This window comes from Paenibacillus sp. J22P90 (genome assembly GCF_059692195.1).
This window is the reverse complement of sequence record NZ_JCAUAY010000002.1, coordinates 1-461,373: the sequence shown is the minus strand read 5'-3', so window position 1 is coordinate 461,373 and position 461,373 is coordinate 1. Positions and strand designations below refer to the sequence as shown.

The following is a 461,373-nucleotide window of genomic DNA, read 5'->3' as shown; positions in this document are numbered from 1 at the left end:
TGAGCAAGCAGTAGAAGAGTTGAAAGTAAAGTTCAAAACATTACGTGGAGAGCTCAAGAGCCGTGAAGAGTACGCACCAATTGAATTTGTAACGGGGCGTGTTAAGAAAATATCAAGCGTGCTAGAGAAAGCGAAGCGTTTGAGCGTTCCGATGGATCAATTAGAGTCCGGCATTGAAGATATCGCTGGTATTCGCATCATGTGTCAATTCGTAGAGGATACCGAAGTGCTTGCTGAACTCATTCGCAGCAGACAAGATATGAGTGTTGTCTACGAGAAGGATTATATTACGAATAAAAAGCCAAGCGGATATCGAAGCTTTCATATCATTATTGAATATCCCGTTCAAACAGCTCTCGGCATGAAGAAAATTTTAGCAGAAGTGCAGATTCGGACCCTAGCCATGAATTTCTGGGCGACGATTGAGCATTCCTTGAATTATAAATATAAAGAGCAGTTACCTGATGTGGTTCGCGCACGATTGAGTAAAGCGGCGGAAGCAGCTTATCTCCTGGATCAGGAAATGTCTAGTATTCGAGGCGAGATTATGGCTTCGCAGCGGATGTTTGAGGATAATTCTAATCTAGTCAACCGCGTGCTGAGCAATATCCAAGAACTCTATTTCTATCATCGTGTACGCGAAGCCGCCCAATTCCAACTACGCTTCAACGAAATTTGGGAGACAGAAGAAGGGCTTAGCGATTTATCTGCTGATATCGAGGCTGCCATCGCAAGGGCCAAAAAAGGAGAAAACAGCTAATCTATGAGCGGATATGACCGATTGTATGTCGCTTTTCTGTACTATTTTAACGATCAGCGAGATTATTTCGAATGTCATGAAGTGATGGAGGAGCTTTGGCTCGAGGAAGGTCGAAATCCGTTATACCAAGGTCTGCTGCAAATTGCAGTAGGCCTTTATCATCATTCAAATGGAAATGCGAACGGCTCCATCAAATTGTTTCGTGCGGGATTAGACAAGTTGACTCCGTATCCAGAACATGTGCTGGGCATTGATCTTGGCCATTTGGTGAGGGACAGCGAGGTATATCTGGAGCAGCTGCTGAGATTGAACGAGGAGCCGTTTCTTCCTTATGATTTGGACATTGTGATTGTTGATCAAGAGCTTGTGGATCTTGTAGCTGAGATGAAGTTGGATCCGCCGCAAAGTGAAGAACATGATTAGTAGGAAAAAAGGACTTCTCACCATGGGGTGAAGAAGTCCTTTTGTAGGTTTACATTTATTAATGCCATTAACCTTTGTACTTATTAAAAAAGGCTTTGAATACTTCAGGCGTATTGCCAACTGTTGATCCAGCTTCTGGAACTCCGCCAACAATGCGATCTACTTCTACACCATTTTTGTAATAAACAATCGTTGGTGTGGATTCAATCTTGTATTTATTCCAGCCATCTTTGAACTCTTCCAAATTGAACTGTTTCACATCGATATTAAGCTCTTTCTGCAACGGTACTAAAACGGGTGTCGTAACTTTGCAGTGAGGGCAAGTTGATGCATAATAGTACTGGAAGAATGTTTCTTTGTTCTTCAATCTTTCATCCAAAGCTGCTGGTAAAATCAAGTTCTGATAGTTCGGATCGTTTAACTGCTTCACTGTCTCTGGATTTAATTTGGATGCAGCAACACCATAAGGATTACCTGCATTTGCTTTATCCGAAGATTTGACAGATTGCTGATTAACGAAGTATAACCCACCGAATAAAATGACTACAATGCCTAAATACATAAGCAACTTCTTCATGCGTGCACCTCTTTATTATGTCTACTTTCTACTATCTTCTATAAAAAGTATAGCATATCCTGTCCGATTTCGTAAAAAAATTGGCTGTTTCGTGACAACTCAGCTATAATACCGTTACAATGATACATTGCACGATGCATAGGGCCTGATCATAAGGGATTTTATATAGAAAGCGAAGATGTCGAATGGCGAAGCAGTTGCCTCCCCTTTTTAGGGAGAAAATGATTGATTTATTGGGTGAAGAGGAATTTGAGCAATTTCTTGCATCCTATGATGAACCTCGTGTTTACGGTTTAAGGGTTAATACGGGAAAAGTGGCGCGAGCAGACTTTATGGAGATAAGTCCCTTCAACCTTAGTCAAATACCTTGGGTTTCTGAAGGTTTTTATTATGAAGAAGGCGAACGTCCGGGGAAACATCCCTACTACCATGCTGGGCTTTACTATATCCAAGAGCCAAGTGCGATGGCACCAGTTGAGCTGCTTGATGTAAAACCTGGGGAGCGGGTTCTTGATCTATGCGCAGCACCAGGGGGGAAATCGACGCAAATCGCCGCGAAGCTGCAAGGTGAAGGCGTTTTAGTTGTGAACGATATCCACTCGGATCGGGTTAAAGCTTTGGTTAAAAATCTTGAGCTGCTCGGCGTGCGAAATGCCGTAGTTTTGAATGAAAAACCGGAGCGAATGCTGACTGCTTTTCAAGGCTATTTTGATAAAATATTAATAGATGCGCCATGTTCAGGCGAAGGCATGTTCCGCAAGGAAGAAGAAATGATGGGGCAGTGGGAGCGCCATACGGTTCAGGAGTTTGCTGCGATGCAGCGGGAACTGCTAGGACAAGCTGCCACTATGTTAGCCCCAGGCGGCAGAATCGTGTACTCGACGTGTACCTTCTCGCCGGAGGAGAATGAGGCGCAGATTGCGGAGTTTTTGGACAAGCATCCAGCATTTGATGTCGTGCCGATTGAAGGATTTAGCAGCGGGAGACCGGATTGGTTGAGAGAGCCTTGGTGTGAGGCAGATGCTTATAGTGCAACGGCAAAGGCAGCGGTTGCGGGGACGGCGCGTTTGTGGCCGCATAAGTTGCGGGGTGAGGGGCATTTTTTGGCGGTTTTGGGGTTGGGTGAGGGTTCTGGTAGTTTGAGTGCAAATGCAAGTGCGACGGCTGCCGACTTTGTGTCGGCAGCAGCGAAGCGTAGCGGCCGACAGGCGCTACGCGGGAAGGGCCGTGCTGAGGCACCGTCTAGCACGGGGGTGAGCTTGGAGCCGCTGGAGGCGTTCTCCGGTGAGCTGCTGCGCAGCGAGCCTTTCGCCCTGAGGCGGCTGGTCTGTTACGGCGAGCACGCGTATGCGTCGCCGGCGGGCTTGCCCGAGCTGCACGGACTGAAAGTCGTGCGGCCGGGTTGGTACATCGGCGCGCTGCACCGCGGCCGATTTGAACCGTCCCATGCGCTAGCCATGGGACTGCGTTTGCGCGAAGCCAAGCGAGCGCTGAGCTTGGCTTCGAGCGACGAGCGAGCCCTTCGGTACCTGAAGGGCGAGACGCTCGAAGTCGCGGAGAGTGAAATACTCCGCGAAGGGACCCAGGCAGCCAAAGGCTACTGCCTGGTCTGCATTGACGACCATCCCGTCGGCTGGGGCAAGTGGCTCGACGGGATGCTGAAGAACGAATATCCGCCCGGCTGGAGGTGGACCTAACGGTCATGAAACAAACACAACGACTCGATAAAATACTCGCCCATGTTGGCGTAGGCACTCGCTCTGAACTTAAGCGACTCGCCAAGGAAGGCGCCATTTACGTCAATGGCGTAAAAGTTAAAGACAGCGGAATGCAAGTGAACCCCGATACCGATACCATTACCGTGAATGGGGAAGTCGTCACTTACCGCGAGTTTGTTTATCTCATGATGAACAAACCGCAGGGAGTCGTCTCGGCTACCGAAGATAATCGGGACCGCACGGTTGTAGATCTTTTGGACGAGGCTTACGATCCGTTCGAAGTTTTCCCAGTGGGCCGATTGGATAAGGACACAGAGGGTTTTCTTTTGCTAACCAATGACGGTAAACTAGCTCATAACCTGCTCTCCCCGCGTAAACACGTCCCAAAAACTTACTTCGCCAAAGTAGAATGGTCGGTGACTGATGCGGATCGCGAAGCATTTAGTCAAGGTGTGACCTTGGAAGATGGCTACGAGACGTTGCCGGGTGAATTGAAGATTTTAAAGACAGGAAATGAAGCTGCAGGAATCCCTTCCGAAATTGAACTAACAATTATGGAAGGCAAATTCCATCAGGTGAAACGCATGTTCCAAGCCGTTGGCAAACAAGTTGTCTTTCTAAAAAGAATTTCAATGGGCCCACTGGCTTTGGATCCTGATTTGGCCTTGGGGCAAGTGAGAGAATTAAGTGCAGATGAGCTTCAAGCGCTACGAAATGCCAACGAATCCTCTCAAAAATAATCATATACAAAACTACTAGAATATGGTATTTTCTTTTTAAAGAAATATAAATGTGCGGAAGAACCGCCCAGGTGTCGCTCGATGTGAGTGATGTTTGGGTGGTTTTTGCTGTTTATTGTGGAAATATGTTGAAAATAGGTAGACATTTACAATTATGAAATGAGATACTACCAATAATTGGATGACAAAAAGGAGAGGCTTATTTTGAAAAAATCTTTGCTCGTTGTTTCAACAGTGTTTTTAATATCGCTTAGCCAGTCAACAACTTTGGCTGCAGATTCAACGCAAATAAGTTCAAATTCACAAACAACGAAAAGTTTGACGGATATTTCTACCCACTGGGCTAAAGCTTCTATTGAAGGTGCAGTAAAAGCTGGTTATGTCGATGGTTATGAGGATGGAAGCTTTCAACCAAACAAAGAGATAACCCGTGCAGAGTTTGTGAAGTTAGTCGCTTCAGCTACAAAAAGTAAATTGATTGCCTCAGTTGAGGGGGATTCCTGGTACAAACCTTATATTAAAGAGCTGAAAGACCAAGGTGTGCTTAGTGCAACTTTTTATGTGGACGATATGATGGTTCCAATTGCAAGAGGCGAGATGGCTGTGATAGCGACTAAATCAGTGGACAAGACTTCGAATGGGAATTTTATGGATGCGACTAAGTTAGGACTTATTCATGGATTGAGTGGGGGAGAATTGGCTCCGGATGGGAAGACAACGCGTGCACAAGCAGTGACGGTTATTGAGCGTATTTTAGCTGCTAAGCGTGGTGAGAAGTTGCCTGTTGATAAGTATGCTATGAGTGAGGCAGAGATTGAAGCGACGGGGAGTAATGTGGGAACGTTGTTGGGTTTGAAGGCGAGGGAGATAGGTACGGAGTGGACTTATGGAACTGGTGTTACGGTGAAACTGAACAAGTTGATTATTGCTGATCCTTCAGATTCGGACGACCCCTACATGCAGTTAATCGATATGAGTACGTGGGGATCATCAACAGTGAAAGCTGATAACAAAGTTATATTAGCGAACTTCACCATTAATTCTACGGAAGCCGCCATAGGAAGCTCCAACATGGTACCGACGCAAGTTTTATCTCTGTCTGGCATGTCTGACGGATTACTATTATCTGACCAGCAATTATCTCGTGCTATTAGATTTGATAAAGCACAAACTCATACCGGCTTTGTTGCAGCCGCATTACCTAATAAAAATGCTACTAATAGTATTGTTTTTAATGTTCTCGGAGCTCGTATTACTCTGGCCAGTAAATAAGGAGCTGATCTATCAATGAGAAAGTACATAAATAGACTTCTACTCTTCTTAGTTTTGATGGAGCTATTATTACCTTTTGTTAGCCCTAAAAGAGTACAAGCTTCTTCTACCGTGACATTGTATTACAATTTTGAGCAGGGGAGTTATAGCACTTCTCCTGTTGATCCACAATACTCAGCTTCTCAATCAAAGACTTTCACAACAGATCTGAGTTCTGTTGTTTCTGGTACCATCACCAATGTGACCTTGAGTAATCAGGGCGGTACTGGTGGGACAGTATCACGTAGTCGATCATCTATTACCATAACTAATATTGGTGGCAGTCCTACAACGGTTTACGGTAAATCCGAAACATTTCCAATGCATCAGATTTATCGACAGCCTTCTGGACATATTTGGGAACATAAGGGAAGTAAAACTGATCCCATTGAATTCGACGGAGTAAGTGGAACCCCCTCACCATATCCAGGCATTATACCTTTATACGGTAGATATCGATACTTAACAACACAATTTAATTACAGCATTACCAAGGATTTTGGGCCTGATCTACGTTATACTTATGACTCTCCCCTTTATTACAAGGATGGTAAAACAGGCCATGAGGCTAGTGGTGATATAATAAAGAATTTTGCAAAGAGTGGTGCAGCGGTAACTACTGCTTATGAAGTTGCTCGAGCTGAAAACTGGTATTTATCTGAAACTGCTGCAGATCCAACCGGTGATTTTGCGGATATTACCGACCCTGATAAGTTAGATCAGAGCACTATTGAAATTTTTAAAGCTGAGAAATTTAATGCTGATTATGGGGCTTTACCTCTTTCTGTTGGAATGGGAACTAACGATGGGGAGGGTATGATCAGAACGATGATGATCCTGGATGACAAGGTGCCCATAGAGCAGATTGTCGATAATCCTCAAGGCCCAACTGACAAGCCTTATGGGCTTGCTCGTGACTATCAAATGTTCGCAATAGGTGTTTGGAAAGCCACCACCTACAAATACCAAATGTACATAGACGTCACCTACACGCCACCAGTTCAATCAGACCTATCCTTCATCTCTATCGACGCAGACTCCTGCGTCCAAACCGGAGCTACCACAAACATCTTCGTAAAATTCCAAAATATCGGCACCCCAATTCCGAATGGAACTTCCTTCAATGTGACGGTATCCTCAGATGGTGTGGTATTTAAGACTTTCACCTATTCCTCCGGTTTATCAAATACTCCAATCACGGAAACAGTTTCATACACTTTCAACTCCAGCAAGACGATAAGCTTAAATTTAGACTCCAATGACACTATTCCAGAACCTCCCACAGCCAACAACATAGGCAACAAAACGATCTCCCCCGTCACAAACTGCTCCCCCACAGGCGGCACTCTAACAGGTACTGTTAGTATGGATCAAGCCTATATCCCATGGAAATCAAACAATCTTGCTTATGTAAAAGTTGACGACTCAGATCCAGTATGCAAGGCATCTAAATTCTATGTCTCATTTGAAGATCGAGATGGGAATCGTCACAAGAGTCCTAACATGTCTTTCGACGGTTCTGTGAATGGTAAGTTACAAGGCACGTACATGTTCGTTTATCTCGGACCCAATTATGTAGATGATATTGGTTCTGGAAACATTGTTGTGTTCGCCGCAGTTCTCGACACATGTGGAAATTGGAGTTCAATCGGTAACACAAACTTCACAATTGGAAATCCACCACCCATCGATCCGCCAGACATTGAATTTGCGTGGTTCAATAATGACTACAGCAAAGAAATTACCCAAGCTATTGTCGGTGATAGTGTGGCGTTAAAAGTTACAAAAGCGGTCGATCCACAATGTCTATCTTTTAATTATGAATGGGACTTTACAGACGATACCCCTTGGATTGCAGGTATTCCAACCAGAAAAGGGTTAGTAGCACCGATCAGGTTTAACCAATTAAATACGATTTTAGCTGACGAAGTTGGAAAACACACGGTCTGTATTAAAGCAAGTAACAGCCAAAGAAGTGCGACATATTGCCGTAAATTAACGGTGGTTCCTCCTAACCCAGTACCTGTTATTACTGGCGGTAATACAGTGAAAGAGAACAGGATATTAACTCCTGCCTTAGATGTAAGTAGTTCCTATTCTCCAATCGAAGGAAGAACAATTGATCACACGAAAGACGAAAAAACCGGGCTCTGGGGCACAAGTTTTAACACTTCAGGCGAGTACGATCTATCTCTACACGTTTTCGATAACACCGGCCTAAAATCACTCCAACCTGCAACGCATCATATCACGGTAACCCCTGACTACCCTCCTATACCAACGTTAGAAAAGCCTCTAGTAGCTGTTAGAAATGTAGAATATACATTGAAGAATACTTCCTATTCTCCTGATGATGACCATGTTGTTAAGTATAAGGTTTTACGAGGCTACGACGAGTTGAATGACAATAACTGTATTGGATATACAGAAGTATCTAATTCTGAAGCAGCTTTCACTTTCACTCCAACCAAAGTGGGAATTTATTGTTTTCAAGTTTACGCGGAGGAAGATTACGGCAAAAACGCAACTGCTGTATTCACCGTCCAAGTACTTAATGATGCTCCAGATGCTTCATTTACCGTAAATGGTAAAAATTCAACGCCAACCATTCCAGAAGTTACGGCAATAAAACCAACAGATTTAGCTAAGAGTGCTTCTTCGACTTTGGATCAAGTATCTGTCGCAAACTCCTATAGGATTAACTCGGTTGGAAACCTTCTTGCTTTGCCTGCAAATAAGTGTACATACGCAATGGTTGGTTTTACCACGGAATGTAATACCAATAACATGTACAAGTATTCCTACCAAACTATTGAAGAGGTTTCACCAGCATATAGTGTAGTAAGCTCAACAGTTATTCCTGGTGTTACGACTGGAAATAATAAAATTCCCCTTAGAAGCGATTTGCTGTTACAGATCTCTAACGTACAGTGGGATGATGGCGGTGATGAGGATACCAGTCATTATCGATATTGGGCAATAGTAGGTCCTTCAGGCACAGTCGCTGGAGGTTACACATTGTATTCCAATAACAACGACAGTGAAGGGAGTGGCGCCCACTACGGATTAGATCAGGCTACAAACTGGGTGTATGTCAATCCTTCAACTGGAAATTTTACGGTTGAAACCTATACAACGTTTGACGATTACGACGACTATATTAGCAGATGGACAATGAAATATGATACATACAATAGCTCCAATCTTAAAACCAATAGCTATACCTGTAGTAATACGGTTGCATGCTTGACCTTTTCAATGGATGGTCACTCCTTGACAAGGGGAGTAATCGGGAATAGTGATGGCTCGATCGACGTATACCCGATTATTTTAGATTACACCACCTCAGCTGCACCGATTGCCAAGCCAATGTCTTACGACGCTACCGCACCGTTTTCCACCATGACTGGTTGGAGCGGCGCTTACATGTTCAATACTGGATTAAAATTCCAAGATTACGTGTCTAAGACATTAGCTACCGGAGCATCGAGTTATTCCAGCACTACTGCGGATCTTCTCCCCACTACAATTGCTTCATTTGGCAGCAAGGTGCATGTCTTTGATAACCCTAATTCAGTAAATATTAGTTACGGTATTATGCCCAACATACAAGTGGTAAAAGATAGCTCGGTCAGCAGTCTCTCTTGCCCAGCTCCTAATGCTGTGGTTCTCGACAACTATAACCGTATTACCACTTATTCGAAACGCATATTTTTGGATGCACAAAATCCAGAGGTAGCGTACTACACTGTGAACTACAATAAGTATGCATATACCAGTTCTAATGGTTGGCAAACCACCGCCTATTGGTTCACGCAGGTATTGAAGCTAACTCATGATGGTAACGGTAATGTCAATTGTGTTGATAACGCTGGGGTTGTCCCTGCAGATGCTCTGGCTGTAAGCACCATATCAAACCGAGGTGTGGATGTCCCAACCAATGCAACTTTGTATGCAGGGACTCGAATATTTCCCGGCGGGTTAACCTACAACGGAACAAGCATTGTGAAGTTGAATTTAATCCGAGGTTCGGGCACTGGAGCAAACAAAGAAGTAGTTATGGGCAATGGCGTCACTAGAAATATTGGTCAGCTACAATATAACAAACTCATGAGAAACGTTTCATTGAGCACATCCTTCAGATTTTACAATGGTTCCTATTCAAACGTGCCTGCCGGTGTTTCTTTCCGTTTGCAAGATAATAAGAATATGTATCGTGTGGAAATTGACGCTAATTCCGTTTCCCTACTCAAGATAGTGAACGGGGTAAAAACTTATCTGGATACCAAGACGATTACTGCCGTTGGAACTTCTTGGATTAACCTAAAAGTGCGAGCGCTCGGGAATCAGATTAAAGTTTACGTCAATGGTGTTCCTTACATCATTCTAAACGACAACACATTTTTAACAGAGGGATATGTTGGTCCGTATACAGAAGTTGCTTTTACTGAATTTAAATCAATAATTACCGAAAAATACGCAGATAGTGCCTTAGAAGACACGTTAGGAGTTGTCCTTGTAGATGAAACAGCCGAGTATGATACCGTTATAACGGACGATGAAAATGATCCCATAGCTCCACCTTTGACAGAGTGGAATGTTCAACAAACGAGTAGCTCTTTGTTTTTGGATGCTGGGGATGGTAAATCAGGTGCGGAAGCTAGTTACACAAGCACTACGGCAAAACCTGTGTTTTCAAGGGTTGGAAAATACCGAGTAGGATATAAAGTTATTGACGACCCTCAGCCAGACTTTTTGTATCCGTCAAACGTTTTTCATACTTATCGTCAATGGAGTCCGATATACGAATCGGATATTACAGTTCACCGTAAGCCTATAGCGAGGCTGTCACTATATTTAAATGGCGATGGCACGATTGGGAATACAGATACTTCATATGATCCAGATCGCTGCTATGCAGATTTAAGTTGCCATAGTGGGTATACGGCTAATAAGGGGATCTATGAAAGGCTATCATATTTCATTTCACCCTCAGGCATGTCAACAGCCTCACTTCCAACGAAACCTATTGAATCCGGCGATTATTATGCTTATCTAGCAGTAAAAGACGAGTATGGGGCTTGGTCCGATTTTGTAGAAGCTAAGATCACTATTACCGTTCCTTTGCCGAATAATCCTCCTACTGCTGCATTAACGTTTCCAAATGGAATATTAGGTGCACCATCGTACGTATCTCTAAAACCAACCATTTCGTGGAACCAGACGGATCCAGATGCGAACACGTTTTACACAGCATTTGAAATTTCGGTAAAGGATCAATCCGGAAATTGTGTGGAGTGTGTAATTCAGACATTTAATACTACCAATAACAGTTGGTCATGGACATTGGATACTACTTTATCGCCTGGAGGGTTATATCAGGTACAAGTAAAGGTTTGGGATGAAGGTGGAAAAAGTTCGTCATGGTCGAATACAGGTTGGATGGTCACTAACCGGCCACCAGTCGCTGCAATGACAATCCCTGCTGGAACTCAAGCTGTACCAACTTTATTTAGCACACAAACTCCAACACTATTTTGGAATCAAACCGATCCAGATCCAAGTACGATTTTTCAATATTTTCAAATCCAAATTACGAATGAAGACAATACCGTCATGATCTTGGACTCAGGTCAAAATTGGCAAGGGACATCATCGGCGACAGGAAGTTGGCAAGTCAATACCCTTTTACCTGCAGGACAGAAATTAAGAGTTCGGGTCCGGACATTTGACGGATTCTTATGGTCAGCCTATTCACCCCAAACATGGATGTACATCAATCGAGCGCCTATTGCCGATTTTGATTGGAATCCAAAACCCGTCTGGGAAGGTGATGAGGTGTGGAGCATAAATAATTCGATTGATCCTGATGGCGATGATCTTTCTTATTTATGGTCCATCGAAGGACCAGATGGGGTTGGGAAGCCGTTTACTACAATGAATTTCACTCAAAAATTCACCGAACCTGGCGATTACAAAGTGACACTTTCAGTTACTGATGGGTTGCTTACGTCTTCGGTGGTCAAAATGATTACCGCGTTGCCGCTAACCATTCACTCTGATGTGAATTCCACCGATCAGTGGTTGATTTTGCATAATCAGAAGGGACATCAAACCCTGACAAAACCTAAACAATTTTACTCTGGGGAAATCTTAATAGTAAAAAGTCAGAGCGCTCTAGCCCCAGTGGAGAAAGTGATTGCTTGGATAGACACTACTGGTTTAGATGGCCAGCGGATACTGGTCTCTACAAAGTTGTTACCTCAGTTGGGTGAAAACACCAAGTATAGTGGTGAACTGTACGATAGCCAATTCCAATCCTTTACGGAGGGGCTGCCAAAAGGGCTGCAAATCATTCATTTTCAGATACGATACAGTAATGGTGTTGTGAAAAATGAGGATATCCCTATCGAAATCATTGGGAATGCCCAGCAATCGGTTGGCGTACATAGGGTGCAATAGCTTTTTTGTAAAAGCGATGAACTACATGGAAAGCTATGGTACAATTAGTCGATAAAAAAGAGAACGAGGGAGAGAGTACCTTGAACTATCGATTAATTGCACTGGATGTTGATGGAACACTTCTCAATGATGATCATGAGTTAACAGATCAAACGATAGAAACGATTCAAGAAGTTCATGATCAAGGCTGTCATATTGTGCTATGTACGGGGAGAGCGCCGGTGAGTACTTTGCCTATTCTTGAGCAATTGGGCTTGGAAGGAACGATGATCACACACAATGGTGCAGTTACTGTACATGCAGACGAGCGTGGGCAGTCGTTGGTGAATGAATTTTCTTTTGAGCTATCTGAAATAGAGCCGATGTTGGCTTACGCCCGCCGTGAAGGTATTCATTTTGATGTGTGTACGGCGTTCAACATGTATATCGAACGTGTCGGTGAGTATGAGAAGATGATGTACAAAAAGTTTCTCATTAACCCTAAACTCGTGACTTCCGTCTCAGAGCTTGGTGTGCCGATTGTCAAATTCACACTTTTTGCTCAATCTGAAGTGTTAGATCGTGTCCAGCGAGATTGGGAAGATCAGAAGCTTTATGGGAATTTGAGGATGATTCGCAGTGGTGATTTGTTCATCGATGTGATGAACCCTGAGGCGAATAAGGGGAACGCTTTAAAGGCTTTGGCAGCCTCCATTCAGGTTGAATCCCAGGAGATTATGGCGATTGGGAATTACTACAATGATCTCGAAATGATGGCCTTTGCCGGACTGGGGATTGCAGTTGAGAATTCGCCGAATGACGTGAAGGAAGCTGCAGATGCGGTCACTTCTTCCAATAATAATGAGGGCGTACACGAAGCAATACGAAAGTACTGTTTATAAAAATAAATTCAGATAAAATACCTCGGTTTTTGAGGTTTTTTGTCGTTTTAGGGGTTTTTAGTACTTATTTCCTATGATAGAATGAGAGAAAGAATACTAGTAGATGGTGGTGATAGCAATTGGGAAAAGAGAATAAGACTTATTCAAAAAAAGAAAAAGCAGCCCTTCTTATAGTTAGTACGGCTTTAATTACTGCTCCATTCTTAGTGGATCCCTCAAATACGGTAGTAGCTTATGAACCATCGTCACCGCCAGTTAAAAACGATAAACTGGGGGATACGATCGTACCATTATTAGGGCATACAGATACTTTGGATTTGTATACGATTTATGGTGTAGATCCTTATGATAATCCAATGTTCTCAGTTACTAGTAGTTGTTCTCAGGTTGCCTATAATGAACCTGGCTATGAGTACGATGGTCTTTTGAAAATTCATCCTGTTAATGCTACTGCAGTCTGCTCAGGGTCTACAACATCCGCCCCAGGGACAGCTACATTTACAGTGCATTTTAATTCCGATGGTACTCCGCAGGAAGACAAATTTTTCGTTACAGTAGATCCCAGTATTACCTCAGAGAGGAAATATGATATTAGTGATACTGTGAAAAAATTGACAAGTTCCCCAAATCTAGAACCAGCTGATGTAAAACTTCTGCTTAGTAACATTGGTCGATCGATAACACCAGGCACTAAATGGGGGAATCATGCACCGAGTTTAATTGCTCCAATTCAAAATATTACAATTGAGCTTGGGAATGAGAATTCATATACGCTTGGTGATTTGAATGATATGTTTTCTGATATAGATGTTAATGATAATATTTCCACTTCGTTGGTGTGGATACCTACTGATGAACTAGAAGGTCCAGTTATAGTTGCCTATAATGAGAGTGAAGGCGGATCGAACTGGAGACTATATCCAATAAATCAAGGTGTAAGTACATTTCGAATTGTGGCTCGTGATGGACACGGCGGTGTTACGGAATCAGCACCATTTAATGTGACAGTTACGACTTCAGTCAAGTTAAATACGGTGAACAACCCTGTTGCTAGCCATTTGTCTGTACATGGAAACGTTCTTAATTTATCACCTACTTCAGAATTGGATTTGAATGATATTTTCTATGATACGAATGAAGAAAATCTTTATTACGAGCTAGAAGTACCAGGTTATGAGTCTGGGATGTTCTCTCTTAATAACAGTATTGTGACTTCGAGCTCATTGCCTGAGGTTGAAGGTCCTCTAATGATTACGAAAATTAAAGCTATTAATGAGGACGGAGCTTTCACGGAACAGAACGTGACAATTAATCTGAATACAAGTCCAAATACTTCTATTCCTAATTCTCTTGTACTTATGGCATCGAATACTGGAGGGGAAAGCAGCCTTTTAATAGACATAAAGAAGCAGCATTGGGTTGATGGTCGCGATCTAGTACATTTATCACCGAACATCTTACCTGGACTTCCACCTTCCGTTACGTCATCCGTATATAATTTACCATATGACCCTGATCATATTAAATTTATTGCTGGAACGGATCTGAATACCTCATCCAGAGTGAAGCTCTATACTGCAAGTCTTGAGAATATTGAATGGTATCAAAATGATATTATTTTAAATGTCATAGAACCAGAAATTGCGTCAGGAACAACCAGATTGTATTTGGATTCGCTATATCCATACTTTAAATCAGCGGATTGGAACAGCTTTGATACTAACTTCAATTCAAAAGTGTTAATTAGCAGTCCCGCTACTTTGGGTCACTATTATTCTGGTTCCTATGTGATAACTATTGATGACATAGAAAATACTAGTACAATTTTAGCGATTGATCCTGATGCAAATACAGCAAATAGTGGGTCTCGGGTATTTACAATTCCAATCTTGAGACCAACCAACTGATCCAGATGTTAAATCATAACCACATCATCACTCTAATCCAAGCCAACAAACCCCAAGAAGCCCAAACCGAGCTCTTCCAAGCCATCCGCCAAGCTCCGCTGGACGCGCAACTCTGGGTCATGCTCGGCGAAACGCTGCTCCTGCAGCAGCAAGCCGGTGCAGCGAAGCGGGTCTTCGACCGCGCTTGGCTGCTGGATCCGCAAGCCAAGTGGGTGAATCATATCTACAAGTCGATGCAGAAGATACCTCAAGGTGATCCGAGACCGGACATCGAGGATCTTTTGTATGTTCCCAAGGTGACGGTGACCGCGGCGATTTTATCGCATAATGAAGCAGCCGACATCGCGAAATGTATCCTGGCTTTGCAAGGGGCTGTGGATGAAATCCTACTTGTGGATTCATCCTCGGATGATACAAGACGGATCGCCTTACAGTATCCGAAGGTTAAGGTTGTCCCCATTGTGTGGGAGGACAACTTCGGCGCAGCACGCAACATTGGACTACAGCATGTCCAGACGGACTGGGTCATCTGGATCGACGCTGACGAGGTGTTGATTCCAGATGACATCCACGCCGTCCGAGAAGTAGCGGGTGTATTCCACGCTGCGAACATGATCCCCGCGCTGCATGTCTGGCATTTGAATCGGGTGAAGGATACGATTCAGCACGATTTTTCACAGGTGCGGATGTTCCCGGCGCAAAGAGGACTTCGCTATTACGGACGTATCCATGAGCAAATCGGGACAGCACAAGGGATTTATCAGCTAGATACGTATCGCCGAGCGGTCAAAATCAGGCTGGATCATCATGGGTATGATCCAGTAGTCCTTCAAAGCAAAGGTAAGCTAGAACGCAATCTGCGCTTACTCAAGCTGATGATCGAGGAAGAACCCGAGAATCCGGGTCATTGGTTATTTTATGGGCGAGAGTCGCTCGGTCTCGGTCAAGAGGGGCAAGCGCTGACGGCGCTGCTGGAAGCCGAACGCTTAGGCCTGCAAACGGCATTATTCGGCCGGATGTCTGAGATTTACCGGCTTCTCATTCAAATCATGCTGCAGCGCAAAAATTATAACGAAGCCGAAGCGTATTGCCACAAAGCGTTGGCACAGTCACCTGATTTCCCTGACGCACATTACTTACTAGCGCAAGTGCGCATGCGGCAAGCGGATGAGCTGCTCCGATTAGCAGAGGCTAGCATTAAGCAATCGGTGACCAGCTTGCCGAATTACCGCGGCAGTGTCAGCGCGGATTATCACATAGCTGAGTGGAAGGCGGCTACGTCGCTAGGCGAACTAGCCATGCGTTCGGGGAAATTAGCCAGAGCGAAGCAAATTTTTTCGCAGCTTAAGGACAAGCCAGGAGCTGCGGACGTCATCTCCGCCAAACTCACCTTCATCGAAACCGAACGTCAACAGCTTATTAAAGATCAGCAATAACCCAAATATAAAGACGACCACCAATCCTCAATGGGCTGGTGATCGTCTTTTTGTCTTTTAGATATTAAATAACAAATGCGCTAGTGATGATAACAAGAAGGATGAAAAGAACTAAAACTGCAGCTGCTGAAGTTCCTACTGCTGACATGGACATTCCCTCCTTTCGTGGTGAGTGTTATAAGATAAGATATGTACGTTGGGGCATAAGTGTATAGACGGATATCCTGATTGCTCATATTTTGGTTTATAATGGGCATGCTACAGAAGAATGACACAAGATCTGTAGAGGAGGCGACGAAGTCGTGGCCGATATTATGCTAAGACCCGACCTGAAAACAGCAGGCGGCGAAGTCTGCGATATTATGTACAATGGGGAGTTTGTCGGTACGTTAACGCTAGTCTACAGGGAATCGGATCGTCTCAAAGGCGCGATTCATCTGGAAAAGCAATCGATTACGAGTGTGGATAAGCAGGAAGTGTATGATTTTGCCCAATCGTATATTCAGGCTGCAATTGATGCGCTGGGCATCGTCGAGTGCGAGGTTACCGTAAGCTATAGTGAGTATGATTTTGTGATTGTAACGGAGCATGCCGTTCAGCCGTCAACGTTCCAGGAAGATTTTTTGGGAAGTGTCGATCTTCTGCATGATGATGAACTGGACTATTCGTGGCTAAGAGAAGATATGAGTGTGGATGTACAGGAGTCGGAACTGCCTGCGGAGCAGCTGGATATGTTGGAGGAGCGTAAGCAGGAAAAAGGGTACGAGCTTGTGATTGTTAACGAAAATAGAAGCAGCGTAGAGTATCATGTGTATGACAAGGAATCCGAATTGATCGCTGATGCGGTTCTACACATCTACGGATCCGAGGTAATCGGAGACATTACTTGGAAATTCGATCCCTTTGATGAAGAGATGGACATTGTCACCGAACTGATGGTGGCGGACTTCAATGAGGAGCAAACGGATTCTTTCGTGTTCCACATGATTCATAATGGCGAGACGGTCGATACAGTGGAGTTAACACATATCGATTTGTTGGATTTGGTTGATGATATTCAATCGGAAGATGATATGTGGATACCGACAAGCGATGATTATTCCATTGTTTTGGTTAGAGACGATTTGGATACATTATCTTATGAAATTTATCAGCGTTCCCACGGCGGATTACCGATCGGAACGGCAACGGTGGATATCAGCTCGCGGCAGCTTACAGGGTTTATTGATTTTCGGGAGCCAGGTGATTCCGATGATCGAGAATTAATCGCGACGCTGCTGCTGGATGAACTGGATAAGGAGAAGGAATACGAAACCTTCAATTTATCCATGCTCTATCGCAATAAACTCATCGATGAAATTTTGTTCGAAACCGAACAATTACACTAATGATGCGCACAAAAAAAGGCATGATCTCTCAAGCAATGAGAGTCATGCCTTTCGTCTATTTTAATTAGAACGAATTGGAAACAGTGATTTGATCTAGTGAAAAGCGGCCAGCTGAGCGTGCTGGCGAAGCAGCCAAACCAACGCTGATCAACATAACTGGTACATAACGAGAAGGTACGTTGAATGCTTCTACGAATTTACCTGCATCATAGCCACCCATTGGGCAAGTGTCATAGCCAAGTGCTTTCGCTGCAAGCATCAAGTTCATAGCTGCCAATGAACCATTACGAATAGCTTCATCACGAGCAACTTGCGGGTATTGGTACGCGCCTTCGATTTGTGCAACAAGTGTATCCATAACCGCTTGTGGAATAAACCCGCCAGCAACTGCTGGTCCGAAGACTGCTTGCGCATTTTTATTTGCTTCAAGATCGCCAAGAACCGCGATGACAACGGAGCTTTCAATGATTTGTTTTTGACCGTAAGCGATTGGAAGCAATTTTTCTTTTTGAGCTTGATCGTCGATAACGAGAAGCTTCCAGTGTTGAAGATTCCAAGAAGATGGTGCCAAGGAAGCAGAAGTCAAAATTTGCTCTAGGTCAGCTTGCGGCATCTTGTGCCCAGCTTGGTATTGTTTTACGGAATGACGCTCTTCAATGACTTTCAAAACTTCATTTTGTACTTGTGTGCTCATTACGGATCCCTCCAAGGATAAAATAAGTTCTTTATATTGTTGTTCATCCATCCAAAAGCATGTGTGTAATTCGTTGGTAACTTGAATGATGAACTGTAAACAACTTTGTAACAATTTACTGTAATCATAAATGTTATAGTTATGATTGTCAAGAGAGTCTTTCCCGTTGTCGTAAAATGTTGGATAATGGAAAAAGAAAGGGGTTGTTCCTCTTGAAATTAACGCAAAAAGAGTTGAATCACCTTGTATTTTTGAGCGAAGTCGTGTTGACTGGGAATAAGAAAAGCCTCATGGACGAGACGCTGCAATGCTTGCTGTACATTGTGAAATCGCTCGAAGAGGTGGAGCTACCAGATTCTGTTGTGGGACAGATTGAGCGGTTGACCGCTCTCATTGAAGCGGATTTGCGTGAGGAGAACGAACGCATGCAGGAGATCCGCGGCCATCTGGATTTGATGCAAAAGAGAGAGCGAAATTCTTCCATGCCAAGCTAACAAGGTGACAAACTGTCTATTTATGATATAATGTAGAGTACTGTTTTTTTCGAATATATGAGGTGATAATAATGAGCTATGAAATCCCAAGAAATGTGCAAGAATTGGGGCGTGACATCCAAGAGAACCAATTGAAATATCACCATAAATCCGTTTTGATTTCCAAAGAATTTACGTTTGATAGTGCGCATCATCTGCATTGTTATGAGGGAAAATGTAAAAGTCTACATGGCCACACTTATAAATTGCAAGTGATTATGCGAGGGAAAGTAGATAGCCGAGGAATCGCAATCGATTTTGGAGATATTAAAAGGATCACAAAAGAACGCGTGATTGATCGCTTGGATCACCGTTATTTGAACGACGTGCTGCCGCCGATGAATACGACTGCTGAGAATATGGTCGTTTGGATCTATGAAGAAATTCACCAAGCTCTGCTTGATGAAGAGCTATTTCCCGCGATTTCATTAGACGAGATTCGCTTATGGGAAACACCGACTAGCTATGCAGCCATCACTCGCTCGATGATGGAGGAGGAAGTGTAATGCGCGATATCCGCATTCCGATGGTTGAAATCTTCGAGACGGTTGAAGGGGAGGGAACCCGTGCCGGGTTCCCGACGATCTTCGTCCGTCTTTTTGGTTGCAACCTGCGCTGCACATGGTGTGACACCACGTACAGCTACCCTCCGGCGGAAGCTGAGAACGTCATGACCATTGCTGAGATTATCAGCAAGGTAGAGACGTTCCGCTCCCGGCATATTTGCCTGACAGGCGGCGAACCGCTCCTGTACGGCGACAAATCGCTCGCGTTAATCGAAGCGCTCGCCAAGCTGGAGCAGGTCGATGACCTGCATATTGAGACGAACGGGGCGATTGACCTTGCGCCATTTATCGCGCAAGTATCCTCGCCGAAGGTCCGTTATGTGATGGACTTCAAGCTGCCGGATTCCGGCGAAATGGATCAGATGATCTACAGCAACTTCGAGCTGCTGCGTGAGCAGGATGAGCTGAAGTTCGTCATCGGCAGCGATATCGATTTTCAAACAGCAGTCAGCGTACTGCAGAAGTATCCGACCAAAGCGCTGCCGATGTTCAGTCCCGTATGGGAAACGATGCCGCCGCGCAAGCTGGTTGATCTAATGCTGGCCGAAGGATTATCGAAGGTGAAGCTGAATATGCAGCTGCATAAAATTATTTGGGACCCAGCGATGCGAGGCGTCTAGCCTACAGGCATTGTACGAATGTACAATGCCATTTTCAAATTTTAAGGAAGAGGTACTGATGACGATGAGTGAAAATAAAAAAAGAGCCGTTATTATTCTTAGCGGAGGTTTAGATAGTACGACTTGTATGGGATTAGCGCAGGAGGCTGGCTATGACTTGTTCCCGATTTCGTTTGATTACGGACAACGTCATAAGATTGAGATTGAGAATGCCAAGCAAGTCGCTGAGCATTATGGCGTATCTGCAAGACACAAAATCATTAAGCTGGATTTCTTGCGTGATTTCGGCGGTAGTGCCCTCACGGATGATTCAATTGAAGTACCGAATGTGACGGACGGGGCAGCATTAGAAGAAATCCCGGTAACGTATGTGCCAGGACGGAATTTATTATTTCTCTCCATCGCTACATCCTATGCGGAAGTGACGGGCTCTCAAGCGATTTACATCGGTGTCAATGCGCTAGATTATAGCGGCTACCCAGATTGTCGACCAGAATTCATCCATAAGGTAGAAGAAGTTATTGCGCTGGCTACCAAAGTGGGTGTAGAAGGGAAAGGCATCACGATTGAAACGCCATTGATCAACTGGACAAAAGCGAAGATCGTAGAGGAAGGTTTGAAAATCGGCGTTCCTTATGAGCTGACAACGTCTTGCTATAACGGAAAAGCAGAAGCTTGTGGCGAGTGCGACAGCTGTCGACTGCGTTTGAAAGGCTTTGAAGAAGCAGGCTCCAAGGATCCAATCTCTTACCTAGCTTAGCTGCAAGATGTGAGAAAGGCGGTAAAGCATGACCCGGATTATGGTTGTTGATGATGACGCTGATATCAGAGAATTGATTCGTGTTTATTTGGCAGGGGAAGGCCTAACGGTTGTGCAAGCTAGCAATGGGCAAGAGGCGCTAAGCCTCATGGGAACAACGCCAGCAGATATAGTCGTGCTGGATGTAATGATGCCGCTAATGGACGGCTGGGAGCTGTGCCGCGAGTTGCGAAAGCATTACCCCGAACTGCCCTTGCTCATGGTGACCGCGAAAAGCGAGTCGGTACATAAAGTGAAGGGCTTCCAGCTCGGCACCGATGATTATTTAGTAAAACCATTTGATCCGGTGGAACTGGTCATGAGAGTGAAAGCACTGCTCAAGCGATACCGCATCCATTCTTCTCAGGTTATCCAAATTGGCGGGATGAACATTGATCGCACAACGTATGAAGTTCGTTTTCAAGATCAACGGATTTCCCTGCCATTAAAGGAATTTGAGCTACTCTACAAGTTTGCTAGCCATGCTGGTCAAATTTTCACACGGACGCAGCTGATTGAGCAGATCTGGGGGATGGATTATGAAGGCGATGAGCGTACGGTGGATGTCCATATCAAACGTTTGCGTGAGCGTTTTGAGGCATTCTCTGAAGGTTTTCAAATTACGACGATACGCGGATTAGGGTACAGGCTTGAGGTGAAGGCATGATCAAATCGCTTTATTTGCGCGTGGTTGTCACCTTTCTTGCGATCGTCGTGACGAGTGTACTTGTCGCATTTCCTTTGGCTATGTACTTTTTTACCAATATGATTTCGACGCAATTTCAATCTGAGATGTTAGCCGTTGGACGTCAAATTGTCACGTTAAGCAATGAAGTGCAGCCGAAAAACCTGTATTCCTTTGTAGCTGGGAGCAATCGACTGAACGAAAATTATTTGTTCACACTGTTTGACTCCAATGGTGAATCGTTAGGGCAAATTCCGAAGGATGTCAAAGGAAGGCCACGCATTCAAGCTTCCGAGGTTGCAGACGTTTTGAAGGGTCATACCTATAAAAGTCTGGATTTCAGCGCACCTTTACGTGGGATTAACGGTATTAAAGTCGGTGTACCGCTGATCGTTGGTGATCAGAGCTACGCGTTATTCATACATACAAACATCACAGATGCTGCACGCGGCCAACTTCAGACGTTAATCGTATCTGTTCTTACGATTGTCCTGATCGTGGGAAGCTTGCTCATTGTCATCGCTTCGCGCTATTTAGTGAATCCCTTGAAAAAGCTGACCTTAGCGACGGAGAAGCTGGCTCGAGGTAATTTTAATGTAAATGTGAACGTTAACAACAAGGACGAGCTTGGCAAACTCGCTGAAAGCTTCAATCATATGGCTGGCGAGCTCAAGCAGCTGGAGCAAATGCGGCAGGACTTCGTGTCCAACGTGTCTCATGAGATTCAATCCCCGCTGACGTCGATTCGCGGCTTCTCCAAAGCTTTGCGTGATTCTGAGATTGCAGAGAATGACCGGATGAAGTACTTGGAGATTATTGAGCGTGAGAGCGAGCGCTTGTCTCGTCTGAGTGACAATTTGCTAAAACTGGCTTCCTTAGAGTCCGAACATCATCCTTTTCATCCTTCGATCTATGATTTGGACGAGCAGCTGCGGCGAATTGTTGTTTTCTATGAGCCTCAATGGTCAGCGAAGGACCTGGACATGGATCTGGCTCTGCCTCGTGTGAAAATATTTGCGGATGCCGATCAGTTAAGCCAAGTGTGGATGAATGTGATTGGCAATGCGATTAAATTCACACCTGCTGGCGGGCATATCTTCATCAAGCTCGTTCCGTTGAAAGACCGGGTTCAAGTATGGATTCAAGATAATGGGATCGGTATTCCCTTTGAAGAGCAAGGTCGTATTTTTGACCGATTCTATAAAGTGGATCAAGCGAGACAGCGCGATAGCGGCAGTGGCCTAGGGCTCGCGATTGTTCGAAAAATTGTTGATATGCACGACGGTACTATTGAGGTTCATAGTGAGGAAGGCAAAGGAACGCAATTTATTATCGTAGTTCCGACCACTCAATCGCCAACTAAAAAGAATTGAACAAGAAACTTGGTAACGTTCACCAAGTTTCTTTATTTTGTTCATATTGAGTTCATATTGAACCTGTATCTTTATCTCACAATCACTAGTTGAGGGGAGTACAGGAATGAATCGACTCACACATTTTTCGATGAAAAACGTTTCCGCGTTATTCATCATCATGATCATGCTTTTCGCAGGCGGTTTGTATTCAGCGACACAGCTGAAGGAAGAGAACATGCCGAACGTTTCCTTCCCAGTCGTAGCTGTTATGACGACGTACACAGGCGCGCCTAAGGACGTTATGGATGAAATTACGGTACCTATCGAGAAGAAGCTGGCGAATCTAGAAGATTTAGACTCCATGCAGTCTACTTCCAGCGATAATTCTTCCATGGTTATTGTATTCTTCAAGCAAAATGTCGATATCGACAAAAAGAAACAGGCTGTACAGGATGCCCTGTCCACCGTCTCCTTACCTGCCACAGCAGGTGCGCCGAAAGCTTCTACCTTCGGTGCTGCATCGTTCCCTTCGAATTATTTGGTCGCTTATGCGAATGAGGGTGTCAGCCAAACTGAGCTTGATAAAACGTTTAAAGACACCATTAAACCAGGACTTGAAGGTATTAAAGGTATTGACCACATGGACATTATCGGTGCCAGAGATACCTCACTGGATATCGAGCTAGATGCAGCGGCATTGGATGTCTATGGATTGTCACCAGGCATGGTGAGCAATGCCATTAATACAGCCGCGACGAAAACACCAATCGGTTCTATTGAAATCGATGGCAATAGCAAAATGACCCGTGTAACCGGCAGTCTTACCAGCTTGTATGATCTGCAAAAAGTAGAGATTACAACGCCTAAAGGAAGCATCGTTACGCTGGACCAAGTCTCCAAAGTAAAAGCTATCAGCGAGTCGAATTTCAATGGGCGACTAGATGGTAAGCCGGCCATTGGGATGATTTTATATAAAGCTGGCAGTGCGAACGCGGTTGAATTCTCCGAAGCAATTGAGAAGAACATCAAAGATTGGGAAACAACGCTGCCGAACATCACGTTCAGAAGCACGTATGACAGTGCAGATCAAATCAAAGAATCGATCTCTGGACTTGTACGTGAAGGGATTGTCGGTGCTGTCCTAGCATCGTTGATGATTCTAGTGTTCCTACGAAATGTACGTATGACGCTGATCGTTCTCGTCTCGATTCCGCTTTCCATTTTGATCACCTTATTATTAATGTCACAGTTAGATTTAACACTTAACACGATGACGCTGGGCGGTATATTTATTGCCGTTGGGCGGGTTGTCGATGACTCGATTGTCGTTATTGAAAATATTTATGCCTCCTTGGAAAAAGCACAAGAACGTAAAGAATCCGTAATTGCTCTGGCTACCAAGCAAGTTTCGATGGCGATTACATCATCTACTTTGGCAACCGTTGGGGTATTTGCTCCGCTTGCTCTAGTAACAGGTGTTGTAGGTGGATTCTTCCGACCATTCGCTCTGACGATTGCTTGTGCGCTGCTTTCTTCCTTAATCGTAGCGTTAACGGTCATTCCAATGCTTGCGAAATTGCTTGTATTACGCAGTAAACCAGGTAAAGCGCATGATGAGTCGACACCGACGAAGATGACCGTGTTCTATGAAAAAGCACTGACATGGAGTTTGAAAAATAGAATTAAAACATTGCTCATCGCGTTAGTGATGCTCGTTGGGACAATGGCGGGTACGATTCCGCTCTTATCAGTTTCATTTTTACCTGCATCAGCTGCCTCCCATATCATGTATTTCGAAATGAAAATGCCTTATTCTACGTCATTTGAAGCAACAGATAGCAAAACGAGAGAAATTGAAACGGTCTTGTTAGACCTGAAGGATTCTAAAGGCGAGCCAGTATTTAAGTTTGTTGAAGCACTGGTGGGTTACGCAGGTAATGATGATAAGCGAGCACCTTACGCATCTCAGATTTTCCTTGAAGTGAATGAGAATGTGGATCCTGTAAAAGTGCAAGAGCAAACGACTGCTTATATTTTATCCGAGCTGCCGGCAGGTTCTGAAGTACAGCCTAAGTCCATGGAAGGTGATTTCGGGGTATCGAGCACAGACTTTGCTTACACCCTGCAAGGTGATGATCAGCTTCAATTAGAGAAAGCCGCGGCTATGGTCAAAGAAAAATTGAACACATTCCCTGAGCTGGCTGAAGTTGAAGATAATTTGAGCGATGCCAAAACAGAAATCGAAATTTCCGTTGATCAGAGAAAAGCAAGAGCCTATGGCTTAAGCGCTGCAACGGTAAGAGATACGGCACGTGCTTGGATTCAAAAGCAAAATTTAGGCGATATGAAATTCGATAATATTGTATATACAACAACCGTTTCCATGGAAAAGACAGACATCGATTCCCTTGAGAAATTAGGTAATATTCCGTTAACGGCTCAGAATGGATCGACGGTTCTTCTGAAGGAAGTTGCCAAAATCAATGAAACAAAAGGCGCTGCCTCCCTTGCCAGAGAGAATCAGGCGCAGCTCGTGAAAGTATCGGCTAAAATTAATTCCGATAATAAAACGGCTGTAAGTGCAAAGCTGAGTTCAGCTTTGAAAGAGCTTGAGCTTCCTGAAGGGGTAACACCGCAAATTACAGGTGTATCCGAAGATGTTAACGAAAGCTTCACCCAGTTGTTCGTGGCGATGGCCGCAGCTATTTTCGTCGTCTACTTGATTATGGTGTTGGCGTTCGGGAATGCAAGTGCACCATTTGCGATTCTATTCTCACTTCCTCTAGCTGTCATTGGCGGACTATTAGGACTCGTTATTGCTAGAGAACCGTTAACTGTCACATCGCTTATTGGGTTCCTCATGTTGATCGGAATCGTTGTTACGAATGCGATCGTATTGATCGATCGTGCTCAACAGCTGCGCGAAGAAGGTTACACTGTTCGTCATGCACTAATTGAAGCGGGTAAAATAAGACTTCGTCCGATTATTATGACAGCGGGTGCTACTATTATGGCGTTAATGCCGTTAGCGCTTGGTATTTCTGCAGAAGGCGGACTTATCGGGAAAGGCCTTGGGGTTGTCGTTATCGGTGGTTTGATCACTTCGACACTCTTGACGCTAGTTGTTGTACCGATCGTTTATGAGTTGATTGAGAGTATGAAAAACCGTGTTAGCCGCATGTTTAATCGGAAAAAAAGCAACGAAAAAATGACAACGAGTTCGTTAGAGGTATAAGGAGGCACATCGATGATTAACGAGTTTTCACGAAGAGGACATAGCAAATATCGCTGGATGGGGGTCATCACGCTGTTAACGGCAGCGACGGTCATGGCGACCGCTTGCTCAGCACCAGGGGCAAAGGATGCGGCAACGGTCCAGCTAACGCCTAAAGCAGTTAAAACAGAAGCGATTAAGCTGCAAAAAATCAGTAATCCGATTGAACAGGTTGCCGAAGTTGCAGCTGGAACAACACTTGATGTCATGGCGAAAGCGAATGGCGAAGTGACAGAGGTGTTGAAAAAACGTGGCGAATATGTAAATAAAGGTGATGTCCTCTTCGTTATTGATAACAAAGATGCGTTATCGAATAAGCGCAAGAGCGAGCTGCAAGTGAAAAGTGCACAGGATTCCTTACAGCAAGCAAGAGATAATAAAGTGAACAATCGCAAAGATTTGGCTGATAACGTGACTCGCTTGCAAACAGCGCTCAAGAACGCTCAACAGGATTACAACAAAATTCGCAATGATTTTGATGCGGGTGTTGCCTTACAACGTCAAGTAGATCAACTTAAGCAAGCGTTGGATAACGCGCAAATGAGTTTAGACTCTGCACAAAGTAAATTGACTGCATTTGATAATACGGATTCGATCTCATCCATCGAGACACAAGCAGCTTCTGCTAGTCTTTCCTTAGAGGATGCAACGCGCGCGCTAGACAATTATGAAGTGAAAGCGCCAGGCAGCGGTATTTTGACAGATTTTAACGTAGTCGTTGGACAAACGGCCTCTGCAGCGGCAGGAAAAGTAGGTCAAGTTCAGCAGATCGATCCGATCAAAATTAAAACGGAACTAGCTGAAACGAACTACAATCTTGTGAAAAACAAAAAAGAACTCGTTTACTATAGCCCGAATACGCCAGATAAAAAAGGCACAGCGAAGATCAGCTACTTAGCTCCGATTATGAGTGCGGCTTCCAAGACTTTTACGCTGGAATTAGAAGTTCCTAATGCAGATCGTCAAATCCAGCCAGGTGGACGTTACCTAGTGCAGCTAACAACGGAATCGGAAGAGAAAGTGGCTGCGGTGCCTACGCTTAGTATCATTCGTGAGGAGTCCGATACCTTTGTCTTCGTACAACAAGGTGATCAATATAGTAAACGGAAAGTGAAGCTTGGACGCATTAACGGTGAGTTCCAGGAAGTGCTGGAAGGCGTGAAGGAAGGCGAGCAGCTCGTCGTCAGCGGACAAAACACGTTGAAAGATGGTCAAAAGGTGGGTACACCAGCCGCTTCAGCTAGTCCAATTGCAACGCCAGCTGCGAAGTAACATCATTGAAATTCAAAATGAAGGAGAAGTTATAGATGAAAAAAAGACCATGGAAATCTAGTCTGACAGCGATTATGCTGGGAGCAATGATCGTGCAAGGAGGTACCGCAGCATGGGCTGCGGAGCCTTCAACACCTACTGTAGTCGCGCCATCTGTGAATTATGGCTTAACGAAGGATATTCGTGCAGCGATTAAAAGCGTAGCTGAAACCCCTACAGCGACAGGCTCACAGCTTGCTGTGACGGTTCGTTTGTATAACGGTGGCACGACACTTAACCGTGTGCCCGAGCATGAGCTTCGTGTGCAAGCTTCCAGCGGAATTTCGTACACGCTGAAGCCGAGTGCAGGCAATAAATCATCGCTGCAGCCGAAGGAAATTGCGGAGCTCGTATATTTCGCTTCGATTGATTCAAAGGAAATCGGCACGATTCAAGGGCTATCCTTCGTCAATGTTGATTTGTACACGTATCCGAAAGTAGAGACTACGCTTCTGACGATGCCAACCAACCAAGTATGGTACGGCGGCACGGGTAGTGCAGCACTTGAAAGCATCGCTAGCGCGCAATGGGAACAGGCTTTCACCATTCCTGGTGTGAATTCAGGACTAATGTATGCAACCGTTGAAGCTTCTATCCAGAACTCGCAAACAGGTCGCGTAGCCGTAGTTACAGTTCTTGTGAACAATTCGGGAGCGGGTCGTGAAACAGTTCCTTCTTTCAGAATTGATGCGCAGTCAGAGACGAAGAATTACGAGGGAAAACGTACGGAAACAGCTCCAGTTGTTGTGGGCCCAGGGGAGAATACCTTAATCCATTACGCTATCCCTGTTGAGAATGGTGTGACACTAACGAATTTGCTAGTGCTCTCGACAGATACGTTTGTCTCAAAAGAGGGAGGACAAACTACGGAGCTTGCCACAGGTAAATTGGGTATCAATTGGCCAGTGGATGGAAGTCCAGAGGCAGCAACGTATACGATCGGTCAACCAATTCCATTCAATGCGTCTGCGAAATCTATTAATAAGTTAATGCAAGCGTCTTTGATGGAGCTTCATATGCATGAGAATCCAGGAGATGGGTATAAGACGGCTGTAGCGAAGTTTAAATTAACGAACACGAGCACAACGCCAATCGTTACGCCACCGTTCCTATCGGAATTAACGAACAAGCAAGGTGTTACGTATCAAGGTGCTCGTCAAACGAACGTGACGAACTTGATGAATCCTGGCTTAAGTTATGTTGTCAGCTATTCTTATATTGTTCCTCAGTCTGAGGATGGCGAAAGCTTCACTTTGAAAATATTAGATGGTCAGACTGCAGCGCCATACACGACTACAATTGCTTCTCTGGCAACGAGTGTGCAGACTGATATTTCTACAGATGCAACAATATCCTTGTACCCATTCGATGTGACAATCAACGATATCTCAACCAGCATGCAAACGTTGGGGGCAACGTATACGTACAAGCTGAAATTGGATCTGAGTATCACGCAACAAGAAAATGTCGTGGTTGACAACAACTTCTCGAAATTAAGATTTGAAGTTATTGATCCTGCAGGTCGCGTCGTTGGTTCCAAAGATGCATCGTTCACAGGACCGAATAAACTAGTTAGTGGCAAGCAAACGTTGGATGCAACGAATATTACTACGGATCAATTCAGCTTCCCGTTCACGATTAATGTGTACGAAATCATTGAAACGCAGAACGGCACAGCAAAACGCTTGCTTAAAACAATTAAATAATTGTTTCATAACAAAGGGCAGTCTCTCTAGTAGAAATCATCTACGGAGGGACTGCCCTTTTTCTTTATTGATGTACTCTTGCTTTGACAGATTTCGCATAATCGGTAGGCGACATGCCGACGGTTTTCTTAAAATCTCTCGAGAAATAATGAATACTCGTATAGCCCAGCAAACTAGCAACTTCGGTAATGTTATAGGACCCTTCGCGCATATAGGTTTTGGCTTGTTCGATTTTGAGTGATTTGAACGCTTCCATCACGCCCATTCCCTTCTGGGATTGGAAAAGCTCCTTCATGCGGCTTTTACCGAGGTGGAAGGCTTGGCAGATGTCATCTAATGTAAAGGAATCCGCAAGATGATTCTGCAAATAATCGTGGATTTGTCCAACCAGCCTTTGCTCATCTCGTTCTTTATGTAGAGAGGATTGCTTTAATTTCTGGGCTTCTTTCATGATTGCTCCCGCATCTTGTTTACGAATGAGAGTGATGAGCAGTACCTCTAGATAAGCTTTAATGAGCTGTTCGCTTGCAAACGGCGCTCCGTCATTCCTTTCAAGCAGATGAACGGATGGCGAGTCGAACGGGGGGAGAAAAGCATGAAACCCCTCTTGCATAATGATCGAAAGGATGTTGCGTTCACGATCCCCGAGGGAGACAACTTTATTGGCAAGCCGAGACATAGCCTCAGAATGGCAGGCAAAGGCGATGACGATGAGATTGGGCGGCTTATGCGCGTGTCTGACATGAACGGTATGAAACTCCTCAGGCTTGTGAAAAATCATGTTGCCTTGCACGAGAGTATGGATGACATCATCAGCCCGAACCTCGACCTCACCCTTGTCCACGTAGAGAATCTCCCAGAAGTCATGCTGTTCACCGTCGAATACAAAGCCCTTGGCATATTCAAAATAGTGAAAGGAAATGAGTGCTTCGATCGAAAGTGATTCCTGTAAGTAAATCCTTGGGAAATCCATGCGGTCCGTCCTCTCTAGGGGATTTTCTTCTTTTATTTTAACATATTCAATTTCGCTCTAGTGCAAATAATTCGGCTGAAAAGATAAATCATATATGCCGGTCCTCTTTTATAATAAGGGTAAGAAGCGGAGGAGATAACGATGAAAAAAGGGATTAATATTTGGTCATTTCCAGGCTCAATGAGCGTGAAGGATTGCATTACGACTGCGAAAAAAGCAGGCTTTGACGGCATTGAGTTAGCTCTGAATGAAACAGGCGAGCTTAGCCTTGAAAGCACAGAAAGTGAAGTTCGTGCCTACCGTCAGCATGCAGATGAGGTAGGTATTGAGATAAGTAGTTTAGCAACAGGCTTATTCTGGTCGTATTCCTTGACAAGCAGTCAAGAGCAAACGCGTCAGAAGGCGAAAGATATCGTGAAAAAGCAGCTTGAGCATGCCGCGGTGCTTGGTGTTAATACCATTTTAGTCGTGCCAGGTGCAGTTGGTGTTGATTTCATTCCGGATTCTGAAGTCGTTCCTTATGATCAAGCGTATGATTACTCCCTAGAAGCGTTCCAAGAGCTATCAAAAGTAGCGGAGTCTTTGAAGATTTCAATTGGGATCGAGAATGTGTGGAACAAATTTTTACTATCACCGCTAGAAATGCGGGATTTCATTGATAAAGTTAATTCCCCTTATGTAGGCGCATATTTCGATGTAGGGAATGTCATCTTCTCTGGGTATCCAGAGCATTGGATTACAATTTTGAGTCAGCGTATCAAAAAAGTACATTTCAAGGATTATCGCCGCGCAGCTGGCGGCTTGCATGGCTTTGTTGACCTCCTTGCAGGTGATGTGAATTATCCAGCAGTGATGAAAGCTCTTCAAACGATTGGCTATGATGATTATGTCATCGCGGAAATGATTCCTGGCTATACGCATCACGGCGAGCAAATCGTAAATAACACATCTGGCGCTATGGATGCAATTTTGGGGAGGAAATAAGCAATGTTAAGAATCGGACTAGTTGGATTAGGGTTTATGGGAAGAACGCATCTTGAGAATTATGTTCGCTTGGAAAAAGAAGGTGTTGCGATCAAAGTTGTAGCCCTATGCGATATCGACCCGCAAAAGCTTGAAGGCAATGCGGTTGCCGGTAACATTGCGACAGGGGATTCTTCCATCGATTTCAGCCTCTATGCGAAATATACAAGTGTGTCCGAGATGATCGAAAAGGAGCAGCTAGATTTCGTGGATCTTGCACTCCCAACGTATATTCACCGTGACATTTCGATTGAATGCTTAAATAAAGGTCTGCACGTGCTGTGTGAGAAGCCGATGGCTTCGAATCCACAAGAGTGTGAAGAGATGATTGAAGCAGCGAAAGCGAACGGCAAGCAGCTGATGATCGGTCAATGTTTACGCTTTTGGCCAGCTTATGTGTACTTGAAGGAAGTGGTAGAAAACGGAACCTACGGGAAAGTAACGAGCGGATATTTCTACCGCGGCGGTGCTACTCCGACTTGGGGACCTTGGCTAATTGATAAAGAGAAGAGCGGCGGCGCTCTCTTGGATATGCACGTTCATGATATCGATATGGTTAACTGGCTGTTTGGCAAACCAGAATCTGTATCTTGCTTGGCACGAAATGTAGTTCCTGGCAGCGGCTACGATGTCGTATCCACGAATTATTTGTACGGGGATAGCAAAGTGATTAACGCGCAAGCGGATTGGACATTGGAAGGCGACTATGGCTTCGATATGCAATATCGTGTTAACTTTGAGAAAGCTAATTTGATTTTTGGCGCGAGCGGTTTAAAAGTAAATCCGAATGACGCGTCTGGCTTCAACCCGGAAATCTCACCAGAGATGGGCTATTACCTGGAGCTGAAATATTTCATTGAGACGTTGCTTGCAGGACAAGAAGTGACGACAGCTACGCCTGAAAGCACAAGAGACACGATCGATATTGCTGTAGCTGAGATGGTATCTGCTGACAAGCAAGGCGCTTGGGTACAGGTGAAGTAAGATTTAATAAAAAGTTTCAGCGTGAGGCTTACGCCGCTAGCTCCTTTTTGATGGAGCCAGCGGCGTTTTTGTTTTTTCAAATAACAATAATAATTAGATAAAAAACAATGTTATTTTATTGAAATACGATAAATATTATGCTAGAATCATGATGTCATTATTACATGAGTGAGGTGTTTGAAATGAAGGTTAAACGTGGGTCAACCACATTCTTAAAGGTAATTATTTTTCTGCTCGGCATTGGAGTGCTTGCTTTGTGTATCTGGTTGCCTGTGTTATCCGCTAGAGACGCAAAGGTACATCCAGAAACGGCTTACTTCATAATCCCCTTTTTAGTATGTGCATACGGATTTTGTATTGCGTTTGCTATCTCGTTGTTTCAAGTATTCAAACTATTAACCTACATCGAAAAGAACATGGCTATCTCTGAATTATCTTTTAAATCATTACAGATTATAAAAAAGTGTGCTTTTGCAGTCATTTTCCTCATTGTGATTGGAATCGTGAGCTTAAGGATACTTGCTCAAGTGACAGAGAGTGATGATGCAGCGGGTCCTACATCCTTATGTCTAATGGGTATTATAGTAACAAGTATCGTCGCAGCCATTGTGGATGCACTTCAAAAGCCGTTAAAAAATGCCATAGATATAAAGTGAAAAATGTTGGAACTCCTGTCCAATTATTTTCATTTGACTGCAATCGCTTTCGTATTCTATGCTAATTGCATTTGCAATTACGAGAGGTGAATACGAATGCAAGACAAAGATTCAACAGCATCATGGCAAAAACTTCGTCTATTCGCAGTCACTTGGCCGATTTTTATTGACTCTGTTCTACGTATGATGTTAGGAACAGCCGATGTGTTCATGCTAAGCCGAATCTCCGATGAAGTAACTGGAGCGGTTGGCCTGGCGAATGAGCTGATTATGTTCTGTATTCTCATGTTTGGTTTTGTCGGCATTGGAACGAGTGTAGCGGTAGCACAGCATCTAGGTGCAGGCCAGGTCAAGGAAGCCAGTCGAATTTCCGCGCTAGCGATTACCATAAACCTGATTTTTGGCATTATTGTAAGTATTGCATTGGTCGTTTTTGGCGAGCCTTTGATGAAGCTCATGCATTTGGCGCCAGAGCAAATTCACATTGCTAAGAGATATTTGAATTTGATCTCAGCCTTTATATGGATCGAAGCGCTATCCTATGCGATTTCTTCGGTATTGCGGTCTAATGGACAGACAAGGGACGTTATGTTCGTCACGTTGGGGATCAATGTGATCCACGTCGTGGGGAACTCGCTTTTGATTTTCGGTAACCTGGGATTCCCAGAATGGGGAGTGACCGGAGCGGCAGTTTCAACAGTTGTGAGTCGACTGATTGGCCTTATTATCCTTGTGGTCATCCTGTATCGCCGACTACAAGTACCAATCTTGCTCAAGCACTATGTGAGCTTTAAATCGCGGATAGTGAAGCAGATTCTCAGCATTGGCTTACCATCCGCGGGAGAGCATATTTCTTGGCAATCGCATTATTTAATGATTTTCGGCTTCATCAATGTGATTGGGGCAACAGCCTTAAGCGCCCATGTGTATGTGATGAATATCACCAATTATTTTATAGCTTTAGGTATGGCGATTGGGATGGGAACGGAAATTATTGTCGGACACATGGTTGGTGCAGGGGCTTTCCAAGCTGCTTATCATAAATTGATCCGAAGCTTGAAAATTACTTTCATTTTAACCTTCATTGTCGTTGGAATCACTTCGATTTTCCGTAAAGAACTGTTAGGACTCTTCACAGATAATCCAGATATTATCGTGATGGGATCAACGATTCTACTTCTGTCTATCATTCTTGAACCAGGGCGGACCTTTAACTTAGTAGTTATCAATTCCTTGCGTGCTGCGGGGGATGCTAGATTCCCAGTCATGATGGGGGTCATCTCGATGTGGGGGATTGCAGTTCCCTTATCCTATCTACTCGGTATCCATCTGGAGATGGGGTTGCTCGGCGTTTGGATTGCTTTTACTGTGGATGAGTGGACGAGAGGCTTGATGATGTATCTTCGGTGGCGAAGCCGAGTATGGCAGAGCAAATCACTTGTTAAACCTAGCAGCGAAGGACGACCACTTCCTACGACGGTTTAATCTCTCACGAATAAAGAAGAAGCCCAAATCTCTCGCGAAGAGAGTCTTGGGCTTCTTCTTTTCATATGAAAAGAGGGACATGAAGGATGTGGCTGGCGGCTGGTAATACTACTATATTCAGTTTCTTGCAGAAAAATTGGATGTTTCGTTGATTCATAGAAAAAGTGCTAGTGTCCCGCAGTATAGATGTGAATGGCATCTCTAAGAAACTCGGCTGTACCTGGTTGATTCACATCATAATAGGCCTTGAAACGCTCATCAGCGACATACAGATCAGCAACGCCGGCATGGGCTTCCTTGCTGTACTCGTTCCAATAGTAGGAAATCCATTGTCGGTGCAAATCTGCTGCTTTTTGAGCTAATTCACTAGCAGGATCACCTTGCTTAAAAGCCTCCGCTAGCGTAATCGTAATTTCATTCGATAAGCGTGTAACTTCCTCATGCTGCTCTTGCGTCATATTTTTGACTTTTTGATTGCTTTGATTTACCCGATCCTCGCCGTATTTCTCGCGAATTTCTTTTCCATATTTCTTCTCGTTATCATCAATTAACTTTTGTTTAAAGCCTTCAAATTTCTCGTTATCAAACATGTGTATTCTCCCTTCTTTTGAAGCAATCGTTCGCTCCACATTCGCAATGAGCATATCCAATTGCTTCCGTTTGTCGAGGAGTTGCTTCCGATGGTCTCGTAGCGCATGGGTTTCATCGAACGAAGGCGATGTCATAATTTCTTTGATCTGCTCGAGCGGGATGCCAAGTTCTCGATAAAATAAAATCTGCTGTAGCCGATCTACTTCCGCTTGCCCATAAATACGATACCCGGATGAGTTGATTCTTGCCGGCATAAGAAGCTCAATCTCATCGTAATAGCGAAGTGTACGGGTGCTGATTCCTGCCAACTTCCCCAAGTGCTGTACGGTATATTCCATCTGCTCACCTCCTGACAACTTAACTGTAAAGCTTTCCGTAGCGTTAATGTCAATATCTTTTTTTAAGTTTAGGTGACCATGAGAAGTGCATGAGGTAAGTAATGAGCGCAACGACTAGGATGAAAAACAAGCTGACAAAGAAGCCTGGACGTGTCGTAGGATGTACAGAGGCTCCTGCAATCGCAATAAGGATGAGGATAATGCCTAACAAGCGTTTAAACCTGCGAGCAGGTGAATGAGGTAATATACGTCCAGAAGAAAGCAAGATCACTAACCAAATGAAGAGCAAGGTGAGACCCGCTGCTGTAGACATGTAGGCATACAATCCCTCGGGTAATAGCAAAGATAGAACTACTGCTACAGCCATACCACCGGTAGTTAATGCGAGCGCAGCATAGGGAATTTGTCTTGGTCCGCTCGTTGTACGCGTGAACAGTTGCGGAGCATCATGATCCTTCGCGAGTGCGACGAGAATGGCGGTAACCGCGAATAAGGAAGCCACCATCGTGGAGAAAGCAGCAATAATAAGAATGGCGTTAAACACATGCGGAACCAAGGGAAGCGGGTAGCTTTCCAAGCTAACCTGAAAAGGGCTTTTTTTGTCATGGAGAGCATGTAAAGGTAGTAGTGTTAGAACTAAGAAGAGTGAAACGATGTATAGGATAGCTAAAAGGAGGAGCATCATGGAGCCGGCTTTGTGCGCTTCGCTCGATTTCTTCAGGCGCATGGCGAAAAGACCCATCATTTCTGTGCCGCCGAAGGCGTAGAACGCATAGATGAGGGAGGACCAAGAACCTTGGAGACCTGATGGTAAAAAGGTTGCGCTAGTTACAGGAAATGATAGCGGATGAAGGCCGCCAGAGATCCAGCCTAGTACCGCGGCACCTGCCAGAAGGAGGAACATCAACAGTGCGGATACTTTGATGAGTGCGAAAATATGCTCCGAACGCTCAAAGGCATTCGCTCCGAGCAATATAACGCCAACGCCGAGACCGGCGTAGATCATCGCGAACAGCCACATGGGAATCGTGGGAAACCAGAAGCGCGTAAACAGGGAGAGAGCCACTAATTGGCTCCCCATAATCATTAACTGTGATCCCCAATAAATCCAACCGCAGCTAAATCCGGCCCAGTGTCCATAAGCTAATTGGGCATAAGAGCGAAAAGAGCCTTGCTGTGGATTCGCAGCGATCATTTGAAGCAATGCGTCGAGAACGAAATAAGTGCCTAATGTTGCGAAAATGAACAAAACGAGCATCGAAGCGCCGCCCATCGTTAGGCCAATACCGACGCCCAGAAAGTAGCCAGTTCCTAACGTACAGGCGACACCGAGCAGCGAGAGCTGCCACCACGTCATTGTGCCATTTTTCGATGGGGTTGCTTGAATGGACATGCTGCCTCCTAAGCTGTTCAAGAGTTTGATAACAGCCCATAGTATAGCTTGTCCCATGGTAAAATATACTTTTAAGCGAGGTCCATCAGCACGTATAGCTGTGCATCTCTCTCGATGACTTCAAAGGGTTGAAGCCGCGCGCTAGGGATATTGTGGCAGCGGCCCGTGTGTACTTCAAAGGTCCAGCCATGCAGCGGACATTCAAGTTCACCATTTTCTAGCTCAACCGCATAGCCTGCGTGGGGGCAGCGACTGGAGAGCAGCGTATAGATGCCATCCGCCTCCGTTAGGAAAAATCGCTTGCCACCCACTTTCACTTCCGACGGGTTTGCAGTAAACTGATCCTTGGAACCAAGAAGGATTTCATTCATGGGGATGCTCCTTTTCATAAGGGATTTCTTGTGAAGACATACTTTCATTATAATCCAAACGACAGCAAAGATCTCTATACATAGGCAAAAACAAAGGAGCACGATTTACATGAGCACAGTGTCACCATTAGCAGCAGCCTTTCGCGAAACCTCTTACCCAGTTGGAGGGCACGGTCGTAGACAAATTCATATTTTACAAGACGCTTTGAATGAGCTTGATGGCCAAGTCGAAAGTGATATCTATGGAACGGGAGAAGGCATCGAGAAATTCCAAGATGAGATGGCCGCTTATCTAGGTAAGGAAAAGGCGGTGTTTTTCCCAAGCGGGACGATGGCGCAGCAAATTGCCCTCCGCATATGGTGTGATGAGAAAGGGATCAGTAAGGTCGCCTATCATCCCTTAAGCCATTTGGAAATTCATGAAGAGGATGGCTTGAAGGAGCTGCATCACATAGAATCGATTTTACTCGGTGAGAAGGATCGCTTGATTCGCTTAGATGAAATTGTGGAGCTGAGAGAAGAGATCGCTTGTTTGCTCATCGAGCTGCCACAGCGTGAAATTGGTGGCCAATTGCCGCCGTTCGAGGAGCTTGTTGCAATATCGGCGCATTGTCGTGCCAAAGGCATTAAGCTTCATCTCGATGGGGCTAGATTGTACGAAGTACTGCCGTATTATCAGAAGTCAGCAGCGGAGCTATGTGCGCTTTTCGACAGTGTGTACATTTCGTTCTATAAAGGGATTGGCGGTCTTGCTGGCGCGATTTTGGCCGGAGACGAGGCGTTTACAGCGAAATCGAAGGTTTGGAAAAGGCGGCATGGCGGCGATTTGATCAGCCTCTACCCGTATTACCTAAGTGCGAGCTACTATTTCAAGCAGCGTGAGCCTAAAATGGGGCAATATTATGAGCAAGCTGTGGAACTTGCTGCACTGTTCAATAGCTGTCATCTTGTGACGACATTGCCACAGGTACCCGTGACGAATATGTTCCACGTCCATATCGCAATGCCGAAAGAGAAGCTCGAGCCGATCCTCGTCGCGTTGTACGCGGAGACAGGAGTAGGGTTGATCCATTATCTGCGTGAGTCAAGCGAGGGGATTAGCTCATTCGAGGTGAGCATCGGCGATGCGTATGCGAAGATTCCGCAGGATGATCTGAAGCGGACGTTTGACCAGTTGGATGCGAGCTTGCGGGAAATATAAGTAGTTGAGATAGCGCCCTGTCGATCCCAATCTCGAAAGAGATGCGAAACGATAGGGCTTTTTTTCGCATTTTCACGAATCGTAACTTTGTACGCTACCAGATGGCCTCCCCCTGTAAAATCGTAAGATTAGTCACCTTAGTTCGTCAGATCGTCGGTGTTGATGCAGATGAAGAATCGGTATACTTCAAAAAGTAAGCCCTTACATTTTGAATCCAGCGGACAAAAGGAGGGACACCCAATCAAGTCCGCCAGTAAGAGGATGGTCGTTATTTCATACTCAAAAAGAGTTTAGCGATGTTGCTCAGTATGGTCTGCATGATGATGTTGTTTGGCGTGCTTCCAGCTTTTGCAGCGAATGGACCGATAACTTGGGGTTCCTCGGCCACGGTTTCAAACATCAATACTTTTACAGATGCGGGTACCGATGCACGTGGGCTAAGTCCTGGTACATTCGGATCGGAATATCCGCGGATGATCAAGCTGGCAAATGGCAACTGGCTTGCGGTTGCAGCCATCTATGATAACAACGGCTACACCAAAGTATCTTGGGGCGGCACGCGATTGCAGGTTTACCTCAGTACGGACAATTGCCGTACATGGTCTTTAGCAGCGACACTATGGGAAGATGGACGTGATCTGGATAACGGACAATTCGCACAGCTGGCGAATGGCGATATTTTGCTCGCGATGCGGTCGGTGCGTTGGCAGGAGTCCTATCAGTTAAGAGTGTACAAAAGTACGAACGGTGGTTCGGCTTGGAGCTACTTGAGCACCATTGATGAAAAGAACGGCACGCCAGGCTCGCTAGGCAATCCGGATAAAGGCGTGTATGAGCCGCATATGCAAATTTTGAGTGACGGTTCACTGGCTGTCATGTATGCGAGTGAAAAGCACGTGACAGAAAGTCCATCGTATAGTCAAATTATTGCGGAGAAGATCTCGACGAATGGCGGCGCGAGCTGGGGTAGTGAGATTTATGTTGCGTGGGATACTGGCAATTCAGCAGCACGTCCGGGTATGCCTGTTTTCCAAAGAATGAACAATGGCCAGTATATCGTAACCTTCGAGGTTTGCGGTACGCAAAACTGTAACGTGTTTACGAAGAAAAGCAGTGATGGCAAAACATGGTCCAGCGGTATCGGTACGCAAGTGCCAAGCCAGCAAGGCGGACCTTACCTGCTTTCACTTACAGATGGCAGAATTTTATTAACATCCAATGCCAATGTCCTCTCCATTTCCAATGATTACGGGAATACTTGGTATACGAATGATTCTACCGCTTTCGGCAACTCCTTATGGGCAGCCATGTATCAAACAGGAACGAACGAAGTTGCTTACATCGATTCCGTGAACCGGACAGGCGGAGGTCATAATGTGCAGGTGAAGTTTGGTACTTGGACGACCACGTATACAAATAATTTTGCAGCTAATGATAGTGGTTGGGCTCGCTATGGCGGAACTTGGGCAGTCAGCGGCGGCACCTATAATCTTACTTCTACTAGTGCAGATAAATCGATTCTTACCCCATATCCATCCAAGCGAAACTATACCCTGGAAGGGGATATCAAGCTTAACAATGCGGGGCAGGCTAGCCTTATTTTCAATGTGACGAGTCCAGGAACAGGTGCGGACAGCATGAAAGGATATGCCGCAGGCATCGACTCGGCGGGGCAAGTGTGGTTAGGCCGATTTAACAATAACTGGACACAGCTGGCTCTTGTGAATACAACGATAAGCATAAACACTTTGTATCACATGAAGGTTGTGGTCAATGAAGGCAATATCAAGGTGTATGTAGGTGATATGACGACGCCGAAAATTAACTTTACCGATACGACGTATGCCAATGGCACGATTGGTGTGCGTGGTGGCTTCGGCAATAGTGTGAGCTTTGACAACATTACAGTGAACTAGAAGTAAGTGAAGCGTGAAAAAGAGCCCTCGGGCTCTTTTTTTTGTGTTCGATACACAGGTGGCAAAAATGCAAATGAGCATCCTTTTCATGGGGGTTCACTTCAACATTTTAAATAAATGCAATAAGGCATCTTTTGGGGGCGGAAATGTCTGAACAGAGCTGAAAATGCAGAAATTGATGCCTATTTGCAACCATTATAGCTGAAATCGCATTTTAGGAAGAAAAAAGTTGCACTTTTGCATTTCTCAGATGGAGATCGGCTGGCTTGAGCCGGCCCCGCTGGGAGCGCGCGCTTCGTAACATCGCCCCCTCCAATCGTAATATCGTCACCTTTTACCCGTCCCAGCCGCTCATGCATTCTTACGTTTGTTCCCTAAAGTTGAGGGTTTTATCGGTTTAGACGAGGTACGATTCCCTGTAAAGTTAGAACCAAGGAAAGCCCTTACATCAGCGTGAAAGGGCTTTCGCAGAAAACATAAACCGAATGAGAGAGGGTTGTATATCACTATGAAAAAGAAATTAACTAGCTTACTTACAGCAAGTATTGCGCTTGCTATGGTGGCAACAGGTTGCTCGAGCACAAAAGAAAGCGATACCAAAACAGCAACTGCGTCTGCAGCTCCAGCGGCAACGAAAGCCGCAGAGACAACGAAATCAGCGAGTCCCGTAGAGATCACCTTTTGGAATATGTTCGGCGGCGGTGAGGGGGATTTCGTAGATCAAATCGTCAAAGGCTACAACGATTCCCAAAAAGAAGTCATCGTGAAACAGCTTCGCCTAGAATCCAATGAGTACTACGCTAAGCTAAGCACGGCGCTTTCTTCATCCAAAGGTCCGGATGTGGCCGTCGCACACGTGGATCGTATCTCGCCTTTCGTGAAAGCGAAGCAAATTTTGCCGCTTGATGGGCTGGCTAGCAAAGTTGGTTTTGATCTGAAACAAGTGTCCGATTCCAATATCAAAAGCGTGTCCTATGACGGGAAGCCGTACGCCGTGCCATTAGATACCCATTTCCATATGTTCTACTACAATAAGGATCTATTGAAGAAAGCTGAGCTGCTGAACGACGACGGCACGCCGAAGTTGGGTGAGCTGACGCCAGATGGCTTTAAGAAAACATTAGCGCAAATTCAAGCGAAGGTACCTGGTGTGCAAGCACTAGCCGTGAATACACCTTATTTCCAAGAGCCATTCCTGAATTTGTACTATGAAGCAGGCGGCGACATCCTGAATGGGGATATGACGAAATCCGCGATCAACAATGAGAAAGCATTGAATGTTCTTAAGTTTTACCAGGATCTTTACAAGAACAAATACAGTGATCTGAACGATAAAACGCCTTGGGATTCATTCCACAGCGGGAAAGCAGCACTATGGTTCGGTGGTGTGTGGGAAGCAGGACTGTTGCTAAATGATAAATCCTTGAATATTGGTGCGATGCCGCTGCCTGCGATTTTCGGTAGCCAAACGCACTGGGGAAGCTCCCATTTGCTTGTAGTTCCTTCTTACGTCACGACAGAGAAACAAGAAGCATCTGCGAAATTCATGAAGTACTTCTCTGAGGTTGGCGGCAAAACGTGGGGTCAAGCAGGACACGTACCTACGAACAGTGCAGTAACGACAAGTGACGAGTACAAGAAACTTCCTTACCGTAATTTCTTTATTGAAGCACAGAAAACAGTGAAATTTGCACCGAAAACAGATAAATACACAACGATCATTACAACAGTGTCGGAGTCGCTGCAAAACATCCTTTTCGGTAAGCAAACGCCAGAAGAAGGCTTGAAAACGATGGATAAGCAAATCAATGATATTTTAAGTAACTAATTGTCCGATTGAATCGGGTGGAGATACAAAGAAAGCTACCGGGGCTCCACCCGAACTTTTATAGAAAGATATAAGGAGAAGAGTGTATGGAGACTAAAGTAAGTGAGCATGATCGGACGCTAGTCCTCCGCCGTCGTAAACCGTTACGAATAGCTTTGGAATTGAATGCATTGCTGTATGTGCTGCCATTTCTGATCCCTTTTGCCATCTTCTATCTGTGGCCTGTGGGGCGAGGCGCTTGGATGAGCTTGCACGTATGGAACATTCAGGGGATGCAGCGCTATGTGGGTTTTGCGAATTATAAAAAGATTTTTACGGATAGCAATTTTTATCTCTATGTATGGCACTCGATCTACTTTGTTATCCTCTGTACACCGACCATCATCGTGCTTGGCTTAGGCTTAGCGATGTTGATTAATCAAAATATACGTTTCCGAACACTAATCCGTTCAATATTTTTCTTACCTTACGTGCTATCTGTCTCGGTTATCAGTTTCATCTGGCTTCGTCTTCTCGACTCGAAGTATGGCCCAATTAACGCGTTCTTGAAACTCATTGGTTTACCTAGTGACATTCATTGGCTGACGGATAAACATTTTGCTTGGTGGGCGATTACCCTTGCAACCGATTGGTGGACAGTAGGATTTGTAATGGTATTGTTCCTAGCTGGCTTGCAAGAAATTCCTACGGATCATTATGAAGCTGCGAAAATAGATGGCGCTGGCGCTTGGAAGCAATTCATTCATATTACGCTTCCCGGACTGTCGAGAGTCATGCAAATACAAATATTTTATCAAATCATCTCGTGCTTAAAGCTGTTTGGGCAAGTTCAGATTATGACGGGCGGAGGTCCAGGGGACGCCACGAACACGATGATTCGCTACATCTACGTCACGGGGTTCAAAAAGGATATGTTCGGACTAGCTTCTGCCCAATCCATCGTATTCTGCATCCTCATGCTGCTCATCGCAGTGATTCAGTTCAAATTAACAGACAGAAAAGATTGACGGAGGTTGAACATGAAACAACTCACAATCAACATCATTGCCGTGGTGCTGGCGCTCCTATTTATTTTTCCACTGATTTGGATGATGGTTGTATCCCTCAAACCGGATGGCGTCAACGTCATCTCCATTCAAGATTGGTTCAATTTCTCGGATTTGAATTTACAGAACTATAAGAAGGTCATCCAAGATTCTCAAATTCTTAGATGGACGTGGAACAGCTCAGTAATCGGCGTACTGACAACGGTTATTTCACTTATTTTCAGCTCCTTAGCTGCTTTCTCGTTCTCGAAGCTGCCTTTCAAATCTCGAGGCCTGTTCTACGTGCTCATCGTTTCAGGCTTGTTAATTCCAACGGAAGCGATTTTAATTCCACTCTATGAAACGACACTTCATTTGAAGCTGATTGATAACATGTGGGCGATCATTCTACCTGGACTTACGAACCCAATCGGGATCCTGCTGCTGAAGCAGTTCATGGATGGTGTACCGAAAGATTATATCGAGGCTGCGCAGATTGATGGTTGTAAAAACTTTGGACTCTGGTATCGGATATGTCTACCGCTTACGAGATCTGCGATGTTTTCTGTCGGTATTTTCTGCTTCATCTTATCGTGGAACAATTTCTTATGGCCATACCTGACGATTACATCGCAAGAGAACATGATCTTATCAGCAGGACTACCGACGTTCTTGTCGAATAACATCATGTCCTTGAATATGATCATGGCAGCAAGTGCAATTGCGGCAATACCAACGATTCTGGTGTTCGCTGTGCTGCAGCGTCAAATTGTGCAAGGCGTGGCGATGTCCGGTATTAAAGGTTAAAAATCTCAATTTCTACGAGTCAGATTCTCTTCCCAGAAAGGGTTGTTCCAACTTTTGACCCAGACATCAGATGTTGTGACGAAACAGCGACACAAACGGATTCCTTCATGGATGTATACATGGACGAGCAGCATTCGCTATAAGTGGATGCTGTTGCTGTTCCTATTTTCTCTAACGCCCCTGCTTGCCTTGGGGTTTATTTCGTATTCGATATCGAAGTCAACGATCAACAATAAAGTTACGGAATACTCGGAACAGCTCTTGAAGCAGACCGCCGAGAATATTGACACTAGACTTGGGATTTACAAGGATATGATGATGCAGGTTGTCAACAACAACGATATTGTTACGATGCTGCGGACATTGGACCGTACGGATCCCACTCAGTATGATCTGGATAGTCTATCCCTGACGACGAAGCTATCGACCATTATTGCGATTAATCAGGATATACAGTCGATTTCCTTTCTTTCGCCGCAACATTTTATTAAGGGTATATATAGATGGAACGATCGCTCTTACGATAAAGTATCCCCATTCCTGCAGACGTTGGAGGATGGGAGCAATTTTCGCTGGTTTTCCACGCGCTTGGGAACGTATGTTGATAGTCTGAACACGCAAAATGTCCACGTTTTTTCACTAGCCAAACAAATTTATAAGATGTCCGATGATAGTCCGGTCGGGATCATTGCTGTACTGGATATTCGTGAGGATGTGTTAAAAGAGATTGGGGCTCGAACGACGAAAAGCAATATGGATATTGAAAGCTTTGTCATTGATGGTCGTGGTCAGATCATTTCGTATCCAGACAGCAAGATGCTGGGGAAAAGTGTGAAAGAAGTGCTCGGCGATGACGGCTATACGGATATGTTTCGTGGGGCGACCGACGAATCTGTTTTTCCATTGAAATATCAAGGTGAAAGACTGATTGTGAATTATAAAAAGCTGCATACCAACGACTGGATCGTCGTCAACGTCATTTCAGAGGCTTCCCTGTACAAGGATTCGAACCGATTATTGCAAATTATTTTGGTGATCGCTTTCATTTGCATCTTATTCTCCATCTTGACGGCTATCCTGCTGGCGAACTCGATTTCCAAGCCTATCCTGAAAATGATTAAACTGATGCGCCAAGTGATGTCGGGGGACTTGACCGTCCGATTCAAAGCGAAACGCCGGAATGATGAATTCGATATTTTGGGCGAAAACTTTAATTACATGGTGACGCGGATCGATGGACTTCTGGAGACGGTGTATGAGGAGCAGAATCATAAACGCGTGGCGGAATTGAAAGCGTTGCAGGCGCAAATTAATCCGCATTTCCTCTATAACACATTGGATATTATTAAATGGACAGCACTTCTGCAGAAAGCGAATCATGCTGCTGAAATGGTCAGTCTTCTATCCCGATTATTGCGAATTAGCTTGGGAAAAGGTGAAGAAACCGTCACCATCGAAGAAGAAATTGAACATGTACAATGCTATCTGGGTATTCAAAAATTCAGATTCAACTTCAATATCGAAACATTCGTTCAACTGGATGAAGAGGTTCGGTTGTACCGCACGCCGAAGCTAATCCTGCAGCCGATCGTCGAGAATGCGATTCTTCATGCTTTTACAGATCGGGAAACAGGTGAAATTCATATTCGGTGCGGCGTCCATCCGGAAGGCGGCATAAGGTTCGAGGTCGTGGATAATGGTCGTGGCATGGACGCAAGTCTTGTACAAAGCTTAAATCGGCATGTGCCGACGTTGACTTCTGCGGATCGAGTAAGCGGGATTGGCTTAGCCAATGTAGACGAACGCATTAAACTCATATGTGGGAAGCCGTATGGCTTGGGCATTCAAAGTGAACCAGGAACAGGTACACACATTACGATAAGACTTCCAGAGATGAAGTAGGTGATAATCATGTTTCGAGTTGTGATTGTGGAAGATGAATATATCGTGAGGTTCGGAATTCGCTCCATGATTGAGTGGGAAAAGCTAGGCTTAACCGTCAGCGGCGAGGCAGCAAATGGGCAAGAAGCGTTGGATCTGATCCAGGAGAACCCGCCAGATATTCTCATTACAGATATTAAAATGCCTGTTATGGATGGCATTACACTCATTACGGAAGTACGTAAAAGTTATCCGCTTATGAAAATAGTCATTCTTAGCAATTTGGAAGATTTCCAATATGCGAAGGAAGCCATCCGTAACGGAGTTTCCGAATATATGATCAAATCGGATATGATGCCGCGCGACCTCGAGGGGACACTGCTTCGTGTAAGGGAATCGATTAAAACAGCGTCACCAAGCAGTGATCAGATTAGTATTGTAGAGCCTATCGTGAAAGAAAAACGGATGCTGGAGCTTCTGGAAGAAGCGGATCCTGCGCGTAGACAGCAAAGTATTGCTAGCTTAAAGCTGTCTGAGGCAAAACTGCCCTTCTATGTCCTCCATATCACTAAGAATATGTGGACGCAAAGTGTGGAAGAGGGCCAAGCGCTCATTCGCAAAGCGATTGCTGAAGTGATGACGACTTCCTCGGAGGAAGTCTATGAGGCTTTTCCAGACCGGCAAGGCGAAATGAATGTTCTTCTTTTTACAAGGAAGATGGCTCCAGGCAATATTGAGTTGAAGACACTGGCTCAATCCATGATTCACTATTTGAAGGACCATTATGACATGTCATGTACCATTGGCATAAGTAAGAGCACGACCAGTTGGGCAGGGCTGCCCCAAGCCTACGAGCAAGCGATCGCTGCAGCGAAATATAAAATGTTCATTGGCAGTGAGCGAGCCATTCTATATGGTGTCGATTATGTGCCTGCTGCTAGTCAACTGGCAGATAATATTAAAGTTAGTACCACGCATATCCATGCGATGGTGTATGCCTTTCAAACCAAAGAGCTGCAGGCGTACTTGGAAGATATTTTCGAACAGCTGACGGCCCGCAAAGATTATGATCTCGTGGAAATTATTTCATTGGAGCTGCTCATTCTGCTCACCACCTTGTGGTCTGAGGTTGCAAGTGATCAGCAAAGCGTACTCCAACTTAAGAAGATGTACTATGAGCAATTGTCCAAATTAGAGACGATTCAGATGAGTAAAGCGTGGTTCTTGAATGCTTTTGAAGAGCTTGCCCAGCATATGATTGGGGTGTATCACAGTGATCGCAACGGCATTATTAAAGCAGCGCAATATATCGGGCAGTACTATCAACAAGAGATTTCGCTTCAGTCGATTAGCAATCTGGTGCATTTAAGTAAGAACTATTTTGCCAACTTGTTTAAAAAAGAAATGGGTGAAAGCTTCCTGGAGTATTTAACGCGGATACGCATTGAGAAGGCGAAGGCGCTCCTGACCAGTGAGCTCAAAACAGCAGATATTGGCCATTTAGTTGGCATACCAGACCCTAAATATTTCTCGAAAGTGTTTAAGAAAATTACGGGCTGTTCGCCAGCCGAATATCGAAGTCGCGTAAAAGAAGACAAATCTTCCTAAGTCTTCTTGTGCAACTATGCAAACGCTTACTGAGGAGCTATCCGTTGTCAAGCATAGGGGTGAAGGGGGGATTAAAGTGTTAGATAAAAAAGGGGTTAATCTCAGCTTAGCAATCGGATGTATGCTCGTACTCGTCCTAACGGGATGTTCGATCCTCTCTAATGGGAACAAACATGGTGAGGAAAGTAAAAAAGCTATGGAGAGTGCGGTATCACGCGTGGAAATTTCGTTCTGGAATCCCTTCGGTGGTGGAGAAGGTGAGTTCGTTGAACGAATCGTGCAAAACTTCAATGACTCGCAGAAGTCTATATTCGTGAAGCCGCTGAGATTAGAATCCAACGAATATTATGTGAAACTGAGTACAGCTCTATCATCAGGGAAGGGCCCAGACGTGGCCGTAGCTCATGTGGACCGTATGTCACCATTCGTAAAGGCGAAGCAAATTGTGCCGCTGGACGGATTGGCGAATGAAGTTGGATTTGATTTCAAAGACCTAGAGCAGAGTAATGTTCAAAGTGTGAGCTTCATGAGTAAGCCGTATGCGATGCCGCTGGACACACATTTTCATATGTTGTATTACAATCAAGCGATTCTGAAAAAAGCGGGCTTGTTAAATGACGATGGCACACCAAAGCTCGCGATGTCATCGCCGGAGGCTTTTATTCAAATGCTGCAGCAAATTCAAGCCAAAGTACCGAATGTTCAGCCATTCGCGGTGAATACGCCTTATTTCCAAGAGCCGTTTCTCAATATGTATTACGAGGCAGGGGGAGATTTGCTAGATGCGAGCATGGCGAAATCGAACATCCATAATGACAAAGCACTTCGTGTCCTGAAATTTTATCAACAGCTCTATGCCAGCAAGCTCGCAGATGTGAACGACAAAACGCCGTGGGACACTTTCCACAATGGCAAAGCCGCACTTTGGATGGGCGGTGTTTGGGAAGCGGGTTATCATTTAAATGAACCATCCCTTCCTGTCGGGATCATGCCGCTTCCAGCACTTTTTGGCAGTTCGATGCAATGGGGGAGCTCGCATACACTGGTCATTCCGACTTACGTAACGATGGATAAACAACGCGCAGCCATGACCTTCATGTCCTATTTTTCAAAAGTAGGATCACAATTATGGGCCCAAGCTGGTCATGTACCTGCCAATCGAGCTGTTCTTCAAAGTCAAGAATATTTGCAGCTGCCCTACCGCAAGCTCTTCATCGAGGCTCAGCATCACGTCAAATTTGCTCCGCAAACGGATAAGTATGCGACTATCTTTACTACGCTCTCAGAAGAGCTGCAAAGCATCGTCATGGGAGGGTTGGATCCGGAGGAGGGGCTTATGTTGCTAGAGAAGAAAATGAATGGGCTTTTGGCTAATTAGGGTTAGTGGAAATCAAAGAGCAGCAGTCACTATGACGAAGCTGCTTTTTTTGTGTTTCGTTAGTTAATGGTGTTTCTTCATTGAAGTAATGTGCTTATTTGCCTTTTATAATTCTATATTATGGTAATGTAATAATACGACATAGAATAGGGAGAGGAAGTATCAAAATGAGATTAAGAGTCATTGGCAGATGGGGCGCATATCCAAGAGCTGGTGAAGCGACTTCAGGCTATCTGTTAGAAATAGGAAATCACAAAATTTTACTCGATTGTGGAAGCGGTGTATTGGCAGCTTTACAGAAATTTATAGAACTAACAGATTTAACAACTGTATTTCTTTCTCACAGGCATTATGATCATATGGCAGACTTAGGTTGCCTTCAGTATGCATGTTTAATTGATATGGATTTACAGCGTCGAGATACGCCGCTGAGACTCCTAACTTCGGAGGAAGCAGAATGGTCAATTCCTGTTATGAAAGGCACTTATGAAATAGGAGTTAATGAAAGTGCTGCTGTAACATTTGAGGATGGATTAAAGTTAACTTTCTTCCGAACGAATCATGATGGTTATTGTTTAGGAGTAAGGATAGAATTTGAAGGGAAAGTATTAGTCTATACTGCTGATACTCGCTATGATGAGACGCTTGTACCTTATCTTAAAGACGCGGATCTACTGATTACGGAAGCTTCTTTTTATGCTGACTTCAATGCAGCTCAGTACGGCCATATGAATTCATATGAAGCAGGGAAGTTAGCTTCGATGGCAGATGTAAAGAAGTTGCTGTTATCCCATTTGCCTCATTTTGGTGATACTCAGTTATTGAAGGAAGAAGCCGCTGTTATGTTTAATGGTGAGATACTTTTAGCAGATTTCGGTTTGCAAGTGATCATATAACAGAACTTCGGGACGGCCTGATTTTTTCCAGCGAGTTTAGTTAGGAGATTGATGACATGGCTTTCGGAATATCCAGACATGAACTGAATGAATGGAAAAGCAAATGCTTACAGGGGGAAATTGCCTTTCTAACGCATTATTGGGTGGAACCACGCTTTCCAGGAGTGAAGACGATAACGAAGGTGGGCTGCTGTAATCTGGAACGATTGAAGGAATGGTGCTTGGCGAATGGTTTAAATCCAGCTTACATACATCTTCGTGATGAATATCCACATTACGACCTAATAGGGAACAAGCAGATTGAAATCTTAAAGAGAGAACATTTGACAGATCATCTGGTCAGGTTCAAGCTTTCGTGAGTGTCCTCATCCGTGATTTCAATTTGCAAAGGCACCTATGATAAAATTAACATATCAACACAAAGGAGCTGAATGAAGTGAACATTATTTTCCATGGACAAAGCTGTGTCGAAATTAGATTGGAGCAGCATACGTTAATTATAGACCCCTTCCTGACAGGGAATCCACAAGCAACTGTCAAGCCGGAAGACATCAAGGCGGATTATATCCTCGTTACTCATGGCCATGGGGATCATGTTGGGGACACGCTATCCATCGCGGAGCGCAATGATGCAACTGTTATTGCTCCTAATGATTTAGCTCGATATCTAGGCTTCGAAGGGGCTAAGACACATGGGATGGGAATTGGCGGATCGTATACGTTTCCTTTCGGCAAAGTGAAAATGACGCTAGCTTTACACGATTCGTCCTACAATCCGCCAGGCACGAAGGAAAACATTTATACAGGGATGGCAAGTGGATTCTTGCTGACGGTAGAGGGGAAAACCATCTATCACGCAGGGGATACGGGGCTGTTTAAAGATATGAAGCTGATCGGAAAATTAAATGAAATTGATCTAGCCTTCCTGCCAATCGGTGATAATTATACGATGGGACCGGATGATGCCGTGATTGCCGCGAAATATTTGAGAGCAGCAACTGTTGTGCCGATGCACTACAATACGTTTCCTGTGATTGAACAAGATCCCAATAAGTTCGTAGAAAGCTTGGCCGAGGAAGGCATAGATGGCTTAGTTATGACGCCAGGTCAACAATTAGAGCTTTAAAGCACTGGGCTGCTTTCGGTGTTCTTGCCAGGCTGCCGATCTTTCCAAAAAAGGACGGTAAGCATACGCTCGACCCATTCCTTATCCTCTGGGGTCAACACGAAGCCATCGAACATTAGCTCATTTTCACGCAGGAACCGCCGTAAGTTAACAGGCTCGCTTTGGAACTGTTGGTTCGTTGGTGTGGATTCGAGATAACCGGCGATATCCATTAACTCCGAATAAGATGTGTTAAGCCCTTCGGACAACTTCATCAAGACGTCAGGTGACGGAATTCCGCGGTTTCCATTCTCCAGCTGTGATATATAAGCAGCGGATACACCAGAGCGATCAGCTAATTCGCGAATCGTGAAGCCTTTCATTTTGCGCATATCTCTTAATTTATCGTAAAAGTACATGATTGTTCATCCTCACCCATCAAGTAAACATTAGTAAACAATTTAATACTAACAGTTTACTAAAGTAATTACAATCATTGTGTTCGTAGGGTACTGGCAGCATTATACTCAAAAGCATGATTACTAAAGTAAACTTTTATATTTGCATTAGTGAATGCGCTCGAGTTATACTGCTATTAGGACGAAGTGATGATGGGGGTTGAGAGATCAGATGCATTTACGGATCATGGCAAAAACAGATGCATTCATCAAAGCGAGAGTGACGAAAGGCTACTCGCAACGAGAGCTGGCGCGACATACAGGCTTAAGTCATGCGTACATAAGCTTGCTTGAGCGGTCGATTAAATCAGTTGGCCCCTCAACAGCTAAGCGAATTAGCGATGTGTTGGATATGGAATTGGAGGAGCTTTTTCACATCAACATAGCTTGAAAAAAGAAGTAAATCCAATTTGTAGGCGAGGATCACACAAAAAGTGTGGTCCTTTTTTCCTTATTTTTCTACATTACACGCCATAGTTAAAATATTAGCGATTATACGAAATTTGTTGTTATAATATCGTCAAAGGAATAGTCAATTATATATAAAGGGGTAAATGAGATGCTGTCCTGGATTCGAAGTTTAGTAGGGATTAATCGCAGCTTCCGGGTAAAGCTTATTCTCAGTTTATCCATCATTATTTTGTTAGCCTTTTGCTTGACGGGCTACTTAACGTATCGTTATAACCTAACTCTGTTTGAAGAGGAAATCAGTAAACAGTTCTCTAGTACAAACGAGGAAGCGCTGGCGAAGCTGGACCTCAAGGTGCAGGAGGTTGTTCGTATTTCGCAGACGGTTGTGTTTAATCCAGCTATTGAAAAGGTGATTTCACGCATTGATTTGAGGGAAGACGCCGACCCGTTCGATAAATATTATGATAAAAAGATGATTGAAGATCAGGTCTATCAGCTCAAATCGGATGCGCCTTATATTACCGGGATGTATTTATATGACTTAACGGGGAATCCTTCCTATTTTAGCTATACGACCTCCACGATTAATGCGCCGAATGACAACGTATTCAAGGTGATACGTGATAAACTTAAAGACACATCTGGTGATCTCGTGTGGATTAGTATACCGATGGCATCTTCCATTGAGCCAAGCGGGTTTAGAAATACAATCGTTGTAGCTCGGTATATGAAAAATAGTTTTTTAAGCACATACGGTGTACTTGTTATGGCTTTTGACGAATCCTTCTTCTCAGGATCACTCAAGGAATTGACGAAGGCAGGGCAGGGGCAGGTGTATCTGTTTAATAAAAATAGCGAGCTGTTGTTTACGAATGCGCCAGTCCATGCCGATCAAGTAGAGCTGCTCCGGGATATGAATCAAACGCAATTAATGAATAATCATTTGTATGTACAAGGACAATCAGAGGTCACCAACTTCAAGTTGGTCAGCGGCACGTCGTTAACGGAAATTCAATCGAGAAGTCGAGAAGTATTCAAGATGATCGTATACTCTGGCTTAGTTAGTATCTTGCTTGCAAGTGTATTGATTGTCCTTTCCACGGGAAATTTACTTCGTCCGCTCAAGGATCTGCTGCTTGGTCTACGGAAGGTGAGATCGGGTGATTTTGATGCACGCATTGAGATACGAACGCACGATGAATTGGCGTATATCGGTGAGAGTTTCAACGCCATGGCCGAGCAGGTTGGACACTTAATTAAGGAAAAATATTTGATCCAATTAAGTGAGAAAGAGGCAGAGCTAAAGGCGATGCAAGCCCAATTGAATCCTCATTTTCTGCACAATATGTTCAATGAAATTTATTGGAAGCTCTATTTGCAAGATGAGACCGAAACGGCGGCATTGATCGCGGCCATTTCCGAGATGCTGAAGTACTCCTTGATGCCTGTGCGAACGCTGACAACGGTGAAGGAAGAGTGCCAGCAGATTCGTAACTATTTGAAAATACAGAAGGAATTATTTGAAACGGATTTAGAAATTATCATTCAAGTTGATGACGAAGTTGCCAATGTGGAGGTCATGCGGTCACTGCTTCAGCCTTTAGTCGAAAATGTGTTTATGCATGCTTTCCGTAATATGGTGTCGCAAAAAGTACTGCTCATCAAAGCGAGCAGCCGTGAAGGATTTCTAGAGATTGAAGTGACGGATAATGGCTGTGGCATGAATGAAACGGCGATCTCGCAAATCTTGGGCGTTCAGGGCTCTTCCTTGCCTCATCGTATGGACGGGCGCGAAAGTCTAGGTGTACGGAGTGTTGTGAGAAGGATAGAACTGATCTATGGAGCCCCATTCCGCATGGAAATTGAAAGTGTATTGGGAAGTGGAACAACGATGCGTCTTGTTTTACCGCTTAGTCATAATAATGAGAAAGGAGAACACTAGCATGAGAAGTGGACGAGTATTAATTGTCGAGGATCAGTTGAATTTTAGAAAAGGTATCGTGAAGATGCTGCAGAGCGGAGATCTCGGCTGGCAAGTGGTCGGCGAGGCCAGCAATGGTCAGGATGCCTTGACGATGCTGGATGAGCTTAGACCTGATTTAGTTCTAACGGATATTCGTATGCCGATCATGGATGGGCTCGAATTCGTTGGGCATTTACGCAAAAATTATCCCGATATGATTGTTATCATTTTGACTGGATATAAAAATTTCGAATATGCGCAAGCCGCTGTACGTTTAGGTGCTTTGGATATTCTCATCAAACCATGTACCGAAGACGATGTACGGCAGATTATGAATAAAGCTTCGGAGAAGTTTTATGAGAAATATGCCCATCAGCAGAAGCAACAGCTACAGCTGCAACTGCAGCAAGATCAGGAGCTTCGGGCGGTATTGCTGGATCTCCCTTATGAGATGAGCACACTAGTTAGAATAAATGAAGCACTGAACGGTAAAGAATTGTGGCTGCTGCACTTGAACAATGAAGATTTGGCTTCTAAAGCAAATGGAAAACGCGATATGAGCTTGCTTCAATTTGCTTTCTCCAATATTGCCGAAGAGCTGGTAAAAGGAGCGGGACTGGATGCGCGGCTGTTGCTAGTGGAACATGATACGTTCCTATTAGTAACAGGAATGCATCAAGTGGAAGAGAGTTTGCAAGAGGCTATTCCAACCGCATCCTTTGAATATTTGAAAATTCGCACCGGTATGATATCCATGGGACTCGCTCCTTCGGCTAGTGACTTGGCAGACTTATATCAGTTGACGAAAGGGGCGTTCACAGAATCCATAGATCTCCCTGCCGTAAGTGGTGGAGAAGCGGGATCCGGCATTATGCTCTCGCTGAATCAAGCGAAAGTCAGAGAGATGGAAGTCGGGCTCATGTCAGCTATTCTTGTCGGTCAAGAAGACAGCTTACATGTGCTCTTGAATCGTATTCTCGCCGATCTAAGCCGTACATCACCGGAGGAAATGCGAATTGGCGCGTTGTCGCTATCCATTGCCATGCATGGAACGATACAGAAGCAATTTGATCCGGATGACAACAATGCCATTGCTAGGATTCCGAATGAAATGCCGCAGATTCACTGGACCTCCAAGGAGGTGCTGGATTGGGTGGCTGAGCAAGTCAAGCATTTCTTGGTCCAATTCAATCAATGGCAAGCGTCCAAAAGTGAGAATGTGATTGAGCGAGCCATTAAATACATCGAGGAGCATTACAACGAGGAATGCCGATTAACCGATGTCGCGGCGCATATTCATTTAAACCCAAGCTACTTCAGTGTTGTATTTAAAAAGGCTACAGGGGAAAGCTTTACACGCTTCGTTACCCGTGTCCGTATGGACAAAGCTGCATTACTGCTTCGGAATACCGATATGAAAATATTTGAGATTGCCTGTGCAATTGGCTTTGATGAGCCGAATTATTTCACGAACGTGTTCAAGCAGCAATTCCAGATGTCGCCGAAAGAGTACAGAAGCGGCAAAATATCGCCCTAAGGGTGCATGTTTCGAACTAGATCGTGCTTTCAAAAAATAGGCATTGCGAGTAAAAAGAAAATGTTGTATGATCGGATTAAGCGCTTAACCCCGAAAACGGGTGAGCGTTTAAAATTCGAAAGATTAAGCGCTTAACCTCTGGGTGGAAGGGAGATTTACATGCGTACAATTCGACTTACAATGGCACAAGCACTACTTCGTTTTCTAGATCAACAGTACATTTCCGTAGATGGACAGGAAACTAAATTTGTTCGAGGTGTCATGGGGATATTCGGACATGGCAATGTAACTGGGATTGGAGAAGCGTTGGAGTACAGCGCAGGTGACCTAACTTATATACAAGGTAAAAATGAGCAGGGAATGGTCCACGCTGCAACCGCTTACGCAAAGCAGAAGAACCGTCAACAAATCTATGCCTGCACAACATCGATTGGGCCTGGGGCATTGAACATGGTAACGGCAGCGGGAACCGCGACTGTTAACCGCATTCCGGTGCTATTGCTGCCGGGAGATAATTTTGCTTCACGTCAGCCAGATCCTGTGCTGCAACAGCTTGAGAACGTGAGTGACTACACCGTATCTGCGACGGATCCTTTCAAAGCCGTGAGCAAATACTGGGACCGCATCGTTCGTCCAGAGCAATTGATCACAGCAGCGACACAAGCGATGCGCGTGTTGATGGATCCAGCCGAAACAGGTGCAGTAACCCTAGCGTTGCCGCAAGATGTTCAGGCAGAGGCTTATGATTATCCAGAATCTTTCTTCGAAAAGAAAGTTCATTATATTGATCGTCGCCCAGCGGCGAAAGAAGCGATTGCGCGTGCAACTTCGTTATTCCTTGGCAAGAAGCGCCCGTTAATTATTGCTGGCGGCGGCGTGCTATATGCAGAAGCAACGAAAGAGCTAGCGGCGTTTGCAGTAGCATTCGGCATTCCAGTGGCAGAAACACAAGCAGGCAAAAGCTCATTGCCTTGGAATCACGCAATGCAAGTCGGCGCGATCGGCGTAACAGGAGCATTGGCAGCGAACAAGCTGGCGAAGCAGGCGGATTTGATCATCGGTGTGGGCACACGCTATTCCGACTTTACGACAGCGTCCAAATCGGCGTTTGCTAACGATGATGTACAATTCATCAATATTAATATCAGCGGCTTTGATTCCTCCAAGCTTGGCGGTTTCTCGATTACGGCTGATGCGAAAGAGGCGCTTAGCTTGCTGCATGAAGCTTTGGCTTCGAATGATTATGCAACTGGCTATGAGACAGGTTACATAGCTGCTTTGAAAGCAGAGTGGGAGAGTGAAGTAGATCGCCTTTATCGCGCAGAATGTGCAGAGGGCTTCTCACAAACACGCGCGCTCGGTGTGATCAATGAAACGATTGACCCTTCCTCAGTTGTTGTGTGCGCTGCGGGAAGTCTTCCAGGCGATTTACACCGTTTGTGGCGTTCAACTGAACCCAAAACATATCATATGGAATATGGCTTCTCTTGTATGGGTTACGAAGTAAGCGGTGCATTCGGCGCTGCTTTAGCGGAACCGGGGCGTGAGGTGTATGCGATCGTCGGAGATGGAAGCTACTTGATGCTTCACTCGGAATTAGTGACTAGCTTGCAAGAAGGACAGAAATTCACCATCCTTCTGTTTGATAATCACGGCTTCCAGTGCATTCATAACTTACAACGCAGTCAAGGAAGCGAAGGCTTCGGCAATGAATTCCGTTATCGTGAAGCAGGGACGCGCAGGCTGACAGGAAACTATATGCCGATTGATTTCGCAGCGCATGCTCGCAGCTTGGGAGCAAAATCTTACAAAGCTACGAATCCAGAAGAGCTTAAGGCAGCACTGTTGCAAGCGAAAACTGAAACAGTGACAACGTTGATCGAAATCCCAGTTGTACCTGGCACGAACACAGGCGGTTATGAGTCCTGGTGGAACGTTGGCGTACCAGAGGTTTCGGAAAGTGCCAAAGTACTGGCTGCCCACGAAGCGATGAAGAAAAATATTCAAGCGGCTAAATCCATCTAACGAAGAAGAGGTGATCTCACGATGCAACAGCTACCTTTTAAACTAGGCATTCATCCTATTAATTGGGTGGGTGAAGACGTCAAGGAACATGGCGCTGATACCACATTTGAACAAATCGTAGATGATATTCAGAAATTAGGATTGACTGGAACAGAGATGGGGCGTAAATACCCTACGGATATTCAAGTGTTGAAAAAAGAGTTATCGGATAGAGGCATTTGCCTCGTATCCCAGTGGAAATCCGTCCTGTTCTCAGATCCTGCATATAGAGAGCAAGAACTTGAAGCATATCGCAAGCATGTGGAGTTTCTAAAAGAAATGGGCAGCACGGTCATCTCTACTGCGGAAGTCGGGGGCTCGCTCCATTTTGACCCGCGCCGTACGCCGAATGAGAAAGAAGTACTGCGCCTCGATGAAGCAGGCTGGCAGAGTTTAGCTGAAGGTCTGAATCGCGCTGGAGCCATCGCGCAAGAGTACGGATTGAAGCTAACGTATCATCATCACGGTGGCACGGTTGTTGAATCCCCGGAAGAAATTGATCGCTTGATGGAGCTGACGGATCCATCCTTGGTTTACCTGCTATTTGATACAGGCCACACGTACTATGGCGGCGGGGATCCGTTAACGGTTTTGCGTAAGCATTACGACCGAATCGCCTATATTCACCTGAAAGATATTCGTCAAGACGTACTGGATGAAGCGCGCGCGGAGCAAGTCGATTTCGTAACGTGTATCCGCAAAGGTGTGTTTACCGTACCAGGCGATGGATGCCTTGATTTTGCACCAATCTTCCAAGAGTTGTTGGAACGAGAATATACAGGATGGGCGATGCTGGAAGGCGAGCAAGATCCAGGGACGCACAATCCTTATCAATATGCGAAAAATGCACTGAACCATATCCATTCATTACTAAAATAAGAAAGTAGGTAATAAGGCCATGACTTATGTGACTTTTCCACAAGAGAAAGCACTTGATTTTGTAGCGATCGGCAGATTGTGTATCGATTTAAATGCGAATGAAATCAATCGTCCAATGGAAGAAACGATGACGTTCACGAAGTATGTTGGCGGTTCGCCAGCGAACATCACAATCGGTATGTCCAGACTGGGCATGAAAACAGCTTTTATCGGCAAAATTGCCAATGATCAAATGGGCCGTTTCATCGCTTCCTATTTAGAGAAGAATTCCATTGATACTCGCAATGTTGTAACGGATAACACAGGCGCTGTGACAGGATTAGCTTTTACCGAAATTAAAAGTCCATCGGACTGCAGCATCTTGATGTATCGCGATAATGTAGCCGATTTGAAGTTGACTGCGAATGAGGTTCAAGAGTCGCTGATCGCTAGTGCAAAAGTATTGCTGATTTCCGGTACAGCTCTAGCTCAAAGCCCTTCGCGAGAAGCAGTGTTCCAAGCGTTGGATTACGCGAAAAAGCATGGCGCAGTGATCGTATTTGATCTTGACTACCGTCCATACACATGGACTTCACCGGAAGAGACGGCTGTTTACTACAATCTAGCTGCTGAGAAATGCGACATCATCCTAGGTACACGTGAAGAGTTCGACATGATGGAGAAATTCGAGCATAATCCTGAAAAGGATGACCATATCACAGCTGCGAAGTGGTTCGATTATTCAGCGAAGATCGTCATCATTAAGCATGGCAAAGAAGGTTCTATCGCTTATACACAAGATGGCGTTGGACATCGCGCGAAGAGCTTCCCAGCGAAAGTTGTGAAGACATTTGGTGCAGGTGATTCTTACGCAGCAGGCTTTATCTATGGTGTTATGCAGGGCTGGACGTTGGAGAAAAGCATGGAATACGGAAGTGCTGCTGCTTGTATCGTTATTTCCAGCCATAGCTGTTCGGATGCTATGCCAACTTCTGCTGCAGTGGATGATTACATTGAACGTTGCAATCGCGGAGAAATTACAGCTTCGTAATTAACTATAAACATATAAAGGAGCAATCGATATGACACAGATTTTGAAAAACTGGATTGGCGGCGAATGGGTTGCATCAACAGCTACACAAACGGAGCCTGTTTATAATCCTGCGACAGAAGAGATTTTAGCTTACATTCCTGTTTCAACAAAAGAAGAAGTGGATCAAGCAGTTCGTAATTCACAAGAAGCTTTTCAAGCTTGGAGCCGTACACCGGTACCAAAGAGAGCACGCATCTTGTTCAAATACCAACAACTCCTAGTTGATAATTGGGAAGAGCTAGCAAGAATCGTGACGAAAGAAAACGGCAAAAGCTACACAGAAGCTTACGGCGAAGTACTTCGCGGTATCGAGTGTGTAGAGTTCGCAGCTGGTGCGCCTACCCTTATGATGGGGAAACAGCTTCCGGATATTGCTTCCAACATTGAATCGGGTATGTACCGTTACCCAATCGGAGTTATCGGTGGTATTACACCATTCAACTTCCCGATGATGGTACCTTGCTGGATGTTCCCGCTTGCGATCGCTTGCGGTAATACGTTCGTATTGAAGCCTTCGGAGCGTACGCCTCACTTGGCTAATCGTCTTGCAGAATTGTTCCACGAAGCTGGCCTGCCAGCGGGAGTGCTTAACATCGTTCATGGTGCACATGATGTCGTTAATGGACTTCTTGAGCACAAAGAAGTGAAAGCTATTTCGTTCGTTGGCTCCCAACCAGTAGCGGAGTATATTTACAGAACTGCAGCTGCTAACGGGAAACGCGTTCAAGCACTTGCAGGCGCAAAAAATCACTCTATCGTAATGCCGGATGCGAATTTGTCCATTGCGGTAAAAGAAATTACGAATGCTGCTTTCGGTTCAGCAGGCGAACGCTGTATGGCATGTTCCGTCGTTGTAGCTGTAGGCGATGTAGCAGATACGCTTGTCAGCAAACTGCTTGAAGCGGCTGATGCGATTACGATTGGTAACGGAAACGATGAAGGTGTGTTCTTAGGTCCAGTTATTCGTGGATCACACAAAGAACGTACATTGAAATATATTGAAATCGGTGAAAATGAAGGCGCGTTAATGGTTCGTGATGGTCGTAAAGACGCTGCGGCTGGGCAAGCGGGCTACTTCGTTGGACCGACGATCTTCGACCAAGTACAATGCGAGATGAAAATTTGGGAAGATGAAATTTTTGCTCCAGTTCTTTCCATCGTTCGCGTTAACACGTTGGAAGAAGCAATTGAACTTTCCAACCGTTCAGAGTTCGCGAACGGCGCATGTCTCTTCACGCAAGATGGCAGCAACGTACGTCAATTCCGTGAAACAATCGATGCTGGGATGCTTGGGGTTAACCTTGGTGTACCTGCGCCGATGGCGTTCTTCCCTTTCTCTGGCTACAAAAAATCTTTCTACGGGGATTTGCATGCCAATGGTACAGATGGCGTGGAATTCTACACTCGTAAAAAAATGGTAACGGCTCGCTGGTAACAGCGAGCTTCCGCCAGAAAGGGAGCACATCATGACACTCGTTTCGATGAAAGAGATGCTGCAAACGGCTTTAGAAGGCAAATATGCCGTCGGGCAATTTAATTTGAATAATCTTGAATTCACACAGGCGATCTTACAGGCTGCACAACTAGAACAAGCGCCGGTGATTCTAGGTGTTAGTGAGGCTTACATTCCTTATATGGGCGGGCTTCCTTGTATCGCGGGCATGGTGAAAGCTTTGATCGAGCATTATGGCATTACCGTGCCAGTTGCGCTTCATTTGGATCATGGCAGCTCATACGAAGTATGTATCAAAGCGATCCACGCTGGATTTACTTCGGTCATGATCGATGCTTCCCATCATTCGCTTGAACATAATATCGAAGTTACGCGTCAAGTAACGCAAGCTGCGCATGTGCTTGGTGTTTCCGTGGAATCAGAGCTAGGTCGAATTACAGGACGTGAAGATGATCTAGTTGTCGATGATGCAGATGGGATGTACGCGGTGGCTGAGGACTGCCTAAGGATGGTTCAGGAAACAGGTATCGATTGTTTAGCTCCTGCGCTTGGCTCGGTTCACGGACCCTATCGCGGACAGCCTAAGCTAGGTTTTGACCGTATGGCTGAAATTAGAGATCTGACTGGTCTGCCTCTTGTACTTCATGGTGGAAGCGGCCTTCCTGATGATGAGATTCGTCAAGCAATCGCTTGCGGGACAGCTAAAATTAACGTCAATACAGATAATCAAATCGCTTGCACAGCTACGATTCGCACATTTTTGAATGATCATCCGGATGCTTATGATCCTAGGAATTATTTAATTCCTGCGCGGGAAGCCATTACTGCATCTGTAAGAGCCAAAATCCAATTATTCGGAAGCGCTGGTAAAGCGGGAGGGAACGTAGGATGAAAAAGGTTAGAATCGGTATTATCGGCGCAGGCCGTATTGGTAAAATTCACGCGGACAATTTGTTGCGGACGCCGCAGGTTGAAATTGTTGCAGTAAGTGATTTGTTTGCAGGTCCAGAACTAGAAGCATGGGCAGCAGCTCGTAATATCGCTATCGTTACAAAGGATAGCAATGAACTTATTTCTCATCCAGATATCGATGCCATTTTCATTTGTTCCTCTACAGATACACACGTGCCTTTGATTCAGCAAGCCGCGCGTGCGGGTAAACATATTTTCTGCGAAAAGCCAATCTCTATGGACATCACGAAAACTGTATCCGCGATTGATGAAGTTAAAAAAGCAGGCGTGAAGCTGCAAATTGGCTTTAACCGTCGTTTCGATCATAACTTCAAACGCGTTCAAGAAGTGGTGCAAGCTGGTGGTATCGGCGATCCGCATATCATTAAAATTACTTCCCGCGACCCGAATCCGCCTCACATCGATTATGTGAAAGTTTCTGGCGGTATTTTCATGGATATGATGATTCATGACTTTGATATGGCTCGCTACGTTTCAGGCAGCGAAGTTGAAGAAGTTTATGCAGTTGGCAATGTATTGATCAACCCGGAATTTGCTGAGCACGGTGACGTGGATACAGCGGTTGTCACACTGCGCTTCGCAAATGGTGCACTTGGTGTGATCGATAACAGCCGTCAAGCGGTTTATGGCTATGACCAGCGTGTTGAAGTGTTCGGTTCCAAAGGCAGCGTTGTCGTTGCGAATGATCATTCGAACACAGCAGTGATTTCCACAGCGGATTCGGTTGTCAGCGATAAGCCATTGCACTTCTTCCTTGAGCGTTATCAAGCAGCTTACGTTGAAGAGACGCAAATGTTCATCGATGCTATCTTGAACGATAAAATTGTCCCTGTCAGCGGGGATGACGGCGTTCAAGCTGAGCGCATCGCGTTAGCCGCGAAGCTATCTTCCCGTTTAGGTCGTCCGGTGAAGGTGAGCGAAGCGTTGGAGCTGCTCACACAAACCTCATTAGCTTAAAAAGGGGAGAGATTGTACGATGTCCAAATTGATTGTAACACCGGCAGCTTCCCCGAATGCGGAAGGCAGCACCTTACTAGTAACGCCTGAATCAGCAGGCTGGCAATATGTTGGGTTCGAGGTAGTAGAACTGGCAGAAGGACAATCCTTGCGACGTGAAACGCTTGATCAAGAGGTGTGCCTTGTCCTGTTGAGTGGCAAAGCTAACGTTCGTACGAAGGAAGAGCAATGGGATGGGATTGGTCAACGCATGAGCGTGTTTGAGCAAATTCCTCCGTATTCCGTTTATGTGACTAGTAACGATAGCTATGAAGTAACAGCTTTAACCTCCCTGCAGCTTGCTGTGTGCTCCGCACCAGGAGCTGGGAGCCATCGTTCACGCTTGATTGCGCCTGGGCAAGTAGGTGTTGAAACACGCGGATATGGTAATATTGAGCGTTATATTCATAATATTTTACCTGAGAGCGAACCTGCGGATAGCCTGCTAGTTGTTGAAGTATTTACACCAAACGGCCATTGGTCCAGTTATCCGCCGCACAAGCATGATCGTGACGCGCTTCCGGAAGAATCCTTCTTGGAAGAAACGTATTACTTCCGTGTTCAACCTGAGCATGGCTTTGCGGTTCAACGGGTTTACACGGATGACCGTTCACTAGATGAAACGCTGATCGTCAAAAATGGTGAAACTGTGCTAGTTCCGCGCGGTTATCACCCTGTATCAGCGCCTCCGGGCTATGATGTGTATTATTTGAATGTTATGGCAGGACCAACTCGCACATGGAAATTCCATAATGACCCGGACCATGCTTGGATTATGACCAAGCCAAGCGAGAAGTAAGCCGGTTGCAAGTTCCCAAAAGCCCCGTCATAATGGGGGAATAACTGTATTCTTCAAGAAAAATGGGGTAGTAGGATGAAGGCAACCATTTACGATGTGGCAAGAGAAGCCGGTGTGTCGATTGCCGCGGTTTCCCAAGTCATGAATGGTAAAGGGAAAATAAGCGAAGAACGGCGCGCTGAAATTCTGAAAGTGATGGAGAAGCTTAATTATCAGCCGAGTGTTATCGCCTCCGCACTGACTGGTAAGAAAACATATACATTAGGTTTGCTAGTCCCTGATATTTCGAATCCGTTCTTTGCCGAAATCGCAAGAGCGGTCGAGGATCAAGGGCACAATTTGGGATACAGTCTTGTGATATGCAGTACCGATAATAAAGACGAACGCGTAGAACGATACTTGAACCTACTTCAACAGAAAAGCGTGGACGGGATGATTATCGGTACGGGAATGGACAACAAGGATATGTTCACTCCCTTGATGGAACGAGCGATTCCAGTTGTGATGATTGCCAGGGAGATGCCGGATTTCGCTGTACATACCGTTGTTGTTGACGATTTCGTTGGCGGCACATTAGCAGCGAAGCATCTATTGGAGCTAGGTCATGATCGCATGGCCATTCTTGCGGAACATGCCAAAGTCACGAGTAGTCGTGAACGGGTAAAAGGATTTATAACCACATTGGCGGAAGCTGATGTTCAACTCCCTGAAGATCACGTACGGCATTGTCGATACACCGTTGAGGATGGCAAGCGTGAAGCGATTGAGCTTCTGGAGAAGCCTGCATCGGAAAGGCCAACTGCACTTTTCTGCTGTAATGATATGCTGGCGATTGGCGCACTGCAGGCAGCGAAGCAATTGAAGCTTCGTGTGCCAGAGGATGTTTCCGTGATTGGCTTCGATAATACGATTCTAGCTTCTGTGACGGATCCACCGCTCACGACCATTGCTCAGCCTATTGAACCTATGGGTAAGCAAGTGGTAGATCTGCTTATTTCGGAGCTGAAAAAGAAATCGCAAGCCAAACAACGCGTCGTTATGCGGCCTGAGCTGATCATTCGTCAATCTACAACGGCTCCTGCAAAGTAATGGTTACTTGTTAATGAAGCTGCTTCCTCAACGGGGAGGCAGTTTTTTTTATGTGGAAAAATACACTAGAAAGGACCCAATGAATTTATAGTTTCTTCTATAATATTTTAAGGGTTTTTCCTATGAAAACTTATATCATAGGGTTATAAGATTAAAGTAAAGGAGTGAAGCAAACATGAATGGGAATATTATTAAAACTCCTGACATCCAGATGACTCAAAGTGAATTAGATGCCTTGCGACTAAAACGACGAAGAAGGCTGAAGCAGAACATACCTTTGTTTATCATGCTGGTACCTGTTATTGCTTACTATATTTTATTCAAATACTGGCCTATGGGCGGACTTGTTATCGCTTTCAAAAATTACAATTTTGCTGATGGAATTTTAAACAGTCCTTGGGTGGGGCTGAAAAATTTTAAGATATTATTCTCAAGCTCCAATACGCTCCAAATTTTGTGGAATACGTTTTGGTTGAGTTTTCTAAGTTTGATATTTGGATTCCCAATGCCAATACTCCTTGCTATTTTACTGAACGAGGTTAGGAAATCTTGGTTTAAACGATGGGTACAAACGATTGTCTATCTACCACATTTCTTCTCTTGGGTTATTGTTTCCGGGATCGTGTTGTCCCTATTCGCAACGGATTATGGTTCGATTAATAAGGTGCTTGGCTTATTTGGAATCGAACCCATTAACTTCCTCTACGAATCCAATTCATGGTTAGCCATTTTTGTTGGATCAGGCATTTGGAAGGAAATGGGCTTTAGCACAATTATTTATTTAGCTGCTCTAACGACCATTGACCCTTCGCTTTACGAATCAGCTGCCATGGATGGGGCTACAAAATGGCGTCAAATGTGGCACGTAACCATCCCTGGCATTCGTCACACGATCATCTTATTGCTCATCTTAGCGATGGGTAAGATTATGGAAGTAGGCTTTGATCAAGTGTATAACTTACAGAACGCTGGAGTTTCGGATGTGTCTGAAGTCATAAGTACTTATATTTATAAAATTGGTTTGGGTAATGCGCAGTTTAGTTTAACAACAGCAATGGGATTCTTTGAATCCATCATTAGTTGCAGTCTTGTACTTATAGCTAATCGAATCGCTCGGAAATTCGATCAGGCTCTCTTCTAGAATCATGTATACATCAAGTTTAACATCCGTGGAAGGAGGATTTGCATGAAAGCGACACCCGGAGAAAAAATATTTTATGCCATCAATTATTTAGTACTCGCAGTAATCGCCCTAACTTGTATACTGCCATTTATTCATATCATAGCGCTATCACTAAGTGAGCGATCGGCTGTTGAATCAGGTCATGTCTTCTTCTGGCCAGTGGGCTTAGAGTTCACAGCCTATAAAATCTTCTTCCTCGCCAGCCCTGCTTGGAGTGCTTTTAAAAATAGTGTGATCATTACAGTGATTGGTGTGGGGTTAAGTTTATTAGGTACCATATTAGCTGCTTATCCGTTATCTAGATCGTATCTATTTGCTCGACGCTACCTCGTTCTAGGTATGGTGTTCACCATGCTGTTCTCTGGAGGCTTGATTCCCACCTATCTCGTGATTAAGAACATGCACCTGATTGATTCCTACTGGGCATTATGGCTTTCCGGATTCATCAGTACTTACAACATGCTTCTTATGAAAAGTTATTTCGAGAATATTCCATCTGAAGTGCAGGAGGCTGCACGGATTGATGGCTGTAATGATACTTCACTACTAATTCGTGTTATCTTACCGCTCTCACTTCCCATGCTGGCTACACTTGCGTTATTCTATGGCATTGGCTTCTGGAATTCGTTTATGAACGTACTCATGTACATCAATAAAAGTGAGATGTTGAATTTAACGGTTGTTGTCCAAGGGATGCTGCAAAAAAATGACTTATTGAATTCTCCTACGCTTAATTTGGAGGAACAACAAACAGTTGCTACCGAGATGGTGAAAGCTGTCGGTGTAGTCGTCATGGTTGTCCCGATGTTAGTCGTTTATCCATTCTTGCAAAAGTATTTTGTCAAGGGAGTTATGCTAGGATCGGTTAAGGGGTAATAAAACAGGTATTCCCGTTTCTCAAGACGTTACTATAAAAAAATTTTGTAGGGGGAAAATGCACATGGAAAACAAGAAGTTATGGCTTGGAATGTCAGTCGGGGTAGTAGCATTAGGGGCAACATTAGTAGGTTGCAGCAGCGACAAAAAAGAAGAAGCATCAACAGCGCCAGCCTCTTCAAACAAGCCTGCCGCGGCAACACCAGCTAAACGCGGAGATGTTTCCGTTACCATTTATGATCGTGGAGGCGTGCCTGCATCGGAAGGTACCTATGAAGAGAATCGTTGGACCAAGTTCATTAACCAAAGTGGACCAGCCAATGCAAAGCAAGTCCCAATCCTTCGTAGCGATTCTACGAAAAAATTGAATGTTCTGTTTGCTTCCGGTTCTGCTCCAGATATTATCAACGAGTATAATACGCCATTCAGAGGCAGTTTATATGATCAAAAACAATTGATGCCGATCGACAACATCTTGCAATACATGCCTGAATATCAAAAATTACTTACCCAGTATCCACAGTTGAAAAAAGCAGGAACTAAGCCAGATGGTAAGTTGTATGAGATTGGTAAGGTAAAAGAAGCGGTAGCTGCACATGTACTTTACATTCGTACAGACTGGTTGAAAAAGCTGAATCTCAATATGCCGACAACTACGGAAGAATTGTATGCGGTAGCGAAGGCGTTTGTTGAGCAAGATCCAGATGGCAATGGCAAGAAAGATACGTATGGCATGAACATGAGCACGTATTCGGAGCAAGCCATCAATGAAATTTTCGGTGAGAATTCATCAGCCACACTATTGGCTTGGGATATTAAGGACGGCAAAGTTGTTCGTGCATGGGACAAAGAACAAGCTTCCCTCACGTTCAAGAAGAGTCTCTATGATGCTGGCATCGTAGACAAGGACTATATTAATGATAAAGACGGCAATAAAGCTAAGCAAGACTTCCTGAATGGTAAAATGGGGATTTTCGTCAAATTCTCTCAAGACCTTGAATTATCTACTTTCAAAAAGAACAACCCGACTGGTGAAGTGGCGCCATTAGGCTATCCGAAATCACCAATGGGAACATTCACGGGTGCTTTCGATAATCCGGTTCAAATGACAACAGTTGTGAACGCGAAGGCGAAGGATCCAGAAGCAGTAGGCCGCTACCTTGACTTCATGATGAAGCCGGACACGGCTCGTAAAATGATCTTCGGCGACGAAGGAACACACTGGAAGAAAGCTGCAAACGGCTGTCCGCAAGTTATTGATCCAGAGAAGTCCAAAAATGAAGTTGCTTACGCGTTAGATTACGCGATGTTCTTCTCATCTGGTGTTGATAAATGTAACTATAACTTGGCAGGTTTAACTAATCCTGATTTGTTGCCTGAACAAAAAGCTCAATTGCAATTGTTCCAAGCTGCTCAAAAGATTTACTTCGATTCAGCTAGAGAGTATCCAGGAATTACCCTAGGGGATCATATGCCAGTGTTCCCTGCTGATCTTAACGTCATTAATACAACGATTCTTAAAGAGAAAAATGATTTCTTTGTTAAGGCTATCCTAAGCGGTTCAAAATACTCCGCAGAACAAGCGATCAATGATTCTAAAGCGGCTTGGGATAAAGCAGGCGGTAAACAGCTTGAAGAATTCATGAACAAATGGTATGCAGAGAACAAAAATACAGCTTTCCTAGCGAAAGATGCAAAAGAAATTGTTAAACAACAAATGGAATTTGTCGCTGCAAAGTAATCGTACCTTAGAGAAGCTGGATATCGATATAGGCTGCCTGCGCAATCAGGCAGCTTCTCGATGTCCAGCCTCTTCTTTAAATAAGCAGATTTGCATCATGGGAGGAACCGACGATGAAGAAAGTGAATGTCGCTATCATTGGATGTGGCGGAATCGCAACCGGGAAGCATTTGCCTAGTTTGAGCAAAATTGAGCAAGTTGACATTATTGGATTTTTTGATATTTTTCCGGCGAGTGCACATAAAGCAGCAGAGAAGTTTGGCGCACCTGGTGCCAAAGTATACGATGATTATCGTGAATTGCTCGCGGATCCTGCGATTGATGTTGTTCACATTTGTACACCGAATGATACCCATGCTGAAATCTCAATTGCTGCTTTGGAAGCTGGCAAGCATGTGATGTGTGAAAAACCGATGGCGAAAACAGCAGCAGATGCGCGCCGTATGGTGGAAGTTGCAAAGCGCACGGGCAAAAAATTAACAATTGGTTATAACAATCGTTTCCGTGCAGACAGTCAACATTTGAAACGTGTGATTGAAGATGGGGATTTAGGCGAGATTTATTTTGCAAAAGCGCATGCGATTCGCAGACGCGGTGTTCCGACTTGGGGAGTTTTCCTGGATGAAGAGAAACAAGGCGGCGGGCCGCTAATTGATATTGGTACACATGCACTCGATTTAACCCTATGGTTAATGAATAACTATGAACCCAAGGTGGTGCTGGGCACCGCTTATCATAAACTTTCTCGTAAAGAAAATGCTGCAAATTCTTGGGGTCCTTGGGATCCGGCCAAATTTAAAGTTGAAGATTCTGCATTTGCCATGATCGTCATGAAGAATGGTGCAACTGTAATGGTGGAAGCGAGCTGGGCGCTCAACACGCTGGATACGAAGGAAGCGAAAAGTACGCTATGCGGTACAGAAGGCGGCGCTGATATGCAAGATGGCTTGCGCATTAACGGTGAGAAGCATAGCCGTCTATATGTGAACCAGATGCAGTTTGAGGCCAAAGGCGCTGATTTTTACGAAGGTAAGAAAGAAACAATGCAGGATAAAGAAATCCGCTTGTGGATTAATGCCATTATCAATGATACTGACCCTATTGTAACGCCAGAACAATCATGTGTCGTTTCTGAAATTCTAGAAGCGATCTATGAATCGAATAGAACCGGGAAAGCTGTCTATTTTGACTAATTATAATGAAAAGAGGCAGTTGAACCATGATCAAAGTAGCGATGTTGAGCTTTTGGCACGTTCATGCCAAGGATTACGCACGTCTAGCTGCGGAACACACAGATACAGAGATTGTCGCAGTATGGGATGAAAATCTACAACGGGGATTAGATAAAGCGAACGAGCTCGGGGTTGCATTTTACGGACAGTTGGAAGAGCTATTGAATAATCCTGAAATTGATGGGGTTATCGTGGGTACACCAACGAACAGACACCATGAGATAATGATTGCGGCCGCTAAAGCAGGTAAGCATATTTTTACGGAAAAAGTCGTGGCAACGACCACGAAAGAATGTAGAGAAATACTTGATGTTGCCCAGGAAACAGGGGTCAAGCTAACGGTATCTTTACCACGTCTCTATATGGGTTTTACGCAAGCGGCTTTAACTTATATTCGAGAAGGTTATCTGGGGACTTTAACGACCGTTCGTATTCGACTTGCTCATAATGGTGCGTTGCGAACAGAAAAGCATCCAGATGGCGCACTTCCCGCCCATTTCTTCAACTTAGAGCAGACCGGCGGTGGGGCATTGATGGATCTTGGTTGTCACCCGATGTACTTAACACGCTTGTTTCTTGGATTGCCGGAAAGCGTTAGTGCCAGCTTTGGCTATATCACCGGGCGTGAAGTGGAAGATAGCGCAGTAGCAACCTTACGTTATCCAAGCGGAGCACTAGGGATTGTAGAAGCTGGATTTGTGAGCAGCTATTCGCAATTCGACATCGAGGTCCAGGGAACAGAAGGTAACCTTATGTATTCCCGAACTGATGATAAATTACGCATTCGCAGCTCAAAAATGGAAGGTGAAGCGGCAACAGGCTGGCAAGTCGTGACCGATTTACCTAAGCTGCCGACTGCTTTTGAGCAATGGGTATCCCATATTCAACATGGAACGACTGCCACAGAAAACATAGAGATGGCTTATGATTTGACTCGTTTGATGGAGGCATCGACCTTATCAGCACGTTATGGTGCTGCGATTAAGCTGATTGATCTTTCAGAATAAAGCAGCCTCCCCTAGGAAAGGCCAGAGCTACCCCTTCATGGAAGTAAGGGAATTCTGTCCTTTCTTTTGTAACAACATTTTAGGAGGAATAGGCATGATCGATAAAGGGGAATATTCCTTTTCAACCTGTTGGAACATCAAGAAGCATACGGTAGGACGCGGCATGATTGAGGAAATTAAAGAGCTGGGCTTTCGCTATGTCGAGCTGAATTATAATGTGACGGAAGAATTCATGACAACGATTGAACCTATGATTGAAAAGGGGGAGATTGGTGTATCTAGCGTGCACAATGTTTTCCCATTCATCAATGATAAGGATTATGACACAGATTCCGTTATGTTGGGCTTTGATGATGAGGAGAAGCGGAAACGTTCTGTAGAGCTGCTGATCAGATCCATGGAATATGCCAATCGCTATGGCGCCAAAGCGGTCGTCGTGCATCCAGGTGAAGTGCCTTTTGATTATAATATTGATATCGATTTGAAAAAGCTGTACGGAGATCACGGGAAGGATTCACCGGAGTATCAGGAGCTATGGAGCGTCATGCGTGAGAGACGAGACCGTTTAAGTCCGATATATACGAAAAGAATTCAAGAAAGCTTGGAGATTGTGAGTGAGCATGCCGCAAAACAAGGCTGGAATGTCGCTATTGGCATTGAGACTCGCTCCAGATCCTATCAGATGCCTTCCTTAATGGAGGCCAAGACAATCTGTGAAAACCTGGCAGGCAGCCCGGTACATTTATGGTACGATATCGGCCACGCGATGATGATGGACAGAATGGGCTTGTACGATAATCTAAAAGAACTGCAGGAAGTGAAGAAATACATCTATGGGGTACACATCCATGAAACGCTGGAGCTTGTTGATCACTGGTGCCCATATGTTCATAGCAAGGACTTGCACTACTTTGACCATTTCCTAGAAGCGATTGATTATGCCAAAGTCAAAGTATATGAGCTGAAAGCATTGTGCGAGCCTCATGAGATTCATGAAAGTCACAACCTCATCACCAGTAAAATTGCAGCAAGGAAAGGGTAAGGTGACCTGCGTGGACGCTATTTATAATCACTTAGTAAGCCTGAATGATGAACTAACGGAAGCTACGCTTCTGCAGCAGATTCTTGATCCGCAATCCAAATATTACGGAGGCATTCAAGATGAAACGGGCATTGCCCGAGCTAACCACATGAGTACACCGCGGATAATCGCAGGATGGGCATCTGCCTTGGTTAATCCAGATTCTCGTTATTATCATGATACTTATCTTTTGAATGCATTGGATAAAGCGGCTGCTTTCATGCTGAACAGACAGCATGCAGATGGAACGATTTCACTCGGTTCAACGAATTATAATTCACCCCCGGATACGGCATTCGTTGTAGGTGGCGTTACACAGATGTATCAGCTGCTGCACAAGCACGACTGGGCAGAAGCAGCTCCTGTTGCTGATAAGCTGAAGCTCTTCCTCGAGCGCACGATTCCAGCTATGCTCACTGGCGGTGGTCACACGCCAAATCATCGCTGGGTCATTACGGCTGCTCTTTCTTTATTGCATGAAATCTTCCCGCAGCCTGAGCTTGTGGCTAGAGCGGAAGACTGGCTGGCTGAAGGTCTAGATATCACCGAAGATGGTGAATGGACAGAGCGCAGCAACGGAATTTACAACGCGGTTAGCGATCTAGCGCTTTATCATACAGGTCGTTTGATGAACCGTCCTGAACTATTAGAAAGTGTACGTCGCAATCTTCGTATGATGATGTACTTGATCCATCCGACTGGCGAGGTTGTCACCGATTACTCGGGACGACAAGATTTCGGTCAGACGGCGACGATGGCGAACTATTACCCGATTTACCGCTTAATGGCTGCGCATGACAAGGATCCTGTCTTTGCTGCGATGGCGGATTACGCAGGATCGTTCATCAAAGGCTTCTATGAAGGCGTGAACAACCATCCTTTGATGAGTATGCTCGTGTACCCGGAAGCGGATATTTCGCAGTTGGAACGAGCACCTTTGCTTGATCGTTATGTGAAAGTATTAAATGCACAGCATCCGCTGAAGGAACATTTGGCGCAAATTGATGAGGTTGGCCATCATATGCAAATTCAGCACAGCAGCATGCATCTCACGTTCGGAGCTCCGCTAGTTCGTATCCGCGACCGGGAGCAAAGTGTGACGATCATGTCGCAGACACCGTCTTTCCTCGCTATTCGCCATGGGAAAGCTAGGCTGCTAGGCGTTAAACTAGCTACTTCGTTTTCGCCGGGCATTGTGAAGTTCGCAGATCTGACAGCGAATGAAGGCGTTTATCAGCTAGAGAGTGTGCTGGACAAAGGCTACAACGGCCCAATCCCGCGTCATTTGCTGCCTGCTTCCTTGGAAGTCTCGACGCTCAGCCCTTGGTATTTGCTGCCGCATCAGCATCGTCCAATGACGCATTCGCAGAAGCTTGCGCTGCAAGCGGAAATTACTTCAGGCGATTCCGAGTGGACGATCCACGTCTCTTCCGACGAGCGTGAAGATGTGTTCACGCAATTGACATTCATTTTTGGGCAAGAAGGAACGTTGAGTGGAAGCGATTTGATGGCTGGCGAGGATGGCAAGTACTTCTTCAAAAGCGGAGAGATGACGTATGAAGCAGACGGAGATGTCATCGAAATTTCATCTGGTGCTTATGAGCATTTCTTGCCTAGCGTACGTGAAGATCATCATCCTTCAGGATGCCAATATGTCCATGTCAACTTGGTTACACCATTCGATCGCACATTTAAGATCCGTCTACTGTAGAAAGGAAGTCCATTATGACGATCTATTTTAATGAACTAGAAAGTATTCAAGCCCGTTTAGGGCATAACGATAAACAAACGTTGAAGGTGCTTGCTGATCGATACATCGGTGCGAATCCACCTGTTCCTTTCGCGTTTCGCGCTTTTAGCCGAGCAGGTATTCTGCAAAATGGAAACGGCATGTTTGATCTTAACCTTGGGCTTAGATTTCCGAATGCAAAGCCAGGCCAATTATCGTATGCCTATGCCTTAGTTTGGAGTGACAATGATCGCAACCTCGACGTGTTGTTCAACTGTCTGGGGCCAATTCAGTTTTATTTCAATGATGAGATGACGTATCGTTCCAATGTGATTGATGAGATCAAGAAGGATGCTATTGTAAAATTGAATCTGAATTTCGTCAAAGGCTGGAATCGTCTCTTCATCAAAGCAAAACATACGGCTGCCGGCTTTGGCTGCTTGTTCGGTTCCGATGAAGCGAAGGTGCGCATTCTGAATGTTCTTGCGCCATTTTCAGAACGGCAAGGGCAAGCCGGATGGGTGTTTTCTAAACCTGTCGACACTGATATTTTCGAGGGACGCTCCTTACCAGATGCGATGTCCTCGGAAACGAATAACGGTTTAAGTTGGCTGCCAACCTGTGAGTGGAACGAGAACGAGCTTTCCATGCCTGCTTGTGAGCGATTATTTGGCATCCAGCCTGGTAAGCAGGCGTATGCTTGGACGAAGCTGAACAATGTCAACGCCCAGCATGAATCGTGCCTACTGCAAGGGCAAGCAGCAAGTCCGCTAACTGTGTGGTTAGACGGCAAACAGGTGCTTGATATTCGAAAAACGGGCAGGTTCCAAGTGGAAGTTCCGCTTTCGTTCGGTGGGCATGATCTTGTCATTCGGAGTGTTAGTGAAGATAACTCATGGGGTTACACGTTAGAGGCATCAATTGGTGGGAAGGTAGTCGCATTTAGCGCACCGCAGCACATTCATGGTTCTTCAGAGTCTTGGTTATATCTTGGTCCTCTAGCTGCGAATGTGGTCATCCCTTATGAAGACTTGGTACGTACAGATCGATTGTATGCGTTGGATAACCAAGCTGACGAGAAAACGTATTGGCGTTTGGACCAGCCAGACACGTGGATTCGTCCTTACTATGAGAATGCTATGTTGAGCAACAAGTGGACGGTAGGGAATGTTACGAATTTTGCACGTTGGGATTACCCGCTCGGTGTTACGATCTATGGGCTTCTTCAAACGGGCCGTTTATTAGAGCGAGCTGATATTACCCAGTATGCGCTGGAACACGTTGAAAGCTGTACGGATATGTTCGCATATTCGCTATGGGATCGTGAGCAGTATGGGTTCCCAGCCATCAATCAACAATTGGTCATGATGAAAATGCTCGATAACTGCGGATCCTTTGGCTCCGCGATGCTAGAGGCGTATCAGGCAGATAAAGCTTCAGGCTTTATGCCAATAGCTAATCGAATTGCTGATTTTATCTTCAATAAGTTGGAGCGCAAGGAAGATGGCGCTTTTTATCGGATTTGTGCGGATGAATATTCGGAGAATACGATGTGGGCGGATGATCTCTACATGAGTACGCCATTCCTATGCCGTTACGCGAGAATCACGGGCAAGAGTGAAGCGCTGGATGAAGCGGCTAAACAATTCTTGCTGTTCCGTAAATACTTGTACATGCCTGAGGAGCGGATCATGTCACACGTATTTGATTTCAAATATGGCATGGCAACGGGCATCCCTTGGGGGCGTGGTAATGGGTGGACACTCTTTTCACTAACTGAGGTATTGGAGGCATTGCCAGCTACGCATGAAGCTCGACCTGAGCTAATCAGATTCTTTAACGATCTGTGCGGAGGTTATGCGGATCTACAGGCAGAAAGCGGTCTATGGCATCAAGTGTTGAACGATTCAGATGCGTATGAAGAGGCATCTTGTACAGCCATGTTTGCTTACTCTTTTGCACGTGGTGTGCGTTTTGGCTGGCTTAACGAGCCACAGCGGTTTATTGAAGGTGCTTTGAAGGCATGGAATGGACTGACACGTATTGCCATTGATGCGCAGGGCAATGTGCACGGTGTGTGCAGTGGCTCGAGATATGCATTTACCGCCGATTATTATAAAAAGGACCTCCTCACCGTCAAGAACGACAACCACGGGGTTGGCATTATGATGCTGGCGGGTTCTGAAGTTGTGAAATTAAAACAATGGCTTGCAGAACCGATTGAGGTTACGCAATGACAATTGCCATGAGTAGTGTATGGCAAATCAGTCATCTGGATCTAATCATACGAATGGTACTGGCGGTCGTTCTAGGTGGTTTGATCGGGCTTGAACGGGAATGGAACAATCATGCGGCAGGCTTTCGAACACACATTTTAGTATGTTTGGGCTCCGCGACCATCATGCTCCTGTCGGAGTATGGATTCTCTGAATTTGTGAATGAACCCAACGTCCGAATCGATCCCTCTCGGTTGGCCGCGCAGGTTGTCAGCGGTATTGGATTTCTGGGTGCTGGTGCCATATTACGAAACGGCAATGTCATTAAAGGATTGACGACGGCCGCATCTGTGTGGCTGGTCGCTGCTATTGGTTTGAGCGTAGGTGCAGGCTTTATTACCGGCGCGCTGGTTTGTACCTGTTTAGTACTTATCAGTCTATATGTCTTAAATAAGCTGGAGAAGCACATTCTTAGGCACCGCCGCACACATGAAGTGGACATTATCATCAATGAACAACCAGGCTTCCTGAGCTCTGTGAGCTCTCGTTTTGGGGAGCAGGGCATACAGGTGCTTAATCTTAAAATGATGCCGGAGAGCTCATCTACACCTTCTCATGTCGATGAGAAAGCTGGGGGCGTCCCCGTGATGCATCTGGTGTTCAGCGTCAGATGTAGAAAGTATGAAAAGCTGCTCGCGGCTTATGAGCAAATCTCTGCGATGGACATCGTTGTCAGCGTGGAAGCTTCCAATTTCGTCTTTCATAAGCAGGCGGCGTAGGTTAGTTAGGACAGCGCCAACTTTCCACACCAAGGAGCCAAAGCAAACATGTATGTATTTAGCTATTTTACCGAAAAAGAAGAGAAGCTGTTTCTTGCCTCAAGTGAGGACGGATATGCATGGAGCGGCATGAGTGGCAGAGGCGCTGCTTGGGAATCACCTGTAGGAACAGGGCAACTGCGTGATCCATTCATCCTGCAAGATGTTAAAGGCAAGTTTCACCTCCTGTGGACAGATGGTTGGAATAGCAGAAGTCTAGGGTATGCATGGTCTGATGATCTAGTTCAATGGCAGGATGCCAAGCTGATTCCAGTCATGGAGCATCTACCTGAGACGCAGAATGCGTGGGCTCCGGAAGCTTTCTACGATACGGTTAAGGAGTCGTACCGGATTGTATGGTCGTCGACAGTTGGAACAGGTGAGCGGAATCATCGCATCTGGTCAGTGACAACGACGGATTTTAGGGAATTCTCGACAGCTCAGCTATTCTTTGATCCAGGCTATAACGTCATCGATGCTACACTGAGGGTTCTGGATGAGGAGCATTATGTCATGCTGTTCAAAGATGAACGCGGACATAATGAAAAAGGAACAGCCCACAAAGCGATTCGTTCCTGTCTAGTCGCGAAAGAAGCGAGTGATACGCCGACATTCACCGGTATATCTGATTTGATAACGCCGGCGCTGACGGAGGGACCGACGCTGTATGCTGTGGAGAAGAACGGCAGCAAGGAATGGATTCTGCTTGTTGACGGCTTCCATGAACAGTATTACGGAGCCTATCGCTCAACGGACCTGAATACGTGGGAAGATGTGAGCGACCAAGTGAATGTGCCCAAGGGGGCGAGGCACGGTTCGGTGCTGAAGTTGCGTGGGAGTCACAGCGAGTTAGAGTGAAGTGCAAAGAAAAGCTGAGCGATGAAGTATCATCGTTTGGCTTTTTGTGCGTGTTGGCGATAGTTCGATTTTTCCGAACTAAAACGAGGATTACGCTCAAAAAAGAACAATTAGTTAGATTCTGCCGAACTAAATGCCTGTTTTTTGCGGGTGGCGGGCGTTTGGGGCGATTTAGTTAGGCTAATTCGGACTAATTCAGATTTGCAGCGTCTGAGAGTGAAATTAGTTTGGTAATCTCGGACTAAAGGGTGATTGGGGAGTAATTGATGCTACGTTAGTCGAAGAATTCGAGTAACTCACTCCGTCACTCGCTACTTAATCTCAAATTGATTTAAACTAAGTGAGTCTATCGGATTAAAGGAATTAATTCTGCGCCATTTTCGCAAGTTGATTAACGCGCCTACTCTTATTCCGAAAATGTTTATTCCATTTTGAAGTTAAGTGGAGTATAATTAAGGTACCATACAAATGGGCCTGAGGAGGAATCCATATGCGAAAAAATCAACTACATCTATGTTTGGATATATTCTGGACGTTTCTCAAAATCGGACCTTCCACGTTTGGCGGGGGCTACGCGATGATTCCCGTGATTGAGCGGGAAGTGGTTGTTAAGCGAGCTTGGATCGCGGAAGAAGAAGTAAACGATATCGTGGCAATCGCGGGATCAGCGCCAGGCGGCATCGGCGTAAATGCATCTGCTTTCATCGGATATCGCATGGCAGGCATACCTGGAGTAGCGGCAGCCGTCATCGGCATAGCGCTCCCGACCTTTCTAATCGCGTTAGCGCTTAGTATTTTCTTGGCGTTTATGCAATCGGAACCGAAGGTCGTAGCCGCGTTCAAAGGCATTCATGGCGCAATTATCGGTCTCATCGTGTTGGCAGCGTACAATATGGCTCGTTCGGCTATTTTTGATAAAACAACGTTAGTAACTGCGGTAAGCACGATAGCGATTCTACTGTTCCTACCAATCAATCCGCTCTTTTTGATTCTCATAGGATTGTTTATAGGTTTTGTTTTTGTCAAAGTGAAAGAAACATTCGGCTTGCAAATTCGCCTGGAAAAAGATAAAGAACCAGTGGGCACATCCAACAACGGCTACACCTACTACGATTATTTTATCGCGGACGGTATATAAGAGAGGTGGGGAAGTAGATGCTTTGGGAGCTTTTTATTACGTTTTTGAAAATAGGATTCATGTCTTTCGGCGGCGGTTATGCGATGATTCCAATTATTCAACATGAGGTAGAGCAGCATGGCTGGATGTCTTCTGAGCTTTTTGCGCAGAGTGTGGCCACTGCAGGGATGGCTCCAGGTCCTATTGCTACGAACGTAGCAACCCTGATCGGCTACCGGACTGATGGGATTTTAGGTGCTATTATTTCAACAATTGGGATGGTATTACCGTCACTTATCATTGTTCTTATCATTTCTTCCTTTTTTTATAAAATATATCAAAGCCGAGCGGTACACACGACGTTTTATGGTCTCAGACCGGTTGTAACGGGATTAATCGTCTACGCAGCTATTCATTTTGGTTTCTCCGATCGTACGCAAAATATATTCACATGGCAGGTGTTATTCACCATTTTGATTGCCGCTGGCGTGTTTCTTCTTGTCCATAAGTACAAGTGGAATCCATTCGCAACGATTGTGTTGTCGGCGCTGGTCGGAATTGCTATATTTAGTTAATAGCATTCATCTGATAGAACGAAAGTGAGAGGACGACAGTTATGGAACCGAATAAACCAACCTGCTGTTCTGCAAGCCGTGCGTCATCCGAGCAGCCATCGCAGCAGTCAGAGGTATCAATATCAGTAGATATAGCTACAGCGTCGAGTTCAAAAGGAAAAGAAGGCATGGTGCGAATTCCTGGCGGGAAATTCCTGATGGGGACTGACGATCGCGAGGGCTTTCCAGCTGACGGGGAAGGTCCTGTACGAGAAATTACGGTTAGTCCTTTCTACATAGATCCTTGCGCAGTCACGAATGCGGAATTCAAGCAATTTGTAGATGCAACGAATTACACAACAGAGGCCGAGTCTTTTGGCTGGTCGTTTGTTTTTCATTTGTTCGTGTCCGAAGCGACGGCGAAGCTTGTAACCAATACCGTCCAACAAACCCCGTGGTGGTGGGTGGTTGAGGGGGCAGATTGGCGGCATCCGGAAGGGCCTGACTCGCATATTGAAGACCGCTTGGATCACCCGGTTATCCATGTGTCTTGGTCGGATGCGATGGCCTATTGCAAATGGGCTGGCAAACGTCTGCCAACAGAAGCCGAATGGGAATTCGCCGCTCGCGGTGGGCTGACCCAGAAGCGCTATCCTTGGGGAGACGAGCTTAAGCCAGGCGGAAAACACATGTGTAACATTTGGCAGGGGAAATTTCCGGACAAAAACAATCAAAGTGACGGCTACGCAGGTACCGCGCCTGTCAAAGCTTTTGAGCCGAATGCCTTTGGGCTTTATAACGTGGCAGGCAACGTGTGGGAATGGTGCTCGGACTGGTTCAGTCCGAACTATCATGTGAAGGGCAAACGGGACAACCCGGTTGGTCCTCCCTCTGGCGATACACGTGTGCTTCGCGGCGGCTCGTACCTGTGCCATCGTTCGTACTGCAATCGCTATCGCGTCGCGGCTCGCAGTAAAAACACACCAGACAGCTCAACGGGCAATATTGGATTCCGCTGTGCGGCTGATGCCCTGTAGTTAACATTCAAAGCCACCTTTTCCGTTAGGGAATTGGTGGCTTATTTGTGTACGAGACATTGCAATTCTAATTTCCCGGGAAATTCATGAACAAGTAATTTGTTGAAAAATGAAACCACTTTGGGGCGCATCTCGTAAGTAACTAGCACAAAGGGGGGGACTTAAGTGGTCAAAAAGCTTGGCTTCGGCTTATTAATTTTATCCTTGGTTACATTTATAAGTGCATTTACAATTCCATTTTTCGTACACACGGGAGGTGGAATGGCTCGGTGGATAGCCGGTTTGTTGATCGTTAGTGAGGTTACTTTCTGGACCGGTGGAATTCTAGTAGGCAAAGAGGTTGCAAAGAAATATAGAAGCTATCTCAATCCGAAAAACTGGAAACGTAAGCAAGTGACAGAACAACAAGATAAGGCAACGATCAAACAAGATGACGTATAGAAAGCAGTGTTCCTACTTTTGGAATACTGCTCTTTTTCTTTTGTGCCTATTTCGGGTATACTAACAGGTGCAGAAGAGAAGGGGGCGTTACGATGTTTACAATTACATCCTACACAGTTGAAGCGGTTAAGGATCCTTTTGGGATTTTGACGGGACAGCGATATGAATTTATGATCGATATTGAAGTTGAAGAAGATGATGAGCTATATTCCGAGAGCGGCTTATATATTAGAGCCATTTACAATGTGACCGAAGAAAAGTCAGCACTTATGAAATATGAGCTATACGAGAAAACTACGGAGCTTTATTTGGATTTTGATCTGGAGGACGATGAAGTCGCGGTCGTGGAAGCTTTCTGTAAGGAGCACTATACGGAAGGTCATGAATAGGAAAGAGGAGCGCTGATGCTCCTCTTTTTTTGTTGGCAAGCGTGCCCTAAATTATCCTTGTAAAATAACCTCAATGCTGCTAAGCACGTCATCCGTCAATTGGATGCCACTTGCGCTGCAGTTCTCAACGACTTGCTCTGGTCGACTAGCGCCAACGAGGGCGCTGGATACGTTGCTTTGACGCAGAATCCAAGCAATCGCTAGCTGGGAGACTTTGATGCCTAATTCATCCGCAATGCTGGATAATTGGGCAACTTTTTGAAGAGAAGCTTCGTTTAGCTGCTTTTCATCCCAGTTTTTGCTGCTTGCGCGGCTATCAGCGGAGATCGGCTGTCCTGTACGGTATTTGCCTGTTAGCAAGCCTTGTGCAAGGGGAGAGAAAACGACTTGACCGAAGCCTTTCGCTTCGCCAAGCGGGATGATCTCCTTTTCAATGTAACGAGTAAACATATTGTAAATGGGTTGATTCACGATCAGCTTATCGAGCAAAAGCTTATCAGCAATGGCATAGGCTTCAACAATTTGAGCCGGCGTCCATTCACTTACACCAATGTAGAGCACTTTGCCTTGGGTAACCAAGTCGTCCAGCGCGCGAAGCGTTTCTTCCAGTGGCGTTTCCGTATCAAAGCGGTGACAATAGTAGAGGTCAACATAGTCCGTATTTAAGCGACGCAGGCTTGCTTCAGCCTGTTCTCTAATATGTTTGCGAGAGAGCCCGCGATCATTGGGGCCTTCGCCCATTTTGCCAAAAACTTTTGTAGCTAGAACGTAAGATTCACGAGGATAAGCAGATAAGACTTTACCCATAACCTGCTCGGCTTCCCCACGCTCATACACATTGGCTGTATCGAAAAAGTTAACACCAAGATCATAGGCTTGCTCAATGGAACGAACAGCAGGGTCTTCGCCAACATAACCGCCATAGGTTAGCCAGCTGCCTAGACTGATTTCACTCACTTTGAGACCGCTATTTCCAAGTTTACGATATTGCATGTTGTTCATCAGTCTCCTTCTCTTTCATGAATTAATATTTACATTTGCTATTATAAAGAAAGAATCCCTTTGACGTAAGAGCTGAAAAGCAAGTGAGTTACTTACCTAAAGGTACGTAACCTAGTGGACCCAGCAAGTTAAGCGAACTTCACGACCTTGTTTTTGCCAGTTGTCTTGGCACGATACATCGCTTCATCCGCTTGTTTAATCAGTTCTTCGGCGCTCAAGCCGTTCTTATATTTACTATACCCGATGCTGGCCGTTACAATGGTCTCTTTCTCGATACGGCTGCGGATACGTTCAGCGAATGCGTCCATTTTGATACTGGGATCGGAAACCATGATGACCATTTCTTCACCGCCATATCGACCGGCAATGCCGCATTCTTCCGCTTCGTCCTTCATAATTTGCGCGACTTGCTTGAGGACATTGTCACCCATCTGGTGGCCTTGTGTATCGTTTAACTTTTTGAAATTATCGATATCACTGAACAAAACATACACAGGTAAATGGCGCTGAACGTGCTGCGTAACGCGATTATAGAAAAATTTGCGATTATAAAGCCGTGTGAGACCGTCTGTAATGGATGAATTGTAGATCGCTTGCATGAGCTCGATGACACGTTCGAAGAGAATCATAAATAAGAGAAAATAATAAATAATGGGCACTAAATGGCTAGCAAAGCTCAACACGGGCTGGGCACTGTCATACATGTAGGTGTTCAGAAGATGAATCGTCTGAAAAATAAAATAGACCGTCAACGCCAGTTGGTATTTCATTTGCTGACCGATGTAAGGCGGAATCATATAGAAGCAGAGAAAGATCAGCACGAACACGTATAGTTCCAGACCAATGTCCTGCAAAAGCCGTACCTGTTGCTCAGTCCCGCTATATAGATTTGGAACGATAAAATGGAGCGTCGATACAACAAACCCCATGATAATTAACCCGTAGAAAAATATGTACTGCTTGCGGTTCGTACGATTATATAATTGATAAATCCCCATATTTATAAGTACAAATGAAATAATTTTGAGCATCTGCTGCACATAATTGGTTAGACTCGTATCGATCCCTGCAATCATTAAGTATAATTGAAGCAAATAATGTCCTCCGACAAAAATAAGCGATATCGTCATGGACATATACGCTTTTTTGCGTCGGTCTAGGAACAATCGAAGTGAAATGACAAACATGAGAGCAACCATGACAATGATCATTGCATGCGACATAAATGAAGCTAATTCACCATAAAAAAGATCCATGACGTTCATGTGTTCCTCCAAGAAGACTAATTTTTCGGCATAGTTAGACTCTATTATAAAGGAAAAAAGGATAGAGGGATAGAACATTTGTGCTGTTATGGTCGTGTTCTCTTTTCTATTCGCGAGGCACAGGTTACAATAAGAAAGTAAGCTCAAGGATTTGGGAGAGGGGCTCATGCAATGAACATATTGCAAGCATTGTTTTTCCCCCCGGAACAACCGGGCGGGGTGTCATCCATGGTTCCCTATATTTTGGAACGATTCAATAAAAAAGGTTGGGAAATGGAACTGTTTTCGCTGCCTAAACGGATTCGCGGCAAAGGGTCGGAAGACGTAAATTTCGCTACATTCGATTGGCGGAAGTATGCCGGGAACCCGATCATCGATAAATACATTCAGACCTATAAAGATTACGTATGGTGGACGAAGCTCAGAATTTCGAAGAAATTTGATATTATACATGCCCATCATCCTATTGCTGCACTGGTTATGAAACAGGTTTTTCCAGATACACCTGTGATTTTGACGATCCACTCCAGCTTTGAGCGAGAGCTCATTCTAAATGGTCGCATTGCTGAGAATGGGATTGAGCATCAATTCCTTACCCAGATCTATGGGGAGCTTGAAGCAAAGGTAGATCAGATTATTACGGTTTCGAATTCGTTTAAGCAATACATGGCTGAATACGTGCAGGATAGTGAACGCATTGGTGTGATTCCAAATGGCTTTGATGAGAAGCGTTTTCGTCCGATTTCACATGAAAATCAAGTGACGCAATTTATCACTGTGTGCCGTCTAGTTCCAGCCAAAGGCTTGGATACACTGCTAATCGCTTGCGGTGAATTGAAAAAGCGAGGTCATCCATTTGTTCTGCATATCATTGGCGATGGCCCGAGCCGCGAAGAGCTGGAGAAGCTAGCGATCGAGCATAATATTTATGAAGATACGATTTTTTACGGGTATATGCTTCATCCGGAAGAGTTCATGCCATTCTTCGATGTGTTCGTTCTGCCATCTCGGGCTGAAGCCTTCGGATCTGTATTCGCGGAAGCAGCATTGTGCTGGCTAGCATTGATCGGAACGAATGTTGGCGGGATCGCGGAGCAAATTGAGCATGGGCATAACGGTTTGCTTGTACCAGTTGGGGACGCTATGGCGCTGAGCAATGCATTGGAGAAAGTCGTCATCGATCCTAGCTTCCGCTATAATTTGGCCCGCGCAGCTTGGGAAAAAGCGAAAAAAACGTACTCATTGAATCGCGTGCTTCGCCAATTGAAAAGTGTGTATGAACGCTATCAGGTGATCGAGCAAACAGAAGTGAAAGATCAGAACGATCAAGAAGAAGCAGATAAACAGGAATAAAGTTTACTAAGGAAGGCGTTAGAGCCATGAAACGACTGCGGTTTATACATGCTGCCGATCTGCACTTAGATAGCCCATTTAAAGGCATGTCGGCGCTTCCTGAGCGGGTTCGCGAGCGAGTTCGCGAATCGACGTTCGAAGCGTTGAAGGAGCTTGTGGCGCTCGCCTTACACGAACGAGTGGATTTTGTGTTGATTAGCGGAGACGTCTACGACCTGTCGGATCGTTCGCTGCGCGCGCAAATTCGCTTTCAAAAAGCTGTGGAACAATTGGCCGCTGGAGACATTCCAGTGTATATCATACATGGTAATCATGACCCCGAGGATGGACGTGCTGCAAAGCTGGTTTGGCCGGCAGACGTTCATTTTTTTGCGTCTGAGAAGGTGGAGACGTTCCAGGTTGTGAAACAAGATCGTGGAACAATCGCCGAGATTCATGGGATTTCCTATGGGAAAGCAGCGGTTACCGAGAATCTTGCCATTCAATTCAAAAGAGGACAGGCTGGGGTGTGCCAAATCGGGCTCTTACATACGAATGTGGATGGAGATCCCCATCATGATAACTACGCGCCATGCAGCAAACAAGATTTATTGGATGCGGGCATGCATTATTGGGCTCTTGGACATGTACATACGAGACAAATTGTGAACGAACAACCAGCCATCGTGTACCCCGGAAATATCCAAGGCCGAAGTATTCGGGAAACAGGATCTCGCGGCTGCTATTTGGTAGATATCGATGAACAAGGGCGGGCTGAGCTTGCTTTTAAACCCTTAGATACGGTTCGCTGGTTTCAAGAAAAACTATCCGTGACCTCGATTTCAACAGAGCAGGCTTTAAAAGATCGCATAGGCGAGCTGCTGGATCGGCAGCGTCAGGAGGCCAATGGGCGAGATGGGATTGTGCGCATCATCTTGGAAGGACGCAGTGATATTCACGAACGGTTGCGTAAAGGGCGTGCCTTGCAAGAACTGATCGATGAGTTCAGAGAAGAAGAAGTGGAACGCGGCTGCTTCATGTGGATCGAATCGATCGAGGATCGAACGGCTAGCGAAGTTGATCTGATGGCGGTCAGAGAAGAGAAGAGCTTTTTAGGCGATCTCTTAAGGTATGCAGTAGCACTGCAAGGTGACGAGGCTGCATTGGATAGCTTTGCAGGTGAGGCATTGGCTGCGCTTCAAGGGCTGCCTCATTCCGCTGGCAATCCGGCTGGTGCAACGCCGGAGCAATTGCGGGAATGGCTGCGTGCTGCTGAAGGACTCGTTGCAGACCTTCTTCTCGCCGATGGGAGTGGAATGGGATGAGAATTACGGCTATCCAAATCGATGGATTTGGCAGCTTGCGTGATCGCCAGCTGCAGACAGACAGCAATTTGGCTGTCTTTTACGGCGCCAACGAAGCGGGCAAGAGCACGCTTATGGGCTTCGTCCGCGCGGTGCTGTTCGGCTTCCCGACGCGGACGAATCGTTCGGAGCGCTACGAGCCGCTGGGCGGCGGCGCCCACGGGGGCGCCCTAACCCTGCTCGATGAGCAGGGTCAGCGCATCCGCGTCGAGCGTTACGACGCGCCCGCCACAGGCGGCAAACGAGCCTCTGCGGGGCTCGTGAAGGTCACGCTCGCCGATGGTACCACCGGCGGTGAAGACCTGCTGAACACGCTGCTAGGCGGCCTCTCGGCCGATCTCTACCGCAGCTTGTTCGCTTTTGGTTTAACCGAGCTGCAGGAGCTGCGCACCCTGCAGACGGATGAGCTCAGCGGCTATCTGTATAGCGCTGGGCTTGGTGTAAGCGGCTCGGCCATCATGGAGGCCGAGCGCAAGCTCACGGCGCAGGCCGACGGCCTGTACAGACCTCGCGGACGCAATCAGGAGATGAACCGTCTCCTGAAGGAGCTCGAGGGTCTGGAGCAGTCGCTGCGCCGCAGCCGGGACGGGGCAGCCGAGTATGATCGGCTGCAGGAAGAACGCCGCTCCGCGGAGGCTCGCGCTGCTGCCCTGGAGGGGCAGCAAGAGGCGCTGCGCGCGGAGCTGCACAAGCTCGGCCTGGCCGGCAAGGCGCGCAGCGGATGGCTCCGCTTGCGGCAGATCGGCCGCGAGCTGGAGAGCCTGCCGGCTCGGCAGGGCTTCCCCGAGCAGGCCACGGTCAGGCTAGAGGCGCTCGAGGCCGAGCAGGAGCGCCTGCAAGCAGAGCGCGACAAGCTGCAGCTGCGGCTGCAGAGCTTGCGCAAAGAGCTTGCCGCGCTCCCAGTGGAGCCGGAGGTGCTCGCGCATCAAGTCGAGCTTAACCACTTGCTGGAGCAATCAGCCGGCTACGAGGAGAATAAACGCCAGATCGAACAGCTACAGGTTGAGCTTGCGCATGGGCGGGCGCAAGTGGATAGATTGGTATCCAATTTAGATGTGCAATGGGATGAAACCGATATCACCTCGTTCGCGGTAACGATTTCACTTCGTGAACAAGTGCGTACGTATAAAGAGCAGTTCCGTCATAGAACCGATACAGAGCTGCGCATGCAGTCGGAGCTGGCAAGCTTGCAGACGCAGCTTTCGCGCGGGCAAGAGCAAGTGGCTCAGCTAGAAGCTGCGTGCAGAAGTTTTCAAAACGGCAGCAATGGGATGCTGGATTCAGATCCAACAGCTTTTTTACAGAAGCTGGCGTCTGATTATGCGCGTTGGCAGCTGTTAATGAGCCAATTTACGCATCAGCAAGAGCGTCAAGCTGAACAACAGCAATATTTGCAAGGTCTTGAAGAAGCGGCAAAAGCAGGAAGAGACGCTGCTCGTTCATTGCGTAAACGTATGGTGATGCTAGCAGGGCTACTGGCGTTGATTGCACCGATCATTGTCTTGTGGCAGGGCGGCTGGCTGGCAGCGCTATGCACGTTCCTCATCTTCGCTGGTGTGACTTGGTATATTTGGTTTTCAGGTCGGCAAACTGAAGGGAGCAGAGCGTCTCGTACGATGCCCTCTGCGATCGCGAAGGATCATCGCTTGGAGCAGGAGCTTCAACAGCTGGAACGCCGCATTCAGGAGCAAATCCAGCAGTTTCAGCGTCAGCAGCAACAAACGAGCTATCTCGAAGCAGCTGCAGCAACGGCGGAACTTACTAGTTTTGAACGAAGTTTTGATCGCAGAGAAGTTCCAACCGTTTCCATAGAGGCGCTTCAGCCTTATTTAGATGCATGGCTGCGTGAAGCAGAGAAAAGTAAGCATGAACACAGCGAACAGCTCCGTAAGCTTGAGAAACTACGGGATGCTAGCGAAAATCTACATACGCTTGAGCAGCATTACGAGCAGCGTCTCCTCTTCGCAGAAGAGATTCAAGATGACACGTTAAAGCTTCAGGTCGCTTGGCAGACCTGGTTGCAAGAATTAGGGTTAGGCCCGCATTTATCCACGGATGCTCTGTTAGAAACGATTCAGGTGATCGAGCAGGCCCAGGAGGGGCTGCGCCAACTTCACAAATTGTCCGCCAAGCTAGACATGTTAATCGGAAACGTCCATACATTTGAAGAAACGGTTCGTAAGCTGCTTCATTTGCCATCTTCTGCTCTCGACAGTTTGTTTGCGTTGAAACGTTGGAAAGAGGAGGAGCAGCAGCAGCTGACACGCCTCACGGCACAAAAGCGTAACGAACAGCTGATCTCAGAGGCTGAGCAAGAACTCTTATTAGTTGACCAACATGCGGAGCGGATACAATCTCGTCTTCAATTGCTTTTTGAGGAAGGAACTGCTGTAGACGGTGAGCATTTGCGGATATTGGAACGAGAGCAGTTGGAACGTAAAAAGCTGGAAGATGAAAGCAAAGTATTAGATGCCGCTCTTGAATCCTTATTAAGCCGATCTTTAATGGCGAGTTTCATGGATGTCTTGGATTCCCAGGGAGAAGAAGAGGCAGCTCTGTTAGTCGAGTCTCTACAGCAGAAATTGACGGAAGCCATCACACAATCGAATGAGCTCCGAGAGATCATTGGAAAGCTTACGGGTCAGATCGAAAAGCTGGAGCAGGGGGCGGAAGCGGCAAATCAGCGCTTGCAGGCCGAGTCGATTCGAACGTCGTTGTCTCAGCAAGCGAATCAATATGCGGTAGCATCGTTCGCAGCTCTCTTACTTAAAAAAGCTCGCGATATCTACGAGCAGGAACGACAGCCAGGCGTGCTGCTGCAGGCATCATCATATTTTGCAAGGATGACGAATGGCGCATTCACAGCTGTCAAAGCACCATTCGGCGAGCAGCGATTGTTTGCTGTAAGAGCGAACGGGCAGTCCGTCGATACGAGTCAGCTTAGCCGTGGAACTGCCGAGCAGCTGTACTTAGCTATGCGTTTTGCTCTCGTAGAGGAGTATGGCGGGAAAGCGATTTTGCCGTTAGTGTTGGACGATATTCTCGTGAATTTCGATGAGGAACGGATGGAAAGCTGTTTGCGCGTTTTGGCGGATATAAGTTTGCGTCATCAAGTGCTGCTTTTTACATGTCATGGTCATGTGCGCGATGCGGCAGCCAGAGTCATTCCTGATCACCTATATATTCACCTATAGCACAAAGGATGGGAGGCATCGAACATGGAGGGAAACGATAAGAGGAAGGACCACCGCGAAATTTCCTATCAGGTCGGTTGGAAAAAAGGGAAGATTCAGTGGAACGAGGGAGCAACCGAAGCACTGCGAGCGGCCAAGGGAGATCATGAAGAGGGAACGGTGGAAAGGAAGCGACTGCAGCAGCTTTGGTTTCCTGCGATGAAGCTTCCCCCCGTGTTGTTGCTTCCTTTGCTTTATGCGATTCCAGTCATTAGCTTTGGCTGTACATTGCTGCTTATTTATGGCTTGCGTAAGCACTAGTAGTAAGATGAAGAAGGGAGGGTCCCGACATGAACTTATTTTTAGCTATTTTAGGTGCGGTCGTTGGTCTTTTTGTGACAGGAGCGGGCATTTACACGGCATGGACGGTACATCAGCTCTGGCGGCAGCAAGCAGCGTCTCCTAGAGCAGTCAGTCAAGTCGAGATTGCAAGTACATATTTTTCACGATGGACGATAATTGATTTTGCAGTCGTTGGCTTATTTATCATTGGACTTTTATTAATGGTAGCAGAGCTTGTGGCTGTTGGTCGTGACCATACCGAAATTGCAAATTTCCATTGGGCGTACCTGCTTACCGGGATTGTCCTATCCGCGATGGGCATGCTGTTGTTGTTCATCCGTTTGATTGTAGTGCTTAGTTTTCCTCCAGGGCAAGGACATGGGCTACAACGTTCTCCGGCGGTTGCGCCAGATCATCAGAACGAGCCAAACGACACTAATTACGCCAAATAGTGGATATAGAGCGGATAACAATGTTTTAAATCCAATATGACTGACAACGTAGCTGAGTAGTAAAATCCCGATGAGGAGCACCTTTGGGGGTATCTTGATGCGTTGCTGGAGCTGCATGGATAACCCGTAGGCATCGCCGATGAAGGTCGTAAAAATCTCACCATAGATGACGAGCAAATAAGCGACTTGTGGGAAATAGCCTAATTTCGTCATAATATTTCCCATCGGAATTTCAAATTGGGCGATCCCGGGCATTTGTGCAGATAGCGCATAATGTGCTGCTAAAAGCAGCAAGCCAATGCCTGCTCCGCCAAGCAAGCCGCCCCAAAAGAGGATAGACCGATCGCGAATCGCTCCGCCCATTGGCACGAGTACTGCTTGAGCCATTGCCAAATTAAACGCGGTGTACAGAAATGGCGCAAACCAGATACGGATAGGATGCTCATCACTTGCGATCCGAAGCCAGTTATCAGACGCTGGTGAATGCCACGTATAGACGACAATGACGAAGCTGAACAGCAGCATGATGGGAACAACGATGGAGTTTACGGTCATAATGGCTTTGATCCCGCGCGTTAAAATGAGATACGCAAGAACGAGTGTGATCAGAAGTCCTGTGGTATACGAGAGATGGAGCTGCTCTTCAAAGACAGTGCCAGCACCCGCTAACATGACTGTTGTAATGCCGAAAAGGACAACCATCATAAACAAGCTAATCCATTTCCCGATCTTGTCTCCAAACAGCACTTTATTCAAGTCCTCGTAGGATGCTGCGTTGAGGTCATGAGCCATGAGCATAAGCTGAATGCCTATCCATATAAATAGTACGGTAGATAAAGCAATTGTTATCGTTGCCAGCGAGCCATAGCGAGTGAAAAATTGAAGGATTTCTTGTCCGGAAGCAAAACCCGCCCCAACGACCGTTCCGATATAGGTGAAGGCGACACGGACAATCTGTGCACCATTTCGCATATATTGCCTCGCTTTCTTTCGTTTGATATAGTACAAGGTATGTTTGTGTGTAAGCTTGCATGACTGGAAGTTAGGGCAAGCCCCTGTATAAGTCCTATTACGTGAAGTTGCGCAGTTGAGTTGAAGGTTAAAGGTAAAACGCAGGAGTGTGTTCGTGTGAAGGAAGCTCTGTTTGATTTTATTAGTCATTACGGCTATTTGGCTTTATATCTCATATTATCGGCTGGCATGTTAGGCGCCCCGATACCCGATGAAACCTTGATGGTGTTCATTGGCTCTTTGACTGCGCGAGGCGGCCCCTTTGATTTCGGCCCAACACTTGCCGTTATCTATGCTGGAACCATGACGGGGATGACGGTTAGCTATCTGATCGGTCATCGTGTGGGAAAACCTTTTCTCAATCGATATGGCAAATGGGTAAAGCTGACCCCAAGCCGAATCGAGCGAGCGGAAGGCTGGTTTAAGAAATACGGGCTGTGGACCGTGTTCTTCGGTTATTTCGTACCTGGGGTGCGTCACTTTACTTGCTATTTGTCAGGCGTTAGCGGCGTGAAGTTTTATAAATATATCTTATATGCGGGATCGGGAGCGCTGCTCTGGTGTACGACCTTCCTTACCCTTGGCCGATTTATCGGCGACAATATTGAGGGATTTTTACATGTCATGCATTCCTATATTGGAATAACACTCTTGGTGCTTGCCGTTCTTGCGGCGATCGGCGTGTTCATCTACCTTCGCTATCGGAAACATCACATTGTTATACTGAGACGGAAATCGAAAAAAAGACCATGATTTCAACCTTTAGGGCTGAATTCATGGTCTTTTTTATAAATGCCTTATCGGCTACGAATTTCCAAAAAGCTTAATCGATTGGATCGTGTTGTCATGCGGGTCAATATCGATCTTAAGCAAAGTCCCTTGCGCTTTGTAGGTCAGCACATAAGTTGAGTTCGTATCGGGCTTGCCGAGGATGGCAATCGCCTCTTGTACGCTTTGGCCTAATCGTAAGCCATGCAAACCAGGGTCAATATCCACGGAATGTACATCTACGAATTCAAGCGTTCCTTTGCTATTAAAACCAACTGAAAAGTCGGTGAAATCGTAAACATCAATGTTATCTTCTTCCATTACAAATTGCTTCTTCACCTTGCCAAAGCGCTCCAGTACAGCAGCTTTCGCAGTTCCCAGCTTTAATCCCATCAAGGTGGGCTTTTCTTGCTGGTAAGCATCCTCAGCTTTGACCTTCGGTTTAGCCGTCGGTTTTGGACTTGTGATGTTAGGTGATTGAGTTAGATCCCCTTGATCCACTTTCGTAATACCAGCGACTTGCGCTTCATGCTTCGTACTATCATCAACTGCAGGGGGTGCGGTTGGAACTGCGACTACGAGTGAAGGCGCAGGCTCCTGAGAAATCTGGGTTGGTGCAGTCGTTGTTACGTCTATGGTTGCCTTTGGAGCAGGAGCAGATGATTCTTGGCATCCAGTCACCAAGAATGACGCAATTGCAACAGGTATACAGCCTACAAGGATAGGTCTTATTAGGTTGTTCATTGCCATCTTTCCTTTCCTCCGAGGAGAGTAGTTGAAGTGAAAAATACAAGTAAGATTAATGATACTGTTTTATCAAAGGTTTTCAATGCATCTTCGTGCCCAAATGTGAGCAATTCTAGAACGAATTCACTTTGTATGAAATCCTCTTATATATATAGACACTACTGCGGCCCAAAAAGTTTCAGTGTTTATTGTTATTTTATAAATGGACTTGAAACAGGCAGGAGCAATATGGTAACTTACTCATAATAGACAGCTATAGGGGGCCGATTTCATGGAGTTATTAAAACAGCGGATCTTAGAGGTTGGCGTCGTTGCTTCGGATCAAGTACTAAAGCTTGATGTCATTTTGAACCATCAGGTAGATCCTGTTCTCATTATGGAGATGGGGAAGGAATTTGCAAGATTGTTTAGAGAAACGAAGCCGGACAAAGTGTTAACTGTGGAATCATCAGGTATTCCTATTGCGTATACAACGGCATTACAATTAGGTATTCCAATGGTATTTGCTCGTCGCAAGAAAACTTTAACGATGGATCAAGATACGTATAGCGAACGCGTTCCGTCCTTTACCAAAGGCATCGTTACAGATATTATGGTTTCCTCTCATTTGCTTCAAAAAGGGGAGCGAATCCTACTGATCGATGATTTCATTGCGAACGGAGACGCAGCGCGCGGCTTAATTCGAATTGTAGAAAAAGCGGAAGCAGAACTCGTAGGCGTAGGTATAGTCGTTGAAAAATCTTTTCAAAATGGCGGAAAATCCATTCGCGAACGCGGTATTCGCGTGGAGTCGCTGGCTCGAATTGCTTCGCTGGCGAACGGGCAGATCACTTTTGACTGATTTTACATTTCGGCTATGACTTCCCTGAATGCCAATTATCCATTATAATGATTACAAGGTAAGAGAGGAGGCTGACATCTATGGGTATCGAAAATGGTTCCATTGACTATTTTATGACAAAGCTAGGGGAAGCGAAGACTCACTTTGAACGAGCGCTTGATTGTAAACATACAGAGTTTGATGACCTGTATCCGTATATGATTGAACACCCTCAATTTTTCTGGTATAAGCGCTATGTGGCCTGGTCCGAGTTGCTAACGATTGTGAAGCTTTGTACGGAGCTAACGATCGAGTGGGAGCAGCAGTTCTCTGTTGCACAATCGGATTATATTAAGAAACGTGTGATGTCAAGCAAAGTCCTTGATTTCTGGTTTGAAACGAATGATTCGAAAGAGCATGTAAGCTAAAAAATATAAGAAAAAGGCCAAGGAACTCCTCATGGATTCTTGGCCTTTTTTTCAGTTTGAGGTGGATGCGGCGTTCTTCAAATCAGTTAAATCCCATTTTCTAAAACATTCATCGTTTCGATATGCCGCTTGGTCTGTTCAGAGCCTAGACGGTGCAGCGTGCGATACACTTCGGTTAAATAGTAGTCATATTCTTGATTCGTTTCATTGGAGTAATACACTTTCCAAGGAAGCCAGGAGGTCCCGTAGCTGCCTTGAGAAGAATTGTCGGTTTCTTCAAATAGCTCTTGCAGCTTGGCGATATCATCTTCGGTTGCTGTTATTTCAAATTCATAATTAAGCGCTGTGCTGTCTTCAAGTACTTCTCCCGTGCCTACATTGACGTAGTACGTTCTCTTCTCCATGTATAATGTCCTCCCTTACGGTAGGCATGAATTTGCCTGTGACTTGTCGCTTAACGCGTGTCTCTGTGTCTCGTCCTCGTTAAGGTAACCGAAGATGAACGGATTTATGTAAAGTTTCACCGAATTGCGAATTGGTGTATGCTTAAGCTTAAGAATAACATTATGATCATAATATTGGAGGTGCTACATAGATGATTTCAGAAGAACAATTGGACCAATATCGCGTAGATAGCACACTGCTGCGAGTAATTCGAGACGTCAGTCCCGCGAACGATGTGCGAGGGATTGTTGTAGCTTGGGATGATGAGACAGTTCTTATTCGTAAAAAAAATCGCAGAGTCGTCAAGCTGGCCCGCGGATACGTGTACCAGCCCTATGAGAATGAAAGGCCGCCAGCGTTCATGCTGCCTCAGGAAACGATAGCGCCGGATGATCTGTCCGATGAGACAGAGTGAGTGTGAGGGCGAAGGCACTTTTGTAAGTAGTCGGATATGTGGAGTTGGAATGAAGCAGGTGCAATCGCCTTATGGGCGCTATTTGCAGATTACAAGTGAAACCCCTATGCGAACGCTGAATTCGTCACCTTGGGGCGGTGGGTTTGGGTCGCATCGTGTTCTGATGAATCGCCAAGTGGACAAGACGTATAATGAGCTAGATCCAATGGTCGAGATGGAAGCATTCATCGCACGGGAAGGGCTTAATCCTCAAGATACGGCAGGCATGCTTACCGCGGCGTGGGTTAAGGATGTTGGATTCAAGGAGTTAGCTTGGCCGCTGGAGGAAGAAGGCAGTGGGGAAACGCTTCGTGTTGCCGCTTGGGTGACAGTTGGGCTGGGGAACAAAGCCCGAGCAGGCGCCGTATTGCCTTCGGCTTCACTTTATCCAGGCACGATTAACACCATCGTTGTAATTGAGGGCCAGTTGACGGATGCCGCCATGGTGAACGCGGTGATAACCGCCACCGAAGCAAAAGCTGCCGCGCTTCAAGATTTGAACATCGAGCATAAAGGCCAAGTGGCCACAGGCACGACTACGGATGCCGTTTTGATAGCCGCGACAGGCAGAGGGACGAGCTATCGCTACGCGGGTACAGCAACCACACTCGGCTACCTTATTGGCAGGACGGTGTATGAAGCGATCCTAGCATCCGGACAAATGTATGAGCTTGAAATGAGCAAACGTGCTGCTGCTGCGCAATCGCAAGGGTAGCCCTAAATCAATGCTCAGGGATGCTCTTTTGCATTTCTGCTTCAAGTTACGGTACGAAAAAAGGGTTCCTCGCCGCTTTCATGGCTTGGAACCCCCATCCTTACGACTTATGTTCTGCGATATACGCCGTATGCGAGTCCAATCGCAAGTGCGTCGATGTCAGAGATTTCGCCGTCGTCATTCTCGTTTGTGAAGTTCGGATCGTGGACGATGGCTTGCGCCTCGCCCTCAGTTAGATGACGCTCATTTCCGGTGTATTTCGGCTCTAATGCTTTGATTTCTTCCTCATCCATAGGGTCATTCCTCCTTTGGAAATAGGGTTTGGAAGAGGCGATAGAATTATACCTGAGTGGCAAAAGTTTCATTGACGAGCTTTCGAGTCACATGGTATAGTATTTTTGTAAACGCGGTCATGGCGGAATTGGCAGACGCGCACGGTTCAGGTCCGTGTGGGCTTACCCCCGTGGAGGTTCGAGTCCTCTTGACCGCATCATAGTAAAAGCGAAACCCTTCGAGGTAATCGAAGGGTTTGTTTTTATATCTCAAACTGTCAAACCGCCACCCCATAGCAGTTTTCATGAATGTCAGGTATAATACATAGCATAGATTGTACATCTTTATTGCTAAAGGAGCTGAGTTTTTCATGGAAAGAACAGTTACGATTACACAATCCGGCAGCTTTTCACATGTGCTTCAAACGTTTGCCATTTCGCTGTTGGTTTCCTTCATAGGAACATTGATTGGCGCAATGGTTGTACCACCATCGATGGTTATGCTCTTCGTAGTTGCAGAGGTAGTCATGTTGGTAGCCGCTATCATCATTCGGATTCGCGGCAAGCATATCGGCTACGGTTTTCTTTACGCGTTCACAGCGATTTCTGGCGTGACGTTATATCCGGTTATCATGGCTTACGGCGGTCAGCTTGGAGCAAGTGTGGTTTCGGGTGCTTTTTTTGCGACGGCAGCGATTTTCGGATCGTTGGCGTTCTATGCACACCGTTCCCAACGTGATTTTAGCTTCCTCGGCGGCTTCTTGTTTGCAGGTACAATTGGACTTGTGCTGATGAGTGTGCTCGGCATGTTCCTTAACTTCGGTTCCATAATGAATTTGGTATGGTCCATGGTTGGGATTTTGATCTTCAGCGGTTGGGTACTCTATGATGTAGCCCAATATCGCAACGGTGTTGAGCCCAAAGCTGTGCCGCTTGCTGCGCTGAATATTTATCTTGATTTCATTAACTTGTTCTTGTATATTTTGCGTTTCATCGCTTCAATCGCAGGTATCAATAGAAACTAAACATGCGGCCAACGCATGACAAAAAAGCACGATGGCTCCGAACCACGAAAAAGTGGGGAAGAGTACATCGTGCTTTTTTATTTCAAGTGCACGGCACAACTGGTTATTTTGTATGAAAAAAAGGAACATCTCCTCGAAAGCTTCGACTGATTTCCAGAAGTGTATGGATTAATTGGGTTAAATCTGTATGATTCATACGAATTACTAGGGGGGATAAATTACTTTCTGACTTAATACGTATTTCTAGCCTAAGATTTGCTTCATCCATATAAATATCAAGCTGCTCAGTTGCAAGCATCAGTTCCCACATTCAAACCAACACCTCTTTCTCTCTCTAGTTACTTTAGCTTATGTTGGACGGACAAGATTAGAAGCGGATTAAGCGAACAGAACGAACGCTTTTTGTGGAAATAAGCACGATTTCAGCTCATGAATCATACAATTTAAAGATCCTAATTATGAAAGGTGTGAAAACCTATGGCAACTTGTAGCACATGGACGTATAAAGGGATTACGCCTTCGGTGTTCCGAGCGTTGCAGCAGGTGGGCAGGAAGCAAGGATTTTCAATCCCCAACACAGCATCAGGCAAATTTACGATTTCAGTGGTCAGCATGAATGTTGGCTTTCAATATGCCTGGGATACGAGTGCCCAAACCTTAATGTTGCTGTGTGATAATAAGCCCATGCTGTTAGGCTGCGGCACGATTAAGACATTTGCAGATAAAATAATTGCAGAGAGCGGCGGAAGGCCGGGTTGATTGCCAATGCGTGTGCGGCCAGCCACCTGCCTTAATGAAGTTTAAAGCCAACTTGCTCTGGTTAGAATAAGGGTAAAAGGCAGGTGGACGTATGGCAAAAAGCGATGATCTGGTGAAGTACATAACCCAACAAGTCGTCACTTATATCGACACGCCGAAGGAAGTTCGCAAGCAAGCGAAAGCGTCGATGAAAGAGCAGCGTGAGGGTTGGCAAACCCGTTGGTTTGGGATGCTGCCATTAGCGACGCGGATGTTGTTCGGACGGACGAAGTCGAGGAAATAAGGTTGTAACATGCCAAAAGGCCAACCCAAAAAACGGGTTGGCCTTTTGCCTTTTCTTATTCACGCGAGTCGCGGCGCCTCAATCAAGGATAGATCTCCCCTAAACCAAGCGAAGCATCCAACAGCACATACCGCGGTCCTTCATGATCCAATACTAAATAGTTATCCCCATGTATCCATTGTTGGTAACCGAGTACGGCTAACGGCATCGTCACCTGCTCATCATACAGCTCGGTAACGAAAGTAAGCGCGCCTTGCTGCTCCAGTGCTACCTGAAGCTCAGCCAAGGAGGTAACAGGCAGCGGTGTACCTTGAATCCATGGCAGCTGCTCATAGGGATCAAATGCTGGTCGTACAAGGCTATGCGAGCCCTGCGATAAATCCGTCGCGCTCGCAACGCTTTCAGCTAGGCGCGGCGTGGGATCCTCCGTGAGCGGCAGCAATTCGCCCGACTTGGCATCGAGATAATAGGTCTCGCCATCAAGCGCTATTTTCCAGACTGAAGTTAGGGTATCCATATATAAGCGGTCTTTCGTGATCGTATCATCTAACACAAAATCGTCGTATAAGGTTGCAGAAGGAATGAGTTCTTGTTGTATCAAAGAGCGATACAACGTGGCTAAACTAAATAATGGAGTGGTGCCTGTCCCATATTCGGTCAAACGGAAACCGCCGCCATCTACGGCATGAACTATCATATAGCCCACCTCTTGCCCCTGATCACTCAGGATGATGACCCATCCATGGGTGCCAGGTCCGAGCGGATAGCTGTTCCAATGAGCTTGCTGCCAGGCCGAAAAGCCAGCTTCCTTAGCAAGTGTAGATTGCCACTGACTGATGGTTGAACCGAATGACGATGTACTCGTAAAGTCAGGTGCCCCAGTTGCTGCTGTTTTGCTTTGCATTTGGGTTTGACTTAAGCTAGTGCCTAAGCCAGAGCCTGTCCCTCCTAGGTTGTCAACTGCTGAGGTGTGTAGTGGCATGAAGCCAATACTGCATAAAATGAAACAAGTGGCTGTCCAAGCGGTCCACGACTTCATCTTCGTTCACCTGCCTCTCCCTAACCTATTAGTCTATGTGACTATTGTAATGCGTATGTCTTAAAAAGAATGTTAGAACCTGTTGCGTGTTATTTGCGAGGTTTTAGCGACTAGCGTCAGTTCCTGGATGGCAAACGATTCGCATTTAGATGAAATAATCCGCCATTAATAACGGAAACGGCAATCCGTGGCTTATGCTGCCAATCGATTTCTTCCAACCGATTCCGACATTGGATCTCGATTTCGTCACGTTTGTCGGGTTCTGCTGCGAGCAGCAGCCCATTGTAATACCGTTCCACGCGATCGATTTCACTGCGGTGCTCAGCGTTCGCATCATCCGCCCATCGATGGTCGTAGGAGCTGATTTTGCGCTCAAGCGTGGCCTCCAAAGCATTGATCGCCTTCGGGATCGAAATCGTATCGGGTAAAATGTGACTATTCGCAGGTAGCTTCGGAGTGAGACTCTTAGTTAACATATGCTTGTGAAAATGCTCCCGAATTTCCCCAGTGCCAAGCTGAATCGCGAGAGAATGGATTTCAGTTCGCTTCCGGTCACAGAGGAGCTCAACCTTGTAGTTCACACAGAGCCATGTGTTGTAAACGAGGGAACCGTGATAGGTCGCCCCTGTCGGGAAAGGCTCTTCGAATAAGTGAATGAATCGCCCGCGCTCGCGAACGATGCCAAAAACCTGGTCAAGCCGTCGGCTGCCAAACGTGACTTCATCTTGTGGAACTCGCGTAGCGATCGTCGTCGGTACGAAGCCGAAATAACGGCCGAGGATGCTATCCGGCGCACTCCCGGCAGCAGCCCCGCCTTGTCCTGCTGGCCCGTTGCCAGGAGGGGGAGGGCTTTTGACAGCGGTCATCGCAGCCTTCGGTTTCGCTTCCAGCTGCAGTTGCTCAGGGTCGATCACAAATTTATAGGTCATCGTTTCCGCTGCTGCACCTGTTCGCTCGATAAAGCTCCAGTAGTACGGACGGCCCGTCATTTCCCGATCGGCTTCAGGAGAGAGCTTGGCTGTTATCGCTGCAGGTGTTTTCTCCAGAATCGTGCAGTCATAAGCTTCCAGAAAACGCATCATGAATGAGTGGATGTTTCGTTTATTCATTGGCTGGCCTCCGCGCTCTGAGCACCGCCAACGGCATCAAGGATGTCTTGAAACTTGGCGCCATACTGCGGATTTTGCTCGATTTCCTCTCTCACCTCGCTGAAGGAATGCCCCAGCTCATCGATTTTTCGGCGGATATCCTCGCCAGAGCCGGCTTCCATCACCATGCGGAACAGCGAGGTTTCGAGCGAGCCCCGTTTCTCGATTTTTTCTAAAATCGTATCCAGCTGCCCGATCACCAATTCGAACATATTAATTTTCTCGTGCAATAGCGAGAGGATATGTTCTTCAATGGTATTCCTTGTGGATAAGTTGTAGATGTTGACGTCATGGGTTTGCCCAAGTCGATGAACCCGGCCAATCCGTTGCTCCACGCGCATAGGGTTCCACGGGAGATCGAAATTGATCATGTTGTGGCAAAATTGGAGATTGATCCCCTCGCCGCCAGCCTCAGTTGCAATGAGTACTTGAACACGGTTGCGGAAAAGATCCATCATCCAGTCTTTTTTGCCGCGATTCATGCCGCCGCGATAAGGAACAGCTGTAATTTTGTGCTCTTTGAGGTAGTTCAATAAATACTCCTGAGAAGCGCGATACTCGGTGAAAATAATGACTTTATCATTGATGTCTTGAATGAGTCGCATCGTCGTTTCCGCTTTGCTATTGGACTTAATGCTGCGAATCAGCTCGACGAGCTCCCAAATTTTCGGGCGAACGGGGGAGTCTTCGGCTGTTTTCTTAAATAGATTTACCAGTGTAATGAAAACAGCATCTCGCGAGCTGCAAACCTCACGCTGGAGCGTAATCATGGACAGCATTGAGCTGAGGTCGCCGCCACTCTCGGAGTACCGCGTTCGTACGAAATTCGTAACCCCGTCGTAGAGCGCTTGTTCATCGTCAGATAGCGTGAGGGGGATGTTCTTCACAACACGCTTCGTATAATGCACGCCGCCATCGCCACGGCGGTTGCGGATCATGACTTTGGACAGCTCCTGCTGCAGCTGAATTTCATTCTTCGGCGTACGCTTGCCCACGACAAAGTTGGACTTGAAGCTGTTCTGACCGCCGAGCTGTCCTGGCTTCAGCAGGGTGATTAGGTTGTAGAGCTCTTTGAGATCATTCTGCACCGGCGTAGCTGTGAGAAGCAGGCAGTATTTTTTGCGCAGCTCGTTCACAAAGGTGTAGTTGGTCGTTTTTTTATTTTTAAGCTTGTGCGCTTCATCGACGATGAGCATATCGTATTCAAGACCCATCACGATATCGCGATGTGGATCTCTTTTGGCAGTGTCCATCGAGGCCACGATGATGTCGGCTTGCTGCCACATGTAGGCCTTCTTATGTGCTACGGCCGGAATGCCGAATTTGGTATTCAATTCCCTTACCCATTGAAGCACGAGGGAAGCGGGGACTAGGATGAGCGTTTTGCGGACAAGCCCGCGGATCATGTACTCTTTTAAAATTAAACCGGCTTCAATCGTCTTCCCGAGTCCAACCTCGTCGGCTAAAATCGCCCGTCCACGCATCTCATTCAGCACGCGCTTAGCTGTTTCGATCTGATGCGTCATAGGCTCTAAAGTCCCCAGATGCGCGAGGCACTGCATATCATCAAACGTCGAAATAAGCCCCGATTCTTCCGATTCGTAGGCTAGCTGATATAGGGTCCAGTCGTCCCAAGGACCTCCTCCACGTACACGATTGTCCAGCTCGGTAAACCAGTCCCTCTCAAAATGCATATCCAGATGTTTATGAATGGGGCGAATGTTCTCTTGCTGATCATGTTGACGCATGGCTTGCCCTCCTAAAAGTTTTGCGTAGCAAAACTAGCATCGTAAGCATAAGCTACGTTGATTCTGCGCCTACCCTCGCAAGCGTCGCATATAGGCTAGTATGTCCAGAGAACGTTCTTTCATAACTTTTCCCATGTAAGTGTTTAACTAGTGAACAGGTCTCGGAGGTCGAATGCCGAACCTGAATATGCTATGATAGAGGTTAGTTTTGGGAAAAAGGGTACGCGGTACAGGAAAGGATGAGAACTTACGATGACAGCTTGGCGATTTATACATACAGGAGACCGTTCTCCTGCTGAAAATATGGCTTTAGATGAAGCGATTCTTACCGCTCACAGTGAGGGCAAGGTGCCTCCGACGGTGCGGTTCTATGGATGGAATCCTGCAACCTTATCAATCGGTTATTTTCAAAAGGCGGCAGAAGTCGATCAGGAGGCCGTTGCAAACGAGGGAATTGGCTTCGTGCGACGTCCAACGGGGGGCAGAGCCGTTCTGCACGATAAGGAATTGACCTACAGCATTATCGTAGCAGAGGATTATCCGGGCATTCCGCGCAACGTAACGGAAGCTTATCGCGTGCTGAGCGAAGGACTGTTGCAAGGCTTTCGAGCGCTAGGGCTGGAAGCGGAAATGGTGCAGCTGGCGAGCGATGAGGAAAAAGAAAAATATGCCTCCGCTGGTTCAGCGGCATGTTTTGATTCACCATCGTGGTACGAGCTTGTCGTAGAAGGTCGCAAAGTGGCCGGCAGCGCACAGGTTCGCCAGAAAAACGTCGTGCTGCAGCACGGCTCAATCCTGCTCGATATGGATACAGATCAATTGTTTCGGATGCTGCGTTTCTCCAATGAGAAGGTAGCCGATCGCATGAAACAGAGCTTTCTGAAGAAAGCTGTGGCGATCAATGAATTGCTGCGAGCGCAAGGGAAGAAAGAAGTTACGCTTGGGGAAGTAGAGGAAGCGTTCCGACGCGAAATCGCGCTTGGGCTCGGTGTTGAATTGGTCGAGTCGTCATTGACGGACTATGAGGTGGAACTTACTGAGCGTCTAGTACGTGAGAAATATGGCACGGATGAGTGGAATTTACGACGGTAACCATTGTGAAAGGTTGGCCAGGCGCCTATGTCTGACCAACCTTTTTGTATTTACTGCGCGTAGTTACAGGCAGGATACCTGATTCGACATATACCCGAATCGTGTGTATTGAAGGAACTTTCCTCACACTTTACAGTGGTGTTATATCATAAGAAGTGGATGGAGGAGTCCGATGAAAGCATCACCAGGAGAGAAATTGTTTTATGCATTGAATTATTTGCTGCTAACCGTCATTGGGATCACATGCGTGCTGCCCTTGATCCATCTGCTCGCGTTATCCTTTAGTAATCAGCCAGCCGTTATCTCAGGGCATGTCAGTTTATGGCCCGTGGGGTGGAATTTGGAATCGTACCGATTATTGTTCAAAGGGACACAAATCTTACCGGCGTTTGCCAACAGTGTCAAGATTATGGTCGTGGGGACCTTATTAAGCATTGGGTTTACGATTTTGGCGGCATACCCGTTGTCCAAGCGTTATTTCTTTGGAAGAAAGACGTTCACGATGATGCTGATCTTTACGATGCTATTCAGTGCAGGCTTAATTCCCGGGTACTTATTGATTAAGAATCTGGGCATGGTGAATACGTATTGGGCGCTGTGGCTGCCGGCATTAGTCAGCGTGTATAATACGTTGGTTTTGAAAACATTTTTTGAGAATATTCCCTTAGAGCTCGATGAAGCAGCCAGAATGGATGGATGCAATGAATGGTGGCTCATCGGACGCATTTATTTGCCGCTGGCGGTGCCTGCGATCGCAACATTGATCTTGTTCTACGCGGTCGGCTATTGGAACATGTTCCAAAGTGTCCTTATCTATATTAACTCGCCGGCTAAACAAAACCTAACGGTTATCGTTCAGCAAATGATTATGAACAGCATGGTCCAAGTCGATCAATATTTACGTCCGGAAGAATCGATTCAAATTACACCAGAGTCCATCAAGTCATCCGGTGTCATCGTCATGATTCTTCCGATGCTGATCATATATCCTTTTGTCCAGAAGCATTTCGTGAAGGGCGTTATGATTGGCTCTGTAAAAGGGTAATGAAGCCGAAATCGGCATATCGCTGAAAAAGGTATATCCCATAAAAAGATGTATATACAGAGATTCTTGTATATTGCTGGAGGGGTAGCCGCAGGTCTACAGTGAGGTCAAGCGAACCACATCGGTGATTCTACTGATGAACACAAGGTCGTACATTCTTGAGGAGGTCTACCCAAATGAAAAAGAGATTACTCGTTGTATCCACGGTAGCAGTTGCTTTATCGTCTATCAGTTTACTTGCAGCTTGCGGCAAGGCGGACGAAAGTAAAGGAACGGAAGCATCGACAAGCACTGCCAGCACGCAGGCATCGAAAGCTCCTGAAAAGAGAGGCAAGATTTCTACCACCATTTATGATCGCGGGAACATGGTTCCGGAAGAAGGGTCGCTGGATAAAAACCGCTGGACAGAGTGGATTAATAAGAACGGCCCTGTTGATGTCACTTTCGTCCCGATCCCTCGTACGAAACCAGAAGATAAGCTGAACGTGATGTTCGCTTCTGGCGAAGCGCCTGACTTAATTCAAGATTATGATATGAAAAATCGCAGTTCTTGGTATGAGTCCAAGCAATTGCTGCCTTTGGATGACTTGATTGCGAAAAATAGCGTTGAGTTTAAAGCATTGCTGGAAAGAAATCCACTTCTCCGAAAATTCGGTACACGTTCCGACGGCAAGTTGTATGATATCGCGGTTCTGGGCAAGCTGGAAGTGAACTGGGTGTTCATGGTTCGTACGGACTGGCTGAAGAAGCTGGGCTTGGAAGCTCCGAAAACGACGGATGAGTTGTTTGCTGTTGCGAAAGCTTTTACAGAGAAGGATCCAGATGGTAATGGCAAGAACGATACGTATGGCCTTACACTCGGTGGCGGATATAACCAAAGGGTCATTGACTTCATGTTTGGTGTACCGGTGTTCTCCAATTACAATTTGAAAGACGGCAACCTGAACTATGCTTGGGAGAATCAGCAAGCTAGCTTAACGTTTAAGAAGAAGTTGTTCCAAGACAATGTCATTGATAAAGATTTCGCTGTAGATACGACGGGGGATAAAGCGAAGCGGGATTTCTTGAACGGTAAGCTTGGCTTCTATACAGGTGGGGTACCGAGTGCAATCGAGATGGAAACGTTGCTGAAAAACGATCCAAATGCTGTCGTAACGCCAATCCTTCTTCCGAAAAGCTCGTTCGGTCAATTCAGTCCACCAGTCACATCGCCTGTACAAAATGCTGCAGTTGTAAATGCAAAGGCGAAAGATCCAGTCGCGGTCATTAAATATCTGGATTTCCTGACCAAAGAAAGCTCGCTTAAAGCACTGAAATGGGGAATTGAAGGCGAGCACTACAAGCTCGATGCGAAAGGTTGCCCGCAACCAGTTGACGCAGATAAAAACAAAAAAGAACGCAGCTATGCCGGGGATTACAGCATGATGATGTCAACGCTTCCAGGAATGCCAACTTGTGATACGCGAATCGATTCACTTAGTGACAGCGTGCCTGCACAGAAGGAAATTAAGCGTATTCTTATAGAAGCGCGCAAGCTGTATCTTGCTCCTGAGCGCCCAGTAGCAGGCTATTTACTGGAGGTGCCTTCGGTTCCAAAAGACTTGGATATGATCGTACAAAGCGTACCGAACATTCAAAGCGCTGCTGCCAAAACGGGTGCGCCTGATGAGTTCGTGAAAGCGATCGTAACACCAGGTATCACTGCGGAGCAAGCGATTAAAACATCCCAGGATATTTGGAATAAAGCAGGTGGACCGAAGGTTGATGAGTGGTTCCAAAATTGGTATAAAACGAATAAAGCTAATGCGATTTTGGTTACAGACATTTATAACTTGAAATAATTCATAATTCCTTATGGGCCGGACAGAGCATGTATCTCTGATCCGGTCTTTTCGGTGTTCAGAGGAAAAATGTATATCACTGAAAATAGCGTATTTGCAAGTCAAACAGATCAGGTTACAATGAACTCAACCAGCCTTACTTCAAAGGAGTTTTGTAACATGCAGATCAATAAAAACTGGTTTAATCGGCTCCTCATTTCGTACATCCCTGTATTCGTCATCATCGTATTTCTGTTATCTGTCTTATTTTTCGTGTTCACCAATTATATGGCGCAAAGCCAAGCGAAGAAGGCCAATAACATATTTATGGAGCAGGCGCTTGGAAATTTGGATCGTACACTCAAGCAAATCGATCAAGGTGTGTTGCGAGAGCTCAATTATAACGATGGGTTGAATGGTTTTTATTTTGCAGCTGAAGGAGATCGTTATAATGGTTTAGCACTTCCAGTCTCAAAGCTGGAGCAGCTCGTTTCTGGTTATCCCGAAATTGATTCTGCCTATCTGTATCGAAAAAACGACGGTAAGGTATTAAGCAGAAGTCTCATTGTCCCGTCTGAGTTGTTTGGTGATGCTGAATTTATTCAACGTATGGTTAAAGATGGAAACCCTGCGGAATGGCTGCCTGTTCGCAATTATTCGGAATATATCGGAGAAAAACCGCGACGCGTCATCAGTATTGTGCGCAAAGCGCCTCTTCTAACGGGAGACAAAGGTTTCATTGTCATCAATGTGAATGTGGATTATATCGCGAAAATGATTGATGCCATGGCTTATTCGCATTACAGCTTTATCCAAGTGCTGGATTCAAATAACTATGCGATCAATCAAACAGGTAAAGCTATTGCGACATCCACAACACTGCAGTCAGGTGTCATGAAATCAGCCTATACCGGCTGGGTCATGCAGATTGGTCTGAAAGAAGGCGGAGTTACTTACTTGTTCTCGAGTCTATACATTCTTTGGATTGTGATCACGATTGTGATGTTAGGCATTGGGATCTGGTGGATTATCCATGTTTCTAAGAATCATTACCGACCTGTTGAATCGATCTTGCGTCAGGTGCGTACAGGCGCGTTCCAGAAGGTGCTCGATAAGCCGTCGGATGGGCATGATGAGTTTCATTTTATCCAAAATGCGATAACGGAGCTCATCGATCAATCGAATGAGTTTCAACAGAAACATAGACAAGACATGGTCTATCGCAAGCAAGTCCTGTTTACGGATTTACTTCAAGGGAGCAAAATGTTCTCACCTGAAGCTTGGCAGGAACAGCTGGCGACGTACCGACTCTCCATTCAGTATACTGCGCTCCAGATGGCAGTGATTGAAATTGATAAATTTCAGCAGTTTTGTGAGATTTACAACCATCGTGATCAGACCTTATTCAAGTTTGCCCTCAAAAGTGTGGCGGGTGAGATTGCCGAGAAGCACGGGCTGGCTGCTTGGGGAGAATGGATTGATAACGATCGGCTGGGCGTACTCTTGTTTCTGAAGGAACCTTCGGATGGACAAGGGACGAAAGTTGTCATGGAAGAGATGCACCAGTGGGTGAATGAGCATTTGCGGTTTACCGTTACAACAGGGTTAAGCTCGCTGGCAGGTCAATCAGAGGACATTCCTCTCGCTTATGAAGAGGCTGTCACATCATTAAAATATAAGACCGTACTCGGACTAGGCCGGGTTATTTATTTCCTGGAAATAAAACCGAAGATGGACAGTGACGTGTATAATCGTCTGCAGCTTGTTCGCGGAATCGTCATTATGTTCAAGCAGGGTAACGAAGAATGGCGCATGGCTTTTCATAATTTGATCAGCAATCTACGCGACGAACATGCGGTGAAAGATGATATTGTCATCACGATGGAGTATTTCAACTATCAGTTGAATCATGCGATGAAGGAATTGAATGCTGCCTATACAGCGCATTGGGAATCGCAAGCGTATCCAGCGTTGTTGCAAATGTTGGATCATTATGAGCTGCTGGATGAGCTGGCGGATCACTACTTGAAGCTGCTGGATGAGGAATACAGCAACATTACGGTTATCCATGAGAGCAGTTCGAATCGCTCGGTCATTCGGCAAATGCAGAAATTTATCGATGAGCATCTCGTCAATTCGGATTTATCACTGAATATGATTGGTGAAGCCTTTGATATGAATGACAAGCAAGTCAGCCAATTAATTAAGCAAGAGCTGGGAGAAAAATTCGTTGATTACTTAGCGCGCCTCCGGATCCAATGCGCAAAGCGGTTGTTAGAAGAAACGGATGAATCGATCCAATCCATTTCGTTGAAGGTTGGGTATATTCACTCACTGTCCTTCATTCGGATGTTCAAAAAGATGATGCAAATGACGCCAGGTGATTATCGCAAGCTGCATCGCGCGTCGTAAAGGTAGAAGCATTCACCCGATGAGGGGGATGCTTTTTTCCTTGCGATCAGGATGTATATACTGGATTCTTGTGTATTGAGAAGGGGCAGCGGGCCACGTAAAGTAAAGATAAATACGAAGAGAAGCTGTGCGACTGAAAGGAGAAACAACGATGAAATCACCTGCTATGTATTCCAGAAAAAAATATTGGGTATTAAATACACCCCTTCTGGTTATGTTCATCCCCGTTCTGATCTATTTTATTATTTTCAAATATGTGCCGATTGGCGGATTGGTTATTGCTTTCAAAAGCTATAATTTCACAGACGGCATATGGGGCAGTCCGTGGACGGGACTTGCGAATTTCAAATTAATGTTCAATAATCCCAACATGTTTAAAATCATTAGAAATACGTTCATGATCAGTACGCTAAGTATTTTAGTCGGATTTCCGTTCCCGATAATGTTGGCTATCTTGCTCAATGAGGTTAGAAAGTCATTTTTTAAGAAAACGATTCAGACGCTTGTTTATTTCCCGCATTTTCTTAACTGGGTTATTATTGGTTCCTTTGTTGTGCTGATTTTCGCGCAAGAGCATGGGATCATGGCGTCTATAAGCAAAGCAATAACCGGTGAAAGCTTTCCTTTTTTGTATGATAAGAGTACATGGCTGGCGATTTTCTTAGGGTCTGGGATTTGGAAAGAAGCGGGCTTCTCCGCCATTATTTACTTGGCTGCGCTGAATTCGATCGACCCGAGCTTATATGAAGCAGCAAGTATTGACGGTGCCAATAAGTGGAAGCAAATGTGGAATGTTACGCTGCCAGGGATCGCACCTGTAATCGCTCTGATGTTCATTCTTTCGATGGACCGTGTGATGAATGTAGGCTTTGATCAAATTTATGTGCTTGGCAATCCGGTCGTCTCAGATCTTGCGAATGTGATTAGTGTATGGAGTTATAATGTGGGTCTGCGCAATGCGCAATTTAGCTTATCGACAGCCGTTGGTTTTTTTGAGTCCTTGGTCGGGCTTATCCTTGTTGTGATTGCAAATGGCGTTGCACGCAGGTTCGGTCAAAGCATGTGGTAATAATCCATTGACGGCAACGGCCTTTACGTGAAAATGAGATGGAATAATATAGCTGGTTCTGTGTGGAATCACTTATTAAAAGAAGAGGGCAGTCCTTGAAGCCAAGAGTATGGATTTTAGTGCTGCCCCTAGTTCCAGTGCCTTAGTGGCAAAAATGCAAAAGAGCAACCTTTACATTAGTAATTAATTCAACGCTTCGAATAATTGCAAAAAGGCATCAATTTGGGGAGAAAAGGTCTAAAAATAGCTGAAAAAACAAAAATTGATGCCTTTTCGCATTCATTTTAGCTAAAATCGTATATTTAATAAAAAAAGTTGTACATTTGCATTTCTCATCCGATGGAACGTATGCTGATTGCCGTTTGAGTACAACATCTCCGATGCTCGTCAAACTTAAAAATACCGTCAGGATGACTTCCTGACGGTATTTCTGAGTTATCCGAGTACGACTCGGTCATCTGAAAGCTTGTTGCCGCTAATATTCTCGAACTCACCGAGGAGCTGCTCAACGGTAAGGTGTTTCTTCCGTTCCTCGTTCACATCGAGGATGATGCGGCCCTTATCCATCATGATCAGGCGATTGCCGAGACGAATCGCTTGTTCCATATTGTGCGTGACCATCAGCGTAGTCAGCTTCATTTCTCGCACGATTTCTTCTGTCAATCGTGTGATCAGTTCAGCCCGCGCGGGATCCAGGGCGGCTGTGTGCTCATCAAGCAGCAAAATCTGCGGCTTGGTGAATGTCGCCATGAGCAAGCTGAGCGCTTGACGCTCGCCGCCGGAGAGCATACCCACCTTCGCGCGCAGACGGCCTTCCAGGCCGATGCCTAGGCGCTGCAGCTGTTCCAAGAACAACGCGCGCTTCTTCGCGTTGACACCAAAGCTTAGCCCGCGCTTCTTGCCGCGGGTATACGCCATGGCGAGATTTTCCTCGATGGTCATTCGAGGAGCCGTCCCCGCCATGGGGTCTTGAAAGACGCGGCCGATCCAGCGGCTGCGCTCGTATTCAGGCAGATGGTGAATGACTTCACCATCGATGCGCACTTCGCCGGCGTCCGGCGTCATGACGCCGGAGATGATGTTCATCAGCGTCGATTTCCCGGCGCCGTTACTGCCGATGACCGTGACGAAGTCGCCGGGCTTAAGGGTTAAGTTAATGCCGATTAGCGCGATTTTCTCATCCGCAGAACCGGGGTTAAAGAGCTTGGAAACATTCGAGAGCTGCAGCATTAACGCTCACCTCCATTGTTCATTTGCATCGCGCGAGCGATGAGCTCAGCAGATCGGCGCTTGGCCGTCGCTTTTTGCTTAATGGTTCGCTGCACAGATGGAAGTACGAGCGCAATAATAACGATGATCGCGGTGATAAGCTTCAAGTCGGATGCTTTAAGCCACTCGACTCTGAGCGCTAGTGCAACGACAATCCGGTACACGATGGAACCGAGTACAGCAGCTAGTGTCGCTTGGAATACTGAGCGAGCGCCAAAGATCGCTTCTCCAATAATAACGGAAGCCAGTCCAACGACGATCATCCCGATCCCCATGGAAATATCAGCAAAGCCTGAATTTTGTGCGATAAGCGCTCCTGAAAGAGCTACTAATCCATTTGACAAGCTCAAGCCGAGAATCGTGGTTTGGTCTGTATTAGCACCAAAGCTGCGAATCATACGCGCATTGTCTCCTGTTGCCCGTAAGGAAAGTCCCAGATCGGTATGCAGGAAAGCATCGAGCAGTAATTTGAACACAATGACAATGATGATCACAAGCAAGATTGGCTTCATGGAAGTGAACATCGTATCCGCGCCAAGAAGCGAAATATTCGGCTTGCCCATGATACGCATATTAATGGAATACAGCGCAATCATCATGAGAATTCCCGAGAGAAGCCCATTGATTTTACCCTTCGTATGAAGCAATCCCGTACAAGCCCCAGCGATAAGTCCCCCTGCAAAAGCAGCAGCACAAGCGAGCCATGGCGAGTAGCCATGCGCAATAAGAATCGCGGCGATCGCACCGCCTGTTGTAAAGCTGCCATCCACCGTTAGATCGGGGAAGTCAAGGATACGAAACGTAATATAAACACCTAGCGCCATCAACGCATAGAGAAGACCAAGCTCGATGGCACCATTAATTGAATCCATCATTAATTATTTCCCTCCCTATTTTGAAAAAAAGAGATGAACGAAAGTGACGTTCACCCCTTTTGTGTCTTAATGTTTTACTGGATAATGTTTTTCTCTTTATCTTTTACTGCAGCTTTCATCGCATCTGTTACTTCGATGCCTTGAGCTTTCGCTGCTTTTAGGTTAAGGATAAGATCCATTTTGTCTGGAACAGTTACTTTCATGTCAGCTGGCTTCTTACCATTCTTCAGAATGTCGACTGCCATTTGACCTACTTGGTAACCATGATCATAGTATTTGAAGCCAACCGTTGCGAAAGCACCTTTTTCAACTGTATCGCGGTCACTGGAGAAGAAAGGAATTTTCTTTTCGTTAGCCACTTGAATGATGCCATCCACGCCGCTAACTACAGTATTATCAAGTGTAATCAAGAAGGCATCAGCACGACCAACAAGGGATTGCGCAGCTTGTTTGACTTCCGACGTATTCGTTACAGGAGCTTTAACTAATTTGATGCCATGTTTAGTTAACGATTGTTCAGCATTTTTAGCCATGATTACCGCATTTGGTTCGCCTTCATTGATAACAAGACCAACGGTTTTTACTTTTGGCATGTTAGCAGCTACGAAATCCATTAATTGCGCTACAGCCATTGGATTGGTATCCGAAGCGCCGGAAACGTTACCGCCTGGTTTGTCCACATTGCTTACGATTTTCGCAGCAACGGGGTCAGTAACAGCTGCAAAAAGAATTGGAGCTTTCTTCACTTGCTGTACGACAGCTTGTGCAGATGGTGTTGCGATCCCAAGTACGAGATCGTTGTCAGCGGAACCTATTTTTTGAGCGATGGATAGATTATTGGGTTGATCGCCTTGTGCGTTGTTGAAGTCAACCTTCAAGTTCGTTCCTTCTACGATGCCTGCATCCTTCAGCGCTGCCAAGAAGCCTTGACGTGTAGCATCCAAAGACGGATGTTCCACAATTTGTGAAATCGCGATTTTGTACGTTTTTGATGCGGCTGCTGTAGCTGCCGGAGTAGCTGATGCTGCACCGCCTGCTGCTGGTGTGGGTTCAGCTTTCTGACCACAACCTGCGACAACCATAAGTGCTGCTGATAGTGCGAATGATACGAGTGCTTTCTTTTTCAACATAATTACCCCTCTCGAAGTTCCCACTTGTTGCTTGGACGCATTGCTCTCGCACCACTTTAACGCTTTTGTTCAGCAAAGCTATTAGATGTGAGTCGTCCAAGTTCTATTAGAATTAACCATAGTTTAATTGGCTCGAGAGATTCCGTCAATTGTTTTATCCGTATTTGTGTGTTTTTTGTAAACATCTGTCGGAAAATGTAGTGAAAAGAACGTTCCTTCTAATGAAGGAACGTTCTTTCGAATTCGGCTTGCAGTTTCTGGGAAATGGGTCCAGGTGCACCTGATCCGATCATTTGCCCATCAATTTGTACAAGCGGTGTGATTTCCATTGTCGTTCCTGTGATAAATACTTCATCCGCTTGCAGCAGCTGCTCCGTGGTGAAGGGCTCTTCTTTAATAGGAAGCTGAAGTGCTTGTGCTAGGCGCAAAACGACGGCTCTTGTAATGCCATGGAGAATCAGATGATTCGCTGGATGCGTGTAAAGCGTCTGATCTTTCACCATCATCAGGTTCGAGGCGCTGCACTCTGTAACCGTCCCTTCGCGATGCAGCACGACTTCTTGCACGCCATGATCTAGAGCAGCTTGCTTCGCGAGGACATTCGGGAGCAAGTTCAAGGTTTTGAGATCACAACGCAGCCAACGGATATCGGGTTGTGTGATGGCTTTGATCCCATTTTGAATCGTAGAAATCGGACGTTTCACTTCCGAGCAGTAGGCCAAGAGAATAGGCTCAGCCGGGGCTGGAAAAGGATGCGCGCGAGGCGCTTCACCCCGTGTAATTTGCATATAAACCGTGCCTTCGTTGAGGTTATTGTGCTGAATCAGTTTGTGGAGAATGTCCATAATTTGTTCATTGGTGTAAGGTAATGGTAAGCGCACTTCGCTGGCCGTACGTTCGAGCCGTTGCATGTGGGCTTCGCCCTCATAGATGAGTCCGTTGTACACGCGAAACACTTCGTAAATCCCGTCACCGAAATAATACCCGCGATCGTCGGGTGAAATCTGGATGTCTTGTTTATGTAAGAATTCGTTTTTGTAAAAATACATGTGGCACGCTCCTTTGATAAAAAATATTTATGGAACATACGTTCTAAATATCTGGTGGTTGTGGTATCCTACTAATAGGTTAACAAAGGAATAGTGTCACGTCAAAGCTAGTAAAAGAGCCCACCAATAGGAATTGGTTCTTTTGCCATAGGAACAACCATATGTTGTGTAGTATAATGGTTAAGATATACCATATATTGAGAAAAACTGGCTACTAAACACTTGTAGCCCATATCTTTCTAGCAGCTGAATATGCAGTTTATTGGGAGGCTTATGTCCATGGGGAATGTTTACGAGAGTAAGAAGCTTACGGGATTGAGTGAGAAAATATTTTTGGATCGCTACGCACTTAAAAATGCGGACACGAGTCATGCCAAGGTGGGGGATACTGTCCTTGTTTTGACGAAGGATGATCCTAAATTCCCAGCCAAAGAAGTTGGCGAAATTATTAGTCGTGAAGGTAATACCGTGAAGGTTCGAACACGCAGTGGTGAAACTGTTGAGTCTGCTGTTGAGAAGCTTACGTTAAATATGGAGAAAACACCGGAAGAAATGTGGGATCGGTTGGCTGGCGCGATGGCATCAGTTGAAAAGACAGCGGAGAAGCGCCAAGAATGGACGGATAAATTCAGATACATTCTCAACGATTGGAAGCTTGTACCAGGGGGCCGTATTGCTGCAGGAGCGGATGCGAGCGATGAATTGACGTTATTCAATTGTTACGTTATTCCTTCACCGAAGGATAGTCGTGGCGGTATCATGAACACATTGACGGAAATGACGGAAATTATGTCACGCGGGGGTGGCGTTGGTATCAACTTGTCTTCGCTTCGTCCTAGACGTTCCATCGTGAAAGGCGTCAACGGATCTTCCAGCGGAGCTGTTTCCTGGGGCGGATTATTCAGCTATACGACAGGCTTGATCGAGCAAGGAGGAAGTCGTCGCGGAGCCCTCATGCTCATGATCAATGATTGGCATCCGGATATGGAAGATTTCATTACCGTGAAGTCCACGATGGGGCAAATTACGAATGCGAACTTGTCCGTGTGCGTTAGCAATGGCTTCATGAAAGCAGTGAAGGAAGATTTGGAGTGGGAACTGGTGTTCCCAGATACGACAGATCCTGAGTATAATGAGCTTTGGGACGGTAATTTAGATGCGTGGAAAAAATTAGGCAAGGCTGTTAAGCCTTATCGCACTGTACGTGCTCGCGATGTTTGGCACTCGATTATCGAGTCGGCTTGGAAATCAGCTGAGCCAGGCGTTGTCTTCTTGGAATACTATAATCAAATGTCCAATAGCTGGTACTTCAACCCGATTATTTGTACAAATCCATGTGGAGAACAGGGACTTCCTGCATGGGGTGTGTGCAATTTATCCGCAATCAATCTTTCGAAGTTCTATGATGCCGAGAAAGGAGATGTGGCTTGGGAAGAATTAGCCACGGTCGTACGCTATTCGACTCGCTTCCTAGATAACGTAATTGATAAAACACCGTATCATTTTGAAGAAAACCGTGAGAATCAACAAAAAGAACGTCGCGTAGGTCTGGGTACGATGGGGCTAGCCGAGCTTATGATTCTTTTGAAAATTCGTTATGGCAGCCCGGAATCGCTCGTGTTTTTGGACAAGATTTATGGGTTCATGGCCAGAGAAGCGTATCTAGCATCTGCAGAAATTGCAGGAGAAAAAGGATCATTCCAAGCCTTTATTGCAGATAAATTTATGGAAAGCGGCTTTATGCGCAAAATGACAGAGGTGTTCCCGGAGGTTGGGGATGCGATTCGTCAGCATGGTATGCGTAACGTAACCGTTATTACCCAAGCGCCGACTGGAAGTACTGGTACGATGGTTGGTACATCGACGGGGATTGAACCGTATTTTGCCTTCGAATATTTCCGTCAAAGCCGACTTGGCTTCGATAAACAGTATGTGCCGATTGCACAGAACTGGAAGGATGCGAATCCTGATCAGGAGCTGCCGGATTATTTCGTTACTTCGATGAGCTTGTCTGCCGAGGATCATATCCGTGCGCAAGCTGCAATTCAAACGTGGGTAGATAGCTCGATCTCGAAGACGGCGAATTGTCCAGCTGATTTCACTGTTGAAGAGACCAAACACCTCTATGAATTGGCTTACGATCTGGGTTGTAAAGGTGTGACCATCTATCGCGATGGCAGTCGTGATGTTCAGGTGTTGAGCACAAGTTCTTCGGAGAAGAAGGATGAAGTAAAAGTTGAAGCTCAGCCGGAAGTTGCTCCAGTAGCTGTCGCGGCAGAGGCTGTTACAGAGAAAGAAAGCTTAGCTACGATTTCTGGCAAGCTAGCCGTGAACGTTGACGCAAAGACGGAACAAGTCTTTGATAAGCAATACAAACGCCGTCCACAAATTTTGCGTGGCGCGACGTACAAAGTGAATACACCATTCGGTATGGCGTATATCACCATCAATGATATGAACGGAACACCGAGCGAGATTTTCCTTAACGTAGGAAAAGCGGGCTCTGATGTGTTCGCGATGTCTGAAGCACTCGGTCGCGTGTGCTCCTTGTTCTTGCGTTATGGCGATCACGGTGACAAAGTGAAGCTGCTCGTGAAGCACTTGAAAGGCATTGGCGGCTCCGGCGCCATCGGATTCGGCAACAATCGCGTCGAGTCGATCGCAGACGCGGTTGCTAAAGCGCTCGAGCAGCACGACGAAGTGATGAGCGAGCCAGACGACGCGCGGAACTACGTGACCGCGACGAGTGAGGTGCTTGAGGCCGCGCCTGTGGCGGCTGGCCATGGCGGGCAAGCAGCTCCGAGCGCGGCGATGGATCTGTGCACGTCGTGCGGTTCCGCTTCGCTGGTGAACAGCGAAGGGTGTAAGAATTGCGTCAACTGCGGATATAGCAGATGTAATTAAAGAAAATCCAGGGCGGGGGCCCTGGATTTTTTTTTTTTTTTTTTTTTAGGTTGTTGTGTGTGTGTTTGTTTTTGTTTGTTGTGTTGATTATTTTTTTTATTTCCTTCAATGTACCACTCAAAAGGTAACGGTATAAATAAAGTTATTGGTAGATGCTTCTGATGATCAAGGAAAATAATGCTGATCAAGGAAAATAAAGTTCGTTAGTGGGTGTTCACTTTTGTGAACACCACTTTTTTATTATTTGAGGTTCGTTGTTGTAGTTAATGCTGGCGGGCATTAAGCTCCCTCGGTATGATTTGATTTCCTCACGCAAGCTCGTCTATTCGCAGGATTTCATCCTTTAGATTTCAATGATGAATGAAAGATAGCGAGATATTTTAGGGTATGTCGTTAAAAAGGCATGCGGGAACAGAGGTGGGGTTGAATTACCCAATTCATTTCATATACTGCACGTATTCTCCACGGTGCCCTTAGCGATTTTCACTCCCATGTCTCAACGGGTCAAATGCCCTATCATTCCTTCGTCACATCTATCTAAGGGGTGGAGGTCGGTCTTTCTAATGGAACAGGTCAGAGCCTTTTTGCGTAATGTATCCCGATACTCCGTGCTTTCTTTGTCTCCTGCGAATAAGCCAACTTGCGTGTGATAAGGTTTATGTTAAGCTGCTAATGCAAAGATTTTATCGGGGTTGTAGGCTTCATCACTACGGGCCATTCCTACTAAGAGTCGAGCTAGCTTTCCACAAAGCTTCATGATAGACTTCATCCTTTTAAGCTTTTTCACCTGAACATTGTAGTGGTGTAAGGCTTTAAATTCTTGGTTACTCATGACCATGCACATTGTAATTAAATAGAGAAAATGACGCAGGCGTGGACGGCCTCGTTTAATGAGCTTCAGTTGTCCCTTCCATTAACCCGAGCTTGCTTCGGTCACATTGAGGCCTGCGTGACGGAGTAGAGCATTCCCGTGCGCATAACCTCTAAGATCTCCGGACTCTCCTAAAATACCAGCTAGAGCAATTGCACTTATTCCAGTAATGGCAAGGATTTTGCCTGAATAGGGGATACGTTCAACAACGTCTTTGGCTTCTTTTTCGATTCTCTGCAGTTGTTTAGTGGCTAAGTCATGCTCCTCAAGGAGCTGCTCTAGATGGAGTTTGTAAGCATGTGTTGCCTGCTTAGATCCAACAGTTTTCTTGGCAAGATCGATGAGTAGATGAGCTCTACGCACACCTGAATGCCGTTTCATTGATTTCTGCCATCCTTTAATGACATCGCCAGGACTTAGTTTACATAGCTCAGCTGGGAGCGGAAAAAGCCGAAGGGTTAATAATGCACCTTTGCAAGTTAAGATCTTAAAGACTTGTCTCAGTTCAGGGAAGACAATGTCGACCCAGCGGTGGATCTGGTTAACGGCACTTATAAGTCGTTTAACGACCGTTTCTCGGTTAGCCATAAGCACTCGCAGCTCCTCGTATTCGGAAGAATGGAAGCGGACAGGGGAGTAGTAGCCGTTTTTCACCATGTCGGCAATAACTAAAGCATCTTTTTTGTCGCTTTTAGAGCGTGTATTGTCGCGGTTTTCTTTATTCTTATTAACTAGGTGAGGATTAACAAGTACAGCTTCAATGTCTTTGTTTTTGAGCCACCCAGCAAGGTTTAGCCAGTAATGGCCAGTCGGTTCCATACCAACGATAACTTGAGATAATTTAAATGAAGCTAACAAGTCGCGAATCCAACGGTCGAGGGACTTGAAACCATCTTCGTCATTACTAAACACTAAAGGATTACCGAGAGCGACACCTCGAAAGTTAACCGCTCTGGCAACATGGGCCTCCTGAGCAATGTCTATACCGACAACAATATGATTAAAGGTAATGTTTTCAATGAGTTGATTTTGCTTATCTTGTGATTTAAACTTCATAGTAGAGCGTCCTCCTGGATGATGGAATTAAAGGGCTTTTGACCCGTAGCGTACTTCCATCGTACAGAGGCGCTCCTTTTTATACAAAGCTGAAATTTATCCATCTACAGGAATCTAACGGGGAACTATAGTTCAATCACGACATGACGGCAGCGGGCAGGATAGTTTAACTATAAATGAGTATTATCAACTCAAATCTATATTTATTTGATACCTTGTTAAATATGAAGTTAAGTTCTATCAATGGAACAAGAGAGATGAAGGTAGATTATACGAGACTATGTAGATTAAAAAAAGTATAACTAAAGAGGTGTTAAAATGGAATCTACAATTGATAACATAAGGCTGGACTCGAACAACACTAATTATAGCGAACGAGGTGGTGGTGACTAATGGGTGTGAAAATGCACGTCGACGAAATGGAAATTAACGAGGCACTCGTACGCCGTCTGCTTGTCACCCAGTTCCCCCACTGGGCAGAGCTTTCCTTGAAACGGGTCGAGCCGGCTGGCACAGTGAACGCCATCTTCAGGCTAGGTGAAGAATATTCAGTTCGGCTTGCACGGCGGATGGGGCCAACGACACCAGAAAGTCGAGAGTTTATATGGCTGCCAAAGCTCTCACCATTGGTTCCGCTTGAAATCCCTGTACCTATCGCACAAGGGCATCCGAATAGCGAATATCCGTGGTTTTGGGAGATACATTCGTGGATTGAAGGCGAGTCGGTGCCTATAGGGCAGATCGACGCGATTCAGGTAGCGCGTGATCTTGCGGTGTTCGTTGCAGCGCTACAACAACTCGATCCAACGGGTGGGCCGCAGGGGCGCGGCGTTCCTTTAGCTCAACGGGATAAGGAGTTCCGACACTGGCTGGATCGATTCGATGGCGATTCTGCGGTTTCTGATGTTTGGGAGTCGGCGCTTGCTGCGCCTCCGTGGAACGGCCCGCCAGTTTGGCATCATGGCGACCTTGACGTGCGTAACTGGCTTGTGCGAAATAAACGCATCACCGGTGTGATCGATTGGGGTGAAATGGGCATTGGCGATCCTGCATGCGATGTCATGGTCGCATGGAAATTACACTCACCCGAGGCTCGTGATGAGTTCCGCAAATATCTATCGACAGACGACGCTACGTGGACAAGAGCCCGCGGATGGGTCGTATCACAGGCGGTGGCAATACTGGCTTACTACACACCTGAAAACAATCCAGTTCTATACCGTGAGGCGAATTCCTGGCTTGACCTAGTACTGTCAGAATGATGCTTGATAAGCATATTGCAAATAACAACTATGTCTTGGAAAGCTTAGTCCAGGATAAATATCTACGCTAACGGGAAATACTTTCAGTTGACAAGAATTCTCATTTACGGCCGCGGAAAACGCGGTTTTTTCATGTTTGATAAATGCCTGAGGAATCAGGCTTTTTTATTTTATATTTAAAGAGTGGATTTAAAGAAGAGGATTGTTATAAATTTATGTTTAATAGACCTTAATCAACTTATAGAAGAACCAGTTTGGGCAGTAGCATTCCGCTAACGGATAACGTTAGTTCAGTCACTAAAAGGTGAGACTGCCGCGATATTGATCGGGCAGCCTCATTAAGCGATTGGGCAGATTTGTTCAATCATCGGTCTTTAACGGACTCTATTTATGTGGGGCGATGGCGCGGGTAATCCGAGGCGTTATGCAAAAGAAGTTAATAATTGGTTGAATCTATCACGCTCCTCCAAAAAAGGGCAATGGCCGCTGTATTGGAATGGAACTAATTGCGAATTTTTAATCAGCTTATTTGTTTCCTGAGCTTGGGTAAACGGAACGACTTTATCATGAATTCCATGAATAATCAATGTGGGCACATCGATCTGTCCAAGATCGTTGTAAACATTCTCGTCTCTTAGCGTGGCCATAATGGCGGAAGTCGACCAATTCGCAGCTTGTAAACCCATTAGATTGAACCATTCGGATTTCGATTCAGAAATGTACTGAAAGAAAAAATTCCCCGTTTGGTTTTGCAGCATTTTCGGGCGGTCATTGTTTGTTTCCTCGATGATTTTATTCGTAAATTCTTTTGGAACGCTTGATGGAGACGCAGCGTCGATCAGGACGAGTTTAGATACCCCATACCCTTTGTAACGAGCCATATAACGAATCGAGATCGCGCCTCCGGTAGAGTGTCCTGCCAGTGTTATGTTTTTTAGCTGTAACGCTTCGATGACCATGCGAAGATCATCTGCTAATCTGTCGAAACCGTATCCGTCGAATGGTTTATCCGAATTGCCGTATCCTCTCCAGTCCATTCCGATACAACGATATCCGAGTTTAGGAAGGAAATTGAACTGATATTCGAACTGGTTATGATTTAGCGGCCATCCATGAATAAAAAGTATCGTTTTATTTCCCTTCGGATTGATATCCTCTATAAATACTTTTACGCCAGGTTCCACAGTAACGAAGTATCCCAAGTGTATCGCCTCAATTTTTAAAAATGTACTTCCCCATTAAGATATTCACCCTAGGCAATGTGAATGCCTAATTTCGGCTTCAAATTGGGTTTATATAGTGTGTTGAGATTTCTGAGGAATAGCTTGAGTAAAACAATTTCTTCAGAGCATTGAACTAACGGAAACGTTTGTTCAATAAACACACCAATAGGAGGCTGCCAGTATGATTGGCAGCCTACATTACGTTAACGGGCAGTTTAATTCAAATATCTGGTAATTTTACTTCTTTGGGGATATCTTAAATATACTAAGTGAAAAATCGAATGCGCTAACGGCTCATGCTATTTATTGCTCTTTTACTTTCTGCATGCACCAAAGAGCCTTTACGAGATACCGCAACGAAGTAAGATGTTTATGAGATTGTTCTAATCAGGGGGTGAGCTTTTACTATCACGGTTATGATAACAGGGATCGCAAAAATCATGGAACTCGATGGTTTTGATATGGAGTTGATCACAACTATTACAATACAAATTCAGTTCAAAGCTTAGTGGGGGGCAATCTTTTTCGTCCACGTGTTAAATTCCAAAATCTGCATAAGCAAATACCCCTATGCCCATAATATCCAAGAGATATAAAGGCACGGGGGTGTTGTCCATGAGTTCAATAAGTAGGAGTATTGAGTCGAATGAATCCTTTCTCAGAGAACAACTCGATAATTGCTCGGACGTAATATTCCGTTCCTTTATGTTAAAGGATGAAACTGTTCTATTACTCGTTTATTTAGATGGCATGACAAAATTGCAAAGCGTAGAAGATAACATACTGAAGCCGCTTATTTTCAGCGGTTTACCGCAAGGTATAGATCGCATTCAGTCACTTGCCGAAATGTTCAGATGCGAATGGCTTCCATTAACGGATGTAAAAACCGACACATTCATGGAGGATCTAATCAATCATATCCTGCATGGTAGCTTGGGGATTCTGGTAGATGGTGAAGCATCCGCACTCATCGCTCAAGTACAAGGCTACGAGACCCGAAGCATCCAAGAGCCGAAGAAGGAGGCGACCTTACGCGGCTCTAAAGAAGGCTTTGTCGAGAATATCAGAACGAATACGACGATGATAAGACGAAGGATTATTCATCCTCTTCTGAAGATGGAATCATATACGATTGGCAAATACACGAAAACTGAAGTTATTCTTGTTTTTATGAAAGGACTTGCGGATGAGAGTGTATTGTCAGAAGTAAGGGAGAAGCTCAACAAAATCGAGGTAGATGGTGTTATCGATTCTGCCTATATCGAAGAATGGCTCGAGAATAGTTCCTTCTCGATCTTCTCACAGATCCAGAATACTGAGCGTCCGGATATCGTGACCGCATGTTTATTAGAAGGTAAGGTCGCTCTCATCACTAACGGAACCCCTTTTGCCCTAATTCTTCCTATCACCCTCTGGTCTGGACTCCAATCGGCGGACGACTACTTCGAGAGGTTCGTATTCATCATCCTGTCTCGATTTATCCGATACGTCATGAGCTTCATTTCATTTGCCTTGCCCGCAATCTATGTTGCGCTTTCGACGTTTCATCCGGAGATGATTCCAAGAAATCTCATGATCAGTATCGCGGCGGCTAGGGAAAGTTCACCGTTTCCGACCGTCATCGAAGTATTTATCATGATGTTTATATTCGACGGATTGCAAGAAGCTGGTGTTCATCTTCCTAATCAGCTTGGCCCTGTCGTCAGTATTATTGGTGCACTCGTCGTCGGACAAGCCGCCGTCGAAGCTGGCATCATATCCACGCCGATCATCATCGTTATTTCTTTAACAGGCATCGCGGCTTATACAATTCCGAGATATAGCGCTACTTTACCCTTTCGATTAATCAGGTACCTGATGCTGTTCATGACTGGCCTGCTCGGCTTCATGGGATTTACGTTCGGTATTATCTTCTTGTTGATCCATCTGGTAACGCTTGAATCCTTTGGAACGCCTTTCTTGAGCCCGGTAGCTCCATTCGATAGCAAAAAGATTAAAGACGTGATCATCCGTTTCCCTTTCTGGATCAAGAACGGCCGAAATAAGAAAGGGCGTATGAGATGATCCGATTCCTGCTACTCACATTCCTTTCCCTAATTCTTATTTGCTTCTCCTCAGGTTGTACGGATTTTGTCGAACCGAATCAATTGGCTTTCGTTATGGGGACGGCGATTGATCATGCTGAGGGTGGGGCAATCGAAGTAAGTCTTCAGATTGTAATCCCCTCACAAGTGAGTGGTACGACCAAGGGGGGAAGCTCCAGCGATTCGGATAGTTTCGTCGTCATGTCGGCAAAAGGTAAAGATGTTTTCGAGGCCACTCAGAAAATCCAGAGAGAAATGTCCCGAAGACTGATAACCAGCCATCGCATTCTGATCGCGATAAGTGAAGAGTTCCTTAATAAAAACGACGCAAACAAGTTATTTGATAAGCTGAGTAGGGATCCAGCAAACAATCAACGAGATATTACGCTAATGATTAAAGGCAGTAGTGCGAAAGAATTCCTTATGATCAAGCATCCTCTCGAACATGTCTCTAGCATTGCCGCGGGAAAAGAATTGCATATCAACGGAATGAGGAGCTTCTCTACTAGGCAATTCATTATTAATAGCGCCTCTGCGGAGACTAGATCGTTGCTCCCTATCCTTCAAATCAAAAATTTTAAAATGAATAGTAAAAAAGCGGAGCCGATGGCTGTGTTAGCCGGATATGCACTATTGAACAAAAAACTGAAAGTTAACGGTATTTTGGATGATGTTGAAGGATCCGGGGCAGCTTGGATGTCGGGAAAAGGAAATTTTCAAGGTGTAACCATTCGTTGGAAGGACGACAAGGGCATCTTATCTTTTAGATTTACCCATCTTGCACGCCAGATTAACTCCGTTGGTCCTAATGACCCTACCCACATAGTTGTAACTGTTAAAGCACAAGCGTATCTTCTTGAAAACACAACCGCCTTAGATATGTCCGAGGTGGATAACATGGTTCTTGCCCAGAATTACCTGAACGAGTATATCCAAAACGAGTTGCAGCGTACGATGGATAAAGTCCAGCGCTGGGGGCCAGACGTATTCGGAATAGGCGCTCACCTTCACCGCAAATATCCTTACTGGTGGAAGTCACAAAAATCCGATTGGGATGAAAATTTTAAAAGGATCGACATTAAAGTGAAGGCTAATATTCAACTAAGGTCAATTGGAGCAAGCAGCGTGCAGTTAAATTGAGTAAGATGGATTGGAGTGGCAACGAAGTATGAAAGTAAGCAGTTACCAAATGTTCTGGCTAATTAGCATCTCCTCCATAATAGTTAGTTCTTACCTTCCCATTCATTTAGCCGTGGAGAAATCTAGCCAGGACAGTTGGATTTCGATTCTACTTGGGAGCATGATTATGATGGCCATTACTTGGATCATGCTCCGGCTGTGCATGCAGAATAAGGACCAAACATTAGTCAAATTCATGAAGAACCTTTTAGGTACCGTCCTCGGTAAAATCTTCGTTATGGTATATTTCATTCATTGGTTCTTGCAGATCTTCTCCTTCACAAAAGGAATAGTTGAATTTCACAATTTAGTTCTGTTGCATAACACGCCATTGATTGTAATCGTATTGTTCTTGTTATTCCTCATTGCTTATGTGGTTTATAAAGGAGGAATTACGGCAATTAGCCGCTGCGCGGAGGTCATTGGCCCCTTTTTCGTCCTTTTTTTATATGTGCAGTTATTTTTAAATCCACAGGATATGGAGATAAGTAGAATAATGCCAATCTATTCGGATACGGGATGGATGGCTATTCTGAGAGGTACTTTAAGCTCGTACAACTATTTGGTAGATCCGTCAATCATACTCATGCTGTTCTTTTTCGCTGAGAACAAGCAAACCGCTTCGCGAGCGATCCTTTGGGGAACCGCGGTAGCTATGTTTTGGAGCGTGTTAACTACGTTAGTTCTTTTGTTCGTAACGGGTCCCGATTTGGCTGCTCAATTGGTAGTTCCCGTTTACTCTCTCACCAAGTTCATATCCATTCTTAATTTCGTGCAAAATATAGATGCTTTTTACATCTCATTTTGGCTTCTTGGTGTATTTATTAAATTATCCGTTTGCTTGTTCATCCTCAGCTATGGTATTTCCGAGTGGACCGGATTCAAGAATTGGAAGATTATAGCTTGTCTTTCGAGTTTCATGATGTTGCTGTTTGTGATCTTTAATACACACAATTTACGGATTTCGAATACGCTTAAAAATTTATTTCTTCTCGACTTCTTTTACCCTTTTATCTATATTGTCATTCCCTTGCTGTTATGGATGATTAGCAGCATTCGCTTGCACCGTAAAACCTCTAGCATCAATTAAAACTTGTAACATAGTCCAAGGATATTTTTTAAATAAAATCACAAAAACCCGAAAGATTGGCACTTTATTTCAAAGTGTTCCTATCGTTCGGGTTTTATTTCTTTATTCCTATTGCTGTTTAGTTAAGACCAGCTTTTGTCAATCCAAATGCTGCGTCAGCGGATCCCGGTACTGTTTTGAAACCAATGTTGATGCGGTTCCAAGCATTGATTGCCATAATAGAAAATGTCAGATCTGAGATTTCTTTTTCAGAAAACTGTCCGCGAACACGATCATACAATTCATCAGGCACACCATGTTCTGGAAGCTTGGTCAGAACCTCCGTCCATGCCAATGCTGCTCGTTCGCGTGGAGAAAACAATGTTGATTCCCTCCAGATTGAAGTGTGATAGAGGCGAAGTTCGGTCTCACCATGGATCTTGGCTTGCTTGATGTGCATGTCCAAACAAAATCCGCACCCATTCATTTGCGAAGCTCTGATGTGAACAAGATGGAGAATTTTTTCTTCAATCGCACCTTTATTCTCGGCCATGCTGAAATCTAACATCTTTTTGAAAAGCTCCGGGGATTGCTCCATATAATTTACACGTTGTGTCATAATTGTATTCCTCCTGTTTTTTGTTTCTTGTTTTTTGTTTGAACACTTATAAGACAATTGGCGACTTCTAAGTGTGACATCATTCGTTTTTTATTTTCCCAACCATCGCAAAGGACAGAATATAAAGAAAAAAGCCGCAAATCAGCGGCACGTATCCTTTATATGTATTTAACTAAACTCTTTAGCCTTGTCAAACTACTTGGGGTAAACCTGATTATTTTCAAATAAATTCCTAACCTGATCGGCCATAAATTGTGTGGATTGGGGCATTTTATGACGTATCCACCACTCCACAATACCAATAAAAGCAGAGGCCATGAATTGGGCTTTGATCTCATTGTCGATAATGGGAGTGTTGTCCGGCCTTTCCATTTTGACCATTAGATTGACTGAGATAAATTTCAACAATTTGTCTCGGAATAAAAAAGCTCTCTGATTGGAAAACATAGCTAAGAAGAATAGGAAATGGTCATGGAAGTAATCAAAAACGGGTTTAGGCTCTTGTACCATGGCTTGACTATCCGTTTCGTCTTCCCGTTTCTTACATAAAGTGATTAATTCGTTGATGTGGTCTTCAATACATGTATCCAAGAGGTCATATTTGTCACTGTAATGCAGATAAACTGTTCCGCGGTTAACATTGGCACGCTCCGCGATCTCGTTAATGGTGATTTGTTCAATATCCTTTTCCGAAAAAAGCTCCAGAAACGCCTTCATTATGGATTGCTTGGTTCGGAGAATACGGCGGTCGGTCTTAACAACGTACTCCATTTCTATCGTTGCCTCCTTAAGTTAATCAACATTTCTAAGGGTGTTGTTGTATATGAAACAATTACGTATCAATCAACCATTGAGTCATCAGAGCATCTGTCTATAATATTAATCAACGGCCGTTAAATATACAACGGGTGTTTAATATCGAAGATAGGGGAGCATATAACAATGGAAAACATTCGAAATAAAGTAGTTATTATTACAGGAGCTTCCAGCGGAATAGGAGAAGCTACAGCGAAATTGTTGGCAGGAAGTGGCGCAAAAGTGGTATTGGCTGCAAGAAGAGAGGAACGCCTGCATACGATTGTTAATGCAATACAACAGGGGGGCGGCGAGGCCGTTTCTGTAAAAGCAGACGTCGTTTCTGTTGCAGATATGCAGAATTTGGCCAAGTTTGCTCTAGAAGTGTATGGCCGAATTGATGTGCTGGTGAACAATGCAGGCGTCATGCCAAGTTCTAGGATGAATGAATTACGAGTAGACGAGTGGAATCAGATGATTGATGTGAACATCAAAGGCGTTTTATATGGTATTGCTGCGGTATTGCCTACCATGCGAGAACAGAAGTCCGGTCATATCATTAACCTATCCTCAACTTCCGGGTATCAAGTCTCCCCAACATCGGCCGTATATGCGGCCACAAAGTTTGCCGTTAGAGCAATTTCGGAGGGACTTCGTTTGGAAGAGTCAGCGTCTTCGGGTATTAGATCGACCTTGATTGCTCCAGGTCTGACGAAGACAGAGCTCTTTGACAGCATTACCAGTCCGGAAGTGCAAGCGATAGCGAATCAAATAAGCGAGTTAGGGATTTCTCCCAACAGTATTGCTAGAGCCATCGCTTTTGCCATTAATGAACCTGATGATACTCTTATAAGTGAAATTATGATTAGACCGACCGCGTTGTCTTAAATGCATATAATTGTAATACAATTTAAATCTTATATTCATTTTGCATTTTAAATATATAAACTCAGACCCTCAGCCGTTGCTCTGGGTCACTTTTTATTATTCCTCTTACATCTCCCACATCCTACTTAACTCACACAACCCCACACGTATCTAAACGAAAATACCTGGATTGAACGAAAGAGCAGTTTAGTTATCAACGGTAGCATATCAATATGAAATACACGCTGCAACGTCGTCGGCGAACTCATTTGTTTTTTTGAGTCTTATGGAGTCTTCGTCCCAAATAATTTGCAACAGTGGATTCTTCAACGTTTGATAGGTGTAGAATCGATGTTTTCCTCTAACAGCAAACGAAAAAGAAGGAGCTTGCCTGTGGCAGCTTTTTTTAGTTCATTCAATTAACCGGTAGGATAGCGGGGATGCACAACAGAATATAATTGGGAAGATGAGTGCCTTTTGGAGGTCTATGGATGAAGGAGTTAGATGTTAAAGCAAATCAGCAGTTTGTTGGTCGGAACAGGATTGGCTTGTGAAATTAATGCATCATCAGATAATAATCGTGCATTCGTAAAAGTCACTATTGTGTTGAACTAAAGGCAGTTATAAATCACATTTTTCATTTTACATTCATAACTATTAATATACATGAGGAGGCTAATGGTTTTATGGAAGTCTGGTTCCATATGATAAAGTCAGAAATCACCCTCCTGATTTTAGAATAAGGTATCGGTTTTATTCCGAAGATGAGGGCGGAAGAAAAAATCCTTTGTTTCAGGGTTTACGTTGTGATTTTGCATATGAAGGAGATAACATTAAAGAGGCGGGAATATTTGCTATTCATCCTGAATTTGAAGATGATTTCGGAAACATTGTTCTTTACAAAGATTCTTCCAGTATCCAAACAAGGTACTGCAAGAATGTGGCTACTATTCCCCGAGATGAGGAGAGAAGTACATATTCATCGAATTAAAATAGGTGTCACTGGCTATTTTATGGCGGGCTCAAGAAAGTTGGGAAAAATCGAGGTAAGTGAAATTCTTGGACTGAACACTAACGCGGAGACGCTAAGCTAACGGGAAACGATAGCACAATAAACAGGGAGTAGACTGCCGTGGCAACCGCTCCCTGTTTTCATTCAAGTGCAGTTATGCAGAGAGGTATGGTTTATCCTATACAGTAGTTACCTTAATACGGTAAAATGGAAAGAAACTATTGTATTAGAGGAATTTAATGAGGAATAAAACGAAAACTGCTAAATCATCGCTTATTTGGGTTATTTTGCTCAGTGCCCTATACGCAATAATTGGAGAAATAATATTTCAATTATTTTATTACCATGACTATCTTTTGAAGCATGATGATTCTTTTATGATTTTGCTTAGCATTATATATATCATACCTGTAGTGTTATATTTCAGAAGTCGGTATTGGTATTATAGTTTATTTATTTTCTTCTTCTATATTATCTTTTCTATTGTTTTTTTGTTTCCTTTTAGTGCATTATTTCCGTTGCCTGATGACAATCCAGCGGGGGGGATACTGGCGATTATCGTGCATGGCATAAATCTAATCAGCATTGTTATTGGAGTATTTTTTGGATTATTAATAAATTTATCACTGTATTATTGGTTGAAATTAGACGATGTAAAAGAAATAAACGATTAAACTAACGGAAAACGATAGCAAAATAAACAGGGAGAGACTGCCGTGTCAGCTGCTCCCTGTTTTCATTCAAGTAACGGGCAGAATAATGTAGCGAAACATTAAGTAGTTGGCAACGTATTGAGTTATACCTACATCTTTTGTAAAGTCGTTGTATGAGGCGAAATTGCCACAGCAGTAAAGCTTTGGAATGAAATTAAGAAGCGGAGTGATTATTTGAAAATGAAAGATGACGGAAATGGTTCTTTCATAGGCGTTGGAATTGCTTTAGGTGCCGCTTTTGGTTCCGCTTTTGGTGTCGCATTTGGAGCAGTATTCGGTAATGTAGGTCTTGGAATTGTATATGGAGCTTCATTTGGAATTGTAGTCGGATTACAAGTCGGTATTTTTAGAAATAACAAAAACAAGTGAAAACGCTCGATTACGTTAACGGGGAACGTTAGTTCAACAACCAGAGAGCAGATCGCCGCGGCAGGCAACTGCTCTCTTTTCATTGAAGTAACGGGCAGGATTCTTGAGTAAATGCTATACTATCAACAAAAAGAATTGGAAGAAAAAAGTAAATGTAATCGGGGTGTCTAAGTGGCAATGGCATTAATTGGAAGTGTTATGTTTTTGGCAGTTGCATTATTTATTTTACCTAGCTTATTCGGATTACTAGGTTATTACTTGAAAATGTTCCGAAAAATAAGTAAATTAAAAGCATTCTTGCAATAAGAGCATTCAACTAACGCAGAACTATAGTTGAGGGGGCTGCTTTGTGGCAGCTCCTCTTGTTTATTAAGTAACGAGCAGGATAGTTTACTCCTTAGCCGAATATTCTAAATATTGAATTATTGTGGAGGTGGAAATCGTTAAATATAAGAAAACGATAAATTACATTCAAATAATCGTATTTATTGGATTGGTCATTGTTATATTTGTACTCATAAATCAACAATCCCATAAAGAAAATACAAACAAAAACAAGTCAATCATTATTAACTTTGATCAAGTGGATTTGGACCGTGTAGATGAAATGATGAATAGATTTAATGAAGGTAAAGGGGATAACTTAATGATTGTTTCTCCTACAGTGGAAGGCAGTCCAATTATTCATGACGTAAATTCAAATGGTAGGGAAATACATTGGATAGTTGATAACACAAGAGACGCATGGAGTGACCAAGGCAAGACAGAATATGTCTGTAAATCAATTCGAATGAATGAAAGGGACAACGAGTTCCTTGATGTTGAATTGTCTAAATGTAATAACTTCAAGGAAGATGAGCAACTGAGACTAATATCATTTAGAAAAGAGCTGTTATAGTCTAACGGGAGAACAGTAGGTTCAAGTAGTCGATGAGACGAAGAGGGGGAACCGAAATGAAGACGATTAAGTGCATGATGAACCACCTGTACTGGGCGGACGGACGCATCTTGGACGCGCTCGAGGAGAGTGAGAAAAAGAACAAGGACCTTCTGAAGTTGGTTCGGCACGTTGCGGTCGCGGAACGAGTCTGGCTGTCCCGATTGGAGGGCAAGGGGAGCGCGCAATATTCGTTGTGGGAGGAAGCGGAAGACCTGACGGCGATCCGGAGGATGTTCGAAGAAAACGCCGAGCAATATCGCGTCTATATCGAAGGGCTCGAGGAATCCGAGTTGGACGAGATGATCGACTATGCGAACCAGAGCGGGGTTCCGTTCCGAACGTCCGTCCGGGACATCCTGTTGCAGGTCCTCTTACATGGGCAATATCACCGGGGACAGATCAACCGGGCACTTCGGATCGAATTTGCAGAGCCAGTCCAAGTCGATTACATCACGTTCGCGAGGCTCTAAGAGGGCATAATAATCACCATTACTCGGAATGGGTTTGGCATTGAACTAACGGAGAACATTAGTTTAATAACAAAATTTTACTTTTATTTACTTACTTGTGCTATTCTATTTAAATGGATAACTGAATCAGCTCTGGCATTTCACTAAGGAAGGATACTTATTATGGTGATTTTTTGCATAATGATTGTATCTATTTTCGGAGCATTTATTGCTTTGGATATGTACATTTCAAGGATTTGGGATGTCTTTTCAGCGAAAAGCTATGATATGCTGAATATGGTGGCTGGTGATCGGAAATCACATCCTTCTTCTATCCTTAAACGAGGTGAAGAATACAAAAATAAAACCCGTTTTCTTCGAAATCCATAAGAATATGAGATGAAATTGATGATATTAAGGCCCTGCAAGCCATTACTTACCTTGATCGAAGAATGAATTCGATCACAGGAAAATGGGGAGTTTGGGTCTTTTATTATTACTACCCTGGATATAGCGAATCACGGACACGAGCTTTTCATATTTTTTGTTGAATTATTATGAAATTCTTTATTAACGAAAGAGAGTCGGAAGAATGACTAGTGAATACAATAAAATAATTTCATGGGTTGAAGATATCAAAGAATGTAATTACAGTTCGGCATCAGCGATAATAATAATAAAAAATGATGAAGTAGTTTTGGAGCATTATAGCGGAAATCATTCGAATACTTTGGATTCATTACCCGTCTCAGAGACATCAAGGTTTAATGTAGCCTCTGCAAGAAAAAGTTATTTAGGCCTAGTTGTGGCTTACGCACTATATGAAGGTAAAATAAATAGTTTGGATGATTATGCAGCAGAATACTTTGAGGATTACGATGAAAAACTGCTTGGTAAAACAACTTTGAGGCACTTAGTGACTCATTCCCATGGCTTGCATTTGAATACGGAGGGAGTTTTATTTAGAGAGTTTGAACCAGGAGAAGGATGGGCATATAGAGGAATCAATATAGAAATGATGACTCAGCTCATGAGAGTAAAATATACAAAAAAAACTTTCCGAACCTTCTAAAAGAGAGGGTTTTTATGCCATTAGGATTCAAAGAAACAGGCTGGCAAACAAAAGACAATGAAACACTAGTAAAGGTAATTATAAATCCAAATGAAAATGGAACCTCGTCACTAGGAAAGTCAAGTAATGGTATGGAGTCTAATCTTTATGTTTCCGCCAGAGAATTCGCTAGTTGGGGATTACTTCATTTAAAAAAAGGATTCATAAATGGCAAGCAGATTGTGCCACAAAAAGTAATTAATTTATCAACTCAAGTGCAAAGTCCTGTCTATTATAATAAAGATTTGCCTCAAAACGGTTTGTTTTGGTATGTACAAGATACTCCAAAGATAAGAAGTGAAATTGGCGAAAGAGTACCAGCTGGTTCCTATCAAATTCTAGGAATAACAGGACCAACAATTTTAGTTATTCCGGAATACAATCTTGTTGTAGCGAAAATGTTTAATAAAAGGTATAACTACGGTGGCGATAATTATCTTTATTATTTAAGAGAGTTCGGTAATTTAGTTGCTGATACATTTAAATAAAGTACAAGTATTATTGACTCACGGTGAACGAATAGTTGAGGGGCTTGCTTTGCGGCAGCTCTTCTTTTGATTATTAAAGTAACGGGCAGAATACTTACAATAAATTCCCACGCGGATAAACAAAGGATTTTCTATTTTCCACCCGAATAAGTGATGAATTGCAACTAAGATGAGGGTATGATTGCATGAAAGTAAAATTTTGATAATTTTTTGTAATTCTAATTACTCTATAATCTATCGACAGCTTAGAGGGGAAACAAGATGAATAAACTAATAAAATGGATTTTACCGATAGCTTTTGTATTTTTAACTGCTGGTTGTGGTGAGAAAGCGGTAGTTAATGAACAATTAGCTGAAAAGGTAAGTGAAAAACCAGTTAATATTTTGAGATTGGACGACTTTAAACAAGTAATGCAAGAAGAAGGTACATTTCTTTCACCAAAAGGAGAAGGGACTCACGAGATGTTTATTCTTTCGGGGGTAAAGCCTTCAATATTTTCAGCATCATTAATGTTCCATGAAGAAATGAACCCAAAGAAAAACCTCTATTTTTATCAATTTAAATCAGATGAGGAACGGAAAATAGGACTCGAGGCTTTTGATCAAATTAAGGATATAGTAAAGTTCTCTGCTCGACCTCAGGTCACTTTTCAAAAGAATTTGGCGGTTATATATTGGAGCGATGCACAAGACTTAGAGCCTAATGATAATGTTGTAACCGATCTTGTTGGGGAAAGTGTCCTCTATGCAATGGATCGGTTGGGTGAACCTGGAATTGAAGGTTATATTGTTGATAAGAAAGCAGGAGAAATACTTGTTGTAAGTAGTGAAGCTGTTGATTACAGTCACGGCAAGGGTCAAGAGTTTTACAATGCAATCTGGTTCTCAAATGTTTCAGATACACTAGTCATTGGCGATAAAGTTAAAGTATGGGCTGAGCGTGGAAATTACTCACTGCCTTACCCAGGCAGAGAAATTGCCCACAAAGTTATAGAACAAACTACGGTTGGTCCTAAAGGAGCCGATCGTACAGAGGAATATATGGTACAAAGGGCACTTCAAGATGAAAAATTAAAGACAGACATGCACAAGATTATTGCAGTGAAATCTGTTAATTATAATGCTAAGGAAGACACGTGGTATTTACATTTTAAAGATACGAGAATGCGAGAAGACTTTTACTTTAAGTTAGATGATAAATAAGAGTTTATGTTATCTCATTAAGCTAAAAGGGAACATTAGTTCAATGATCAAGGAGCAGATCGCCACGGCCGGCAGCTGCTCCTATTTCGTTGAGGTAAAGGGCAGGAGAGTTTAATCACATCGCGAATATTCCAAGCATGGATCTCAATATTTTGAGATTATTCAATTGTGGGGGGATGCTAAATGAAAAAATTAGCTGCATTTATACTTATTCCCATTTTACTGCTTACTCTTGTTTCGGTATGGTGGCTTGTTCCGAGTAAAATGATCAGGATCAATCCACAAGAGGTGTTAAAAATCGAGATATTTAATGGGAATAACGGTAAAGAAATTCTGATTACGGAGCGATCAGAAATTGAACATATTATAAATAATATTAAATCAATTTCATTTAGAAAAGGTAAAATTTCGATTGGTTATATGGGATACTCTTTTAGAACGACAATTTACAAATCAAATGGAAGCGTATATAAGACTTTTATCATTAACTCAGAAGATACAATTCGAAAAGATCCATTTTTTTATACAGATAGTACAGGAAGCATTGATTACAAATTCATCAAGGATTTGTTTGAAAATAATATTAAATGAGCTATAGATAATCTTTCTAAGCAATGGACTTCATGGACGACCTAGATGCCTGAAGTCGATTAAGCTAATGGAGAACGAGAGTTCAATAACAAGATGAAAAGGTGGTTGACCCATTGGATCAGCTGCCTTTTCTCAAGTAACGAGCAGGAATGTTGCACAAGAGGTGTTTTTACCATATTAGTCGAATACATTTAAAACTGTTTGGTGGAGGTTTTCATACATGGCTAATAAAGAGTTAATACTCGATATTGCAGGGGTACTTGCTACCAATTTTTCTCCTCGTTTTTGGCAGGAGCTTTCTGAAGAATCAAATACACCTTATGAAATGCTTTTTCATTTTAGAAAGGAAATGCGTGATGAGTTATGGACTGGAAAGATGCCAGAGGAGGAGTTCTGGAACCAGTTGTGTATAATATTTGCTACAATTAATATAGACAAAGCGAAGGAAATCCTAATTTCAAATATTCGTCCTTTGCCAGCTATTGAGAAAGTACAAACATGGAGTAAATACGCAAACATCCATTTATTAAGCAACCATCGCATAGAGTGGATTCAATCCATTCTTAAACCAATTGAACCCTATGTACGCAGTATTACAATATCCAGCCAAGTAGGTTTTTGTAAGCCTAATCCTGAAATATACACTCTTGTTCATGAGCGATTAAATCACCAGGGGGAAATATGGTTTGTCGATGACCAAGATAAAAATCTTAGTGAAGCAAAATTGCTCGGTTGGAATACCTTGCTAGCCGACGAGAACGGGGACTGGGTTTCCACGGTCACTTCACAATTATCAACTGCTAACGGTTAATACATTGCAATAATAGTTCAACCACCATTTAACTAACGAAGAACAATAGTGTAGTCAAAGAGAGGCATGTTGCTTTAGAGCGGCATGCCTTTAATATTCTAAAATGTTCTAAGCTAATTTAGCACATTTACGACACGAGGAATCGACACTTTTAATTGCAAATAGCTGGTATAATCTTTCGTGATTCGATGATCTAGTTGATTTCCAATTAATTATTAACTTGTGTGTTATAGGGGGATATAGTTGTTACTAAATAAACGCTTAATGTGGATAGTAGCTTGCATTTTAATTATTGGATTTTTATCTGGATGCGACTTGAATAGAAAACCAGATTTAATAATGTCCAAAGACCTGGTAAATGAAATGCAACCTACAGTGGCACCCAAAAACGGCACTCAATCGCCAGAAATGATTACCGAGCCCACCGAGTTTAAGCTCAACTTGCAGACTGTACAAACACCTACACCGACTCCAGTTATAACTAAAGTCGGGTTATCAGCTATTGGAGATATTTTGATTCATAATACCGTTTATCAAGATGCTTCACAATCAGACGGGACTTATAATTTTAAACCGATGTTCAAGAAAGTAAGGGATATTATTCATGAATCAGATCTAGCAATAGCTAATCAAGAAACAGTCATTGGTGGCAGTGAGTTAGGTTTATCGTCGTATCCCCTGTTTAATAGTCCGCATGAAGTTGGAGACGCCCTTCTTGATTCTAGCATTTCAATTGTGACAACAGCCAACAACCATGCTATGGATATAGGGGAGAAGGGGATTATAAGTGCTTCAAATTATTGGAATAAAATAGGCATGCCGTACACTGGTTCTTTTATTTCACAGGAAGACCGGGACAATATAAGGACGATCACGAAGAATAGCATTACGTTTTCCTTTCTTGCCTATTCATATGGAACTAACGGGATTACGATACCACCAAATAAATCATATTTAGTTAACTTGTTTGATGATGAGACCATGAAACGGGATATTGAAAAAGCGAAAAATATATCCGATGTAGTGGTAGTTTCTACCCATTGGGGCATCGAAAATCAAACAATGCCAAATGATTCACAAAAATCGCTGGCTTTAAAACTTGCGGATTGGGGTGCTGATATAATTATTGGAACACACCCTCATGTCTTACAGCCGATTAAATGGATATCACGTAATGACGGTAAACGGTCTTTAGTTATGTATTCTTTGGGGAATTTTTTATCTGCACAAGATCAAAAGATCGAATTAGTAGGAGGTATCGGACAGATTACAGTAATTAAAACCAATTTTTTAGATAAAAGTACCATAGAGCTAGAAGAGCCTACTTTCATCCCGACCTATAATAAATATGAGAATTTCCGGCATTTTGAAATTATTCCGCTTAAGCAATTAAAAAAAATCGACATGGATCAAATAGAATTTGAATGGGAAACCATCAAACAAACGATGAAAGACGAAATGCCTGAATTAGCCATCAAGGAGTAAGCGACTAGTTACAAGCTGGAAATAATGTTTGGTTCTATACCAATAACACTGGGATTCATTTCTTGGAGTATCACCCAAAGCTAATATTTTGAAATTCGCAAATAGCACCACTCTCTTGAATTGAATTAACTGGCAGTTTAGCGCCAATATAGAAACATCTAATTTATATTATGCTTATCCAGTTGAATGGAGGGTTTGCCATGGGCATTAGGAATTATCTGATTGAAGGCGTTTCCGGCGCCGGCAAAACTACGGTCTGCAACGAATTGCAGCGGCGCGGGTACTATGCCATTCATGGTGACCGTGAATTGGCTTATCAAGGCGACCCGGAAACTGGTACCCCGACGAATGGCTTTAAACCGAACACCACATTTGGCATGTAGATAAAGTAATAGCTTTGGTCGCCAATCAAGATGTGGCGGTAACATTTTTCTGCGGTGGTTCGCGGAATTTTCCCAAATTCATTGATCTTTTCGATTGTGTGTTTGTCCTTGAGGTCGACCTGGAAACCTGTCTCCGGCGGATTGATGAGCGAGTGGCATTGGACCCAACTGACTGGGGTGGCAGACCAGAGGAATGGGAAATCATTCGGCGCTTGCATCAAACGAAAGAAGGCGTTCCCAAAAATGGGATTATAATCGACGCCACCGCACCGATCGCGCACGTCGTTGACGAAATCCTCCATCAAATCGAAGCAAATGAACGCCAATGATGACAGTAACTTACGGGCGCTCAAGGACAGCCCAATACATCAGTGCACCTGGATACGAATAGGACCATCCACTGCGTTAACGGAGAACGAGTGCAACAACATGTAGTGAGCAGACCGCTGTGGAGCTGCTCACTTTTTCATTGAACTAAAGGGCAGGATAGTTGAATAATGACATGGAGAGAAACATGAAATTTACCAAATTAATGTTTTAACCATGAACACACGTAGTATAACAGCTTTTATTTTTTCAATCATTGGATTATTTTTTAGTTTAAGTTTTCAGTCTTTTGCAATTTATCATAAAGATGGAACAAATGAATTAGAATGGTTCTGGCTTGGAGCCATTTTATCCTACTTGTTCACTCTACTATCTCTTTTTCTTATTTATAAAAATGTAAAGAAAATCATTTTAGATTATGGTTTAATAATATTAAGTTCATTTTTTATGTTTGCAACATTATTTTGACGACGATAATCCTTATACTTTGGCATGCAGGATTTTAAGCTAACGGGACACTTTTGTTCAATAACATCAAGAGAAGGCTACCGAAATGATCGGCAGGCTTTCTGAGTCCATAAAGACGAATCAACATCTCTTGATCATTAACACTGTTGATTTCAATTGTTATCTTGTCGCATTTTGGCATGGATTCAATGGAATTGTTGATGAAATTGATAAAACTTGCTTGAGTGAAATTAATGATTTACAAATAATGGAATATTATGCATAGAGATATCCTTAATCCAGAAGCACTTGTGAACAAGCACAAGGGGAGCATCCCTTGGGCTTGTTTTTGTTTTATATTTACATTATTATCTTGTGAAGAAAAGTGCTAGATTGGCAGTGGCGTTATGCTAAAGGGATGTAGAGCGTTGCATCCGTCTTCGACCGATGCAACACGAATCAATCAGTAGTAAGCATCACTCCTCATGAGGCACAAAGCCCTTGAGGATTCGTTTCCTGGTGGACACACCTTGAAGTATCAGAAGGGGAAAAGAATACCCTTTTGTGATTTCATTCATGAGGATTCTGAATTTGAACAACTATTGTTAAGATAAAAAAGGCAGAGGAGTGGTTGTTCCACTTCTCTGCCTTTTTTATCTTTCGCTTATTTATATAACATCTTTTGTTGTTGTTAAATAAGGGTTCTTTTTATATGCCAAATGCATTTCCTTATTTATGCCGTTCAAAATCAAGAGGTGGGGTGATAGACGGGTCTATCTGTAGCTTAAATTGTGTTGGAGACATTAATGCATAGCGCCGAAACATATTGGAAAGGTAGAATTCATTTTTAAAGCCTACGGCCATAGCGATTTCTCTTAAGGATAGATTAGTTTCTTTAATTAATCTTTTTGTATGTCGTATTCGGATATCGTTTAACTTTTCGATTAAAGTAAGTCCTGTTTCACGTTTATACATTCTTGACAGGTTGCGATAACTCACATGTAAAGCATTGGCCACATCATGGACTTTAAACTCTGTGGCATAATATTTTTCCAAGTAGAGGTCTGTTTGTTGAACGAGAAGGAAATTCACATTATGATTTAATTCAACTGTTTTGTTTTGTTCAGGACGCCAGGCTTCATATATATTGCTGAGCCAGTGGAGTAGTGTTGCTTGTATCGTTGATACACTCATGTCACGATTTAGTTTCAGCAGCGGTAAGTTGTGCTTTGCCTCAACAGCAATTGGTCTAGGTTGTGAAAAGCATCGAATCCAGTCATTTCCACAGCTGGTGGCTGCATGACTGGAATTAACATCAAGCAGTTGAAGTTGCCAGCGTAAGCAAAAGCCATCCTCTACTTCCTTAATTTCATGGTAGTGGCCATGTATTTGGCCAGGTGGAATTAAGTAGGATTGACCTGCTTCTATACGAAAGGGAACACCGTTTAATGTAGTTATCGTACTGCCCTGCATGACATAATTAAACTCAAACCAAGGATGACGATGTTCTTCACAGGTCCAATCCGGTTCATGATAAGCGGGTAATGCATCAAGAAGCACAAATGACATATCGTTAAAGGTAATAGGCTGCATGATGCATTTTTGCAGAGCACGCAGCTGTTCGACATAGCTTTCAATCTGAATAGACATGGGGACAGGATACTCCTTGCGGGATTTGGTGTGTCTTTTCATTGTACCGCATCCCGGCAAGGTAAGAATACCCTGTTGATTACATTTCTAATAAATTTAGTTCCTTAACTGGCTGAGTCGGATCATCAGGAATCAAGAAAGTTAAGATCTCGCATTTCCCAAAGGTGGCTGACCATTTGCGGTTGAGGAAAGGAATTTCAATTGTTGTATCTGTCTTGTAGCCTGTAGTCTCATAGCAGCGCAGCACGTAGCCATTTCCGTCCTCCGCTTTTTTGAATACTGTAGCAATGATTCCATCGTTGGAAATGTGAATCCCGTCCATCTTTTGCGGCAGTGAACCGTGATGGTACGTTTCAATTATGGTGATTGGCGGTACATTAAGCTCATAGGCCTTCTTCACAATACTTGCTTCTTGCCATGTGCCTTCATGGGGCACCATAGTGTATTTAAATTCCTGAATCCCTTGATCCATATATTCACATAAATCATCTCGCGAACCATGGTGATAGCCAAAGTGGTCGGCAAAAATGGCTCCGCGTGCGACGGTCATACGAAGGGTATGCTCATTGACATCATAAGCATATTTACTGTCATTGAGCAGTGCAAATCCGTATTTCGCTTTGTTCTCATCGACATTAGCTTCGCTTATATCTACCCACTGCTGACCAGGCTTTTCCTCCCCATCTCCCGGTCTAACCATATAACCATAGGGAATTTCATAAGTGGCCTCAGGCTGTTGGGCATTAATTGGAAATGCAAACTTAAGCATTTTATGCTTTTCTCGCCAGTCAAGCTGCACCTTTACTTCGATATCAGCACGATCGTGATAAAGATAGAAGTCTTGCTGCAACACGGACTGATTATATCGACTGGTAATACGTATTCCTGCCCGTAGCTGGCCCTCCTCCAATATTCGGAACTTCGCATCGGTGAACTGACCTATTAGGTTTGGAAACGATCGGAGTTCATGGCTCCAGGTATCTGAATCATATTCGTCGATAATTTGAGCGACAGCCCCTTTGCCGTTGAAAATATCGAGTTCAAGACGTTTGTCCCAAAGTTTGACGATGCTGCCGTTATGAGGATCAAATTCAACACGGACAAAGTCGTTTTCCAAAAGAGTCGAGCTAACTGTAAGTGCTGCACTAGGCAGCGGTTGCTCCTGGTTTTTCTTTTTGGAAATCCAGTAAACGCGGTAACCCATAGCCGGGATACGGCCAATGAACATACTTCCCCACTTGTCATTTCTTCCGTTTGTACGTGAAGCGCGAATCGTTTGGCTCGCGATAGGTTGCAGGGTTTCATCCGTAATGCTTGTGAGCTCAGTTGTAAGATAAATTGGAGCATTCACTTCCCATGACAAAGGATTAAAGACGACTAGCGGGACGCCTAGATCTGCTTGCTCCCAGAGCATCCAATCATTTTCTTTGCTTAATGACTTTATTTCGGGCAGCATCGTATCAATCGACCAAGAGATTTTTTGCAGCGCTGCATTAAGCGCCACAGCCGATATATTCAATGCTTCGCCATAGGACTCGCGTGAGTCCTCGTAAGCTTCTTTAATGCTGCAGCCGCCCATTATATCATGGAACTGGTTGAACATGACGAGCTGCCAAGCGTGTTGAAGCTTTTCTTGCGGGTAAGGGTGTGCAAGGATATGATGGGTCAACGCTGAGAATTTTTCTGCTGTTAACAAGCGGTGCTCTGCCTTGCGGTTGTAAGCTTTCGTTTCCGAGTGGGCTGAATAACAGCCTATGGCGTGCAATTGCAGATCCTCTTTTAGCGTAGGGATATCCAGATTCAGCTGCTCTACGTCAGCAAAGAATGCTTTCGGCGAACTGAACACGAGGTTGTCTTCTCCGTACTGCTTCTGCAGCTCTTCCAATTTAAGAAGTGCGGCAATTGTCGGTCCGCCTCCATGGTTTCCTACACCATAGAAAGACATAACAGGATTCCCCTCATTCTCAGCCAAATCCATATGCTTAAGGATTCGTTCTTCCATTCGCGCCGGTCCTTGGTCTGTATAGCCGGTTGGCAAGCGGAACGTCATAACGCGTGTGCCATCCTCGCTTTCCCACCAGAATAGACTATTCGCGAGATCTTTCTCTTTAATATTCGGACGCTGAAATACATAGTAATCAAGCCCGCTCTTTTTCAAAATTTGCGGCAGCATGCCATGATGACCGAAAGAATCAACATTATAGCCAACATTGGCCATGACGCCGAATTTTTCAAGGAAGTATCTTTGGCTGTACAGGCCTTGTCTGGCAAATGATTCTCCAGAAGGCAGATTGCAATCCGGTTGAATCCACCAACCTCCGACGATGACCCATCTTCCTTCAGCAACGCGCTGCTGAATTTCTGTAAACATTTCAGGCGCATTTTCCTCAATCCACTGATAATAGGCTGCGCAAGCACAGGTAAAGATGAAATCAGGAAATTCCTTAATTCTATCAAGTGCAGACCGGAAGGTTGCCTTAATCTCAGCATAACCTTCCTGCCATTGCCATAGCCACACAGGGTCCAAATGAGCGTTTCCGATAAGATGTAATTGCGTTTTCTTTTCCAATTATTCTTCCCCTACTCTCTTAATTTTTGTGTTATTGCGTCTTTTTCATTTTCAATGTAACGGATTTTGAGGTGGATAAGAATGTGAAATAATGACTTTCGTTTATATTATTAAGCCAAAAATATTGTTTTGTTTTATTCGATAACACTCAAATTGGTTAATAATCAGCTGTTTTGCTCCATGAAACCTACCTATTCTCAGTTTTTGTATGTATTGTAAGCGCCCTCAAGGCTATTGACAAAGATTTGGGCAAGAAATAGACTTTGTCATGAAGTTTCTAAAAAGGACAGCATGAAAGGGTGAAAAAATGAAAATTGTAATATTAGATGGATATACATTGAATCCAGGAGACTTAAGCTGGGAGGAACTGCAGGCTATGGGGGAGGTTTTGGTATATGAACGAACGCCCGCTGAGTTAATCGTGGAACGGTCAATCGGTGCGGATGTCCTGTTCACGAATAAAACGCCGCTTTCTGCAGATACGATCGCCCAGCTTCCTGATCTGCGTTACATCGGTGTACTGGCAACGGGTTACAATATCGTCGATATTCATGCTGCATCGTACCGGAACATTCCCGTGACTAATGTTCCAACCTACGGTACGTCTTCCGTCGCTCAATTTGTACTTGCCTTGCTCTTGGAATTATGTCATCACATTGGGCTGCATAATGAGGCGGTGCGCAGAGGAGAATGGAGCCGCAACAGCGATTTTTGCTTTAGTCTGAAGCCGTTAATTGAGCTCCACGGGAAGACAATCGGTTTAATCGGCTACGGCAGAATCGGCCAAGAAGTAGCTAAAGTATGCCGGGCCCTAGGCATGGAAGTGCTGGCCAGCACCAGCGGTCGCAATCACCACCCTGCTGAGGTGGGCACCCGGTTCGTCCCGTTGGAGGATTTGCTTGCTAATTCCGACGTCGTATCACTGCATTGTCCGCTCCTTCCGGATACGCAGGGGTTGATTAATCGAGCAAGTCTATCACGAATGAAACCGACAGCGCTGCTGCTAAACACTTCGCGAGGCGGGTTAGTCGTGGAGCAAGATTTGGCTGATGCATTAAATACAAACCGCATTGGCGGAGCAGGACTTGATGTGCTTAGCGTTGAACCGCCTGGGGGAGACAATCCGCTGCTCAGTGCACGGAATTGTATCATTACGCCGCATATAGCATGGGCAACGAAGGAGGCACGCAGCCGACTAATGGCAGCGGCTGCAGACAACCTTAGAGCTTTTTTAGCGGGAAGTCCTATTCATGTAGTGAATGATTGAAATTGGCTAACCTATCTCTTATAGTAAGCGATAACATATAGTAAGTGACAACGTAAAAAGCTATTACACTCTCTTTAATAGGCGAGGTGTAATAGCTTTTTTTCAAAATGTGACATAGCCATTAATGATACAAGGTGGAAAAATGAAACAAAAACAAGAGAGGAGCTAAAATGAAACGAAAAGTGCGAAAGTGGGTGTTAAATTAGCACGAAGGAAGTGATATATTTTGAAAATGTTAACAGGATAGAAAGAATCAACTCTTGAGAAACTTAAAATTTGGAGGTGAAGGCTATGGGGAAAGAGATTATTAATGGGGTCTGGAGTACGATGATTACGCCTTTCAATGAGAAGTATGAAATTGATTATCCTGCTTTAGGGGATTTAGTGGAGTGGTATATTGCTCATGGCGTAGACGGACTTTTTGCCGTTTGTTTATCAAGTGAAATGTTCTATTTATCACGGCAGGAAAGAAGTGAATTGACCGAATTTATTGTAGGTAAGGCGTCAGGCCGGGTACCGGTTATAGCATCGGGGCACGTTTCCGATTCACTTGAAGAGCAGGTGGAAGATATTCTTACGGTTGCTGCAGCCGGAGCGGATGCAGTCGTCCTGGTTACCAATAGGCTAGCTAGGGAAGATGAATCTGATCTTGTTTGGAAAGCGAATCTGGAACGATTACTCGAAAAGCTGCCTGCTGACATTTCACTCGGTTTCTATGAATGCCCTCATCCATATAAAAGGGAGCTTTCACCAGCCTTGCTGGAATGGTGCGCAGCAACAGGACGTTTTCTGTTTCTGAAAGATACCAGCTGTTCGCTTCCGCTAATGAAGGCCAAGTTGAAAGCTGTAGAAGGAAGCCAACTTAAAATTTTTAATGCGAATGCAACAACGCTGCTCGATTCGTTAAAGGCTGGAGCTGCAGGCTTTAGCGGGATCATGGCTAACTTTCATCCAGAACTTTACGTCTGGCTATGCCGTAATTGGCTTACCCAGCCTGCAGAAGCGCAAAGGTTGATGAACTTTATCGGGATGGCCTCTGCGCATGAAGGACAGCCTTATCCGATTAATTCTAAATATTTTATGGGCTTGGATGGTGTGCGTATAGGCCTACATTCTCGCTCAAGGCAGTTTAAGGACCTCAACGAGACGGGAAAGCAAATGGTCGAGCAGTTTTATGCAGTATCCAAGGAATACGCCGAACAGTACAAATTATTTAGTGAAGGATGCAACACGGCTGTAGCTAAATCATGATAATAAAATGAACATGAATGGAGTTGTCTCTAAATGACATATTTGAATTTGATACAAGCCACCGTCGTATATTCCAAGGATGCTAAGGGCGCAGAAGCCAAAGCGGCGGATGTTCTGATCGAAGAATTGGCTAAAAGGACGGGGATTACGCTGCATCGCTCGCACAGTTACCCCGATGGTAATGTACCATTTATTGCAATTGGAACGCCTGAATCATTAGATCGAATAGGCCCGATCCATCTAGATGAGGACATTCCTGCTTTATCACCAGAAGGGTTTACGCTGAGAACGGTGTCTGAAGCTTCGCGCCAAGCTGTTTTCGTCGTCGGTGCAGATGCCCGGGGCGTTCTCTACGGAACGGGAAAGCTTTTGCGTTTATTGCACTGGGGAGACAATGTAATACAGCTGGACAATGAGGTCAAATTGACTGAAGCTCCCAGCTTTCCAATCCGGGGACATCAGCTGGGGTACAGACCTAAGAACAATGCATATGATGCCTGGAGCGTGGAGCAGTTTGACCAATATATCCGGGATTTAGCCATTTTTGGCGCTAACAGCATTGAAATCATGCCGCCGAGAACCGATGATGATGCCACAGGGCCAGTGATGAAGGTCGAACCGATGGAAATGATGATTCGGCTTTCGGAAGTCATTCATTCATATGGTCTCGACACATGGGTCTGGTACCCAAACCTCGGAAAGGATTTTTCTGATCCGAAAATAGTCGAAGCCGAATTGGCCGAACGCGAACAAATATTCAGCAAGGTCCCCCATATTCAACATGTCTTCATTCCTGGTAGTGATCCTGGCGATTTGGATCCTGAACCGCTGTTCGTTTGGTGCGAAAAAGTTGCGAGACTTCTGCACACCTATCACCCAGATGCTCAGATTTGGTTGTCATCGCAGGTTATGAATGAGGATCCGTCCGCATGGAAGAAGGGGTTTTATGAGCAACTGAGCAAGGAGCCGGATTGGCTTGGCGGTATCGTATTCGGCCCTCATGTCGATGAAACGCTGCCCGAGCTAAGAAAGATCGTTCCACAGAAATATCCGATTCGCCGTTATGAAGACATCACGCATAATTTTCATTGTCAATATCCAGTAGCGGATTGGGATCTGTCATTTGCGCTCACCCTAGGCAGAGAAAGCACCAATCCACGTCCTTTGGCGCAAAAACAAATTCATAATGTATTTGCCTCTTATGCTGTTGGCAACATTTCTTATTCTGAGGGCATTAATGACGATGTGAACAAATTCGTATGGAGCGATCAAGATTGGAATCCACAAATACCGGTGGTGGAAACGTTACGAGATTACGGCAGGTGGTTTATTGGCTATGAGCAAGCAGATGGCGTAGCTCAAGGACTGCTAGCACTGGAGGACAACTGGGTTGGTCCGCTCCTGGCGAACGAAGGAGTGGAAGTGACCTTGCTGCAGTGGCAGCAAATGGAAAGGGAAGCACCCCGGAGCGTACTGAACAATTACCGTTTTCAGATGGGATTGCTTCGGGCTTACTTTGATGCGTACACAAAACGCAGACTTGTCTATGAAACAGAGCTGGAATATAGAGCCAAGGATGCGCTGCGGGAAGTGGAGCAAACGGGAGCATTGGTAGCTGCGAATCGTGTGGAACAAATCCTTGCTCGTGCTGTATCTGAACCCGTTGCCCAAGATTATCGAAGACGGTGCGATGAATTGGCAGACCGTTTATTTGAGAATATTGGGTACCAGCTTACTGTGACACGACATTTCGCGAGTGCTCAGGATCGCGGGGCATACATAGATGCGATCAACTTTCCCTTGAATGATTCCCGTTGGCTGCGCATCCGATGCGCCATGATCCATGAGGCGAAGGATGAGGCAGCACGATTGGCGATTATTGATGAAATACTGAATCGGACGAATCCAGGACCTGGTGGATTTTATGACAATTTGGGATCGTATCGCAGCAACCGCCGTATCGATCCGGGGCAGGGCTGGGCAAACGATCCAGGTTATTTGGCTTCGCCAAGAACCGCTCATGCCGTTTATTTGCTATCAAAAGGTCGCGCAGAGGAAAAAGAAAAGGAGCTTGGCGGCATACCATTAGCTTGGATTAATCATGTGAACGTAATGCTCGACACTCCGATCATCGTTCGTTATGAGAACCTTGACCCATCGGCCGATTATAAATTGCAAGTGGCCTATGTGGGAGAAATTGGGGTGGAGGCACACAGAGCTGTTCAAGTGAAATTAACAGCGAATGATTCCTTCATCGTTTATGAGAATCTGCCTGTAAATGGGTCAACGGTTACTATTCATGAATCTTTTATCCCTCACGAGATTATAAGTGAGGGGAGATTGAAGCTAAGCTTCCTCCGTATGAAAGGAACCAAGCGGATGAATATTGGAGAGATTTGGCTAACCCCTTGCACGCCAAACCAAACCATAGCTAACAAAGTTTAACACAGCTAACCTATCTTTTTAAAAAAGCGACAAACTAAAAAGGCTATTACACTCCTTTAATAGGCGAGGTGTAGTAGCTTTTTTCCAAAGTGTGACGTATCCCTAAATGATACAAGGTAGAAAAATGAAACAAAAACAAAACAGGAGCTAAAATGAAACGTAAAATACCAAAGTGGATGTTAATTTAGCGCAAAAGAAGTGATATATTTTGAAAGCGTTAACTTGATTCATTAAGGAGGAGAAATGATTTGACTTTTCTTAATACATTCGTTGGCAAAACAATGAGAAAGAGAATCGTGGAAAACAAGTATTTATACATCATGATCTTTTTGCCCATTGTTTATTTTATCCTGTTCAAGTACGTTCCGATGCTTGGCATTGTCATAGCATTCCAAGATTACAATTTTGTGAGAGGTATCTTACATAGCGAGTGGGTTGGTTTCTCACATTTCCGCGAGTTTCTAGCAGATCCCTATTTTTGGAAACTTGTACGGAATACAGTTACGATCAATATATACATGCTCGTTTTTTCTTTTCCTGCCCCAATTATACTGGCTCTGGTTATAAACGAAATCAAATTTCTACGTTTTAAAAAACTCGTACAAACAATCAGTTATCTTCCGCATTTTTTATCAACTGTCATTGTATGCGGAATGGTCGTAAATTTAATGTCCAATGGTGGATTAATCAATCAGCTGTTAGGGAGCTTTGGAAAGGAGCCTATCCCATTTTTGATGGATGCGGGATGGTTTCGCAGTATTTATGTGAGCTCGGAAATTTGGCAGGGTGTAGGTTGGGGCTCCATTATTTATTTAGCTGCCCTTACTTCTGTCGACCCGCAGCAGTATGAGGCTGCTAAGATGGATGGAGCCAATCGGTGGCAGCAAATTTGGAACATTACGATCCCTGGGATCATTCCTGTTGTGACGATTATGTTTTTACTTAGCTTGGGTAACATCATGACAATCGGTTTTGAAAAAATACTGCTCTTATATACCGGACCTACCTATGAAACAGCAGATGTGATTTCGACCTATGTATATAGACGCGGATTGCTTTCCAGCGATTTCAGTTATGGTACAGCTGTTGAACTTTTTCAATCGGTAATTGCCTTAGTATTTATTACTTCAGCGAACAAAATTTCCCGAAAAGTCGGTGAAACTAGTCTATGGTAACGCGAAAAATCGGAATTGGTTCTTTCTTTTTTAATGCCATCATTTATTCGATGATAATCGTCATGCTGTTCACCTTTCTATACCCCCTATATTATGTCGTTATTGTATCTGTCAGTGAAGGACTTAGCGTCATGAGGGGAGATGTCAAATGGTTACCCGTTGGATTCAATTTTGAAGCCTACCGTGCCGTACTGGACAATCCTTTAGTTGTTCGTGCGTATGGCAATACGATCTTATACACGGTCGTCGGAACTTTCATCAATGTTATGATGACTGCTCTATGCGCATACCCGTTATCTCGAAACCGGTTTTATGGAAGAAATGTTTTTACCGTTTTCATTATTATTACCATGTTATTTCACGGTGGTTTAATCCCCAACTATCTCGTTGTTTATAATTTGCATATGTTGAATTCCATCTGGGCAATCGTCATTCCTACGGCAATCAATGTTTGGAACATGATCATCATGAGAACATTCTTTCAGAACATTCCGAATGAGATTTACGAGTCGGCTCATATGGACGGTGCGCACGATATGAAAATCTTTTTTCAAATCGTGCTCCCGCTTTCCATGCCAGTCATTGCAACCATGTGCATGTTTTATGCGGTTGCCCATTGGAACAGCTTCTTTCCGGCAACACTTTACCTGAGCGATTCCGATCTGTACCCAATCCAGGTTATTGTGCGCAATTATGTGATTGACGGGCTGGTCAGTAGCGGCAGCAATGCTGAGAGTGATTCGAAAACGATCGTGACCAGCATGAAATATGCATTTATTTTTATTACCCTTTTACCGATTCTTGCTGTATATCCGTTTATTCAAAAGTATTTTGTCAAAGGCGTGATGGTTGGATCGTTAAAAGGATAAAACTAGCCTTGAAAGGAGTGATGACACTTCATTATAATCTATTGGAATATTAGAAAATTGAAAAATTAAAACAAAAATAGTATTCTAGGAGGGTATCAATTGGCTAATCAAAAAAGCAAACCAGCTATCATCTTATCCATTGTTTTGGTTCTGGTCTTGATTATCTCGGCATGTTCGAGTAATACGGTAAAAAAGAGTGCGGATGAACCGAAGACAACACAACCTGGTACTGCTCAACCTAGCGGTAAACTGCTGGACGCTCCTTTAACCATTAAAGTGTTATATGGTGAAATCAACACCAAATCGCCAGTATTTGATGCTTTATTTGAGAAGACAAATGTCAAATTGGACTTTGAGCTTGCACCCGCTAACTTAGATCAACGGTTGCAAACCATCTTCGCTACGAATACTTTACCAGATATCATGAAGGTGGCTAATGGTAATCAACTTTTTGCCAATGCAGCAAAAGACGGGCTTCTGCTTAATATTAGTAATTATATGCAATATGCGCCGAACCTCTCTAGATTAATAAAGGAAAACCCGGCAATCAACAACAACAAAGTGGACGGCAAATTTTACTCCTTCCCACAATTGGGAAATTGGAGACTTCAGCTAGCTGGCGCACCTATGATCCGAGTAGATTTAATTAAAAAGCTAGGATTGCAAATGCCTAAGAATTTCGACGATTTATATACGGTTCTAAAGAAATTTAAAGAAGCATATCCGGATTCGATTCCTTACACAGGTAGAGAAAACGCCAAGAAGCTGCTAAATGAAATATCCTTTGCGATGGGCTCAGGAAACCGGATGTACTTCGACCCGGCTATAAATGGCGGCAGTTGGTCTTATGGGCAAGCTCATCCTGAATTTAAACCGGTGCTGGAGTTCCTTAACAAACTTTATAAAGAAAAACTGCTAGATCCGGACTATGCGGTGAATACCGGTGACCAAATGAAAGAAAAATTGGCTTCAGGTAAAGCGTTATTCTATTGGGACAATAACTCCTTTGGTATCAATTTTAATAGTGCGTTGAAAGCTGTTGACCCAAATGCGAAATTCGATCTACTATCTCCACTGCAGTACGGGCAGGCAAAGCCTAGAGCGGCTATGTATGTTAAGGATTGGCTGAGTCACTACGCCATCAGTGCAAAAGTGAAGGATCCTGAGAAAGTTGTTAAATTCATGGATTGGCTGTATAGTCCTGAAGGCACACGCTTAATGAACTATGGTATTGAGGGTCAACACTATACGGTGGTAAATGGCCAACCAATGATGAAAGAAGATATCGTCAAGAAGTATGCAGATACGAAAGATCCATATCGTTTCATGCAAAAGGATATCGCTGTTGGATTTGAGGCTTTCGATCCGAATGTAGATGAACACCCGATGGCTCAAGTATCCGATCAGGAATTAACCCGTTGGGCTTCTCAAATGACAGAAGCGAATGGATATTTCCAAGTACGCAGTGTTCCTCCTTTTAATAAGGAAGAAAGTGAAAAATTAAAAAAATTAATTACAAAGGTAGATACGTTGGTAGATCAGGAAATGGATAAATTTATTATCGGCGTTCGTCCAATATCTGACTATGATAAGTTTATAAAGAGTTTGGCAGACAATGGCGTGGCGGAAATTGAGAAAATTTACAATGAAGCTTACATTCGAGCTAACACACCATAATACCTGAAGAAGGGGAGGTTAGGTTCAATGATGTTCAAAAATAGAATTAAATTGTTCATTCCGTTGAACCGACTTTTTTATCGTATTCTAGGTTATTTCTTATCCCTTTTAGTCCCTATATTAATTATAGGGACAGTTTTTTATTTTAACTCAACCAGCCGAATGCAAGAAAACTATACGCAAAAAGTAGAAATGAATTTACGTTCATCGGTTGATACAATTGAAATTTATTTACGTACGATTCAAGATTCAAGCGCAAATTTTTTCTCGGAAAATAAAGATCTCCTGCGTCCGTATGACGAATACACGCTAGCAGACAGAGTTCGTATTCCAGAAATCCCTGCAACGTTAGGGCGCATTTCTAGTAATCTCGGTGTGCTGATTGATAACATATTTGCATACGCAGATACGAAAAGAGTCTATCTTTCTGAAGGACTTAACGATTTCAACTTTTTTTTCGATCAATATTATCAAATGAAAGCATACGATAAAAAGTATTGGGATAATAAGCTTACGAGCGGGGCTTTCCTTGAGATTCTGGATGTTACATCCCGAGTTAGTCAGAGTACTTCGCATGCGAGAAATGTGATACCGTTCGTCTTCACAAACACGAGCAGCGGAAATAAGGTTGTTGTGGTGACGACTGTGCCAACGGATATGATTCTGAAGACAATTCAGAACCATGCAGTGATGGATGCGACTCAAATGCTTGTCACGGACAACCGCAATCGGGTCATTGTGAGCAGTGATCCAAATTTGAGTGATCCCTCTGTTGTTGAGCAACTGAACAAAATTTTCAATTCAACTGAAATGTCCCACAGTGAAGTGAAGCTTGGAAATAAAAAAGTTATTGTAAACCGCGTCATTTCAGAGAATTATGGGTGGAATTATTATACCGTCACACCTATAAGTGAATTTAACAAGGATACCACTTATTACGTTGCTTCCATCACGATAATCTGTCTTACCCTTATTCTAATCGGTATTATTTTTTCTTTCATCTTTGCCTATAACCTGTACAGTCCCATAAAAAGGTTTCGCGATGTTCTCAGTGATGCAAATGATATCACGGATGAAATCAATAATGAATCGGGCAAATACAATGAGTTTGATTATATCGGCAAGAGGATCAATAGCTTGATCGAACGTAATCATAAAATCCAAAGTAAGCTGGAAATGCAATCTGCCGAATATCTCAAGGAGTGTTTGATCAATTTATTCCGTGGTATGAAATCGAAGAATGGGCAAGAAGAAATTGGGGAAATGCTAAGAAATGATATGATGTTTCTGAAACCAATGTATCAGTGCTTCGCCATTCGATTCTACTTCAAAGAGTCATTTTATAACGAAATTCAAGATGTGGAAAGAATGAATATTTTGAGCAGGATGGGAAATTTGATCGGGGGATTGCTGCGTTCTTATGTGGATGTCTATTTGCTTGAGGAAAAAGAAAACCTCTACATCGGCATCTTTAATTTAAATGATCTCGAGGAAACCAATCAATTGATGAAGGCCTTGCAGAAAATAATCGATACCTTTCAATATGATTCGCGGTATTGCCTTATACGTATCGGGCTCGGCAAGGAGTACCAGGATGTATTGGGAATCGCCAAATCATATTCGGATGCAATGAACGCCTTGGAATCCAGCGATGAGAAAGCGGATTTTCAGATCATCGATTCGGAAACGCTTTCGGATGAGCTCATGCATGTTTCCTATTCCTTTTTGGATGAAAACAGCATAATTAACTGTTTAAAAGCAGGGGATAAGGAAAATCTGCAAATAAAAGTCGACGAGATTGTGAAGAAAAACAAAGAGAAGCATTTGCCCCGTCATCTTCATACAAATTTGCTTAGAGAAATGTATAATACGGGCTGTAGGTTTTTAATCGAGCGTGGTTTAATGCCACATAATATAGCCGGAAACGAAACTCTATTCAAAGGCGACGAGAACGAAGAGGAAAAGGTTAATCTACTCCTGTTTTTCGATACGATCATTGAACAGACTACGGCACGAAATCGAGACACATCTAATGAAATCAGCTCGGTAATTATCAAGTATATTGAGGAGAATTATCACAGTGATCTGGGCCTAGAGAAAATTGCAGAGGGGATGGGGGTTTCCGCCAAGTATATCTCACGGATTTTCAAAGAAAAGACAGGCATTAATCTTACCGGATATATAAGCTGGTACAGAATTTCCAAAGCGAAGGAGCTGCTCATAGAAACAGATCTGACGATTAATGAAATTGTGGATGAGGTAGGTGTTTACAGCAGAACGACGTTCATTCGGTTGTTCAAAAAATACGAAGGTACAACCCCTCATCTATTTCGTAATTCCAACAGGAATAAGAAAGCATAGGAAAACCTTAAGGAGCACAGGCAAAGCCTATGCTCCTTTCTCTTGAAATCAAATATGGATACGGTTATCTGCGTTATCTAACCGATCGCCTAGCCTTTGTTTAATTTCGTTGATGTCGCGAGACATTTGGGCTGTGAAAGACGTCATGTCGGAGGCATGGACGAAGAGGTTCAACCCTTCTTGACCCCAAGCGATTTCCTGCTCTACACCCCAAAAGTAATGTATACCGGCAGCTACATTAGCAGCTCTTGCCTTACGGATGATCGTGCTGATAGCTTCCTTAAACACAGGGTGATCGTATTGTTCGGGCACATTCAGGCTGCAGGATAAATCATGGGGTCCGATCAATACTCCATCCAGCTGAGGAACCTGCAGGATTTCATCTAGTGCCTCGAGAGCGGGTCCGCTTTCGATGTTAACAATCAGAATATTGCCTGCATTAAACTCTTCCAGATAGGATTTCAGAGGTTCCTCCGGCTTGTCTGTTCCACTTAGAATATTACTTAACTTCTTCCCTTTGATTGGCCGCAGCTTAACTGCTCCGCGAAGCGCCTGCACCTGCTCCGAAGTTTCAATATAAGGGGCTACAATTCCTGCAGCTCCTGCATCCATAGCTTTACTTGCCTCGTAGGGATCCGGCGATGGTATGCGCACGATTGGAGCAAGCCCGAGCGCAGTATAGGTTCTGCACATCCAGGAGAGCATGTCTCGGTCGATGGACATGTGCTCCGTATCGATAAAAACGAAGTCGAGATTTAATTTTTTTACTTCGGTAGGCCAGCGGGGTGAGGTAGAAACGATCAGTGTCCCATAAGCTCTTTGTCCATCGCGGAGGTGATTCTGCAATTCTTTATTGTTCATATGGATTCTCCTCTTTTCTTACCTTTTTACTTTAATTACTGCCTTTTTTATGAGTGCTGGCTGCTTGTCATATAAGCAAGGCATGTGGGCATCTTGGGGGAAAAATATGGCGAAGGCACCTTCATGAACTACAAAGTCATGTCCTTTTCCTTCCAAAACTATGTAGTCTTTTTCTGCCAGGAAATCTTCCGTTTGCTGCAGATCCTCTACACATGCATACCCCATCCGTTCTGAACCTTGTACCATATATTGGATATCGATGTAGCGATTGTGGGCTTCCCAGAATTGAGCTTCCTCGCTTTTTGTTTGATACTCCTGCAGCAGCAGAAAAATATCATCACCTTCAATCTCATACTTGCCAGGCTGCATGGTAATGAGCGGGGCTTCCTTTAAATAGTTAAAGGCTGTTATGAATTTAGGGTGCAGGTCTTTGTACAAATGACTATGATCCAGCCGGTCGATGATCAAACGAATTCCCCATTTCTTTTTTTTCTTAACAATTTCAGGTTAACTTAACCAAATAGGAAATGAAACGTCCATTTTCGGACAGGCTGTTCCAATTTGGCCGTATGTTGTCTTACTATGAATTAAATTTTGTTCCATTTTGATAGACTTGTTCCAAAGCGACAGACAAACCGGCATAATCGCCAACTTGTTCACCTAATCCGGCTGAAACGATCTCGCAAACATTCAAGGAAATGGATAATGCTTCTTGCCGCAGCACGTTCATTACAATAGGCTCAAGGAGTCCTTGCTGGCGGCCGTAGATGCTGCCAATCACAATCCGTTCCGGGTTGAGCAGGTCAATCAACATTGCCAAACCTTGACCTAATTGTCGACCTACCAGATCAAAAACTTGCATAGCGGTTGTATCTCCTGCTTGCGCAGCTTCACCTGCCTTTTGCGCGGTAACTGCCGCCAAATCATCCCATGTTCTGCAGTAGGAGGGACCTTGTCCTTGTTGTAATGCGGTTACTGCCATGTTTTTTGCAATTTGTGCAATTCCGCCACCGCTGCAAAAGCCTTCGAACGAGCCCGCTTTGCCATATCCGATTGGACCATCCGATTCTAAACGGATATGCCCGACCTCGCCAGCCATATCATTCGTTCCGCTATAAAGCTGTCCGTTCAGAATTAATCCTGCGCCCATACCTGTGCCAAACGTAAGAAAGATCATGTTCTTACAGCCCTTGCCAGCACCCCAGTGCCACTCAGCCAATGCGCATGCATTCGCATCGTTTTGTAAGCTGACCGGAATGCCAAATCGCTCTTGAAAAGGAGTAATAATATCAATTTGATCCCAACCCGGCAAATTTGGCGGTGAGAGAATAAGCCCTTTCCGACTGTCTAGCGGACCACCGCAGCTAATGCCAATCGCAGCAACTTTTTCATTGGGATACTTGGCAAGCAAGATTTCCAAAGAGGAAATCATCTGTTGAATTGCAACTTCTGGATTCGACGGTGTAGGAAAACGTATTTTTTCCATAATGTCCATTTTTTTGTCTTGCTCTACAGCACCTAAACTGACTGCGCATTTTGTTCCGCCAATATCGATTGCAGCTAATACTGTCATGAGGGAAAGAACACCTCCTCCAGCATCATGCACAGCGCATGATAGATAGGCAAATGCCTTTCCTGGATGTTAGGGGTTAGATCCGATGGCACGCAGATCGAAGCATCGCAAAGCGCTTTCATTTTGCCGCCGCTAAATCCGGTGAAACCGATCGTTTTCATCCCCTGCAGCTTAGCGACTTGTAAAGCTCGAAGCACATTTACTGAGTTGCCTGAAGTACTAAAACCGATCAATACATCTCCCGGACGGCCATATCCATAAACCTGCTGAGCAAAAATCATTTCCGAAGCTACATCATTTGCATAAGCGGTTAAAAAAGCGGAATGGCTGACTAGAGAAATCGCCGGCAAAGCACCTTGGAGCTTCGTGGCAATCGAAGCGCCTTCTCCAGGAAATTCAGATTCAAATCGTTCAATTGTTGATGCTGGAAGCGGTCGTTTGGACATAAACCCCTTCATTAATTCTCCCACAACATGCTCACAATCTGCCGCACTACCGCCATTACCGCATAATAGGAGCTTACCGCCTTGGCTAAAGGAAACTCGCATAAGCTCAAATGCTGCTTCTATCTCCGGTATACATGCTTCTAACTCCGGGTAGCGAGTCGTTGTAATTTTCAGAATTTCGTTCATTCAAATACCTCCATGTGATGACTTGCATCCATCTCCGTCAAAATATTGCAGGTTTCTTTACTTTATAATTATAAAGCCTATCTGTTAGGATACGAATAAACAAAAACGACAACCACATATAGAATAATGCCAAGGTAAATTCGCGAAGAAGGCGCTCTGCGCGATAGGGAGGAAGGCAGACGATCGTCATCTTAGATGGGTGGGCTAAAGTCATGACGAACCAAAAAAAGAGTTTTGAATCAGCAAAGCAAAAAAACCAAAAACCAAATCAAAACAGTAGTAAAAAAAGTAGTAGCAATAATGGTATTGTTGATGCAAATATTAATTCTGGTGGTTAATAAATTTATTTAAACAACTAAATAGACTCATCAAACAACCTCACTAGAATATAGTGAGGTTGTGCTAGGTTTCAGGAACTAGTGAGTTAAGTTTACGAGGGTGTTTGATATTAAAATACTGATAAAAAAAGATGATAATAATAAAAACGTCAATTGCATCCCCACCATAATACATAAGTTTAGCGCCGTTTTCTGCTTGAATAACCGATATACCAAGTGGAGGGTTCACATAAATAGTTTTAGATAGTATGCCATGTGCGGCCATGGTAGATACCAATACAGTGCCTCGGTAGACATAGCTAGTTCGATGAGGCGGTTTGTCGATATAAATCGTTGATATTGTGAATAAGTAACCTGCTGTAAATATATGTAGATGAACAATAAAATGTAAAATTGAAAACTTGTACATGTTCGAATATAAGTTGGTCGTGTATAAGATACATAGTCCACCGATGTTTAATATTGAAGTTACTGAAGGATCGCTAAACATTCGAAACGGCATGCCTCTAAGTATCCTTGAGATCCTACGAGCAGATTGTAGGGGGAGAGTCCTTAAAATAAGAGTTAAAGGTGCTGCAAGTGCAATGAAGAGGGGAGCCAGCATCCCAAGAAGTAAATGACCTACCATGTGCGCTGTGAAATTTCTGTGCGAAAGATTGGCTAAAGGGCCAACAACAGACAGCGCAATAGATAGTAAACCTATTAACCAGTAGATGTAACGTGAGAAGGGCCACGGCCTGTAGGTGCGACTGGATATCACTGCAGCGAAGAGATAAAGAAATAATACAACAATAAATAGGAGAATGAGAATACATTCAGAGTAAGCTCCACTGCTATGAGTAAAATGATCATTTGTCATCCGAAGATTTCCTCTCGACAAGGACATCAATCCGGGAATGAATAGTTAATATGATTCCAAGGAATAGCATAATAATGGCGCTGATATTCCAAATGGTATCGTAAATGATGACATTCGGGATGTAACGGATTTGATGTAGTCGCATGATTTTATGTTGGATTGTTCCATCGTATAGTTGGAAAAAGCCAGCGCCTAGTAATATGCCGCCTACCCACCTTTTAAGGTGTAGTGCTTTTCGACGTCGAAGATCTGCAAACATAAATAGCGACCCCACCGTCACAAACCAACTAAAAGCGTGAAACAAACCATCGGAAATCAAACCGATTTGGGTCGTAGATTTGTCGTAGAAATGATGCCAATGCAAGAGTTGATGAAATACTGTTTCATCGATAAAGCCGACTAAACCAAGGCCAAATAAAATACCCGACCACAGATTACGGTTAGCTGTTTCCACTTTTTTAACTCCCTTTGAATTTTCCAGCTACATATCATACTTCTAATTTGCCCATTTTATGGAGTTGTAACCAATATAGATTCATTAGGACTTGCGGAGACTGGAGCATAAATGACAGGTGAGGTCATTGCGCTTGGGATAGAAATGAAGTAATCCGCACAGATTACCATTAAATGCTTGCTTTCAATAACAAAGTGGTGCAAGAGCAAAGGGTGACTATCAAAGTAAATGACTGTGGATAAGTCAGCAAACAAGAATATATATAATTTAACAGGGAGTAAAAAAGTGAGTAACTGGTGTATATGGCGCAATTTATAACGCATTTTCTTTAGGTGATCTGTTTACCGTAATATTACTGTGAAATTGGGACAAGCTCCTATTATTCACTATATGCCCGAATTATATCGTCAGATTAATAAAGAGGAAAAAGCAATAAAGATTGTCTTGAAACCTTAGCACATACGGTTAAAAAATGAGTTATAAAATTTAAACAAAAATATGTAAGGAGCGATAATAGATAATGACAGAATTAGACCTATTAAATACGGAGGAAATAAAAAGAGAAGATTTTGAAAAGGAGTACAAGGCATATATGGAAGCACAGTGTACTCATGAGTTTGCGCTAAACAATAAATCAACAATTTACGTTTGCAAGATCGGATTGGCTCAAGGAGCTAACACTAATAATGCCGAACCTGGCAGGAATGTTAATACAGGTAATGTTGCTTTAGGTGTTGAGCTTCAGCCAGGCAATAGCAGTACTGTAAATATCGTTGACAGAAAAGTAGCTGCAAATATAGCAAATCTTTCTCTCATTTATAGAATTATAGCTTCCGGGGAAGAGCTTGTAACAGACTTTGAGGAAGTACGTGCGCCAAATGACGAATATTTAACTAACGTTACGTGGTCAATAAAGGATCCGGAGAATGTCGAACAGGATAATTATCCAAAACCAGGAATTGAAGTGATTATTAAAACTAATAAAACAACTCAGTCACCAGGAACGACAATGTAAGTCAACCATTTTAAGCGCCTTATCAAAGGAAACACATAAAGTTCTAGTCAACCGACATTAAAGTAGAAATAAATAAAATAACAACAATATCGTCGGGTGACAAGAACTATATCTAACTAAGGGCCGCGCAAAACGCGGCTTTTTTTATGTATGGGATCAAGTTCTTGCCACGAGCCAATGATAAGAACTTGAATAAACGGCAAGAGTAATTTATTTTATGATAAATCAAACTTTACTAAATGAAAAAATTCGGGATATTTTGTTTATCAACCATCTCATAGCCATACATCTTAAAAGTACGAATCAGCCTATTTAATGCTGTTGTAATTTATTTATACTCTTTCTTAAGGTTTTTATATTGAGTGGGAGTCATACCAAAATATTTCTTGAAGGAATTACTAAACTGCTCTAATGAAGTATATCCGACTTCTTTCGCAATGGCATTGACAGTCATATCTTTGGAAATCAATAGCCGAGAAGCGGCACTCATACGGGCTTGTAACTAGGGAAATTCGCCGTCGGATGCAAGTCCTCTCGTCATTATTCCACCAGACCGTTCTTATGAAGCAGAAGTATACATTCAGATTGAATCTGACGTGGAAGCGGGATTGCTGCTATTTTACAATGAGAGCTGTTATGCGGTGATTAGCTTTACTGAGGATGAAATTTTCAGACTGCGGCGCGGTACCAAAAGCTTTCCTGTAGAGGGAGGTAGCACCTCTATGTATTTGCGAATAAGAAATGATCACCATACAGTGAGATTATCTTATAGCGTGGACGGTGTACAATGGTGTCTATTCCCGGCTGCTTTAGAAGTATCAGGATATCACCATAATAATTTTGGCGAGTTTATAGATTTGAGGCTTGGTATTTATGCGGCTGGGAACGGCGAACCTAAGTTCTCCGGCTTCAAATACCGTGCGCTAGAAGACGATGTCTGGCTTAGATAAAGAGACATTGACTAATTAAAGCTCAGTGTCTCTTTGGTATGACCTACTATGTTACTTTGGGACTTCCACATGATGAGACTTGAATTTACGTTGCTTCGTGAATTCGACAACATGTGGTAATAGTTAGAATATTTAGTTTCAATCGGGACGATCGGATTAATCAAAGCCATAGAATCTTTTTACTCGAGCAAAGGAACCAAGCTGATGTTGTGTATGACTGGTCGGCAGAAGCGCTCGGTGAAGCTGTTGACATCTTCCTAGACAGGATGGCTACCAGACTTGGAGATCGCAAGCTTTTCGTTATTGATATGTTCTGGTTCGCTATGGATGCAGCAGCGGATCCGAATGCTGATTTGTTCCGCGAAATTGTTCAACAGGCATTAAGCGTTCCTCGCCCTGCATAACTCCATAGGATTGCAACAGAAATCATAAGAACATCATATGTATCAATCTACTGAAATGATTTAAAATTACTACTTATATAAACAGACAGCTTAACTTCAACGAAATCGAGGAATCAAGGATGGCAATTAAAGTAGACTGGGAATCATTTCTGTCCGCTCATGATTTGGTTCAGTCAGAGCTTAAGTTTCACGGCGGTTATTACAAATCAACAGTAGCGCATAATATTCATAGTCCTCGAAAAGAGTGGGGCGAAGGCGCTTTTATTGGAAATGGCATGATCGGAGCCATGATTTTGAAGGACTCGCCCCAGAATTTGGCGTGGGAGCTTGGACGGAATGATGTTGTCGCGCATAATCATTTAACCGGAATCGATTGGTCCGTACCGCGTGTTCCCATTGGTGACATGCTGCTGCGGCCAAGAGGCAAAATACAGGAAGAAAGCATGCGGTTGTCCTTATGGGATGCAGAAGCAACGGGAGTGATGACGACAGATCAAGGAACGATCGAATGGCGGTCTGTGGCGCATGCTTCGAAGGATTGTCTGATGATTGAATGGCAATCAACCGGAAGTGAAAGAGCGTTAGTGGGATTTCGCCCCCGCCATGGCGTGAGTCCGAGGTTGGAGTTCGCTCCACACAATCTGTCGCGTAGATATCTTCCTCCGCCCCCACTGCAGCTTTATAAGCAAGGAACACAGGTAAGCATTCAAACCTTTGTTAAAGAAGAGGAAGATGGTACTGTTATCTCCGAGGGAGCCTGCGCCGTGGCTTGGAGGGAGATGAACTTCAGCGAGTCCCATGGTGTTGTCTACGTAAGCATTACCAACTCTTATTATGACGAAAGCGCAATAGATGAGGCACTTAAGTCGATAGACTCGGCTATAAAGCAATCACTGGAAAACTTCATTGAATCGCATAGAGCCTGGTGGCATGACTACTATCCAGCGAGCTTCATCTCCGTACCTGATAAGTATTGGGAAGGCATCTATTGGATTCAAATGTACAAGTTGGCAAGTGCCGTCCGTGAGAATTCACCGGTGCTGGATAATCAGGGACCATGGCTTACGCAATCAGCTTGGCCGGGAACTTGGTGGAATCTAAACGTACAGCTTTCCTATTCTTCGGTTTATAAAGCAAATCGGCTTTCAATTGGTCAGTCCTTAATCGGTAATTTGGAGCGCTATCACGAAAATTTACGTCAAAATGCGATTCCCATCGGACTCGAGGACGGGGCGTATATCGACAGGCAATCCAGTGTTCATTTAGTAGCACCTTGTCTGAAACCTGATTTTGAATATGGGAACTTACCATGGGCGTTGCATAATGTGTGGAGGCACTACCGTTCCACAATGGACGATGCGTTCCTTAGGGATCGACTCTATCCACTGCTGCGAGCCAGTATGAATGTGTATTTGCACTTATGCTTTAGGGGTGAGGATGGTCATCTTCATTTGCCCAAAACAGTTTCCCCCGAGTATCCGGGACCGGAAAATAATACGGCTTATCCATCGGAGGACACCAATTACGATTTGGCTTTATTCCGTTGGGGCTGTGAGGCACTGCTTACGGCTAATGAGCGGTTGCGTCTTTGTGATCCGCTAGAAGACCGTTGGAGGGAAGTGCTACAGGATCTGACTCCCTATCCAATTGACCACAATGGCTTCAAGGTAGGAAAGGACGTGCCCTTTGCCGTATCTCATCGGCATTATTCCCATCTGTTGATGTTTTTCCCTCTTCATCTTGTCCATGCTGATCAGCCAGAATATTCGGATGTGATTAAGAAATCGATCGCTCACTGGATTGATTTAATGGGAGGATTAAAAGGCTATTCCTACACAGGTGCGGCCTGTATGGCAGCTACACGGGGTGATGGTAACCAAACGCTAGCTTACTTACAAGAATTCCGTCGTTTTTTGTATCCGAATACCATGTATTCCGAATTGTCCCCAGTGATCGAAACCCCGTTGTCCAGCGCAGAGTGCATCCATTACATGGTTATGCAGTGTTGGGGCGATACGATCCGCGTCTTTCCTGCCGTTCCTGATGAATGGAAGGAAATATCCTTTGGGAAGCTATTGGCGGAAGGTGCTTTTGAAGTGTCTGGTCGATGGACGAAGGGGAAGACGGACTATGTTGTGATTAAAAGTCTTGCTGGGGCGCCATTGAAGATCATGCCGAATTTGCTTGGACCGCTGGAAACGAGCGGCGAAAGGAATTTCGCCATTACGGAAATGTCGCCGGGTATGTATGAGATTGATTTAAAGCAGGGGGAATCCATACTTCTTTATACGGGAAGCCGCCCCGAAGAGATTGGCATAGGTCCGGTTTCCTGTCTCTAAGAAATTGAAGTTACTTGAAGGGAGGTGAGAAAGTAGCATTCACGTGAAAAAAGAAACCAGCCTGATGATCTACATCGTGTCGTTGGGTGAAATGCCTGTGGTTTTCTTTTGCTAACGAGGAGTAGAATTGAAATGGAAATAATTGAAAGCGCTAACAAATTTGTGTCCAATTATGTAAGGAGGAATGATTTATGTATTCAGCAAAAAAACTACTTACGATATTCTCTGCCATCGTTATCTTGTTTTCCTTATTAGGAGCCTTGCCTAAAGCTGCTTTGGCAGCAGGGACTATTTATTACGTAGATGCTTCGAGGCCTGATGACAGCGGAGATGGGAAAAGCACGGCGACGGCTTGGAAAAGCTTGAGCAAGGTCAACGCAACAACATTCGTAGCTGGCGACCAGATCCTATTCAAAGCAGGAGGTACTTGGACGGGGCAGTTATATCCGAAAGGTTCTGGTGTATCTGGCAGCCCAATTACCCTCTCGAGTTACGGCAGCGGAAATAAGCCGCTTATTAATGGGGGAGGGCTTACAATGAATGCGGATGGCAGCGGAGGATCGGCTGTCTATTTGTACAATCAAGAGTACTGGGAAATCAAGAACCTGGAAGTGACGAATACGGGGACGACCGCTGCCAAACGATTAGGCGTCAATGTCGTTGCTTCGGATTATGGGACGGCCAATTATATCCATATTTCCAATCTCACGGTACACGATGTGAACGGGATCAATACGGATAAGAAAAACGGCGGCATCGCCGTGCAGGCATTAGGAACTTCCGTTTCCACGAAGTGGAACGATGTCAGGATTGAAGGGAACACCGTGTACACGGTGGACTCAACGGGTATTCAGACACATTCGCGCTGGATGAACAGAGGTGGTATGGTTGATTCCGGGCCGTGGTCGGGCTTCACCAACGTGCTCATTCAGTATAATACCGTGTACGATATCGGGCGTGATGGCATTCTGGTTCGGGTAAGTACGGCTCCCGTCATTCAATACAATGTTGTTCATCATGCTAATATGCGTTCTGGCGCTGAGGGGGTTGCGATCTGGCCGTTTAATACGGACGATGCAATCGTGCAATACAACGAAGCGTATAGCACGCATGGCAGCTTGGACGGGCAAGGATTTGACTCCGATTATGTCTCGAATCGAACAATCATTCAATATAACTATAGCCATGACAACGAAGGCGGTTTCGTTCTCATTTGTAATAACGGCACAAGTAATTTCAACAATGGCACAATCGTTCGTTATAACATCAGTCAGAATGACGGCACACGTATTTTTCAATTGGCTGGACCTGTCACGAATACGAGCATCTATAATAACACCATCTATGTTGGAGCGGGAGCTGGCACGAATATTTTATTAATTAACGATTGGGGTGGCTATGCGAGCAATACATCTTTTAAAAATAATATCATCTATAACCTAGGCAGCGGCGGCTACTCGTTCGGCAGTGGTACGAATAATGTGTTTGATTATAACGTTTTTTATGGCAATCATCCCGGTTCTGAGCCAAGCGATGCGCACAAGCTTACGACCAATCCACTATTAGTAAGTCCTGGAACAGGAGTAGATGGTTACAAGCTGCAATATGGTTCACCAGCCATTGATAGCGGTGTTGCAATCACTAGCAACGGCGGACGAGATTATTGGGGCAGCGCAGTTCCAACTTACAGTGTAATAGATAGAGGTGCTTACGAAGGCGTGGGCATTGGTTCTGCACCTGTTACCGTGTTCAGTGACAATTTTGAAAGTGGTTCTAGTAATTGGACAACAAGTGGAGGTACTTGGAGTGTAATCACAGATGGTAGTAAAGTTTTCAATCAGTCTCTGGTCACTGGAGAAGCACTTGCCTTTGCAGGGAGCGCTTGGACGAACTATACTTATTCCTCGAGGGTCAAGCTAAATAATGCTTATGCCAACGCAGGCGTGCTATTCCGCGTCACAGATGCTAACAACTACTATATGCTGCGAATCAATAACAGTACGAATGCCATTGAATTATATAAAAAGGTGAGCGGGACGCTGACCTTGCTAACAAGTGCTTCTTTCAGCTCAAGTATCAGCACATGGTACGAACTCAAGGTGAAGGTAACGGGAAATACGATCTTAGGATCGGTCAATAATACGCAGCTTATTAATTGGACAAATGGAACAACGGAGCTGAGTACAGGCAAAATTGGCTACCGTATGGCTTCTTCGACGGCAAGCTTTGATGATGCGATTGTTACGCAGTAAATTTTGGTTAGCCCTGGTTACTTTCAGCCAAAAGCTTGTTACGAAAACACCAAAATGCATAGCCTAAAAACGACAAAACAAGTTACAGTTATCAATTTTTTTTGTGAAATTCCAAAACTCTTTAGAATTGTTGCAGATTTGATTAGGAATTTATATTTATGCATATTAATGAATTAAAATGCAACAAGACAGACGGTATTGTTAAATCGTCTGTCTTGTTGCATTTTTTATTTAATAGAAGAATGGAGTTGAAGTATATGTTCCGCCGGGTCCCTCAAATTATTAGGGATGAGAGCTTGATTAGTTATCATCTGCAATATTTGTAATAGAAATATAGCAACGCAAGACATTTTACTAATAATCAATGCTAGACCGAAATAGTAGACACAAACTATACTTGATCTAAGAATTTGGTTGAAGAGTCTGTGTTACAACGAAAAAGGAGAATGATCATAGATGAGTAAACGTATAGGTCTTTTTCAAAATGCGCGTAGCAAATGTCTCATTGGTTCGCGTAAATCAAACCGAAGATAGCCATTCGCCTTTGCTTCGATATTGGCATCGATTATACTAGGAGTAGCGGTTGTCAGATTCGAAGATGTATTAGCGCGTTTAAAAGCACAGTAAAATATGATAGAAACGACACGCAAAGCGTTACTAGTTTGCGTGTTTTTTGTCTATTGTGGCTGGTATTCGGATGGAGAATGGTGGGATGGTGTTGGCGAATGACTGCCTTCTCTTCAGCAGCCTCCGCATCCTTAGTAACGCCTGAACAGTGTGCGGTATGGTCATATCCACTGCGCGAAGGAAATCTTGAGGAAGTTGTATTCAATATGGTGAACACCCAAGTAGTCCGGCAATCGTTGTAACCGCATATCCCGTTTTTACCCAACCGTTGATTGTTTCATTCTTGAGTAAGATCTTCCACGGCATTGGCGCAGGACCGAATAGATCCAGCCAGTATGTGAATGCAAGCGGCAGCGTGATGAGATAAATGATATTGGCAAGTATAGTTATTCGGCGAAGGGCTTTTGTTTCGAGCCTGCTGTCTTTTTTCACTAGGCAAATCAAGGCACGAAGAAGGAGCACAATAAGGCTAATGATAATGATAGTAACCATAGCTAAGCCGGGAGCGATCGCCAGGATAGGCGAATCTGACGATGTTTGCTTTTTGTGATGAACACATATCCTGGTGTTGGGGTCAGGCGCTCTTTCGTATGCGTATACACGGTGGTATGGATGGGAACTATCGCCTTATAAACACCAACTATTCTCAAGGATGGGTCTTCGAAGAGCAGATAAGTAGACATTGTTTTAGATAAAAAATAGACAGGAAAAGCAACCTGAGGGCAATTCTTAGGTTGCTTTTATACATTCTGGAAAATCTTAGATTGACGTATTGAAATAAACACCCTATACTGACCATGATTCTCATTCTCATAAATTAACTAGGCTTCACATTAAAGAGGTCCCAACAAATATGCTGACAAAAAAACGAATAATTCGTTCTATAGCAGTCCTGCTGGTCGTTTGTTCAATTGTCTTAACTTGGCAGTGGTTTGATTCGAAGGAATGGCTCCAAGATGTTGTGCTGATGTTCCATCAACCGAAATGGCTTGTATGTATGGTGATCGTCTACCTGAGTTCTTTTCTTCTCAAAGCGGCAGCATGGCGAATATATGCAGGACATGAGGTTAAATTCGCGGTGTATTTTCATGCCATTAGCTACAGCTTGCTCGTGAACCATGTGCTTCCGATCAAGGTGGGCGATGGTGTGCGTACAGGCTTGCTCATGAAAAATGGCGGGAAGTCATGGGAAGATGCACTTCATTCCGTAGCGGTAATGCGCCTTTTGGATATGCTTGTTCTCACTGTTATTGGAGGCATAGGTATCTTAAGAATGGGATTGCCTTCTTCATGGATGTTGGTGACTATGCTGGCTGCTGGTACAGCCATTCTCGCAACTGCACATTATCTACCTGTCATACGAAAAATTCCCTTTGTCGTAAAGCACTCATCCTATTTCCAAATGAAAATGCTTTCGGGCAAAGGGTTTGTCATTTTTAGCTTAATCACCTTAAGTTGGGTGTTAGAAGCAGGTGTTATTTTCGCTTTAGTTCATATTATTGGTTTGCAGTTGGGAAGTATTTCGCTCATATGGGCTAATAGTATGACGATTGCTGGGCAAATCTTTCATATTACACCTGGTGGTATCGGTACTTATGAAAGCACGATGAGCGGATCACTTACTTTGTTGGGGGTAGATGGGAAAGATGCGTATCGAGCGGCACTATTGTCGCATACGTTCAAATTTCTATTTGCCTACACGTTAGGTGCGTACTCCTTGCTGCGGATGCCATTGCATTGGCGAGAAATGAAAACCTGGATTAGTCGAGTTAAGCGTCAAACCAAGTCACCATCACATAGCAAAGTGGGGAAGGAAGATTAATATGAAAAAAGCTTCGTCTTTTGAAATCGTTGCAGCTCGCTGCTGGAATTTGTTGAATGAGGGGAAACCGTTTACCCCGATCTTCGTTGTTGGGGTTTTCCTGCTTTACCATATCGGCGTATGGTCGGATCCTAGCTTTTGGAGTGCGGCAGGTCTAGGACTTTTGGTAACGCTTCCTCTATTCGTACTCTATTATTGCTTCGATTTCCCGCTGTTCTTACGCAATTATTTATGGATGCCGATTATTGCAGCACTTCTGATCTGGGAACGAACTGATTTCTCGCTGTATGTACTGGCACTAGGGTTGTTTTTCTTCTTTACGATTTATTTCTGGGGCACGTTCTACTACCACTTAAGAATTGGTACGACATGGTGGAATTTCACACGCTTCTGGAAGCTTGTCCTCAAGAATAGTGACTCGACGAGCGGTAATGCGCAGGAGCAGATGCCAAAATTTTTGCTGCTGCTGTTCGTATGGAGTCATTATTATCGTCAGTTTGAAGCAGGGGTTTCTGCTGATGTAGGAATGGGGCTGCTGTTTGCAGGCGGCTTGTTGATTTACGCATTTATTCTTCACCGCTATTTATTCGATTGGAAGCCGGCTGAAATTCCTACTTATACACGAGATTCAAGTCCTGTACAAGCGGGGGGAGAAGCACTCAACCAGAAGGTCATTGTTATCGTGGTAGACGGCATGCGCAAAGAGCGTTTTGAGGAAGCACATGCACCATTTATAAAAAAATTGCGAGCAGAAGGCACGGAATATGCGCAAATGGAGACCGTTTATCCGGCGCGTACCGTGGTCTGTTTCTCCTCGATGTTTACGGGAACGTATCCGCGCGAGCACGGCATTCGCTCCAATATGGTATGGAGGCTCGGTATTCGGGTGGAGAGTATTTTCGATTCTTTACGTAAAGTAGGGAAAAAAGGGCGCTTGCTGGGCATCGCTCACTTAATTGACTCCATGGGAGACGACGTAGAGAGCGTGACAGCTGTCATGCACAACGATGTTGCGGATCGCAATATTATTGAACGTGCTAAGAAGATTATGGCGGAGCAAAACCCAGACTTACTCGTTGCCCAATTGATTGGGGTTGACCAAACGGGGCACAGCAGAGGTGTTCTCTATGACGATTACACGCAAAAGATTGCAGAAGCCGACCAACTCATCGAAGAGTTCGTCGGCTGGCTCGAAGAGCGCGGTATGATGGCAAATACCACACTCATCATCTGTGCGGATCACGGGCAGGCTGACGGCATTGGCGGACATGGGCATCTCGATGAAGGCGAGCGTTATGTGCCTTTCTTCTTGCATGGTCCCACTATCGAGGCAGGCCGTCGTATTGATGAGAAACATTCACTCGTATCCATGGCGCCGACGCTGGCTTACTTACTGGGAGCACCATTCCCAAGCCATAGTCGCGGACCTGTTCTAACGGAGGCTATCAAACATCATGACTAAGAAAAAAATTATCGTTTTCATGCCTGCACATAATGAAGAAGAGAATATCAGCGGGGTCATTGCCCGCGTGCCGAGAGATTTCCACTCGCAGTATGAGGTGGAAGTGCTTGTGATCGACGACGGGTCCAAGGACCGCACCGTCCAAGTAGCGCGCGATGCGGGGGCCGACCATATTGTGTCGTTCCCGCACAATCGAGGTCTCGGCGCAGCCGTTCGCGAAGGGCTGAAACAATGCTGCCTACTGGGCGGAGACATCGGCATTATGATCGATGCGGATAATGAGTATCCGCCAGAACAAATCCCAGATGTCCTTGCGCCTATAATTAGCGGGCGAGCAGATTATACCTTTGGCTCACGCTTCAAAGGCCACATTCAAGGGATGAAGCTGCATCGCCGCTTAGGCAACTATACCTTTACATTGCTGCAGGCGATCTTGCTGCGCAGATGGATTTATGACGGCCAGTCAGGGATGCGCGGATTCTCACGCGATGCAATGGAGAATGCCGTCATCATTCATGACTACAACTACGCCCAGGTGCTCACGATTAATCTGGTTCGTCAGGGCTACCGGTTGGAGGAGATACCGATCTCGTACCAGGTTCGGACCAAGGGCCAATCCTTCATCAAATTCAGACAGTATGTGTCTTCCGTGCTTCCGGCGATTTACAAAGAAATGAGACGCCCCGTCTCGCACAAGCGCAAAGTCGCTGTTCAACTGCACCGAGATGAACCGAGCCTATGACACGTAACGCGGTAGTCATGGCGCTATTTGCTGTAGCAGTTATAGCCAGTGTGACCTGCCTTAGTTTGCTATATGCGAGTCCTTATGTGCGAACATGGGACGAAGTGGACTTCACACTGGCACTGCATCGGTATGATTTACTTGCCATGCAGCCTCATTTTCCGGGATATCCCTACTTCATTCTAGGTGGTTGGATTATTAACCAATGGATGAATAATCCCGCAATAGCCTTATCCGTTTTCAATACCTTAGCGGCATTAAGTTCGGCGATCCCTATGTTTTTATTAGCACATCGACTGACGGGCAGCGGCATCAAAAGTCTTTTACTGCCCGCACTCGTATTAAGCAGCCCCTACATTTGGCTAATGTCCTCGCGTCCCATGTCGGAATGCGCAGGCATGGCCATGCTGTGGTGGTTTCTTTGGAGTATCCGCTTTGCGATGGATCGTCCGCATTCCTTGCTTCGCCATGGACTAGCACTGCTCATATTCAGCTTATTAATGGGCATACGCCTATCCTTTTTTCCTTACGGATTAGCCTTAGCTCCCCTCTGGTATTCGCTTTGGCAGCAGGGGGCTACCCGTTGGAGGGGATGGCTCCGAGTAGGAGGATCAGCTCTGGCAGCCGTGCTGTTTCAGATGATTTGGGTAGCTGGTTTGGTGCTTTCGGAAGGAAATATTGCAGGCTTTTGGAAGCTGTCTCTAGCTTTCGTTGATGGCCATTTCTCTGAATGGGGCGGTGGCGTGATCTCAACGTCAATGCCACCGGGGGAACGAATCGTCCAGCTATTCGGGCATAATTTGCTAAGTTCAGCCCTATTTGGTGGTTCCATTCTCATTGGTGTGAGTCTTGCGATTATGGCAGTCATGACGATGGTCGTACGGAGATTTGTCGCGGCTCCTAAGCACTTAAATAAGGAGAACAGGCACTATCTAATTTGGTTGGTCTGTTGTGCAGTTCTTTATTCCTTATGGGCGTTAATCGGTCAAAATATAGAAAAACCACGGCATATCGTGCCGGTCGTTGCGCCAATTTTACTCCTCCTGTTCATATATAGCGTTCGGACGGCGGATTCTGTGAAGGCATCAGATCCTAAGTCACGTTTGCTGAGACTAGCTCCGAAGGTTCTGTATACGCTCCTCGCTGGTTTCCTCATTGTACAGCTTTTATATGGGGCTCAGCTCTTGAAAAGGCAAGCAGTAGATGAACCAGCAGTCTATCAGTTGCATGACTATCTAAGCAACTTGCAGGAGCCCTTTATTTTGTTTACGTGGGAAGAGACGAGAGTCCTTCAATACTTGCAGGCCGACTATCAACATGAGCGTATTTATACGTATGCGTATTTTCAGTCGTTGGCAAATGCGAATTCTAATCGTAGGGTCTTCCTAACCGATCATGTCGTGCAAGGCTTTGTACAGCAGGGGAAATCCGTAGAAGCGCATCTGAAACGGATTGCCGATTTTACATCCGATCCGCTGTTTGATCCAGCGTATGGAAAGGTGACGTTGTTTGAATGGGTTCGATAGCAAGAATTATGAACGGACGATGAACGGAATGTGATCAAATTGTAAAATAAAGGTTGACATAAAAATGGACAATGATTATCATTATCAATGACATTGAGAATCAAATTCAATTGCAGAGGTGAAGTTATGAAACGATGGCTACTAGCCGGATTGACTTTAGTTCTTGCGGCATTAATAATCTTGCCGACTTCTGCGCTGGCCTATTCTTACGGTGACGCCAATACCGAAGATGTCGCTGAAACCTTTAAACTGGTGCAAGCCAGTATTGATGGTGGGAACGATTGGGGAGCTGCTGATGGCGCCTATAAGGAAAGAAGAGCAGAAATCGTAGCGCATTTTGGTGAAGAAGTAGGCACCACTTTGGATGCTAATTTCAAGGCAAAAGACAATAAATTAGTCATTGCTAATTTCAAGGCTGTTCTTGTCATGAACTTGGATCGTAGATTCACGTATGCTGAGCAGGGAATTGATGATTATGCGGGTGCTAAGCTTCTATTGGCCAAAGCCAAGGCGACCTATGATACCCTAGAGCCCTACATGGGATCAGGTAAAGCAGAGATTGATAAGGCGTTTGATGCTGCTCTCGAAGCACTGGGTAATCCAGGATTGTTCGGAGTAGGGAAGAAGCCTGTGCAGCCAGCTGTTTTTAAGGAGAAGGTTGATTTTATCTATGGAAAGGTAAAGCCGCTGTTCCCTTATAAAGCGTACAGTGCACCAGTGGCAACAAGTACGCCGACACCTACCGTTAAGCCGGTAGAGACGCCGAAGACTGAGCCCACTGTAAAGGTGGAGGTTAGCCCTAAACAAGAACAACCTGCTGCAACGAAAGATACGAAACCGGCTGAGACGAAGGCGCCTGAAGCAGCAGCGGCTGTGGAGACGAAGGCACCTGAGCCATCAGCATCTGCATCAGCAAGTCCATCGCCGACGCCGACGCCAACTGCTGAAGCTGCTAAGCCTACGGCAACTGTAGAGGCCCCTGCTAAAGCAACTGAGACAGCGAGTGCAGCTGTGAAGACAGAGCCTGCGAAAGAAGCATCGGCACATGCTCCTATGCAACGCACGGACAAAACGAATCCCTGGGTCAGCGTATCTGTCATTGGTGGAGTTATCATTGTACTGGGTGGAGCTGTATGGTTCGCCCGCAAAAGGAAATGGATTTAACCGTAAGGTCAACCAATAAATTGAGATGAATAGAGGAGAAATTTATCATGCGTAAATTTTTAGCTGTAGTTTTAAGTGCTTCAATCGCTCTATCTAGTGTTGTTACCGTTTCATCCGTTGCTTTTGCAGAAACAAAATTCCAAATCAAAGAAGATCAAACGATCTCCGCTAACCTTAAATCTTTCACAGATATTAAAGCACTCTTCACAGATAAAACGGATAAAACTGTTCTTGCTGATATTAAGAAATTATACGTAGATAAATTCCAAACTGATGTTAAACGTCTAGATGTCAACATCAAAGCAGATGATCCTAAAATGGATGCGAACATCTTGCTTATTTTGGATGCTGCCATTAAAGGTGACTTGTCAGTTGGTGCAGCGAATGAAGCGATCGACAAAGGGTTGCAATGGTATTTCTTCTTCGCACTTCGTGATTTGATGAGCAACCAAGTACGTCCTGCTTTGACCAAGGGTGACATCGCTGGAGCGACGGCTGCTTTCGATAAGGTCGTTCAAATTTATGAAGGCGCGCTTCAACCAAACGTTGTGAAACGTGATACGAAGTATAGCTTGAACATGGTAGCACTTTTGAAAACAACGATTGAGCTGATTCAAAAAGATATCAAAGACAACAATTTGAATGACTTTAACTTTCACCGTCAAATCCTTGACAAAACATTGATCAAAAACTATGCGCTTGCAACTTATACATACGCAGAAAACGTTGGATTAGCTACGCCAGCTAACCAAGCCAAAGCAATTACAGAAGGTTACTTCCTCTTTATGCCTGTTTACACGTACCTCAAAGGTGGAAGCCCTGCTGATGCTGACTTCGTTAAAAATGCCTTCGCTTCAGGCGATGCTAGCAAAATCAAACAAGCTGAAATCGGCGATGCCCTTCAACGTACGATGATCGGTAAAGTATCCGAATACCTTAACCAAATTCTAGTTAAACAAGAAGCTGGTGATTTACAAGGTGCACGCGGATATGTTGCTGAAGGTACAATGTTCCTTGCTAGCCAAGAAGTGTTCTTGGGTAAAGAGAAATTTGCGGCTGCAAGCGTTTGGGCTACAAAATTAACAGAAGCTGTTGATAAATCCGATGCTGCAGCTACGAACGCTTCTATTTTTGAAATTGTAAAATTCCTTGTTGACAAAGATGGTTCCAGCTTAAAAGTTGGCGACAAAGGTTATAAAGTAAATGGCGCTGCTTTCACAGCTGAGAATGCTCCGTTCATTAACCCGGAAACTAATCGTACGCTAGTACCAGTTCGTCCTATTGCTCAAGCAATCAATGCGCAAGTTGAATGGGTTGAAGCAACGCAAACAATCGTGATTACGAAAGATGGCAAGAAAACAGAAATTAAAGCTGGTTCCGATCAAGTTGTTGAGAATGGTAAGGTAAATGAGAAAGTCAAATTGGATCAGCCGGTTCTTCTTCAAAACGGTAGTTCCTTCATCCCATTGCGCGCAGTAGCCGAGTTGTTCAGCTATGGCGTATTCTATCAAAACGGTGACATCATTATCCTTCGCTAATCATTTCGTTTATATGGGAGACTGTTTATATGGGAGACACTTGTGCTGAATAAGCGCAAGTGTCTTTCAATGTTCAGATGCAAGGTAAGAGAATAGGAGGCAGATCATGGATTTACAGGCATTTCTTATTACGTTTCGCGAAGCGCTTGAAGCCATTCTCATTGTAGGTGTCATCCTTACTTATTTAACGCGTATTGATGCGATCCACTGGCATAAATGGGTTTGGGTTGGCGTGTTCTTCGCTTTAATCGTTAGTTACGGCTTAGCCCTGGCTTTCCAGGTGTTATTAACCGGTTTTGGCAGTATGGGTAGTCAGAATTACTTGAAAATCGGGATCATGCTCGTCTCTTCCGGTTTATTGACACATATGATTATGTTCATGGGCAAGCAAAGCAGTGAGATGCAAGGCAAAGTTCAGAGCAAAGTTGCTCATATTTTGACCATTGGTGGCGCCATTAATATGGTTGTTCATTCCTTTCTGGTTGTTGTGCGTGAAGGGGTGGAGACGGTATTCTTCTTCGCTGCTATTACAGGGGGCAACATTCAGAAGGCGCTTGAAAGCTGGGGAGCACTATTCGGCCTAATTCTGGCAGTCGTGGTGGGACTTCTCTTTTTCAAAGGGACTAAGAAAATTCGTCTTAGTACTTTCTTCCGGATAACCGCAGTCTTCCTCATGATGATTTCGGCTGGGCTGTTTGTTCAGGCGATTGGGATTATGCAGGATTTAGGGATAATTGGCAGCTTATATCGAACAGCAGGACACCAGATTGGTGAAATTTATAATATTACAGCCTTTATGCCAGAGCATCCTATTGACGGTGTGCAATATCTGCGTGATTATGGAAAAGAGCCACTGATTAACGGCCAAGTCGGTATTTTCTTTAAGGCATTCCTCGGGTATACACAGAATCCTTCATTAGAAGAATTTGTAGGTTACTGGGGTTACTACTTCTTAGTGTTCATCCTGCTGGCTGTTCAGAAGAAGCGTCAGGAACAGGAGCAGATCAAGGAAGATGAAGTGGCCGCTTAGCAGATGAGAATGAGTCGATGGATGAATGATCAACATGAGGAGCGCGGATAATGATGAAGATAGGTATTGTTGGATATGGACATGTAGGCAAAGCGATTCATGCCTTATTTCCTAAGGCTGCTGTATATGATGGACCTCTTCAGATGGGAAGACAAGATGAGGTGAATGCATGTGATATGGCATTCGTCTGTGTTCCGACACCTTCGCTTCCTAGCGGCAAATGCGATACGTCTATCGTGGAAGAAGTCCTGTTATGGTTGACAGCCCAAGTGATCGTCATTCGTTCTACCGTACCCGTTGGCTTCACGGATGCAATGAAGGAGCGGACCGGGAAGAGAATCGTGTTCCAACCGGAATATTACGGTGAAACGGTGGATCACCACTTCGCTGACCTGCGTCACCGTACGTGGCTCACGTTGGGCGGTGCTTCTGCAGATGCAAGCCTTGTGGTTCGTGCGTATCAGCAGGTGTATAACGCTGAAGTGAGGATTCGGCTGACGGATGCTCGTACAGCAGAGATGGCGAAGTACATGGAGAATTGCTTCCTGGCGCTGAAGGTATCATTTTGCAATGAATTCTACGATATCGCAGGCGCTCACGGCATTGATTACAATGAACTGCGTGAAGTATGGCTGGAAGACCCTCGCATCGGGCGGAGTCATACGTTCGTCTATGAGGATAACCGTGGCTATGGAGGCAAATGTCTGCCCAAGGATGTTCATGCACTTATCAGCATGGCGGAGGATAAGGACGTGAACGTCGATTTAATGAGATCGGTTCAACAGAAAAATAGCCGACTTCGGGATATGACGGAGTAGAGAAAGGAAGGGAGTCTCATCTCGTGAATATCCAAGCGTACTTAAATGAAACACGCAAAATTATTGGTGTGGGACCGAATTTCAAAGCTTTTCGTGCTCAAAAAGGGATCACCCATGACGAGGATCCCTTCCTCTTTATTAAGTCACCGCAAAGCTTAACGGTAGAGACGGATATTTATTTGCCACCGCACCTCACGGATTTCATCTGTGAGGTGGAAATGGCCGTTATTATCGGTCAAGAAGCCAGAAATATTGCGGAGGCAGATGTACCGTCCATTGTCGCGGGCTATGCAATTGCCAATGACATTACGGCGAGCGCGCATTTTGATACAGGAAGATTCAAGATGTTTGATCAGATGACCCCGATAGGACCCATGGTGTCAGTTGTTAATCCCTGTCAGGTGGATATTGAAATGTGGGTGAATGGTGAACTCGTACAGAAAGATAATACAGCGAATTTGTTATTCTCTTCGAACTGGTTGATATCACACATTTCACGCATGGCAACGTTATGTAAGGGGGATATCATCCTAACAGGGACACCGTCGAATCCATTAGCTTGTCAGATTGGCGATGTCATTGAGATGAAGAGCCCGCAACTCGGTAACCATCAATTTAAGATTCACAAGGAACTATGAGCCCATCATAGTTCCTTTTTTTGTGGAAAAAGTGAATACTTTGACTGCCATTTGCAATTGGAAACGCACGTCGGGGTCCTTCAAATCAACCCCCAATAAGGTTTGAACCTTTTCTAAGCGATAGACAATGGAGTTGTAATGGCAGAAGGAAGCTTTCGCTGTTTCCTTAATATTTCCTCCGAATTGCAAGTAAGTAATTAACGTATCCACGAGCTTGGCGTTATTTTCTTTATCAAATGCGTAGAGGGGCTGAATGTATTGAAATAGCTGTTTTTTGATGGACCCTTGATCGGAAAGTACATGAACAATCGGATACATGCCGAGTTGCTCGTAGTAGCACAGGGTCTCAACAGGTCGAATGAAATCCCAGAGTTCTAGTGCGGTTAGTGTTTCTTTGTAGCCTTCGTGTATATCAGAAATACTTTTCATATTGCTAATGCCAAGGCGTATCTGTGGTTGCTTCAAGCATTTGTGGAGCTCAGCTTGGAGCTTTACATAGACATTTTTTTGATTAGCCAGCGGCTTCGGGATAAGAAAAACCCATTCATTCCCTAGGGAAAGCAAGATGATGCCTTGAAGGATGCAATAAGCTTTGACATTCATAAGTTCTCTTGATGAAAAAGGAGGGAGTGGCGAAGTGAGACAAACGTTATAGCTCGTTTGCAGTTGTAGTCCGCAAGAGGCAGCCTGCAACGCGATGGCCTGCGGCTCGGTGATTTCACCTAGGACCCAAGTTTTGAGAAAAAGGTCTTTTTGATTATCTTCTAAGCTTCGTAAAGAATGCTGTTTGCTCAGGTGCAGAGTTAGCAAGTTAACCGTGTGCTGCAGTAGGAACTGCAACGGCTCCCATTCCCCCTGTTCGCATCCCCAACATACAAAGTAGGCCATCGTTTCATTGTTTTTCTCAATTGGGAGATAGATTTTGCTTGTATCATCACCGAGCCAATAAGAAGGAAGCACCGAGGAAGACAAATGCGATACGACAGGTTGAAAGTGCCTGGCATCAGGCCACTCCTTCTTAAATGAGGGATCGGTGCTATACATGTCTGATTCATAAGTAATTAAAGCAGCTTGCAACCCGGTACTTTTGGAAAACGTTTCAAGGAAGGTTTTACTATTTTCTCCCATAATTAGCGTGCTGGTTAATAGTTGGATTTTATGGTGCTGCTCCATAAGCCAGTTCGTTTTCTGACTGAGAATTCCTTCAAGTACTTCAGATATGGTTTGGGAATAGCCAATCTCAAATGCGAGTTCCAAGATGGGCAGTTCATATTGGTTTGAAAGTGCGACCATTTCTTCTGGCACGGTTTCGAGATAGCGCTTAGTTTTAATGCCAATAGCAGCTATTCCTTTTGCAGCAAGCTTAGGAATCAGCTCATTCTGAGCATCGGGGTTGTCTTTAATTGAATATGCAGTTGTTAGAAGGAGATCACCATGCCTAACCCAATTGAAGACATCGGGTACTTCCATCACATTCACGTTGGTAATTCGCCGGTTTAAACCGTTGGCGCCGCTAATGATGGGATCTTTTTCGAATAAAAAGGGTTTATGAGCGATTAATTCATTCACGCTGATACCATTCATGGGAATAACCTCCTCCTTATATATGTTAATAAACCTAACATAAAATTAAAGTAGAGGAAAGAGTTTAATTAGCAGAAACTACTAAAAAAAACTTATATTTTTAAAGGGAAAGCCGAATATATCGTTGAATATTACCATAGAGAGTGGAGTGTTATTGTGAAAAGTTCACAATGGATCCATGGTAGTTTTGTGAAGTAACTCTAATGTAAACTTCGACTTTATGATATATAATCTAACACATAAAGACAATATTCATTACGGGGAGCTGGGGAAATGAAACATGTTAAATGGATGAGTAAGGGTTTGATTATCGCTTCGCTTTTGTTAGTTAGCGCATGCGGGACGAAGGCAACGACAACAGGTTCATCTGCAAAGCCTACCGATCAATCAGCAGCTTCAACAACACCCTCAGTGGCTGCAACAAGTGGGCCAGCAACATCGGAGACGGTCAAACAAATTAAAAAGAATGGCAAACTCGTCATTGGAACTAGCGGGAATTTTCGTCCGATGACCTTCATGAATGAACAAAGTCAGATTACGGGTCTAGATATTGATATCGGTACGATGATTGCCGAGAAGCTTGGCGTCAAGGTTGAGTTTGTGCCAGGAAATATTGCAGGACTAATTCCAGGTCTAGTCGCAGGGAAATTTGATCTCGTCATGTCAGCCCTTTCCGAAACGGATGAGAGAAAGAAAAGTATTGATTTCTCCATTCCTTATGGAAAAGACGGCACGGTAGCGGTGACATTGAAGGATAGCTCGAAAGTAGAGGACGTGACGAAGTTAAGCGGTCTGATTACGGGTGTTATTGGTGGATCGGCGACACATACCGTCATCAAGGAATTCGGAGGCTTCAAAGAGCTGAAAGAATACCCAGGGAATGCGGAAGCGTTCACGGATCTAAAAGCAGGTCGAATCGATCTCTATGCGGTTGGTAACATTGCAGCGAATGATTACATCAAGAATGATAAGAGTGATAAACCACTGAAATTAGTTGGTAAAGTAGCTGCAGTGAAAAATATGGGCGTAGGTATGCGCAAAAATGAACCCGAATTAAAAGCAATCATTGATAGTCTGATTGACGAGAAAATGAAGGATGGCACCATCGATAAGCTGGCTACTAAATGGGTAGGGGCACCGCTTCCGAAGTGATCTAAAAATAAGCAGAAAATGAGTGATTGGCATGGACTGGGAAATTGTATCCAATTATATGCCCCTCTATCTTGAGGGGGCGCTGACGACTTTTAAAATCTCCATTCTAGCCATCTTGTGCGCAACAATACTTGGCTACTTTATTGCTCTGATGAGACTTTCCAGTATCAGTGTGATTCGTGGCATTGCCTTCGTGTATGTCTGGGTGTTCAGAGGAACTCCGTTAATGCTGACCTTGTTCTGGCTGTACTATGCAACACCATTCGGTCTCAAGCTTCCTGCGTTTATCGCAGGGCTTGCGGCCATGTCGATCAATTCCGCTTCCTTTAAGTCGGAAATCATTCGAGCAGGTATCATGTCTGTGGATCGAGGTCAATTGGAGGCAGCGGATTCGATCGGGATGAACCCTTTTCAGAAGATGTTTCGCATCACCATTCCGCAGGCAATAAGACTGTTAACGCCGCCTTACATTAATAACTGTGTCATTATGCTGAAAGAGTCAGCCATCGTTTCCATTGTTACCGTGCCAGATTTAATGCTTGGGGCACAACGAGCTTATAACAGTACATACAGCGTCATGGAAACACTGGGAGTGGCAGGCGTTATTTACTTAACCATGACCAGCTCGATCATGCTGTTGCAATTCTTCATCGAAAAGAAGCTGCGCATTGCTAAGAGGTAGGAGGCAGGAGATATGATTCATATTCGTGGACTAAATAAACAGTTTCACTCGAAAAAGGTGCTCGATCAAATCAATCTCGAAATTCGAGAAGGTGAGGTTGTCTCTATTATTGGACCGAGCGGTGCGGGGAAAAGCACTTTGCTCCGCTGCATGAACCTGCTGGAGGTGCCAACCTCAGGAGAGATTTACGTCGATACGCGCAAAGCGGAGTATAAGACGAACGCCCGCGGCCGCTTAACGCTGCAATCGTATATGAAATTGACCTGGCTTCGTTCTGAAGTCAGCATGGTCTTTCAGCAATTTAATTTGTGGCCTAATAAGACTGTGCTCGATAATATAACCGAAGGTCCGCGCATTGTAAAGAAGGTTCCGCGTAAGGAAGCAGAAGCGAAAGCGATTAAACTGCTGGAGAAGGTTGGTTTGCAAGAGAAAATTAATGAGTATCCCGCTAATTTATCAGGTGGACAACAGCAGCGTGTGGCGATAGCAAGAGCTCTGGCCATGGAACCAAAGGTGATTTTGTTCGACGAACCGACGTCTGCACTAGATCCTGAATTGGTCCATGAGGTGCTTGATATTATGGTCAAGTTGGCGAAAGAAGGCATGACGATGGTTGTTGTCACACATGAGATGAACTTTGCCCGTAACGTATCGGATCGCGTTCTTTTTATGGAGGATGGTCAAATTACGATGAACGGGAAACCAGATGAAGTCTTTCATATGAAAAATGCACGGATGAATCAATTCATGCGCAAAATCACCCATGAGGTCGAACTGAGAGGAGTAAACTAGGATGAAGATAGCCAGCAGCCAGTTTCGGGCCAAAAAATTAAGATCAATGAAAGACTTTGAGGATCACGTTCGTTGGCACGTTGAATCAGCCGTGGCACAAGGGGCAGAGCTGCTCTTATTGCCGGAGTTTTTTGCGATCGAGCTGCTCACGCTGCACCATTTTGACATTAAAAGTACAGAAGATGTCACGAAAATATTCGAGTGGTTTGGCAAAGAATACACAGCTGCAATCAAGCAATTATGTACCAATTTGGCTAGAGAATATCAAATTACACTCGCTGCGGGGACGCATTTCGCGTACCAACCGGATCGAAAATGCTATTACAATACAGCGTATGTCTTCACGGCTAGCGGTGCTGTATTCGAACAGAACAAGATTCATCCTTCCTATGAAATGGTGTATAACAAAGAATTGACCACGCCTGGCGATAAGCTGGATGTTTTCGAAATAAATGGTGTGACCTACGGCATCTCCATCTGCTACGATAACTCTTTTCCAGAAGTGGCGCGTATCCTTAGTCAAATGGGGGCTGATATTATCCTCGCGCCAACCTGTTGTCTCGATGAGTGGGGGCAAAGCCGCAATATCCTGTTTGCTCAGGCAAGAGCTTCGGAGAATCAGGTGTATGTCGTGAATAGCCACATGATTGGATCAATTCCGTTCCCAACGCATATTCCTTACGGATTTACATTCACGGGTAAAAGCGGTATCTACTCACCAATTCAACCGATGATTGGCACGCCAAATGCGATTGTCAGCCAAGGGGAAGCAAATGTGGAAATGGTCGTCGTTGGGGATATTAATCTGGATTACCTGAAGTTCATTCGTGAAAATGGACATAATCGGAACCGTACGGATATGCGGCCTTCTTTCTATCAACAATATGCCTTTCAAACAACCTGAATGAGAAAGTAGATGGCGAATGTGGACATTCTAGCAACCATGCTTCTGATGGGGATGATCTTAGGGTTTGCCGGGACGGGGGGCTCTGGCTTTATCATCGGGATTCTCCTGGCGGTTTTCCATATCCCTATTCATACGGCGCTTGGCACTTCGATTGCAGCAATGGTATTTACAACCTTATCCGGTTCGATCAGTCATTTCCGAGAAGGGAATGCAAGGCTTCGCTCTGGCCTCATTATTGGGGCCTTTGGAGCGGGAGGCGCGTATGCCGGAACTTTCGTCGCTCGCATGATTGCAGCGGATCAGCTGGTCTGGCTGACAAGCGGTATGCTGTTCATCTCAGGGCTCCTCATTTGGCTTCGGACAAGCAAAGTATTCTCAACGAAGGAGCGAGTGCTCGCTGAGGACTCTGACGAGGTAAAGAAGCTGAGGTTCTGGGTATTAGCTGCACTAACTGGCCTAGTAACAGGATCGCTGTCTGGTGTATTCGGGATTGGATCTACCCCATTTATTCAATTGGCTTTGCTCATTTTATTCGGCTTTCCACTCCGACAGGCGGTAGGAACGACAATGGTTGTTATTTTACCGATTGCCTTGTTCGGGTCGATCGGATTTTTCCAAGCCGGATTTTTGGATTTTGTCTTACTCGCTCAAGTCGTTGCAGGGACAATGATCGGCTCGTACATTGGGGCTAAATTTACGAAGAGAGCTCCGAAGCTGCTTCTACGCTCCGCGATGATCATGACACCGATAGCAGGGTCGTTATTGATGTTAGTGAAAGCATAAGTTTGGTAGGAGGAACCGAAATTGATCATTGGGGATTTTCGCAAGTGGCCGGAGGAAAAATGGTTATACTCAGAGCGGCTTGCGCAGCCCTTGGACTACCTCTATTCATGTTCATTCGATGACATCGAGGATGGGGTGTATCCTGTGGGAGAAGTTGGCGCCTATCTAGTAGTGAAGACGACGGCAACGATTCTCTTCTCGGAGGCATTGCCAGAGCGGCATCACCGATACATGGATATTCACTATATCCTTGGCGGATCGGAAACCATTGGGTTTGCTCGAGATTGCGAGAAGAATCAAACGATTGAGGTGAGTCCGGCCATTGATGATCATACCTTTTTCCATAGTATAGATAATGAAATGGCATTGACGCTTTATACAGGGCAATTTGCAATCTTTATGCCTTCGGACGTGCATCGACCTTGGTGTAAGGGAATTGGGACGGAATTTGTAAGAAAGGCTTTGCTGAAGGTGCCTGTTTAGTAAGTAATGTAATTAGAACCGGAAAAGTTCATAGTGAAGTCCAGTAAATTAGATTAATGATTTAGTGGGCTTATTTTTCATGAAATTATCAAGAAAACTTGAATCATGCCTATTATTTTTACTATATGCAAATTAGTTGATCGGGTCCTAATATTAATGATGTGGACAACACTGTTTCTCTAGACCCATTATTTGTAAAACAGCATGGGATATTTTCCGGGATAATACTCATGCTCTTACGGATGGGTTTGATGATGCTGAGCTTCAAAATTATATGGTCAACAGTCGCTATTTACATAAGATTTTCATCATCTAGGACCCTAAATTTTTGATGCGATCGATTAAGCTTGTTATATCACTAATTGTAGTGAGGATTTGTGAATTTTGAAGTTTATCAAGTGCCAAATGACCATTCACTAACACTTTATTTATCTCATCTAACAGTACTTTATTTTTGTCTACCAATTGTTGATGAATATCCTTTGCAATCGAAGGGACACTTGTTAGATTAAATTGTTCTATTTCTATTTTAATTTCGATTAATTGATTTTCAAGTTTCTGTTTTGTCTCTGGATTCAAAGCGGCATCTTTCATCATTTGAGGTGCTTGTTCTGCAAAATTACCCAATGTATTTATGTGCTCAGTAGCTTGATTGAAATAATCTATGGATGTATTTGCTTTTTCAAATAAAGAACACCCACTCAACATCATGGTTGAAAGAATGATTAAAAGTAACATTAATTTCTTCATACTTGTTCGCCCCCTTACATTAGTCTTCAGACGAAATTAATTTTTGTTATTGTTTATTACGTTTTTATATTAAAAGGGTTTCAGGCGTTCGCTTGAGGTTCATTTATTGGATTATTTGACAGCAGCAGAATTGTTATATTATAGTCGGACAAGCTACTAAGTGTCGTGACATTGAGAGGAGATGGACAGTTGGATTCACTTTGGTTGGAGTATGCCTGGGCTTTACTGATACTTATCGGTTTGGAAGGTTTGTTATCCGCAGATAATGCCCTTGTTCTGGCTGTAATCGCAAAGCATTTACCGGAGGATGAGAAGAAGAAGGCAATCAACTATGGAATCATTATGGCGTTTGTTTTCCGCTTCGCGGCTTTGTTTGCGATATCATTTATTGCGAATGTCTGGCAAATTCAGGCGATCGGTGCTGCTTACCTGCTATATCTTGGGTTAAAACATATCATTAAAGCACGTTTCTTCAAGGAAAATGAGAACATCCGCGAGGACATTAAGAAAGATGCCGCGGGAAAAAGATTTTGGCCAACTGTGGGGAAAATTGCTCTTGCGGATCTCGCATTTGCGATTGATTCTATTCTTGCCGCAGTAGCGCTGGCACTTGGTCTCCCGGATTCACCGCTTAATGATTTCGGCGGTATGGACGGAGGGAAATTCCTAGTTGTTCTGCTTGGCGGAATTGCGGGGCTCGTCCTGATCAAGTTCGCGGCCACATGGTTTGTTAAGCTGCTTGCTGAGCGGCCAGCGCTTGAGACAACAGCTTACGCAATTGTTGCGTGGGTCGGCGTGAAGCTCGCTGTAATTACCCTAGCCCATGAAGATATTGGTGTGTTAGATCACGATTTCCCGCATAGCACAGTCTGGACCTTAATCTTCTATGCTGTTTTGCTTGCGATAGCCGTTATCGGTTGGTTTGCGCCAGCGAGTAAAAAACTTTCAAGATCAGCATGACAACATAGGAAATGGAGCAAAAAAAGCCCCTTGTAAGGGCTTTTTTTTGCTATTTAATTCAAAGAATCCGCCCACGAGCTAACCGAGATTACATCGGCTTGGGTAGGAAAAACATGATCCATCAGAATACGGTGAACCTCAGGGTTATTGTCGATACATGCGTCAGAGAGCACTTTCAGTTTGTAGTCCTTGTCCGCAGCCTCACGTAATGTAGAGAGAACAACACCGCTTGTGGCTATTCCAGATAGAATGAGTGTATCGATCTGATTAGATCGCAAAATGACCTCTAGGTCACTTCCTGCAAATGCGCTTACTCGAACTTTATTGACGATTAATTCATTAGGCTCTGGTTTTAAGGTATCGCATATTTGGATCAACTCTTCTGAAGGCGCCAATGATCCAGCTCGACCGGGTATTCCCCCGAACATTTTATTGTGTGGGCTTATCTCCGGATATCCGGATCGAAACGCCACCCTAACATAAATGACAGGGATTTCATGTTGACGTGCAGTCTCAATTGCCTTTTGGAATGGAAGAAGTTCTTCCTCTGATCTTATAAAACGTGACACGACGCTGTTTTGCATGTCCATGACCAGTAGCGCGCTTTTAGTAGCAGTTTGAAGCATGAAAGCTAACTCCCTTCATATAAACGGAATGTGTTATCCGTTTTTGATTATACGGAATGACCATTCCGTTTGTCAAATATCTCTTCCATACAGTAAGATATACAAATAAGGAGAGGATACGTTTGATAAAAGATCAAAATGCTTCGACCGAAACCAGCTTACGCGCCGATGCAAAGCGCAATCGGGAAAAGCTGCTTCAAGTTGCTCACCAAATATTTAAACTTGAAGGTATGTCCGTTACTATGAACGATATCGCTCGACATGCAGGCGTAGGTGTAGGGACCATTTATCGACATTTCCCTACGAAAGAAGATCTGATTGCGGCAATCATGATACAACATAAAAAGCGTTTAATTGAGGAAGCCCACCAGCTGCTGCAGAATGACGTTTCGGGTGAAGCTTTTTTTCAATATTTCGAAAAAATCGTTCGCGAAGGAATTGCCAACAAAGTAATCACCGATTCCCTGGTTAGCAGCCAAAATGAGACGGGGCGTTCGGAGATCGCGCAGGAATTTTGGCAGGGGATTGAGCAATTACTTGTGCGTGCTAAACAAGCTGGTACCGTTCGGTCTGACGTCCAGATGGAGGACATCAAAATTATGCTGATAGGCATATTACAGGCTTCCGTCATTGGAGGGGCATACCCGAGTCGAGTTGTTACAATTCTATGTGACGGACTGAAACGCGGGTAGCTGAAATATCTGGAGCCTTCGCTTGCGGGCTTGCCCCCACGATTGATTTTCCCGAAGCTGCAAACAATTTCGGTCATCTACAAGAACGTACGAAAAACCGCGACAGAACTGCATGGACAGCAGTCTATCGCGGTTTTTCGTGTTTCCAAGGTTCTTAATATAACTTATTAAGGATGGACTCCGTTGTTTTCCAGGCATCCGCTCCTGAACTATTTTCAGACAAATATATCGTCAAGCTTATCGTAATTAATTCAATGATATAGAGAATGGAGACTTTACTTTTTAAGTCGTTGTCAAAAACCGAAACGTCCTTGCTTAAACAAACCAGACGCGTATCCGCTACCTCAGTGATCGGTGATCGGCCATGACCGGTGATACAAATCGTATGAGCTCCGCTGGATCGAGCTTTTTTCAATGCTTCAACCACATCCTTGGTGCTTCCAATCTGGGAAATGCCAATCGCGACATCATTTGTATTCAAATGAGCAGCGCTTATCAGTTGGAGATGTACATCAATATGGGCATCAGCCATAAATCCCATGCCGAGTAGTTTCATTTTTAATAGAACAGCTAGGGGGCCAGATTCGCCTAATCCGAAGATAACAATTTTTCTGGCTTCCATAATCTTAATGACGGATTTTTGCAGTTCTTCTAAATCGAGTACTTTCAGCGTTTCCTGTAGATTGCTTATGCTTATATGGGCAAGCCTTTGTGGAAGGTTCATTTTACCCTCATTCGAATCGGGTCTAATTCCACTATCCATGTCTCTGGCAAGTTTGATTTTTAGTTCTTGGTAACCTCTTAAGCCGATAGATTTACAAAAACGAGTGATCGTCGACTGCGCCACCTCAAGCTCGTCTGCGACTTGCGTAACGGAGGAATAGATGACTTTGCTGGGGAATTCCATGACAAAGGCGGCGATTCTCTGCTCTGTTGAAGAAAGGTGCGCATAGGAACTGTTCAGCTTAGATTTGATAGTAAATTCGCTAGCATCTTCGTTTGTGTTATTTTCTAATGGCATGCAGGGTTCTCCTTTGAACTATAATAATCAGCTTAACTTGACCAATAGGTTAAGTATACAATGAATTGGCAATTTGCGAAAATGAATCCAACTAACAACCGTATTCATCGATGCCTTATTCCCATTTATCGAAAAAATAATTATTGTAAATTAATAAATATCGATAAAATAATTATTTACAATTCATTTACTCGCGATTATAATCAACTCATAAGGCACAGTAGAGAGAGGAGTTAAGGGGAAATATTGTGGAGAAATTACAAGATGTTCATACGCCAGATTTAGAGCAAACGATAAATTCTAAGCTAAACAGCTCCTATGCGCACTTGTCTGCTACGGAACAAAGAATTGGTGAGTTTGTCATGCAATATCCAGAGAAAGTGATGTATTACTCTGTGACTCAAGTAGCTGATGAGCTTGGCGTTGCGCAATCGACGGTTACCCGTTTTTGCAGGTCAATTGGCTTAAGAGGCTATCAGGAATTAAAAATTAAACTGGCAAGAGATATGGATAGCGGTATTCGAAATGAAGCCGCCGATGGCAAGATGAATCTGCCACAAAGGCTAGCTCTTATCAATATCAACAACATTCAAGAAACCTTAAAGATTATTGATCTCGAGGAATTGCAAAAAGCAATCGTAAAAATGATGCAGGCTCATAAAATCATTATTTATGGTTTAGGTGAGTCAGGCCCCATTGCTGAACTTCTTAAGATGAAGTTAATAGGGTTAGGCTTATCGGTGGATGCCCATATGGATGTCCATTTGCAATTAATTAGTGCAGCTCATCTGACTAGTGATGACGTGGCAATAGGCATATCCCAAATGGGAAGCACGAAAGATGTAGTTCTTGCTTTGAAAAAGGCGAGATCCAGCGGCGCATTAACCATTTGCATCACGGGGCATGGCCGTTCTCCAATATCAGAAGTTTCTGATATTCGCCTAGTTTGTTTCGGCAAAGGAATTTCGGTACATGAGAATGATTTAAAAAGTAAGGCTTCCATTTTATTCTTAATAGAATTGATTGCCATTAGCATTTCCTTATACATGTCCGAAAAAGGCAACAGCTTGGAGCCCTCGAAAACGACTGAATCCATTTTAGATAAACTGTATTGATACTTGGAGGGAAGCGCATTGATTGAACAATTGAAAGGTCGTCTAATCGTTTCATGTCAAGCATGGATTGATACCCCGTTTTATGGACCTCATTATATGAGAGCTATGGCGGAAAGTGCTCAAATGGCAGGGGCAGGAGGGATTCGGGCAAACAGCCCAGAAGATATACGTGAAATTAAAAAAACGGTTAAGCTGCCCATGATCGGTATTCATAAGCTGCCTGATAAGCGTGGCATTAAAATTATTACGCCAGATTTTGAAAGTGCTAGAGCATTAGTAGAAGCGGGTTCTGACATTATCGCGATTGATGCAACGAATCAAGGTCGACCCGATGAGAGTGAACTGGAGCGACTGATTCAAGAGATTAAAACCAAATTGAAGGTACCTGTTATGGCGGACATTTCGAATGAAGAAGAGGCTGTTCGTGCCGAAAGGTTTGGAGCAGACCTTGTGGGTACAACCATGTCTGGTTACACTTCATATACAGAAAAGACAGACGGACCTAATCTAGCGTTAATTGAAACTTTGAAACGTACGGTACGTGTTCCGATTGTTGGAGAAGGTCGATTTTCACAGCCGCATGAGGTGAAAGAAGCCTTGAATCAAGGTGCACACTGTGTAGTGATCGGAACAGCAATAACAGCACCATGGGAAATAGCAGCTAGGTTTGTGCGCGCTATCCAATAATGTTGGAGATGATGCTTGATGATGTTTCTTGGTATAGATGGAGGGCAAACCTCAACAAAAGTCTGCTTTTATGATCTCATTACCCGGGAAATTGTTATTGAAAAGGGTCTCCCCATCGACCATATGGTAACAACAGACGGACAAGAGATTGCGAGAAAAGGAATACAAGAATCTATTCATACCTTACTCAATAAATTGAACCGTGTCGTTCGCATAGACGTTGCTGTCATAAGCATTAGCGGCTTGCGTGTAGAACATACGGAGCTGATCAAAAGTTGGGTTTCTGCCTGCATGGAGGTTCGTTCATTTATTATTGTAGGCGATGTCATAGCGAATATAAGCGGTGCTTCTGCTGGAGAAAATGACGGCATTCTCGTCATAGCAGGAGGTGGTAGTATTGCTTATTACGCTCACAACGCAATCGATTATACGGCTGGTGGATTTGGACATATTCTCGGCGATGAGGGAAGCGCTTACAAGATCGGTCTTGATGCTCTACAAGCAAGTATACGCTGCCAGGAACATAGAGGAGCGTTTACGGTATTGTACCAACAATTATTAGATCATTTTGAGCGAAGCAATTATTGGGATATAAAAACGATGCTGCATGGGGATCAAATTAAACGTAAGGATATTGCCAATTTGGCAGTTATTGTGAACGAGGCGGCCACACAAGGAGATACGGTATCGCAGCATATCCTGCGTAAGGCAGGTGTGGATCTCGGTGAACTAGCTGTTTCGGTCATAGAAAGTTTAGAACGAGCTAATATCTCGAGTGTGAGTAAAGTTTATCCAACCGGAGGGGTATTTAGTTCTGAAGCATGGATCATTCCAGCTTTTGAACAAACGATTCATAAGAGATTTCCTGCGTATACGATCACCAAGCCGGTTTTTTCACCACTAATGGGTACGTTGATCATAGCGGCAGAACGTGTAGGGATGAAACAACAACTACTAGATCAATTGGAGGAATGACATGAATATCGGCGCAAATGTAGTCATCGATACAATTCTAGACATTGTTCAAACATTTAGAAGCACACAGATGGAACCCCTGCAGAAAGCCTCTAAACTTCTTAGTAAAAGCTTGTTGGACGGGGGCGTGATCCATGTATTTGGTGCAGGACATTCACGTACCTTTGGAATGGAAATGTGCGGTCGTGCAGGCGGATTGGTGCCATTAAATCTAGTAGGGCTTGAAGATATCTCACGAATTGATAATCGAATAGGCATTAATCTTGTAGATTTAGAACGGGAACCGAAAACAGCACATGACCTATTGGACCTCCATGATGTTAGAAAAGAAGATTCCATTATCATTGTCTCTAATTCAGGGCGAAACGGTGCTCCGAATGAGCTTGCTATAGAAAGTAAGCGCAGAGGTCTCTCCGTGATAGCGGTCACTTCCTTGTTACATTCCACGAATTCGGATAGTCGACATCCAAGCGGCAAGAAACTGTATGAAATAGCCGACATTGTTATTGATAACTGCTGCCCCTACGGAGATGTGCTTCTTGAGATTCCCGGAATTAGTGAAAAAACCGGTTCTGCTTCCACAGTAGTAGGGGTTTTCATTGCCCAAGCACTAACTGTTGAGATTATAGCTGAATATGTACAAGAAGATAGGATACCACCCGTGTATATCAGTGCAAACGTAGATGGCGGAGATGAGCACAACCGTAAGCTTCAACAAAAGTATGAGCACCGTAATATTACCTATTAAAAATATGGAGGGCTATGTCCATGAACGTATTTACTGGTAAAGAAAAGAAATGGGGATCTCTTACACTTGTTGGCTTCATGTTTACTACGCTTCTTGCAGGTTGTGGCTCAAAATCCGAAACAACGACAAAAGAGGTGGCTTCTACACAAGCACCAGTGGCAACAGTAGCTGCAACCGCAACACCAGAAGTAAAGAAAGATCCGGTTAAAATTGTGTTCTGGCATTATTTAACGGATCGCAAGGATATCTTGACGGAGATGGCGAAAGAATTCACGACTCAAACGGGGATTCAAGTCGATATCCAATTATTTGGTGGAGACGGCTTTAAAGAGAAAACAATTGCAGCAGCTCAAACGAATTCACTGCCTGATATTTTAACATTAGCTGGTGGACCTGGCGATCTGGCTAAATTTATCGAAACGAAAAGCGTCATGGAGCTGGGTAAAGAGTCAACGGACATCATAGGTAAGTTCCCAGAAAATATTCTAAAAACGTATTCTTATAAAGAAGGTAATACGTATAAAGTGAAAGATTTTGGTACTTATGCGCTTCCGATGGATACGAATAACATGCAGTTTATGTACAATAAAGACTTATTTGCAAAAGCTGGCATTGCCGCGCCTCCAAAAACATGGGCTGAATTCTTGGATGCCGTAGATAAGCTGAATGCCAAAGGCATCGCACCATTTGCCACCGGTCTTGGATCATGGGTAGGTACATCCATGACAGAGCCATTCATGTATGCGCTGCTTGGTGAAGAAAAATTAAAAGCAACGAAGCAAGGGCTAGAGCCAATGGTCGGTTCCGCTTGGGAAAAAGTACTTGGCATCTATGCCGAATTAGCCAAGCACAAAGCGTTTGCTCCTGGTATTTCGACCATGGATCTGCCTAAAGCAGAAACCTTGTTTGCAAATGGTCAAGTTGCGATGATATTTGATGGCTCATGGGCGATCGGTGCTTTCAATCAAACCAATGCGGCATTCAAAAATTATGATGCTTTCTTGCCGCCTAAACCAGATGGCGCTGTAGGTGACATTAAAATTCCTGGTGGTGTCGGAGTACCTCTTGTGGTAAGCCAAGGAACGAAACATAAAGAAGAAACCTTGAAATTTATGAAGTTTCTATTAGCCAAAGAGCAGCAGCAGAAGTATTCAGCAAGCAGCTTCAATCTGCCTGCTAACAAAGAAGCTGCGGCTGCTGGCGGTAAACTTCCTGATGCATTAGTCAACTTTGCACAAGGAATGACAAGTGTCTATGATACGCCGATTGGTTTTCTAGGCGATACGGAGACAGTCATGCAAAAAGGGATTCAGCTCATTGTATTAGGGCAATCCACACCGGAGAAAGTTGTGAAGCAAATGGAAGATGCAACGAAAAAAGGTAAGGCAGCAGTTAAATAATTAGGATGGTATGCAAGGCTTAAGGGAATCGACTTAAGCCTTGCCTATTTAGCAAGTAAGTGGATGCTCACGAAAAGGAGGGTACTATGCACCATGCGTAATCCAATCACTAACAACAGAGCAATGACGAAATGGGCGAACCTTTTTTACGTGGCTCCTGCAGTTGCTTTGTTTTTATTATTTTCATTATTTCCGCTATTTCGGACCTTTCAGTATAGCTTTACGGATGCAAATGGTGTTAATCCCAACGTTACTTATATCGGCTTTACGAATTACATCAACGCGATCACAGATCCGGTGTGGTGGCATGCGATAGGTAATGGGTTGTTTTTTGCAGGGATGGCGCTAGTCTTCATGAATTCAATTGCTCTGCTTTTATCCGTAGCTGTTCATTCTGGCATCCGAGGCAATAAGATTTATCGCGTCCTGTTTTATATCCCGCCTATCCTGTCAGGTATTGTTGTGGGTTATGTGTGGAAATGGATTTATGAACCGACAGGGCTTCTGAATAGTCTATTAATCTTCATTGGTCTGGAAAGCTGGACGCATAGCTGGATTGCAGAAACCGGGACAGCGCTTACCGCAGTATCCGTAACTTCCATGTGGCAGGGAGTCGGCGGCTCGTTCATCTTATTTTTAGCTGGATTACAGGGTGTGCCCAAGGATTTGTATGAGGCTGCAGATTTAGATGGCGCGAGCAGATTACAAAAGCTGATACATATTACCATTCCTTCATTAAGAAGGGTGTATACGATGGTGAACATCCTAACTATTCTTGGAGCGATGGAAATTTTCAACCAAGTCTTTGCCATGACATTAGGAGGTCCGGGTTATACAACGGAAGTACCTGCTATTCGGATTTATCGAGAAGCCTTTAAAAACTCGAATTTTGGTTTAGCTAGTGCATTTTCAGTCATATTTGGAGCCATGCTATTTGTTATTTCATACATCCAACTCAAGCTATCGCAAAGAAAAGAATAATCGGTGAAGATCGGAGTGAATGCAATGGAAATCAGAACTGCGCGAACGAATACACAAAGCGTGGGAGCGAAAATGATCATCCACCTTTTACTAATGGTCTGGTCGGTTATTTCTTTATTTCCGATCATCTGGATGTTATCAACATCATTGAAAGAAAAGAATGAAATCTATACGAATGCAAGCCTCATTCCGCGAAATGCCCTTAACTTTAAAAATTATATCGAAGCTTGGAATTATGGCGGGTTTAAACTCTATGTGCTAAACAGCTTGTTTTATACAACGGTTGTAGTGGTTGGTGTAGTTCTCATTGCTTCGCTTGCAGCTTTCGCAATATCTAGACTGGAATTGGCCGGGAAAAAACCGATTTATTTCGTTTTTATGGGGACAATGATGATTCCTGTACCAGGTGCCTTTATTTCCTTATTTATTGTCGTCAGTAATCTAGGACTTGCGAATACGCGACTAGGATATATGTTGCCACTGATCGCGATAAGCTTGCCGATTTCGATATTTATTCTCAAATCTTTCTTTGATGAATTGCCAAAAGAAATTGAAGAATCGGCGATTATTGATGGCGCTAGAAGCTTTCAAATCTATTATAAAATTATGATCCCACTTGCCCGGCCAGCCATTGCGACCATTGTCATCCTGAATATGCTTTCCGTCTGGAATGAGTTTTTACTTGCGTTGGTTATGTTCTCTAACAATAAATTAATGCCTATTCAAATGGGGTTGTCGGTATTCGTTGGACAATATACGACACAATATGAGCTGCTTATGGCAGCAATGGCCATTATGGTCATACCCGTTATTTTGGTCTATGTATTGATGCAAAGGCAGTTTATTCAAGGGATTACATCAGGGGCAATCAAAGGATAAATGAGGTAAATTAAGCGAAGATGAGGGGGGATTTTTAATGAGAAAAGTCATACTTCTGTTTGCGCTCGCCTTTTTTGGGGTTGTGGGATTGTCGGCTGTTTGTAAGGCTGAGGTCAATTATTCAGAAATTATGGAGAGCGAATCCAACTGGATTGCTTCCTTACAGGAGCCTTCTGGGGCGATTGTCATGACACGGGACAAAACATTCCAATATCAAGGCGTGGAATCCTACAAAGTGGAACCGTACTTTGCGAATTTGTCTGTTATCGGAATGCTGGATCATGCAACGGATGCGAATTTGAAGGTCAGTCAAAAATGGATCGAGTGGTATTTCAATCATTTGAATACACCGGATTATAATGGGTTGAACGGTACGATTTATGTGTATTACGTTGATACAGCCACAAGAAGACAATATACAAGCTCAAACTACTATGATTCTACGGATTCTTATGCGGGTACTTTCCTTACGTTGTTGGAGAAATATATGCGTGAAGGTGGAGATAAAAAGGTTCTGACATCGAACAAAGCAAAAATTAAACAAATTGCAGATGCCATGCTGGCAACGATGGATGTGAATGGGCTAACGCTGGCAAAGCCTGACTATGCCATTAAATATTTGATGGATAACTCTGAAGTCTATGAAGGGCTGCGAAGTGCGGCATGGCTTATGAGACAAATATTAAAAGATGAGACTTTGGCACAAGCTTATGAAGCTAAGCAACTTATTAACTTTAATGGAGTCGGGACACTTTGGGATAGTGCTGCGAACAATTTTAAGGCTTACGAGGGTGCAGGCACGACAAATTGGAATATTTTTTACCCAGATGCGACGGCGCAAATGTTTCCGATCTGGAATAGTATTCTTCCTCCGCAAAGCCAAAGAGCTTTAGATATTTATGCTGGATTAAATCAATATCATCCTGGTTGGCCGTATTTAATAAAATCAGATGAATTTCCTTGGAGTATCCTTGCTTATACAGCAGCAATGATGGGAGATAAGGATCGAGTGGATACGTTCTTGCAGAAGATTAAATCCGACTATATCGATCAGAACCATAAGTGGGTCTGGTATAACATGGAGGCTGGATTTACGATTCGAGCTGCGAAGACGATGCGGGATCAATCGAATCTGGCTCTAAACAAACTCGTAAGTGATTCAGGGAATTTCAAGAAATTCTCATCTTCCCCTGTTAATGATGGTCATTTAACGACAAGCTGGATCGGATCTAAGAAACCGGACGCTATGATCATAGATTTAGGGAGTAATCAATTGATCAACCGCGTGGTATTAAATTGGGGTGGAACTTCAGCAAATCAATACAAAATCTTGGTATCATTGAATACCAATGCATTCTCTACTGTGTATGAAACCGCTGATGGAGATGGTAAAACAGATGATATTCGCTTTGCAGATGTGCAGGCCAGATATGTAAAAATTGAATTAGCCCATTCTGAAGGCAAAACTGCGCTGAATGAAATGGAAATTTATCGTGAGATCTATCATGCACCGCCTAATCCCAAACTTAATTTGGCCTTAAACAAAACGGCGACAGCATCATCTGACATTGAAAATGCATCTAAGTCCATTGATGGAAATGCCGCAACAAGATGGTCAAGCAACGCAGTAGACAATGAATGGTATAAGCTTGATCTCGGAGAAATCAAGGCAGTCAATAAAGTTACCATAGATTGGGAAGCAGCTTATGACAAGGTATATACCGTTGAAACATCCACAGATAAAATCAATTTCAGCGTGGCGTATACAACGACAGCGGGAGACGGCGGTATGGACGTGATTCGATTTTCTACAAGAGAGGCTAGGTACATCCGAGTTTTATGTACGACTCGAGCAACACCTTATGGCAGCTCATTTTGGGAGATTGGCGTATATAACGACACCTCTAATCCTTCAAATGTGGCAAATTTGGCTTTGATGAAGAATACAACAGCGTCAACGCAAGCAGAATTTAGTAATCGATCTGTAGATGGGAATTTAAGCAGTCGTTGGGCTAGTGATCCTCTGGATCATCAATGGTATCAAATTGATCTTGGCTCTGTCCAAAGCATTAATCAAGTAAAGATCGACTGGGAAGCAGCGTATGATTCTGCATTTGCCATCGAAATTTCAAAGGATGGTAATGCCTATACAACAGTGTATTCGACGCTAACGGGGAATGGCGGATCCAATATTATCGTGTTTCCTTTAATTGATGCAAGGTATGTCAGAATTGGTTGTACAACACGTGCAACTCCATATGGCAGTTCGTTTTGGGAAGCTGGTGTTTATAAGGATGTATCCAATCTTTTTGTCTCGCCTAATTTAGCTTTGAATAAATCAGCCACTGCATCTACAAACTCAGAAATTGCTTATCGATCTATTGATGGAGATCCGAACAGCCGATGGGGAAGTGACGCTTTGGACGATCAGTGGTTCAAAATTGATTTAGGTTCTGAGCAAACGATGAATCGGGTCACGTTAGACTGGGAGGTTGCTTATGCTTCCGGTTATGCGATTCAAGTATCGTCAGATGATGTGAATTACAGCACTGTTTTTTCAACAACTACGGGGGATGGTGGCACGGACACAGTCACTTTCGATGCAACCCACGCAAGATATGTGAAAATATTATGTGCGACGCGCGGGACACCTTGGGGAAGTTCTTTCTGGGAGATTGGCGTCTTTAACGATAATTAATACTTTGCAAGAATCATGAATGAAGGGAGAGTGTCTTTGTTTAAAAAGACAATCGCTTATTTACTGGTATTGCTTCTTAGTATAAGTTGAATTTACAAGTACATTTGCTCCATATGATACGGAGCTTTCACAGATTACGATCAATTAAGGTAAGCTAAATACACCCGATCCTCTTACTAGGATGGGGTGTATTCTTCATTTCTTGTCTTTACAAAATGCACTTCTCCTTATAGTCTATAACTACTACTTTTAAAGCGCTTACTAGACTTTTTTTCAATAAGGGGACACAAGGATGTTTCAAAAGATCATGGATTTCCCTAGAAAAAGTATCCATATCAAGCTTCTCCTATTTTTCATAGCTACATCGGTCATTCCCTTACTCATTATGGGTTACTTGTCGTATAATCGCTCTTCTGAGATTGTTAACACGCAATTTGGGGATTATGGCGAATATTCCGTTAAGCAATTCAGCGAATTGGTGGATATGAATTTTAGGCAAATGAGCAGTATAGCTGACGATGTGATTAATTATGCGATGAGGACCAAACAGAACTTTATGGATGGACAAGAAGGTGGCACCTATGAGGATTTGCTTGCAGAGAATGAGCTTTTTAATTTCTTGCGGGCTCATCATAATGGGGATGTGAAAGGAATATTCCTGATTACAGATTTAGGGAAAGTGTACGGCACGAACACGCTCAATACGAAGCAATTTGCAAGTTTATTACAGAAGCCTTTATGGTCCGAAGATCGTCTGGGCAAGCAGTGGCTAGGATTTCATAAACCAGATTATTATTTTAGTGATATCTTACTCAACGGACCTGTGATCAGTCTTTTTCTCAAAGTGAAGAATACGAATGTGATGAATTCAAGTGCACGTTTACTGATCGACTTGGATGCCAAACATATCCTTGATTTAATTCAAAGTTTTGAAAGAGATATTCACTCCACTCTAAAAATTACCGACTATGACGGTAGAAGCATCTATGTGTCGGAGGCGTATAAGGAAAATCAGGATGACATCATTTGGAAGAGTCAATTAGTTACCAGTAATTGGAACATGGAAGTGAGAGTACCCAATAAAAACTTCTATCTTTCCTCAGAAATTATTAAGAAATACACGCTTTCGGTCGTTATTGGTGCTATATTGTTATCTTTAGTGTTGTCTGAATTGTTCTCCAACCACATCACGCGGCGAATAAAGAGACTTAATCGTGCCATCCATAAGGTAGCCAAAGGCGATTTATCTGTTCAAACGAAAGTGACTTCAAGTGATGAGCTTGCAAACTTAAGTCATAATTTCAACTTTATGGTGGAAGAGGTTCAATCTTTGCTAATCGAAGTGACCCATACGGAATCGCTAAAAAGAGAGGCCGAATTACGCGCGCTTCATTATCAGATTAATCCGCATCTCTTGTTTAACACGCTGAATTTAATTCAATGGAAAGCGCTTTTGGAGAAGCAGCATGATATTCATGATATGATGGTTCATCTCACGGAACTACTTCGCAATGGTTTGGACAATACGCAGGAGCTGATCCCGTTAGAAAATGAATTAGAATTGATTAATCATTATCTGCTTATTCAGAAGCATCGATTTGGAGACGTGTTTCAATTCGAAAAAATAATAGCTGCTGGGCTAGAGAAACAACTTATCCCTCGAATGTCGTTACAGCCGCTGCTAGAGAATATTTTCTTCCATGCCTTTACAGATGGGGAAGGTCACATTGAACTTCGTGTTCAGCAGCAAGGAGCGGAAATGGTAATCGAACTTCAAGATAACGGCAAAGGCATTCATGCGGATCGCTTCCCCGACGTTAATCTCCCCAACTTTTCAGCAAAAGGAAGAGGTGGAGCAGGGATGTATAATGTGAATCAGAAATATATCTTACATTTTGGTAAGGAGTACGGAATAACTGTGATTTCTACACCCGGAGAAGGAACACTGATCCGTTTGAAAAGTCCAATAGAGGTGAAACAGCGTGGATAACAGAGCGATGAAAGTGCTATTAGTAGACGATGAGAGGCTTGTTCGACAAGCCTTGAGGGTAACGGTAGATTGGTCCAAATATGGTATGGAGGTTGTCGCGGATACAGCCAATGGCGTTTTGGCGCTTGAAGAGATCGTTCAACATCGTCCAGATCTTGTTGTTACGGATATTGTCATGCCCGAGTTGGATGGGATTGAGCTTACACGAAAAATTAAAGAGAGTTTTCCTGAAACGAAGGTTTTGCTACTAAGCTGTCACAGTGAATTTCATTATGCACAGAAAGGAATGCGCTATGGTGCTTCTGGTTATATTTTGAAGACAACCTTTCATGATCAGGAATTTGAAGAATATTTGGCACAGTTTCGGCAGGAGTTTGATCAAGCACAGCAACCGGTGCGAGAAGTGAATAAATATGACGTATTTAAAGAATGGATTACGAACGAGAAGGACCCTGCGGAGAATGCTGATATGGCACAGTTGCTAACGAAAGAATGGCGTTGGATGCTGGAGTCTGGGTGCATGGTATTTATTATCCATCATGAAGATCCGATTGATCTGCAAGTAGGACTAGCACCAATGGATAACTTGGAAGTTATACCGGTCGAGCCCTTTACCTTTCTATTTATTGAGGAGAGAACTAGGGGCCGGGTCATCACTAAACTTGCACTTATGCTGCAGCACTATCCAAACATGAGATGGCTCGAGCGTGGTCCACTGCATAATATGGAAGATTGGACAGGAGCTGTCACTGCGGGTTACATAGCGTTGAAGCTAGAAGTTCAACATGTCTTGAAAACTGAAATGCATGATGACGCGATCTTGCGAGCAATTCAATATATGAATGAGCACCTAGATAGGAATATTAGCTCGACAGATGTAGCTGGCTATGTTGGCCTCAGCAGGGGACACTTTAGTTCTCTTTTCAAAAAAGTAATCGGTGAGAATTTCATTGATTATGTCAGTAACCGAAGGCTGGAGAGGGTTCAGCATTTATTGCGAATAACAGACTGGACGATCAGTGAAATTGCAGAGAGGGTTGGCATGTCGGATTATAAACACTTTTTTAAGTGGTTTAAACGGAGCACAGGGCTGACACCTAATGAGTATCGTATCCAACAAAAACAAGATAAATAATCCAACATAAAGACACCTGAAGGCTGGAAACTCCAAGCTTTTTGGGTGTTTTTCTGTGACATAAAGACACTATGAATGCTACATTCGGAGGTTTGAAAGGGCTTTCAACTTGATTACACTTAGGTGGTAATTAAATAATGAATTGGAGGTCTGCTTATGAAAAAGGTAGTAAACATTTTCGTAGCTCTGAGTTTGGTGATCTGTTCGTTCTTCGGTTTGGATGTATCCACAACATCTGCCAACAACACTTCTTATTACGTGGATTGTTCCAAAAGCTCGAACGGCAGCGGCACGATGACAAGCCCTTGGAATACGCTGACGTCGGTGAACAGCACTACCTTTTTGCCAGGGGATGCGATTTATCTGAAGAAGGGAACGACCTGCACGGGAACGCTAACACCAAAGGGATCGGGATCGAGTGGTTCTCCGATCAAGATAGACGCTTATGGAAGCGGTGCGAAGCCTATTATTAGCGCAGGAGCGAATCCGCAAGCGATCGGGCTGTACAATCAACAGTATTGGACGATTCAGAACTTGGAGACGACGGGGGGCAATGGTTACGGTATTTATATCCATGCAAGCGGAAGTGGGACTTATAATTATTTTCGTCTAACGAATCTAGTCGTTCATAACGTGACCGGGACTCCATCCAACAAGAATCAGGGATTGGTCGTCGTAATTACCGATTCCGCTAATTCAATCATCAATGACGTCGTGATCGATAATGTCACTGCCTACTCAACAACGCAATGGGCCGGAATCGAAGTTCAAGGATACTACTCCGGGGCTTTTCAATACGGAACTAAGAACGTGACGGTTCAGAATTCAACCGTTCATGACGTAGCAGGCGACGGCATTATTCTTTTCGGTACAGATAAGGGAGTGATCCAGAACAGTCTAGCTTACAATACGGGGCAAATTACGAGCTCTGCGATCGGTACGCCCAACGGTATCTGGACTTGGAACTGCAATGCTTGCACGGTGCAGATGAACGAATCTTACAACAACAAGTCACCAGGCGTAGACGGTGGTTCCTACGATATCGACTATTACAATACGAATAATATCGTCCAATATAATTACGGTCACGATAATCAATCCTATTGTGTAGCGATTTTCTCTGCCGAGAGTACTGCGACGACGAAGCCGATCGTTCGATATAACATTTGCGCTAACAACGGACGCAATGCAACGTATGCTTATCAGGGTGATATCTACTTGCTCACCTGGAATAGCGGGACTATTAACGGAGCGCAGATTTATAACAACACCATCTACGCCAATCCCGCAGCGGCGGCGCCAGCTCTGAATAACGCAGCGGCTTTCTCAGGGACGAATGCTAACTTCTTTAAGAATAATCTCATCTATTCCGCTTCACCTAAGTTTGTTAACTCGAATACTTCCGTGAGTTTGAATAACAACTTATATTGGTATACGGGATCTGGCACTCCAACCTGGACGTACGGTACGACGACGTATAATGGATTTGCCTCCTATAAGAGCGGTAGCGGGCAAGATGCCAGCGGCGTAAATGCAAACCCGTTGATGAACAGCCCGACCTATCATGCCGTGGGGAAACCCGTAACGGAATTTACGCTGCAAACAGGTTCTCCAGCGATTGGAGCGGGCGCGCTCATTGCGAGTAACGGCGGCAGGGACTTCTATAATAACCCTGTGTCTTCTACTGTTGCGCCAAATATCGGAGCCGATCAATAATGAGGGTTTGGCGAAGAATTGTATTCCTAGCCATTGCGTTCATCGCAATGGCTAGCTTGTTGTCAGCCTGGCGCATTTCAGAGAATGCGTCTTCCGCGAACATCATTGCGTATGTCGACGGAGAACCTATTGATGAGCGGGAGTGGCTGTATTACTGGCAGCGGGCATCGACCGCCAGTAAAACTGTGGATGAGGTAAATCGTATGGCAATGGAAGCGCTCGTTACGGTGAAAATGCAACAACTTCTCGCCCGCCGGTACGGACTGATTAGCGATATTAGTTATGACGGCATATTACAGGAGCTTGCCAAGGAGAACTCTCGCAGAAAGTCGGCAAAAGCGAAAGGTCAGGTTGTCTATGGCCCCTTGCAGTTAAGTGAAGCCAATTACTATGATTACTTCATATCCAATTTGATTAATCGAACCCAAGTCACTTATTCGGCTTCCGAAGGGAGCTTCACCGAGCAGGAGCTTCTAACTGAATATGAATCGAGGAAATGGAGCAATTACCGGATGCAGCCCGAAATTCAGATTAAGAAGATCGGGTTCTCGTTCTCGGATAATAACGGGAACGTTCATGCCGATGACAAAGAGGCTGCAAGGGGATTAGCGACCAAGGCGCGAATAAGATGGGGTGACGGAGAGTCCCTACCCAACGTTGAAAGGCAAGTATTCAACAGCGAGAGCGCGTACGAGGATGCGAGAATAAGTCCGTTGTTGCGAGCGGAAGCTATGAAGCTGATGCCTGGGCAAATCAGCAGCGTACTCGAATATGGGGATAGCTATACTATTTTTCAGGTCGAGACGCGCAATGAGGGAGATCTTATCCCGTTCTCGCAAGCGAAAGAGGACATCCAAAGAAGATTGGCCGAAGAACAGTATGCGGCTACCGTTAATAGTATGGCGACGCATGCAGAAGTGAGATATAAATGATTTAAAGCTGTCGACGTGCAATAATAAGATAAATGATCGGACATAAAGACACCAGAGAGTTGAGAATAGTAAGTTTCACGGGTGATATTCAATGACATAATGACACTATGTGTACGACAATCCGAGGTTTGAAAGGGTTTTCAATAGAAGTACACTAAGTTTGTAAATAAACAATGACTTGGGAGGTCAACAGAATGAAAAAGCAGTTGGGATTTACATTGGTGTCGGCTATCGTGCTTTCCACACTTGTAAGCGGATGCGGAAATAGCAATACTTCATCAGATCAACCAGCAACAACTACACCAAAAGAGAGCGCTGCTGCCACGGCTGCCAACCAGAAAGCAACTGGGGAAAAGGTGAAGTTGATTCTATGGACGTGGGGAGAAAACCAGAAGCAGCTCGAGCTTAATCTTCCTGCTTTCAAGGCAGCGAACCCGAATATTGATGTCGAATTGCAAATTATGAAGTCAGGTGATTTATATCAAAAGTTTCTCATTGCTGCTAGCAGCGGTGATCAAGTGCCGGATGTGCTTGCCTTAGAGACGAGTAATCTTGCGCAAATGGTGGATGTTGACGGTCTGTTGGATATAACGGACAAGGTGAAGCCGTACAAAGACAAAATGAATGCCTATAAATGGGCTGATGCAACGAAGGATAATAAGCAATATGCGATGCCTTGGGATAGTGGTCCTGTTGTCATGTTCTATCGGAATGACTTGTTTGCACAAGCAGGGCTACCGACGGATCCTAAACAGGTTGCTGAGAAAATCAAAACCTGGGAAGACTTCAAAAATGCCGCTAAGCTTGTTAAAGAAAAGACTGGCGCAGCTATGATAAGCGATTCGAAAACCAAATCCAACAGCCGTTTCTTCGAGACGATGATGTGGCAGCGTGGCTTGTGGTATTTCGATAGTCAAGGCAAAGTAACGCTAGATACGCCTGAAGTGAAAGAAGTAGCGAATTATTATGTGGATCTAACCAAACAAGGTTATGTATATGATGCTGAGCCTTGGGCTGAAGCGTGGTTAAACGGGATCAAAGATGGCAAAGTCGCTACGATCGTAGGTGCTTCTTGGTTTGATGGATTGCTTCAAAATTGGATCGCACCTGATGCCAAAGGGAAGTGGAGTGCAGCGCCAATGCCGAAATGGTCAGCGAATGATCCATACGGAAGTGCGAACGACGGTGGTTCCAACCTGGCGATTAATAAAAGAAGTAAACATCCGGAAGAATCTTGGAAATTGATTCAGTTTGTACTAGGTCAAGACAGCTCGCAGGTGAAAATGCTAAAAGAAGGCGGCTTATTCCCGTCTTTAGAAACCACTTATATTGACCCAGCATTTAAAGAGCCAGTTCCTTATTTCAACAACCAGCCTGTGCGTCAGTTGTTTACAGATGCTGTTAAGCAAGTGAAGCCACAAGCGTACACGAAGGATTTCCCTCTCGCTAATCAGATGATTCAAGATGCATTTGCTCAGATTTTCTTGAAGAATAAGACGGTTGATGAAGTATTCAAGGAAAAAGCTGATCAACTGAAGCAAAAAACGAAACGGCAGTAAGGCAATAGACAATAAACAACAGAAAGATGCAATGGAGCGCAGCTCCATTGCATCTATTTTAGAGGTGGACGATGATGAGAAATCAGATCTGGCAGTTCCAGTACCGAACAGCTCCCTATGTCTTCATAGCGCCATTTTTCATTTTTTTCGCAATCTTCCTGATATATCCCTTTGCCTATTCGATCTATCTGAGTTTTATGGACTGGAACGGAAGCGGGGAGAAAACCTACGTTGGTTTGGATAATTATACACAATTATTAACGAGTGAAACATTTTGGCAGACCTTATGGAATGGATTTTTAATGTTTTGGATGTCTGTTCCTATAATGCTGCTACTGGCCATGATCCTCGCTGTCTTTTTAAATCAAGGTTGGATGAAAGTTAGAGGGTTCTTTCGTACGGTATTCTTTATTCCCAACATTACATCTGTTGTCGCGATCAGCTTTGTCTTCTTCCTTATGTTAAACACACATGACGGATTGATTAACAGTCTCCTGATTCAGTTAGGGATCGTGAAAGAAGGCATTTCGTGGTTGGAGACGCCAAATTGGGCAAGAGTGTCCCTCGTTGCTATGGTTTTATACCGCTGGACGGGGTACAATATGCTGTTAATGCTTGCAGGGTTACAGAATATTCCTCATGATCTATACGAAGCGGCTAGAGTAGATGGTGCAAGTCCTTTGCAGACCTTTTTCCATATTACAATGCCTCTGCTCAAAAAAATAATCATCTTCTGTACCGTATTGTCGACAATCGGATCATTTTCTTTATATACAGAACCACTGATATTAACCAAAGGCGGACCAATGGATGCAACACTAACGACCATCATGCTGATTTTCAGAGAAAGCTTTCAGAATTTCTATTTTGGTTACGCGTCAGCCATTTCTGTGGCGTATTTTATTCTAATGCTAGCTCTTACACTGCTTCAACTTCGCTTGTTTGATACGAAGGATTAATGGAGGGATTACAGATGAATAGCCAAATAATACGTTCGACGAGAGTCCCCGTATCAGCAGTGAAGAAACGAACAGCAGATGAACTAGCGCCAAGTCCGTACCTCATATGGGGGATGTTCTTGCTTTTTGCTATCGGTGCTGTCATCATGTTATTTCCGCTATTTTGGATGTTTAGTTCTTCCTTTAAGCAGAAAAGCGAAATATTCGTGAATCCACCTGTGTGGGTTCCTGTCACCTATCACTGGGAAAACTTCACGATCCTTTTTCAGGAAAAGCATTTCGGACGTGTACTGTTAAACAGTTTATTTGCAACAAGTGTCTATACGGCAGGCACATTATTATTCTGTACGATGTCGGGATTTGCCTACGCGAAGTATCAATTCAAGGGCAAGGCCATATTATTCGCGATCGTGTTGGCTTCGATGATGGTGCCTGCTGAATCCATTCTAATTCCGTTGTATGTGATGTACCGTAAATTAGGTTTGGTCGACAGCTTATGGGGCATTATTCTGCCAGGGATGGCCAATGCGTTCGGTATTTTCTTTATGAAACAATATTGTTCCAGTATTCACAACGAGTTATTAGAGTCTTCGCGGGTAGACGGGTGCTCCGAATATGGGATTTTCTTCCGAATGATCCTGCCGAATTTAAAGCCGGCTTTTGCCAGCTTGGGGATTATCTTTTTTGTGAATCAATGGAACAATTTCTTGTGGCCGACGATCATCTTACGTTCACCCAAAAATCAAGTTATTGCGGTTGCGATCCGTGCTTTAGAATCCGGACCGAAGACTCCATATGAGTTAATCATGGCCGGATCTGTCATAAGTGTCATTCCATTAATCGTGATCATTTTTCTATTCCAAAAGCAGTTAATATCAGGCATCATGGACGGTGCAGTTAAGGGTTAAGGAAAAGTTGCGTGAACGAATAGGGGCATAACATAACGTAGGGGGTGTCCAGCGAACACCAGAGGCTAACAGACACTCGCTGTCTTATCTTCGAGGCTTACCAAAAGTAAGTCTGGAGGACGGTTGGCTTTCCCTTGCCCACAATCTGCTTAAGAAAGCGGCGGTGGATGCGAGAAACAGAGGAGCTAAGCAGGTACAAGCCGCTTAGCTCCTTTTCCATTCAAATATGCATCTTTTTCAACGCTGGATCTGTCACGATATTCAATAATAGTTACTTATGGGACAGCCTCTTGCTATTATTCTAAAGATAATCTCTTTTTTTACAAAAGATTCGATAGCGTCAGTAACGGCTGGTATAAAGTCACCTACTTGAAAGCTCCAACCAAAGTCGTTCAGGTGCATGATGTTCATAGGCTTTTCCATTGAGAAGGTGACTCATTGGAGTTATGCATGGATAACGTAGAGCAGAATATATTAGATTGTACAAGTAATATCACCCGAATGATGAACACGACGCACAAGTTGAGAAGCAGAGAGGAAGTCATGTGATTACATCATGCGCGAATTCAGATTTGCAATCATCGGTATAGGAGGCTTTGGCAGCACTCATGTTCAAACCTTAGCAGCCCTTTCCGTCCAAGGTTTGTTGAAATGCACGGCTTTTGCCGAAATCCATCCTGCGTTATATAAAGATCAGCATGACCTGCTGACATCTTAAGGATCCATTTACTATGAAGATTACTGGGAGATGCTGCGCTGCCATCCAGAAGTGGATGTTGTTGTTATTCCTACACCGATTCCCTTGCAATTTGTTCTGGCTACAAACGGTACCTTCGAATCCTGCAAACGTATTCCCTTCTCCATGACGAATTATCGGGAATTCAAGTTGTTTAAATAACATGAGAAAAAGGAAGGAGTTTTACAATGACCACACATTCAATAGGTATTATTATGAACGGCGTGACAGGACGCATGGGAACGAACCAGCATTTGGTACGCTCCATCGTGGCAATCCGCGATCAAGGCGGTGTGACATTGCCGAATGGCGATAGCATCATGCCTGAACCGATTTTAATTGGACGGCAGGAGCGTAAAGTTAAGGCACTGGCAGAAAAGTATGGTGTTTCACGTTGGAGTACGGATTTGGACGCTGCTCTTGCGGATCCTTCTAACGCCATCTATTTTGATTCTCAGACGACGGTGATGAGAGCAGAGAGCTTACGCAAAGCTATTCGCGCAGGGAAGCACATCTATACGGAAAAGCCAACGGCTATCAGCCTGGAAGAATCACTTGAATTGGCAAGATTGGCAAGGGAGGCAGGCTTGAAGAACGGTGTAGTTCAAGACAAACTATTTCTTCCCGGTTTGTTAAAGCTCAAGCGTTTAGTTGACTCCGGTTATTTTGGGAAAATTCTTTCTGTCCGGATGGAATTTGGCTATTGGGTGTTCGAAGGGGATTGGCAGCCAGCTCAACGACCGTCCTGGAACTATCGGAAAGAAGATGGCGGTGGAATTATCGTCGATATGTTCGCACATTGGCGGTATGTATTGGACAATTTGTTCGGTGAAGTACGCGCTGTATCTTGCCTTGGCGTCACCCACATCCCCAAACGCGTGGACGAATACAATCAAACCTATGAAGGAACAGCAGATGACGCAGCATACGCGACATTCGAATTGGAAGGTGGCATCATTGTACAGGCCAATTCATCATGGGTAGTTCGCGTGGATCGTGATGATTTATTGACCATTCAAGTTGACGGAACCGAAGGAAGCGCGGTGGCTGGGTTACGTGAGTGTAAAACACAACATCGCGTCCAAACACCAAAGCCAGTGTGGAATCCGGATATTCCGAATACGCATTCATTCCGTGAGCAATGGCAGCAAGTGCCGGATAATATGGTTTTCGATAACGGCTTTAAAGTGCAATGGGAAATGTTCCTTAAGCATGTAGTAGCGGATCAACCGTTCAAATGGGATTTGTTCGAAGGAGCGAAAGGCACTCAGCTTGCCGAGCTTGGGTTGCAGTCTTGGAAAGAACGACGCTGGATCGATGTACCGGAGTTGCATATTTAAAAGGGGGAAACCACGTTGTCAACGATGTTGAAGCTCCTGCGTACAGGAGGCATGGTATCGCTTTATATACCTGGGCGAAGCGGTTCGTATACTCAGCCGAATGGTCCACTTACTAGCCGTACGGCGTTTTCCGCAGCTCATGTCGTTTGCGATCCGTTTGCCGACACGAATCCACTGCATGATTCGCGAATAGATTGGGATGCTACTCTAGCTTACCGAAGGCATCTATGGTCGCTTGGCCTTTCGGTTGCAGAGGCAATGGACACCGCTCAGCGAGGCATGGGTCTTCATTGGACTCGTGCACAAGAGCTCATCGCTCGTTCAATTGCCGAGGCGAAAGCTGTGAATGGCCACATCGCTTGCGGTGCCGGAACGGATCATCTTCTGCCATCGAATGATGTAACACTCGAGGCTGTTGAGGCGGCATACGAGCAGCAATGCTCGTTCGTTGAAGGCAAGGGAGGGCAAATCATACTTATGGCAAGCCGGGCACTTACTGCAGCTGCCCGGGGACCTGAGGATTATGAACGGGTATACAGCCGCATTTTGAGCCAAGTCTCACAGCCCGTGATCTTGCATTGGCTCGGTGATATGTTCGATCCTGCACTCGCAGGATATTGGGGCCATCGAGATCTGAATGAGGCTATGGACGTTTGCTTAAGAGTCATTCGCGCTCATGCAGATAAGGTGGATGGCATTAAAATTTCGTTGCTCGATGCAGATAAAGAAATCGCAATGCGTCGGCTTTTGCCGAGCTCGGTTAAGATGTACACCGGAGACGATTTTAATTATCCAACCCTTATCCGTGGTGATGAGAGAGGATATAGCCATGCACTTCTTGGTATTTTTGATGCGATTGCTCCTGCAGCGTCCGCAGCCATTCAAGCGCTTGATCGTGGGGATGTGGCGGAGTACGAAAGAATTCTAGAGCCGACTGTCGCCCTTTCACGTCATATTTTTCAAGCGCCTACTTATGCTTACAAGACGGGCATCGTATTCATGGCCTATTTGAATGGGCATCAATCACATTTTCGCATGTTAGGCGGACAGGAAAGCTCGCGTTCCCTTACTCATTTATGTGAGTTGTTTGTGCTCGCCGACAGGGCGGGGCTCCTCGTTGATCCCGAACTAGCATCCGAGCGGATGCGACTCTTGTTAGCGCTACACGGAATTATTTAGGCAAACCCGCAAATATATCAAGAGGAGGGCGTAAGCAATGAGCGGTCAACCATCGATGAATCGTCTTAGTTTAAATCAAATAACAACGGAGAATTGGAGTTTACGTGAGGCAGTCAATGGATGCGTCCATGCCGGTATTCCTTGGATCGCTCCTTGGCGACACAAGGTAGCTGAACTAGGGCTTAGTGAAAGTGTGAAGCTGATTAAAGACTCTGGCTTACGTGTGTCGAGTCTTTGTCGAGGAGGCTATTTCCCTGCGGCAACGGCGGCTGAACGCGAGGCTCGTCTGGATGATAACCGGCGTGCTGTTGATGAAGCGGCAGAGCTTGGTGCAGAGACTCTTGTACTTGTTTGTGGCCCTGCTCCCGATCGCGACATTGATCGTGCCAGGGGTTGGGTGCAAGAAGGCTTAGACCGACTAGTGCCATATGCCAAAGAGAGAGGTATTAAACTTGGCATTGAACCTCTTCATCCCATGTATGCTGCAGAACGGTCTGTTATTGTCACGCTAGGTCAAGCCAATCAATTGGCGGAGCAATATGCACCAAGCGAAGTGGGTGTAGTCGTTGATGTGTTTCATGTATGGTGGGATCCTGAGTTAGATAGGGAAATTCGCAAGGCAGTTAATCGCATATTAGGCTTTCACGTATCCGATTGGATCGTTCCAACGCCAGATCTGCTTCTTGGCCGTGGAATGATGGGCGATGGAGTCATAGAGCTAAGAAGGATACGGCAAATGGTTGAAGAAACAGGTTATAACGGTCCAATTGAAGTTGAGATTTTCAATAAGTCGATTTGGGATCAGCCCGGAGATGAAGTCATTTCTACAATAAAGCAGCGTTACTTGGCATTTGTGTAAAGTCTAATTAGACTTGGGTAGGCAGGTGGTAAGTATCAATGATACGGATTTCCTAACGCAGTTGCTGTATTGGCGTGAGGAGGAGGATAAAATCATTCTCCCAGATGATCAGATGAAGCAAACGAAGCCGAAACCCAAAGTCAAAAAAAAGTATATGAAGCGAAAGAAATTAGGTAAAAAGCGATGATATTTATGTTGTATCGCATAGCGTCTAACTGGACAAGGGGTATGCTCACAAGAGCATACCCCTTGGTATTATTTGTCTATTCGATTGCCTTGTGAATCGTATTGGCGAATGTGCGCAATTAACTCTTCGCGGTTCACCCAAGAGATACCGACTTTCTGATCGGCAGCGCCATAAGCCATAATCAATTCTTCGCCGACAAAGATACCAGCGGTGGTGAATAGGCACGGAGTTGGGTAGTCAGAGGGCATTTCCCATTCCTGCTGAGCGTACATTAACCGATCCGGGCAGCGATGCGTCACCTCAGGGAAGTTGTTCTCCTGCTCCTTCACGATCATGAAGGATTGGGTATACCCAAAGTAAATATCCTTCTTACCATGATAGGACACGAGCCATTCCCCATCGCCAATAGGAAGTGGCGGCCAAGAAGCTCCTACCTTGTTAGCCTCCCAATCGAAGAGGGTGGTTGCGAGTAATCGATGAGTTGCCTTTGGCGATGCGAAATCTTCGATGTGCTCGGCGGCTGCCAAATAAATCGACGGTCGGGTCACTTCGTCGCCTTGCGGGAACGGCTTAGGGTTCATCGGACGATGCAGCATAACGTATTGTTGCTTGCCGTCGATCAACATTTTCTCAGGGAATAAGAAAACGTCACGGTTATCACTGACATGACCCTCAGATAATGGGCACACGTATTGGAATGCTTCCTCATACTTGCCTTCGCTAAGTTTATCGAGATGCAGCCTATATAGCACGGTCACGGTGTCGTTCGTACGAGCTGTTTGGGTGAAGGCATCCTCTCCTTCATGAACCCAATTCGGCACATACTCATACCTGGTAATGACTGGCGGATCCTGATCTTCCAACCAATAAGGGCCTGGAGGGAACATCCGGCAGGCAACGGACACATAGAGTTCGTTTTCGACGTAAAAAATACGCGGATCCTCAATACAACCATTCGAATAATCGCGAACTCGGTTGCCATGGATATCGGTAATATAGATGTCTTCTTTCTCCTGCTTTAAGCCGGGAATAATGGCAGGACGAGAGAAATCTGCTTGCCAAGTTATGCCATTGTCATCACTAAACGCATACCCGAGAAAGATCGGATAGGGGTCATGCTTGCCTTCCTGACGTGCCTGTGTCCACGGTCCCGTTGCCCGGAATAGCATATGAAGCCGATCAGATTTAGGGTCTTGCACGATAGCGGGGTTGAGCACCATTTTGTTAGCCCAGTCGCAGTTGGGTTGAGGTACGAGCGCCGGTGTTGGCGAATAGCGGAATTGGGGTAGCATGAGTCAGTGAGCCTCCTAGTAGTAGTTGATGTTAACAGCATACTAACTTACACACTGGTCGAGAAGAGACGGAAACGACGTTGTTTCGTAAAGATGTCGTTCCTGTTATAGTGGTAATATGAGGAGGCTGATTCTCATGACCGTAGGTCATTTATCGCCACAATTACCCATTCGCCATACTGATTTGGATATTAAGATTCCGCTTGGCCCCATGTTGATTAACCTGATCTACATTAACTATGAAGCGCCGATTGCTTCTTGGGGATATCCCAACCATTGTCATAGCAGCTATGAGCTGCACTACATTACGAGAGGTAAAGGAACGCTGGAGGTATCGGAGAAGACGTTCCTCATAGAGCCGGGTACTTTTTATTTAACAGGTCCTGGCATTTATCATGGGCAGCTTGCTGACAGCGAAGATCCTATGGATGAATTTTGTATTAATTTCGAAGTGAAGCTGCGCAAGCGGAAACCGCAGAAGAACGATACGTATCTGACCCAAGAAACCAAAGAAATTTGGAATACGCTGTTAAACACGTCTTTCTGGTTCGGACAGGATGAATTGGGTACTGTGCATCTTTTTCGTAGCATCATGGACGAATTTGAACAACAATGGCTTGGTCAGTATGCCGTGATTCAAAGTCTCGCAACCCAAATTATCGTTAATGCGGTGCGCAGCTTTGCAGGGGAGAGGCGTTCAACCTACCATATTCCCAAGAAACTGCTGAATGATTCCAGACGTTTTCTGGCTGATGATTACTTCCGACTACCGCATAAGGATATGAGTTCCAGGAAGCTTGCGGATCAAATCGGCATTAGCCAGCGTCAATTGGAACGCCTCATGCAGAGTTACTATGGTGTGACCTTTCGAGAAAAGCTGCAATTCAGCCGAATGGAGAAAGCGAAGGAACTTCTGCGTATCACGGAACTCCCCGTTAACGCTGTAGCGGACCAGATCGGGTATACGTCGCCCAGCTATTTTACTAAACATTTTCGCAGCTATACAGGCGTAACCCCAGTGCAATTCAGGCAGCAACAAATGGATAAATAACGTCCGCCATCTTGTAAATTTTCTGTCTTGCGCGTTATACTTCATCTACTAGCCACTATGTATGGGGAAGTAGGGACATCACTTGAAGCTAAATAAATCGCCGTTCGTATCGCTCCGGATGAAGTTTCTTATATTGTTTTGTTTAATGATAACGTTACCATTTCTGTTTAGCGGTTATTTGACATATCAGAAGTATTCTTCCAACGTGGAACGGGATGCGAAAGCTTACTCCGATCAGTTGACCGAACAAGTTAATATAAATTTGGAGCGCTATATTCGCGAGATTGAACGAATAACGATATCCATCTATTATGATTCCAATTTTATTCGCATTCTGGAAGCGCACAATACGAACACAAGAAGCGCCTATGTTCCCTTTGAGGAGCGCTTGAAAATGAATCAGCTCATCTCATCGCTAGTGTATGACCGAACGGAGCTGGAAGGCGTCTATATTTTTGCCTTGGATGGCACGCTATTTAGCAATTTATCAGATACAATTTCCCCTACCTGGTTTTCAGATGGATCCAAGTGGATGGACCAAGTGAGGCAGAAGGATGGAGGGCTCGTCATTTTGCCGCCGGTGCAATGGAACTACTATCTTGAAAAGCCAAGAGAAGCACTCGCGTTTGCCCGGGTCATTAAAAATCCGTTGACCAACAAGCCAATCGGGTATGTCAAGATAGATCTGACGTCCAAAGGCTTTGAAAAAATTTTATCTAATATCAAAATGTCTAAAATGAGTAAGCTGTTTGTGTTTAATGAAAATTTTCAATGTATCTATCCGTTTAATGAGGAGTCGTCGGCTCCGTCTTACGCTGAGACGGTGGATATGAACACATCCAATATGCTCAAAACGGTTACTACCACTCCTGTCGGCGGTCTGACGATTGTCAGTACGATTCCAAAGAACGATCTCTTGGCGGATGCAAGGCAGCTCATTAGCTTCACCTTTTGGATCTCTGTGGCATCCCTTATATTTGCGTTTATCGCCGCTGTTTTTACATCGAACCGGCTTGTGAGGCCTATTCTTCGTCTCCAGCGGAAGATGCTCCGCGTTCAAAAGGGCGATTTTCAAGAGCGAGTGCAGGTCTATTCCAACGATGAAATCGGAGTTCTGTCAGAAGGCTTTAATAACATGGTGTCACAGCTGGATATTACGATTAAAGAAGTCTATGAGCTAAAGCTGCGGGAGAAGGATGCAGAATTGAATGCGCTGCAAAGTCAAATAAATCCGCATTTTTTATATAACACTTTGGAGTCTATTAATATGGTGGCTGTGAAAGAGCGCAATCATGACCTCTCACAGGTAATTACGAGTTTAGGGAAGCTGCTGCGTTACACGGTAAATAAGCAGGAGAGATTTGTATATCTGAAGGACGAGCTAAGCTTTGTGCAAAATTATTTGAACATCCAGACCTTCCGCTTGGAGGAGGGCTTGCAGACGGAAATTCATGTGGACTTTTCGCATGAGTTTGCGATGGTGCCGAAGCTCATTTTACAGCCGTTGGTTGAAAATGCGATTGAGCATGGCATGGGAAGCGTACCCTTCACTATTGCCATTTCCACGAAAGCTGAGGGGCAGGACCTCTTCATTTATGTGTCGGACAATGGTCGCGGTATTAGTCCGGAGCGACGGGAGATTATCCAGCAGCGTCTCTACGGACCAGAGCGTCCGCTTTCCAAACAGACGACAGAGAAGAAAACGAAGGGTTTCGCGCTTCGTAACATTCATCAGCGGCTGGTCATTTTGTACGGGGAGCCTTATGGCTTGTCGATTCTGGATACCGCTGAGAAGGGGACCACGTTCTGTATCCGGATGCCTTTTCAATGGGAGGAGTAGCGCCATGAACATTTTATTAGTGGAAGATGAAATGAAAATTCGGCAGGGACTGCGGAAAATCGTGGAGGATGTGATCACGTCCCAGCTTCATATTGCAGAAGCCAGCAATGGTCGGGAGGCGCTGGAATGGCTGCGGACGCAGGATCGCGTCGATCTGGTGATAACGGATATCCGGATGGGGGAGATGAACGGGATCGAGTTGATCAAACGGGCTAAAGAGTCGCATCCCGATACGCCGTTTGTCATTATCTCCGGCTATGACGAGTTTGGGTATGCTCGCGAAGCGCTGCGGTATGGCGTTTGTGACTATTTGCTTAAGCCGATTGAGCGGGTTGAACTTGCAGAAGTTTTGCAGAAAATTAGTGACCAGCGTTTGGCTTCGCAGCAAGCAGATAGCGACGAGAGCAAGGATGCCGGGCAGCCTGACGATAAGAATCGACTGATGATTCGCCGTGTGAAGGAGTTAGTGGGCCAGCACTTGAGCCAGGACATCTCCTTGCAGTTCTTAGCAGAGCGCGTGTATCTGCATCCGAAGTATTTATCCGATATGTTCAAGCGAGCGACGGGACAGAACTTGTCCGATTTTGTGACAGAACGCAGGATGGAGAAAGCAAGAAAGCTCTTGAAGGAAACGACGCTGAAGGTGGCGGAAGTGGCAATGATGTGCGGTTTTGCGAATCATAAATACTTTGCATCGCTCTTTAAACAGCAGACTGGGTGTACACCAACGGAGTACAGAGATAAAATAAACGGCATATAAATTCTATATTTCCAGAAATGACCTTACGATTTTGAACCATATATGGAATTTGTGGCGTTATCTTGGGTAACGTCTTTCTTTTATAATAAATCTTGTAAACGCTTAATCAATCAATTGAAGAAAAAGGGGATACTACACGATGAAGAAAGCCTTGCTTTTTACCACATCTTTACTGTTACTCAGTTCCGTAGTTGCGGGATGCAGCGGATCCAAAGATACGACGACCAGCGCTTCCTCCGCACCGGCGGGGACAACAGCGGCTACTAAGGCGCCGGCGAAAGACGTGAAGTTGACCTTCAGCATTTGGGGCAGCGACGCGCATAAGAAGATGTACGAAGATATTATCGCAAATTACAAGAAAATGAAGCCGAACGTGAACGTGGAAGTCATGATTATACCAGGTGCGGATTATATACAAAAAATGTCTGTCTTGATGGCGTCGAGAACGGCTCCGGACGTCATCTGGATGCTTGAGCGCGGCATTCCACAGTTCATGGAGACGGGCCAGCTCGAGGATCTGACCGCGATCAAATCTGACAGCGCTTACGACTGGGCAGACTTCATTCCATCTACGTTGGACCTCGTAACGAAGAACGACAAAGTGTATGGCGTACCGTTCTCGACACCACCGAACATGATGTATTACAACAAAACGATGTTCAAAGAGAAAGGCTTGAAAACGCCGAGCGAATTGTTTAAAGAAGGCAAATGGACGTACGATGAAATGCAGAAAGCAGCACAAGCGCTCACGCAATCAGATAAAGGAATTTATGGCATGAACTTAGTTCGTTCTGCGGGTTGGGGAACTAGCTGGATTGAATCGCTTCAAACGCTCGTTTGGGCATTCGGATCCGACTTCTTTAGCAAAGACGGTAAGAAATTTACGCTAAATACGCCGCAAGGGGAGCAGGCTCTGCAATATTTTAACGATGCGATGTTCAAATCGAAGGTGCATCCGAAGCCGGGGGATCAAACGACTTTCGAATCCGGTAAAATCGCTATGCAGCAGGAATTGCTGAGCTACATGGGCAAAGCGAAAGCGATCAAGGATTTTGAGTGGGATATCGCGCCGATGCCGAAAGGACAAGGTGGTCAAGGCACAACGCTAGGTTACGCTGCGTACATGGTGCCGAAAGGCGGAGCGAACACGGCGGAAGCGATTGAATTCGTGAAGTTCTTGTCCAATAAAGAGAACGTGACGACGACATCGCAATATTTCGTGCCTAGCCGTAAATCCATCTTGAATTCCGACGCGTTCTTAAAGCAAGGTCCGTCTCCTGAAAGTACGAAAACGGCAGTGCTCGATCAAATGGCTGGGGCAAGGGTTCGCCAAGGCTTCGTGAACTTTCAGAAAATCGACGACAAAATGAAGCTGCACTTCGATGCGATCTATACACAAAGCGGCACAATTCCAGACATTCTGAAGAAAATGGAAGCGGATGTTACGCCGGTTCTGCAATAACCGAATTTGAGTAGATGACGAGGCCAAGCCGAAACTGCTTGGCCTCTCGTCTACAAAGGAGTGGAGACAACTTTGGAAACCTATAGAACAACGACCCTAGAGACACCAACTGCTATAGCCGCCAAAACTAGAAAAGGCACCTACAGCAGGCTTAAACGCCGGAACGCCATTTACGGTTATCTGTTTATCGCTCCTATGATGTTGGGTTTCCTGATCTTCATGGCAGGTCCCATCATCAGCGCATTATGGCTCAGTTTCACGGATTATTCGCTGTTACACGCTACCTCCTTCGTTGGGGGCGACAACTACCGTAAAATTTTAACCGACGACCCGATGTTCTGGACCTCGATCAAAAACACACTGTATTTCTCGGTAGGATTGATTCCGCTCAATCTCATTCTAGCTTTAGCCCTGGCCCTTTTGCTTTCGACTAAAATTCCTGGAGTGGGCTTGTTCCGCACAGCTATATTCACACCGGTGGTCACATCCATAATCGTGTGGGCGATCGTGTGGAAATATGTATTTGCGACTGACGCCGGTCTTCTGAACCAAATATTGAAAGTTGTCGGCCTTACAGGTCCTGCATGGCTATATAATACCAAACTGGTCATGCCAGTCGTCATCATCGTCTCCGTGTTGAAAAAGGTCGGGATGAACATGGTTATTTTCCTGGCTGCGCTGCAGGATGTGCCTAAAATGTATTATGAAGCGGCAACGATTGACGGCGCCTCGAAGTGGAAGCAGTTTACAAAAATTACGCTCCCAATGATATCTCCATCTATCTTTTTGACTCTTATTATTACACTGATCGGATCGCTTAAAGTGTTCTCTCAAATCGTTGTTATGACGGACGGAGGACCTGGAACCAGCACGAATGTACTTGTCTATTACATCTACAAGCTGGCATTCAAAACGTACGACTTGGGATATGCTTCGGCAGTTGCGTTTATTTTGTTTTTCCTCGTTCTGCTGCTCACTATATTTCAGTGGAATCTAAGAAAAAGGTGGGTGCATCATGAGCAATAAAACATTGCGATTACTTAGAAACGCGATAACGTATCTGCTGTTAACTGTTGTGTCACTAGTTATCGTGGGCCCATTTCTGTGGATGCTGACGACATCACTTAAAGACCAGAACAAAATCTTTCTGTTCCCACCGCAGTGGTTTCCAAATCCAATTGTGTGGTCGAACTATTCACACGTATTTACAACGCAGCCGCATTTTCTGCTCCACTATGCCAATTCCGTGTACATTGCGATTCTCGTCACGATCGGTACGTGCATCGTCGGTGCACTGGCCGGCTTTTCGTTTGCAAAGCTCCATTTTCCATTTAAAAATGTGTTCTTTCTTATCCTGCTTAGCGGGATGATGATTCCGAATGAGGTCACGATTATCCCGAATTTCATCTGGTTTTCAAAGCTGGGGCTCGTCAACAATCACTTCCCGCTCATTATCCCGCCGATTCTCGGAGCGGGCGGGATCTTCGGTGTGTTCCTGCTTCGTCAGTTCTATATTACGATTCCGAAAGATCTCGACGAAGCAGCCGAAATCGACGGCAGCACGCCGTGGCAGACGTTCTGGCGCATTATGGTGCCGATGGCGACGCCGGCTTTTGCTACGCTTGCGATCTTTACGTTTCTTAACAGCTGGGAGGATTTCCTGGATCCATTAATTTATTTGAGCTCGGATCGGTTGTTTACGCTGCCGATTGCGATGAAACTTTTCACCGATATGGCTGGTACTGACTGGCATCTGTTGATGGCGGCATCCGTCATGGCGACGGTTCCGCTGCTCCTCGTCTTCTTCTTTGCACAGAAGAAATTCATCGAGGGCGTGGCTACAACGGGGTTGAAGTAAGAAAAATTATCGTGGGAGGAATTAGAGATGACAACCAATCAATTTGATGTCGTGGTCGTAGGAGGAGGCATTGCCGGCACCGTTGCGGCAATCGCTTCTGCCAGGTGCGGAGCCAAGACATTGCTTATCGAACAGTATGGCTTTCTTGGCGGCATGTTGACAGCTGCTGGCGTGGGCCCGATGATGACTTTTCATTCGGGCACGACACAAGTGGTACAAGGCCTTACCGGCGAACTGATCGACAGGCTGAAGGCGAGAGGCAAATCACCTGGACATGTAGAGGATACGACGGGTTATACGTATACGGTCACGCCGTTCGACGCGGAGGGGATGAAGCATGAATTGGACGTGATGTTTACGGAGGCCGGCGGTCGATTGCTCTACCATACGATGCTCGCGGAAGCGACTGTAGCGGACGGGAAGATCCAATCCGTCAAGGTGGTCAACAAAGCGGGGATTACTGAAATTTTTGGCAAAGTGTTTATCGACGCCTCCGGTGATGCTGATCTGTCGGCTTGGGCCGGCGTAGAGTTCAATAAAGGCAGAGAGTCCGACGGCGCGACCCAACCGATGACGATGAACATGAAGGTTCGGGGTGTGGATATCCCTCGCGTGAAGGAATATATCCGATCGCATCCTGAGGAGTTCCCAAGACTTGCGACAGAAGAGGATAGGGAACGTGTTCTAAGAGCAGAACGGCTGTCCATCGGCGGCTTCGTCAGCGCGATGAAGAAAGCGATGGACAATGGGGAGCTGACTGGCGTTCGCGATGATCTGCTGTTTTTCGAGACGAATAACCCGGGCGAGGTGATCGTTAATACCTCTCGAATATTGGGCTACGACAGCACGGATCCGTGGAGTCTAAGTGAAGCAGAGGTCGTAGGCAGAAGACATGTGAAAGAACTAGAAACGTTTTTGAAAAATAAAATTGTTGGATTTGAACATTCCGTCGTCGTATCGTCAGGTCCCTCAGTTGGCATTCGCAGCTCCAGACAGATAAAAGGCTTGTATACCCTTACACTAGATGATTTGGTTGAATGTCGCACATTCGACGATGTCATCGCTCATGGGGGTTATCCGATCGACATTCATCCGCCGAAAGGCGAGCAAGAGGAGCATTTTAAGAAAAGAAATCAGGAAATTAAGCATCTAAAATCGGGTGAAACGTATAGCATTCCTTATCGCAGTTTAATTAACGATAAAGTCCGCAACTTGGTAACGGTGGGCAGATGCATTTCAACAACGTTCGAAGCACAGGGAGGTATTCGCGTGACGCCAATTGCCGGTGCCATCGGACACGGTGGCGGTGTCGCGGCCGCGTTAGCAGCACTGGGGAATAAGTCGACCGACGAAATCTCCATCGGGGAGCTCCACGCTGAGCTCAAGAAGCAAGGTGCATATTTGGAAATCTAATTGAGCGTGCTGGAAGGCTCCAAGGGAAAGAGACCCATTTCAATAAGAAATGGGTCTCTTTCCTTTCGATAAATCTGTCCTATTTCACAAATCTAACAGCATCTGCTGCTACAAATCCATCAGTACCAGCATTCTCCAATCTTACTGAACCGTTAGCACTGTTCTGGCCTGCATTAAAAGGATGATTGCCTAGATAAACCCATGTTCCGCCATTGATCGTCTGGTTGACCGTATAGGTGGCTGAACCCCCATTATAGAAAACTGTATATTTTGCATTTGTTGCTCGGTTTGCGTGAGATGTAAATCGTACATACACATTATAGTTTTCGGCGGAAGGAAGATTTGGTATCCATCTGAATGCCGCGTCACCTTTATTGGTATTTCCATCATGCTCATAATTCGTTCCATAATATCCGGCACTTCCGGTTGTAGTAGTCCATGTTCCTGATGTTTTGCTTGTATAAGGGCTGCCTTGGGAATTATCTACGATAACCTCAGTATCACTATTTTTATAATAAGCGATTTTACCGTCAAGTCTGCCTCCAATATCCGCAAAGGCATACAATACGCCACCAACAGTTATGAAGGATACGCCTCCGATCTTGTTTGCCTCTGGACCCGTAGGTGATGGATCGTAAAACACGCCAAGATGATTTTCCAAATTGAAATTCGCTCCAACTTCCGTTATATGGGAATTCCCGGAAGTCGCATTATATACAAGATAATGACCACCGTTCCAATTTAAGTATTCCCCACCACCAATATTTGTACCTTCCTGTGCATTCGCAGAAACAAGTGGTGTTGTTTGTACCGTCCAATTTATGGCGTCATTGGAATACGCCAGATAACACTTCCTTACATTAGATGTGTTATTAACCATAAACGTCATCGTATACTTATTATTAAACCTTGGAATCGTGTACTCAAAAACCCTCGCATAGGAAGTCTCCGTCGCATTCGGAATCATTGCCGTAGTAATGACCGTACCCCCATATGTAAAGTTAATTCCGTTAGTCGTTGTAGCATATCTGGTTGTCGTGTTTTCTCCATGAAAATAGAGGAACATTTTATTTTCTTCACTTATCCATACCGCATTTGGTGAAGACACGTGACTAACATTGTAATTGGGTGACCAATTGTTCGCTATTACAGGATTATTTGCATATTCCGTCCACGGACCATCTAGTTTATTTGAGTAAAATAGGCTTATTCCGCCTGGGGCATCATGTGGCGCTACATACATATAGTAGGTTCCTAAAGGATTTGTAAAATAATCGGCTGCTTTGAAAATCGTTGGAGATATTAGTTCTCCGGTTGGATTATAATTGAGATTGTCATTAACCGGGTCTATGAGCATCTTTTTAAATGTAAGATGCGGAAATCCGGCAATTTCTGCCGAGACCTTACCGACTTGGAAATTCATTCCCAATTGCATTGTCAAAGCACACACCACCATAACCATCACTGCAAATAATTTCAACTGTAACCTTCTCAACATCATACAACCTCCTTATGAATTTTATTAAGCGCTTTCAAAACTTATTATAAAAGAATGGCGCTACCCAAGTAACGCCACAAATTCCATATATGGTTCAAAATCGTAAGGAGTCTGAATCGGCACATCAGGCTTACTCATGATCATTTTGATTTTCCCGTATTCATCAGATCTATTTTAGCTTTTACTTTAATATTTAATTTGGAATAGGTCATTTTCCAGTTCATATTGTTCCATGCTTCATAGGATGAATGATTGCGTACCACCCTTCCTATTCCAATAGGATCTGTTTGATAGTTTTGCAATTTGGTTAACAGCTTTTCTGAAGAGGTTATTAAATATGTTTCAACCTGTTTTTCCAATTCTCTTTGATACTTCTCTTGACTTATATCCATTGTTCCTGTGTATTCAAGGACGCTTCCTTTTAAATCTAAGATGACTTCGACCGACATATTTTCTTTGTTCATTTTTTTAGCATTTTTAGAATTAATCCCATTTAGCAAAAGCTGATAATTTTCTCCTGATTCTTCCGTATTCATATTAATCATTAATCTGCCATTTTTGATGTCACCCATTAATAAATTAAGGATCTGTGTTTCACTCAATGTTAGGCGTGTAACATATTGATCTTTTTTGAAAATTCCCAATCCACTTAACTCAATGTTATCGCCTTCATATGAAAAAACGGGCAGTACCGGATCAATACCGTCGTCATAATAATCTCTTAAAAAACGATATTGATTTGTAAATAAAGCTTTATTTTGTTTGCCCGCTTTCTCCAAGAACGTGTAAAGAAACTCAGCATTATCTTCGACAGAGGGTAACTTTTTTTTAAGTAATCTCCCTGAATGTCCCTCCACGATAGCAAATTTAACGCGAGTTCCAATTTCTGGATCCCTTGTAAATGTCTTCACAACATTGATAAGACCTTTTTTCAATAGTTCCTCACCAAAGAGAATCGTACCCTGTCCGCCAACTAGCTTTAAATTGGTTAAGTTTTGAATTTTAAGGAAAGTATCATGAACGGATTTACCATTAGCAGTAAGAGTCGTTGTATTAACCATTCCTTCTTTAGACACAGTGGGAAAAAGGACTGTTGTTGTAATTGGATTTTCATCACTTTCCGACAAATCGTATGCACAAGCTTCAAGTACTGCTAATTCTTCAATAACATTACTTTCTGCACAACCTGTTAATAACAAACAGCATATTACGATCATTACAAGTGTTTTATTTTGCATGATCTGTCTCCCTAGGCATCTTTTTTTTAAGAATTTGAATAGACAGGCTGCATAATACGATTATAGGTAATGCCCAAGCAATTCCGATTGAACAATTACTCAAGAAGTCCAACCATTTTTTGACATCTAGCAAAGAATTTGGAATTAATGCAAGAATAAAACCGATTGCTACTATGGTAATTATCCAAACAGTAGGTTTTACACTTTTCACCATGTTCCCAAAAAATTGCTGAGCTCCCCAGTAATAGATGACAGTTGTTGATAATACCTTGAAGGCAAAAACACAAAAACAAAGATTTTCGGCTCGTGAAAGGAAAGATACTTCTGTATATTCAAACAATGTCATGGTGGGGTATAGATCATTTAGTATTTGATTGAAGCTAAAAAAGCCAAAGCACATAAAGGTGACAAGTAAATTGGTAGCCGTTGAGATCATATTTCCAATATAAATTGTTTTCGTCCATTTATTATCTACCATAGGAAAAAAAAGCATGGAAACTTCAATACCTAAAAATGCTGAATAAACATGAAGAGTCCCCTTGAAAAAATTTGTTTCTCCTTTAAAAATGAAAGGCGTGAAACGAGAAAACTCCATTTCTGGAAGAAGATAAAAAAGCAAAAAAATCATTGGAATCACGAAGAAGAATAACACCACAACTGCTTTAGCGATATGGTGGAATCCCCCCCTTAATAATAGAAAACTAAGAAGTGTAAAGAATATGACGAAATATATGGCAGGTAATGTTGGATAAAACATTATTTTCATGATGAAGATATATTCCCTCATAATCATGCTTGCCATTCCAATCCAAACACAAATGATAAACAAATAGAAGGGGGCCATTAGCCATTTGGGAACTATTGCTTCAATGATTTCAAAGATTGATCTTCCTTTACCCAGCTTATAACTTATTGCAATCATCGTAATATTTATATTAACGAGCACGAAAATGAAAATAATACTTAACCAGCCATTTGTGCCAAAATATTCGGCAGCTACTCGAGGTAATGTATACAAGACAAGGCTATTTTGGATGCTATAGATTAGTAAAGACAGTTGAAGTGGATGGAGCCGTTCTTTCATTATTGTCACCATTAATTCCTCTCATTCTCACGATCGTTTTGCATCAAAGAATGTGCTGGTTGCCCCTTATTCAATTTATAAAAAAGCCCTCTCAAAATACTCTTCGACCAGTTTTTGAAGATAGCCGAAGAAAGAGGCTTAATATAAGGTGTTGATAAATTTGATAACCCAGTTAAGTGGATGACTACGATTCCTAATGCGAAGAAGATACCGATATTACCCAAAAATCCTGCCATTACAATAAATAGGAACCGAACGATCCTAACGGAAGCACTCATGATATAACTTGGTACTATGAATGAAGCTATGGCAGATACAGAAACAACAATGATTAAGATATTACTGGTAACCCCAGCTTCAACAGCTGCTTGACCGATCACAATACCGCCTACTACCCCAATTGTTTGACCGATTTTTGTAGGCAGTCTTGCACCCGCCTCCCTTAAAAGTTCAATGACTATTTCTAAAAACATAGCTTCAACGAAAGGAGGAAAGGGCACTCTGCTTCTAGATTGCATAAGGCTTTGTAGAAGCGATTGTGGAATCATTTCGTAATGAAACGTACAGATAGAGACATAAAAAGCTGTGAGTATTAAGGTAATAAATAAAGCGAAGTATCGCAGAATCCTAACCGCTGTTCCTATGCTCCAACGCATATTATAGTCATCTGGTGACTCGAAAAAATCAAAGAAACCGGAAGGTGTACAAAAAATGTTTGGACTATCATCGACAAGTCCAATTACCTTTCCAGCATATAGTTTTGTCACAGCAATATCCGGCCTTTCCGTAGTATAAAATTGAGGGAATGGCGAATTTTTATGATCATCTAACATTTGAACCAAAATGTTGGAGTCCGTTATGGAATCAACTTTAATCGAATGAATCCTTTCTTTCAGCTGATGAACTACATCCATTTTTGCAAGACCTTCAATATAGATGATTAGAACTTTTGTTCTCGAAATTTCCCCGACAGATAGCGTAATCATTTTTAAGCGAGCACTTCTGACTCTTCTTCTAATCAACGATATATTCGTTTTTAAAGCCTCATTAAAAGAGTCATGTGGCCCACTGATGACAGTTTCTGTTTCAGATTGTGAAATGGCACGTTCTTCGAATCCAGACACATTTATTAAATAGGTATATTCCCCAGTTAACATGGTCACATTGCCGTCTAATATGCCTTGTACGACTTTCTCTTGATTATTTACACGTTTAAAAATAGACTGTTGTAACGATTTTTCGAAATCATGGAATGACATTTCTCTTAATGGTGAAAGTATTTCTCTCTCTAACGTGCTGGAATCCACCAATGAACTTAAATATATAATGTGAATATTATTTTGATGAAATGAACGGTGAACAAGGTCAAAACTATCCTCGAAATTGGCAAGTGTCTTTTCAAGATTAGCAGGATGTGGATTAGAAGACTCCGTATCCTTTTGGATATTTTTTTTGATTTTCATTCGAAAGTGTTTCATTTAAGTTCCTTCCTTTGGAGTCAACTTAATTAATAATATGGAACATAAATCCTCTAAATATGTATAATGTCAAAATTGCAATGTAAAAGAAAAAAGCAGTCCCCTTATGTTGGGACTGCTTCTTTCATATGAATATACTTACAAATCGCTCGTTTTCGCGGCTTTTTGACGTGCACGGAATCTTCGAACTTTCATTAAGTTGCCACAGACTTTATCGTCGCAGAAGCGTTTGGTACGGTTGCGGGTTTCATCGTAGTAAACCACTCGGCAATCCGGATTCTCGCAGATACGTAAGCGGGAGGGCTCGCCTTCTGAGAGTATACGGCTGAACGAAGCGGCTACCTCGGCTCTAATTCGGGACCAATCTGCTTGTAAAAGAGTGGATTCCAAACGATAACCAGAATCCGATTGAGAAATGTGCAAAATCATGGGTACACCCGATAATGCCCGGTTAAGTCCCTCGAGATCGACGGGATCTGCGGGCTCGATTGCCGTTGACTTTTGGACGATTCGAAGCATAAGCCCCCTCAACCGTCTGAGATCTTCAAGTTCTTCCGCGGACGGAGTGCCCGGATAGGGAAGATTGTGGATAGACAGCCATTGTTCCAACCATCCTGGCTTGTCCAGTCGGTCTTCAGAATGACCGCTGCCTCTCCAGTCGTGATAGTCACTTCTCAAAAAATCGTCCCATAACATCGCGCCGCAACTCCCTTGTTTTCATGTGAGGAATGACTTTATTGTAACACCCAAATCATTACTTAGCTAGTGACTTAACGGCTAAGAAGATCCTCAGCATGACGAGGAGCGTCTTTTATATTTTACATAAAACGACAATATTCGATTAAATTATGGTAAAATAACCCTTAATATTATTAACTTAAGAGACAGGTGGTATTACTTTGGGATACACAGCTAGAATCATTTCCGCAATACTAGTTAGCTTAAGTGCGATAGGTTGGAGTATTTATTCGTACACGATGAATGGTTCTTATGTAGGTGGATGGAAACGCTTCATTATCTCTCTGTCGGTAACAATTCTTTATGTAATCATAGGTTGGTGGATCGGAAAGCAATTTGATAAAAGCAAATTTTATTATCAAAAATATAAAGAAAATGAAGCAGAATTAGTAAGTAGAGAACAACAATATAAATCTTTATTTGAAAATAATCAGGATGCAGTAGTGATGTTGGATCTTGATGGAATGATCATTAACGTTAATTCAATAGCAGAACGAATATCTGGTTATGAAGCTGATGAAATTGTAGGTAAATCCGTTCAGATGTTTTTTTCTAAAGAAGATTTGAAAGATCACCTTGAAGGTTTGGAAAAAGCTAAAAAGGGTGAAGCACAACAAGATTCCTTACATTTCATTCATAAGAATGGTAATCGTATTAAAATAGTGGCAAAAACAGTTCCTATTGTTGTAAATCAAAGAATTACGGGTCTGTATTACATTGCCAAAGACGTCACGGAAAATGAAAGATTAGAGAACGCAATATCAGATATTTCGAAAGTTGTATCAGCACAAGTGGGTGAAGTGTTTTTTCAATCTTTAGTGCAGTATACCGCTAAAATGTTAAATGTGGATTACGCCTTCATTGGCGAATGGATTGGTGATAATAAAACTAAAACCATTGCTTTGTGGAACCGGGGAGAAATCGTTGGAAATATTGAATATAGTTTAGCTAATACACCTTGCGAAAATTTGAAGAATGGGTTCCGTTCCTATCCCACAGGAGTTCAACAGAGGTTCCCTTTTGACAAGATGTTAATTGAATTAAACGTTGAGAGTTACATGGGGATTCCGTTAATGGATTCAAAAGGTCATATTCTAGGGATATTTGCATTTATGCACCATAGCACAATTGAGAATAGTTCATTAGCAGAATCATTATTGAAAATCTTTTCATCGCGTGCTCAAGCAGAAATGGAACGTAGACAATATGAACAAAAAATTATTCACTTAGCTTATCATGATGCGCTAACCAACCTGCCTAATCGCAACCTTTTTGTTGAGAAGTTTACCCTGTATATGGAAAGGGCAAAAGTAGAAAGGGAACAGATAGCTGTTTTGTTTATGGACATAGATGAGTTTAAATTGGTTAATGATACGATCGGGCACGAAGCCGGTGATTTATTGTTAAAAAGTTTGGCTATGCGACTAACAGCTGTCGTAAAGGATGCTCATTTGGTTTCCCGCTTTGGTGGGGATGAATTTACAATTCTAATCCCAGGAACCACTGTCGAAGATACGACTAAAATAGTACGGAATATGGTTCAAGAACTGCAAAAACCAATCCCAATCAAAGACTGTGAAATCCAAATTAGTCCAAGAATTGGAATTAGTATGTATCCCCTTCACGGAAATAACATAGATAATTTAATTAAAAAGGCCGACGCGGCTATGTATTGGGCGAAAGATCAATGGAACCAAAAATATAAATTTTTTACAATTGGCGATGAAAAACCTAATCAAAATGAGCTTACTCTGAAAAAAGAGATGGAAAATGCATTGAAGAATGAGGATTTCTTACTTTACTATCAAGCTAAAGTCAACACAATAACTGGTGCGATTACTGGATTAGAAACATTAATTCGCTGGAACCATCCAGATAAGGGATGGATACCACCTAATGACTTTATTCCAATAGCCGAAAGAACAGGATTAATTAATCCCATTGGTGAATGGGTGTTACGTGCAGCGTGCAAGCAAAATAAAAGATGGTTAGATTTGGGTTATCCTCCTTTACGAATCTCTGTTAATATCTCAACCCCTCAGCTAAAACAAAGAGATTTGATAAAAATGATTGAACATGTGTTAAGCGAAACAGGACTTCCTGCTAAATATCTTGAGCTCGAAATTACAGAAAATATGAGTATTTTAGATTTTAAATATACCCATATAATTCTAAATGAGTTGAGGAGCATGGGTATTCATATTTCAATTGATGATTTTGGAACAGGTCATTCATCACTTCATTATTTAAGCAAATTGCCAATTGACACAGTGAAGATAGACCAATCTTTTGTTCAAAATATGATGAATAGTAATAGCGATCTAAAAATCGTTGAGGCGATTATTTCGATGTCACACAGTTTGAACTTACATGTCATTGCTGAAGGCGTTGAAAGTGAAAGTCAAGTCAACGTATTGTCAGGTCTTGGATGTTATGAAGTACAAGGGTACTGGTATAGCAAGCCTATTCCAGGACATGAGTTTGAAACCTTATTAGTAAAAGGAATAAATAAGATGTCATCTTAAAGGAGACTTTATGCAAGTAACCCTCTAAATAATTTTAGAGGGTTACTTGCATTTTGTTTTGGTGCGTGCTATATTACGTTTTGTAACCAACAAACAATAAATAGATGGTTACTTATTTTGCGGAGGGATCGTATGATCCGAGTGGAATCATTACTTCTTTTTCTATGATAAGTTCCTAAATGTGCTATTCATGTCCGTTGTGATCACGGTCTTAGCTAACGATATCCACGCAAAAAAACCAAAACCAATCAAAAGGAGATTACAAAAATGACACAAACCAGTACTGAGAACAACGCCATTCGTCCATTTCATATCAACATCCCGGAGGACGAAATTATTGAACTTCGTAGACGTATTAACGCGACAAGATGGCCTGAGAAGGAAACGGTCACGGATCAATCGCAAGGCGTACAGCTAGCAACGATTCAGGAACTTGCTCGTTATTGGGCGAATAATTACGACTGGCGCAAGGTTGAGGCGAAGATTAACGCCATGCCTCACTTCATTACCAAGATTGATGGTCTTGATATTCATTTCATCCACGTTCGTTCGAAGCATGACAATGCGATGCCGATCGTTATTGCACACGGCTGGCCAGGTTCGATCTTCGAGCAGATGAAGCTTGTTGAACCACTAACCAACCCTACAGCGTTTGGCGGAAGTGAAGCGGATGCTTTCCACGTGATTATTCCATCGATGCCTGGTTACGGGTTCTCAGGCAAGCCGACCACAACCGGATGGGATCCTAAACGCATCGCGAAAGCTTATGGAGAGCTGATGACTCGCCTTGGATATACGAAATATGTGGCGCATGGCGGTGACTGGGGGGCGATTGTCGTTGATTTCATGGGTGTTCAGGAGCCCAAAGGATTGATCGGCCTTCACACCAACATGGCTGGGGTCATTCCGCAAGACGCTGACGCGGCGATTTGGTCTGGCAACCCGCTGCCATCCGGTCTCTCCGACGAAGAGAAGAGAGCTTGTGCGCAAGTTCTCGAAAATAAATTCGCCTACGCATCCATGATGGGAACTCGCCCGCAGACGCTGACTGGATTGGTAGATTCACCTATCGGTTTGGCAACGTTTATGCTTGACCACGATTGGAAAAGTCTTGCCTTGATCGCGAGATCTTTCGCGGGCGTCCAAGAAGGCATAACGCGCGACGACGTTCTTGACAACATCTCTCTCTTCTGGTTTACGAATTCAGGCGTATCCGCTTCCCGTATCTATTGGGAGAATGGGCAAGCTGGCATTTCCTTCTTCGGCGTCAAAGGCGTCAAACTTCCGGTTGCCGTAAGCGTCTATCCAGATGAGCTGTATGAAGCACCGAAGAGCTGGGCAGAGAAAGCTTATCCGAATCTGATCCACTACAATAAACTTCCTAAGGGCGGACATTTCGCAGCTTGGGAGCAGCCAGAGTACGTGACTTCAGAACTTCGCACAGCATTCAAGGCGTTACGCTAATGGATCCAGCAGAAAAAGAGCTTATGGAATCACGTTTAGTTCATTTAATCAAAAAGTACCCAGGCATTACACCAGAAATGGAAGCTATGTTTTATATCGCTTATACCCGCGGCTTTAGTGATGCGTGGTGGAGCCAACAACATAACAAACAACAGGCGATACATTAAGAAATAATCGTATTAAATTGGAGACTCGCAGCCCCATGCTGCGAGTCTTTTTGTGTATGGCATTAATAGGAGATCGCGTTCTGGTTAAGACTATATCAATAGAGGGGAATTCCCTTACATGGCGTCACATGAGAAGGGAGTTATCGATGATCCCGAAAGTTACGGATATGGTCTGGAAGAATCCTGCTTCGTTAAGGTGGCTGTTCGGGCTCAAGCTCGTTTATGATGTCGTGCTGACAGGGATGTTTTATTTTGAAAACGCGATGGCGATCTTCTGGAGATTAAGTTTTGTTGTACTTTCGTTATTCGTATTTCTTTTCGTGAATTTATTTTACGCCAGAATGAAAAAGCAGTGGCTCTTGTTCCTCTTAATCATCGATTTTCTGTTAACTGCTTCATATGGCTATGTATATATCGGAGGCCAAATCCCTAATCATTTATTTAACGGCATTACGGCTTTAGCGATTTGCATGTTTGTAAAGAAGGCCCGTACGCTGATCTTAACTGGTATATGTTTATTAGTAATCTATTTGATTACTATGGGCAGCATTGATTGGTATATGTACGGACGATTTGATAAAACAAGCTATTTTATTTCCTCTTCGTTCATTGTGTTCGCATGTATAGTCAGCTATTTGATTCATTTTTATCAAAGGGCAAGCAAGGAAACCATGCAATTGTATACACAATTGATGCAATCGCACGAGCAACTGCAGGCCTATGCACGCCAGTCGGAAGAGTGGGCAGCCGCGAGGGAAAGAGTACGCATTGCACGGGATATCCATGATACGGTAGGTCATAAACTGACGGCATTGTTGGTCCAAATGCAAGTGGCTCGCAAGCTAAGCCGAATAGATCCATTGCGCAGCGAACAAACCTACATGGTATGTGAAGAGTTAGTCAGGTCTGCCTTGCAAGAGGTACGTCTTTCCGTAAGGGCCATACGCGACGAATCGATTACATCAACTTCATTAGAAGAAAGCCTTACCCGTATAGCAGAAGAGTTCACCCAATTCGCCAAGGTTCAAACGGTTCTTGAAGTTGAAGGAACCCCTGTTGCCCTCCCAGGAGATCTTCAACTAACAGCGTATCGAATTGTACAAGAATCGCTTACGAATGCGCAGAAGCATGGTCATGCGACCCATGCTGTCATTGGGTTGGCTTTTGCCGAAACTGAATTTTCACTAAGCATACGGAATGATGGTGACTTGCCTACCGAATTGAATCTGGGGTTTGGTTTGTTGAATATGAAGGAAAGGGTGAAGGAGTGGAAAGGAGACGTACATTTTGATATCGATCAGAAACTAGGCTTTTCTGTTGAAGTGAAGCTGCCCTATTCGCAAACAGAAATGGAGGGACATCCTTGAGAATCCTGATTGTCGACGATCAGCGGCTGATGCGTGACGGTCTTGCCACAATCATTAGTTTGGAGCAAGGGATGGAGGTGGTTGGAACCGCGGAGGACGGCAGAGATGCCTTTGCCAAAGTCGTCGAGTTACAACCGGATGTTGTGTTGATGGATATTCGAATGCCGGGGATGGATGGCATTGATGGTACGGATTTGATTCTGAAGCACTATCCAGAGATGAAGGTGTTGATTTTAACTACTTTTGATGACGCGGAACTCATTTTGAAGGTGTTGGAAAAAGGCGTTCATGGCTATTTACTGAAGGATATGCCCTCGGAAGCAATCATCAGTGCCATTCAAACGGTGTACAATGGAGGAACGGTGCTTCAACACGATATCACGTCGATGATGCTCAAAGAATTAATTGCCGAGTCGGATAGGCTTCCCAATCAGGCACACGCACTAAGTAACGCAGAGCCGGAGAAGCTAGGTCCATTGACTGACCGAGAGAAGGATGTGCTCGCCTTATTGGGGCGCGGGCTTAATAATAAAGAAATTGCAGGCATGCTATATCTGACAGAAGGTACCGTGAAGAATCACGTTTCTAGTTTAATAGCGAAGCTGGGGCTTCGGGACAGGACGCAAGTAGCTCTATTTGCAGTACGTCATCTATTGGGTTGATGGGCATGACTTTTGGCATAGAAGCATGAAATTTAACATGCTTATCTATCAAAAGTTTTGCCTTTTTTCGTATGCAGGTCATGACTTTTCACAGCTTTGTTTACGATCTATACATGTTATACTTTTTGGGCATAAGGGTAAAGGAAGTGAATGGATGAAAAAAGGTTGGTTTGAACTGGACAAATTCAAGCATGATGATTGTTATTGTTGCGATTGTCCTGATTGCTTGAAAACATGGCAAATCCATATTTATTCTTACGAAGCCGATGACGATTCAGCACCTGATGTTACCTTGATTTTAAATAAGTCAACAGAAACCGGTAACGGATATTATGTCATGGAGTATTCGATTACTTATGTGGGGCGTGCAATTATGTTTGATGAGGCAACTGCCATGGTCAAGAGGATAGATGAGGTTAGCAGCACCAATGACGCAATGAGCTTGACTGATCATTTGGTTATCTGCCGCGAATTCTTTGATTGTGGGAAAATGAAAGATTTCACAATTTCATGAAAAGGGGTTTTCCGATATGCGAAAAAAATTAGTCATTGTGTTTCTTCTCATTATTTTAGCCGCGGGCTCTTTTTATGAAATGAATTGTTTTTTGAACTACTGATTTAGGGAGGAACAAATATGAGAGCTGAATTCGCACTTCGCCTATTGGATAAACATATAAATCAATTCATACATGTAAGCAGTCAGTGTCCACCGGACAAACGCAGGGTCATTCCAGAAGGATTTAAAAACAACATGCATTGGCAGCTAGGTCATGTGCTTTACATTACACAATTGGAAGTGCTCGGTCTGTCCAAGCAGCATTTGGTCCTTCCGGAAAGCTACAAAACCTTTTTCGCTTACGGTACGAAACCTACGGATTGGAAAGAAGAGCCGCCGGAGTGGGACGTATTAATTGCCCATCTGAAAGAACTCCGCAATTATATCCTTGAAACCTTACACGATAGACTGGATGAGTCCGTGAGCGAGAATTTCCTGCATGCCGATAATATCGGTGAGCTCATCTACGCGACCACGATGCATGTGTTCTACCATCAAGGTGTCATTTACGGTATGAACAAATCGCTGAAGTCGCATGTAATCGAGGCACAAGATGTGTTGCCGAAGGTTAATGAAAGCTCAGTTACGTCTTCCGAAACGGCTGTTTTTGCTGGCGGTTGCTTCTGGCACATGGAAAATTCATTCCGGGATCTCGACGGCGTTACAGATGTATTCACCGGCTATACGGGTGGAAAAGATGACAAACCGACTTACAAAAAAGTCGTTTCCAAAACGTCTGATCATCTTGAATCGGTCGAGATTCATTATGACCCGAATGTGATTACGTATGGGGAGTTGCTCCAGAATTTCTGGCAAAACGTCGATCCAACGGATGTGGGCGATCATTCCGCCATTTTTTATACAAGCCCTGAACAAAAAGAAATCGTGGAAGCATCTCGAAAGGAATTGGATGCATCCAAACAGTTTTCTAAACCCGTTGTAACGAAAATTGCTGCTGCATCAACGTTTTACAAAGCCGAGGACGAACATCAGAACTATTACAAAAAAGTTCGCTCAGCGGTAAAGAATACGATGAACAAGTACTTCTCCGATCCTCGGTATCTTGACCATAATATGTGGGAGTGATGAGAAATGAATACGAACTCAAATCAAAGATATAATAGCGATTTTAATAAAGAAGAAAAGTTAAAAACGTTGACCAAACAACAATATAATGTAACCCAGCATGGTGTGGACGAGAGACCGTATGCGAATGAATACTGGGATAATGAGGCCGAGGGTATTTACGTAGATATTGTTTCAGGTGAGCCGCTGTTTAGTTCGAAGGACAAATTCGATGCTCGTACAGGCTGGCCGAGTTTTACAAAGCCACTGGAGTCCACTAACGTTGTTCTGAAAAATAAAGGATTCTTTTCTGGGTGCGAAGTCAGAAGTCGAGATGCGGATTCCTTCTTAGGTGATGTGTTTCATGACGGACCAGACGAGACTGGATTGCGATTCTGCGTGAACTCTGCAGCTATGAAATTCATTCCGAAAGATGAACTTGAAGAAAAAGGTTATGGAGCCTATCTGGCACTATTTAGCGGTGAATAAGCTAACAAACAGAAAAGGTACAATCGCTTCTTCATTGGAAGCGATTGTACCTTTCTTTTGCTGTTACTGGGACAATAATCTCTTATACGTGGAAAGGGTTCCGTAGTGCGATCCTTCATGGTATAGATTATAACGTAGCGCTTGCTCTGGCGTTACTAGAGCGAGTCCTGTAGACGTATTAATCGCAGCTACAGCTTCGTTCAAGCGATCCATCGGATATTGCTTGCGAATTCTATCCAGCTGATCCGTCATCAGAGCTTTCAGTTCTTGCAATGTCGGATTAGGAAGCGAAGCAGGGTACGTGTCTAGCGGCGACTTTCCTGAAACGAACCGATCAGTAAACCCTTCTGGCAGATGAAGCGGGAGTTTCAGCTGAGATTGCGCTAAGAATTCCGTAACGAAATAGATGTGACCAAGGTGCCAACGGATATGATTGCGAAAACCAGTGGGGATACGATCCGCGAGATCCTCAGTGAGGCCTTCAAATGCTTGCAGTGTTTGTTCTCTTATATTGATCAATTCTTCGAAAATAGTTGTTTTCATAATATATCGCTCCTCGATGTTATATTTATTTTTACGGCCGGTCGTTCTGAACGACTCTACCTTTATAAAACATGCGATCTGGGATTTCTACCTTCTCTTTGGCCGTCAAATCGACCGCTTTTAATTTAAAGATAGCGGTTTTACTCCCTAGCGGGGAAACGTACCGATCCAAATGAGTCCGCCCCAGCGGCTTATCATAATAGCCTGGCACATATTTGTCCAACATGACCTGCATAGCGGCCGTCGCTTCGTCTAAATCCGTTACACGCTCCAAGTTGCCTTCGATGATAACACTCATAAAGGCGGTATCCGTTTTAGCGGGTATAGGGCTCGTAATGGTTCCGTAATTTTCACTGACGGTGAAACAGGCTCGCGGGTTTTGTTCGATATAAGTGATTTTTCTTCCTTCTTCGGCCCCATGAAAATAAATGGCGTTGTTCAGAAAAGAAAAATTGAGTGGAATGACGTAAGGGAAATCCTCTGAACATAGGCCGAGAAATCCAATCTGGGCTTGTTTAAGAAAGTGCTGGATTTTGTCTGCATCTGTTGAGCTGCGTTTCACATTGCGAAGTGGAAACATCGTACGAAATCATCGCCTTTCAAGTAGTGGGTTCAGTTACGAATCAATTGATCGTATCTAAATACTCTCTGATTTGTGCAGGTGTCTTTGCAAATTTGCTGTGCAGATGTGCTAACTTCTCTCCATTTTTAAATACCAGCAAACTTGGAATTCCTCTGACGTCATATTTTTCGGTAAGCTCTTCGAATTGCTCGGAATCGACCGCATAGAATTGCTTATCGGAATGTTCGTTTACAATTTCACCTATAAAACGGTCTAAGTTTTTACAATCATGACACCAAGTCGCATCGAATTTCATAATCGTGTAGCCTTCACCATTGATTTTCTCTTGAAATTGTTGTTTTGTTTGAATCCGTTCCATGGTTATCAATCCCTTCTCTTTATATTGTGAATTAATGGTTTTCGTTATGCTCTAAAGATTTATCAACAATTTGTAACTATTTAAATTGTTTATAATGGTTACGAGTTGTACTATATCATGAACCTTTATGCTTGACAAGTAACCAGATAAAGGCTATTTTGATTGTTACGCCCGGATGCGCCTCACATAAATGGTATGGAATTGAGGAATGATAATATAGGACAATTTTGTACGCTAAACCAATGTGATCATCCGTATTTAACTGGTTATTTACAAAGACAGTTAATTATCGTTATATATCTGAAAATAATCGTGTAGAGATCTCTTCGATTTCATTCCTATAATGGATATGAATGTAAATTCATTGTAGAAGGAGAGATTTTATGCGAGAAAGGATTATGAAATGGGTAGCTGTATTTCTGCTTTTGTTTTTAACGTTCCCGTCCAACACGGGTGTTGGCGTTCAAACAGCTTATGCGGAAAGTCAAACCTATGAAGCAGAAGCCCAAGTTAATGTTTTAAGCGGTAACGCCTCGGTAGCCGAATGCACCGTATGCTCGGGAGGAAAGAAGGTAGGTGGTCTCTATCAAGGTAGCTCACTGCAATTGAATGGCATTACCTTGAACGAAGCTGGAAGCTACAAGGTATCGGTTTCTTACATATCCGGCGATCCTCGTGCGGTGAACATCCGCGCAAATGGAGGGAGTGCGGAAAACTTCGATTTTCCCAAAACGGCTGACTGGAACACGGTTGGCACTTTTGACGTCACGCTTCAACTGAAGGCCGGCACGAATACGATTGTGTTTGACGATGGAAATTGGTATTCGCCTGACATTGATAAAATAGTAATCGCTTCCAAAGTGACTCAAAATCCTGGAACTACAACCTATGAAGCAGAAGCTCCCGCTAACACACTTGCTGGCAAAGCAAGCATTTCTAATTGCAGCAGTTGTTCGGAAGGTAAAAAAGTTGGTGATTTGTATCAAGGCAGCTCGCTGCAATTTAATGGAGTTGAAGTAGGTTCAACAGGGAATTATCAAGTAACGGTATCTTATATTTCTGGCGATCCGCGTTCCGTACAAGTCAGTGCAAATGGTGAATCTTCAGAGACGTATGATTTTCCAAAAACACCTGACTGGCATACAGTGAATACGTACGTTATCACTTTAGCTTTAGTGGCGGGCAGCAACACGATCCAGTTTGCTGACGGCAACGGCTACTCCCCGGATTTGGATAAAATCGTCGTCGGTCCCAAGGTTGAACCGAATCCTGGTGAAGACGATAACGTCGACAGTAACCTTGGCGCTCCCGGCGAGTCGAAACAGTACGGTGCCATCACCGTAACGCATTATACGTATGGCGCGACGTTTTCGAACGGTGAGACAACCGTTACGTACCATACGAATAGTGGACTGGCAGATTATTCATGGAGGGATTCCAAAATTGTAAAGGGAGTATACAGCAGCTTACAATTGGGCGGCGAACTCGTCACAAGCAAGAGTTATGCCCACCATACGTTATCGGATGCTGCAATCGTCCCGGTTCATGATGGTTTCGGTACGGGGCTTCGTTTTACCGTAATTAACGAATCGCCTGGTAAACCTTCACTTCATCAAATCTATACCGTATATGAAGGAAAGAGCTTCTTTCTGACTCAGTTAAAAGCGGTAAACACCACATCCATGACGACGAATACCATAGCACCTGTCGTTGTGAACAATACGGGCGGCGTGGATATTGGCAGCTATGCGGATAACAGAGCGCTATTTGTCCCATTTGATAATGATAATTGGATTCGGTATAAGGCCCAATCGATCAACACCTCGAACACAGGATATGAAGTAACGGCTATTTACGATAACGCGAATCGAAATGGTCTTGTGATCGGCTCTGTCACTCATGATACGTGGAAGACGGGGATTACTTGGAACGGGTTTAATAATAAATTGAATAACCTCACGGTGTATGGCGGAGCATCTTCCAATGTGACGCACGATGCGGAGCCTCACGGCAGCGTTTCTGGTACTGAAGTAACATCACCAACCGTGTTTGTCGGCTTTTTTGCGGATTACCGTGTGGGTCTCGAAGAATACGGACGTGCGAACGCCGTCTTTACCCCGCCATTAAGCTTTCAAGGACCTGTTGCCCAAGAAGTTCCGGTAGGCTGGAACAGTTGGGGAGCTTACGGCAGCAATCTCACCTACCAAGATGTCATAGATACGTCGAACTACTTCAAGGAGCACCTCCAGAACAAATCTTTTAACAACAAGGGGTCACTCTACATTAACTTAGACTCCTATTGGGACAATTTATCGGATACTCAGCTGCAAAATGCGGTGAAAACCATTCACCAAAATGGTCAGCAAGCGGGTATTTATTGGGGACCTTTCGTTTTCTGGGGGACGAATATGAGTCAGACAGTTGAGGGAACGAACAATCAATACACGTACGGAGACATCGTACTAAGGGATAGTGCGGGGAAGATCTTGCCTACGCTGGATGGTGCTTATGCGCTAGATCCGACTCATCCGGGGACGAAGGCACGAATGGATTATTATTTGGGGAAATTTAAGTCCTTAGGTTTCACATATATTAAATTGGATTTCTTAACGCACGGTTCTTTGGAAGGAAAGCACGCGGACCCAACTGTGACTACTGGTATTCAAGCTTACAATCAGGGGATGGCGTACGTGAATCATGTTATTGCTGGCAGCATGTTCATAAGCGAATCGATTGCGCCGTTATTCCCTAGTCAGTATGCGCACAGCCGTCGAATATCTTGTGATGTATATGGCAAAATCAGTGAAACCGAATACGAGCTGAACTCACTCACTTATGGTTGGTGGCAGAATGGAACGATTTACCCGTACACCGACCCAGATCATATGTCGTTGTCGAGAGCAAGCTCCATAGACGAAGCGCGCAGCAGAGTAAATTCTGCCGTTATTTCGGGCACGGTGTTCTTGAATTCGGATGACGTTCATAATGAGACAGCACAAACCTATATGAAAGAATTGTTGACGAATAAGGCAGTCAACCAAGTCGCTTTACTAGGTAAAGCTTTCCAAGAGGTGGAAGGGAATACCGGAGCAAATGCTGCCGATACTTTCGTACTGAATGACAATGGAACGTATTATGTGGCTGTCTTCAATTATAGCGGTACTTCCGCTTCGGTGAAGTCCGTTGATCTGGCGCGTGCTGGATTGAATGGCAGCAGTAGCTATCTTCGAACTGATTTATGGACAGGAGCCGAGGATAAGGTGAGCGGCAAACTAGACATTACCCTGAAGCCAGCCGAGTCTAAACTGTTTAAGCTTCAGCTTGATTCTATTCCTCCTACGACAACCGTCGTCGTAGAGGGGATCAGTGGTTCCGGAACCTTTACCAACAAAGATATTAAGTTGACATTCTTTGCAGCGGATCAGCCGGGAGGCACCGGCATATTGTTGACGCAATATCAGCTGAATGGCGGAGAGTGGAAAACGGTAAACGGATCTGTAACGCTAACCGTGGAGGGCATTTACAACATTCGTTATCGTTCGAAGGATCGATACGGCAATGTGGAGGAAGCCAAGCAAGTGACAGTGGGCATCGATCGCACAGCACCCGTTGTCCGAATAAGCGAACCATTAACAATCTGGCAAACAGATCCGTTGAACCTGCCGGTTCAGATCACGGATGCGTTAAGCGGCATAAGCAACAGCACTCTACAACTGGATAAGAAAATCTCGGGCAATCCCATTCAAGCTACACCTGCGTCTTTAGCTGTTGGAAACCATGTCATCGAGATCTTCGGGACAGATCTGGCCGGCAATGTGACGGCGAATACGTATACGCTTCAGGTACAGATAGATACCAATCATTTCATGGATCTCATCAATATCGGTGTTGCGAATGGTTCGATCACCATTTCAGACAAGGGCAAGGAGCTGCTTGCCAAAGTGGAAGCGATTGTGCGCAGCCATAATAAGGAAGCGACTGTCCTGCAATTAAAAGCGCTGCGAATGTTTGTGCAAGTTTTAACCGTTGGCAAGAAGATCACCAAAGAGTTTTCTGATATTCTCATTGCTGACATCGATTACTTCATCCAAAAGGCCAGTAAATAGCTGTAAGGAAAAGGGGCTCCAGCAAGAGCCCCTTTGTTTCAACATTATGCTTGCGAACTAATACCGTGCAGCGGAATACGAATTTGCGCCTTCGTTCCGATGCCGAACTTACTATAAAGGCTAACACCGTATTCGTCTCCGAATGCTAATTTGATCCGCTGATCAACATTGGTAATCCCATACCCCGAGACGTTGTCGGTTTTATTCAAAGCACGTTCCAGCGTTTCAGTTCGCATGCCCATGCCATCGTCAATTACTTCCAGATAAATATCGCGCTCATCCTTGTACACTTTTATGATGATATTAATTCCCACTTCATCATCCCAAATGGCATGATTGATGGCGTTTTCGACAAAAGGCTGCAGCGACAGCTTGACCGTCTGATAAACAAGTACGGAATCGTCAATTACATAGTGGAGCCGAAGTAGTCCATCAAACCTACGCTGCTGGATGGCGATGTAATATTTCGTGAGTTTGATTTCTTCACTGATAGGCAATATCATTTTGCCTTTATTTAAAGAAATTCGGTAAAACTTGGCGAGGTGCGAGACCATTTCATTAATGGTGTTATCTCCATGCTTAACGGATAATGCAGAGATGGATGCCAGAGTGTTATATAAAAAATGCGGATTGATTTGGGCTTGCAGCATTTTCATTTCTGCTTCTTTCTTGGCAATTTCCTTCTTGTAGACCTCGTTGATCAATTCTTTCAGGCGACCCGTCATTTTTTGGAAGGCAAAGGATAACTGTCCAATTTCGTCATGTCCCATAAACGTCATGCTGACATTAAAATCTTCCCGTTCTACCCGCCGGATCACTTGAAGCAGGGATTCGATTCGTTTGGTAAAGAAGCGTGAGGTTATATAAATTAAGACAACAGAGATCGCTATACTGCTCAAAGCTATGAGTAGAATTCGTTTGGATGCTTTTTGAGCGTTCGTAATGAAGCTCTTGTAGGGAATAACGGAAATCGTTTTCCAGCCATTTTTAATCGTGTTGTAAACGACCAGCGATTTCTCGCCATTGTACATGCTGTCGAAGCTTCCTGATTCGTTCTTGCCGAAATGACCGGGGATTAAAGTGTTGATATTTTGATTCAGAAACGTTTTATTGCGGTTGGATAAAATATTGCCGTTCTCGTTGACGATATAAATATCTTTTTGTTTATCTTCCTTTTCCATGAGCCGATAGATGTCGGCTTCGGCAATATCGAACGTAAGTATACCGTAAGGATAGTTAAGGCTGTTGTTATTGAGCAAACGCGCCAGCGTGAATACAGGCTCGGCGGCATTTGTAGTTGCGGAAACGCTGTATGTCACATTGCCATGAGAGTTGGCGATAGACGCGTACCAATTGGTGGCTTGTGCCGCCGAATCAATTCGCTTAATATACACGCTATCCGCAGGGAATGTTGTATTGCTTATGTAGATGGATGCCGCCCGAATATCGGGATTCGTTGCCAATACATTTTTCATCACATTATTGAAGTAAATATAGGAATCCAAGTACTCTGTTTCGTTTTCGCTGTAATCTTTGATCAATAGAAGACGCAGCGTATTATCCAAATAAATGGAAGCAGATATTTTCGAATAGGAATCAAGCTTTGTTTCCAAGTTTGTGTTAATTTGATCGGTCGTTGCAATCATATTGGCGTAGATTTGCGTCGTTAACTCCTGTTTGGTGGTGTCATAGGAATATTTGACGAAAAACAATAACGGTAAGATCGAAACAATGCAAAAGACGGCGAATAATTTACGGTTCAAATTGAGATTTAGAAATGTTTTGACTACAAACCGGAGTGGCAGTGGCAATCGTCCCTGTTTCATAAAAGCTTTTTCCTGTATTCATTGGGTGTCGTTCCTTTAAACTTCTGAAATACGGAGCAAAAATAAGAGACGTTTTCGTAGCCAACGGATGCAGCAATCTCATGGATTTTTTTGGATTTATCTTTTAGCAATTCAGCAGCATGATGAATCCGTACACGAGTCATATATTCCAATATCGTTTCTCCTGTTTTTTCCTTAAATAAGGTTCGTACGTAATTAGGTGATAAATACACTTGTTTAGCGATATCCTCGATGGTTAATTGTCTGCTGAAACTGCGGTCGATAAGACTAGTGATTTGATGAATGATATGGAGATTTTTGTCTTTGTCCTTGTCCTTCATTAGGGTGAGGATGGAATGGCAGACAGCCAGGATGTGATCTTCGATTTCATTTATGGTTGAATAATTAGCGATTCGCTTCCAGTCATCGACATACATGGAATTGACGGAGTCACCTCCGATTAAATTGGCAAAATGCTGCTCTATGGCCGTAATAAGGCGCAGTGAGCTTGAGCAAACGAGATCTCGGTCAACTTTCGAGGTGCGCATTTCTTCAAAGAAGTCTTGAATTACGGTGATACTTGTAGCTTCTTGCAAGTGGGAAATGGCATGACAAAGTGATGCAATTGCCGGTTCAGGGTTCACCTCTTTGTACACGGGCACGACAGCTTGATCGGCCAATGTACACGATCCCAAACCGAAATAAAATTTGCTTTCATTCGCTCGTTTGGCGCCTACTACTAATTCATATAGGCTATCCAAGCCCATACGAACGTCGGATACACCGATTGAAAGGATGGCGTCGTTTCTGTCGTTAACATACCGAATCAGCTGCTCTGATGCTTGGTAAAGCTCTATTGACGCTGTATCAAGCTTGTGACAGAGGAATACGAAAGTTCCTTCTTTGATTGGACAGAGAAAGGAATGGGGGATTTCCGCCTGCGCGTAATTGCGGATGAGTGTCACGAGCTCTACACTATAATTGCTAACAGGGTCAACCGTTATATATAGCATTTGAAAAAGACCGCCCGATGGTATCAGAGATGGCAGCAATAACAGTTTCTCGATCCATTGAGATCTAATCACGGGACTACTTTCCAAGAGCAGCTCCCGCAGATAGGATTCCTTTAGTACTTCCGAAGTTTGGGAGGAAATCCGCAATTCTTCACATTTCTGTTTGACTTTCTCCATTAAATGCTGGAGCTCTCCCACGTCGAGAGGCTTCAACAAATAGCCGATCGCTTCCACAGATAGTGCTGCTTTAATATAGTGAAACTCATCGTGCCCACTTAGGAAAATGATCTGGACATTGCGATTCATCTGTTTAGCCCGCCTGCTGAATTCCAGTCCGTCCATAATCGGCATACGGACATCCGTTAATATGATATCAGGTCGAAGCTCTTCCATGCGTTGAAGCGCTTCTCTGCCATTCTTCGCGGTCCCAGCGACACGAATGCCCATGTCTCCCCAACGAACGTAATCGGCTAGCATCTCGAGCTCAATTTTTTCATCGTCTACAAGTAGTATGTTGTACATTGCAAGCGTTGCCACCTTTCTGAACGCCAAGTCTTACCAAATGTATTGTAAAACGTATAGCTCAAATAAACAATGACCTCGGAAAAGGATCGTTCATTTGGAATATGTTTCGGAAGAAACTTGTATAGAATTTCCTTTTCCTCATTCCTATAATGAGAATATACAAAATGATGATGGTTGTGATGGAGCGGCACAGGCCGCCGCAGCCTGGAAAAGGCGGGTTATACATATGGAAGCGCGACTTAAAAGGATGAAGGGGCAAAAATATTTATACCTCATGATTTTGCCCGCATTCATCTCTACCCTCTTATTTTCATATGGTCCAATGTTCGGCTTGTACATGGCGTTCATCAATTACTCGCCCGGCGGAGGTTCTTTTTTTCACCAGTTCTTTACGAGCAAGTTCGTTGGCTTTGAATGGTTTCGGTACTTTTTCACAAGCGGTGATTTTTATATCATCATGCGCAATACATTAGCGCAAAGCTTCTTATCACTGTTGGTTGGATTTCCGGCACCGATACTGCTGGCTCTTATGATTAATGAGGTGAAGACCGGCTTATTCAGAAAGCTGGTACAAACGGTATCGTATTTACCTCACTTTATCTCTTGGGTAATTGCTGCAAACATTATCATAACGCTGTTATCCTCACAGGGTTTAATCAACAAGTTGTTGATGCTAATGAACATTACGGAACAACCGGTGCAATTTTTCCAAAATGGCCATTATTTCTGGGGGATCATTGCCGTATCCAATATGTGGAAAGATATGGGGTTTAACGCCATCATGTATTTGGCTGCGATATCCGCTATCAATCCCGAACAATATGAAGCAGCAAGAGTTGATGGTGCCAGCCGCATGCGCCAAATGTTTCATGTCACACTTCCGTCTTTACGCCCCACGATCGCCATTTTGGCCATTTTGTCAATAGGAGGTATCTTGAACGCGGGATTTGATCAGCAGTATTTGCTGCAAAACAATACCATCTTGAAATATTCGGACGTTATCGATACCTATACGTACAGATACGGACTGCAGAATGGCATGTTCTCTTACGGTGCTGCGGTTGGATTGTTCAAATCGGTCATTGCCTTCATCCTAGTGGTCAGTGTCAACACGTTATCCAAGCGAATGAATCAGCAATCTTTGTTCTAAAAAGAATTAGATAGGAAAAGGTGAATCTGAATGAGAACAAAATCGAATGGCGATATCATCTTCACCGGGTTCGTCTATACATTCCTCTTTCTGGTGTTTATTGCAACGTTCTATCCCTTCTGGAACATTCTAGTGCTGTCACTGAACAGTGCGGAGGATACGATCCGGGGCGGTGTTTATTTTTGGCCGAGGGCATTTTCCTTAACGAGTTATGTGCAGATTTTAGGCGATCAGGAAATTATAAATGGGGTCAAAGTGACGCTAGCACGCACACTGGTCGGTACACCTCTTGCTGTTCTGGTAATCAGTCTACTATCATACCCGCTCAGCAAGCGTGATTTGGTTGGTGGGAAGTTCATCACACTGTTCTTCATATTCACGATGTACTTTGGCGGAGGCTTAATCCCCTACTACATGATTTTAAAGAGTCTGCACCTGATTGATACCTTCTGGGTGTACATTGCGCCAGGTCTTATGAATGTGTTTTTTATGATTCTCGTACGTACATTTATTCAGCAGCTTCCTGGGGAATTAGATGAATCTGCAAAAATGGACGGCGCCAACGATCTGCAAATTTTCGTTAAGATCGTATTGCCGTTGACGACTCCGGTTCTTGCTACCATCGGTTTGTTTACGGCGATCGGCCATTGGAACTCTTGGTTTGATTCTTATGTATTCACCTACAAGCCTGAACTGAAGACACTGCAGGCTGTTCTTGTCAAAATTTTGAATCAATACCAGACATCCTCTATGGTGTCGGATGCGCAGCAGATGGCGGACTCGGCGAAACGCCTCGCCGTATCGTCAGATTCGATCCGTATGGCTGCTACGATTGTGGCAACGGTGCCTATTGTCATCGTGTATCCGTTCTTGCAAAAGTATTTTGTCAAGGGGATGACCGTGGGAGCTGTTAAAGCCTAATCCAGTTTGCTCATTTTTGAAAGGCGGTGGTTAGAGCCCAATCCAACGTGGATAGGACGATACCCTAGCAAGCAAAGTAATTTCATTTATTCCAATACAATTAGTCAAGGGGGATTTTATTCTATGTTCAAGACTAAGAAATCGTTTCATGTGCTGCTTTCAACGATCCTTATGGGTTCCGTCATCGCTGGTTGCACGACGAAAGAAAATACGGCCTCAACAAGTGAGAAGCCAGCTGCTGCAACTGATAACAAAGCAAACGATACGACACCGATTAAAATGACGTTCTTTGATAAAAATACGGGCGATGCTTTCACGAACGATGTTGCGAAGGAAATTACGAAACGAACGGGTGTGACGATTGAAATTCAGCAGCCAACGGGCAATCCTTCCGAAAAGCTGAATCTGATGCTCGCCAGCAGCGATTTGCCGGATCTTGTTCTCATGGATCGAGGAGATATCGTTAGTAAGTACATCGCCGCAGGCGCAATTATTCCGCTGGATGATCTCATTGCGAAATACGGTCCCAACGTGCAGAAAATGTATGGGGACACTTTGAAAAAGACGCGGTTTACCGACGGGAAGAACTACTATCTTTCTAACTGGTACGGCCCAGAGAATGAGCCTGTATTCGGCATAAATATGCGCATGGATTGGCTTAAACAAATTGCTCCGGACAAAGCTGATGGCGGAAAGCCGTTCACGGCAGATGAGTTCGAGACGCTGCTGAAGGATTTTAAGACAAAGCTTGGCAAAGTAGACGGCAAAGACGTATTCCCGATGAGCTTCAACGGTGAAAACATGGGTGCTGTGCTCGGAACGTTTAAAGGTATGTGGGGAATGAGAACGTACTTCGAAGAAAATGGAAGCCTGAAGTATGATGTGAAAGACCCAAGATATAAGGAAATGTTAATGTACTTGAATAAACTGTACCGCCAAGGCTTAATTGATCCAGAATGGCCAGTCAACAAGAAGCAAACGTGGGAGCAAAAGATTTCTAACGGACTCGTATTTGCTTCACCAGGCGCTTATTGGGATTTCGGTACTCCTAACGGTGTGCTTAAGAAAGCAGGCGGACCTGAGAAACAGCTGTATCCGTATAAACTTGTAGGACCTGGTGTTGACCCGGCCAAAACGACATTAGGACCTAAAAGTTCGCTCGGTTGGGATGCGATCGCGATTACAAAAACGAATAAAAACCCAGAAAGAACGATGAAACTCATTGACTTCCTGGCTAGCGAAGAAGGCCAATACCTACTCATGTGGGGGATTGAGGGTGTGCACTGGGATAAGAAGGACGGCAAGCATACACCGCGTCCGGATGTTCTTCAAGGCTTTAAAGATGATTGGGATAACTACGCGAAGAAAACAGGTATTCGCAAATGGACTTGGTTCGTAAAGAACGGTAAAGGCTCCGACGGTACGCCGTATGATTTGCCGGGACGTTACCAACGTAACGAGATCGACCAGATGGCACTGAAGAACTTGTCCGATACGGTGTGGGAAACAGCGGCTTATGATAATCTCGGACCTGCCGGCGGCACCCCGGATGCGCTAGTCAGCCAGAAAATTTCAGATATTATGAGCCAGACAATTACCAAAGTAATCATCTCCAAGTCCGAAACGGATGCAGCCGCATTGTTTGATAAAATGCTTGCCGATATGAAGGCAGCAGGTGACGAGAAGGTAGAGAAAATCATGAGCGAAAACTACAAGAAACGTATGGATCTTTGGAAATGATGATATCCAGTACGATTATCTTCCAAGAGTTGAACGGGCAAGTAGTTGTAGAAAATGGGTTGTGCCGAATAATCGTTGATATAGCAAGCGGATTAACCGAATATGAATGGGATTCCGGGATCCGCTTGAGCAGCGCTTACAGTGCAGCCCGGATCGAAGGCCGATATTTGGCTTCGACCGAATATTCAGAGCACACACTGTCCGTTAGCGACAATTTCATGATCCATGATGAGTTCGGCACAGGCTGCCGCTTCTCTGTGATTCATTCCGCTGAGTCGCTTCCGGTTATGACGCAGACGTTCTGGCTGTATGAAAAAGTACCATACTTTTTCGTTCAAGTTGAGCTGGAGAGTGAATCGGAAGCTTTGGAGACGAACTATATTTCTCCATTGACGGTGAATCCAGATAAGGGATCATCAGCGATTTCTATGGACATGGAGGTAAAGGAACTACGTGCCTTGTTGGTGCCTTTCGATAACGACAAATGGGTGCGTTACGAATCAATCGCTATGCCCAATCAGCTGGAAAGCTACGAGGTAACGGCTATTTTTGAACCTGTATCAAGAAAAGGGTTAGTTGTTGGTTCGGTTACACATGATACTTGGAAAACCGGTCTGAAAGTCGTCGGATGTGAAGGAGCTGCTATACACCATCTGGAGGTATATGGTGGAGCAGTAGGGGAGTACACACGCGATACCCTGCCTCACGGTTCGCTGATTGGCAAAACAGTCGCTTCACCTCGCATCTTTGTGGGCATGTATGCGGATTACAGGACTGGACTGGAGGCGTACGGAAAGGCAAATGCTGTGATAGCCCCGCCACTTCAATGGGAACACGGCGTTCCGTTTGGTTGGAACAGCTGGTCGGCGGCAGGCGGAGAACTGGACTATGAGCTTTACACCCATACGTCGGACTTTTTAAAGAGTTTGCACGAGGGCGGGTTTCATCATCAAGGGACTATCTACATAAACTTTGATTCCTTTTGGACGAATTTATCACAGGACCAGCTCGAGGATGCCGTGTATCACGTTCGTAACAATGGTCAAAAACCCGGCATTTATTGGACACCTTTTGCTTTCTGGGGGAAAGATTTCGATCGGATTGTGGAAGGCACCGATGGCAAGTATACGTATCGAGATCTTATGCTACGAGATGAACAGGGACAAATTTTACCCGAGTTGGACGGAGGACTTGCGATTGATCCTACCCACCCTGGCAATTTGATGCGGACGGAATGGCACCTTGAACGTTTTGTCAGGTGGGGCTTCGAGTACATAAAACTCGACTTTCTGGGTCACGGTGCTTTGGAAGGCAGGCACTTTAATAAAGAAATACGTACAGGCTTACAAGCCTACAACCTTGGCATGGCGTTGATCAAGACTAGGCTTGATCCCATGATTATCGGGCGTCCTTTCTTTATAAATTTGTCCATCGCACCGATGTTTCCACATCAATACGCGCATAGTAGGCGAATTTCATGTGATGCTTTTGGTACACTGGAAGATACGGAGTATATGTTGAATTCACTCACCTATGGTTGGTGGATGAATGGAACACTATTTCCTTTCAATGATCCTGATCATACCGTTCTATATAAAAGTTTTAACCAAGAACCTACGATGGTTCAGGAAGGTAGGAGTCGCCTAAACGCGTCTCTTATTGCGGGGACGGTTCTTCTCATGGGGGATGATTTCCGTAATGAGGAAGCAAGAGCTAGGGCTAAAGAATGGTTGAATCGCCCAGATCTGCTAATAATTGCAAAGGCAGGACAAGGTTTTATTCCGGTAGAGGGAAATACAGATGCTGCTTCTGCTCATGTGTTTTTCAAAATTACGGATAAAGACTGTTTTATCGCCGTGTTTAACTTTAATAAAGATGCCAAGGTTGAGAAAAGGATATCCATGGAGCGTTTGGGTCTACCCAAAAATGTGCCGTATTGGCTGCATGATCTTTGGGAGGAAACGGTAATTCAGTCAACAGGAGATATAAACGTTCGCTTGGAACCGGCAGGGTCAAAGATTTTTAAGTTGATTTTATAGATGAAGAGCTGAATTGCAGCTCGAACAGAAACGGAGCACCGCAGGTTTGCGGGCTCCGTTTTCTATTTCATTATGGAATGTCACATCTTTTTACGAGATAATTCTCAAAATTGTTGAGAAATCTATAATAATGAATTAACATACAGGAAGTAAAGGGAAGGTAAGCGTATTCGAGTACGGCTATTTTACTTCGTAGGAGTTGTCTAACGGATCATGATCAAGAAAGAAATCGCACATATTCGCAAGCATTTTAAATTGGATAACGAAATGCTTAAAATTCACGATATTTTTAACGTGTATATTATGAAGGAAACCAACGAGATCTATCATTATGAGCGCCAGCCATTCAACTTTGTGGACAGGGAGAAGCAGGAACTCTATATGGCCAATTTCAAAAAACTGCTGACCGGCGAATTAGATCAGAAGATGTACGAATTAAAGTTTCAGGAGGAAGCGGAGCAGCCTACACAGGTGCTTCTCCATCAGGGTTTGATCACTGGTAATCCGGAAGAATGGCAAGATCTGATGCTTCTGTTGGTAGATAAAATGTTGGTGGATAACGTCTACGAACAGGATACGGTAATTACGTTTGTCCACGGCCAATATTCCAATCCAACCAAGAGCAGAAACGAAGATGCCATGGAGAGCGAGAAGAACGAGATGTTCTCGAATCCATTCATTCTGTGCAGCGTGAATTCTACGGAACAACAGAAGAAAACGCTTATGTTTGACTATGTGGAGAGAGAATTTAAGTATAATGTATTCGTAGATCCGATCATCAAATTGAATACGCCGGAGCAAGGTTTTTTCTACCCTAGCGTGACGGACAATTATTCCGATGTGAATCGCATTCTGTATTGCTCGGGAAGAGCGCATGAACCGAATTGGCAGTTTATCGAGCAAGTCTTAAATGCCGAGAAAACCGTGACCGCGATGGAAGAGAGAGCCATTTTCGAGGACATCGTGAAGGAAGTTGTAGGCGAGCAAATGGATGCCTCTACGATCGCTCACGTGTACGAGGAAATTCATCGGGTCATCGAGTCCAACGAGGAAGAAGAGCCAGCAAAGCTGGATTATAAAGATGTGGAACGTATGTTGTCGACGAGTGGCGTAGAAAACGTGACGATGGAAAAGGTGGAACGAGCGTTCCAAAACGTCGTCGATGACAAAAATTATGAGCTCAAAGCGAGCAGCGTTATTCCGAAGTTCACATCGAAATCGATTAAGATTGATACGAAGGTTGCCACGATTACGGTCAGTCCGCAGGATATAAAATACGTGAGACAGGTGAATTATCAAGGAAAACGATGTATCATGATCGAAGTTGACGAGGACGTCGTGATCGAAGGGTTTACGCTTAGTACGGAGATGTTGTAGGCATCATAGTTGAATATTAATAACGGAGCGCCGCGGGTTTGCGGGCTCCGTTTTTATTATACTTACACTACCGACGAAATGTAGTTGGAGAAGCCCCCGCTATTTTCTTAAAAGCACGGCTGAAAGCATGAATATTTTGAAAGCCGGTCTGATCTGCAATTTGCTTTATCGGGATATTCGTATATTGAATCAACTGCTTGGCTTTCTCAAACCGAACCAATCGGTGAAACTGGATGGGACTCATCTGAAAGGCTGTTTTGAATAGGCGGACGAGGTAATATTTACTTATGTTAAATGTTTTGGAAAGCTCTTCGAGGCTAACCTCTCGATCGGTGATGCTGTTTAAATAACGTTGGATGAGTTGCAGCTCGTCTAATTTGTATTGTAGTTGTGGCGATTGGTTCCAATGATGCTCGCGGACAAGTTGGATGATTAGTTTAATCATAATCCCTTTAACATGGATTTCATAAAGGGGAGCTTTTAATTGAAATTCGGTAATAAGTTCAAACAACAGCTTCTCAAACAAATCCGGATTGTTTAACCTCACGACATCAGGTAAATTATACGGGGGATCGGATAGGAGGTCGGGTCGGAATAACGTTTTTTCATGTTCTGACATATCGGCATCCATCTTAAATGAAGTTCCCACTTCCACACTGTCCTCTTGCTCTAACAAATCGAAATGAATATGCGGTTGGCGGACAGGCTTATCACCACTCACTTTAATTGAATGCCTCTTCTTAGGCTTAAAAATAAATACATCCCCAGGAAGACCATGGTAGATATGATCCTCAATGGTAACCAGTAATTCCCCTTCTTTTAAATACAGGAACTCATAGTCCCAGATAACGCGTTCCATTACCCGCCAGTAGGGGAGTTGATAAATATCCATGGCAATACGAATGTACGGAGAGATGGTATTCATTAGAAGCTTTTCCTCCCTCAACTGAGAAATAGATACCTAAAATTATAGCAATAAATGATAAATGTTCATATTGTTTGGCTAAATATTTTCTGTTATTTCAAAACTATACTTAAGGGGAATTTATCGGAACTGGAAGGATCGTGAGCGTTATGGATGGATTGGGGCAACTATGTCAATTGCGAGAGGGTATTAAGTCCAAAAGAGTGTCTAGTTACGATCGCAGCGGAGGTAACGCTGATTATGTGCGTATTGCTGCCGGTGAAACGACAAATATTGCTGATATAGCAGGTGCCGGCATTATTAAGCATATATGGATTACATTCAGTTCAGAGGATGCTTTTATGCGGCGGAACGCCATTATTCGCATGTATTGGGATGGGGAAGAGCATCCGAGTGTAGAGGCGCCTTTAGGAGATTTCTTCGGCCAAGGCTGGGGAGAAGAATATTCGTTCACTTCGCTTCCGCTTGCTGCAGCACCTCATAAGGGCAAAGCGCTTAACTGCTACTTTCCAATGCCGTTTAACAATGGAGCACGAATCGCCATCGAAAATCAGTCGGATATCGATATCCGTGCTTTCTTCTACTATGTGGATTATGAAGTGCACCCTTCCATTCCGGTATCGATGGGAAGATTCCACGCCTGGTGGAACCGAGAGGCAACGACAGAGGTTCATCCACCTGAGGGTGAAATGGAGTGGATAGGCCGTAATCAGACGGATGCCAACAATTACTTGTTTGCTGAGATTGAAGGTAAAGGACACTTTGTTGGAATCAATTACTATGTCGATAGTCCGGGACCGATGTGGTACGGAGAAGGTGACGATATGTGGATGATAGACGGCGAAGACTGGCCGGGATCGTTACACGGCACCGGTACGGAAGATTTTTTTAATACAGCTTGGTGCCCCAATGAGTTGTATACCCATCCTTATTTTGGCTGTGCTCGAATTCCGAACAAGTTGGGATGGATGGGCCGAACCCATGTCTACCGTTTTCTGCTGGAAGACCCCATTTACTTCGAAAAATCGTTGAGAGCCAGCATTGAACATGGCCATGATAACAATCTGGCTCTGGATATCAGCACCGTCTCTTACTGGTACCAGACGGAGCCTCACAAAATATTCCCCCCTCTTCCAGTAAAAGCATCTAGAGCCAATATGCCGGAAATCAGTATCAAGGACGTGCACACTTGGCGACATGAGTGGCGACAAGCTAGGGGTGGTTCAGGTACGCTTTGGGGGAATGAGAAAGATGGAACATGATGCGTATGGCAAATGTATGGATGCATAACAAATTGCGGAGATAGAAGGTTAGATCGTATGGATGCCTATCAGCAAAGCGTGATTTCCAATGTTTATCATGAATTAGCCAAAAACTTAAGCTGGAGTGACGGGCTTGTCCAGATATCTCAACCTGGGCACACGCGGGAAGCTTCACAATATGCGGAATGCCATGAAGGGCGGACGTCAGCTGATTATTATGCGGTTGGAGCTTTCTTAGGTCAAATAGAAGAGTTGCAGGGGAAGCAGATTCTAGCAGAATTAAGTAAGCTTCAGGTAAGAGATCTCCAGCATCCGCAGTATGGCGGAATGCGGTGGTATAGAGAAGAAACCGTCATTAATGATACGAATGCTGCTTTTTTTATTCTAATGCCCTTAACAACGATACGATTCTTATACCCGGAATCCTTTCCAGCAAGCCATATTGAGCTGCTCGATACCATGATGGATGCCGGTATGGCGTGGTTTGCCCATGAATGTACGGACCCCATTCTGTATTACCCCAACAAAATAATTAGTGATGGCGCACTGCTGCTCACGCTGAGTCGTATTCGCAACCACGACATAAATTACCGCAAGGCGGTAGACTTCTTTGAGAAATGGCAAGATTACACGATTCGCAGAGGCTGGGGTTGGGGCGAGAACATCAGCCTGCATTATTTGACCATTATACTCAACGCCTTGGGTCTGGCTTGCAAGGCATTCAAGCCATCAGAAGGTGAGCTAAAGAGTAAATTGCAGAAGCAGATAGATGTTTTGTTAGAGTATATTCGCTTTCAAGGACCTGGCGAGCTTGTACCTTCTATTCGAAGCTACAACTTCGATGGGAAAACGGAGAAGGCGAGCTTCTTATGGATTATTGCTGGTTTAAAGCATAAAGTTATGGACGAAATCAAGCAGGATTCGATCGTTAATCATTGGTCTTTAACTGCTATGATCAGCCTGCTTCTGTTTGAAGAAAGCTGGAAAGAACCGCATACGGTTCAGCTAGAAACTCCGCGAGTTCGCAAAGAACCCATATTTGATCAGAGTTATTCGTACACGTGGGTGGGACATACGGGCAGATTGGGCAGCATTAACCAATTCCCAGTTATTCCAGGTTCTTATCAATGGCCAACTTGGGGGCTTGGATGGCAATCGTTTCCAGTGAGCTTCCGTATTGAAGGTGCTAATCTAGGGTATCTTCGCTGGTCTGTGAAAGAAAACGGTAGACAGCGGACCCATCCAGCCAGAAATAAAGAAACGTATTTAAGTCCTGCGCTATTTGGGGAGACATGGTTTCCTGATGTGCAAACCCAATGTGCGCAATCAGAGCATATGCTGCTTGTCTGCCGTTCGATGAGCGAAATTAACAATCAAGCTGCTGAGCTTGCAGATGAATGGGTCATCCATCGCTTTCAAGGCAAAATCATCCAGATGGTAGACTGGGTGGTTCTGCAATATAAGCAATCAGCTGTTGCAATAAGAGCTTTGAGTGGAATTTCCTATTTACAACAAGAGCGGGCGGCTCAAGGCATTCAACTCGAGCAGGTGGGAGAAAGCTTATATATCAGGCAAGTATTATACAGTGGAGAAGAAACAACGCTCCAGCATCCACGGCTGGAAGCAGCATGGGCTGTGCTCTTCTTTGATAGCGTCTCGGATCAAGTGGAAATACGACAGCGCCTAGAGAGGGTAGTTATTACAGATCGATCCAGGTCAGATGGCGAGGTTCCGCGAATCAGCTATCATGAACTTCACCAGATGCAAATGGCAGACCGTAGCAGTAAGGTTTCACTAACGGTTGACCCCTACGCGATAAATAAAGAATAAGGAGGGAACGATATGGTGCAATTGCTAGATAGAAACATCATGGAGCAGCATATTGAGAAGTTGATTCTGCAGATGAAGGATTTAAAGAGCTCGATAGACGAGTCATGTCCGATTGGAATTATTTCGATGGATAATTGGGAGTGGCCGCAGGGAGTCGGTTTGTTCTCTCTCTATTTGTATTATAAGGAAACTAATAACCCACATCTGCTTGCTTATCTGGTGGAATGGTTCGATAAGCGGATTGCTGAAGGCTTGCCGCCGAAGAACGTCAATACCATGTGCCCGATGTTAACGATGAGCTACTTGTATGATGAAACACAGGATGAAAAGTATTTGCAGATATGCAAGGAATGGGCCAGTTATGTGCTGGAGGAGATGCCGAGAACCATCGAATTTGGGATTCAACATGCGGTTTCCGGACAGCTTAATGAGGGCCAGCTCTGGGATGATACGCTTTATATGACAGTACTTTTTGTTGCTCGTATGGGCATAATTCTTGAGGATGACCGCTATATCCAAGAGAGTATCCGCCAATTTCTCGTCCATCTTAAGTATTTAACGGATCCGGTAAGTGGGTTGTTCTTCCATGGTTGGACCTTCGAAGGGAGGCATCACTTTGCCAAAGCGCTTTGGGCGAGAGGTAATTGCTGGTATACGGCTGGGTTGGTCGACTATCTTGATATTGTAGAACTTCCGCAAGGTGTTCAGGACTTTCTTATTTCTTCATTAGAGAGACAGGTCAGCGCACTCCAGCATTTGCAAGCGGAAGATGGGTTGTGGCATACGCTTCTCGATGACTCTACTTCCTATAAAGAGACCTCAGCTACATCTGCATTTGCTTATGGTATTCTTAAGGCAGTCCGTAAAGGATATCTGGATCCCCAGTATAAGACGGTTGGCTTAAAGGCGCTTCAAGCTGCTATTGGGCAAATTGATGAACAGGGTATCGTGCAGGGTGTTTCCTATGGAACAGGAATGGGTTTGACACTTCAGGCTTACAAGGATACTCCGATTTGTCCCATGCCTTACGGACAGTCGATGGCACTATTGGGCTTAGTCGAAGGCTTGAAGCATGTTTGAGAAAATGAAATAGGTAGAGAGATATGATGGAGGAGGTGGTGATTAATTTTGAATGATCACGCTTACAAATAGGGGGTATATAGGGAAACTAATGGAATGAATAATTATTGCTACATGGCTATTGAAATGACCACTACATAATAAGGAGTGATTTTCAATGACAACGGAAATTAATTTTCGCAAAGTAGTAATTGTAAGTCTAATCGCATCCATCCTGATTGTTTTATTCGGAGCTTTACCGGCTAAGCGTGCATTTGCAGGTACACAAGCAAGCTATTATGTCGATTTTACTAGCGGTCTTGATACGAACGCAGGTACTTTTGCAGCACCTTTTAAAACGATAGAGAAGGCAAGAGCAGCAGTAGATATCATTAATGACAATATGACAGGCGATATTTATGTTTACCTTCGCGGAGGCACGCATACGCTATCCAGCTCCGTGGTATTCGATTCCAGTGATTCGGGTACAAATGGTTATAAAGTTTACTATAAGCCATATGCATCAGAAGTGCCTGTCGTATCTGGCGGGGAAAATTTGAGCGGCAGTTGGACCTTGTATGATGCAACGAAAAATATATACCGAAGAAGTGTGACGGCCGGTCTTGAATTCCGTCAGCTGTATGTAAATGATCAACAAACGACAAGGGCGCGCATTCCAAATGTGACAAACGCCGATACCTTGGGGCCTTATTACCAGACGATCGGTTATGAGCCGCTGACAACACCTGCACCTGCTCCGGCAGATCGCGTAGATGGTAAATATAAAATTAATAAAGCAGAAATAGCGGCCTGGGCTAACCCCACACAAGTGGAAATGGTTGTTCAACCCCACTGGTATCATAATAATTTAAGAGTTGCAGCCTATACCACCGATGCCACTTATGCCTATGTCACATTTCAAGCGTCTGAAAAAGCACTTGCGTTTAAAAAAGATGACAGCTTCTTTGTCGGCAATGCGTACTATTTTGAAAATGCCTATGAGCTTCTGGATGCTGAAGGCGAATGGTATTTAAATACGGTGACGGACTACCTGTATTACAAACCACGTACCGGCGAGAACATGGCTACCGTATCCGTTGTTGCTCCTAAAGTAGACGTATTATTTGACCTCGTAGGAGCTTCTGGATCTAATATTCATGATATTGAGTTTAGTGGAATTACTTTTAAGTATTCCAGCTGGAATACGCCAAGCTCGTCCGGACTGGTCGCAACGCAAGGTCTTCAGCCATTACCGTTTGATACAGCGACCGGATATGCATCCGTACCTCCAGCAATGGTCAGAGTTTCTTACGCCAACCATCTTCGTTTTATCAATAATACCTTTAAATTCGCGGGAGCCAATGGGCTGCAGTTTTTTATAGGCGTCAGTGAGAGCCAAATTGTAGGAAATACCTTTACTTATATGGCGGGCAATGGGATAAATCTCGATGGGTACAGTAAGAAGAACCCGACTGCAGCGGAGCAAACCAAGAACATTCTAGTGGGCAATAATACGATTTCGCGCTATGGGCAGGTATATACGAACGGCATAGGGATTCTAGCGGGCTTTGTCAAAGACACGATTATTGAGCATAACGAGGTCAGTTATGGTCCTTATATGGGGATGCAAATTGGGAACCAAGCATTTGCAAATATTGAGGTTGGGATGAGCAATAATAAGATCCGCTACAATGAGGTTCATCACGTGATGCAGAACCACGATGATGGCGGTGGCATTTATACCTTAGCCAGACAAACAAATACAGAGATATTTGAGAATTACATTCATGATATTGTGAAAAGTAGCTGGGCCATGAGCTTTGAGGTAGCGGCTATTTATCTTGATAATTACAGTGAATTTATAACTGCAGAGCATAACGTGTTTGCAAATGTTAACAAAGGAGAGCATTATAATCCAGGGGGGCACACGCAGAACAACACTTGGATAAACAATGGAACATCGGACGCATCCGTCATAAGCCATGCGGGGGTAATAGCAGGGTATGTGGAACCCGGTGTCGTATATGAATTTGAAAGCGAGAATATCGCTTATACCCCGTCAGGTGCTAGCGCCAGTGTGCAAACGCAGTTAGATGGAGCAAGTAGTGCACAGTGGGTATTGCTAAGTGCTGACGGAGCGGGAGACTACATTGACTTCACTTTGCCTAATGTTGCTGCTGGCGCTTATACCATTAAGCTAGTTTACAAGCAGTTCACCAGCAGAGGCATCATGCAGACAGAGAGTCCGATTGGAACGAACTTGGGACCTACACTTGACATGTATAGTTCACCAGGCGGTTACAGCGTATGGACCATAGGGAATAAGCTTTACGATACATCTGGCGATAAAACGCTTAGGTTTAGAGCAACAGGTAAGAATGCGGCATCGTCGAGCTACAACTTATCCTTTGACAAGATCATATTGGAGGCAAGTGTACTGGATCAAAATTTTGATGCCATGACAACAGGTTCAGCGCCAGCCGACTGGACAACGACTTCTAGCGGGGGGACGCTAACCGTAGAGGCCATGCCAAGTGCAACTGATAAAAGCTTGAAGGCTAATAAAACAGCAGTCAGTGCATCATCCATGACAGCTTACAAGAATTTTACAGCCAACTTGACTGCGGGAACGATTGAAACCAAGGCACGAGCTGAGCAAACCAATGCGACTAGCTATGTCATTATAGCCAAGGATAGCAGCGATACTTCAGCCATTCAGATCGCTTTTGGAAATAATGGATTTATCCAATATAGAAACAGCAGCGGATGGCAGAATACGACGATTAGCTATACGGCAGGTACCTGGTACGACTTTAAAGTTATATTTGATACCCTTACTGACACCTACAATTTATACATTAATCGAACTTTGTACACGACTGGAGTCAGCTTCATGGCGAATACAAGCAATTTAGCCAAAGTAGGCGTAGGCATTTATCAAACCGATCTCGGAACCGCTTACTTTGATACGATCAAAGTATACTGATCCATAAATCACACTAACAGGAGAGATAGCTATGCATCAAACATCAGATCGAGCGTATTTGAAATTGATCGGACCCTGGATACGGGATGCGAAGAAATGGTTGTATCGTTGTCCGGATCGTCCGGAACTGGTTTGCTACGGTACAGGTTACAATGATTGGGGTGTACAGACCCATCAAAAAGCATTGGCTGCATTTGCTGTTTGGGGAACCGCCTCCGATCTGAACCTTGAAACCGCGATGGATCAGGATGAAATACGCTCGCTCGCGTTGTCGATGCTGCGCTTCAATCTGGCTTCGCATCAAACAGGAGATTATCACTGTCTGGATGGAGGCAAGTGGGGGCATACCTGGATTAGCGCCCTTGGCATTGAACGCATGATGCATGGCGTAGAAGCACTAAGGGCCTATATGAACGATGAAGATCAGCTTCGATTAGAATCCATGCTGATATCGGAAGCGGATTGGTTGCTGGATAACTATACGGTTGTTGCTGGACTTATTGATATGTTGGATGGCAAAAGCCGTAATAAACCTGAAAGCAATCTATGGAACGGTGCGCTGCTGCATCGCACGGCGATGCTGTTTCCACAAGCCAAGCGAGCGGAAGAATACTTGGAGAAAGGGACCCATTTTCTATTGAATGGTATCTCTGTTCCGAGCGATTCCCAATCTACACGGCTATACGCGGGGCGTCCCCTTTCCGAATGGCATGAGGGAGCAAACTTCTTTGAATCGTATGCGCTTCATCATCATAGCTATTTAAATGTCGGCTATATGGTTATTTGTCTGTCCAATATAGCAATGCTTCATTTTGCTTATCGTTCTCAAGGCAAGCGTGCGCCTGAAGCCTTGTATCATCACGCCGCGGATTTATGGCGCGTTTTGAAAGAAATGATATTTCAAGACGGTCGCTTGCTTCGGATTGGTGGCGATACACGTGTGCCTTATTGCTATTGTCAGGATTACGCGATCCCGATGTGGCTATTTATCGAGGATTACTTACAAGAGGATTGTTCGCATATGGAAGCAGGATGGTTGGCCCAATTAAGTGAGGAAGCGGAATCCAACAGGGATGGATCGTTTTTATCCAGTCGTTTGAATCGACTGGCTGAACGCTCTCCTGTCTATTACACCCGATTGGAATCTGATCGGGCAGTGACGTTGTCGATGGGCGCAGCATGGAAGCATTGTGTTGGTGAGCTGCCGCAAAAAGAGAGTGTGAATGATCAACGGGAACGAGTTGATCATTCGAGGCAGCCTGCCTATTGGCATGATGATTTCCATGGTGCCTCTCTGGTTCGATCTGAGAAGCGCATCGCATCCTGGGTGTGGAAATCAGCAGAGAAGCCAACTGGCCTATGTTTGCCGCCAAAGGCCAGCAGCCTGGCGGAATGGAGATGTAATCTTGCTGGCTCGATCATCGGACTTGGGAGCGTGAATAAGTCTGAAGTGACACAGTATCATGATTATACTTTTCCTGGAGGATTCGCAACGATCGGTACATTAGCTGTGAGAGCAGAGAGGTTCGTTGCGGAAGGTGAGTCATCCGCACCGATGGCCAAGCATCATATCGCTTATGTGGCCTTGCCTGATGATCAGACAGTAGCTGTTATGCAATATGCAGTAGCTGTAAACAGAGCATATGTCCGGCAATTGCGCGGGTTGCATTTACATGTTCCTAACGACGTGTATAATCAATATTCCCGCACTTACACTACGGATTCAATCGAGATAGACATCGATGGTCAATCAACGGAAGAACGCTATGAGGCGTTGGATTCGAACTGGTTGAATATCGACAATCAAATTGGCGTTGCCCGGGCATATGGCCCTAAGCTGGGACTATACTGCCCTGGAAAGCGCAATATACATTTGAAGCAATATCCGTGGGTGGATCAATCAATGGATGTTGGCTTACTGCGAACGGATCAAATTGTGCAGGAATTTTCAAATACACTTCAAGCAGTAGATAAAGGGCAAACGATACTAGACAATGGATTTTTTATACTTGCGAATGCGGATGCCCAACAAACAGCAATGGCTTCTGCTAGTTCAAGTCAAGCACACCTGCAAGTACAAACATCATCTCCAGGGGTAAGGTGGATGACAGTAAAAGGAGCCGATGGTCTGCATTATGCAATCATTGCCAATTTCAGCAATGAGCAAGTCGAATGCCAGATGTCGACAAACAGCGAGATGAGGAAATGGATGGGTTGCGATTCTGCAGCTATTTATGTACCTGCGAATGGGGTGAGTACCACAATTCAATTGGATAAGAATCGCATTGCTGTATATACATTTTGAATAAAAGGGGGAAGGGCTTTGTTCGCAAAGGCCCTTCCTCCTTTTATATGTTTAGGAGTCAGAGACGGAGAAGAATGACAATTGTTTTTTGAATTGGTATGGAGTAACGCCTGTGTGTTTCTTGAAGAGTTGGCAAAAGTAGGAGACATTCGCAAGGCCAAGCCTATCTGCGATTTCATTGACCTGCCAATGGGTTTCCAATAACCACTTGCGGGCTAGGCTGACTCTTCGTGTGGCTACATATTCACTATAGCTGCAACCTATGTCTTTGTGAAACAATGTGGATAAATAATTAGCGTTAAGATGAAGGGCTTTAGCCGCAGATTCTATCTTACTGTCCTCCATGAAGTGATCCTCAATCCATTCCATTACTTTTTCGGAATGGCCTTTTACACGTGCAGTCGTGATCTTGTTATCGCTGGTAAGAGGAACTTGCTGCTCGAGCCATTGCAGCATGGCAATCGCTGTTACTTTACACAACTCTATACGAGGATTCAATAGCTGAATACTTTGAATCAGAGGATGGTATTCATGTAGATATGCGATAAATGGAAAGTCTAATGGGGAAGTGAGCAGCTTCTTCAAGTAGTTCTGCAGTACTGGATAAGGAGAGAGCATCGATTGAAAGGCTATGGGTTCGATGACTAGAAAGGATCTAATTGCTTCAGACTCGATGTCAAAGCGGATGCGATGAAGCTGAAACGGCTGGAAAATGAGAACCATGCCTTGCTGTAATATCGTATGAGTACCATCACAAATCACCGATCCCCCGCCTTTGTGGAGATAGAAGATTTCCAAGCCTTGATGAGAATGAAAGATATCGTGTCCGTATTGCTGATCGGTCTGAAAGCTCCAATAAAAAGGGAATTTGTGCAGACCAATATGTTGAACCTGCTTCATGGAACAGCTCACCTCATATCTGAGAATAACCGTATTTTATCAGGAATATCAGCTACATTACAACTTAAAATATGATTATGATTAGCATATAATATGAAACCCACTCATTGGAGGTTGTTATATGACCGAGCAAATGGATCAAGAGTCTTTCGCTATTGATATTGATCAAAAAGTACTACTGCTAACTGTTGCTGGACATGGTCATGTTTATTTACGTCCTGTTGATTCCAATCACAGGTTAAAACAATTGTTCTGGCTGGAGTTTGAATTATCAAGGCTAGCCATGGGATGGGCACCTTGTTTTCCAGATTGGGATATTAAAGGTGAACTTATTCGGCTGGCCTACCTGCACACTGTTCATATGAAAGCTTTGAAAGAGCGCATTGGTGAATTGGCTGGTAGTGGAATTAATGACCGTGCGCGAACGCCTGTTAGCTTTCTCGAAGGGTTTCAATGCGTGTCGTTAGCTCCTGGATTAGCTGAATTTGCCTATGCGTACCGGGCATTGGTTCATGCCTTACAGGAAGCATACAGCAAGCTTGAATTGGAGATGGACCCTATACTGGATGCACCTTCGATTGATGTTTTTCGATTAATTGAAAGAGATACCCGTACTCACCTGGAGTGGCCAGAACGGTTCATAAGATTTGCCTACTCGGAACAACCAGAGTTGAATCAACGTTATATGAATTGGACGATCTACACCAATCAAGTCATCTTCACCATGCTGCGGCATGCAGGGGATAAAGAGGTGAAATGGCCGACTCCACTAGCCATAGAAGCGATAGGACCTGTACCGGCTGTCGCAGCGCCGGATGCCAGATTTCCACTACATGACCCAAAGATTCATGGGGAAGCCAATTTGCTTAGAGATTCTAGCAGCCCGCTTAATGACAGTGTGAAGCAAATGATTTATATCAATGCGACTGAAATGACTTCGGCGGAATCTATGGCGTATCTGTATTATGGCGTGCAAAACATGCCCATGGATTTCTATATCGATGTTGCCCGTCATACTTGGGATGAAGTGAGGCACAGCCAAATGGGTGTCCGCCGCTTGAAACAGCTCGGATATCAAACAGAGCAGTTTCTCTGGGCAGGAACTCAGGCGCTGACTTCAGAGAACCTTCCGGCTATTTTTCCGGAATTTTATGCAACTTTGACGATGGTAGCTGAACCATGCTCATTTTTCAAAAAACGTAAATCCATCGACGCCTTTTGGAAATTCGGTGATGCGCTTTCTGCCATTCAATCTGAATTCGATATATCAGATGAGCGTATGCATGTGGATTTTGGACAAAAGTGGGGAGCGAAGTTGTTTGAACATATAGAAGATTTTGAGACGGCTAAATCAGTTCAGGAGAAAGTTCGTGCTCGGAGACTTCGCCATGTAGGGGTACAAGATTCAGAAATCGAGGGCCTGCTGAAAAATTTTCCTTCCTTATGCGGGTTCACGACCAAAGAACTGGTTTATGATCAATATTGATGACAATGATGCCCGTAAGATGCACTTTAAAAGTGCTCTTTTACGGGCATTTTTTAAAGTCCGTGTAAGTAGATTCCTCCTTAATCTCAACACAGCCTAGGAATTGTTCAAGAATCCATTAAAATCACAGGAATTCTTCAAAAGAATAGTGCAAATGGAGAGGGATTTATCGATTTATTAGTGTTCGGGCAGGCAGTTTACATGCTAAATTAAGGCTACAAACACAGCTTGGATAAAAAGGAGTGACGCAATGTCAAAGCAACGAACGTTTCATACAAAGCATACAAGACAATTAACCATACTAGCGCTGCCAGCCATATTGTTGCTGTTTTTATTCAACTATATCCCTATGGCAGGCGTTATCCTTGCATTCAAGAACTATCGGATTGATAAGGGGATATGGGGAAGTGATTGGTCAGGATTTAAAAATTTCGAATTTTTCTTCTTATCCCAAGATGCTTGGCGAATTACTCGAAATACGGTAGGCCTTAACCTAATTTTTATTGTTACAGTGATCTTGGGAGCTGTCATATTCGCTATTCTTCTCAGTGAAATTACGAAGAAAAAGTGGGTCAAATGGTACCAAACGACGATGTTTTTTCCATATTTCCTATCTATGCCTGTTGTAGCTTTCATCGTACTCGCCTTTCTGGATATTGATTTAGGCGTGATGAATCACTTGCTTATCAAGGTCGGGATAGAACCCATTCACTGGTATGCTGAGGCTGCTTATTGGCCGTATATTTTGACCATCGTCAACTTCTGGAAGTCAATTGGTTACAATATGATCATTTTCTATGCAGCCTTAATGGCGCTTGATCGCAGTTATTATGAAGCAGCTGAGGTGGATGGGGCATCACGCATGCAGATGAGACTTCAGATTACCATTCCTTTGTTATTGCCAATTGTGATTATTATAACGATTCTTGATCTTAGCCGTATTTTTTATTCGGACTTTGGATTGTTTTACTTAGTTACACAGGGCTCAGGATCTTTATTTTCCACGACAGATGTCATCGATACCTATGTATACCGTTCATTACGTGTTGTAGGTGATATTGGAATGGCTTCAGCTGCTAACCTATACCAAGCTTTTGTTGGATTTGTGCTTGTCATCACGGTTAATTGGATTGTTCGAAGGGTGAATTCAGATAGTGCGCTATTTTAAAATTAGGGAGAAGGTGAACACGCATGAAAGCTGCTAAACCTCTAAATCAATCGAAACAGGTGTTTACTCATTTATTATTTATCATCATTGCACTGGCTTGTATTTATCCAGTTCTTCTGATTAGTGTCATATCGATAACCGAATTCAAGTCCATTTATGATTATGGATACTCCGTTATTCCTCACAAAATTAGTTGGGATGCTTATATTTATTTATTTGCCGATGCGTCGAAAATATTGAAATCTTACGGTGTCTCCATTTTTGTAACGTTTGTAGGGGGAAGTTTGTCACTCATCATCCTTTCGATGATTGCCTATCCACTATCGAGAAACGATTACAAGTATAAAAATAAATTGAGCTTCTACGTATTTTTCACGATGTTGTTTAATGGGGGGCTTATTCCTACCTACATCGTGGTTACACAATATTATCATTTGAAAGATTCGATATGGGCGCTCATTTTGCCATACCTTGTACTACCGTTTTATGCGCTCTTACTACGGACATTCTTCTCAGCGATCCCCAAAGAAATTATTGAGGCAGCGCATATGGACGGGTGTAATGAGTATCGCGTTTTATGGGGAATAATCTTTCCCATGTCTACTCCCGCACTTGCAACGGTAGGTTTGCTGTGTGTGTTACGGTATTGGAACGATTGGTTCCTGAGCTTACTCTATATAAATAAGGCTAATCTCGTACCGCTTCAGTTATTACTGCGCAATATGATTAACAATATTCAAGAGATTGCGAACGAGGCAGCTCAAAATGGCGGGTTAGTGCAAAATATTGAATTTCCTTCCGAATCTGCACGTATGGCAATGGCTGTTGTTGCTGCAGGACCTATGCTTTTCATCTTTGTCTTTTTCCAAAAGTATTTTGTGCAAGGCTTAACGGTTGGTGCAATTAAAGGGTAACAATCAGACATGGCTATATCCCGAATGGGTTAGCATATAATCGAAAAATAGGGAGGGTTTTGCAACATGAATAACAAAGTAAAAAGCATTTCACTCTTAATATTAACAGCAATGACTTCGGTAACGGTGCTTGCCGCTTGTGGGAAAAGTGATTCCACTACTGCTACGACTCCTTCAAAGGACGCAAACGCAGTAGCTACACAGGCAGCGAAATTGGCTCCTGTGAAGCTGAAATGGATACTGCGTTCAACACCTCAAAAAGATCAACAGCTCGTTCAAGATGAAATGAATAAAATTCTAAAAGAGAAAATTAACGCGGAGGTTGAATTAACTTTCATCGATCCTGGCGCACCGTATGACCAGAAAGTGAAAACGATGATCGCTGCTGACGAGGATTACGATATTATGTTTACTGGAGGTCCATTAGTATATGGTGATTTCTATGGATCCGTTTCCAAAGGAGCGTTCCTCCCGATAACAGATTTGATTAAGAAATATGCGCCAAAAACGTATGCTCAGATTCCTGAATCCTTTTGGAAATCGGTCACGGTAAAAGGGCAGATGTATGGCGTTCCTAACTATCAAATCGTTGCCCGTCAGAATGGGATTATTGCACAGAAAAATATTGCTGATAAATACAGTATCGATATCACGAAACTAACGAAATTTGAAGATTTAGAAACGCTTTTAGTTAAAATTAGAGATGGCGAACCAAAGTCGAAAATTCCTTTCACGTTAGATAAATTGGGTGTTTGGAATAATATGCTCACCTATTACGGACTTGAACCTGTCGGTGCCTCCAATACTGTGGGGATGGCGAAGATCGATGATGCGAATGGGAAAGTCATTAACCAGTATGCAGACCCTGCATTTAAGCAACATATTGTTTTGTTGAATGACTGGTTTAAAAAAGGATTTATTAATAAAGATGCAGCAACGCTTCCTTCTGCACTTACTACTTACACCAAAGCGGGTAACACCATGACGGGCTGGTCCAATTGGAAACCGGGTGGAGATGCAGATGGTAAAGCGCTGAATAACGGAAATGATGTGATTTACAAGATCTTAGATAAACCTTTTGTTACGAACGAGAATGTCTCCACAACACTTCAGGCGATTAATAAAAAGTCTAAAAATCCAGAAAGAGCTATGATGCTCATTGAATTAATGAACACGGATAAGCAGTTATATAATTTAATTACTTTTGGTATCCAAGACAAACATTATAAGAAACTGTCAGATAATCGAATCGAGTTGGTTAAAGATAGCGCATATTATCCAAATAAAGCATGGGCGTTCGGTAATCAATTTAATGCTTATCTCCAACCAGGTCAAGATGATAATGTTTGGCAGCAAACGATAGACTTAAATGCAAAAGCAACATCATCCAAGCTGCTAGGATTTGTTTTCGATCAAGAGCCAGTGAAAACGGAAATCGCTCAGTGTCAATCTGTATTCGATGAATATCTGCCTGGATTGTGGACCGGGTTTGTAGATCCTGAGAAATTCCTGCCTGAGTTCCTAGCTAAACTACAAACTGCTGGTTCAGATAAAATCATTGCGGAGAAACAGAAGCAACTAGATGCATGGAAAGCGGGCAAGTAATTCATTCATTTACGTGACAAGGCATTTGGCCGCTCGAAGTTTTCGAGCGGCTAAATGATATATTCACCCTTAGGGAATAAGTTATGCTATCATGAAGAATAAATTCTTCTGGGGGCTACCGAGTTGAAAGCATTGAAATTAATTGAGAAGCTACGATTCCAAATTTTGTTCAAGATCTTCTTTTACATAGCGGTATCCATGATACTTATTGTTGTTATTCTTTCTCAGATTCTGTATCGAAGTTTTGAGAAAGAAGGGTTGAATATTGCCTATACCTATAATCAGAAAGTATTAACGCAACTTAGCTATGACATCAGTTATATGAATGACATGGTAAAAAGTTTTATGATTGTTCAATATCAGTCACCAGGCAATCAGCAAATTATGCATCGCGAAGCCAATAACAATTTCTTTGATACACAGAAGTTTATTAACCAATTTAGAAATTCAGTGACAAGCAATAGTATGATTTCGAGTGCTGTTTTGTATAATCGTCATATTCCTGAATATGCCTCAACGTTTTATGGAAGCGCTGACAATTACGACGAGCAGTTAAAGAGTTTAATTAAAAATCCTAAGCAAATTAAAGTTCTTCAACCCATACCCCGTTTATTATCGAAGGATGTATATGGCATTGATAATGATGTCTTTACCTATTTTCTTTATGACGATATGACCAGTAATGGAGAAATTGATGGGGCGTTGATTGTCAACGTTAAATCGGAGTGGCTACGAAACAATTTGATTAAATCTAGCAGCAAGGGCACGAAATTAACGATTATTGATCATCAGGGACAGGTCATTGTAGATAGCAGCCGTCAGCAAGAAATGTTTAGCCCCTTTAGTGAAACCTACATGAGCAAGATTAGCGAGAATCAAGATAGCGGCAATAGCTTTATTCATGACGACAAGGTCGTTAGTTATTTCCCTATTCCCCAAACGACCTGGTTGCTAGTGGCGGAGGAACCGTATAAACAAGTATTCGAACCTATTCGTAAAGTAAGAACGCAAACACTTGGCTTTACGCTGATCTTTCTGACGATCGGTTTAGTTCTAGCTATTTATATTTCCCGGAGGATCTATAAACCATATGGAAATTTAGTCAAAATGGCTCAGAAATGGGGCAATATCGACCTGGTGAAATCTCATTTTAATAGTGAGTCGGAATTCTTAACCAGAGCCATGGATATAAGCTTCGCGATGAGTGGCGATTTGGAGAAATATAAAACGTCTACACTTGATATTGTTGCGGATAATCATTTAAAGTCGATTTTACTAGAAAGCAATGATAAGAAATCCAGTGATATTCCAAACGATAAGTTGGATGAGTGGCTGAGTAATCCAACTGACTTGTTGCTGATCGTGTTTAAGATTGATCAAATGCGGTTGTTCGACAGAATGAATAAAGAGGAGAAACGTCTTATTTATTTTGCGCTTACCAATATAGCTAACGAAGTATTTGGCAGTAAACATGCGTATATGAAAACAAGTATGGGGAACGGAGAATTCGTTTATGTGCTTGAATCGGTGTATCCTCCTGATCAATGGGTAGAGCAAATTCAAAGTATGCTTTCTATAACAAGGAGAATTACGCCGGGAATTACGATTTCTGCTGCTATAAGTGATTTGATTCAAGACACGTCACAATTACATGTGGTTTACATGAAGACTGTGCAAATGTTTGAATATCGGATCTTTTATGGGAATAGCGCAATACTCTTAACCAGTAATATCAGTCAGAGAAACAGTTCTGTGCGTGACGAGATCCCAGAGGACAAAGTGAATAAATTCATAGAAAATTTGAAAATCGGACATTACGAAAGCACGAAGGTACAATTTGAGGAGATCGTAAATCTAGTTTCAAATGGCGATGGTAATCAGCTTATTTTGTTCCTAGTTCGACTTGTGTTCAGCATAAATAAAGCCTTACAAGAATTGAATTTGAATCGTATGGAGCCGATTGAGTTTCATGTAAGTTCTTTTTGCAGCGAGTTAATGAATCAAGGAACACTAGATGGCATTCATGAACAATTCAACAGTTTATTGTTGTATATTGCCGAGAAGCTAAAAGTAGACACTACCAAAAAGCACAGTATCTTAGTCAATTCGATTTTGGATTATATCCATGAGGAATATGAGAAGGGTGATATTGGTCTAAAGGAAATAGCAGTTGCGTTTAGAATGTCTCCTGGTTATTTGGGACAAATCTTCAGGGAAGCTATGAACAAGTCAATCGCACAATATATTCACGATATGAGATTAGAGAAGGTCATGGATCTTCTTCGCCATACCAATTTAAGTGTTCGAGACATCATCTTTAAGGTCGGCTACTCGAATGAAGCGAACTTTTATAAATTATTTAAGAAACAGTACGGGATAACTCCGAATGAATATCGTCAAAATATTTTGATTCAAACGAGAGAACGAGAGTGAGGAAACGGACTTTGAAGTCCTGAGACTAGATAGGAGGTGTTTGGTATGAATGGGGCAACAAGCAGTTCATGGTTGGATCTGTTTAATCGTGAACGTGAAGAGGTGCTGATTGAAGAGGGACTTATCAATTTACGACGACCTGGTCATACGATAGAGGCATCCAAAGTCGATGAGGCACATGAAGGACGTGCAACGGCGGCCTTTTATGCCGTGGGTACAGGTCTAGGCGAATTGAATGCAGAGCAGGGGCTCCAATTACTCCATGCCTTAGCAGAGTTGCAAGATGTTGATCCTGAAAGTCCCTTTTACGGAGGATTTCGCTGGTATAAAGAAGAAACTCGCGTGAAAGATACGAACGCGGCTTTCTTTATTCTCATGCCTTTAGTCGTACTTCGGTTAAAGCTTGCGGATCGAATTCCCTCTGATCATATCGATTATATGAATTTGATGCTAGATTTGGGTATACAGTGGTTTGAAAAGGAAATTGAACATGCTATTCTCTATTATCCGAACAAGATCCTTAGTGATGGGGCTTTATTGCTCGGTCTTGCCCGCATTTGCGAGAGGGATGAAGCCTATGATAAAGGAGTTGCTTTCTTTGAGCGATGGTTGGCCTATACACGGCGTCGCGGCTGGGGCTGGGGAGAAAATGCTTCCCTAGTCTATATTCAGATTATCATCAATGCGTTGAAAATAGCAGCAGACTCGCTGCGTCCAACGGAACTCGACTTGCGTTACAGGCTAATGGAGGTTATTGGCGAACAATTAGACTATGTGCGGTTTCATAATGGCATGGAGCTGGTACCTGCTATCCGTAGTTACAACTTTGCAGGTGAGCTGCATGTGGGAACCTATCTTTGGGATATTTCAGGTGTAAGTCGAGAGGCTTACGAATCAGGGAAGCCATATGAAGATCTGTGGAATGCGATATCGCTGTTACTTTTTGAAGAGGAGATCGGGGGTGCTGCTGGTAGCTCTCCAGCGGTACCGAGGGTTAGAGAGGAACGGATATTTGATAATGCCTATGCCTATACTTGGATAGGCCATCATGGGCGATTAGGGAGCATGAACCGCTTTCCGGTAATGCCCGGGTCCTATCAATGGCCAACCTGGGGATTGGCTTGGCAGAGCTTTCCGATTTCTTTTGCCATAGAGGGTCATCAGGTTTCCTATTTGAGATGGTATGTTCACGATGGGGAGCAAGTGAGAACACATCCGGCGTATAAGAAGCAAGCTTATCTTAATCCCGGATTGTTCCGCGAAGAATGGTATCCAGATATACAACTCCGGTCCGCTCAGAAGGAGAATGCACTTGTTGCGGTTCGCAGCATGAGCGGCGTGAATAATGAGGTCACAGAGATCGCGGATGAATGGGTCGTTCATCGGTTTACCGGTGAGGTAGAGGCATATGTAAGCGGAGATGGCGTTCAGTGGCTGGCGTTGAAATATCCGAACGCTACCTTGTTGGTGGCCGCATTAATGGGAATCCATAGTGACGATCGTGCACGCGGAGCGATGGATATACAGGTAGTGAAAGAAGAAGGGACCTTAAGACTTCGTCAGGTACTACATAGATCCATGTTAGAGGGGATTCATCATCCTAGGTTGGAGGCAGGCTGGGCTGTTTATATGGTTGATTCGGCTTTGCAGGTATTGGATATTCAAAGGCTGATGGGTCGATTATCAATTAAGGATAAGTCCCTGCAAGATGGGGAAGTTCCTCGAGAAACGTATATGGAGATCAGAGACATCGCAATTATTTTTGATGGTGTGGAAGTTGTTTCTTTAAAGGTAGATCCACATTATATGAATTAATAAACGGGAGACGTTTGAGTACTTCTTATGTAATTGTTACGAGCTGTAACTATATCCATAATTGCTTTTGTAAGTCCGCTTGGACATTACAAAGGTTTTTTTTATTTCGTCTGCTTGTTCGCCCCGGATGATAGTCGGGCTTTATCTGATAAAGTCCCAATGGTGCTTCTGTAAGCTTGTTTTTCATCAATAACACATGGTCTTATTTTTATAACAAATATTGTTATTAAATCAATTGCTTTCCAATTATTTCTACAGCCGAGCCTTAACATATCTTGCGAATGCCTTAGCCTGAATAGAAATGCCATTAGGGCTGCAATGAACGGACCACAAATCTCGATACAGATAATCCGGATCTTTAAATGGGATAAGAATCAATTTACCATCACGAATGTCAGGATGATGGTTGAGTGAAAAATCATCCATTATGCTAAACGCGTAATCTGACTTAATAAAGTCTCTCACAAGTGTGCTATTGTTCGTAGTCGCGAAAACCGGATTATGCGCTAAATTCGTTCTTCTGACCATTTCTTTGTGAGTGACGGATTCTAACAATACGATATTTTCGTTTTCTAGATCTTTGGCGGATACAGAATCCTTGAAACGAAAACGAGAATCTTTGCCAATACAAACACAAATATGACTCCTGTAGATGGTTTCAATTTCAATGTTTTTTTGAGGCTGTATGTCTTTATGTTCACCAACAAAAGCAAGATCCACACGATGATTATTGATATCGTCAGCAATATGTTCATGCAATTTTTCTTGGAGTTCGATGTGAACATCGGTATGTTCTTTCCTAAAGGCTACTAATGCGTCACATATTACATGTCCAAAAGCGGCCGTGAAGGCAATCTTTAAATGTATTTTTTTCGGAGTATTCAGTTTTTTTATATCATCGCATAGTTCATTATATTTGATTTGCATTTCCAGTGACTTGGCAAGTACGAGTCTTCCTTCCAAGGTAGGAATCGTTCCTTTGTTGGATCGTTGGAAGATCGTAATACCTAGTTCACTTTCAATAGATAAAATAGATTGACTAATGGCTGAGGGTGTTATGTGTAACTTATCTGCAGCTTTTCGGATTGATCCTTCTTTGGCTACTTCAAGAAGATATCCTACTTGCTCTAAATTCATCGTTCCACCCCTCATACGTTAAGTAATAGTATACATAGTGTGTAAATATACTCGTTTTACTAACATCTATATTAACTATACAATAATTCCTAGTGCTGAAGTAGTTCTTTTGAATCATTATTTTTATGTAAAATGGGTTTGCTTGTCGAACATCGATGTTATTTTTTTAATATTCCGTCGAAAAATAACCCCGGCAATGCGAAAGTAAGCATTGGTTGTGGGTATATTTTTTTGTTTCATTCTTTAGCACAATTGCTGGATTAAATAGAGGTTTGCAGTAGGGGATGATGTGGGATGAATCCGATGGATAAATATGGCGTACTGGTTGTTGATGACTCCAGCCTGATGAGACAAATGGTCACGGCGCTCTTTGAGCAGGATGAGCAGTTTTTTATTGTGGGAACTGCGGAGAATGGGAATGAAGCGTTGGACTGGATTGTGGAGTTTAGGCCGGACTTGGTTGTCATGGATGTTGAGATGCCGGAAATGGATGGACTGACTGCTCTTGAGTTTATTATGAACCATTGTCATGTTCCTGTGGTGATGCTCAGCAGTTACACATCAGAAGGCTCACAGCAAACGATTCAAGCCATGCGAACAGGTGCTGCGGATTTTTTTCATAAAGATATGCTGTTTCAAAAACCGAGTAACCCGATGATTACGGCAGATTTCCTGCATCGTTGTAAAATTGCCATCAAAAACGGCGTGGACCGTTTCCGTGGAACATTCGCAACCTCCAATGAAATGGCTTTAAATGTGCTCATTCATTGGATGAATTATAGCATTAAATTAGAGGAAGATTTGCAGTTTGCAGAGCGAGAATTAAGTAAGGTTTTGACGCAGCAGAACGGTATGATTATCAAGTTTATGGAGGAGCGGGGGAACTTCATTCATACGAGTTGTGAGGGGGAACTTATGGTTCGGATGGGGCTCCAACAGGATGAAATCATTGGCAAAGAGCTGCATGAATTTTATCCCCCAGAGATCGCAAAGCATCACGGAATCCATTACATCAAGGCATGGTCCGAACAAACGAATATCCAGTATGAGACCACTTGGAATACGATCACTTATTTAACGCTGTTAAGGCCAGTCATTCGGGATGACAAAGTGGTTAAGGTGATTTCCTTGAGTGTCGATATTACAGAGCAAAAAAGAATGGAAGAACGCATGAACTACTTGACGAATAACGATCAACTGACAGGTCTGCCTAACCGCATGTACCTCTCTGAACTTCTTCACGAGAACTTGGAAGTGGCGAGATCGTCAACGCATAGTTTGGCTGTTTTTTATATAGGATTAGATCATTTCAAGTTAATTAACGATAAGTTGGGACACGAAACAGGAGATTGGATTTTAAAAATCGTGGCCCGCAGGCTGGAGCGCTGCAATCCGGGAAGACAAAGAGTCGCACGAGTGGGTGGAGATACATTCATTTTGATACTGCCTTTCACCAATCCGGAGCAACTATTATCCACCGCAGAGCAAATCACCAGTGCCATTCAAATGCCGATTCAGTTGAACGGACATGAGATTCATATTCATCTAAGCATTGGGATTAGCCAGTTCCCGCAGGATGCCCCCGACGTAGAAGGCTTGATGGCAGCTGCGGAAATGGCCATGTTCGATGCCAAGGACCAGGCGCACAGCAGCTATCAATTTTATAGCAGCAAAATGAATGAACGGTTTCAGAAACGGATGGAGCTTGAAAATCACTTGCGTAAGGCAATAGAAAACAAGGAACTGCGTCTTTGCTATCAACCTGTTGTTGATTCGAACACGGGGCGAATTGTCGGGATGGAAAGCCTTATCCGTTGGCATCAAGCGGAGCTTGGCTACGTCTCGCCAGCAGACTTTATACCCGTAGCTGAGGAGACTGGACTTATTATTGAGATTGGAGAATGGGTGTTAAAGGAAGCATGCAGGCAAAACAAAAGATGGCAGGATGCTGGCCTCCCCAAATTATTCGTTGCGGTAAACTTGTCCAGCCGCCAGTTTTATGATCCGAGGTTGAGTAGGGTGATCCAGCGTATTTTGGAAGAGACGGGATTGTCTCCTCACTATTTGGAGCTAGAAATAACCGAAAGTATGACGATGGATGTCAAAGTGGCATTGGATACACTTTATGAACTTAAAAAGCTGGGCGTTCAACTAGCCATGGATGATTTCGGGACAGGCTATAGCTCTCTCGGGTATTTAAAGGACTTCCCGATCGACAAGATGAAGATTGATCAGGCCTTCATCAAGGGATTGAAGCAAAGTCCCGTGAATGCTGCAATTGTGAATACGATGATTACAATGGCGAAAAATCTGGATCTTGTCGTCGTGGCTGAAGGCGTGGAGACAGAGGAGGAGCTGCAGCTGCTAAGAGAGTATGGCTGTGGACTCGTTCAGGGCTATTATTTCAGTCCTCCCGTCGATGCGGAACGGATTGAAGAGCTTTTATCTACCATGAACAAATAAGGATTAAAAGATAGAGAAATGTATGTTCGGAAAGGAGGAACCAAGCTTGGATGAGTTCGTTAACGATGACTATTATCATGCTACCATGAGTTTGGAACTCGAAAGCAGAAAGCAGTACTTGGTCGAACTGCGGCATCAACTTGACATTTTAAAACAAAATGTTCTGAAAGAGGGACGCGATGAAACCATTCGGCAAGCAAGGGAATGGTATCGGATTGCACATACAATGAAAGGTACGGCTCCTATTCTGGGGCTGGCGCGGATTGGGGTACTTGCAACCCAAGTTGCTGAATGCTGGGAATGGAGCTATGAAGTAAGTGCTTTAGATATAGGCAATATACAGATAAGGTTTGATGATTGTATCTTAGTCAGTCGTCCGCTTATGAATGAACTTGAAATGGAATACGAAATCAACTGCAAGGAGTTCCTTTTGGAACAAAAGGAAGAACAGTTCCGAGAGGTTCTCCCCTCTCATCTTCGTAAAAGCAGATTGCTTATCGTGGATGATGATAGTGTTCTGCGGACGTATTTGACACGCAAGCTTAGGCTTGAAGGATATCAGGTGGATGAAGCCTCCAATGTGGTTGATGCGATCAGTCTGCTCAGGAAGCATGAATATCAGTTAATTACGCTTGATCTCATGATGTACCCGCATAGTGGTTACGAAATATTTGAGGTCCTAAAGGAAGATCCGATGATTAAATGGCTGCCGATGATCGTGTTGTCAGGCCGTAACGACATTTCGGATGTGACGCGATGTTTCCGACTTGGCGCGGATGATTTCGTCACGAAACCATTTCGGTATGAAGAACTAAGCGCGCGGATTCAACGTCTGCTGCTGCGACACATGGAGTTTGCGCTCATGGCGTTTAACGATCCCTTGACGGGTATCCATAATCGGCGATATTTTGACCTTCAGCTTCAAGTAGAAATCAATCGTGCTAAGAAATACGATGAACCATTGACGATGGTCATGATCGATATCGATCACTTTAAAGATGTAAATGATAAGTATGGACATCCTGTCGGCGATCTCGTACTTCAGAGATTTGGACATTTGCTTCAAAGTAATGTGCGTCAAACCGATATTCTTGCCCGCTTGGGAGGGGAAGAGTTTGGGATCATTATGCCAGGCACTACGGATCAGGAAGCAGAAAGTATGATGAAGCGGATTCTGGAGCAAGTTCAAAACGAGCCCATCGCACATGGTGATAAGTTTGATTATTTTATTACCTTTTCCGCAGGGATCGCGTCATGGATGGCAAGCAACTCGGTGAAAAGGTGGATGGAATTAGCCGATTATGTGCTGTACAAAGCGAAACAGACTGGACGTAATCGTATCATCAAGACATCGTTCAAAAATACGAAAAAAGGGAAACCCGCTTCAGAACCACCAGCTCAGCAAACGAAGACCATTCTGATCGCCGACGATGACCGGACACTTCGGACAATGATTGCAGATCGGTTCAGGAAAGAGCCTTATCAGTTGATTGAAGCAGCCGACGGCGTATCCGCCTATCAGATTATCGTAGAGCAGCAACCCGATATGTGTATTTTGGACTGTATTATGCCTGACATGAACGGATTCGAAGTTCTTGAACGGCTGCGTCAGGAAGGAACACGTCCTTCAAAAACAAAAATTATGCTGCTTTCCGGAAGAAACAAAGAGGAAGACGTGAATAAAGGTTTGCTGCTTGGTGCAAATGCCTATATGTTTAAACCTTTTTCATTAATTGATGTGGAAATGAAAGTTAGAGAGATGTTGTTTTAGCTATAAGGAGGCATAAAATGAACACGATTGTCGGACTCGGAGAATTGGCTTTCAGCAACAACACAGGCGATACGATCAAGACGTACGGACTTTCGTCGTGTGTGGCAGTGACCGCTTATTGTCCTTACACGAAGACAGCAGGCATGATACATATCGTATTGCCAGCACCCCGTTCAGACATGGATGCACGCACACGACCAGGGCATTTCGCGACAACTGGCGTTCCGTTATTTATCAACCAAATGGTTCAAAAATATGGCTGTCAAAAAGAAAATCTGCGGATTCATCTGTATGGAGGCGCAAATTCAATTAAACTTTCTCTCTTCGAAATTGGGAGTCAAAACCTTAAACAAGTTCAAAGTGTGCTTCGGAGCTTGAACTTGAGGCCAAGCAAGACAGAGGTAGGCGGCTTTGTGAGTCGAACGGTGGAGATCTCTGTGAATACAGGTGAGATTAAAATGAATGCTCTTCCACTAATCTCTTAGCAAGCTGATTAGGAAATCTGCTCTTGAGGCAGGTTTCTTTTTTATGCGGCGCAGAGAACGAGAACATGATCTTCCGAATATTTTTGATGAGAAAATGGAAAATTAGTAATATTAGTATTCTTTGGGAGGCTCATTCAGTGAAATGGTTCAGGAAATGGCTGCGCAATAAACCTGGGTATCCCATTATACCTGAGGATCATCTATCTGAAGAAGAAGAGAACTCCGAATTAACCACGGATTTAGAGCACAATGAACTCATTTTTAGACGTATATTTAACAACAGTCAGGATTTTGTTGTTCGCAAAGTCCAAATGTGTGGACAAAATCATTGGCTGGTGATATACATTGCAACGCTTGTTGATGAAGTTCTGATTGATGACTATGTATTGAAACCGATGATAGCTAAATCTGACAATCAGGAACAAGTCGTCATTGAGCCAACAGAATCGCTGGATGATCATATTATCTCCATTGGATTGACGTGTGTTACATCCAAAATAAGTGAAATAGTCAAACAAGTGTTAAAAGGCCAAGCAGCTGTGTTTACCATCGGGAACAGTGATGCCATGATGGTCAAAGTGAATAATAAGTCACAACGAAGCCTTGAAGAACCTTCATCTGAACCTGTCATTCGTGGTCCGCGGGAAGGATTTATTGAGAATCTCTCAACGAATATTGGGTTAATCCGCAGTAGGATTAAAACGTCAAGACTTAAAGTGGAATGTATAACGATCGGTGAGCTTACCCAAACCGAAGTTGTCATTACGTATATCGCTGGTATTGCTTCCGAAACGGTCATTGAGGAAGTTCGAGAGCGAGTATCTCGGATTCAAATAGACGGCATTATTGATTCCGGGTATGTGGAGGAATTTATTGAAGATAGTCCTTACTCCCCTTTTCCACTTGTGCACAGTACAGAACGACCAGATGTTGTTGCTGCCGAATTATTGGAAGGGAAAGTAGCTATTATCGTTGATACCTCTCCATTTGTACTCATTGTTCCCATGACGTTCTGGACTGGACTTCAAGCGAGTGAGGATTATTATGTTCGCTGGCCTATTGCAACTTTCGTACGGTGGATTCGATTCCTTTTCATCAGTATCGCCATATTTGCTCCTCCGCTCTATGTTGCGATTACGACCTTCAATCAGGAAATGATTCCGACCAATCTGGTGTTAAGTATTGCCTCCTCTAGAGAGCCTGTTCCTTTGCCAGCTGTGATCGAAGCCTTCATTATGGAAATTATCTTTGAAGCCTTACGGGAAGCAGGGATTCGATTACCGAAACAGATAGGGCAAGCCATCAGCATTGTTGGGGCATTGGTTATCGGTCAAGCGGCTGTGCTTGCGGGTATTATTTCCGCTCCGGTCGTTATTATTGTATCGATAACAGGTATTGCCGCGTTTACGATTCCTCGTTATAGCTTTGCGAATGGCATCCGTTTACTACGGTTCCCCATGCTATTGCTGGCGGGTACGCTTGGACTTTATGGTATTGTCATTGGGTTTATGGCCATTGTGCTACATATCACATCGCTTCGATCATTCGGTATCCCCTATTTCACGCCAGCAACCCCGATGAATTTCTCGGATTTGAAGGATGTCTTCATCCGGCTGCCGATATGGGCGAAAACGCAGCGTCCGCAATCAACAGGAGCTAACAATCCGGGTCGTGAGCCGGCAGGTCAAAAACCAAGTCCATATGCGCGGAAAGGAAAGGGGGATTCAGAATGAAACCATTCCTTTACATTGGTTTGCTATTCACACTATTAACCACAAGTGGATGTTGGGATCGTACGGAGATTAATGATCTTGCCTTCATTATGGGTACTGCATTTGACATAGCGGATAATGGGGACTATATCTTATCACATCAAATTGCGATCCCTTCGTCCTCTCAGGGTGGGCCAGGGAGTGGTGGAAGCAGCAATGAGAAGTTTTTTGTGATATCAGCAGTTGGAAAGAGTATTAACGAAGCATTCTATAGGTTGCAGAAAAAGAGTTCACGGAGATTGTTTACAGCACATCGCGTTGTTATTTTTATTGGTGAGCGGTTATCCAAAAGTGGGATTGCAGATATACTCGACATTTACACGCACGATTCAAAACAACGTTTAAAAACATACATGATGGTGGTTAAGGGGGGAGAAGGACGGGACATATTTAAAGTCAAATACCCCTTTGAACAAGTACCCAGCGAGGCTATTAAAGAAATGGAAGCTTTAAATAACGAGTTGGCGATTACATTGCGCGACTTTTTTCTAGCTTCGTCTGGAGAGGGAATCAGCCCCGTATTAGGAGCTATAACCCCAGATGGCATAACGGAAGGTTTAAAAGAAGGCAATATATTTAAGCTAGCTGGGTCAGCCATTTTTAAAGATTTCAAATTAGTAGGCTTTCTAAATGAGAATGAAACCAATGGTCTCTTATGGGTGACAGATCGAATGAAGCATGGCAGTCTTAACGCCAATTTACCTGAAGCAGATGGAACAGTGGGGATGATTCTGGCAAAGGCAAAGCGAAAAATCACCCCGCAGATCACTGGTGATAAGGTTACATTCAAGATCCAGATGCAAGGGGAAGGTAACATTTGGGAAAATACGACTAATTTAGATATTCGTAAGCCAGAGAACATTAAGCTTGTTAAAAAGGCATTGGAGACTTCCGTCGAAAATCAAGTTAAAGATACATTAACGAAAGTCCAATCGCAGTACAAGGTTGATAGTGTAGGGTTCGGCAGAGAAATTCAACGCAATAAGCCCAAACAGTGGAAAGCCTTGAAAGCCGAATGGAACGATAGATTTCCAAAGGTAGACGTTTCTCTTGAAGTGTCGATCAATATTTTAGGCAGCGGGATGGCAGGTCCTCCATTACACTTGGAGAGAAAGGAGATCAAAAAATGATTTTCGGCACAATCGTATTTGTAGGTTTCCTGGTTGTGTGGTCCTTTGTTAGAATTCGCTCTTTCCTGAGTATGCAAAAAAAGAAAGAAGCGGCTGTATTCGGCACATTAATTGGTGTATCCTCTATTGTCGGTTCTTTATTAATTTGCCGGGTCAACCTCCCGAGCATGGTTGTCCCGTTCAAATTAATATTTGAACCCATTGGAACTATGCTTTTAAAGCAGTGAGCGGTTCACTTTTCTTTTGATCATGTCGATCATGAGAAGAAGCAGTGGGATAAGACTTTGTGTGAATAAACCAGCGCTCGGGTAAATCAAAGTCAGATACGTTTGAAGTTCCGCACCATTCTTGAAAACCAAGACCGATCCAATGAGGCACAATAGGGTTATCGGTGCTACGAGATCACGATAGTTTTGGATGCGGAAAATCTGGCTTATGCTAATACACAATATAAACAACGACACGGACACTTTTGAAAAACTTCCAATCACCCATATCATGACAGCGATTGCCTCTAGACGTTCAAATGAACCTTCAATTCCAATGTATTGCATGACACTTAAATACGAATAGTTCAGTTGACCGGTTAATGAACCCAGAATCATAATCGCCGATAATACAACGATAAAAATAAAAATAAATATACCTAAAAGAGCAAACAGAGAGAGCTTGAGTGCCTTTTTCGGCTGATTCAAATAAGGAAGAAGCCATCCCAGAATAAACAATTGATTCATAAATGCGCCTCCCGGAAGGATAGCTCCTTGTAAAACCGGCAGAATTCCGTTTCCCAGAATTGGCTTTAGCTGTTCAGTATCTGCTGCCCCAATCGTCAAAATCAAGAGCGGCATCAAAAAAAATAATTTCATTGGTGTCAAAAACTCCGTACATCTTCCTATGACTTCTATTCCCATATAGACGGCTAGACCGCAAAGGATTAATAAGGTCAGACTACCTATGATGGACGGACTTCTTGGTAATAACAGTGCTTTAATGAAAAAGGTATGCTGTATGGTCATAACTGAAATCGACATAAACCAATAATAGATATAGTAAAAGCCCAGACATGTTCCTAACCATTTCCCAAGAATTTTTTGACTGTATTGGATAATCGTCAAACCCGGATAACGTTTCGAAAGTTGGATCATCACCCAAATGCTTAATAATCCGGTCAAAGTGGAGGGGATTACTGAAATCCAAGCATCTTGCATGGCATACATCGCCATCAATCCGGGAAGAGTTAAGACGATCGTGGAAGCGACAAAAGAGAAAAGAATAATACCTAACTGGTTAACCGAAATTTTTTCTGTAGGCTGCATCTGTACACTCCCTCCTAACCTCACAGAGGTTGCTCCAAGTATTTACTTTTCGTTACAAATTTATACCAATAAACCCCGTGTATTGCTACAATTCTGCACATTGAATGCCTACTTCAGAATAGGGGGTTGACACACTACCTACTAAAAGGTAGAATGACCACATGAACAAAAACAACAAACAAAACACGTCAGAACTTATTCTGGACACTGCTCAGGCGATTGTGCAACAATTTGGATTTAACGGATTCAGCTATTCACACATCGCAGAAAAAGTAGGAATCCGAAATGCGAGTATTCATTATTACTTCCCGAACAAGGAGGATTTGGGAGAAGCTCTGATTGCGCGTTATCTCAGAAGTTTTAATGCCTATGTTGCTCAAATCGATGCAGAGACATCGAACAATTTAGAAAAACTGCGCAAATTCATCCTACTCTATAGCGGTCCTGTTCAAGACTACTGTACATGCCTAAGTGTCATGCTTTCGACAGACCTGGCTACATTATCAGGTAAAGTACAAACAGGGTTATCTCAATTCTTTTCTTCCAATTTAGAATGGTTGGAGCGCGTGTTGGATCAAGGACGTCGTGAAGAACATCTGAACTTCGATGGCGCCGCGGATGTGCAAGCACACCAATTTCTTGCGTCACTTCAAGGCGCACAACTATTGGCAAGAAGTTTTCGTGATGTAAGTAAGTTTGATAAGATTGCCGATGGCTTAATATCCGCTTTAGCCTAAAAGGAAGGCGGATAATTTTTTAACTATTACCTACCTTTTAATAGGTAGATAAATAAGGGGATGCAAGATGAGTTTTAAAGGAAAAGTAGCCGCTTTGGGCGTATCGACACCCTAGTGAACAATGCTGGCATTTTATATCAAAATCATTCACCGGTGAAATTCTTCATGTGGATGGCGGGCAAAACGCTGGTCAATGGTAAGAATTGAGGTGTAGTCCATATTCAAACTTGAAAAAGGAGGTGAGAAGACATGTTGTATGAACTGCGAATTTATGATGTTCAACCTGGTAAAATGCAGGCTCTTCATGAACGATTCAGAGATCATGTCATCGATTTATTTTTGAAACATGACATGAAGGTCACGCAATATCTTGAAGATATCAATGAAGAAAATAACCGACTTTATTATATTGTTGAACATGAAAATATGGAAAAGCGCAACCTTAATTATGAACGTTTCCGCAGCGATCCTGTATGGATTGAAGTGAAACGAAATTCAGAATTGGATGGACCTCTGTTAATCAAACAAGAAAGTATTTTTATGAAAAACACAGTCTTTTTCGATAACATTTGAAAATAGCTCAGACAAACCGAGTTTAACATAAAATAAATTCAACCAAGAATGGAGCAAAATAAACATGAAAACTTTAGTCATCATAACTCATCCCAATATTGAGCAATCTAACTGGAATAAAGCTTGGCTGGAAGCATTGCAAAAGGAAACTGATTTCACGATTCATGAATTATATAAAGAATATCCTGACGAGAATATCGATGTTGTTAAAGAGCAGAAGCTCATTGAGGCACATGATCGCGTTATTTTCCAATATCCTCTTTATTGGTACAGCACGCCGTCCTTACTGAAAAAGTGGTTTGATACCGTATTGCAATATGGTTGGGCCTATGGTCCTGATGGCAGTAAAACAGCAGGCAAAGAAATCGGTGCAGCGATCTCAACCTATGGTACGGAAGAATCATATCAAGCAACAGGCTCTAATCGCTTTACACTAGAGGAAATATTGCATCCAATGGAAGCAATTGCCCAATTTATCAGCGCTACTTATCTGCCGCACTTTGCACTTAACGATACGTCTAAGGTTACGGAAGAACGATTAGCACAGAGCAGCAAGGATTACATTCATCACATTAAAACAGTAAAGCCTGTTCTGGTTACGCAATGAAAGACTTACTAATTGATGTATATATGGATGTAACATGTCCTTGGTGTCGTATGGGCACCAGTAGTATGTTGACCGCTTTGCAACAATTACCCAAAGAAACGAAGGTAACCGTACGTTGGCATGCTTTTCAGATCAATTATGGCATTCGTCCTGAAGGTGAAGATTATCGGCAAGTGATGATTGGCAAGTTAGGCGGGGTGCCTCAATTCGAAGCTAGATTAAAGCAATATCAAGAATATGGAGATTCTTTTGGCTTAAAATTTAATATAGATAATGTTAAATATACGCCGAATACGACATTAGCTCATCAGTTAATCGCTATTTCACCAGAGAACCTGCAGGAGCAACTGATTCAGCAGATCTATACGGCTTATTTTGAAAATGGGATTAATATCGGTGATATAGATGAATTAGTAAAAATAGCAAAAGCAGTTGGGATTCCAAATGATGTAGAACTGAAATCACGACTTACCAATGGTGCAGGTCTAGACAAAGTTGAATTAGGACAACGCAACGCTCAAAAGTTAGGGATTAGAGGGGTTCCATTCTTTGTAATCAATGAGCAAGTCAGCTTATCTGGTCTACAATCCCCTGAGCAATTTATTAAAGTTTGGAGCGAAAGCTAAATTTCAAAGGAGGTCATTCACGATGCCAATCGTTAATATTAAAGTAACACGTGAGGGAACCACACCTGATCATGTGTCTGTTACGGGTGAAGAAAAGGCAGCACTTATCAAAGGTGTGAGCGAGCTTCTTCTCAACGTGCTTAATAAGCCATTAGAATCAACTCACGTTATTATCGAGGAAGTTGAGTTGGATAATTGGGGTTGGGGTGGACTACCAGCTCTTGAATATCGCAAGCAACGCTCTTCCGGAAGCCATACAAGTCAAAGTTCGAGAACTAAGTCAGTTTAAATTTCAAATTTAATCGTTTTTATACGAAAGTTTCCTCACAAACGGTTGGATAAGCTGCTCACAAATTGTAAAGAATATACCAGTCAAAAGGAGATGTTATTATGATAAAAATGGAAAAGAAATTGTACACGGCTACTGTAAATGTTGAAGGTGGAAGAGAAGGTAAAGCAGTTTCGAGCGATGGCAATCTTAACTTGGACTTGAGATATCCGAAAGAGTTAGGCGGGCCAGGTAACGGAGTCAATCCGGAGCAACTGTTCGCTGCTGGATTTGCTGCATGCTTCGAAGGTGCAATGGGAACTATTATTAGGAAAAAAGGAATTAAAACGGAAGGCATTTCAATAGTTTCAAATGTTTCACTCGGCAAGGATGCAAATGACGGCTATGTACTTGCAGTTCATTTCGACATTACAGTTAAAGGCGTAGATATCAGTGTGGCTCAGGAAATTGTCGATGAAGCCCATAAAGTATGTCCTTATGCCAGAGCAACTCAAGGCAATATTGAAGTCATATCGAATGTGATTGGGTAACGATCACGGGATGGAAATTCATTCATTAAGAAAAGAAAATTTTAGGGGACAGATCGACCATGGGATCACACTCGTTGATTTTTATGAGCCTAGCAGCAAATCTTGTCAAGAACAGCTCTCCATTGATGAGAAGCTGGCTCTAGAAGTAAGATATCAGGCTACCATTACTAAAATTGATATCAATCAGGAAAAAGAACTCGCAGCTGAATACGGTGTATCGAGCGTTCCGACCTTAATGCTGTTTAAAGATGGATATAAAGTAGAGACTTGGGTTGGGCAGCAAAGTAAAGAAGCCTTGAAGCAGCATATCATTAGCTATGCAACCATGGGTGATTCTTGTGTGTAAAAGAATGGTTACACTGAAACCGATGTCCCCTTTTGGGAACATCGGTTTCTTTTCTTATTACTTTCTATCCATTCGATTGCTTTATTTCACTGTTTTGTTATAAGCGCCGATCTTCTCCGTGATGCTTTTTGCTGCGCTGTCGAGCGCTTCTTTAGGTGCTTTTTTACCAGTTAACGCTTCTTCGATGGCGGTTTCGACGATTTGACGAGCCTCTGGGAATACGCCCATAACGGCACCTTGTGTGGCTGTGTTTGCTTTTGTTTTGTGCAATTGATCAATGGCTGTTTGGAATTGCGGGTATTTCGCAAGGTTATCTTTCAAAATCTGTTCATCATAGGCTTTCTTCGTAATAGGGAAGTAACCTGTATTTACGTTCCACCATGCTTGGGTTTGCGGCGTAGTTAGAAACTTAATGAATTCCCATGCGCCTTGTTGCTCGGCTTCCGACTTGTTATTTAAGATATAAAGACTCGCGCCGCCGACGACAACACCGCCTTCTTTGGCATCTGCTGGCTTCGGAAGTGAGCTCGTGCCAACTTGGAATTTGCCTTCAGCCCCTGTTACGATCCCGCGAAGTGAAGCTGTGGAATCCAAGGTCATAGCGATTTGGCCAGCTAAGAAAGCTTTTTTCGTATCATCTGTTTTACGACCGAGGTTGGCAGATGTTTTGTTGTCGACCATCTCTTTCCACCACGTCAGTGTTTTAACGCCAGCTTCATTGTTGACCATAGATTCTGTAGCAGCTGTGGTGCGACCATTCCCGTTATTAAGGTATTCTACACCTTGGTTGGCAAAGAATTGCTCCATAAACCAGCCATAAATGGCAAAGGAAGAGCCGGATTTCCCATCTTTGCTAAGTGCTTGAGCCGCTTTCGTAATTTCTTCATAGGTTGTCGGTGGTTTCTCCGGATCAAGACCTGCTGCTTTAAACATATCTTTGTTGTAATACAGGATCGGGTTCGAGGTGTTGAAAGGCATGGAATTCAGTTTGCCATCGACTTTGTAATAATTCAGAATGTTCTCTTCGAGCTGAGAAAGATCGAATTTATCGGCATCGACATACTTTTGAACAGGTGTAATGGCTTTAGAATCGATCATGAAACGGGAGCCGATTTCGTAAACTTGGATGAGGGAGGGGCCGCTTTTGGTATCCATGGACGCTTTCATTTTGTTGATGCTTTCATCATAAGTACCTTGGAAAACAGCCTCAACCTGTACATTTTTCTGTGAGGCGTTGAAATCTGCGACTAATTTATCGACGGCTTTGCCAAGTTCACCACTCATGGAATGCCACCAGATCACTTTAACGGGTTCAGTTGGCTTTTTGACATCGGCTGCAGCGGTGCTTGCGGTTGGTTTACTTTCTGTTGTGCTTCCTGAAGTTGTTGTTTCAGCTTTGCCGCATGCACTAGTTAATAACACCATCATCGCAGTCATAGCAAGGATGGAACTTTTCGATTTGAATGTTTTCATAGTTTTCTTTTCTCTCCCTTATCTCTTTTCTAAAATATATGGACATCTATTTCAGCTGTTAGGCTGAAAAGCGTAGCCATCCTAGATGGGACTAACCTTTCACAGCGCCGGCCGTAAGTCCGCGAACGAGCTGTTTTAAACCAAGGACAAGCAGTAAGAGGGAAGGTAGTAAGATGATCGTTACCCCTGCTAGAACCAAATTCCAAACGGTTAATTCTTCGAATTGCAGCATGGCGATACCAATCTGCACAGTTCGCATTTCTTCACTATTCGTGATGAGCAGAGGCCATAGATACATGTTCCATGCGTTTAAAAAGGCATACACGGCCAGTGTTGCGAGAGCCGGGCGCCCGAGTGGAAGCACAATTCGGAGAAACATGCGAAAATGTCCGCAGCCATCGATGCGTGCCGCTTCGAACAGCTCTTTGGGCAGCTGTAAGAAGAATTGGCGCAGGAGGAATGTTCCGAAAGCTGTTGCTAAGAATGGAACGGTTAGGCCCTGCATGCTATCGAGCCAATCCCACTTTTTGACCGTCAAATAGTTGGGAATGATGGTGACCTCCCATGGAATCATCATGGTAGCCATGAAAAGCGCGAAAATGAACGCTTTACCCTTAAAGCGAATATTGACGAAAGCATAGGCAGCCATGCTCGAAGTAATCAGCTGACCCAGTGTAATGATGATCGAGACAATTAGACTATTGGTTACAAATTTAGCGATAGGCACGAGCTTGAAGACAGTAATCATACTGCCCAGATAAAAGCTGCTAGGTAAGAAGTGCGGCGGATAAGCCGATGCTTCCTCGGGCGTCATCAAAGCGGATGAGAACGTATAGAAAATGGGATACAACACAATGGCGGCGCAAACGATCAATAGGGCGTAAACGAAAGAGTTTTGCGTGCGGGAGGTCATTGATAGTGCACCTTCCTTTCAAAAACTTTAAACTGAATGACCGTGAAAATAAGGATAATGGTGAAAAGGACAAGTGCTTGCGCGCTCCCTGTTCCGAACCTGAAGTTAACAAAGGCGTCCTGATACAAGGCGTAAACAAGCACATCTGTGGAGTTTACTGGCCCACCTTTGGTCAGAATATGAATTTGTCCGAAGGACTGAAATGCACCGATGATCGACACGATCGTAACGAAGAATACCGTCGGTGAAAGTAAGGGCAGGACGATTTGAACAAAGGTTCGAATCGGGCCAGATCCATCTATTTTGGCGCTGTCGTAGATTTCATCAGGAATTCCTTGTAAGCCGCTAAGCAGAACAATGTAGGTAAAGCCCAGATTCATCCAGATGGTCATCATTGATACAGAAAGCAGCGCCCATCTAGGGTCTGTCAACCAAGCTACAGGTTCTAGGCCGATTAGGTGCAGCAAATAATTCAACATGCCGACACTCGGGTGAAACAGCATCATCCAGATTACAGCCGAAGTACCTACGGACAGTACGACAGGCAGTGAGAAGATGAATTGGAAGATGCGCATTCCTTTCAGCTGATTGTGTGTAAGAGCGGCGAGCATCAGTGCGATGACAATAACGGTTGGTACGGTTAAAAGGGTAAAAAGACCCGTCACGCCTAAACTCTGATAAAACCGTTCTGAGGTGAAAATCGCCGTGAAATTATCGAACCCAACGAAGGACGCGACTCTGCCTCGCGGATCAGTCTCGTGCACACTCAGATAAAAGGTCTGTATCAAGGGATAAAACAAAAAGATCGCAAACAACAACAGGGAAGGTAGTAAAAACACATATCCTAAGATCGTTTCCATCCATGAATGGCTGAGCATTGCCTTGCGTGGCTGTTCTACTTTTGTATGTGTTTTGGTTTTTCTTGCTTGAGGTAAATTTCTTTCTATCACATTCATTCCAAGCTCCTCCATGACCATTATTGGACAAGTACTACGCTTATTAGATTAACGGTCGATTATTTGACCTGTGTTAAATTCAGGTGAAGAAATTGTATATATTTAGGGACGTTTACAAAATTGATAGATTTTTTTTGAAAGTTGGGAGAGTTTTGTCCATTTCGCCGTCCCAAGGCCAGTGGGACGTGTTTGCTTCGCGGGAACCGGCGTTAGTTTGATTGCAGCATCTCCGGCGGCGGCGGCATGCTAGCGCACAAATAGTGCGCAAGAGCAGCATCCCCTCGATGCCTTAGTAGTCCTGATGAGCCGCTCGTCCTGACGGTCAAGGATTTTTATAAAATAGCAAAAGTGTTTAAAATTTAAACACTTTTGCTATAAACCACAATGGTGTATTTGCTTTTCCCAAAATAAGTTCAAAATTTTCGGAATATTCAAAATAACTGTTGATATTTTAAATATTTAGGCATACAATTCAAGTAAGAAATCGCTTTCGAGTAAAACTAATGGGGTGGCACTGTTGCGAATTGCAATAATCGCTGATGACTTGACGGGTGCCAATGATAGTGGAGTTCAGTTTGCCAAACGAGGCTTCCCTACAACCGTGATCATGGGAACAGGAGATGGCGTCCTGAACGGTCAAGAGGTGGTAGTCTTCGATACCGACAGCAGGGGTAAGAGTCGTGAAGATGCTTATCGACTGGTTCGGGAATCGGCGGAGTGGGTAAAGCGACTTGGCAGTCAGGTCATCTTCAAGAAGATTGATTCTACAATGCGAGGGAATATCGGGGCGGAGATGGATGCCGTATATGATGTTTATCAACCAGATTTTCTTGTGATTGCTCCAGCCTACCCGCAGTTAAAACGACAAGTGATAAATGGCTTCCATTATGTGGAGGGAAAGCTCTTGCATGAGTCGGATGCTGGGCAGGATCCGATTACGCCAGTCAAGGAATCCTACCTCCCAGATCTGCTGAAGCTGCAAACCAATCGGCCAATCGCCTTAATTACAACGAAAGAACTGAACGATGAGCCTGAAATTCTACTCGCCAAGCTTCGTGAGTTAAAGAAAGCAGGCATAACCTATCTTTTATTTGACTCCGAGGAAGAGGACGACTTGAAAAAAATCGTAGATATCATCGGAATGAGTGGAGAGAAGGTTGTGTGGGTAGGCTCAGCGGGGTTAGCCGGTCACCTCTTTGGAGAGGAAGAAGGGCATGTGAAGATCGGCACATCGATAGAGTTAAGTCAACCGGTTCTTATGGTAGTCGGCAGTGTAAGTCGTAAAGCTCGTACCCAGCTTAAGGAAGTCCTAGCCTCAAAGGATGTGGTAGGGGTTGCGATGAGCTCAACGCTAGTCGTGGCTAGCTCGACTGAAAGATCCGACGAAATGGATCGCGTATTTCGGCTCTCCTTGCAACAACTTCGAGAAGGATATCACGTGGTACTTTACAGTACAGGTGATCCAGAGGATATAGCGCTAATTGGTCGCTTAGGAACAGAACTCGGATTGACAGGAACCGAGCTAGGGGAGCGAATTGCAAGTGCTTTAGGAGAAGTCTCCTCAAAGCTGGTACATTCACTCGGGTTAGGAGGGATTGTACTGACAGGTGGGGATACTGCCAAGCATTTTTGTAAATATTCAAGTATTCGAGAGTTCATCCTCGTTGGCGAAGTAGAATCTGGCATTCCCATAGGGTATCTGACGAAGGGAGAGAATCGTCTCTACGCAGTAACCAAAGCTGGCGGCTTCGGTACGAACGAAGCTTTAGTGAAAGCCCTCCAGTATCTCCGAAAGGGGGAATCGGCGTGAAACCGATCATCGGCATAACGATGGGTGATGCAGCTGGTATTGGCCCCGAAATTATTGCGAAGGCACTTCAATCCAGCGCTGTTTATGATTATTGCAACCCTCTGGTGATTGGTGACGCGAAGATGATCCAGCGGGCACAACGATTGATTCATGCATCCACAACCATAAATATTATTCGTGACCCGGCCGAGGCAAAATTCATGCATGGTGTCGTAGATTGTTTGGATCTGGATTTGCTGCCAGAGGATCTGGACTTCGGGCAAGTTTCAGCAGCAGCTGGGAATGCGGCATACCATTATATTGACAAAGCCGTTGAGCTTGCATTAAATAGGCAAATCCATGCGATCTGCACCGCTCCGCTAAATAAGGAAGCACTTCATAAAGGCGGACACCACTACCCAGGGCATACTGAAATTTTGGCCGCACTTACAGGCACGGAAAATTACTCCATGATGCTCTCTACCCCGCAGCTCAAAGTCATTCATTTAACTACACACGTTGGACTCATTCAAGCCATTCAATCCATAACACCAGAACGTACATATAACGTGATTCGTCTTGCGCATGAGACATTAACGAGAGCTGGAAATCCGGGGCCCCGAATTGGTGTGTGCGGTATTAACCCGCATGCTGGGGAGAACGGTCTTTTCGGTAATGGAGAAGAGGAAGAACAGCTTGCCCCAGGTATCAGACGAGCCCAGAACGAGGGCATCGATGTGATTGGACCGCTCCCGGCGGACACCTTGTTTTATCGAGCTGTTCGGGGGGATTTCGATATTGTGGTTGCGTGCTACCATGATCAAGGGCATGGCCCAATCAAGGTATTAGGCATTGAAGCCGGTGTCAATATTACACTGGGTTTGAAGCATGGCATCATTCGAACATCGGTTGACCATGGCACCGCATTCGACATCGCAGGAAACAATCAGGCAGATGAACAAAGCATGCTCGAAGCGATTCGAGTAGCTGCAGAGCTTACTCCACGGTTATAACTAGCTGAAGGTAATATAAAGGTAACTCTTTATATAGCAACACACCTATTTTAAGGAGCTGAATTATAATGGGGAAAACAAAAAAGATTGGGTCACTGGTTTTAAGCTCTGTCATGGTCGCCTCACTCGCAGCTGGTTGTAGTTCCAATACGAAAGATGAGCCGCAACCGTCTACGCAACCTTCAACACAAGCGTCAGCATCACCGACTCAAGCGGCTGCCACGCCAGCAGCGCAGCCTAAGATTGAATTTTCCTATATGATGGCGGGCAAATGGATTAATTGGCTTAAGGATCTAGCCTGGTATCCAGTACTGAAGCAGAGTGCCAATGCGACAATTAATCTGATGGACGGCGGCGATGATACGCAGTACTTCAAGAACGTCGACCTGAAAGTCGGCTCCGGCGACATCCCCGATGCGATCATTGTCAATAGTGCGCAAGCTGATGTGTACGGCGCGCAAGGCGCCTTCATGGATTTAAAACCCCTAATCGACAAATTTGCACCTAACCTCAAGAAATACATCGACGAGAACCCCGATTACAAAATGTATATCACATCGAAAGACGGGAAAATCTACGGACTTGGCCAGACCTATCCAAAAATCGCGAACCTCTCCTTTTATCGCGAGGATATGCTTAAGAAAGCTGGCGTTACCTCTCCTCCTAAAACATCCCAAGAGTTTACAGATATGTTAGTGAAACTGAAAAACACATACAAGGATCCAAACTTCTATCCATTTACAGGCCGTGGTGTGTACTTAAAATATGCCTTCTCCTTTAATGCTCAAGATATTATTGACTCGCAAGGCAAGGTGCATGGTATCTATAAACAGGGCCAAGGTACGGACATCAAAGCGGCTGGCTTCAAGCCGATGGTGGAATGGTACAAAAACTTATTCGACCAGAAGCTAATTGATCCGGAATGGGTTACGGGAACTGCTACAGAAGAAGGCTGGGTAGCTAAGATGATTACCGATAAAGGAGCTGTGACGGACGACTTCTTCAATCGCCCAGGATTCCTGACAAAAGGCGGAGGTCAGAAGAACAATCCAGAGTTCTCCATGAAGGTGATGGCTCCGTTCCAAGATCCTAGCGGCAAAGACGTGAAGCGCGCTGCTTCACCTACGATTCGAGATCAGTTACTCGCGGTCAGTGCGAAGTCGAAGAATGCAGAGAGTGTCATTCGATTCATTGATTTTGTCTTCGGTGCTAACGGTCAGACCTTGATGCAGTACGGCGTAGAAGGCAAGACATATAAGAATGACGGTGGCAAAAAGGTGTTCATCGCTGACTTCGCTGCAGAAGCAGTTAAGCCGCTTGGCACGGAAAACCTAGGGATGTACCAGGATCGTCTGACATTCCCGATGCCTGTAAGTAACGACGCTTACTACGCAACGTTGGATGAGCAAACGAAAACATATGCGAAAGACTATTTCGACAAATACACGTATGCTGCTCCTGCAATCAAGTATTCGAAAGAACAGCAAGAAGAGCGTACGAACTTGGTTGCAAAAGTCGGTGCAGCTGTGGACGCAGGGCTCGTTAAGCTGATCACAGGCAAACGTCCGATGTCCGAGTTCGATGCCTTCATTAAAGAAATGGATGATCTCGGCTATGCCAAGATTGTTCAGATCGATCAAGCAGCTTATGATGCTATGAAAAAATAACCATTGCTCCGCAGCAATCTAGCCTGCCGCCATCGCATGAAACATGGCGGCAGGATTCCATGATGGGGGAAAGATGTCGCATGCGTATAAAAACAAACAGAAGAGCATTATGGATAAGCATCCGGCAATCCCCGTTGCTTTACTTGCTGCTCATCCCGGGACTGCTTCATCTTCTTATTTTCAAATACTTGCCATTGTTTGGCGTGGTCATCGCTTTTCAGGATTTCAGCCCATTCCTAGGGTTTACGGGAAGTAAATGGGTAGGATTCAAACACTTTCAAACCTTTATTGGTGACCCGTATTTTATCACCTTGTTGAAGAATACAGTGCTGCTTTCGGGCTCCAACTTGATTTTCAGTTTTCCCGTTCCGATTTTGTTTGCGCTTTTGTTGAACGAAGCTCGGATCCGAATGATCAAACGCTGGGTACAAACAATCAGCTTCTTTCCTTATTTCATATCTGCTGCCGTAACCGTCGGCATTATGTACACATTTCTATCGCCTCAAGGAGGCTTAATTAATCAAATTCTGTTTTACTTCGGGTTCGACCCGGTCTTTTTCATGGCAGAGGCGGCTTGGTTCCGACCACTCTTTGTCCTATCTACGATCTGGCATACTTTTGGTTACTGGGCGATCGTGTATATTGCAGCTATGGCGGGAATTGATCCACATCTCTATGAAGCTGCCGAAATGGATGGTGCTTCTAGATGGAGCAAGATGTTCCGAATCACGCTTCCTTCCATATCCAATGTCATTTTCGTGATGTTGATTTTTCAGTTGGGGAACATGTTTACAGTCGATTTGGATAAAGTTCTCTTGATGTATAACCCGAGTGTTTATGACACTGCGGATATTCTTCAAACCTACGTATACCGTCAAGCATTTGGTGCAGGCGGCTTCCCGCAGTACAGTTATGGGGCTGCAGTCAACTTGTTTCAATCTGTGATTGCGCTTGCCTTAGTGGCAACCGCGAATAAAGCTGCCAAGAAATATTCTGATAATCGGTTGTTCTAGGAGGGATACACATGAAAAAGTGGAGTGTATTCGACTCCGTCAATCATACATGGCTTCTCATTCTTTCGTTCGTATGTATTTATCCGTTTATTAATATTGCTGCAGTATCGTTGAGCGATGGCAATGCTGTCATGGCGGGGAAGGTTTTTTTGTGGCCAAAAGGGTTTAATATCGAGACCTATAAATATATTTTCAGCAGCTCGCGGCTCGGTATTACACAAGGTGTCTACAACTCGTTTCTGTACACGACGATCGGTACTGTTTTTGCCGTTTTCCTTACATTCATTACAGCGTACTCCTTGTCCAAAAGAAGGCTAGTTGGCCGTTATAAGATTATGATGCTGTTCGTCATTGTGTGGATCTTTGAGGGCGGTATCATTCCGAGTTACCTTGTCAACAAAGAGCTAGGACTTGTGAATTCATTCTGGATCATGGTGCTTCCTGGCGCACTGAATACGTTCTTACTTATTGTCGCTAGAACGTTCCTTGAGACGATTCCGATTGAACTCGAGGAAACGTCGTTCATCGATGGAGCCAAGGATTTACAACTTCTCTGGCACGTGTTCCTCCCGCTGTCGAAGCCGGTGGTGGCTACGGTCAGCTTGTTCTATGCGGTGAACATTTGGAACTCGTTCTTGACGCCGCTTATTTATTTGCAGGATAAAGCCAAATTTCCAATCCAGCTGATTCTCTACAAGTTGGTTATACATCCGGATCCCGGTTCCACCACCCTAGAGCCGATCCATGTTGGCGAATTAGCGCTTATGCCTCGTAATTTGGAAGCAGCAGTCATTTTTCTAGCCATGTTACCAATTCTGCTCGTGTATCCGTTTGCTCAGAAATATTTTACAAAAGGTCTCCTGATCGGCTCGATTAAAGGCTAATCCAAACCTTACATAGTGGAGGATACCCTAATATGAATACACAATACGCTTTTCAGACGGCGAGAAGGATTGTAGCTGGCGCCAACACAGTGGAGGCCATTGATGAGCACATTAACAGTATGGGGAATTTTCGCTCTGCGCTTCTCCTGACGCAGCCTTCGATGATTAGAAACGGGACAGTAGAGCTGGTCGAAAATCGGTTGCGCAGGGCAGGAATTACCTGCACAGTGACGACAGATATCAAGCCGGAACCGACCCTTCAGAATGTCGAAGAAGTTCATCAAAGCATTTGTGATGAACATTTCGATCTGTATATTGGGCTTGGTGGCGGAAGTGTGCTCGACGCGGCTAAATTACTTGCCGCACTGCGAACCAATGATATGACGATCAGCGAAATGCTCGGAACTAATTTAGTCCGCCAGCCGACTGTACCGCTCGTTCTGATACCAACGACGTCCGGCACCGGTTCAGAAGTGACACCTAACGCCATCGTTACCTTGCCGGAGGAGCAGCTGAAGATTGGTGTCGTAAGCCGGTTCCTACTGCCCGATCTCGTCATTCTCGATCCGGTGCTTACGGTGAGTTTGCCTGCCTCCATCACAGCAGCTACAGGAATGGACGCGTTCACACATTCGCTCGAGTCTTATATTTCGAACAAATCGAACCCGATCAGTGATACATTCGCGCTGGAATCGATACGCTTAATTTCCCGCAGCATCCAGCGAGCCTATCATCAGGGAGATGATTTGCAGGCACGCGAAGATATGCTCATAGGCTCTATGCTCGGTGGAATGGCGCTTACAGCTGCAGGTACAGCTGCGGTTCATGCGCTTGCCTATCCACTCGGGGGGACTTTCCATATTCCGCACGGTGTGGCCAATTCGATGCTGCTGCCACATGTCATGGCATTTAATCAGGATGCGATCGAACATAGATTAAGTGCAGTTGCCAAAGCGATGATGCCGGATGGTAGAGCAGAGAGGTTAAATCAAGAGGAAGCGGCTGGATTCGTGGTATCTCAAATTCAGGATTGGACGAAGGAACTGCAAATCCCTCAGGATCTCGCCGCATTTGGCGTTCGACATCAGGATGTGAAGCGGCTAGCGCTCTCCGCAGCTAAAGTCACTCGTCTTTTGAACAACAATCCAAAGAAGCTTGAGCTGTCAGATATGGAGCGCATTTATCGCAAGCTGCTGGCCGCCGAATGATTTCTGAGGTAATTGTTGGAAATTACACCATTTTAGAATAGTATGGTAGGTAAACTACTAGAAATAAAGGATGTTTGTTATGAAAATTAAAACACTTTTAGTCGCCCCATACAGGGGGTTAATGGAGTTGGCCTCAGGGCTGGCGCTGGAACAGGACGAGCTTGAATTGTCTATGGTTCATGCGGACTTGTCCGAAATATTACCCCACCTCAAGCAGTACGAAGAGGAAGGGTATGAAATTATTATCAGTCGCGGGGGAACTGCCAAGCTGATCAGCCAATACTGCTCACTGCCTGTGATTGAAATTCCGGTGACGGGCTTCGATATACTTCGAATGCTTACGTTACTAAAGGAGTATACCGTAAAGCTGGAGATGGTCGGTTTTCCGAACATCGTCGAAGGTGTTATTTCCGTTTCAAATGTCATGGATTTCCATCTTCCATACACCATCATTCACCATGAGCGTGAAGTCGAAAATGCGATAGCAAGCGCGAAGGAACGCGGGGTCGGCATAATCGTCGGGGACAGCATCGCTGTACGTGTAGCTGAAAAATTCGGTTTGCAGGGCATTCTGATCACCTCCGGTCGGGAAGCGATACATGAGGCGTTCCGCCACACCAAACAGGTATATACGTTAATGTCACGTTTTCGCAAAAAGAGCACAATCAGCGACCAATTAATTAATCAATTAGATGTAGGGACGGCTCGTATATCCGCGGACGGTAAAATACAGTACGCCAATTCTGCATTCTATGAATTGCTGGGGACATCTCCGCTAGAGGAAGGAGCTTCCTTGTTTGGGCGTTCTCTGTATTTTGAGAAGATCCTTCAGTATGTAGAGTCTGGTTGGAGCTATCGGAACATTACCATTTATGACGGGGCTCGCAAGTTTGTTTTCAAATCAGGCAGAGTGGAAGAAGCTTTGACCGAAAGCGTGGAATACAACGTTATCCTTTCAGCCACGCCAAGCGAGGAAGAAGATGTGACCTTGCATTTTGAAGCCTCGAGAAATGAGTCTCTCCTATCTTGGGTTATTGGCACGACTGAAAATATGAGAAAGCTGCAAGCCGAGGCGAAATCAATCCAATTTCCTTTGGTCATCCATGGCAAAAAAGGCACGATTAAGAGTGTATACGCGCAAGCGTTGTACGCGGCGAAAGAGAACGGCCCCCGAGACTTTATTGAGGTTCGAGTCCATAAAGGCACAGCTCAAGCTGTCGATTATTTAAAAGAAGTACTTAGTAAGTGGGATACTGCACTCTATATCACGGGGATCGACGAGCTGTCGGCTGTTCAGCAGAGAGAGCTGCTCGATGGTTTGCAGGATTTTAAAGGAAGCTTGATATTTGGATTCGACGATACGCTCAAGCGACTGCATGATAAAGGGAAGATTGACGCTAAGCTATTCGACTGGCTGAAGAAGAAATATGCGATTGGCATTCCCTCATTGAAGGAAATGAACGATTTCGATGCGATTGTTCGAAGTTTAATCGTGAAATATAACGAGAAATACGGGAAACAAATCGTGGGGATTCGTCCACAGGTTTTTGAATTTCTGCAACAATTCCCTTGGGAGGGAGATCTCTTCGAGCTGAAGAATACCATTCGGGAATTCGTGAAACGAACGGAAGGGGAATTCATGGATGAGTCCGTATTGGCTGTAGTCGAAGAACAAAACCTACAATCCAATAAAGAAGCTACTGGAAACAAGGCTTTGAATTTGAATCAGCCACTAAAAATGATCGTAAAAGAGATCATTCACATTGTGCTTGAGGAAGAGAACATGAATCAATCTCGAGCTGCAGAACGGCTGGGAATCAACCGCTCGACATTATGGAGCAAGCTGAAGGAAGAAGCCTAATTCGATTCCGAACGAGAAAAGAGGATGACAAATGTTGAAGCCGGAAGGTATTATTCCTGCGATGATTACGCCATTTCGGGAGGACGACACGCTGCATGAGGCGGCTTTGCGAGCTCAGGTTCGCCGCTTTGTCGAGGCGGGTGTTCATGGCCTATTTTTCCTTGGGACGAATGGAGAGTTCTTCGCATTAAGCACGGAGGAAAAACTGCGGGTGGCGGAGATCGTCACCGATGAGGTGAACGGACGCATTCCCGTTTATGCGGGAACGGGTGGCATCACGACAAAGGAAACGATCGCCTTGGGCAGGCAGATGGAGCAAATCGGAGTGAGCGCCTTATCGGTGATCACGCCTTATTTTTTGGCCTTTACGCAGCAGGAGCTCAAGGAGCATTTCCGTCGAGTAGCCGAAAGTACGGATTTGCCTGTCATCCTGTACAACATCCCGGCGCGTACGGGCAATTCGCTGCAACCTAAAACAGTCGCAGAATTAGCGGAAATTCCTAATATTGTTGCTATGAAGGATAGCAGCGGCAGTTTTGATACGATCCTGCAGTTTATTAATCAGACAGGGCCCGATTTTCACGTGCTTGCGGGTACCGATTCCTTAATCCTTCCTACACTTATGGCAGGAGGTAAAGGGGCGATCGCCGCCACGGCGAACGTATTTCCTAGACTTTTAGCTGACTTATATGAGCACTGGAAAAACGGGCGATTGGAGAAGGCTGGGGAGGCGCAAAATGAATTGAGCTCTTTGCGATCAGCTTTCTCGCTAGGTACACTGCCGTCCGTCTTGAAGGAAGCGATGAATCAGATCGGACTGGAGGCTGGTAAGCCGAGACTACCGGTGCTTCCGCTGGGAGAGCCGCAGCTGCGCGAGCTTGTTGCTGTGATGGAGGGCTATCGTTCAAAGGGGCTATTGTGAGTGAGGTGAAAAGGAGAGTGAGTCAGCGTGAGACCAAGCCGAGTATTAAGCAAGTTACGCGCCGGTGAAACCGTCGTTTGCACCAAAACCAATTTAGCTGATTCTAGAGTCACTGAGCTAGCTGCACTTGCTGGATTTGACTGTGTGTGGACCTGTATGGAACACGTTCCGAACGACTGGTCAGCTGTTGAAAAACAGGTGCTTGCGGCTAAAGCTCACAATGCTGATATCGTAGTACGGGTGGCAAGAGGCAGTTACAGCGACCTCATTCGCCCGCTAGAGATGGATGCGACCGGCCTCATGGTACCGCATGTGATGGGAGTAGATGACGCTAAAGCGATTGTGCGTCATACGCGCTTCCATCCGATCGGCCTTCGTCCCTTGGACGGCGGCAACGCGGATGGTGCTTATGGAACCGTTGATTTCACAGACTACCTGAAATTGGCAAACGAACAACGCTTCCTCATTCTTCAGATCGAAGATCCGGAAGCGCTGGATGAAATCGAGGAGATCGCTTCGTTGCCGGGAGTGGATATGCTCTTCTTCGGACCTGGGGACTTTAGCCAAGCCATCGGAGCTCCTGGGCAGATGGATCATCCTCGCATCAAGGCGGCACGCAAGCGTGTCGCGGAGGTATGTGCGAGCAAGGGGATTTTTGCAGGGACCGTTGGCAGTCCGGAAACATGGCAAGAGTACGTAGAACTCGGCTATTCATTCATCAGCATCGGAGCGGATGTAGCCGGTCTGAGTCAGTATTACAGGGGCTTGCTATCAGGCGTAGGACGGCAGGCTTACTCAACCATGAGCAGCTATCGATACTAACTAATCCGATTAAAGGAGTGTGTATACCTTGAAAAGGTTTCCCCGAACAATCCTCCCAACAGCCGTTATTCCTTGGACGGATTCCTATCAGTTTGATGAGCATCGGTTTCGCTGCCAAATTCGTCAGTTTGTGCAAGAAGGCATCGCACATCTCTATGTATTTGGGACGGCAGGTGAAGGCCATGCTGTAACAGATCAGCAGTACGAAGAGATTGTAAACGTTTTCGCGGATGAAATGAAGGCACCAGGGTTGCATCCCATGGTCGGCTTGCTTAGCCTCTCGCTCCAGACGATGCACCATCGACTGCGCATTGCCTATGATCAAGGCATCCGCGACTTCCAATTCGTGCTCCCAAGTTGGGGGGCCTTATCGGAGTCAGAGCTCTTCTCCTTTTTCCACGCGCTATGTGATCCGTATCCCGATTGTCGCTTCCTTCACTATAACCTTATGCGCAGCAAGAGGTTGGTTACGCCAGAGGAGTACAGCAAGCTTGCTGAGCAAATTCCTAACTTCGTCGGGGCTAAATATACGACGAATGATCTCATGATCATTCATAAACTGCTCGATCCAGCTTCGCCTTTGCAGTTTTTCTTAGGGGAGCAGGGATTCGGATATGCGAATAGCAGCGGCCGAGAGTGCGGTCTCTTAAGCTCCATATCCAATATTAACTTGAAACACACGTTTCGTTTCTTCGATGCCGCAGTGGGGCAGAAAACCGAGGCAGTGTTCAAGTACATGGAGCACTATCATCAGGTTTTGACTGCGATTATGGGCGTTATGGGGACATCCAAAATGGATGGCGCTTACGATAAGGTGTTAGCCCGGATGATGGACGGCGAATTCCCGCTCAGTCTCCTTCCTCCTTATGAATCCGCGACGATTGCCGAGTTTGAGGAGTTTCGGACTCGTGTGAAGGCTTTACTACCGGACTGGGATTTCTCGGCATCGGAAGCGGGCGTGTAGCGGCATGGACACATTTCAGCTCTACCGGGAATTGACCGAAGCTGTAGGTCCGCCAGGCTTTGAGGATGATGTGCGTGTGATCATGAGAAAGCATCTGGCACCCTATGTCGATACGCTGGATACAGACAGACTCGGCAGCCTAATTGCTCGGAAGGCAGGGCTTGAGAACGGGCCACGAATTTTGCTTGGGGCACACATGGATGAAGTAGGTTACATGATCACGGGGATTACCGAGGGGGGATTCCTTCGCTTTCAGCCGCTTGGCGGTTGGTCGGAACAGGTCATGCTCGCGCAGCAGGTGACGGTATGTACAAGAAAGGGCCGGCTGACTGGAGTCATCGGCTCCAAGCCATCCCACGTGGTGTCGCCGGAGCAGCGCAAACAGACGGTACCGATCCATGAGATGTTCATTGATATCGGGGTTTCCGGGAAGCAGGAAGCTACGGAAGCTGGGGTAAGACCAGGAGATTTCGCTCTACCCTTTTTTCCATTTACGGTCATGCACAATCCTACTTACCTGATGGCGAAGGCTTGGGATAACCGTTTTGGCTGCATCATCTTAATTGAAGTGATGAAGCGGATTAGTGCAATAGCCCATCCGAACATTGTATTTGCGGTCGGTACCGTGCAAGAGGAGGTCGGCTTACGCGGTGCGGTCACATCTGCCAATGTTGTGAAGCCAGATCTTGCGATTGCGATTGACTCCTGCTTGGCTGGCGATACTCCTAATATGCATGCGGAGGATTCGCAAGCCTGGCTTGGCGGAGGGCCCGTAATCGGATTAGTAGATAAATCGATGATCGCGCATAGAGGTTTGAAGGAGCTAATCCTAGACACAGCTGCGGATGAGGGAATCCCGATCCAATATGATTTTATGACCAAAGGTTCCACAGACGCGGGCAGCTTTATGCTGCACGATCAGGGAGTTCCGACTTTATATCTGGGTGCAGCGACCCGATACATTCATAGCACGGCAGGCATTCTGCACCGAGGTGATCTCGAACAAACCGTCGACTTGCTGACGGCAGTTGTGAACAGGCTGGATCGTACAACGGTCAATACGATATTGAACTATTAGCTGGGGAGCGAGCCATATGAGAGTGGTAGGTGCAAGGATTTTAACGCCAGCGGGTTGGGTTGAAGACGGCTACATGGACATTGAGAAGGACGGGCGGATAACCGCTATCGGATCGGGGTGGCATAGTCTCGGATCAAAATCTAATCCAAATAAACTTGATGTTTCGGGCTCGCTTATCGTTCCCGGACTCATCGATGTACACGTTCACGGCGGTGGTGGTTTTGACGCGATGTCAGGACAACGCGATCACCTTGCCGGAATGAGCCGATATCATGCCGCTCATGGTACGACCTCGTTTCTCGCTACAACCGTAACCGCACCTGAGGAGGATATTGTCCGCGCTTTGAAAGGAATAGCGAATTCGATGGATGAGGACCTTGATGGAGCAGAACTGCTCGGCGCTCATCTGGAGGGGCCTTTCTTGAACCACGTTCGTTGCGGTGCACAAAATCCGGCTAATCTTCGCAATCCTTCCTTGTCCGAGTGGAATCGCTATGTCGAAGCAGCAAACGGTCATATTCGGCTCATTACGATAGCTCCGGAGCTTCCAGGAGCAGAGGAAGTCGTGAAAGATGCGCATGCGCGGAAAGTCACTGTATCCATCGGACATTCGGATGCTGATTATGAAGGCGTCTGCCAAGCCATCACTTGGGGATGCAGCCATGTTACGCATATGTTCAATGGCATGAGTCCCCTACACCATCGCGACCCGGGGGTAGCAGGCGGGGCACTGGTCAGAGACGAACTCGGTGTTGAGCTTATTGCAGACGGGGTACATGTTCACCCGGATCTGATTCGCAGCGTATTTCGTGCGAAGCCTCGAGATAAGGTGGTTCTGGTAACGGACTGTATACCTGCTGGCGGCTGTTCGGACGGCGATTATATATTGGGGGGACTCCCAGTTCGCATGGAGAATGGACGGATTTACGTTACCAACTCGGATGGCAGCAAGGGCAGCTTGGCCGGGAGTTCGCTTACGACGTTGGAAGCACTCAGAAACGCTGCCTCCTATAGTGGCATGCTACTAGAAGAGGTGCTCGTGGCGGCAACATTAAATCCGGCCCGACAGCTGGGCGTGGAGGCGCGTAAAGGCTCGCTGGAAGTCGGGAAGGATGCTGATTTTTTAATTTTGGATTCAAATTGGCAATTGCAGAGAACATTTGTTCGTGGTCAGTCCGTTTATCGTTATAACGATTAGAGGAGTGAGGGGCAATGGCGGGATTTACGATTGGAGTCGACGTAGGCGGAACGAATATCGTATGTGGCTTGGTTGATCCCGGCGGATCAGTGACAGCCTGCTGCAAATTCCCGACAGCCCCAGCTCGTGGGGCCATGCCAATTCTGGAGCAGATTGCCAAGGAGGCAAGGGTTCTTGTTCATAAGGAAGGACTGACGTGGAGTGACGTTGACGCAATTGGGATAGGAGTTCCCGGTTTGGTCGACCCGATTCGTGGCATTGCTATCGAAAACTCGAATTTGGGATGGAAGGACATCGCTGTTGCTAATATTTTGGGCCAATTGCTGGGTAAGCCTGTAGCTGTAGACAACGACGTAAGACTGTACATTTTCGGGGAAGCGGTTAGCGGAGCGGGGAAGTATCTCAAGCACGTGTTTGGCGTAACTGTGGGGACTGGCATTGCTTCCGCATTCGTATACAATAGCGAAATTCATTATGGCTCTGGGTATATGGCCGGTGAAATTGGTCACACCCCCGTCGAGGGGGAGCGGTATCGCTGTCCTTGCGGTGTGATAGGATGCCTGGAGACCGTTGTCTCTGCGCCAGGTATTGCGCGAATGGCTAGAGAGGCACTGAGTCAAGGCGAGCCATCGTTGCTCCGCAGATACAACGTATCTTCCTTATCTGCTGCAGAAGTGGCTGCTGCTTGTGTAGAGGGGGATGCGGTCGCGCTCAAGGTGATGAACCATGCGGGAAGTACGCTCGGCCGGGTTCTCTCTTTTGTCGTACCCGTACTAAGTCCCGATATCGTTGTGATTGGCGGAGGCGTAGCTGCCGCTGGTGAACTCTTGCTCACGCCACTGAGGGAAGAACTGTTTGGCCGCCTGCAGCCTTACTACAGCGAGCGACTTCGGATCGAACCGGCACTGCTCGGTGATAGTGCAGGTGTGATTGGAAGTGCGATGATTGCTCGCCGCCTATGAATATGAAAGGAAATGAGGGAGGATGACGATGTTCAGACAACACACGACCGTTATCTATGACAAGAACAGATGGTGTGCCGTTCCTGCAAACAACGGAGGAAATGGCCCGACTTGGCAATGGGGAAATGAGCTGCTCATCGGCTTTACAAGCGGTCCTATCAAGACAACAGGAGCGGAGAATCATCAACTCGATAACTTCGGTCCTCATCTGTCGATGCTGGCTAGAAGTATAGACGGTGGGGAGTCATGGCGCTCTTGGCATCCAAACGAGTTACATGATCGAATATCGTATACGAAGGATCTGATTGCTTGGCACTTGCACCGCACACCCGTGAATCATGCTGCCTCACTTCAGGAGCCGATCGATTTCACCGCAGATGGTCTCGTCATTCGCGTCGAGGGCTTTGGCTATCATGGCAACCGGGGGGAACATTGGTTTTCTAGTCCCGATAAAGGCGAATCCTGGACGGGGCCGTACTCGTTCGGCAAGCTGCTTGAGCATCCCGAGTTGGCTGGCAGCATTTTTACAGGCAGAACCGCATATGTAGTAAATGGTCCGTTGGACTGCAGCTTTTATCTTTCCATTAAAGGAGGGGCTGCTGATTTTACAGACAAAGTTTTCATGGCTAGAACAACGGATGGCGGACTAACGTTTGAATTTGTTTCGTGGATTGTTCCGCTTTCTGATCCTCATCGAGCTGTTATGCCGGCACCGGTACGCATTTCGGAGACCAAGCTGGTTACAACAATCCGTCGTAGAGATACGATAAATGCCTGCTGGATTGACTGTTATGTGTCAGAAGATAACGGATTGTCGTGGACGTTTCTATCGAAGGTTGATGATACAGGGACTCATCTGAACAACGGTAATCCGCCTGCTATGATCCAGCTGACCGACGGAAGGCTGTGTTGTGTATACGGTGATCGTGATCGTAAGCTGATACTGGCTCGTTTTAGTGAAGATGAAGGAAGAGCTTGGGGAGCTGAGCAAATTATACGGGATGATTTCAAAAGTGTGACGGGATACGCGGATCTAGGCTATCCACGATTGTTTCAGAGGCCGGACGGGAAGCTGGTTACCGCCTATTTTTGGTGTTCGCCAGATAAGTCGGAGACACATATTGAGTCCACCATTTTTTCTTAAAAGAGAAAGGAACTTGTCAAAGGGAGTTACTCCTCGGCAAGTTCCTTTTTAACTACAATTTCACCCAGGCAACTAAACCATCAGGTTGGTCTGGATTAATACCTTGTCGCTCAGCGCTGTTCAATGCGACGATCTGGGGGATAAAAATAAACGGAATGCCTTGTACGGCAATATCCAAAGGGTTATCCGAGATCACAGCAAGATCGATATGCTCGTTGGAAATAGCGTCGGCTCGATCCGCGAATGCGATGATCGTCGCGCCTCTTTCCTTGATATCGCGCATTAAACTGTTTTGATGCTTCGTGCCATTACCGGATATTGCTGCGATGACAAGCGTATTCGATCCGATAGTGACCATCGGGCCATGGCGAACATCTAATAAATGGTACGAATTTGCTTGTACCTTGGCAATCTCGGTTAAGGCGATCGCACCTTCAGAAGCTAAACCAAATAGTTCGCCATCTGCAAGTACGACGGCATTCGTCCATGGGAAATCGGCTGTTTTGCGAATATCATTTTCTACACGTGTCATGTAGGCTTCGCCTTGGTGGATGGCTGTCTGAATGTCTGCAATGAGCGCTTCATCCTTTCCAAGAAAGGCAGCCAACATCAGATTAGCTGTATACAGATTCGTCACGGTCCGCGTCTGGCATACACTGTGATCGAAAGCCCAAGGCAACTCCAGCGATAAATCAGCTTGATGCGAAAGTGGAGAATCCGTTACACAGGAAAGGGATATTACAGGAATGGGTGATTGGTTTTTAATGATCCGGATGGCTTCGACAATTTCACTCGTGCTGCCGGACCGAGAAGGTGCGATTAATAAGGTGTTAGCTAACAAAGCTTGGTAACGCGCAGGATTAAGCATGAGATCGCCTCCAGCTAAGGCGGTAGAAGCAAGATCAGTGCGCAGACGAAAGGAAAATGAGGCCGATTCACTTAAGCAATAGCTAGATCCGCAACCAATGAAGGTGACAGAGGTGAAAGATTGCGATTTTGCAAAAGCAACAATTTCTTCTCTTTTACCTAACATGTAATTGTAAGTTTGTTGAAGCGCTATATATTGCTGTTTGATTTCACTGTAAGTTACGCTCATGACCTAAACCTCCTCTTATGTGGGGCTACAGTGTTATTTTATATCAGTATTTTTAAAACTTCAATCTTTTTGTGATTTTTATAATCATAAAAAGATTGAAAAAATCATTTAATGAGAATAAGATAATCAGTAGTACATAAAGTTAATCAACTATATTTGGCAATTTTGCTTGAACATTATAGGGGGGAACTTATTATGCCGCTCATTTCATCCACGCACATGCTTCGAATTGCCAGGAAAAACAAGTATGCCATTGGTGCTTTCAACGTACACACACTAGAAATGCTTCAAGCAGTGATTGAAGCTGCAGAGGAGACGCATTCTCCGGTCATTATTCAAACAACGGTAGGTACGGTGAAACATTTAGGTGCCGATTATATCGCAGCTGCAGCTGCGGTTGCCGCGAATCGCACGGGACTGCCGATTGTCCTGCATTTGGATCATTGCACAGATTTCCATATGATCGTTCAATGTATTCGGGCAGGGTATACGTCGGTTATGATCGATGCATCGATGTATCCATTTGAAGAGAATGTGTTACGCACATGTAAAGTGATGGAAATTGCTGTTGCTGCTGAGGTCAATGTGGAAGCTGAGCTGGGTAAAGTGGGTGGTGTTGAGGACGATATCGTTGTGCACGAACGTGATGCGCTGCTTGCCGATCCGGAAGAATGCAGTCAATTTATTACGCGCACAGGTGTGATGACGCTAGCACCAGCGATAGGTACGGCGCATGGCATTTACAAAGGAGAACCCAATATTGATTTTGCACGGATTGCACAAATTGCTAATAACGTGGAAGCTCCCTTGGTTCTACATGGCGGATCGGGTATTCCAGCGGAACAGGTGAAAAGAGCAGTAGCACTTGGGATGTCTAAAATGAACATCGCAACAGAGCTTCGCATCGCTTTCTCCGATGCGATCAAGCAAGTTTTCGCTGCGAATCCAGCGGAGAATGACCCGCGGAAATATATGATTCCTGCCAAAGAAGCTGTTAAACGCCTAGCGATTGAGAAAATGCAGCTATGTGGATGCATCGGCAAAGCCGGCGATGTTCGATGATTACGACGGTTACGTTGAATGCGGCTATCGATAAAACGTATTATGTTCACCAATTTAGACTTGGTGAAGTGCAACGTGTTGGTCGGCAGATCGCTGAGCCGGGTGGTAAAGGCAATAATGTGGCTAAAGTCATTCAATTGCTTGGCGGCCATGCAAGGGCAACGGGTTTTGCAGCTGGCAGCAGCGGCACTTTTATTGATGAGAGCTTGAAGCAACGAGGCATTGAGACCTCATTTGTTCGTGTGCCAGGGGAATCACGTATTTGCCTGAATATCATAGATGCGTCTACAGGCATATCGACAGAGCTGCTTGAAGCGGGTCCTGCCATCAATGACATGCACATCGCGGAGATGAAAGAGACTCTGCATCAACTAGCGATGGAATCGACCGTTGTTGTGCTTTCCGGGAGTTTGCCTCCGGGAGCTCCTGCGGATTTGTACAGCGAGCTAATTAGCATGATTCATACCACGAAAGCGCGCGCATATCTGGATACGAGTGGAACCGCTTTAAGCAGCGCGTTGCTGGCGCGACCATATTTAGTGAAGCCAAACAAGCAAGAGCTTATGGAGTGGATGGGACGGGAGCTTGTTACTGACGCGGATTTGATAAAAGCTGCGGAGAAGATTGCATCTGTTGGGATTGAGCAAGTATGTGTCACTTTAGGTAGTCGAGGGGCAATTGCTTTTATGGATGGCGGAGGATATCGGGTCTCTCCGCCCAGGATTCAACCGGTCAATACGGTTGGCTGCGGTGATGCCTTCGTTGCGGGTATGGCGTTTGCCCATGATCGTGGCGAATCACCCGAAGGGCGGTTGCGTCTGGCTTGTGCCGCATCCGCTGCGAATGCGATGTCTGATCAAGCTGGACATATCGACGATACACTTTTCCAAGAGTACCTTAAGCAAGTGAAGGTTGTTGCTCTATAAGTCTAATTACTGGCTCCTGCTTGCAATCTTGCTCTTTGTACTCCAAAATTAGGAATAGCATGGATGATGACGTGCATAGCGTCAAAGGAGAGAGCTATGGAATATTCAAAGAGCGAGCTGCGCAGGACTAAACTACTGGAACTCATAAAATTGCATGGAAAAATATCGATTCAGGAAATGATCGAAGCAATTGGTTGCTCGGAAGCTACCGCTAGACGTGATCTGGATCTGTTAGAGAAATCAGGGCAAATTATTCGCACCATTGGCGGAGCCGTCTATGAAGGGACACTTTCGCAGTTGGTCGTTGAACTGCCCTTTGCGGATAAACGATTTTTTCAACGGCAAGGGAAAGAGCGAATCGCTGAAGCGGCTGCGAATTTGGTGGAAGAAGGGGATGTCATCTGCTTGACGGGGGGCACGACAACCTTTTTCATCGCTAGAGCTTTGAAGCGGCATCGGAATATCACCATTGTGACAAATGCCGTGAACATTGCTGCGGAGTTAGCGGATGCAGATGGTATTCAGGTAGTTGTCATTGGCGGCGTCATGCGGGCTAAAAGCTATGAGTTAAGCGGACCTCTGGCGGAAAGCGTAATTGACAAAATCAACGTGACGAAAATGTTTCTTGGGGTGGACGGCGTGTCACTTGAGCACGGCTTTACGATGCATTCCGAGCTTGAAGCGCGCATTGCCCAATTGTTGATCGAACGTGCAAGACATGTCTATGCTGTCTTCGATCAAAGTAAGTTGGAGAAGAGTGCTTTGTTCACGATTATTCCCCTGTCCCAAGCGACTGGAGTAATTATGAACGAACGGCCGAATAGTTGGTTCGAACAAGCGTGCCAAGAGAGCAAAGTTGCTGTACATGTTGCCACAGAGCAAGTCTAAACAATAAGACCAGACCTCCAGGACGAGGTTTGGTCTTATTTATCTATTTTCCGCCATTCACTAGGCGAACTTCCAATAATCTTTTTGAAAACTCTGGTAAAATGTTGGCTCGTTTTAAATCCAAGCTCCAGTGAAGTTTCCGTTACAGAAATTCCCGACTTTAATAACAGACAAGCTCGTTCCATACGGACACGGTCCAGATATGCCGATGGAGATTGACCGTAAATGTCATGAAACAGTTTGAAGTAATGGGACTCACTTACCCCGACGTCTTTCGCCATATCTGCAACGGAAAGTCGCTGCTCAGGCGATTGAACAATATGTTGAACCGAACGAATAATGACATCTTTGAATTCGGGTTCCATCATCTTTTTAGATACAGGTTGCAGCATTCTTAGTACGATATCCAGCAATTGATAACGGGCGAACAACATTTTATCTTCACTATCTGATGTGATCGTTGTTTTGAAGCGTGATAATTGCTCATGCGTACGAGCGTCTGCACGAAATGTTCGTGGAAGCTGGCTAAGCCGAGACATGATAATTTCTCGTTCCTCTGTGCTTAACCGGAACCAATTCGGGTCATTCTGCGGATCGTTCAGAATAATCCACCAGATTTGGCACGGCTCCATATAATCATATCTTGCTTTATGAAGCTCTCCCGGTCGCGTATAGAACCATTGACCAGCGCTAATGGGATAGAGCGTTCCATCCACTTCCCAGGTAACGCTGCCGTTCTGTACGTAGACGAATTCGTATTCTTGAGCGTGTTGGTGTACCGAGAGTGGGTAGGCTTCTGCATATTTTTGGTTACCGATTCGGTTTAATTCTGGAATGAGGCTTGGCGACGTCGATTCTATCGATTCAGGCAAAGGTTCAGGATCTGGCGGGTAAACCCATCGAGATAACAACGCAGATCGTTTACTGGGCATGTTCGTAACAACCTCCTGTACAAAATACTCTGATGTATCCAATCCTATTTAATACGATCCGGGAAGTCAAGAATTCTGTGAGCGTTTACAATAAAGTTATGAGTAATTAATTCAAATCATTAACTTAGCAGGAGTGATTGGGAATGAGCGAGAATCTGCAACGGGACTACAGTATTCTAGGGCCAGAACGTCAAAAAGCGATAGATAAAGGGCTCGTATCTGCGGATTGGTATCAGTGTCCGGTACCACGCAAACGGATGAAAGAGCTCATGGCTCGAAGGAACGGGCCAGCTCTTCGGGACATTTTGCTATGGATCGCATTGCTGGCTGTTTCGGGATATTTAGCCTTTTTGACCTGGGGAACTTGGTGGGCGATTCCCGCATTTATCCTATATGGCGGTATCTATTCGGTATCTGCAGTATCGAGATGGCACGAATACAGCCATGGGACACCGTTTCGTACAGGATGGGTTAATGAAGCTATTTATCAGTTTTGTGCCGTACTTATTCTAGAACCGGCAACGTATTTCCGTTGGACGCATACCAGACACCATACAGATACGTATATTGTAGGCAGCGATCCCGAAATTACGGAACCACGCCCACCGATGATTCGTCGCCTGCTGCGAACCCTTTTCCGTGAGACACATTTTCATCAACTTGTTGCGAGGCTGTTCAGACAGTCGTTTGGCATCTTAAATGCGATGGAGTCAGAATTAATTCCGGAAAGCCAGCAGCGCAAGCTATTTTGGGAAGCTCGACTATTTATTTTTGTTTATGGTGGATTGATTGCGTTAAGCTTTTATCTCGGAACGATATTGCCACTAATGTTTGTGGGTTTGCCCGCATTTTATGGATTTTATTTCAATACACTGCTTGTTTTTACGCAACATTTGGGACTTTACGAAGATATGCCCGATCATCGGTTATGTGCCAGAACGTTTTACACGAACCCATTTCTGCGTTTTCTATATTCGAATATGAATTACCATATGGAGCACCATATGTTTCCGATGGTTCCCTATTATAGTTTGCCTGCGCTGCATGCAGAAATTAAGCAGGACTGTCCTGCAGCGTCACCTAGCTTCCCTTCAGCTGTTTGCGAGACGGCAATTGCCATCTGGCACGAGAGGAAGGATCCGACCTATATCGTCCCACGATACCGCGTGTTTGCTGAGAATAAGATGCGTACTCAAGCTTCTACTCCACTAGAGGTTAAAAAAGGGGGAGCACCCTATGTCTCACTCTGAACAATGGATTCCGGTATGCGCTGCTGAGGACATTGACGAAGAAGATGTCATTCGATTTGATTACGGTGAGCAATCGTTCGCTATTTATCGTTCAGATCAAGGTGAATATTATGCTACAGACGGCTTTTGCACACATGGTAAGGTTCACCTGTCCGGTGGGCTGGTCATTGGAAAGACGATCGAATGCCCGAAACATAATGGACGCTTCGATTATACGACAGGTCAAGCAAAGCGTGTTCCGGCTTGTGTGGATTTGAAGACCTATGAATTGAAAATCGAGTCGGGGCATGTGTATATGAATATTGCATAAACAAAAGTAAGAACTGGTTTTAAATGAAAATCTATTGCAGCCACGTTTGAGTTCGAAAAATGTATAGAAACACAAAAAAGACTGTTCTTGGTAAACAAGGAACAGTCTTTAATTTTGAATAGGTATGACATATAAGGTTTATAAAATCTCTTTCTCACTGTTTACCTTCACATTTTGTAATCGGTATTCAGTAAGCGAGACGCCAAAGTACTTTTTAAAGGTGGTATAAAAGTAGTTTGATTTTTCAATTCCGCATTTTTCCAAAATATCATTGATCGGCATTTGTGTTTGTCCCAGAAAGTCCTTAATATTCTCCATGCGAACTGTAGTAATGAACTCGGCTACTGATTTACCAGTGGCATTCTTAAACAGCCTCCCGAGATACACGGAAGAAAGGGACAAATCGTCTGCGATGCTTGTTAAGGAAAGGTTTTTATCCGCAAAGTTTGCATGAATCATGTCGATGACGGTGTCGACGATCATATTCTTTTTCTTATCTTTGGAGCCATCTTTTAAAAGAATAATGTCATCGAAAAGCGTGAAAAATGTTCTTTCAATTTCTTCTAGGGTCTCAAACCTTGCAGCTCTGTTGAAAAAATCGATCGACATCGCATTGAACGTAGATTGCGAGCCTTCGACGATCCGATTGAGCGAATTGTAAATGGAGAAAAATAAATAAATAACAGATGTTAAGATCGTGTCGTAAGATGAATGCTCCATGGCTTTAATGATGTCATTGTAGGCTTCCTTCGCAGCCTCACTGTTCCCTAACTTAAGGGAATCAATGAGCTGTTTTTCTTTAGAAGCTGGAAATTGGAAAGAGTTGTCATCCAAGTTGTTCAACATCTCAGAAGTAATAATGCTAGAATGGCCTATTTTCATTCGATACATGGACAAGTTAAGCGTTTTTTCATACGCGTATTTAATTTGATCCGGTGAATCGATGACATAGCCAAGCGTTCCAGTTAATGATATGTTTAAATACTTTTTGACACAGAATTGGATTCTAGTCACGATATCATGAAAGATGTCCATGTACGAATCCGATTCCTCTGCAAGTTCTCCAATGTCAACCAATAGGGTAAATTGATCGAATCCAGTCTCGATAACTTCATTTCTGAAATACTCACTTGTGATTTCCTGGGCAATATTTGAAAGACCTATTTTATATAAGGAGCGGTCTTTTTCATTATGCAGGTCGACGAAATCTTTATAAAAGTCTATTTTTAACATAAACAAGAACAGATTGTTAGTAAGATTTAGGTCGATTTGAAGTTCTTTTCCTTTGGCCAATATTTTTTCAAGAGGTAAATACGTTTGGCCAATGATTAAATTTTTAAGAAAATCATTTTTTAGAAGAGGAGCTGTATTTCGCTTCATATTTTCCAACAGGATCGTTTTATCGATCATGCCATTGAAAGCAGTTGAGAGAAAGCTAACCTCATCGATGTTTTTCTCCGGTTTTCCTTCTTGGCCCAGCTTTTGTTTGATCCCTTTTGTGAGGGTACCAATCGGATGGTAGAGCTTCTTTGAAGCCAGGAAAGCGAATAATAGTCCCATTATAAGAACGATTAGACAAAAGGCAAGTGTGAGGAAGCCATTCTTTTTAACACTCGAAAAAAAGGTATCATAAGGCGTTAAGCTAATAAATTTCCATTTCAATTCATCCGAAGAAACGTAGGAAACCACATATTTTTTATTATGCAGCTGTTTAAAGAAAGTTCCTGATGGGGCTGCTATTTGAAGAACATCACGAATATAGCTCTGATCTGAAACATTTTGCTTGAACATAGCAGGAGAGTAGTGGCTTACGATATCGCCTTTCTCATCCAAGATGAAGATTTCATTCCCATCTTTGCCCATTTTGTTATCCAAGGATGAAATAGTTAATCTTAACCAGTCCGCATCCACGTTCAATACGATCGCACTGTCGAAGTCGCCTTTGTTATTATTTGTATCGAACAAAAGATAGGTGTATACATTCATTTCACTTACTTTTGAACCATTGGATACTGGGATTTTTCTCGGTATTGGATATAAACTTGGTGATTTGGATGTTTGAGGATTTTTTAACATGGCAACGATTTCTTTATCAAAAAAATCATGGCTATCATAGAACGTGTTCGTTGTGAGAAAGGTATCGATATTTTTATTGTATATATAGGTAGAATAAATATAGCTATTGGGGATCGTTAAATTATTTAATGTTTTCATGGCACCGCTGATATTTAATATTTCTTGTTCCTTGCTATATGCGAAAGACATAATGGAGTTGTTAAGCATTAAGGATTGGCAAAACTTTTTGGCGATAGTATCCATGTATACAGAACTGTAACTGATATTAGATAAAATATTTCCCTTCATTTCTTTTACAGTCTCAATAGAAGAAGAAGTGTAGTTATAGTACAACAGCGAGGAAAGGATTATAATCAAGGCAGTGATACTTGCAACGAATGTAATTAGTAATTTTTTGTACACGCTACCACCTCTATCTAAGGATGTACGATGCAAATTAATTTTATTATATCCCCTATCGAAACTCAATTTAAAAAGTGCTATTTTCCCATTTTAGACCATTATTTGGAGATTTGATCAATTATCGTAGACGTATTTACGACTTATTGCCTACCCATGGAGGTCAAACAATGAACAAATCAAAGGAAATGAAAAATTCGCTTATTTTGCTGAGTATGGGTATCTCTCTTGCACTCGCTGGATGCAGCTCTCAAAAGACGGTACCAACGACTTCCAATTCTGCACCTAGTACGGCCGCTGCTCAAATAACTCAACTTACATCAAACTCATTAGCTCCAGTTGAACTTACATATTATTTCCCGAACGGTCCACAGAAGGATTTGCAGTCTGTAGAAGATGCTGTAAATAAGCTCATTAAGCCCAAAATTAACGCTACAGTACACCTGAAACTGATTGATTGGGGTTCTTATGAAGAGAAAATGAGAGTCACTATGGCCTCTGGTGAACCCTATGATCTTGTATGGACAGGGGCGAGCTTTAACAATTACTTTAAAAATGTAGCGAATGGCGCTTATGCGCCGTTGGATGAATGGATTGACAACTATCCTGACATGAAGAAAGGTATTCCGGATATGTACTGGAATGCTGTTAAAGTAAAAGGGCATATCTATGCGGTGCCAGTATTTCAACAGTCAACCGCAGGGTACGGCTATGTGATACAGAAAGTAGTAGCAGATAAGTACAAACTGGATTGGAAGTCAGTCACCAAGTTATCAGATCTGACGCCTTACCTGGAAACCGTTAAGAAGAACGAGCCAAATCTGATACCTTGGGAGTTTTCTGATGCTTTCACGGTGGCCCCTCCAATGTTTGGCCTTGAAAGTTTAGGCGATGCGAAGACGCCAGGTGATCTGTACTTAAAAGATGACAGCAAGGTTGTCAATCAGTACGAAACACCAGAGTTCAAAGCTTATATCTCGATGATGAGAGACTGGTACACCAAAGGATATTTACGGAAAGATGCAGCGGTAACCAAAGGAAATTCGGCCGATCGTAAGGCAGGAAAGTATGCCCTTCAATTGGGTCAGATCGATATTGACTCTGTGGCTTTAGCTTCTGCAGGCATGGATGCAACAGGCAGAATGTCCTTTTCCAATCCGAATACACAATCTTATGACTTCCAGTTTGTGAAGCCACTTCTAACAACTGATAAAGCTGCAGCAACAATGACGGCTATTTCAGCCAATTCGCCAAATAAAGAAAGAGCGATGATGTTCCTCAATCTTTTGAACACTGACAAAGAAATTTATAACACACTTGTATGGGGCGTTGAAGGTAAGCACTACAAAAAGGTTGCGGAGAATCGGATTGAGAGCATCAAAGATGGAGGCTTCCAAAACTTTTCTCCGTGGATGTTCGGCAATATGTCGCTCTCCTATTTGTCAGAAGGTGATCCTAGAGGAAACGATCAGAAGTATACGCAAATGTGGGTAGATCTCAATAAAAACGCAACACCGTCTAATGCATTAGGTTTTGTTTTTGACTTTACACCGGTTAAAGCAGAGAAGGCTAATGTTGATGCTGTCATGGATGAACTTTATTATGTAATTGCAAGTGGTTCTGTAGACCCTGAGAAGTACTTGTCTCAATTTCTGGATAAGTTGAAAAGGGCAGGCGCTGATAAAATTATTGCCGAAAAACAGAAGCAATTGGATGCGTGGAAAGCGACAACGAAGTAGGAAATTTAAATTAAACTAGTAAAGAGCATTCGCCATTTATTTCGGTGAATGCTCTTTTTGCGTGAACTTTTTCAATTTTGGTTCATTTTTCAGAGAATTAATTCGTTTTTGTAGTCCTATTTTATTTAAAAATCGGTGATTCTCTGTTTTTTCTCTGTATTCTGATCGTTTGTTTTCGATTTATGATGGGGACATCCAATTCATCGCCATCACGCAAAGGAGAATGCTTGTGGAATCGAAAACAGCCATAAATAAACGAGCGCCCGTCATACCTGTCATAAGTGAACTGATTAAGAACAGAATCTTTTATCTCATGATGCTTCCTGGACTGCTTTTCATCATCGTCATGTATTATCTACCCATGTTAGGGGTTGTTATTGCGTTTCAACAATATAACCCCATCAAAGGGATCTTTAAGAGTAAATGGGTAGGTTTCGCAAATTTTAAGTTTCTCTTTCAATCTGATGCACTTTTTCAAATCACCTTCAATACGATCGCTTACAATCTAATCTTCATTATACTCGGTATTGGTTTATCGCTCTTGATTGCGATTCTCATTAATGAAATAGGCAATCGTTATCTTGCGAGTGCTTACAAAAGCATTTTACTGCTTCCTTTTCTCTTGTCTTGGGTGGTAGCTGAATATTTACTTTTCACTTTCCTGAGTATGGACAAAGGCATTATCAATACGTTACTTGCACAATTCAATAGCGAGCCTGTGCAGTGGTATTCCGAACCGTTCTATTGGTGGTTTATTTTACCAGCGAGCTATGTCTGGAAAAACGTTGGTTACTTCTCGGTTATTTTTGCAGCAGGAATTGCTGGGATTTCCTCCGAGTATTATGAGGCTGCCAAAATGGATGGCGCAAATAAGTTTCAGCAAGCAATCAAAATTACGATTCCGATGCTGGCCCCGATCACGATTACGTTACTGCTGCTGCAGGCGGGGAAAATTTTTTACGCCGCTTTTGGCGATTGGGGATTGTTTTATAACCTGCCGAAGGAGTCCGGTGTCTTGTTCAGTGCTACGAATGTCATCGATACTTACGTTTACAGATCGCTGAAAAGCATGAGTGATTTCGGCATGTCTTCCGCCGTGGGACTGTATCAAGCCTGTGTTGGATTTGTCCTAGTTCTTGTATCGAACTTTTTGATTAGACTATACGATCGTGACAGTGCATTGTTCTAGGAGGATGACAAGATGATCAGACGACTTACGTTTCCTAACTTTATGCTAAACGCTGTTTTTATGGTGTATTGCGCAATATGCCTAATACCGTTGCTCATTGTACTTTCCGTGTCTCTGTCCGATGAGCAGTCTATATTTCAGTCTGGCTATCGTGTAATTCCCCTGAAATTTAGTTTAGACGCTTATTCCTACATTCTGAACGGGAATTCGCCTATTTTGAGAGCTTACCTTGTTACGATCATCGTAACCCTCGTCGGCACTCTGCTGCATCTTATCATTTCGTCCTTGTTTGCCTATAGTCTTTCAAGAAAAGAAGTGAAATACAGAAGCATCGTGTCCTTCTTAGTCGTATTCTGCTTATTGTTCAGTGGAGGATTAGTGCCCACGTACATTCTTCTCTCGAAATACCTTCATCTCAAGGATACGATATTTGTGCTTTTCGTTCCTTACTTGGTTTCTTCGGTCAATGTGCTGATCATGAGAAATTTTTTTACTTTTACAATTCCAGAATCCATCATAGAATCCGCAAGAATTGATGGTTCAGGCGAGTTTCATACCTTTTTGAAGCTGGTTCTCCCCTTATCGACGCCAGTGCTCGCAACCATAGGTCTTTTCACAGCAGTCTTTCTTTGGAACGATTGGTTTACTGCTGCTTTGTACATTGAAAGCGGTAAGTTGTATACGCTGCAATTTCTTCTTCAGTCGATCATGAACAACATCGCCTTTCTCCAAGGGAATGCTTTGACTCAGAAAATCGCAGCTGTACAACCGGACGAAACGGCTAGGATGGCAACCTGCGTGTTATCCGTGGGCCCAATTATTCTCGCTTACCCTTATTTACAGAGATATTTTGTCAAAGGCCTTACTTTAGGCGCAGTGAAATCGTAATTCACCGGCTTCAAAGGGCATCAGCCCATTAAGCATATAAAAACAAAAATATGGAGGTCTATCAATGAAAAAAGCGATGAAAACGGCAAGTTCACTGGTTACGCTGAGTATTGGTTTCTCTGTCGCACTAGCTGGGTGTAGTACTCCAAAGGCTGAGACAACGCCTTCTGCAACTCCCGCCCCAAGTACGGCGGCAGCTCAAACTGCTCAACCAACAGCAACTCCATTAGCACCCGTTGAACTTACGTATTACTTCCCGAATGGACCTCAGAAGGATCTGCAGTCCGTAGAAGATGCCGTGAATAAGCTCATCAAGCCAAAAATCAATGCCACAGTTAAACTTAAACTGATTGATTGGGGCGCATATGAAGAGAAGATGAAAGTCGTCATGGCATCGGGCGAGCCCTACGATCTCGTATGGACAGCGGCAGGCTTTAACAATTACTTTCAAAATGTAGCGAATGGGGCTTATGCGCCATTGGACGATTTGATTGCCAAATATCCAGATATGAAGAAAGGTATCCCGGATATGTTCTGGAATGCTGTGAAGGTGAAAGGGAAAATTTATGGCGTGCCTGTCTTCCAACAGTCAACCGCAGGGTACGGCTACATCATTCAGAAAGCAGTAGCGGATAAGTACAAACTGGATTGGAAATCTGTGACCAAATTATCGGATCTGACGCCTTTCCTGGAAACAGTCAAGAAGAACGAGCCAAACCTGATCCCTTGGGAATTTAACGATGCATTTACGGTTGCTCCACCTATGTTTGGCCTTGAAAGTCTAGGTGATTCGAAAACGCCTGGAGATCTTTACTTAAAAGATGGCAGCAAGGTTGTTAATCAGTATGAAACACCAGAATTCAAAGACTATCTGACAATGATGAGAGACTGGTATAACAAAGGATATTTGCGGAAAGACGCAGCGACGTTAAAAGATACCAATGCAGATAAAAAGGCTGGCAAGAATGCCCTTCAATTGGGTCAAATTGATATTGACTCCGTGGCGTTCGCAGCAGCAGGTATGGACGCTACAGGAAGAATGTCCGGCCCAAGTCCAGAAACACAGTCATACGACTTCCAATTTGTGAAGCCGCTGTTGACAACCGATAAAGCTGCAGCGACAATGACGGCGATATCTGCTAATTCGCCAAATAAAGAAAGAGCAATGATGTTCCTTAATCTGTTGAACACGGACAAACAAATTTACAACACACTTGTCTGGGGCGTCGAGGGCAAACATTATAAGAAAATTTCTGATACACGTATTGAAACGATCAAAGATGGCGGCTATCAAATCTTTTCCCCTTGGGAATTTGGCAACATGGCGCTCTCCTATTTGTCTGAAGGTGATCCAAAAGGGAACGATCAGAAGTTTACGCAAATGTGGGTAGATCTGAATAAAAACGCAACACCATCCAATGCACTGGGCTTTGTTTTTGACTTTACACCAGTTAAGGCTGAGAAGGCCAACACCGATGCAGTCATTGCAGAGCTTTATAACGCACTAGCATCTGGCTCGGTAGATCCTAGCAAGTATTTGCCAACTTTCCTTGAGAAGCTCAAGAGCGCAGGCGCAGATAAAATTATTGCTGAGAAGCAAAAGCAACTAGATGCTTGGAAAGCGACAGCTAAATAATATGGCTAACATGACTGCAGTATTACTAGGGGCGGGACAAAGAGGCGCCGATGCTTACGCATCCTATGCACTCGCATACCCGGAAGACGTGAAATTTGTAGCAATAGCAGAGCTGGACCCCGTAAGAAGAAAACGATTCCAGGAGGCTCACGCTATCGAAAGTTCTCATGTTTTCGAAAGCTGGGAGCAACTGCTTGAAGGGCCCAAGCTCGCTGATGCGATCTTGATCTGCACGCAGGATCAAATGCATTTTGAGCCTTCCATTCGAGCTTTGGAGAAAGGGTATCACGTCCTGCTGGAGAAGCCGATGTCTCCAAGCCCGACCGAATGTGTCCTCATGGGGGACTACGCGGAAAAATATAAGCGAGTGTTTTCCATCTGCCATGTACTTCGGTACACCGAGTTTTATAAAAAGCTCAAGAAATTGCTTGTCGATGGGGCGATCGGCAGACTTATTGCGATACAGCATACTGAAAACGTCGAGCATCGGCATCAAGCGCATAGCTTCGTAAGAGGGAACTGGCGCAATTCTGAAACTTCTAGCCCGATGATTTTGGCGAAGAGTTGTCATGACATGGATATTTTGCAATGGCTGGTGGATGCCGACTGTACGAAGGTGTCTTCATTTGGCTCGCTAACACATTTTCGTTCTGAACATGCGCCGGAAGGAGCGCCATTGTATTGCTTGGATGGGTGCCCTGTTCAGAACGAATGTCCTTACTATGCCCCTAAAATGTACTTGGAAAGAGAGGACTGGGTCGGGTCAGTTCTACGTAACGTTGTCAGTAACGATCCAAGCGATGAAGGTGTCCTTCAGGCTTTGAAAAAGGGCCCATACGGCAGATGTGTTTATCATTGCGACAATAATGTGGTCGACCATCAGGTCGTCAATTTGGAGTTCGCGAACGAGGTTACTATCGCGTTTACGATGTGTGCCTTTACGAAAGAAGGCGGCAGATCGATGAAGCTGATGGGAACACGCGGTCAGATTAGAGCCGATATGGAGAAGAACGTCATCGAGGTAAGCAACTTTATTACTGGTGAGACTACAACGATCGATATTGATGCTCCATTGGAAGGACATGGCGGCGGCGATCATGGCATCATGCGGGATTTCGTGCGGTTGGTGAGTAGAAATGGGGATGTAGTAGGACTTACTAGCGCACGGAATTCCGTACAAAGCCATCTGATGGCTTTCGCTGCCGAAAAGTCACGTTTGGAAAGCCGAGTTATTGGGATGAAGGAATATAGGGATGAATTGCAAGCCAATTTCAAATCACATGAAATATGATGCAATAATCTTAACATTTTATCAATTATTATAACTAAATGGTGGTATAGTTCACAGTATAACTTCGACTTTAAAGAAAAAAGAACATCGAGGATGTGAAACATCATGAAACTTTATACGATCGAGTTAACTGTCGAGGGAATTGTTCACGGTGTTTCCGTGAGAGCTAGAAACAAGATCGAAGCGGTCACTGCTGGATTTTCGATGCTGCGCAGCTGGCGTGAAAAAGACAGTGTCGACGAGATCCGGATCATCGAGGTTAACGAAAATCCGAAAGCTACTGCAGAGGATTATAAAAGTAATTTTACGTAGATGCAAACTAATTGATGCAGGTACAAGTCTTAGAACTTGTATCTGTTTTTTTATTTCCTAGGCAATTATATGGAAAAAGTACAGTGTTTTTCAATCTTTACTGTAGAAATTCACTCGGAATCGACGTAATAATAGAGTGGGAACCTATGTAAATACTTAAAATATTTCAAAAATACTAATATACTATCTATGAGCTGTAAGTTTATGTTCTATAATGAATTTCGCCTTACGTCATAGAGCTTCCGAGAAAAGGTGGGTCTATATGAATTTTATTCGTTTATACAAATCAAGAAAATACTTGTTAAAGCTTTTGCTTTCGATCACGGTGCTGATGATTGTGTTTCTATCTGTCAGCACGACGTTACTCTTCTACAACGCTGATAAAACGATGTTGCAAATGCAGCAGCAAGCGGATTTAAAGGTGCTTTCGCAAATTAAATACAATATTGACTATATGCATGATACGGTTAAAAACATTGCAGTTGCTACCTTTTTTGACCCTGATGTTGTCTATTTGTCAAATATCAATCTGATGGATAAAGGCGAGCTTGCACAAAAGTTAAACAGGCTGGAAAAAACGGTCTTTAACTCGTCCTTTTTGCAAAATATTACGATCTATAATGCCAAAACAGACTGTTATTATTCAACTTTGAGCAGTTTGAATTGCCAGGATGACGGTATGAATGGTGTCATTGATAAGTTTATCCAATCTCATAAGAATATACCCGTTCTTACTTTCGTTCCTTTATATACGGATAAAACGCCATTTCCATCTTTGGCGATGTTCATGTATGACGATGTTTCTGAGAGTAAGCTGGTCGTTACAATCAAGCCCTCTTGGTTGTTTGATAACTTATCGAATATGAATAAAACGAGTGAAGGAATTCGCGGCTCCATTTTTATTACAGATAAATCAGGCATTCCACTTATGGCACAGCAGCAGGATAATATTGCTTCTACATACCCTATTGAATCCATCATCCGAGAAAAAGTGAGAGCTGGCATCACACAGGACTATCTCGTACACGGATCGGGGGACGCTAAGTCCATTCTAAGCTTTATGTCATCCAGTGAAAATGAGTGGGTCATTGCGAGTGATCAACCTTATAAGATTGTATGGGGAAAACTGAGTAAAATGCGGTTGATTTCCTTTGTGATTATTATAGTATTCTTAATTCTGTCTATCGCAAGTTCGCTGATGGTCGCTTATCGCCTCTATCGTCCAATTGAAAATTTATTGCATCAAGTGACGGGAATCCGTCGGAAAGAGACTGGTGATAAGTCTGAATTGGACGAGTTGAAGGTCATTTCGACTGCTTATCAAGACGCGATGCATCAATTAGTGAAACATGAATCGGAGGAGCACACGAACAGGGATGCGCAGAAGACTTACGCGTTGCGTAGACTGATTTCCGATGCGAGTCTGCCTACGCAGGAAGAAATGGACCAAGTCAATTGGGATATGGATTTTAATCAAGGACTGCGAGTTTGTGTGCTGTTGATTGATGATTTTGCTGGATTTGAATCGAAAACGAGTGATGGCGAGAAGCGAATGTATAAATTTGCGATCGCGAATATTACCAAGGAGCTTGTTTCGAAAAGTGTCAACTGCGAAGTTGTCCCAATGGGCAATGATCACTTTGTTTTACTCATTAGTGATGGTACGACAACCCTGACGCAGACGTTAAAAGAGCTTCAGCAAACAATTCTTCAATACTACAGTCTCTCGATTACGGTTTCGATTGGAGAAAAAGTTGATCGATATCAGCAAATTTCACAGCAATATGGTCATGTGTTGGATAATGCAAACTATCGAATGATTTTCGGGAAAGGTACTGTCATTACACCGGATCTTGTTGGTCACAACAATGATAATATAACGTTCCAATTTCCAATTGACGCAGAGAAGAAAATAACCGAAGCCATAAAATCAGGACATGAGAAAGATTTCCAGGAACATTTGGATCAATTGTTCCAACATATGAAAGTTATGCATTATAACAATATCATGTATGCCATTCTTCATTTGCTCGCTTTGATGGAAAATATCGTACGTGAAATGAACAGTCGAACTGTAAGACAAGTCAGCTTGGACTTTAAGCGACTTGTTCAGAACACCATGAAGCAAGAGACATTAGAGCCGATATATCACGTATTCATTGACATATTCAAAGCCATTCAAAAGCAGCGAACGCAAGATGTCAAAGAACAATCGAATCAAATTTTAACGGATACCATAAAAGAAATGATTGAAGAACAGTATAAGGATTTGAATCTGAGTATGCAAAGCATCGCGTCTGCCATGAAACTATCCTCGGCCCATGTAAGTAAGCAATTTAGACTGTATGAATCGATGTCGATTAGCGAGTATATTAATGATTTTCGCTTGCGAAAGGCTCTGGAATTACTTGAAACCAAGGATTACAGCATTACTCGCATTATGGAAATGGTCGGTTATAACAACGAGAGCTACTTTTTCAAGTTATTTAAAAAGAAATTTGGTATCACGCCGAAAGAATATAGATTTAAAACAGTCGTTCAGGAGTAAGCTTTCTGGGTACGAAAGTGCCCCGAAAGCTTTTCTTTTGTTCTTAAGTGGTGAAAATACAGTATTTTGGTGATTGTACGGGACGAAAGTGGAGTGTTTTTTGATTATTACAGTAGTTTAATGCGTAGTTTTCCCCCAATAATAAGGGCATACAACACAGAGTTGAACACATCTCAAGGGGGAGGAAGCAAATGCTGAAACAGGAGTGGAAGCACTTCAAACGCAATCAGGAATTGTTCGTCATGTCACTGCCGGCAATCCTGTATAAATTGATTTTCAATTATTTACCCATGCTTGGTCTCGTTATTGCGTTTAAACAATATCGATACGATTTAGGAATTTGGGGGAGTGAATGGATCGGGTTTAAAAACTTTGAATTTTTCTTTAAATCAGATAGTGCTCTCACAGTAACACGCAACACGATTCTTTATAACATGAGTTTTATCTTGCTAACTTTATTGTTTGCGCTAACATTCGCGATTTTGTTGAATGAGATCCCTCGAAAATGGATTAAGCTGCACCAGACAACCTTGTTTCTTCCTTATTTCTTATCTTGGGTCGTTGTTGGGTATATCGTCTTTGGGTTTCTAGATCACAAGAACGGCTTTATGAACGTCATGCTGCAGTCACTTGGTGATCAGCCAATCAAATGGTATGAACAAGCAAAGTACTGGCCGTTTATTATCATTCTAACGCAAATATGGAAAGGCGTAGGGTTTTCAACGTTGATTTACTATGCAGGTATTCTTTCCATCGATTCAAGTTATTATGAGGCTGCCAAAATTGACGGCGCTTCCAAATGGCAAATGATTCGTAAAATTACAATACCGCTCTTAACACCGCTTATCGTTATTTTGTTAATCGTAGCGATCGGCAATATATTCCGTGCTGACTTCGGGTTGTTCTACTTTATTCCGAACGATACAAGCTTCTTATATAACGCAACCGATGTTATCGATACGTATGTATACCGTTCGCTGCGAGTTGTTGGAGATGTCGGAATGTCTACGGCTATCGGGCTGTACCAGTCTGTTGTTGGCTTCATTCTGGTGTTGTTGTCCAACTGGATTATCAAAAAAATAAACTCAGACAATGCGCTTTGGTAAGGAGGTAGGTCTATAATGCAAACGGAAAGCAACAGAGTGAACTGGTCCGGCAATGTCATTAATGTATTGTTTTGTATACTGTCGCTGGCCCTTATTGTGCCGCTTGTTCTCGTCATTTCCATTTCGTTTACAGAAGAAAAATCGCTGTTAACACATGGCTATCATTTATTTCCGAAGGTTTTCAGCACGAAAGCTTATGAGATTATCCTTCAAGCTCCTGATGCGCTGATGCGTGCCTATGGAGTCACCGTATTCGTAACAGTCGTAGGGACTATGGTTGGTTTGCTCTTCACAACGTTGACAGCTTACACGATGTCCCGACGCGATTATCGCTACCGCAAAATCATGACGCTTTATGTGTTCTTTACAACGTTATTTGGTGGCGGACTAGTTCCGTTTTACATTCTGATATCGCAGTATTTGCACTTGAAGGATACCATTTGGGCGCTGATCGTGCCGTACTTGCTGAGCCCGTTCTTTGTTCTCGTCATGAAAGGGTTCTTGGATAAGCTTCCACTTGAGATATTCGAGTCGGCGAAAATCGACGGTGCGAATGAGTGGCGCATCTTCCTCACCATGGTGCTTCCATTGTCTATACCAGCACTGGTTACGATTGGGTTGTTCATTTCCTTCCAATATTGGAACGATTGGTGGCTAGGCTTATTGTTTATCGATAACCAAAAGTTGATTCCGCTTCAATTGTTGCTTTACCGCATCATGAGCACCATCGAATTTTTATCGAACAATATTGCGACTGTCAATGTCGATTTTAATCTCGCAGATTTCCCGAGCTTATCGGCAAGAATGGCCATGGCTGTCTTGGCGGCCGGTCCGATGATGTTTATTTTCCCCATGTTCCAAAGATTTTTCATCAGCGGGTTGACCGTTGGCTCTATTAAAGGTTAACAACTTATTCGTTATCGAACTGCAACATTACCTATAGGATGCTGCAGTTGATATATACGCAACATAAAAAATCAACTTATCGCAGGGGGTAATTCTATGAAAAAGGAAATGTTTAAGGTATTAACGGGCGCAGTAAGTGTTGCTGTTCTATTGTCGGCATGTGGAAGCACAGGATCTGAGAATACTACGACAGCGAGTCCAGCTGCCAGCGCGGCTGCTACTTCGAAAGTTGAGCAATTGGCACCAGTAGACTTGGTATGGAACTTCCCGTTAAGCGCGATTCCGCAAGATATGGCATCTGTCCAAGAAGCTGTTAATAAAATTACAAAAGCAAAAATTAATGCAACAGTTAAACTGCAACCACAAACATTTGCTGACTACGTTCAAAAGATGAACACGACGGTTGCTTCCGGCGAAAACTTTGACATCGCATGGGTATCTAACTGGAACTGGGACTATGTAACCAACCAATCCAAAGGGGCTTTCATTGCACTTGATGATTTAATGGCCAAATATGCACCGACATTGGGCAAAACCATGCCGCAATTCGTATGGGATGCAACCAAAATTGGCGGTAAAATTTACGCTATTCCGAACTACCAAACGGTAACGAACAAACAAGGTTTTTTCATTCAAAAACGATTTGCTGATAAATATAATCTTGACGTTAACTCGATTAAAAAAATTGAAGATCTTGAGCCGTTCTTGGCCAAAGTGAAAGCAGGCGAGGGCAAAGATGTCGTTCCATTCTTGCTGGATCGCGTTGGAAGGTTTGGAAATATGTATCGTGGTTACGGGTTAGAGTCGATCACTAGTATCATTGGGGTTGACCTTAAAAATCCAGACAAGGTAATTAACTTATACGAGACTCCGCAATTCGTTCAATATTTAGATTTGATGAAGAGTTGGAAAGATAAAGGCTACATCAACGATAACGCGGCTACATTGAAAAATAAAGCGGATATCGAGAAAACAGGCAACGCAATTGTTCAAGTCCACAATGTTTTAAAGCCAGGTGTTGAAGCACAACAAAAGACGGCAAGTGGCGGTCAAGATATTATCGCAGTTCCGACAACTGAAGTATGGACAGGAACAAGCTCCATCATTACAACGATGCAAGCCATCAGTAAAACGTCTAAAAACCCTGAACGCGCCATGATGTTCATTAACTTGCTGAACACGGATAAAGAGTTGTTCAATACAATCTCCTTCGGTGTTGAAGGCAAGCATTATACGAAAAACACTGACGGAACGATCAAAATTAATAAAGATGCTGGCTATGTTCCTAACGCCAGCTGGGTATTTGGAAATACGTTTAACGGTTTAATTGTTGAAGGAACGGATCCAAGTGTTGTAGCTAATACGCAAAAAGAAAACGAAACGGCAAAACCGTCACCGTTAATCGGCTTCAAGTTCTCACCTGCAGCGGTTTCCGCGGAAATCGCTAACATCACAACAGTTATTGATCAATACAACCCGGGTCTATCAACAGGTACAGTGCCAGCCAGCCAACAACTGAAAGAATTCCAAGACAAGCTGAAAGCAGCTGGCGCTGACAAAGTCATTGCTGAAGCTCAAAAACAATTGGATGAGTGGAAAAAAACGAAGTAATCAATCACGGATTGAATTAGCACAGTAGAGTTTAATCATGCTTACAGTGATCGAAGTGATGAACTTATAACTGTAAGCATGTTTTTTTATTTTAAAAGGGCAAGAGGTGGAAATTCATGATTAGTACGTTAACATTTAGGCAATTGAAGAATGCCTTGGAACTAACAAAGATCGATAAAACGATGCTTTTCCCTGAAATCGCTTCCAAAGAAAATTGGAAGCGAATTCGAACCGATGAACGTTACCAGGCATTTTGGGGGAAAATTGAGGATCAAGCAGCTTGCTTGACCGATCAACCTATCGCTTCACTCCCCTTTTCCGAATTTAAACTATTTGGCGACACGGGTGACCGTTCTACGTATCAAGATAAATATTTTCGGCTTTTTTCGGGAATGCATGCTTTAAGTATGCTGACTATGACAGAGGATCGGCCTGAATGGAAGAAGGGTTTGGAAGATGCCATTTGGGCTATATGTAATGAATATACGTGGGTTTTGCCTGCGCATGTCGGTCTCTATGTGAATGAATATCCGAACGGCATCTGGGATCAGCCTCTTCCACCACGCGAAACGGTAGATTTGTGTGCCGCAGAAGCAGGTTTTGCGCTTGCAGAAATCTTGCACACCGTTGGACCTCGGCTGCATCCTTGGGTCGTAGCACGGGCGAAAGCTGAAATTGAGCGTCGTATTTTGGACGTCTATTTTAATGATCCAACTCCGCAGAATTGGGAGTTGAAAACGAACAATTGGCCCGCTGTATGCGCATCGAGTATCGGTGCCATTGCTATTTATATGGTGGATGACAGCGAAAAACTCGGAGGCATGCTCTGGCGAGTAATCAATGTGCTTCGCCAATATTTATCAGGCTTTGATGAGCAAGGTGCGACACCTGAGGGACCTATTTATTGGCAATATGGCTTCTCGAATCTTGTGTACTTTGCAGAATTACTCAAAGAGCGCACCGGCGGTCAAATTAAGTTACTAGATGAACCCAAAGTGGCTGAGATTGCTCAATTTCCACTATTCTGTCTGCTGACGCAAGGAAAAGTTGTCAACTTCTCAGATTCGCCAGCTGAAATTCGTTTCCATACCGGTTTAATGCAGCGGCTATGTGAACACTTCCAAGGGATGCAACTGCCACCGAAGCAATTTCAGATGGTCGACATTCCGGTCTCATGGCATGGCGCTACCCGACTTTTATTTTGGTCGCGAGACCAGCACGATACAGAACAAGGGCAGACAGGTGAACAACAAGAACGTGTCCTAGAACGGATCTTCACAGGAAATCAATGGATCATCTCCAAAGTGCGTCAGTCAGATGGCCGACTAGCAGCATTCGCAGCAAAGGGTGGATACAACGAAGAGCCGCATAACCATAATGATCTGGGCCATTTTATCCTACATGTGGATGGCGTTAATGTGCTTTCAGATATTGGCATCGGTGTCTATACTAGGCAGTATTTTCAACCTGAACATCGTTACGAAACGATTCATGCAGGCTCTCATGGACATTCCGTCCCAATTGTGGACGGTTATCGCCAAGGTTTTGGTAGACAATATCGGTCGCACTTACTGCACCACGAGGTGACAGATGACGAGGTACGCTTTGAACTCGACTTAACAGAAGCCTACGCGTGTCCGACCTTGCAATCGCTTACGCGCGAGTATCTATGGCGCCGCCCGAGCAATGAGGCCTCACAACTTATCATTTCAGATAAAGCGACGTTCCGTGAAACACCATCGGCTTTCCAAGAAGTGTTCATTTGCGGTGTAGAGCCGAAACAGATCGAAAAGGGCAGAATCGCGATCGGTACGGTGGAAATGCATTACATCCCGAACGATTGGTTAGTCGAAGTGGAAGAGGTAAATACGGTTGATCATTACGGGAAAGAAGGGAAGTACTATCGATTGATGTTGAATCGCACAACTGTTAGTGCTAGTGTGTTGAGTCAGTTCCATTTTAGAATTATGAAATAAGGTTTAAGACCTAAATAGCGCCCACAAAATCGGCAACAGGAGGTACAAAGAATGCTTAAGTCAATAGCAACTATAAATAACAAATGGGTTGCCCTGGCATTAGCTTTACTAATATTTTGTATGCCAGTTCTAACGATTCCGTCAACTACTTTTGCAACGAGTGGAACAAGTTATTATGTGGATGGAAAGAATGGAACTGATACGAATAACGGATTAACAACTGCAACTGCATACAAGACAATTCAAGCAGCAGCTAGTGTGGCTCAATCTGGAGATACGATCTATGTACGCACAGGCGTTTATAGAGAAACCGTTACACCGAATTCAGGAGTTACGATCAAGAACTACAACGCTGAAAGCGCAACTGTATCAGGTGCTGATTTGATTTCAGGCTGGACAATGGATTCAGGGAATATATATAAAGCAGATATGAATTGGGATATGTACAATGGCGACGGAAATATGGTATTTGCTGATGGCGTTTTAATGAAGGAAGCTACATGGCCTAATATCGCGGTTTCTGACCTTTTGGATAGTACGAAATATGCAGTTGTAGATTCTTCCCCAACATCAGGCACTGCGATTACTGTAACTGACGCAGCACTAGCAGATGTGTTTGCTGATGGTACATTAGCTGGCGGTATGCTTTGGGTTCGAGCTGGTAATGGATATGCAAGCTATACAGCACCCATTACAGGAAATACAAGTACGGGGACTACTTCGAGGATCGGTAATCTAACTATTAACTGGCCAACAACAGCTTCAGATTACTATCCGACTGCAACTTCAATCTACTACATTACAAGAAATAAAGCCGTCTTAGATACTACTACAGAATGGTATAAGGATGTAACGAACGGAAAATTGTATTTCATTGCACCTGGTAATGTTGATCCTAATACTATTGCAGTAGAAGCTAAAAAGAGAGACTATGCCTTTGATTTAACAGGGAAGAGCAATATTACAATTGAAGGAATTAGTATAAAAGCTGGAAATATTAAATTCGCAAATTCTAGCAATAATATGTTGAAAAAATCTTTTGTGGAGGCAGTTGATTACAACTTACCTGTCGGTGTTAATATTCTTAGTGGTTATACAGTAGGTTTGAATTTGGATGGCGAAAACAATACGATTCGTGACAGCGAAATAAGAAATATGTATGGTCCTGGTATTCTGGTTAATGGACACGACAATAAGATCATTAATAATTACGTTCATAACGTTAATTTTTTACATGGGTATGCCGATGCTGTTAAGTTATTTGGATATAACCATTTGGTAAGCCATAACACGCTTGCATATTCCGGCCGAGGTCTTATAGGCGGCTACTTCTCGCGATCCATTATCCAATATAACGATATTGGCCATGGTATGAAGCTTTCGAAAGATGGTGCAGCTGTTTATGTTGTGGACATGGATATGGAAAATTCGGAAATCCACCATAACATGATTCATGATGTAGCGGGTTCACTTGCCAGCGGTATTTATCCTGATAACTCAACGCATAACGCTATTATTTATAGCAACGTTATTTACAACATAGCTAGAGGCATTCAGGCAAATATTCCTGATGAATATATGCTTTGGTATAACAACTCCGCTACCGGGTATTTATCCAGATATACGAATGCAACGGATAGAGAAGTTAGTGATTCCATTGGTTCAAAATTTATGAACAACATTTTAAGAGGCGATTGGCAAGGTTCTGAAGGCAATACAGATATGTATAAAGCTAGAAACATCATTAATGCCGATCCGCTGTGGACAGCGCCTACTGCGACGCCTCCTGATTTTAGCCTACAAAGTGCTTCGACAGGATATGAAAAAGGTGAAGTAATCCCAGGAATAACGGATGGTTACTTTGGGAGTAAACCTGAGATTGGCGCAGTTGAAAATGGCGCAACATGGAAAGCAGGTCATGATTTTACGAATCCTCCATATCCAACTTTCAATCTGAATCCAAACATTCAATACAAAAATCAGATGAAGAATGCAGGGTTAGAAAGAGGAAACTTTGAAGAATGGACTACTTCAGGCAGTCCGACTATATTTGCCCAGACAGCTTGGGATTATAAGAAATCAGGCAATGTCAGATTCAACAAGTTTGCAGCTATGCTGAAAGCTGGGGATACGATTCAGCAAACGATAACGGGTCTTAAACCGGATACAACCTACACGTTAAGTGCTTGGGGAAGAATGCATGGACCCGTCATTCAGGCGGAAAACTATAGCGGCAGTTCAGGAACATTTAATACTACGCTTTATAGAGGGGAAACTGGTGTATTCGGCAATACGGCTGGAGCATGGCTGAAATTTGACGACATCGACTTTGGGACGACTCAGCTATATAACAGAATCAACTTCGGTGCCCTGAAGAGGACCGGTGGGGGTACAATAAAAGTTAAACTAGACAGTCCGACTGCTGCTGATATTGCAACTTATACAATATCTACTGGAAGCACACCGAACGACAACGCATGGATGTATCAAAATACAGATACTTCAATTACTGGCACAGTTACAGGCATACACACGGTTTACCTTGTATTTTCCAATGCCAATGCACTTTATTTAGATAATTTTAGATTATCTCATGCTACGAATGCAGATGATGCCATTTTGGGTGTCAAAGATTTTGGTGGTACGGAAACGACGACGACCTTTACGGAGAATAACTTTAATAGCACGACAAAAGCGAAGAGCATAACGTTTAGGACAGGACCATTCAGTACAAGTGCTACGATTTACGCAACTAAACCAGATGGTAATTATATGGCCTATTTAGACGGTTTCGGCGTTTCTGAAAATGTGCCTGTACTTGCTTCCTTATCTGGTTCAACAGATGGAACTACAAATAATTTGACGTGGCCAGCTGTTCCGAATAGCGTAAGTTACGATGTGTACCGTTCGACCCAGCAATATGGACCGTATACTACAACTGTGTGTAGTGGTGTAGTAACAACATCATGCAGTGATTCAGCGATAGAGGTGGAGAAGACCTATTATTATGTGATGAGGTCCCTTTCTGAGAATGGCTCAATTCGTCCAGATTCTGTAGAGGCGATAATTACTGTACCTTATAAAACCTCAACATCCACTTATCAGACAATGGGGCCATTTGATAGTTTTGAGAATGGGTTTGAAAATTGGGCAATCATTAGTGGAAAAGGCTCTCCGACTCCTAGCAGCGCTCAAGCTCATTCAGGAACAAGAAGCTATATTATTAATGAGGATATGGATGCGATTCAACAAATCTTTTCGTCCTCGTATAACAAGATTGTTTCATTATGGTTCTACGATGATGCTTCTAAAACAACCATGCAAAATCAACCATGGGTAGATGATAATGTTAATGTTCGTGGTATCGGGGTCAATACACCGACATCATCGACCAAATATGTATATCGAGTAGGCGGTACGAATACCGCTTCATCTGTGAACCGAACGACAGGGTGGCATGAATTCAAGTGGGATTACACATCGGGAACGCAGGTCGATATGTACATCGATAATGTGAAGATCGCTTCACCTACAGGGACAACGGGCTTTAAACGCATTGTGTTGGGGGACCAATGGTCCGGGAATCCGGTAGTTAACTATTACGATGATTTGAAAATTGAAGATATAAACGTTTATGTAAGCAGTGCTGGTGGAGCAAGTAAGATTACTGCTAAAAATGACACTTTGCAAATAAATGCGGCTATTTTACCAGCGGCAGGGACGCCTACTGTAACTTGGAGTGTTTATGAACCGGATGGCGTTACGTTATCGGATAAAGCCATTGTTGATGTCAATGGATTAGTAACTGCCAAAAAAGACGGAACTGTCAAAGTGTATGCAACAGCTACAGATATTAGCGGAGCTGTTTCTCAAAGCTTTGTTTCGATTGAAATTTCTGGACAGGTTCTAGTTAGCACCATCACAGCAACTTCTGGAAGCAACGGTTCAATCAGTCCTAGCGGAAGCGTTTCAGTTACAGAAGGAGCAGATCAGGCTTTCACTTTTACTCCAGCAAGCGGTTATATGGTAGATGAATTGACCGTTGACGGTGCAAGTGAAACAGTAACAAGCAATACGTACACGTTCACTAACGTTACCAGCAATCACACGATTAACGTTACGTTCAAAGAATTGCCGCCCAACGTTTATACAATCACGGCCACTGCTAGCACTGGCGGTACAATTAGCGGTGATGTGACAGTAACAGAAGGAACGTATGCAACGTATACATTCACGCCAAACAGCGGATATTTGATTGGAAGCTTGACAGTAGATGGTGTGAATGAAACAGTTACAGGCAATACTTATACATTTAACAATGTAATAAGCAATCACACGATACATGTTTCCTTTATTCAAATTCCGGTTATTCCTGAAGACCCGAGAGAAGAACCGAAAAAGGAAGAACCTAAAAAAGAAGAACCTAAAAAAGATCCAAAACAAGTCATCGTACCGCCAGATGTTCTGAAGCAATCCGATGATAAAAAAGTCATCATCGAAGTTTCCAAAGATGTAAAGGAAATTGTACTTCCATCCAACACATCTGAATTGCTAGGTCAGAATCAACTTTCGATTTCTTCGGATAATCTCACGATGAATGTTCCTTCAGATCTGCTCAAGCAACTGGTAGATTCAGCAACGAATGATGACAAGAAGAACAATAAAATTGTGGTCAAAGTTGAACCACTGAGTGAAGCTGAAGCACAAGATTTGCTTGCGAAAGGCAATATTTCCAAGCAAGAGCAAGTGAAAACTGGCGGTCAAGTATTTGACTTGAAATTGTTACTTGTCACACAAGACGGTACTGAAACAAACATTACGAAATTCAACAAGCCGATTACGATTCGCTTAAAAGTAAATCCATCTGCTAATCCGAATTTGACTGGAATTTACTACATTGATGACAACGGTAAGCTTGAATTTATCGGTGGCAAGTATGTAGATGGCGAGATGGTTGCTGAAATTCACCATTTCAGTAAATATGCTGTTCTTGAATACACAAAATCGTTCACTGACGTTGCTTCCACACATTGGGCAGCAGAGGCGATTCAAGAGATGACTTCTAAGCATGTTGTGACTGGCGCAACAAATTCAACGTTTGAACCTGGTCGTGAGATTACACGCGCCGAGTTTACAGCTTTACTCGTAAGAGCGTTGAACCTTAAAGATATAAGCGTTCAAGCATTTGCCGATGTTTCACCCACGGCATGGTATGCAGATGCTGTCTCCAAAGCGGTCAAAGCAGGAATTGTAACGGGTAAAGATGCAAATACGTTCGATCCGAACAGTTCGATCAGCCGTGAAGAATTAGTAACGATGATGATGCGTGCCTACGCTGTGCTGCATGCCGACAAAGCAATTGCAGCCTCTCCCCTAGCATTTCAGGATGCAGGTAAAGTTTCTGCATGGGCGCTTGAATCTGTTCAAGCCGCTGCAGCGCTACAATTAATTAATGGTCGCACGGCTGACGAGTTTGATCCACAAGGCATTTCAACACGTGCAGAAGCAGTAACGGTATTAAAACGATTGTTGCAGTAGTAATGGATGAAGCAACATAAGCAATCGTAAACAAGGTCAAGAGCTGATGCTCCTGACCTTGTTTTTATGTATGACGAGATAAGTACAGTCTTTTCCCAATTGTATGTATAAAAAGTAGAGTTTTTCTCATTTATTACAGTAGCAGCTGAGCTTGATAAAGCTGATAATGAGAGCATCTTATGATCTAGATCATTGAGGAGGGGAGAACGTATGGAACAAAGACCGCTTCGGGTCTTTTGTATCGGCTTGAATAATCACTGGCTTTCCCATTGGGTTTCTCGCCCAGATGTTCAGGTGGTCGGAGTCAACAACCGATACTGGGAAGCGACTGAGCATTGTGCCGATCTGCCTCAGTTCGATGAGATACCCGCTGCGCTTCACATGTTGAAGCCTGACCTCGTCACACTGGTGACGCCGCCTTCAGCTAAAACTTGCATGGAGACAATCCGAACAGTACTGGATTGCGGATTCGATATATATCTTGAGAAATTTAGGCCGCAGTCTTGGGAAGACGGGGCGACGCTGGTTTCCCTTTCCCGTTCGACAGGCAGGCAGATCGCAATTGGAGAAGCGTACAGATTCGATAAATTTGTGCAAAAAGCCAAGGAGGTCATTCTCAGCGGCAGGCTCGGCAATCTGGAGCAGATCGTTTGGCTATGTCAACGCCCGAATATTCGTGCAGAATGGATGAATGAGTATGAGCATGTGATGTTGGAGGATTTAACTTACCATCATCTCGGTGTGCTTCATTACCTGATCGGCGCTGAGCAATTTAAGCAAGTCTTTGCGACTTCTGTGCTGCCATCTTGGTCGTTTGAACAATCACCTTCAGTTGTATCTCTTCTTGCGCAGAGTGACGAAGGACTACATTTGAATTATTACGCTTCATGGGCTGCGCGTGGCCCGGAAACTTCCTGGCTTGGCGAATTTCAAATCGACGGGTCGGTGGGAAGTTTGCAATTACGTAGCGACGGCTTAGTCTTCATCCACGGTGACGGGGAAGAAGAGAAGATTGAACCAGATGATCATTATGGTTGTGAATTGCGCGAAGGTACGGTGAATGAATTTATAGATGCATGTAAACAAGGACGAAAGTCTGACTTAGATATTTCATCGTTTCAGCCTGTCATTCGAATGATTCAAGCATCGTTGGAATCTGTAAGGACAGGGAATAAGGTCGACATTTAGTAATCTACTTTTCATGAAGAGGTGAAGATCCAAGTGGAATATACGATTTTAGGAAAAACAGGCTTTCGAGTATCAAAAATTGGTTTAGGCGGCGCACCGCTAGGTGGTGACTTTGGCGGGACGACGGATGAAGTCGTGACGAGTGTCGTTCACGGTGCTCTGGACCTAGGCATTAATTTCATAGACACAGCGCCCTTATACGGCCGCGGAGAAAGCGAACGCAGAATTGGACAGGCGCTCAAAGGGAAGCGTGATCAAGTCATTTTAGCCACGAAGGCTGTGATGAGAGGTACACCTTATTCGTACGAGAACACGATTCAATCCGTAGAAGAAAGCTTACAACGACTGCAGACGGATTATATCGATCTCATTCAGCTGCATGAATTGGAGAACACGAGCTACGAACAAGCGGTGAACGAGACGATTCCTGCTTTTCTGAAGTTGAAGGAACAAGGGAAAGCGAGAGCGATCGGTGTAAACGCGGGGAAGCTTGAACTACTGATACCTTTCCTTGAAGAAGATTTGGTAGATACAATTCAGACGTATGCGAAGTATACGTTGGTTGATTACACAGCCAAAGATGAACTGCTGCCGCTCGCCAAGGCGAAAAATATCGGCGTCATTCATGGAAGTCCGCTAGCTATGGGTATTTTGGCGGATCATCCAGCCCCTTTTTTACAAGAAAGTGTTGCCTTGCTTGAAGAAGCGAACAGAAGGATGGAACTGCTCCAATTTCTGCGTAAAAGCGAACCGAAAGGGCTTGTTGAGCCAGCGATGCGCTTTAGCTTAACTTGTCCAGATATTGCGATTACGTTAACCGGAACGACTTCGGTCCGTTCGCTGCAGGCGAATGCGAAGTATTGTGATGGAGTAGGATTATCGGATCAAGAACTTGAGAAATTATTTGTGTTGTTCCCAGGACAGCGATTGTTTTAACAGAAGGTGTGGGAGGAAATGAACATGACAACAGGTATCGTTAATGAAGCATGGGCCGAGGAAGTATGGGGAAAGATCGTTGCGAAAGTTGAACGAACAAGCAAACGGATCGGAGCGACTTTTCCGTATGCTTCTGTGAATGGAACTTATAACAACGAAACCAATGACTGGTGGACCAATGGATTTTGGCCTGGTTTGCTGTGGCTGATATATAAAGAAAACGAGCATGCCGATTTTCGGGACATCGCGGTGTCAGTTGAGAACCAGATGGATGAAACCCTGTTAGGGTACGAAAAGCTTCATCATGACGTCGGCTTTATGTGGAGTTTGACGTCAGTGGCGCAGTATAAGCTGCTGGGCACGGAAGCTTCCAAAATCCGCGGGCTGATGGCAGCCAGCCATCTTGCGGGCCGCTTCAATCTGAAAGGCCAATTCATTCGCGCATGGAACGGAGAGAACCAACAGGGCTGGGCCATTATCGATTGCCTTTTGAATCTGCCTCTGCTCTATTGGGCGAGTGAAACAACGAATGATCCGCGCTTCCGTCATATCGCCGTGGCGCATGCCGATACGGTTCTTCGCGAATTTATCCGTCCTGACGGCTCCTCGCATCATATCGTCGTCTTCGATCCGGAGACGGGCGAGCGAGTTGAGGCTAGAGGCGGACAAGGCTACTCACCAGATTCGGCTTGGGCCCGCGGTACGTCATGGGCGCTATACGGTATGGCGCTCAGTTACAAATATACGGGGTATCAAAGATATTTGGATGCGGCTAAACGTGTCGCACATTTTTATATCGCCAATATGCCGGCAGACGCTGCGCCCTATTGGGATTTCCGAGCGCCGGTCGAGCCGGAAACGGCTTTTGATACATCAGCAGCTGCTTGTGCCGCTACTGGCTTGTTGGAAATCAGCTGTGCGCTTCCTGAATCCGAGGCACATATTTACAGTGAGGCGGCGAAGCGTATATTGCTGGTGCTAACTGAACAATACGCTTCATGGAGTGAAGACGAAGAAGGCATTTTGACGATGGCGACTGCTAATTTTCCGAAAAGAGCCTATGTGAATGTGCCGATTATATACGGCGACTACTATTATGCCGAAGCGATAGCCAAGCTGCGCGGACGCACAGAGCTGTTTTGGTAGGAAGGAAGCACATTATGAAACCGAACATTCAATCACTCGGCAATTGGCTGATGTCCTGGGTACAACAAGACGGAGCCATTCATGGCTTCCATAATCATTCCGTGTGGGGATCCAATCCGTATCGGTGGGCGGATTTTACAAGCGGGCACAGCACATGGGCAAGCCCGTTAATGGCTGCTTTGAGCCGAATTGTAGCAGAGGAGCCTAGCTCTATTTTAAAAGAACACGTCCTTCAGATGATACAGTTTCAAACAACCCGCTTTCAAGAGGATGGGCAATACAAGCACATCGGATTTCAGGTTGGGGAGATGCTTAATCAAGGATTAATTCATAACATGATGCCGAACGTCGCCTTGGGGCTGACCGCACTCCATGGCCGATCGTGGTTGCCGCTGGAATCGATGGCAAACATTCGACAGTCGATGCTTCGCAATTTGCAGGCTTGTGACGAGATCTACCCTTTTAAAAAAACGAGAAACATTAGCAATCAAGAATATTGCCGTCTGTGGGGGAAGCTGCTGTATCAGCACCTGTTTCCAGATTCGCCTTGGCGAAGTGTGATCCAAGACGATTTGAACTTTATGATTGAGAACTATCATGTGAAGGGCATTCCAGATGCAGATTGTGAAGCCAGCAATCGCTATTTGGGCGACACGTCGATGGTCGAACCTGCCGAATATTACGGCTTAATGATTGCACCCCTGGTGCTGGCCTATGAGATGTTCGGCGATTCGCATTATTTGCAGCACGCAGGCGGTCTATGTCGTCACTTGGCTCGATCCTCTTGGATCGATGCAAATGGGCAGACACGATTTAATCGCAAATGGCTGCTTCGTGGAGGGGAATGGCTGCGACTGAAAGAGCCGATGCTCATAGCGGGAATGGGCATGTCGCTACATGGAATTGCGCGTTATCTGGAGCATCAAGCGGATGAAGAGTTGGCGCTTTTCTTAGATAAATGCGACGAGACTTATGCTTATTATCAAACTCCTCGAGGTTTTATGGCTTCGGCGACAGGTTGGCAGAACGAGGCTGATATTGCACCCTGCTCGGCATGGCATACGCACGATTTTTATTACCTGCTTCACCGTCATGGAGTAATTCAGAAAATGGCTGTAATGCTCAAAGAGCCTTATCCTCGAATGTCTGTCCTGTTGGGCGACCAATGTATGTGGGTCGAAGAAGGCGACAATTGGGCCATCAACGATTATTACTTTCAGGATGTGTATAAGCTGATCGGCCGCAAGGATGAAGCCGTATTTGGCCGAGATTTGGGTTGGGTAGGTGGAGAACGTGCACTTCCGAATCACTTCTTGTTCCCGAACCAGCCCGTCTTTGTCAAAACCGATGATGGCATTTATTTAAAAGCGGATGAGCGGACAGCTCAAAACATAGATATTACCAGCATTGCTGAATTGCCCTACTTGGGCTTGTGGGAATAAGAACGAATGAAGATCAGGGAGTGATAAACGTGTCAACGCCTAACGCTGAACAATCGATTCCACGCATAACCGCTAAGCGTCAAGTAGTTCCGCCGCAATGGGCATTAACGGAACGATTACTAATCGATCAATTGAATAAAGCTGCTTTTGAATTTGTTGAACGCTATACACGGCCGGACGGCACATTAATCTGGCGTGAAGATTGGCCAGGAATGGACGGCTCAGACGATCCGTATGAAGGATTTATGAATTTGGCGCTTCTCTACATGCTCGGCGGAAGCAGTGAGCTGCATGGTCTGGCGCGTAAAATCTGGGAAGGCATTACGTGGCAGTGGACAGAATACGGCCAAATTCACCGTGAGTTTGATGCTTATTACGATTGGATGCATCACGGAGAGGGTTACTTGTTCACGTATTTCCTCGGTCTTGCCGGACCTGTTACGTTAAAGGATCGCCAACGCGCTGTTCGATTCGCTGGCATGTATACGGGCGAAGACAAAGCGGCGCTCAATTACGATGCCGAGCACAAGCTGATTCGTTCAGCGATTTCTGGGAGCATGGGGCCGCGCTTCGAACTGACGGAAGAAGATTGGAGCACACATCGCGGCATTTTAGACGATTATTTGGCACCGTATGAAGATATTCCAGGCGTGGATTTTGCCAGCGGTAAATGCGCATGGTCGAACGATGAGGTATACGCGAACATTATTCGCATGATGAACGAACGTATGACGCGCGGCGACGTGCCGTTGAACCTCAACGCGACGGGGCTAGTGACCAATGCATTCCTTCATACCGGTGATGAGAAATATCGTACATGGGTACTGGAATATTTAGCAGCCTGGGAGGAAAGAACGCGTCAGAACGGTGGCATTATCCCAGATAATGTCGGACTATCCGGCGAAATCGGCGAGTATAACGACGGCAAATGGTGGGGTGGCTATTACGGCTGGCGCTGGCCACATGGGTTCATGACGATCATTGAGCCATTAACCAATGCTTGCATGAATGCTGCGCTGCTCACAGGCGATATGAAGATGCTTGATTTGGCGCGTCAGCAATTGGACGAGAACTGGGCGCTGCGCGAGAAACAAGACGGCGAGATACGCGTTCCGTATAAACGGTTTGACGCTGGGTGGACGGATTATCGCAAAGCGGCGCCACAATACCCTGTCTATTTGTGGACGATGTCGATGGCGGACGAAGATTTGGAACGTATTGACCGTATTCCGAAAGATCATGACTGGAATCAGGTCATCATCCCGAAGCTTTCAGGCACAGACAAGATAACGAAAAGAAATACAAAACATTACATCGGGAATACACAGCCTTGGTATCAATTTATTCGCGGGGTTAACCCCGATTATCCACAGAAGATTCTCGATGCGAACGTTGAATTGGTCTCCCAGCAGTTGGCCAAAATGCGTTCTGAAGCGGGTGATCCGTATACCTGGGCGAATCAATTCAGCGATGATGATTTTTCCAGCATTCACATTTGGCAAGAAATGTGTCCGATCTACATGGAAAGCCTCGTCCAATTAACGTTAGGCGGTCCTATGCATATTTCGCACGGCGGTCTGCAGCATGCTCGGGTTCGTTACTACGATGCGGATGCGAAACGTCCAGGTCTGCCTGAAGGTGTCGCTGCGCTGGTTACAGATCTTACTGCACAATCTGTATCGCTTGAACTTATCAATACAAGTCAGTTCGAAAATCGTTCTGTCATCATTCAGGCAGGGACATTCGGGGAACATCAATTTAAAGAGGTTTATATGGTAGAAGTGTTAAATACAAGCATGGAGATGTCAGTTGTTAACGATAAATGGTTGCAAGTCGATCTTCCTGCCGGGACGGGTGTTTCCTTACTTTTGACGATGAACCGTTATGCAAATGCGCCATCCTATGATATGCCTTGGGCAGATCGGGAGAAAGATGTGCTGCTTGAGGGTAGGAAGTCATAATGCAAAGACATCTATACTATTCATTATTGAAATATGGAGCGGAAGAAGCCTTTTGCGATGAGATTCGTCAGGATGGGGAAGGTTTGCGCAGCCAATTGCTTATGGAGCAGGTCCTCACCGTCTCCATGTTTAGAAGCGGTCGTTACGTGTGTCTTTACATGGAGACTGCGCTCGAAAACTACACTTGGGACTGGCCAGCAGCTTATGCAGAATGGCTGGAAGCCTGGCCTGGAGAGAACGGAAGTCGACTGTCCATTCCCATGCTGGATATTTTTCATGACGGTGTGCCGACAGACCCTGCGATGTGGCGTGGAAGTCGGCAGGTTGACGGCTGCGTCGGAAGTATCGCAAGGCTTAAGCCGGAAATGACGGCAAGCTATATTTATTATCACTATCAAATGCAGGAAGAACAGCCAGAGAGCTTCAACAAGACGTACATCATCGGCTTGCATGGTACGTTCATGTTCTCGTATCACGAGCAGCCTGCTGCATTTAGTGAGACGAAACCGACTGGCAAGTTAACGAGTCGTCAAACACCAGACAACTGGCAGGAAGTCATGAATCCTCATTTTGAGCCATGGACGGATGTGGCTGAAAGCGAAAAGCTGTGGCGAAGCATGGAGCGGTTGCTGTAGTGGTGCGGGCACAACCTCCAACTCACTACCCCTTCGGAACGTTTCGATAGGCGGTAGGGGAGGAGTTGGTTATTTTCTTAAACAGTCTCGAAAAATAATAAGGATCGGTTATGCCGATGCTGGCGGCGATTTCTTTGATCGATAGGCCAGTTAAGCTAAGCATCTGTGCTGCTTTTTGGATCTTCATCCGAAGAAAATAGTCAATCGGCGGGAAGCCTGTTTCTTCATTAAATAACAAAATTAAATGCTGTTTTGACAAACCAGTGTGCATAGCCAATTCAGGGAGCTTAATGGAACCCTCCAATCGATCATTCATGTATCGGATGGCGAGTTCCAGATATTGCTCTCTTTTTTTGTCTTTGGCTGTTTTACCTGCGCTAATCCCGATGCTGCTGATCAGTTGGCGAATGGACTGCGACACATGTGTATGGACAGGCAACGAGTAGGTCTTGTCCGAGAGCAGGACATAACACTGATCAAATATGTCCCTAAACTCGGTCTGTGAACCGATCGGCAGCTGAACAGGTCCAGCATCCATTCCGTACATGTGCAGAAAGGCGGGTACATGTTCACCTAATAAATGAAACCAGTATATACTCCATGGTGCATGCGTTGATGCTCCGTATCGGTGCGGCGTATTGGCTGGGATGACAGCAAGGTGATCTTGGGTCAAAGGAATCGATTTCTGTTGATTCAATTCAATCCAACCTTCTCCTGCCGAGCAAAAAATGAAGATGTGGGCATTACTTCCTTCCGGTCGTTCCCGATAATGATGCTCAGCATGGGGGAAGTACCCAATATCGCTGATAAATAAATCACGGGTTAGTTCGGATCGGGAAAGTTCCGTCTGCATGTATTCGGGGAGGACAAAGAGTCGTTCCTCTGCAAAGCCTTCTTGCTTTCTAGTCGTATCCAAGGTGATTTTATCCTCTCACTTAAATAAGAATATAATCCATTATATTAAGTGTTTTGTCAATTGGCGTTTGCTCTCGTACAAGGTAAAGTAAAGACAATTAGATGAAGGAGTGATCACATTGAGTCAGAAAGTTCGCGTATGGGAAGAAAATGCTTCGATTCCGACTTACGGTGTCGGCGAGCCAGATCGCAATCCGATGTTCTTGGAAAAGCGTGTGTATCAAGGAAGCTCAGGTAAAGTATATCCGCATCCTGTTATTGATAAAATTGAAGATGAGAAAAAGCCGCAAACGTACCGTCTCGTCATTTTAGAAAACGAATATGTTCGTATTGAAATTATGCCGGAACTAGGTGGGCGCATCTATCGTGCTTTGGACAAAACCAATGATTATGATTTTGTCTACTATAACCGGGTCATTAAACCGGCACTAGTTGGCCTTGCAGGTCCATGGATTTCCGGGGGCATCGAGTTCAACTGGCCGCAGCATCACCGTCCAAATACGTACGGTCCCGTTGAATATAAGCTGACTGAACAAGAAGATGGAAGCGCGACCGTGTGGGTCAGTGAAATTGATCGTATGTACGGAACGAAAGTCACTGCAGGCTTCACGCTATATCCAGGCAAAGCGTATCTGGAAATTGCCGCACAGCTTTATAATCGTACACAAGAGCCGCAAACGTTCTTATGGTGGGCGAACCCTGCCGTTGCGGTCAATGAACATACACAATCCGTTTTCCCGCCTGACGTTACGGCTGTATTCGACCATGGCAAGCGCGACGTCTCTAGGTTTCCTATTGCAACGGGCACGTACTACAAAATGGATTATTCCGCAGGCGTCGATATTTCCCGTTACAAAAATATTCCAGTACCTACTTCGTACATGGCGTACAAGTCGGATTATAATTTCGTCGGCGGCTATGATCATGGTGTTCAAGCGGGCTTGCTGCACGTAGCGAACCACCATATTTCTCCAGGCAAAAAGCAATGGACATGGGGGAACGGCGAGTTCGGCCAAGCGTGGGACCGCAATTTGACGGATGAGGACGGGCCTTATATCGAGCTGATGACGGGCGTTTACACGGACAATCAGCCGGATTTTACGTGGTTGCAGCCGTATGAGGAGAAGTCGTTTAAACAGTATTTTATGCCTTATAAAAATATCGGTGTTGTTAAGAACGCATCCATTGAAGCAGCGGTTAACTTAGAAGTTGACGAGAAAGCGCGCGAAGCAGTCGTTATGGCTTATGCTACATCGGTATTCAACGAAGCTGTCGTGGAGCTAAAAGGAAGTCAAAGAACCTATTTGAAAGAAGTCGTCAGCCTTTCACCGACAAACACGTTCAAATCGGTCATCACGCTTGACGATATCGATCAGCCACATGATTTGAGGCTCATTGTGCGGGATGCGGCAGGCAGCGTGCTCATTGCTTATCAGCCAGCGAAGCCGTCGATTGAGCAAGTCCCAGATGCAGCGAAGCCGCTTCAAGCACCAGAGGAGCTGAAAACGAACGAGCAGCTGTATTTGGCCGGGCTGCACCTTGAGCAGTACCGACACGCGACGTTTGAGCCAGCGGATTATTATTTGGAAGGCTTGAAACGGGACCCAAGTGACAGCCGAATAAATGTGGCTTACGGCACACTGTTGCTGCGTCGCGGCTTGTTCGCCGAAGCAGAAGCACATTTCCGTACGGCGATACAGTCGCTCACCTGGCGGAATCCGAATCCGTACGACAGCGAATCGTATTATCAATTAGGTGTCGCTTTGAAGCTGCAAGGACGCTTAGAGGAAGCCTTTGCTGCCCTATACAAGTCTACTTGGACCGCTGCTTGGCAGGATCCCGCCTACTTCTTATTGGCGCAAATTGCTTGTCACAAAGGAGCTTTCGCAGAAGCTCTCGAGCTCGTGGAGCGTTCGCTCGTCCGCAACTCGCGCAATTACAAAGCGCGCCATCTGAAAGCTGCGCTTCTAAGGAAGTTAGGCAATGTAGAAGCGGCAATGACTTATGTACAGGAGACGCTTGCGCTAGATATCGCGGATTTTGGGGCTGCGAATGAGAACTATTTATTGCTCTCTGCTCAAGGCGACGTGGCGTCTGCAGACACAGCGAAATCAGAGCTACTTCGCTTCATGCGCGGGGATGCTCATAATTATTTGAATTTGGCAGCGGATTATGTGAATTGCGGTTTGTATGCGGAAGCGATTGACTTGATCGAGCGCATCGTGCCGAATGATGATACAGCGGCTTACCCGATGCTTCCTTACACTTTAGGCTTCTGTTATGAACAGCTAGGGGATCACAATAACGCTCAACGATATAGAAGAGCTGGCCAAGCGGCCGCGTCAGACTACTGCTTCCCGAATAGCTTGTTCGACTTGCAAGTGTTGACGAGCACGATTGCTTCCGTTGCCAATGATGCCAAAGCGCATTACTATTTAGGGAACTGGTATTATGACAAAAGAAGGCACGAAGATGCGATCCACCATTGGGAAGTATCGCGAGCGATTCAGAGTGATTTTGCAACGGTGCATCGTAATCTGTCGCTTGCTTATTTCAATAAACGCGAAGATGCGGTCAGTGCGCTGGCTTCCATGGAGAAGGCTTTTGCTTGTAATCAGCAAGATGCACGCGTTCTCTATGAGCTGGATCAACTGTACAAAAAGCTTGGATATCAGCCAGAATTCCGCTGCAGCAACCTAGAGCAGCATCAATCACTTTTGACCAAACGCGATGATCTCTATGTCGAGTACATCACATTGCTGAATACGCAAGGGCATCATGAGCAGGCTGTTCAAGCCATGAAAGAGCGGAAGTTCCACCCATGGGAGGGCGGAGAAGGCAAAGTAACCGGCCAGCATGTGTTTGGTCATGTTGAATTAGCCAAAAAAGCTTTGGCTGAAAAACGTTACGAACAAGCGGTTAATTTCCTGCGGGAAGCGCTGGTTTACCCGGATAATCTTGGCGAAGGCAAGCTGTCAGGTGCACAAGAAAACAACATTTATTACTATCTTGGACTTGCACATCAAGGTCTGAATGAATTGGAGCAAGCGAAGGCTTGTTGGATGATTGCTTCTCAAGGGTTGGAGGAGCCGGCTAGCGCCATGTATTACAACGATCAGCCGCCAGATATGATTTTCTATCAAGGTATGGCTTGGCTTGAGCTCGGCAACGACAATGAGGCGAAGCGCCGTTTTAACAAGCTGATCGATTATGCGGAGAAGCATCTGTTTGATGACGTGAAATTTGATTATTTCGCCGTTTCGCTTCCTGACTTCCTTGTGTTTGAAGATCAATTGAATGTACGAAATGAGATTCACTGCCGCTACATGATGGGGCTAGGTCATCTTGGTCTTGGAAATCGGAAGCTTGCTGATGAGCAATTTGAGCAAGCGCTTCGTATTGAAGCCAACCACACAGGCGCGCGTATCCATCAGGCGATGTGCAGATGAAACAAGAAACCAGGGTGCAAATAACAACTGGTGACTTTAAGGGTTTATTTTCATTAACGCTCGAGAGTTCACACATCCGCTTGGAAATGGTGCCAGAGCTAGGGGGCAAGCTAGTTTCCATCGCGTATAAACCAACGGGTAAGGAATGGATGCTGGACTCAGGTGATCGACCATTGCGGAAGCCGGAGTATGGCTCGACCTTCACGGATTGGGACATGAGCGGTTGGGATGAGTGCTTTCCAACGATTAATGTGTGTCAGTCTGGCGGGCAGACGAATCGGCTGCTGCCGGATCATGGCGAGCTTTGGGCGTTGCCGTGCGAGTATGAAATCAAGGGGCATGCGGTTGATTGCATCTTTCGAAGTCCTAAGCTCCCATATCGATTTACAAGACGAATCTCATTCCCATCGGCGGATTGCGTTCGACTCGACTACTGTGTAGAGAACGACACTTACGAAGAGATGCCTTTTCTTTGGGTACCGCACCCACAATTTTCGATCACTGAACCAACGCAAATTCTCCTTCCAGAAGCAATTGAGGAAATGCTGTGCGTGTATGGAGGTCAAACGCTTCACGCAGGTGAATCGTATGCATGGCATGCTCAATCTCAGCTTTCCCCACTCGTTACAGGAGATGCAAGGAAGTTTTATTTTAGAGGTCGGGTGCCAGAGGGCTGGTCCGGGCTTTATGGAGAGGAAAGCGGCAACTATTTGCTCGTTTCCGTCCCGACAGACAAGGTATCTTACTTCGGCGTTTGGATGGATGAAGGCATGTTTAATGATCGCGCAACCTGCGCGTTGGAGCCGAGTATCGGTTATTACGATTCGTTGGAAACTGCGATTGCTAACGGAACGGCGCAACTGATACCGCCAAAAGGATGCTATGAATGGCATTTGAAGTTATGCCTGGGTGCAGGAGACTGGCGTGAAGCCAGTCAGACATGATAACGAGAAAAAGCGGGGCTTAGAGCCCCGCTTTTTTATTTGTCGAGTAGCTCAGACGAAGTCACTCTATGCTTATTTCGATATTCGGATGGCGTAACACCTGTCACCTTCTTAAACACTTTGGCAAAGTGATTCTGATAATCAAAGCCGACTGCGACGGCAATTTCATGGATCGACTTTGTAGAGTCAGTGAGCAGACGCTTACTCTCGGCAATTCGAATTTCATTCAAATTGTCGCTAAAAGACTGGCCTGTTTCCATATTGATCTTATTCGAAATATAAGAAGGATGCTTGCCGAATTTCTTCGCCACGTCGTTCAACGAGAGCTTTTCGAAGAAATGGATATGTAAATAGTGAATAATTTCTCGTACTAAGGCTGAGTATTGGGGATTGGCAAACTGTTTGATTGCGGCCGTAAATTGTAAAATCATCTCTTTCATAAGCAAGACGATTTGGGCTCTCGAACCCAAGCTCTCCGCTCTTACGACTATTTTGTAAGCAAGCGTTCTTGCATACTCATTTTCAACGCCGCTTTCAATGGCTATCTGGCAAACAATAGCGCACGTCGAGATGAAATGATTTTTGGCGGAGCGAAGGACATCCCCGCTCGCAAGCTCGAATCGGTTTACACCTTCTTGAAAGCTGGACATGGCATCCAATTCATTTTGAACGACGGAGACATCGCCGGTTTTCATATGTTTTTTTAACCACTCGTATTCCTCGAGCGTAATATGCAGGGCTTCACGTTCGTAATATAAGTTGACTAGAGAAACCTCAGGGACTGCAAGGGGAGAGGGTGTATGTGTAATCGTATACGTCATCGGCGTCGGTATCAGATGCTCCTCATCTTGGACGTACAACCAATAAAGTAACTGACCCAAATACTTAACTTCTTTTTCATTTTTGGAAGGAATCTCTCCATCATTATCCTTTTCTGGATAAGCCACGTTAATCGGTCCAGAAATAAGAAAAAACTTTTTATTGTCAATCACAACGGACAATGCATGAAACACACTTGAATCTGGTGTAGAAAATGAGAAATAAGGATGATCAACCGGCGCCATGACCGTGACCATCTCTTTCAAGATTAGCAGTGTGTTGGAAAACAGCTTTTGTCTTTCCGGATGAATGCATGCAAAAAGAAGCTGACCATCCTGATCGGCTCCAATAACATCAATCCCATGTAGATAATGATAACATCTTGCTTTTTCCTCGACTGCCCTCATGTGAACGCTCCAAGACCTAAAAGTTTTATCTATAATATTAACATTGTATCAATTGACGTATTGCTTTAGCAAATCTGGATATTCCCACTGCAATCTCCTCTGTCTTCGCCCTCGCGAATGTAAATCGTACGTAACCCGAATCGGAACCATACACACTCCCAGGTACCATGACGACTCCTTGCTTCATGCATTCTTCTAACAAAACACTGTCTGGAATATTCGGAATCAATTTGCACCAAAAATGAATGCCTCCGACTGGCACCACATACTCTACTAGACCTGAAAGTTCCTTCTCTAAGGCTTCGATGAGTAAATCCCGTTTAAATTGAAGCTTCATACGCAAGCGCTCCAAATGTGGACCGAAATAATCGGACTGCAAAAATTGTCCAGCTACCTGCTGCGGTATGATGCTTAATCCAAAATCCATCTGCTGTCTAGCATCGGCTAATCTTTCAACAATGGAACGAGGCGCTACCATCCATCCGATCCGTAGGCCAGAAGCGGCGATCTTGGAGAAAGAACCAATATACAGAACCGAACCCGTCGTATCCATTGATTTGAGCGACAAAGGAGGGACGCCGTCATAAGAGGTTAAGCTATATGGATCATCTTCCACAACAGGAAGTCCCAATTCACTAATGATATCAAGAAGACGTTTACGCCTTTCTTCGCTTAGTAATGCTCCCGTTGGGTTCTGGTAATTCGGATTTAAGAACACCATCTTAATACGATGTTTCTTGTATAAAGTGCGAATGTCTTCTGGCTGCACGCCATGCTTATCGACGGGTAGACGGAACAAGCGAAGACCAGCTGATTGAAACATGGGCAGCGAATAGCAGTAGGAAGGATCTTCAATGGCCACAGCATCACCTGGAGACAGAAGACATTGCGTGATTAAAAATAACGATTGCTGAGAGCCTGATGTAATTAGAATGGAAGATTCCGTTGTTCGAATGCCGCGGTACTTGTTCAGATAATCTACTAAAGCCTCACGTAATGGAATTGAACCTTGAGGGTTAACATAACCCAAATAGGACGTGTATGCGCTTGTACTCATTAATGCCGCGATTTCATCCGTGGGAGCAAGATCAGCCGATAGTTCACCGCTCGCAAAATCGATCAATGAAGGATTTTGAGCTAGCGCTTCTCGAATCCTCCGTAGAAAAGGCAGGTTAGGAAGAAAGCTTCCTCCTTCAGCAAACCGACTCCAGTTTGGCGTATGTTTTGGAGTGGCCCCCCATTTGGATGAACTTACCCGAGTTCCGCTGCCCGTGTGGCTTTCAATGATCCCCATAGCTCGGAGTTCCCCGAAAGCCGAAATAACGGTACTGCGGTTCACATCAAACTGTTCAGCAAGTTTCCGTTCGGAGGGCAGCAAACTACCTGGTGGAAATTCCCCATATGATATTCTTTGCTCGAGATGGTCGGCAATTTGCTCGTATAGCGCTTTTTTACAATTGCGATCAGGTTTCCACATCTTAATATCCCCTTGAATAGTAGATCAAACCAACTAATTTTTACATATATAATACCACTTATCTATGAAAAATAACGGATTGTATGTGTAATGGATGGGATAAAAATTAATAAATTGGTTGGTTACATTCGTCCTCTTCAAATTTATGATACTGTTATCAACTTGAGAGAGGAGATGGACCAGTGGCAGCTTTGATATCTTTTATAATACTTTGTATAGCGTTTGTATCGTCTCCTTTACTTATCGCTATAGGCGGGGCTCGTCTTATCCGTGCAGATGAACGTGAAAATGAACGTCATATCTCAGCATAAAAAATAAAGAACCTTAGTCAGTGGCTCACTGAACTAAGGTTCTTTAGTCTAAATTATCGGACTACATCACAAATTTGACAATATATATGATCAAAGCTAACAATCCTAAAGGGATGATAATCGCATAATATAGCGAAAGATTAACGAAAATGCTTTTTGTTTGGCGATCATATCCCGGATTACCTTCTTTATTTTTGTTCGAGTGTCCGATCGCTAAGGTTGCTACTCCACCGAAAATTAAAATGACAGTAAAGATAATATAGTAAAAGTATAACGACATATGCATCACTCCTTTATGTTCTTCAGAATCATAGTACCAGCTCATCCATCTCATGTAACCATCCAATTACCAAACGGATCTATCCATCCAATTATGTGAAAAGCCTTCCCCGCACCCTCTCAGCAAGTACCGCCGCTGATTCCAACCCAGCCCAATACAACCCCATCTCATCCTCCAGCTCTTCAAGAATCGTCCAATCCGTAAAGACCTCATGCTGAAAATAGCTGTTTTCGATCGTGTCGTTCACGATGTTCAGCGATTGAAGCGTATCCTTATCCCATAGCTTTTCATTGACCGACTTCACAACAGATAAGAACTGTGAGGTTCGACTGATCGTTTCCTGTACGTTGGGGTCGAAAGCTGTTTGAAGAAATTGGACGGCTAGTTCCACATCGCTGCATGGAGATGGCACCATAAAAGCATTGGCCAACAGCAGCGTAGCTTTCTGATCGCCAAAAGGGAGAGCGGCCACTTGTGGCTCAAAGTTTAGATTTTCGTTTCGCCATCCAGCCAATTCGATTGATGTGGTAAGCACCATTCCTGCTTTTTCATGGATAAACGCTTCTGCGCTCGGTTGATACATCGACGATAACGTAGCGATCCGCAACCGATAAAGGAGATCGTGCATAAAGGTTAACGTCTTCACAAGTGGTTCATTATGTATCATGCTGTTGAATTTGACACCGTTCTGCAGGGCAAATACAGGCCAGCGGCTGGATGAGGAATGAAGGGACAGCCCATATTGATCTACGATGCCATCGCCATCTGTATCTACAGAAAGCTGCTGAGCAGCACGAATGAAATCTTCTTTGCTCCAATTTGGATCCGGCCTAGGCACGTTATATTGATCAAATAAATTCGGATTGTACGCCAGATAAACGGGTGAAAAAGTAACCGACGCAGCGATTACGGCATCTTCACGGCGGAAGGCCGTTACCATTTTAGGATACATGGTTGATAGACTTTCGTTCAGCGGCTCGCGTAAATCAATAAAGGAATCCGCTACATCAGCCTCCATAACCTGTCGGTCGGTGACAAAGATGATGTCGGGCTGCAGCCCCATCTCACTGCTCGTCCGGATGGACGTCCAGAAATCATGTGAAGGCAAGCTCAGCAGTTTGACGTCGACGTTCGGGTGCTCTTGTTGAAACCTCTCAATAATCAACGGCATAGCGATATCGGCAAAATGGGAAGGAGAGGTAGCCACGATGCGCAGCGTTTTCCGCTGTGTCTCTGGGATGACGAGATCCGGAGCAACAATCGTGCCTTGTCCTGCTTTTTTAACGATCAAGTTCTCTTTCAGCAATTCTTCTAACGACTTTCGGACGGACGTTCTGCTCATCTGATAGTGTTTGCACAATTCGTGCTCAGACAATAGAAATTGACCAGGCTTAATATAACCGGAAAGGATTTGTTCGCGTAAAATGGCAGCCAGCTGGGAGTACCGGAATTTGCTTTCTCGTCTCATCTTGTATCATTCTTTCATTCATAGTTGGTTGTTCCATTATAGCTTAAAAAGAAAAAACATTTTCACTAGTATTTTAATCGAGTTTCAATTACGATACAAGTATGATACATGTTTGTATTTTGGAAATACGAAGCGGAGGAGTGGGAATGACAAGTTCAATTGTAAAGAACGCATATGGCGAACCCTACGTAGTTTTCGATGTGGAAGATATCAATGAAATGCTTACGCCAGAGGAATTTTGGAGTAAGCTGCCTGTACTATCCCTGCAACCATCACCTCATAACATATGGACGGTTCCTTTGTTTCGCTCGTTTTTTTGGGGATTGACGGAAATGGAAGAAAAGCATGTGACGTTCCATGTGGCCAATGACACGGTTAAAAGGGATGCTGAAACACCAGTCGTCTCCAACGCCATAGGAAAAAATGTCGAGGAACGCTTAGTCGTTGATGCATCTTTACCTTTTAAACCATTCATGACCGGTCATGATAAACAAACCCTCACCTACAGCAGCCGTTACTATCCAAGACGCATGCATGATTATGTTTTGCAGGAATATTTGCCTGCTTATGTATTAACCGAGGATGAACATTTCTGGCGCCGTGCTGAAGAACTGCTCGCCTTTCTCCGATTTACACGATGGAAAGACGACGGAACGAATGATTTTGTGGAAAAGTACTATCCCGAGGAGTCACATCCGCGTCCCGAATGGGCTGGAGGCTGGGATTATGTGTTTGATTGGGAATGGTTGGACGGATATGGCTATAACTGGAGTCTTCACGAGCCCGACCATCACGTTTGCTCAGCCATCGCCTCCCTCCATGTCCATATGTATGAGCGAACTGGTATACAGCACTATTTGGAAGATGCCAAATCGTTTGTGATGAACCAAGTTCCCCGTTACGGGTTTCATAAAGGGGTTTGGAATGGCCGTGTGTATTATTGGACCGAGTATAATCCAACGGGTAGTTCTGTCGGAAATCCGGTCGTCGATGCGACCGATAACGTAGTCGCTTTAGTCGCGATGGCGGTTGCAAAAACCGGATACTACGAATCCGACCCACTTATAAAGGGTCAATTATTGGAATACGCGCGCGGTTTATTATGGTACATCATCCGCGAGTGGGAGACGGACGGCAGATGGTTTTACGATGGGGCGGAAAATCCGATGAATGAGCGGAGATACAGGTCCCATGATATCGTCTGTATCGTATGCAGCATGATCGCGCTGGTGTATCTGTACAAAGCTGGTGCGGACATTACGCCATTCGAGCGCAGTCTGTCTGAGATGGAGGCCAAATATGCCGCCATGTCCGGTCTTTTTCAGCGCAAAGCTTATATGAAAATGGCAAAAGTTTACGACGGTCAACCTGCACCGGGTAGCGAGCTGATGTTCAGTACATATGTCCACGTAATGGGTCCAACGTTGCCTAACGTTCGTTTCAAGGATGACTTAGCGGAAGGTCTTTCCGTGCCAGACGAATTTCCTCTGCGAGTAAGCCGATTGTTGCCTCCGGATAAGCAGGTTTCTGATTGGCGGCCTGACCCCGAAACGGACCGAACGATTCTGATTACGAAGAAGCAGTTGACGGAAGGCATTGTGCTGCCATTTGAGCTACTACTGACCGGCGAAACGTATCGCATTTGCTACGCAGCACATTGTGATGAGACGTTTGACAGGCAGGGATCAGAGAATCCAGATAGCGAATTGGCATGCTGGCTCCAGGTCAAAGGCGAATCGGTATTCGCACGAACAACAACGGGAAGCTATGGCGACCGTTTGCATAGTTATACCTTGCCTTTTTCTTTACAAACGCCACTGAACAGCGCCAATTTTCTTTCTTTCGGGGCAAGGCTGCTGTTTCCATTTGCAGAAGATATCGCGGCGAAGGTGGTAGAGAGTCCGTGGCCAGAGGCGGAATCCTACGTGAATGAAGAAGCGATTGATACTACGAAATCGAGTGTGTTTTTGTACCAGGTTCAATGCTTATTCCCTTGGCAGACAGGGGGATTGCCGTTCGAGCCGGAGCAGCATATCGGAAATGGTCGGGTTTGTAAGGCTTTTGAGGTGGGGCAAAAGGTTGAAATGGAATTCCAATGGCCAGAGAATACATGTAGGGTCGAACTGTTTGCGGATTATTCCATGGGACGGGATAGGGGAATTGTTCAGGCATATATAGACGGTATCTCGATTGGCGCACCGGTTAATCAATATTGTGATGCGGAAATCTCTTTACCGGTCACGCGAATTTCGCTAGGTCAGACAACGTTGCTTAAAGGCAAGCATTTGCTGAGTTTCGAGGTCGTCGGCAAAGACCAGGCGTCCTCAGGATATGGCGTCGGGCTGCATCATGCGATTCGAATTGAGCGTGTGTTTTGAAACGGGCAGACGTATTGCTCTTGTGTTGTGTAACGCTCTGGGGTAGCAATTTTGTGTTTGCTTCCATGCTTTCACAGGAGTTTTCACCATTGTTGCTCGCTGCGTTACGATTGACATTATCCATCCTAGTTCTATTGAGCTACGGGCTGGTCACGCGAAAATTAGTCCGGATCGACTGGAAGCACTGGAAGCAATTGTTGCCGCTCGGGGTCACAGCTATCTTAATCCATCATGGCACCTTTTTTCTCGGGTTAAAAGAAACCGACGCGACGACCGCTGCATTAATCATCGCGTTGGTTCCCATTACGACCGCTATTTTAGCGGCCTTTTTTCTGAAAGAAGCCCTAACCATGCGTATTGCTGTTGGGTCAATTCTAGCGCTTGTCGGTATTTATTTGGTCATCGGCTTTGGAAAAGGGATTCAATTCAATATGGAAATCTGGTTGATTTACATCTCGATGATTGCATTCAGCGTTTCTATTATCCAGACCAAAAAAATAGCAGAAAAGCTGGATCCCTTTGTCATCACCGTCTATAGCACCGCAGTCGGCACCAGCATGCTTTACCCCGTCGTTATTGTTTCAGAACCTGATACGTATGTTAGCAGCCATATATGGGCTTGGGGCTTGCTTTTGCTATCCGCGGTAGTCATTCAGGCAATCTGTTCGCTAATCTGGGCCTACCAAGTCAAAGTAGTCGGAGCAAGCCGCGCTGCCAGCTATATTAATTTAGAGCCGTTCATCGCCATGCTCATTGGATTCCTCCTGCTGGGAACTAGTGTTAACCTTGCCCAAATGGTCGGTTCGGTCATCCTTGTTTTTGGTGTGTCATTGGTAACTTCGATGAAAAAAACTTAAGGGGATAGCCTTTGTGGCTTCCCCTAGATTGGGACGTGTCTATGGGCACGTCTATTTTTTAGTTCGTGAAATTCCTAATTATGGTAACATGTAAATTAGAAAAATTATTATGGGTTAAGTGTGGAGAGGGGGTTAAATAATCACTATGAGTACTACATTCGAAGTCTACCCTAAGGAATACGTTTCCTTTTTTAAACGAACAATCATTTATTTTGTAGATATATTAATTTTGCTAATTCCGTTGATGTTCCTTTATCGAACAACCTATTCTTTAGCTATTGAACATCAATCTAGTCTAATCTTACTTTCGAAGTGGATTATTTTATTTGGATTTAATGTGACTTGTCTTGTTATGTTCGGGGGGACGATTGGGAAATTGATTTTCAAGGTTAGAGTGGTAAATGGGAATGGAAGATATCCAACATTCTTGCAAGCACTTATAAGATATTCACCACTTATGTTTAGTGCGGTATTTGCTTTATGTAAAGAGATAATAAATACAGGAGTCGGTCCACTTCATGGGATTCTATCTAACAATTTGCTACCCATCAACATTTTTTCCATACTTGCATCACTTTTAATTATTTACGATGGTGTCTCCACTTTATTCAACGAAAAGAGAAGAGCACTGCATGATTTCATGGCGGATACATATGTAGTAGTAGCACGTCTAAGCCGAGCCAGCACACGTTCAACGCTAACTCCTGAGCACTATCCCATTGGCTCAGGATAAGAATCCACTCTAGATGAACTGAGCCAAGGGGATAGTGGCGAGAAGCGGCACCAAAGAAAGGCAGGTAACGAACAATATGGTGAATGAACATGTCATTTATGGGATACTACCACACCCTAGCGAATCAGAGCAGGTATTTGTAATAAAAGAAAATGAAGCGTGGTGTCTCCCATCCATCCAAGTGGAAGGATATCTCTCCAGTGTCTCAGCTACTAGAGAGATGTCGCGATTGTTCGGTCAGCCAGTGGTCGCATATAGGTACGTTTCTATTACACAAAACATGCAATTGAATCGAAAAGAGGGAATCTTCTTACTGGAGACCCTTGGCTTAGAAGAAGTTACACAAGCGGGAAGATGGGTGAGCAAGGAGGACCTCCCACATTTACAATTCAATCGGGTGGATCATTTGGAAGTCATTTACGAATACCTTTCTGAAGAGGAAACAGCGCTTCAACCGAGGTTTCGGCAGCCATGGGAGAGCAGGGGTTGGTACACGCAAGTCACGACTTGGATAAAAGAAGTTCTTGAATCAGCGGACATCGAGGTTGTGGCACAACCGGAACTAGTGAAATGGTGGTCGATATCGAGTGTTCTTCGGGTGGCCACTACAGAGGGGAATGTTTATTTCAAGGTAAATGCCGAGCAGCCGTTGTTCATAGATGAAGCGAAGTTTCTCCAATTCATGGGGAGGCATTACCCAGAACGTGTACCGACGGTCATTGGATCGGAACCCACCTACGGATGGATGTTGCTAAGTGATTCTGGTACAAATATGGAAAAGAATGTGCCGAATAAGCTAGCATTACTGCGCACTTTCGCAGCCATCCAACTTGATGCCATTCAACATGTCGATGAGTTGATAGAATTAGGCTGTGCGGATCGTAGACCGCATCATCTGCTTCCCTTCATTTCTCCCCTGTTGGAAGACGAACTAGTTGTATCGCAACTTACCGTGGAAGAAATGAATGAGCTTCGTGTCCAAGTACCTAAGATAAAGGAAATGTGCGCCAAACTCTCGGAATACGCAGTCCCATCCACGTTAATCCACGGCGATCTTAATCTTGGAAATGTCGTTAGCTCAAATGATGGGCTGGTCTTCATTGATTGGACGGACGCGTCCGTAGCGCATCCTTTTATGGATATGTTTTTTGTTTTTGACGAAAGTGATGAAACACTTCGAGCGCAACTGCGAGACGCATATTTGGAGCTGTGGACCGATTTCGAGCCGATGCATCGGCTGCAGGAGCTTTGGTCACTCTGTCAAGTCGTACATGCGATACACCACGCAGTAAGCTACCAATCCATCCTGAATCACACCGAGGAAAGGTCCCTTGGCGAGTTGGGCGATGGGCTACCTTTTTATCTTCGTAAGGCATTGCGCTTTCTTCGAGATCATTCCGTCTAACAATAGATTCCGGATCATGAGGGACGTTCCATACAGCAACAGGGCCACTAACCCTAAGACGAATAAATGAACGAAAGCGGCGCCAACTTAGTTGGTGCCGCTTTTAGTTTGATTTTTGCTAAAAAAAACTTTTAACAGTGGCGGTGCGATCAAGGTCGTTAAGATGATAGTAATAATCACCGAAGTAAAATACTCACTGGGCAGTAATGTGGATTGTAATCCTGTCGCTGCGATAATGAGGGCGACCTCCCCACGGGAGATCATGCCTGAACCTACGGCTAAAGATGAACGCGTAGTCATTCCAGTTATTTTTGCGCCTATAGCGCCTCCAAAAAGCTTCGTAATTACTGCTACGATCGTTAAAACAACTATAAAAATAAATTGTTTACCCACACCTTCAAATGAAACATGTAATCCGATACTTACAAAAAATACCGGCACAAAGATGGCATACGCGATAGGCTCGATTTTTGACTCCACCGTGTGTTTGAAGGATGTTTGAGAAATCGAGATACCAGCAGCAAAAGAACCAATAATGGCCGCCATGCCCATCTTATCTGCAAAATAAGCAAAGCCAAAACAAACGACAAGTGCGGTGGTGATAATAGGTTCAGTCACAGAAATACGTTGAAGAAGTTTCATGAATCTTGGGACGACCAGCCATCCGACCAGGATCGTTACGAGGAAGAAAATGATTTTTTTACCTATTAAAAGTCCTAGTGAGATATCGCTCCCGGCGCCTAAAAAGCTCATCATGAAAGCCAAAAGAATGACAACGATCACATCATCAACCACCGCGGCCCCGAGGATCGTTGTACCTTCACGCGAGTTAAGTTGATTTAAATCTTTCAGCACCTGAACGGTAATACTCACGGATGTTGCACTAAATACAATCCCCATAAAGAGAGCATTGCTCTGACCGAGTCCAAATGCCTCGGCTACCGCGTAACCACCAATAAAGGGGAGAATGATTCCCCCGATCGCAACGGCAAAAGCGGATTTCCAGGTTCGTTTGAGTTGTTCCAGATCCGTCTCCAAGCCGGCAATAAACATGAGTAAAATCACACCAATTTCCGCCATGTAATGAATGAAGTCATTGCTTTCTATCCATCCAAGGACAGCAGGGCCGATAAGAATACCGATGAGCAGTTTACCAAGAACGGAAGGTTGTCCAAGCAGCGTTGCAATGTGACCGAAAATTTTGGTGAGTAACAAAATGAGAAATAAATAGAGCAAAAACTCCAAGCAAAGCACCTCAATTGTGGTTCGTCTTGCGAATCGATATTGGAAAAGAGGTCGAATTCGTACCCCTACTATAACTTATTGTACGAAAAGTATAAAGGAATGCCAAATAAGGTTGGTATCGAGGGTTATGTCAGGTGGCGGGACAAAACTAGCCGTGTATTCACTATTTATTTTAGAGAACAATTAGGAATGAATAGTAAAGAAAACGAGACACCGACGATGTAGGCCGGTGTCTCTTTCATTTCTATGCTAAGCGATACAATCGCGCACCATGTGGCGGAACGGCCGCCGTAATGGACTCTTGAATTGTCCCAAGCTCACTTGCGGACCATAATTCTTTACATTGAATGGGTTCCTTAATATTCAATTGCTTCAAAGAAACCGTGATGTCAATCTCCGACTCACCTGTATTAAACAAAGCAGCATAGGTCTCACCTGCATCGCCTGTGGCTGTCCAAACAACGGAATCCCCTTCGCGGTAAACCAGATTAGCGTTGGAACTATTCCGATGCATGTTGAGAACGTCGCGGTTTGTAAGCAGCGTGTTGGTCCACGCATCGTTATCGCGCAGCTCTCCGCCAAACATCAGTGGCGAACGGAAAATGCTCCACAATGTCATCATCGTCAACTGTTCGTCTTGGGTGAAACGTGTCCAGCGGTCTGATCCGCCGCCATCCACGGAGCGAATGCCGATGTGGCCTAATGGCAGCATATCGCAATCCGGCCAGTTGCCAGCAGCTGGTCGGCCTTGCCATTGCTCACAGCGGTCAAACATATCAAGTAGTAGCGGCCACAAGTCCCAAAAATCATCGGTAATCCGCCACATATTCGATGTTTGCTCAAAGAAATCCGCATAGGCAACGGGAGCCGGTCCGGGAGACAAGCTTAAGACCATTGGTCTTCCGCAGCGATCAATGGCGTTCCGGATGAGCTGCATTTCAGGCTGATGCGTGTCATAAAGCCTAGATGCCGCAATGTCATCCACTTTCACGAAATCAACGCCCCATTCAGCATACAGCTCAAATAAGGAGTTATAGTACTCTTGCGCTCCTGCTTTCTTGGCATCGACTCCGTACATATCGGTATTCCATGGGCAAATCGAATTGGTGTGAGCAATTTCACGAGCGGTGGCGGATGTTCCTTTGATAGGCAAATTCTTGTGAACCGCTTCCCTAGAAATGCCGCGCATTATATGAATGCCAAATTTCAAGCCAAGACTGTGGACATAGTCAGCAAGAGGTTTGAAGCCTTGCCCTCCCTCTGCCGAGGGAAAACGATTTACAGCAGGCATCAAGCGTGCAAATTCGTCCATTTCAAGCGGAACAAACGGTCGATAACTGGAAGACACAGCGCCAGGCTCGTACCATTGAATATCGACGACGATATATTCCCAACCAAATTCTTTTAGGTGCTGCGCCATATACTCGGCGTTGCCTCGAATTTCTTCTTCACGTACGGCTGCCCCGTAGCAGTCCCAGCTGTTCCAGCCCATTGGCGGCGTAACGGCAAATTCTCTATGTGACACAAACTTATCCTCCTAAAAAAAATTATTGCTCTAATTGCCCTAATCATATCTCGCAAGGAAAAAGATGTCCACGATAATAAAGTGTGCCCGATAGTAAAATATTGCTGTCCATTATTCGAGGAATAAACGGCTGTACAGTAAACTGTCTTGCCCGCTGCGGAAAGCTCCAGGCGTCAAGCCCGTTAGCTTGGTGAATACCTTAATGAAATAGCTGCCGCTGGAATAACCAACGAGCTGCGCGATCTCCTCGATACTGTGCTCGGAATTGTGCAGTAGCTCCATTGCTCTTTCAATTCGAATGCGATTCAGGTAGGCATGAGGCGTGATCCCAACAGCTTTTGCAAACGTACGTAAAAAATGGTATTTGGAAATATGCAAATGCTCCGCAAGCTCATCCAACGATACCATATTGGCAAAGTTCGCTTCCATATAGCGGGCTGCTAAATGAACTTTCTCCGGCCATCCATCTCTGTCCCGTTTGTCGGCAGAAGCGAAATGCCCTAGCTCAGCAATAAATTGATATACAAAGGACGAAGCAATGTATGTATCCGTAATTCTTCCAGCCTGTGCCTCGGTGAATAGTTGTCGAAGAAGTCGGATCGGTGAGCTTGCAGTTGGCAGCATGGGGGTGTTTCCAATTCGCTTTTTCACATCCAGCCAATTTGGCAAAATCAATGTCGGTCGGATCAATATGTAATAAAACTCCCACGGAGTGTCGGACTCCTCATACCAATAGCGATGCTCCCCTGGAATTTCTACAAGAAATGCTCTGCCCGGAAACATGCGCTCCTTACGCTTTTCCAACTCCAACCAGCCTTCTCCACTAACCGTATATTGAAAAAGAAGAAGCGGGCCATCCGTCCTTGTTAAGCCGTCCCAATGATAAGAAGCGTGATGGATGCGTTCATACCCGACAGCAAAAAGATGGCATAAAGCAAGGGTAGCGTCTTCGGAGTACCTAAAGCCAAAATTACCATAATCAGATGAGAGATACATAAGGTTACTCCTAAAAATGACAGATTGAGTGAAATTGAATATGACTTATTTTATCACCTATTTAATCTTAAAGTGCAAACCAATCGGCTTAATTGATAAATACGATCCATCCCTATTCATTTATAATCAGCTTTAAGAGGCTATATATGAAAAGGATGGAATGCGGATGCTTAAAATCGGATTGATTGGATTAGGTTTTATGGGAAGAATGCATTTAGAAACGTACGATCGTTTAGAGAAGGAAGGCGTTCCGATTCAGGTCACTGCGCTGTGCGACTTTGATACTGCGAAGCTGAATGGGCAAACGCTGGGCGGGAATATGGATACGGGTTCGTCGACTCTAGATTTTAACCGCTATGCGAAGTATACAACCGTACAAGAGATGCTGGAGAAAGAACAATTAGACATGGTCGACATTTCGCTGCCAACGTTCCTGCATAAAGATATCTCCATCCAATGTTTGAACAGCGGCGTGCATGTGTTATGCGAAAAACCTATGGCACTTTCGGCTGAAGAATGTTCCGCGATGATCCAAGCAGCGGAAAGCAATCAGAAGCAGTTGATGATTGGACAGTGCTTGAGGTTCTGGCCAGCCTATGAATATTTGAAAGATGTTGTAGACAGCGGAGTATACGGGCAGGCCATAAGTGGCTATTTTTACCGCTTCAGCAGTGCACCTACTTGGGGGCCTTGGCTTACGCAGAAAGCGAAAAGCGGCGGCGCGATGCTAGATATGCACATCCATGATACGGATATGATCAATTGGTTATTCGGTAAGCCGCAGGAGGTTTCTGCGAATGCGCGTGTGGTCATACCTGGCAGCGGTTATGATGTCGTATCGACGAACTATCGTTATGAAGACGGTAAAGTGATCAACGCTCAAGCGGATTGGACGATGCAAGGGGATTTTGGGTTTGAAATGGGTTTTCGCGTTAATTTTGAAAAGGCTAACCTTCTGTTCACCGGGGATAAATTGAAGGTCAACCCGAACACTTCTCCTGGCTTCTATGCGGAGCTGTCGCCAGATCTTGGTTATTATTTTCAGCTGAAATACTTTGTAGAAACCCTGATCGATGGTCGTACAGTCACAACGGCTTTGCCGACTAGCACGAGAGGGAGCATTGAAATCATTGAAGCGGAAATCGAATCTGCGGACAGGAACGGAGATTGGGTGAAAGTGAAGCCATAATGGCTTCATATAGTAAGCTGCCAGTAACAGGAACTCTGTTGCTGGCATTTTTTATTTACAATATCCAACACCTGAGTTTATTACAAATTCTACTGAGTCCCTTCCATACCTATGATGACGCTTTCACCCTATACTTAGGATGTAACTTAAGGGGGGCAAGCGATGAACCATCAGCTAAACATTCGTTCGAAGAAAACGATGCAGCACCGTGTGTTTAAACAAATATTTACCAATATGACGCTTTATTTATTTTTGCTACCAGCTCTGATTTATCTAGTTGTGTTTCATTATGCGCCACTCTATGGCTTACAAATCGCCTTCAGAGATTTTTCGCCGGCCAAGGGGATCTGGGATAGCACATGGGTGGGATTAAAGTATTTTGAAAAGTTTTGGGGCTCTTACTCGTTTGGATCGTTGCTTAAAAACACGCTCCTCATTAGTATTTACCAAATGGCAGTTGGATTTCCGTTTCCGATCATATTAGCACTCATCTTAAACTACACGCCGATTCCATGGCTGAAAAAAATGACGCAGACAATCACGTACGCGCCTCACTTTATCTCGATTGTCGTCTTGGTAGGTATGATGTTCGTTTTTATGTCACCATCCAGTGGTATCGTGAACGTTATTATTCGGGAATTAGGCGGGAAACCGATCGATTTCTTGGGTGATCCTGGTGTGTTCCGGCATTTATTTGTCTGGTCTGGCGTCTGGCAGACGATGGGGTGGTCGTCCATTATTTATATCGCGACTTTAGCAGGGGTAAGCCCTGAGTATCACGAAGCGGCCATCATGGATGGCGCAACGAAATGGCATCGCATCTGGCATATTGATTTGCCCATGCTGCTGCCAACGGCGGTCATTCTTTTAATCCTAAATGTTGGACAAATTATGAATGTTGGATTCGAGAAAACCTTTCTCATGCAGACATCGCCGAACTTATCGAGCTCGGAGGTTATCTCAACGTATGTATACAAAATAGGGATACAAGGTGCGCAGTATAGTTATGCATCGGCGATCGGCCTGTTTAATAATGTGATTAACTTCATGGTATTAATAGTCATTAACAGAATCGCGAACAAAACAACACAGAATAGTTTATGGTAACCAGAGGAGCCAATTCGGATGAATAAACGTTTAGCTAAGGAAGATCGTCTATTCGACGTCATCATCATCGGTTTAGCAGTGTGTGCTTTATTGGTAACGTTTTATCCTTTATTTTTCGTTGCTATTGCGTCTATCAGCTCTCCCGAACATATTGTCGCTGGAGAAGTGCTGTTCCTTCCTAAGGGAATTGATTTCTCGGCCTATAAGTTCATATTCCAGGATAAGCGCATTTGGATGGGCTATCGAAACACGGTGATTTATACCATTCTTGGTACATTATTCAGCGTAATCGTCACGACACTTGCCGGGTATGCGCTGTCTCGGAAAGATCTGCTCGGACGAGGCTGGATTATGAAAATCATGGTGTTTACGATGTTCTTCAATGGCGGATTGATTCCAACTTATATGGTAGTTAAAGATCTGCATCTTTTGAATACGCCTATTGCCCTTATTTTGATCGGATCGATCTGGGTGTATAATATCATCATTGCAAAAACCTTCTTTGAACACACGATTCCAAAGGAATTGCTGGAAGCGGCTTTCATGGATGGCTGCAGTAATTTGCGGTTTTTCCTTTCGGTGGTGCTGCCACTTTCCAAGTCGATTCTCGCTGTTATTGCGTTATTCTATGCAGTCGGACAATGGAATTCCTATTTCAATGCACTCATCTACATGTCAAAAAAGGAATACTTTCCGCTCCAATTAATTTTGAGAGAAATCTTGGTCCAAGGGCAAGCGTTAGTGACACCTACGGATGCGGCTGAAATGGAAGCTTTTGCGGAAAAACAACGGATTGCGGAAGTCATTAAGTACGGTGTGGTTATAGTTTCTACGTTACCGATTATTTGTGTCTATCCTTTCCTGCAGAGATTCTTTGTGAAAGGTGTTATGATTGGTTCTGTGAAAGGATAGTGATTCATATGGGGGCTTATCGGGTTGTCCTGATTGATGACGAACCATGGACATTGATTTATTTGAAAAAAATATTTAAATGGCGCGAAATGGGATTTGAGATCGTCGCGGAATTTCATAATTCAATTGAAGCGCTATCTCAAGTTGAACAATTAAGCCCTGATGTGATATTCACAGATATTCGCATGCCGCAATTATCGGGCATTGAACTTATGCAAAAGCTAAGAACAAAGGGGAGTCGCAGTGAGTTCGTGATCGTTAGTGGATTCGCTGAGTTTTCCTATGCGCAGGAAGCAGTAAGATTAGGTGCCTTCGAGTATTGTCTCAAACCTATTAATCCGGAGAAAGCGAGTGAATTGTTACTCCGGCTCGCCAATCATTTGGAAGATGAGGCTTCTCAGGAGCGCGAGAAAGAAGTATTCGAAGAAAGTAATGAGGTATTCACAGAAGAGTCAGAGGAGCAAAGGAAGCTGAACTTTGACGGGTTACTTCATTACATGAGAGAGAACCTAGAGCAGAAGATGCAGCTGAAGGATCTGGCTAAACGCTTTTATCTGAATCCCAATTATTGCTGTCTACTTTTCAACAAATTTACATCTATGACGTTCTCGGAGTATTTGACGGACATTCGGATGAAGCAAGCCGCCCATTTACTGACTGAAAAAACGTTTACGACGGATGAGGTAGCCAAAAAGTCAGGCTACCCGGACTATTACTATTTCAATAAAGTATTTAAGAAATATTATGGTCTCACACCCAGAGAATACAGGAAGGTCAGGAAACGTCTATGACGAATAGATTTGCGAAATTAAAGTTGAGAAGTCAATTCGGTCTTATCGTTCTTGTTGCTGTTTTGCTAGTGGGTATCGTTCAAACCGTCTATTATGTGCAACTCACGAAAGTAACGGAACATAAGGTGGAAAGCTTTACAAGTGACAGTGTGTCTCAAGCGGTCGGAACGATGAATCTCATATTTGATAGAGCGGCTAAAGCAGCCGTTTTTTTTTCATATAGCTCCTCTGTCCAAACCTTCATGGCGGCTCGGGACCCTTTCGATATTTTTCATACCCAGAAGTATATTGAAGATATGATTAAGACGGGCATTGAAATGAATAGCGAGATTGAAAATGTGGTGCTAGTTACACCAGAATGGAAGCGAATCTATTATTACAGTGATAATCAAATATCACCTGCGCTGGATCAGCTGCAGGAGCGTATTCAACGGGACGAGGATCCGGAATCAGGATTTATATATTTACCTGGAGATGTGATAAGTAAAAAAGATTATATTGCTTATATCATGCCTGTTTACTATGCGATTCCAGATACACGTCTTGGCGAGAAATTGGGCAGCATTATTGTGTTCCTTAAACCGGCTATTTTGAAGGAATTTATTAAGCAAGCTGCACAGCCTGAGAATGTCCAATTTTACATGGAGGATTACAGGGGGCATGTCATTGCTTCAAATGTGGAGAAGACAGAGGCAGACATCACGAATTCGGGCTTAAGCAAGCATACGTTGATCAAAAAAGAGATTGGCCAAACAGGTTGGACGATGGTGGGCAATGTAAACAGGAAGAATGTGGTGCGTGATTACCAGTTTTTTAAAGGTTTTACGATGATCGTTGGCGGGATTATGCTGCTATTGCTATTTGTGCTGGGATGGGTATTCAACCGAAGCTTTGCGAAGCCGATTTCCAAGCTGTTGATGGAGATTGGCGAAGTGGGGGAGGGAGATTTTCGACATCAAATCACGTCGGGGTATCGCAGTGAAATTGGCGGCATAGCGCTTCATATTAACCGAATGCTTAGGAAGCTGGAAGGATTGACGGCCAGCCATTTAGAGACGCAACAACGTGTGTATCTCATCGAAATTAGCCGAAAGCAGACAGAGTTGTATGCATTGCGAAGTCAAGTGAATCCTCATTTTTTATTCAATACGATGCAATGTATCGGCGGTATTGCTTTGGCGAAAGAAGTACCGGAAATTGCTCAAATGACCGTATCAATGTCAGAGATTTTTAAATATGCGGTAAGAGGCGAAGATGATGTTGCAGTAAAAGAGGAAATTTTCATTGTGGAACAATATTTGCAAATCATTGATATCCGCTTTTTGGGGAAATTCCGCTGGGAGATCGATATTCAACCTGAAATGTTGTCAGTTCGTATGATGAGGATGGTACTGCAGCCATTAATCGAGAATGCGGTCTATCACGGCTTGGAAAAATCGTATAACGATGGATATCTCAGCATTAGAGGCAGAGTGACCAGCGATTATTTACTGTTTGAGGTCAAAGACAACGGTCCAGGCATGGATGAAGCTATGCTGGAGAAAATCCAGAAGATGCTAACGAATTCAGTGGAATTAGAGAAAGAAAGCATTGGCAGACAAAAGATTGGACTGGCCAACATTCAGTGGCGGATTCGAATCAAATACGGAGAACCCTACGGATTGCAAGTATCCAGTGATAATCAACATGGCACAAGTATTAAAGTAATCCTTCCTCGTGATGTATAAAGCTTAAATCATGAGTTGAATACAAATTGATGTTAACTGAGTCCATACTTTTGCCAAAAAACACATTATATAATTGCATTGTAGCGATGAAAACGCTTTCGAGTGGGTCGATTACTATGCAAACCGTACACAAGGGAAAGGGATGATGAGTAGGATGAGGAAGCCATTAAGCTCAACAAGGATTATGCATGCTTCACTAGTGTTGGTTATGTCAGGACTCCTTATGGCAGGATGTACAACATCGAAAACGGAAGAGGAGAAAGGCACCAATCAAGCTGCCGACAAAGGCAATGTGAACGTAAATACGACAGGCCTTCCAATTATGAAAGAGCCAACCACGATCAAGATGATTGTGAAGAAGAGTGACTCGGACAAAACAACATGGAAAGATAAGGAGGCTATCAAAAAGGCGGAGCAAGAGACAGGCTTGAAATTTGATATTACTGAAATCCCCGGAATGGCTTGGAATGAGAAGATCGGGATTATGGTCGCATCTGATGATCTGCCCGATGTGATTGTTGGGGGCGTTCCAAATCTTTCCTTGTATACGGATTTCTTCTTGCCTCTGAACGGCCTAATTGACAAATACTCTCCAACCTTAGCCAATCTGTACACGCAGCATCCCGAATATAAAATTGCCGGGACTCTGCCGAATGGGAACATCTATAGCTTGCCTCTTCTGCAGACGACTGGAAATTATGCCAATGTTGCTTTTTCAGTCAATCAGGTTTGGTTGGATAAATTGAACTTGAAAGCACCGACGACAACAGATGAGCTGTACCAGGTATTGAAGGCTTTTAAGGAAAAAGATCCAAATGGAAATGGGAAGCAGGATGAAATTCCCTATAGCTTTTACAATGAGCAAAGTTATGGGTTAGATCCGATGTTATGGAATTTTGGCTTGGTGAACGACGGGTTGACGAACACGATGGTGGAAAAAGGCAAAGTCATCTTCGTGCCATCCGATCCTAGATACTATGACTACTTACTTTATATGAATAAATTGTATAAGGATGGATTGATGGATCCAGACGGGTTTGTTCAAAAAAATGCCGATTATGTTGCGAAGGGTAAAAAGGGAATCCTGGGCTTCTTTAATCATCATAGTTATGACGATATCGTCGTTGGAACGGACAAAGCCCAAGATTATGTCGACATTCTCCCGATGAAGGATAAAAACGGAAACATTACTGCCATGGGGAATAAGGTCCCAGGAGACTTTAATTACGATTCTTTTGTCATCAATAAAAAGACGAAAAACCCAGAAGCGTTAGTCCGCTTATACGAGTATTTCAATGCTAGTTTTGAACAGCGAATGCTGTTTTCCTTCGGTCCAGAAAGTGTCGTTTGGAATAAAGTGCAAGGCGATAAATGGGAAAAGGTTTCCAAGCTTCCTACCGGCTACAATAACTTTGCTGAATTGAGACATACCCAATCTCCGGGTATGAATGGCTTCTATCTGCTCACAGATGAAGACAATGCGAAACTCAATGTCTCGGATCCTCGTGACTTGAAGGTTAAGAAAAAGCAGGCGCTGTATACGCCGTATCTTAAGAAGGAAGTGATTCCGATGGGACAGGATACAGCGGAAGTGTTGAAGGAAAGAACGACGATGGCGACAGAGATCAACACGTACCTATCGAATTTCCTGGCTCAGTCCGTCATGAAGGGGATAGATGAAGCTGGATGGAAAGAACATCTGGATAAGCTGAAAAAGTTGAATGTAGACAAATATGTGTCAGGCTATCAACAATTCTATGATCGCTCACAAAAACTGATGGGGAAGTAAGGAGCGTAGAGCAATGAAGGCGATTATGCTCATGTTCGATACGTTAAATAGACACATGTTACCGACGTATGGCAGCGATTGGACCCATGCGCCTAATTTTCAGCGGCTAGCAGAGAGGACGGTCACGTTCGATAATAGCTATGTCGGCAGTATGCCGTGTATGCCAGCACGAAGGGATCTTCATACGGGCAGATACAATTTTATGCATCGCGGTTGGAGTCCGTTAGAGCCATTCGACGATTCACTGCCAGAATTGCTGCGGGAAAATGGTGTCTACACGCACCTAGTTACCGACCATCAGCATTACTGGGAAGACGGCGGGGCTACCTACCATAATCGCTATCAGAGCTATGAACTCATTCGTGGTCAGGAAGGCGATCTGTGGAAAGGGCATGTACGAGCACCAGAAATTCCGCCTCTTGCCACGGGGGATTCCCATGGACCTTTGGTGCGGCAGGACTGGATTAATCGTCAGTACATCAAGGAGGAAGCGGATTTTCCGCAGGCTCGAACCTTCGCCGCCGGATGTGAGTTTATTCGTAACAATCATCAAGAAGATCGGTGGTTTCTGCAGCTGGAGACGTTTGATCCGCATGAGCCATTCCATGCACCGCAAAAATATCGAGATTTGTACCCACACGAGTATACTGGAAAGCATTTCGATTGGCCGTTGTATCGGCAGGTACAGGAAACCAAGGAGGAAGTAGAGCATTGCAGATATGAATATGCGGCCTTACTTAGCATGTGCGATGCTCATCTTGGGAAAATACTCGATCTCATGGATGAATGTGATCTGTGGAAGGACACCATGTTAATCGTCAATACGGACCATGGATTTCTGCTAGGCGAGCATGATTGGTGGGCGAAGTCCATTCAGCCCTTTTATAACGAGATTGCGAGGACTCCATTGTTCATCTGGGATCCGCGAGTGCAAGCAAGAGCGGAGCGAAGGCAGAGTCTCGTGCAAATGATCGACATGGCACCCACGCTTCTTGATTATTTCGGCGCAGCGATTCCCGCCGATATGCTAGGGAAGCCGCTCGCTAGAACGATAGCTAGCGATGAGCCGGTGAGAGAAGCAGCCTTGTTTGGCATCCATGGTGGACATGTGAACTGTACCGATGGACGTTATGTCTACATGCGCGGACCTGCTGAGGCGAGGAACGGACCGCTGTACGACTATACGCTCATGCCTACGCATATGCGCAGCCGTTTCAGTGTGCGTGAACTGGAGAATGTGGAGCTGGCGGAACCTTTTGCGTTTACGAAGGGGCTTCGGACATTGAAGGTGAAGAGGACATTGCCTCGGAGCAAGGTTCTGGACACAATGCTTTTCGATCTTCAAGTGGATCCCTTACAGATAGCGCCTATTAAGGAGCCAATGATTGAAGAGAGGATGCTGGCGCATATGTGCCGGATGATGGAAGAACACGATGCGCCGCGTGAGCAGTATGAGCGATTGGGAATATAATAAGATGCCAGTAACAGGAACTCTGTTGCTGGCATTTTTTGTATTTGTTACATACCAATGAATAACGGTTGTGACCCTTTTATTTGTTTTGTATACTAGGCAATACTAGCTACTAACCATAAAGCGAGGCTGACACATGAAAATGTTACAATTTGCGGGTTTACGCTCGAAACCGCGTTCATTGAAATACCGGTTAATCATTATTCTTTTTATTAGCTCGCTTGCGCCGTTAGTCATCATTGGAAGCATCTCGTACTTCTCAATGTACGCGATTCTCCAAAATAAAGCAGAAGGCGGGGTCCTCAGCAATTTGCATCAAGTCAGAATCATGCTGGAAGATACGCTGGGTCAGTTAAATCATACGTCGCAGCAGCTCGCTTTTGATGGAAGAGTCGGCAAAAGCCTTGAGAATTACTTGGCAGCGGATATTTATGAGAAGAAGAGATTGAACGACGAGATTCGAAGTGAGCTCGGTTTGATTCATTTTACGAATCCGACCCTTGGCTTGCTGTTTTATTATTTTGAGAACGATAATCAAGTGTTGTTTGAGAATTTCAGCGTAAATACCAATACCAATTTAAAGGAGCTTCCGATTCTTATCAAATTCGATAAGCTTACTTATATGGGGCCGCATCTGTCTTTAAACCCGATTGATGGCAATCAAGTGCTATCGATTCTCCGTAAAGTGGAGCTGCCAGATCGTGATGATGTGTATGTCTACATCGAAACCAATTTCAAATTGGCCGAAAGTATTCTGAAAGACGAGGACCAGTTCGGCGGCAACTTAGTGCATCTGATCGTTGATAATCATGGGAAAATTGTATACAGCGAGAATTCGGTGGACTTTCCAGTAGGGGTGGAATATGACGATTTTAATGCGCACAACAATACAACGAGCAAATATAAAATGTTCGAGGAAACCAGTAACCAGACTTGGAAAGTAATGTCAGCAGTTCCGAATTCGGTCTACAATCTCGAAGTATATAGATGGATAAAGCAGTTTGCTTTTTTCGCTATTTTAACTCTAATCGCTAGCTTCTTTATTGCTTGGATCATTTGGAGAACGGTATATCGTCCGCTTAATCTCCTAAGTACAGATATTCGTAATGTCAAAAGCAGCAATGATGTATTCCCGCGAAGACAATCACAGATCTCAGAGTTTGCTCTCATTTATAAAGAGTTTGCGGAGATGAGAAGTCGAATTTTTGAACTAATTACCGAGGTGGAACAGAAGGAAAAAAGTAAAGCATTTCTTGAAGTTGAGAAATTAATGACCCAGATTAATCCGCACTTCATCCATAATACACTGGATACGATTCGATGGCTGGCTCGTGCGAACGGTCAGAAAGATATTGATCGATTGGTGTCTACCCTGAACAAGGTACTTTATTATAATCTCGGCAAAGGCGGCCCTGCCAAAATTAAGGACGAAATTGATGCTCTGAAAAATTATGTGGAGCTGCAGGGCATCCGATATAACTTTCATTTTGATGTCAAAATTCAAGCAGATTCCAAGGCATTGGAATTGCCAGTTCCCAGGTTTATCCTTCAGCCGCTAGTCGAAAATGCTTTATATCATGGCTTAGGCGACAATGGTGTGATCGAAGTCAATGTGATTGAAGACGGCGAATCCTACGTCATTATTGAAGTGACGGATAATGGTGATGGCATGACCGAGGAAGACATTGCCCAGTTGATGAGTGACAACACAATCGAGAAGAAGAAGGTTGGCATGGGGATTGGACTGCAATACGTATACCGCATGGTGAAATTTCAATTTGGCGCAGGGGCAAGTTTTGATATTAAAAGCACAGTGGGCTCAGGGACGACGATCGTACTTCGTCTTCCAATAGGAGGAGTAGAACAATGATTAAAGTTATGGTTGTAGACGACGATCACTTGGTGCGCAAAGGGTTCATCACTATGATGCCTTGGCGGGATCATCAATTAGAAGTTGTAGGTGAAGCTGGCAACGGTAAAAAAGCATTGGAGTTTTTGGAGAATAATCAGGTGGACTTGCTGATTACCGATTTAGCGATGCCTGTGATGTCAGGGATTGATTTAATGCGGAGTGTCAAAGAGAAGTACAAGGATATGAGTATGGTCGTATTGACGTTTCATCAAGATTTTGAACTCATTCAGGAAGCGCTGCGTTTGGGAGCACTGGATTACATAACGAAGGTAGAGCTTGAGCACGAGCAGATGGATGAGGTATTAAGAAGGATTGTAAGTAAAATAAAAGAGCAGCATATACGGACAAGGGACACGCATGTACCGCTACCCCATTTGCATGACTTCGAAGAAGAAGATGAAGGGCCTTACTCACCAGAAGTGAATGCAAGTATATGGAAGGCCGTAGATATCATTCATGCGGAGTTCCAACATGAGCTTATGTTGCCGGATATTGCGAAAAGGGTCAATATGAGCCGCAGTTATTTCAGCCGCTGTTTCCGGGATATTGCGGGGAAAACGTTTAACGATTTTGTCCGAGAAGTACGGGTGAATCATGCGAAGTCCATGCTGGCACAAACAGGGAAATCGATTGGATGGATCGCGACGCAGGCGGGTTATCCGAATGAGAAATATTTTAGCAAAGTATTTCGAGAGCTAACAGGCATGCTGCCAGGCGAGTTCCGCAAGAGCCAAGGTTAAGGTTGATAGGAAATCTTAAAGTACTAAAGTGAGAAAAAAGGTCACAAATCGTCTCCTAGAAAGTGCACTTTCGTCTACTCACTGTTCCAGGGAGGAAGATTACGAGACGATTTGCTCCGAATCATAAGACAGAATTCGACCCGCATGCCTTTCATTTTCTTTAAGATATAAATGTAAGGTCATTAAAGAGGAGGGGCAGTATGAGAAAGAAAAAAGCACTGATTTCCATGATGGCAGTAATTGCAGTTTTAATGACAGCGTGTGCAAACAACAACGAAAGCAGCACAACCAAAGAAAGCGCACCAGCGACAGCGGATTCGAATGTGAAGGTTGATCAATTCAAGATGCCGAATCCAATTGAAGTTACTACATTCAAGAGCTTGAGCCCTGGGGCGAAGTTGCCAGCTGGTGATACTGTTGAAAGTAACCAGTACATGAAATATATCTCCCAAAAAACGAATATCAACTTCAAAATCTTATGGTATGCGGCTTCGCAAGATCATGAGCAAAAAATGAAGTTGGCTATCGCAAGTAATGATCTGCCAGACGTTATGCTTGTGAATGAGCAAATCTTCCTAGCATTAGCTGAAGCTGGTCAAATCGAAGATTTAACGAAAGTTTATGAAAAGTATGCTTCTCCACTAGCAAAAGAGCTATACGCTTCGACAAACAATAAATCGCTTGAAAAAGCAACCTACAAAGGCAAGTTGATGGGTATTCCGAACATCAGTGTTCAAGCGGATGCGGCGAGTATGGTGTGGCTGCGTAAGGACTGGATGGATAAATTGGGCCTACAACCGCCGAAGACCATTGACGATGTAACGGCGATTGCTAAAGCATTCGTAGAGAAAGATCCAGATGGTAACGGTAAAGCTGATACAATGGGGCTTGCTGGTTATGAGAAATCATTGGCTGTAAACGGTAAAGCACAACGTGGGGATTTCAAAGGTATCTTCCAAGCGTTTGGCGCATATCCATCAGGCGGTATTGAAGGGGTTACGAACTGGGTTAAAGACAGCTCAGGCAAACTCGTCTATGCGTCCATTACACCTGAAACGAAACAAGCGCTAAGCAAAATTCGTGATATGTATGCAGCTGGTGCAATCGATAAGGAATTTGCTCTGCGCAAAGAAATTAACGAAAATATCGTTTCTGGTAAATCCGGTGTGTTCTTCGGTCCTTGGTGGTCCGGCGGATTGGCTGCCGATGCGATGAAGCTGAATCCAAAAGCTGATTTCGTACCGTACCTAATCCCTGATGCTAAAGGTGTAGTAAACACGATGATGGTTCCTGTAAGTAACCAGTTTATCGTTGTGAAAAAAGGCATGAAAAATCCTGAAGCTGCTATGATCTACGCGAACACTTTCATTAACGCACAACGTAAAGTAGATCCAGACGCTTTGAAACTTGACTTCACAGTGAGTGCTGAATACTGGCCGATCGGTAATGCAACATTCGACTTCGCAGATGCCGTGGAAAGAAAATCCGATGTGCTGAAAAAGGCGTTGGGTGGTCAAACGAAGCCAGAAGAGCTAAGCCCAGAAATGAAAGAATTGTTTGACAAAGCATCCCGTGACAAGGCTAATCCGAAAGCGGATTTGAAAGATTGGTCAGGTTACTTCGGTTACACAGCACCAGCAGATTTGCTTAAAACGAACATGAATAAGGTGTACAGCGAATTTACAGCAAACACGAAAACAATGGAAAGAAAATGGGCTAACTTGCAGAAGTTGGAAAAAGAAACGTTCTTCGGAATCGTAATGGGCGAGAAGCCGCTTGACGCATTCGACAAGTTCGTTGCTGACTGGAAAGCACAAGGCGGCGACGAAATTACGAAAGAAGTAGCGGATGAACTGAGCAAGTCCAAGAAGTAAACTGTAAATGAAGGAGCGCACCGCCTAAACCGATTGGTGGTGCGCTTTTTGTACAATTAGCATTGAAAAGTTTGGAACCCGAGGTGTATCGATAATGAAAATTAAATCATTTTACAAGCACTACCATTTGATGCTCTTGCCGGGTATTGTGCTTCTCGTCATTTTTCATCTTATTCCTATGTTCGGTGTCGCAATTGCGTTCCAGAACTTCAAAATTGGTCTGGGCATCTGGAATTCTCCCTGGATTGGTTTTGAGAATTTCACGTACATGTTCGAAATGGAAGACAGTAAAGTCATTTTCTTCAACACAGTATTTATCGCGGTTTGTAAAATTATTGCTCACTTGATCATTCCGCTCACATTTGCAATTTTGCTCAATGAAGTTCGTTTTAGCATCTTCAAACGTTGGGTACAGACGGTAGTTTACCTGCCGCACTTTATTTCTTGGGTTATCTTAGCTGGCGTTGTTATCGATATGCTGTCATTGGACGGTATTATCAATAGCACGTTGAAAATGTTTGGTGTTGAACCGATTATGTTTATGGCCAAAAACAGTTGGTTCCCGACCATTATTGTTACCTCTGACATTTGGAAAGAATTCGGATTTGCTGCCATTATTTACTTAGCTGCACTAGCAGGCATTAATCCATCACTATATGAAGCCGCTGAAATGGATGGAGCTAATCGCTTGAAGCAGTTGTGGTATGTGACATTGCCAAGTTTGGTACCGACAGTTGTGCTGTTGGCTACCTTGAGTATAGGAAATATTTTGAATGCAGGTTTCGATCAAATTTTCAATATGTATAATCCGCTTGTTTACAAATCTGGCGATATTATCGATACGTATGTATACCGCGTAGGTCTTGTGCAGGCACAATATGGTTTAGCTACTGCTGTTGGTTTAATGAAATCGTTGATTGGTTTTATTCTCATCATTCTTTCCTACAAAATCGCTTATAAATTTGCAAATTACAGAATTTTCTAATGAAGCAGGTGAATACCCATGGTACGTAATAAAACCTTATCCGCTCAGGTAACCGAAGCTTTACTGATACTCGTTATGTTGATCATTTCGTTCATGTCGCTTGCACCTGTAGTGCATGTATTCTCCGTCTCGTTTAGTGATAATGCGGCAGCGGCAGGCGGGCTCGTCAAGTTTTGGCCTGTTGGTTTCTCCATAGAATCCTATCGCAAAATTTTGGAAGAGCCGCATTTCTTCAATGCTTTCCTCGTTTCCGTCAAACGCGTATTGCTAGGCGGTGCAATTAACTTCGTTTTGACCGTGATGATGGCATATCCGTTGTCTAGAAGTAACAAAGAGTTCCCATTCCGCTCTGTCTATATGTGGTTTATGTTGTTCACGATGCTATTTAGCGGTGGAATTATCCCTTTATATTTAACGGTTAAAGCATTAGGTATGTTCAACAGCCTCTGGGCTCTTGTACTTCCGGGAGCTGTCCCTGTATTTAACGTTATTCTATTGATGAACTTTTTCCGTAACTTGCCGAAGGAGCTCAGCGAAGCGGGTTACATGGATGGCGCAGGCCCTTGGTATATGATGGTTAGAGTCTTTTTACCACTCTCCTTGCCAGCGATGGCAACCGTTACGCTATTCAGTATCGTTGGTCATTGGAATGCGTTCTTCGACGGTATGATCTTTATGCGCAGTGCGGAATTTTATCCGCTGCAAACGTATATCCAACAGCTTGTTGTAAGTCAGAACGCGATGTTGGAATTGGATTCGTCCAAACTTGAGATGTTAATGAAGGTTTCAGACAAGACGCTAAATGCTGCTAAAATTGTCGTTTCGATGGTTCCGATTCTTATTATCTATCCGTTCTTGCAAAAGTACTTTATCCACGGCATTATGCTTGGATCTGTGAAAGAATAACTCATACAAAGAGGTGTAATTCGGTGGATTGGAAGGTCATGACATTCAATTTGCGTTACAACGAGCCGAAGGATGGGGCCAATGCATGGCCTCATCGGGTCCAACGTGTTTCTCAAACAATTGAGAAGCACGATCCCCTTCTTTTTGGCACACAGGAAGGTTATCACAGTATGCTGACAGAGCTTCACGCAGAGCTGCCAGCGTACAACTGGATCGGCGTAGGTCGATTTGGCGGGCACGAAGATGAGCACAATGCGATTTTCTATAAGCGTGATGAGCTCGAAGTGCTGGAAGAAGGGCATTTCTGGCTATCGGAAACGCCGGAAGTAGCTGCATCCAAAAGTTGGGACAGCATGTTCCCAAGAATGTGCTCATGGGTTCGATTCAAGCATCTGACCAATAATAAGGCATTTGTCGTGTATAACACACACTTGGATCATCGCGGTCTAGAAGCGAGAGAAAATGGTGTGAAAGTCATTTGGAAGTATATCAACGCTCATAAATCCGAGCATAACGTACCAGTCGTGTTACTTGGAGACATGAACAGTCATCCAACCACCCCAACGATTCAGTATCTAAGAGGTGCGTCCGAAGGTGATGGACCTAATGGATGGTTGAAAGACGCATATACCGTATACAAAGAAAGCATTGGCCGTACTGCGCACGACTTTAAAGGCGGATCCGATTCGGAGCCGATTGATTATATTTTTGTATCACCTGAGGTAGATCTGCTTGAAACGATCGTCGATCGCAGTCAGATCGATGGTGGCTATCCTTCGGATCATTATCCGATCATTGCATCTGTGCGCTTATCCTAAAACGAAGCCAAGCAAGGAGAACAACCGATGAGACCAGAGGAAAGAAAACATTCAGTGATGACAGTTACGCGCAATATTGCCCATTCGGAGCAAAGCGCTTATATTGAAGTACCTTTTGAAATGCCTGAGAATGTTGAAGAGCTTGTCGTCACCTTTGTCGTTGAATCACACGGTAAACATAGAGCTGTCATCGACCTGGGTCTGAGAGATTCCGTCAGATTGAGAGGCTGGAGTGGCGGAGCGCGTACAACGTTTCGTGTTGGACGGGATACAGCGACGCCTGGCTATTTGCATGGCGACTTAACGCCAGGGGATTGGGCGGTTGTACATAATGCTTACAAAGTACCTGAAGAAGGCTGTTCGGTTCATGTGACGATCGAATTTTTGTATAAAACCCCTCGTTGGTTGAAAGGGGATCTGCACACGCATAGCTTGAATAGCGATGGCAAGTTCACGCTGGAAGAAAATGCGGCCATTATGGAAGAGCTTGGCTGTGATTTTATTGCCATGACCGATCATAATACGGTCGTGCAAAACATGACTTATCCACGTAATAAATCAGTTCTTATGATTCCTGGTATGGAATTTACAACGAACTTCGGGCACAGCAATTTCTTGGGTGTTACGGATCCGATCCTTGATTTCCGAGTGAAGGACCAAGATGATGTGAATGCCAAAATTGCAGAAGCCCGTGCTAACGGAGCCAAAATCGTCATCAATCATCCGCATTGTGAATTTTGCCCATGGGAATGGGATTTTGCTGTTGATCATGATTGGGTTGAGATTTGGAATGGCCCGTTTGCAGATCGGAATGCTCGCGCACTGAACTGGTGGCACAGCCAACTGGTTGCTGGCCGTAGATTAGTTGCGGTAGGCGGCAGCGATGTGCATCGTCCGGATCCGTATGTGAAGCATGCGATGCCGTGTACGTGGGTGTACGCTTCGGAGAAAACCGTTGATGGCATTTTGAATGCCATTGATAAGGGACATGTGCTGATTACGTATGCACCGGAAGGTCCTTTTGTAGAGCTGAATTGCAGCACCTACATGGTTGGCGATGTGGTTCCTGCAGGTGAGACTAGCAGAGAAATTTCGTTCCGTGCCGAGGATCTGCGCATTGGAGATACAGTTAAACTCATTAGCAACAAAGGCGTGGAAAAGGAAGTTGTAGTGTCTGCACAAGGAGAACTTGCAATCCAATTAGATGCGCAGGGAACATCGTTTGTACGCGCAGAAATTTGGCGACATTTCAATGAAGTCAACCAGACACTATTAGCTGCAGTAACAAATCCGATTTACTTTAACTAACCTAGACATACGCATCAGATAAATAGAAGCATCTCGGATAAAAGGAGTTCAGACCATGGCGCAAAACCTTGAGAAAATTTACGTTGTATTCAAAACACACTTTGACATTGGATTTACCGGTTGGGTATCCGATGTTGTAAAGCGATATCGTACGGAAATGCTGAAAGACGTTATCGATATTTGTGAAAAGACAGCTCCGAATCCTGAGCATGAGAAATACGTTTGGACAATGTCCGCATGGCCGTTAGAGCAGTCCTTGGAGGGTAGTTCGCAAGAGGACCGTGAGAAGGCGCTTGGGTTTGTGAATAATCGTCAATTGATCTGGCACATGCTGCCATATACGACACATACCGAATTCTGTGGTCTTGAGGAATGGATTCGCGGAATGTACGTGTCCCGAAACTTGTCTGAGCAGTTCGGTTATAAGCCGAAAGATGCCAAAATGACGGACGTTCCTGGTCACACGTGGTCTACGCCATCCTTACTTGTTAAGGCAGGCGTAAAAATTTTGCACTTGGGCTGTAACCCTGCATCCACACCGCCAGATGTGCCTCCTGTGTTTTTCTGGGAAGGACCAGACGGAGAACGCTTATTGACGTTTTATTCAAAAGGTTCATATGGTACTGGCATCCTTCCCCCAGAAGAGTGGGACCATCCTGTATGGTTAGCCATGATTCAAACAAGCGATAATCACGGCCCGCACGATCCTTCCTACATCCAAGAGATGAAGCAAGAGATCGAAGAGAGCGGTCTGGATGCTGATTTACATATCGGCAGCCTGTCGGATTTCGCAGAAGATTTCCTCTCGCGCAATCCTGATCTGCCTGTCATTCGAGGCGATATGGCCGATTCGTGGATTCACGGCGTAGGCACAGCGCCACGCGAAGTTTCTCGCGTCAGAGAGCTGCGCAGCCGAATTACAGGTGCGGAAAGCGCACTTGCTTTTGCCAAGTTGAATGGGGACGATGTGCTCCAAGCTGCTGAGGCGAAGAAGCAAATCGACAAAAGCTATGAATACACACTCCATTTCGGTGAACATACATGGGGGATGGACTGCAAAACATTCCTTTTCCCAAGACGCTATGACAAGAAAGAGTTTCTGCAAGATAAGCAAAGTGAACGCGTTCAGCGCATGGAACATTCCTGGCAGGAGCAGCGCGACTATTTGAACACAGCAGAAGCTGCGTTGAATGAAGCCATTCAACTCGTCAGCGACTCAGATCAGCCAGTGGCATATCGCGTCTACAACTATCTAGGTTGGAAACGGGATGCGCGCGTGTTACTGCCGAAGGAACAACAGCCTGCAGCTCATGAAACGTTGATCGATTGTGAAACGGGTCAGCCAGTGAAGCTGGTTGTTAATGAATCTGGCGTGTGGGCTGAAGTGAACGGCCTGCCTGCTCTGGGCTATAAAACATTGGCAATTGCAGCTAGCTCAGAAGAAGCTGCTGCTACTGTGACCGAGCCTGTAGAGACAGCTGTCGAAAGCGCAATCCGCGGTTTTATGACAGACGAGGTAGCGATTATTGAAAATCCGTATCTACTCGTGAAGGTTTCCAGAATAACGGGATGGATTCAAAGTATTTGGGATAAACGCTTGCAGCGTGAATTCGTGAATACCGAAGCGGAATTCGGTTTTGGACAATACGCGTATGACATTTACAGCTCCAGTGAGATTACTGCTTTTATGAAAAAATATGCGTATCGCTTCTACGACTGGGGCGTACACGATTTTGGAAAAACGAATTACCCAGAGAACCAAAAAAGAGTGTCATTCACGACTGCTGCGCCTGAACTGGAGCTTGTCCAAGAAGGGGATAGCGTTCGGATTACTTGCTTAGCGCAAGGTGAGCGTGAGTCGCTTCAAGAATATGGCAACGCGCGTAAGATCAACTGGTCCGTCAGTTTGCATGCAAATTCACCTTATTTGGACATCGAATTGCAATTGAAGGAGAAGGAAGAGACACCTAAGGCAGAATCCGGTTCTCTTGTATTCCCTCTCAAATTGGATCAAGCCCAATATCGAATTAATAAAATGGGTGCGGTAATCGATCCAATTCATGATCTTGTTCGGTCTTCCAGTACGTTACTCAACTGCTGCGAGTACTTCGTTGATGTAACGGATGGTCAAGGCGAAGCCGGAATGAGCATCATTCCGATGGATTCCCCACTATTTTATATCGGTAAAAATGGAATGTGGGACTTTGAGCATCAGTATAAGCCAGAGAAGCCTGAGCTTCACTTCAATTTGTTCAACAACATGTGGGGAACGAACTTCCCGCAGTGGACCGGCGGCGATCTGCGCTACCGCTACCGACTCATTCCGCATGCAGGCAGTTGGTCGGAAGCTGAGGTATGGAAACAAGCTGAGCAGACTTTGAACTCCGTTGTTGCTGTAACGGTCGCTGACAGCAAAGCAACGGATGAGCCTCAAGTGTTGGAGCTATTGCCACAAGGTTTGGACGGTGCGGCGGTGACGTGCTTCAAGCCTGCAGAGGATGGCGAGGGCTGCATCTTGAGATTGCGTGAGTGGACGGGTACGGCAAGACAGATCGTCATCACATTGCCGGCCTCCATTTCCCATGTATACACGACAGATTTGTTGGAATATACGCAAGGTGAGCTTGCGATCACAGAAGTAGGTAATGACAGCGGAGACAAGCAAGTGATTTTGCAATCCAAGCCTTTTGAAGTGCATACGCTTCGAATTGGTTAGGACGTTTAGGAGGATATCAGGGTGAAGGTTCAATACGGCATTTCTGCCATCAATTGGGTGAACGAAGACATTAAGGAATATGGCAACCACTACACGGCAGAGCAAGTGCTGAATGATATGGCAAGTCTCGGATTTGAAGGCACAGAATTTTGCCGTAAATTTCCGCGTGATGTCGATGCGCTTAATGAGCTATTAGCTAGTAAAAATATGGTTCTCACTTCGCAATGGCGGTCTGTTCATTTCAGTAATATTGATCGACATGAGGAAGAAATGGAAGCATTTCGTGCGCATGCCGACTTTCTGAAAGCGATGGGTTGCAAGCACGTGGTTACCTGCGAATCTAGCAATAAGACGGAGGATTTGGAGAACAACAAAATCCATATCACACCTTTGACAGATGAGCAGTGGCAGCATGTGGTGGATGGCTTACATAAAGCTGGCCAATATTGCAAAGATATCGGCATGAAGCTGGTCTACCATTTCCATGGCGAGACGGTTGTTGAGACCGAAGCGGAAATTGGACGCTTAATGGATATGACAGACCCTGAGCTGGTTTATATGTTGTTCGATACCGGACACGCGTATTATGGCGGCTGCGATCCTTTACAACTTTTGCAAAAGCACTATGACCGTATTGCCTATATTCATTTCAAAGATGTTCGTAAAGACGTATTGGAACAGCATCTGAAAGATGGTTTCCGTTTCCGTGAAGGCGTTCGTAGAGGCGTGTTTACGGTACCAGGCGACGGTTGTATTGACTTTAAAGCGATTTGTGATGAGCTAAAAAGTCGCAATTACGAAGGCTGGATTATCGTTGAAGCCGAACAAAATCCAGAAGTTGCGAACCCTGTTCAATACGCTGAAATTGCACGCAATTATTTGAAATCCATAACAGCATAACACGGCACATGTTGCCCCTGGCGCTTAATGCATCCAGGGGCAATGTTCTAACCTACGCGAAGGAGCGCATTCCCATGAAACAATTAACAATTCCAGGTTTTTCATCTACCTGTTCACAAATGATTCTCGGTTCTGATTACTTCCAGCCTTCCATCCAACAACAAGTCGACACCTTGCTCGATGCGTATGTGGAAGTTGGCGGAAACACGATAGATACAGCACATGGTTATCGATCTGGCCAAAGTGAGACAGCCATCGGCCATTGGATGAAGGCTCGCGGCAACCGCCACAACATGCTGATTCTTACAAAGGGCGCACATCATGATGCGAACGGGCCGCGCGTGAACGCGCAAGCGATTACGAGCGATCTCACAGATAGTTTGCAGAGGCTGCAAACGGATTATGTTGATTTTTACGCGCTTCACCGCGATGACCCCGAGGTTTCCGTCGAGCCGATCATCGATATTCTGAATGTGCATATCGCTTCTGGCAAAATTCGTGCAATCGGTGCATCGAATTGGACGCATGAGCGGATCCAGCTGGCTAACGACTATGCAGCGCGCAATGGACTGATTGGTTTCACTTTCAGCAGTACCAATTTAAGCTTAGCAAAGCCTAACATGCCTCGCTGGCCGGGATGTGTTTCGGCAGATGAAGCGACATGTGCTTGGCATGAGCAGTCAGGCCTGCCGTTATTTTCATGGTCATCTTTAGCCGCAGGCTTTATGGCGGGACGATTCTCACCAGATGATCTCTCGAACGAAGAAATTGTTCGCGTTTATTACAACGAGCTGAATTGGCAGCGGCTAGATCGTGCCAAACAACTCGCAGAAGACAAGGGCGTAACATTGCCTCAAATTTCCTTGGCTTATGTGAACAACCAAGCATTCCCAACTTGCGCAATCGTCGCTGCGCATTCCTTAGAAGAGTTGCATGCGAATCGGAAAGCGATGGATATTCGGTTAACGAAACAGGAAGTACGTTGGCTGGAAAGTGGTGAGGGGTTGTGAACATCCTTCTGTCAGCAGATGGTGTTGTAACGCCAAGCTGCTCGAAAAGCCATGTCACCTACACCTTGCACCTTCATTCAGAAGTGAATGAATTGATTGTTGATTTTGCTTATGATCCTAAAATTTTAGCCGATGAAGAGAAAGCCAAAGAGCTAATTGATGAAGGGCTTCAGCGCTACATGCTGCCGGAACACTTGAAAGCAAGCCAAGAGAATTGGAAATCGTACTTGCCGCTGCAAAATTTGCTTACGTTATCTTTTGACGACGAGAACGGATTTCGCGGGGCTGGTCATCGACATGATTCCGTCCAGCAATTGACGATTCGGCGGGAAGAAGCATCGCCGGGATTAATTCCAGGTCCGATTCCACGTGGTCAGCTGCGAGTGACGATCAGTTTCCATTGTGTTGTATCGGAGCAAGTGGGTTACAGCCTGCGTCTCATGGAAGGAGGCCAACCTTCATGACCCGCTGGCTTCCCTATGAATTGCATACGCATACATTTCACAGTGATGGGAAACAATCACTCTTTGAACTTGCCGAAGCTGCTAAGACGCTTGGGTTTTCCGGCTTCGCATTAACCGACCACAATACAATGACGGGCCTTGCTGACCGAGAGCAGGTTCAGTCGCAGGTCGGTATTAACATCATTCAAGGGCTAGAATGGACGACGTTTTTTGGCCACATGGTTACATTGGGCATTCGTGAGTATGTCGACTGGCGCAACTTAAGTCCCTTTCATATTTCCCGGGGAATTAAAGGTGTTCATGACCAAGGCGGCGTCGTTGGTGTTGCTCATCCTTTCCGTGTGGGCAGTCCGATGTGTACGGGGTGCTTTTGGGAGTTTGAGATTTCCGATTGGCGTGAAGTTGACTACATCGAGGTCTGGTCAGGGGTATTTCCTTCTATTCAAAAGAATAACATCCGTGCGTTCGCTTTTTGGACGGAACTACTGAATCAAGGGATCCAGATATCGGCTACTAGCGGAAGAGATTGGCACGTCAAAGATCCCGTGAAAGATCCAGTTAGCGCAACTTATTTGCAAATAGATGAGGATGAAGCTGCTGAAACGGGTGTCATTGGCGCTTTGCGAACGGGCACGATGTGTGTCTCCATGGGGCCGCTTCCGCAGTTATCCATCCGAGATGCGGAAGGGACGTTGGTAGCAGGGATCGGTGGAACCGTGAGCAAAGAGATGGGTTCATCAGCGCAATATGAAATCGCGCTCGGTGTTGATTTTTCCACGAGAGATGGTCTGTGGGAACTCGTGGATGACACGCTGACGATGAAACTAAACAGCAATTTAGGTGAAATTGCCGTGTGTGAGTTGTCGCGATCAAATCAGGAAATCGTGATCTCACTTGATTTAGAAGGCGTCATTTGGCTGCGGGCAGAGCTGTACGGGACGTTTAACCATGTCCATACCATGATCGGATTTACGAATCCTATTTATGTAAAATAAATGAGAGAGAAGGGGTAGCAATGAATGCTGTTTCCAGTGTTTGGCATATATCTCACTTAGACCTGGTGATTCGGCTGTTACTCGCAACTGGACTAGGTGGACTCATTGGCTTGGAGCGGGAATGGAGCAATCATGCTGCTGGATTTCGTACACATATTCTCGTTTGTTTAGGCTCTACCACGATTATGCTGCTTTCCATCTACGGGTTCTCGGAATTTGTTAACGAAGCGAATGTACGGGCGGATCCAGCAAGGTTGGCTGCTCAGGTCATTAGCGGTATTGGTTTTCTTGGTGCAGGAGCGATCATTCGAAACGGTTCCGTCATCAGCGGTCTAACCACAGCGGCTTCAGTGTGGGTCGTTGCTGCTGTGGGGCTGTGTGTAGGAGCAGGTTTTTTCTTCGTAGCTGTGCTGTGTACCTTTATGGTTTTAGTCAGCTTGCTGCTATTAAACAAGTGGGAAAAACACTTGCTAAGAAACCGTCGTGTCCATGAGCTGACTGTTAAAATACTTGATTGCCCAGGTGTTCTCGGGATGATAGCATCTGCACTAGGGGAGCAAGGTATTCAAATTATGAAGGTAAAAATGATACCTGATGAATCCCATGACAGCAGCACAGGAAAGCCAACGATGCATCTTTATTTCACGATGAAATCACCTGAAAAAGGGAAGCTGCTAATCGCTTTGGATGAAATTCATCGGTCTGAGTATGTGTTGTCCACAGATTCCCCGTGGCTAGAAGGGCCACCTATGAATCAAGCCGTGAAAACGGTAAGTACGCTATAGTTAGTTCGGTAAGTTATGAGAATCCTCGCTGCACTAGAATGTGCAGCGAGGATTTTTCGTTTATATCACTGATGATTTATCTGGAAAAAATTCCTTATATTTGCATAAATTTCACGAGTTCAACAAACAATTGAATACACTTGGAATTTTGCACCATACAGAGGAGGATTCACGTGTTAGATTGGGTTGAAATTGTGCTGCGGACATTGTTAGCTGTTGCCGTCCTGTTCTTTATGACGAAGCTGTTAGGTAAAAGACAAATCTCGCAGCTTTCCTTTTTCGAATACATAACGGGCATTACAATTGGTAGTCTAGCTGCCTACATATCGTTGGACTTGGATTCAAATTGGTACTTAGGATTAGTATCTTTAGCTGTCTGGATCGCATGCTCGCTAGGGATTGAATTTTTGCAGCTGAAAAGTAAGAAGATGCGGGATTTCATCGACAGTAAAGGTACCGTGCTGATTAGAGATGGCAAAATTTTAGAAGATAATTTAAAGAAAGAACGACTTACCACAGATGAACTCATGGAGCAATTGCGCAAGAAATCAGCATTTCGCGTAGCCGATGTTGAATTTGCAATTATGGAACCCAGCGGAGAAATTAATGTACTATTAACGCGAGAAAATCAACCGTTAACTCCAAGCCACTTAGGGATAAAAGTAGCACCAGAGAAGGAGCCGCAAGCGGTCATTATGGACGGCGTAATTATGGATGAACCACTAGCTACCATTGGTTTGAGTCGGGCATGGTTGATGACGGAGTTAGAAAAATTGGGTGTAACGATAGAAAATGTATTCTTGGGTCAAGTGGATTCTTACGGCCAATTGTTTGTGGATTTGTATGACGACAAGCTTATGGTGCCTGTGCCACAGGAAAAAGCAACGCTGTTTGCAACGTTAAAGCAATGCGAAGGCGATTTGATGTTGTATGGACTGTCCACGAACAATAAAAAGGCGAAAGATATGTACGAGCAGTGCGCGAAACAAATGGAGGACATCATCGCCCAATTGAAACCGATCTTAAAACGTTGATGGTGCGAAAGCGATTTTCGACAAGTCAGGCAGCAATAACTGGGCTTTAAGCCATCTTGACACCCTGCAAATCCACATGTGAAAATAAGAGTATGTTTCAATTAGGCAAAAACAACATAACGATAAAGTGAGTGATCGCGATGATGAAGGATCGGCTGGAGCTAGATACCGGACAATCGCATACAACCCTCTTTTTTAAAAAAGGGACCGTATGGAAGTTAACAACTTCCGTACGGTCCCTTTCTTTTGGTAAAGCGAGAAAGGAGTCTGAGTAGACATGGCGATGGTATACAAGCAGCAGGATAGCAGCCCAGAAGCGACTCCGATTTTATTAGACGGGGAGCAATTGATACCAGAGTTAGTTGCGGCGGTTGTTTATGACAATGTGCAGGTCAAACTGGATGAACAGGCACTTAAGCGTGTGGTCGAGTGCCGCAAAATGGTGGAGGAACTGGTCGCTGCAGGCAAAGTGGTCTACGGGGTCACGACAGGGTTCGGAAAATTCAGCGATGTGCACATTACACCGCAAGACGCTGTACAGCTGCAGGTTAACCTGATCCGCAGCCATGCCTGCGCGGTCGGCAGGCCGCTGCCGGAGCCGACAGTTCGTGCCTTGATGCTGCTGCGTGCAAATGCGCTGGCTAAAGGACATTCCGGCATCCGTCCGGAAACGCTGCAGCTCTTGATCGACTGCATCAACGATGGCGTGCATCCCGTCGTGCCGGAACAAGGCTCGCTAGGCGCTAGCGGAGACTTGGCTCCGCTGTCTCATTTAGCACTGGTGCTAATGGGGGAGGGGGAGGCGTTTTACCATGGAGAGCGCCTACCTGGTGACAAAGCGCTTGCTAAGGCAGGGCTCAAACCGATTACCTTGCAGGCAAAAGAAGGGCTGGCTCTCATTAACGGCACCCAGATTATGACCTCCATCGGTACGTTAGCTCTTATCAAATCACAACGACTTGCGAAAATCGCCGATGTGATCGCTTCACTGACTGTGGAATGTTTGCGGGGCATTCCAGATGCTTTTGCAGATGAGGTGCATCAGGTACGCCCTTATCCAGAACAAATCGGTGTAGCGAAGAACCTGTGCAAGCTGCTGAAAGGCAGCAAGTTAACGACCCGCCAAGGCGAGATTCGCGTACAGGACGCATACTCGCTGCGCTGCTTGCCACAAGTACACGGTGCGACGCGCCAAGTTCTTGCTTATGTCCAAGATAAAATATCCATCGAGATTAACTCGGCGACCGACAATCCTTTGTTATTCGTAGATAAAGGTCTCGTCATATCCGGCGGTAACTTCCATGGGCAACCGATCGCGTTTGCTATGGATTTTCTGAAAATTGGCATGAGCGAGCTTGCGAACATTTCGGAACGAAGAACCGAACGTTTGGTCAATCCAGCACTGTCCGGAGGACTGCCTGCTTTTTTGAGTCATAACCCAGGAGTCGGTTCCGGTATGATGATCACGCAATACGTAAGTGCATCCATCGTTTCGGAAAATAAAGTGCTTGCGCATCCGTCAAGCGTGGACTCGATCCCGTCTTCGGCGAATCAAGAGGACCACGTGTCGATGGGAACAACTGCAGCTCGTCATGCAGCGCAGGTCATCGACAACGTGTCCAAGGTGCTTGCGATCGAGTTAATCTGTGCCGCTGAAGCTGCCGAATTTGTGGGGGCTGAGGGTCTCGCACCAGCGACTCGGGTTCTGTATGACAAACTGCGAGCTCTCGTACCGCCAGTTGTGGAGGACCGCTCGACGTCCCGGGATATCGAAAACGTAGCTGTGGCTTTGCTGGAAGGAGAGTGGCTGCAGGCGGTGGAGGATGCAGCAGGTAAGTTGTTTTAACGATAAAAGATAAACTTAGAAGGAGATCTCATATGACGAATTCTAATGTTCAAAAAAGAGTGATTCGCGCCCCTCGTGGCACTGACCTGAGCTGCAAAGGCTGGGTGCAGGAAGCTGCCATGCGCATGCTGATGAATAACCTTGACCCGGAAGTGGCTGAACGGCCGGAAGATCTTGTCGTGTACGGAGGTATCGGCAAAGCAGCTCGCAATTGGCTTTCTTTTGACGCGATTGTACGCGAATTGCAGCGGCTAGAAAGCGATGAAACGCTGCTGATCCAATCCGGCAAGCCCGTCGGCGTGTTCAAAACCCACGAACGTGCACCGCGTGTGCTGCTCTCTAATTCTGTGCTTGTGCCTAAATGGGCAAATTGGGAGCATTTTCGTGAGCTCGAGCAAAAAGGGCTGATGATGTACGGGCAAATGACTGCGGGCAGCTGGATTTACATCGGAACCCAAGGCATTCTACAGGGTACCTATGAAACGTTTGCCGAAGCAGCCCGCCAACATACAGGTGGTTCTCTCAAAGGTACGTTGACGTTGACCGCCGGCCTAGGCGGAATGGGTGGCGCACAGCCGTTAGCGGTCACCATGAATGAAGGCGTCGTCATTGCAGTCGAGGTGGACCGAACGCGCATTGAGCGCCGAATTCAAACGCGTTACTGTGATGTGCTGGCGGAAACGCTCGACGAGGCACTGCTGCTGGCGCGTAAAGCCATGGATGAGCAAACGCCATTATCCATCGGCTTGCTGGGCAACGCAGCAGACATATATCCTGAATTTGTGCGACGCGGCATCAAGCCGCATTTCGTGACAGACCAAACGTCGGCGCACGACCCGCTGATCGGTTATATTCCAGCTGGCTTTACGTTGGCGGAAGCAACTGCACTGCGTGTGAAAGATCCTGAGCAATACGTAAAGCTTTCCAAAAGCAGCATGGCGACCCATGTGCAAGCGATGCTTGACCTGCAGAAGCTCGGCTCCATTGTTTTTGATTATGGCAATAATATTCGCCAGGTTGCCTTCGACCAAGGTGTAATTAACGCTTTCGATTTCCCAGGCTTTGTTCCAGCCTATATCCGACCGCTTTTTTGCGAAGGCAAAGGACCATTCCGTTGGGTAGCGTTATCCGGTGATCCGGAAGACATTCGCAAAACAGACGAACTTGTGTTGAAGCTGTTCCCAGAAAATGAGCATCTGCGTCGCTGGATTACGCTGGCAAGTGAGCGTGTCGCCTTTCAAGGTCTCCCCGCGCGGATTTGCTGGCTCGGCTATGGCGAGCGTGCAAAATTCGGTCTCGCATTGAACGAAATGGTGCGAAACGGTGAGTTGAAAGCGCCGATTGTCATCGGTCGCGATCATTTAGATTGTGGCTCCGTCGCTTCGCCAAACCGTGAAACGGAAGCGATGAAAGACGGCTCCGATGCCGTAGGCGACTGGGCGATTTTGAATGCGCTAATCAATACGTCAGCAGGCGCTTCTTGGGTTTCAATCCATCATGGCGGCGGCGTAGGCATGGGCTATTCGCTGCACGCAGGGATGGTGGTAGTCGCGGATGGGACAGAAGCCGCAGATGAGCGACTTCGCAGCGTGCTGACTTCTGATCCTGGCATGGGGGTTATCCGTCATGTGGATGCGGGCTACGATGAAGCGATTGAAACAGCGGAAAAGCAAGGCATTCGCATACCGATGCGTGAGCAATGAGGAGGAGAGCAGACATGAATCGAGTTGATTTGCTCGTTACGGGGATTGGCCGTTTGGTTACCCCTCCAGGAAATGCTCCGCGCAGTGGTCAAGAAATGAAGGATGTTCTTGTGATCAAGGATGCAGTGATAGCAATCCGAGAGGGGAAAATCGCTTGGTTTGGTTCAGTCCAAAATGTGCGTAGCCTTCTGGCGGACAGTGGAATCGTCAAGATCATCGACGTTGGCGGGCGTATGGTCACGCCAGGACTGGTCGATCCGCACACTCATCTCGTTCATGGCGGTTCCCGTGAACATGAGCTGGCGCTGAAGCGGTCTGGTGTCCCGTATTTGGACATTTTGGCACAGGGCGGCGGCATTCTTAGCACGGTGAAAAGTACACGGGCCGCAAGTGAGCAGGACCTGTATCAGAAGGCGCATCGAAGCCTGAATGAGATGCTGCTGCAAGGTGTCACGACGGTTGAGGCAAAAAGCGGCTACGGTCTCACCTTGGAAGACGAACTCAAGCAATTGTGTGTGGCGAAACGTTTGAACGATAACCACCCGATCGATATTGTTTCTACATTTATGGGAGCACATGCCGTGCCGTTGGAATACAAAGGGCGCGCAGAGGAATATGTGGATGTTATTCTCGATGAAATGCTTCCAATGGTGGCTGAAAAGGGAATTGCGGAGTTTTGCGATGTGTTTTGTGAAAAAGGTGTTTTTACCGTCGAACAATCACGCCGTATTCTGCAGACAGGTAAGCAATTCGGTCTGATTCCGAAAATACATGCGGACGAAATAGAACCGCTTGGCGGAGCGGAGCTGGCAGGTGAGACAGGCGCAATATCTGCTGAACATTTGCTGGCTGCGACCAATAAAGGCTTAGCTTCAATGGCTGAACACGGCGTGATTCCCGTGCTCTTACCGGGTACTTCGTTCAATCTTGGCCTGGCAAAACATGCGCGTGCACGCGACATGATCGACACTTTCGAACTGCCGGTTGCTCTCGCAACGGACTATAACCCGGGCTCCTGTCCGACCGAGTCGATCCAGCTTGTAATGATGCTGGCGTCTCTGAACTTGAAAATGACGCCGGAGGAGATTCTGACCGCATGCACGATCAACGCGGCGAACGCGTTGGGACGCGGGGATGCTATCGGTTCAATCGCGGTGGGGAAGCGGGCGGATTTAACGATTTTTGATGTGCCCAATCTCGCGTATTTGCCGTATCATTTTGGAATTAACCATACATTTGGTGTTATCAAAAACGGGAACGTGATCGTGTGGAACCGCACCATCGCCTCCCATAAGGAGGGGACTGCGCGATGAGTCACGAGATCCCCTTTCTCAAACCGCCTGATCAAGCTGCTTTCAGAGATCATATGGAAACCAAAGTTGCCCATTGGATCCGCCAATGGGACGGTCAAGAGCAACTGCTTGCGGGGATTATCGGCGTCCCGTTGTCGAAGCCGTCGATCTCGCATTCAGGGGCTTCGACAACGCCGGCGGCGGTGCGTGCGGCGTTCAAATCGTTTACGACATACTCCATGGAGTATGGTGTTGATTTGCAAGACTTAGCTGTCCGAGACATCGGTGACATCCAAATGCATGTGACGGACATCGCGGAATGTCACCGCCGCATTGAAGAAAGCTTGCGCGCACTTTATCTCGCGCAGCCGAACTTGATCCCGATCATCTTTGGTGGCGATCATTCGACGAGCTGCCCATCGATCAAAGCGTTCGTGGATCGTCACCCTGGCCAAAAAGTGGGTATCCTTCATTTTGATGCCCATCACGATGTCCGTAATTTCGAGGACGGTGGTGTCACGAATGGTACGCCGTTCCGCGGTATTCTCGAATCCGGAGTGGTTCAGGGACATCACATCGTACAAATCGGCATTCGCGGCTTCATGAATTCGAAGCCCTACCATGACTACGTGAAGAGTAAAGGCGTACATGTCTTTACGTCACGGGATATACGGCGGATGGGCATGGATGAGGTACTCGACCAGGCGCTTCAGCTTGCGGGGAAGGGTACGGATGTACTGTATGTGAGTTTTGACGTTGACGTTATCGATCAGGCTTATGCGCCGGGCTGCCCTGCGATTGGGACTGGCGGGATGAATCCGTGGGATGCGCTGGATGCCCTTTACCGACTCGGTTCGCTGCCGCAGGTGCAGGGGCTGGACTTCGTCTGCATCGATCCGACCGTCGATGTGCGAAATGTAACCTCGCGTTTAGCGGTTCAATTCATGCTCAGCTTTTTGGCAGGACTCGCTGGACGCACCAAATAAATGGATATGCCGCTAGATCCTTCTTGTTGGAGCTGGCGGCGTTTGGGGTTAAGATCACTATTGCGAGCTGGCTTAGATTATGTTTAGAATGGATGAATACGGCAATTATACGCTTCCAGGAGGGCTTGTAATGACGAAGCAAGCAAAACTCACATTCGTAGTCATGACAGATACGCATATTAAGGCATCTTTAGAGGAGAAATATACAAAGAATTTTGATCAGGCGTTAAAAGATATTCTTGAGTCGTTCCCAGATAGTCACGGGATCATGCACATCGGTGATATTACAGACAATGGGGAGCAAGCGGAGTTCGAAACGATGGTTCAGATTTGGAACAGGAACAAAGAGGGCCTTCCCCCGATCTATTTTACGTTTGGGAATCATGATGTTCGATGGCGGGACTTTGATCAGCAAATGCCCATTATCACGGCTGCTACTGGAATGAATCATACTTATTATGATGTTTGGTTGAATGGCTATCATTTTATTTTCCTCGGTACAGAGCTCGGTTTAAAAGATTGCGCGTATTTATCGGAGGCACAGCTCGAATGGTTAGATCAGAAGCTATCCGAACAAGAAGCTGTTGGGAAGCCTGCGTTTATTTTCGTTCATGAGCCTTTGAAGAACACCGTTGCTGGCTCACAAAACGAGTTCGGCTGGAATGGAATCCGACAAGACGCAGAATTGAAATTGATTCTGGCCAAACATCCACAATCCATTGTATTTACCGGGCATACCCATTGGGAGTTGGGAGCGAGGGATACGATGTATAACACGAAGTATGCAACGATGTTTAACGCAGCCTCTGTTGCCTATTTGTGGACGGATGACGATGTTGAAAAAGAGGGCTCACAGGGATTTATCGTCGAAGCGTACGATGATCAAATCGTGGTGAAAGGAAGGGATTTTGCCACAAGATCCTGGGTTGGAGATGCGGAATATATAGTAATACTTCCAGCAGTAATTCCAAGAGTGGATCCTTTAAATGATCCGGATCTTACATTAAGAAATCCAGTTATGAATATGAATAAATCGGTCTATCAGCCAAACGAACCCATTGAAGTTAGCTACATTGGTTCACTAAGAGAGGATGCCTTTGGCATTTTCCCTAGAGGTGCTAGACCGAGTGAGAGGGAGCCCATCGAACCAATCGCCTGTATGAAGACAAAAATAGTGAGCCAGCCAGATGGTAAGGTGATTTTCAGTAATTTGAAGCTCTCAGTTGGAAGCTACGATATGATTTATCTAGGGGAAACGATGAACACGGAGCTGAACCGGTTGCCTTTCGAGGTAACCGAACCCATTTAGCGCTTGGCTATTCTAGAAGGAGGCGAGCAACATGAATCTTTACTTCCGGGATAAATTTTTTAGTGCTGGTGAAACAGAAATTTTAAACGATCAGGAAAAACACGTCGGGCGTCTTGATTTAAAGAGTACCTTTGGCTCGGCGATCGATGTGTATGGAGAGAATGGTCATTTGCTATACAGAGGAAGCTTTCCGTTTTTCTCAGGAAAATGGGAGGTTACCGATGCCGACGGAGGGCTGTTAGGCAAATTGCGAAGCAGATTTGCCTTGTTCACCAAGAAATTCACATATGAAACAGAAGGTCGAGGCAGCTACGAGATTATCTCTCCTGCATTTTCAAAGGAATATGAAATAGTTGATGAATCCTCCAGCGCGACCGTTGCTCGTTTCGAACAAGTTAACGGTTGGTTTTCTTCGGGTGCATTCCAGCTTAACAACCAATCTGATCAATTAGATTCGTATGAGCTTGTGGCTGTGATCATGGGCATGTACGCCATTCAGAAGCGGCAGCGTAACTCGGCAACCTAGCCATTCTTGAAACCACTACTCGAATGTGTGACAATGGTAAGGTTAATGATAATTTTTTTATTAGTGAAAGAGCCTTGAGGAGGATTTAGCGTCTTATGAAAACGATGAAGCTGGGAACCAGCACATTAGAAGTTCCGGTAATTGCAGTAGGCTGTATGAGAATTAACTCGCTTGATAAGATCGAGGCTGAACGCTTTGTGCAAGGGTCTCTGGATATCGGAGCGAATTTCTTTGACCATGCGGATATATACGGTGGTGGTAAGTGTGAGGAAATTTTCGCTGATGCCATACATATGAACGATGATGTACGCGAGAAGATCATTTTGCAATCCAAATGCGGGATTCGCAAAGGAATGTTCGATTTCTCCAAGGAATATATCTTGGAATCTGTAGACGGGATTCTGAAACGTCTCAAAACCGATTACTTAGATATTTTGCTGTTGCATCGTCCAGATGCTTTAGTGGAGCCGGATGAGGTTGCTGAGGCCTTTGATCTGCTGGAAAGCTCAGGAAAAGTAAGGCATTTCGGTGTTTCCAACCAGACGCCATTGCAAATCCAACTCTTGAAGAAATCGGTTAAGCAGCCGCTCGTAGCTAATCAATTACAACTAAGCATCACGAACGCTACGATGATTTCAAATGGGATCAATGTGAATATGCTGAATGATTCTGCGGTGGACCGTGATGGCGGCATTCTAGATTTTTGCAGATTAAACGATATCACGATTCAGCCATGGTCGCCGTTCCAGTACGGATTCTTCGAAGGTGTATTTCTTGACAACGAGAAGTTCCCGGAATTGAATAAGAAGATTGATGAAATTGCGGCAAAATATGAGGTATCCAACACGACGATTGCGATCGCGTGGATTTTGCGCCATCCGGCACGGATGCAGCCAGTTACGGGAACAATGAACATCAATCGATTAATCGATTGCGCGCGAGCTGCCGATATTCAATTGACACGCCAAGAATGGTATGAGATTTACCGCGCAGCAGGAAATGTGCTTCCATAGGTATCACAAAAAATGACACTCCAATTGGAGTGTCATTTTTTTGTATAGGCATCATAGCTGAATGGCTTCAAGTACCGTTCGCACATACGCATCAATATTAAACCATCGTGTATCGATGCTCACGCTAACTTTATTTTCCACCATTTCGATGGCTTCTCTTGGATTCAGCAGATCATATCTAGGGTTATACATCTCCGTAAATGGAGGCAGTTCAGGACGTCCTTTGGGGGCAATCGGTATAGCACCTAAGAGCTGTGCCTCATAGAGCGCCAAAGTGAGACTGCCGCCGATCGTGACGGACACCGCTGCTGTTGCTTTTGATAATAATTGATAATATTCAGCATGCGGCAGCCTGCCGACTTCAATGCCTAATTCTCTCCACATCGGTACGGGATAATGGGACAACGGTGAAACAGGTGAGGCGATAACAACTCTGTAACCTAGTTCCATAAATTCAAACGCCATGCGAACAGAGAGATAAGGTTGATAAAATTCATTCATTCGCCCAGGGAACACAATGAGCTTCTCTCGTTCATTCGAAGAGGTGATTCCGTTCAATGTCGCATTCACATAGTCGTGGTCGTAAGGGAAACCTGCTGCGATAACTTCAACTTGCGAACCTGGAGGCAGGCATCGTTTCCCCCAAGGCACCATGCTTGGGTTCGTATAGAAAATGGCTTTTAAAGAAGGATGCTGAAAAATCCATAAAGATTCTAAATCCAAAACATTGGTGAATGGATTCCAAACGTCATGCTCTTGAATATAAAGCTGCTCAGGAACAGGATTTGCTTCCTTTATCATATCAAACAAGGTATAACGTGTAATCAAGACGGGATGCTTGGGGTCCGTTGGCAGTTCAGGGGAAAAGGTATACGGGACTCCTGCGGAATCAAGCCCTTTTTTCAAACCACTGAGATAATTGGGATACCATGCTGTTTGATCATTGGCGTCTACTAGCACATGTAACATGATGAAATGGCCTCCATCCGCGGGTCTTTGCTATATTATAATGCGTTATATGCACAATATATCATATTTTGTCGAATGGATCATATCTAACATCAAGTGTTATGTGGTATAGTTAAGCTAATTTACACAGGATGGGGCAGACGAAGCAATGGTAGCTGTACATGAATTAATTTTTAATGAATCTGGCGCTGTCCATTACACCATTCCGCATGAACGTGAAGTTATTTATGTAGGTCGTAATGGTCAAAAGGTAGAACGGGTCCGAGTCACTATGGATGACCAAACAGCCAAATATATATATAAACCCTCAACGAATTATCCTACGATGGGAAGAGAACTTTGGGTACAAGAGAATATTAGCGGCCGAATTCCCAAGGTGCATATTCCTAAGATCGCCTACTCTTCAAATGCGAAGGAACCCGAGAAGTATTGGCTTGTTTTTGAGGATCTCGGTGAGTTAACCCATTCCTTTAGCGTGGATATCATGAAAAAAACGGTGGAAGTTATGCCCCATTGGCATCTGCTGCCTACATCCCTAGTTCCTGATGAATTTGCAGGTCATACACCTCGTGCCCAAGAGATTCAATCGTTTATTCTCTTAAGGGCTGACCGAATGAGAGAATTGCTTATCACGAATGGTTTTTCTGAAGAGGAGATCCATTACGTTAACCGGGAAATTGTTCCCCTACGCCAACTTGCGTCCGAAATGGTTATTTCACATGGCGATTTATATCCGCTAAATATAGCAGAAGTCAATCATCGTCTCTATATTTTCGACTGGGAGTACATACATAAGAATAGCGTGTTCTGGGATCTGTATTCCTTGATGGACATCACCAGCCCACAATATCGGAGACCATCGCTGGATCAGGCATCACGAATAGACATCCTGAACACATACATCGCCGTACGTAATCGCATGGGAAAGCCAACCCAGTTCAATTTTATAACCGACTATCATAGATATAGTGCTTTGCATGCCATATGGTTGTTACTTTTAATCGAAGATGACCTTATGCAAGCAAGGTTTGAAAAATCTGCGCTATTGAATCAAAGACAAGAAACATATGGTATTTTTAGGAGCTTGTTAAGTTATCTGATGATGTAAATTAAGATTATCCAAAATCTGAGTCGAAAGTAATCTGCAAAATTCGACAAAATTGTTTTATAATGAAGGTACTACTTTTTGAGGGAGATCGTAAGCATGTTTGCATCACTTGATAAATTCCCATTAAAAACGATTTTAATATTTTTAATTGCCATCATAAGTATGAATTTGGCTTATTTTCAACACTCCAAAACGCTATTGAACAACCATCAACAAGAGAAAATAAACCTTGTCACTTCTACGATTTCTTCAGAGATGAGTAAGCAGAATGAAGTAGAAGCAACATATGATGATATGCTTGCACATGATCTAAGAACAACATCTTTAGTTATTCAAAAATCGCTAGATCCCGATTTTCATAAAGTCACGAATGAAGAGTTAGTCAAGCTAGCTAAGCAGCTGAATCTAGCTGGCATTACCTTATTTGAGCGGAGAGATGATGATTTCATTGGCGTGAGATCTTCCGATCCCAAAGAAATGGGTGCAAGCTCGAAAACGTGGGGGATTGTGTATTCAGCGCAATTGCAATTAACCGATATGAAATCCGTTGATGTAGGAGCGGGCTTAACGCTTGAAAATTTTTGGAGCGGACCTATTGATACGGCCTCTACAGATGAATCCAACATTCGTAAATGGGGAGAATACTACGATGGTACGACCAATTATATCATTAACCCTTATATAGATGTTTCTAACAGTTTGGCACTATACCGGGAAAAAGTAGGCGTGGACGTAAGCATCAAGGAGCTGCTCAATAATAACAAAGGGAATTTGCTAGAAATCGGCGTATTGAACCCAGAAAAAATATTCGATAAAGGGCCAACGCCGAATAATCGAGAGAAATGGTTTTCAGAGCGACTCGTCGTAAACGGTTCTTATGAGTACAGAGATCAATTAGAAGAAGTGCGGATACGAGAAGCCATAGATAAAAATAAAACCGTTGTGTACAATGTCATTAGCAATGGGAAAAATGTTTTGAAAAGCTTTACTCCAATCGAAACTTCAAATTTGAAGTACAAACGAGATGATTTTAAGAAAGTCGTTATGGTTGCAACCGATTACACACAGATCGAAAAAACGTTAAACCAGCAGTTTCGTGAAGTTTTCATTTTTATGAGCATTGTAACGTTGTTGGTCTGTTTGGTTATCATCGTTCTCTTCTCCATCACGCAGAAAAAGAATGAGGGCGCGGTTAAGACGGCTCAAGACGTCTACTTGGAGAACATCAACTCCATTGTGCAATCAATTAAGGAACAACGTCATGATATCATTAACCATATTACGACCATCTCGTGGATGATTAAATTGAAGAAATTTGAAAGCTTGCAAGAATATATTGATCCATTAATCCATGAGGCTAAAACGATGGATAACAAAATTAAAGCTGTTGAAATTAATATTCCAGCATTAAGCGGAATTATCCAAGCGAAGCTAGCCCAATCTGAAGTTCATAACATCGACATGCAAGTTGATTTTAAAAATATGGAAAATCTGCGTCTCACGGCGATCAAAACGACGGATTTGGTCCGCATCTTAAGCAATTTAATTGATAATGCGTTTGATGCGACGAATGAACTTCCTTCTACCGAGAGAAGTGTATCGATTGAAGGCAAGGTACAAGCCAATCATCTCATTATTAAAGTGATGAATTCTTGTTACCCAGTGAGTCCGGAAATTTACACACGCATATTTGAATCAGGATTCTCCACCAAGTCAAATAAGAAAAATAAAGGCTTAGGACTCCATATTATTAAACAACTCATTGAACGTTATAAAGGAAGTATCGATTTTACTTCGCAAGAAGCGGGTGTGACATTCTCGATCGTCATCCCATTAAAACACGAGAAATAAAAAAAATTAAAAAAGAATGTATAAGATTTCCTTACACTCCACATCCTAAGCTTACACCACGAGAAGGAGTGATTTACGAATGGCTAACAACAGCAGCAACACATTGCTAGTACCAGAAGCTAAAGCCGCTTTAAATCAATTGAAGTATGAAGTTGCACAAGAACTAGGAATTTCATTGCAAGCAAATGGTTACAATGGCAATCTCCTAACGCGCGATGCAGGTTCAATCGGTGGTACAATTACGAAGCGGCTGGTTCAAATTGCTGAACAACAGCTGCAAGGCTTCAGACGCTAAACATTGGAATAGGTACAAACACAAAAAGACTACAATCACTCCTACTCGAGTGAATGCGGTCTTTTTTTTCTTTACATTTCGATACGATTAAGGAATCATGTAACATGAGACTAATTCAACATGAGAGGAATCAGGCTATGATTTTACCGGGCATTGTATCGGCTACATTTCGTGAAAAGACAGCAGATGAAATTCTCCAAGCTAGCAGCGCTTGCGGGTTGAAAGCCATTGAATGGTCGGAGCATGCGCACGTTTTTCCTGGGGATGAAGTGGGAGCGGCTGAGCTATATAAAAAGACAACTGCAAGCGGGCTTCAGGTGGCAGCTTATGGATCCTATTTTCGGTTGCTGGAGCACGAGCATCCAGAGCCGATTTTTCGTGCGAGCCTGATTTCGGCAAAAGCGTTGCAGGCCCCGATTATCCGCATTTGGGCGGGGACGATTTCGTCTGCGGAAGCGAGCTCAGCATATCGCGCTCGGCTCGCTGAGAAAGCTAAGTTGATTGCGGGTATGGCTGCAGAAGAAGGCATCAAGGTAGCGCTAGAATGGCATCGGAAAACATTAACAGATACGAATGAGTCCGCTTTTCAACTACTTGATGAGGCTGATCATCCGAATCTGTATTGTTTGTGGCAGCCAACACCAGGGCTTTCCTTGCAAGAGCGCTGTGAGAGCCTCCGTGAACTAACTGCGCGGAAGAAACTGTTAAACATTCACACGTATTATTGGAAGGAAGACATACGCAGACCGTTCTCGGAGGGGCTTCAGGAGTGGCGGCAATATTTGGCACAGATCAATGCTCATGAAGATCGCTATGCACTTATGGAATTTGTGAGGGATAGTACATTTGAACAATTGCGCTCGGATGCTCTTGAATTAAAGCAATTATTAGAGGAATTATACATTTAAGAGGCTTAACTAAAACGGAGTGCGCGATTTGCGTGCTCCGTTTTAGTTTGATTCACATACATCCTTAACATTTAGGACAGTAGATAACTAACAATTATAGACTAGAGTAGATGTATCGATAATTTTAATGGTTTTACGAGGGCTGAATAAAGGAGCATAGTATGACACAAAACTTGCAAAATTTATTACTGGATAGTGTAAAAGTTTCGATCGGCAACATGATTCCACAAGCGCTAGATCAAGGTGAAATAAGCACAAGCAATGAAGCGATCAGCAAGGATGAAATAGGCGTTTCCATCAATTTCACCAACAGTGACTATTCGATGATACTAGACGGTCAACGTGTCGTGTTTAGTCGCATGAGCGAAGCGATTTTCGGGATGTATATGGAAGGTGATATGTTAGATAGCTGTGTGAGTGAAATTGCCAACATTATTGCTGGCGGGACGACGACAATCTTAGGTGAGCAAGGTGTCTCGCTGGATATTACGACACCGTCTCTGCTGGAGGATAATTTCCATATTAACGAGATGACCAACAAGACGATGTTGCCAATTTCGATTGAGACGGTTGGCGATATTCGAGTCGTTTTACTGAAGGACCATACATAAGAGGAGTGATTGGCGATGGCAAAAATTTTAATCGTAGATGATGCCGCATTCATGCGAATGATGCTGAAGGATATTTTAACAAAAGGTGGACATGACGTCGTTGGTGAAGCGGAGAATGGTCTGGTTGCTGTTCAGAAGTACCATGAGCTCAAGCCGGATATTGTCACGATGGATATCACGATGCCAGAGATGGAAGGCGTTGAAGCCGTAAGGGAAATTAGGAAAAAAGATGCGAATGCCAAAATCGTCATGTGTTCTGCGATGGGGCAGCAAGGAATGGTTGTTCAAGCAATTCAAGCTGGAGCGAAAGACTTTATTGTAAAGCCATTTCAAGGTGATCGCGTACTGGATGCCATTCGTAGAGCTATATAATGAATATGAGAACGCTCATTTCCGCGCTGTTCCAGCGAGAAATGGGCGTTTTTCCTTGCATTTAACTAGTCTCAAAGACCTAATTCATCAAGAAAAATAGGTCTTTAATCATTGTTTTATATCCTTTTTTTGTCATATTCATTAGCTAATTATTAGCAAAAAACATGATTAGCTAAAATCCTGAACAGAAGTTTCACAACAATTAATAGGTAAGATAAGGATATGTTAAAGCACAAACTTCAAGATGGAATTGCGAGGGATTACAACGATGAATCTAATCCACTACTACCGCGAGCAATTTCTCGAATTAATAACACAATTCGAGCCTAATTGGGAGGAGGAGACACTTTATAGATTCGGTTTTCGATGGAATTCTTTTACAACGAATATGTATAAAGAATACTTTCAGATCACACAGATCCATGATGAACCATTGTACTTAATGTATGCGATTGAACTTCCTGAGAAATACAAGAACACGAACATAAGTGAAGTAGTAAAGAACATGTCTTCTTCTTACGAGCTTTCCATGTGTTTTTTTTCAGACAAAATTCTCTTAACGTCCTGCGTATCCATTGAAAATTTACAACAAACCTCGTTAGGTTTCTTAAACCAAGCGCGTGGTGAAATCATTGATCTTGTGTTCTCGGCCATTCAATTAAGAGATACGTAACCAAACTTAGGGGGATTTATTCATGAAAGCAACGATCAAAACGAAATTATTAGCAGGTTTTATTCTTGTGCTAGCGCTAACGTTTACGGTAGGTTTAGTGGCGATTCTAAGTATGAATTCGATCCAAAAGTCAGCTGTCAATGTGCAAACGAATTGGCTTCCAAGCATACTAAAAATTGACAAGATCAAAACTGATTTTTTTGAAGTCAGAGTAGCTTTTCATCAAATTATTCTTGAATCGGACCCAGATAAAATTGCGAGTGCACAGACAACGATATTACAAAACAAAGAAGAAGCACTAAAAGAAATGAAAGTTTATGCTGAACTTGTGAACTCAGCGGAAGAAAAGAAAATCTTTGATGATATTTTGGCTTCAATGTCTACCTATATGAACCAAGCGGACACGATTATTCAACTGGCAAGTAAGAATGAAGATAAGCAAGCTTATGATGTGATCACACAAGTTCGACCAGCACGTATACAAACCACAGATTTATTTGATAAATGGATTGCTTACAACGATGTTGGCTCCAAGGCTGAAGTTGATACAGCAGTAGAGAAAAATCAATCCGGAACGACGATGATCATTATTTTCGGCGCATTAGCTATCGTCCTTGGCATAACTGTCGCGTTGTTTTTATCAGGCACAATTTCTAGAACAATTCAGTCCCTTCTGTCTGTTGTTTCGAGAGCTGCTGAAGGCGATTTGCGAGAGAAAGCTGTTTCGAAATCAAAGGATGAGCTAGGCGCATTAGCAGATTCCTTTAACTATATGTTGGAAAATTTACGTGTACTGATTAGCAGAACGGTTTATTCCTCACAAAATGTAGCGGCAGCAGCAGAGGAAATATCTGCAACTACGGAGCAAATTGCTAGAGGCAGCATGCATCAAGCCGAGTCCACACAAACGGTAAACAGCTTGTTTAAAGAGCTTTCCCTTGCGATTGATTCTGTAGCTCAAAATGCAGAAGTAGTTGCTGAGCTTTCGGAGCAAACGAGAAATGGCGCCAAAGAAGGCGGAATCGCAGTCCAAGCTTCCATCACGTCTATGGGAAATGTTTCGAAGCAGATGTCTTTGCTTGAGCAAGATGCACAGAAGATTGGCCAAATTATTGAGGTTATCGATGATATTGCAGACCAAACGAATCTATTAGCACTTAATGCAGCGATCGAAGCGGCAAGAGCAGGTGAGCAAGGAAGAGGCTTCGCAGTAGTAGCTGAGGAAGTTAGAAAGCTGGCAGAACGAAGCGGGGAAGCAACGAAGCAAATTGCGATTATTATTAAAGGCATGCAAACGAATACAGATTTGAGTGTCAAAGCGGTTTCAGAAGCTGCTGATCTGTCGGAACGCACAGGGATTCAGTTCGATAATATTGTCCGCATGGTGGCGAATACCGCACAACAGGTAACTGAAATTGCTGCCGCAAGCGAGCAACAATCGGCACAATCGGAAGAAGTTCTTAGCTTTATTCAAAACATTGCTTCTGTAAGCCAAGAGTCGGCGGCGGCGGCTGAAGAAACAGCGAGCTCGTCCCAATCGTTAGCTTCATTAGCAGATGATTTGAATCAATCCGTATCGAATTTCAAAGTGTAAGGGCAGGGTTGAATATGACTACGACGGTAACTCCTTTATATGTTGAATGTCAAATCCAACACGAGCATTATGCATTCTCCATTTCCTATATCCAAGAAATTATTAAGATGCACGAAATTACAGTGCTTCCTGGGAATAAGAAAAATTTGCGCGGGGTTATTAACTTGCGCGGTATCATTATTCCGATCTACTGTTTACGTTCCATGCTGCAAATCAGACCTGTTGTGGACACGAAGCATACCCGCATCATGATCGTTCATCTGGCTGGTAAAACGCTGGGCCTTGTTGTTGATTGTGTCAGTAGAGTGGTCGGGTTCACGGAAGTCAAACCTGTTTCTGAGGAATTTGGATCACAAGGCAGCATTTTCTTACAAGCGATAGGTGAATATGACGGCAGCTTCGTTGGCATATTGGATGTTCAAGAGCTTTTTCTCCAGGAGGTGAGAGGCAATGAGTGATTTTCAAATGGAAGTGTATATGGGTGTGTTTCTGGATGAATTGAGTGAACAGCTGCTTCTCCTGGATAAAAGCTTACTGGAGCTTGAGGAGAATGGAAGTAAGCCTGAAACGATTCAAACGATTTTTCGTATCGCCCATACGCTGAAAGGCTCCGCCGCTGCAATGGGGTTTGAAAAGCTTAAAGAGATGATGCATAAACTGGAAAATATTTTTGATCATCTTCGCAACAATCGGATTCAAGTTACGACAGAGCTCATGAATGTGTTGTTTAAAAGCATTGATTATATGAAGCAGCAAAGAGAGCTGTTTTTGAAAGGCAATTATGAGGAGCAAGCCGTAGATCATTTAGTTGCGGTTCTGGAACAATTATCTCAGTCGGATCGCACTTCACCAGTTACTGCGCCAGTGGCAGCACCTTCCATAGTCGCTGAACCTAATCTAGTTTCAGTTCGCATCCTAATTGAACCTGGCTCAGTGATGAAGGCAGTCAGAGCGGTGCTTGTCCTCCGTGAACTGCAAGAACTTGGTGAAGTGTTATCGACGCAGCCGAGCTTCAATTCGTCTAGTAAAGATGAAGATCTAGAAGCTCCTATTCATTTCCTCGTTTCGACGCAGAAGGATTTGAACGAGATTCAAGAGAAGATCAATCGGATTTCGCAGTTGAGTGAAGTCATTGTAGGACCCTTTAGTGGTCAGGCTGCGGATCAGGAACATGAAGCCTCTCGTCCTTCACCATCGGCTTCCACTTCGAATGCTGACAATAAATCAGTGAAACAAGCACCTGTAACTGTCGTGAAAGAAGCTGCGGCGGTCTCTCATACTGTACGTGTCGATGTTCAGCGATTAGAGCACCTTATTAACTTAGTTGGTGAGCTGCTTATCGATAATACGCGGCTTGTTGAAGTCAAGAAGCGTTTGCAGGAGAAATATAAACAAGATTCCGATATACATTTACTTGAGGATATTACACACCATTTAGGCAAAATCGTGAGCAACATGCGTGATGGCATGATGAAAACGCGAATGATTCCAATTGAGCAGCTATTTAGCAGATTCCCTCGTTTAATTAGAGATTTATCCCAGACAGCCAATAAAGAAATTGCGTTGACGATTGAAGGGAAAGAAACAGAGCTGGATCGAACCTTGATTGAAGAAATCAGCGATCCACTGATTCATATCCTCCGCAACGCGGCAGATCACGGGCTAGAAAACCCAGATGATCGTGAAGCAGCAGGGAAGCCAAGAAAAGGGCATATCCTGATGAAAGCCGCCCACGAAGAGAACTCCATTGTTATTACAGTCACCGATGATGGTCGCGGCATTGATCCAGAACGTATCCGCAAGAAAGCGGTGGATAAAGGATTTATTACCGAAGATGAATCACTACATATGACAGAGAAAGAAATCATTTCTCTAATTTTCCACTCCGGAATGTCGACAGCCGAGCAAGTCACGGAATTGTCAGGCAGAGGCGTCGGTATGGATATCGTCCGTTCACATATTGAGAAGCTGAACGGCCTCATTGATATTGATACTGCGATTGGCAAAGGTACGACGATTACATTAAAATTACCTTTGACACTAGCGATCATTCGCTCGCTGCTCGTTCGTCAAGGTCAACGGACAATCGCTGTGCCACTTTCCAACATCATAGAAATTTTCAGATATAATGAACAAGAAATTCAAATCCTGCATGGACAAGAGATCTGCCATGTGCGTGGTGAAATCTTGCCTTTGCTCCGACTGAATACGATGCTTTCACCAGGGAGCAGCATGAATGAAGACACAGCAAAGGTGAAGAAATCGATATTGATGGTTGGGATGGCTGAAAAGCGCGTATGTCTCGTAGTTGACCAACTCATTGCGAACCAAGAAATCGTAATCAAATCCTTAGACGATATCGTTGGACACATTCCGTATATTGCTGGAACAACCATTCTTGGAGATGGCTTAGTTGCTCTTATTTTGGACGTGAATGCCATTATGCAAAAATCATCTTCAGGCCATGTACGCTTTGGCATGAAGGAACGGGCCAATAAAGGCAAACATAACGCGAAGCGGGAACTGGTAACCATTCATTTTGATACAGAGTGGTACGGCTTCCACTTAGAGCATGTGCAAGAAATATTGGCGATGCCACCGATTACTAAGATAGCAGGATCTGAGCCGAACGTGCTAGGCATCATGAATATCAGAGAAGAGCTGCTGCTCGTTTATGATCTGCGGAGCAGTATGGGATTATCAACGCAAGCATCCTCGAGTTATTCTCGCGTGCTCATCGTTCGGGATGAGGCACAGTCCATCGGGATCGCAGTTGATTCGGTGACCGAAATTGTAACCGTATATGAACATGAAATGGATGAAAATATAACGCAAAGCAAAGCCTCGCTGTCTACAATACGTAGTATATATAAGAAAGATGAGCGGCTTATCCAAGTTTTCGATCGAGAGCATTTGCTCTCGCTGCTGAAGACGAATTCCTAAGAATCAGGTGACAAGTATGAGAACATTCCGTGTCCTAATTGTCGATGACTCCATCGTGATGCGAAATATGATTGCTAAGCTCTTTGATCAAGATCCGCAATTTACGGTGGTAGGATTCGCGGTTAATGGTGCTGACGCATTGGACAAAATCGTGGAACTGCAGCCTGATCTAGTCACGCTCGACATCGAGATGCCAGAGATGGATGGGTTAACGGCTTTGAATCAAATTATGACCTTTCATCCTGTGCCGGTTATTATGCTAAGCAGCTACACGGAAGAAGGCTCGAATGCGGCGATGAAAGCTCTGGAGTACGGAGCAATGGATTTTTTTCAAAAAGAAACCCTTTTTCAAAAAACACGCAGCGCCTTAACGGAAGAAGAATTTTTATTAAGATGCAAAACGGCTATGAGAAAGAAGCTGTTTTTGCGAAACGATGCGAAAATGCCGGGGAAGGAACAGTCTGTTAAAAGTCACATCGAGATGCTGACATTTCTTCTGAAAATGGAAGAAGACTTGCTGGAATTTCAAAATGAACTACATCAAAAGATTAAACAACAAAACGGACTTTTGAAAAAGTTTAAAAAAGTACAGGATCAATTTATTTATACCAGTTGGCAGGGTTCTCTGTTCGATCGGCTTGGGATTAAGGAAGAGAATGCAGTAGGCATGGATATCCATGCCATTTTCCCTTCCTATATGGCTGATCTCATGATGCCTCATTATGAGTCAGCTTGGACCACGGATGAAGTTATTGATTTTGAAACCGAATGGCATGGCTATTATTTCTTAACGGTTCTGCGACCGAGTAAACGAGATGGGATTATTCATGAAGTCATTTCATTAACGGTCGATATTACGGAATCGCGAAGCATGGAGGAACGTATACGCTATTTGGTTCACCATGATCCATTGACTGGGCTTCCCAATCGGCAAGTACTTACGAAGTGGATGGAAGATTCCATCGTTCAAAGAGAGCGTTTCGCTGTTGTCTTCGTCAATCTCGATCAGTTCAAGTTAACGAATGAAACGTTAGGACATGATGTTGGAGATCGCATTCTTCAAGTCATTGCTCGCAGATTAAAGAATAACTTTCTCATTCAAGAGCTGCAAGTATTCCGTGTAGGCAGTGATGAATTCATCGGATTAGTGAAGCATAAGTCGAAAGAAGAATTGGACTATTACACAGACAGCATTGTGCAGAATATCAATCAACCGATTCGTATTCACGAACACGAGATCTATATTTCGCCTTCCATTGGAGTAAGTCGGTATCCGGAGGATGACCAAGAACCGGAAACGCTGATTCGTTTCGCGGATATTGCGATGGATTATGCGAAAGAACTTGGCGGCAATCAAGTCCAATATTTCAGCCCTCAAATATATGCGAAAATCGAGCGTCGAATAAAATTAGAAAAGCATTTGAGGAAAGCGCTCGAGAAAAATGAATTTATCTTGATGTACCAGCCGCAAGTTAATGTTTTGGATCATAAAATCGTCGGCTTTGAAAGCTTAATTCGTTGGGAAAGCCCTCAGCTTGGACGCGTATCCCCCTTAGAATTTATTCCGATTGCAGAAGAAACTGGACTAATCCATCCGATTGGCAAATGGGTCATCGAGGAGGCTTGTGCGCAGAATAAGTACTGGCAGAACCTAGGGCTGCCGAAGGTGTCCATTGCCGTGAATTTGTCTTCGAAGCAGTTCTATGATAGGTCACTCAATGAACAAATTTCCAGCATACTTCAGGCTACAGGACTTGAGCCGCAGTACTTGGAGCTGGAAATTACAGAAAGTATGACGATGGATGTTCAAGTCGCGCTAGCGACGTTAAATAGCTTTAGAAATATGGGGTTACAGATCGCGATGGATGATTTTGGAACTGGCTACAGCTCATTAAGTTACTTGAAAGAGTTCCCCATTAATCATCTGAAAATTGACCAATCTTTCGTGAAAGACATATCCGCTAACCCTACCCATGCTGCTATTGTAAATACGATCATTGCGCTCGCTCGCAATCTTAAAATCAATGTCATTGCGGAAGGCGTAGAGAAAGAGGAAGATTTACGTTTACTGCAGGATTTTAATTGTAATACGGTGCAGGGATATCTGTTTGGAAAACCGGTTGAGGCGAGTCAAGTACCTGAAATTTTTGCAAGCTTTGGCGGTGTGCTCAAAGACGGTGTGCTCAAAGAAAAGAGTTCGTAATAAGTTGTCCTAATGTGCGCTGCGAATCGTGGATTCGCGGCGTTATTGGTTTTGTGGCCGAGGGCAATTATTCTTGTGGAAATCCTAATAAAATGAAAGAAATTCGTTCATTTCTCCCCTATGTTCATCCCCAATTGTCAACTATACTGAACTCGAAATGAGAAAATTAAGCGCTTACAAAACGAAGGAGGTTAAATTATGTATTTCGTGTTAAGAAAAAAGAAGAGCTTCGGCGCACTCCTGGTTACGGTAATGATGCTAGTAGCGTTGGTCACTGTGTTAGCACCTGCAACTGTATTTGCTGCGAACACAACGTACTATGTTGATGCGGCCAATGGCAGTGATTCAAACAATGGCACAAGCGCAGCGACGGCTTGGAAAACACTGACCAAAGTAAACAGCACGACATTTCAGCCTGGCGATCATATTTTATTTGAAGCGGGTAATACGTGGGTAGGGCAGTTATATCCTAAAGGCTCAGGCACATCAGGGAATCCGATCGTCATCGATCAGTATGGTACTGGCGCTAAGCCAAAGTTTCAAGGCCAAGGCGCGGTGAAAGCAACCGTGTATTTATATAACCAGCAATATTGGGAAATTCACAATCTCGATATTAGCAATCAAACATCAGGAACCGTAGGGGATCTGAGAGGAGTACATATTACAGGAGCAGACATCGGCACGCTGAATTATTTCCGCTTAGACGGCTTAAATGTTCACGATGTGAGCGGTGAAGTCAATTGGATTGGCGGCGATGTGGCCGATAATGAAACCGGCATCACGTTCCAGACGGGGTGGGATCGCTCCAAGCGAACCGGCGGTATTGTGTTCGATATGTCAACGAATGTGTTGGCACCGGCAGCAGCAACTGTGAAGAGTAAATTCAACGATGTAGTCATTTCCAATAGTTCCATTAAGGATACTTCCTTCGGCGGAATCATCTTCAAGCAATACACAGGTGATGGGCGCGATAATAACGGGAATGCTTCTGTTTCGGTTGGCTGGGGCGTTCGGAGCTCGGCTTCGGATACGAATTGGTATCCTTTTACAAATGTCACGATCAAAAATAACTACATTAGTCAAGCGAACACCATTTATGGGTGCAACGGAATTTATTTGACAGATACCAAAGGTGCCTTAATCGAAGGAAATGTGGTTGCGGCAGCGGGCACTTCGGGGATTGAAACGTACTATGCCGATGATGTCGTTATACAGAAGAACGAGACGTATGGTGTGGTTAAAAAAGCAGGAGGCGCCGATTATAACGGCATCGACACGGATAAAGGAACGACGAAACAGGTCGTCCAGTACAACTATGTCCATGGTAATGGGGACGGGATTTTGCTCTGTCAATTCAGCTTTGGGGATTCCATCATCCGATACAATATCATAACCGGGAATTCGAGATATCAAATTTATTTGCATTCCGATTCGGCGGCGACCTCTCAAATTTATAATAATACGATCTACAATACGAATAGTACCTATTTGATTTATGGGTATGGGTCATACATTAATGCAAGCTACAATATTAGAAATAACATTCTGGATTCCACGCAAAGTTCGGCTGTACTAACAACAGGCGGAGGAATTGCCTATAACACGAATAGTTACTATGGTACTGGACTTACCGTCCCAGCGAGCGATGCAAATCCGAAAATTGGCGACCCTAAATTGACGAGTCCTGGAACAGGCGGCACGGGAACTGAATCAAGCGGACCTGCGCTCAGCAGCTTAACTGGCTATAAGCTTCAATCCACTTCTCCGATCATTAATCAAGGGGTGACCATTTCCTCCAATGGCGGCGTTGATTTTTGGGGAGATACGTTATACACAGGTGCAGCCGATATTGGTGCAGACGAAACGCAGGTAACTGGGGGAAGTACTGGCCCAACGTACCTCGTGAACGATACGTTCGATGCCGTAACTACCGGAAGTGCGCCAACAGGTTGGACGATTGCCAACGGCACGAGTCCGAACGCGATTACCGTGCAAGCTGTCCCTAGTGCGACCGATAAGAGCGTACAGCTAAGCAAGCCGACGGCATCAGCCAAAACGTCGATGTCCAAAACATTTGGAGCTACAAGCGGAATAATCACGATTGAAGCGAGAGTGAAACGGAGCGAAACAACGTCATGGTGGTGCTTGCCTTACCTTTATGACACATCAGGTGTCGTAGCGGAATCGATCGCGATGGATACAGGAAATATCAAAGCGAATGTTAATGGCACTTGGACGACGATCCAAGCCTTTACGGCGAACACTTGGTATGATTTCAAAATCGTTTTAGATACAAATACGGATAAGTTTGATTTCTATGTCAATGGCACGTTAAAGCTATCCCAAGCCACGATGAGAGCAGCAGTATCCAATGTAACCAAGATCGAATTCTATGCCGACAACTCGCAAACAGGTACGACCCATGTTGATAATGTGAAAGTTTATACGCCGTAACGAGATGTAAACGATAAATCCCGAACTTCCGGCAACGGTGAGTTCGGGATTTTTGTGTGTGAAATAGTGAAAGAACTTCATTCATTGCATAATGTAACTCGTTTGAGAGCCATTTTATAATAAAGCTATCAGATAACAAGCGAATTACGTAGTGTAGCGCTTTGAACAGGGAGTGGAATGTAGAATGGAAAGCACCGTGCTGTCAACGGATCGTTTACATGCAAAACCGAGGAAAAAGAAAATTTCGTTTCTGAGCCGATGGGAATCTCCCGTGGCCGGTTACCTCTTTTTATCCCCGTGGCTGATAGGATTTTTCCTGTTAACACTGGGGCCAATCCTGATGTCCTTGTATTATTCATTTACGGATTATTCCTTACTCGACGCACCGCATTGGCTGGGAGTACAGAACTACAAGTATATCCTGCAGGAAGATGATACCTTTCGTGAGTCCATTAAAGTAACGATGCTGTTCGTCGTGTTCTCCGTACCCTTGAAGCTCGTTACCGCCCTTCTGGTAGCGATGCTCCTGAATAAGAAGATCAGAGGGATCTCCTTTTATCGGACGATGATCTATTTCCCATCTCTGATTGGTACGAGCATCGCGGTGTCCATTCTATGGAAAAATATATTCAGCAAAGATGGCTTCATTAACCAAGCATTAGCGCTTGTAGGTATTCAAGGCAAATCGTGGATCGCTGACCCCGATACGGCTTTAGGAACGCTCGTACTGCTTATCGCTTGGCAGTTTGGATCAGCGATGATTATATTTCTTGCAGGACTCAAACAAATTCCTACAGATTTATATGAAGCATCCTCGGTAGATGGTGCTAGTAAGGTACGACAATTTTTTACGATCACACTGCCAATGCTGTCACCCATTATTTTGTTCAATTTCGTGCAATCGACGATTAACTCCTTCCAGATGTTTACACAGGCATTTATCATCACCAATGGAGGACCGGTTAATTCAACGTATGTTTACGTAATGTACTTGTATGAGCGCGCTTTTTCGAAGTTTCAAATGGGCTACGCTTCAGCGCTGGCTTGGATTCTACTCGTCATTATCGCAGTGGTAACGGCCATTATATTCGCTACCTCTAAATACTGGGTCTACTATGAAACGCAAGGAGGGAAGGGGAAATGATGGCAAGACGCCAAGGGCTTACACATCTTCTATTAATCATTTCAAGCATCATCATGATGTATCCCGTTTTCTGGTGGCTCGGGGCTTCACTCAAAACCAATGACGAAATGCGTTCTCCGAATTTATTTCCCGAAACATTCCGCTGGGCGAACTATACAGAGGGCTGGATAGCGGTTCCCAATTATGATTTCAGTGTGTTCTATATGAATAATTTTCAGTTAATCATAGGGGTTCTGTTCACCAGTATCGTATCCTGTTCGCTCGTTGCCTTTGCTTTTGCCAGGCTAGATTTCCCGCTGCGTAAGCTGTGGTTCGCTATCCTGCTCGTCACCTTAATGCTGCCAACACAAGTAACGATTGTGCCTCAATATGTGTTATTCAGTAAATTTGATTGGATTAATACTTATTTGCCGTTCTATGTACCTCATTTACTGGCAGGCGGTGTAGGAGGTCCCTTTTTCATCTATTTGCTTGTGCAATTTATTCGTTCAATCCCGAAAGAGCTAGATGAGTCTGCGAAAATGGACGGATGCTCGTGGTTCGGTATTTACTGGCGCATTATTATTCCATTGACCAAACCAGCGCTGGTTACGGTTGCGATCTATTGCTTCCTCTGGAATTGGGACGATTTCTTCGGTCAATTGTTATATATCAATTCCGTTGATAAATATACGGTTAACTTAGCGTTGAAACTGTTCATTGATTCGGCTGGAACGGTGCCTTGGGGGCAAATGCTGGCCATGTCCTTGGTATCGGTTATGCCTGCTGTCATCATCTTCTTTGTTGCACAGAAGCATTTCGTTGAAGGTATTGCTTCGGGTGCTTTAAAAGGATAAGCTTAGAAATGACGAGGAAGCTGCTGCATTTGCTGCGGCTTTCTTTGCATAAATGCTTAGTTTGAACCATACGGAGGGCAGACATATGCTGCAAAATCCTTTTAAAACCTATCGCATTATCGCGGTTTATTTCTTTAGCTCCGCTGTCATTATTGCCCTGCTAATCGGCATCGTTGTTGCTGTTAGTTACTCGGGAACTTCTGACGAGATTGCGACCAATACATCGTTCTATCAGCAGCGATTGCTGAACGAATTGAGCAAAAAGGTAAGCACGAGCTTAATTGGCATTGAGCAGACCTCGGCAACCTCGGCCAAAAACGTCGATCTCCTTTACGGCCGTTTGCAAGATAAAGATGCATATGAGCGTCTTCAAATAGAGACGGACCTACAAAGTCAATTGAAGTACCTCGTCTTCGGAACACCGATTTTGCAATCGATCCAGGTGTATTCGGATTATCCGTTTACCTCAGATACCCAAGGCCCAGTTACGTTCCTTCGAATGTCGCAATTAGATAAGGAAGCGTGGTATCCGACTATTTTGGAAACGGATAGCGCTTGGATTGGCGAGCATAAAATCATGTCCAATGGACGTGAAGAATCCGTCATTAGCTTTGCGCGAAAGGTCATCAATAACAGTAACCAATATTACAGTTTGATGGTTTTTAATATTAAAGTGTCAAGCATTCGGCATTTGATTTCATCGGAAGACGATACGTCCAATATGGCATTACTTGATGCGGCGGGCAGACTGATCACGCATTCGGGAAATAGCAGCAAGCTGCAGCAAGCGACATTGACCTTGAAAGGCGAGCTGGATAAACCAAGCGGTTCCTTGCGCGCTGAGGATGATTTCTTTGTGTGGGCCAAATCGCCAGATTCCCAATGGACACTCTTCGAGGCAAGCTCGTGGAGTGAGATGACGAAGAGCAGTAAAAGTATGGCGCAGCTGTTCCTCCTTCTTGGGGCTACTTCGATTGTGCTCGTTTTGCTGTTAACGTTGTTCTTATCCCGCCGATTTATGATGCCGATGAATCAATTAATTCGCGCCATGGGGCAATATTCGCCTGGGGAGAAGCAAGGTTTACCGACCGACTATAAGAATGAGTTTGGTAAATTATTTCAAGGCTATCGCAAGCTGACACAGCGGATTGAGGACCTGTATGAGTCTCTGCGTGAACAGCATGTGCAGCAGCGAGCAGCTGAGCTGAAATCGTTGCAGATGATGATTAATCCTCATTTTCTGTATAACACGTTAGATCAGATTAACTGGACAGCGCTCGAAGCGGGCCAAAATAAAATAAGCTCTATGCTCGCGCAGGTTGCGAGTATGTTCCGTTTAGCTCTTTCCAATACGAATAGTTTGGTGGCCGTACAAGAAGAAGTTGCGCATATTGAGCATTATTTGAAATTTCAGCAGGTGCGTTGGGAAGACAAGATGACATACGCCATTAAAGTAGATGAAGACTGCAGACATTGCTTGATGCCGAAAATTTTCCTGCAGCCATTCGTGGAGAATGCCTTTATGCATGGCTTTCATGGTGCGGTTTCAGCTAAGATATGGATAGAAATCCATCGTGAGGACGACAACATCGTGGTGACGATTATGGATAATGGCAAAGGGCTCAGCGATAATTGGCAAAACAAACCGAGGAAGCGCGGGGGCTATGGTCTTCGTAATGTGAAGGAAAGATTGGATGCGTTATTTGGCAATCAGTATCTTTTACAGCTGAGCAACCGGGAGCAAGGCGGGGTTCAAGTAGACATTCGATTCCCACTATCAGAAGAATAACAAACACAAGGGAGCAGCGAGCATGTGGAAAATTGCGATCGTGGATGACGACTTTCAGGTTTTGCGAGGCTTGCGACATATTATTCCATGGGCTGAGCTGGACGCTGAATTTGCTGGCGAGGCGATTGACGGTGAAAGCGGACTGGAGTTAATACGTGACGTAGAGCCCGATATTGTCATTACAGACTTATATATGCCTGGCATTAGCGGCATCGAAATGATCGAGAAATTGCGCGGAGAAGGCTTTCAGGGCAGGTTTATTATCCATAGCGGGTACACAGACTTTGAGTATGCTAGGCAAGCGATCCGGCTGGATGTGGATGATTATTTGAATAAACCGATCACAATTGAACAAATTCGTGAAGTGTTGTTTCGAACAATTAGTCAACTTGAAGATTTTTATTTGGAAAAAATGGAAAAGAAGAGGCTTGTTCGTTTTGTGCAAAACTATGAGAAGCAAATGGCAGACGAACAGCTTGCAGCGCTGCTTAAGGGGACGCTTCAAACCAATGCGGCTGACTTAAAGCTGCCCAATTTAGAAACGTACTGGATGGACTATGATCAACAAGTTGTCGTACTTGAGCTGGTGAAAACAGACAGGATCACCGATATTTCGGTGGCGGATTGGCATTTATTTCGCTTCGCCATGTCCAATATAACGAAGGAATTGACGCAGCAGGAATGGCCAGAATCGGAATTTATTTGGCTATACGGCCCGTATTCAGCATTAGTTTTGCATATTCCCCGCAATGAGACAGCAGAGCAATGTCTGAACAGATCAGGAGTATTCATCGAGACACTGACAAGCAGTATGCTGCGGTATTTAGGCTTAACAGTGAAAGCAGCCGTTGGTGCGAGGATTTCCCATTGGGCAGATTTGAAAAAGTCCGCAGATGGTGCCTTCGAGTCATTGCAAGATGCCCAGCAAGGGCATGGTGCAGTGGAACTGGTTCGATATCTCTCGCAATCTTTGCTCGAAAGCAGTGAAGATGAGCTATGGGCGAATATTCAGCGTTTCATTGATCGGCAGGAAAACTCGACGAAAGGCAGTGACCCCAAGCTGTTTTACCGGGTGCTCGCTACGGAGATTTGGACACTTCTGCAATTTGCCGCACAGCAAGCAGAGATGATGATCATCCCAACGGATGACAATGAGTTGGTCACTACGACAGATACGATTATTAATCGTGTCGATGTGGAAAGCTTTTTACAAGCGAAAGTGAAGAGTATTGGGTTGAAAAGGCAGCCAGCGATCTCCCAGAAGCATAAGGTTGCCGTCGATTTCATGCTTGGATACATCCATGAGCATTACGCGAAGGACATAACGATGGATGAGCTCGCAGGTCAGTTATATATTTCGAAAAATTATTTGAATCAGCTGTTCAAAAAGGTGACTGGGGAAACGTTTATGAACTATGTCATTCGTGTAAGACTTGAGCGGGCGAAAGCACTGCTGCTAGAAGGCAATCTATTGATTTACGAAGTTGCAGAGCAGGTAGGATATCAAAATGTGCCATATTTTAGCACTCTTTTCAAGAAATATTGCGGAATTAACCCGAGTGATTTGCTGAAAAAGTAGAATCTCCCACCCGCTTGTTTGAAAAACTGAAAGAAATCAGTTCGATTCTCTCCTATACCGTGTGTGCATTCAGCGATACGATATGGGTGTGAGTTCGACATTTGCGAGAGGGGTAATTATACAATGAAAACAAAATTAATGACTGCTGCACTATCACTTGTTGTCATGGCTTCGCTAACGGCTTGTGGGGGGAAAGAAGAACCTAAAGCCTCCGGTTCCGCAGCTCCTGCAGCTGCGACAGTTAAACCAGCGGAAACACCAAAGGCAGAACCAGCCGCTCCAGTTAAATTGCGCATTGCTTGGTGGGGCGCTCAAGAACGTCATGATGCGACGCAGAAGGCTCTTACGCAGTATACGGCGCTTCACCCGAATGTTACTTTTGAAAGCGAATTCTCGGGTTGGGACGGTTACTTCGACAAGCTTGGCGTTCAATTCGCAGCGAAAAATGCCCCTGATATTATCCAAATGGATGCAGCCTACTTGAATGAGTATGTCGCTCGTAATTTGGTTGCAGATCTTGCAAGCGTTAATGTAGCGGATATGGATAAAGCGCTTCTCGAGTCAGGTAAAGTTGGCGGTAAGCTCTTCGCGATGCCGCTGGGAACTGCCGCACTTGGCATGGCTTACGATAAAACAGTCATCGAAAAGCTCGGCTTGAAGGCGCCAGCATGGGATTGGACTTGGGATGACTATTACAAGTTCGGTCAAGAGGCGAAAGCTAAACTTGGCAAAGATAAATACGTTTTCGTTGATCAAAGCTCGGATTTAGTTGATTACACAGCGTACCAGCTTAGCCAAGGCAAAGGTCAATCGTTCACTGATAACAAGCTTACGATTGATAAAGATACTTGGGTTAAGTACATGAATAAACAAACTGAAATGAGAAAAGCGGGAATTGTGACTCCTGCGGACATTACGGTAACGGACAAAGAACTTGATCCTAAGCTGGACAGTGTTGTTAATGGTACTGCGCTTGCTCGTCATATTTTCTCCAATCAAGTAGGAGCCATTAGCGGTCTTAAACCAGACGCCTTCTCCTTCACAACACTTCCTAAAGCAGCACAAACGGGTGGCTGGTTGAAGCCAGGTATGTTCTGGAGCGTGAATGCAGGCTCTAAACAACAGGAAGAAGCGAAAAAATTCGTTGAATGGTTCATTAACGACCAAGAAGCCGGAAAAACATTGGCGCTCACGCGTGGTATTCCAGGCAATGCCAAAATCGTAACGACACTTGCTCCTAATTTTAGCGCGACTGACAAAACCTCCGTGGACTTCATTAATAAAGTGGGTCCGGCTGCACAGAAATTCGTAGCTGAACCGCAAGGCTGGGGTAACTTCAAGAAAGACTACAAAACGATCGTCGAAAAAGTAATGTTCGATAAAGCAACAGCGGATCAAGCGTATGAGGAATTAATGAAAAAAGCGAAAGAGTACGATGCAGCAGTGAAAAAATAGGATTGCATAGAATCATGGCGTTGTCGCTTCTTAGGACGCGCCATGATTTTTTCATTCGATAGGGGTGTAGAGATGAATTTACATATTAATACAAATTTAAGTATGCGACTAGGTGAGAGGATTTCAATTTGTCCGCCGGATCGATTGGCTTCTCCGGTTCGTCATGCTTTGCAGATGCTAGTTAGAGATTTCAGGACGGTGCTCAGTGCTGAGACAGTTACCGTGAACGATCCAAAGCAGGCGGAGCTTGTCGTTCGCTATGCAGTGGAAAGCGATGGCTGTGCGGTACATCCGGAAGCATTCGCAATTCGTTTTACGCATGATGGTGAAAAGACGCAGCTACATATCGTTGCTAACGATGATTTGGGTCTTGTATACGGTATTCTACACGTGAGCGAGAAGGTGTTAGGGATTCATCCGTTTTGGTTCTGGATGGACCAGTCGATACAGACACATCCTTCGATTGACGTGAACTGTGTTCCGTATGACGCTCCCGTTGCTAAAGTCAGATTTAGAGGCTGGTTTGTGAATGATGAAGTATGCCTCATCGGTTGGAAAGAAGCTTACCCGCCATCACGTGAAGTCTGGCTGCCAGTCTTTGAAGCGTTGCTGCGTTGTGGCGGAAACATGGTCATTCCGGGAACGGATCTGCCGAAGACGGGCATTCATTTGGAGCTTGCGGCAGAAATGGGGCTTTGGTTGACCCATCACCATGCGGAGCCATTAGGCGCAGAAATGTTTCTGAGAGTCTATACAGGCAGATCGGCCAGCTATAAGGATGCTCCTGAATTATTTGAAAAGCTATGGTTGGAAGCCATTGAGAAGCAAAAAGACCAAAACATCCTATGGGTGCTCTCATTCAGAGGGCAGGGCGATAAGCCTTTTTGGGAAAATGATCCCTCCTTTGATACGCCAGCTAAGCGAGGGGAAATGATTTCCCGTGTCATTTATCGCCAGCATGAGATGATCAAGGAAGCTGTTGAAAATCCCGTCTATTGTGTGGCTTTATACGGAGAAATTGCCGAGCTGTACAAGGGGGGCTATATTGATTTGCCACAGGATGTAATTAAGATCTGGGCCGATAATGGTTATGGCAAAATGGTGTCGCGCAGACACGGCAATTTGAATTTGCGCATGCCTGCGCTGCCAACAGCGGAAGACGGGGGGAAGCATGGAATCTATTATCATGTGACCTTCCATGATCTCCAAGCGTCGAATCATCTCACCATGTTTCAGAGCTCCGCAGGCTTTGTTAAACAAGAAGTGGAGCGTGCATTTGAAGTGGGATGCACTGATTATCTCCTGCTGAATTGCGGAAATATTCGCCAGCATGTGTACATGCTCGATATCATTCGCGAGCTGTGGCTTCAAGGAAAGATGGATACAGCGACACATTTACATGCATTTGTTCAGCGGTATTACACTAGTTATCAGGATGAAATCGCTGACTTATATCAAACCTATACAGATGCAGCCATCGCTTATGGGCCTAATGCCGATGATCGAGCTGGGGATGAATTTTATCATCATCCTGCGCGCAGACTGATTGGCCATTGGTTGCAAGGGCGTACGAGTGAAGCGGACAAAGGCTTACTTTGGGCGACGGGGGAAGTGAGTTTCGCTGAGCAGGTAAGTTGGTTCGAACAGCGTAGTGAAGAAGGTCTTACTTCTTGGTCACAATGGGTTGAGAAATGTGATGCGCTGCTCAGCAAGCTGGATGGAGGGGAAAAGCAGCGGGTTATGGACCACTTGTGGCTGCCGGGCATCCTTCATCAGACGGGTTCCGAGGGCTTGCTCTGGCTCTGCCGCTCCTATGCTGCAGCTCGCAGTGAGCATTATGCGCAAGCTTTTGTATATGCTTCAGAGTCGTTGTGGTGTTATAACAAAGGCTTACAAGCACTCCGCTTATCTGAACATGGCAAGTGGGCGAATTTCTATCGTGCAGATTGGTTGACCAATATTGCAAGCACCGTCAATAATGTGGATACACTTCGCCGATTCCTTCGGATGCAAGGGGATAGTCCTGATTTCTTTCACTGGTACAAAGAATACCTCATGCCAGAGACGGAGAAGTATATCTACTTGGAGAACACGCATCGGAATCCGCTGCCAGATGATGAGCTTGCGGTTCAATTGAAGAACTATTTTAGTAAGCAATCGTAGCGCAGTTTGAACCATTCCTTATTCAGACGTATAATAACAGGAGCTCTAGATAAAGGATGATGGTACTCATGACTGACAATGATGGAAGGATCTATATCCGTTTTCTGGATGTAGAAGACACAGATGACTTGCTGAATCTCATGCAGCGTAACCGTCAATTATTTGAGGGAGTATGCCCTGCGCGTAATGAATCTTTTTATACAAGAGAAGTGCAACAGAAAGGCATTGAAAATGGGAACAAACAAAGAGAAGAAGATAAGCGATACGCTTTCGGTATTTTTCTAAACGAAACACAACAACTTATTGGTGATATTTCGCTGTTTGAAGTACAGCGCGGGCCGCATCAGAAATGTATTCTGGGCTATAGTCTGGACGAGGCGCATAATGGAAAAGGTTACATGTCAGAAGCCATTCAGCATGTACTACAATTTGCTTTCATGGAAGCGGGATTGCTGCGGGTAGAAGCGGGTGTTATGCCTCGCAACTTAGGTTCGATCCGAGTGCTGGAAAAGGCTGGGTTTCAGCGAGAAGGGCTCGCTCGCAAGTTGCTGGAAATTAACGGCGTGCGTGAGGATCACGTGATGTTCGCTATGTTGGCTGAAGATTTTAAAAGTGAAAAATAAATAGAGTTGGAAGAAAACCGTAGATCCCTAATCTGCGGTTTTCTTGTTTCACAAGCGCACTGAACAAAATTGCTATTTTTAGCTAGTGGTAATGCAAGAATTTAGAAACCAATTTCTGTACGATAAAAGGGAAGTAAGGCAAACCTATTAAGGAGGCAAACGCGATGTCGCAAGTGACGAACTTTCAATTAACAGAGGAAATGGTTAACCAGTTCTACCGGGAGGGGTATTTCTACGCGCCAGGTTTTATTACAGCAGAGACAGTGGCAGCGATTAATAAGGAGAATGCGGAGTTTGCACATACGAAAGGGAATGGGGAGTGGAAAAGTCATGCCATTATTGATATCGCCAAGGAAAGGGATGCGTATCCTGAAACAACAAGCTTTCTGACGAATGCGGACGTTGTTCGTGTTTTTGAACGTATTTTAGGCGATGAAGTCAAGCTCTGGATGGGGATGTATGCGGTCGTGGATCCTCAGGGGAAAGGGTTAGAGTGGCATCAAGATAACCAATATACCCATATTCTTGGTCATATGTTGAATGGTTTTATTGCTTTGGATCATATATCCCAGGAAAATGCAGGACTTTGGCTTGCTCCAGGCTCACATTTGTTGGGGCGCCAACCGAATCTAAATACGGAAGAGGGGCATAGGCGCGCAGCGGAGCCGGCGAATGGAGCGCCATGTAACCCGATGGCACCGGGGGACGCGGTGTTTTTTCATCGCGAGACGCTTCACCATAGCAAAATGAACCATACCGATAAGCCAAGACGAGCTTATGCGTTCCAGGTTGCTTCGGCAAACTGTCGGTATGCCAAGACTGGTAAGCTGCTGGAGGATCGTGTGCAGTTGTCTGGATTTCATTCTTAAGTTCACTTGATGAGTTTATCGCTTGCGATATTCTCTCGGAGTCAGCCCGTGCAATGATTTGAACACTTTATTAAAATAGCTGGCTGACCCGAAGCCGCAGGTTAGGGCAATTTCTGTAATAGACAACGTGGTAGAAAGCAGCATATGTCCCGCATACTGCAGTCTCAGCCGGATGATAAATTCATTCGGGGTTAATCCAGTCACATCCTTAAACCTCGTATAGAACCACGTTCGTTTAAGGTTCGATCGTTCAATCACAGCGTCCATATCCAATTCTTCGGACCAATGCTCCATCATGTACTCGACAGCAAGTACGATGCTGCTTGGGGAGGAAGCTTCCATTTGCGGATGCGACATTTGTGTTTGGTAGTATCTGTGCATATGAACTAGCATTTGAATCATCATGGCTTGTTGTTGAAGCTCCCAGTCGGGCAGGGCTTGCTTGCCCTCCTCAAGGGCTTCAATGGCAAGCCTTTTTACTGCTTGTGCGAAGACGCTTGATGCCGGGATGAGCGGAGACGTATAGGTTGTGTAAAATGGTGTAAGTAAACTGGAGCCTCGAGGGATAAAGCCGACGAAGGCTGGGGAAAAGAGCAGCATAATCCAGCGACTAGATTGGCCCTCATGTTGGGTCAAATTCCAATGCGGCTCAAAGGGGCGCAGCAAGACAATATCGCCAGGCTCCGAATAATAAATGGCGTCTCCGATCTTATATTTCATGCCATAGTCAAGCGCAATGCTGACCTCAAGCGCATCGTGCATGTGCAGCTCATGGTCGGTAAATTCGGCGAATTTCTCTTGAATGCTGTACCCGGAAGTTAAAGCGATGGTCTGATACCGCAAAAGTTAGCCCCTCCTCATTGTGTTTTCCCTACATATGAGTATAACTTTTTTCTAAAATGAAGTCTTTTACTAATCAAATGATTATCATATGAGCTAGTGATTATGACTGGTTAAAGAGACCTATTTTTACCTCAGAAAGTTAATTTATGTAAAAATGATTATTGCCGCACCTGGTAATCACTGGATATAGTCGGGAAGTGACATCGGAACAAGCTAGTTCCTGTCTTGGAAAACGACATCATTTGAAGGAGGCAATGTAATAATGAAAAAGCTTAAACCTGCGCATACCCTTACGGCGCTAGTCTCATCCACGCTGATCGCGGGCATGATGGTGATTCCTTCCGTTTTTGCAGCTAATCTATTCAGCGACAATTTTGATGATGGGGATGCAAGCGGTTGGTCGACGCAGAATGGCACTTGGACGGTCGTTCAAGACAATGGCTCCTACGTGTATCGCCAAACCAGTTCAAATGAGGGACGCGCATCAACAGGAAATACGTCATGGACGGATTATGCCGTTGAATCGAAGGTGAAAATCGATAATTGGAACGGAACCAACCGTGCGTATGTTGCGGGGCGTTATCAAGATGGCAACAATTTCTATGCCGCATCTTTGTATAACAGTAATGGAGGGAAGCTTGAAATTCGCAAAAAAGTAAGCGGTTCCACTTCGACGCTGGCCACCGTGGATTATCCACTTGCAGCAGGTACATGGTATACGGTAAAGCTAGAACTCTCAGGCTCCACAATTCGCATGTATGTGGATGGTGTGTTACAGCTTACAGCAACAGATACGAGCCTAAGCTCTGGTGGCATTGGGTTAGTCGGTTACAAAGCAGCTGCAAGCTTTGATGATATTCTAGTTACTGATAGCTCTGGTTCAACATCGACACCAGCGCCAACGCAATCGCCATCACCGTCACCATCTGCCTCACCGTCGCCTTCGCCTTCACCATCCGTTCCACCTAGCGCTTCGCCATCACCTACGCCTCCTCCAACGGCGGGCGCAGTGTATGTGGATCCGAATGGCTCATCTAGTAATCCAGGGACATTGGCAAGTCCTACGACACTTAGCTCGGCGCTAACGAAGGTAGCTCCTGGCGGCGTCATCTATTTACGTGGCGGCACGTATAGCTATAACGCTCAAATTACGATTGATCGTACGAATAATGGTACATCGAGCGCGATCAAAACAATCATGCCTTATGGTTCAGAGAAGCCTGTCTTGGATTTCTCCTCACAGAGCTATAATTTGGCAGACGTTTCCCTGAATGCAAGGGGGTTGCAAGTCAATGGCAGCTACTGGACGATCAAGGGACTGGAAATTAAAGGTGCCGCCGATAATGGCGTATACGTAGCAGGCAATAACAATCGTTTAGAGAACTTGGATGTCCACGACAATAGGGACACTGGCGTACAGCTAGGAAGATATGCTTCCACAGCGCTGCGCAGCGAATGGCCAGCGAACAATACCATTTTAAATGTGTATTCTCATGATAATTTTGATCCTGATAACGGGGAAGACGCCGATGGATTTGCAGCTAAGCTAACCACGGGGCCAGGGAATGTGTTTGATGGTTGTATCTCGTCTTACAACACGGATGACGGTTGGGATTTGTATACGAAATCAGAAACGGGACCAATTGATCCGATCACGATTAAGAACAGCGTAGCGCATCATAACGGTCAAACTTCCTCGGGCAACTCGACAAGCTCCAGTGATGGGAACGGTTATAAATTGGGTGGGGAAAAAATCGCAGTCAACCATATCGTTACAAATTCCGTTGCTTATCTCAATAAAAAACACGGATTTACGTTCAATAGTAATCCAGGATCCATCACCTTGACGAACAATACGTCGTTTAGCAACGGTGAAGGCAATTTTACATTTGACACCGGCACGCATACATTCACAAACAACTTGTCCTACAAAGGAACTTCAAGTGATAAAACGAGTGGAACCGATACAGCAAGCTCAAATGTATGGTGGAAAAGCGGCACAAGCACGAATGCAGCAGGCCTCCTAGCGAGTGATGCGGATTTCGTAAGTTTAACACCAACGCTCACACGCAATGCTGACGGTTCTCCGAACTTAGGCAACTTCTTGAAGCTTGCCACAGGCAGTGATTTGATCGGTGCGGGGACTCCTAGCGGAACAAATATTGGTCGGAATTAACGAATGGGACTATGCTCCGCCTGCCTTATGGGAGGTGGGGCTTTTATTATAAATGTACAAGAACCGTCTGGGGGAGATGACCTAGGCGGTTCTTTGTGCCCTGAGTCGTACGGTATCTTAAAAAAAGACATAGAGCTATAAGTATAGACAACGACAAAGGGGGACAACGAGAGTAACATTGAGTCGGAGGTTGATTTATTAGGAAGGAGAGCGCTGCTATGCTTCACAAATTCTTGCCAGCTCCCGTGAACGGTGGATTCCACATGGATGATTATTGGGTCTGGTGCGGATCCGCCGTTCAAGGGGACGATGGCAGATTCCATTTATTTGCCTCTAGGTGGCCTAAATCTCTTCCGATGCATCCGGGCTGGTTGGTTTCTTCCGAGATCGTTCGAGCTGTTTCAGATCGACCCGAAGGACCATACTCGTTTGAAGAGGTGGTACTGCCCGCACGAGGAGCCGAATATTGGGATGGTCGCAGTACACATAACCCTCATATTGTTAAGCATGAAGGCATGTATCTATTGTATTACATGGGGTCAACGCATCCTTTTCCTGATCCGATAGAGGGAGATGGATTTGGTCTGCAAGATCCGCGATGTATCGTTGCTCGAGCGAACAAGCGCATTGGATTGGCGGTGTCGGCTAGTGTGTTTGGACCCTGGCATCGGCGTGATGAACCTATTTTGTCAACAAGGCCAGGCAAGTTTGATAGCTTCTTAACGTCCAATCCTGCCCCTTGTATAAATGAAGATGGTTCAGTGCTCTTGATCTATAAAGCTAGACAATATGTAGGCTATGAGCATGGGAATATGACTTTTGGGGTTGCGCGAGCAGATCATTACGAGGGTCCTTACAGGGTGTTAAGTGAAAACCCGATTTTCCCGCCTGACGCGCATTTGGAAGACCCTTTCGTGTGGCGAACAGATTTCGGATATGCCTTGATAGCGAAGGATATGGATGGCCATCTATCCGGTGAAAAGTACGGTGGCATATATGCTTCTTCAAAGGATGGTATAACGTGGGAAATCCATCGTTCACTTGCGTATTCTCGAAACGTTACTTGGGATAATGGGATCACCCGAACCATGGGTAATTTAGAAAGGCCATTTCTCTTGTTTCAAAAGGGTCAGCCAACACATTTATTTGCAGCTACATCCGATGGTACCAAGGGCTTCCATGACGCCACACAAACGTGGAATATGGTGATTCCATTAGCTCTTGAATAAGCAACATCAGAATGGAGGGACGATGATATGTCTAAAACAGAAGCGATCACGGAGATCAATCTCGCGCTGCATTGCGAAGTAATCTGCAGTTCAGAAATGACAGATAGGATGGGCCTTCATGCGGTAGATGGTGCCTTAGATACCTATTGGCAGCCATTAAGCTCCGATAAAAAGGATAATAACAGCGTATGGATCATGGTTGATCTAGGTGACTGCTACTTGTTCAATGGTGTTCAATTGAAGCTGGCATCCGGTTTCATTCATAAATACCGTATTCTTCATTCTTCAAACGGAGTAATTTGGCATGAAGCTTTTAATCGGGAAACGTCGAGAGGCGGGATCAGTGTAGACGAAGTGGCGCTTTTTCCAAAAGTGAGCGGACGATACGTAAACTTGGTAATGGAGCTCTTTGATCCGGAGCGAGATTTACAGCTCATTAATTTCGGTATTTTTGAACGGCTAACGATTCCTTCCGGCCCCTTGTTAGATCGCGTAGTTTGCACGGTTGAAGGTCGCGCTTACGATCAGGATGATACATTAACGATACAAGTGAACAACCGAGTGGCACTGGCGCTGAAGGGGAGTCTAACAGACGGTTCGGATGTCGACTTCACGAATGAGGATATCTCGATCAGAAGCAGCAACGAGAACGTGGTGAAAGTAGATGAGAATAACGAGATAACCAGTCTCAGGTCCGGCATCTCACAGATGATAGTTAGCGTCACATTTGACGGGGTGAAGAAAGAGGCCACCTTTTATATAGATGTGTATAATCCTGCGGAATGGTTGGTGGATATCGATCTGGTACATCCTTCTTTGGTCATGGATATTGGTCAGCCAGCTTTTTTAGAACTAGGTCATACCTATCCAGGACTGCAGGTTAAACCTGCTGTAGCGATGCATATGCAAATTTCATTAGTGAACACGTCAACGGGACTGCTGGTAGGGAGCTTTCCTGAAAGTAAATTGGCAGCGGGCACGGCATCGATGTTTACATTTCCAGGCGAAGTGAAGGAGCCTGGTACATACCAGATAAATATGGTGATGGAAGTAGAAGACGGTCACTCCTATTATGATGCTTGTTATTTTACCGTTAAGCCCCCTCATACACACACAGAAGGGCAAAGTGAAATCGTACATTTTGATAAAAAAGGGAAACTAGTTTATGTACCTGATTTCAAAGGGAATCAGATCATCGATTTTTCAAACTGTGGTTACAGTGGAGGTGGCGTAGCAATCCCTGATGTCGTACCTGTCATTTCACTTGATCCCATACAGGGGGATAATACGACACACATTCAGGCAGCAATTAATCGGGTCGCTGATCTCCCTCTATCTTCGTCGGGCTTTCGTGGTACTGTCCTTTTGAAAAAGGGCATCTACCCCGTAGATGGTACGATAGAGATTCAGGCAAGCGGCATTGTCGTACGTGGTGAGGGGGAAGCCGAGGGTGGAACCTTACTGCATGCCACAGGAACGAAGCAGCGAAATGTATTTGAAATAAGGGGAGAATCAGCCCCTAGGCTGCTGCCTGAGACGCAGACCTCCATTTGTGATCTTTATGTGCCATCGGGAGCACGAACGATCCATGTTAGTGATGTATCCTGCTATCGGGTTGGAGACACCGTCAAGGTGCTTCGCTATGGAAATGAACGTTGGATTCATGCCATTGGTATGGATGCGATTCGCTTGAGGCCAGTAGCAGGCGGAACTGCTCAATGGCTTCCGTTCCAGCTGGAGTTCGACAGAGTGATCACTCATATAGATGGCAATCGTATTACACTAGACGCTCCAATCGCGAATGCAATTGAAACCCGCTGGGGAGGCGGGTCGCTAATCAAATACGAGGATGCAGGCCGAATAGAACAGATCGGTATCGAATATTTGAGGGTGGTCGTTTCCTATGATCCCACGATCCATGAGTCGCGAATCGATGGCAATGAGGGCAGTGAACCATACCTGGCTGACGAGCAGCATGCGATTAATTTCATTGATCTGGATTATGTTAAAAACGCGTGGATACGCAATGTCGTTGGCTTCCATCTCCAGCATGCACTGGTGCAGGTTGGACGCGATGTGAAGTGGATAACCATCCAGGATTGTGCAGCTTATGATTTTGTCAGCTTGGTTACGGGAGGACGTCGGTATGCGTTCCATCTTATGGGTGAGCTAACACTTGTCCAGCGAGCCTACTCGGAAACGGCAAGGCATGCCTTTGCCGTTGATGCGCGTGTTGCAGGACCGAACGTATTCCTCGACTGTGAGTCGCAACAGGATTACAACACAAGTGAACCGCATCATCGCTGGTCGGTTGGCTGCCTCTATGACAATGTAAAGAGCCGGATCCATATTCAGGATCGAGCCTGGTTGGGGAGCGGGCATGGCTGGTCTGGGGCCAACTATGTCACTTGGAATACATCCAATGAGCTGGTCTCGCAACAACCTCCAACCGCTCAAAATTATGCGTTAGGACATGTTGGAAGTAAAGGGAAATCAGTTCTTCCAAGTCCCTATGATCAGCGGCAGCGCAAGGAAGCTTTCTGGGAAAGCTTCGGGAGTCATGTTGAACCGCGCAGTCTATATAGGCAACAGTTGCAAGACCGTTGCATACTGCCTAATCTCACATGAGGAGTGAACTGTAATGGGCCTATGCAATTGAGCATGGGCCTCTTCTAATGCGTTCACCTCTACATTTAAATAGTCATTTTAATTAATGAGGGTAGGTAGTTTCGATTTTAAAGATAAATTTACGATTATGATGATAATTATTTTCTTTGATTTATATTAAATTGGAGGTGAGTGTACGCACTCCACATCAAGGAAAGGAGTTCACAGAGTAAGGAGAATTCAATGTTCAAATAGCAATCCAAATCAAGGGAGGATGTATTTATGGGGAAAGGTAAAAAAGTAGGAATTATTCTGCTATTGATTAGTTTGTTAATTACCATGATTCCACTTGCAGGCTATGCTGCGGATGCGAAATTGTCAGTCGCACCATCAGGAGTGACGGCAAGTAGCGATGATGGGAATGTACCAGCTAATACAGTGGATGGCAACTTAACGACGCGTTGGTCAGCAAGCGGAGACGGGCAATGGATTAAATACGATTTGGGCTCCATTAAAAAAGTATCTTACATTAAAATCGCTTTTATAAGTGGGGATACAAGAACGTCGACTTTCGATATTCAAACCTCTACGGATAATGTTACTTTTACGACGGTTCAAGCTAATGTGACGAGCAGCTTAACTACTGCCCTGCAGACATTTGATTTTCCCGATGTTGACCCGGCTCGTTATGTGCGAATTGTCGGACATGGCAACTCCAACAACTTGTGGAACAGTTACACCGAGGTAGAAATTTACGGCGACACTTCTGCAAGCGCTTCCGTGGACACAAAGTTCTCTGTCTCAGGGTCTAACGTGACCGCTAGCGCGGACGATGGGAATGTCCCTGCTAACACGGTGGATGGAAACTTGACCACTCGCTGGTCAGCTAGCGGCAATGGACAGTGGATCAAGTATGATTTGGGCTCGAGCGTCAGGGTTGCCTATATAAAAATAGCCTTTGTAAGCGGGGATACGAGAACCTCGACTTTCGATATTCAAACGTCCACGGATAATGTGAATTTCACGACGGTTCAGTCCAATGTGACGAGCAGTTTGAACACAAGCTTACAAACGTTCGACTTCCCTGATGTAGCATCAGCTCGTTATGTGCGAATTGTTGGTCACGGCAACTCCAACAACTTATGGAACAGTTATACCGAAGTAGAGATTTATGGTGAAGCTCCTGTCATACCAGGTGTTTCTGTTTCCACTTCCGCCCAGTTAGCAACCGCTTTAAGCAATGCAATTGCAGGTACAACGATCGTATTAGCAAACGGGACTTACTCACAAACAGGACCCTTTGTCTTGAGTAACAAAAACGGCACCCCAAGCAGCCCGATCACGCTTAAAGCTGCGAATCAGGGGCAGGCGATTATTTCTGGCGGGGCTTCTCTTCAAATTGTAAACTCGTCCAATGTCGTGATTGAGGGATTGAAATTTACAAACTTAGGAAATACAGGACTCCTTTTAGATGGATCCAACAACATTCGCGTTACGCGGAATCAATTCGCACTTCAAGCAACGGGGAGCACCCTAATCTGGCTTCAAGTTAGCGGAGTTAATAGTCATCATAATCGAATTGATCATAATGACTTTGGACCGAAGAGCGACACAGATCCTCTGATCGCTTATCAAGGCGACAACAACGGGAACATTTCACAGTATGACGTAATCGAATATAACTATTTTCATGATGTGGGGCCATGGGTGGCCAATGGGAAAGAAACGATACGCCTTGGCTTATCGGGAATCTCATTATCTAATGGATATAATACGATTCAATACAATTTATTCGAGAATTGCGATGGGGAGCCTGAAATCGTTTCTGTGAAAAGCAGTAACAATACCGTTCGCTACAATACCTTCAAGACGTCCAAGGGGGGACTCACCTCGAGACATGGGCATAACAACTCCTTTTACGGCAACTATTTCCTAGGTGATGGTGTAGAATCGGAACAAGCAGGAATCCGCATTTATGGAAACGATCATAAGATTTACAACAATTACATGGAAAATCTAACAGCTAACGCGATTATTCTTGATAATGCTGATTATGATGGTGGTACAGGTGGTTATCCTTCCAATCCATCAGCGGATGACTTGAGAGAACAATGGAAAATTTACCGAGCACAAGTGGTCAACAATACGATTGTGAACAGCACGACTGGAATTATCGTTGGTTCTGGTAAACCTTTAGCTCCACAGGACAGCAGAGTGGCTAATAATATCGTCCGAAATTCCACAGGAACCCTCTATAATGAAGTTGGAACCACCAACACGGTATTTGAAGGGAATATGGGTTACGGCGGTACAGTTAGCAATAATGGTTCGAGGACATCTGCCCAAATTTGGAACATCAATCCGCAATTGACGACTGTAAACGGGTTGCAAAAGCTATCATCCAGCAGTCCTGCCATCAACGCTTCGGTGGGAACCTACACTAATGTGACAGAAGATATGGATGGCGAAACACGCTCGACCAATGATGTTGGAGCAGATGAACGGTCTTCGAGCACGTCCTTTGGCAAACACCCATTGGTTGCATCTGAGGTTGGACCTAATGCGCCATAATCGTGTACGTGTAAACGGTATCATTTTATTTAGTGCAAGGCAGGATTCTTAGTTCGAAAGGAGAATAGTATCCTTGTGTTTGCGTTACTTCCAAAATTTTGTGATCCAAGACACCTTTTATGAATGGGACTAACTCAGCATAATTAATGTGTGAGGGGAAGAAGAGAACATGGCAGGAAACAAGGCAGTTGTCTACAGCAAACCAGGAAGTGTTGAGATTCGTGACACCGATTATCCTGAATTAGTTCTTAAGGATGGACCAGGCGTTAACCCATTGAATGTCGGAAGAAAATGTGAGCATGGGGTTATCCTAAAGGTCGTAACAACGAATATTTGTGGCAGCGATCAACACATGGTGAGAGGTCGGACAACGGCTCCGTCAGGACTCATTTTAGGTCATGAAATTACAGGTGAAGTTATTGAAGTTGGGCGCGATGTGGAATTTATTAAAAAGGGAGATTTAGTATCCGTACCTTTTAATATTGCCTGTGGTCGTTGTCGCAGTTGTAGAGAACGGAACACGAATGTTTGCTTAAATGTGAACCCAGATCGACCAGGCTCTGCCTATGGGTATGTTGACATGGGTGGATGGGTCGGCGGGCAATCGGAATATGTCATGGTTCCTTATGCGGACTTTCAGTTGCTGAAATTCCCTGACAAGGAAAAAGCCATGGAGAAAATCCTTGATTTGACGATGCTCTCGGATATTTTCCCTACAGGCTATCATGGTGCAGTTAGCGCGGGGGTTCGTCCAGGATCGACGGTGTATGTAGCTGGAGCAGGACCAGTTGGACTGGCAGCAGCTCATTCCGCACAGCTGCTTGGTGCAGCCGTAGTTATCGTTGGGGACCTGAATGCAGAGCGACTAGCACAAGCGAAAAGCTTTGGCTGCGAAACGGTTAATTTGCGTGAGAACGCTGATTTAGCTGGCCAAATCGATCAGATTCTCGGATCGCCTGAAGTGGACTCGGCCATTGACTGCGTAGGCTTCGAAGCACATGGTCATGGCAAAGCGCATGGGGAAGCACCTGCAACCGTACTCAATTCCATTATGGAAGTTACCCGTGCAGGCGGCAGTTTGGGGATTCCGGGACTTTATGTAACGGGCGATCCAGGTGCAGTGGATGAAGATTCCAAAATTGGTACATTAAAAATCCGCTTCGGACTGGGCTGGGCGAAATCGCATACGTTTGTAACGGGTCAAACACCTGTTATGAAGTATAACAGAGATCTGATGATGGCGATTCTCAGCGGCAGGGCACAAATCGCCAAAGCGGTGAATGCGACACTCATTTCTTTGGCAGATGCACCTCAAGCTTATCAAGAATTCGATCGTGGTGTTTCTCGCAAATTCGTTATTGATCCGCACGGACTTGTAAAATAAAATGTTTATTTCGGGGCTGTCCTATTTATAGGGCAGCCTTTTTGCGTGCGAACAATTTGCTGCAGGTAATGACATTTGCATATGCTCCTGAATACCATGTTATAGATGCCTAAGCCCACTGGACGTTAGAAGAAAAGAAAGGATATGATCGTCGACAATGAAAAAGACATATAAGCTCAATGAAATCGCGCGAAAACTTAGAAAAACGCAAGCAACGATTGTGGAATGGTCAAGGCAATTTGGTGATTTTCTTCCAACCATCGCTGTAGGGGGAACCTATAGATACACCGATGAGGCTTTGGAGGTATTTATAATCATTTCAAAAATGAAAGATGCCAATAAATCAATTAAAATGATTAGCGAATATTTACAGGAAATGAGCCAGAAAGGAATTCGTATTCCTAAAAGTGAGGAGATTCTTGTAACGCCTTCACCTGCGCTTACTCCTGTTTCTGTCCCTGTCACTGAAGTGAATGTACCTCTAACCGAAAACAAAGTTACTCCCCATTTAAGCAATGAAATCTTGGAATTACGTAATCTCGTACAGTTTCTAACGCAAAAAATTGAAGCGATAAAAACGCCGAAGCTAACAAACGAACAAGTAGATGATAGTCAATTGGTTGGCATATCTTCCATTTCGAGTGGTAGACAAGTCGCACCAACGAAAAATTACGTCAACGTTCTGTTCGATCAGCTCTCGGATGAAGTGGCGGAGCTTCGGAATATTGTGCTTACTTTTATGGAAAAGATGATTGAGGTCACGAAGGATGCTAATCAAGATGAGCGGTATACCAACATGGCTAAAACGTTGCACCTACATTTTAATGGCATTTCCGAAGAGGTTGCTGAGCTGCGCAATATTATTAAGATTTTTACGTCCAAGGTAGCTGAGGTCATTGAACAAGACGACAGCAGCGAAGTTGCCGCTAATATGGATGTGCTTAATAACCAATACAAGCATGTTGCGGATCAGGTTCAAGAACTGCAGCACGTGATTTATACGGTTCAACCAAAGCAAGTGGAAGTTCTGGAGCAAGAGCTCAAAGGTGAAATAGTTGCAGTAACCAAGGCGCTGCAAGAGCAACTGCAGGAGCAACAAAGTGAAGGGTTCACGAAGTTGGAAGATGAGCTCCACATTTTCAAGCATGAGTTCCCTAAGTTGATCGAAACGTTGGCAGAAAATTTCCGGAGTGAACTGGTCACATCAGCAAGTGAATTGGCCAATACAACAAATGAACTGCAGGAGCAACTTGATGAAAGCGTCTTAAAGTTGGAGCTAAAGTTCCAAGCCCTTCAACCCAAAATAGCGGAAGCGAAAGAGCAAAATCTCGTTATCAGGGGGGAAATGCATGCAGCAGTAAGTGGCTTGCAGGCAGCAACAAATGAGCTGCGAGCAACAACAAATGAGGTACAGGCGCAACTTCATGTAAGTGTTTCGAAGTTGGAGCAAGAGCTCCAGGCTGTTCAACCCCAAATTGTCGAATCGAAGGAGCAACATCTCAGCCTCAGGGGGGAACTGCTAGCAACGACAAGTGAGTTGCAGGCAGCAACAAGTGAGCTGCAAGCAGCAGTAAGTGAGCAGCAAGCAACGACAAGTGAGTTGCAGGCAGCAACAGGTGAGCTGCAACAGCAGCTTCAGGATAGTATCTCGAAGTTGGAGCAAGAGCTCCAGGCTGTTCAACCCCAAATTGTCGAAGCGAAGGAGCAACATCTCAGCCTCAAGGGGGAACTGCAGGCAGCAGCAAGTGAGTTACAGGCAACAACAAGTGGGCTGCAAGCTACAACAAGTGAGTTGCAAGCAACAACAAGCGAACTGCAAGCAACAACAACTAAGCTGCAACAGCAGCTTCAGGATAGTGTTTCGAGATTGGAACAAGATATTCTTATCATTCAACCGAACATCACAGCAAAGTTGGAGCAAGGCCTCAGTGAAGGAATGCAAGCAGTGTCAAGTGAGCTGCAGAAACAACTGCAAGAAAATATTTTGAAGTTGGAACAAGAGCTTCAATCTTTTAAACCTCAAATCACAGATGTGCTGGAGCAGAATCTCCGGAGTGAAATGCACGCAGCGACATATGAATTGCGAAAGCAGCATAAGGAAAGTATTACAGAATTAGAGCAAGAGTTGCATAAAAATTACAATATAAGCGCTGAGCGGTTAACTGAGCTCATTGAACAAGCAGTTACCAACCAAGTTGATTCTAATGAAGATGTACTCAACCAACGGTTTGATAATATTTCAATCCAGTTGACTTCCCAGCAACGATTGCTGGATAAGTTGGCTAAATTTCTAGGCATATAAAACATGGAATCACTGAAGAACGTCACACAGTCTGTGTGACGTTCTTAGCGATTTTTAAGGAGTGATGACGGGGGATGTCCCATCTTTTTTCTGAAAACGCGGTTGAAGTAAGCGGGATCACAATAGCCCAGAAAGTCTGAGATTTGTGCAATAGACATTGAGGTGTTCATGAGCAAATCTTTGGCAGAAGTGATGCGAATGTTATGAAGAAATTCGATCGGCGTACAACCAAGGACATCTCGAAACACAGACGTAATATAGTTTGGATGTCGATCAAAATGCTCCGATAATTGCTCAATGCGCAGCGGTTCCCGATAATGCTCGATAATAAATTGTTGGATCTCGGCTACAAGTGAATGTTTTTTGGTTGGAGAAGGCATGTCCAATTCCCGATTAAGCCCAGCTAATTGTTCTAATAAGATTCCCTCGCAGGAGTGCTGATAGTAAGGAGCTTGCGCGAGCCAAAGTTGATGCATGGTTATACATCGTTGTTTATAGAACAAATGATTGCGAAGCTTCAAGTGTACAACTTGTTGGAGATGCACCAAGGGAATGTCCGTCTCCGAGCCAACTGTTGAAAAATGAATGGAATAGGAGGCATGAATCCGATCTTTAGCGATGTCATAATTTCGTTGCAAGCCTGCTGGAATGAAAATAAGATCGCCTTTGCAAACGGTGAATACTTGCTCGCCAAAGTAATAGGTGATTTGCCCCTCAAGTCCCAGCAAAACGGAGTGCCATTCCGGTAAGAAAGTTGATTTGTGTGAATATCCAGGCTGCAGCTCGTTATAGTTAATGTAGTGAAAATGAAACAAGGCGTTTTCTCCTCTCCCTACTCATTTGAATTATAACCTGAGAATTGTTCAGAAACTAATAGTATTGTTAATTCTCTCTCTATTCCCATGCAGCTATAATTAAACTATACCACAGACGGTAAATGAACTTAGGAAAAGGTGAAAAATTATGATGCAATCAGGAAAAACGTTCTCAATGTCTCAGTATACCGAAGAAGGATATTGCGCTCCTGTACAAGTATTGTCATTAGAGGAAGCTGAGAAGGGGTATGAACGGTTTTTTCAAAAAATTGAACAATCTAAGTATCATCCAGGTGGAACTACGATGGATATGGCAGGCTGGCATATTCGAAATGAGTGGGTTTATAACATTGCAACCCATCCAGCCATATTAGGTCCGATTTCCGAGATTCTTGGCGAGAACATTATTTTATGGTCAACGAACTTCTGGTATAAGGAGCCTCGCAACGAGAAACGCATTCCGTGGCATCAAGATATTCATTACTGGCCGATGGATCCGCCGATTAACGCAACAGCATGGCTCAGCTTAGGTTTTTCCGTTACAGAAAATGGATGTCTAAGAATTATTCCTGGAACACATATTGATCTTGTCGAACATAAACCTGTAGATCCTTCAGATAAGTCGTTTCTGACAAGTGAAATTGACGCATCGCTCGTTGATGAGAGCAAAGCGATCGATATCGAATTGACACCAGGGCAAGCGGTGTTTTTCACAGAAACGATCTTTCACGGTTCAGAAAGAAACACGTCGAACATCCCGCGAGTTGCCTTAAGTCTTCGTTTTACAACACCTGAGGTGAAGATGGGCTGGGATCCAGAGAAAAATCCGAACTGGCGAGCATTTCTAGTTAAGGGTGTAGATCATTATCATTATAATGATCATTTAGTTGGGATTGCGCCTGGTCGACAAGAGGATGGTCAGTAATAAATGGTACGAGTTCCTGATGGAAATATCGGGAGCTCTTCTTTTATTTTTTCAATAAACGAGGGTGGGGGAGCATTGTCAAGCTGGAGAATAAATGTTTGAGTTGCCAGAAGGTAAGAAATGAAATATTATTATATTATGGTAATTATATTACTTTATTATTGTATTACAAAAAAAGAAAGCGTTTTATTAATCCTTGTAACATGATTATACAGCAAGCTATTCGGTTTCGACTACTCCAAAATAAGGACGGTACCCGAGATGAGCATACATATTGTCGGTTTGAATCCGACTGTACTTTTTCCTAACGAAGAGCCTCTACGCCAGATCGTTTACGTGACAGTAAGAAGTCATGGTATAGAGCGAATTGAGGCTGTGTTAAAAGTAACAGTCGAAGGGGAATCAATAGGTGATGAGTGGGAAAGCCAAGTCACGCTTATAGAAGGGGATCAACAACTCGAAGTGAGAGTTAGCGATATGGAAACGCCAACCCTGGTTGCGATTTCTCTTTCCGTGAAAGAATCAGGAGAAGTACTTGCTTCTTATTCAAAGATGTGGCAGCCACAACGGAAATGGCGTGTTCATGTAGTCAAAGCATCCCATTATGATTTAGGCTATGACGGTCGCGTGGACCATATGCAGGCGGAAGCGGCTGATTATATGGATTTGGCAAGACGTTTAGTTGGAGATAAGGATCAGCTGCATGAATGGCACTACCATCTAGAGCATATGGGGTACATTCGTGCTTATGAGAAGCAACGGACACCAGCACAGCTGCGACAATTTGTTGATGAGTATTTGAAGTCCGGTTTAATGACATTGTTAGGAAATCCAAGTGGTCCACATTGGCACTGGATGGACTATGAACAGATCGCTCGAGCCTCTTATCCTGCTCGCAGGGAAATGAAGGACCGCTTCGATCTGGATGTCAAAGGGATTGCAGTAATCGATAATCCGAGCGCATCATGGTCGTCATTTCAAGCCTTTGCGAAGTCAGGGTTTCGCTACTTTTATCGATTTGGAACGACCTTTCGCGGACCAGGTTCGCATAAGGAAATTGGCATGCCAAAGGTTTGCTGGCTGACGGCACCTAACGGGAGAGACCGCATACTCGGCTATTTTACCGACTTTTATGGGGAGAGTTTGTGGATCGGTCAGGCCGGCGGCGGGGGAATGAATTATGTAGAGCCTGCAGCTAAGCAATTATCCGAATTTTTGCTGCGTGTTGAGAGTGGAGAGATGTACGGTGACTATCCGTATGACACACTTCTCATGAGCAACTACATCGATTGGGAAATCCCCCATGAAGATGAGCGTATTCTCATAGAATGGCGTCGCAAGTTTGCGTATCCGCAGATATGTTTTTCAGATGCTAATGACGCGATGCTGCGGCTTGAAGAGGTATATGGTGACCAGATTCCGGTCGTAAAAGGGGATACCAACAACTACTCTGGCGATTATTCGAGTATTGATCCGGCTTCACAAGGGATTAAACGCAAAGCGACGCGTCACTTAGCTTTCGCAGAAGGGCTCCATGCTATAGCTTCATCGCGATCCGACGTGACGTATCCAGGCAAATTATTGAACGATCTCTACATCAATCTCGTGGAGTTCGATGAACATTGCTGGCCGACGATGCTACCAGGCAACAATATGAATATTTTTAACACCAATGTTGTAAAAACGAAGAAAATCAGGCAAACCGCTGAAGAAGTGAACACGCTGCTGAATGAATCTATTTCACGTTTATCAGCCACAACGAGAACAGATGGTTCTTGCTCAACAATGACCGTTTGGAATTCGCTGGCTCACACGAAATCAGGGCATGTCATTTTCACAGCCACATCCGACGATTTATTAACATACAGCCAATTGCGAGATGAGTCGACAGGGGCTGAAACGTCGGTTCAACAGCTTGAGAACAGCAATGAATTTATTTTTTATGCAACGGATGTACCTGCCTACGGTTATAAGACCTACACCCTGGTAAAAGAACCTCAGCTTCAAGCTGGCCGGGAAGACATGCAAATTGGGGAAGCGTTGGAAGCGTTCACAATTGAAAATGCAAAGTATCGGTTTGCCGTCGACCGTATGAATGGACGGGTTTGTACACTGTATGATAAGGAATTGAAGCGTTCATTATTAGATGCGGAAGCTGCACATGGGTTTAATGAGTGGCTGCAAGTGACGACTGGCGAGTTCTCTTACACGCTTTTGTCCAAAGATTTAACGGTTGCTTCTATTGGAGAGACAGCTAATGTGTCCTGCACGGTTGGACCCGTGATGTCAGAAATCCGAGTGGAGTTAGCCGATCGCCGTGTTGGCGTAAAGCTGGTATCCATTTATCGTTTGTATGCCAATGCCGATCACTTGGATGTCATCAATCGAACGGAGCGCATGGATTTTCTGCATACCTCGGTCAATGATCGATACAAACAAAATGTGTTTGTTTCCTTCCCTTTTCAAGTAAATAATCCAGCGTTTAGAGCCGAATATTCGGGGGGGACTCTTGATCCTGCGGAGGATTTCTTACCTTCTGTACGTGATTTCGTCACCGTCAACAGATGGTTGGATGTGAGCAGTGGGGATGGTTCCTTCGGGATAACCTTTGTTCCGCACGAGGCCTCAGCGATTCACCTTGGGAAGATTAATTACAACCAATTAAGCGCTGATTATATTCCGGAGAGCTCACATCTCTATAGCTACGCATGGTCTAACCGTATGTCAGGTCTTACGACGTTAAGCTTAGAGGATTATAAAGCTGAACTCTCTTATTCGATTCGTTCCCATGCAGGCAATTGGCAGGAAGGTGAGGCAGCCTCATTTGGTTGGCAGCAAGCCAGCCCATTAATCGCTGATGTTGGTCATCAGCCAATGGAGAAGCAGATAAGCTTCATTGAGGTTGACCAGAGCAACGTGCAAGTCGTTGTCTTGAAAAGGTCGGAAAAACCAGGAGATGGCTACACGCTTCGCCTTGTTGAAACGGAAGGACGAGCGACCACACGCGTTAAAGTCCATCTTGGCTTCGCTCAGATCGATCGAGCATGGTCCTGTGATTTGGTGGAAAATCGTTTGCAGTCTTTGGAGCTGGAGGACGGCTATCTCTTCCTTACAATCCCTTCTTATGATATGGCAACGATTCAATTACATGTGAAAGAAGCAGAGTATCAGGAGATTCAAGCTCTTACAGTAACCCCACTGAGTGATAGTGAGATTCAATTAACGTGGCAGGTGGAAAAAGAAAATGCTGGACATGGTTACTTTATCTACCGTTCCGAAGATCCGTTAGCTCCTCCTACCCTGCATACGCAGGTGGGTTATGTGGAGTCGGCTTGCTTCCTTGATACAGGGCTTCATCCAGGCACGGAATATTACTATGAGGTTATTGCTGGCACTGCACACAATGGGCAGTCCGATCATGCGCGTGCGAAAGCTTTTGCAGAAACGAGCTTAGTGAATAAGACCGCGCCTAAACCAATTCAAAGTTTAAGCGTCGTTCCTCTGGATTGGGACGCATTAGCCGTCTATTGGAAACGGAATACGGAGCCAGATGTTGCTTATTATGAATTGTTTCGAGGGGCGGAGCCGAATTTCCAACCTTGTCGTGACAATCGAATAGCACGTCTGAGTCCGAATCAGTACGAGTTACAAGTGTGGGAAGATACGGGGCTTACGCCAGGTGATGTCTGGTATTACAAGGTGTATATAACCGATTACGCAGGCAATATTCAGGATCATTGTCTGGGTGTTCGAGGTGAAACACCTGTGACGAAGCGGCTTCCGGAACGAAGAGATACCTTTTAGAGAATAAAGCGGGATTTCCCGCTTTTTTAATGCATTATTTCTTATATTATGGTATTATAATTACATTAATATAAAAATAGTGAATATTCAGGAGGATATCTATGTATTCATATGCGAAGGGCTTACAACAAATTGAAGTGGATGTTCTCATTTGTGGAAGCGGTTGCGCGGGCATTGGCGCTGCTATAGCAGCGGCAAGAGGCGGGGCAAGCACCATGGTGCTTGAGAAGAATGGCTACTCCGGAGGTATAATCACCGCCGTTCATAACCCCTTTTTCGACGGACTAACAGATTTGCGCAACGGCGATATTATTGTGAAAGGCATCGCATTTGAGATGTATGCCAGAATGGGATATGCCAGCCCAACGGCTACCCGACTAGATGGTCTTCACCAAACCGTTGACCCAGAGAAGTTAAAGACCCTTGTAGACCACTACTATTCGAAGTTAGCGATTAGAACCTGGTATCATAGTCCAGTTGTAGACGTTTGTGTCAGCCAAAATCGGATTGAAGCGGTTATCACCGCGAACAAAGGGGGCATATATGCCATTAAGCCGAAAGTCGTAATCGACTGTACAGGTGATGGAGATATCGCAGGCTGGGCAGGAGCACCTTATGAAATGAGTGAGACGGTTCAACCGATGACACTACATTTCCGCATCGGAAATGTGAAAGTCGATGACGATTTGCCTGCTAAGTGCGAAGAAGCCTTAAAAGCACCCTTCGAGAATGGGGAACTGCCTTGTTACGGCGGCCCTTGGATGTTCTCCTTAGCCAAAGATGAAATCACGATTAATGCAACTAGGATTCATTCGAAGCCTTTGGACCCAGACCTGAAAAGTAAGGCTGAGATGCGAGGGCGTGAGGATGCATGGATTATGTTTGAAACTTGGAAAAAAGCGCTGCCTGAATTTCAAGATGCCTATCTCATCTCGACGGGTCCGGAAATTGGTGTAAGAGAAACGAGGCGAATTGTTGGCGATTACACGTTAACCGTGGATGATATTACCAACACGCGGACATTCGATGATGCCATCGTGAAAGGTTCTTGGTTCCTGGATATGCATCCTTCCGACGGCTCCGTAGGTGTCCATCCGCATACGCATTACAAGCCGGCACCTTACGATATACCGTACCGGACACTGTTGCCGCAAAAGCTCGACAATGTCATCGTTGCAGGCCGCTGCCACTCGGCATCGCGGGAAGCTTTAAGCTCTTCTCGTGTAACCATCACCGCGATGGGGATGGGAGAAGCAGCTGGAACTGCTGCTGTCATGGCTATTCAGCAGCAATGTGGGATGCGTGAGGTTAAGATGCAAGAGCTTCAGGATAAACTATTCGCAATCAAAGCGGGCTATTAATTGGTTTTCACGTAAGCAGTACCACGAAAGGGGCAGTCGTCTTGCTTCGAAAAAGAGATCACTATGTGTTATACGCGTTCTTACTCCCTGTTGTCATTATTCTTCTTCTATTCAAAGGGGTTCCGATTGCACAGTCTTTTTATTACAGCTTTACTGACTACAATGGCATTGAAGCGAATAGCGTCGGATTGAAAAATTACATTGAAATTATGACGGACGATGCATTTAAAACGAGCTTGTTCAACAGCTTATTATTTTTCATCAGCATCCCGATTAAAATTCTTTTATCCGTATTATTGGCTGTGCTTGTTTACGAAAAAGTATGGGGATCAGCGTTTTTCCGCTCCGTCATCTTTCTTCCACAGGTGTATTCAGCTGTAGTAATCGGTTTCAGCTTTTCCATCATGCTGTCGATGAACGGTCCCATTAATATGATGTGGAAGGAATTGGGGCTTACACAGCTTATTATGGATCCTTTAACAGAACCGTGGATGGCTAGATCGATTCTGATCATTGTGCTTGTCTGGGCGGGGATGGGGACTGGTATGATTATCACGCTTGCAGCGATGTCTACTATGTCTCATGAGGTGCTGGAATCAGCCAAAATAGATGGCGCAAGCTGGTGGCAGACGTTTGGCCGCATTATATTGCCAATGTTGAAACCAACCATTGAGTTTCTTGCCATCATGTATACGATTAGTCTGTTTACCAACCAATTCGGACTTGTCTATGCCTTGACCAAAGGCGGCCCAGGAAAATCGACGATTTTGCTTGATTATTTGATTTATAATGTCGCATTCACCGACGGGCAAAGTCGATTTGGCTATGCATCAGCCCTAGGCATCATCCTCATGATTTTAGTTGCTTTAGTGATGCTTGTGCAGCGGTTGTTGTTATCTGAACGAGGAGGGAAAACGCAGTGATGAGAACGTTTAAATTTCAATTCCCTTCCGTTCTATTTCTTTCCTTAGTCTCGCTAACAACGTTGTTTCCACTGTATTTCATCGTGGTGACATCCTTCAAAACCTCGAAGGAGTATTCGCTCAATCCGCTTGGCATGGCAACGAATTGGTCATTTGACAATTTGGCGAGTGCGCTCCAAATCGGTAAGCTGCTGTCATATTCCATGAATACGCTTTGGATGACCGTGTTGTCGCTTGCCTGCTTTGTCGTGCTGTATAGCATGGCTGCGTTTACGTTCACGTTGGGGAAGAGCAAGTGGCTGCCTGTGATACTTGTCCTATTTGTTCTTAGCAATATTATTCCGCTTCCCGTTATTATTGTGCCATTGTTCAAAGAACTGCTCACCTTTCATTTGTTCAATAAGTTCACGGGGCTGCTGCTTGTTTATATTGCGCTGTATGGGCCATTCTTTATCTTATTTCTGACTTCGTACAATAAGGCGATTCCCAAATCACTGTATGAGGCAGCGGTGATCGACGGCGCTTCTGTGACGGGATTATTCCTGCGTGTCTTCGTGCCGCTGAATCGCCCTGCGATCGCAACCGTCTGTATTCTCGGCTTCTTGTATGTGTGGAATGAGTTTTATGCTTCGCTCATCATTTTGCAAAAACCAGATAAGCGTACGCTGCAAACGGGGATCGCCCTACTCAAAGGTCAATATCAAACAGACATCCCGCTCTTAACAGCAGGTTTGCTCATTGCTGTCGTTCCCGTCATCGTGTTTTATGTCCTATTCCAAAGGCAAATTGTTGCTGGTATTACGGCAGGATCGATTAAGGAGTGAATTAATTACCATAATAATAAAATACATTTATTTTATAATAAAAATAGTTTGACAATACGAACGGCGATTTGCTATATTGAGTTCGAGTAAGAAAGATACCGCTTTCATATTAAAAGGAGGCTTCTATTCGTGAAAAAGAGAAACGTAAACACGATCGCTTCAATCGCTGTCATGACTTTGATTTTAAGTGCCTGTGGAAGTAACAGCAGCAGCACCACGTCAACGAGTTCGAGCAGCCCGGCAACGCAAGCAAGTCCAGCAGCTGCAACTGCAGCAGCAACCGCTGAAGCGAAACCGAAGGATGTTAAGTTGGTTGTATGGGATTGGTTTTACGGGGATACGAGCAAAGGTCTTGGCAAGGTCTTTAAGGAAGCCGACGAATCTTTCATGAAGAAATATCCTTATATCAAAATTGAGCATGTCGGTCAACCGGCCAACGACGATTTCCGCAACTTGTTCAAAACGGCGATGATGTCCAAAGATGGTCCAGACGTAACGCTGTATAACGGAGGCAGCAATTTGCAGGGTGTAAAAGAATCCCTCTTGCCGCTTGAAACTCTGCTTGATCCGGCCACCCAAGAACAATTGAACTTCCCGCTAGGTAAAAAAGAAGACCCGGTTCAGTTCGCTGAGCATATCTACTTAGCTCCGATTTCCGTTCAAGGTTCGATCTGGTATTACAATAAGAAATTATTTAAAGATGTGGGTCTTGATCCGAATAAAGCACCGGCAACGTGGGATGAGTTGCTGGCAGCAAGCAAAACACTGAAAGACAAAGGTATCACGCCAATTGGCACGACGGCTAAAGGTGGCGCCAATGCCAATGCTTGGCTGACTTCATTGCTCTTTAACTCTTTATCCTACGAGGAATTAGCGACTTTCCGTACGACGGACCACATCAAGTGGACAGATCCGAAGGTAGCGGGCGCGCTACAGAAGATCCAAGATCTTCGGGATTTAGGCTATTACAACAAGGATGCGACTTCGTTGGCCCTATATCCAGATCAAGCGAACATGTTTAAGAATGGGAAAGCAGCGATCATCAGCGGTCTTTGGTCTGACACTTTGAATTGGAAGGAACTCGGAGATGGGATTGGGCATGACAATGTCGGCGTATTCGTTTTCCCAAGCATTGGATCCGTGCAGCCGAAGACTCAATTCTCCCTCTTTGACACTGGTTGGGGAATCACAAGCTGGACTAAACAGAAGGATGCTGCGAAACTATATATCCAACATATGACGAGTGCAGATGTGCAATTGGCCGCGTTGAAAGAAGCGGGTACATTCCCAAGTAACAAAAATGTGGATATGACGAAAGTGGATTACCCCGTACTGAAGGATATGATTAATATTTATAAGAAAACAAGCCAATCCAGCCCCCATGTACCAGGTTTGATCGCGAACAAGCAAGAATGGACAGATTTTAAAACGAATTATGAACTCGTGATTGGCGGTAAAATGAACATGGATCAAGTCTTAGCTAAAGTGCAAGAGGTTGCTAATAAAAAGTAAAATGAATAACGGGAGGAATGGCGGAAACGCTATTTCTCCTGTAAATATTGTATAATGAGCCCCTAACTAGGGGGGATTTTCCAGCGGCGATTGAAAGTTTATCAACCTGGAGGTATATTATTCCTATAATCTAAGAATAGAGGTTGATTTTATTGTCCATTCAATCATTGGACCGTGCGTTGGATATCCTAGAGCTATTGTCTGCGAATAATTCCTCAATGCCACTGAAATCAATCGCTCAACAGCTCGATTTGTCAGTTAGTACTGTGCATAATCTGATTAGCACAATGGTAGATAGAGGCTACGTGCAGCATGTGGGAGCCCGCGGTGGCTTTACACTTGGTTACGGACTTGTAGAATTAGCATCCAATGTCATGGTGCTGCATCATATGAACGATATCGTGAAGCCATTTGTTTTGGAGCTATATGAAAGATCAGAACGAGAATCTTCGTACTATAGTGTGCTCAGGAAGAATGGCATCGCAACGGAAATTTATTACCCGAGTTCATATACACTTAGTGTGACGCTGGGAGCAAGTTTATTAGATAAACTGCACTGCTCTGCACAAGGAAAGATTTTCCTAGCGTATATGACGCCGCAGAAATTAGAGAAATATTTAGAAACGCACCCGCTGGAAAAATGCGGCCCGAACACGATTACGGATAAGGAAGAGCTTATCGCTCATCTCAAACAAGTTCGTGAACAAGGCTACGCGTTGAATATGGAAGAAACGGAAGATGGCGCATGCGGAATTGCCGCACCGATCTATGAGCAGGGACAGATTGCTGTGAATGTTCTGGCGATTGGGTTGCCTGAGATTAGAATGCGGCATAAGAAGGATCAGTTGATTGAGATCGTAACTGAAATTTCACAAAGGGCTTCACTGAAAATCAAGGAATGCCTGACGGATGGCAAAAACGAAGAGGCTTAAGTAATGGAATACAGGAAAGCGCAATGTAAGTTGCCTTCCTGTTCTTTAATGTATGCGCTTACATAAAAGGAGATTGATAATTCGAAGTCGATATATCGCAAGGCGTGAATCAACATTTTAGGAGGGATCAATAATGAGATGGAAATCTTCGGTATTGGTTTATTTGTGCATCGCATTAATCGTGACTATGATCGGTGTTGTACCTTCGACTAGTTATGCGGCGACCATCAATGTGGAGGCTGAGAGTACGACACTCTCAGGTTATGTATCCGACACTACACTGGCTGGGGCGAGTGGAAGCGCCTATGTCAAAGCGACGGGAACGGGAACAGCGACCTATGCGTTCGCGGGAACAGCAGGCGACTATGCGATGAATGTCGTTTATTACGATCATACCAATGGTGCTGCAACCTTTCGTGTCAAACAAAATGGCATTGTGATCGACGAATGGTATGCAACAGATAAGCATGCAAGCAAATGGATCACGCGACGCGTGAAATCGAATTTCGCGGTGGCATCTGGTGATGTGATTACGGTGGAGGGAGTATCCGATGCCAGTGACGCTGCATTTTTGGATAAAATTCAATTTACAGATCCGATCGTAACGCCAGTGAAGTCGACTGCCACACTGATTGATGATATCTTTTACCAGTTTAATTACACAACAGACGGGACGAATCAATTCCCAGGTGGCTGGGAGTCGGATGTAAGCGGAGGCACGATCACCAATATCTTTGATACGGATACGTCCAGCTACGATCGCAGAATCAAACTGGATGATACAAGTACGATCAATCCGGTTCAGATGAGCAAGCCATTTCCAGATCAAACGGGAAAAATTGTGTATGAAGCTGCATTTAAGTTGACGTCGGCAATGGATGGCGTGAAGTTCCAGCTGCGGAATGACAGCACAGTTGCTGTGAGCATTAAGACCGCAGGAGGCAATCTGGTGGTTGAGACATCCTCTGGCAGCACGACCTTACAAGCCTACAGTACCAACACGTGGTACGGACTCAAGGTGGTTGCAGATACAGCAACGAATACGGCGGATATTTATGTTAATGGTGCAATTAAAGCGACAGGGACAGCTTATCTAAATAGCGTTACTAAGCTAAATCGTGTGCATGTGTCCACATCTCCAAGCGGTACGGGCCAATTGCATCTGCATGGCATTAAGCTCTATAAAGGCTATTTGGTGAAGGAGAATTTCTTTAGTTCTGGCACAAGTGTTGTACCATCGGATTGGACCTATCTAGCTCCAGGCGGATCTGGTTCTGTGCAGAATCAGTTCTCCCAGCAGTCAGATAATCTTCGTGTGTTTAAGTTTGATGATACAAGTGCAAGCGGCAATGTGGAGATTTCCAAGACGTTTACAGCGCAAACGGGCAAAACGACGTTGGAATACAACGTCATGCTACCGACCAAAGTGGATAACTTTTATGCGGAGTTCGACAGCGGAACGACAACAGCAGTCAAGGTGTATACGGCGAATGGAAACTTGAGCTATGAGAACAGTGGCGGAGCGCCGGTCACCCTATGGAGCAACTACAAAGCGAATGTGTATTACAAAATAAGAATTGAAGCAGATGCTTCGACCGACAAGGCAGATATTTATGTCAATAATGTTCTCTCAGCAACCAATGTGGGGTTCAAAAACGTCGTATCCTCGATCGATAAGGTGAGGTTTTCGTCATCAACAGGCAATAGCGGTGTCATGTATGTGGACGATATTGAGGTGTATCCGACGCCAGTCACACCTTCCACGTATGTGCCTACCCCAGCTTCCATTAGCGGAAGCGATGCCTATCTTGTAGGGGTACAGCATTTTAGCGGATGGCGCGAGGGTACGCATAATGGTTGGGAGGCTATTACCAAGTACGCGGACCGCAAGCCGTTAATCGGTTGGTACGATGAAGGTAATCCGGAAGTGATGGATTGGGACATTAAGTGGTGGGCTGAAAATGGCATCGATTTCTTCTTTACCACATGGTTTCGAAATGTAGGGGGTAAAGGCCAACCGGTTAAAACACCATTTCTGGACCACGGCTATGAAGCTTATTTTAAATCGAAGTATCAAAATTATGTGAAGTTCGCGATTACCTATGAGAATGGGAATGAAGAGCGCGGTGTTAGCAATCAGGCAGACCTTGTTGGCAATTTGTTCAACTTTTGGCTGGAGCATTATTTCAAGAATCCGAATTATTTGAAAATAGGAAATAAACCGTTATTGGGTATTTATTCCCCAGATAAGTTGAAGAGTCAGCTTGGCGGTACGGATGCCAATGTGAAAACAGCACTGGACGCTCTTCGTGCAGCAGCCGTGAGCGCTGGATTTGATGGACTTATCATCATTACCGAAGAACGGAATATGAATGCCAGTCGAATTGCTTCTTTTAAAAATCAAGGCTATGACTCTTACTACTCTTATGTTGGGCCTACAACGACGAGTGGCATGACAAATCAAAAGAATGCCGGAAGCGGTAACTTAGAGGATATTCCGTCCCCATCCGTTGGTTGGGCAGATAAACCTTGGTATGGCAACACATCGGATTCAAGAATTAGCCCATCGACCTTCCAGTCTTTACTTCAATGGATTAAAGATACACATATGCCGACCTATTCAGCGGGCGCATTAGGCAAATCCATGCTGCTTCTCGATAACTGGAATGAATACGGCGAAGGACATGTGATCAATCCATCCGTTGAGAACGGGTTTGGTTATGTCAATGCGGTTAAAAATGTTTTCCTGCCATCAGCTGCTGCGCCATCGAATGCTACACCCGATAGTGTTGGATTAGGACCTTACGATAGCCTCTATCCAAGGCTGTGGAGGACACCGCTCCTCGAGCTTCCGGCTCCACCGAGTTCGTTACATGCTTTTCCAGGAAATGCAGCTGTTGGTTTAGATTGGAGTGCTGCTGCGGGGGCGACTTCCTATTATGTGAAACGAGCCACCTCAGTAGGTGGACCTTATACGACAATAGCGTCAGGTGTCACCAATACGTATTATGTGGATACGACGGGGTTAAGTAATGGAACCACGTATTTCTATAAGGTGTCTTCAGCCAACCCTGCAGGTCAGAGTGCCGATACGACTGCTGCGACGGTGAGCCCAGGAACGACCTTTGAGGATTTCGTCGATGACGGGGATACGGGCTATGCGGAAACAGGAACTTGGTACCCAAGTGGCTTAGGCGGCTATGCCGGCGACTCTAGATTTACGTTGGAAGCTTCTACTAGTTATGCGACATGGACACCAGTTATTGCGACTTCAGGCGCCTATGAGATTTTTGTTCAATATCCGACCAATGCGGCAAATGTAGCGGTAACCTATTCGGTTACTCACGCTGGCGGCACAACGAATGTCGGTGTCAACCAGGCTGTTGGCGGCGGGACATGGGTTTCCTTAGGAACGTTTACCTTTAATACAGGCGTAGCTGGCAATGTACGACTGGTTGGCGCAGGAGGAGGCGCTCCGACGCGGACTGATGGGATCAAGTGGGTTAAATAATGTCATCAAAAATGGAAGGCTGGAGTCAAATGGATACGATCTTGAATCATGTCATAGAGAAATACCCTGAGCTTAAAGTGTGTAAGGCCGATATTGAGCGTGCTTTCGAGAACATGCGGGACTGCTTTCAGCAAGGCGGTAAAGTGCTGCTGTGCGGAAACGGTGGAAGTGCCGCAGATTGTGACCATATCGTGGGCGAACTCATGAAAGGCTTCATGTCCCGCCGAGCTTTGACGGAAGAGAAGATGGCTGAGATTCACAGCATATTCCCTGAGGATGGCGACTACCTGAGAAGGAATTTGCAAGGGGCATTGCCTGCGATTTCTTTAACAGGGCATGCCTCCTTGATGACCGCATTTGGCAATGATGTCGCGCCTGAAATGATATTTGCACAGCAGGTGTTTGGTTACGGCAATCAAGGCGATGTCTTATTTGCACTAAGCACATCAGGGAATTCATTGAATGTCGTGCGAGCCCTGCAAGTTGCTAAAGTGCAAGGTGTTCGTACCATTGGGTTAACTGGCCAAAATGGAGGGAAGTTTCGCGAGCTTTGTGATGTCACCATATGCGTCCCTTGGCAATCCACACCGGATATTCAAGAAAGACATTTACCGATTTATCATGCGTTATGCAGGATGCTGGAGGAAGCGTTCTTCCCATCAACCTAGAATAGATGGCAAGGAGGGGCCGAGGAGCTATGACATGGTTAGCTGGTATTGATATTGGGGGTACCAAGTGTGCAGTAAACGTAGGTCGTGTTCATTCAGATGATCGGATGGATCTGTGTGGGAAAATTCGCTTTTTGACCCCGCAATCACCAAGTGAAACCATGGACCAAATCATAGCTGCCTTAGATTCCCTCCTAGCTGAACTCGCATGCAGGGATGTTCTTTCAGCCATTGGGATTAGCTGCGGGGGGCCCTTGGATAGTAAAAGGGGGATGATCTTATCTCCGCCTAATTTACCAGGCTGGGATGCAGTAGATCTATTTACACCTCTGCAGCAGCGATATGGTGTGCAGGTAGCCCTTCAAAATGATGCCAATGCCTGTGCATTGGCAGAATGGAAATGGGGCGCTGGTGAGGACAGCCGCAACATGATTTTTTTAACTTTTGGCACAGGGATGGGTGCAGGGTTGATCTTGAATGGTGCGCTTTATACGGGCACGACAGATATGGCTGGTGAAGTTGGACACATGCGACTCGCAGAGGATGGTCCTGTTGGATACGGGAAGGCGGGCTCCTTTGAGGGTTTCTGCAGCGGTGGCGGTATCGCGCAAATGGCGCAAGCTGTAGCTCTTCGCAACTTAAATGAAGGGATACCTGTCTCCTTCTGCCGATCAGCTTCCGAGCTGGGCAGCGTGACAGCCGAGATGGTTGGCTTAGCTGCACAACAAGGGGATCCTGTAGCCATTGACATTCTGCAGCTGACTGGACGTAAACTTGGCCAAGGACTTGCCTTGTTGATCGATATACTTAATCCCGAAATGATCGTAATTGGGAGTATCTACGGACGACAGCAAGCCATTCTAGAACCATTCGTCTTGCAAGAAATTGAAAAGGAAGCGTTGCATCTTGCTAGTCGCGCTTGTCGGATCGTTCCAGCACAGCTTGGCGAAGGTATCGGAGATTACGCGAGTTTATCGGTTGCGTTAAATGGCCTGAGGGACTGAAAGTGGAACTAAAAGAACCATTAACATGTGTACTCACTTACACCTGCTTGCACTTTGTGTTATCATCGAATCACAAAGTCTGCATGTGGAGTCAGTGAGGTATGAACATGGATCGAAAATACTGGGTCCCCGCACTGGAAAGAGCACAAGACGTGCTTCAGCTAGTTGCCGCTCAACCCTCTAAGTTGAAATTGATGGATTTGAGTGCAGCGACGGGGATTAATAAAAGTACGATGTTTTCCCTATTACACACGATGGAAACGTTGAACTGGGTGATTAAAGAAAAAGGAGACACCTATGCGTTAGGCTCCTTTTTCGGTGTGATCGGCAACGCTTATTTCGCTGGGATGTCGTTGGTGAAGTTATTCCATGAGAAAGCTAGCCGTTCCGTGGAGCGACTTGGTGAGACCGTTCAGTTAGCCCGCTTGGAGAAAGGCGAGCTGGTGTATTTGGCCAAGAAAGAGGGAGCGACGCAAGTCCGGCTCATCTCTGAGCCTGGCATGCGTTTGCCCGCGTACGCGACGGCAATGGGCAAAGTGCTGCTTGCTGCTTTGGAAGAAAAGCAGGTGCTCGCCTTCTATGAGGAAGGCAGCTACCAAGCCTTTACGCCGAACACAGTTCGAAGCGGAGAGGAGCTGCTTGAACAGCTCCGCATCGCAAGAGAGCACGGCTACGCGGTCGATCAAGAAGAAGTTGTCCTCGGCTTTTGTTGCATAGCCATGCCGATTCTGGATCGTAACGGTGAACGGATTGCGGCTGTGAGCTGCTCCATGCCTGTTCATCAATGGATGCTGAAGCAGGCGTTGGCGATGGAAGAAATGAAGCTATTGGCTAATGATTTGTCAGCCGTTTTCTAGTATTGCCAAAACCATCTGTCTATCCAAATTTTGGATAGACAGATGGTTTTTTTATGCATTGACGAGATAGAAAGCGGATGCTAAACTAAATCTATACTTTTAAATACAAAACTAAGTTTATTATACTAAACTAAAAGGGCTGGTGCCAAATGAGATTACGCAATAAGGTCATCATGATTACAGGTGCAGGTTCAGGGATAGGGAAAAGCACTGCGCTGCTTTTTGGACAAGAAGGGGCGCATGTTATCGTTAATGATTTGGATGCAATTAAAGGAGAGGAAACAGCTGCCGAAATTCAAGCGAATGGCGGTCAAGCGCTCTTCCTGCAAGCGGATGTTACAGATGCAGAGTCCGTCAAAACGATGGTAGATCGTGCAATTGAAGCATGTGGACGTATTGATGTACTTTTCAATAATGCGGGAATTAGCGGAGTTGGCGCCTTGCATGAGCTGGAGCCTGAGCAATGGGATCGGGTCATTCGCGTGAACATTCGCGGCGTGTTTCTACCATCCAAATACGTTATCCCTCATATGATGGAGAAGCGGAGCGGCTCTATTATTAACATGTCTTCCTGCATCGCGGAAATTGGGTTAGCTCGACGCGCATCCTATGCAGCTACCAAAGGAGCTGTGCTGGCGTTGACGAAATCGATGCAAGTCGACTATGCACCGTACCAAATTCGTGTGAATGCGCTTCTGCCGGGCACGATTTTGACACCTTTTGTTGAGAACTATTTGAAAACATCATATGATGATCCTGAGGCTGCCATTAAATCACTAAAAAGCAGACAGCTCAGCGATGAGCTTGGAACGCCAGAGGATGTTGCGCAAGCCGCGTTATTCCTAGCCTCGGATGAATCCAAATTCATGATGGGCTCGCCTTTATACATCGATGGTGGCGCTGTGTTTGGCAAGAATGCTTAGGTTAGATCAACTTATTCCAAACTACTTAATATGAGAGAGGATGTTATCTTTTGAAACTAGTCACAATTGATCATTCCGGTGTACGTCATCTTGGTGTGAAGCTTGAGAATGTTGTATTCGATATGACGGAGGCGTTGAAAGCGTATCCTGAAGCTGGAATTCCAACCGACATTATGTCTGTCATTGCTAATTCAGATGAGGTATTGCCTCAGATTGAACGATATATAGCAAAAGTAACGGAGGGGTCGTCAGAGGGGAAAGCGTTCTTATTGGACGAATCTCAAGTCAAATACGGTCCATGCGTTACGCAGCCTGGCAAAATCATTTGCGTGGGCTTGAACTATCGCAAGCACGCGGAAGAGACGAATGCGGCTATCCCGCAATATCCGATTTTATTTAACAAGTTCAATAATACGATTGCAGCGCAAGGTGATGATATTCCACTTCCTAATCGTGTGACGAGTCAGGTTGATTATGAAGCTGAGCTGGTTATCGTTATTGGTAAGCAAGCGAAATATGTGTCCAAAGAGAATGCTTTGAGCCATGTGTTTGGCTATTGTAATGTGAACGATTTGTCCGCGCGTGACTTGCAGATGCGTACCCAACAATGGCTGCTAGGCAAATCCTGCGATAAATTCAGTCCGCTAGGGCCGTACTTGGTTACAGCTGATGAAGTCGGCGATCCGAACCAGCTGAAAATCTCCTGCACGGTGAATGGCGAGATGAGACAAAATTCACATACATCCGATATGATTTTCCATTGCGATGAAATCGTCAGCTACATATCCCAGCATATGACGCTGTCGCCTGGAGATATTATTTTGACTGGAACGCCTGAAGGGGTTGTGCTTGGTAAGCCTGTAGATCAACGCGTCTATTTGAAGCATGGCGATGTTGTGACCATTGAGATTGAAAAGCTAGGCGCTTTGACGAATCGTATGGTGGATGAAATCATCAATTAATTTATAAAGATATGCACTCGTGCAGCGTGAAAAGCAACTGCTTTTTGCGCAACATGCACAGGGTGCTTTTTTTCTTTTTACAGTGATTGACACCGCTTCGTATTGATCTTACAGTAGAAGAGTGTGGGAATATTTAACAGTGGGGGGCGTGTGCTTTGGCGGAAAAAACGCTGGAATTACAAGCAGGCTTTAGATTGTGGTGGGTGCCAAAAGTGGATCCTCCACCGGTTCGTTACGAGATTTATAGTGGTGAGTCTCTGATCGGAAGTACGATTCTACCCGAATTTGAATTACCGAATAATCTCGTCTACCCCGAACTCAAGTTTGTCGTGAAAGGCTACGATTCGAAAAGTAATATAGTAGCCAACGAGAGTATTCAAGTAGAACTTGAAATTCCGAAGGTGAAGGATCAGTTCACATGGCACACTACAGTAGGACGTCAACTTCGATTTATCATGTTTGCTTACTTATTCCTCCTCATCATGATGACTCCCCATCTCATCTTATACATCGCAAATGGACATCTTGCCTTCAACTCCGATAAACACTCACTCTTTCACTTTCTTGAGATCACACAGGCTAGCAAGCAATACGCCTATATTGGTTTAGCAGCGATTTGCGGGCAAAGTATATTTCTCATGCTGGACTATTTCAAATACATACGAAATCAATCTTTAAATCTGAGCATCTATTGGATGTATTACACCGTTCGGCCTTGGATTGCTGGGGTTTGTGCTGTGATCGCTTTGGCACTTGTGCAGGGAGGGTTACAATTGTTTCCTGACACGGTGAGTGTTGATATGGCATCAGGCGCTGCAGTGGTAGGCGTTGGATTTCTAGCTGGTTTCAGTTTGCACAAAATCTTAAATAGGTTCTATAACCTTTCAGGCACGATGTTTGATGAGAAAAAAGGTGAGGCTGCCCGTGGCAATGCAGGAAACGGCACACCTTTACCTCCAGGCTAGATTTAAAGACACAATAACGATTTGTCTTTTAGTCGAAATCGGCGGTATACTTGATCATATGATCAAGCAAAGGAGCCGCCATGCATGGATATTTCAAATCGAATTGCCATTGGCGTGTTAGGGCCAGAGGCATTAGTGAATAAAGTGTTAAATGTTATCGCGACATCCTTTCCTTCTTTCGAACCGATGTCTCACGCCTGTTCAGCAGAAACAGCACCAGAATTGGCGGAAAAGCTGCTCGCCGAAGTCGAAGTGCTGCTCGTTACCGGGCCGACGCTTTATCGACGGGTGAAGGAACAAGTCGTGACTTCCTTGCCCGTCCATATGATTCCTTTGACAGATACCGGACTATTTAGCGCTTTATATCGTTTGCGCAGTAACCCGCAGCTGCATGCAGCAGATACGGTGTTTAGTATTGATTCTTTTACATCGTCATCCCTAAGCAGACACGTGAAGGAGATTGGCGAAGCATCGGCTAGCTTCCTTATTTATGATGGCCCGCCTTATCCGCAAGTGGAGACGATTTTGAATTTTCATTTGGAAGCGTATGAAAAGGGAGCTACACAAGCGGCGATGACAACGGAAAGTGAAGTAGCCGACGCGCTTAGTCAGAGGGGAATTCCATGCGAGTGGATTACACCGACCGACCAGAACATTACCGTCGCCCTGGAGCGGGCACTCCTGTCAACAGAAACGCGCCGCAGTAAAGAAGCGCAAATATTAGTGGGTATGATTAACGTAGATGATTTCGGCAAAAAGCTGCAGCAGCAGAGCACAGAGCATGATATTCAGCGCTTTAAGCTCGAAGTGCATCGCAAGCTGATTGACTATGTGGAATCGTTGGACGGCTATTTGACACATCTAGGCGCGGACGAATACTTGTTTTTCACAACAAGGGGGATATTCGAACGCGAGACGGTTGGCTACAAGTCCGTACCGCTTGCTCGTGAAGTCTGGAAATCACTAGGTCTGTCTCTTAGTATGGGGATCGGCTTTGGTCGCAGCGCCAATGAAGCGGGCACGCATGCGCGACTTGCGCTCCGCAGATGCAAAGAAGCAGGGGGCAATACGTGCTTCATTGTACGCGAGGACAAAACCTTAATTGGCCCGCTGGAAATGGCAGACCCGCTTAGTCGAGACTTATCGGTGACAGATCCTGAGCTGCTCAAGAGCGCAGAGGATGCCGGGATGACATCGACTTATTTGAGCCGACTCATGGCGACGGTTGCGCGAACCAATAAGCTGGAATACGAAGTGCATGAGCTGGCAAGTATTTTGGGAGTGACGGTTAGAAGCACACATCGTCTTCTATTGCAGTGGATGGATCATGGCTTGATTTCAAGTGTCGGTTATGTGAAGGTGCCCAAAGGGAGACCTAAGCAAACGTTTCGACTCTTGTTTTTGGAAAAGCTGGCTGCCGATCCAAGCGGCGTATAAATGGATGGCGAAGAACCGCTCTAGTGTTGAATTCCGGCACGGGGCGGTTTTTTTTGCATTAATTTAAAGACGATTTAAAGATTTGTCTTTTATGTTCCTGAGTCCGTATACTACAGACATGAAGCTATTTATTGAACATGATGTGAGGAGACTGAGAGATGAGAACATTAGAAGATTTGGATAAGGCGATGTCGACCCCGTCCCCAGCACTAATACAATTTATGCAAGAGTTAAAAGGTGATTTGATGCTCCTTGGTGTCGGAGGAAAGATGGGGCCGAGTCTAGCCAGGCTAGCGATGAACGCTATTCGAGCAGCAGGTGTTGATAAAAAGGTATACGGGGTTTCGCGTTTTTCAGAAAGCGGCCTACAGGAAGAGCTTCAATCGTATGGGATTGAAACGATTGCTTGTGACCTTTTAAACGATGAGTCGTTGCAAGCGTTGCCAGATGTTCCTAATGTCATCTATATGGCTGGCACGAAGTTTGGAACAACAGGGAAAGAACATTTCACTTGGGTGATGAATGCTTATTTGCCAGGCAGAGTAGCCGAGAAATTCCACAACTCCCGAATTGTTGTCTTTTCAACAGGTAATGTGTATCCGTTCACACCGGTTACGTATGGCGGAGCTCATGAAGCGATTAGTCCTGCTCCGATTGGGGAATATGGTCAATCCTGTCTTGGCCGTGAGCGGATGTTCGAGCATTATAGTCACAAGAACGGGACGCCTGTGCTGATCTATCGTTTGAATTATGCCATTGATTTGCGTTACGGTGTGCTACTGGAGCTTGCCAAGTCTTTGAAGGAAGGGCGAGCCATTGATCTTTCTATGGGCCACTTCAATTGTATCTGGCAGGGAGATGCCAATGAAATTGCGATTCGTTCGCTGCAGGCTACAACAAGTCCAGCTAATTTCTTGAATGTAACCGGACCTGAGACGGTGTCCGTCAAATATGCGGCACAACAGCTAGGGAAGAGACTGGGCATCGAGCCCATTTTCAAAGGTCAAGAGTCGGAGACCGCATTGTTAAGTAACGCCGCGAAAAGTATGCAGTTATTTGGCTATCCGCGAGTTTCACTACTCCAAATGCTGGACTGGGTAGCGGAGTGGGTTGAGCACGGGGGCAGTACAATCAATAAACCAACTCATTTCCAAGAACGAGAGGGGAAATTTTAGCGATGACTGGGCGCCGAGAACTAAGTAATGAACAACGCATTGCGCTGCATGATGGACTCGTCATTCCTGCTCATCCACTGGCCCTAACGGCTGACCGCTTACTCGATGAGCAAAGTCAACGGGCGTTGACTCGCTATTATATGGCTGCAGGATCTGGAGGAATTGCTGTGGGAGTGCATTCGACACAGTTTGAAATCCGCGATCCCAAGTATAACTTGTATGAGCGAGTTCTACGCTTGGCTTCGGAAGAAGTAGAGCGCGCTGCACTTTCAAGACCCTTCATTAAAGTTGCCGGTATTTGTGGGCCAACAAACCAAGCAATTGATGAAACGGATACAGCTATCTCACTTGGCTATGATGCAGCTTTGCTATCCATGGGCGGCTTAAGCAGCTTAAGCGAAGCACAAATCTTGGAGCGAACAGCACGGATCGCCGAGAAAATGCCTGTGATCGGCTTTTATCTTCAACCATCTGTTGGAGGTAAAGTGTACAGCTTTGATTTTTGGAAGCAATTTGCGAACATACCAGGCATTATCGCGATTAAAATGGCTCCGTTCAATCGTTATCAAACGATTGATGTCGTACGCGCCGTCTGTTATTCGGAGCGTCGTGACGAGATCGCGTTATACACGGGGAATGACGATAACATAATAAATGATCTGCTGACTGTTTATAAATTCCAAGTTGAGGGTAAGAACATTGAGAAGAGAATTGTCGGCGGCTTACTCGGACATTGGGCAGTATGGACGCAGAAAGCGGTGGAGCTGTTAGAGGAAGTTAAGGGGGTGCGAATGAATCCTACGCTTGCCTCTGAATGGCTTACGCGAAACATTGAAGTGACCGAAACGAACGCAGCCTTCTTCGATCCTGCCAATGGCTTCGCAGGCTGTATTCCGGGTATTCATGAAGTACTTCGTCGCCAGGGCTTGTTGAAGGGAACATGGTGCTTGAATCCTCATGAACAATTGTCGCCAGGACAATTTGAAGAAATCGATCGCATGTATCATGACTATCCACATTTGAATGATGATGCATTTGTACAATCGAATCTCGCAAAGTGGTTATCTTAATCACGAAATGATAGCCCCACCAGGAAGTTTCTGGTACATTGAAAGTAAGTATTCGATTCTTATCTGGGGGGATTTCGTTTGCGTATTCGGTTCGATCGGTTTCCACAAGGTGTTACCAAGGCATTAACGCTAAGCTATGATGATGGGAAAGTACATGATCGCAGACTCGTACGAATTCTGAATGAGTACGGGTTGAAAGGGACGTTTCATTTAAACAGCGGCTTTCTTGGAAAAGAAGGCTACATTGAAGCGACAGAAGTGGCCACGCTTTTTCAAGGTCATGAAGTATCTGCGCATACGATCGATCACCCATTTCTAGAGCAATCGCCAATGGATCAAGTCGTGCGTGAAATTTCGAACGATCGCGAGGCATTGGAAGCGTTAGTTGGCTATCCAGTCCGCGGGATGAGCTTTCCGTTTGGGACATACTCTGACAATGTGATACATGCGCTTCCCACGCTTGGCATTGAGTATGCACGAACCGTAGGGAGCCATGGCGGCTTTCAAATGCCAAGCGACTTTTTACGGTGGCACCCAACCTGCCATCATAAGCAAATGCTGGAGCTGGCGGACAAATTCCTCCAGTTAGAACAGCGGCATTCGCGGATGTCACTCCTGTACGTTTGGGGTCACAGCTACGAATTTGAGAACGACAACAATTGGGAGATGCTGGAGCAATTTGGCGAGAAAGTACAAGGAAGGTCTGACATTTGGTATGCGACCAATGCCGAAATTGTAGCGTATATGCAAGCGCTGGATCGTCTGCGGTTCTCTGCGAATTGCCGTATCATCCATAATCCTTCTGCGATCTCGGTTTGGATCAGTGCAGAAGGCGATAGTTTGGAAATTCCTGCAGGACAAACAGTAAGAATATAGCATTTATTTGTAAAATTTCGTAAAAAACACAATTTGCTAATAATTTCTTAACAATCATCGATTATGATGTAGGTAGCAAAATGTATAAGTTATCCACAAGAAGAATTTCAAAATCGGAGGGATCAGTATGGGGCAACGATATGAGTTGGAAGAAAAGATTGAAGCGTTAAGATACGAGCTGAATCTTGCTAGTCAAACATATGGCCTATTGTCTGACACGGTATTGAAACTCTCGATCGCACTGGATGAACTGCTGAATACCTACTATGAATTTCGTTTTATACGAACAATTGCATAAATAAAGAAACCGAGTTCACGCCGCTGGTGTGATTCTCGGTTTTTTTTGTTCACGTGATCTACTGGACATGGTATAATTTGTGAGGAAATTTATACTAGTTCATTATAAAGAAGGCTTGTAAATCAAAGGAGGATCGTTACAATGGCAGCATGGTTGGAGCAAGGGGATATCGTTCTATTTCAAGGGGATAGTATTACGGATGCAGGACGTATTCGTGAGAATTTCAATGATCTTGGCAGAGGGTACGCACTTATGGCAGCTGCACAGTTTTCTGCGAAATATCCGGAGAAAAAGGTTACGTTCCTGAACCGCGGGAATTCTGGTAATCGGGTTCCAGATCTACAAGCACGTTGGCAGCAAGACTGTCTAGACTTGAAGCCGAATCTAGTTTCGATTTATATTGGCATCAATGATACTTGGCGAAGATATGATCGTAATGAAGCGACCACGACAGAGAAGTTTAAAGAGGGATACCGTCAATTGCTTGACCAAACGGCGAGCACTGGGGCAAAGCTGCTTCTCATCGAGCCATTCGTTCTTCCTGTACCAGAAGATCGCAAGCTGTGGAGAGAAGATTTGGATCCGAAGATTGATGCAGTTCGTGATTTGGCGAGAGAATTCGGCGCGCGTTTACTTTGTTTGGATGGTTTATTTGCACAAGCTTCCACGCTAGCTGACAGCGCTTTCTGGGCGCATGATGGCGTGCATCCTTCACCTGCAGGACATGCGCTAATTGCGAATGCTTGGTTGAAGGTAGTCGGAGCTGTTGAGTAATTTAAATAGCTAGGTTATGAAAGCTTCCGCATGTTGCGTGAAGCTTTTTTTTACATAAGTGGGAAGTAGTCAATTTTAGAGAGATAGAGGTCAAAATAAGGTCTAGTTTGCTTTTGCCTTCAGAGAGTATAGTGTAAAGTAAAGTGTTGAAGTTGGAAGGAGAAACTATGAATAGTCGATTCTTATTAGATGCATTGCTCGAAGCTGAAGCTGAACACGGAAGCCTGTTTCATGAAGCTTTACAGGTAAAACAAAGAGAGAGTGCGTTGCTCTCAACTGTCTATAACGAAGTTACACCGCTAGTCAAGGAGTTTGAGAGTAAGCCGATCGCTGCATTACCCTTTAAAGAGTGGGATTTATATCGTTCAAAGGGCTCGCGCATCGAATTTGAAGCCCTCTATTTTGATCGTCGTCGACGGTTAGCGGCTTTGGTCGTGGCAGCGTTGAAGGATGGCAGCGAGGCCTATTTGACTGCGCTTGAAAATACAATTTGGGCAATTTGCGATGAATATACATGGTGTCTGCCTGCACATTTAATGAATCATGATGCTGCGGAAGAAGGAGAAGAATTCAAGCATATTGATTTATTTGCCTCCGAAACAGCGCATGCACTCAGCGAGACATGTCACATCTTCCGAGATCAGCTCAACGGTCAAGTGGTGAGAAGGGTACAACGCGAGGTTAAGGAGCGGGTTCTTGCACCTTATGTGGATCTAAAGAGAGCTTATTGGTGGGAAACGTGCGACATTAACTGGTCTGCCGTTTGTGCGGGGAATGTCGGTATGGCCGCTATCTATTTGCTGCCTGATTCGAAAGAACTGCTGCCTATTATAAACCGTGTGCTCGGATCGATGGATTGCTTTCTGGCAGGTTTTTCAGAGGAAGGCGCTTGTTTGGAGGGGCTGGGCTACTGGTATTATGGCTTTGGCTATTATGTCTATTTCAGCGAGTTGTTGAAGCAGCGTACAGGGGGCAAGGTAGATATCCTCCAATCGGATGCAAAAGCACGGAGGGTTGCTCAATTCCCGCAGACAAGCTTCATGCAGGGCAATCATATTGCCAATTTCTCCGACTGTTCACGGAAAAATGGCATTCAGATCGGGATTTTCAGCCGTTTGTGCGAAAAGTTTGAAGAGATTCGGATTCCGACACTTGAGAATCTGCCGCCAACCATCGATCATTGCGGTCGCTTCGCAAGTGCTGTGCGCAACGTCGTTTGGCTGAATGAACCACTGCTGCGCGAACGTGAAAACATGCCGCTACAAACGGACATCCTGCCCGAAGCTCAATGGATGGTGAGCCGGGCACAGGTAGGAAATAAGCTAGTTAGCTTTGCAGCCAAAGGCGGGCATAACGACGAGCCTCATAATCACAATGACATCGGACATTTCATCTGGATCGTTGATGGGGTTCGATGGTTGGAGGATTTGGGAGCAGGTCTCTATACGAAGCGATATTTTGGTGATGAGCGATATGATATTCTATGCAACAGCTCAGCTGGACACAGCGTTCCGATCATCAACGGCAGCCACCAGCAGGAGGGCCTTGCGCATCGTGCTCAGGTACTAGCAGCGGAGTCGACGGATGCTCATGATATCTTCCAGCTTGATCTGAGTCAAGCGTATGCCGTACCTACACTCGAAAAGCTGGAGCGCAGCTTCGTGTTTGATAAGCGGGTCGGGAAGCTGACCCTTGCGGATTCATTTGAGTTCCGTGAATCCAGCGCAGCCGTGACGGAGCGCTTTGTTACGCAGCACAAGCCGCTCATTGTACGGCCGGGGGAGATTCGGCTGGAAGCGGCGGGTGCTGATGCGCAGCAGCTGTTGCGCTATGATGCGGCGCAGTTGACGGCGTCGATTCACACGGTGGAGCATCAGAATCATGAGGGCGAGACGGAGACTGTGTATTTGATCGATCTAGCTGCGGCTGAGGTGGGGGAGCGGGTTCGGATTGAGGTTGTTTTGGGCTTGGGGTGATGGCTGGGGCTCGAAAATCGAGCCTAAGGTACGCGCATTTGGTGGATAGGCTCGGAAATCGAGCCTAAAGTACGCGCGTTTGGTGGATAGGCTCGGAAATCGAGCCTAAGGCCTCCGCCGTCATGGAATAGGCTCGAAACCCGAGCCTAAAGTCACCGCCGTCGCCGGATAGGCTCGGAAATCGAGCCTAAGGTACGCGCGTTTAGTGGATAGGCTCGGAAATCGAGCCTAAATCCACCGCCGTCGCCGGATAGACTCGGAAATCGAGCCTAAGGTACGCGCGTTTAGTGGATAGGCTCGGAAATCGAGCCTAAATCCTCCGCCGTCACGGAATAGGCTCGAAACCCGAGCCTAAAGTTACCGCCGTCGCCGGATAGGCACGGAAATCGAGCCTAAGGTACGCGCGTTTAGTGGATAGGCTCGGAAATCGAGCCTAAATCCTCCGCCGTCACGGAATAGGCTCGAAACCCGAGCCTAAAGTTACCGCCGTC

The 461,373-nt window shown here is 44.6% G+C and carries 376 protein-coding genes, 1 tRNA gene and 6 pseudogenes (1 of these 383 only partly in view); 311 read left to right on the top strand and 72 right to left on the bottom strand.

The window, feature by feature from the left end; all coding sequences use genetic code 11:
* Both yjbM and AC58UX_RS06855 read left to right on the top strand, forming a co-directional pair.
* Positions 1-760, top strand: the 3' portion of a protein-coding gene (gene yjbM / locus AC58UX_RS06860; protein ID WP_497252095.1) for a GTP diphosphokinase. 38 nt of this gene lie to the left of the window's left edge; 760 of the gene's 798 nt are visible here — the last part of the coding sequence; its start codon lies off the left edge, out of view; the stop codon is at positions 758-760.
* A 3-nt stretch (positions 761-763) separates the two neighbouring features.
* A complete protein-coding gene (locus tag AC58UX_RS06855; protein WP_497250804.1) occupies positions 764-1,183 on the top strand; it encodes a DUF309 domain-containing protein in 420 nt (139 codons plus the stop codon).
* Between the two features lie 67 nt (positions 1,184-1,250).
* Here the strand turns inward: AC58UX_RS06855 and AC58UX_RS06850 are convergent, their stop codons facing one another.
* Positions 1,251-1,760, bottom strand: a complete 510-nt coding sequence (locus AC58UX_RS06850; protein WP_497250802.1) for a thioredoxin family protein — start codon at positions 1,758-1,760, stop codon at positions 1,251-1,253.
* A gap of 185 nt (positions 1,761-1,945) precedes the next feature.
* Between AC58UX_RS06850 and AC58UX_RS06845 the strand changes: the two genes are divergently transcribed.
* The 7 genes from AC58UX_RS06845 to AC58UX_RS06815 all read left to right on the top strand — a co-directional run bounded on the left by AC58UX_RS06845 (position 1,946) and on the right by AC58UX_RS06815 (position 16,215).
* Positions 1,946-3,457 (top strand): RsmB/NOP family class I SAM-dependent RNA methyltransferase, encoded by a 1,512-nt coding sequence (locus tag AC58UX_RS06845; RefSeq protein ID WP_497250800.1) that lies wholly within the window; start codon positions 1,946-1,948, stop codon positions 3,455-3,457.
* A gap of 5 nt (positions 3,458-3,462) precedes the next feature.
* Positions 3,463-4,218, top strand: a complete 756-nt coding sequence (locus tag AC58UX_RS06840; protein ID WP_497250798.1) for a pseudouridine synthase — start codon at positions 3,463-3,465, stop codon at positions 4,216-4,218.
* 204 nt (positions 4,219-4,422) lie between these two features.
* A complete protein-coding gene (locus AC58UX_RS06835; protein WP_497250796.1) occupies positions 4,423-5,490 on the top strand; it encodes an S-layer homology domain-containing protein in 1,068 nt (355 codons plus the stop codon).
* 15 nt (positions 5,491-5,505) lie between these two features.
* A complete protein-coding gene (locus AC58UX_RS06830) occupies positions 5,506-11,991 on the top strand; it encodes a PKD domain-containing protein (RefSeq protein ID WP_497250794.1) in 6,486 nt (2,161 codons plus the stop codon).
* 35 nt (positions 11,992-12,026) lie between these two features.
* Complete coding sequence (locus AC58UX_RS06825; protein ID WP_497250792.1) at positions 12,027-12,872, top strand: Cof-type HAD-IIB family hydrolase; 846 nt, start codon at positions 12,027-12,029, stop codon at positions 12,870-12,872.
* 119 nt (positions 12,873-12,991) lie between these two features.
* The gene (locus AC58UX_RS06820; RefSeq protein ID WP_497250790.1) at positions 12,992-14,779 is read left to right on the top strand and encodes a hypothetical protein; all 1,788 of its coding nucleotides are present in this window, start codon (positions 12,992-12,994) and stop codon (positions 14,777-14,779) included.
* A 5-nt stretch (positions 14,780-14,784) separates the two neighbouring features.
* Entirely contained in the window at positions 14,785-16,215 is a 1,431-nt protein-coding gene (locus AC58UX_RS06815) for a glycosyltransferase (RefSeq protein ID WP_497250788.1), read from the top strand.
* A gap of 64 nt (positions 16,216-16,279) precedes the next feature.
* Here the strand turns inward: AC58UX_RS06815 and AC58UX_RS06810 are convergent, their stop codons facing one another.
* On the bottom strand, positions 16,280-16,363 hold the full coding sequence (locus tag AC58UX_RS06810) for a YjcZ family sporulation protein (RefSeq protein WP_497252093.1): 84 nt from the start codon (positions 16,361-16,363) through the stop codon (positions 16,280-16,282).
* A 154-nt stretch (positions 16,364-16,517) separates the two neighbouring features.
* Here AC58UX_RS06810 and AC58UX_RS06805 point away from each other — a divergent pair, with 154 nt between their 5' ends.
* The gene (locus tag AC58UX_RS06805; protein WP_497250786.1) at positions 16,518-17,603 is read left to right on the top strand and encodes a hypothetical protein; all 1,086 of its coding nucleotides are present in this window, start codon (positions 16,518-16,520) and stop codon (positions 17,601-17,603) included.
* A 64-nt stretch (positions 17,604-17,667) separates the two neighbouring features.
* Here AC58UX_RS06805 and AC58UX_RS06800 read toward each other — a convergent pair whose 3' ends face one another.
* Entirely contained in the window at positions 17,668-18,297 is a 630-nt protein-coding gene (locus tag AC58UX_RS06800; protein WP_497250784.1) for a nitroreductase family protein, read from the bottom strand.
* Positions 18,298-18,509: 212 nt separating this feature from the next.
* On the opposite strand from AC58UX_RS06800, the gene AC58UX_RS06795 reads away from it, so the two are divergent.
* The 9 genes from AC58UX_RS06795 to AC58UX_RS06755 all read left to right on the top strand — a co-directional run bounded on the left by AC58UX_RS06795 (position 18,510) and on the right by AC58UX_RS06755 (position 29,146).
* Entirely contained in the window at positions 18,510-18,791 is a 282-nt protein-coding gene (locus AC58UX_RS06795) for a hypothetical protein (protein WP_497250782.1), read from the top strand.
* A 71-nt stretch (positions 18,792-18,862) separates the two neighbouring features.
* On the top strand, positions 18,863-19,336 hold the full coding sequence (gene queD, locus AC58UX_RS06790; RefSeq protein WP_497250780.1) for a 6-carboxytetrahydropterin synthase QueD: 474 nt from the start codon (positions 18,863-18,865) through the stop codon (positions 19,334-19,336).
* Positions 19,336-20,016, top strand: a complete 681-nt coding sequence (locus AC58UX_RS06785) for a 7-carboxy-7-deazaguanine synthase QueE (protein WP_497250778.1) — start codon at positions 19,336-19,338, stop codon at positions 20,014-20,016. Before queD ends, AC58UX_RS06785 begins: the two co-directional genes overlap by 1 nt.
* 64 nt (positions 20,017-20,080) lie before the next feature.
* The gene (queC, locus tag AC58UX_RS06780) at positions 20,081-20,776 is read left to right on the top strand and encodes a 7-cyano-7-deazaguanine synthase QueC (protein WP_497250776.1); all 696 of its coding nucleotides are present in this window, start codon (positions 20,081-20,083) and stop codon (positions 20,774-20,776) included.
* 28 nt (positions 20,777-20,804) lie between these two features.
* Complete coding sequence (locus AC58UX_RS06775; protein WP_497250774.1) at positions 20,805-21,482, top strand: response regulator transcription factor; 678 nt, start codon at positions 20,805-20,807, stop codon at positions 21,480-21,482.
* A complete protein-coding gene (locus tag AC58UX_RS06770) occupies positions 21,479-22,873 on the top strand; it encodes a sensor histidine kinase (RefSeq protein WP_497250772.1) in 1,395 nt (464 codons plus the stop codon). Before AC58UX_RS06775 ends, AC58UX_RS06770 begins: the two co-directional genes overlap by 4 nt.
* A gap of 106 nt (positions 22,874-22,979) precedes the next feature.
* Positions 22,980-26,090 (top strand): efflux RND transporter permease subunit, encoded by a 3,111-nt coding sequence (locus AC58UX_RS06765; RefSeq protein WP_497250770.1) that lies wholly within the window; start codon positions 22,980-22,982, stop codon positions 26,088-26,090.
* 12 nt (positions 26,091-26,102) lie between these two features.
* Positions 26,103-27,401 (top strand): efflux RND transporter periplasmic adaptor subunit, encoded by a 1,299-nt coding sequence (locus AC58UX_RS06760; protein WP_497250768.1) that lies wholly within the window; start codon positions 26,103-26,105, stop codon positions 27,399-27,401.
* 35 nt (positions 27,402-27,436) lie between these two features.
* Complete coding sequence (locus AC58UX_RS06755) at positions 27,437-29,146, top strand: hypothetical protein (protein ID WP_497250766.1); 1,710 nt, start codon at positions 27,437-27,439, stop codon at positions 29,144-29,146.
* Positions 29,147-29,210: 64 nt separating this feature from the next.
* Here AC58UX_RS06755 and AC58UX_RS06750 read toward each other — a convergent pair whose 3' ends face one another.
* Positions 29,211-30,119 (bottom strand): AraC family transcriptional regulator, encoded by a 909-nt coding sequence (locus AC58UX_RS06750; protein WP_497250764.1) that lies wholly within the window; start codon positions 30,117-30,119, stop codon positions 29,211-29,213.
* A 141-nt stretch (positions 30,120-30,260) separates the two neighbouring features.
* Here AC58UX_RS06750 and AC58UX_RS06745 point away from each other — a divergent pair, with 141 nt between their 5' ends.
* From AC58UX_RS06745 to AC58UX_RS06730, 4 genes are all read left to right on the top strand, one after another.
* Complete coding sequence (locus AC58UX_RS06745; RefSeq protein ID WP_497250762.1) at positions 30,261-31,103, top strand: sugar phosphate isomerase/epimerase family protein; 843 nt, start codon at positions 30,261-30,263, stop codon at positions 31,101-31,103.
* Between the two features lie 3 nt (positions 31,104-31,106).
* Positions 31,107-32,126: a Gfo/Idh/MocA family protein gene (locus AC58UX_RS06740; RefSeq protein WP_497250760.1), complete on the top strand. Its 1,020-nt coding sequence runs from the start codon at positions 31,107-31,109 to the stop codon at positions 32,124-32,126.
* Between the two features lie 182 nt (positions 32,127-32,308).
* Positions 32,309-32,782, top strand: coding sequence for a DUF2975 domain-containing protein (locus AC58UX_RS06735; protein ID WP_497250758.1), 474 nt, complete (start codon positions 32,309-32,311; stop codon positions 32,780-32,782).
* Between the two features lie 96 nt (positions 32,783-32,878).
* Positions 32,879-34,267, top strand: coding sequence for an MATE family efflux transporter (locus AC58UX_RS06730; protein ID WP_497250756.1), 1,389 nt, complete (start codon positions 32,879-32,881; stop codon positions 34,265-34,267).
* A 167-nt stretch (positions 34,268-34,434) separates the two neighbouring features.
* On the opposite strand, the gene AC58UX_RS06725 is transcribed toward AC58UX_RS06730, so the two are convergent.
* The 3 genes from AC58UX_RS06725 to AC58UX_RS06715 form a co-directional block, all read right to left on the bottom strand.
* Positions 34,435-35,196, bottom strand: a complete 762-nt coding sequence (locus AC58UX_RS06725) for a MerR family transcriptional regulator (protein ID WP_497250754.1) — start codon at positions 35,194-35,196, stop codon at positions 34,435-34,437.
* Positions 35,197-35,245: 49 nt separating this feature from the next.
* Positions 35,246-36,589, bottom strand: a complete 1,344-nt coding sequence (locus tag AC58UX_RS06720) for an amino acid permease (RefSeq protein WP_497250752.1) — start codon at positions 36,587-36,589, stop codon at positions 35,246-35,248.
* 71 nt (positions 36,590-36,660) lie between these two features.
* Positions 36,661-36,960, bottom strand: coding sequence for a Rieske (2Fe-2S) protein (locus AC58UX_RS06715; RefSeq protein ID WP_497250750.1), 300 nt, complete (start codon positions 36,958-36,960; stop codon positions 36,661-36,663).
* Positions 36,961-37,069: 109 nt separating this feature from the next.
* On the opposite strand from AC58UX_RS06715, the gene AC58UX_RS06710 reads away from it, so the two are divergent.
* From AC58UX_RS06710 to AC58UX_RS06660, 11 genes are all read left to right on the top strand, one after another.
* Positions 37,070-38,161, top strand: a complete 1,092-nt coding sequence (locus tag AC58UX_RS06710) for a threonine aldolase family protein (protein WP_497250748.1) — start codon at positions 37,070-37,072, stop codon at positions 38,159-38,161.
* Between the two features lie 296 nt (positions 38,162-38,457).
* Positions 38,458-40,077 (top strand): 3-keto-alpha-glucoside-1,2-lyase-like domain-containing protein, encoded by a 1,620-nt coding sequence (locus AC58UX_RS06705; RefSeq protein ID WP_497250746.1) that lies wholly within the window; start codon positions 38,458-38,460, stop codon positions 40,075-40,077.
* A gap of 508 nt (positions 40,078-40,585) precedes the next feature.
* Positions 40,586-41,905 carry an ABC transporter substrate-binding protein gene (locus AC58UX_RS06700; RefSeq protein ID WP_497250744.1) on the top strand — a complete coding sequence of 440 codons (1,320 nt, stop codon included), beginning with the start codon at positions 40,586-40,588 and terminating at the stop codon, positions 41,903-41,905.
* An 86-nt stretch (positions 41,906-41,991) separates the two neighbouring features.
* Entirely contained in the window at positions 41,992-42,912 is a 921-nt protein-coding gene (locus AC58UX_RS06695; protein WP_497250742.1) for a carbohydrate ABC transporter permease, read from the top strand.
* A gap of 12 nt (positions 42,913-42,924) precedes the next feature.
* Positions 42,925-43,737, top strand: coding sequence for a carbohydrate ABC transporter permease (locus AC58UX_RS06690; protein WP_497250740.1), 813 nt, complete (start codon positions 42,925-42,927; stop codon positions 43,735-43,737).
* Between the two features lie 75 nt (positions 43,738-43,812).
* Positions 43,813-45,639, top strand: a complete 1,827-nt coding sequence (locus tag AC58UX_RS06685) for a sensor histidine kinase (RefSeq protein ID WP_497250738.1) — start codon at positions 43,813-43,815, stop codon at positions 45,637-45,639.
* Positions 45,640-45,648: 9 nt separating this feature from the next.
* Positions 45,649-47,226, top strand: a complete 1,578-nt coding sequence (locus AC58UX_RS06680) for a response regulator transcription factor (protein WP_497250736.1) — start codon at positions 45,649-45,651, stop codon at positions 47,224-47,226.
* A gap of 76 nt (positions 47,227-47,302) precedes the next feature.
* The gene (locus AC58UX_RS06675; RefSeq protein WP_497250734.1) at positions 47,303-48,604 is read left to right on the top strand and encodes an ABC transporter substrate-binding protein; all 1,302 of its coding nucleotides are present in this window, start codon (positions 47,303-47,305) and stop codon (positions 48,602-48,604) included.
* A gap of 167 nt (positions 48,605-48,771) precedes the next feature.
* Complete coding sequence (locus AC58UX_RS06670) at positions 48,772-49,500, top strand: MBL fold metallo-hydrolase (RefSeq protein WP_497250732.1); 729 nt, start codon at positions 48,772-48,774, stop codon at positions 49,498-49,500.
* Positions 49,501-49,556: 56 nt separating this feature from the next.
* Positions 49,557-49,859 carry a hypothetical protein gene (locus tag AC58UX_RS06665; protein ID WP_497250730.1) on the top strand — a complete coding sequence of 101 codons (303 nt, stop codon included), beginning with the start codon at positions 49,557-49,559 and terminating at the stop codon, positions 49,857-49,859.
* 77 nt (positions 49,860-49,936) lie between these two features.
* Positions 49,937-50,626: a metal-dependent hydrolase gene (locus AC58UX_RS06660; protein ID WP_497250728.1), complete on the top strand. Its 690-nt coding sequence runs from the start codon at positions 49,937-49,939 to the stop codon at positions 50,624-50,626.
* Here AC58UX_RS06660 and AC58UX_RS06655 read toward each other — a convergent pair.
* On the bottom strand, positions 50,623-51,024 hold the full coding sequence (locus AC58UX_RS06655) for a helix-turn-helix domain-containing protein (protein WP_497250726.1): 402 nt from the start codon (positions 51,022-51,024) through the stop codon (positions 50,623-50,625). The two genes, AC58UX_RS06660 and AC58UX_RS06655, sit on opposite strands and share 4 nt — an antisense overlap.
* Before the next feature lie 226 nt (positions 51,025-51,250).
* Between AC58UX_RS06655 and AC58UX_RS06650 the strand changes: the two genes are divergently transcribed.
* The 26 genes from AC58UX_RS06650 (at position 51,251) to AC58UX_RS06525 (ending at position 80,577) form a co-directional block, all read left to right on the top strand.
* Positions 51,251-51,454 carry a helix-turn-helix domain-containing protein gene (locus tag AC58UX_RS06650; RefSeq protein WP_497250725.1) on the top strand — a complete coding sequence of 68 codons (204 nt, stop codon included), beginning with the start codon at positions 51,251-51,253 and terminating at the stop codon, positions 51,452-51,454.
* A 168-nt stretch (positions 51,455-51,622) separates the two neighbouring features.
* On the top strand, positions 51,623-53,416 hold the full coding sequence (locus AC58UX_RS06645; protein WP_497250723.1) for a sensor histidine kinase: 1,794 nt from the start codon (positions 51,623-51,625) through the stop codon (positions 53,414-53,416).
* A 1-nt stretch (position 53,417) separates the two neighbouring features.
* The gene (locus AC58UX_RS06640; RefSeq protein ID WP_497250721.1) at positions 53,418-54,974 is read left to right on the top strand and encodes a response regulator transcription factor; all 1,557 of its coding nucleotides are present in this window, start codon (positions 53,418-53,420) and stop codon (positions 54,972-54,974) included.
* Positions 54,975-55,133: 159 nt separating this feature from the next.
* Positions 55,134-56,999: a 3D-(3,5/4)-trihydroxycyclohexane-1,2-dione acylhydrolase (decyclizing) gene (gene iolD / locus AC58UX_RS06635; protein ID WP_497250719.1), complete on the top strand. Its 1,866-nt coding sequence runs from the start codon at positions 55,134-55,136 to the stop codon at positions 56,997-56,999.
* A 21-nt stretch (positions 57,000-57,020) separates the two neighbouring features.
* Complete coding sequence (gene iolE / locus AC58UX_RS06630) at positions 57,021-57,917, top strand: myo-inosose-2 dehydratase (RefSeq protein WP_497250717.1); 897 nt, start codon at positions 57,021-57,023, stop codon at positions 57,915-57,917.
* Between the two features lie 19 nt (positions 57,918-57,936).
* A complete protein-coding gene (iolC, locus tag AC58UX_RS06625; RefSeq protein WP_497250715.1) occupies positions 57,937-58,947 on the top strand; it encodes a 5-dehydro-2-deoxygluconokinase in 1,011 nt (336 codons plus the stop codon).
* 31 nt (positions 58,948-58,978) lie between these two features.
* Entirely contained in the window at positions 58,979-60,424 is a 1,446-nt protein-coding gene (locus AC58UX_RS06620) for a CoA-acylating methylmalonate-semialdehyde dehydrogenase (protein ID WP_497250713.1), read from the top strand.
* 31 nt (positions 60,425-60,455) lie between these two features.
* Positions 60,456-61,334 carry a class II fructose-1,6-bisphosphate aldolase gene (gene fba, locus AC58UX_RS06615; protein WP_497250711.1) on the top strand — a complete coding sequence of 293 codons (879 nt, stop codon included), beginning with the start codon at positions 60,456-60,458 and terminating at the stop codon, positions 61,332-61,334.
* Positions 61,331-62,371 carry an inositol 2-dehydrogenase gene (gene iolG, locus AC58UX_RS06610; RefSeq protein ID WP_497250709.1) on the top strand — a complete coding sequence of 347 codons (1,041 nt, stop codon included), beginning with the start codon at positions 61,331-61,333 and terminating at the stop codon, positions 62,369-62,371. Before fba ends, iolG begins: the two co-directional genes overlap by 4 nt.
* A 19-nt stretch (positions 62,372-62,390) precedes the next feature.
* Positions 62,391-63,209 carry a 5-deoxy-glucuronate isomerase gene (gene iolB, locus AC58UX_RS06605; protein WP_497250707.1) on the top strand — a complete coding sequence of 273 codons (819 nt, stop codon included), beginning with the start codon at positions 62,391-62,393 and terminating at the stop codon, positions 63,207-63,209.
* A 75-nt stretch (positions 63,210-63,284) separates the two neighbouring features.
* The gene (locus AC58UX_RS06600; RefSeq protein ID WP_497250705.1) at positions 63,285-64,298 is read left to right on the top strand and encodes a LacI family DNA-binding transcriptional regulator; all 1,014 of its coding nucleotides are present in this window, start codon (positions 63,285-63,287) and stop codon (positions 64,296-64,298) included.
* A 211-nt stretch (positions 64,299-64,509) separates the two neighbouring features.
* A complete protein-coding gene (locus AC58UX_RS06595; protein ID WP_497252091.1) occupies positions 64,510-65,439 on the top strand; it encodes an ABC transporter permease in 930 nt (309 codons plus the stop codon).
* Between the two features lie 45 nt (positions 65,440-65,484).
* Positions 65,485-66,357 (top strand): carbohydrate ABC transporter permease, encoded by an 873-nt coding sequence (locus AC58UX_RS06590; RefSeq protein ID WP_497250703.1) that lies wholly within the window; start codon positions 65,485-65,487, stop codon positions 66,355-66,357.
* A gap of 64 nt (positions 66,358-66,421) precedes the next feature.
* Complete coding sequence (locus tag AC58UX_RS06585; RefSeq protein WP_497250701.1) at positions 66,422-68,098, top strand: type 2 periplasmic-binding domain-containing protein; 1,677 nt, start codon at positions 66,422-66,424, stop codon at positions 68,096-68,098.
* 113 nt (positions 68,099-68,211) lie between these two features.
* The gene (locus tag AC58UX_RS06580) at positions 68,212-69,291 is read left to right on the top strand and encodes a Gfo/Idh/MocA family protein (protein WP_497250699.1); all 1,080 of its coding nucleotides are present in this window, start codon (positions 68,212-68,214) and stop codon (positions 69,289-69,291) included.
* Between the two features lie 26 nt (positions 69,292-69,317).
* Complete coding sequence (locus tag AC58UX_RS06575; RefSeq protein WP_497250697.1) at positions 69,318-70,337, top strand: Gfo/Idh/MocA family protein; 1,020 nt, start codon at positions 69,318-69,320, stop codon at positions 70,335-70,337.
* 94 nt (positions 70,338-70,431) lie between these two features.
* Positions 70,432-71,379, top strand: coding sequence for a sugar phosphate isomerase/epimerase family protein (locus tag AC58UX_RS06570; protein WP_497250695.1), 948 nt, complete (start codon positions 70,432-70,434; stop codon positions 71,377-71,379).
* On the top strand, positions 71,330-73,129 hold the full coding sequence (locus tag AC58UX_RS06565) for a hypothetical protein (protein WP_497250693.1): 1,800 nt from the start codon (positions 71,330-71,332) through the stop codon (positions 73,127-73,129). Before AC58UX_RS06570 ends, AC58UX_RS06565 begins: the two co-directional genes overlap by 50 nt.
* A gap of 14 nt (positions 73,130-73,143) precedes the next feature.
* The gene (locus AC58UX_RS06560; RefSeq protein ID WP_497250691.1) at positions 73,144-75,384 is read left to right on the top strand and encodes a glycoside hydrolase family 88/105 protein; all 2,241 of its coding nucleotides are present in this window, start codon (positions 73,144-73,146) and stop codon (positions 75,382-75,384) included.
* A gap of 8 nt (positions 75,385-75,392) precedes the next feature.
* Complete coding sequence (locus AC58UX_RS06555) at positions 75,393-76,142, top strand: MgtC/SapB family protein (RefSeq protein WP_497250689.1); 750 nt, start codon at positions 75,393-75,395, stop codon at positions 76,140-76,142.
* Positions 76,143-76,190: 48 nt separating this feature from the next.
* Positions 76,191-77,039 carry a glycoside hydrolase family 43 protein gene (locus AC58UX_RS06550; protein WP_497250687.1) on the top strand — a complete coding sequence of 283 codons (849 nt, stop codon included), beginning with the start codon at positions 76,191-76,193 and terminating at the stop codon, positions 77,037-77,039.
* Between the two features lie 490 nt (positions 77,040-77,529).
* The gene (locus AC58UX_RS06545; RefSeq protein ID WP_497250685.1) at positions 77,530-78,177 is read left to right on the top strand and encodes a chromate transporter; all 648 of its coding nucleotides are present in this window, start codon (positions 77,530-77,532) and stop codon (positions 78,175-78,177) included.
* A 17-nt stretch (positions 78,178-78,194) separates the two neighbouring features.
* Positions 78,195-78,731, top strand: a complete 537-nt coding sequence (locus AC58UX_RS06540) for a chromate transporter (RefSeq protein WP_497250683.1) — start codon at positions 78,195-78,197, stop codon at positions 78,729-78,731.
* Positions 78,732-78,772: 41 nt separating this feature from the next.
* Entirely contained in the window at positions 78,773-79,747 is a 975-nt protein-coding gene (locus tag AC58UX_RS06535) for a formylglycine-generating enzyme family protein (RefSeq protein ID WP_497250681.1), read from the top strand.
* A gap of 165 nt (positions 79,748-79,912) precedes the next feature.
* Positions 79,913-80,188, top strand: a complete 276-nt coding sequence (locus AC58UX_RS06530; RefSeq protein WP_497250679.1) for a transporter suffix domain-containing protein — start codon at positions 79,913-79,915, stop codon at positions 80,186-80,188.
* A gap of 92 nt (positions 80,189-80,280) precedes the next feature.
* On the top strand, positions 80,281-80,577 hold the full coding sequence (locus AC58UX_RS06525) for a DUF6509 family protein (protein WP_497250677.1): 297 nt from the start codon (positions 80,281-80,283) through the stop codon (positions 80,575-80,577).
* Positions 80,578-80,628: 51 nt separating this feature from the next.
* Here the strand turns inward: AC58UX_RS06525 and AC58UX_RS06520 are convergent, their stop codons facing one another.
* Both AC58UX_RS06520 and AC58UX_RS06515 read right to left on the bottom strand, forming a co-directional pair.
* A complete protein-coding gene (locus tag AC58UX_RS06520) occupies positions 80,629-81,570 on the bottom strand; it encodes an aldo/keto reductase family protein (protein ID WP_497250675.1) in 942 nt (313 codons plus the stop codon).
* A 137-nt stretch (positions 81,571-81,707) separates the two neighbouring features.
* Positions 81,708-82,844 carry a GGDEF domain-containing protein gene (locus AC58UX_RS06515; RefSeq protein ID WP_497250673.1) on the bottom strand — a complete coding sequence of 379 codons (1,137 nt, stop codon included), beginning with the start codon at positions 82,842-82,844 and terminating at the stop codon, positions 81,708-81,710.
* A 171-nt stretch (positions 82,845-83,015) separates the two neighbouring features.
* Here AC58UX_RS06515 and AC58UX_RS06510 point away from each other — a divergent pair, with 171 nt between their 5' ends.
* Genes AC58UX_RS06510 through AC58UX_RS06490 form a run of 5 tightly spaced genes read left to right on the top strand, consistent with a single transcriptional unit; the run spans position 83,016 to position 89,507 of the window.
* Positions 83,016-84,197 (top strand): glycosyltransferase family 4 protein, encoded by a 1,182-nt coding sequence (locus AC58UX_RS06510; RefSeq protein WP_497250671.1) that lies wholly within the window; start codon positions 83,016-83,018, stop codon positions 84,195-84,197.
* Between the two features lie 26 nt (positions 84,198-84,223).
* Entirely contained in the window at positions 84,224-85,501 is a 1,278-nt protein-coding gene (locus tag AC58UX_RS06505) for a metallophosphoesterase family protein (RefSeq protein ID WP_497250669.1), read from the top strand.
* Positions 85,498-88,734 carry an AAA family ATPase gene (locus AC58UX_RS06500; protein ID WP_497250667.1) on the top strand — a complete coding sequence of 1,079 codons (3,237 nt, stop codon included), beginning with the start codon at positions 85,498-85,500 and terminating at the stop codon, positions 88,732-88,734. The genes AC58UX_RS06505 and AC58UX_RS06500 overlap by 4 nt, the downstream gene beginning before the upstream one ends.
* 24 nt (positions 88,735-88,758) lie before the next feature.
* Entirely contained in the window at positions 88,759-89,034 is a 276-nt protein-coding gene (locus AC58UX_RS06495; RefSeq protein ID WP_497250665.1) for a hypothetical protein, read from the top strand.
* A gap of 29 nt (positions 89,035-89,063) precedes the next feature.
* Positions 89,064-89,507 carry a hypothetical protein gene (locus AC58UX_RS06490; protein WP_497250663.1) on the top strand — a complete coding sequence of 148 codons (444 nt, stop codon included), beginning with the start codon at positions 89,064-89,066 and terminating at the stop codon, positions 89,505-89,507.
* On the opposite strand, the gene AC58UX_RS06485 is transcribed toward AC58UX_RS06490, so the two are convergent.
* A complete protein-coding gene (locus tag AC58UX_RS06485; protein WP_497250661.1) occupies positions 89,439-90,479 on the bottom strand; it encodes a YkvI family membrane protein in 1,041 nt (346 codons plus the stop codon). The two genes, AC58UX_RS06490 and AC58UX_RS06485, sit on opposite strands and share 69 nt — an antisense overlap.
* 156 nt (positions 90,480-90,635) lie before the next feature.
* Here AC58UX_RS06485 and AC58UX_RS06480 point away from each other — a divergent pair, with 156 nt between their 5' ends.
* Entirely contained in the window at positions 90,636-91,271 is a 636-nt protein-coding gene (locus AC58UX_RS06480; protein ID WP_497250659.1) for a DedA family protein, read from the top strand.
* A gap of 51 nt (positions 91,272-91,322) precedes the next feature.
* Here the strand turns inward: AC58UX_RS06480 and AC58UX_RS06475 are convergent, their stop codons facing one another.
* A complete protein-coding gene (locus AC58UX_RS06475) occupies positions 91,323-92,036 on the bottom strand; it encodes a DUF4309 domain-containing protein (RefSeq protein WP_497250657.1) in 714 nt (237 codons plus the stop codon).
* Positions 92,037-92,304: 268 nt separating this feature from the next.
* Between AC58UX_RS06475 and AC58UX_RS06470 the strand changes: the two genes are divergently transcribed.
* Both AC58UX_RS06470 and AC58UX_RS06465 read left to right on the top strand, forming a co-directional pair.
* Positions 92,305-92,874 carry a xanthine phosphoribosyltransferase gene (locus AC58UX_RS06470; protein ID WP_497250655.1) on the top strand — a complete coding sequence of 190 codons (570 nt, stop codon included), beginning with the start codon at positions 92,305-92,307 and terminating at the stop codon, positions 92,872-92,874.
* Between the two features lie 80 nt (positions 92,875-92,954).
* On the top strand, positions 92,955-93,281 hold the full coding sequence (locus tag AC58UX_RS06465; protein ID WP_056615938.1) for a hypothetical protein: 327 nt from the start codon (positions 92,955-92,957) through the stop codon (positions 93,279-93,281).
* Positions 93,282-93,367: 86 nt separating this feature from the next.
* On the opposite strand, the gene AC58UX_RS06460 is transcribed toward AC58UX_RS06465, so the two are convergent.
* Positions 93,368-93,685 (bottom strand): hypothetical protein, encoded by a 318-nt coding sequence (locus AC58UX_RS06460; RefSeq protein WP_497250652.1) that lies wholly within the window; start codon positions 93,683-93,685, stop codon positions 93,368-93,370.
* Between the two features lie 191 nt (positions 93,686-93,876).
* Between AC58UX_RS06460 and AC58UX_RS06455 the strand changes: the two genes are divergently transcribed.
* A complete protein-coding gene (locus tag AC58UX_RS06455; RefSeq protein WP_497250650.1) occupies positions 93,877-94,140 on the top strand; it encodes a hypothetical protein in 264 nt (87 codons plus the stop codon).
* Between the two features lie 49 nt (positions 94,141-94,189).
* Positions 94,190-94,894: an adenosylcobinamide amidohydrolase gene (locus AC58UX_RS06450; protein WP_497250648.1), complete on the top strand. Its 705-nt coding sequence runs from the start codon at positions 94,190-94,192 to the stop codon at positions 94,892-94,894.
* Between the two features lie 107 nt (positions 94,895-95,001).
* Here AC58UX_RS06450 and AC58UX_RS06445 read toward each other — a convergent pair whose 3' ends face one another.
* Positions 95,002-95,187, bottom strand: coding sequence for a hypothetical protein (locus AC58UX_RS06445; RefSeq protein WP_497250646.1), 186 nt, complete (start codon positions 95,185-95,187; stop codon positions 95,002-95,004).
* 113 nt (positions 95,188-95,300) lie between these two features.
* Here AC58UX_RS06445 and AC58UX_RS06440 point away from each other — a divergent pair.
* Together AC58UX_RS06440 and AC58UX_RS06435 are read left to right on the top strand one after the other, a co-directional pair.
* Positions 95,301-95,384, top strand: a tRNA-Leu gene (locus AC58UX_RS06440).
* A gap of 153 nt (positions 95,385-95,537) precedes the next feature.
* On the top strand, positions 95,538-96,191 hold the full coding sequence (locus AC58UX_RS06435) for a Bax inhibitor-1/YccA family protein (RefSeq protein WP_497250644.1): 654 nt from the start codon (positions 95,538-95,540) through the stop codon (positions 96,189-96,191).
* Positions 96,192-96,294: 103 nt separating this feature from the next.
* On the opposite strand, the gene AC58UX_RS06430 is transcribed toward AC58UX_RS06435, so the two are convergent.
* On the bottom strand, positions 96,295-96,501 hold the full coding sequence (locus AC58UX_RS06430; protein ID WP_497250642.1) for a hypothetical protein: 207 nt from the start codon (positions 96,499-96,501) through the stop codon (positions 96,295-96,297).
* 167 nt (positions 96,502-96,668) lie between these two features.
* Here AC58UX_RS06430 and AC58UX_RS06425 point away from each other — a divergent pair, with 167 nt between their 5' ends.
* Positions 96,669-96,950 (top strand): hypothetical protein, encoded by a 282-nt coding sequence (locus AC58UX_RS06425; protein ID WP_497250640.1) that lies wholly within the window; start codon positions 96,669-96,671, stop codon positions 96,948-96,950.
* A 91-nt stretch (positions 96,951-97,041) separates the two neighbouring features.
* Positions 97,042-97,233: a YqzE family protein gene (locus AC58UX_RS06420; RefSeq protein ID WP_497250638.1), complete on the top strand. Its 192-nt coding sequence runs from the start codon at positions 97,042-97,044 to the stop codon at positions 97,231-97,233.
* 82 nt (positions 97,234-97,315) lie between these two features.
* Here AC58UX_RS06420 and AC58UX_RS06415 read toward each other — a convergent pair whose 3' ends face one another.
* From AC58UX_RS06415 to AC58UX_RS06405, 3 genes are all read right to left on the bottom strand, one after another.
* Positions 97,316-98,272, bottom strand: coding sequence for a hypothetical protein (locus AC58UX_RS06415; protein ID WP_497250636.1), 957 nt, complete (start codon positions 98,270-98,272; stop codon positions 97,316-97,318).
* 116 nt (positions 98,273-98,388) lie between these two features.
* Complete coding sequence (locus tag AC58UX_RS06410; RefSeq protein WP_497250634.1) at positions 98,389-99,381, bottom strand: YqhG family protein; 993 nt, start codon at positions 99,379-99,381, stop codon at positions 98,389-98,391.
* Positions 99,378-101,168: a DEAD/DEAH box helicase gene (locus AC58UX_RS06405; RefSeq protein ID WP_497250632.1), complete on the bottom strand. Its 1,791-nt coding sequence runs from the start codon at positions 101,166-101,168 to the stop codon at positions 99,378-99,380. Before AC58UX_RS06405 ends, AC58UX_RS06410 begins: the two co-directional genes overlap by 4 nt.
* Positions 101,169-101,420: 252 nt before the next feature.
* On the opposite strand from AC58UX_RS06405, the gene AC58UX_RS06400 reads away from it, so the two are divergent.
* The 5 genes from AC58UX_RS06400 to AC58UX_RS06380 all read left to right on the top strand — a co-directional run bounded on the left by AC58UX_RS06400 (position 101,421) and on the right by AC58UX_RS06380 (position 108,606).
* The gene (locus AC58UX_RS06400; protein ID WP_497250630.1) at positions 101,421-102,260 is read left to right on the top strand and encodes a lipoate--protein ligase family protein; all 840 of its coding nucleotides are present in this window, start codon (positions 101,421-101,423) and stop codon (positions 102,258-102,260) included.
* 172 nt (positions 102,261-102,432) lie between these two features.
* Positions 102,433-103,305: a carbohydrate ABC transporter permease gene (locus AC58UX_RS06395; RefSeq protein ID WP_497250628.1), complete on the top strand. Its 873-nt coding sequence runs from the start codon at positions 102,433-102,435 to the stop codon at positions 103,303-103,305.
* Between the two features lie 176 nt (positions 103,306-103,481).
* Positions 103,482-105,146: an extracellular solute-binding protein gene (locus tag AC58UX_RS06390; RefSeq protein WP_497250626.1), complete on the top strand. Its 1,665-nt coding sequence runs from the start codon at positions 103,482-103,484 to the stop codon at positions 105,144-105,146.
* 159 nt (positions 105,147-105,305) lie between these two features.
* A complete protein-coding gene (locus AC58UX_RS06385) occupies positions 105,306-107,537 on the top strand; it encodes a helix-turn-helix domain-containing protein (protein WP_497250624.1) in 2,232 nt (743 codons plus the stop codon).
* Positions 107,538-107,688: 151 nt separating this feature from the next.
* The gene (locus AC58UX_RS06380; protein WP_497250622.1) at positions 107,689-108,606 is read left to right on the top strand and encodes an ABC transporter permease; all 918 of its coding nucleotides are present in this window, start codon (positions 107,689-107,691) and stop codon (positions 108,604-108,606) included.
* A gap of 435 nt (positions 108,607-109,041) precedes the next feature.
* Here the strand turns inward: AC58UX_RS06380 and AC58UX_RS06375 are convergent, their stop codons facing one another.
* From AC58UX_RS06375 to dat, 4 genes are all read right to left on the bottom strand, one after another.
* Complete coding sequence (locus AC58UX_RS06375; protein ID WP_497250620.1) at positions 109,042-109,836, bottom strand: ABC transporter ATP-binding protein; 795 nt, start codon at positions 109,834-109,836, stop codon at positions 109,042-109,044.
* Positions 109,836-110,750 carry an ABC transporter permease gene (locus tag AC58UX_RS06370; protein WP_497250618.1) on the bottom strand — a complete coding sequence of 305 codons (915 nt, stop codon included), beginning with the start codon at positions 110,748-110,750 and terminating at the stop codon, positions 109,836-109,838. Before AC58UX_RS06370 ends, AC58UX_RS06375 begins: the two co-directional genes overlap by 1 nt.
* Positions 110,751-110,824: 74 nt before the next feature.
* Positions 110,825-111,880 (bottom strand): ABC transporter substrate-binding protein, encoded by a 1,056-nt coding sequence (locus AC58UX_RS06365; protein ID WP_497250616.1) that lies wholly within the window; start codon positions 111,878-111,880, stop codon positions 110,825-110,827.
* A 218-nt stretch (positions 111,881-112,098) separates the two neighbouring features.
* Positions 112,099-112,929 carry a D-amino-acid transaminase gene (gene dat / locus AC58UX_RS06360; protein WP_497250614.1) on the bottom strand — a complete coding sequence of 277 codons (831 nt, stop codon included), beginning with the start codon at positions 112,927-112,929 and terminating at the stop codon, positions 112,099-112,101.
* Between the two features lie 279 nt (positions 112,930-113,208).
* Here dat and AC58UX_RS06355 point away from each other — a divergent pair, with 279 nt between their 5' ends.
* Positions 113,209-115,833, top strand: a complete 2,625-nt coding sequence (locus tag AC58UX_RS06355; protein WP_497250612.1) for an adenosylcobalamin-dependent ribonucleoside-diphosphate reductase — start codon at positions 113,209-113,211, stop codon at positions 115,831-115,833.
* A 661-nt stretch (positions 115,834-116,494) separates the two neighbouring features.
* On the opposite strand, the pseudogene AC58UX_RS06350 reads toward AC58UX_RS06355, so the two are convergent.
* A pseudogene (locus AC58UX_RS06350) lies at positions 116,495-117,760 on the bottom strand (IS110 family RNA-guided transposase).
* A 419-nt stretch (positions 117,761-118,179) separates the two neighbouring features.
* Here AC58UX_RS06350 and AC58UX_RS06345 point away from each other — a divergent pair.
* Positions 118,180-119,022 (top strand): aminoglycoside phosphotransferase family protein, encoded by an 843-nt coding sequence (locus AC58UX_RS06345; RefSeq protein WP_497250610.1) that lies wholly within the window; start codon positions 118,180-118,182, stop codon positions 119,020-119,022.
* A 422-nt stretch (positions 119,023-119,444) separates the two neighbouring features.
* Here the strand turns inward: AC58UX_RS06345 and AC58UX_RS06340 are convergent, their stop codons facing one another.
* Positions 119,445-120,224, bottom strand: a complete 780-nt coding sequence (locus tag AC58UX_RS06340) for an alpha/beta fold hydrolase (protein ID WP_497250608.1) — start codon at positions 120,222-120,224, stop codon at positions 119,445-119,447.
* Between the two features lie 636 nt (positions 120,225-120,860).
* Here AC58UX_RS06340 and AC58UX_RS06335 point away from each other — a divergent pair.
* From AC58UX_RS06335 to AC58UX_RS06325, 3 genes are read left to right on the top strand one after another with little or no spacing between them, the layout of a single operon-like run.
* Positions 120,861-122,309: a spore germination protein gene (locus AC58UX_RS06335; protein ID WP_497250606.1), complete on the top strand. Its 1,449-nt coding sequence runs from the start codon at positions 120,861-120,863 to the stop codon at positions 122,307-122,309.
* Positions 122,306-123,469: a Ger(x)C family spore germination protein gene (locus AC58UX_RS06330; RefSeq protein ID WP_497250604.1), complete on the top strand. Its 1,164-nt coding sequence runs from the start codon at positions 122,306-122,308 to the stop codon at positions 123,467-123,469. The genes AC58UX_RS06335 and AC58UX_RS06330 overlap by 4 nt, the downstream gene beginning before the upstream one ends.
* A gap of 28 nt (positions 123,470-123,497) precedes the next feature.
* Positions 123,498-124,598 carry a GerAB/ArcD/ProY family transporter gene (locus AC58UX_RS06325; protein WP_497250602.1) on the top strand — a complete coding sequence of 367 codons (1,101 nt, stop codon included), beginning with the start codon at positions 123,498-123,500 and terminating at the stop codon, positions 124,596-124,598.
* 118 nt (positions 124,599-124,716) lie between these two features.
* On the opposite strand, the gene AC58UX_RS06320 is transcribed toward AC58UX_RS06325, so the two are convergent.
* Together AC58UX_RS06320 and AC58UX_RS06315 are read right to left on the bottom strand one after the other, a co-directional pair.
* Entirely contained in the window at positions 124,717-125,196 is a 480-nt protein-coding gene (locus AC58UX_RS06320; protein WP_497250600.1) for a carboxymuconolactone decarboxylase family protein, read from the bottom strand.
* A 195-nt stretch (positions 125,197-125,391) separates the two neighbouring features.
* The gene (locus AC58UX_RS06315) at positions 125,392-125,967 is read right to left on the bottom strand and encodes a TetR/AcrR family transcriptional regulator (protein ID WP_497250598.1); all 576 of its coding nucleotides are present in this window, start codon (positions 125,965-125,967) and stop codon (positions 125,392-125,394) included.
* Positions 125,968-126,138: 171 nt separating this feature from the next.
* Between AC58UX_RS06315 and AC58UX_RS06310 the strand changes: the two genes are divergently transcribed.
* The 12 genes and pseudogenes from AC58UX_RS06310 to AC58UX_RS06255 all read left to right on the top strand — a co-directional run bounded on the left by AC58UX_RS06310 (position 126,139) and on the right by AC58UX_RS06255 (position 136,742).
* Positions 126,139-126,879 carry an SDR family oxidoreductase gene (locus AC58UX_RS06310; protein WP_497250596.1) on the top strand — a complete coding sequence of 247 codons (741 nt, stop codon included), beginning with the start codon at positions 126,139-126,141 and terminating at the stop codon, positions 126,877-126,879.
* Positions 126,880-128,109: 1,230 nt separating this feature from the next.
* A complete protein-coding gene (locus AC58UX_RS06305; RefSeq protein ID WP_497250594.1) occupies positions 128,110-128,544 on the top strand; it encodes a hypothetical protein in 435 nt (144 codons plus the stop codon).
* A gap of 213 nt (positions 128,545-128,757) precedes the next feature.
* Positions 128,758-128,952, top strand: a complete 195-nt coding sequence (locus AC58UX_RS06300) for a hypothetical protein (protein WP_475763494.1) — start codon at positions 128,758-128,760, stop codon at positions 128,950-128,952.
* Between the two features lie 433 nt (positions 128,953-129,385).
* Positions 129,386-129,850 carry a DUF4362 domain-containing protein gene (locus tag AC58UX_RS06295; protein ID WP_497250592.1) on the top strand — a complete coding sequence of 155 codons (465 nt, stop codon included), beginning with the start codon at positions 129,386-129,388 and terminating at the stop codon, positions 129,848-129,850.
* Between the two features lie 56 nt (positions 129,851-129,906).
* Positions 129,907-130,362 carry a DinB family protein gene (locus AC58UX_RS06290; RefSeq protein WP_497250590.1) on the top strand — a complete coding sequence of 152 codons (456 nt, stop codon included), beginning with the start codon at positions 129,907-129,909 and terminating at the stop codon, positions 130,360-130,362.
* Between the two features lie 571 nt (positions 130,363-130,933).
* Positions 130,934-131,940: pseudogene (locus AC58UX_RS06285) on the top strand (serine hydrolase domain-containing protein).
* A 261-nt stretch (positions 131,941-132,201) separates the two neighbouring features.
* Positions 132,202-133,143 (top strand): DUF3221 domain-containing protein, encoded by a 942-nt coding sequence (locus AC58UX_RS06280; protein WP_497250588.1) that lies wholly within the window; start codon positions 132,202-132,204, stop codon positions 133,141-133,143.
* A gap of 183 nt (positions 133,144-133,326) precedes the next feature.
* On the top strand, positions 133,327-133,734 hold the full coding sequence (locus AC58UX_RS06275) for a hypothetical protein (RefSeq protein WP_497250586.1): 408 nt from the start codon (positions 133,327-133,329) through the stop codon (positions 133,732-133,734).
* 220 nt (positions 133,735-133,954) lie between these two features.
* On the top strand, positions 133,955-134,545 hold the full coding sequence (locus AC58UX_RS06270; RefSeq protein WP_497250584.1) for an HAD-IA family hydrolase: 591 nt from the start codon (positions 133,955-133,957) through the stop codon (positions 134,543-134,545).
* Between the two features lie 243 nt (positions 134,546-134,788).
* Positions 134,789-136,030, top strand: a complete 1,242-nt coding sequence (locus tag AC58UX_RS06265; protein ID WP_497250582.1) for a CapA family protein — start codon at positions 134,789-134,791, stop codon at positions 136,028-136,030.
* Positions 136,031-136,230: 200 nt separating this feature from the next.
* On the top strand, positions 136,231-136,413 hold the full coding sequence (locus AC58UX_RS06260; protein ID WP_497250580.1) for a hypothetical protein: 183 nt from the start codon (positions 136,231-136,233) through the stop codon (positions 136,411-136,413).
* Positions 136,414-136,511: 98 nt separating this feature from the next.
* Entirely contained in the window at positions 136,512-136,742 is a 231-nt protein-coding gene (locus AC58UX_RS06255; RefSeq protein WP_497250578.1) for a hypothetical protein, read from the top strand.
* Between the two features lie 1,174 nt (positions 136,743-137,916).
* Here the strand turns inward: AC58UX_RS06255 and AC58UX_RS06250 are convergent.
* Both AC58UX_RS06250 and AC58UX_RS06245 read right to left on the bottom strand, forming a co-directional pair.
* Positions 137,917-138,837, bottom strand: a complete 921-nt coding sequence (locus AC58UX_RS06250; RefSeq protein WP_497250576.1) for a helix-turn-helix transcriptional regulator — start codon at positions 138,835-138,837, stop codon at positions 137,917-137,919.
* Between the two features lie 79 nt (positions 138,838-138,916).
* Positions 138,917-141,406, bottom strand: a complete 2,490-nt coding sequence (locus tag AC58UX_RS06245) for an alpha-mannosidase (protein WP_497250574.1) — start codon at positions 141,404-141,406, stop codon at positions 138,917-138,919.
* 307 nt (positions 141,407-141,713) lie between these two features.
* On the opposite strand from AC58UX_RS06245, the gene AC58UX_RS06240 reads away from it, so the two are divergent.
* The 7 genes from AC58UX_RS06240 to AC58UX_RS06210 all read left to right on the top strand — a co-directional run bounded on the left by AC58UX_RS06240 (position 141,714) and on the right by AC58UX_RS06210 (position 152,451).
* The gene (locus AC58UX_RS06240; RefSeq protein ID WP_497250572.1) at positions 141,714-142,673 is read left to right on the top strand and encodes a D-2-hydroxyacid dehydrogenase; all 960 of its coding nucleotides are present in this window, start codon (positions 141,714-141,716) and stop codon (positions 142,671-142,673) included.
* A 291-nt stretch (positions 142,674-142,964) separates the two neighbouring features.
* Complete coding sequence (locus tag AC58UX_RS06235) at positions 142,965-143,924, top strand: dihydrodipicolinate synthase family protein (RefSeq protein WP_497250570.1); 960 nt, start codon at positions 142,965-142,967, stop codon at positions 143,922-143,924.
* Between the two features lie 42 nt (positions 143,925-143,966).
* Entirely contained in the window at positions 143,967-146,369 is a 2,403-nt protein-coding gene (locus AC58UX_RS06230) for an alpha-glucuronidase family glycosyl hydrolase (RefSeq protein ID WP_497250568.1), read from the top strand.
* Positions 146,370-146,650: 281 nt separating this feature from the next.
* Entirely contained in the window at positions 146,651-147,544 is an 894-nt protein-coding gene (locus AC58UX_RS06225) for an ABC transporter permease (protein WP_497250566.1), read from the top strand.
* Positions 147,538-148,413 carry a carbohydrate ABC transporter permease gene (locus AC58UX_RS06220; RefSeq protein ID WP_497250564.1) on the top strand — a complete coding sequence of 292 codons (876 nt, stop codon included), beginning with the start codon at positions 147,538-147,540 and terminating at the stop codon, positions 148,411-148,413. Before AC58UX_RS06225 ends, AC58UX_RS06220 begins: the two co-directional genes overlap by 7 nt.
* Positions 148,414-148,512: 99 nt before the next feature.
* Positions 148,513-150,090, top strand: a complete 1,578-nt coding sequence (locus tag AC58UX_RS06215; RefSeq protein ID WP_497250562.1) for an extracellular solute-binding protein — start codon at positions 148,513-148,515, stop codon at positions 150,088-150,090.
* Positions 150,091-150,120: 30 nt separating this feature from the next.
* Complete coding sequence (locus AC58UX_RS06210) at positions 150,121-152,451, top strand: helix-turn-helix domain-containing protein (protein WP_497250560.1); 2,331 nt, start codon at positions 150,121-150,123, stop codon at positions 152,449-152,451.
* A 48-nt stretch (positions 152,452-152,499) separates the two neighbouring features.
* Here AC58UX_RS06210 and AC58UX_RS06205 read toward each other — a convergent pair whose 3' ends face one another.
* From AC58UX_RS06205 to AC58UX_RS06190, 4 genes are all read right to left on the bottom strand, one after another.
* Entirely contained in the window at positions 152,500-153,312 is an 813-nt protein-coding gene (locus tag AC58UX_RS06205; RefSeq protein ID WP_497250558.1) for an HpcH/HpaI aldolase family protein, read from the bottom strand.
* 18 nt (positions 153,313-153,330) lie between these two features.
* Positions 153,331-153,780: a NanQ anomerase/TabA/YiaL family protein gene (locus tag AC58UX_RS06200; protein WP_497250556.1), complete on the bottom strand. Its 450-nt coding sequence runs from the start codon at positions 153,778-153,780 to the stop codon at positions 153,331-153,333.
* Between the two features lie 112 nt (positions 153,781-153,892).
* Complete coding sequence (locus AC58UX_RS06195) at positions 153,893-154,885, bottom strand: ROK family protein (RefSeq protein WP_497250554.1); 993 nt, start codon at positions 154,883-154,885, stop codon at positions 153,893-153,895.
* The gene (locus AC58UX_RS06190; RefSeq protein ID WP_497250552.1) at positions 154,882-155,517 is read right to left on the bottom strand and encodes a D-sedoheptulose-7-phosphate isomerase; all 636 of its coding nucleotides are present in this window, start codon (positions 155,515-155,517) and stop codon (positions 154,882-154,884) included. Before AC58UX_RS06190 ends, AC58UX_RS06195 begins: the two co-directional genes overlap by 4 nt.
* 212 nt (positions 155,518-155,729) lie before the next feature.
* On the opposite strand from AC58UX_RS06190, the gene AC58UX_RS06185 reads away from it, so the two are divergent.
* Positions 155,730-155,855 carry a hypothetical protein gene (locus AC58UX_RS06185; protein WP_497250550.1) on the top strand — a complete coding sequence of 42 codons (126 nt, stop codon included), beginning with the start codon at positions 155,730-155,732 and terminating at the stop codon, positions 155,853-155,855.
* Positions 155,856-155,919: 64 nt separating this feature from the next.
* Here AC58UX_RS06185 and AC58UX_RS06180 read toward each other — a convergent pair whose 3' ends face one another.
* Together AC58UX_RS06180 and AC58UX_RS06175 are read right to left on the bottom strand one after the other, a co-directional pair.
* On the bottom strand, positions 155,920-156,714 hold the full coding sequence (locus AC58UX_RS06180) for a cytochrome c oxidase assembly protein (protein ID WP_497250548.1): 795 nt from the start codon (positions 156,712-156,714) through the stop codon (positions 155,920-155,922).
* The gene (locus AC58UX_RS06175; protein ID WP_497252089.1) at positions 156,704-157,195 is read right to left on the bottom strand and encodes a DUF2243 domain-containing protein; all 492 of its coding nucleotides are present in this window, start codon (positions 157,193-157,195) and stop codon (positions 156,704-156,706) included. The genes AC58UX_RS06180 and AC58UX_RS06175 overlap by 11 nt, the downstream gene beginning before the upstream one ends.
* 262 nt (positions 157,196-157,457) lie before the next feature.
* On the opposite strand from AC58UX_RS06175, the pseudogene AC58UX_RS06170 reads away from it, so the two are divergent.
* Positions 157,458-157,624, top strand: a pseudogene (locus tag AC58UX_RS06170) (glutathione-dependent formaldehyde dehydrogenase); the annotation flags it as partial.
* A gap of 64 nt (positions 157,625-157,688) precedes the next feature.
* Positions 157,689-158,183 (top strand): hypothetical protein, encoded by a 495-nt coding sequence (locus AC58UX_RS06165; protein ID WP_497250546.1) that lies wholly within the window; start codon positions 157,689-157,691, stop codon positions 158,181-158,183.
* A 328-nt stretch (positions 158,184-158,511) separates the two neighbouring features.
* Here the strand turns inward: AC58UX_RS06165 and AC58UX_RS06160 are convergent, their stop codons facing one another.
* On the bottom strand, positions 158,512-158,673 hold the full coding sequence (locus AC58UX_RS06160) for a helix-turn-helix domain-containing protein (protein ID WP_497250544.1): 162 nt from the start codon (positions 158,671-158,673) through the stop codon (positions 158,512-158,514).
* Between the two features lie 49 nt (positions 158,674-158,722).
* On the opposite strand from AC58UX_RS06160, the gene AC58UX_RS06155 reads away from it, so the two are divergent.
* From AC58UX_RS06155 to AC58UX_RS06135, 5 genes and pseudogenes are all read left to right on the top strand, one after another.
* Complete coding sequence (locus AC58UX_RS06155) at positions 158,723-159,133, top strand: beta-xylosidase family glycoside hydrolase (protein ID WP_497252087.1); 411 nt, start codon at positions 158,723-158,725, stop codon at positions 159,131-159,133.
* A 123-nt stretch (positions 159,134-159,256) separates the two neighbouring features.
* Positions 159,257-159,337, top strand: a pseudogene (locus tag AC58UX_RS06150) (RNA polymerase subunit sigma-70); the annotation flags it as partial.
* 62 nt (positions 159,338-159,399) lie between these two features.
* Complete coding sequence (locus AC58UX_RS06145; RefSeq protein ID WP_497250542.1) at positions 159,400-159,537, top strand: hypothetical protein; 138 nt, start codon at positions 159,400-159,402, stop codon at positions 159,535-159,537.
* Positions 159,538-159,656: 119 nt separating this feature from the next.
* Entirely contained in the window at positions 159,657-161,876 is a 2,220-nt protein-coding gene (locus tag AC58UX_RS06140) for a glycosyl hydrolase family 95 catalytic domain-containing protein (RefSeq protein WP_497250540.1), read from the top strand.
* Positions 161,877-162,067: 191 nt separating this feature from the next.
* Positions 162,068-164,128 carry a 3-keto-alpha-glucoside-1,2-lyase-like domain-containing protein gene (locus tag AC58UX_RS06135; RefSeq protein ID WP_497250538.1) on the top strand — a complete coding sequence of 687 codons (2,061 nt, stop codon included), beginning with the start codon at positions 162,068-162,070 and terminating at the stop codon, positions 164,126-164,128.
* Positions 164,129-164,956: 828 nt separating this feature from the next.
* Here the strand turns inward: AC58UX_RS06135 and AC58UX_RS06130 are convergent.
* The gene (locus AC58UX_RS06130; RefSeq protein ID WP_497250536.1) at positions 164,957-165,247 is read right to left on the bottom strand and encodes a hypothetical protein; all 291 of its coding nucleotides are present in this window, start codon (positions 165,245-165,247) and stop codon (positions 164,957-164,959) included.
* Between the two features lie 361 nt (positions 165,248-165,608).
* Here AC58UX_RS06130 and AC58UX_RS06125 point away from each other — a divergent pair, with 361 nt between their 5' ends.
* The 9 genes from AC58UX_RS06125 to AC58UX_RS06085 all read left to right on the top strand — a co-directional run bounded on the left by AC58UX_RS06125 (position 165,609) and on the right by AC58UX_RS06085 (position 175,495).
* Entirely contained in the window at positions 165,609-166,577 is a 969-nt protein-coding gene (locus tag AC58UX_RS06125) for a lysylphosphatidylglycerol synthase transmembrane domain-containing protein (protein ID WP_497250534.1), read from the top strand.
* Between the two features lies 1 nt (position 166,578).
* On the top strand, positions 166,579-168,039 hold the full coding sequence (locus AC58UX_RS06120) for an alkaline phosphatase family protein (RefSeq protein WP_497250532.1): 1,461 nt from the start codon (positions 166,579-166,581) through the stop codon (positions 168,037-168,039).
* Entirely contained in the window at positions 168,032-168,781 is a 750-nt protein-coding gene (locus tag AC58UX_RS06115; RefSeq protein WP_497250530.1) for a glycosyltransferase family 2 protein, read from the top strand. Before AC58UX_RS06120 ends, AC58UX_RS06115 begins: the two co-directional genes overlap by 8 nt.
* Positions 168,778-170,307: a hypothetical protein gene (locus AC58UX_RS06110; protein ID WP_497250528.1), complete on the top strand. Its 1,530-nt coding sequence runs from the start codon at positions 168,778-168,780 to the stop codon at positions 170,305-170,307. Before AC58UX_RS06115 ends, AC58UX_RS06110 begins: the two co-directional genes overlap by 4 nt.
* A gap of 126 nt (positions 170,308-170,433) precedes the next feature.
* The gene (locus tag AC58UX_RS06105) at positions 170,434-171,471 is read left to right on the top strand and encodes a hypothetical protein (protein ID WP_497250526.1); all 1,038 of its coding nucleotides are present in this window, start codon (positions 170,434-170,436) and stop codon (positions 171,469-171,471) included.
* A 47-nt stretch (positions 171,472-171,518) separates the two neighbouring features.
* Positions 171,519-173,009: a copper amine oxidase N-terminal domain-containing protein gene (locus tag AC58UX_RS06100; protein ID WP_497250524.1), complete on the top strand. Its 1,491-nt coding sequence runs from the start codon at positions 171,519-171,521 to the stop codon at positions 173,007-173,009.
* A 106-nt stretch (positions 173,010-173,115) separates the two neighbouring features.
* Complete coding sequence (locus AC58UX_RS06095) at positions 173,116-174,039, top strand: FTR1 family iron permease (protein WP_497250522.1); 924 nt, start codon at positions 173,116-173,118, stop codon at positions 174,037-174,039.
* Between the two features lie 50 nt (positions 174,040-174,089).
* Entirely contained in the window at positions 174,090-174,857 is a 768-nt protein-coding gene (locus AC58UX_RS06090) for a Rossmann-fold NAD(P)-binding domain-containing protein (RefSeq protein WP_497250520.1), read from the top strand.
* 23 nt (positions 174,858-174,880) lie between these two features.
* Positions 174,881-175,495, top strand: a complete 615-nt coding sequence (locus tag AC58UX_RS06085; RefSeq protein WP_497250518.1) for a fumarylacetoacetate hydrolase family protein — start codon at positions 174,881-174,883, stop codon at positions 175,493-175,495.
* On the opposite strand, the gene AC58UX_RS06080 is transcribed toward AC58UX_RS06085, so the two are convergent.
* Complete coding sequence (locus tag AC58UX_RS06080; RefSeq protein ID WP_497250516.1) at positions 175,490-177,079, bottom strand: PucR family transcriptional regulator; 1,590 nt, start codon at positions 177,077-177,079, stop codon at positions 175,490-175,492. The two genes, AC58UX_RS06085 and AC58UX_RS06080, sit on opposite strands and share 6 nt — an antisense overlap.
* Before the next feature lie 273 nt (positions 177,080-177,352).
* On the opposite strand from AC58UX_RS06080, the gene AC58UX_RS06075 reads away from it, so the two are divergent.
* From AC58UX_RS06075 to AC58UX_RS06050, 6 genes are read left to right on the top strand one after another with little or no spacing between them, the layout of a single operon-like run.
* The gene (locus AC58UX_RS06075; protein WP_497250514.1) at positions 177,353-178,231 is read left to right on the top strand and encodes a substrate-binding periplasmic protein; all 879 of its coding nucleotides are present in this window, start codon (positions 177,353-177,355) and stop codon (positions 178,229-178,231) included.
* 31 nt (positions 178,232-178,262) lie between these two features.
* A complete protein-coding gene (locus AC58UX_RS06070; protein WP_497250512.1) occupies positions 178,263-178,913 on the top strand; it encodes an amino acid ABC transporter permease in 651 nt (216 codons plus the stop codon).
* Positions 178,914-178,925: 12 nt separating this feature from the next.
* Positions 178,926-179,705, top strand: a complete 780-nt coding sequence (locus AC58UX_RS06065) for an amino acid ABC transporter ATP-binding protein (protein ID WP_497250510.1) — start codon at positions 178,926-178,928, stop codon at positions 179,703-179,705.
* A gap of 1 nt (position 179,706) precedes the next feature.
* Positions 179,707-180,609 (top strand): nitrilase-related carbon-nitrogen hydrolase, encoded by a 903-nt coding sequence (locus AC58UX_RS06060; RefSeq protein WP_497250508.1) that lies wholly within the window; start codon positions 179,707-179,709, stop codon positions 180,607-180,609.
* Between the two features lie 12 nt (positions 180,610-180,621).
* On the top strand, positions 180,622-181,395 hold the full coding sequence (locus AC58UX_RS06055) for a sulfite exporter TauE/SafE family protein (RefSeq protein WP_497250506.1): 774 nt from the start codon (positions 180,622-180,624) through the stop codon (positions 181,393-181,395).
* A 21-nt stretch (positions 181,396-181,416) separates the two neighbouring features.
* Entirely contained in the window at positions 181,417-181,878 is a 462-nt protein-coding gene (locus AC58UX_RS06050; protein ID WP_497250504.1) for a NanQ anomerase/TabA/YiaL family protein, read from the top strand.
* A gap of 312 nt (positions 181,879-182,190) precedes the next feature.
* Here AC58UX_RS06050 and AC58UX_RS06045 read toward each other — a convergent pair whose 3' ends face one another.
* A complete protein-coding gene (locus AC58UX_RS06045; protein ID WP_497250502.1) occupies positions 182,191-182,628 on the bottom strand; it encodes a DUF6376 family protein in 438 nt (145 codons plus the stop codon).
* Between the two features lie 189 nt (positions 182,629-182,817).
* Here AC58UX_RS06045 and AC58UX_RS06040 point away from each other — a divergent pair, with 189 nt between their 5' ends.
* Complete coding sequence (locus AC58UX_RS06040; RefSeq protein WP_497250500.1) at positions 182,818-183,588, top strand: TerC family protein; 771 nt, start codon at positions 182,818-182,820, stop codon at positions 183,586-183,588.
* Between the two features lie 53 nt (positions 183,589-183,641).
* On the opposite strand, the gene AC58UX_RS06035 is transcribed toward AC58UX_RS06040, so the two are convergent.
* Positions 183,642-184,214, bottom strand: coding sequence for a cysteine hydrolase family protein (locus AC58UX_RS06035; RefSeq protein ID WP_497250498.1), 573 nt, complete (start codon positions 184,212-184,214; stop codon positions 183,642-183,644).
* A 122-nt stretch (positions 184,215-184,336) separates the two neighbouring features.
* Between AC58UX_RS06035 and AC58UX_RS06030 the strand changes: the two genes are divergently transcribed.
* Positions 184,337-184,906, top strand: a complete 570-nt coding sequence (locus AC58UX_RS06030) for a TetR/AcrR family transcriptional regulator (protein WP_497250496.1) — start codon at positions 184,337-184,339, stop codon at positions 184,904-184,906.
* A gap of 154 nt (positions 184,907-185,060) precedes the next feature.
* Here the strand turns inward: AC58UX_RS06030 and AC58UX_RS06025 are convergent, their stop codons facing one another.
* Complete coding sequence (locus tag AC58UX_RS06025) at positions 185,061-185,927, bottom strand: MurR/RpiR family transcriptional regulator (RefSeq protein WP_497250494.1); 867 nt, start codon at positions 185,925-185,927, stop codon at positions 185,061-185,063.
* 248 nt (positions 185,928-186,175) lie between these two features.
* Here AC58UX_RS06025 and AC58UX_RS06020 point away from each other — a divergent pair, with 248 nt between their 5' ends.
* The 19 genes from AC58UX_RS06020 to AC58UX_RS05930 all read left to right on the top strand — a co-directional run bounded on the left by AC58UX_RS06020 (position 186,176) and on the right by AC58UX_RS05930 (position 208,723).
* Positions 186,176-187,042: a MurR/RpiR family transcriptional regulator gene (locus AC58UX_RS06020; RefSeq protein WP_497250492.1), complete on the top strand. Its 867-nt coding sequence runs from the start codon at positions 186,176-186,178 to the stop codon at positions 187,040-187,042.
* Positions 187,043-187,060: 18 nt separating this feature from the next.
* Positions 187,061-187,729, top strand: a complete 669-nt coding sequence (locus AC58UX_RS06015; RefSeq protein ID WP_497250490.1) for an N-acetylmannosamine-6-phosphate 2-epimerase — start codon at positions 187,061-187,063, stop codon at positions 187,727-187,729.
* 18 nt (positions 187,730-187,747) lie between these two features.
* Positions 187,748-188,704 carry a BadF/BadG/BcrA/BcrD ATPase family protein gene (locus AC58UX_RS06010; RefSeq protein ID WP_497252085.1) on the top strand — a complete coding sequence of 319 codons (957 nt, stop codon included), beginning with the start codon at positions 187,748-187,750 and terminating at the stop codon, positions 188,702-188,704.
* 1 nt (position 188,705) lies between these two features.
* Positions 188,706-189,452, top strand: coding sequence for a sugar isomerase domain-containing protein (locus tag AC58UX_RS06005; protein ID WP_497250488.1), 747 nt, complete (start codon positions 188,706-188,708; stop codon positions 189,450-189,452).
* Between the two features lie 20 nt (positions 189,453-189,472).
* Positions 189,473-190,852, top strand: coding sequence for an ABC transporter substrate-binding protein (locus AC58UX_RS06000; protein WP_497250486.1), 1,380 nt, complete (start codon positions 189,473-189,475; stop codon positions 190,850-190,852).
* 93 nt (positions 190,853-190,945) lie between these two features.
* Positions 190,946-191,833 carry a carbohydrate ABC transporter permease gene (locus tag AC58UX_RS05995; protein ID WP_497250484.1) on the top strand — a complete coding sequence of 296 codons (888 nt, stop codon included), beginning with the start codon at positions 190,946-190,948 and terminating at the stop codon, positions 191,831-191,833.
* Positions 191,834-191,857: 24 nt separating this feature from the next.
* Entirely contained in the window at positions 191,858-192,712 is an 855-nt protein-coding gene (locus tag AC58UX_RS05990) for a carbohydrate ABC transporter permease (protein WP_497250482.1), read from the top strand.
* Between the two features lie 37 nt (positions 192,713-192,749).
* A complete protein-coding gene (locus tag AC58UX_RS05985; protein WP_497250480.1) occupies positions 192,750-195,410 on the top strand; it encodes a discoidin domain-containing protein in 2,661 nt (886 codons plus the stop codon).
* Positions 195,411-195,702: 292 nt separating this feature from the next.
* Positions 195,703-197,400, top strand: a complete 1,698-nt coding sequence (locus AC58UX_RS05980) for a sensor histidine kinase (protein WP_497250478.1) — start codon at positions 195,703-195,705, stop codon at positions 197,398-197,400.
* On the top strand, positions 197,393-198,535 hold the full coding sequence (locus tag AC58UX_RS05975; protein WP_497250476.1) for a response regulator: 1,143 nt from the start codon (positions 197,393-197,395) through the stop codon (positions 198,533-198,535). The genes AC58UX_RS05980 and AC58UX_RS05975 overlap by 8 nt, the downstream gene beginning before the upstream one ends.
* 156 nt (positions 198,536-198,691) lie before the next feature.
* A complete protein-coding gene (locus AC58UX_RS05970; protein WP_497250474.1) occupies positions 198,692-200,251 on the top strand; it encodes a right-handed parallel beta-helix repeat-containing protein in 1,560 nt (519 codons plus the stop codon).
* The gene (locus tag AC58UX_RS05965) at positions 200,251-201,183 is read left to right on the top strand and encodes a peptidyl-prolyl cis-trans isomerase (protein ID WP_497250472.1); all 933 of its coding nucleotides are present in this window, start codon (positions 200,251-200,253) and stop codon (positions 201,181-201,183) included. The genes AC58UX_RS05970 and AC58UX_RS05965 overlap by 1 nt, the downstream gene beginning before the upstream one ends.
* A 194-nt stretch (positions 201,184-201,377) precedes the next feature.
* Positions 201,378-202,742, top strand: coding sequence for an ABC transporter substrate-binding protein (locus AC58UX_RS05960; RefSeq protein WP_497250470.1), 1,365 nt, complete (start codon positions 201,378-201,380; stop codon positions 202,740-202,742).
* Positions 202,743-202,816: 74 nt separating this feature from the next.
* Positions 202,817-203,701 carry a carbohydrate ABC transporter permease gene (locus AC58UX_RS05955; RefSeq protein ID WP_497250468.1) on the top strand — a complete coding sequence of 295 codons (885 nt, stop codon included), beginning with the start codon at positions 202,817-202,819 and terminating at the stop codon, positions 203,699-203,701.
* Between the two features lie 14 nt (positions 203,702-203,715).
* On the top strand, positions 203,716-204,609 hold the full coding sequence (locus tag AC58UX_RS05950) for a carbohydrate ABC transporter permease (protein ID WP_497250466.1): 894 nt from the start codon (positions 203,716-203,718) through the stop codon (positions 204,607-204,609).
* A gap of 556 nt (positions 204,610-205,165) precedes the next feature.
* The gene (locus tag AC58UX_RS05945; protein WP_497250464.1) at positions 205,166-205,327 is read left to right on the top strand and encodes a hypothetical protein; all 162 of its coding nucleotides are present in this window, start codon (positions 205,166-205,168) and stop codon (positions 205,325-205,327) included.
* 206 nt (positions 205,328-205,533) lie between these two features.
* The gene (locus AC58UX_RS05940) at positions 205,534-206,685 is read left to right on the top strand and encodes a Gfo/Idh/MocA family protein (protein WP_497250462.1); all 1,152 of its coding nucleotides are present in this window, start codon (positions 205,534-205,536) and stop codon (positions 206,683-206,685) included.
* Positions 206,686-206,700: 15 nt separating this feature from the next.
* Complete coding sequence (locus AC58UX_RS05935) at positions 206,701-207,864, top strand: dihydrodipicolinate synthase family protein (protein ID WP_497250460.1); 1,164 nt, start codon at positions 206,701-206,703, stop codon at positions 207,862-207,864.
* A 37-nt stretch (positions 207,865-207,901) separates the two neighbouring features.
* Positions 207,902-208,723 (top strand): sugar phosphate isomerase/epimerase family protein, encoded by an 822-nt coding sequence (locus AC58UX_RS05930; RefSeq protein WP_497250458.1) that lies wholly within the window; start codon positions 207,902-207,904, stop codon positions 208,721-208,723.
* A gap of 255 nt (positions 208,724-208,978) precedes the next feature.
* On the opposite strand, the gene AC58UX_RS05925 is transcribed toward AC58UX_RS05930, so the two are convergent.
* Positions 208,979-210,202, bottom strand: a complete 1,224-nt coding sequence (locus AC58UX_RS05925; RefSeq protein ID WP_497250456.1) for a glycoside hydrolase family 130 protein — start codon at positions 210,200-210,202, stop codon at positions 208,979-208,981.
* Positions 210,203-210,338: 136 nt separating this feature from the next.
* Here AC58UX_RS05925 and AC58UX_RS05920 point away from each other — a divergent pair, with 136 nt between their 5' ends.
* The 7 genes from AC58UX_RS05920 to AC58UX_RS05890 all read left to right on the top strand — a co-directional run bounded on the left by AC58UX_RS05920 (position 210,339) and on the right by AC58UX_RS05890 (position 218,586).
* Positions 210,339-211,253, top strand: a complete 915-nt coding sequence (locus tag AC58UX_RS05920) for a helix-turn-helix domain-containing protein (RefSeq protein WP_497250454.1) — start codon at positions 210,339-210,341, stop codon at positions 211,251-211,253.
* Between the two features lie 145 nt (positions 211,254-211,398).
* Complete coding sequence (locus AC58UX_RS05915) at positions 211,399-213,093, top strand: cache domain-containing sensor histidine kinase (protein ID WP_497250452.1); 1,695 nt, start codon at positions 211,399-211,401, stop codon at positions 213,091-213,093.
* Between the two features lie 4 nt (positions 213,094-213,097).
* On the top strand, positions 213,098-213,853 hold the full coding sequence (locus AC58UX_RS05910) for a response regulator transcription factor (protein WP_497250450.1): 756 nt from the start codon (positions 213,098-213,100) through the stop codon (positions 213,851-213,853).
* Positions 213,854-213,992: 139 nt separating this feature from the next.
* Complete coding sequence (locus tag AC58UX_RS05905; RefSeq protein ID WP_497250448.1) at positions 213,993-215,315, top strand: ABC transporter substrate-binding protein; 1,323 nt, start codon at positions 213,993-213,995, stop codon at positions 215,313-215,315.
* 72 nt (positions 215,316-215,387) lie between these two features.
* On the top strand, positions 215,388-216,341 hold the full coding sequence (locus tag AC58UX_RS05900) for a carbohydrate ABC transporter permease (protein WP_497250446.1): 954 nt from the start codon (positions 215,388-215,390) through the stop codon (positions 216,339-216,341).
* Entirely contained in the window at positions 216,331-217,173 is an 843-nt protein-coding gene (locus AC58UX_RS05895; protein WP_497250444.1) for a carbohydrate ABC transporter permease, read from the top strand. The genes AC58UX_RS05900 and AC58UX_RS05895 overlap by 11 nt, the downstream gene beginning before the upstream one ends.
* A 27-nt stretch (positions 217,174-217,200) precedes the next feature.
* Positions 217,201-218,586: an FAD-dependent oxidoreductase gene (locus AC58UX_RS05890; RefSeq protein WP_497250442.1), complete on the top strand. Its 1,386-nt coding sequence runs from the start codon at positions 217,201-217,203 to the stop codon at positions 218,584-218,586.
* A gap of 79 nt (positions 218,587-218,665) precedes the next feature.
* Here AC58UX_RS05890 and AC58UX_RS05885 read toward each other — a convergent pair whose 3' ends face one another.
* From AC58UX_RS05885 to AC58UX_RS05865, 5 genes are all read right to left on the bottom strand, one after another.
* Positions 218,666-220,084, bottom strand: coding sequence for a golvesin C-terminal-like domain-containing protein (locus AC58UX_RS05885; RefSeq protein ID WP_497250440.1), 1,419 nt, complete (start codon positions 220,082-220,084; stop codon positions 218,666-218,668).
* A gap of 140 nt (positions 220,085-220,224) precedes the next feature.
* Positions 220,225-221,322, bottom strand: a complete 1,098-nt coding sequence (locus AC58UX_RS05880; RefSeq protein ID WP_497250438.1) for a Ger(x)C family spore germination protein — start codon at positions 221,320-221,322, stop codon at positions 220,225-220,227.
* On the bottom strand, positions 221,312-222,406 hold the full coding sequence (locus AC58UX_RS05875; protein WP_497250436.1) for a GerAB/ArcD/ProY family transporter: 1,095 nt from the start codon (positions 222,404-222,406) through the stop codon (positions 221,312-221,314). The genes AC58UX_RS05880 and AC58UX_RS05875 overlap by 11 nt, the downstream gene beginning before the upstream one ends.
* An 11-nt stretch (positions 222,407-222,417) precedes the next feature.
* The gene (locus AC58UX_RS05870) at positions 222,418-223,869 is read right to left on the bottom strand and encodes a spore germination protein (protein ID WP_497250434.1); all 1,452 of its coding nucleotides are present in this window, start codon (positions 223,867-223,869) and stop codon (positions 222,418-222,420) included.
* Positions 223,870-224,022: 153 nt separating this feature from the next.
* Positions 224,023-224,562: a CGNR zinc finger domain-containing protein gene (locus AC58UX_RS05865; protein ID WP_497250432.1), complete on the bottom strand. Its 540-nt coding sequence runs from the start codon at positions 224,560-224,562 to the stop codon at positions 224,023-224,025.
* Positions 224,563-224,783: 221 nt separating this feature from the next.
* On the opposite strand from AC58UX_RS05865, the gene AC58UX_RS05860 reads away from it, so the two are divergent.
* The 8 genes from AC58UX_RS05860 to msrB all read left to right on the top strand — a co-directional run bounded on the left by AC58UX_RS05860 (position 224,784) and on the right by msrB (position 232,917).
* A complete protein-coding gene (locus tag AC58UX_RS05860) occupies positions 224,784-227,147 on the top strand; it encodes an EAL domain-containing protein (RefSeq protein ID WP_497250430.1) in 2,364 nt (787 codons plus the stop codon).
* Positions 227,148-227,414: 267 nt separating this feature from the next.
* Entirely contained in the window at positions 227,415-228,611 is a 1,197-nt protein-coding gene (locus tag AC58UX_RS05855) for an epoxide hydrolase family protein (RefSeq protein ID WP_497250428.1), read from the top strand.
* The gene (locus AC58UX_RS05850) at positions 228,611-228,778 is read left to right on the top strand and encodes a hypothetical protein (protein WP_497250426.1); all 168 of its coding nucleotides are present in this window, start codon (positions 228,611-228,613) and stop codon (positions 228,776-228,778) included. Before AC58UX_RS05855 ends, AC58UX_RS05850 begins: the two co-directional genes overlap by 1 nt.
* 128 nt (positions 228,779-228,906) lie before the next feature.
* A complete protein-coding gene (locus AC58UX_RS05845; protein WP_497250424.1) occupies positions 228,907-230,145 on the top strand; it encodes a sensor histidine kinase in 1,239 nt (412 codons plus the stop codon).
* Positions 230,142-230,807 (top strand): response regulator transcription factor, encoded by a 666-nt coding sequence (locus tag AC58UX_RS05840; protein WP_497250422.1) that lies wholly within the window; start codon positions 230,142-230,144, stop codon positions 230,805-230,807. Before AC58UX_RS05845 ends, AC58UX_RS05840 begins: the two co-directional genes overlap by 4 nt.
* A 25-nt stretch (positions 230,808-230,832) precedes the next feature.
* Complete coding sequence (locus tag AC58UX_RS05835; protein ID WP_497250420.1) at positions 230,833-231,321, top strand: hypothetical protein; 489 nt, start codon at positions 230,833-230,835, stop codon at positions 231,319-231,321.
* A 120-nt stretch (positions 231,322-231,441) separates the two neighbouring features.
* Positions 231,442-232,449 carry a peptide-methionine (S)-S-oxide reductase MsrA gene (gene msrA, locus AC58UX_RS05830; RefSeq protein ID WP_497250418.1) on the top strand — a complete coding sequence of 336 codons (1,008 nt, stop codon included), beginning with the start codon at positions 231,442-231,444 and terminating at the stop codon, positions 232,447-232,449.
* A 6-nt stretch (positions 232,450-232,455) separates the two neighbouring features.
* Entirely contained in the window at positions 232,456-232,917 is a 462-nt protein-coding gene (gene msrB, locus AC58UX_RS05825; RefSeq protein ID WP_497250416.1) for a peptide-methionine (R)-S-oxide reductase MsrB, read from the top strand.
* A 63-nt stretch (positions 232,918-232,980) separates the two neighbouring features.
* Here msrB and AC58UX_RS05820 read toward each other — a convergent pair whose 3' ends face one another.
* From AC58UX_RS05820 to AC58UX_RS05810, 3 genes are read right to left on the bottom strand one after another with little or no spacing between them, the layout of a single operon-like run.
* On the bottom strand, positions 232,981-233,460 hold the full coding sequence (locus AC58UX_RS05820) for a DinB family protein (RefSeq protein WP_497250414.1): 480 nt from the start codon (positions 233,458-233,460) through the stop codon (positions 232,981-232,983).
* 31 nt (positions 233,461-233,491) lie between these two features.
* Positions 233,492-234,040, bottom strand: coding sequence for a pyridoxamine 5'-phosphate oxidase family protein (locus tag AC58UX_RS05815; protein WP_497250412.1), 549 nt, complete (start codon positions 234,038-234,040; stop codon positions 233,492-233,494).
* A 43-nt stretch (positions 234,041-234,083) separates the two neighbouring features.
* Positions 234,084-234,437 (bottom strand): thioredoxin family protein, encoded by a 354-nt coding sequence (locus AC58UX_RS05810; protein ID WP_497252083.1) that lies wholly within the window; start codon positions 234,435-234,437, stop codon positions 234,084-234,086.
* Positions 234,438-234,784: 347 nt separating this feature from the next.
* Between AC58UX_RS05810 and AC58UX_RS05805 the strand changes: the two genes are divergently transcribed.
* Positions 234,785-238,507, top strand: a complete 3,723-nt coding sequence (locus tag AC58UX_RS05805) for an OmpL47-type beta-barrel domain-containing protein (RefSeq protein ID WP_497250410.1) — start codon at positions 234,785-234,787, stop codon at positions 238,505-238,507.
* 44 nt (positions 238,508-238,551) lie between these two features.
* Here AC58UX_RS05805 and AC58UX_RS05800 read toward each other — a convergent pair whose 3' ends face one another.
* Together AC58UX_RS05800 and AC58UX_RS05795 are read right to left on the bottom strand one after the other, a co-directional pair.
* Positions 238,552-240,333 (bottom strand): cache domain-containing sensor histidine kinase, encoded by a 1,782-nt coding sequence (locus tag AC58UX_RS05800; protein WP_497250408.1) that lies wholly within the window; start codon positions 240,331-240,333, stop codon positions 238,552-238,554.
* Complete coding sequence (locus tag AC58UX_RS05795) at positions 240,330-241,868, bottom strand: response regulator transcription factor (protein WP_497250406.1); 1,539 nt, start codon at positions 241,866-241,868, stop codon at positions 240,330-240,332. Before AC58UX_RS05795 ends, AC58UX_RS05800 begins: the two co-directional genes overlap by 4 nt.
* A gap of 229 nt (positions 241,869-242,097) precedes the next feature.
* Between AC58UX_RS05795 and AC58UX_RS05790 the strand changes: the two genes are divergently transcribed.
* The 5 genes from AC58UX_RS05790 (at position 242,098) to AC58UX_RS05770 (ending at position 249,098) form a co-directional block, all read left to right on the top strand.
* A complete protein-coding gene (locus tag AC58UX_RS05790; RefSeq protein ID WP_497250404.1) occupies positions 242,098-243,021 on the top strand; it encodes an ABC transporter permease in 924 nt (307 codons plus the stop codon).
* A 30-nt stretch (positions 243,022-243,051) separates the two neighbouring features.
* Positions 243,052-243,942, top strand: a complete 891-nt coding sequence (locus AC58UX_RS05785; protein WP_497250402.1) for a carbohydrate ABC transporter permease — start codon at positions 243,052-243,054, stop codon at positions 243,940-243,942.
* 123 nt (positions 243,943-244,065) lie between these two features.
* Positions 244,066-245,682 carry an extracellular solute-binding protein gene (locus AC58UX_RS05780; protein ID WP_497250400.1) on the top strand — a complete coding sequence of 539 codons (1,617 nt, stop codon included), beginning with the start codon at positions 244,066-244,068 and terminating at the stop codon, positions 245,680-245,682.
* Positions 245,679-247,721: an alpha-galactosidase gene (locus AC58UX_RS05775; protein WP_497250398.1), complete on the top strand. Its 2,043-nt coding sequence runs from the start codon at positions 245,679-245,681 to the stop codon at positions 247,719-247,721. The genes AC58UX_RS05780 and AC58UX_RS05775 overlap by 4 nt, the downstream gene beginning before the upstream one ends.
* Positions 247,722-247,934: 213 nt before the next feature.
* Entirely contained in the window at positions 247,935-249,098 is a 1,164-nt protein-coding gene (locus AC58UX_RS05770) for a DUF4317 domain-containing protein (RefSeq protein ID WP_497250396.1), read from the top strand.
* Positions 249,099-249,165: 67 nt separating this feature from the next.
* Here the strand turns inward: AC58UX_RS05770 and AC58UX_RS05765 are convergent, their stop codons facing one another.
* Positions 249,166-250,023: a helix-turn-helix domain-containing protein gene (locus tag AC58UX_RS05765; protein WP_497250394.1), complete on the bottom strand. Its 858-nt coding sequence runs from the start codon at positions 250,021-250,023 to the stop codon at positions 249,166-249,168.
* A 149-nt stretch (positions 250,024-250,172) separates the two neighbouring features.
* Between AC58UX_RS05765 and AC58UX_RS05760 the strand changes: the two genes are divergently transcribed.
* The 5 genes from AC58UX_RS05760 (at position 250,173) to AC58UX_RS05740 (ending at position 259,465) form a co-directional block, all read left to right on the top strand.
* Complete coding sequence (locus AC58UX_RS05760; RefSeq protein WP_497252081.1) at positions 250,173-251,285, top strand: glycoside hydrolase family 172 protein; 1,113 nt, start codon at positions 250,173-250,175, stop codon at positions 251,283-251,285.
* 57 nt (positions 251,286-251,342) lie between these two features.
* Positions 251,343-253,115 carry a hypothetical protein gene (locus AC58UX_RS05755; RefSeq protein WP_497250392.1) on the top strand — a complete coding sequence of 591 codons (1,773 nt, stop codon included), beginning with the start codon at positions 251,343-251,345 and terminating at the stop codon, positions 253,113-253,115.
* Positions 253,116-253,127: 12 nt separating this feature from the next.
* Positions 253,128-254,195: a beta-galactosidase BglB gene (gene bglB / locus AC58UX_RS05750; RefSeq protein ID WP_497250390.1), complete on the top strand. Its 1,068-nt coding sequence runs from the start codon at positions 253,128-253,130 to the stop codon at positions 254,193-254,195.
* Positions 254,196-254,352: 157 nt separating this feature from the next.
* Positions 254,353-257,160 (top strand): right-handed parallel beta-helix repeat-containing protein, encoded by a 2,808-nt coding sequence (locus tag AC58UX_RS05745; protein WP_497250388.1) that lies wholly within the window; start codon positions 254,353-254,355, stop codon positions 257,158-257,160.
* A gap of 31 nt (positions 257,161-257,191) precedes the next feature.
* On the top strand, positions 257,192-259,465 hold the full coding sequence (locus AC58UX_RS05740) for a hypothetical protein (protein WP_497250386.1): 2,274 nt from the start codon (positions 257,192-257,194) through the stop codon (positions 259,463-259,465).
* A 51-nt stretch (positions 259,466-259,516) separates the two neighbouring features.
* Here AC58UX_RS05740 and AC58UX_RS05735 read toward each other — a convergent pair whose 3' ends face one another.
* Entirely contained in the window at positions 259,517-260,365 is an 849-nt protein-coding gene (locus tag AC58UX_RS05735) for a helix-turn-helix transcriptional regulator (protein ID WP_497250384.1), read from the bottom strand.
* A gap of 121 nt (positions 260,366-260,486) precedes the next feature.
* On the opposite strand from AC58UX_RS05735, the gene AC58UX_RS05730 reads away from it, so the two are divergent.
* From AC58UX_RS05730 to AC58UX_RS05705, 6 genes are all read left to right on the top strand, one after another.
* A complete protein-coding gene (locus tag AC58UX_RS05730) occupies positions 260,487-261,851 on the top strand; it encodes a DUF455 family protein (RefSeq protein WP_497250382.1) in 1,365 nt (454 codons plus the stop codon).
* 250 nt (positions 261,852-262,101) lie between these two features.
* Positions 262,102-263,019 (top strand): ABC transporter permease, encoded by a 918-nt coding sequence (locus AC58UX_RS05725; RefSeq protein ID WP_497250380.1) that lies wholly within the window; start codon positions 262,102-262,104, stop codon positions 263,017-263,019.
* 23 nt (positions 263,020-263,042) lie between these two features.
* A complete protein-coding gene (locus AC58UX_RS05720; protein WP_497250378.1) occupies positions 263,043-263,933 on the top strand; it encodes a carbohydrate ABC transporter permease in 891 nt (296 codons plus the stop codon).
* A 66-nt stretch (positions 263,934-263,999) separates the two neighbouring features.
* Positions 264,000-265,538 carry an ABC transporter substrate-binding protein gene (locus AC58UX_RS05715; RefSeq protein ID WP_497250376.1) on the top strand — a complete coding sequence of 513 codons (1,539 nt, stop codon included), beginning with the start codon at positions 264,000-264,002 and terminating at the stop codon, positions 265,536-265,538.
* Between the two features lie 123 nt (positions 265,539-265,661).
* Entirely contained in the window at positions 265,662-267,971 is a 2,310-nt protein-coding gene (locus tag AC58UX_RS05710; protein ID WP_497250374.1) for an AraC family transcriptional regulator, read from the top strand.
* 45 nt (positions 267,972-268,016) lie between these two features.
* The gene (locus tag AC58UX_RS05705) at positions 268,017-269,786 is read left to right on the top strand and encodes a hypothetical protein (protein ID WP_497250372.1); all 1,770 of its coding nucleotides are present in this window, start codon (positions 268,017-268,019) and stop codon (positions 269,784-269,786) included.
* A 252-nt stretch (positions 269,787-270,038) separates the two neighbouring features.
* On the opposite strand, the gene AC58UX_RS05700 is transcribed toward AC58UX_RS05705, so the two are convergent.
* On the bottom strand, positions 270,039-270,923 hold the full coding sequence (locus AC58UX_RS05700) for a LysR family transcriptional regulator (protein WP_497250370.1): 885 nt from the start codon (positions 270,921-270,923) through the stop codon (positions 270,039-270,041).
* A 294-nt stretch (positions 270,924-271,217) separates the two neighbouring features.
* Here AC58UX_RS05700 and AC58UX_RS05695 point away from each other — a divergent pair, with 294 nt between their 5' ends.
* From AC58UX_RS05695 to AC58UX_RS05670, 6 genes are all read left to right on the top strand, one after another.
* Positions 271,218-273,386, top strand: coding sequence for an EAL domain-containing protein (locus AC58UX_RS05695; RefSeq protein ID WP_497250368.1), 2,169 nt, complete (start codon positions 271,218-271,220; stop codon positions 273,384-273,386).
* A gap of 46 nt (positions 273,387-273,432) precedes the next feature.
* The gene (locus tag AC58UX_RS05690) at positions 273,433-275,157 is read left to right on the top strand and encodes a response regulator (RefSeq protein WP_497250366.1); all 1,725 of its coding nucleotides are present in this window, start codon (positions 273,433-273,435) and stop codon (positions 275,155-275,157) included.
* A 17-nt stretch (positions 275,158-275,174) separates the two neighbouring features.
* Positions 275,175-275,642: a chemotaxis protein CheD gene (locus AC58UX_RS05685; RefSeq protein WP_497250364.1), complete on the top strand. Its 468-nt coding sequence runs from the start codon at positions 275,175-275,177 to the stop codon at positions 275,640-275,642.
* A 137-nt stretch (positions 275,643-275,779) separates the two neighbouring features.
* Positions 275,780-277,375 carry a spore germination protein gene (locus AC58UX_RS05680; protein WP_497250362.1) on the top strand — a complete coding sequence of 532 codons (1,596 nt, stop codon included), beginning with the start codon at positions 275,780-275,782 and terminating at the stop codon, positions 277,373-277,375.
* A complete protein-coding gene (locus tag AC58UX_RS05675; RefSeq protein WP_497250360.1) occupies positions 277,372-278,544 on the top strand; it encodes a Ger(x)C family spore germination protein in 1,173 nt (390 codons plus the stop codon). Before AC58UX_RS05680 ends, AC58UX_RS05675 begins: the two co-directional genes overlap by 4 nt.
* On the top strand, positions 278,541-278,771 hold the full coding sequence (locus AC58UX_RS05670; protein WP_497250358.1) for a hypothetical protein: 231 nt from the start codon (positions 278,541-278,543) through the stop codon (positions 278,769-278,771). The genes AC58UX_RS05675 and AC58UX_RS05670 overlap by 4 nt, the downstream gene beginning before the upstream one ends.
* Here AC58UX_RS05670 and AC58UX_RS05665 read toward each other — a convergent pair.
* On the bottom strand, positions 278,760-279,860 hold the full coding sequence (locus AC58UX_RS05665) for a GerAB/ArcD/ProY family transporter (RefSeq protein WP_497250356.1): 1,101 nt from the start codon (positions 279,858-279,860) through the stop codon (positions 278,760-278,762). The two genes, AC58UX_RS05670 and AC58UX_RS05665, sit on opposite strands and share 12 nt — an antisense overlap.
* Positions 279,861-280,021: 161 nt before the next feature.
* Here AC58UX_RS05665 and AC58UX_RS05660 point away from each other — a divergent pair, with 161 nt between their 5' ends.
* The 7 genes from AC58UX_RS05660 (at position 280,022) to AC58UX_RS05630 (ending at position 283,568) form a co-directional block, all read left to right on the top strand.
* On the top strand, positions 280,022-280,597 hold the full coding sequence (locus AC58UX_RS05660) for a TetR/AcrR family transcriptional regulator (RefSeq protein WP_497250354.1): 576 nt from the start codon (positions 280,022-280,024) through the stop codon (positions 280,595-280,597).
* A 249-nt stretch (positions 280,598-280,846) separates the two neighbouring features.
* The gene (locus AC58UX_RS05655; protein ID WP_497250352.1) at positions 280,847-281,170 is read left to right on the top strand and encodes an NIPSNAP family protein; all 324 of its coding nucleotides are present in this window, start codon (positions 280,847-280,849) and stop codon (positions 281,168-281,170) included.
* Positions 281,171-281,234: 64 nt separating this feature from the next.
* Entirely contained in the window at positions 281,235-281,777 is a 543-nt protein-coding gene (locus tag AC58UX_RS05650; protein WP_497250350.1) for an NAD(P)H-dependent oxidoreductase, read from the top strand.
* The gene (locus AC58UX_RS05645; protein WP_497250348.1) at positions 281,774-282,403 is read left to right on the top strand and encodes a DsbA family oxidoreductase; all 630 of its coding nucleotides are present in this window, start codon (positions 281,774-281,776) and stop codon (positions 282,401-282,403) included. Before AC58UX_RS05650 ends, AC58UX_RS05645 begins: the two co-directional genes overlap by 4 nt.
* A 22-nt stretch (positions 282,404-282,425) precedes the next feature.
* A complete protein-coding gene (locus AC58UX_RS05640) occupies positions 282,426-282,692 on the top strand; it encodes a tautomerase family protein (protein ID WP_497250346.1) in 267 nt (88 codons plus the stop codon).
* Positions 282,693-282,793: 101 nt separating this feature from the next.
* A complete protein-coding gene (locus tag AC58UX_RS05635) occupies positions 282,794-283,222 on the top strand; it encodes an organic hydroperoxide resistance protein (RefSeq protein ID WP_497250344.1) in 429 nt (142 codons plus the stop codon).
* Positions 283,223-283,232: 10 nt separating this feature from the next.
* A complete protein-coding gene (locus AC58UX_RS05630; RefSeq protein ID WP_497250342.1) occupies positions 283,233-283,568 on the top strand; it encodes a thioredoxin family protein in 336 nt (111 codons plus the stop codon).
* Between the two features lie 81 nt (positions 283,569-283,649).
* Here AC58UX_RS05630 and AC58UX_RS05625 read toward each other — a convergent pair whose 3' ends face one another.
* From AC58UX_RS05625 to AC58UX_RS05615, 3 genes are all read right to left on the bottom strand, one after another.
* Entirely contained in the window at positions 283,650-285,041 is a 1,392-nt protein-coding gene (locus tag AC58UX_RS05625) for an ABC transporter substrate-binding protein (RefSeq protein ID WP_497250340.1), read from the bottom strand.
* A gap of 91 nt (positions 285,042-285,132) precedes the next feature.
* Positions 285,133-285,954, bottom strand: coding sequence for a carbohydrate ABC transporter permease (locus AC58UX_RS05620; RefSeq protein WP_497250338.1), 822 nt, complete (start codon positions 285,952-285,954; stop codon positions 285,133-285,135).
* Positions 285,951-286,832, bottom strand: a complete 882-nt coding sequence (locus tag AC58UX_RS05615) for a carbohydrate ABC transporter permease (RefSeq protein WP_497252079.1) — start codon at positions 286,830-286,832, stop codon at positions 285,951-285,953. Before AC58UX_RS05615 ends, AC58UX_RS05620 begins: the two co-directional genes overlap by 4 nt.
* A 595-nt stretch (positions 286,833-287,427) precedes the next feature.
* Here AC58UX_RS05615 and AC58UX_RS05610 point away from each other — a divergent pair.
* The 14 genes from AC58UX_RS05610 to AC58UX_RS05545 all read left to right on the top strand — a co-directional run bounded on the left by AC58UX_RS05610 (position 287,428) and on the right by AC58UX_RS05545 (position 303,435).
* On the top strand, positions 287,428-288,720 hold the full coding sequence (locus AC58UX_RS05610) for a four-carbon acid sugar kinase family protein (RefSeq protein WP_497250336.1): 1,293 nt from the start codon (positions 287,428-287,430) through the stop codon (positions 288,718-288,720).
* Entirely contained in the window at positions 288,717-289,712 is a 996-nt protein-coding gene (gene pdxA, locus AC58UX_RS05605) for a 4-hydroxythreonine-4-phosphate dehydrogenase PdxA (RefSeq protein ID WP_497250334.1), read from the top strand. Before AC58UX_RS05610 ends, pdxA begins: the two co-directional genes overlap by 4 nt.
* Positions 289,713-289,780: 68 nt before the next feature.
* Positions 289,781-291,379, top strand: a complete 1,599-nt coding sequence (locus tag AC58UX_RS05600; protein ID WP_497250332.1) for a type 2 periplasmic-binding domain-containing protein — start codon at positions 289,781-289,783, stop codon at positions 291,377-291,379.
* Between the two features lie 80 nt (positions 291,380-291,459).
* A complete protein-coding gene (locus AC58UX_RS05595) occupies positions 291,460-292,392 on the top strand; it encodes an ABC transporter permease (protein ID WP_497250330.1) in 933 nt (310 codons plus the stop codon).
* Positions 292,393-292,403: 11 nt separating this feature from the next.
* Positions 292,404-293,276 carry a carbohydrate ABC transporter permease gene (locus AC58UX_RS05590; RefSeq protein WP_497250328.1) on the top strand — a complete coding sequence of 291 codons (873 nt, stop codon included), beginning with the start codon at positions 292,404-292,406 and terminating at the stop codon, positions 293,274-293,276.
* A 32-nt stretch (positions 293,277-293,308) separates the two neighbouring features.
* Entirely contained in the window at positions 293,309-294,484 is a 1,176-nt protein-coding gene (locus AC58UX_RS05585; RefSeq protein WP_497250326.1) for an iron-containing alcohol dehydrogenase, read from the top strand.
* 79 nt (positions 294,485-294,563) lie between these two features.
* Complete coding sequence (locus AC58UX_RS05580) at positions 294,564-296,345, top strand: PrpR N-terminal domain-containing protein (RefSeq protein ID WP_497250324.1); 1,782 nt, start codon at positions 294,564-294,566, stop codon at positions 296,343-296,345.
* 31 nt (positions 296,346-296,376) lie between these two features.
* Entirely contained in the window at positions 296,377-297,267 is an 891-nt protein-coding gene (dapA, locus tag AC58UX_RS05575) for a 4-hydroxy-tetrahydrodipicolinate synthase (RefSeq protein ID WP_497250322.1), read from the top strand.
* Positions 297,268-297,294: 27 nt separating this feature from the next.
* A complete protein-coding gene (locus tag AC58UX_RS05570; protein WP_497250320.1) occupies positions 297,295-298,089 on the top strand; it encodes an HpcH/HpaI aldolase family protein in 795 nt (264 codons plus the stop codon).
* A gap of 28 nt (positions 298,090-298,117) precedes the next feature.
* Complete coding sequence (locus AC58UX_RS05565) at positions 298,118-299,053, top strand: dihydrodipicolinate synthase family protein (RefSeq protein WP_497250318.1); 936 nt, start codon at positions 298,118-298,120, stop codon at positions 299,051-299,053.
* A 4-nt stretch (positions 299,054-299,057) separates the two neighbouring features.
* Positions 299,058-300,131, top strand: a complete 1,074-nt coding sequence (locus tag AC58UX_RS05560; protein WP_497250316.1) for a M42 family metallopeptidase — start codon at positions 299,058-299,060, stop codon at positions 300,129-300,131.
* Positions 300,132-300,147: 16 nt separating this feature from the next.
* A complete protein-coding gene (gene nagA / locus AC58UX_RS05555; RefSeq protein WP_497250314.1) occupies positions 300,148-301,329 on the top strand; it encodes an N-acetylglucosamine-6-phosphate deacetylase in 1,182 nt (393 codons plus the stop codon).
* A 14-nt stretch (positions 301,330-301,343) separates the two neighbouring features.
* Entirely contained in the window at positions 301,344-302,291 is a 948-nt protein-coding gene (locus AC58UX_RS05550; RefSeq protein WP_497250312.1) for an ROK family protein, read from the top strand.
* Between the two features lie 28 nt (positions 302,292-302,319).
* A complete protein-coding gene (locus AC58UX_RS05545; RefSeq protein WP_497250310.1) occupies positions 302,320-303,435 on the top strand; it encodes an exo-alpha-sialidase in 1,116 nt (371 codons plus the stop codon).
* 52 nt (positions 303,436-303,487) lie between these two features.
* On the opposite strand, the gene AC58UX_RS05540 is transcribed toward AC58UX_RS05545, so the two are convergent.
* Positions 303,488-304,531, bottom strand: a complete 1,044-nt coding sequence (locus AC58UX_RS05540) for an SIS domain-containing protein (protein WP_497250308.1) — start codon at positions 304,529-304,531, stop codon at positions 303,488-303,490.
* A 195-nt stretch (positions 304,532-304,726) separates the two neighbouring features.
* On the opposite strand from AC58UX_RS05540, the gene AC58UX_RS05535 reads away from it, so the two are divergent.
* From AC58UX_RS05535 to AC58UX_RS05525, 3 genes are all read left to right on the top strand, one after another.
* Entirely contained in the window at positions 304,727-305,593 is an 867-nt protein-coding gene (locus AC58UX_RS05535; protein ID WP_497250306.1) for a class II fructose-bisphosphate aldolase, read from the top strand.
* Positions 305,590-306,519, top strand: a complete 930-nt coding sequence (pfkB, locus tag AC58UX_RS05530; protein WP_497250304.1) for a 1-phosphofructokinase — start codon at positions 305,590-305,592, stop codon at positions 306,517-306,519. The genes AC58UX_RS05535 and pfkB overlap by 4 nt, the downstream gene beginning before the upstream one ends.
* A 96-nt stretch (positions 306,520-306,615) precedes the next feature.
* Positions 306,616-307,407 carry a DeoR/GlpR family DNA-binding transcription regulator gene (locus AC58UX_RS05525; RefSeq protein WP_497250302.1) on the top strand — a complete coding sequence of 264 codons (792 nt, stop codon included), beginning with the start codon at positions 306,616-306,618 and terminating at the stop codon, positions 307,405-307,407.
* A 35-nt stretch (positions 307,408-307,442) separates the two neighbouring features.
* Here the strand turns inward: AC58UX_RS05525 and AC58UX_RS05520 are convergent, their stop codons facing one another.
* Positions 307,443-308,339: an AraC family transcriptional regulator gene (locus AC58UX_RS05520; protein WP_497250300.1), complete on the bottom strand. Its 897-nt coding sequence runs from the start codon at positions 308,337-308,339 to the stop codon at positions 307,443-307,445.
* Between the two features lie 143 nt (positions 308,340-308,482).
* Between AC58UX_RS05520 and AC58UX_RS05515 the strand changes: the two genes are divergently transcribed.
* Together AC58UX_RS05515 and AC58UX_RS05510 are read left to right on the top strand one after the other, a co-directional pair.
* Positions 308,483-309,589 (top strand): fatty acid desaturase, encoded by a 1,107-nt coding sequence (locus AC58UX_RS05515; RefSeq protein WP_497250298.1) that lies wholly within the window; start codon positions 308,483-308,485, stop codon positions 309,587-309,589.
* On the top strand, positions 309,576-309,899 hold the full coding sequence (locus tag AC58UX_RS05510) for a MocE family 2Fe-2S type ferredoxin (protein ID WP_497250296.1): 324 nt from the start codon (positions 309,576-309,578) through the stop codon (positions 309,897-309,899). Before AC58UX_RS05515 ends, AC58UX_RS05510 begins: the two co-directional genes overlap by 14 nt.
* Before the next feature lie 138 nt (positions 309,900-310,037).
* On the opposite strand, the gene AC58UX_RS05505 is transcribed toward AC58UX_RS05510, so the two are convergent.
* Entirely contained in the window at positions 310,038-312,164 is a 2,127-nt protein-coding gene (locus AC58UX_RS05505; protein ID WP_497250294.1) for a helix-turn-helix domain-containing protein, read from the bottom strand.
* Between the two features lie 380 nt (positions 312,165-312,544).
* Between AC58UX_RS05505 and AC58UX_RS05500 the strand changes: the two genes are divergently transcribed.
* The 18 genes from AC58UX_RS05500 (at position 312,545) to AC58UX_RS05415 (ending at position 340,422) form a co-directional block, all read left to right on the top strand.
* Positions 312,545-314,113 carry a DUF3502 domain-containing protein gene (locus AC58UX_RS05500; RefSeq protein ID WP_497250292.1) on the top strand — a complete coding sequence of 523 codons (1,569 nt, stop codon included), beginning with the start codon at positions 312,545-312,547 and terminating at the stop codon, positions 314,111-314,113.
* Positions 314,114-314,426: 313 nt separating this feature from the next.
* Positions 314,427-315,302, top strand: a complete 876-nt coding sequence (locus AC58UX_RS05495) for an ABC transporter permease (RefSeq protein ID WP_497252077.1) — start codon at positions 314,427-314,429, stop codon at positions 315,300-315,302.
* A 12-nt stretch (positions 315,303-315,314) separates the two neighbouring features.
* The gene (locus AC58UX_RS05490) at positions 315,315-316,190 is read left to right on the top strand and encodes a carbohydrate ABC transporter permease (protein WP_497250290.1); all 876 of its coding nucleotides are present in this window, start codon (positions 315,315-315,317) and stop codon (positions 316,188-316,190) included.
* Positions 316,191-316,254: 64 nt separating this feature from the next.
* Positions 316,255-317,826, top strand: a complete 1,572-nt coding sequence (locus AC58UX_RS05485; protein WP_497250288.1) for an ABC transporter substrate-binding protein — start codon at positions 316,255-316,257, stop codon at positions 317,824-317,826.
* A gap of 1 nt (position 317,827) precedes the next feature.
* Positions 317,828-319,117 (top strand): Gfo/Idh/MocA family protein, encoded by a 1,290-nt coding sequence (locus tag AC58UX_RS05480; protein ID WP_497250286.1) that lies wholly within the window; start codon positions 317,828-317,830, stop codon positions 319,115-319,117.
* Positions 319,118-319,222: 105 nt separating this feature from the next.
* Positions 319,223-319,429: a hypothetical protein gene (locus AC58UX_RS05475; RefSeq protein WP_497250284.1), complete on the top strand. Its 207-nt coding sequence runs from the start codon at positions 319,223-319,225 to the stop codon at positions 319,427-319,429.
* Between the two features lie 262 nt (positions 319,430-319,691).
* Positions 319,692-321,977, top strand: a complete 2,286-nt coding sequence (locus AC58UX_RS05470; protein WP_497250282.1) for a helix-turn-helix transcriptional regulator — start codon at positions 319,692-319,694, stop codon at positions 321,975-321,977.
* Between the two features lie 191 nt (positions 321,978-322,168).
* Entirely contained in the window at positions 322,169-323,083 is a 915-nt protein-coding gene (locus AC58UX_RS05465; RefSeq protein ID WP_497250280.1) for an ABC transporter permease, read from the top strand.
* Positions 323,084-323,098: 15 nt separating this feature from the next.
* Complete coding sequence (locus tag AC58UX_RS05460) at positions 323,099-323,989, top strand: carbohydrate ABC transporter permease (RefSeq protein WP_497250278.1); 891 nt, start codon at positions 323,099-323,101, stop codon at positions 323,987-323,989.
* Between the two features lie 96 nt (positions 323,990-324,085).
* Positions 324,086-325,600: an ABC transporter substrate-binding protein gene (locus AC58UX_RS05455; protein ID WP_497250276.1), complete on the top strand. Its 1,515-nt coding sequence runs from the start codon at positions 324,086-324,088 to the stop codon at positions 325,598-325,600.
* Between the two features lie 116 nt (positions 325,601-325,716).
* Positions 325,717-327,576, top strand: a complete 1,860-nt coding sequence (locus tag AC58UX_RS05450; protein ID WP_497250273.1) for a heparinase II/III domain-containing protein — start codon at positions 325,717-325,719, stop codon at positions 327,574-327,576.
* Positions 327,577-327,627: 51 nt separating this feature from the next.
* The gene (locus tag AC58UX_RS05445) at positions 327,628-333,114 is read left to right on the top strand and encodes an S-layer homology domain-containing protein (protein ID WP_497250271.1); all 5,487 of its coding nucleotides are present in this window, start codon (positions 327,628-327,630) and stop codon (positions 333,112-333,114) included.
* Positions 333,115-333,324: 210 nt separating this feature from the next.
* A complete protein-coding gene (locus AC58UX_RS05440) occupies positions 333,325-334,302 on the top strand; it encodes a Gfo/Idh/MocA family protein (protein ID WP_497250269.1) in 978 nt (325 codons plus the stop codon).
* 21 nt (positions 334,303-334,323) lie between these two features.
* Positions 334,324-335,238: an aldo/keto reductase gene (locus tag AC58UX_RS05435; RefSeq protein ID WP_497250267.1), complete on the top strand. Its 915-nt coding sequence runs from the start codon at positions 334,324-334,326 to the stop codon at positions 335,236-335,238.
* A gap of 24 nt (positions 335,239-335,262) precedes the next feature.
* On the top strand, positions 335,263-336,384 hold the full coding sequence (locus tag AC58UX_RS05430; protein WP_497250265.1) for a glycoside hydrolase family 88 protein: 1,122 nt from the start codon (positions 335,263-335,265) through the stop codon (positions 336,382-336,384).
* 14 nt (positions 336,385-336,398) lie between these two features.
* Positions 336,399-337,826 carry a hypothetical protein gene (locus AC58UX_RS05425; RefSeq protein WP_497250263.1) on the top strand — a complete coding sequence of 476 codons (1,428 nt, stop codon included), beginning with the start codon at positions 336,399-336,401 and terminating at the stop codon, positions 337,824-337,826.
* 29 nt (positions 337,827-337,855) lie between these two features.
* Positions 337,856-339,787, top strand: a complete 1,932-nt coding sequence (locus AC58UX_RS05420) for a DUF8034 domain-containing protein (protein WP_497250261.1) — start codon at positions 337,856-337,858, stop codon at positions 339,785-339,787.
* A complete protein-coding gene (locus tag AC58UX_RS05415) occupies positions 339,787-340,422 on the top strand; it encodes a hypothetical protein (protein WP_497250259.1) in 636 nt (211 codons plus the stop codon). Before AC58UX_RS05420 ends, AC58UX_RS05415 begins: the two co-directional genes overlap by 1 nt.
* Before the next feature lie 25 nt (positions 340,423-340,447).
* Here the strand turns inward: AC58UX_RS05415 and AC58UX_RS05410 are convergent, their stop codons facing one another.
* Positions 340,448-341,338, bottom strand: a complete 891-nt coding sequence (locus tag AC58UX_RS05410; RefSeq protein WP_497250257.1) for a helix-turn-helix domain-containing protein — start codon at positions 341,336-341,338, stop codon at positions 340,448-340,450.
* A gap of 109 nt (positions 341,339-341,447) precedes the next feature.
* Here AC58UX_RS05410 and AC58UX_RS05405 point away from each other — a divergent pair, with 109 nt between their 5' ends.
* Positions 341,448-344,786, top strand: coding sequence for a DUF5107 domain-containing protein (locus AC58UX_RS05405; protein WP_497250255.1), 3,339 nt, complete (start codon positions 341,448-341,450; stop codon positions 344,784-344,786).
* Positions 344,783-345,730, top strand: coding sequence for an aldose epimerase family protein (locus AC58UX_RS05400; protein WP_497250253.1), 948 nt, complete (start codon positions 344,783-344,785; stop codon positions 345,728-345,730). The genes AC58UX_RS05405 and AC58UX_RS05400 overlap by 4 nt, the downstream gene beginning before the upstream one ends.
* Before the next feature lie 35 nt (positions 345,731-345,765).
* Here the strand turns inward: AC58UX_RS05400 and AC58UX_RS05395 are convergent, their stop codons facing one another.
* The 4 genes from AC58UX_RS05395 to AC58UX_RS05380 form a co-directional block, all read right to left on the bottom strand.
* The gene (locus AC58UX_RS05395; protein ID WP_497250251.1) at positions 345,766-346,956 is read right to left on the bottom strand and encodes a helix-turn-helix domain-containing protein; all 1,191 of its coding nucleotides are present in this window, start codon (positions 346,954-346,956) and stop codon (positions 345,766-345,768) included.
* 37 nt (positions 346,957-346,993) lie between these two features.
* Entirely contained in the window at positions 346,994-348,433 is a 1,440-nt protein-coding gene (gene pdxR / locus AC58UX_RS05390) for a MocR-like pyridoxine biosynthesis transcription factor PdxR (RefSeq protein ID WP_497250249.1), read from the bottom strand.
* A 372-nt stretch (positions 348,434-348,805) separates the two neighbouring features.
* Positions 348,806-349,069, bottom strand: a complete 264-nt coding sequence (locus tag AC58UX_RS05385) for a hypothetical protein (protein WP_497250247.1) — start codon at positions 349,067-349,069, stop codon at positions 348,806-348,808.
* 46 nt (positions 349,070-349,115) lie between these two features.
* Positions 349,116-350,492: an extracellular solute-binding protein gene (locus tag AC58UX_RS05380; protein WP_497250245.1), complete on the bottom strand. Its 1,377-nt coding sequence runs from the start codon at positions 350,490-350,492 to the stop codon at positions 349,116-349,118.
* A gap of 146 nt (positions 350,493-350,638) precedes the next feature.
* On the opposite strand from AC58UX_RS05380, the gene AC58UX_RS05375 reads away from it, so the two are divergent.
* The 4 genes from AC58UX_RS05375 (at position 350,639) to AC58UX_RS05360 (ending at position 355,865) form a co-directional block, all read left to right on the top strand.
* The gene (locus AC58UX_RS05375) at positions 350,639-352,870 is read left to right on the top strand and encodes a hypothetical protein (protein WP_497250243.1); all 2,232 of its coding nucleotides are present in this window, start codon (positions 350,639-350,641) and stop codon (positions 352,868-352,870) included.
* Positions 352,867-353,727, top strand: coding sequence for a DMT family transporter (locus tag AC58UX_RS05370; RefSeq protein ID WP_497250241.1), 861 nt, complete (start codon positions 352,867-352,869; stop codon positions 353,725-353,727). The genes AC58UX_RS05375 and AC58UX_RS05370 overlap by 4 nt, the downstream gene beginning before the upstream one ends.
* 145 nt (positions 353,728-353,872) lie before the next feature.
* Positions 353,873-354,460, top strand: a complete 588-nt coding sequence (locus tag AC58UX_RS05365) for an RDD family protein (RefSeq protein WP_497250239.1) — start codon at positions 353,873-353,875, stop codon at positions 354,458-354,460.
* Between the two features lie 34 nt (positions 354,461-354,494).
* Complete coding sequence (locus tag AC58UX_RS05360; protein ID WP_497250237.1) at positions 354,495-355,865, top strand: phosphotransferase; 1,371 nt, start codon at positions 354,495-354,497, stop codon at positions 355,863-355,865.
* Positions 355,866-355,952: 87 nt separating this feature from the next.
* Here the strand turns inward: AC58UX_RS05360 and AC58UX_RS05355 are convergent, their stop codons facing one another.
* The 3 genes from AC58UX_RS05355 to AC58UX_RS05345 all read right to left on the bottom strand — a co-directional run bounded on the left by AC58UX_RS05355 (position 355,953) and on the right by AC58UX_RS05345 (position 359,631).
* Positions 355,953-357,110: a cation:proton antiporter gene (locus AC58UX_RS05355; protein ID WP_497250235.1), complete on the bottom strand. Its 1,158-nt coding sequence runs from the start codon at positions 357,108-357,110 to the stop codon at positions 355,953-355,955.
* A gap of 244 nt (positions 357,111-357,354) precedes the next feature.
* Positions 357,355-358,635, bottom strand: coding sequence for a glycoside hydrolase family 27 protein (locus tag AC58UX_RS05350; RefSeq protein WP_497250233.1), 1,281 nt, complete (start codon positions 358,633-358,635; stop codon positions 357,355-357,357).
* 111 nt (positions 358,636-358,746) lie between these two features.
* Positions 358,747-359,631 (bottom strand): AraC family transcriptional regulator, encoded by an 885-nt coding sequence (locus AC58UX_RS05345; protein WP_497250231.1) that lies wholly within the window; start codon positions 359,629-359,631, stop codon positions 358,747-358,749.
* Positions 359,632-359,797: 166 nt separating this feature from the next.
* Between AC58UX_RS05345 and AC58UX_RS05340 the strand changes: the two genes are divergently transcribed.
* From AC58UX_RS05340 to AC58UX_RS05205, 28 genes are all read left to right on the top strand, one after another.
* On the top strand, positions 359,798-360,820 hold the full coding sequence (locus AC58UX_RS05340; RefSeq protein ID WP_497250229.1) for a Gfo/Idh/MocA family protein: 1,023 nt from the start codon (positions 359,798-359,800) through the stop codon (positions 360,818-360,820).
* A 162-nt stretch (positions 360,821-360,982) separates the two neighbouring features.
* Positions 360,983-361,927, top strand: coding sequence for an ABC transporter permease (locus AC58UX_RS05335; RefSeq protein ID WP_497250227.1), 945 nt, complete (start codon positions 360,983-360,985; stop codon positions 361,925-361,927).
* Positions 361,928-361,945: 18 nt separating this feature from the next.
* Positions 361,946-362,839, top strand: coding sequence for a carbohydrate ABC transporter permease (locus AC58UX_RS05330; protein WP_497250225.1), 894 nt, complete (start codon positions 361,946-361,948; stop codon positions 362,837-362,839).
* Positions 362,840-362,847: 8 nt separating this feature from the next.
* The gene (locus AC58UX_RS05325) at positions 362,848-363,630 is read left to right on the top strand and encodes a response regulator transcription factor (protein ID WP_497252075.1); all 783 of its coding nucleotides are present in this window, start codon (positions 362,848-362,850) and stop codon (positions 363,628-363,630) included.
* A complete protein-coding gene (locus AC58UX_RS05320; RefSeq protein WP_497250223.1) occupies positions 363,627-365,357 on the top strand; it encodes a sensor histidine kinase in 1,731 nt (576 codons plus the stop codon). The genes AC58UX_RS05325 and AC58UX_RS05320 overlap by 4 nt, the downstream gene beginning before the upstream one ends.
* A 154-nt stretch (positions 365,358-365,511) precedes the next feature.
* Complete coding sequence (locus AC58UX_RS05315; protein ID WP_497250221.1) at positions 365,512-367,146, top strand: type 2 periplasmic-binding domain-containing protein; 1,635 nt, start codon at positions 365,512-365,514, stop codon at positions 367,144-367,146.
* A 13-nt stretch (positions 367,147-367,159) separates the two neighbouring features.
* Positions 367,160-368,617 carry a sulfatase gene (locus AC58UX_RS05310; protein ID WP_497250219.1) on the top strand — a complete coding sequence of 486 codons (1,458 nt, stop codon included), beginning with the start codon at positions 367,160-367,162 and terminating at the stop codon, positions 368,615-368,617.
* Between the two features lie 136 nt (positions 368,618-368,753).
* Positions 368,754-370,487 (top strand): sensor histidine kinase, encoded by a 1,734-nt coding sequence (locus tag AC58UX_RS05305; protein ID WP_497250217.1) that lies wholly within the window; start codon positions 368,754-368,756, stop codon positions 370,485-370,487.
* The gene (locus tag AC58UX_RS05300; protein WP_497250215.1) at positions 370,484-371,269 is read left to right on the top strand and encodes a response regulator transcription factor; all 786 of its coding nucleotides are present in this window, start codon (positions 370,484-370,486) and stop codon (positions 371,267-371,269) included. The genes AC58UX_RS05305 and AC58UX_RS05300 overlap by 4 nt, the downstream gene beginning before the upstream one ends.
* Before the next feature lie 200 nt (positions 371,270-371,469).
* The gene (locus AC58UX_RS05295; RefSeq protein WP_497250213.1) at positions 371,470-373,143 is read left to right on the top strand and encodes an extracellular solute-binding protein; all 1,674 of its coding nucleotides are present in this window, start codon (positions 371,470-371,472) and stop codon (positions 373,141-373,143) included.
* A 94-nt stretch (positions 373,144-373,237) separates the two neighbouring features.
* A complete protein-coding gene (locus AC58UX_RS05290) occupies positions 373,238-374,128 on the top strand; it encodes an ABC transporter permease (protein ID WP_497250211.1) in 891 nt (296 codons plus the stop codon).
* 18 nt (positions 374,129-374,146) lie between these two features.
* Positions 374,147-375,034 (top strand): carbohydrate ABC transporter permease, encoded by an 888-nt coding sequence (locus AC58UX_RS05285; protein WP_497250209.1) that lies wholly within the window; start codon positions 374,147-374,149, stop codon positions 375,032-375,034.
* 23 nt (positions 375,035-375,057) lie between these two features.
* A complete protein-coding gene (locus tag AC58UX_RS05280) occupies positions 375,058-375,852 on the top strand; it encodes an endonuclease/exonuclease/phosphatase family protein (protein ID WP_497250207.1) in 795 nt (264 codons plus the stop codon).
* A 27-nt stretch (positions 375,853-375,879) separates the two neighbouring features.
* The gene (locus AC58UX_RS05275) at positions 375,880-377,160 is read left to right on the top strand and encodes a CehA/McbA family metallohydrolase (protein WP_497250205.1); all 1,281 of its coding nucleotides are present in this window, start codon (positions 375,880-375,882) and stop codon (positions 377,158-377,160) included.
* Between the two features lie 55 nt (positions 377,161-377,215).
* A complete protein-coding gene (locus AC58UX_RS05270) occupies positions 377,216-379,876 on the top strand; it encodes a DUF5054 domain-containing protein (protein ID WP_497250203.1) in 2,661 nt (886 codons plus the stop codon).
* 21 nt (positions 379,877-379,897) lie between these two features.
* Entirely contained in the window at positions 379,898-380,776 is an 879-nt protein-coding gene (gene iolE, locus AC58UX_RS05265) for a myo-inosose-2 dehydratase (protein WP_497250201.1), read from the top strand.
* A 74-nt stretch (positions 380,777-380,850) separates the two neighbouring features.
* A complete protein-coding gene (locus tag AC58UX_RS05260; protein ID WP_497250199.1) occupies positions 380,851-381,786 on the top strand; it encodes an aldo/keto reductase in 936 nt (311 codons plus the stop codon).
* Positions 381,783-382,250: a hypothetical protein gene (locus AC58UX_RS05255; protein WP_497250197.1), complete on the top strand. Its 468-nt coding sequence runs from the start codon at positions 381,783-381,785 to the stop codon at positions 382,248-382,250. Before AC58UX_RS05260 ends, AC58UX_RS05255 begins: the two co-directional genes overlap by 4 nt.
* Positions 382,247-383,245, top strand: a complete 999-nt coding sequence (locus AC58UX_RS05250) for a CehA/McbA family metallohydrolase (RefSeq protein ID WP_497250195.1) — start codon at positions 382,247-382,249, stop codon at positions 383,243-383,245. Before AC58UX_RS05255 ends, AC58UX_RS05250 begins: the two co-directional genes overlap by 4 nt.
* A gap of 20 nt (positions 383,246-383,265) precedes the next feature.
* Positions 383,266-384,030, top strand: a complete 765-nt coding sequence (locus tag AC58UX_RS05245; RefSeq protein WP_497250193.1) for an MgtC/SapB family protein — start codon at positions 383,266-383,268, stop codon at positions 384,028-384,030.
* Between the two features lie 173 nt (positions 384,031-384,203).
* A complete protein-coding gene (locus AC58UX_RS05240) occupies positions 384,204-385,064 on the top strand; it encodes a DUF421 domain-containing protein (RefSeq protein WP_497250191.1) in 861 nt (286 codons plus the stop codon).
* 283 nt (positions 385,065-385,347) lie between these two features.
* Positions 385,348-386,910: a histidine ammonia-lyase gene (gene hutH / locus AC58UX_RS05235; RefSeq protein ID WP_497252073.1), complete on the top strand. Its 1,563-nt coding sequence runs from the start codon at positions 385,348-385,350 to the stop codon at positions 386,908-386,910.
* Between the two features lie 32 nt (positions 386,911-386,942).
* Positions 386,943-388,613: a urocanate hydratase gene (hutU, locus tag AC58UX_RS05230; protein ID WP_497250189.1), complete on the top strand. Its 1,671-nt coding sequence runs from the start codon at positions 386,943-386,945 to the stop codon at positions 388,611-388,613.
* Positions 388,614-388,627: 14 nt separating this feature from the next.
* On the top strand, positions 388,628-389,926 hold the full coding sequence (gene hutI / locus AC58UX_RS05225; RefSeq protein ID WP_497250187.1) for an imidazolonepropionase: 1,299 nt from the start codon (positions 388,628-388,630) through the stop codon (positions 389,924-389,926).
* Positions 389,923-390,891, top strand: a complete 969-nt coding sequence (gene hutG, locus AC58UX_RS05220) for a formimidoylglutamase (protein WP_497250185.1) — start codon at positions 389,923-389,925, stop codon at positions 390,889-390,891. The genes hutI and hutG overlap by 4 nt, the downstream gene beginning before the upstream one ends.
* A gap of 130 nt (positions 390,892-391,021) precedes the next feature.
* Positions 391,022-392,200: a metallophosphoesterase family protein gene (locus AC58UX_RS05215; RefSeq protein ID WP_497250183.1), complete on the top strand. Its 1,179-nt coding sequence runs from the start codon at positions 391,022-391,024 to the stop codon at positions 392,198-392,200.
* Between the two features lie 31 nt (positions 392,201-392,231).
* The gene (locus AC58UX_RS05210) at positions 392,232-392,726 is read left to right on the top strand and encodes an LURP-one-related/scramblase family protein (RefSeq protein WP_497250181.1); all 495 of its coding nucleotides are present in this window, start codon (positions 392,232-392,234) and stop codon (positions 392,724-392,726) included.
* A 95-nt stretch (positions 392,727-392,821) separates the two neighbouring features.
* On the top strand, positions 392,822-393,739 hold the full coding sequence (locus AC58UX_RS05205) for an aldo/keto reductase (RefSeq protein WP_497250179.1): 918 nt from the start codon (positions 392,822-392,824) through the stop codon (positions 393,737-393,739).
* A gap of 51 nt (positions 393,740-393,790) precedes the next feature.
* Here the strand turns inward: AC58UX_RS05205 and AC58UX_RS05200 are convergent, their stop codons facing one another.
* Entirely contained in the window at positions 393,791-394,708 is a 918-nt protein-coding gene (locus tag AC58UX_RS05200) for a hypothetical protein (protein WP_497250177.1), read from the bottom strand.
* A 148-nt stretch (positions 394,709-394,856) separates the two neighbouring features.
* On the opposite strand from AC58UX_RS05200, the gene AC58UX_RS05195 reads away from it, so the two are divergent.
* The 20 genes from AC58UX_RS05195 to AC58UX_RS05100 all read left to right on the top strand — a co-directional run bounded on the left by AC58UX_RS05195 (position 394,857) and on the right by AC58UX_RS05100 (position 420,178).
* The gene (locus tag AC58UX_RS05195) at positions 394,857-395,816 is read left to right on the top strand and encodes a hypothetical protein (protein WP_497250175.1); all 960 of its coding nucleotides are present in this window, start codon (positions 394,857-394,859) and stop codon (positions 395,814-395,816) included.
* Positions 395,817-395,912: 96 nt separating this feature from the next.
* Positions 395,913-397,667 carry a sensor histidine kinase gene (locus tag AC58UX_RS05190; RefSeq protein ID WP_497250173.1) on the top strand — a complete coding sequence of 585 codons (1,755 nt, stop codon included), beginning with the start codon at positions 395,913-395,915 and terminating at the stop codon, positions 397,665-397,667.
* A gap of 79 nt (positions 397,668-397,746) precedes the next feature.
* Entirely contained in the window at positions 397,747-397,962 is a 216-nt protein-coding gene (locus AC58UX_RS05185; protein WP_497250171.1) for an alpha/beta-type small acid-soluble spore protein, read from the top strand.
* Positions 397,963-398,066: 104 nt separating this feature from the next.
* Entirely contained in the window at positions 398,067-398,870 is an 804-nt protein-coding gene (locus tag AC58UX_RS05180; protein ID WP_497250169.1) for a sugar phosphate isomerase/epimerase family protein, read from the top strand.
* A gap of 161 nt (positions 398,871-399,031) precedes the next feature.
* Positions 399,032-399,481 carry a chemotaxis protein CheX gene (locus AC58UX_RS05175; protein WP_497250167.1) on the top strand — a complete coding sequence of 150 codons (450 nt, stop codon included), beginning with the start codon at positions 399,032-399,034 and terminating at the stop codon, positions 399,479-399,481.
* A 15-nt stretch (positions 399,482-399,496) separates the two neighbouring features.
* A complete protein-coding gene (locus AC58UX_RS05170) occupies positions 399,497-399,853 on the top strand; it encodes a response regulator (protein WP_497250165.1) in 357 nt (118 codons plus the stop codon).
* 244 nt (positions 399,854-400,097) lie between these two features.
* Positions 400,098-400,526 carry a hypothetical protein gene (locus AC58UX_RS05165; protein ID WP_497250163.1) on the top strand — a complete coding sequence of 143 codons (429 nt, stop codon included), beginning with the start codon at positions 400,098-400,100 and terminating at the stop codon, positions 400,524-400,526.
* A gap of 22 nt (positions 400,527-400,548) precedes the next feature.
* Positions 400,549-402,120, top strand: a complete 1,572-nt coding sequence (locus AC58UX_RS05160; protein WP_497250161.1) for a methyl-accepting chemotaxis protein — start codon at positions 400,549-400,551, stop codon at positions 402,118-402,120.
* 14 nt (positions 402,121-402,134) lie between these two features.
* Complete coding sequence (locus tag AC58UX_RS05155; RefSeq protein ID WP_497250159.1) at positions 402,135-402,578, top strand: chemotaxis protein CheW; 444 nt, start codon at positions 402,135-402,137, stop codon at positions 402,576-402,578.
* The gene (locus AC58UX_RS05150; RefSeq protein WP_497250157.1) at positions 402,571-405,063 is read left to right on the top strand and encodes a chemotaxis protein CheW; all 2,493 of its coding nucleotides are present in this window, start codon (positions 402,571-402,573) and stop codon (positions 405,061-405,063) included. Before AC58UX_RS05155 ends, AC58UX_RS05150 begins: the two co-directional genes overlap by 8 nt.
* Before the next feature lie 16 nt (positions 405,064-405,079).
* Complete coding sequence (locus AC58UX_RS05145; RefSeq protein ID WP_497250155.1) at positions 405,080-407,266, top strand: EAL domain-containing protein; 2,187 nt, start codon at positions 405,080-405,082, stop codon at positions 407,264-407,266.
* A gap of 198 nt (positions 407,267-407,464) precedes the next feature.
* Positions 407,465-409,720 carry a right-handed parallel beta-helix repeat-containing protein gene (locus tag AC58UX_RS05140; protein ID WP_497250153.1) on the top strand — a complete coding sequence of 752 codons (2,256 nt, stop codon included), beginning with the start codon at positions 407,465-407,467 and terminating at the stop codon, positions 409,718-409,720.
* Between the two features lie 184 nt (positions 409,721-409,904).
* A complete protein-coding gene (locus AC58UX_RS05135) occupies positions 409,905-410,864 on the top strand; it encodes a carbohydrate ABC transporter permease (RefSeq protein ID WP_497250151.1) in 960 nt (319 codons plus the stop codon).
* Positions 410,864-411,700, top strand: a complete 837-nt coding sequence (locus AC58UX_RS05130) for a carbohydrate ABC transporter permease (protein ID WP_497252071.1) — start codon at positions 410,864-410,866, stop codon at positions 411,698-411,700. Before AC58UX_RS05135 ends, AC58UX_RS05130 begins: the two co-directional genes overlap by 1 nt.
* Before the next feature lie 85 nt (positions 411,701-411,785).
* The gene (locus AC58UX_RS05125; protein WP_497250149.1) at positions 411,786-413,489 is read left to right on the top strand and encodes a cache domain-containing sensor histidine kinase; all 1,704 of its coding nucleotides are present in this window, start codon (positions 411,786-411,788) and stop codon (positions 413,487-413,489) included.
* A gap of 22 nt (positions 413,490-413,511) precedes the next feature.
* Positions 413,512-415,068, top strand: coding sequence for a response regulator transcription factor (locus AC58UX_RS05120; RefSeq protein WP_497250147.1), 1,557 nt, complete (start codon positions 413,512-413,514; stop codon positions 415,066-415,068).
* A 123-nt stretch (positions 415,069-415,191) separates the two neighbouring features.
* The gene (locus AC58UX_RS05115) at positions 415,192-416,523 is read left to right on the top strand and encodes an ABC transporter substrate-binding protein (protein WP_497250145.1); all 1,332 of its coding nucleotides are present in this window, start codon (positions 415,192-415,194) and stop codon (positions 416,521-416,523) included.
* Positions 416,524-416,595: 72 nt separating this feature from the next.
* Entirely contained in the window at positions 416,596-418,686 is a 2,091-nt protein-coding gene (locus AC58UX_RS05110) for a glycosyl hydrolase 115 family protein (protein ID WP_497250143.1), read from the top strand.
* A gap of 68 nt (positions 418,687-418,754) precedes the next feature.
* Positions 418,755-419,309 (top strand): GNAT family N-acetyltransferase, encoded by a 555-nt coding sequence (locus tag AC58UX_RS05105; protein WP_497250141.1) that lies wholly within the window; start codon positions 418,755-418,757, stop codon positions 419,307-419,309.
* 164 nt (positions 419,310-419,473) lie between these two features.
* Entirely contained in the window at positions 419,474-420,178 is a 705-nt protein-coding gene (locus AC58UX_RS05100) for a phytanoyl-CoA dioxygenase family protein (RefSeq protein ID WP_497250139.1), read from the top strand.
* Positions 420,179-420,193: 15 nt separating this feature from the next.
* Here the strand turns inward: AC58UX_RS05100 and AC58UX_RS05095 are convergent, their stop codons facing one another.
* On the bottom strand, positions 420,194-421,021 hold the full coding sequence (locus AC58UX_RS05095) for a helix-turn-helix domain-containing protein (protein ID WP_497250137.1): 828 nt from the start codon (positions 421,019-421,021) through the stop codon (positions 420,194-420,196).
* Positions 421,022-421,283: 262 nt separating this feature from the next.
* On the opposite strand from AC58UX_RS05095, the pseudogene AC58UX_RS05090 reads away from it, so the two are divergent.
* The 7 genes and pseudogenes from AC58UX_RS05090 to AC58UX_RS05060 all read left to right on the top strand — a co-directional run.
* A pseudogene (locus tag AC58UX_RS05090) lies at positions 421,284-421,877 on the top strand (3-keto-alpha-glucoside-1,2-lyase-like domain-containing protein); the annotation flags it as partial.
* A gap of 111 nt (positions 421,878-421,988) precedes the next feature.
* Positions 421,989-423,197 (top strand): annotated as a pseudogene (locus AC58UX_RS05085) (right-handed parallel beta-helix repeat-containing protein); the annotation flags it as partial.
* A 218-nt stretch (positions 423,198-423,415) separates the two neighbouring features.
* Positions 423,416-424,426 (top strand): glycoside hydrolase family protein, encoded by a 1,011-nt coding sequence (locus tag AC58UX_RS05080; protein ID WP_497250135.1) that lies wholly within the window; start codon positions 423,416-423,418, stop codon positions 424,424-424,426.
* Positions 424,427-424,453: 27 nt separating this feature from the next.
* Complete coding sequence (locus AC58UX_RS05075; RefSeq protein ID WP_497250133.1) at positions 424,454-427,054, top strand: discoidin domain-containing protein; 2,601 nt, start codon at positions 424,454-424,456, stop codon at positions 427,052-427,054.
* Between the two features lie 261 nt (positions 427,055-427,315).
* Positions 427,316-429,604 carry a chondroitinase-B domain-containing protein gene (locus tag AC58UX_RS05070; protein WP_497250131.1) on the top strand — a complete coding sequence of 763 codons (2,289 nt, stop codon included), beginning with the start codon at positions 427,316-427,318 and terminating at the stop codon, positions 429,602-429,604.
* A 169-nt stretch (positions 429,605-429,773) separates the two neighbouring features.
* Positions 429,774-430,988, top strand: coding sequence for a formaldehyde dehydrogenase, glutathione-independent (gene fdhA / locus AC58UX_RS05065; RefSeq protein ID WP_497250129.1), 1,215 nt, complete (start codon positions 429,774-429,776; stop codon positions 430,986-430,988).
* Positions 430,989-431,145: 157 nt separating this feature from the next.
* Positions 431,146-433,290 carry a MerR family transcriptional regulator gene (locus tag AC58UX_RS05060; RefSeq protein WP_497250127.1) on the top strand — a complete coding sequence of 715 codons (2,145 nt, stop codon included), beginning with the start codon at positions 431,146-431,148 and terminating at the stop codon, positions 433,288-433,290.
* Positions 433,291-433,334: 44 nt separating this feature from the next.
* Here the strand turns inward: AC58UX_RS05060 and AC58UX_RS05055 are convergent, their stop codons facing one another.
* Positions 433,335-434,105: a helix-turn-helix domain-containing protein gene (locus AC58UX_RS05055; protein WP_497250125.1), complete on the bottom strand. Its 771-nt coding sequence runs from the start codon at positions 434,103-434,105 to the stop codon at positions 433,335-433,337.
* A 151-nt stretch (positions 434,106-434,256) separates the two neighbouring features.
* Here AC58UX_RS05055 and AC58UX_RS05050 point away from each other — a divergent pair, with 151 nt between their 5' ends.
* The 21 genes from AC58UX_RS05050 to AC58UX_RS04950 all read left to right on the top strand — a co-directional run bounded on the left by AC58UX_RS05050 (position 434,257) and on the right by AC58UX_RS04950 (position 460,882).
* Complete coding sequence (locus AC58UX_RS05050) at positions 434,257-435,030, top strand: phytanoyl-CoA dioxygenase family protein (RefSeq protein ID WP_497250123.1); 774 nt, start codon at positions 434,257-434,259, stop codon at positions 435,028-435,030.
* Between the two features lie 261 nt (positions 435,031-435,291).
* Positions 435,292-438,834, top strand: coding sequence for a glycosyl hydrolase-related protein (locus AC58UX_RS05045; RefSeq protein WP_497250121.1), 3,543 nt, complete (start codon positions 435,292-435,294; stop codon positions 438,832-438,834).
* A gap of 101 nt (positions 438,835-438,935) precedes the next feature.
* Entirely contained in the window at positions 438,936-440,195 is a 1,260-nt protein-coding gene (locus AC58UX_RS05040; RefSeq protein WP_497250119.1) for an FAD-dependent oxidoreductase, read from the top strand.
* A gap of 41 nt (positions 440,196-440,236) precedes the next feature.
* A complete protein-coding gene (locus tag AC58UX_RS05035; RefSeq protein ID WP_497250117.1) occupies positions 440,237-441,118 on the top strand; it encodes a carbohydrate ABC transporter permease in 882 nt (293 codons plus the stop codon).
* Positions 441,118-441,942: a carbohydrate ABC transporter permease gene (locus tag AC58UX_RS05030; protein WP_497250115.1), complete on the top strand. Its 825-nt coding sequence runs from the start codon at positions 441,118-441,120 to the stop codon at positions 441,940-441,942. The genes AC58UX_RS05035 and AC58UX_RS05030 overlap by 1 nt, the downstream gene beginning before the upstream one ends.
* A gap of 129 nt (positions 441,943-442,071) precedes the next feature.
* Positions 442,072-443,454 (top strand): extracellular solute-binding protein, encoded by a 1,383-nt coding sequence (locus tag AC58UX_RS05025; protein WP_497250113.1) that lies wholly within the window; start codon positions 442,072-442,074, stop codon positions 443,452-443,454.
* Positions 443,455-443,606: 152 nt separating this feature from the next.
* Complete coding sequence (locus tag AC58UX_RS05020; protein WP_497250111.1) at positions 443,607-444,386, top strand: IclR family transcriptional regulator; 780 nt, start codon at positions 443,607-443,609, stop codon at positions 444,384-444,386.
* Positions 444,387-444,519: 133 nt separating this feature from the next.
* On the top strand, positions 444,520-447,897 hold the full coding sequence (locus tag AC58UX_RS05015; RefSeq protein WP_497250109.1) for a golvesin C-terminal-like domain-containing protein: 3,378 nt from the start codon (positions 444,520-444,522) through the stop codon (positions 447,895-447,897).
* On the top strand, positions 447,897-448,565 hold the full coding sequence (locus AC58UX_RS05010; RefSeq protein WP_497250107.1) for a D-sedoheptulose-7-phosphate isomerase: 669 nt from the start codon (positions 447,897-447,899) through the stop codon (positions 448,563-448,565). Before AC58UX_RS05015 ends, AC58UX_RS05010 begins: the two co-directional genes overlap by 1 nt.
* Positions 448,566-448,594: 29 nt before the next feature.
* Positions 448,595-449,569 carry an ROK family protein gene (locus AC58UX_RS05005; RefSeq protein WP_497250105.1) on the top strand — a complete coding sequence of 325 codons (975 nt, stop codon included), beginning with the start codon at positions 448,595-448,597 and terminating at the stop codon, positions 449,567-449,569.
* 101 nt (positions 449,570-449,670) lie between these two features.
* Positions 449,671-450,426, top strand: coding sequence for an IclR family transcriptional regulator (locus AC58UX_RS05000; RefSeq protein ID WP_497250103.1), 756 nt, complete (start codon positions 449,671-449,673; stop codon positions 450,424-450,426).
* Positions 450,427-450,575: 149 nt separating this feature from the next.
* Positions 450,576-451,349 carry an SDR family NAD(P)-dependent oxidoreductase gene (locus tag AC58UX_RS04995; RefSeq protein ID WP_497250101.1) on the top strand — a complete coding sequence of 258 codons (774 nt, stop codon included), beginning with the start codon at positions 450,576-450,578 and terminating at the stop codon, positions 451,347-451,349.
* A gap of 50 nt (positions 451,350-451,399) precedes the next feature.
* Positions 451,400-452,311, top strand: coding sequence for a fumarylacetoacetate hydrolase family protein (locus tag AC58UX_RS04990; protein ID WP_497250099.1), 912 nt, complete (start codon positions 451,400-451,402; stop codon positions 452,309-452,311).
* 155 nt (positions 452,312-452,466) lie between these two features.
* Positions 452,467-453,276 (top strand): hypothetical protein, encoded by an 810-nt coding sequence (locus AC58UX_RS04985; protein WP_497250097.1) that lies wholly within the window; start codon positions 452,467-452,469, stop codon positions 453,274-453,276.
* Between the two features lie 84 nt (positions 453,277-453,360).
* Positions 453,361-454,713, top strand: a complete 1,353-nt coding sequence (locus AC58UX_RS04980) for a GGDEF domain-containing protein (RefSeq protein ID WP_497250095.1) — start codon at positions 453,361-453,363, stop codon at positions 454,711-454,713.
* A 158-nt stretch (positions 454,714-454,871) separates the two neighbouring features.
* Positions 454,872-455,888 carry an NAD-dependent epimerase/dehydratase family protein gene (locus AC58UX_RS04975; RefSeq protein WP_497250093.1) on the top strand — a complete coding sequence of 339 codons (1,017 nt, stop codon included), beginning with the start codon at positions 454,872-454,874 and terminating at the stop codon, positions 455,886-455,888.
* 2 nt (positions 455,889-455,890) lie between these two features.
* Positions 455,891-456,958, top strand: a complete 1,068-nt coding sequence (locus AC58UX_RS04970; RefSeq protein WP_497250091.1) for a dihydrodipicolinate synthase family protein — start codon at positions 455,891-455,893, stop codon at positions 456,956-456,958.
* Positions 456,959-457,036: 78 nt separating this feature from the next.
* Positions 457,037-457,834: a polysaccharide deacetylase family protein gene (locus tag AC58UX_RS04965; protein WP_497250089.1), complete on the top strand. Its 798-nt coding sequence runs from the start codon at positions 457,037-457,039 to the stop codon at positions 457,832-457,834.
* Positions 457,835-457,961: 127 nt separating this feature from the next.
* On the top strand, positions 457,962-458,132 hold the full coding sequence (locus AC58UX_RS04960) for a Spo0E family sporulation regulatory protein-aspartic acid phosphatase (protein WP_497250087.1): 171 nt from the start codon (positions 457,962-457,964) through the stop codon (positions 458,130-458,132).
* Between the two features lie 141 nt (positions 458,133-458,273).
* Positions 458,274-458,906 carry an SGNH/GDSL hydrolase family protein gene (locus tag AC58UX_RS04955; protein WP_497250085.1) on the top strand — a complete coding sequence of 211 codons (633 nt, stop codon included), beginning with the start codon at positions 458,274-458,276 and terminating at the stop codon, positions 458,904-458,906.
* 167 nt (positions 458,907-459,073) lie between these two features.
* The gene (locus AC58UX_RS04950) at positions 459,074-460,882 is read left to right on the top strand and encodes a heparinase II/III domain-containing protein (RefSeq protein ID WP_497250083.1); all 1,809 of its coding nucleotides are present in this window, start codon (positions 459,074-459,076) and stop codon (positions 460,880-460,882) included.
* The last annotated feature ends 491 nt before the right edge of the window (positions 460,883-461,373 follow it).

Coding starts and splice junctions, on each gene's coding strand:
- AC58UX_RS06855 (WP_497250804.1), top strand. CDS start 764: ATGAGCGGATATGACCGATTGTATGTCGCTTTTCTGTACTATTTTAAC.
- AC58UX_RS06850 (WP_497250802.1), bottom strand. CDS start 1,760: ATGAAGAAGTTGCTTATGTATTTAGGCATTGTAGTCATTTTATTCGGT.
- AC58UX_RS06845 (WP_497250800.1), top strand. CDS start 1,946: ATGGCGAAGCAGTTGCCTCCCCTTTTTAGGGAGAAAATGATTGATTTA.
- AC58UX_RS06840 (WP_497250798.1), top strand. CDS start 3,463: ATGAAACAAACACAACGACTCGATAAAATACTCGCCCATGTTGGCGTA.
- AC58UX_RS06830 (WP_497250794.1), top strand. CDS start 5,506: ATGAGAAAGTACATAAATAGACTTCTACTCTTCTTAGTTTTGATGGAG.
- AC58UX_RS06825 (WP_497250792.1), top strand. CDS start 12,027: ATGGTACAATTAGTCGATAAAAAAGAGAACGAGGGAGAGAGTACCTTG.
- AC58UX_RS06815 (WP_497250788.1), top strand. CDS start 14,785: ATGTTAAATCATAACCACATCATCACTCTAATCCAAGCCAACAAACCC.
- AC58UX_RS06810 (WP_497252093.1), bottom strand. CDS start 16,363: ATGTCAGCAGTAGGAACTTCAGCAGCTGCAGTTTTAGTTCTTTTCATC.
- AC58UX_RS06800 (WP_497250784.1), bottom strand. CDS start 18,297: ATGAGCACACAAGTACAAAATGAAGTTTTGAAAGTCATTGAAGAGCGT.
- queD (WP_497250780.1), top strand. CDS start 18,863: ATGAGCTATGAAATCCCAAGAAATGTGCAAGAATTGGGGCGTGACATC.
- AC58UX_RS06785 (WP_497250778.1), top strand. CDS start 19,336: ATGCGCGATATCCGCATTCCGATGGTTGAAATCTTCGAGACGGTTGAA.
- queC (WP_497250776.1), top strand. CDS start 20,081: ATGAGTGAAAATAAAAAAAGAGCCGTTATTATTCTTAGCGGAGGTTTA.
- AC58UX_RS06775 (WP_497250774.1), top strand. CDS start 20,805: ATGACCCGGATTATGGTTGTTGATGATGACGCTGATATCAGAGAATTG.
- AC58UX_RS06770 (WP_497250772.1), top strand. CDS start 21,479: ATGATCAAATCGCTTTATTTGCGCGTGGTTGTCACCTTTCTTGCGATC.
- AC58UX_RS06765 (WP_497250770.1), top strand. CDS start 22,980: ATGAATCGACTCACACATTTTTCGATGAAAAACGTTTCCGCGTTATTC.
- AC58UX_RS06760 (WP_497250768.1), top strand. CDS start 26,103: ATGATTAACGAGTTTTCACGAAGAGGACATAGCAAATATCGCTGGATG.
- AC58UX_RS06755 (WP_497250766.1), top strand. CDS start 27,437: ATGAAAAAAAGACCATGGAAATCTAGTCTGACAGCGATTATGCTGGGA.
- AC58UX_RS06750 (WP_497250764.1), bottom strand. CDS start 30,119: ATGGATTTCCCAAGGATTTACTTACAGGAATCACTTTCGATCGAAGCA.
- AC58UX_RS06745 (WP_497250762.1), top strand. CDS start 30,261: ATGAAAAAAGGGATTAATATTTGGTCATTTCCAGGCTCAATGAGCGTG.
- AC58UX_RS06740 (WP_497250760.1), top strand. CDS start 31,107: ATGTTAAGAATCGGACTAGTTGGATTAGGGTTTATGGGAAGAACGCAT.
- AC58UX_RS06735 (WP_497250758.1), top strand. CDS start 32,309: ATGAAGGTTAAACGTGGGTCAACCACATTCTTAAAGGTAATTATTTTT.
- AC58UX_RS06730 (WP_497250756.1), top strand. CDS start 32,879: ATGCAAGACAAAGATTCAACAGCATCATGGCAAAAACTTCGTCTATTC.
- AC58UX_RS06725 (WP_497250754.1), bottom strand. CDS start 35,196: ATGGAATATACCGTACAGCACTTGGGGAAGTTGGCAGGAATCAGCACC.
- AC58UX_RS06720 (WP_497250752.1), bottom strand. CDS start 36,589: ATGTCCATTCAAGCAACCCCATCGAAAAATGGCACAATGACGTGGTGG.
- AC58UX_RS06715 (WP_497250750.1), bottom strand. CDS start 36,960: ATGAATGAAATCCTTCTTGGTTCCAAGGATCAGTTTACTGCAAACCCG.
- AC58UX_RS06710 (WP_497250748.1), top strand. CDS start 37,070: ATGAGCACAGTGTCACCATTAGCAGCAGCCTTTCGCGAAACCTCTTAC.
- AC58UX_RS06705 (WP_497250746.1), top strand. CDS start 38,458: ATGTTGCTCAGTATGGTCTGCATGATGATGTTGTTTGGCGTGCTTCCA.
- AC58UX_RS06700 (WP_497250744.1), top strand. CDS start 40,586: ATGAAAAAGAAATTAACTAGCTTACTTACAGCAAGTATTGCGCTTGCT.
- AC58UX_RS06695 (WP_497250742.1), top strand. CDS start 41,992: ATGGAGACTAAAGTAAGTGAGCATGATCGGACGCTAGTCCTCCGCCGT.
- AC58UX_RS06690 (WP_497250740.1), top strand. CDS start 42,925: ATGAAACAACTCACAATCAACATCATTGCCGTGGTGCTGGCGCTCCTA.
- AC58UX_RS06680 (WP_497250736.1), top strand. CDS start 45,649: ATGTTTCGAGTTGTGATTGTGGAAGATGAATATATCGTGAGGTTCGGA.
- AC58UX_RS06670 (WP_497250732.1), top strand. CDS start 48,772: ATGAGATTAAGAGTCATTGGCAGATGGGGCGCATATCCAAGAGCTGGT.
- AC58UX_RS06665 (WP_497250730.1), top strand. CDS start 49,557: ATGGCTTTCGGAATATCCAGACATGAACTGAATGAATGGAAAAGCAAA.
- AC58UX_RS06655 (WP_497250726.1), bottom strand. CDS start 51,024: ATGTACTTTTACGATAAATTAAGAGATATGCGCAAAATGAAAGGCTTC.
- AC58UX_RS06650 (WP_497250725.1), top strand. CDS start 51,251: ATGGCAAAAACAGATGCATTCATCAAAGCGAGAGTGACGAAAGGCTAC.
- AC58UX_RS06645 (WP_497250723.1), top strand. CDS start 51,623: ATGCTGTCCTGGATTCGAAGTTTAGTAGGGATTAATCGCAGCTTCCGG.
- AC58UX_RS06640 (WP_497250721.1), top strand. CDS start 53,418: ATGAGAAGTGGACGAGTATTAATTGTCGAGGATCAGTTGAATTTTAGA.
- iolD (WP_497250719.1), top strand. CDS start 55,134: ATGCGTACAATTCGACTTACAATGGCACAAGCACTACTTCGTTTTCTA.
- iolE (WP_497250717.1), top strand. CDS start 57,021: ATGCAACAGCTACCTTTTAAACTAGGCATTCATCCTATTAATTGGGTG.
- iolC (WP_497250715.1), top strand. CDS start 57,937: ATGACTTATGTGACTTTTCCACAAGAGAAAGCACTTGATTTTGTAGCG.
- AC58UX_RS06620 (WP_497250713.1), top strand. CDS start 58,979: ATGACACAGATTTTGAAAAACTGGATTGGCGGCGAATGGGTTGCATCA.
- fba (WP_497250711.1), top strand. CDS start 60,456: ATGACACTCGTTTCGATGAAAGAGATGCTGCAAACGGCTTTAGAAGGC.
- iolG (WP_497250709.1), top strand. CDS start 61,331: ATGAAAAAGGTTAGAATCGGTATTATCGGCGCAGGCCGTATTGGTAAA.
- iolB (WP_497250707.1), top strand. CDS start 62,391: ATGTCCAAATTGATTGTAACACCGGCAGCTTCCCCGAATGCGGAAGGC.
- AC58UX_RS06600 (WP_497250705.1), top strand. CDS start 63,285: ATGAAGGCAACCATTTACGATGTGGCAAGAGAAGCCGGTGTGTCGATT.
- AC58UX_RS06595 (WP_497252091.1), top strand. CDS start 64,510: ATGACTCAAAGTGAATTAGATGCCTTGCGACTAAAACGACGAAGAAGG.
- AC58UX_RS06590 (WP_497250703.1), top strand. CDS start 65,485: ATGAAAGCGACACCCGGAGAAAAAATATTTTATGCCATCAATTATTTA.
- AC58UX_RS06585 (WP_497250701.1), top strand. CDS start 66,422: ATGGAAAACAAGAAGTTATGGCTTGGAATGTCAGTCGGGGTAGTAGCA.
- AC58UX_RS06580 (WP_497250699.1), top strand. CDS start 68,212: ATGAAGAAAGTGAATGTCGCTATCATTGGATGTGGCGGAATCGCAACC.
- AC58UX_RS06575 (WP_497250697.1), top strand. CDS start 69,318: ATGATCAAAGTAGCGATGTTGAGCTTTTGGCACGTTCATGCCAAGGAT.
- AC58UX_RS06570 (WP_497250695.1), top strand. CDS start 70,432: ATGATCGATAAAGGGGAATATTCCTTTTCAACCTGTTGGAACATCAAG.
- AC58UX_RS06565 (WP_497250693.1), top strand. CDS start 71,330: ATGAAAGTCACAACCTCATCACCAGTAAAATTGCAGCAAGGAAAGGGT.
- AC58UX_RS06560 (WP_497250691.1), top strand. CDS start 73,144: ATGACGATCTATTTTAATGAACTAGAAAGTATTCAAGCCCGTTTAGGG.
- AC58UX_RS06555 (WP_497250689.1), top strand. CDS start 75,393: ATGAGTAGTGTATGGCAAATCAGTCATCTGGATCTAATCATACGAATG.
- AC58UX_RS06550 (WP_497250687.1), top strand. CDS start 76,191: ATGTATGTATTTAGCTATTTTACCGAAAAAGAAGAGAAGCTGTTTCTT.
- AC58UX_RS06545 (WP_497250685.1), top strand. CDS start 77,530: ATGCGAAAAAATCAACTACATCTATGTTTGGATATATTCTGGACGTTT.
- AC58UX_RS06540 (WP_497250683.1), top strand. CDS start 78,195: ATGCTTTGGGAGCTTTTTATTACGTTTTTGAAAATAGGATTCATGTCT.
- AC58UX_RS06535 (WP_497250681.1), top strand. CDS start 78,773: ATGGAACCGAATAAACCAACCTGCTGTTCTGCAAGCCGTGCGTCATCC.
- AC58UX_RS06525 (WP_497250677.1), top strand. CDS start 80,281: ATGTTTACAATTACATCCTACACAGTTGAAGCGGTTAAGGATCCTTTT.
- AC58UX_RS06520 (WP_497250675.1), bottom strand. CDS start 81,570: ATGCAATATCGTAAACTTGGAAATAGCGGTCTCAAAGTGAGTGAAATC.
- AC58UX_RS06515 (WP_497250673.1), bottom strand. CDS start 82,844: ATGAACGTCATGGATCTTTTTTATGGTGAATTAGCTTCATTTATGTCG.
- AC58UX_RS06510 (WP_497250671.1), top strand. CDS start 83,016: ATGAACATATTGCAAGCATTGTTTTTCCCCCCGGAACAACCGGGCGGG.
- AC58UX_RS06505 (WP_497250669.1), top strand. CDS start 84,224: ATGAAACGACTGCGGTTTATACATGCTGCCGATCTGCACTTAGATAGC.
- AC58UX_RS06500 (WP_497250667.1), top strand. CDS start 85,498: ATGAGAATTACGGCTATCCAAATCGATGGATTTGGCAGCTTGCGTGAT.
- AC58UX_RS06495 (WP_497250665.1), top strand. CDS start 88,759: ATGGAGGGAAACGATAAGAGGAAGGACCACCGCGAAATTTCCTATCAG.
- AC58UX_RS06490 (WP_497250663.1), top strand. CDS start 89,064: ATGAACTTATTTTTAGCTATTTTAGGTGCGGTCGTTGGTCTTTTTGTG.
- AC58UX_RS06485 (WP_497250661.1), bottom strand. CDS start 90,479: ATGCGAAATGGTGCACAGATTGTCCGTGTCGCCTTCACCTATATCGGA.
- AC58UX_RS06475 (WP_497250657.1), bottom strand. CDS start 92,036: ATGGCAATGAACAACCTAATAAGACCTATCCTTGTAGGCTGTATACCT.
- AC58UX_RS06470 (WP_497250655.1), top strand. CDS start 92,305: ATGGAGTTATTAAAACAGCGGATCTTAGAGGTTGGCGTCGTTGCTTCG.
- AC58UX_RS06465 (WP_056615938.1), top strand. CDS start 92,955: ATGGGTATCGAAAATGGTTCCATTGACTATTTTATGACAAAGCTAGGG.
- AC58UX_RS06460 (WP_497250652.1), bottom strand. CDS start 93,685: ATGGAGAAGAGAACGTACTACGTCAATGTAGGCACGGGAGAAGTACTT.
- AC58UX_RS06455 (WP_497250650.1), top strand. CDS start 93,877: ATGATTTCAGAAGAACAATTGGACCAATATCGCGTAGATAGCACACTG.
- AC58UX_RS06450 (WP_497250648.1), top strand. CDS start 94,190: ATGAAGCAGGTGCAATCGCCTTATGGGCGCTATTTGCAGATTACAAGT.
- AC58UX_RS06445 (WP_497250646.1), bottom strand. CDS start 95,187: ATGGATGAGGAAGAAATCAAAGCATTAGAGCCGAAATACACCGGAAAT.
- AC58UX_RS06435 (WP_497250644.1), top strand. CDS start 95,538: ATGGAAAGAACAGTTACGATTACACAATCCGGCAGCTTTTCACATGTG.
- AC58UX_RS06430 (WP_497250642.1), bottom strand. CDS start 96,501: ATGTGGGAACTGATGCTTGCAACTGAGCAGCTTGATATTTATATGGAT.
- AC58UX_RS06425 (WP_497250640.1), top strand. CDS start 96,669: ATGGCAACTTGTAGCACATGGACGTATAAAGGGATTACGCCTTCGGTG.
- AC58UX_RS06420 (WP_497250638.1), top strand. CDS start 97,042: ATGGCAAAAAGCGATGATCTGGTGAAGTACATAACCCAACAAGTCGTC.
- AC58UX_RS06415 (WP_497250636.1), bottom strand. CDS start 98,272: ATGAAGTCGTGGACCGCTTGGACAGCCACTTGTTTCATTTTATGCAGT.
- AC58UX_RS06410 (WP_497250634.1), bottom strand. CDS start 99,381: ATGAATAAACGAAACATCCACTCATTCATGATGCGTTTTCTGGAAGCT.
- AC58UX_RS06405 (WP_497250632.1), bottom strand. CDS start 101,168: ATGCGTCAACATGATCAGCAAGAGAACATTCGCCCCATTCATAAACAT.
- AC58UX_RS06400 (WP_497250630.1), top strand. CDS start 101,421: ATGACAGCTTGGCGATTTATACATACAGGAGACCGTTCTCCTGCTGAA.
- AC58UX_RS06395 (WP_497250628.1), top strand. CDS start 102,433: ATGAAAGCATCACCAGGAGAGAAATTGTTTTATGCATTGAATTATTTG.
- AC58UX_RS06390 (WP_497250626.1), top strand. CDS start 103,482: ATGAAAAAGAGATTACTCGTTGTATCCACGGTAGCAGTTGCTTTATCG.
- AC58UX_RS06385 (WP_497250624.1), top strand. CDS start 105,306: ATGCAGATCAATAAAAACTGGTTTAATCGGCTCCTCATTTCGTACATC.
- AC58UX_RS06380 (WP_497250622.1), top strand. CDS start 107,689: ATGAAATCACCTGCTATGTATTCCAGAAAAAAATATTGGGTATTAAAT.
- AC58UX_RS06375 (WP_497250620.1), bottom strand. CDS start 109,836: ATGCTGCAGCTCTCGAATGTTTCCAAGCTCTTTAACCCCGGTTCTGCG.
- AC58UX_RS06370 (WP_497250618.1), bottom strand. CDS start 110,750: ATGATGGATTCAATTAATGGTGCCATCGAGCTTGGTCTTCTCTATGCG.
- AC58UX_RS06365 (WP_497250616.1), bottom strand. CDS start 111,880: ATGTTGAAAAAGAAAGCACTCGTATCATTCGCACTATCAGCAGCACTT.
- dat (WP_497250614.1), bottom strand. CDS start 112,929: ATGTATTTTTACAAAAACGAATTCTTACATAAACAAGACATCCAGATT.
- AC58UX_RS06355 (WP_497250612.1), top strand. CDS start 113,209: ATGGGGAATGTTTACGAGAGTAAGAAGCTTACGGGATTGAGTGAGAAA.
- AC58UX_RS06345 (WP_497250610.1), top strand. CDS start 118,180: ATGGAAATTAACGAGGCACTCGTACGCCGTCTGCTTGTCACCCAGTTC.
- AC58UX_RS06335 (WP_497250606.1), top strand. CDS start 120,861: ATGAGTTCAATAAGTAGGAGTATTGAGTCGAATGAATCCTTTCTCAGA.
- AC58UX_RS06330 (WP_497250604.1), top strand. CDS start 122,306: ATGATCCGATTCCTGCTACTCACATTCCTTTCCCTAATTCTTATTTGC.
- AC58UX_RS06325 (WP_497250602.1), top strand. CDS start 123,498: ATGAAAGTAAGCAGTTACCAAATGTTCTGGCTAATTAGCATCTCCTCC.
- AC58UX_RS06320 (WP_497250600.1), bottom strand. CDS start 125,196: ATGACACAACGTGTAAATTATATGGAGCAATCCCCGGAGCTTTTCAAA.
- AC58UX_RS06315 (WP_497250598.1), bottom strand. CDS start 125,967: ATGGAGTACGTTGTTAAGACCGACCGCCGTATTCTCCGAACCAAGCAA.
- AC58UX_RS06310 (WP_497250596.1), top strand. CDS start 126,139: ATGGAAAACATTCGAAATAAAGTAGTTATTATTACAGGAGCTTCCAGC.
- AC58UX_RS06305 (WP_497250594.1), top strand. CDS start 128,110: ATGAGGAATAAAACGAAAACTGCTAAATCATCGCTTATTTGGGTTATT.
- AC58UX_RS06290 (WP_497250590.1), top strand. CDS start 129,907: ATGAAGACGATTAAGTGCATGATGAACCACCTGTACTGGGCGGACGGA.
- AC58UX_RS06280 (WP_497250588.1), top strand. CDS start 132,202: ATGAATAAACTAATAAAATGGATTTTACCGATAGCTTTTGTATTTTTA.
- AC58UX_RS06275 (WP_497250586.1), top strand. CDS start 133,327: ATGAAAAAATTAGCTGCATTTATACTTATTCCCATTTTACTGCTTACT.
- AC58UX_RS06270 (WP_497250584.1), top strand. CDS start 133,955: ATGGCTAATAAAGAGTTAATACTCGATATTGCAGGGGTACTTGCTACC.
- AC58UX_RS06260 (WP_497250580.1), top strand. CDS start 136,231: ATGGGCATTAGGAATTATCTGATTGAAGGCGTTTCCGGCGCCGGCAAA.
- AC58UX_RS06250 (WP_497250576.1), bottom strand. CDS start 138,837: ATGTCTATTCAGATTGAAAGCTATGTCGAACAGCTGCGTGCTCTGCAA.
- AC58UX_RS06240 (WP_497250572.1), top strand. CDS start 141,714: ATGAAAATTGTAATATTAGATGGATATACATTGAATCCAGGAGACTTA.
- AC58UX_RS06235 (WP_497250570.1), top strand. CDS start 142,965: ATGGGGAAAGAGATTATTAATGGGGTCTGGAGTACGATGATTACGCCT.
- AC58UX_RS06225 (WP_497250566.1), top strand. CDS start 146,651: ATGAGAAAGAGAATCGTGGAAAACAAGTATTTATACATCATGATCTTT.
- AC58UX_RS06220 (WP_497250564.1), top strand. CDS start 147,538: ATGGTAACGCGAAAAATCGGAATTGGTTCTTTCTTTTTTAATGCCATC.
- AC58UX_RS06210 (WP_497250560.1), top strand. CDS start 150,121: ATGTTCAAAAATAGAATTAAATTGTTCATTCCGTTGAACCGACTTTTT.
- AC58UX_RS06205 (WP_497250558.1), bottom strand. CDS start 153,312: ATGAACAATAAAGAATTGCAGAATCACCTCCGCGATGGACAAAGAGCT.
- AC58UX_RS06195 (WP_497250554.1), bottom strand. CDS start 154,885: ATGACAGTATTAGCTGCAATCGATATTGGCGGAACAAAATGCGCAGTC.
- AC58UX_RS06190 (WP_497250552.1), bottom strand. CDS start 155,517: ATGAACGAAATTCTGAAAATTACAACGACTCGCTACCCGGAGTTAGAA.
- AC58UX_RS06185 (WP_497250550.1), top strand. CDS start 155,730: ATGACGAACCAAAAAAAGAGTTTTGAATCAGCAAAGCAAAAAAACCAA.
- AC58UX_RS06180 (WP_497250548.1), bottom strand. CDS start 156,714: ATGACAAATGATCATTTTACTCATAGCAGTGGAGCTTACTCTGAATGT.
- AC58UX_RS06165 (WP_497250546.1), top strand. CDS start 157,689: ATGACAGAATTAGACCTATTAAATACGGAGGAAATAAAAAGAGAAGAT.
- AC58UX_RS06160 (WP_497250544.1), bottom strand. CDS start 158,673: ATGAGTGCCGCTTCTCGGCTATTGATTTCCAAAGATATGACTGTCAAT.
- AC58UX_RS06145 (WP_497250542.1), top strand. CDS start 159,400: ATGGCTACCAGACTTGGAGATCGCAAGCTTTTCGTTATTGATATGTTC.
- AC58UX_RS06140 (WP_497250540.1), top strand. CDS start 159,657: ATGGCAATTAAAGTAGACTGGGAATCATTTCTGTCCGCTCATGATTTG.
- AC58UX_RS06135 (WP_497250538.1), top strand. CDS start 162,068: ATGTATTCAGCAAAAAAACTACTTACGATATTCTCTGCCATCGTTATC.
- AC58UX_RS06130 (WP_497250536.1), bottom strand. CDS start 165,247: ATGGTTACTATCATTATCATTAGCCTTATTGTGCTCCTTCTTCGTGCC.
- AC58UX_RS06125 (WP_497250534.1), top strand. CDS start 165,609: ATGCTGACAAAAAAACGAATAATTCGTTCTATAGCAGTCCTGCTGGTC.
- AC58UX_RS06120 (WP_497250532.1), top strand. CDS start 166,579: ATGAAAAAAGCTTCGTCTTTTGAAATCGTTGCAGCTCGCTGCTGGAAT.
- AC58UX_RS06115 (WP_497250530.1), top strand. CDS start 168,032: ATGACTAAGAAAAAAATTATCGTTTTCATGCCTGCACATAATGAAGAA.
- AC58UX_RS06110 (WP_497250528.1), top strand. CDS start 168,778: ATGACACGTAACGCGGTAGTCATGGCGCTATTTGCTGTAGCAGTTATA.
- AC58UX_RS06105 (WP_497250526.1), top strand. CDS start 170,434: ATGAAACGATGGCTACTAGCCGGATTGACTTTAGTTCTTGCGGCATTA.
- AC58UX_RS06100 (WP_497250524.1), top strand. CDS start 171,519: ATGCGTAAATTTTTAGCTGTAGTTTTAAGTGCTTCAATCGCTCTATCT.
- AC58UX_RS06095 (WP_497250522.1), top strand. CDS start 173,116: ATGGATTTACAGGCATTTCTTATTACGTTTCGCGAAGCGCTTGAAGCC.
- AC58UX_RS06090 (WP_497250520.1), top strand. CDS start 174,090: ATGATGAAGATAGGTATTGTTGGATATGGACATGTAGGCAAAGCGATT.
- AC58UX_RS06080 (WP_497250516.1), bottom strand. CDS start 177,079: ATGAATGGTATCAGCGTGAATGAATTAATCGCTCATAAACCCTTTTTA.
- AC58UX_RS06075 (WP_497250514.1), top strand. CDS start 177,353: ATGAAACATGTTAAATGGATGAGTAAGGGTTTGATTATCGCTTCGCTT.
- AC58UX_RS06070 (WP_497250512.1), top strand. CDS start 178,263: ATGGACTGGGAAATTGTATCCAATTATATGCCCCTCTATCTTGAGGGG.
- AC58UX_RS06065 (WP_497250510.1), top strand. CDS start 178,926: ATGATTCATATTCGTGGACTAAATAAACAGTTTCACTCGAAAAAGGTG.
- AC58UX_RS06060 (WP_497250508.1), top strand. CDS start 179,707: ATGAAGATAGCCAGCAGCCAGTTTCGGGCCAAAAAATTAAGATCAATG.
- AC58UX_RS06055 (WP_497250506.1), top strand. CDS start 180,622: ATGGCGAATGTGGACATTCTAGCAACCATGCTTCTGATGGGGATGATC.
- AC58UX_RS06045 (WP_497250502.1), bottom strand. CDS start 182,628: ATGAAGAAATTAATGTTACTTTTAATCATTCTTTCAACCATGATGTTG.
- AC58UX_RS06035 (WP_497250498.1), bottom strand. CDS start 184,214: ATGCTTCAAACTGCTACTAAAAGCGCGCTACTGGTCATGGACATGCAA.
- AC58UX_RS06025 (WP_497250494.1), bottom strand. CDS start 185,927: ATGCCATTAGAAAATAACACAAACGAAGATGCTAGCGAATTTACTATC.
- AC58UX_RS06010 (WP_497252085.1), top strand. CDS start 187,748: ATGATGTTTCTTGGTATAGATGGAGGGCAAACCTCAACAAAAGTCTGC.
- AC58UX_RS06005 (WP_497250488.1), top strand. CDS start 188,706: ATGAATATCGGCGCAAATGTAGTCATCGATACAATTCTAGACATTGTT.
- AC58UX_RS06000 (WP_497250486.1), top strand. CDS start 189,473: ATGAACGTATTTACTGGTAAAGAAAAGAAATGGGGATCTCTTACACTT.
- AC58UX_RS05995 (WP_497250484.1), top strand. CDS start 190,946: ATGCGTAATCCAATCACTAACAACAGAGCAATGACGAAATGGGCGAAC.
- AC58UX_RS05990 (WP_497250482.1), top strand. CDS start 191,858: ATGGAAATCAGAACTGCGCGAACGAATACACAAAGCGTGGGAGCGAAA.
- AC58UX_RS05985 (WP_497250480.1), top strand. CDS start 192,750: ATGAGAAAAGTCATACTTCTGTTTGCGCTCGCCTTTTTTGGGGTTGTG.
- AC58UX_RS05980 (WP_497250478.1), top strand. CDS start 195,703: ATGTTTCAAAAGATCATGGATTTCCCTAGAAAAAGTATCCATATCAAG.
- AC58UX_RS05970 (WP_497250474.1), top strand. CDS start 198,692: ATGAAAAAGGTAGTAAACATTTTCGTAGCTCTGAGTTTGGTGATCTGT.
- AC58UX_RS05965 (WP_497250472.1), top strand. CDS start 200,251: ATGAGGGTTTGGCGAAGAATTGTATTCCTAGCCATTGCGTTCATCGCA.
- AC58UX_RS05960 (WP_497250470.1), top strand. CDS start 201,378: ATGAAAAAGCAGTTGGGATTTACATTGGTGTCGGCTATCGTGCTTTCC.
- AC58UX_RS05955 (WP_497250468.1), top strand. CDS start 202,817: ATGAGAAATCAGATCTGGCAGTTCCAGTACCGAACAGCTCCCTATGTC.
- AC58UX_RS05950 (WP_497250466.1), top strand. CDS start 203,716: ATGAATAGCCAAATAATACGTTCGACGAGAGTCCCCGTATCAGCAGTG.
- AC58UX_RS05945 (WP_497250464.1), top strand. CDS start 205,166: ATGCGCGAATTCAGATTTGCAATCATCGGTATAGGAGGCTTTGGCAGC.
- AC58UX_RS05940 (WP_497250462.1), top strand. CDS start 205,534: ATGACCACACATTCAATAGGTATTATTATGAACGGCGTGACAGGACGC.
- AC58UX_RS05930 (WP_497250458.1), top strand. CDS start 207,902: ATGAGCGGTCAACCATCGATGAATCGTCTTAGTTTAAATCAAATAACA.
- AC58UX_RS05925 (WP_497250456.1), bottom strand. CDS start 210,202: ATGCTACCCCAATTCCGCTATTCGCCAACACCGGCGCTCGTACCTCAA.
- AC58UX_RS05920 (WP_497250454.1), top strand. CDS start 210,339: ATGACCGTAGGTCATTTATCGCCACAATTACCCATTCGCCATACTGAT.
- AC58UX_RS05915 (WP_497250452.1), top strand. CDS start 211,399: ATGATAACGTTACCATTTCTGTTTAGCGGTTATTTGACATATCAGAAG.
- AC58UX_RS05910 (WP_497250450.1), top strand. CDS start 213,098: ATGAACATTTTATTAGTGGAAGATGAAATGAAAATTCGGCAGGGACTG.
- AC58UX_RS05905 (WP_497250448.1), top strand. CDS start 213,993: ATGAAGAAAGCCTTGCTTTTTACCACATCTTTACTGTTACTCAGTTCC.
- AC58UX_RS05895 (WP_497250444.1), top strand. CDS start 216,331: ATGAGCAATAAAACATTGCGATTACTTAGAAACGCGATAACGTATCTG.
- AC58UX_RS05890 (WP_497250442.1), top strand. CDS start 217,201: ATGACAACCAATCAATTTGATGTCGTGGTCGTAGGAGGAGGCATTGCC.
- AC58UX_RS05885 (WP_497250440.1), bottom strand. CDS start 220,084: ATGTTGAGAAGGTTACAGTTGAAATTATTTGCAGTGATGGTTATGGTG.
- AC58UX_RS05880 (WP_497250438.1), bottom strand. CDS start 221,322: ATGCAAAATAAAACACTTGTAATGATCGTAATATGCTGTTTGTTATTA.
- AC58UX_RS05875 (WP_497250436.1), bottom strand. CDS start 222,406: ATGAAAGAACGGCTCCATCCACTTCAACTGTCTTTACTAATCTATAGC.
- AC58UX_RS05870 (WP_497250434.1), bottom strand. CDS start 223,869: ATGAAAATCAAAAAAAATATCCAAAAGGATACGGAGTCTTCTAATCCA.
- AC58UX_RS05855 (WP_497250428.1), top strand. CDS start 227,415: ATGACACAAACCAGTACTGAGAACAACGCCATTCGTCCATTTCATATC.
- AC58UX_RS05850 (WP_497250426.1), top strand. CDS start 228,611: ATGGATCCAGCAGAAAAAGAGCTTATGGAATCACGTTTAGTTCATTTA.
- AC58UX_RS05845 (WP_497250424.1), top strand. CDS start 228,907: ATGAGAAGGGAGTTATCGATGATCCCGAAAGTTACGGATATGGTCTGG.
- AC58UX_RS05835 (WP_497250420.1), top strand. CDS start 230,833: ATGAAATTTAACATGCTTATCTATCAAAAGTTTTGCCTTTTTTCGTAT.
- msrA (WP_497250418.1), top strand. CDS start 231,442: ATGAGAGCTGAATTCGCACTTCGCCTATTGGATAAACATATAAATCAA.
- msrB (WP_497250416.1), top strand. CDS start 232,456: ATGAATACGAACTCAAATCAAAGATATAATAGCGATTTTAATAAAGAA.
- AC58UX_RS05820 (WP_497250414.1), bottom strand. CDS start 233,460: ATGAAAACAACTATTTTCGAAGAATTGATCAATATAAGAGAACAAACA.
- AC58UX_RS05815 (WP_497250412.1), bottom strand. CDS start 234,040: ATGTTTCCACTTCGCAATGTGAAACGCAGCTCAACAGATGCAGACAAA.
- AC58UX_RS05805 (WP_497250410.1), top strand. CDS start 234,785: ATGCGAGAAAGGATTATGAAATGGGTAGCTGTATTTCTGCTTTTGTTT.
- AC58UX_RS05800 (WP_497250408.1), bottom strand. CDS start 240,333: ATGAAACAGGGACGATTGCCACTGCCACTCCGGTTTGTAGTCAAAACA.
- AC58UX_RS05795 (WP_497250406.1), bottom strand. CDS start 241,868: ATGTACAACATACTACTTGTAGACGATGAAAAAATTGAGCTCGAGATG.
- AC58UX_RS05790 (WP_497250404.1), top strand. CDS start 242,098: ATGGAAGCGCGACTTAAAAGGATGAAGGGGCAAAAATATTTATACCTC.
- AC58UX_RS05785 (WP_497250402.1), top strand. CDS start 243,052: ATGAGAACAAAATCGAATGGCGATATCATCTTCACCGGGTTCGTCTAT.
- AC58UX_RS05780 (WP_497250400.1), top strand. CDS start 244,066: ATGTTCAAGACTAAGAAATCGTTTCATGTGCTGCTTTCAACGATCCTT.
- AC58UX_RS05775 (WP_497250398.1), top strand. CDS start 245,679: ATGATGATATCCAGTACGATTATCTTCCAAGAGTTGAACGGGCAAGTA.
- AC58UX_RS05770 (WP_497250396.1), top strand. CDS start 247,935: ATGATCAAGAAAGAAATCGCACATATTCGCAAGCATTTTAAATTGGAT.
- AC58UX_RS05765 (WP_497250394.1), bottom strand. CDS start 250,023: ATGAATACCATCTCTCCGTACATTCGTATTGCCATGGATATTTATCAA.
- AC58UX_RS05760 (WP_497252081.1), top strand. CDS start 250,173: ATGGATGGATTGGGGCAACTATGTCAATTGCGAGAGGGTATTAAGTCC.
- AC58UX_RS05755 (WP_497250392.1), top strand. CDS start 251,343: ATGGATGCCTATCAGCAAAGCGTGATTTCCAATGTTTATCATGAATTA.
- bglB (WP_497250390.1), top strand. CDS start 253,128: ATGGTGCAATTGCTAGATAGAAACATCATGGAGCAGCATATTGAGAAG.
- AC58UX_RS05745 (WP_497250388.1), top strand. CDS start 254,353: ATGACAACGGAAATTAATTTTCGCAAAGTAGTAATTGTAAGTCTAATC.
- AC58UX_RS05740 (WP_497250386.1), top strand. CDS start 257,192: ATGCATCAAACATCAGATCGAGCGTATTTGAAATTGATCGGACCCTGG.
- AC58UX_RS05735 (WP_497250384.1), bottom strand. CDS start 260,365: ATGAAGCAGGTTCAACATATTGGTCTGCACAAATTCCCTTTTTATTGG.
- AC58UX_RS05730 (WP_497250382.1), top strand. CDS start 260,487: ATGACCGAGCAAATGGATCAAGAGTCTTTCGCTATTGATATTGATCAA.
- AC58UX_RS05725 (WP_497250380.1), top strand. CDS start 262,102: ATGTCAAAGCAACGAACGTTTCATACAAAGCATACAAGACAATTAACC.
- AC58UX_RS05720 (WP_497250378.1), top strand. CDS start 263,043: ATGAAAGCTGCTAAACCTCTAAATCAATCGAAACAGGTGTTTACTCAT.
- AC58UX_RS05715 (WP_497250376.1), top strand. CDS start 264,000: ATGAATAACAAAGTAAAAAGCATTTCACTCTTAATATTAACAGCAATG.
- AC58UX_RS05705 (WP_497250372.1), top strand. CDS start 268,017: ATGAATGGGGCAACAAGCAGTTCATGGTTGGATCTGTTTAATCGTGAA.
- AC58UX_RS05700 (WP_497250370.1), bottom strand. CDS start 270,923: ATGAATTTAGAGCAAGTAGGATATCTTCTTGAAGTAGCCAAAGAAGGA.
- AC58UX_RS05695 (WP_497250368.1), top strand. CDS start 271,218: ATGAATCCGATGGATAAATATGGCGTACTGGTTGTTGATGACTCCAGC.
- AC58UX_RS05685 (WP_497250364.1), top strand. CDS start 275,175: ATGAACACGATTGTCGGACTCGGAGAATTGGCTTTCAGCAACAACACA.
- AC58UX_RS05675 (WP_497250360.1), top strand. CDS start 277,372: ATGAAACCATTCCTTTACATTGGTTTGCTATTCACACTATTAACCACA.
- AC58UX_RS05670 (WP_497250358.1), top strand. CDS start 278,541: ATGATTTTCGGCACAATCGTATTTGTAGGTTTCCTGGTTGTGTGGTCC.
- AC58UX_RS05665 (WP_497250356.1), bottom strand. CDS start 279,860: ATGCAGCCTACAGAAAAAATTTCGGTTAACCAGTTAGGTATTATTCTT.
- AC58UX_RS05660 (WP_497250354.1), top strand. CDS start 280,022: ATGAACAAAAACAACAAACAAAACACGTCAGAACTTATTCTGGACACT.
- AC58UX_RS05655 (WP_497250352.1), top strand. CDS start 280,847: ATGTTGTATGAACTGCGAATTTATGATGTTCAACCTGGTAAAATGCAG.
- AC58UX_RS05650 (WP_497250350.1), top strand. CDS start 281,235: ATGAAAACTTTAGTCATCATAACTCATCCCAATATTGAGCAATCTAAC.
- AC58UX_RS05645 (WP_497250348.1), top strand. CDS start 281,774: ATGAAAGACTTACTAATTGATGTATATATGGATGTAACATGTCCTTGG.
- AC58UX_RS05640 (WP_497250346.1), top strand. CDS start 282,426: ATGCCAATCGTTAATATTAAAGTAACACGTGAGGGAACCACACCTGAT.
- AC58UX_RS05635 (WP_497250344.1), top strand. CDS start 282,794: ATGATAAAAATGGAAAAGAAATTGTACACGGCTACTGTAAATGTTGAA.
- AC58UX_RS05630 (WP_497250342.1), top strand. CDS start 283,233: ATGGAAATTCATTCATTAAGAAAAGAAAATTTTAGGGGACAGATCGAC.
- AC58UX_RS05625 (WP_497250340.1), bottom strand. CDS start 285,041: ATGAAAACATTCAAATCGAAAAGTTCCATCCTTGCTATGACTGCGATG.
- AC58UX_RS05620 (WP_497250338.1), bottom strand. CDS start 285,954: ATGACCTCCCGCACGCAAAACTCTTTCGTTTACGCCCTATTGATCGTT.
- AC58UX_RS05615 (WP_497252079.1), bottom strand. CDS start 286,832: ATGCTCAGCCATTCATGGATGGAAACGATCTTAGGATATGTGTTTTTA.
- AC58UX_RS05600 (WP_497250332.1), top strand. CDS start 289,781: ATGGGGAAAACAAAAAAGATTGGGTCACTGGTTTTAAGCTCTGTCATG.
- AC58UX_RS05595 (WP_497250330.1), top strand. CDS start 291,460: ATGCGTATAAAAACAAACAGAAGAGCATTATGGATAAGCATCCGGCAA.
- AC58UX_RS05590 (WP_497250328.1), top strand. CDS start 292,404: ATGAAAAAGTGGAGTGTATTCGACTCCGTCAATCATACATGGCTTCTC.
- AC58UX_RS05585 (WP_497250326.1), top strand. CDS start 293,309: ATGAATACACAATACGCTTTTCAGACGGCGAGAAGGATTGTAGCTGGC.
- AC58UX_RS05580 (WP_497250324.1), top strand. CDS start 294,564: ATGAAAATTAAAACACTTTTAGTCGCCCCATACAGGGGGTTAATGGAG.
- dapA (WP_497250322.1), top strand. CDS start 296,377: ATGTTGAAGCCGGAAGGTATTATTCCTGCGATGATTACGCCATTTCGG.
- AC58UX_RS05560 (WP_497250316.1), top strand. CDS start 299,058: ATGGACACATTTCAGCTCTACCGGGAATTGACCGAAGCTGTAGGTCCG.
- nagA (WP_497250314.1), top strand. CDS start 300,148: ATGAGAGTGGTAGGTGCAAGGATTTTAACGCCAGCGGGTTGGGTTGAA.
- AC58UX_RS05550 (WP_497250312.1), top strand. CDS start 301,344: ATGGCGGGATTTACGATTGGAGTCGACGTAGGCGGAACGAATATCGTA.
- AC58UX_RS05545 (WP_497250310.1), top strand. CDS start 302,320: ATGTTCAGACAACACACGACCGTTATCTATGACAAGAACAGATGGTGT.
- AC58UX_RS05540 (WP_497250308.1), bottom strand. CDS start 304,531: ATGAGCGTAACTTACAGTGAAATCAAACAGCAATATATAGCGCTTCAA.
- AC58UX_RS05535 (WP_497250306.1), top strand. CDS start 304,727: ATGCCGCTCATTTCATCCACGCACATGCTTCGAATTGCCAGGAAAAAC.
- pfkB (WP_497250304.1), top strand. CDS start 305,590: ATGATTACGACGGTTACGTTGAATGCGGCTATCGATAAAACGTATTAT.
- AC58UX_RS05525 (WP_497250302.1), top strand. CDS start 306,616: ATGGAATATTCAAAGAGCGAGCTGCGCAGGACTAAACTACTGGAACTC.
- AC58UX_RS05520 (WP_497250300.1), bottom strand. CDS start 308,339: ATGCCCAGTAAACGATCTGCGTTGTTATCTCGATGGGTTTACCCGCCA.
- AC58UX_RS05515 (WP_497250298.1), top strand. CDS start 308,483: ATGAGCGAGAATCTGCAACGGGACTACAGTATTCTAGGGCCAGAACGT.
- AC58UX_RS05510 (WP_497250296.1), top strand. CDS start 309,576: ATGTCTCACTCTGAACAATGGATTCCGGTATGCGCTGCTGAGGACATT.
- AC58UX_RS05505 (WP_497250294.1), bottom strand. CDS start 312,164: ATGTCTTTCGCATATAGCAAGGAACAAGAAATATTAAATATCAGCGGT.
- AC58UX_RS05500 (WP_497250292.1), top strand. CDS start 312,545: ATGAACAAATCAAAGGAAATGAAAAATTCGCTTATTTTGCTGAGTATG.
- AC58UX_RS05495 (WP_497252077.1), top strand. CDS start 314,427: ATGATGCTTCCTGGACTGCTTTTCATCATCGTCATGTATTATCTACCC.
- AC58UX_RS05490 (WP_497250290.1), top strand. CDS start 315,315: ATGATCAGACGACTTACGTTTCCTAACTTTATGCTAAACGCTGTTTTT.
- AC58UX_RS05485 (WP_497250288.1), top strand. CDS start 316,255: ATGAAAAAAGCGATGAAAACGGCAAGTTCACTGGTTACGCTGAGTATT.
- AC58UX_RS05480 (WP_497250286.1), top strand. CDS start 317,828: ATGGCTAACATGACTGCAGTATTACTAGGGGCGGGACAAAGAGGCGCC.
- AC58UX_RS05475 (WP_497250284.1), top strand. CDS start 319,223: ATGAAACTTTATACGATCGAGTTAACTGTCGAGGGAATTGTTCACGGT.
- AC58UX_RS05470 (WP_497250282.1), top strand. CDS start 319,692: ATGAATTTTATTCGTTTATACAAATCAAGAAAATACTTGTTAAAGCTT.
- AC58UX_RS05465 (WP_497250280.1), top strand. CDS start 322,169: ATGCTGAAACAGGAGTGGAAGCACTTCAAACGCAATCAGGAATTGTTC.
- AC58UX_RS05460 (WP_497250278.1), top strand. CDS start 323,099: ATGCAAACGGAAAGCAACAGAGTGAACTGGTCCGGCAATGTCATTAAT.
- AC58UX_RS05455 (WP_497250276.1), top strand. CDS start 324,086: ATGAAAAAGGAAATGTTTAAGGTATTAACGGGCGCAGTAAGTGTTGCT.
- AC58UX_RS05450 (WP_497250273.1), top strand. CDS start 325,717: ATGATTAGTACGTTAACATTTAGGCAATTGAAGAATGCCTTGGAACTA.
- AC58UX_RS05445 (WP_497250271.1), top strand. CDS start 327,628: ATGCTTAAGTCAATAGCAACTATAAATAACAAATGGGTTGCCCTGGCA.
- AC58UX_RS05440 (WP_497250269.1), top strand. CDS start 333,325: ATGGAACAAAGACCGCTTCGGGTCTTTTGTATCGGCTTGAATAATCAC.
- AC58UX_RS05430 (WP_497250265.1), top strand. CDS start 335,263: ATGACAACAGGTATCGTTAATGAAGCATGGGCCGAGGAAGTATGGGGA.
- AC58UX_RS05425 (WP_497250263.1), top strand. CDS start 336,399: ATGAAACCGAACATTCAATCACTCGGCAATTGGCTGATGTCCTGGGTA.
- AC58UX_RS05415 (WP_497250259.1), top strand. CDS start 339,787: ATGCAAAGACATCTATACTATTCATTATTGAAATATGGAGCGGAAGAA.
- AC58UX_RS05400 (WP_497250253.1), top strand. CDS start 344,783: ATGAAACAAGAAACCAGGGTGCAAATAACAACTGGTGACTTTAAGGGT.
- AC58UX_RS05395 (WP_497250251.1), bottom strand. CDS start 346,956: ATGAGGGCAGTCGAGGAAAAAGCAAGATGTTATCATTATCTACATGGG.
- pdxR (WP_497250249.1), bottom strand. CDS start 348,433: ATGTGGAAACCTGATCGCAATTGTAAAAAAGCGCTATACGAGCAAATT.
- AC58UX_RS05385 (WP_497250247.1), bottom strand. CDS start 349,069: ATGAGCTGGTACTATGATTCTGAAGAACATAAAGGAGTGATGCATATG.
- AC58UX_RS05380 (WP_497250245.1), bottom strand. CDS start 350,492: ATGAGACGAGAAAGCAAATTCCGGTACTCCCAGCTGGCTGCCATTTTA.
- AC58UX_RS05375 (WP_497250243.1), top strand. CDS start 350,639: ATGACAAGTTCAATTGTAAAGAACGCATATGGCGAACCCTACGTAGTT.
- AC58UX_RS05365 (WP_497250239.1), top strand. CDS start 353,873: ATGAGTACTACATTCGAAGTCTACCCTAAGGAATACGTTTCCTTTTTT.
- AC58UX_RS05345 (WP_497250231.1), bottom strand. CDS start 359,631: ATGTATCTCTCATCTGATTATGGTAATTTTGGCTTTAGGTACTCCGAA.
- AC58UX_RS05340 (WP_497250229.1), top strand. CDS start 359,798: ATGCTTAAAATCGGATTGATTGGATTAGGTTTTATGGGAAGAATGCAT.
- AC58UX_RS05335 (WP_497250227.1), top strand. CDS start 360,983: ATGAACCATCAGCTAAACATTCGTTCGAAGAAAACGATGCAGCACCGT.
- AC58UX_RS05330 (WP_497250225.1), top strand. CDS start 361,946: ATGAATAAACGTTTAGCTAAGGAAGATCGTCTATTCGACGTCATCATC.
- AC58UX_RS05325 (WP_497252075.1), top strand. CDS start 362,848: ATGGGGGCTTATCGGGTTGTCCTGATTGATGACGAACCATGGACATTG.
- AC58UX_RS05320 (WP_497250223.1), top strand. CDS start 363,627: ATGACGAATAGATTTGCGAAATTAAAGTTGAGAAGTCAATTCGGTCTT.
- AC58UX_RS05315 (WP_497250221.1), top strand. CDS start 365,512: ATGAGGAAGCCATTAAGCTCAACAAGGATTATGCATGCTTCACTAGTG.
- AC58UX_RS05310 (WP_497250219.1), top strand. CDS start 367,160: ATGAAGGCGATTATGCTCATGTTCGATACGTTAAATAGACACATGTTA.
- AC58UX_RS05305 (WP_497250217.1), top strand. CDS start 368,754: ATGAAAATGTTACAATTTGCGGGTTTACGCTCGAAACCGCGTTCATTG.
- AC58UX_RS05300 (WP_497250215.1), top strand. CDS start 370,484: ATGATTAAAGTTATGGTTGTAGACGACGATCACTTGGTGCGCAAAGGG.
- AC58UX_RS05295 (WP_497250213.1), top strand. CDS start 371,470: ATGAGAAAGAAAAAAGCACTGATTTCCATGATGGCAGTAATTGCAGTT.
- AC58UX_RS05290 (WP_497250211.1), top strand. CDS start 373,238: ATGAAAATTAAATCATTTTACAAGCACTACCATTTGATGCTCTTGCCG.
- AC58UX_RS05285 (WP_497250209.1), top strand. CDS start 374,147: ATGGTACGTAATAAAACCTTATCCGCTCAGGTAACCGAAGCTTTACTG.
- AC58UX_RS05275 (WP_497250205.1), top strand. CDS start 375,880: ATGAGACCAGAGGAAAGAAAACATTCAGTGATGACAGTTACGCGCAAT.
- AC58UX_RS05270 (WP_497250203.1), top strand. CDS start 377,216: ATGGCGCAAAACCTTGAGAAAATTTACGTTGTATTCAAAACACACTTT.
- AC58UX_RS05260 (WP_497250199.1), top strand. CDS start 380,851: ATGAAACAATTAACAATTCCAGGTTTTTCATCTACCTGTTCACAAATG.
- AC58UX_RS05250 (WP_497250195.1), top strand. CDS start 382,247: ATGACCCGCTGGCTTCCCTATGAATTGCATACGCATACATTTCACAGT.
- AC58UX_RS05245 (WP_497250193.1), top strand. CDS start 383,266: ATGAATGCTGTTTCCAGTGTTTGGCATATATCTCACTTAGACCTGGTG.
- hutH (WP_497252073.1), top strand. CDS start 385,348: ATGGTATACAAGCAGCAGGATAGCAGCCCAGAAGCGACTCCGATTTTA.
- hutU (WP_497250189.1), top strand. CDS start 386,943: ATGACGAATTCTAATGTTCAAAAAAGAGTGATTCGCGCCCCTCGTGGC.
- hutI (WP_497250187.1), top strand. CDS start 388,628: ATGAATCGAGTTGATTTGCTCGTTACGGGGATTGGCCGTTTGGTTACC.
- hutG (WP_497250185.1), top strand. CDS start 389,923: ATGAGTCACGAGATCCCCTTTCTCAAACCGCCTGATCAAGCTGCTTTC.
- AC58UX_RS05215 (WP_497250183.1), top strand. CDS start 391,022: ATGACGAAGCAAGCAAAACTCACATTCGTAGTCATGACAGATACGCAT.
- AC58UX_RS05210 (WP_497250181.1), top strand. CDS start 392,232: ATGAATCTTTACTTCCGGGATAAATTTTTTAGTGCTGGTGAAACAGAA.
- AC58UX_RS05205 (WP_497250179.1), top strand. CDS start 392,822: ATGAAAACGATGAAGCTGGGAACCAGCACATTAGAAGTTCCGGTAATT.
- AC58UX_RS05200 (WP_497250177.1), bottom strand. CDS start 394,708: ATGTTACATGTGCTAGTAGACGCCAATGATCAAACAGCATGGTATCCC.
- AC58UX_RS05195 (WP_497250175.1), top strand. CDS start 394,857: ATGGTAGCTGTACATGAATTAATTTTTAATGAATCTGGCGCTGTCCAT.
- AC58UX_RS05190 (WP_497250173.1), top strand. CDS start 395,913: ATGTTTGCATCACTTGATAAATTCCCATTAAAAACGATTTTAATATTT.
- AC58UX_RS05185 (WP_497250171.1), top strand. CDS start 397,747: ATGGCTAACAACAGCAGCAACACATTGCTAGTACCAGAAGCTAAAGCC.
- AC58UX_RS05180 (WP_497250169.1), top strand. CDS start 398,067: ATGAGACTAATTCAACATGAGAGGAATCAGGCTATGATTTTACCGGGC.
- AC58UX_RS05175 (WP_497250167.1), top strand. CDS start 399,032: ATGACACAAAACTTGCAAAATTTATTACTGGATAGTGTAAAAGTTTCG.
- AC58UX_RS05170 (WP_497250165.1), top strand. CDS start 399,497: ATGGCAAAAATTTTAATCGTAGATGATGCCGCATTCATGCGAATGATG.
- AC58UX_RS05165 (WP_497250163.1), top strand. CDS start 400,098: ATGGAATTGCGAGGGATTACAACGATGAATCTAATCCACTACTACCGC.
- AC58UX_RS05160 (WP_497250161.1), top strand. CDS start 400,549: ATGAAAGCAACGATCAAAACGAAATTATTAGCAGGTTTTATTCTTGTG.
- AC58UX_RS05155 (WP_497250159.1), top strand. CDS start 402,135: ATGACTACGACGGTAACTCCTTTATATGTTGAATGTCAAATCCAACAC.
- AC58UX_RS05150 (WP_497250157.1), top strand. CDS start 402,571: ATGAGTGATTTTCAAATGGAAGTGTATATGGGTGTGTTTCTGGATGAA.
- AC58UX_RS05145 (WP_497250155.1), top strand. CDS start 405,080: ATGAGAACATTCCGTGTCCTAATTGTCGATGACTCCATCGTGATGCGA.
- AC58UX_RS05140 (WP_497250153.1), top strand. CDS start 407,465: ATGTATTTCGTGTTAAGAAAAAAGAAGAGCTTCGGCGCACTCCTGGTT.
- AC58UX_RS05135 (WP_497250151.1), top strand. CDS start 409,905: ATGGAAAGCACCGTGCTGTCAACGGATCGTTTACATGCAAAACCGAGG.
- AC58UX_RS05130 (WP_497252071.1), top strand. CDS start 410,864: ATGGCAAGACGCCAAGGGCTTACACATCTTCTATTAATCATTTCAAGC.
- AC58UX_RS05125 (WP_497250149.1), top strand. CDS start 411,786: ATGCTGCAAAATCCTTTTAAAACCTATCGCATTATCGCGGTTTATTTC.
- AC58UX_RS05120 (WP_497250147.1), top strand. CDS start 413,512: ATGTGGAAAATTGCGATCGTGGATGACGACTTTCAGGTTTTGCGAGGC.
- AC58UX_RS05115 (WP_497250145.1), top strand. CDS start 415,192: ATGAAAACAAAATTAATGACTGCTGCACTATCACTTGTTGTCATGGCT.
- AC58UX_RS05110 (WP_497250143.1), top strand. CDS start 416,596: ATGAATTTACATATTAATACAAATTTAAGTATGCGACTAGGTGAGAGG.
- AC58UX_RS05105 (WP_497250141.1), top strand. CDS start 418,755: ATGACTGACAATGATGGAAGGATCTATATCCGTTTTCTGGATGTAGAA.
- AC58UX_RS05100 (WP_497250139.1), top strand. CDS start 419,474: ATGTCGCAAGTGACGAACTTTCAATTAACAGAGGAAATGGTTAACCAG.
- AC58UX_RS05080 (WP_497250135.1), top strand. CDS start 423,416: ATGCTTCACAAATTCTTGCCAGCTCCCGTGAACGGTGGATTCCACATG.
- AC58UX_RS05075 (WP_497250133.1), top strand. CDS start 424,454: ATGTCTAAAACAGAAGCGATCACGGAGATCAATCTCGCGCTGCATTGC.
- AC58UX_RS05070 (WP_497250131.1), top strand. CDS start 427,316: ATGGGGAAAGGTAAAAAAGTAGGAATTATTCTGCTATTGATTAGTTTG.
- fdhA (WP_497250129.1), top strand. CDS start 429,774: ATGGCAGGAAACAAGGCAGTTGTCTACAGCAAACCAGGAAGTGTTGAG.
- AC58UX_RS05060 (WP_497250127.1), top strand. CDS start 431,146: ATGAAAAAGACATATAAGCTCAATGAAATCGCGCGAAAACTTAGAAAA.
- AC58UX_RS05050 (WP_497250123.1), top strand. CDS start 434,257: ATGCAATCAGGAAAAACGTTCTCAATGTCTCAGTATACCGAAGAAGGA.
- AC58UX_RS05045 (WP_497250121.1), top strand. CDS start 435,292: ATGAGCATACATATTGTCGGTTTGAATCCGACTGTACTTTTTCCTAAC.
- AC58UX_RS05040 (WP_497250119.1), top strand. CDS start 438,936: ATGTATTCATATGCGAAGGGCTTACAACAAATTGAAGTGGATGTTCTC.
- AC58UX_RS05030 (WP_497250115.1), top strand. CDS start 441,118: ATGAGAACGTTTAAATTTCAATTCCCTTCCGTTCTATTTCTTTCCTTA.
- AC58UX_RS05015 (WP_497250109.1), top strand. CDS start 444,520: ATGAGATGGAAATCTTCGGTATTGGTTTATTTGTGCATCGCATTAATC.
- AC58UX_RS05010 (WP_497250107.1), top strand. CDS start 447,897: ATGTCATCAAAAATGGAAGGCTGGAGTCAAATGGATACGATCTTGAAT.
- AC58UX_RS05005 (WP_497250105.1), top strand. CDS start 448,595: ATGACATGGTTAGCTGGTATTGATATTGGGGGTACCAAGTGTGCAGTA.
- AC58UX_RS05000 (WP_497250103.1), top strand. CDS start 449,671: ATGAACATGGATCGAAAATACTGGGTCCCCGCACTGGAAAGAGCACAA.
- AC58UX_RS04995 (WP_497250101.1), top strand. CDS start 450,576: ATGAGATTACGCAATAAGGTCATCATGATTACAGGTGCAGGTTCAGGG.
- AC58UX_RS04980 (WP_497250095.1), top strand. CDS start 453,361: ATGGATATTTCAAATCGAATTGCCATTGGCGTGTTAGGGCCAGAGGCA.
- AC58UX_RS04975 (WP_497250093.1), top strand. CDS start 454,872: ATGAGAACATTAGAAGATTTGGATAAGGCGATGTCGACCCCGTCCCCA.
- AC58UX_RS04970 (WP_497250091.1), top strand. CDS start 455,891: ATGACTGGGCGCCGAGAACTAAGTAATGAACAACGCATTGCGCTGCAT.
- AC58UX_RS04960 (WP_497250087.1), top strand. CDS start 457,962: ATGGGGCAACGATATGAGTTGGAAGAAAAGATTGAAGCGTTAAGATAC.
- AC58UX_RS04955 (WP_497250085.1), top strand. CDS start 458,274: ATGGCAGCATGGTTGGAGCAAGGGGATATCGTTCTATTTCAAGGGGAT.
- AC58UX_RS04950 (WP_497250083.1), top strand. CDS start 459,074: ATGAATAGTCGATTCTTATTAGATGCATTGCTCGAAGCTGAAGCTGAA.